At 60.2% G+C, this 461373-nt stretch carries 421 protein-coding genes, 1 tRNA gene, 13 pseudogenes and 1 riboswitch (1 of these 436 only partly in view); of the genes and pseudogenes, 240 read left to right on the top strand and 195 right to left on the bottom strand.

The window, feature by feature from the left end:
• Window positions 1-27 precede the first annotated feature (27 nt).
• From repA to QEO92_RS26895, 10 genes are all read left to right on the top strand, one after another.
• Complete coding sequence (gene repA / locus QEO92_RS26850) at window positions 28-1293, top strand: plasmid partitioning protein RepA (RefSeq protein WP_037146098.1); 1266 nt, start codon at window positions 28-30, stop codon at window positions 1291-1293.
• A 28-nt stretch (window positions 1294-1321) separates the two neighbouring features.
• The gene (gene repB / locus QEO92_RS26855; RefSeq protein WP_227705278.1) at window positions 1322-2392 is read left to right on the top strand and encodes a plasmid partitioning protein RepB; all 1071 of its coding nucleotides are present in this window, start codon (window positions 1322-1324) and stop codon (window positions 2390-2392) included.
• A gap of 296 nt (window positions 2393-2688) precedes the next feature.
• Entirely contained in the window at window positions 2689-3894 is a 1206-nt protein-coding gene (repC, locus tag QEO92_RS26860) for a plasmid replication protein RepC (protein ID WP_227705279.1), read from the top strand.
• Between the two features lie 510 nt (window positions 3895-4404).
• A complete protein-coding gene (locus QEO92_RS26865) occupies window positions 4405-5574 on the top strand; it encodes an ABC transporter substrate-binding protein (protein ID WP_227705280.1) in 1170 nt (389 codons plus the stop codon).
• 143 nt (window positions 5575-5717) lie between these two features.
• Window positions 5718-6929, top strand: coding sequence for a LysR family transcriptional regulator (locus QEO92_RS26870; protein WP_227705281.1), 1212 nt, complete (start codon window positions 5718-5720; stop codon window positions 6927-6929).
• A 285-nt stretch (window positions 6930-7214) separates the two neighbouring features.
• Window positions 7215-8393: an ABC transporter substrate-binding protein gene (locus QEO92_RS26875; RefSeq protein ID WP_037145591.1), complete on the top strand. Its 1179-nt coding sequence runs from the start codon at window positions 7215-7217 to the stop codon at window positions 8391-8393.
• Between the two features lie 214 nt (window positions 8394-8607).
• Complete coding sequence (locus QEO92_RS26880) at window positions 8608-9465, top strand: branched-chain amino acid ABC transporter permease (RefSeq protein WP_037145592.1); 858 nt, start codon at window positions 8608-8610, stop codon at window positions 9463-9465.
• The gene (locus tag QEO92_RS26885) at window positions 9462-10502 is read left to right on the top strand and encodes a branched-chain amino acid ABC transporter permease (RefSeq protein ID WP_227705282.1); all 1041 of its coding nucleotides are present in this window, start codon (window positions 9462-9464) and stop codon (window positions 10500-10502) included. Before QEO92_RS26880 ends, QEO92_RS26885 begins: the two co-directional genes overlap by 4 nt.
• A complete protein-coding gene (locus QEO92_RS26890; protein WP_227705283.1) occupies window positions 10499-11248 on the top strand; it encodes an ABC transporter ATP-binding protein in 750 nt (249 codons plus the stop codon). The genes QEO92_RS26885 and QEO92_RS26890 overlap by 4 nt, the downstream gene beginning before the upstream one ends.
• Window positions 11245-11964: an ABC transporter ATP-binding protein gene (locus QEO92_RS26895; protein ID WP_227705284.1), complete on the top strand. Its 720-nt coding sequence runs from the start codon at window positions 11245-11247 to the stop codon at window positions 11962-11964. The genes QEO92_RS26890 and QEO92_RS26895 overlap by 4 nt, the downstream gene beginning before the upstream one ends.
• 131 nt (window positions 11965-12095) lie before the next feature.
• Here QEO92_RS26895 and QEO92_RS26900 read toward each other — a convergent pair whose 3' ends face one another.
• From QEO92_RS26900 to QEO92_RS26910, 3 genes are all read right to left on the bottom strand, one after another.
• Window positions 12096-13058: a Bug family tripartite tricarboxylate transporter substrate binding protein gene (locus tag QEO92_RS26900; protein WP_407722194.1), complete on the bottom strand. Its 963-nt coding sequence runs from the start codon at window positions 13056-13058 to the stop codon at window positions 12096-12098.
• 82 nt (window positions 13059-13140) lie between these two features.
• Window positions 13141-14001 (bottom strand): amidohydrolase family protein, encoded by an 861-nt coding sequence (locus QEO92_RS26905; RefSeq protein WP_227705286.1) that lies wholly within the window; start codon window positions 13999-14001, stop codon window positions 13141-13143.
• Complete coding sequence (locus tag QEO92_RS26910; protein WP_227705287.1) at window positions 14001-14672, bottom strand: TetR/AcrR family transcriptional regulator; 672 nt, start codon at window positions 14670-14672, stop codon at window positions 14001-14003. The genes QEO92_RS26905 and QEO92_RS26910 overlap by 1 nt, the downstream gene beginning before the upstream one ends.
• A 154-nt stretch (window positions 14673-14826) precedes the next feature.
• Between QEO92_RS26910 and QEO92_RS26915 the strand changes: the two genes are divergently transcribed.
• Together QEO92_RS26915 and QEO92_RS26920 are read left to right on the top strand one after the other, a co-directional pair.
• A complete protein-coding gene (locus tag QEO92_RS26915; protein ID WP_227705288.1) occupies window positions 14827-15987 on the top strand; it encodes an iron-containing alcohol dehydrogenase in 1161 nt (386 codons plus the stop codon).
• Between the two features lie 184 nt (window positions 15988-16171).
• Window positions 16172-17665: an acetyl-CoA hydrolase/transferase family protein gene (locus tag QEO92_RS26920; protein WP_227705289.1), complete on the top strand. Its 1494-nt coding sequence runs from the start codon at window positions 16172-16174 to the stop codon at window positions 17663-17665.
• A 14-nt stretch (window positions 17666-17679) separates the two neighbouring features.
• Here QEO92_RS26920 and thiD read toward each other — a convergent pair whose 3' ends face one another.
• Genes thiD through thiM form a run of 3 tightly spaced genes read right to left on the bottom strand, consistent with a single transcriptional unit; the run spans window position 17680 to window position 19912 of the window.
• Entirely contained in the window at window positions 17680-18480 is an 801-nt protein-coding gene (gene thiD / locus QEO92_RS26925) for a bifunctional hydroxymethylpyrimidine kinase/phosphomethylpyrimidine kinase (protein WP_227705290.1), read from the bottom strand.
• The gene (thiE, locus tag QEO92_RS26930) at window positions 18477-19112 is read right to left on the bottom strand and encodes a thiamine phosphate synthase (protein WP_227705291.1); all 636 of its coding nucleotides are present in this window, start codon (window positions 19110-19112) and stop codon (window positions 18477-18479) included. Before thiE ends, thiD begins: the two co-directional genes overlap by 4 nt.
• On the bottom strand, window positions 19109-19912 hold the full coding sequence (gene thiM, locus QEO92_RS26935; protein WP_227705292.1) for a hydroxyethylthiazole kinase: 804 nt from the start codon (window positions 19910-19912) through the stop codon (window positions 19109-19111). The genes thiE and thiM overlap by 4 nt, the downstream gene beginning before the upstream one ends.
• A 41-nt stretch (window positions 19913-19953) precedes the next feature.
• Window positions 19954-20051, bottom strand: a riboswitch (TPP riboswitch).
• Window positions 20052-20164: 113 nt separating this feature from the next.
• Between thiM and QEO92_RS26940 the strand changes: the two genes are divergently transcribed.
• The 3 genes from QEO92_RS26940 to QEO92_RS26950 all read left to right on the top strand — a co-directional run bounded on the left by QEO92_RS26940 (window position 20165) and on the right by QEO92_RS26950 (window position 22880).
• Entirely contained in the window at window positions 20165-22405 is a 2241-nt protein-coding gene (locus QEO92_RS26940; RefSeq protein WP_227705293.1) for a heavy metal translocating P-type ATPase, read from the top strand.
• Between the two features lie 72 nt (window positions 22406-22477).
• Window positions 22478-22657: a hypothetical protein gene (locus QEO92_RS26945; RefSeq protein WP_227705294.1), complete on the top strand. Its 180-nt coding sequence runs from the start codon at window positions 22478-22480 to the stop codon at window positions 22655-22657.
• 10 nt (window positions 22658-22667) lie between these two features.
• Window positions 22668-22880 carry a hypothetical protein gene (locus tag QEO92_RS26950; RefSeq protein WP_227705295.1) on the top strand — a complete coding sequence of 71 codons (213 nt, stop codon included), beginning with the start codon at window positions 22668-22670 and terminating at the stop codon, window positions 22878-22880.
• 70 nt (window positions 22881-22950) lie between these two features.
• Here QEO92_RS26950 and QEO92_RS26955 read toward each other — a convergent pair whose 3' ends face one another.
• From QEO92_RS26955 to QEO92_RS26975, 5 genes are all read right to left on the bottom strand, one after another.
• A complete protein-coding gene (locus QEO92_RS26955) occupies window positions 22951-23292 on the bottom strand; it encodes a hypothetical protein (protein WP_210051807.1) in 342 nt (113 codons plus the stop codon).
• A gap of 11 nt (window positions 23293-23303) precedes the next feature.
• Window positions 23304-23966: an SH3 domain-containing protein gene (locus QEO92_RS26960; protein ID WP_227705296.1), complete on the bottom strand. Its 663-nt coding sequence runs from the start codon at window positions 23964-23966 to the stop codon at window positions 23304-23306.
• 24 nt (window positions 23967-23990) lie between these two features.
• On the bottom strand, window positions 23991-24254 hold the full coding sequence (locus tag QEO92_RS26965) for a cysteine rich repeat-containing protein (protein ID WP_227705297.1): 264 nt from the start codon (window positions 24252-24254) through the stop codon (window positions 23991-23993).
• Window positions 24251-25177 carry a sterol desaturase family protein gene (locus QEO92_RS26970; RefSeq protein WP_227705298.1) on the bottom strand — a complete coding sequence of 309 codons (927 nt, stop codon included), beginning with the start codon at window positions 25175-25177 and terminating at the stop codon, window positions 24251-24253. The genes QEO92_RS26965 and QEO92_RS26970 overlap by 4 nt, the downstream gene beginning before the upstream one ends.
• Before the next feature lie 78 nt (window positions 25178-25255).
• On the bottom strand, window positions 25256-25471 hold the full coding sequence (locus QEO92_RS26975) for a hypothetical protein (protein ID WP_227705299.1): 216 nt from the start codon (window positions 25469-25471) through the stop codon (window positions 25256-25258).
• Window positions 25472-25765: 294 nt separating this feature from the next.
• Between QEO92_RS26975 and QEO92_RS26980 the strand changes: the two genes are divergently transcribed.
• Together QEO92_RS26980 and QEO92_RS26985 are read left to right on the top strand one after the other, a co-directional pair.
• Entirely contained in the window at window positions 25766-26482 is a 717-nt protein-coding gene (locus QEO92_RS26980) for a response regulator (protein ID WP_227705300.1), read from the top strand.
• The gene (locus QEO92_RS26985; RefSeq protein WP_227705301.1) at window positions 26482-27750 is read left to right on the top strand and encodes an ATP-binding protein; all 1269 of its coding nucleotides are present in this window, start codon (window positions 26482-26484) and stop codon (window positions 27748-27750) included. The genes QEO92_RS26980 and QEO92_RS26985 overlap by 1 nt, the downstream gene beginning before the upstream one ends.
• Here QEO92_RS26985 and QEO92_RS26990 read toward each other — a convergent pair.
• Window positions 27702-28648, bottom strand: a protein-coding gene (locus QEO92_RS26990; protein ID WP_227705302.1) for an IS630 family transposase whose coding sequence is annotated in 2 segments (ribosomal slippage) — window positions 27702-28300 and window positions 28300-28648 — 948 coding nt in all. Because the reading frame shifts where the segments join, the coding sequence is not laid out codon by codon here. The two genes, QEO92_RS26985 and QEO92_RS26990, sit on opposite strands and share 49 nt — an antisense overlap.
• Here QEO92_RS26990 and QEO92_RS26995 point away from each other — a divergent pair.
• Window positions 28649-28897 carry an ATP-binding protein gene (locus QEO92_RS26995; protein ID WP_280107547.1) on the top strand — a complete coding sequence of 83 codons (249 nt, stop codon included), beginning with the start codon at window positions 28649-28651 and terminating at the stop codon, window positions 28895-28897.
• A 152-nt stretch (window positions 28898-29049) separates the two neighbouring features.
• Here the strand turns inward: QEO92_RS26995 and QEO92_RS27000 are convergent, their stop codons facing one another.
• The 4 genes from QEO92_RS27000 to QEO92_RS27015 all read right to left on the bottom strand — a co-directional run bounded on the left by QEO92_RS27000 (window position 29050) and on the right by QEO92_RS27015 (window position 33899).
• Window positions 29050-30123 carry an HlyD family secretion protein gene (locus QEO92_RS27000; RefSeq protein WP_037145623.1) on the bottom strand — a complete coding sequence of 358 codons (1074 nt, stop codon included), beginning with the start codon at window positions 30121-30123 and terminating at the stop codon, window positions 29050-29052.
• 32 nt (window positions 30124-30155) lie between these two features.
• Window positions 30156-31895, bottom strand: coding sequence for an efflux MFS transporter permease (locus QEO92_RS27005; RefSeq protein WP_037145625.1), 1740 nt, complete (start codon window positions 31893-31895; stop codon window positions 30156-30158).
• On the bottom strand, window positions 31882-32337 hold the full coding sequence (locus QEO92_RS27010; RefSeq protein ID WP_037145627.1) for a MarR family winged helix-turn-helix transcriptional regulator: 456 nt from the start codon (window positions 32335-32337) through the stop codon (window positions 31882-31884). Before QEO92_RS27010 ends, QEO92_RS27005 begins: the two co-directional genes overlap by 14 nt.
• A gap of 146 nt (window positions 32338-32483) precedes the next feature.
• Window positions 32484-33899 carry a DHA2 family efflux MFS transporter permease subunit gene (locus QEO92_RS27015; protein ID WP_227705303.1) on the bottom strand — a complete coding sequence of 472 codons (1416 nt, stop codon included), beginning with the start codon at window positions 33897-33899 and terminating at the stop codon, window positions 32484-32486.
• A gap of 217 nt (window positions 33900-34116) precedes the next feature.
• Here QEO92_RS27015 and QEO92_RS27020 point away from each other — a divergent pair, with 217 nt between their 5' ends.
• From QEO92_RS27020 to QEO92_RS27035, 4 genes are all read left to right on the top strand, one after another.
• Window positions 34117-34932 carry an IclR family transcriptional regulator gene (locus QEO92_RS27020; RefSeq protein WP_227705304.1) on the top strand — a complete coding sequence of 272 codons (816 nt, stop codon included), beginning with the start codon at window positions 34117-34119 and terminating at the stop codon, window positions 34930-34932.
• A 132-nt stretch (window positions 34933-35064) separates the two neighbouring features.
• Complete coding sequence (locus QEO92_RS27025) at window positions 35065-35817, top strand: gluconate 2-dehydrogenase subunit 3 family protein (protein ID WP_227705305.1); 753 nt, start codon at window positions 35065-35067, stop codon at window positions 35815-35817.
• Between the two features lie 13 nt (window positions 35818-35830).
• Entirely contained in the window at window positions 35831-37597 is a 1767-nt protein-coding gene (locus tag QEO92_RS27030) for a GMC family oxidoreductase (RefSeq protein ID WP_227705306.1), read from the top strand.
• Window positions 37594-38805: a c-type cytochrome gene (locus QEO92_RS27035; RefSeq protein ID WP_227705307.1), complete on the top strand. Its 1212-nt coding sequence runs from the start codon at window positions 37594-37596 to the stop codon at window positions 38803-38805. The genes QEO92_RS27030 and QEO92_RS27035 overlap by 4 nt, the downstream gene beginning before the upstream one ends.
• A gap of 707 nt (window positions 38806-39512) precedes the next feature.
• Here QEO92_RS27035 and QEO92_RS27040 read toward each other — a convergent pair.
• On the bottom strand, window positions 39513-40391 hold the full coding sequence (locus QEO92_RS27040; RefSeq protein WP_227705309.1) for an aldo/keto reductase family oxidoreductase: 879 nt from the start codon (window positions 40389-40391) through the stop codon (window positions 39513-39515).
• 109 nt (window positions 40392-40500) lie between these two features.
• Between QEO92_RS27040 and QEO92_RS27045 the strand changes: the two genes are divergently transcribed.
• The 7 genes from QEO92_RS27045 (at window position 40501) to QEO92_RS27075 (ending at window position 48148) form a co-directional block, all read left to right on the top strand.
• Window positions 40501-41496: a LysR substrate-binding domain-containing protein gene (locus QEO92_RS27045; protein WP_227705310.1), complete on the top strand. Its 996-nt coding sequence runs from the start codon at window positions 40501-40503 to the stop codon at window positions 41494-41496.
• Window positions 41497-41603: 107 nt separating this feature from the next.
• Window positions 41604-43127, top strand: a complete 1524-nt coding sequence (locus QEO92_RS27050) for a sugar ABC transporter ATP-binding protein (RefSeq protein ID WP_227705311.1) — start codon at window positions 41604-41606, stop codon at window positions 43125-43127.
• Window positions 43127-44128, top strand: coding sequence for an ABC transporter permease (locus QEO92_RS27055; protein ID WP_037149864.1), 1002 nt, complete (start codon window positions 43127-43129; stop codon window positions 44126-44128). The genes QEO92_RS27050 and QEO92_RS27055 overlap by 1 nt, the downstream gene beginning before the upstream one ends.
• Window positions 44129-44217: 89 nt before the next feature.
• Window positions 44218-45183 carry a substrate-binding domain-containing protein gene (locus QEO92_RS27060; protein ID WP_037149868.1) on the top strand — a complete coding sequence of 322 codons (966 nt, stop codon included), beginning with the start codon at window positions 44218-44220 and terminating at the stop codon, window positions 45181-45183.
• Between the two features lie 76 nt (window positions 45184-45259).
• Window positions 45260-46312, top strand: coding sequence for a sugar phosphate isomerase/epimerase family protein (locus QEO92_RS27065; RefSeq protein WP_037149870.1), 1053 nt, complete (start codon window positions 45260-45262; stop codon window positions 46310-46312).
• Window positions 46313-46513: 201 nt separating this feature from the next.
• The gene (locus tag QEO92_RS27070) at window positions 46514-46927 is read left to right on the top strand and encodes a DUF2442 domain-containing protein (RefSeq protein ID WP_037149872.1); all 414 of its coding nucleotides are present in this window, start codon (window positions 46514-46516) and stop codon (window positions 46925-46927) included.
• 48 nt (window positions 46928-46975) lie between these two features.
• Window positions 46976-48148, top strand: coding sequence for a Gfo/Idh/MocA family protein (locus tag QEO92_RS27075; RefSeq protein WP_227705312.1), 1173 nt, complete (start codon window positions 46976-46978; stop codon window positions 48146-48148).
• Between the two features lie 10 nt (window positions 48149-48158).
• Here QEO92_RS27075 and QEO92_RS27080 read toward each other — a convergent pair whose 3' ends face one another.
• A complete protein-coding gene (locus QEO92_RS27080) occupies window positions 48159-48536 on the bottom strand; it encodes a helix-turn-helix domain-containing protein (protein ID WP_227705313.1) in 378 nt (125 codons plus the stop codon).
• Window positions 48537-48620: 84 nt separating this feature from the next.
• On the opposite strand from QEO92_RS27080, the gene QEO92_RS27085 reads away from it, so the two are divergent.
• The 5 genes from QEO92_RS27085 (at window position 48621) to QEO92_RS27105 (ending at window position 53709) form a co-directional block, all read left to right on the top strand.
• Window positions 48621-49364 carry a hypothetical protein gene (locus QEO92_RS27085; protein ID WP_227705314.1) on the top strand — a complete coding sequence of 248 codons (744 nt, stop codon included), beginning with the start codon at window positions 48621-48623 and terminating at the stop codon, window positions 49362-49364.
• 128 nt (window positions 49365-49492) lie between these two features.
• Window positions 49493-50920: a GH1 family beta-glucosidase gene (locus QEO92_RS27090; RefSeq protein WP_227705315.1), complete on the top strand. Its 1428-nt coding sequence runs from the start codon at window positions 49493-49495 to the stop codon at window positions 50918-50920.
• A gap of 200 nt (window positions 50921-51120) precedes the next feature.
• Window positions 51121-52218 (top strand): methionine ABC transporter ATP-binding protein, encoded by a 1098-nt coding sequence (locus QEO92_RS27095; RefSeq protein ID WP_407722176.1) that lies wholly within the window; start codon window positions 51121-51123, stop codon window positions 52216-52218.
• The gene (locus QEO92_RS27100; RefSeq protein WP_037149812.1) at window positions 52208-52876 is read left to right on the top strand and encodes a methionine ABC transporter permease; all 669 of its coding nucleotides are present in this window, start codon (window positions 52208-52210) and stop codon (window positions 52874-52876) included. Before QEO92_RS27095 ends, QEO92_RS27100 begins: the two co-directional genes overlap by 11 nt.
• Window positions 52877-52932: 56 nt before the next feature.
• Window positions 52933-53709, top strand: coding sequence for a MetQ/NlpA family ABC transporter substrate-binding protein (locus tag QEO92_RS27105; RefSeq protein ID WP_037149814.1), 777 nt, complete (start codon window positions 52933-52935; stop codon window positions 53707-53709).
• Window positions 53710-53788: 79 nt separating this feature from the next.
• Here QEO92_RS27105 and QEO92_RS27110 read toward each other — a convergent pair.
• A protein-coding gene (locus QEO92_RS27110; RefSeq protein WP_227705302.1) for an IS630 family transposase occupies window positions 53789-54735 on the bottom strand; the annotation gives its coding sequence in 2 pieces (ribosomal slippage) (window positions 53789-54387 and window positions 54387-54735; 948 coding nt in all).
• Window positions 54736-54878: 143 nt separating this feature from the next.
• On the opposite strand from QEO92_RS27110, the gene QEO92_RS27115 reads away from it, so the two are divergent.
• On the top strand, window positions 54879-57074 hold the full coding sequence (locus tag QEO92_RS27115; protein WP_227705316.1) for a bifunctional diguanylate cyclase/phosphodiesterase: 2196 nt from the start codon (window positions 54879-54881) through the stop codon (window positions 57072-57074).
• Between the two features lie 4 nt (window positions 57075-57078).
• Here QEO92_RS27115 and trhO read toward each other — a convergent pair whose 3' ends face one another.
• The 4 genes from trhO to QEO92_RS27135 form a co-directional block, all read right to left on the bottom strand.
• Entirely contained in the window at window positions 57079-58023 is a 945-nt protein-coding gene (gene trhO / locus QEO92_RS27120) for an oxygen-dependent tRNA uridine(34) hydroxylase TrhO (RefSeq protein WP_227705317.1), read from the bottom strand.
• A 78-nt stretch (window positions 58024-58101) separates the two neighbouring features.
• Window positions 58102-58599: a VOC family protein gene (locus QEO92_RS27125; protein WP_227705318.1), complete on the bottom strand. Its 498-nt coding sequence runs from the start codon at window positions 58597-58599 to the stop codon at window positions 58102-58104.
• 108 nt (window positions 58600-58707) lie between these two features.
• Window positions 58708-59700, bottom strand: a complete 993-nt coding sequence (locus tag QEO92_RS27130; RefSeq protein ID WP_227705319.1) for a CHAD domain-containing protein — start codon at window positions 59698-59700, stop codon at window positions 58708-58710.
• Window positions 59675-60172, bottom strand: coding sequence for a CYTH domain-containing protein (locus tag QEO92_RS27135; RefSeq protein WP_227705320.1), 498 nt, complete (start codon window positions 60170-60172; stop codon window positions 59675-59677). Before QEO92_RS27135 ends, QEO92_RS27130 begins: the two co-directional genes overlap by 26 nt.
• A gap of 156 nt (window positions 60173-60328) precedes the next feature.
• Between QEO92_RS27135 and QEO92_RS27140 the strand changes: the two genes are divergently transcribed.
• The 4 genes from QEO92_RS27140 to QEO92_RS27155 all read left to right on the top strand — a co-directional run bounded on the left by QEO92_RS27140 (window position 60329) and on the right by QEO92_RS27155 (window position 62736).
• Window positions 60329-60967 carry a 2-dehydro-3-deoxy-phosphogluconate aldolase gene (locus tag QEO92_RS27140; RefSeq protein ID WP_227705321.1) on the top strand — a complete coding sequence of 213 codons (639 nt, stop codon included), beginning with the start codon at window positions 60329-60331 and terminating at the stop codon, window positions 60965-60967.
• Window positions 60968-61057: 90 nt separating this feature from the next.
• Window positions 61058-61771, top strand: a complete 714-nt coding sequence (locus QEO92_RS27145; protein ID WP_227705322.1) for a tellurite resistance TerB family protein — start codon at window positions 61058-61060, stop codon at window positions 61769-61771.
• Window positions 61772-61843: 72 nt separating this feature from the next.
• A complete protein-coding gene (locus tag QEO92_RS27150; protein WP_227705323.1) occupies window positions 61844-62539 on the top strand; it encodes a GNAT family N-acetyltransferase in 696 nt (231 codons plus the stop codon).
• On the top strand, window positions 62536-62736 hold the full coding sequence (locus QEO92_RS27155; protein WP_227705324.1) for a dolichyl-diphosphooligosaccharide--protein glycosyltransferase subunit 2: 201 nt from the start codon (window positions 62536-62538) through the stop codon (window positions 62734-62736). The genes QEO92_RS27150 and QEO92_RS27155 overlap by 4 nt, the downstream gene beginning before the upstream one ends.
• Before the next feature lie 6 nt (window positions 62737-62742).
• Here QEO92_RS27155 and QEO92_RS27160 read toward each other — a convergent pair whose 3' ends face one another.
• On the bottom strand, window positions 62743-63642 hold the full coding sequence (locus tag QEO92_RS27160) for a LysR family transcriptional regulator (RefSeq protein ID WP_227705325.1): 900 nt from the start codon (window positions 63640-63642) through the stop codon (window positions 62743-62745).
• A gap of 100 nt (window positions 63643-63742) precedes the next feature.
• On the opposite strand from QEO92_RS27160, the gene QEO92_RS27165 reads away from it, so the two are divergent.
• Window positions 63743-64732 carry a zinc-dependent alcohol dehydrogenase family protein gene (locus QEO92_RS27165; protein WP_037149837.1) on the top strand — a complete coding sequence of 330 codons (990 nt, stop codon included), beginning with the start codon at window positions 63743-63745 and terminating at the stop codon, window positions 64730-64732.
• Window positions 64733-64745: 13 nt separating this feature from the next.
• On the opposite strand, the gene QEO92_RS27170 is transcribed toward QEO92_RS27165, so the two are convergent.
• The 3 genes from QEO92_RS27170 to QEO92_RS27180 all read right to left on the bottom strand — a co-directional run bounded on the left by QEO92_RS27170 (window position 64746) and on the right by QEO92_RS27180 (window position 67587).
• Window positions 64746-65792 (bottom strand): nickel/cobalt transporter, encoded by a 1047-nt coding sequence (locus QEO92_RS27170; protein ID WP_037149840.1) that lies wholly within the window; start codon window positions 65790-65792, stop codon window positions 64746-64748.
• Complete coding sequence (locus tag QEO92_RS27175; RefSeq protein WP_037149843.1) at window positions 65786-66436, bottom strand: DUF1007 family protein; 651 nt, start codon at window positions 66434-66436, stop codon at window positions 65786-65788. Before QEO92_RS27175 ends, QEO92_RS27170 begins: the two co-directional genes overlap by 7 nt.
• Window positions 66437-66693: 257 nt before the next feature.
• Window positions 66694-67587: a LysR family transcriptional regulator gene (locus QEO92_RS27180; RefSeq protein WP_037149846.1), complete on the bottom strand. Its 894-nt coding sequence runs from the start codon at window positions 67585-67587 to the stop codon at window positions 66694-66696.
• 543 nt (window positions 67588-68130) lie between these two features.
• On the opposite strand from QEO92_RS27180, the gene odc2 reads away from it, so the two are divergent.
• The 4 genes from odc2 to QEO92_RS27200 all read left to right on the top strand — a co-directional run bounded on the left by odc2 (window position 68131) and on the right by QEO92_RS27200 (window position 71124).
• Window positions 68131-69264 carry an ornithine/lysine decarboxylase gene (odc2, locus tag QEO92_RS27185; protein WP_037149849.1) on the top strand — a complete coding sequence of 378 codons (1134 nt, stop codon included), beginning with the start codon at window positions 68131-68133 and terminating at the stop codon, window positions 69262-69264.
• Between the two features lie 110 nt (window positions 69265-69374).
• Window positions 69375-69944 carry a GNAT family N-acetyltransferase gene (locus QEO92_RS27190; RefSeq protein WP_037149852.1) on the top strand — a complete coding sequence of 190 codons (570 nt, stop codon included), beginning with the start codon at window positions 69375-69377 and terminating at the stop codon, window positions 69942-69944.
• 396 nt (window positions 69945-70340) lie between these two features.
• The gene (locus QEO92_RS27195; protein ID WP_280107555.1) at window positions 70341-70709 is read left to right on the top strand and encodes a hypothetical protein; all 369 of its coding nucleotides are present in this window, start codon (window positions 70341-70343) and stop codon (window positions 70707-70709) included.
• Window positions 70591-71124, top strand: a complete 534-nt coding sequence (locus QEO92_RS27200) for a transposase (RefSeq protein WP_227705326.1) — start codon at window positions 70591-70593, stop codon at window positions 71122-71124. The genes QEO92_RS27195 and QEO92_RS27200 overlap by 119 nt, the downstream gene beginning before the upstream one ends.
• Window positions 71125-71341: 217 nt before the next feature.
• On the opposite strand, the gene QEO92_RS27205 is transcribed toward QEO92_RS27200, so the two are convergent.
• The 6 genes from QEO92_RS27205 to QEO92_RS27230 all read right to left on the bottom strand — a co-directional run bounded on the left by QEO92_RS27205 (window position 71342) and on the right by QEO92_RS27230 (window position 77791).
• Window positions 71342-72592: an MGH1-like glycoside hydrolase domain-containing protein gene (locus QEO92_RS27205; protein ID WP_227705327.1), complete on the bottom strand. Its 1251-nt coding sequence runs from the start codon at window positions 72590-72592 to the stop codon at window positions 71342-71344.
• Between the two features lie 18 nt (window positions 72593-72610).
• A complete protein-coding gene (locus QEO92_RS27210) occupies window positions 72611-73669 on the bottom strand; it encodes an ABC transporter ATP-binding protein (RefSeq protein ID WP_227705328.1) in 1059 nt (352 codons plus the stop codon).
• A 12-nt stretch (window positions 73670-73681) separates the two neighbouring features.
• The gene (locus QEO92_RS27215) at window positions 73682-74527 is read right to left on the bottom strand and encodes a carbohydrate ABC transporter permease (protein ID WP_052182594.1); all 846 of its coding nucleotides are present in this window, start codon (window positions 74525-74527) and stop codon (window positions 73682-73684) included.
• A complete protein-coding gene (locus QEO92_RS27220) occupies window positions 74524-75375 on the bottom strand; it encodes a carbohydrate ABC transporter permease (protein WP_037145641.1) in 852 nt (283 codons plus the stop codon). Before QEO92_RS27220 ends, QEO92_RS27215 begins: the two co-directional genes overlap by 4 nt.
• Before the next feature lie 90 nt (window positions 75376-75465).
• A complete protein-coding gene (locus QEO92_RS27225) occupies window positions 75466-76743 on the bottom strand; it encodes an ABC transporter substrate-binding protein (protein WP_227705329.1) in 1278 nt (425 codons plus the stop codon).
• A gap of 37 nt (window positions 76744-76780) precedes the next feature.
• Complete coding sequence (locus tag QEO92_RS27230; protein WP_227705330.1) at window positions 76781-77791, bottom strand: LacI family DNA-binding transcriptional regulator; 1011 nt, start codon at window positions 77789-77791, stop codon at window positions 76781-76783.
• Between the two features lie 214 nt (window positions 77792-78005).
• Between QEO92_RS27230 and pepT the strand changes: the two genes are divergently transcribed.
• Together pepT and QEO92_RS27240 are read left to right on the top strand one after the other, a co-directional pair.
• Window positions 78006-79241 (top strand): peptidase T, encoded by a 1236-nt coding sequence (pepT, locus tag QEO92_RS27235; protein WP_227705331.1) that lies wholly within the window; start codon window positions 78006-78008, stop codon window positions 79239-79241.
• 209 nt (window positions 79242-79450) lie between these two features.
• Complete coding sequence (locus QEO92_RS27240) at window positions 79451-81076, top strand: ABC-F family ATP-binding cassette domain-containing protein (RefSeq protein ID WP_227705332.1); 1626 nt, start codon at window positions 79451-79453, stop codon at window positions 81074-81076.
• On the opposite strand, the gene QEO92_RS27245 is transcribed toward QEO92_RS27240, so the two are convergent.
• The 4 genes from QEO92_RS27245 to QEO92_RS27260 all read right to left on the bottom strand — a co-directional run bounded on the left by QEO92_RS27245 (window position 81030) and on the right by QEO92_RS27260 (window position 83398).
• Window positions 81030-81590 carry an isochorismatase family protein gene (locus QEO92_RS27245; RefSeq protein WP_227705333.1) on the bottom strand — a complete coding sequence of 187 codons (561 nt, stop codon included), beginning with the start codon at window positions 81588-81590 and terminating at the stop codon, window positions 81030-81032. The genes QEO92_RS27240 and QEO92_RS27245 overlap by 47 nt on opposite strands.
• Before the next feature lie 91 nt (window positions 81591-81681).
• Window positions 81682-82461 carry an SDR family oxidoreductase gene (locus QEO92_RS27250; protein WP_227705334.1) on the bottom strand — a complete coding sequence of 260 codons (780 nt, stop codon included), beginning with the start codon at window positions 82459-82461 and terminating at the stop codon, window positions 81682-81684.
• 73 nt (window positions 82462-82534) lie between these two features.
• Entirely contained in the window at window positions 82535-82960 is a 426-nt protein-coding gene (locus QEO92_RS27255) for a metal-dependent phosphohydrolase (RefSeq protein WP_320443062.1), read from the bottom strand.
• Window positions 82961-83008: 48 nt separating this feature from the next.
• Window positions 83009-83398, bottom strand: a complete 390-nt coding sequence (locus QEO92_RS27260; protein ID WP_037145651.1) for a GFA family protein — start codon at window positions 83396-83398, stop codon at window positions 83009-83011.
• A gap of 171 nt (window positions 83399-83569) precedes the next feature.
• Between QEO92_RS27260 and QEO92_RS27265 the strand changes: the two genes are divergently transcribed.
• The 3 genes and pseudogenes from QEO92_RS27265 to QEO92_RS33280 all read left to right on the top strand — a co-directional run bounded on the left by QEO92_RS27265 (window position 83570) and on the right by QEO92_RS33280 (window position 84465).
• Window positions 83570-83818, top strand: coding sequence for a type II toxin-antitoxin system VapB family antitoxin (locus QEO92_RS27265; protein WP_037145653.1), 249 nt, complete (start codon window positions 83570-83572; stop codon window positions 83816-83818).
• A pseudogene (locus tag QEO92_RS33160) lies at window positions 83815-83943 on the top strand (type II toxin-antitoxin system VapC family toxin); the annotation flags it as partial. The gene QEO92_RS27265 and the pseudogene QEO92_RS33160, both read left to right, overlap by 4 nt.
• 18 nt (window positions 83944-83961) lie before the next feature.
• Entirely contained in the window at window positions 83962-84465 is a 504-nt protein-coding gene (locus QEO92_RS33280) for a hypothetical protein (protein WP_037145655.1), read from the top strand.
• 12 nt (window positions 84466-84477) lie between these two features.
• Here the strand turns inward: QEO92_RS33280 and QEO92_RS27275 are convergent, their stop codons facing one another.
• The 6 genes from QEO92_RS27275 to QEO92_RS27300 form a co-directional block, all read right to left on the bottom strand.
• Window positions 84478-85854: an FAD-binding oxidoreductase gene (locus QEO92_RS27275; protein WP_227705335.1), complete on the bottom strand. Its 1377-nt coding sequence runs from the start codon at window positions 85852-85854 to the stop codon at window positions 84478-84480.
• A complete protein-coding gene (locus QEO92_RS27280) occupies window positions 85851-87506 on the bottom strand; it encodes a thiamine pyrophosphate-requiring protein (protein WP_227705336.1) in 1656 nt (551 codons plus the stop codon). The genes QEO92_RS27275 and QEO92_RS27280 overlap by 4 nt, the downstream gene beginning before the upstream one ends.
• A 23-nt stretch (window positions 87507-87529) precedes the next feature.
• Window positions 87530-88753, bottom strand: coding sequence for an alpha-hydroxy acid oxidase (locus tag QEO92_RS27285; protein ID WP_227705337.1), 1224 nt, complete (start codon window positions 88751-88753; stop codon window positions 87530-87532).
• A gap of 13 nt (window positions 88754-88766) precedes the next feature.
• Window positions 88767-90467 carry a thiamine pyrophosphate-requiring protein gene (locus QEO92_RS27290; protein ID WP_227705338.1) on the bottom strand — a complete coding sequence of 567 codons (1701 nt, stop codon included), beginning with the start codon at window positions 90465-90467 and terminating at the stop codon, window positions 88767-88769.
• Between the two features lie 43 nt (window positions 90468-90510).
• Window positions 90511-91974: an NAD-dependent succinate-semialdehyde dehydrogenase gene (locus tag QEO92_RS27295; protein ID WP_227705339.1), complete on the bottom strand. Its 1464-nt coding sequence runs from the start codon at window positions 91972-91974 to the stop codon at window positions 90511-90513.
• A 155-nt stretch (window positions 91975-92129) separates the two neighbouring features.
• On the bottom strand, window positions 92130-92921 hold the full coding sequence (locus tag QEO92_RS27300; protein ID WP_227705340.1) for an SDR family NAD(P)-dependent oxidoreductase: 792 nt from the start codon (window positions 92919-92921) through the stop codon (window positions 92130-92132).
• Between the two features lie 224 nt (window positions 92922-93145).
• Between QEO92_RS27300 and QEO92_RS27305 the strand changes: the two genes are divergently transcribed.
• Window positions 93146-93928 carry an alpha/beta fold hydrolase gene (locus QEO92_RS27305; RefSeq protein ID WP_227705341.1) on the top strand — a complete coding sequence of 261 codons (783 nt, stop codon included), beginning with the start codon at window positions 93146-93148 and terminating at the stop codon, window positions 93926-93928.
• A complete protein-coding gene (locus QEO92_RS27310; protein ID WP_227705342.1) occupies window positions 93925-95085 on the top strand; it encodes an LLM class flavin-dependent oxidoreductase in 1161 nt (386 codons plus the stop codon). The genes QEO92_RS27305 and QEO92_RS27310 overlap by 4 nt, the downstream gene beginning before the upstream one ends.
• A gap of 6 nt (window positions 95086-95091) precedes the next feature.
• Here QEO92_RS27310 and QEO92_RS27315 read toward each other — a convergent pair whose 3' ends face one another.
• Entirely contained in the window at window positions 95092-95790 is a 699-nt protein-coding gene (locus QEO92_RS27315; RefSeq protein WP_227705343.1) for a GntR family transcriptional regulator, read from the bottom strand.
• A gap of 214 nt (window positions 95791-96004) precedes the next feature.
• Between QEO92_RS27315 and QEO92_RS27320 the strand changes: the two genes are divergently transcribed.
• The 5 genes from QEO92_RS27320 to QEO92_RS27340 all read left to right on the top strand — a co-directional run bounded on the left by QEO92_RS27320 (window position 96005) and on the right by QEO92_RS27340 (window position 102016).
• A complete protein-coding gene (locus QEO92_RS27320) occupies window positions 96005-96616 on the top strand; it encodes an NADPH-dependent FMN reductase (protein WP_037146118.1) in 612 nt (203 codons plus the stop codon).
• Window positions 96617-96687: 71 nt separating this feature from the next.
• Window positions 96688-97812: an LLM class flavin-dependent oxidoreductase gene (locus QEO92_RS27325; RefSeq protein ID WP_227705344.1), complete on the top strand. Its 1125-nt coding sequence runs from the start codon at window positions 96688-96690 to the stop codon at window positions 97810-97812.
• Between the two features lie 15 nt (window positions 97813-97827).
• Window positions 97828-98607 carry an alpha/beta fold hydrolase gene (locus QEO92_RS27330; RefSeq protein ID WP_227705345.1) on the top strand — a complete coding sequence of 260 codons (780 nt, stop codon included), beginning with the start codon at window positions 97828-97830 and terminating at the stop codon, window positions 98605-98607.
• Between the two features lie 329 nt (window positions 98608-98936).
• Window positions 98937-101282 carry a xanthine dehydrogenase family protein molybdopterin-binding subunit gene (locus QEO92_RS27335; protein WP_227705346.1) on the top strand — a complete coding sequence of 782 codons (2346 nt, stop codon included), beginning with the start codon at window positions 98937-98939 and terminating at the stop codon, window positions 101280-101282.
• An 11-nt stretch (window positions 101283-101293) separates the two neighbouring features.
• On the top strand, window positions 101294-102016 hold the full coding sequence (locus tag QEO92_RS27340; RefSeq protein WP_227705347.1) for an enoyl-CoA hydratase/isomerase family protein: 723 nt from the start codon (window positions 101294-101296) through the stop codon (window positions 102014-102016).
• 74 nt (window positions 102017-102090) lie between these two features.
• Here QEO92_RS27340 and QEO92_RS27345 read toward each other — a convergent pair whose 3' ends face one another.
• From QEO92_RS27345 to speB, 14 genes are all read right to left on the bottom strand, one after another.
• Window positions 102091-103017, bottom strand: coding sequence for an acyl-CoA thioesterase (locus QEO92_RS27345; RefSeq protein WP_037146120.1), 927 nt, complete (start codon window positions 103015-103017; stop codon window positions 102091-102093).
• Window positions 103018-103025: 8 nt separating this feature from the next.
• Window positions 103026-104084, bottom strand: a complete 1059-nt coding sequence (locus QEO92_RS27350; protein WP_227705348.1) for an alcohol dehydrogenase — start codon at window positions 104082-104084, stop codon at window positions 103026-103028.
• Between the two features lie 111 nt (window positions 104085-104195).
• Window positions 104196-104699, bottom strand: coding sequence for a hypothetical protein (locus QEO92_RS27355; protein ID WP_037145680.1), 504 nt, complete (start codon window positions 104697-104699; stop codon window positions 104196-104198).
• Between the two features lie 104 nt (window positions 104700-104803).
• Window positions 104804-105310 (bottom strand): MarR family winged helix-turn-helix transcriptional regulator, encoded by a 507-nt coding sequence (locus QEO92_RS27360; RefSeq protein ID WP_037145682.1) that lies wholly within the window; start codon window positions 105308-105310, stop codon window positions 104804-104806.
• Window positions 105307-106176, bottom strand: coding sequence for a fumarylacetoacetate hydrolase family protein (locus tag QEO92_RS27365; RefSeq protein WP_037145684.1), 870 nt, complete (start codon window positions 106174-106176; stop codon window positions 105307-105309). Before QEO92_RS27365 ends, QEO92_RS27360 begins: the two co-directional genes overlap by 4 nt.
• A gap of 33 nt (window positions 106177-106209) precedes the next feature.
• Entirely contained in the window at window positions 106210-107259 is a 1050-nt protein-coding gene (gene gtdA / locus QEO92_RS27370; protein ID WP_227705349.1) for a gentisate 1,2-dioxygenase, read from the bottom strand.
• A gap of 209 nt (window positions 107260-107468) precedes the next feature.
• A complete protein-coding gene (locus QEO92_RS27375) occupies window positions 107469-108368 on the bottom strand; it encodes an IclR family transcriptional regulator (RefSeq protein WP_037145686.1) in 900 nt (299 codons plus the stop codon).
• 59 nt (window positions 108369-108427) lie between these two features.
• Window positions 108428-109507, bottom strand: coding sequence for an iron-containing alcohol dehydrogenase (locus QEO92_RS27380; protein ID WP_227705350.1), 1080 nt, complete (start codon window positions 109505-109507; stop codon window positions 108428-108430).
• A gap of 111 nt (window positions 109508-109618) precedes the next feature.
• The gene (locus tag QEO92_RS27385) at window positions 109619-110389 is read right to left on the bottom strand and encodes a carbon-nitrogen hydrolase family protein (protein ID WP_227705351.1); all 771 of its coding nucleotides are present in this window, start codon (window positions 110387-110389) and stop codon (window positions 109619-109621) included.
• A 10-nt stretch (window positions 110390-110399) separates the two neighbouring features.
• A complete protein-coding gene (locus tag QEO92_RS27390) occupies window positions 110400-111194 on the bottom strand; it encodes an ABC transporter permease (protein WP_227705352.1) in 795 nt (264 codons plus the stop codon).
• Window positions 111191-112045 carry an ABC transporter permease gene (locus QEO92_RS27395; RefSeq protein ID WP_037145692.1) on the bottom strand — a complete coding sequence of 285 codons (855 nt, stop codon included), beginning with the start codon at window positions 112043-112045 and terminating at the stop codon, window positions 111191-111193. The genes QEO92_RS27390 and QEO92_RS27395 overlap by 4 nt, the downstream gene beginning before the upstream one ends.
• Complete coding sequence (locus tag QEO92_RS27400; protein ID WP_227705353.1) at window positions 112042-113079, bottom strand: ABC transporter ATP-binding protein; 1038 nt, start codon at window positions 113077-113079, stop codon at window positions 112042-112044. Before QEO92_RS27400 ends, QEO92_RS27395 begins: the two co-directional genes overlap by 4 nt.
• Window positions 113080-113191: 112 nt before the next feature.
• Window positions 113192-114280, bottom strand: coding sequence for an ABC transporter substrate-binding protein (locus QEO92_RS27405; RefSeq protein ID WP_037145695.1), 1089 nt, complete (start codon window positions 114278-114280; stop codon window positions 113192-113194).
• A 73-nt stretch (window positions 114281-114353) separates the two neighbouring features.
• A complete protein-coding gene (speB, locus tag QEO92_RS27410) occupies window positions 114354-115412 on the bottom strand; it encodes an agmatinase (protein ID WP_227705354.1) in 1059 nt (352 codons plus the stop codon).
• A 158-nt stretch (window positions 115413-115570) separates the two neighbouring features.
• Between speB and gcvA the strand changes: the two genes are divergently transcribed.
• The 3 genes from gcvA to QEO92_RS27425 are packed head-to-tail and all read left to right on the top strand — an operon-like array spanning window position 115571 to window position 117682.
• Complete coding sequence (gene gcvA / locus QEO92_RS27415; protein WP_081952661.1) at window positions 115571-116512, top strand: transcriptional regulator GcvA; 942 nt, start codon at window positions 115571-115573, stop codon at window positions 116510-116512.
• Between the two features lie 56 nt (window positions 116513-116568).
• Window positions 116569-116940 (top strand): SecDF P1 head subdomain-containing protein, encoded by a 372-nt coding sequence (locus QEO92_RS27420; RefSeq protein WP_227705355.1) that lies wholly within the window; start codon window positions 116569-116571, stop codon window positions 116938-116940.
• A 49-nt stretch (window positions 116941-116989) separates the two neighbouring features.
• The gene (locus QEO92_RS27425) at window positions 116990-117682 is read left to right on the top strand and encodes a DUF2161 domain-containing phosphodiesterase (RefSeq protein ID WP_227705356.1); all 693 of its coding nucleotides are present in this window, start codon (window positions 116990-116992) and stop codon (window positions 117680-117682) included.
• A 57-nt stretch (window positions 117683-117739) separates the two neighbouring features.
• On the opposite strand, the gene QEO92_RS27430 is transcribed toward QEO92_RS27425, so the two are convergent.
• Together QEO92_RS27430 and QEO92_RS27435 are read right to left on the bottom strand one after the other, a co-directional pair.
• Window positions 117740-117970, bottom strand: a complete 231-nt coding sequence (locus QEO92_RS27430; protein WP_227705357.1) for a hypothetical protein — start codon at window positions 117968-117970, stop codon at window positions 117740-117742.
• A gap of 158 nt (window positions 117971-118128) precedes the next feature.
• Window positions 118129-119169, bottom strand: coding sequence for a GlxA family transcriptional regulator (locus QEO92_RS27435; RefSeq protein ID WP_227705358.1), 1041 nt, complete (start codon window positions 119167-119169; stop codon window positions 118129-118131).
• Between the two features lie 148 nt (window positions 119170-119317).
• On the opposite strand from QEO92_RS27435, the gene QEO92_RS27440 reads away from it, so the two are divergent.
• The gene (locus QEO92_RS27440) at window positions 119318-120394 is read left to right on the top strand and encodes a class I SAM-dependent methyltransferase (RefSeq protein WP_227705359.1); all 1077 of its coding nucleotides are present in this window, start codon (window positions 119318-119320) and stop codon (window positions 120392-120394) included.
• A 52-nt stretch (window positions 120395-120446) separates the two neighbouring features.
• Here QEO92_RS27440 and QEO92_RS27445 read toward each other — a convergent pair whose 3' ends face one another.
• The 3 genes from QEO92_RS27445 to QEO92_RS27455 all read right to left on the bottom strand — a co-directional run bounded on the left by QEO92_RS27445 (window position 120447) and on the right by QEO92_RS27455 (window position 122694).
• Window positions 120447-121511: a glycoside hydrolase family 25 protein gene (locus tag QEO92_RS27445; RefSeq protein ID WP_227705360.1), complete on the bottom strand. Its 1065-nt coding sequence runs from the start codon at window positions 121509-121511 to the stop codon at window positions 120447-120449.
• Window positions 121512-121638: 127 nt separating this feature from the next.
• Window positions 121639-122184 (bottom strand): sugar O-acetyltransferase, encoded by a 546-nt coding sequence (locus QEO92_RS27450; protein ID WP_227705361.1) that lies wholly within the window; start codon window positions 122182-122184, stop codon window positions 121639-121641.
• Between the two features lie 24 nt (window positions 122185-122208).
• Window positions 122209-122694 (bottom strand): GFA family protein, encoded by a 486-nt coding sequence (locus QEO92_RS27455; protein WP_227705362.1) that lies wholly within the window; start codon window positions 122692-122694, stop codon window positions 122209-122211.
• A 135-nt stretch (window positions 122695-122829) separates the two neighbouring features.
• Here QEO92_RS27455 and QEO92_RS27460 point away from each other — a divergent pair, with 135 nt between their 5' ends.
• A complete protein-coding gene (locus QEO92_RS27460) occupies window positions 122830-123699 on the top strand; it encodes an NAD(P)-dependent oxidoreductase (protein ID WP_227705363.1) in 870 nt (289 codons plus the stop codon).
• Between the two features lie 29 nt (window positions 123700-123728).
• Here QEO92_RS27460 and QEO92_RS27465 read toward each other — a convergent pair whose 3' ends face one another.
• On the bottom strand, window positions 123729-124178 hold the full coding sequence (locus QEO92_RS27465) for a DoxX family protein (protein WP_227705364.1): 450 nt from the start codon (window positions 124176-124178) through the stop codon (window positions 123729-123731).
• A 152-nt stretch (window positions 124179-124330) separates the two neighbouring features.
• Here QEO92_RS27465 and QEO92_RS27470 point away from each other — a divergent pair, with 152 nt between their 5' ends.
• From QEO92_RS27470 to QEO92_RS27480, 3 genes are all read left to right on the top strand, one after another.
• Complete coding sequence (locus tag QEO92_RS27470; RefSeq protein ID WP_227705365.1) at window positions 124331-124630, top strand: Rdx family protein; 300 nt, start codon at window positions 124331-124333, stop codon at window positions 124628-124630.
• A gap of 102 nt (window positions 124631-124732) precedes the next feature.
• A tRNA-Leu gene (locus tag QEO92_RS27475) sits at window positions 124733-124817 on the top strand.
• Window positions 124818-124912: 95 nt separating this feature from the next.
• A complete protein-coding gene (locus tag QEO92_RS27480; RefSeq protein ID WP_227705366.1) occupies window positions 124913-125134 on the top strand; it encodes a hypothetical protein in 222 nt (73 codons plus the stop codon).
• Between the two features lie 115 nt (window positions 125135-125249).
• Here QEO92_RS27480 and QEO92_RS27485 read toward each other — a convergent pair whose 3' ends face one another.
• The 10 genes from QEO92_RS27485 to QEO92_RS27530 form a co-directional block, all read right to left on the bottom strand.
• Window positions 125250-126686: an aldehyde dehydrogenase family protein gene (locus tag QEO92_RS27485; RefSeq protein WP_227705367.1), complete on the bottom strand. Its 1437-nt coding sequence runs from the start codon at window positions 126684-126686 to the stop codon at window positions 125250-125252.
• 20 nt (window positions 126687-126706) lie between these two features.
• Window positions 126707-127777 carry an ABC transporter ATP-binding protein gene (locus QEO92_RS27490; RefSeq protein ID WP_227705368.1) on the bottom strand — a complete coding sequence of 357 codons (1071 nt, stop codon included), beginning with the start codon at window positions 127775-127777 and terminating at the stop codon, window positions 126707-126709.
• A gap of 79 nt (window positions 127778-127856) precedes the next feature.
• Window positions 127857-128540: a GntR family transcriptional regulator gene (locus tag QEO92_RS27495; protein ID WP_037146128.1), complete on the bottom strand. Its 684-nt coding sequence runs from the start codon at window positions 128538-128540 to the stop codon at window positions 127857-127859.
• A gap of 39 nt (window positions 128541-128579) precedes the next feature.
• Window positions 128580-129440, bottom strand: coding sequence for a carbohydrate ABC transporter permease (locus QEO92_RS27500; RefSeq protein WP_210051744.1), 861 nt, complete (start codon window positions 129438-129440; stop codon window positions 128580-128582).
• Window positions 129437-130366 (bottom strand): carbohydrate ABC transporter permease, encoded by a 930-nt coding sequence (locus QEO92_RS27505; protein WP_227705369.1) that lies wholly within the window; start codon window positions 130364-130366, stop codon window positions 129437-129439. The genes QEO92_RS27500 and QEO92_RS27505 overlap by 4 nt, the downstream gene beginning before the upstream one ends.
• On the bottom strand, window positions 130363-130848 hold the full coding sequence (locus QEO92_RS27510; RefSeq protein ID WP_037145724.1) for a hypothetical protein: 486 nt from the start codon (window positions 130846-130848) through the stop codon (window positions 130363-130365). The genes QEO92_RS27505 and QEO92_RS27510 overlap by 4 nt, the downstream gene beginning before the upstream one ends.
• 7 nt (window positions 130849-130855) lie before the next feature.
• Window positions 130856-132454, bottom strand: coding sequence for a GMC family oxidoreductase (locus QEO92_RS27515; RefSeq protein WP_227705370.1), 1599 nt, complete (start codon window positions 132452-132454; stop codon window positions 130856-130858).
• Window positions 132455-132493: 39 nt separating this feature from the next.
• Entirely contained in the window at window positions 132494-133720 is a 1227-nt protein-coding gene (locus QEO92_RS27520; protein ID WP_407722178.1) for a mandelate racemase/muconate lactonizing enzyme family protein, read from the bottom strand.
• 187 nt (window positions 133721-133907) lie between these two features.
• Window positions 133908-135254 carry an ABC transporter substrate-binding protein gene (locus QEO92_RS27525; RefSeq protein ID WP_052182622.1) on the bottom strand — a complete coding sequence of 449 codons (1347 nt, stop codon included), beginning with the start codon at window positions 135252-135254 and terminating at the stop codon, window positions 133908-133910.
• Window positions 135255-135566: 312 nt separating this feature from the next.
• Entirely contained in the window at window positions 135567-136490 is a 924-nt protein-coding gene (locus tag QEO92_RS27530) for a LysR substrate-binding domain-containing protein (RefSeq protein WP_227705372.1), read from the bottom strand.
• A 136-nt stretch (window positions 136491-136626) separates the two neighbouring features.
• Between QEO92_RS27530 and QEO92_RS27535 the strand changes: the two genes are divergently transcribed.
• From QEO92_RS27535 to QEO92_RS27610, 16 genes are all read left to right on the top strand, one after another.
• Window positions 136627-138177: an ABC transporter substrate-binding protein gene (locus QEO92_RS27535; protein WP_227705373.1), complete on the top strand. Its 1551-nt coding sequence runs from the start codon at window positions 136627-136629 to the stop codon at window positions 138175-138177.
• A 21-nt stretch (window positions 138178-138198) separates the two neighbouring features.
• Window positions 138199-139080, top strand: coding sequence for a dihydrodipicolinate synthase family protein (locus tag QEO92_RS27540; RefSeq protein WP_227705374.1), 882 nt, complete (start codon window positions 138199-138201; stop codon window positions 139078-139080).
• A 39-nt stretch (window positions 139081-139119) separates the two neighbouring features.
• Window positions 139120-140079, top strand: a complete 960-nt coding sequence (locus QEO92_RS27545; RefSeq protein ID WP_037145734.1) for a nucleoside hydrolase — start codon at window positions 139120-139122, stop codon at window positions 140077-140079.
• Window positions 140076-141050 (top strand): nucleoside hydrolase, encoded by a 975-nt coding sequence (locus tag QEO92_RS27550; protein ID WP_037145736.1) that lies wholly within the window; start codon window positions 140076-140078, stop codon window positions 141048-141050. Before QEO92_RS27545 ends, QEO92_RS27550 begins: the two co-directional genes overlap by 4 nt.
• 4 nt (window positions 141051-141054) lie before the next feature.
• Window positions 141055-142029: an ABC transporter permease gene (locus QEO92_RS27555; RefSeq protein ID WP_227705375.1), complete on the top strand. Its 975-nt coding sequence runs from the start codon at window positions 141055-141057 to the stop codon at window positions 142027-142029.
• Window positions 142029-142961: an ABC transporter permease gene (locus QEO92_RS27560; protein ID WP_227705376.1), complete on the top strand. Its 933-nt coding sequence runs from the start codon at window positions 142029-142031 to the stop codon at window positions 142959-142961. Before QEO92_RS27555 ends, QEO92_RS27560 begins: the two co-directional genes overlap by 1 nt.
• Window positions 142962-142964: 3 nt before the next feature.
• The gene (locus tag QEO92_RS27565; protein ID WP_227705377.1) at window positions 142965-144770 is read left to right on the top strand and encodes an ABC transporter ATP-binding protein; all 1806 of its coding nucleotides are present in this window, start codon (window positions 142965-142967) and stop codon (window positions 144768-144770) included.
• 423 nt (window positions 144771-145193) lie between these two features.
• The gene (locus tag QEO92_RS27570) at window positions 145194-145952 is read left to right on the top strand and encodes an IclR family transcriptional regulator (RefSeq protein ID WP_341871465.1); all 759 of its coding nucleotides are present in this window, start codon (window positions 145194-145196) and stop codon (window positions 145950-145952) included.
• A 5-nt stretch (window positions 145953-145957) separates the two neighbouring features.
• The gene (locus tag QEO92_RS27575) at window positions 145958-147667 is read left to right on the top strand and encodes a hypothetical protein (protein ID WP_227705379.1); all 1710 of its coding nucleotides are present in this window, start codon (window positions 145958-145960) and stop codon (window positions 147665-147667) included.
• Window positions 147664-148386: a hypothetical protein gene (locus tag QEO92_RS27580; protein ID WP_037145745.1), complete on the top strand. Its 723-nt coding sequence runs from the start codon at window positions 147664-147666 to the stop codon at window positions 148384-148386. The genes QEO92_RS27575 and QEO92_RS27580 overlap by 4 nt, the downstream gene beginning before the upstream one ends.
• Window positions 148383-149354, top strand: coding sequence for a membrane dipeptidase (locus QEO92_RS27585; RefSeq protein WP_227705380.1), 972 nt, complete (start codon window positions 148383-148385; stop codon window positions 149352-149354). Before QEO92_RS27580 ends, QEO92_RS27585 begins: the two co-directional genes overlap by 4 nt.
• 17 nt (window positions 149355-149371) lie before the next feature.
• The gene (locus tag QEO92_RS27590) at window positions 149372-150412 is read left to right on the top strand and encodes an ABC transporter substrate-binding protein (RefSeq protein ID WP_227705381.1); all 1041 of its coding nucleotides are present in this window, start codon (window positions 149372-149374) and stop codon (window positions 150410-150412) included.
• 95 nt (window positions 150413-150507) lie between these two features.
• On the top strand, window positions 150508-151356 hold the full coding sequence (locus QEO92_RS27595; RefSeq protein ID WP_227705382.1) for an ABC transporter permease: 849 nt from the start codon (window positions 150508-150510) through the stop codon (window positions 151354-151356).
• A 6-nt stretch (window positions 151357-151362) separates the two neighbouring features.
• Window positions 151363-152166: an ABC transporter permease gene (locus QEO92_RS27600; protein WP_227705383.1), complete on the top strand. Its 804-nt coding sequence runs from the start codon at window positions 151363-151365 to the stop codon at window positions 152164-152166.
• Between the two features lie 15 nt (window positions 152167-152181).
• Complete coding sequence (locus QEO92_RS27605) at window positions 152182-153246, top strand: ABC transporter ATP-binding protein (RefSeq protein WP_227705384.1); 1065 nt, start codon at window positions 152182-152184, stop codon at window positions 153244-153246.
• A 9-nt stretch (window positions 153247-153255) separates the two neighbouring features.
• Complete coding sequence (locus tag QEO92_RS27610; RefSeq protein WP_227705385.1) at window positions 153256-153636, top strand: RidA family protein; 381 nt, start codon at window positions 153256-153258, stop codon at window positions 153634-153636.
• On the opposite strand, the gene QEO92_RS27615 is transcribed toward QEO92_RS27610, so the two are convergent.
• The 3 genes from QEO92_RS27615 to QEO92_RS27625 form a co-directional block, all read right to left on the bottom strand.
• Window positions 153637-155190: an acetolactate synthase large subunit gene (locus QEO92_RS27615; protein WP_227705386.1), complete on the bottom strand. Its 1554-nt coding sequence runs from the start codon at window positions 155188-155190 to the stop codon at window positions 153637-153639.
• Between the two features lie 50 nt (window positions 155191-155240).
• On the bottom strand, window positions 155241-156548 hold the full coding sequence (gene gabT, locus QEO92_RS27620) for a 4-aminobutyrate--2-oxoglutarate transaminase (RefSeq protein WP_227705387.1): 1308 nt from the start codon (window positions 156546-156548) through the stop codon (window positions 155241-155243).
• Window positions 156549-156622: 74 nt separating this feature from the next.
• Entirely contained in the window at window positions 156623-157210 is a 588-nt protein-coding gene (locus QEO92_RS27625; protein WP_227705388.1) for a cupin domain-containing protein, read from the bottom strand.
• A gap of 226 nt (window positions 157211-157436) precedes the next feature.
• Between QEO92_RS27625 and panC the strand changes: the two genes are divergently transcribed.
• From panC to QEO92_RS27650, 5 genes are all read left to right on the top strand, one after another.
• Complete coding sequence (panC, locus tag QEO92_RS27630) at window positions 157437-158294, top strand: pantoate--beta-alanine ligase (RefSeq protein ID WP_227705389.1); 858 nt, start codon at window positions 157437-157439, stop codon at window positions 158292-158294.
• Window positions 158295-158307: 13 nt separating this feature from the next.
• Window positions 158308-159129 carry a 3-methyl-2-oxobutanoate hydroxymethyltransferase gene (gene panB, locus QEO92_RS27635; protein ID WP_227705390.1) on the top strand — a complete coding sequence of 274 codons (822 nt, stop codon included), beginning with the start codon at window positions 158308-158310 and terminating at the stop codon, window positions 159127-159129.
• Between the two features lie 92 nt (window positions 159130-159221).
• Window positions 159222-160202 carry a quinoprotein relay system zinc metallohydrolase 2 gene (locus QEO92_RS27640; protein WP_227705391.1) on the top strand — a complete coding sequence of 327 codons (981 nt, stop codon included), beginning with the start codon at window positions 159222-159224 and terminating at the stop codon, window positions 160200-160202.
• A 27-nt stretch (window positions 160203-160229) separates the two neighbouring features.
• Entirely contained in the window at window positions 160230-161048 is an 819-nt protein-coding gene (locus tag QEO92_RS27645; protein WP_425272382.1) for a quinoprotein dehydrogenase-associated SoxYZ-like carrier, read from the top strand.
• Window positions 161049-161057: 9 nt separating this feature from the next.
• Window positions 161058-161642, top strand: a complete 585-nt coding sequence (locus tag QEO92_RS27650; RefSeq protein ID WP_227705393.1) for a rhodanese-like domain-containing protein — start codon at window positions 161058-161060, stop codon at window positions 161640-161642.
• On the opposite strand, the gene QEO92_RS27655 is transcribed toward QEO92_RS27650, so the two are convergent.
• Window positions 161602-162462 (bottom strand): SDR family oxidoreductase, encoded by an 861-nt coding sequence (locus QEO92_RS27655; protein WP_227705394.1) that lies wholly within the window; start codon window positions 162460-162462, stop codon window positions 161602-161604. The genes QEO92_RS27650 and QEO92_RS27655 overlap by 41 nt on opposite strands.
• Before the next feature lie 91 nt (window positions 162463-162553).
• Here QEO92_RS27655 and QEO92_RS27660 point away from each other — a divergent pair, with 91 nt between their 5' ends.
• The 4 genes from QEO92_RS27660 (at window position 162554) to QEO92_RS27675 (ending at window position 167532) form a co-directional block, all read left to right on the top strand.
• Window positions 162554-163468, top strand: coding sequence for an AraC family transcriptional regulator (locus QEO92_RS27660; RefSeq protein WP_227705395.1), 915 nt, complete (start codon window positions 162554-162556; stop codon window positions 163466-163468).
• A 517-nt stretch (window positions 163469-163985) separates the two neighbouring features.
• Entirely contained in the window at window positions 163986-164885 is a 900-nt protein-coding gene (gene cysD, locus QEO92_RS27665) for a sulfate adenylyltransferase subunit CysD (protein ID WP_227705396.1), read from the top strand.
• Window positions 164885-166801, top strand: a complete 1917-nt coding sequence (cysN, locus tag QEO92_RS27670; RefSeq protein WP_037145776.1) for a sulfate adenylyltransferase subunit CysN — start codon at window positions 164885-164887, stop codon at window positions 166799-166801. The genes cysD and cysN overlap by 1 nt, the downstream gene beginning before the upstream one ends.
• Window positions 166802-166914: 113 nt before the next feature.
• Window positions 166915-167532: a sulfotransferase family protein gene (locus QEO92_RS27675; RefSeq protein WP_227705397.1), complete on the top strand. Its 618-nt coding sequence runs from the start codon at window positions 166915-166917 to the stop codon at window positions 167530-167532.
• A 519-nt stretch (window positions 167533-168051) separates the two neighbouring features.
• Here QEO92_RS27675 and QEO92_RS27680 read toward each other — a convergent pair.
• Genes QEO92_RS27680 through cyoA form a run of 5 tightly spaced genes read right to left on the bottom strand, consistent with a single transcriptional unit; the run spans window position 168052 to window position 173105 of the window.
• Window positions 168052-168780, bottom strand: coding sequence for an SURF1 family protein (locus QEO92_RS27680; RefSeq protein WP_227705398.1), 729 nt, complete (start codon window positions 168778-168780; stop codon window positions 168052-168054).
• Window positions 168781-168828: 48 nt separating this feature from the next.
• On the bottom strand, window positions 168829-169236 hold the full coding sequence (cyoD, locus tag QEO92_RS27685; protein WP_227705399.1) for a cytochrome o ubiquinol oxidase subunit IV: 408 nt from the start codon (window positions 169234-169236) through the stop codon (window positions 168829-168831).
• Window positions 169233-169844 (bottom strand): cytochrome o ubiquinol oxidase subunit III, encoded by a 612-nt coding sequence (cyoC, locus tag QEO92_RS27690; protein WP_227705400.1) that lies wholly within the window; start codon window positions 169842-169844, stop codon window positions 169233-169235. Before cyoC ends, cyoD begins: the two co-directional genes overlap by 4 nt.
• 13 nt (window positions 169845-169857) lie before the next feature.
• On the bottom strand, window positions 169858-171861 hold the full coding sequence (gene cyoB, locus QEO92_RS27695; RefSeq protein ID WP_037145784.1) for a cytochrome o ubiquinol oxidase subunit I: 2004 nt from the start codon (window positions 171859-171861) through the stop codon (window positions 169858-169860).
• A 20-nt stretch (window positions 171862-171881) separates the two neighbouring features.
• Complete coding sequence (cyoA, locus tag QEO92_RS27700) at window positions 171882-173105, bottom strand: ubiquinol oxidase subunit II (RefSeq protein ID WP_227705401.1); 1224 nt, start codon at window positions 173103-173105, stop codon at window positions 171882-171884.
• A 314-nt stretch (window positions 173106-173419) separates the two neighbouring features.
• Here cyoA and QEO92_RS27705 point away from each other — a divergent pair, with 314 nt between their 5' ends.
• Complete coding sequence (locus QEO92_RS27705; protein WP_037145788.1) at window positions 173420-174763, top strand: MFS transporter; 1344 nt, start codon at window positions 173420-173422, stop codon at window positions 174761-174763.
• A 65-nt stretch (window positions 174764-174828) separates the two neighbouring features.
• Here QEO92_RS27705 and QEO92_RS27710 read toward each other — a convergent pair whose 3' ends face one another.
• The 4 genes from QEO92_RS27710 to QEO92_RS27725 all read right to left on the bottom strand — a co-directional run bounded on the left by QEO92_RS27710 (window position 174829) and on the right by QEO92_RS27725 (window position 179047).
• A complete protein-coding gene (locus tag QEO92_RS27710) occupies window positions 174829-175740 on the bottom strand; it encodes a dihydrodipicolinate synthase family protein (protein WP_037145790.1) in 912 nt (303 codons plus the stop codon).
• 57 nt (window positions 175741-175797) lie between these two features.
• Complete coding sequence (locus QEO92_RS27715) at window positions 175798-176940, bottom strand: M24 family metallopeptidase (protein WP_037145792.1); 1143 nt, start codon at window positions 176938-176940, stop codon at window positions 175798-175800.
• A 105-nt stretch (window positions 176941-177045) separates the two neighbouring features.
• Window positions 177046-178296 (bottom strand): NAD(P)/FAD-dependent oxidoreductase, encoded by a 1251-nt coding sequence (locus tag QEO92_RS27720; RefSeq protein ID WP_227705402.1) that lies wholly within the window; start codon window positions 178294-178296, stop codon window positions 177046-177048.
• Between the two features lie 37 nt (window positions 178297-178333).
• The gene (locus QEO92_RS27725) at window positions 178334-179047 is read right to left on the bottom strand and encodes a GntR family transcriptional regulator (protein ID WP_227705403.1); all 714 of its coding nucleotides are present in this window, start codon (window positions 179045-179047) and stop codon (window positions 178334-178336) included.
• A 473-nt stretch (window positions 179048-179520) separates the two neighbouring features.
• On the opposite strand from QEO92_RS27725, the gene QEO92_RS27730 reads away from it, so the two are divergent.
• The 6 genes from QEO92_RS27730 (at window position 179521) to QEO92_RS27755 (ending at window position 184266) form a co-directional block, all read left to right on the top strand.
• The gene (locus QEO92_RS27730) at window positions 179521-179724 is read left to right on the top strand and encodes a hypothetical protein (RefSeq protein ID WP_227705404.1); all 204 of its coding nucleotides are present in this window, start codon (window positions 179521-179523) and stop codon (window positions 179722-179724) included.
• A 92-nt stretch (window positions 179725-179816) separates the two neighbouring features.
• Window positions 179817-180632: a cytochrome c oxidase subunit II gene (locus tag QEO92_RS27735; RefSeq protein ID WP_227705405.1), complete on the top strand. Its 816-nt coding sequence runs from the start codon at window positions 179817-179819 to the stop codon at window positions 180630-180632.
• 43 nt (window positions 180633-180675) lie between these two features.
• Complete coding sequence (gene ctaD / locus QEO92_RS27740) at window positions 180676-182451, top strand: cytochrome c oxidase subunit I (RefSeq protein ID WP_227705406.1); 1776 nt, start codon at window positions 180676-180678, stop codon at window positions 182449-182451.
• Entirely contained in the window at window positions 182448-183170 is a 723-nt protein-coding gene (locus QEO92_RS27745) for a cytochrome c oxidase subunit 3 (RefSeq protein WP_227705407.1), read from the top strand. The genes ctaD and QEO92_RS27745 overlap by 4 nt, the downstream gene beginning before the upstream one ends.
• Window positions 183167-183886, top strand: coding sequence for a heme-copper oxidase subunit III family protein (locus tag QEO92_RS27750; protein WP_037145819.1), 720 nt, complete (start codon window positions 183167-183169; stop codon window positions 183884-183886). The genes QEO92_RS27745 and QEO92_RS27750 overlap by 4 nt, the downstream gene beginning before the upstream one ends.
• An 11-nt stretch (window positions 183887-183897) precedes the next feature.
• A complete protein-coding gene (locus tag QEO92_RS27755) occupies window positions 183898-184266 on the top strand; it encodes a cytochrome C oxidase subunit IV family protein (RefSeq protein WP_037145821.1) in 369 nt (122 codons plus the stop codon).
• Window positions 184267-184427: 161 nt separating this feature from the next.
• Here the strand turns inward: QEO92_RS27755 and QEO92_RS27760 are convergent, their stop codons facing one another.
• The 4 genes from QEO92_RS27760 to QEO92_RS27775 are packed head-to-tail and all read right to left on the bottom strand — an operon-like array spanning window position 184428 to window position 188643.
• Window positions 184428-185696 carry an ABC transporter substrate-binding protein gene (locus QEO92_RS27760; protein ID WP_227705408.1) on the bottom strand — a complete coding sequence of 423 codons (1269 nt, stop codon included), beginning with the start codon at window positions 185694-185696 and terminating at the stop codon, window positions 184428-184430.
• 32 nt (window positions 185697-185728) lie between these two features.
• A complete protein-coding gene (locus QEO92_RS27765; RefSeq protein WP_227705409.1) occupies window positions 185729-186832 on the bottom strand; it encodes an ABC transporter ATP-binding protein in 1104 nt (367 codons plus the stop codon).
• 3 nt (window positions 186833-186835) lie between these two features.
• On the bottom strand, window positions 186836-187750 hold the full coding sequence (locus tag QEO92_RS27770) for a carbohydrate ABC transporter permease (protein ID WP_037145827.1): 915 nt from the start codon (window positions 187748-187750) through the stop codon (window positions 186836-186838).
• On the bottom strand, window positions 187750-188643 hold the full coding sequence (locus QEO92_RS27775) for a carbohydrate ABC transporter permease (protein WP_227705410.1): 894 nt from the start codon (window positions 188641-188643) through the stop codon (window positions 187750-187752). Before QEO92_RS27775 ends, QEO92_RS27770 begins: the two co-directional genes overlap by 1 nt.
• A 161-nt stretch (window positions 188644-188804) precedes the next feature.
• Here QEO92_RS27775 and QEO92_RS27780 point away from each other — a divergent pair, with 161 nt between their 5' ends.
• From QEO92_RS27780 to QEO92_RS27795, 4 genes are all read left to right on the top strand, one after another.
• Complete coding sequence (locus QEO92_RS27780) at window positions 188805-189608, top strand: aldo/keto reductase (protein WP_227705411.1); 804 nt, start codon at window positions 188805-188807, stop codon at window positions 189606-189608.
• A gap of 47 nt (window positions 189609-189655) precedes the next feature.
• The gene (locus QEO92_RS27785; protein WP_227705412.1) at window positions 189656-190120 is read left to right on the top strand and encodes a VOC family protein; all 465 of its coding nucleotides are present in this window, start codon (window positions 189656-189658) and stop codon (window positions 190118-190120) included.
• A 53-nt stretch (window positions 190121-190173) separates the two neighbouring features.
• On the top strand, window positions 190174-190593 hold the full coding sequence (locus QEO92_RS27790; RefSeq protein ID WP_037145834.1) for a VOC family protein: 420 nt from the start codon (window positions 190174-190176) through the stop codon (window positions 190591-190593).
• Window positions 190594-190673: 80 nt separating this feature from the next.
• Window positions 190674-191699, top strand: a complete 1026-nt coding sequence (locus tag QEO92_RS27795) for a LacI family DNA-binding transcriptional regulator (RefSeq protein ID WP_227705413.1) — start codon at window positions 190674-190676, stop codon at window positions 191697-191699.
• 28 nt (window positions 191700-191727) lie between these two features.
• Here the strand turns inward: QEO92_RS27795 and QEO92_RS27800 are convergent, their stop codons facing one another.
• The 3 genes from QEO92_RS27800 to QEO92_RS27810 all read right to left on the bottom strand — a co-directional run bounded on the left by QEO92_RS27800 (window position 191728) and on the right by QEO92_RS27810 (window position 195214).
• Entirely contained in the window at window positions 191728-192501 is a 774-nt protein-coding gene (locus tag QEO92_RS27800; RefSeq protein WP_227705414.1) for a slipin family protein, read from the bottom strand.
• 26 nt (window positions 192502-192527) lie between these two features.
• A complete protein-coding gene (locus QEO92_RS27805; RefSeq protein WP_227705415.1) occupies window positions 192528-193886 on the bottom strand; it encodes an NfeD family protein in 1359 nt (452 codons plus the stop codon).
• Between the two features lie 293 nt (window positions 193887-194179).
• Window positions 194180-195214, bottom strand: coding sequence for a LacI family DNA-binding transcriptional regulator (locus QEO92_RS27810; protein WP_227705416.1), 1035 nt, complete (start codon window positions 195212-195214; stop codon window positions 194180-194182).
• Window positions 195215-195384: 170 nt separating this feature from the next.
• Here QEO92_RS27810 and QEO92_RS27815 point away from each other — a divergent pair, with 170 nt between their 5' ends.
• The 8 genes from QEO92_RS27815 (at window position 195385) to QEO92_RS27850 (ending at window position 207410) form a co-directional block, all read left to right on the top strand.
• Window positions 195385-197310 carry an ABC transporter substrate-binding protein gene (locus QEO92_RS27815; protein WP_227705417.1) on the top strand — a complete coding sequence of 642 codons (1926 nt, stop codon included), beginning with the start codon at window positions 195385-195387 and terminating at the stop codon, window positions 197308-197310.
• An 85-nt stretch (window positions 197311-197395) separates the two neighbouring features.
• On the top strand, window positions 197396-199504 hold the full coding sequence (locus tag QEO92_RS27820; protein ID WP_227705418.1) for an alpha-amylase family protein: 2109 nt from the start codon (window positions 197396-197398) through the stop codon (window positions 199502-199504).
• Window positions 199505-199614: 110 nt separating this feature from the next.
• Window positions 199615-200601, top strand: a complete 987-nt coding sequence (locus QEO92_RS27825; RefSeq protein WP_227705419.1) for an ABC transporter permease — start codon at window positions 199615-199617, stop codon at window positions 200599-200601.
• Window positions 200602-200611: 10 nt separating this feature from the next.
• A complete protein-coding gene (locus QEO92_RS27830; protein ID WP_227705420.1) occupies window positions 200612-201802 on the top strand; it encodes an ABC transporter permease in 1191 nt (396 codons plus the stop codon).
• A gap of 10 nt (window positions 201803-201812) precedes the next feature.
• Window positions 201813-203519, top strand: a complete 1707-nt coding sequence (locus tag QEO92_RS27835) for an ABC transporter ATP-binding protein (protein ID WP_037145848.1) — start codon at window positions 201813-201815, stop codon at window positions 203517-203519.
• 10 nt (window positions 203520-203529) lie between these two features.
• The gene (otnI, locus tag QEO92_RS27840) at window positions 203530-204309 is read left to right on the top strand and encodes a 2-oxo-tetronate isomerase (RefSeq protein WP_037145852.1); all 780 of its coding nucleotides are present in this window, start codon (window positions 203530-203532) and stop codon (window positions 204307-204309) included.
• A gap of 7 nt (window positions 204310-204316) precedes the next feature.
• Window positions 204317-205192 carry a 2-hydroxy-3-oxopropionate reductase gene (locus tag QEO92_RS27845; protein ID WP_227705421.1) on the top strand — a complete coding sequence of 292 codons (876 nt, stop codon included), beginning with the start codon at window positions 204317-204319 and terminating at the stop codon, window positions 205190-205192.
• A gap of 103 nt (window positions 205193-205295) precedes the next feature.
• Window positions 205296-207410: a beta-galactosidase gene (locus QEO92_RS27850; RefSeq protein WP_227705422.1), complete on the top strand. Its 2115-nt coding sequence runs from the start codon at window positions 205296-205298 to the stop codon at window positions 207408-207410.
• Window positions 207411-207519: 109 nt separating this feature from the next.
• Here QEO92_RS27850 and QEO92_RS27855 read toward each other — a convergent pair whose 3' ends face one another.
• The 4 genes from QEO92_RS27855 to QEO92_RS27870 all read right to left on the bottom strand — a co-directional run bounded on the left by QEO92_RS27855 (window position 207520) and on the right by QEO92_RS27870 (window position 211934).
• Entirely contained in the window at window positions 207520-208620 is a 1101-nt protein-coding gene (locus QEO92_RS27855; RefSeq protein WP_227705423.1) for an RHE_PE00001 family protein, read from the bottom strand.
• An 820-nt stretch (window positions 208621-209440) separates the two neighbouring features.
• Entirely contained in the window at window positions 209441-209689 is a 249-nt protein-coding gene (locus QEO92_RS27860; RefSeq protein WP_052182625.1) for a WGR domain-containing protein, read from the bottom strand.
• A gap of 154 nt (window positions 209690-209843) precedes the next feature.
• Entirely contained in the window at window positions 209844-211070 is a 1227-nt protein-coding gene (aztD, locus tag QEO92_RS27865) for a zinc metallochaperone AztD (protein WP_227705881.1), read from the bottom strand.
• Between the two features lie 108 nt (window positions 211071-211178).
• On the bottom strand, window positions 211179-211934 hold the full coding sequence (locus QEO92_RS27870; protein ID WP_227705424.1) for an IclR family transcriptional regulator: 756 nt from the start codon (window positions 211932-211934) through the stop codon (window positions 211179-211181).
• A 214-nt stretch (window positions 211935-212148) separates the two neighbouring features.
• Between QEO92_RS27870 and QEO92_RS27875 the strand changes: the two genes are divergently transcribed.
• From QEO92_RS27875 to QEO92_RS27890, 4 genes are all read left to right on the top strand, one after another.
• Window positions 212149-212883: a 3-oxoacid CoA-transferase subunit A gene (locus QEO92_RS27875; protein WP_227705425.1), complete on the top strand. Its 735-nt coding sequence runs from the start codon at window positions 212149-212151 to the stop codon at window positions 212881-212883.
• Window positions 212880-213569 carry a 3-oxoacid CoA-transferase subunit B gene (locus QEO92_RS27880; RefSeq protein WP_227705426.1) on the top strand — a complete coding sequence of 230 codons (690 nt, stop codon included), beginning with the start codon at window positions 212880-212882 and terminating at the stop codon, window positions 213567-213569. Before QEO92_RS27875 ends, QEO92_RS27880 begins: the two co-directional genes overlap by 4 nt.
• Window positions 213570-213579: 10 nt before the next feature.
• Window positions 213580-214785 carry a 3-oxoadipyl-CoA thiolase gene (gene pcaF, locus QEO92_RS27885; RefSeq protein WP_227705427.1) on the top strand — a complete coding sequence of 402 codons (1206 nt, stop codon included), beginning with the start codon at window positions 213580-213582 and terminating at the stop codon, window positions 214783-214785.
• 281 nt (window positions 214786-215066) lie between these two features.
• Complete coding sequence (locus QEO92_RS27890) at window positions 215067-215534, top strand: group III truncated hemoglobin (RefSeq protein ID WP_227705428.1); 468 nt, start codon at window positions 215067-215069, stop codon at window positions 215532-215534.
• Between the two features lie 17 nt (window positions 215535-215551).
• Here QEO92_RS27890 and recX read toward each other — a convergent pair whose 3' ends face one another.
• Both recX and QEO92_RS27900 read right to left on the bottom strand, forming a co-directional pair.
• A complete protein-coding gene (gene recX, locus QEO92_RS27895; protein WP_227705882.1) occupies window positions 215552-216106 on the bottom strand; it encodes a recombination regulator RecX in 555 nt (184 codons plus the stop codon).
• Window positions 216107-216196: 90 nt separating this feature from the next.
• Window positions 216197-216928, bottom strand: coding sequence for a L,D-transpeptidase (locus tag QEO92_RS27900; protein WP_227705429.1), 732 nt, complete (start codon window positions 216926-216928; stop codon window positions 216197-216199).
• Between the two features lie 190 nt (window positions 216929-217118).
• On the opposite strand from QEO92_RS27900, the gene QEO92_RS27905 reads away from it, so the two are divergent.
• A complete protein-coding gene (locus QEO92_RS27905) occupies window positions 217119-217877 on the top strand; it encodes an IS6 family transposase (protein WP_227705430.1) in 759 nt (252 codons plus the stop codon).
• 472 nt (window positions 217878-218349) lie between these two features.
• Here QEO92_RS27905 and QEO92_RS27910 read toward each other — a convergent pair whose 3' ends face one another.
• From QEO92_RS27910 to QEO92_RS27920, 3 genes are read right to left on the bottom strand one after another with little or no spacing between them, the layout of a single operon-like run.
• Window positions 218350-219492, bottom strand: a complete 1143-nt coding sequence (locus QEO92_RS27910) for a site-specific integrase (protein WP_227705431.1) — start codon at window positions 219490-219492, stop codon at window positions 218350-218352.
• The gene (locus tag QEO92_RS27915; RefSeq protein WP_227705432.1) at window positions 219482-219898 is read right to left on the bottom strand and encodes a type II toxin-antitoxin system VapC family toxin; all 417 of its coding nucleotides are present in this window, start codon (window positions 219896-219898) and stop codon (window positions 219482-219484) included. Before QEO92_RS27915 ends, QEO92_RS27910 begins: the two co-directional genes overlap by 11 nt.
• Window positions 219898-220137 (bottom strand): type II toxin-antitoxin system Phd/YefM family antitoxin, encoded by a 240-nt coding sequence (locus QEO92_RS27920; RefSeq protein WP_037146308.1) that lies wholly within the window; start codon window positions 220135-220137, stop codon window positions 219898-219900. The genes QEO92_RS27915 and QEO92_RS27920 overlap by 1 nt, the downstream gene beginning before the upstream one ends.
• Before the next feature lie 182 nt (window positions 220138-220319).
• Between QEO92_RS27920 and QEO92_RS27925 the strand changes: the two genes are divergently transcribed.
• From QEO92_RS27925 to QEO92_RS27935, 3 genes are all read left to right on the top strand, one after another.
• Window positions 220320-221456 carry an RHE_PE00001 family protein gene (locus QEO92_RS27925; RefSeq protein ID WP_227705433.1) on the top strand — a complete coding sequence of 379 codons (1137 nt, stop codon included), beginning with the start codon at window positions 220320-220322 and terminating at the stop codon, window positions 221454-221456.
• Between the two features lie 172 nt (window positions 221457-221628).
• The gene (locus QEO92_RS27930; RefSeq protein WP_227705434.1) at window positions 221629-222027 is read left to right on the top strand and encodes a toll/interleukin-1 receptor domain-containing protein; all 399 of its coding nucleotides are present in this window, start codon (window positions 221629-221631) and stop codon (window positions 222025-222027) included.
• A 71-nt stretch (window positions 222028-222098) separates the two neighbouring features.
• Window positions 222099-223045 (top strand): IS630 family transposase gene (locus QEO92_RS27935; protein ID WP_227705302.1). Its coding sequence is split into 2 segments (ribosomal slippage): window positions 222099-222447 and window positions 222447-223045, totalling 948 coding nucleotides; the frame shifts between segments, so codons are not numbered across the junction.
• A 374-nt stretch (window positions 223046-223419) separates the two neighbouring features.
• Here QEO92_RS27935 and QEO92_RS27940 read toward each other — a convergent pair.
• The 7 genes from QEO92_RS27940 to QEO92_RS27970 form a co-directional block, all read right to left on the bottom strand.
• Window positions 223420-223929: a TIR domain-containing protein gene (locus tag QEO92_RS27940; RefSeq protein ID WP_227705435.1), complete on the bottom strand. Its 510-nt coding sequence runs from the start codon at window positions 223927-223929 to the stop codon at window positions 223420-223422.
• Window position 223930: 1 nt separating this feature from the next.
• Window positions 223931-224800: a DUF4231 domain-containing protein gene (locus tag QEO92_RS27945; protein ID WP_227705436.1), complete on the bottom strand. Its 870-nt coding sequence runs from the start codon at window positions 224798-224800 to the stop codon at window positions 223931-223933.
• Between the two features lie 42 nt (window positions 224801-224842).
• On the bottom strand, window positions 224843-225310 hold the full coding sequence (locus QEO92_RS27950; protein WP_227705437.1) for a TIR domain-containing protein: 468 nt from the start codon (window positions 225308-225310) through the stop codon (window positions 224843-224845).
• Window positions 225311-225312: 2 nt separating this feature from the next.
• A complete protein-coding gene (locus tag QEO92_RS27955) occupies window positions 225313-225903 on the bottom strand; it encodes a 7-cyano-7-deazaguanine synthase (RefSeq protein WP_109708101.1) in 591 nt (196 codons plus the stop codon).
• The gene (locus QEO92_RS27960) at window positions 225900-226595 is read right to left on the bottom strand and encodes an 8-oxoguanine DNA glycosylase (protein ID WP_227705438.1); all 696 of its coding nucleotides are present in this window, start codon (window positions 226593-226595) and stop codon (window positions 225900-225902) included. Before QEO92_RS27960 ends, QEO92_RS27955 begins: the two co-directional genes overlap by 4 nt.
• Window positions 226592-227992: a TIR domain-containing protein gene (locus QEO92_RS27965; RefSeq protein ID WP_227705439.1), complete on the bottom strand. Its 1401-nt coding sequence runs from the start codon at window positions 227990-227992 to the stop codon at window positions 226592-226594. The genes QEO92_RS27960 and QEO92_RS27965 overlap by 4 nt, the downstream gene beginning before the upstream one ends.
• A gap of 96 nt (window positions 227993-228088) precedes the next feature.
• Entirely contained in the window at window positions 228089-229237 is a 1149-nt protein-coding gene (locus QEO92_RS27970; RefSeq protein WP_227705440.1) for a carbohydrate kinase family protein, read from the bottom strand.
• A 181-nt stretch (window positions 229238-229418) separates the two neighbouring features.
• On the opposite strand from QEO92_RS27970, the gene QEO92_RS27975 reads away from it, so the two are divergent.
• Window positions 229419-230675 carry a TRAFs-binding domain-containing protein gene (locus QEO92_RS27975; protein WP_227705441.1) on the top strand — a complete coding sequence of 419 codons (1257 nt, stop codon included), beginning with the start codon at window positions 229419-229421 and terminating at the stop codon, window positions 230673-230675.
• 364 nt (window positions 230676-231039) lie between these two features.
• Entirely contained in the window at window positions 231040-231453 is a 414-nt protein-coding gene (locus tag QEO92_RS33165; RefSeq protein WP_320443063.1) for a toll/interleukin-1 receptor domain-containing protein, read from the top strand.
• A 435-nt stretch (window positions 231454-231888) separates the two neighbouring features.
• On the opposite strand, the gene QEO92_RS27985 is transcribed toward QEO92_RS33165, so the two are convergent.
• From QEO92_RS27985 to QEO92_RS28005, 4 genes are all read right to left on the bottom strand, one after another.
• The gene (locus QEO92_RS27985) at window positions 231889-233106 is read right to left on the bottom strand and encodes a TIR domain-containing protein (protein WP_227705442.1); all 1218 of its coding nucleotides are present in this window, start codon (window positions 233104-233106) and stop codon (window positions 231889-231891) included.
• Between the two features lie 1037 nt (window positions 233107-234143).
• Window positions 234144-234872: a protein phosphatase 2C domain-containing protein gene (locus QEO92_RS27995; RefSeq protein ID WP_227705443.1), complete on the bottom strand. Its 729-nt coding sequence runs from the start codon at window positions 234870-234872 to the stop codon at window positions 234144-234146.
• The gene (locus QEO92_RS28000) at window positions 234862-235575 is read right to left on the bottom strand and encodes a nucleotidyl transferase AbiEii/AbiGii toxin family protein (protein ID WP_109708108.1); all 714 of its coding nucleotides are present in this window, start codon (window positions 235573-235575) and stop codon (window positions 234862-234864) included. Before QEO92_RS28000 ends, QEO92_RS27995 begins: the two co-directional genes overlap by 11 nt.
• A complete protein-coding gene (locus QEO92_RS28005; protein ID WP_080802349.1) occupies window positions 235572-236141 on the bottom strand; it encodes a hypothetical protein in 570 nt (189 codons plus the stop codon). The genes QEO92_RS28000 and QEO92_RS28005 overlap by 4 nt, the downstream gene beginning before the upstream one ends.
• Before the next feature lie 372 nt (window positions 236142-236513).
• Between QEO92_RS28005 and QEO92_RS28010 the strand changes: the two genes are divergently transcribed.
• Entirely contained in the window at window positions 236514-237515 is a 1002-nt protein-coding gene (locus tag QEO92_RS28010; RefSeq protein ID WP_227705444.1) for a sensor histidine kinase, read from the top strand.
• An 84-nt stretch (window positions 237516-237599) separates the two neighbouring features.
• Here QEO92_RS28010 and QEO92_RS28015 read toward each other — a convergent pair.
• The 10 genes and pseudogenes from QEO92_RS28015 to QEO92_RS28060 all read right to left on the bottom strand — a co-directional run.
• A pseudogene (locus QEO92_RS28015) lies at window positions 237600-237725 on the bottom strand (nuclear transport factor 2 family protein); the annotation flags it as partial.
• 171 nt (window positions 237726-237896) lie between these two features.
• Window positions 237897-238160, bottom strand: a pseudogene (locus QEO92_RS28020) (helix-turn-helix domain-containing protein); the annotation flags it as partial.
• A complete protein-coding gene (locus QEO92_RS28025) occupies window positions 238150-238983 on the bottom strand; it encodes an IS5 family transposase (protein WP_210058921.1) in 834 nt (277 codons plus the stop codon). The gene QEO92_RS28025 and the pseudogene QEO92_RS28020, both read right to left, overlap by 11 nt.
• Window positions 238984-239192: 209 nt before the next feature.
• Window positions 239193-239963, bottom strand: coding sequence for an SDR family NAD(P)-dependent oxidoreductase (locus tag QEO92_RS28030; protein ID WP_227705445.1), 771 nt, complete (start codon window positions 239961-239963; stop codon window positions 239193-239195).
• Window positions 239964-239987: 24 nt separating this feature from the next.
• The gene (locus QEO92_RS28035) at window positions 239988-240956 is read right to left on the bottom strand and encodes an NAD-dependent epimerase/dehydratase family protein (RefSeq protein WP_227705446.1); all 969 of its coding nucleotides are present in this window, start codon (window positions 240954-240956) and stop codon (window positions 239988-239990) included.
• The gene (locus tag QEO92_RS28040) at window positions 240953-241633 is read right to left on the bottom strand and encodes an amino acid ABC transporter permease (protein ID WP_227705447.1); all 681 of its coding nucleotides are present in this window, start codon (window positions 241631-241633) and stop codon (window positions 240953-240955) included. Before QEO92_RS28040 ends, QEO92_RS28035 begins: the two co-directional genes overlap by 4 nt.
• A gap of 9 nt (window positions 241634-241642) precedes the next feature.
• Window positions 241643-242314, bottom strand: a complete 672-nt coding sequence (locus QEO92_RS28045; protein ID WP_227705448.1) for an amino acid ABC transporter permease — start codon at window positions 242312-242314, stop codon at window positions 241643-241645.
• A gap of 55 nt (window positions 242315-242369) precedes the next feature.
• The gene (locus QEO92_RS28050) at window positions 242370-243233 is read right to left on the bottom strand and encodes a substrate-binding periplasmic protein (RefSeq protein ID WP_227705449.1); all 864 of its coding nucleotides are present in this window, start codon (window positions 243231-243233) and stop codon (window positions 242370-242372) included.
• A gap of 30 nt (window positions 243234-243263) precedes the next feature.
• Entirely contained in the window at window positions 243264-244175 is a 912-nt protein-coding gene (locus QEO92_RS28055) for a polysaccharide deacetylase family protein (RefSeq protein ID WP_227705450.1), read from the bottom strand.
• A 2-nt stretch (window positions 244176-244177) separates the two neighbouring features.
• Window positions 244178-244657, bottom strand: coding sequence for an ureidoglycolate lyase (locus QEO92_RS28060; RefSeq protein WP_227705451.1), 480 nt, complete (start codon window positions 244655-244657; stop codon window positions 244178-244180).
• Window positions 244658-244838: 181 nt separating this feature from the next.
• Here QEO92_RS28060 and QEO92_RS28065 point away from each other — a divergent pair, with 181 nt between their 5' ends.
• From QEO92_RS28065 to QEO92_RS28135, 15 genes are all read left to right on the top strand, one after another.
• Window positions 244839-245504, top strand: coding sequence for a GntR family transcriptional regulator (locus tag QEO92_RS28065; RefSeq protein WP_227705452.1), 666 nt, complete (start codon window positions 244839-244841; stop codon window positions 245502-245504).
• Window positions 245505-246083: 579 nt separating this feature from the next.
• Window positions 246084-247094, top strand: coding sequence for a GlxA family transcriptional regulator (locus QEO92_RS28070; protein WP_227705453.1), 1011 nt, complete (start codon window positions 246084-246086; stop codon window positions 247092-247094).
• 182 nt (window positions 247095-247276) lie between these two features.
• On the top strand, window positions 247277-248959 hold the full coding sequence (locus QEO92_RS28075) for an ABC transporter substrate-binding protein (protein WP_227705454.1): 1683 nt from the start codon (window positions 247277-247279) through the stop codon (window positions 248957-248959).
• Window positions 248960-249027: 68 nt separating this feature from the next.
• Entirely contained in the window at window positions 249028-250041 is a 1014-nt protein-coding gene (locus tag QEO92_RS28080; RefSeq protein ID WP_227705455.1) for an ABC transporter permease, read from the top strand.
• 4 nt (window positions 250042-250045) lie between these two features.
• Window positions 250046-250921 (top strand): ABC transporter permease, encoded by an 876-nt coding sequence (locus tag QEO92_RS28085; protein WP_227705456.1) that lies wholly within the window; start codon window positions 250046-250048, stop codon window positions 250919-250921.
• 32 nt (window positions 250922-250953) lie between these two features.
• The gene (locus QEO92_RS28090; RefSeq protein WP_227705457.1) at window positions 250954-253008 is read left to right on the top strand and encodes a dipeptide ABC transporter ATP-binding protein; all 2055 of its coding nucleotides are present in this window, start codon (window positions 250954-250956) and stop codon (window positions 253006-253008) included.
• 2 nt (window positions 253009-253010) lie between these two features.
• On the top strand, window positions 253011-254267 hold the full coding sequence (locus tag QEO92_RS28095; protein WP_227705458.1) for an MFS transporter: 1257 nt from the start codon (window positions 253011-253013) through the stop codon (window positions 254265-254267).
• The gene (gene hydA, locus QEO92_RS28100) at window positions 254264-255697 is read left to right on the top strand and encodes a dihydropyrimidinase (protein ID WP_227705459.1); all 1434 of its coding nucleotides are present in this window, start codon (window positions 254264-254266) and stop codon (window positions 255695-255697) included. Before QEO92_RS28095 ends, hydA begins: the two co-directional genes overlap by 4 nt.
• The gene (locus QEO92_RS28105) at window positions 255694-256455 is read left to right on the top strand and encodes an SDR family NAD(P)-dependent oxidoreductase (protein ID WP_227705460.1); all 762 of its coding nucleotides are present in this window, start codon (window positions 255694-255696) and stop codon (window positions 256453-256455) included. The genes hydA and QEO92_RS28105 overlap by 4 nt, the downstream gene beginning before the upstream one ends.
• Before the next feature lie 34 nt (window positions 256456-256489).
• The gene (locus tag QEO92_RS28110; RefSeq protein ID WP_227705461.1) at window positions 256490-257527 is read left to right on the top strand and encodes an NAD-dependent epimerase/dehydratase family protein; all 1038 of its coding nucleotides are present in this window, start codon (window positions 256490-256492) and stop codon (window positions 257525-257527) included.
• The gene (locus QEO92_RS28115; RefSeq protein WP_227705462.1) at window positions 257527-258444 is read left to right on the top strand and encodes an allantoinase PuuE; all 918 of its coding nucleotides are present in this window, start codon (window positions 257527-257529) and stop codon (window positions 258442-258444) included. Before QEO92_RS28110 ends, QEO92_RS28115 begins: the two co-directional genes overlap by 1 nt.
• The gene (locus QEO92_RS28120) at window positions 258428-260137 is read left to right on the top strand and encodes a thiamine pyrophosphate-requiring protein (protein WP_227705463.1); all 1710 of its coding nucleotides are present in this window, start codon (window positions 258428-258430) and stop codon (window positions 260135-260137) included. The genes QEO92_RS28115 and QEO92_RS28120 overlap by 17 nt, the downstream gene beginning before the upstream one ends.
• Before the next feature lie 13 nt (window positions 260138-260150).
• On the top strand, window positions 260151-261485 hold the full coding sequence (locus QEO92_RS28125; RefSeq protein ID WP_227705464.1) for a dihydroorotase: 1335 nt from the start codon (window positions 260151-260153) through the stop codon (window positions 261483-261485).
• Window positions 261486-261495: 10 nt separating this feature from the next.
• The gene (locus QEO92_RS28130; RefSeq protein ID WP_280107542.1) at window positions 261496-262269 is read left to right on the top strand and encodes an SDR family NAD(P)-dependent oxidoreductase; all 774 of its coding nucleotides are present in this window, start codon (window positions 261496-261498) and stop codon (window positions 262267-262269) included.
• 47 nt (window positions 262270-262316) lie between these two features.
• Window positions 262317-263102, top strand: a complete 786-nt coding sequence (locus QEO92_RS28135) for an SDR family oxidoreductase (protein ID WP_227705466.1) — start codon at window positions 262317-262319, stop codon at window positions 263100-263102.
• A gap of 422 nt (window positions 263103-263524) precedes the next feature.
• Here QEO92_RS28135 and QEO92_RS28140 read toward each other — a convergent pair whose 3' ends face one another.
• From QEO92_RS28140 to QEO92_RS28160, 5 genes are read right to left on the bottom strand one after another with little or no spacing between them, the layout of a single operon-like run.
• Entirely contained in the window at window positions 263525-264301 is a 777-nt protein-coding gene (locus QEO92_RS28140; protein WP_227705467.1) for an IclR family transcriptional regulator, read from the bottom strand.
• Complete coding sequence (locus QEO92_RS28145; RefSeq protein WP_227705468.1) at window positions 264298-265524, bottom strand: FAD-dependent monooxygenase; 1227 nt, start codon at window positions 265522-265524, stop codon at window positions 264298-264300. The genes QEO92_RS28140 and QEO92_RS28145 overlap by 4 nt, the downstream gene beginning before the upstream one ends.
• Window positions 265525-265566: 42 nt before the next feature.
• On the bottom strand, window positions 265567-266325 hold the full coding sequence (locus tag QEO92_RS28150) for an enoyl-CoA hydratase/isomerase family protein (protein ID WP_227705469.1): 759 nt from the start codon (window positions 266323-266325) through the stop codon (window positions 265567-265569).
• Window positions 266322-268682 carry a xanthine dehydrogenase family protein molybdopterin-binding subunit gene (locus QEO92_RS28155; RefSeq protein ID WP_227705470.1) on the bottom strand — a complete coding sequence of 787 codons (2361 nt, stop codon included), beginning with the start codon at window positions 268680-268682 and terminating at the stop codon, window positions 266322-266324. Before QEO92_RS28155 ends, QEO92_RS28150 begins: the two co-directional genes overlap by 4 nt.
• 15 nt (window positions 268683-268697) lie before the next feature.
• Window positions 268698-270242, bottom strand: a complete 1545-nt coding sequence (locus QEO92_RS28160) for a UbiD family decarboxylase (protein ID WP_227705471.1) — start codon at window positions 270240-270242, stop codon at window positions 268698-268700.
• Window positions 270243-270337: 95 nt separating this feature from the next.
• Here QEO92_RS28160 and QEO92_RS28165 point away from each other — a divergent pair, with 95 nt between their 5' ends.
• A complete protein-coding gene (locus tag QEO92_RS28165; protein ID WP_227705472.1) occupies window positions 270338-271126 on the top strand; it encodes an IclR family transcriptional regulator in 789 nt (262 codons plus the stop codon).
• Window positions 271127-271158: 32 nt separating this feature from the next.
• Here the strand turns inward: QEO92_RS28165 and QEO92_RS28170 are convergent, their stop codons facing one another.
• Window positions 271159-271413: a UbiD family decarboxylase domain-containing protein gene (locus QEO92_RS28170; RefSeq protein WP_227705473.1), complete on the bottom strand. Its 255-nt coding sequence runs from the start codon at window positions 271411-271413 to the stop codon at window positions 271159-271161.
• A 343-nt stretch (window positions 271414-271756) separates the two neighbouring features.
• Here QEO92_RS28170 and QEO92_RS28175 point away from each other — a divergent pair, with 343 nt between their 5' ends.
• Window positions 271757-272749, top strand: a complete 993-nt coding sequence (locus tag QEO92_RS28175; RefSeq protein WP_227705474.1) for a Bug family tripartite tricarboxylate transporter substrate binding protein — start codon at window positions 271757-271759, stop codon at window positions 272747-272749.
• A gap of 79 nt (window positions 272750-272828) precedes the next feature.
• On the opposite strand, the pseudogene QEO92_RS28180 reads toward QEO92_RS28175, so the two are convergent.
• Window positions 272829-273954, bottom strand: a pseudogene (locus tag QEO92_RS28180) (IS630 family transposase).
• A 42-nt stretch (window positions 273955-273996) separates the two neighbouring features.
• On the opposite strand from QEO92_RS28180, the gene QEO92_RS28185 reads away from it, so the two are divergent.
• Window positions 273997-274305: a LexA family protein gene (locus tag QEO92_RS28185; protein WP_037155434.1), complete on the top strand. Its 309-nt coding sequence runs from the start codon at window positions 273997-273999 to the stop codon at window positions 274303-274305.
• Between the two features lie 453 nt (window positions 274306-274758).
• Here the strand turns inward: QEO92_RS28185 and QEO92_RS28190 are convergent, their stop codons facing one another.
• Both QEO92_RS28190 and QEO92_RS28195 read right to left on the bottom strand, forming a co-directional pair.
• The gene (locus QEO92_RS28190) at window positions 274759-275490 is read right to left on the bottom strand and encodes a DUF899 family protein (RefSeq protein ID WP_227705475.1); all 732 of its coding nucleotides are present in this window, start codon (window positions 275488-275490) and stop codon (window positions 274759-274761) included.
• A gap of 59 nt (window positions 275491-275549) precedes the next feature.
• Window positions 275550-276770 (bottom strand): MFS transporter, encoded by a 1221-nt coding sequence (locus QEO92_RS28195; protein ID WP_280107543.1) that lies wholly within the window; start codon window positions 276768-276770, stop codon window positions 275550-275552.
• Between the two features lie 535 nt (window positions 276771-277305).
• On the opposite strand from QEO92_RS28195, the gene QEO92_RS28200 reads away from it, so the two are divergent.
• The gene (locus QEO92_RS28200) at window positions 277306-278370 is read left to right on the top strand and encodes a dipeptidase (protein ID WP_227705477.1); all 1065 of its coding nucleotides are present in this window, start codon (window positions 277306-277308) and stop codon (window positions 278368-278370) included.
• Between the two features lie 82 nt (window positions 278371-278452).
• Here QEO92_RS28200 and QEO92_RS28205 read toward each other — a convergent pair.
• A pseudogene (locus QEO92_RS28205) lies at window positions 278453-278895 on the bottom strand (ISKra4 family transposase); the annotation flags it as partial.
• Between the two features lie 123 nt (window positions 278896-279018).
• On the opposite strand from QEO92_RS28205, the gene QEO92_RS28210 reads away from it, so the two are divergent.
• The 3 genes from QEO92_RS28210 to QEO92_RS28220 all read left to right on the top strand — a co-directional run bounded on the left by QEO92_RS28210 (window position 279019) and on the right by QEO92_RS28220 (window position 281039).
• Window positions 279019-279471 carry a transposase gene (locus QEO92_RS28210; RefSeq protein ID WP_227705478.1) on the top strand — a complete coding sequence of 151 codons (453 nt, stop codon included), beginning with the start codon at window positions 279019-279021 and terminating at the stop codon, window positions 279469-279471.
• A gap of 118 nt (window positions 279472-279589) precedes the next feature.
• Window positions 279590-280135 carry a hypothetical protein gene (locus QEO92_RS28215; RefSeq protein ID WP_227705479.1) on the top strand — a complete coding sequence of 182 codons (546 nt, stop codon included), beginning with the start codon at window positions 279590-279592 and terminating at the stop codon, window positions 280133-280135.
• 316 nt (window positions 280136-280451) lie between these two features.
• The gene (locus tag QEO92_RS28220) at window positions 280452-281039 is read left to right on the top strand and encodes an ISAs1 family transposase (protein WP_227705480.1); all 588 of its coding nucleotides are present in this window, start codon (window positions 280452-280454) and stop codon (window positions 281037-281039) included.
• A 48-nt stretch (window positions 281040-281087) separates the two neighbouring features.
• On the opposite strand, the gene QEO92_RS28225 is transcribed toward QEO92_RS28220, so the two are convergent.
• Both QEO92_RS28225 and QEO92_RS28230 read right to left on the bottom strand, forming a co-directional pair.
• A complete protein-coding gene (locus QEO92_RS28225) occupies window positions 281088-282482 on the bottom strand; it encodes a dihydrolipoyl dehydrogenase family protein (RefSeq protein ID WP_227705481.1) in 1395 nt (464 codons plus the stop codon).
• Window positions 282483-282654: 172 nt separating this feature from the next.
• A complete protein-coding gene (locus QEO92_RS28230; RefSeq protein ID WP_227705482.1) occupies window positions 282655-283209 on the bottom strand; it encodes a carboxymuconolactone decarboxylase family protein in 555 nt (184 codons plus the stop codon).
• Between the two features lie 116 nt (window positions 283210-283325).
• Here QEO92_RS28230 and QEO92_RS28235 point away from each other — a divergent pair, with 116 nt between their 5' ends.
• Window positions 283326-284297, top strand: coding sequence for a cupin domain-containing protein (locus tag QEO92_RS28235; RefSeq protein ID WP_227705483.1), 972 nt, complete (start codon window positions 283326-283328; stop codon window positions 284295-284297).
• A gap of 143 nt (window positions 284298-284440) precedes the next feature.
• On the opposite strand, the gene QEO92_RS28240 is transcribed toward QEO92_RS28235, so the two are convergent.
• On the bottom strand, window positions 284441-285211 hold the full coding sequence (locus QEO92_RS28240; protein WP_227705484.1) for an SDR family oxidoreductase: 771 nt from the start codon (window positions 285209-285211) through the stop codon (window positions 284441-284443).
• A 226-nt stretch (window positions 285212-285437) separates the two neighbouring features.
• Between QEO92_RS28240 and nthA the strand changes: the two genes are divergently transcribed.
• From nthA to QEO92_RS28255, 3 genes are read left to right on the top strand one after another with little or no spacing between them, the layout of a single operon-like run.
• On the top strand, window positions 285438-286073 hold the full coding sequence (gene nthA, locus QEO92_RS28245; protein WP_227705485.1) for a nitrile hydratase subunit alpha: 636 nt from the start codon (window positions 285438-285440) through the stop codon (window positions 286071-286073).
• Window positions 286070-286783 (top strand): nitrile hydratase subunit beta, encoded by a 714-nt coding sequence (gene nthB / locus QEO92_RS28250; RefSeq protein ID WP_227705486.1) that lies wholly within the window; start codon window positions 286070-286072, stop codon window positions 286781-286783. The genes nthA and nthB overlap by 4 nt, the downstream gene beginning before the upstream one ends.
• A 41-nt stretch (window positions 286784-286824) precedes the next feature.
• Complete coding sequence (locus QEO92_RS28255) at window positions 286825-287613, top strand: haloacid dehalogenase type II (RefSeq protein WP_227705487.1); 789 nt, start codon at window positions 286825-286827, stop codon at window positions 287611-287613.
• Window positions 287614-287646: 33 nt separating this feature from the next.
• On the opposite strand, the gene QEO92_RS28260 is transcribed toward QEO92_RS28255, so the two are convergent.
• The 5 genes from QEO92_RS28260 to QEO92_RS28280 form a co-directional block, all read right to left on the bottom strand.
• On the bottom strand, window positions 287647-288591 hold the full coding sequence (locus QEO92_RS28260) for a pyridoxamine 5'-phosphate oxidase family protein (protein ID WP_227705488.1): 945 nt from the start codon (window positions 288589-288591) through the stop codon (window positions 287647-287649).
• A 342-nt stretch (window positions 288592-288933) separates the two neighbouring features.
• Window positions 288934-289836: a LysR family transcriptional regulator gene (locus tag QEO92_RS28265; RefSeq protein ID WP_227705489.1), complete on the bottom strand. Its 903-nt coding sequence runs from the start codon at window positions 289834-289836 to the stop codon at window positions 288934-288936.
• Between the two features lie 85 nt (window positions 289837-289921).
• Entirely contained in the window at window positions 289922-291259 is a 1338-nt protein-coding gene (locus QEO92_RS28270; RefSeq protein ID WP_227705490.1) for an LLM class flavin-dependent oxidoreductase, read from the bottom strand.
• Window positions 291260-291271: 12 nt separating this feature from the next.
• Window positions 291272-292174, bottom strand: coding sequence for an alpha/beta fold hydrolase (locus QEO92_RS28275; protein ID WP_227705491.1), 903 nt, complete (start codon window positions 292172-292174; stop codon window positions 291272-291274).
• Window positions 292175-292304: 130 nt separating this feature from the next.
• On the bottom strand, window positions 292305-293009 hold the full coding sequence (locus tag QEO92_RS28280) for an alpha/beta fold hydrolase (RefSeq protein ID WP_227705492.1): 705 nt from the start codon (window positions 293007-293009) through the stop codon (window positions 292305-292307).
• A 601-nt stretch (window positions 293010-293610) separates the two neighbouring features.
• Between QEO92_RS28280 and QEO92_RS28285 the strand changes: the two genes are divergently transcribed.
• Window positions 293611-294231 carry a CGNR zinc finger domain-containing protein gene (locus QEO92_RS28285; RefSeq protein WP_227705493.1) on the top strand — a complete coding sequence of 207 codons (621 nt, stop codon included), beginning with the start codon at window positions 293611-293613 and terminating at the stop codon, window positions 294229-294231.
• Between the two features lie 169 nt (window positions 294232-294400).
• Here QEO92_RS28285 and QEO92_RS28290 read toward each other — a convergent pair whose 3' ends face one another.
• Entirely contained in the window at window positions 294401-295054 is a 654-nt protein-coding gene (locus QEO92_RS28290) for a flavin reductase family protein (protein WP_227705494.1), read from the bottom strand.
• Window positions 295055-295161: 107 nt separating this feature from the next.
• Complete coding sequence (locus tag QEO92_RS28295; RefSeq protein WP_341871466.1) at window positions 295162-296841, bottom strand: MOSC domain-containing protein; 1680 nt, start codon at window positions 296839-296841, stop codon at window positions 295162-295164.
• A gap of 315 nt (window positions 296842-297156) precedes the next feature.
• Here QEO92_RS28295 and QEO92_RS28300 point away from each other — a divergent pair, with 315 nt between their 5' ends.
• The 7 genes from QEO92_RS28300 (at window position 297157) to QEO92_RS28330 (ending at window position 302607) form a co-directional block, all read left to right on the top strand.
• Window positions 297157-298017, top strand: a complete 861-nt coding sequence (locus tag QEO92_RS28300; protein ID WP_227705496.1) for an alpha/beta fold hydrolase — start codon at window positions 297157-297159, stop codon at window positions 298015-298017.
• A gap of 198 nt (window positions 298018-298215) precedes the next feature.
• The gene (locus tag QEO92_RS28305) at window positions 298216-298425 is read left to right on the top strand and encodes a hypothetical protein (RefSeq protein WP_227705497.1); all 210 of its coding nucleotides are present in this window, start codon (window positions 298216-298218) and stop codon (window positions 298423-298425) included.
• A gap of 31 nt (window positions 298426-298456) precedes the next feature.
• A complete protein-coding gene (locus QEO92_RS28310) occupies window positions 298457-299404 on the top strand; it encodes a LysR family transcriptional regulator (protein ID WP_227705498.1) in 948 nt (315 codons plus the stop codon).
• A 106-nt stretch (window positions 299405-299510) separates the two neighbouring features.
• On the top strand, window positions 299511-300383 hold the full coding sequence (locus tag QEO92_RS28315) for a glycine betaine ABC transporter substrate-binding protein (protein ID WP_227705499.1): 873 nt from the start codon (window positions 299511-299513) through the stop codon (window positions 300381-300383).
• 67 nt (window positions 300384-300450) lie between these two features.
• On the top strand, window positions 300451-301032 hold the full coding sequence (locus tag QEO92_RS28320) for an ABC transporter permease (RefSeq protein ID WP_227705500.1): 582 nt from the start codon (window positions 300451-300453) through the stop codon (window positions 301030-301032).
• 7 nt (window positions 301033-301039) lie between these two features.
• A complete protein-coding gene (locus QEO92_RS28325; protein ID WP_227705501.1) occupies window positions 301040-301678 on the top strand; it encodes an ABC transporter permease in 639 nt (212 codons plus the stop codon).
• Window positions 301675-302607: an ABC transporter ATP-binding protein gene (locus QEO92_RS28330; protein ID WP_227705502.1), complete on the top strand. Its 933-nt coding sequence runs from the start codon at window positions 301675-301677 to the stop codon at window positions 302605-302607. Before QEO92_RS28325 ends, QEO92_RS28330 begins: the two co-directional genes overlap by 4 nt.
• 290 nt (window positions 302608-302897) lie before the next feature.
• Here QEO92_RS28330 and QEO92_RS28335 read toward each other — a convergent pair whose 3' ends face one another.
• Window positions 302898-303623, bottom strand: coding sequence for an SDR family NAD(P)-dependent oxidoreductase (locus QEO92_RS28335; protein WP_227705503.1), 726 nt, complete (start codon window positions 303621-303623; stop codon window positions 302898-302900).
• Between the two features lie 254 nt (window positions 303624-303877).
• Between QEO92_RS28335 and QEO92_RS28340 the strand changes: the two genes are divergently transcribed.
• Complete coding sequence (locus QEO92_RS28340) at window positions 303878-304780, top strand: LysR family transcriptional regulator (protein WP_227705504.1); 903 nt, start codon at window positions 303878-303880, stop codon at window positions 304778-304780.
• A 404-nt stretch (window positions 304781-305184) separates the two neighbouring features.
• On the opposite strand, the gene QEO92_RS28345 is transcribed toward QEO92_RS28340, so the two are convergent.
• Together QEO92_RS28345 and QEO92_RS28350 are read right to left on the bottom strand one after the other, a co-directional pair.
• Complete coding sequence (locus tag QEO92_RS28345; protein WP_227705505.1) at window positions 305185-305628, bottom strand: hypothetical protein; 444 nt, start codon at window positions 305626-305628, stop codon at window positions 305185-305187.
• A gap of 103 nt (window positions 305629-305731) precedes the next feature.
• Window positions 305732-306487, bottom strand: a complete 756-nt coding sequence (locus tag QEO92_RS28350; RefSeq protein WP_227705506.1) for a hypothetical protein — start codon at window positions 306485-306487, stop codon at window positions 305732-305734.
• On the opposite strand from QEO92_RS28350, the gene QEO92_RS28355 reads away from it, so the two are divergent.
• From QEO92_RS28355 to QEO92_RS28365, 3 genes are all read left to right on the top strand, one after another.
• Window positions 306462-306683 carry a hypothetical protein gene (locus QEO92_RS28355; RefSeq protein ID WP_227705507.1) on the top strand — a complete coding sequence of 74 codons (222 nt, stop codon included), beginning with the start codon at window positions 306462-306464 and terminating at the stop codon, window positions 306681-306683. The two genes, QEO92_RS28350 and QEO92_RS28355, sit on opposite strands and share 26 nt — an antisense overlap.
• Before the next feature lie 279 nt (window positions 306684-306962).
• The gene (locus QEO92_RS28360; protein ID WP_227705508.1) at window positions 306963-307259 is read left to right on the top strand and encodes a type II toxin-antitoxin system TacA family antitoxin; all 297 of its coding nucleotides are present in this window, start codon (window positions 306963-306965) and stop codon (window positions 307257-307259) included.
• Complete coding sequence (locus QEO92_RS28365; protein WP_227705509.1) at window positions 307256-307753, top strand: GNAT family N-acetyltransferase; 498 nt, start codon at window positions 307256-307258, stop codon at window positions 307751-307753. Before QEO92_RS28360 ends, QEO92_RS28365 begins: the two co-directional genes overlap by 4 nt.
• Before the next feature lie 150 nt (window positions 307754-307903).
• Here the strand turns inward: QEO92_RS28365 and QEO92_RS28370 are convergent, their stop codons facing one another.
• A complete protein-coding gene (locus QEO92_RS28370; RefSeq protein ID WP_227705510.1) occupies window positions 307904-308950 on the bottom strand; it encodes a LacI family DNA-binding transcriptional regulator in 1047 nt (348 codons plus the stop codon).
• Window positions 308951-309099: 149 nt separating this feature from the next.
• Here QEO92_RS28370 and QEO92_RS28375 point away from each other — a divergent pair, with 149 nt between their 5' ends.
• A complete protein-coding gene (locus QEO92_RS28375) occupies window positions 309100-310047 on the top strand; it encodes a dihydrodipicolinate synthase family protein (protein WP_227705511.1) in 948 nt (315 codons plus the stop codon).
• Window positions 310048-310302: 255 nt separating this feature from the next.
• The gene (locus tag QEO92_RS28380) at window positions 310303-311487 is read left to right on the top strand and encodes an Nramp family divalent metal transporter (protein ID WP_280107549.1); all 1185 of its coding nucleotides are present in this window, start codon (window positions 310303-310305) and stop codon (window positions 311485-311487) included.
• Between the two features lie 288 nt (window positions 311488-311775).
• On the opposite strand, the gene QEO92_RS28385 is transcribed toward QEO92_RS28380, so the two are convergent.
• Entirely contained in the window at window positions 311776-312672 is an 897-nt protein-coding gene (locus QEO92_RS28385; RefSeq protein WP_227705513.1) for a LysR family transcriptional regulator, read from the bottom strand.
• A 139-nt stretch (window positions 312673-312811) separates the two neighbouring features.
• Here QEO92_RS28385 and QEO92_RS28390 point away from each other — a divergent pair, with 139 nt between their 5' ends.
• The gene (locus tag QEO92_RS28390) at window positions 312812-313141 is read left to right on the top strand and encodes a nuclear transport factor 2 family protein (protein WP_227705514.1); all 330 of its coding nucleotides are present in this window, start codon (window positions 312812-312814) and stop codon (window positions 313139-313141) included.
• The gene (locus QEO92_RS28395) at window positions 313138-313917 is read left to right on the top strand and encodes an SDR family oxidoreductase (RefSeq protein WP_227705515.1); all 780 of its coding nucleotides are present in this window, start codon (window positions 313138-313140) and stop codon (window positions 313915-313917) included. Before QEO92_RS28390 ends, QEO92_RS28395 begins: the two co-directional genes overlap by 4 nt.
• Before the next feature lie 29 nt (window positions 313918-313946).
• On the opposite strand, the gene QEO92_RS28400 is transcribed toward QEO92_RS28395, so the two are convergent.
• Complete coding sequence (locus QEO92_RS28400; RefSeq protein WP_227705516.1) at window positions 313947-314414, bottom strand: MarR family winged helix-turn-helix transcriptional regulator; 468 nt, start codon at window positions 314412-314414, stop codon at window positions 313947-313949.
• A gap of 144 nt (window positions 314415-314558) precedes the next feature.
• Here QEO92_RS28400 and QEO92_RS28405 point away from each other — a divergent pair, with 144 nt between their 5' ends.
• The 3 genes from QEO92_RS28405 (at window position 314559) to QEO92_RS28415 (ending at window position 318260) form a co-directional block, all read left to right on the top strand.
• Window positions 314559-315350, top strand: a complete 792-nt coding sequence (locus QEO92_RS28405) for an alpha/beta fold hydrolase (protein WP_227705517.1) — start codon at window positions 314559-314561, stop codon at window positions 315348-315350.
• Between the two features lie 185 nt (window positions 315351-315535).
• On the top strand, window positions 315536-317167 hold the full coding sequence (locus QEO92_RS28410; RefSeq protein WP_227705518.1) for a GMC family oxidoreductase: 1632 nt from the start codon (window positions 315536-315538) through the stop codon (window positions 317165-317167).
• Between the two features lie 244 nt (window positions 317168-317411).
• A complete protein-coding gene (locus tag QEO92_RS28415; protein ID WP_227705519.1) occupies window positions 317412-318260 on the top strand; it encodes an HNH endonuclease in 849 nt (282 codons plus the stop codon).
• Window positions 318261-318289: 29 nt separating this feature from the next.
• On the opposite strand, the gene QEO92_RS28420 is transcribed toward QEO92_RS28415, so the two are convergent.
• Genes QEO92_RS28420 through QEO92_RS28445 form a run of 6 tightly spaced genes read right to left on the bottom strand, consistent with a single transcriptional unit; the run spans window position 318290 to window position 328014 of the window.
• Complete coding sequence (locus tag QEO92_RS28420) at window positions 318290-319012, bottom strand: hypothetical protein (protein WP_227705520.1); 723 nt, start codon at window positions 319010-319012, stop codon at window positions 318290-318292.
• Window positions 319009-320796 carry an AIPR family protein gene (locus QEO92_RS28425; RefSeq protein WP_227705521.1) on the bottom strand — a complete coding sequence of 596 codons (1788 nt, stop codon included), beginning with the start codon at window positions 320794-320796 and terminating at the stop codon, window positions 319009-319011. The genes QEO92_RS28420 and QEO92_RS28425 overlap by 4 nt, the downstream gene beginning before the upstream one ends.
• Window positions 320793-321806, bottom strand: a complete 1014-nt coding sequence (locus QEO92_RS28430; RefSeq protein ID WP_227705522.1) for a PD-(D/E)XK motif protein — start codon at window positions 321804-321806, stop codon at window positions 320793-320795. Before QEO92_RS28430 ends, QEO92_RS28425 begins: the two co-directional genes overlap by 4 nt.
• Entirely contained in the window at window positions 321796-324588 is a 2793-nt protein-coding gene (locus QEO92_RS28435; protein WP_280107550.1) for a Z1 domain-containing protein, read from the bottom strand. Before QEO92_RS28435 ends, QEO92_RS28430 begins: the two co-directional genes overlap by 11 nt.
• Window positions 324589-324634: 46 nt before the next feature.
• Window positions 324635-326083, bottom strand: a complete 1449-nt coding sequence (locus QEO92_RS28440) for an ATP-binding protein (protein WP_280107551.1) — start codon at window positions 326081-326083, stop codon at window positions 324635-324637.
• A gap of 47 nt (window positions 326084-326130) precedes the next feature.
• The gene (locus QEO92_RS28445) at window positions 326131-328014 is read right to left on the bottom strand and encodes a sigma-70 family RNA polymerase sigma factor (RefSeq protein WP_227705525.1); all 1884 of its coding nucleotides are present in this window, start codon (window positions 328012-328014) and stop codon (window positions 326131-326133) included.
• A gap of 319 nt (window positions 328015-328333) precedes the next feature.
• Here QEO92_RS28445 and QEO92_RS28450 point away from each other — a divergent pair, with 319 nt between their 5' ends.
• The 14 genes from QEO92_RS28450 to QEO92_RS28515 all read left to right on the top strand — a co-directional run bounded on the left by QEO92_RS28450 (window position 328334) and on the right by QEO92_RS28515 (window position 345934).
• On the top strand, window positions 328334-328531 hold the full coding sequence (locus QEO92_RS28450) for a hypothetical protein (protein WP_227705526.1): 198 nt from the start codon (window positions 328334-328336) through the stop codon (window positions 328529-328531).
• A gap of 227 nt (window positions 328532-328758) precedes the next feature.
• Window positions 328759-330015, top strand: coding sequence for a DNA (cytosine-5-)-methyltransferase (gene dcm / locus QEO92_RS28455; protein ID WP_280107544.1), 1257 nt, complete (start codon window positions 328759-328761; stop codon window positions 330013-330015).
• Window positions 330008-330460 carry a very short patch repair endonuclease gene (locus QEO92_RS28460; protein ID WP_227705527.1) on the top strand — a complete coding sequence of 151 codons (453 nt, stop codon included), beginning with the start codon at window positions 330008-330010 and terminating at the stop codon, window positions 330458-330460. The genes dcm and QEO92_RS28460 overlap by 8 nt, the downstream gene beginning before the upstream one ends.
• A 1-nt stretch (window position 330461) precedes the next feature.
• Window positions 330462-331679 (top strand): type II restriction endonuclease, encoded by a 1218-nt coding sequence (locus tag QEO92_RS28465; protein ID WP_227705528.1) that lies wholly within the window; start codon window positions 330462-330464, stop codon window positions 331677-331679.
• Window positions 331680-331991: 312 nt separating this feature from the next.
• Complete coding sequence (locus QEO92_RS28470; RefSeq protein WP_227705529.1) at window positions 331992-338273, top strand: RHS repeat-associated core domain-containing protein; 6282 nt, start codon at window positions 331992-331994, stop codon at window positions 338271-338273.
• Between the two features lie 372 nt (window positions 338274-338645).
• Complete coding sequence (locus QEO92_RS28475) at window positions 338646-339653, top strand: PilN domain-containing protein (RefSeq protein WP_227705530.1); 1008 nt, start codon at window positions 338646-338648, stop codon at window positions 339651-339653.
• Window positions 339650-340258: a type II secretion system protein GspM gene (gene gspM / locus QEO92_RS28480; RefSeq protein ID WP_227705531.1), complete on the top strand. Its 609-nt coding sequence runs from the start codon at window positions 339650-339652 to the stop codon at window positions 340256-340258. Before QEO92_RS28475 ends, gspM begins: the two co-directional genes overlap by 4 nt.
• A gap of 1 nt (window position 340259) precedes the next feature.
• Entirely contained in the window at window positions 340260-340805 is a 546-nt protein-coding gene (locus QEO92_RS28485) for a hypothetical protein (RefSeq protein ID WP_227705532.1), read from the top strand.
• Window positions 340789-341622, top strand: coding sequence for a hypothetical protein (locus QEO92_RS28490; RefSeq protein ID WP_227705533.1), 834 nt, complete (start codon window positions 340789-340791; stop codon window positions 341620-341622). The genes QEO92_RS28485 and QEO92_RS28490 overlap by 17 nt, the downstream gene beginning before the upstream one ends.
• 170 nt (window positions 341623-341792) lie before the next feature.
• On the top strand, window positions 341793-343238 hold the full coding sequence (locus tag QEO92_RS28495; RefSeq protein ID WP_407722182.1) for a GspE/PulE family protein: 1446 nt from the start codon (window positions 341793-341795) through the stop codon (window positions 343236-343238).
• On the top strand, window positions 343238-344449 hold the full coding sequence (locus QEO92_RS28500) for a type II secretion system F family protein (RefSeq protein ID WP_227705535.1): 1212 nt from the start codon (window positions 343238-343240) through the stop codon (window positions 344447-344449). The genes QEO92_RS28495 and QEO92_RS28500 overlap by 1 nt, the downstream gene beginning before the upstream one ends.
• Entirely contained in the window at window positions 344449-344922 is a 474-nt protein-coding gene (locus tag QEO92_RS28505) for a GspH/FimT family pseudopilin (protein WP_227705536.1), read from the top strand. The genes QEO92_RS28500 and QEO92_RS28505 overlap by 1 nt, the downstream gene beginning before the upstream one ends.
• Window positions 344919-345290, top strand: a complete 372-nt coding sequence (locus QEO92_RS28510; protein WP_227705537.1) for a type IV pilus modification PilV family protein — start codon at window positions 344919-344921, stop codon at window positions 345288-345290. Before QEO92_RS28505 ends, QEO92_RS28510 begins: the two co-directional genes overlap by 4 nt.
• Window positions 345287-345934, top strand: a complete 648-nt coding sequence (locus QEO92_RS28515; RefSeq protein ID WP_227705538.1) for a hypothetical protein — start codon at window positions 345287-345289, stop codon at window positions 345932-345934. Before QEO92_RS28510 ends, QEO92_RS28515 begins: the two co-directional genes overlap by 4 nt.
• Here the strand turns inward: QEO92_RS28515 and gspG are convergent, their stop codons facing one another.
• The 3 genes from gspG to gspD are packed head-to-tail and all read right to left on the bottom strand — an operon-like array spanning window position 345935 to window position 349016.
• The gene (gene gspG / locus QEO92_RS28520; RefSeq protein ID WP_227705539.1) at window positions 345935-346387 is read right to left on the bottom strand and encodes a type II secretion system major pseudopilin GspG; all 453 of its coding nucleotides are present in this window, start codon (window positions 346385-346387) and stop codon (window positions 345935-345937) included. It lies immediately after the preceding gene.
• Complete coding sequence (locus tag QEO92_RS28525; RefSeq protein ID WP_227705540.1) at window positions 346384-346860, bottom strand: prepilin peptidase; 477 nt, start codon at window positions 346858-346860, stop codon at window positions 346384-346386. The genes gspG and QEO92_RS28525 overlap by 4 nt, the downstream gene beginning before the upstream one ends.
• A gap of 8 nt (window positions 346861-346868) precedes the next feature.
• Entirely contained in the window at window positions 346869-349016 is a 2148-nt protein-coding gene (gspD, locus tag QEO92_RS28530; protein WP_227705541.1) for a type II secretion system secretin GspD, read from the bottom strand.
• A 291-nt stretch (window positions 349017-349307) separates the two neighbouring features.
• Here gspD and QEO92_RS28535 point away from each other — a divergent pair, with 291 nt between their 5' ends.
• The 8 genes from QEO92_RS28535 to QEO92_RS28570 all read left to right on the top strand — a co-directional run bounded on the left by QEO92_RS28535 (window position 349308) and on the right by QEO92_RS28570 (window position 361157).
• The gene (locus tag QEO92_RS28535) at window positions 349308-354875 is read left to right on the top strand and encodes a toxin TcdB middle/N-terminal domain-containing protein (RefSeq protein WP_265105908.1); all 5568 of its coding nucleotides are present in this window, start codon (window positions 349308-349310) and stop codon (window positions 354873-354875) included.
• On the top strand, window positions 354872-355822 hold the full coding sequence (locus tag QEO92_RS28540) for a transglutaminase family protein (RefSeq protein WP_280107545.1): 951 nt from the start codon (window positions 354872-354874) through the stop codon (window positions 355820-355822). The genes QEO92_RS28535 and QEO92_RS28540 overlap by 4 nt, the downstream gene beginning before the upstream one ends.
• 27 nt (window positions 355823-355849) lie before the next feature.
• On the top strand, window positions 355850-356647 hold the full coding sequence (locus QEO92_RS28545) for an RHS repeat protein (RefSeq protein WP_227705543.1): 798 nt from the start codon (window positions 355850-355852) through the stop codon (window positions 356645-356647).
• Entirely contained in the window at window positions 356644-357150 is a 507-nt protein-coding gene (locus QEO92_RS28550) for a hypothetical protein (RefSeq protein ID WP_227705544.1), read from the top strand. Before QEO92_RS28545 ends, QEO92_RS28550 begins: the two co-directional genes overlap by 4 nt.
• A gap of 262 nt (window positions 357151-357412) precedes the next feature.
• Complete coding sequence (locus QEO92_RS33285; protein ID WP_407721842.1) at window positions 357413-357799, top strand: transposase; 387 nt, start codon at window positions 357413-357415, stop codon at window positions 357797-357799.
• The gene (gene tnpB / locus QEO92_RS28560; RefSeq protein ID WP_227704663.1) at window positions 357796-358140 is read left to right on the top strand and encodes an IS66 family insertion sequence element accessory protein TnpB; all 345 of its coding nucleotides are present in this window, start codon (window positions 357796-357798) and stop codon (window positions 358138-358140) included. Before QEO92_RS33285 ends, tnpB begins: the two co-directional genes overlap by 4 nt.
• 75 nt (window positions 358141-358215) lie before the next feature.
• Window positions 358216-359835 (top strand): IS66 family transposase, encoded by a 1620-nt coding sequence (tnpC, locus tag QEO92_RS28565; RefSeq protein WP_227703531.1) that lies wholly within the window; start codon window positions 358216-358218, stop codon window positions 359833-359835.
• A gap of 375 nt (window positions 359836-360210) precedes the next feature.
• Window positions 360211-361157, top strand: a protein-coding gene (locus tag QEO92_RS28570; protein ID WP_407721030.1) for an IS630 family transposase whose coding sequence is annotated in 2 segments (ribosomal slippage) — window positions 360211-360549 and window positions 360552-361157 — 945 coding nt in all. Because the reading frame shifts where the segments join, the coding sequence is not laid out codon by codon here.
• Here QEO92_RS28570 and QEO92_RS28575 read toward each other — a convergent pair.
• Together QEO92_RS28575 and QEO92_RS28580 are read right to left on the bottom strand one after the other, a co-directional pair.
• Complete coding sequence (locus QEO92_RS28575) at window positions 361129-361494, bottom strand: DUF4440 domain-containing protein (RefSeq protein ID WP_227705545.1); 366 nt, start codon at window positions 361492-361494, stop codon at window positions 361129-361131. The genes QEO92_RS28570 and QEO92_RS28575 overlap by 29 nt on opposite strands.
• Before the next feature lie 13 nt (window positions 361495-361507).
• The gene (locus QEO92_RS28580; protein ID WP_227705546.1) at window positions 361508-362200 is read right to left on the bottom strand and encodes a GntR family transcriptional regulator; all 693 of its coding nucleotides are present in this window, start codon (window positions 362198-362200) and stop codon (window positions 361508-361510) included.
• 252 nt (window positions 362201-362452) lie between these two features.
• Here QEO92_RS28580 and QEO92_RS28585 point away from each other — a divergent pair, with 252 nt between their 5' ends.
• The 6 genes from QEO92_RS28585 (at window position 362453) to QEO92_RS28610 (ending at window position 369850) form a co-directional block, all read left to right on the top strand.
• Window positions 362453-364285 (top strand): gamma-glutamyltransferase family protein, encoded by a 1833-nt coding sequence (locus QEO92_RS28585; protein WP_227705547.1) that lies wholly within the window; start codon window positions 362453-362455, stop codon window positions 364283-364285.
• A gap of 37 nt (window positions 364286-364322) precedes the next feature.
• The gene (locus QEO92_RS28590) at window positions 364323-365840 is read left to right on the top strand and encodes an ABC transporter substrate-binding protein (RefSeq protein WP_227705548.1); all 1518 of its coding nucleotides are present in this window, start codon (window positions 364323-364325) and stop codon (window positions 365838-365840) included.
• Window positions 365841-365979: 139 nt separating this feature from the next.
• Window positions 365980-366906 (top strand): ABC transporter ATP-binding protein, encoded by a 927-nt coding sequence (locus QEO92_RS28595; RefSeq protein WP_052182637.1) that lies wholly within the window; start codon window positions 365980-365982, stop codon window positions 366904-366906.
• Window positions 366903-368009, top strand: coding sequence for an ABC transporter ATP-binding protein (locus tag QEO92_RS28600; protein WP_227705549.1), 1107 nt, complete (start codon window positions 366903-366905; stop codon window positions 368007-368009). Before QEO92_RS28595 ends, QEO92_RS28600 begins: the two co-directional genes overlap by 4 nt.
• Window positions 368010-368012: 3 nt before the next feature.
• Entirely contained in the window at window positions 368013-368954 is a 942-nt protein-coding gene (locus QEO92_RS28605) for an ABC transporter permease (protein WP_037146321.1), read from the top strand.
• 77 nt (window positions 368955-369031) lie between these two features.
• Complete coding sequence (locus tag QEO92_RS28610; protein WP_037146433.1) at window positions 369032-369850, top strand: ABC transporter permease; 819 nt, start codon at window positions 369032-369034, stop codon at window positions 369848-369850.
• Between the two features lie 103 nt (window positions 369851-369953).
• Here QEO92_RS28610 and QEO92_RS28615 read toward each other — a convergent pair whose 3' ends face one another.
• Genes QEO92_RS28615 through QEO92_RS28640 form a run of 6 tightly spaced genes read right to left on the bottom strand, consistent with a single transcriptional unit; the run spans window position 369954 to window position 377000 of the window.
• Window positions 369954-371741, bottom strand: a complete 1788-nt coding sequence (locus tag QEO92_RS28615; RefSeq protein ID WP_227705550.1) for a gamma-glutamyltransferase family protein — start codon at window positions 371739-371741, stop codon at window positions 369954-369956.
• A 10-nt stretch (window positions 371742-371751) separates the two neighbouring features.
• A complete protein-coding gene (locus tag QEO92_RS28620) occupies window positions 371752-372534 on the bottom strand; it encodes an ABC transporter permease (RefSeq protein WP_210054771.1) in 783 nt (260 codons plus the stop codon).
• Window positions 372535-372537: 3 nt separating this feature from the next.
• Complete coding sequence (locus tag QEO92_RS28625; RefSeq protein WP_227705551.1) at window positions 372538-373401, bottom strand: ABC transporter permease; 864 nt, start codon at window positions 373399-373401, stop codon at window positions 372538-372540.
• Window positions 373398-374483 carry an ABC transporter ATP-binding protein gene (locus QEO92_RS28630; protein ID WP_227705552.1) on the bottom strand — a complete coding sequence of 362 codons (1086 nt, stop codon included), beginning with the start codon at window positions 374481-374483 and terminating at the stop codon, window positions 373398-373400. Before QEO92_RS28630 ends, QEO92_RS28625 begins: the two co-directional genes overlap by 4 nt.
• Window positions 374470-375879 carry a BPL-N domain-containing protein gene (locus QEO92_RS28635; RefSeq protein WP_227705553.1) on the bottom strand — a complete coding sequence of 470 codons (1410 nt, stop codon included), beginning with the start codon at window positions 375877-375879 and terminating at the stop codon, window positions 374470-374472. Before QEO92_RS28635 ends, QEO92_RS28630 begins: the two co-directional genes overlap by 14 nt.
• 56 nt (window positions 375880-375935) lie before the next feature.
• The gene (locus tag QEO92_RS28640) at window positions 375936-377000 is read right to left on the bottom strand and encodes an ABC transporter substrate-binding protein (RefSeq protein ID WP_227705554.1); all 1065 of its coding nucleotides are present in this window, start codon (window positions 376998-377000) and stop codon (window positions 375936-375938) included.
• A 241-nt stretch (window positions 377001-377241) separates the two neighbouring features.
• Here QEO92_RS28640 and QEO92_RS28645 point away from each other — a divergent pair, with 241 nt between their 5' ends.
• From QEO92_RS28645 to QEO92_RS28695, 11 genes are all read left to right on the top strand, one after another.
• The gene (locus QEO92_RS28645) at window positions 377242-377931 is read left to right on the top strand and encodes a FadR/GntR family transcriptional regulator (RefSeq protein ID WP_227705555.1); all 690 of its coding nucleotides are present in this window, start codon (window positions 377242-377244) and stop codon (window positions 377929-377931) included.
• A 793-nt stretch (window positions 377932-378724) separates the two neighbouring features.
• A complete protein-coding gene (locus QEO92_RS28650) occupies window positions 378725-379978 on the top strand; it encodes a flavin-dependent oxidoreductase (RefSeq protein ID WP_227705556.1) in 1254 nt (417 codons plus the stop codon).
• A 39-nt stretch (window positions 379979-380017) separates the two neighbouring features.
• A complete protein-coding gene (locus QEO92_RS28655; RefSeq protein WP_227705557.1) occupies window positions 380018-381763 on the top strand; it encodes an ABC transporter permease in 1746 nt (581 codons plus the stop codon).
• A gap of 41 nt (window positions 381764-381804) precedes the next feature.
• Window positions 381805-382857: an ABC transporter substrate-binding protein gene (locus QEO92_RS28660; protein ID WP_227705558.1), complete on the top strand. Its 1053-nt coding sequence runs from the start codon at window positions 381805-381807 to the stop codon at window positions 382855-382857.
• Window positions 382858-382887: 30 nt separating this feature from the next.
• Window positions 382888-383931 carry an ABC transporter substrate-binding protein gene (locus QEO92_RS28665; RefSeq protein WP_227705559.1) on the top strand — a complete coding sequence of 348 codons (1044 nt, stop codon included), beginning with the start codon at window positions 382888-382890 and terminating at the stop codon, window positions 383929-383931.
• Between the two features lie 91 nt (window positions 383932-384022).
• Window positions 384023-385129, top strand: a complete 1107-nt coding sequence (locus QEO92_RS28670) for an ABC transporter ATP-binding protein (protein WP_227705560.1) — start codon at window positions 384023-384025, stop codon at window positions 385127-385129.
• 15 nt (window positions 385130-385144) lie between these two features.
• Window positions 385145-386134, top strand: a complete 990-nt coding sequence (locus tag QEO92_RS28675; RefSeq protein WP_227705561.1) for an ABC transporter substrate-binding protein — start codon at window positions 385145-385147, stop codon at window positions 386132-386134.
• Between the two features lie 21 nt (window positions 386135-386155).
• The gene (locus QEO92_RS28680; RefSeq protein WP_227705562.1) at window positions 386156-386860 is read left to right on the top strand and encodes a class II aldolase/adducin family protein; all 705 of its coding nucleotides are present in this window, start codon (window positions 386156-386158) and stop codon (window positions 386858-386860) included.
• Window positions 386861-386965: 105 nt separating this feature from the next.
• Window positions 386966-387886, top strand: a complete 921-nt coding sequence (locus QEO92_RS28685) for a LysR family transcriptional regulator (RefSeq protein WP_227705563.1) — start codon at window positions 386966-386968, stop codon at window positions 387884-387886.
• A gap of 131 nt (window positions 387887-388017) precedes the next feature.
• Window positions 388018-388209: a hypothetical protein gene (locus tag QEO92_RS28690; protein ID WP_227705564.1), complete on the top strand. Its 192-nt coding sequence runs from the start codon at window positions 388018-388020 to the stop codon at window positions 388207-388209.
• Between the two features lie 288 nt (window positions 388210-388497).
• Window positions 388498-389742 (top strand): metal-dependent hydrolase family protein, encoded by a 1245-nt coding sequence (locus tag QEO92_RS28695; protein WP_227705565.1) that lies wholly within the window; start codon window positions 388498-388500, stop codon window positions 389740-389742.
• Window positions 389743-389870: 128 nt separating this feature from the next.
• On the opposite strand, the gene QEO92_RS28700 is transcribed toward QEO92_RS28695, so the two are convergent.
• Window positions 389871-390635: an aldose epimerase family protein gene (locus tag QEO92_RS28700; protein ID WP_227705566.1), complete on the bottom strand. Its 765-nt coding sequence runs from the start codon at window positions 390633-390635 to the stop codon at window positions 389871-389873.
• 139 nt (window positions 390636-390774) lie between these two features.
• Between QEO92_RS28700 and QEO92_RS28705 the strand changes: the two genes are divergently transcribed.
• Together QEO92_RS28705 and QEO92_RS28710 are read left to right on the top strand one after the other, a co-directional pair.
• Window positions 390775-391809 carry an SIS domain-containing protein gene (locus QEO92_RS28705; RefSeq protein ID WP_227705567.1) on the top strand — a complete coding sequence of 345 codons (1035 nt, stop codon included), beginning with the start codon at window positions 390775-390777 and terminating at the stop codon, window positions 391807-391809.
• A gap of 5 nt (window positions 391810-391814) precedes the next feature.
• Complete coding sequence (locus tag QEO92_RS28710; RefSeq protein WP_227705568.1) at window positions 391815-392723, top strand: ROK family protein; 909 nt, start codon at window positions 391815-391817, stop codon at window positions 392721-392723.
• 6 nt (window positions 392724-392729) lie between these two features.
• On the opposite strand, the gene QEO92_RS28715 is transcribed toward QEO92_RS28710, so the two are convergent.
• Window positions 392730-393935: an ROK family transcriptional regulator gene (locus QEO92_RS28715; RefSeq protein WP_227705569.1), complete on the bottom strand. Its 1206-nt coding sequence runs from the start codon at window positions 393933-393935 to the stop codon at window positions 392730-392732.
• 142 nt (window positions 393936-394077) lie between these two features.
• Between QEO92_RS28715 and QEO92_RS28720 the strand changes: the two genes are divergently transcribed.
• The 6 genes from QEO92_RS28720 (at window position 394078) to QEO92_RS28745 (ending at window position 400616) form a co-directional block, all read left to right on the top strand.
• Window positions 394078-395745 (top strand): gamma-glutamyltransferase family protein, encoded by a 1668-nt coding sequence (locus tag QEO92_RS28720; RefSeq protein ID WP_227705570.1) that lies wholly within the window; start codon window positions 394078-394080, stop codon window positions 395743-395745.
• Between the two features lie 48 nt (window positions 395746-395793).
• Window positions 395794-397116 carry an extracellular solute-binding protein gene (locus QEO92_RS28725; RefSeq protein ID WP_280107546.1) on the top strand — a complete coding sequence of 441 codons (1323 nt, stop codon included), beginning with the start codon at window positions 395794-395796 and terminating at the stop codon, window positions 397114-397116.
• Between the two features lie 50 nt (window positions 397117-397166).
• The gene (locus QEO92_RS28730; protein ID WP_227705572.1) at window positions 397167-398099 is read left to right on the top strand and encodes a carbohydrate ABC transporter permease; all 933 of its coding nucleotides are present in this window, start codon (window positions 397167-397169) and stop codon (window positions 398097-398099) included.
• Entirely contained in the window at window positions 398096-398992 is an 897-nt protein-coding gene (locus tag QEO92_RS28735) for a carbohydrate ABC transporter permease (RefSeq protein WP_227705573.1), read from the top strand. The genes QEO92_RS28730 and QEO92_RS28735 overlap by 4 nt, the downstream gene beginning before the upstream one ends.
• Window positions 398993-399006: 14 nt before the next feature.
• Complete coding sequence (locus QEO92_RS28740; RefSeq protein WP_227705574.1) at window positions 399007-400074, top strand: ABC transporter ATP-binding protein; 1068 nt, start codon at window positions 399007-399009, stop codon at window positions 400072-400074.
• 290 nt (window positions 400075-400364) lie between these two features.
• Window positions 400365-400616 carry an antitoxin gene (locus QEO92_RS28745; RefSeq protein WP_227705575.1) on the top strand — a complete coding sequence of 84 codons (252 nt, stop codon included), beginning with the start codon at window positions 400365-400367 and terminating at the stop codon, window positions 400614-400616.
• 147 nt (window positions 400617-400763) lie between these two features.
• On the opposite strand, the gene istB is transcribed toward QEO92_RS28745, so the two are convergent.
• Both istB and istA read right to left on the bottom strand, forming a co-directional pair.
• The gene (gene istB, locus QEO92_RS28750) at window positions 400764-401540 is read right to left on the bottom strand and encodes an IS21-like element helper ATPase IstB (RefSeq protein WP_227704226.1); all 777 of its coding nucleotides are present in this window, start codon (window positions 401538-401540) and stop codon (window positions 400764-400766) included.
• 18 nt (window positions 401541-401558) lie between these two features.
• Window positions 401559-403112 carry an IS21 family transposase gene (gene istA, locus QEO92_RS28755; RefSeq protein ID WP_227704227.1) on the bottom strand — a complete coding sequence of 518 codons (1554 nt, stop codon included), beginning with the start codon at window positions 403110-403112 and terminating at the stop codon, window positions 401559-401561.
• Window positions 403113-403273: 161 nt separating this feature from the next.
• Here istA and QEO92_RS28760 point away from each other — a divergent pair, with 161 nt between their 5' ends.
• Window positions 403274-403582 carry a type II toxin-antitoxin system RelE/ParE family toxin gene (locus QEO92_RS28760; protein ID WP_227705576.1) on the top strand — a complete coding sequence of 103 codons (309 nt, stop codon included), beginning with the start codon at window positions 403274-403276 and terminating at the stop codon, window positions 403580-403582.
• A gap of 136 nt (window positions 403583-403718) precedes the next feature.
• On the opposite strand, the gene QEO92_RS28765 is transcribed toward QEO92_RS28760, so the two are convergent.
• The 6 genes from QEO92_RS28765 to QEO92_RS28790 form a co-directional block, all read right to left on the bottom strand.
• Complete coding sequence (locus QEO92_RS28765; protein ID WP_200883931.1) at window positions 403719-404423, bottom strand: aspartate/glutamate racemase family protein; 705 nt, start codon at window positions 404421-404423, stop codon at window positions 403719-403721.
• Window positions 404420-405724, bottom strand: a complete 1305-nt coding sequence (locus QEO92_RS28770) for a TRAP transporter large permease (protein ID WP_037148928.1) — start codon at window positions 405722-405724, stop codon at window positions 404420-404422. The genes QEO92_RS28765 and QEO92_RS28770 overlap by 4 nt, the downstream gene beginning before the upstream one ends.
• The gene (locus QEO92_RS28775; RefSeq protein WP_227705577.1) at window positions 405721-406290 is read right to left on the bottom strand and encodes a TRAP transporter small permease subunit; all 570 of its coding nucleotides are present in this window, start codon (window positions 406288-406290) and stop codon (window positions 405721-405723) included. The genes QEO92_RS28770 and QEO92_RS28775 overlap by 4 nt, the downstream gene beginning before the upstream one ends.
• Window positions 406291-406319: 29 nt before the next feature.
• Window positions 406320-407366 carry a TRAP transporter substrate-binding protein gene (locus QEO92_RS28780; RefSeq protein WP_227705578.1) on the bottom strand — a complete coding sequence of 349 codons (1047 nt, stop codon included), beginning with the start codon at window positions 407364-407366 and terminating at the stop codon, window positions 406320-406322.
• Between the two features lie 314 nt (window positions 407367-407680).
• Window positions 407681-408523 carry a MurR/RpiR family transcriptional regulator gene (locus tag QEO92_RS28785; protein ID WP_227705885.1) on the bottom strand — a complete coding sequence of 281 codons (843 nt, stop codon included), beginning with the start codon at window positions 408521-408523 and terminating at the stop codon, window positions 407681-407683.
• Window positions 408524-408815: 292 nt separating this feature from the next.
• On the bottom strand, window positions 408816-409769 hold the full coding sequence (locus tag QEO92_RS28790; RefSeq protein WP_037148917.1) for a LysR family transcriptional regulator: 954 nt from the start codon (window positions 409767-409769) through the stop codon (window positions 408816-408818).
• A 93-nt stretch (window positions 409770-409862) separates the two neighbouring features.
• Here QEO92_RS28790 and QEO92_RS28795 point away from each other — a divergent pair, with 93 nt between their 5' ends.
• Window positions 409863-410822 (top strand): MBL fold metallo-hydrolase, encoded by a 960-nt coding sequence (locus tag QEO92_RS28795; RefSeq protein ID WP_037148915.1) that lies wholly within the window; start codon window positions 409863-409865, stop codon window positions 410820-410822.
• A 252-nt stretch (window positions 410823-411074) separates the two neighbouring features.
• Here the strand turns inward: QEO92_RS28795 and QEO92_RS28800 are convergent.
• The 3 genes and pseudogenes from QEO92_RS28800 to QEO92_RS28810 all read right to left on the bottom strand — a co-directional run.
• A pseudogene (locus tag QEO92_RS28800) lies at window positions 411075-411467 on the bottom strand (LysR substrate-binding domain-containing protein); the annotation flags it as partial.
• 14 nt (window positions 411468-411481) lie between these two features.
• Window positions 411482-412186: an IS6 family transposase gene (locus tag QEO92_RS28805; protein WP_227705579.1), complete on the bottom strand. Its 705-nt coding sequence runs from the start codon at window positions 412184-412186 to the stop codon at window positions 411482-411484.
• 120 nt (window positions 412187-412306) lie between these two features.
• Entirely contained in the window at window positions 412307-415450 is a 3144-nt protein-coding gene (locus QEO92_RS28810) for an autotransporter family protein (RefSeq protein ID WP_227705580.1), read from the bottom strand.
• A 111-nt stretch (window positions 415451-415561) separates the two neighbouring features.
• On the opposite strand from QEO92_RS28810, the pseudogene QEO92_RS28815 reads away from it, so the two are divergent.
• From QEO92_RS28815 to QEO92_RS28825, 3 genes and pseudogenes are all read left to right on the top strand, one after another.
• A pseudogene (locus tag QEO92_RS28815) lies at window positions 415562-416137 on the top strand (IS5 family transposase); the annotation flags it as partial.
• 202 nt (window positions 416138-416339) lie between these two features.
• Window positions 416340-416588 carry a type II toxin-antitoxin system ParD family antitoxin gene (locus QEO92_RS28820; RefSeq protein ID WP_037148912.1) on the top strand — a complete coding sequence of 83 codons (249 nt, stop codon included), beginning with the start codon at window positions 416340-416342 and terminating at the stop codon, window positions 416586-416588.
• Window positions 416585-416875 (top strand): type II toxin-antitoxin system RelE/ParE family toxin, encoded by a 291-nt coding sequence (locus QEO92_RS28825; protein ID WP_037148910.1) that lies wholly within the window; start codon window positions 416585-416587, stop codon window positions 416873-416875. Before QEO92_RS28820 ends, QEO92_RS28825 begins: the two co-directional genes overlap by 4 nt.
• A gap of 563 nt (window positions 416876-417438) precedes the next feature.
• On the opposite strand, the gene QEO92_RS28830 is transcribed toward QEO92_RS28825, so the two are convergent.
• Window positions 417439-419802: a hypothetical protein gene (locus QEO92_RS28830; RefSeq protein ID WP_407722183.1), complete on the bottom strand. Its 2364-nt coding sequence runs from the start codon at window positions 419800-419802 to the stop codon at window positions 417439-417441.
• A gap of 238 nt (window positions 419803-420040) precedes the next feature.
• Here QEO92_RS28830 and QEO92_RS28835 point away from each other — a divergent pair, with 238 nt between their 5' ends.
• Window positions 420041-421222: a Fic family protein gene (locus QEO92_RS28835; RefSeq protein WP_227705581.1), complete on the top strand. Its 1182-nt coding sequence runs from the start codon at window positions 420041-420043 to the stop codon at window positions 421220-421222.
• A gap of 64 nt (window positions 421223-421286) precedes the next feature.
• Here the strand turns inward: QEO92_RS28835 and QEO92_RS28840 are convergent, their stop codons facing one another.
• A complete protein-coding gene (locus tag QEO92_RS28840; RefSeq protein ID WP_227705582.1) occupies window positions 421287-422273 on the bottom strand; it encodes an NAD(P)H-quinone oxidoreductase in 987 nt (328 codons plus the stop codon).
• 12 nt (window positions 422274-422285) lie between these two features.
• Window positions 422286-422822, bottom strand: a complete 537-nt coding sequence (locus tag QEO92_RS28845; protein ID WP_037148905.1) for a hypothetical protein — start codon at window positions 422820-422822, stop codon at window positions 422286-422288.
• A gap of 116 nt (window positions 422823-422938) precedes the next feature.
• Here QEO92_RS28845 and QEO92_RS28850 point away from each other — a divergent pair, with 116 nt between their 5' ends.
• Entirely contained in the window at window positions 422939-423853 is a 915-nt protein-coding gene (locus QEO92_RS28850) for a LysR family transcriptional regulator (RefSeq protein ID WP_227705583.1), read from the top strand.
• Between the two features lie 373 nt (window positions 423854-424226).
• Here the strand turns inward: QEO92_RS28850 and QEO92_RS28855 are convergent.
• The 3 genes and pseudogenes from QEO92_RS28855 to QEO92_RS28865 all read right to left on the bottom strand — a co-directional run.
• Window positions 424227-424574 (bottom strand): annotated as a pseudogene (locus QEO92_RS28855) (thiolase C-terminal domain-containing protein); the annotation flags it as partial.
• 39 nt (window positions 424575-424613) lie between these two features.
• Window positions 424614-426053: an ATP-binding protein gene (locus QEO92_RS28860; RefSeq protein ID WP_227705584.1), complete on the bottom strand. Its 1440-nt coding sequence runs from the start codon at window positions 426051-426053 to the stop codon at window positions 424614-424616.
• Window positions 426050-426712 carry a response regulator gene (locus QEO92_RS28865; protein ID WP_227705585.1) on the bottom strand — a complete coding sequence of 221 codons (663 nt, stop codon included), beginning with the start codon at window positions 426710-426712 and terminating at the stop codon, window positions 426050-426052. The genes QEO92_RS28860 and QEO92_RS28865 overlap by 4 nt, the downstream gene beginning before the upstream one ends.
• 104 nt (window positions 426713-426816) lie before the next feature.
• Here QEO92_RS28865 and dsbD point away from each other — a divergent pair, with 104 nt between their 5' ends.
• The 5 genes from dsbD (at window position 426817) to QEO92_RS28890 (ending at window position 431463) form a co-directional block, all read left to right on the top strand.
• Window positions 426817-428661, top strand: coding sequence for a protein-disulfide reductase DsbD (gene dsbD, locus QEO92_RS28870; RefSeq protein WP_227705586.1), 1845 nt, complete (start codon window positions 426817-426819; stop codon window positions 428659-428661).
• On the top strand, window positions 428661-429476 hold the full coding sequence (locus tag QEO92_RS28875) for a TlpA disulfide reductase family protein (protein ID WP_227705587.1): 816 nt from the start codon (window positions 428661-428663) through the stop codon (window positions 429474-429476). The genes dsbD and QEO92_RS28875 overlap by 1 nt, the downstream gene beginning before the upstream one ends.
• A complete protein-coding gene (locus QEO92_RS28880; RefSeq protein WP_227705588.1) occupies window positions 429473-430168 on the top strand; it encodes a L,D-transpeptidase in 696 nt (231 codons plus the stop codon). Before QEO92_RS28875 ends, QEO92_RS28880 begins: the two co-directional genes overlap by 4 nt.
• 1 nt (window position 430169) lies before the next feature.
• Window positions 430170-430781 (top strand): DsbA family protein, encoded by a 612-nt coding sequence (locus QEO92_RS28885; RefSeq protein ID WP_037148890.1) that lies wholly within the window; start codon window positions 430170-430172, stop codon window positions 430779-430781.
• Window positions 430782-431154: 373 nt separating this feature from the next.
• Window positions 431155-431463, top strand: coding sequence for a type II toxin-antitoxin system RelB/DinJ family antitoxin (locus tag QEO92_RS28890; RefSeq protein WP_037148883.1), 309 nt, complete (start codon window positions 431155-431157; stop codon window positions 431461-431463).
• 27 nt (window positions 431464-431490) lie between these two features.
• Here the strand turns inward: QEO92_RS28890 and QEO92_RS28895 are convergent.
• Window positions 431491-432631: pseudogene (locus tag QEO92_RS28895) on the bottom strand (IS630 family transposase).
• 42 nt (window positions 432632-432673) lie between these two features.
• Between QEO92_RS28895 and QEO92_RS28900 the strand changes: the two are divergent.
• Window positions 432674-432982 (top strand): LexA family protein, encoded by a 309-nt coding sequence (locus QEO92_RS28900; protein ID WP_227705887.1) that lies wholly within the window; start codon window positions 432674-432676, stop codon window positions 432980-432982.
• A 286-nt stretch (window positions 432983-433268) separates the two neighbouring features.
• On the opposite strand, the gene QEO92_RS28905 is transcribed toward QEO92_RS28900, so the two are convergent.
• Window positions 433269-434162 (bottom strand): AraC family transcriptional regulator, encoded by an 894-nt coding sequence (locus QEO92_RS28905; protein WP_037156277.1) that lies wholly within the window; start codon window positions 434160-434162, stop codon window positions 433269-433271.
• Window positions 434163-434346: 184 nt separating this feature from the next.
• Between QEO92_RS28905 and QEO92_RS28910 the strand changes: the two genes are divergently transcribed.
• The 7 genes and pseudogenes from QEO92_RS28910 to QEO92_RS28940 all read left to right on the top strand — a co-directional run bounded on the left by QEO92_RS28910 (window position 434347) and on the right by QEO92_RS28940 (window position 441163).
• Window positions 434347-434904, top strand: a complete 558-nt coding sequence (locus QEO92_RS28910; protein ID WP_227705589.1) for a type 1 glutamine amidotransferase domain-containing protein — start codon at window positions 434347-434349, stop codon at window positions 434902-434904.
• A gap of 42 nt (window positions 434905-434946) precedes the next feature.
• Window positions 434947-436374, top strand: coding sequence for an NAD-dependent succinate-semialdehyde dehydrogenase (locus QEO92_RS28915; RefSeq protein WP_227705590.1), 1428 nt, complete (start codon window positions 434947-434949; stop codon window positions 436372-436374).
• 63 nt (window positions 436375-436437) lie between these two features.
• A complete protein-coding gene (locus QEO92_RS28920; protein ID WP_227705591.1) occupies window positions 436438-436941 on the top strand; it encodes a hypothetical protein in 504 nt (167 codons plus the stop codon).
• Window positions 436938-438302, top strand: coding sequence for a 3-carboxy-cis,cis-muconate cycloisomerase (gene pcaB / locus QEO92_RS28925; protein WP_227705592.1), 1365 nt, complete (start codon window positions 436938-436940; stop codon window positions 438300-438302). The genes QEO92_RS28920 and pcaB overlap by 4 nt, the downstream gene beginning before the upstream one ends.
• Before the next feature lie 90 nt (window positions 438303-438392).
• On the top strand, window positions 438393-439148 hold the full coding sequence (locus tag QEO92_RS28930; protein ID WP_037156287.1) for an SDR family NAD(P)-dependent oxidoreductase: 756 nt from the start codon (window positions 438393-438395) through the stop codon (window positions 439146-439148).
• 206 nt (window positions 439149-439354) lie between these two features.
• Window positions 439355-439504 (top strand): annotated as a pseudogene (locus QEO92_RS28935) (DUF4387 family protein); the annotation flags it as partial.
• A 195-nt stretch (window positions 439505-439699) separates the two neighbouring features.
• On the top strand, window positions 439700-441163 hold the full coding sequence (locus QEO92_RS28940; protein ID WP_407722184.1) for a methyl-accepting chemotaxis protein: 1464 nt from the start codon (window positions 439700-439702) through the stop codon (window positions 441161-441163).
• Between the two features lie 172 nt (window positions 441164-441335).
• Here the strand turns inward: QEO92_RS28940 and QEO92_RS28945 are convergent.
• A pseudogene (locus QEO92_RS28945) lies at window positions 441336-442692 on the bottom strand (ISKra4 family transposase).
• A 403-nt stretch (window positions 442693-443095) separates the two neighbouring features.
• Between QEO92_RS28945 and QEO92_RS28950 the strand changes: the two are divergent.
• The 5 genes from QEO92_RS28950 (at window position 443096) to QEO92_RS28970 (ending at window position 450852) form a co-directional block, all read left to right on the top strand.
• Window positions 443096-445030: a hydantoinase/oxoprolinase family protein gene (locus tag QEO92_RS28950; RefSeq protein ID WP_227705593.1), complete on the top strand. Its 1935-nt coding sequence runs from the start codon at window positions 443096-443098 to the stop codon at window positions 445028-445030.
• A 4-nt stretch (window positions 445031-445034) separates the two neighbouring features.
• Entirely contained in the window at window positions 445035-445433 is a 399-nt protein-coding gene (locus QEO92_RS28955; RefSeq protein WP_227705594.1) for an acetone carboxylase subunit gamma, read from the top strand.
• 102 nt (window positions 445434-445535) lie between these two features.
• The gene (locus QEO92_RS28960) at window positions 445536-447692 is read left to right on the top strand and encodes a hydantoinase/oxoprolinase family protein (RefSeq protein WP_227705595.1); all 2157 of its coding nucleotides are present in this window, start codon (window positions 445536-445538) and stop codon (window positions 447690-447692) included.
• A 65-nt stretch (window positions 447693-447757) separates the two neighbouring features.
• Window positions 447758-450028 carry a hydantoinase B/oxoprolinase family protein gene (locus tag QEO92_RS28965; RefSeq protein WP_227705596.1) on the top strand — a complete coding sequence of 757 codons (2271 nt, stop codon included), beginning with the start codon at window positions 447758-447760 and terminating at the stop codon, window positions 450026-450028.
• Window positions 450025-450852 carry a hypothetical protein gene (locus QEO92_RS28970; RefSeq protein ID WP_037156296.1) on the top strand — a complete coding sequence of 276 codons (828 nt, stop codon included), beginning with the start codon at window positions 450025-450027 and terminating at the stop codon, window positions 450850-450852. The genes QEO92_RS28965 and QEO92_RS28970 overlap by 4 nt, the downstream gene beginning before the upstream one ends.
• Before the next feature lie 79 nt (window positions 450853-450931).
• Here the strand turns inward: QEO92_RS28970 and QEO92_RS28975 are convergent, their stop codons facing one another.
• From QEO92_RS28975 to QEO92_RS28990, 4 genes are read right to left on the bottom strand one after another with little or no spacing between them, the layout of a single operon-like run.
• Window positions 450932-451561, bottom strand: coding sequence for a CoA transferase subunit B (locus tag QEO92_RS28975; protein WP_037156298.1), 630 nt, complete (start codon window positions 451559-451561; stop codon window positions 450932-450934).
• Window positions 451561-452283, bottom strand: coding sequence for a CoA transferase subunit A (locus QEO92_RS28980; RefSeq protein ID WP_037156300.1), 723 nt, complete (start codon window positions 452281-452283; stop codon window positions 451561-451563). Before QEO92_RS28980 ends, QEO92_RS28975 begins: the two co-directional genes overlap by 1 nt.
• Window positions 452280-453578 carry an RNA polymerase factor sigma-54 gene (locus QEO92_RS28985; protein WP_037156302.1) on the bottom strand — a complete coding sequence of 433 codons (1299 nt, stop codon included), beginning with the start codon at window positions 453576-453578 and terminating at the stop codon, window positions 452280-452282. The genes QEO92_RS28980 and QEO92_RS28985 overlap by 4 nt, the downstream gene beginning before the upstream one ends.
• A gap of 3 nt (window positions 453579-453581) precedes the next feature.
• Window positions 453582-454790: a CobW family GTP-binding protein gene (locus tag QEO92_RS28990; protein WP_227705597.1), complete on the bottom strand. Its 1209-nt coding sequence runs from the start codon at window positions 454788-454790 to the stop codon at window positions 453582-453584.
• A gap of 349 nt (window positions 454791-455139) precedes the next feature.
• Here QEO92_RS28990 and QEO92_RS28995 point away from each other — a divergent pair, with 349 nt between their 5' ends.
• From QEO92_RS28995 to QEO92_RS29005, 3 genes and pseudogenes are all read left to right on the top strand, one after another.
• Window positions 455140-457137 (top strand): sigma-54-dependent Fis family transcriptional regulator, encoded by a 1998-nt coding sequence (locus QEO92_RS28995; protein WP_227705598.1) that lies wholly within the window; start codon window positions 455140-455142, stop codon window positions 457135-457137.
• Between the two features lie 1399 nt (window positions 457138-458536).
• On the top strand, window positions 458537-459040 hold the full coding sequence (locus QEO92_RS33335) for a reverse transcriptase domain-containing protein (RefSeq protein WP_482809870.1): 504 nt from the start codon (window positions 458537-458539) through the stop codon (window positions 459038-459040).
• A gap of 339 nt (window positions 459041-459379) precedes the next feature.
• Window positions 459380-459688 (top strand): annotated as a pseudogene (locus QEO92_RS29005) (IS110 family transposase); the annotation flags it as partial.
• A 259-nt stretch (window positions 459689-459947) separates the two neighbouring features.
• Here QEO92_RS29005 and QEO92_RS29010 read toward each other — a convergent pair.
• Window positions 459948-460757, bottom strand: coding sequence for a hypothetical protein (locus QEO92_RS29010; protein WP_227705599.1), 810 nt, complete (start codon window positions 460755-460757; stop codon window positions 459948-459950).
• Between the two features lie 79 nt (window positions 460758-460836).
• Between QEO92_RS29010 and QEO92_RS29015 the strand changes: the two are divergent.
• Window positions 460837-460992, top strand: a pseudogene (locus QEO92_RS29015) (transposase); the annotation flags it as partial.
• Window positions 460993-461106: 114 nt separating this feature from the next.
• Here QEO92_RS29015 and QEO92_RS29020 read toward each other — a convergent pair.
• Window positions 461107-461373, bottom strand: partial view of a hypothetical protein gene (locus tag QEO92_RS29020; protein ID WP_280107532.1) — the 3' portion only. It continues 204 nt past the right edge of the window; 267 of the gene's 471 nt are visible here — the last part of the coding sequence; its start codon lies off the right edge, out of view — the gene reads right to left on this strand; it ends in the stop codon at window positions 461107-461109.

Genomic DNA, 461373 nt, shown 5'->3' on the forward strand with positions numbered 1-461373 from the left:
ATGGCGGACACGAAGGGGAACAAACGCATGGCTGTATCGGCGAAGAAATCGGGAGCGGAGAGCACAGGAGCTGTGGTCGAGCCGCGCGTGCTCGCCGACGAGGCGATCGCCAGGGATGCGCGGGCGCTTTCCGAACAGCTGAAGGCGATGCGCGAGCGGCTCTTTCCCCCGGCCTCGATGAAATCGCTGCGTGCCTTTTCGTCTGGAGAGGCGGCAAAGCTAATCGGCGTATCCGATGGCTATCTCCGCCAGCTTTCGCTGGCAGGAGAAGGGCCACAGCCGGAGACGGGCGCCGGCGGCCGGCGCTTCTATTCGCTTGCCGACATCAATGCGCTCCGCCGCCATCTTGCCGAACAGGCGCTTGCCAAGGGGAACATCGCCAAGGCGCGGTCCTACCTGCCGCGTCGCGACGCGGTGCGCGGGGAACACCTGCAGGTGATTTCGGTCACCAACTTCAAGGGCGGCTCGGGCAAGACAACGTCTGCCGTGCATCTCGCCCAGTATCTGGCGTTGACCGGTCACCGGGTTCTGGCCATCGACCTCGATCCGCAGGCCTCGCTTTCGGCGCTCTTCGGCTATCAACCGGAGCTCGATCTCACCGGCAACGACACGCTCTACGGCGCGATCCGCTATGACGACGAGCAGCGTCCCTTGGCGGACATCATCCGGAGCACCTATTTTCCCGGCCTCGATCTCGTGCCGGGCAATATCGAGCTGCAGGAATTCGAGCACGTGACGCCACAAGCGTTGTCTCGCCGCCAGAACGGCGAAGACGCCGGGCCGCTCTTCTTCGCACGTATCCAGGCAGCGCTGCAGACGGTGGAAGCCGACTACGACGTTGTCGTGATCGACTGCCCGCCGCAGCTCGGCTACCTGACCCTCTCGGCGCTGTGTGCCTCCACCTCGGTCATCGTTACCGTGCACCCGCAGATGCTCGACGTCGCCTCGATGAACCAGTTTCTCTTCATGACGTCCGATCTGCTTGCAGTCGTACGCGAAGCGGGTGGTACGTTGAATTTTGATTTCCTGCGTTATCTCGTCACCCGATATGAACCGAATGACGGGCCGCAGGCACAGATCGTCGGTTTTATGCGCTCGCTCTTCGGGGATCGCGTGTTGACGGCTCCGATGCTGAAATCAACGGCGGTCTCGGACGCTGGGCTCACCAAGCAGACACTTTATGAGGTGGGCCGCGAGAATTTCACGCGCACCACCTATGACCGCGCTCTCGAGGCGATGAATGCCGTCAACGATGAGGTCAAAGCGCTGATACACACGGCCTGGGGTCGATAGGGGACGGAACTCAAGGAAGGTTTTGGGAATGGCGGGAAGCCGCAAGAATGAGTTGAGGGCATTGTTCGGGGGAGGGCTGGCACCGACCGAACCTGCCCGTGCGCCTGAGACGAAATCCATGCCCGAGGCTGAGGCCAAACCTGCGCCGGCGGGAGAGGGTGCCCTGCCGCCCCGCAGCGCATCGGGCGCCGTCAAGGCGATGGGGCTTTCCCTCGGAGCCATGACTCGCGAGGTCGAAGAGGCGCGCGCGCTTCGACAGGCATTGAGCGAAGGAGAGCGCGTCGTCACCATCCATCCAGACAGGATCGATTCCTCCTTCATCGAGGATCGGCTGATGCTCGATGGGCATGAGGATGGGGATTTCGCGGCGCTGGTGGACAGCATCCGCGAGAGCGGCCAGCAGGTGCCGGTGCTGCTGCGCCCGCATCCGGAAAAGCAGGGCCGCTACCAGACCGCCTACGGCCATCGCCGCGTCAAGGCCGCTGCTCGTCTCGGCATCGAGGTAAAGGCGATCGTCAGGCCGCTCTCCGACGACGAGTTGGTGTTGGCGCAGGGTAAGGAGAATGCCGAACGCCGTAACCTCTCCTTCATCGAGCGTGGGTTGTTTGCCAGGAATCTCGTGAGCCTCGGTTTCGACCGCAAGGTGGTCGGCGATGCACTGGCCGTGCAGAAAAGCGAGTTGTCACGCCTGCTGCAGGTGGTGGAAAGTGTGCCCGAACGGTTCATCCGGGCTGTCGGGCCAGCACCGAAGGTCGGGCGCGAGCGCTGGATGAAGCTCGGCGAAATCCTCACGCGGGAGGCCAAGCAGCATATCGCGACCGACGTGATCCATACCGAACGATTCAAGGTGGCCGACAGCGACAGCCGTTTCCAGATATTGTTCGCACGGCTCGATGCGAGCATGAAGCCTGAGCCTGCCAAGCCGCAGGAGCTGAAGGATAGGAAGGGTCAGGTCTTCGCCCGCGTGAGGCGCGAAGGGAAGACGAAGCGTATCGAATTTGCGGCGGATGTCGACGCCGCCTTTGTCGACGAGGCGGCGGCATTGCTCGCCGCCCGTTACGAGGAGTTTCTGACAGGTCGATCGGCCGGAAAGAGCTGAGAGTTGTCTTGCATGTTGCCGAAAGCGGAAATCGATTCTGGGCAATGGCATGCACAAACGGAAGTAGAAATGCCCTGACGGGCGTGCCGGAACACACGGAAAGGAAGCTACGAGAGCAAGAAAAAGGCCCCCAAAACGTCACCGTCCTGGAAGCCCTCTTCAATCTAAGCAGTTCAAGAGAATCACTTCCATAGTCCAAAGTCAAGAGTCGGCGGCAGAAATGCCGTGCCCGAGCGTGGAAGATTTTGGCTGATTGCGACGTTTCCGCGGGCGCTTGCCTCCGAACGGAGACGGATATGGTGGAAAGACTGGCAACGACGCCTTTTGGCGGCGCGCAATTTTCTGCGCGCAATTTTGCCCTCCGAGCCGAAATGGAGCGCCGGCAGGAACGTCTGCGCGCGGGCGAGGGTGGCAATCACACCGGCAAGGCCGAGAAATGGCAGCTTATCAGAGCGCTCACCGAGGCGAGGGAGGCCTATGGCCTCTCGGACCGCTCGATCACGGTGCTTGAAGCGCTGACGAGCTTTCATCAGGAACGCGAACTCGATGGTAGTGCGCCACTCATCGTCTTTCCATCGAACGTGGAGCTGTCAATCCGCTCCCGCGGCATGTCGCCTGCGACACTGAGGCGGCATCTGGCAGCTCTGGTCGAGGCAGGGCTGATCTTCCGCCGCGACAGCGCCAACGGCAAGCGTTTCTGCCGCCGTGATGGGAGCGGTCAGGTTGAGAGCGCCTTCGGGTTTGACCTGGCGCCCCTGGCGCTACGGGCCGACGAGATCTTTTCACGTGCAGAAGCCGCACGGGCGAAGGCGAAGCGGATCGCCCGGGTCCGTTCGGAGATCACGCTGCATCTGCGCGACATTACCAAGACCGTGGAAGCGGCGCTCAACGAAAGCAGGGCAGGAGACTGGATGGCCTATCTGGGGCGACTGCAGGCACTTTCCGGCCGCGTGCCGAGGCAGGCTGAGGTCGTGGAACTGGAAATCCGCTGCGACGCGCTGATCCGGTTGAGGGCTGAGGTGGAGACCGCTTACCTTAATAGCCTCACAGAACAGGAAATGAGCGCCAATGAGTCTGTTTTTGAGCATCATATTCAGAATTCAAACACAGACCCAAATCTTGAACTAAACGGCAACGAACATAACACCCCGGCGTCGCGAATGCCGGAGATCGCCCCGGAACGCAAATCTGTCGGGATTGGGCTGAAGGAATTCCTGAAAACTTGCCCGCAGATTGCCGATTATGCTCGCAGCGGGGTGAAGAACTGGCGGGATGTGGTGGCGGCGGCCGATCTTGTCCGCTCGATGCTGGGCATCAGCCCGAGTGCGTGGGCGGCGGCAAGGGCTGCAATGGGAGACATTTCCGCCGCAATCGTCGTCGCAGCAATCCTGGAAAGGGCGGAAGATATCCGCTCGCCGGGCGGTTACCTGCGCGATTTGACACGGAAGGCGGAAAAGGGCCGCTTCTCTGTTCATCCAATGCTGAACGCGCTGAAGGGATAGCGGCGGGTTGCTCGGGATGGAATTGAGGAGCGTCAGGATTCGCATGCCTTCCTTTGATGACTTTGATCCGAAAGGCTAATATTGACAGTGAATGTATACAGACTTATTGCTTCTGTAGCGTCGCGATGGAGGACGGGAAAACTGACGTTTCCAGAGTGGGGTCTGTAATTCCTTTTTTACGAATACCTTTTCTGCGCTTGTGATATCGCGCCATAGATTGGCCAGGCGCCGGATGAAATGTTCGGGAAATAGGGAGGCAGGGGCGATAGTGTATACACGGTTTCGTGAGGCCGTCTCAGAAAGAGTCCCCGGATGATCAGAAAGCGGCGACCCAGGATATCGCGTCAATGAAAAAGGGAAATTGTGGGCCGGCAGATCATTTCAACTGTTTGACTGCTTGTTCTGCTGAACCTGATATGCTCTGCAAGCCGTGACGGGCCATGGCCGCAAGGAGGATGCGGCCTGTCACGCAAGCTTTGGAAATGATCATCTTTTTGAGGAGGAAAAGAAATGATTACCAGAAGGACACTGATGGCTGCGACCGGGATCGCTTTGAGCGGTCTTGTGGCTCTGCCGGCGGCCGCACAGGAGACAGTCAAGATCGGCCTCGTTCTGCCGATGACCGGTCCGTTTGCGTCCACCGGTCGCCAGGTCGAGGCCGGCGTGAAGGCTTACATGGCGCTGAACGGCGATACCGTCGCCGGCAAGAAGATCGAAGTTGTTCTTCGCGACGACGCCGGTGTTGCTGACCAGACTCGCCGTATAGCCCAGGAACTCGTCGTCAACGATGGGGTCAAGATGCTGATGGGCTTCGGCCTGACGCCGCTTGCCATGTCGGTCGCTCCGGTCCTTAACCAGGCGAAGATCCCGGCGATCATCACGTCGGCCACGACATCGGCAATCATGCCGCAATCGCAATATTTTGCTCGTACTTCGATGGCCGGCCCGCAGTCGGCTGTTCCGGTCGCCACCTGGGCGGTGCAGAACAACCTGAAACGCGTCGTCACCCTCGTTTCCGACTACGGTCCAGGTATCGACATCGAGCAGGGGTTCACCAACCAGTTCAAGAAGGAAGGCGGCACGATCGTCGAAGCTGTCCGTGTTCCGCTCGCCAACCCGGATTTTGCACCCTTCCTGCAGCGTGTGCGCGACGCCAAACCCGATGCGGTCTTCGCCTTCGTGCCGTCGGGTGTCGGCTCGCTGTTCATGAAGCAGTTCATCGAACGCGGATTGGCGGATGCGGGCATCAAGCTGATCGGTACCGGCGATATCACCGACGATGATCTTCTGAACGGCATTGGTCCGGCAGCCAAGGGGGTCATAACCGGCCATTTCTATTCGGCCCTGCACGACAGCCCGGAAAACAAGGCCTTCGTTGAGCAGGTGAAGAAAGACAACAAGGGCATGCGTCCGAACTTTATGTCGGTCGGTGGTTATGATGCCATGACGCTGGCCTATGCGGCCCTCAAGAAGACTGACGGCGACACGGATGGCAGCAAACTCATTGAAGCCATGAAGGGGGCATCGTGGGTAAGCCCGCGGGGGCCGATCACCATTGACCCAGCGACCCGGGACATCGTGCAGGACATCTACATGCGCGAGGTCAAGGAAGTGGATGGCGAACTCTACAATGTCGAGTTCGCAACCTATCCAAAGATCAAGGATCCGAATGTCAAATAAGGTGTAGCGAAACCCTCGGCAGTGGGTGGCGGGCGCGTGCCCGCCATTCTTGTTTGTTGGGAGGCTTCTCCGATTTCTTCCGGTGGGAACATCCGGCAGCTTTCGCTTGAGCCTGCATTTCAGTTTCCGTACAAGGCAGCGCAATGAGCCTCTTGCCGACCGCACCCACGCCCAGGATACTGCAGCACAGCCTGCGGCACCTGAGGGCGTTTCTTGCGGTCGTTGATACCGGCTCGGTCACCAAGGCAGCGGAATTGTGCTTCGTATCGCAGCCCGCCGTGACGCAGGCGCTGTCGAAAATCGAGAAAACGGCTGGCATGCCGCTCTTTTCCCGCACGCCGCAACGCGTCTTTGCCAATACCGCCGGAGAAATGCTGGCGCGGCGCATCAGGCGCGCCTTCGGTTATCTCGACCCGTCCCTTTTCGAGCTCTCGCCAAGGCTCAAGGTGACGGCTACGACGGCACAGCTGAAATCTCTGATCGCCGTCCGGGAAACCGAGAACTTCACGCTCGCCGCGCGGCGGCTTGGCTTGAGCCAGCCCGCCGTATACCGCGCGGTCAGTCAGCTCGAACAAGAAGCAGCGCGGCCGCTCTTCGAACGCACGTCCTATGGGATTGTCGCGACCCGCCCGGCGCAGGTGCTTGCCCAGGCAGCAAAGCTCGCCTTCCTTGAACTCGAACAGGCGGATGCCGACATGGCCGAGCTCACGGCGGCTGAAGCCGGCCAGATCGTCATCGGTGCCACGCCTCTTGCAAAATCCTATGTGCTGCCGAAGGCGATCGCGAGCTTCCGAAAATTCCGTCCAAACCTTCCCATCCACATCCAGGAAGGTCCTTATCCTGACCTGCTCGGAGCTTTGCGCCGGGGCGAGATCGATTTCCTGCTCGGCGCATTGCGGGAGCCTGCGCCGATCGGGGACGTCGAGCAGAGGGTCCTGTTCTACGACACCGTCGTTCTGGTTGCGGGCAACGATCACCCCTTGGCCGGAAAGTCAGAAATCATGGTCGAGGAACTTGCCGCCTACCCTTGGGTCGTCGGCCAGAGCGGCACGCCAATCCGCCGCTACTTCGACGGCATTTTCGCCAATGCAGCCAGCGGGTCGCCCAAAAGCATCGTCGAATCCGGTTCGCTCATCCTGATGCGCGAGCTTTTGGACACGAGCGAGCATCTTGGGTGCACGTCCAGGCTTCAGGCGGAAGCGGAAATAGCGCGGGGGTTGATGCGCGCCTTGCCTTTCGATCTGAGCTACACGTCGAGACCGATCGGGGTGACGCTTCGCAAGGACTGGCTGCCGACCGCCGCCCAGCAGACGTTTCTGGAACTTCTGCCGACACGGCCCGATCGGCCGCTATAACGAGAACTTATGAGCACGGCAGACGATCTGATAAACATCTGGTTCGCGTCCGGTCTAATAGTGGGAGCTGGAGCATGCCCCGGGAGAGATTGTAGCTTGAAGCTTACGCCACAGGCGGAAACGAAAGCGAAAATAATGGGGCATCAAAGTACCGTAGCCGGTTGACGACTATGTATACATTCATCGATATAGGCGACAGATCGTGAGGATTTGCCGCTTCGGTTGAAAAATCGGCTGGCTGGCAAGAGGCCGATAGACATAATCCGCACCCTGAGGAGGAGACTCATGCTGAAGAGAAGAACATTGGTGGCTGCCGCAGGCGCGGCGCTTGGCTGCCTTGCCGCATTTCCGGTGGCCGCGCAGGAAGTTGTGAAAGTTGGCCTTATCCTGCCGATGACGGGACCGTTTGCTTCCACCGGACGCCAGGTCTCGGCCGGTGCAAAGACCTTCATCGAAACCCATGGCGATACCGTCGCCGGCAAGAAGATCGAGCTCATCATCCGTGACGACGCAGGTGTTGCCGATCAGACCCGCCGCATTGCGCAGGAACTGGTGGTCAACGACGGCGCCAAGGTTCTCGCGGGCTTCGGTCTCACTCCTCTTGCCATGTCGGTCGCGCCGGTCGCGACCCAGGCGAAGGTTCCGGCGATCGTGATGGCTGCCGGCACGGCATCGATCACCAAAGCCTCGCCGTTCATTACCCGTACCTCTGGTACGCTGCCGCAATATTCGCTTCCGGTTGGTACCTGGGCTGCCCAGAATGGTATCAAGAACGTCGTAACGCTCGTATCCGACTACGGACCAGGCATCGATGCCGAAAAATGGTTCACCAAGGAGTTCAAGGCCAAGGGCGGCGAGGTCACCGAGGCCGTGCGCGTTCCATTGCAGAACCCCGACTTTGCACCTTTCCTGCAGCGCGTGCGCGACGCCAAGCCGGATGCGGTCTTCGTTTTCCTTCCGTCGGGCGTCGGTTCGCTGTTCATGAAGCAGTTCTCCGAACGCGGGCTTGCCGATGCCGGTATCAAGCTGATCGCCACCGGTGACGTCACCGACGACGACATCCTCAACAGCATGGGCAAGCCGTCGATCGGTACCATCACCGGTCATTTCTACGCAACCGCGCACGACAGCCCGGAAAACAAGGCCTATGTCGAGGCTTTCAAGAAAGCCAACGATAACATGCGCCCGAACTTTATGTCGGTTGGCGGCTATGACGGCATGGCGCTGATCTATGCCGCGCTTGAAAAGACCAAGGGCGATGCGAGCGGTCCCGCCTTCATGGAAGCCGTCAAAGGGCTCTCCTGGACGAGCCCGCGCGGTCCAGTCTCCATCGATCCCGAGACCCGCGACATCATCCAGAACATCTATATGCGCGAGGTCAAGGAGGTGGACGGTGAGTTGCAGAACGTCGAATTCCAGACGTTCGAGGCACTCAAGGATCCGGAAAAGGCAGAAGCCAAGTAAAGACTGGATACCCCTTACCCCGCCTCGCAAGCCGGCACCATCTCCCCGCCAACGGAAAGTTGGTGCCGGCAGCCGGGTGAGGAGTTATCTGGCAGCGCCCCTCTTAGTCACAAGAAACTCGGGGCTTGAGCCGCCTCGGTTTCGAGGCAACAATGCCGGGAGGCATCATGGGTGCAGTAACCAGGAATTCAGGGCCCTCTAGAGAAGATTTCGCATGCTGACCATTCTGTTTGACGGCGTAGCTTACGGCATGTTGCTGTTCATCCTCGCCTGCGGGCTGACGGTGACGCTTGGCCTCATGAACTTCATCAACCTGGCGCATGGCGCTTTCGCCATGGCCGGCGGCTATGTGACCGTCATCATGATGAACCGCTACGGCATTTCCTTTTACTGGTGTCTGCCAGCGGCCTTCCTCGCGTCGGCGCTGATCGGCCTCGTCTTGGAGCGCACGCTCTATCGGTGGCTATACCAGGCGCCGCACCTCGACCAGGTTCTCTTCTCGATCGGTATCGTCTTTATGGCAATCGCCGCGACGGACTATTTCATGGGCGGTCAGCAGCAACTCATTAATCTGCCCCCGGAACTTTCGGGTCGGATGGATGTCTTCGGTGTGGGTGTCGGCCGTTACCGGCTCTTCACCATCGTCGTCTGCGCCCTGCTTGCGGTCGCGCTGCAACTCATCCTGTCGAAAACCCGCTTCGGCAGCCGGCTGCGCGCCGCAGTCGATGACCGGCGTGTGGCAATGGGGCTCGGCATCAATGTGCCTGTCGTCTTCGCACTGACCTTCGCCTTCGGTTCGGGTCTTGCCGGCCTCGGCGGGGCGATGGGCGCGGAAATCCTCGGGCTTGATCCGAACTTCCCGCTGAAGTTCATGATCTACTTCCTGATCGTGGTATCCGTGGGTGGCACTTCGACTGTTTCCGGCCCGTTCCTCGCCGCCCTGCTGCTCGGTATCGCCGATGTCGCGGGTAAGTATTATGTTCCCGCCATCGGCCCCTTCGTCATCTATGCGCTGATGATCGTCATGCTGATCGTGCGCCCGAACGGACTGTTCGCAAGGGGTGGCCGATGAGCGCTGTTCAACAGGAAACCACAGTGACGGCAAACCCGACCGCCGACGCCGAAAGCCGCGCGACCAGGCTGATGAAGCGCAGAAGCCGCGTTCGTTTCTACGAGATCGTCATCTGGCTTGCCGCGATCGCAGCTTATTTCGTGTTGCCATCGAAGATGCTGATCCTCACCGAGATTGCCATCCTGGCATTGTTTGCCGTCTCGCTCGACCTGGTACTCGGGTTTGCAGGGATCGTCTCGCTCGGTCACACCGCCTTCTTCGGATTCGGCGCCTATGTCGCCGGCCTGCTGGCCCTGCATTATATCGCCGAGCCGGTGATCGGGCTGATCGTGGCCGGCATTCTGTCCGGTGTGCTGGGCCTGCTGACCAGCTTCCTCATCCTGCGCGGTTCGGACCTGACCCGCCTGATGACCACGCTCGGCATCGGCCTGATGATGGCGGAACTGGCCAACCAGATGGCCTGGCTCACTGGCGGTGCCGACGGGCTGAGCGGTTTCTCGCTCAATCCGGTCCTCGGACTCTTCGAGTTCGATCTTTTCGGCAAGACCGGCTACCTTTATTGCCTTGCCGTGCTCTTCATCGGAACGATGATCATGCGCCGCATCGCCTTTTCGCCTTTCGGCCTGTCGCTGAAGGCGATCAAGGGCAATCCGATGCGAGCCGCCATGATCGCGGTACCAGCGCGCAAACGCATCGTCACAGCCTATACGATTGCCGCTGTCTTCGCCGGTATGGCGGGCGCCCTGCTCGCCCAGACGACGAGTTTCGTCTCGCCGGACGTGCTCGCCTTCCACCGCTCGGCCGACGTGCTTCTCGTGCTCGTCATCGGCGGTACGGGCTATCTCTACGGCGGCATTTTAGGGGCCGTGCTGTTCACCCTGGTGAAGGACTGGCTCTCGGTCGTCACGCCGCAATACTGGATGTTCTATATCGGTCTGATCCTGGTCGTGCTCGTGTTGATCGGCCGTGACCGGCTGGCGCGCTGGATCGAATATCTGCCGGAACGCTTCTCGAAGTCGAAGGAGGAGGGCCGATGAGTGACATCGTTCTTGAAACCAGGAACCTGAAGCGCCATTTCGGCGCCTTCCTTGCCACCAATGACGTAAGCCTGAAAGTGGAGCGCGGCGCCCGCCATGCGCTGATCGGCCCGAATGGCGCTGGCAAAACGACGCTGATCAACCTTCTCACCGGCGTTTTGCCTCCTTCGGAAGGTCAGGTCTTCCTGGAAGGGGAGGACATCACCTCGATGGCGTCCTTCCGGCGCGTCAAGCGCGGGCTTACCCGCACCTTTCAGATCAATCAGCTCTTCAGCGAATTCACGCCGCTTGAAACCGTGGCGCTGGCGATTGCCGAACGAGAAGGCGTTGGCCACAATCTGTGGCGGTCGATTGCCGGCTACGGGAGGGTCGTCGACGAAGCGGCAGCCCTTCTTGCCCGCTTTGGGCTTGCTTCGGTGATGGCCGAGCGCACCGTCATCCTGCCTTATGGCAAACAGCGTTTGTTGGAGATCGCACTCGCCTTCGCGTCCAGGCCTCGCGTGCTTTTGCTCGATGAGCCGGCCGCCGGCGTCCCGGAAGACGAGCGGCACGAAGTGCTGTCGATCGTCTCGGACCTGCCTGCGGATGTAACTGTGCTGTTGATTGAGCACGACATGGATCTGGTCTTTTCGTTTGCAAATCGGATCTCGGTTCTTGTGGCCGGCGCGCTCTTTACCGAAGGCACGGTTGCCGAGATTTCCGCCGATCCGCGCGTCAAGGCCGTCTATCTCGGAGAAAATGCATGAATACCCCGGTTCTGGTCACCGAAAAGCTGGTGGCGGGCTACGGCGAGGCGAGCGTATTGTCCGGTATCAGCCTGACGATCGAGGAAGGCCGGACGCTGGCTCTGCTTGGCCGCAACGGCACGGGCAAGACGACCTTCGTGAATACCCTGGCCGGTGTGACAACCTACCACGCCGGTTCGATACATCTGATGGGCCGCGATATCACCAGGCTGAGGGCCGACCGCCGTGCGGCGGCGGGTATCGGCTGGGTGCCGCAGGAGCGCAACATCTTCAAATCGCTGACCGTCGAGGAGAACCTCATCGCTATCGCGCGGCCGGGCGTCTGGAACCTGGAACGCGTCTATGGCATGTTTCCGCGCCTTCAGGAGCGCCGGAAGAACCTCGGCAATCAACTCTCGGGCGGCGAACAACAGATGCTGGCGGTCGGACGCGCGCTGATGGTGAACCCCAAGTTGCTGTTGCTTGATGAGCCGACCGAAGGTCTCGCGCCGATCATCGTCGACGAACTGCTTGCGGCAATCCGCCGGATCGTCGAGGGTGAGGGCATGTCGGCGATCATCATCGAGCAGAAGGCGCGGAAAGTCCTGCCGTTGACCGATGATGCCGTGATCCTTGACCGCGGCGCGGTGGTTTATCAGGGGAGCAGCGCGGAGCTTCTTGCCGACGAGGCGATCCTTGGCCAGCATCTTGGAGTGGAGAAAGGCGCGCGGCACTGACGCGACTTGCTACAGATTTGGCCCCACCGCCTTCGCACCGATAGGGTGGGGTGAGGGGCGTCGGGACGCAATGTCCTTCCCGCACGGATGATACGAAGGGAGGGATGGGGCACCATCCCTCCCTCTTTCGTTCATTGCTTCGGAATTCCAGCCTTCTCGATCACGTCCGACCATTTCCTGATGTCGTCCGAGAGCCGCTTGCCGATCTCCTCCGGCGTGCTTGAACGAGCTTCGACACCGAGGTCCGCAAATCGCTTCTGGATCGCCGGATCGGCGAGCACTTCGACGAGTGCGGCATTGAGTTTCTTCACCACCTCCGGCGGCGTGCCGGTTGGTGCGAAGATGCCGTTCCATGACGTCACGTCGAAACCGGTGACGCCCTGCTCCTGTGCGGTGGGTACGTCGGGCAGCAACATTGAGCGCGTCGGGCCGGAGGAGGCGACTGCAGTCGCCTGTCCCTGGGTGAGGGCCGCCTTCAGCGCAGTCTGGCTGTCTACGATCACGTCGAGTTCGTCGCCAAGCAGGGCAACGAGAAGATCGGGCGTCGCCTTGTAGGGCACGATGGTGAAATCGATCCCCGAGGTCGACCTGAAGAGTTCGGCGGCGAGATTCTGGCTGCTGCCGACATTGATCGTGCCGACATTCAGTGCCCCCGGATCGGCCTTCGCCGCATCCAGCACATCCTTGAGTGTCTTATATTTGCCGCCAGCCTTGGTGACGAACACGAAGTCGAAATAGGCAAGGCTTGATATCGGCACGAAATCCTTGACCGGATCGAACTGCAGGTTCTTGAAGAGCGGCACGCTGATAGCCGTCCCGTTCGAAAGCAGAGCAAGCGTGTATCCGTCGGCTTCGGCGTTAAGTGCGGCCCGCGCAGCGGTGGCGCCGCCGGCGCCCGGCTGGTTCATGATGACGATCTGCCTGCCAAGCTTCTTGCCGAGCGCATCTGCCACCACGCGCGACGTGATGTCGGCAATTCCGCCAGGACCGAACGGCAGCACAAGGGTGATATCCCGCGAGGGGTAATCCTCCTGCGCAGCGGCGGCAGCGGGCGCGACGATCGCCAGGGCGAGCGCGGGCGCCAACCATTTCATGAATTTGCCGGCCCGCCGAAACAGCCCCGGCGGTTTCTGTGCAACATCGAATGACATTCTCTCCTCCTCTTTTTGAGACCGTTCAGGCCACGAAACCGTAAAGACGCGCGGGATTGTCGACGAGCAGTCGCTGCCGATCCTCCGCACGGATCGCAAGGCGCGGGACCAGATCCACGAGATCGGCCTCGTCCACCGGCTCCTTGAGATTGGGATGCGGGAAATCCGTGCCCCACAAGGTCCGTTCGGGGCTCGCTTCCACAAGCGCCCGAGCGAACGGCACCGCTGCATCGAACGGGAACCGCGAGATGCGCTCCGAGCCACAGACCTTGATCCAGCAATTTTCCCGCCGGACGAGTTCGAGAAGTGCCTGGAAGGCCGGCTGCTCAGTGCCGAGTGCGGTATCGACACGGCCCATGTGGTCGATAACGAAGGGAAGCGGCAGGCTACGGATCATGTCGGAAAGCGGGACGATATCAGCGCCGTCGAGATGCAGAACGACATGCCAGCCGCGGCCCTTGATCCGGTCGATCACGCGGTTGAAGGCGTCCATGTCCGGCGCCCCGCCGAGATGGCGAACGAAGTTGAAGCGCACGCCACGCACGCCGCCGTCATCGAGCGCCTGGTAGGCCCTGTCATCGAATGTGTCGTCGACGATCGCGACGCCGCGATAGCGGTCCGGACGCCAGGCGATCGCGTCCAGCATGGCGCGGTTGTCGGTCCCATGGCAGCTCGCCTGCACGATCACGGCGCGATCGATGCCGAGCCGGTCATGAAGGGCGGCCAGCGCCTCCCTGGGCGCATCGTCAGGTGTATAGCGGCGGTCCGGTGCATAAGGGAAAACGGCGCCCGGACCGAAGACATGGCAATGGGCATCGCAACTGCCGGCAGGCAGAATGAAATCGGGCTTGCGCCGCTTTTCGCCCGCGTGGAGGGCAGTGGTCATCAGTTCTTACCTTTCATGGTCGATGATTCAGGTGCGGCAGCTTCCGTGGGGAGACTGCGGAAGCTGGCATAGCTCGCCTCGACGATCTGGTTGACGGCGGCCTCCCGGTCTTCTCCGTCGACCGCTCCTCCCGAAAGACGCGTCACGCGCTCCGGGTTGATCAAGGCATAATAGAGTGCCCCGAGCAGGAATTGGCTGCGCCAGACAACGCCTTCCAGTGGCGCGCCGGGCACGCAGTCCGCCAGGGCTTCGATGAAGACGCGGCTCGTTTCGTCGAAGGCGTCGGCGATGATCTTACGAGCATCAGGATTGCCCTCTGCCGAAAGCACGGCGCGCATGCGCGTGAACTCGGCCCCTCCGCCGTCACTTTCGGTGGAGGACGTGAAGGCCGGAACGACATAGGCTCTCAGAACCGCCATCAGCCGCTCGTCCGGATTGCTGATCCGCCGCGCTTCGCCGAGCAGTTCGAGGCGGCGCGCATTCATCGGCTTCGTGTGGCGCTCATAGATTTCTCTGAGGAGATTGGCCTTTGAGCCGAAGTGATAAGTGAGGCTGCCGACATTCGCACCGGAAGCCTTGGCAATGTCCCGGAGCGACACGGCGTTGTAGCCGCTGCGGGAAAACAGCGTCACGGCATTGAGGAGAAGCGTTTCCCGCAGGCTTGGGCGCATACCGGTCCGAAAGTCGATTGTCCTTATAATTTGTACAAGTGTACAAATTGGCATCCGAAGTCAACTGAAAAAGCAAGGAGGGGCAAGCTGGCTCGTAGCTGGCTGGAGAGTAAAGTGGTAAGCCGGCTTCTGCGGGAGGGAGGCCGGAAACGATATGAATAGTTTCATTTTTAACACCACGCCGTCGCTGATTTTCAAGGCAGGTGCTGCGCGCGAGTTGGCAGATCATGTGAGGTCGCGGCTCGGCAACGCCGTTCTGTTCGTCACGGATCCGGGACTGAGAAAGCTCGGGCTCTGCGATCCGGCACTTGTGTCGCTTTCCGACTCCGGTGTGAAAGTCGAAGTGTTCGGGGAGGTGGAGGCCGATCCGTCGCTCTCTACTGTCATGAGGGCAGTGGAGGCTGGAAGGACCGCCGGCGTGACCGGGGTAATCGGCTTCGGCGGCGGCTCTTCGCTGGATGTGGCGAAACTCGCGGCACTTCTGCTCGGTTCTGGCGAGGATATCGATAGCGTCTGGGGTGTCGGAAATGCAAAAGGGCCACGTCTGCCCCTGGCGCTGGTGCCGACCACCGCCGGCACAGGTTCGGAAGTGACGCCTGTCTCCATTATCACCGTGGGTGAAGAGGAAAAGCGTGGCGTCTCCTCGTCCATCAACCTTCCTGATGTCGCGGTGCTTGACCCGGAGCTCACGCTTGGCCTCCCGCCGGCGATCACCGCTGCGACGGGGATCGACGCCATGGTACATGCGATCGAGGCCTATGCCTCGAAGAGTGCCAACAACAACCCGCTCTCGAAAATGCTGGCGAGACAGGCGCTGCAATTGCTGGGCGCAAACATCGAGGCGGCAGTGTCCGATGGGCGCAACATGGAGGCGCGGGGCGCGATGCTGCTCGGGTCTATGCTGGCCGGGCAGGCTTTTGCGAACTCGCCCGTCGCGGCAGTACATGCGCTCGCCTATCCGATCGGGGGCACATTCCATGTTCCGCACGGACTATCCAATGCTCTGGTGCTGCCGCATGTTCTGCGTTTCAACATGTCCGACGCGGCGGATCTCTATGCCGAAATAGCCGCTGACGCCTTCCCACATCTTGTCCGGGAGGAGCAGGTACCGGTGCGATGCGCGGCCTTTATCGAAGAACTGGCCGTACTTTCGGAGCGGCTCGGCCTGCCTTTACGGCTGCGTGATGTCGGGATCGGTGAAGCCGACCTGCCGAAGCTTGCCGCCGACGCGATGAAGCAGCAGCGATTGCTGGTCAACAATCCGAGGAGCATGGCCGAAGAGGATGCGCTGATGATCTACAGCTCCGCCTGGTGACGCCTTGAGATTACTTCATTGCAGAGAGGAATGAGTTGTTTTCACTATCCGATGGACAGCGACCAAATGTCTGCGGGAGATTTCCGGATTTGACGTCGGTCAATGAGGGGCATAGACCCTCCGCTTAAGCGGGTTCGTCTGAAAACGCTGCAGCATCACCTCTTCAATGGTTAGAATGTTCCCCATGCTCGAAACCCGTATTCGCCGCCCATCGCTCCTTGATCGCATCACCACCCCCCAGCAGGCTGCCGCTCTAATCAAGGATGGCATGATCATCGGCATGAGCGGCTTTACCCGTGCCGGTGATGCCAAGGCGGTGCCGATCGCCATGGCGGAGCGGGCGAAGACCGATCCGTTCAAGATCACGCTGATCACCGGCGCCTCGCTCGGCCACGACATCGACCGCATGCTGACCGAAGCCCATGTGCTCTCGCGGCGCATTCCCTTTCAGTCGGATGCGACGCTGCGCGCCGCGATCAACCGCGGCGAGGTGATGTTCGTCGACCAGCATCTTTCGGAGACCGTGGAGCATCTGCGCTCCAACCAGCTCGGCCCGATCGACTACGCCGTCATCGAGGCGGCGGCGATCACCGAGGATGGCGGCATCGTACCCTCCACCTCGATCGGCAATTCCGCGAGCTTCGCCATTCTTGCGAAGAAGATCATCGTCGAGATCAATCTCAGCCAGCCGGCCGAGCTCGAGGGCCTGCACGACATCTACATACCCACGAAGCGCCCGTCGCGTGTGCCGATTCCGGTTGTCGCCTGCGACAGCCGCGTCGGCTTTCCCTATGTGCCGATCGACCCCGAAAAGATCGCTGCCATCGTCGTGACCGATGTGAAGGACAGTTTCTCAACCGTCGAGCCGGCGGATGTCGACACGAAGGCCATTGCCAGCCATCTCATCCACTTCCTGGAGCAGGAGGTCGAAAAAGGTCGGCTCGATCTGACGCTGCAGCCCCTGCAAGCGGGGATCGGCACGATCGCCAATTCCGTGCTGACCGGGCTCTCGGATGGGCCTTTCCATCATCTGCGCATGTACAGCGAGGTGCTGCAGGACAGCACGTTTGATCTCTTCGATGCCGGGAAGCTGACCTTTGCCTCCGGTTCCTCGATCACGCTTTCGGCCGCCTGCGCTGAGCGGGTTTTTGGCCAGTTCGACAAGTACAAGGAAAAGCTGGTCCTCCGTCCGCAGGAGATCAGCAATCATCCGGAGGTCATCCGCAGGCTGGGCGTGATCGGCATCAACACTGCTCTGGAAGTCGACATTTACGGCAACGTCAATTCCACCCATGTGAACGGCACGCATATGATGAACGGTATCGGCGGCTCGGGCGATTTCGCCCGCAACGCCTATCTGTCTATCTTCGTCACCAAGTCGGTCGCCAAGGGCGGCAAACTTTCCTCGGTGGTTCCCATGGTTCCGCATGTGGATCACACCGAACATGATGTGGACATCATCGTCACCGAAAACGGGCTTGCGGACCTGAGGGAGCTTGCACCCCGCGAGCGCGCCGGGCAGATCATTGCCAACTGCGCCCATCCCGACTTCCGCGATCGTCTGGCCGACTATTTCCAACGTGCCTCAGTCCGCGGCGGGCAGACGCCTCATCTGCTCGAAGAGGCATTTTCCTGGCATGAGCGGAGCCGGCAGACCAGCACCATGCGGCTTGGCTGAGCGAACGACTGTTCCTACCACCATTCGTGAAAATGCTGCACGGGACCGTGGCCGGTTCCCACGGTGAGCATGCCGGCAGCCGCGATGGCGCCGGAGAGATAGGCTTTGGCGATCGCGACGGCCTCGGCCGGTGAAGCACCCTTGGCGAGTTCCGCGGCGATCGCGCTGGAAAGCGTACACCCGGTGCCGTGTGTGTTCTTCGTCGCCACGCGATTTCCTTCGAACCAATGGATGCCGGAGGCATCGGCCAGGACATCCGGGCTGTCACTACTTTCAAGGTGACCGCCCTTCACCAGTACCGCCTTCGGACCGATTTTACGCAGGCGTTCGGCCTGATCGGCCATTATCTGGCGGGTGGTGGCGAGGGGTTCGCCGAGCAGGGCGGCTGTTTCCGGCAGATTGGGTGTGACGACGGTGGCAACCGGCATCAGCCGATAGGTGACGGCATCCATCGCCTCCGAAGCAAGCAGCGGGGAGCCTCCCTTGGCGATCATTACCGGGTCGAGCACGATCGGCAGGCTATCGCGATAGGGCTTGAGCACATCCGCAACCGTTTCGGCAATCTCGGTATTGGCAATCATGCCGATCTTTACCGCATCCACCCGCACATCCGCGAAAATGGTGCGGATCTGCTCCGCGACGAACTCGGCAGGCACCGGATGCACACCCGTGACCCCTTGCGTGTTCTGCGCGGTCAGCGCCGTCAGCACGGCCATGCCATAGGTGCCGCGTGCCGAAAACGTCTTGAGGTCGGCCTGAATGCCGGCGCCGCCGGAGGGATCGGAACCGGCGATGGAAAGAATATTGCGGATCATGCGCGTGCCCTTTCGATTTCCTCGGCAATCCTGCGGGCGGCGGCTTTGGGGTCCGGCTGGCCGCAGATCGCGGAGACGACGGCGATGCCTCTCGCGCCGGCGGCAAGTGCTGGGCCAGCATGTTCCGCCTTGACGCCGCCTATCGCGACAGCCGGCACGGGTGCTGCTGCGACGATGCGGGCAAGTCCGTCGAAGCCGATCGGTTGCTTGTGGTCCGGCTTGGTGAGGGTTGCAAAGACCGGGCCGATGCCGACATAGTCCACGACGGAGGTATCGATGCGTTGCGCCAGTTCCTCGGTTTCGACCGAGAGACCGAGGATCATGTCCCGGCCAATGCGCTCGCGGGCGATAGCCGCGACCATGTCGCTTTGGCCGACATGCAGGCCTGCGGCACCGATTGCGATCGCCGCCTCGACATCGTCATTGACGATCAGTGGCACTCTGGCGCCGGCAAGCGCTGCCTTCAGGGCACGGCCGGTCTCGATGATCTGCGCCGTATCCGCGTGCTTGTCGCGGAGCTGCACGATCGTAGCGCCGCCCTCGACGGCAAGCCGGGCAGTCTCCACCATGCCGATTTCGCGGCAGAGATCGGGATCGAGGACGAGATAGACGGAAAGGTCGAAATTCTTCATGCGCTGACGATCCTGGCTTTGGTATCGAGCGTCTCGGGCGAAAGTGTTGCAAGGCGATCGAGAAAGAGGGGCAAGAAGGAGCCTGGTCCGGCGGCACTGATAGCCGCTTCCTCGCCAGCGACCGCGAACATGGCGAGTGCCGCCGCCGTCGCCTCGAACGGTCTTTCCGGGTTTGCCGCCGCAAAGGCGCCAACGAGGCAGGTGAGCGAGCAGCCAAGAGCGGTGATGCGGGGCATCAGCGCTGAACCGCCCATGATGCGAACCGAGTGCTGGCCGTCGGTGACGAAATCCACTTCGCCGGTAACCGCGACGATGGAGCCGCTCTGCCGGGCAAGCGTGATCGCCGAACCTTCCGCCGCCTCGGTTGGATCGCCGCTGTCAACGCCGTGGCCGCTCGACTGGCTGCCTGCCAGCGCAATGATCTCGGAGGCATTGCCTCGCACGATCGTGGGTTTCAGCTTCATGAGATCGGCGACGGCGGCGCGGCGGTAGGCGGTGGCGAAATGGGCGACCGGATCGAGCACCCAGGGTTTACCGGCTTCACCGGCGGCTTTCGCGGCCTCCTTCATGCCGGCCAGGAAATCCGGCGAAAGCGTGCCAATATTGATCGTCAGCGCAGACGCGATCCGAGCGAATTCGCCAGCCTCCTCTTTCGTATGCACCATGGCGGGCGAGGCGCCGGCAGCGAGCATCACATTCGCCGCGATATTCATCGCCACGAAATTGGTGATGTTCTGGACAAGCGGATTTTTCGCGCGCATCGCAGTCAGCAATCGGCCGGGGGTCTGTGTGGTCTGCATTCTCGCCTCGTTCGGCGGGGCAGACGCATGGGTTCTTCTGTCCGAAGAACCGAACGACTCCCTCCGCCAGCATGATCTGGTTCAGGTTCAAAGGGTACTTCTCAGCCCGGCTTTACGCCGGACGCCCCTGTCAGGAACAAGGCTTACCGCAGATCGGCCTGCGACTGCCAGCGAATTTTTATAAAAAAATGCCCTTGAAGCTCTAGTGGCTGGAGGTTGTAAGGAAGTGCTCGATCCCGAAAGGAAAGAGAAATGGCAGCGACAAATCAGGCTCGATACAAGGTTGGCGGCATGGATTGCGCAAGTTGTGCGACCAAGATCGACACGGCAGTGCGCCGCATGCCAGGCGTCGAGGATGTTTCCGTCTCCGTTGCCGCGGGTACGATGACGGTGAGCCATGACGAAACAAGCGATCTGGGCGCGATCGAGAAAAAGGTGACCGGGCTCGGTTATTCGCTGCGGGCACTCGGCAGGAAGACGCCGGCCGAAGCGGAGCATCATGACCACGATCACACCGGCGATCACGAGAATTGCGGGCACCACCATGATCATGATGGCGGGCATGATCATTCCGGCCACCGCGCAAAAGAGATCGAAGGCCTCCATGGCCATGACCACGGGCCGCTGGAAGGGCCGTGGTGGAAAAGCGCGAAGGGCCGGCTGACCATCCTTGCTGGTGTGGCGCTCGCTTTCGCCTATGGGCTCGGCCATTTGATGCCGGCCTATGGCCCCTATATCTTTACGGCTGCGATGCTGATCGGCCTCGTGCCGATCGCCCGCCGCGCCGTTATGGCAGCCCTTGCCGGCACGCCGTTTTCCATTGAGACCCTGATGACCATCGCTGCCGTCGGCGCCGTTGTCATCGATGCCTCGGAAGAGGCTGCCGCCGTCGTTTTCCTCTTCCTCGTGGGCGAACTTCTGGAAGGTGTGGCGGCAGGTCGGGCGCGTCAGAGCATCCGCGGCCTGACGGCTCTGGTCCCGAAGAATGCGCTGCTGGAAGTGAATGGGCAGACCCGTGAGGTGCCGGCCGAGAACCTGGCGGTTGGTTCCATCATACTCGTGCGGCCGGGTGACCGGATTTCGGCGGACGGCGTCATCGTGGCCGGGACAAGCGCGATCAACGAGGCTCCGGTGACCGGTGAAAGCACCCCGGTTGTGAAAGGCATCGACGAGAGGGTCTTTGCCGGCACCATCAATGGCGATGCGGCGTTGCGCGTGCGGGTGACGGCTGCCGCGGAGGACAACACGATCGCCCGCATTGTCCGGATGGTCGAGGAGGCGCAGGAGAAGAAGGCGCCGACCGAGCGTTTCATCGACCGTTTTTCACGCTACTACACGCCCGGCGTCGTGGTGGTTGCCGCTCTGGTTGCCATCCTGCCGCCGCTTGTGGCCGGTGCCGCCTGGGGGGTGTGGATCTACAAGGGCCTGGCGATCCTGCTGATCGGCTGCCCCTGTGCGCTGGTCATCTCGACGCCGGCTGCGATCGCTGCTTCGCTTTCCTCCGGTGCCCGTCGCGGCTTGCTTATGAAGGGCGGCGCCGTTCTGGAAACGCTCGGCAAGCTGACGGCCGTGGCGCTCGACAAGACCGGAACGCTGACCGCCGGCAAGCCGCAGGTGACGGACGTGATCGCCTTCGGCCGCAACGCCGGAGACGTGCTGCGTTACGCCGCGGCGCTTGAAACCGGCTCGAGCCACCCGCTGGCCGTCGCGATCCTCGCCAAGGCGGCGGAGGATGAAGTGGATATTCCGGCTGCGACGGATGCCAGATCCCTGAATGGCAAGGGCGTCGCCGCCACGGTCGAAGGCCAGGAAGTCTTTCTGTGTTCGCCAAAGGCGGCGGCCGAACGGGTATCGCTGCCGATGGCCCATTCCCGGCGGATCGCCAGCCTCAACGACGAAGGCAAGACTGTGTCCGTGCTGATCGTCGGTGGCGTCCTGGCCGGCGCGATCGCCATGCGCGACCAGCCACGCCCCGACGCCATGGCGGGACTGAAAGCACTCTCTGACGCCGGCGTGAAAACCGTAATGCTGACGGGCGACAATGCCCGCACGGCGTCTGCAATCGGCAAGGAACTCAACGTCGAGGTGCGAGCCGAGCTGATGCCGGAAGACAAGAGCCGCATTGTCGGCGAACTGAAGCGTGAGGGTTTCGTGGTCGGCAAGGTCGGTGACGGCATCAACGATGCACCGGCGCTTGCTGCTGCGGATGTGGGGATTGCGATCGGCGGCGGCACGGATGTCGCGCTTGAGACTGCCGATGCGGCCGCGCTGCATGGGCGGGTCCTGGACATCGCCGACATGATCGAGCTCTCGAAGCGGACGATGCGCAACATCTACCAGAACATCACCATTGCGCTCGGCCTGAAGGCGGTGTTCCTGGTGACCACGATCCTCGGCGTCACCGGGCTCTGGCCCGCAATCCTTGCCGATACCGGCGCGACCGTGCTGGTCACCCTTAATGCGCTTCGTCTGCTGCGGATCAAAGCTGTCTGACATTGACTGAGGAACATCGGTACATGCCGAGGGTTATGGTCTGGGAAACCGAAGACCATGAGGAGGCCCGAGATGAGCAGCAGACTTCCCCCTACACCCTCCGATAACCTGAGCCACAAGGGGCCTGGCGAACAGGCCCATGCAGAGACCAGGCGCGGCACGATCAAAGCCGCCAATGACCCCGGCAAGCAGGGTCAGCAGGGCAATACGAAGATCAACACGACCCATCACGGCTATCAGCAAGACCGATAGGAGTTGTTCCATGTCCACATCGCAGAAGACCCCGGCGAGCATCCGCCAAGGCGGGCCTGATGCTTCGCATAAAAATGCCAAAGCGCCGGTGAGGGCTGAGAAACCATCGGCGGATGACGACCGGCAATTCCGGAGCCGGGTTTCCGGCGGTGGCGGGGAACGCGACAGCCACCATACCCACGACGCGGAAAAGAAGGGCGGCGGCACCCGTCCGGCCCATTGATATGCAACATTGGATGGACACCCTCTTCGCGGCTGCGCGGAGAGGGTGATGCTCTGGTGCCGGACGCTCCTTATGCCTCGATGGCTTCGCCCGGGCCGGGACCTTCGAAACCGAGAGGAAGCGAACCTCTGTCGCGCTTTTCGTCAGGTTCGATATGCCAGGAGCGTGTGCAGCGGGCGATGCCTTCCCTTTCGTCCATCAGGCAAAGCTCATAACCGTCCTCGTCCAGAAAGAAGGCGACGCAGGCCTGCCGCGCGCTGCCGCCCGGAGCGAGGCAGAATTCTTCGAAGGGTTCATCGTCCGGTTCCTGCGCTGCAGCGGGAGTTGTGAAAGGCTCGGCCGTGGCCAGCACGAGGAGGAGGGCGATGAGACCCGGAATACGCCTGTGCCTCATGTCAGATCGGGATTGCATCGCTCCCTCCCTCAACGTTCGAACAAGCGGGTGCGCGTGTTGCCACGCGGGCCTGTGCGTGTAACGGAGCAGGACTGATCAGGCCGGCTGCAATTGCGGACCCGCGATGTCGTATTGCCACGCGGACCGACGACCTCCCGTGTCGCTGCGCATTCACCACCGCTGCAGGTACGGGTATGGGCGGCTGAGCCGCCATAGATGCCGGTAGTCGATCGGGTCGCGGTGCAGGCTCCATTTGCGCAGTTCACCGACCGGTCGAAAGAATTCACCCGTGGTGCCGCGACCGGCGGGTGATAGCGCCAGGTATGATACCAGGGATAGCGAACGTAATAGCGGTCCCAATAGGCGCGGTTGTAGCCGACCACGACGATGCCGATACGGGGTGCAACGACCGGAGTCAGCACGACGGGCGCGCCGCGATAAACGACCTGGATGTAATTCGCCGATACCCAACCTCGATAAACACCAAGCGAGATATCGCACCAGCTATAACCTGCGACGCATCCATAGGTCGTGATACGGGCGCCGACCGGCACGACGGTCACGACGGGATAGGCGGTCGACGGCCCGGCTCTCAGGTTGACGTTGCCGGTCGCGACCGCGGCGGTGGCAGCTGCGGCGACGGACGACATGCCCGCCAGCATTGCCAGCGCGAGAAGCAGTTTCCTGAACATGGTTCTTCCTTTCAGAGCGTTTGGTCAGCGCTGCGCTACGTCTGCGAGCGCCGTGCGGCAGGGCGAGGAAAGCTTCTCGGCATTCTGTCTAAGGCAGGCGGCGATACGACCTTCACCCCTCTCGACACCGTTGCAATAGGTCTTGAGATCAGTGCGGCAGGCGCGTGCGACCGCAATCGCCATCTGGCGCATCTCGGGCGAGACCTGCGTCTGGGCGGATGCCGTACCGGCAAGTGTCGCGAGGAACAGGGCGAGAAGCGTCGGGGTGAACAGGATTTTTCGAATCATCGGGATAGTCCTTCGGTTCTGGTGATGGAGCTGGTTTCGGGCGGCAGACTGTCATTGACAGCCGGCGGCGGCTTGGGCGAAGTGCTTGGTAGAGGGCCGACCGGTCCGAACAGCACGCGGAGCTTCTTGCCTATATTCGGCGCCTGGCAGACATCCCGCCAGAGCATCGCCCATTCGCCGAGAGCGATCCGGCCGGAATGGAGTGATGGCGGGCGGCCACGCAGGCCATAACGCAGCGGCTCGGTCGCCGGCGCTTCCGCGAATGTGCCGAACAGGCGATCGAAGACGATCAGGATGCCGCCGAAATTCTTATCGAGGCAGCCGGGATTGGAAGCGTGATGAACGCGGTGATGCGCCGGTGTGTTCAGCACCCATTCGAGCGGCCCGAGGCGGGGCGAAAGCTCGGTATGAATGAAGAACTGATAGGCGAGATTGAGCCCCATCATGGCGACGATACCGAACGGATGAAAGCCGACAAAGGCAAGCGGCAGGAAGAAGAGGAAATTGCCGGAAATGCTGCCCGTCCAGCCGAGCCGGATCGCGGCCGTCAGGTTGAGCTTCGTCGGTGAATGATGGACGGCATGGGTCGCCCAGAGCCAGCGGATATGGTGCGAGGCCCGATGGTGCCAATAATAGACGAGATCGACCGCAAGGAAGAGCGCCAGGGCGCCGGCGGCGCTGGTGACGTCGATATCGAACAGGCGATGCCGGTAAGCGAGCATGAAGGGCGTGGCGACAATCGCTGCTTCCACGGGGCGGAGAATGCCGTGAATGAACGCGACGCCGAAGGAGGCGGCGGATTCCTTCAGGTCATGGATATCATGCTGCGCCAGCCTGCCGATGAGGTATTCGAGCAGCATGAAGGATGCCGCGACGACAAGGATACCGCCGCGCACGGACGGATCGACGATGCTCTGGAACATGGAAGAACCTCGCTTGGTCAACAGGAACGCCCGGCGGCCTGAGCCAGGGGGTAGGAAGCCGCCGGGCGCCTGCTCAAGTCAGTAACGATGGAAACTGCCTGAGCGGGTAACGGTATTGCCGCGCGGGCCGGTTGTGGTGCGCGAACCGGTGCAAGTGCCGCCGTTGCAGGAGGCCGAGCCGCTGCGCGACATGCTGTAGCCATAGGGACCGGTGCGGGTGGTGCTGCGCGAGCAGGAGCCGGACGTGCAACTTCCGCTCGCATGCACAGAGCCGGTTCCGCGCGGGCCGCTCACCGAACCGTCGCGGGTCCAGGCATTCGCCTAACCGTCCGAAAGAAGCGCGAAAGTGCCGGCAAGCAGGCCGGCGGCGAGTGTCTTGGTCATCGTTCCATCCTCGTATGGTTTGGATCGTCACATCAATGGTCGCAGGGAATCGGCCGGTGATGCGAGGATAGGATGGTTTGCTGATGTATGCCGGTTTTGTCGTGCAGTTCTCAAAACGTAAGCTTTTGTTCTTCGCTTGTAGCATTTTGTATCGGCGGTCCGCCGCCGCTTGATTTCGTGAAACCGCTTCGCCATGGTCTCGATATGGACCGACCCGTGCCCACCATCCTGATTGTCGATGACGATGCCGAGATAAGGCAGCTCGTCGGTGATTTCCTGTCGCGAGAGGGTTACGCCGTGGAGACGGCGGAGGATGCCCGCGCCATGGACGAAATCCTCCGCCGCCGCGAGCCCGACCTGATGATCCTCGACCTTATGATGCCCGGCGAAGACGGCCTTTCAGTTTGCCGCCGCGTTCGCGCCACGCGGCCGCTGCCGATTTTGATGTTGACGGCGAAAAGTGACGAGACCGATCGTGTCGTGGGTCTGGAACTCGGTGCCGACGACTATCTCGTCAAGCCCTTCGGCCCGCGCGAGCTCCTGGCGCGCGTCCGGGCGCTTCTGCGACGGGCTTCGCCGCAACCCTTCCAGCCGCCGAGCCGTCGCTTCGCCTTCGACCGTTTCGTCGCCGATCTCGATGCCCGGCAGCTTGAAGCGGAGCCAGACGGTCTGGTGCCGCTGACGAGCGGCGAATTCGAGCTTCTCTCCTGTTTCGTGCTGAGGCCGCGCCGGGTGCTCTCGCGCGACCAGATCCTCGACTGGACCCATGGCCGTACGGCCGATCCTTTTGATCGGACGGTCGACCTGCTCGTCTCGCGTCTGCGCAGGAAACTGGATGCGGCAAGTCCCGGCAGCAATCTCATCAATACGGTTCGCAACGGAGGTTACCTGCTGACGGTGCCGGTGCGTCAGGTGACGTGATGTTGGGCTTAAGCCTTTCCCGGAGGTTGATCGCGATTGGCGGCGCAGGCTTGCTGGCCCTGTGGATCGCGCTGATCTCCTTTTATTATCTGGCGAATGGCCTCAGTCGAACGACTTCCAATCCTCCTCCCGGGCAAATCGCAGCGATTGCCACGCTTCTGAAGAGTGAGCCGGAGGATCGGTGGCCCTTGCTGATCGATGCCGCGAGTTCACCGGTCCTCGATGTGCGGATCACCGGGACCGACTTGCCGCCCGGAGAGACTACAGATCTATGGGACAATACCGAATATCGGATTTATCGCGAAGTGCTGGGCCAAGATCTTCTTTCGATCCGCCTCCTCACGCAGGGGCGCCGGATCAGGCGGCCGCTTCTCTTCAAGGGCGTGGTGAATCCCATCCAGTTCCGTGTCCGGCTTTCGCCGGAGCGGGTCTTGGTCATGGAGACTCGCACGCCCTTCATCGTCACGTGGTTCGGCCTGCCGGTGGGGCTCGGCGCCGGCCTGATCGGTACGCTTTTCGGACTCGTGGCCATGATCGCCCTCCACCGTGAGATCCGCCCGCTGACGCGGTTGGCCGCAGCCGTCGACAGGATCGATCCGACCGGTACTCCGGTTCCCTTGCCGAAGCTGAAAGGCGCCGCACCCGAAACGCGAGCACTGGTCAATGCCTTTGAGCGGCTGCAGACGCGGCTTCATGCGATCGTCAGGGCAAGGCTCGCTCTGATTGGCGGCATACAGCACGACGTGCGGACCTTTGCGACGCGGCTCAGGCTGCGGTTGGAACATATCCCGGACGAAGTGGTGCGGGAGAAAGCCGTGGCCGACATAAACGACATGATCGAACTGCTCGACAATGCAATGCTTGCCGGTCGTGCCGGAGTCGGTGCATTGGACGAGGAGCTTTTCGACATCGTGCCGTTACTGGAGGCAGAGGTCGCCGACCGCCCGGCGACCGGAGGGCGCGTCACCTTGGCTGTCTTGCTAGCCGAGGCTGCACCGGAGACTGCAGCTGAAACCGCACTTCTGATAGGCGACCGGCTGGCACTCAGGCGCATTTTCGCGAACCTGATTGACAACGCACTGAAATATGGCGGCGTGGCACATCTGAGGCTGATGGTTGAAGGAGAATGGCTGCGGCTGACGATCGATGATGAGGGGCCAGGTATTCCGAGCGACCAGCGGGAAATCCTGATGGAGCCTTTCGTTAGAGCGTTTCCCTTTCATGCTGGATCGTATCCGCATGATGTGAAGAAATTGCGCGCCTCCTGAGGCTCGATGAGGTCGAGCAGTTTTCCGATCCTGTCCCAAAGGCCCGATACGGTGCGCTCTGCCGCCTTGCGTAGGAGCGCTTTGAGCTTTGAGAATGCCTTCTCTATGGGATTGAAGTCTGGGCTGTAGGGCGGGAGGAAGAGCATGCGCGCACCGGCAGCCTCGATCATCTCACGCGCCGCCGGTCGCTTGTGGCTGGAGAGATTGTCAAGGATGACGACATCGCCAGGCTTCAGGGTCGGCACAAGAACCTGGGCGACATAGGCCTCGAACCATTCTCCGTTGATCGGCCCGTCGATGACGAGCGGCGCAACCATTCCTGTGCTGCGCAAGCCAGCCACCAGCGTCGTGGTCTTGCGGTGGCCGTGCGGGAAGCCCATTCGCAGGCGCTCTCCCTTCCTGCATCGTCCGTGGGTGCGCGCCATGTTCGTCGCGGTCCAGGTTTCGTCGATGAAAACGAGCTTGGCAGGATCAAGGTCCAGTTGATCATCGAACCACTGCTGACGTTGTTCCAGGACGTCGGGACGGCTTTGCTCTACCGCGTGGCCAGTCTTTTTTTGCGAGTCTGGCCGTGCCGGACAAGAAACCGGTGCAAAGCCGATTTGCTGATCGTGATGCCCTGGGCAGAAAGCGTGTCACGCAGCTCGAACAAGGTTCCATCGCGGTGCTCAGCGAGCCATGCCATGATCGCCTCGCGATGGGCCTCTGTCTTTCGGGAATTTCGATCTCCGCCAAGAGGACCAGGTCGCACGTCGCCCTGGTGAAGTTGCAGATTTCGCCAGCGGCTGACGCTTGCGGCACTCACGCCGAACCGTTCAGCAGCTTCTCGGTGGGTCGCACCAGCGGAAACAGCAGCAAGCACGCGAACACGCAGATCGACTGAAAGGGCTTTCGACATATCCGCCGACCTCCATCGGCAGATAGTTTGAATCAGACAGCGCCTGATTTGCAAAGCCCACAAAGATTCAATCAGTCAGGGAAACGCTCTAGGCTCGAAACATCACGCGCTCGCAAGACCGGTGGGGCCGGCCTCGGCCTTGCGGTGGCCCGCAATTTGGTGGAGGCGCATGGCGGAACACTGGCGATCGACGATGCTCCGGTCCGCGGAGCGAGGATCATCGTGCGGTTGCCGCTGTTTCGGAGCTGAAGCCTGCCTTGATTATCAAGACTGTGCAACTCAGAGTGGGCAGAGGGGTTTTGAGACGAGCATAAACGCCCTGCGCTGCCATAAGCTGAACTGCGGCGCGGGGCGTTCTCCGTCGGATCGCCGACATGGCAGAGTTCGATTGCGGGCAGCGATCAGTCGAATTCTGCAGCCTGGGCAAGAGCCGTGCTGGTTTGCGCGAGGTTCACGCTTGCGATCACCGACATGCCGGGGACGAGCCTGTCGGTCAGCGGCTGTTGCGGCTCGATGGCGATCCGGACCGGAATGCGCTGGGCCACCTTGGTGAAATTGCCGGTGGCGTTGTCGGCCTTGATGACCGAGAATTCTGACCCGGTGGCCGGCGCGAAACGTTCGATCCGGCCTGCGAATTTCTGATGCCCGAGAGCATCGACGGTGAAGACGACTTCCTGCCCCGGCCGCATGCCGGCAAGCTGGGTCTCCTTGAAATTGGCGACCACCCAGACATGATCGGGCACAACCGAGCCGATCTGCGTGCCGACCGAGACGTACTGGCCGATCCGGCCCGTCATCTCGCCGAGCGTGCCGTCCTGCGGCGCTGTGATGCGTGTATTGGCCAGATCGATCTCCGCGAGCTCCACAGCGGCCTTGGCGCTTTCGACGCTGGCTTCCAGGGAACGGCGGCTGACGACGATCGTGTTCAGATCCTGTTCTGCGACGAGCTCGGCGGCTTCCGCCTGATGCACCGCGGCCTGCGCCTGGTTGAAGGCCGCGCGGTTCTTCTCGGCTTCGCTCCGGCTGGCGATGTTCTTTTCCAGAAGGCCTTCGGTGCGCTCGTAGGTCGTCCGGGCAACCTCGAGAGCGGCATTGGCGCTTTCCACTGCCGCCTTGGCAGAGGCGATCTTGGCTTCCGCCGACTTGTGGCTCTGTTCGGAATTGGCGAGCGCGGCTTCGGCGGCTGCAAGCGTTGCCTTCGCCTGCTCCAGCTTCTGGGTATAGATGCGGTCGTCGATCCGGGCGATGAGGTCCCCTTTCTTGACCCTCTGATAGTCCTGCACGGGTACGTCCACGAGATAGCCGGCAAGCTGCGGGCTGAGCAATGTCACCTGGCCGCGCACATAGGCGTCGTTGGTCATCTCGACCGAGCCGTGAAAGGGCGGCAGGTTCCAGGCGTAAAGCACGAGGAATACGCCGGCGATACCGGCGATCATGGCCACGTAGGTGGCGATGGAACGAAAAAGTTTGGTCATGGCAATAGCGTTCTGTTCTTCTTGAATGTCCTTCAGGCGGCTGCGGGCATCGGGTTTGAATTCGGGAGGAAATGTTCGCGGTTGCGCCAGGCGACGTGAACGCAGAGGCAGCCGAATGCCGCGAGCGACAGGTATGCGGTGAGCAGAAAGGAGTCGTTATAGGCGAGCGCATAAGCCTGTTGCTGCACCTGTCTTGCAAGGAGCGCAGTGCCCTGAACCGTCTGCTGGTTCGGGTCGGTCAGCACCTTGCCGTAGGCGCCGCCGAGCTGTTTCAACCGGGCTGCGACCAGCGGATCCGTGGACGTGAGCTGCGAGACGAGCCGGAAGGAATGGAACTGCTCGCGCCATTGCACGAACGTGCCGTAGAGCGCGCTGCCAAGGTAACCGCCGATCTTCTGCGTGGCGAGGAAGACGACGATGAAAGAGAGGATATAGCTCGGGCCGCGCTTCAGCGCCGCGCCCATGCCTACGGCAAGCGCCGGCGGCAGGAAAAGGCCGCTTGCGAAGCTCACCAGGAACTGGCTCACATACATTTGCTCCGGCCGGGTGAGGGTCGTCGACCGGCTGTCCATATAGCTGCCGATGGCGACGAAGAGCAGCGAGACTGCATGGATCGCCGATGCCCGGCCCGGCTTCATGATGGCGGCACAGACGATCCCGGAGACGATCGAACCGGCGAGGATGACCCAATAGAGGCCGGCCATCTGCTCGTTCAGCATGCCGGCATTGCGCAGGAAGTTGATGGCGCCGCTCGACTGCTCCGAAAGCGCGATACGGAAGACCAGCAACGCGCCGGTGAAATGCAGGATTTCGCGGGAGGTAAGCCAGCGGATGTCGACCAGATGGTTTCTCCGGTTGAGTTCGATCATTGCGAAGATGGCCGACGCGATGATTCCGGCGATGATCGGGAGGGCGAGCCAGTCTGTGGCCGTCCACCAGTAGAGCCGGCCGACCGTGAGGACGACCGCGAAGCAGCCAAGCGCAATCGCCAGGAAGATGTAGCTCACCACGTCGAGGCTGCTGATCACCTTCGCGCGGGGCGGGGAATTGAGCGGCAGGAGGTAGACGAGGCCGAGCGAGACCATGGCAAGCCCCATCTCGACCACATAGAGCGCGTGATAATCGCCAAGATCCAGCAGCGTCGGCGAGATGAGTCCGGTGATGGGAGCCGGGATGGCAAGCGCCGTCAGTGCAATACACAGCCCGATGTTCATCTTCCTCGCTGGCGGAATGGCCTCGAGAATGTAGAGGAAGCCGAGCGAGGTCATGGGAGCCGCGGCGACACCCGCGAAGAAGCGTAGGACCAAGGCGCTATGATAGCTGTCCACCCAGAAGTGGGCGAGGCAGACGAGCACATAGGCGACGACTGCCACCTCGGCGAAATTCCTCAGGCCGTATTGGGCGCGCACCTTGAAGAGCAGCAGCGTCAGGCTGGCGTTGGGAAAGAGATAGGCTGCCATCAGCCAGGTGGTTTCGACCTGGGTGAGGCTCATCGGGCCGGCGATCTGCTGCAGGTTGGTGGAGATGAAGCTCAACCCAAGTCCCTGGGTCAGCGCGATCAATGTGCCGGCGACGATGTAGGCGACCGTCATCGCGGGCGATTTCGGTACGAAGGCAGCCGGCGCCGGAGCCACGGGGGACGCGGGAGCAGCAACCGGCTCCGACTGCGTTTCGGAGAGACGAGCGGGTTCGGCCGGCTTCGCGTGCCCGCTGAAGTCCGGCCGTATGATCACTGCATCCTCTTGTCTCGCTGCAACTTCACGCGGGGACATGGATATCGTCCATTTCCGCGACATTGGCCGAGATGCGTTCGAAAAGGGCAATGCTGGCACGCAGCTCTTCCGGGTCGATATCGGCAAAGACCTGCATGCGCAGGCCCTCGCCGATCGACTGCACGAGCGCGGCCTGTTCCTCGCCGTAGGGGGTCAGCACGATCAGCTTGACGCGGCGGTCGCTGGCGTCCGCCCGGCGTTCGATGAGACCGTTTTCCTCCATTCGGTCGAGAAGCCGCACCATGGTCGCCTGTTCCAGTTCCAGCTCGCAGGCAAGCTCGCTCTGGGTCATGTTCTGCTTCTTGGAAAGCCGCAGCAGTGTGCGGGCGCGGGGATAGGTGAGCCCATGCGCCGTGACCTGCTGATTGAAGGCCGTGCGAATCTTGCGGCTCACCTTGGTGAGCGATTCCAGGAATTCGGAGCTGATCGGATCAGGTTTCATTGGGTGCTTAATGTTAGTGCGCTAAGTTTCTTATTGATACTTAGCATGCCAACTATTCCGTTTCAAGGGGAATTGGAAAAGGGACCCCATCGAAGATGGGAAGAGACGGTGAAACCGCGCCGTGAGGGAGCCAGGTCCTCGTCATGTTACTCTGCCGCTTCGGCTTCCTTGATCCGTTCTTCCGTGGCCTGCATTTTTCGCCCGGCAAGTACGTCGCCGGCGTTCTGCGGGAGCCGGAAGAAGGAAAAGCAGGACGAGGCCGAGATCGCCGCAACGATGATGAAGGCCATCGCGAAAGCGTGGTTCGTCAGTGTTTCCGAGCCGCCGGAATAGAATTGCAGCAGGATCGCCGAGATCGCGACGCCGACGCTCTGGGCGATGCGCTGCGCCATCTGCGAGAGCGAGGTCGCGTGGCTCATCTCCGCTTCGTCCGTTTCGGCAAACGCAATCGTGTTGAGCGCGGTGAATTGCAGTGCGCGGAAGAAACCCGCAATCAGGATGACGACGATCATGATCATCGGCGCGGTGCCGGGCGTGAAAAGCGCACAGAGAGCCATGGAGAAGCTGGCGATCAGCGCGTTCCAGAAGAGCACGCTGCGGAAGCCGAAACGGTGCAGGATGCGCTTGGTGATCGTTCGCATGCCGAAGGCGCCGATGGTCGAAACGAAGGTGATGGCGCCGGATTGCAACGGCGTGTAGCCGAACACTTCCTGCATCAGGAGCGGCAGCATGAAGGGTAGCGCGCCCATGCTGATCCGGAAGAGCGACCCGCCGGCAAGGCTGGCGCGGAATGTGGGATGGCGGAAGAGCTTCAGATCGAGGATCGGATCTTTGGTCCGGCGCGCATGCAGGATGTAGAGCGCGAGCGCGGCCAGGCCCGTCGCAGTCAGGATCAGCGGCCCGGCATTCATCCCGCGAGCGAAGGAATCGAGACCGAAGATGACCGCGCCGATGCCGATGCCCGTGAGGACAAAGCCGGTAAAATCGAAAGCGGTACGTTCGACCGGAGGGATTTCATCGATCAGCATCAATGTCAGCGCGATCGCGATGATTCCGACCGGCAGGTTGATCCAGAAGATCCAGTGCCAGGAACTAATGCCGATGATGAAGCCGCCCAAAAGCGGGCCGATCGCGGGACCGATCACGGCGGGCATGCTCATCAGTACCATGGCCGAGACGAGTTCCTCGCGCGGCACGGAGCGCACGAGGATGAGGCGCGCCGTTGGCAGCATCAGCGCGCCCCCGAAGCCCTGCAGCATGCGGGCAGCAATCAGCATTGCCAGGCTTGTCGAGGCGGCGCAGAGGAGCGAGGCAAGGGTGAAAAGGCCGATCGCCCAGCAGAAGACGATGCGGGCGCCGAAGCGGTCCGCAAACCAGCCGCTGACCGGCAGGAAGACACCCAGCGAAAGCATGTAGACGGTGATCGTCGAGTGGAGTGCGACCGGCGGTTCGCCGAGCGCATCTGCGATCGAAGGCAGGGCGGTTGTGATCGCGGTCGAATCGATCTGCTGCATGATGAGGGCCGACGCGACGATCAGCGGCACGGTCTTGCGCGTTTCCAATTGATTGTTCTCTTCTGCTTTATCGTCATCATACGCGCCGAAATGCCGCTTTGCCGGACCCTCAGGCTGCTCCCCCCGCGGGGAATGCCCGCTTGCCTAAGCGTTCTTGCGTGTTCTTCTATATGGAACGACGGTCCGTTATATGGTATTCCTTCATGGATCGGGCTGTCAACGGCATGTTCCGGACGCCTGCGGTGGAGTAGTGATGGGAGTGGCGATGGGAACGGAAATACCGGACGTGGACGAAGAAGGACAGAAGGCCCGGCTTTCCTCGGTATCGATGGCGATCCGGATTCTAAAAGCCTTTTCGGGCGACGATGCCGAGATTGGCATCAGCGAGCTTGCCAAGCGTCTCGGGATTGCCAAGAGCACCGTCCACCGCCTTGTCGTGACCCTGATGGCGGAGGATTTTCTCGACAAGAATCCGGAAACCGGTCGCTACCGGCTTGGCCTCGGGCTTTTCGGCCTCGGCTCGCTGGTCCGCCACCGCATGGATCTGTCGACGGAAGCGCGCACCCTGCTGGCGGATCTGCGCCAGGAGACGGGCGAAACGGTGCTGCTTGCGGTGCCGGCCGGGCGGGAGATCATGTATATCCGCACCCTGGCGTCCCGCCAGGCCGTGCGCATCAGTACCGAGATGGGCATGCGGGTGCCCTATCATTGCACGGCGGCCGGCCGGGCGATCCTCGCCTTCCAGCCGGAGAACCGCGTCGCCACCGTCACGACGGCGCTGATGCCGGTCCGCACGCCGAAGACGGTCACCGATCCGGACAGGTTCCGGAAGCTGCTTGCCAACATCCGCCGCCAGGGATACGCGATCGAAGACGAGGAAAGCGAACTCGGCATGCGCGCCATCGCAGCGCCGATCTACGACGCCCAATCGGAAGTGGTCGGCTCGGTCGCCATCGCAGGACCGGTCCAGCGTCTGTCGCTCAGGAACCTCAACGGTCTTGCCGAGCCGCTGCTTTCCACGGCGCGGGCAATTTCCGTCCGCCTCGGATACCGCGGTTCGTTGGGCTCCGGAGAACTCTGACGATTTACTGTCGAAAAGGGGGTTGTCGGCGGCTTCGAATGCCCTAGGTGAAACGTTGAACCGTTCGGTTCGATCATCTCGGCGCACGTCTGTCCTGACGCGTCACCGACCTTTTCTTCCTGGGGAGGTCTCATGGAAACCCGCTGTCCCAAGCGCCCGACGCGGCGCCAATTCCTGTCTTCTGTCGCATTTACCGTTCTTGCCGGCTCCGCAGCGCCGGTGCTTGCCCGCAGCATTTCCGGCAGTCTGCCCTGGGAGGCGCGTTCCGCCGATCCGCCGGTACAGGTGAGGCCGGGAGGCTGGCTGTTCTTCACCCAGGAGGAGGTCGCAACCATGGAGGCGGTCGTCGATCGGCTGGTCCCGGCGGACGACCTGTCGATCGGCGGCAAGGAAGCCGGATGCGTCGTATACCTGGACCGGCAGCTCGCAGGTTCCTATGGTGCGTCGAGCCGTCTCTACACCGGCGGCCCCTTTCTTCCCGGATTGCCGACCCAGGGATACCAGAAGCCGGAAACGCCGGCGGAACGTTACCGGGCCGGTCTTGCAGGCCTCAATGCCTGGACGCGGGACAACAAGGGTGGCAAGCGCTTCTCCGAGCTGTCGCCGGACGAGCAGGACGTCGTGCTCAAGGATCTCGAGGCCGGCAAGATCAGCATTTCCGAGCATCTGGACGCGAAGTCCTTCTTCAACCTGATGCTGAGCAATACGATGGAAGGCTTCTTCGCCGATCCGATCTATGGCGGCAACAAGGACATGGCTTCGTGGAAGATGCTGGGGTTCCCCGGTGCGCGATACGACTATCGCGACCACGTGACGAAACATAACCAACCCTATCCCTTGCCTCCGGTTTCAATCGCAGGCTCGACGGAATGGATCACCAGGTAGGGACGCAAAGATCATGACCACAATTCTGCCCCGCAAGGACGTCGTCATCGTCGGCCTTGGCTGGACGGGCGCCATCCTTGCCCATGAACTGACCGAAGAAGGACTTGACGTAGTCGCCATCGAACGCGGCCCCTGGCGCGATACGGCCACGGATTTCAACATCGGCTATGCCCAGGACGAACTGCGATACGCCATTCGCAAGGACCTCTTCCTGCAGCCGGTCGTCGAAGCGATGACCATGCGTAACAACACGTCGCAGACGGCGTTGCCGATGCGCGACTACGGCTCCTTCCTGCCTGGCAATGGCGTCGGCGGTGCCGGCGTGCACTGGAACGGCCATACCTGGCGGTTCTGGGATACCGATTTCCGCATCGCCGATCATCTCAGCGAGCGATATGGAGCCGGCAAGATCGCCGAACTGCAATTGCAGAACTGGGGCGTCACGGCGCATGAGATGGAGAGCGCCTTCGACCGCTTCGAATATCTCGCCGGCATTTCCGGCAGGGCGGGCAACATCAAGGGGCAGATCCAGGAGGGCGGCAACCCATTCGAGGACCCGCGCGCCCGCGACTATCCGCTGCCGCCGATGCAGATGACCTATGCGCCCACGCTGTTTGCCGAGGTCACCAGATCGGTGGGCCTGCATCCGTTTCCGACGCCTTCGGCGAACCTGTCGCAGGATTATATCAACCCGCTCGGCATCGCCATGGGCCAGTGCACCATGTGCGGCTTCTGCGAACGTTTCGGTTGCGCCAACTATTCGAAATCTTCCGCCCAGACGACCGTCCTGCCGGTCCTGATGAAAAAGAAGAATTTCGAGGTCCGCACCGACTCGGAAGTGCTGCATGTCGATCTCGACGCTTCGAAGGCGCAAGCCCGTGGCGTCACCTATGTCGACACGTCCGGTGAGGAATTCTTCCAGCCGGCCGACCTCGTGCTGCTCTGTGCCTACGGTCTGCACAATGTCCGGCTAATGATGCTCTCGGGCATCGGCCGGATCTATGATCCGAACACGGGCGAGGGCACGGTCGGACGGAACTACTGCTACCAGACCAATTCCGGTGCGCAGGTCTTCTTCGACGACAAGAACTTCAATCCGTTCATCGCCGCCGGCGCACTCGGCCAGACGCTGGACGACTACAACGGTGACGTCGTCGATCACGGTCCGCTCGATTTCGTCGGCGGTGCGGGCGTCAACTGCATCCCGACCAACGGGCGTCCGATCTCGACCCGCCCGACGCCGCCCGGCACGCCGCGCTGGGGGTCGGCCTGGAAACAGGCAACGGTAAAGGCCTACAAGGCAACGCTCGGCTTCTCGTCCCAGGGGTCGAGCTATCCGACCCGCGGCAACTATCTCGACCTCGACCCGACCTATACGGACCGGTTCGGACGACCGCTGCTCAGGATCACCTTCGATTTCCCGGATAACGACATCCGCATGTCGAACTGGGTTTCGGATCGGCTGGAGGAGATCGCCAAGACCTTCGGCGGGCGGCAATACGTCGTCAACAGGCGCAAGAAGGGCTGGGATTCGGTTCCCTACCAGAGCACCCACAATACCGGCGGGGCGATCATGGGGGATAATCCCGCAACCAGCGCCGTCAACAAATACCTGCAGAGCTGGGACGTGCCCAATGTGTTCGTCGTCGGCGCATCCGCCTTTGCGCACAATGCCGGCAAGAACCCGACCGGAACGGTGGGTGCGCTCGCCTATTTCACGGCAGACGCCATCCGTCAGCAATATCTCCGCAACCCGGGTCAGCATCTGGTGTCGGCATGAAGAAGATCGTCTTTACCTTAAGCCTTGCCGCCGGTGCGCTTTCCGCCGGTCTTGCCTTTTCCCAGGCACCCGACGATGCTTCCAAGATCATCCGCGGCCGTTATCAGGCGATCCTGGCGGACTGTGCTGCCTGTCACACCGCGCCGGGGGCCAAACCGCTTTCCGGCGGTCTTCCGCTCGAAACGCCTTTCGGGCAATTGATCCCGCCGAACATTACGCCGGACAAGGCGACCGGTATCGGCAACTGGACGGAGGAGGATTTCCATCGGGCGCTGAAGGCGGGCATCGGGCACGACGGCAAGAGGCTCTATCCCGCCATGCCTTATCCCGCTTATACGAAGATGAAGGATGAGGATATTTCCAGCCTCTGGTCCTATCTGCGCACCGTGGAGCCGGTCTTCAACCCGGTCGATGCCAACCAGTTGCCGTTCCCGTTCAACATCAGGCTTTCGATGCTGGGCTGGAACATGATCAATTTCGAAGGCGGCGCGTTCAAGCCCGACCCGTCGAAATCGCCGGAATGGAACCGCGGCGCCTATATCGTCCAGGGACCCGGCCATTGCGTCACCTGCCATTCGCCGAAGACATTTCTCGGCGCGGACAAGACCACGGAAGCTTTGCAGGGCGCTTCGCTGCAGGGATGGTATGCGCCGAACATCACCGGCAATCCCTATATCGGGATCGGCAGCTGGAGCGAGGATGAGATCGTCCAATACCTGAAGAGCGGGGCGAACGGCCATACGATCGCATCCGGTCCGATGGCCGAGGCGATCCAGGCCTCGACCTCGCTGATGACCGACGCTGATGTGAAAGCGATCGCGACCTACCTCAAGAGCACCGAGGGCGGCTCGGCCGACAAGCCGCAACCGGTCGCTGCCAGCGATCCGCATATGACGGCGGGTGCTGCGATCTACCACGACACCTGTTCGGCCTGTCACGGCGGCGGCGGGAAAGGCGCGCGCCAGCTTTTCCCGGCGCTGGCGGGAAGTGCGATCGTGCAGCAGCCGAGTGCGGAAACGCTCGTCCGCCTCGTACTGAACGGCAGCCAGGGGGTGCATACGCCGGAAGCAAAGACGCAACCGTCGATGCCGTCGCTCGGTTGGCGGCTGTCGGACCAGCAGGTGGCCGACGTGCTGACTTACATCCGCAACAGTTGGGGCAATGCCGCGCCCGCGGTGCAGGCCTCCGATATCGCCAGCCGTCGCTGAAACGCAACCAGGCGCCGGCGAGGCGTCAGAGACCGCTAACAACCCGCCACCAGTTTTCCACGTCATTCTTATCTATGCTGGCCGTGTCGATTTGTTAGATTGAGGGGGTCGGGAGCGTACCTTGGTCATCTTTGGTAGTGAGAAACGGTGGCCGAGCCCGGTAGGCTGCCGTTCCGACTTTTGTCACCCGAACAGTTGATCGGGAGGCCGTTGGCGCGGCGATCCCGCAGGATAAGGACGGGCCTCATGACGATAGCATCTTGCATCGTCGGAATCGACGTTTCCAAACAATGGCTGGATTGCTTTCTTCATCCGACTGGCCGACGAAGCCGGTTTTCCAACGACGCGAAAGGGCACGATGCCTTCCTGGCACAGCTGGGCGGACGGCAGGGCTTCTGTGTCCTTGAAGCGACCGGTCGTTACGATCGGGCTCTGTGCCTTCGGCTGCATGAAGCCGGACAGCCCTTCCACCAGGCCAACCCACGCAAGGCGCGTCAGTTTGCCCAGGCCGCCGGTTTCCTGGCCAGGAGCCAGGATCGACCGGGTCGATGCCCACATTCTGGCGCGCTATGGCGTGACGATGGACTTGCCGGCACAGGTGCGACCGGAGCCGGAGCGGCTGGAACTGCGCGACCTGATGGAACGCCGTGACCAATTGGTGGAGATGCGCCAGTCTTGGGGCCGCTGTATGCGGCCCCATTTCTGCATCAGATTGCAGCTGTCTCTGCGATGCCGTTCAATTCCACCACTGCATCCTGCGGCAGTTCCAGTTCGGCAGCGGCCAGATTTTCCCGCAGATGTGCGACTGAGGATGTGCCGGGGATCAGCAGGATGTTCGGCGCCCGCTGAAGCAACCAGGCGAGAGCAACCTGCATGGGCGTTGCATCCAGCCTTGCCGCGACATTCGAAAGGGTGGCGGACTGCAAGGGCGTGAAGCCGCCGAGAGGGAAAAAGGGAACATAGGCGATCCCCTCGGCTGAAAGCTCATCGATCAGCCGGTCATCGTCCCGATGAACCAGATTGTAGTGATTCTGCACGCAGACGATGTCGACGATCCGCCGTGCCTCGGCGATCTGGGTCCGTGTAGCGTTGCTGAGGCCGATGTGCCGCACCAGTCCTTGTTCCTGCAGCTTCGCAAGAGCCGTGACCTGCTCCTCGATGGAGCCCTCGACTGGCCCGTGAATGCCGAAGATGATCCTGAGGTTGACGACCTCCAATGCGTCGAGGCCGAGATTGCGCAGGTTGTCGTGGACCTGGGCGGTGAGTTCTTCGGGTGTGAAGGCGGGGATCCAGGCTGCATCATCGCCGCGACGGGCGCCGATCTTGGTGACGATCGTCAGGTCGTCGGGATAGGGGCGAAGCGCTTCGCGGATCAGCTGGTTGGTGACGTGCGGACCGTAGAAGTCGCTGGTATCGATATGGTCGACACCGGCGAATACCGCCTCGCGCAGCACCGTCAGGGCCATTTCGCGATCCTTCGGCGGCCCGAACACGCCGGGTCCGGCAAGCTGCATTGCGCCATAGCCGAGGCGTTTTACGGTGCGGTCGCCGAGCCCAAAGCTGCCGGCCTTCTGGATATGCGTCATGATCTCTCTCCTTTGCGGCGAGTTTGATTGCCGATGGGGACGAGATAGGCGCTGTTCTCTGGCCAGATAATCCGATACAATCGGCACAGCTTGTGCGGAAAGGCGAACAATGGGGTTGGACCTTGGAGATCTGGGCGCCTTCGTCACGGTTGCCCGCGCCAGGGGCTTTCGCGAGGGAGCGAGAGCCAGCGGCGCCAGCGCGTCGGCATTGAGCGAAGCAGTGCGTCGGCTGGAAGCCCAGCTCGGCGTGCGCCTCCTCAACCGAACCACCCGAAGCGTTGTTCCGACGGAGGCGGGCGCGGGCCTGCTCGAACGTCTCGGTCCGGCGCTGGCCGAAATGGAGACGGCGCTCGATGTGGTGAACGGCTACAGGGAAAAGCCGGCCGGGCTGCTGCGCCTCAACGTTCCCGTGGGCGTCGCCCGGCTGGTGCTGCCCAGGATTGTCCCACCCTTCCTGCAGGCCTATCCCGATATTCGGCTGGAGGTGATCGCCGAAGACAGTTTCGTCGACGTTCTCGCGGCCGGCTGCGACGCCGGCATCCGCTACGATGAACGGCTGGAACAGGACATGATCGCCGTGCCGATCGGTCCGAGGACACAACGCTTTGCCACGGCCGCATCTCCTGCATATCTCAAGCGCCACGGGCGGCCTGAACATCCCCGCGACCTGCTCAATCACGCCTGCCTGCGCGGACGGTTTTCAAGCGGTGTCATCCCCGCGTGGGAATTCGAGCGTGAGGGCGAGGTCGTGCGCATCGATGCGGGAGGGCCACTCGTCGTGCGGCCGGCCGGCGGCGTCGAACTGGCAATCGAGACCGCTATCCAGGGTTTGGGCATTATCCATCTGTTTGAAGACTGGCTGCGGCCGTATCTGGAGAGCGGTGCGCTGGAACCGGTGCTGGAACCGTGGTGGCAGCCCTTCTCCGGTCCGTTTCTCTATTATCCCGGCCGACGGCTGGTGCCGGCCCCGCTGCGGGCCTTCATCGATTTCATGAAGGATTACTCCGGATCCGGGTGGCATGCCGATGAGGCCGTGCCAGCGGTTGTGCAAGGTGCAAACGGCTCGAAATCTGCTTTACGTACCTCAGAATCTTCGTTAGCCTGATCTCGGGAGGAAATTCAGGTGCATGTAATCATCGATCATGACGTCCGCGCCATGAGGGCTGTCACGGCTGGATGCGCCTTTGTGCGCGTGATTCCGAGTGTCCCGCGATGACTGCGGCCGAGGTCAGTTCTTCCGTTCCGCTCATGGAGGCAATGGGCCTTTCCAAGACGTTCGGCATCGTCGAGGTCCTGAAGGATATCAACCTCACCGTCCGGGCAGGCGAGGTGCACGCGATCATCGGCGAAAACGGCGCCGGCAAATCGACGCTCATGAAGATTCTCGCCGGCAACCTGGCTCCCAGTCGGGGCGAGATCAGGATGGATGGCGAGGCGGTCAGCTTCTCCGGTCCGGTGGATGCGGAGCGCCGTGGAATCGTGCTGGTGCACCAGGAAATCCTGCTTGCGCCCGACCTCACGGTCGCCCAGAACATCTATCTGGGCCGCGAGCTCAGGAAGGGGATCGGCGTCGACGATCGCACCATGGACGAAGGGGCCGCGAACGCCATCCGCGATCTCGGCGGCGATATCGATCCGAATGCCATCGTCTCGCGCCTGTCGATCGCCCAGCGCCAGATCGTCCAGATCGCCCGTGTGCTGCTCGTGCCGCATCGCATTGTCATCTTCGACGAGCCGACCGCCTCGCTCACGCCGCACGAAACCGAGGCGCTCCTGAAGGTCATCAGGGATATCCGCGCCAAGGGCGTCGGCGTGCTCTACATCTCCCACCGCCTGCCGGAGGTGAAGGAGATTGCCGACCGCGTAACGGTGCTGCGCGACGGACGCCTCGTCGCCTCCCATGCGGCGAGCGAACTGCAACCCGCCGACATGGCACGCCTCATGGTCGGCCGCGATGTGGCCAAGCTCTATCCGGATCGCCACGCCGCGGAAGTCCGGGAAACAGTGCTGGAGGTCGAGCACCTCAACGTTCCGGGCTATGCGCAGGATGCGTCCTTCAAGCTGCGAAAGGGCGAGATCCTCGGCTTTGCGGGCCTTGTCGGCGCCGGCCGAACGGAATTGATGGAAGGGCTTGTCGGCCTTCGCCCGAGCCGCGGCACCGTGCGCCTCAATGGCCAGCCGGTCGATTTCCGCCAGGTCCATACGAGCCTCAAGGCCGGCGTTGCCTATCTCTCCGAAGACCGCAAGGGCAAGGGCCTGCTGCTCACCAAGGATCTGCGTGTCAACCTGACGCTCGCCTCGCTCGGTAAATTCGTCGGCGCGTTGCAGATCGACCGGAAACGCGAGAGCGAAGCGCTCGACCAGGCGATCCGCGACTTCGACATCCGCACCGGCGCCAGGGACATCCTGGCCGGCCAGCTTTCCGGCGGCAACCAGCAGAAGCTTTTGATCGCCAAGATGATGATGCTCGATCCGCAGGTCGTCATCATCGATGAGCCGACGCGTGGTATCGATATCGGCAACAAGGAACAGATCTACAAATTCATCGCCAGGCTGGCGGACGAGGGGCGTTCGATCATCGTCGTCTCCTCCGAAATGCCGGAACTGATCGGCATCTGCGACCGCATTCTCGTCATGCGGTCCGGCCGGATCGTCGGCGAGGTGACGGGAGAACACATGAACGAGAACGAGATCGTCCAGCTTGCGACGGGCGTCAAATCCGGGGAGGCTGCTTGATGAGTTCCGTCGCCACCGAAACCACCAAGGCGCCGAAGACCTCGAAGGACTGGGACATGGCGGCGGTCGCGCCGTTCATCGCGCTGGCGCTCCTCCTGGTGCTCGGTTATTTCGCGAACCCGAACTTCATATCGGTCGCGAACCTGATGAACGTCATCACCCGCAGCGCCTTCATCGCGATCATCGCGCTCGGCGCGACCTATGTGATCTCGTCGGGCGGGCTCGACCTTTCCGTCGGCTCGATGGTCGCTTTCGTCGCCAGCCTGATGATCCTGTTCATGAATTCCGGCACCATCGCTGACCCGCTGTTCATGCTGATCACCGCCATGCTGGTGGCGCTCGCGCTTGGCGCGGCCTGCGGGCTCTTCAACGGGCTGATCACCACGATCGGCCGCATCGAGCCTTTCATCGCCACGCTCGGTACGATGGGCATCTACCGGGGGCTGACGACCTGGCTTTCCCAGGGCGGTGCAATCACGTTGCGCGACCGCGAGTTGCAGGCGCTCTACCGGCCGGTCTATTTCGGCTCCATCGCCGGCATTCCGGTGCCGATCATCATCATCTTCGTCACCGCTGCGATCGCCGCCTTCGTGCTCTACCGCACCCGTTACGGCCGGCATGTGATCGCAGTCGGGTCCAACGAGGACGTGGCACGCTATTCCGGCATCTCGGTCAACCGCGTGCGCACCATCGCCTATGTCGTGCAGGGGCTGTGCGTGGCGGTGGCCGTGCTCCTCTACGTGCCGCGCCTCGGCTCGACATCGGCCACCACGGGCATCCTTTGGGAACTGCAGGCGATCACCGCTGTGGTGGTCGGCGGCACGGCACTCAGGGGCGGCGTCGGCCGCATCTGGGGGACGGTCTGCGGCGCCTTCATCCTGGAGATCGTCGGCAACATCATGCTGCTTTCGAACTTCGTCAGCGAATATCTCATCGGCGCGATCCAGGGGGCGATCATCATCATCGCCATGCTGGTACAGCGCTCGCTGATGCGGAAGTAACAAGGAATCGAGAGAATCGGCCGGGCATATTGGGGCAGGCCCGGAACGGAGGAATTAAGAGACCCCGCACAACATTTGGGAGAGAGACCATGCGTAGAAGAACTTTCGGGCTGGCCGCGGCAGCGTTTGCAGCTTCGGTTGCCGTCGGTCCGGGCCTTGCCTGGGCCCAGGAGGAAAAGAAGGTGACGATCGGCGTTTCCATTCCGGCGGCCGACCACGGCTGGACGGCCGGCGTCGTCTTCCATGCCGAACGCGTCGCCAAGCTGCTGATGCAGCAGAATCCCGGCCTCAACGTCATCGTCAAGACGTCGCCGGATCCGGCAAGCCAGGCCAATGCCGTGCAGGACCTTGCGGTCCAGGGTATCGACGGCCTCGTCATCCTGCCGACCGATCCGGACCCGCTCGTCAACGCCATCCAGCAGGTGAAGGACAGCGGAGCCTTCGTGGCGCTTGTAGACCGTGCGCCGTCGAACAACGACAGCTCGGTCCGCGACCTCTATGTCGCCGGCAACAATCCGGCACTTGGCCAGGTCGCCGGCGAATATATCGCCAAGACCACGCCGAATGCCGAAGTCGTCGTCATCCGCGGTCTGCCGATCCCGATCGACCAGCAGCGCCAGGACGGTTTCGACAAGGGGATTGCCGGCTCCAGCGTCAAGGTTCTGGAACGCCAGTACGGCAACTGGAACCGCGACGACGCATTCCGCGTCATGCAGGACTACCTGACGAAATATCCGAAGATCGACGTGGTCTGGTGTCAGGATGACGACATGGCCGTCGGCGTCCTCGAGGCCATAGAGCAGGCCAAGCGCACCGATATCCAGTATATCGTCGCCGGCGCCGGCTCCAAGGACATGATCAAGCGCGTCATGGACGGCGACAAGATGGTGCCGGTCGACGTGCTCTATCCGCCGGCCATGGTTGCGACCGCCATGCAGCTCACCGCGGCTCATTTCTACGACCAGATTCCGGTCAGCGGCGAATACATCCTGGATGCGACGCTCGTCACCAAGGACAATGCCGAGCAGTTCTACTTCCCGGATTCTCCGTTCTGATCACCCACAGGAGGCGCGCCTTTTGCGGGCGCGCCTCTTTTCACGTCCAGCTTTTGATTTCCCCAGGAGGAAAACCATGAAGACGATCAAGGGACCAGCCATCTTTCTCGGTCAGTTCGCAGGTGATGCCGCGCCGTTCAATTCCTGGGATTCGATTACCAAATGGGCGGCCGAAAAAGGCTATGTCGGCGTCCAGGTGCCGACCTGGGCCGGTCAGCTCATCGATCTGAAGAAGGCCGCCGCGTCCAAGGATTATTGCGACGAATTCGCCGGCATCGCGCGTGCGAACGGCATCGAGGTGACCGAGCTTTCCACTCATCTCCAGGGTCAGCTCGTCGCCGTGCATCCGGCCTATGACGAGGCCTTCGACGGTTTTGCCGCACCCGAGGTCCGCGGCAATCCGAAGGCACGGCAGGCATGGGCCGTGGAACAGGTCAAGATGGCGCTGACAGCCTCCAAGCATCTCGGCATCAAGGCGCATGCGACCTTCTCCGGCGCGCTCGCCTGGCCCTTCATCTATCCCTGGCCGCAGCGCCCGGCGGGCCTTGTGGAGACAGCTTTCGACGAACTCGCGAAACGCTGGACGCCGATCCTCGACCATGCGGAAGACTGCGGCGTCGACGTCTGCTACGAAATTCATCCGGGCGAGGACCTGCATGACGGCGTGACTTTCGAGATGTTCCTGGAGCGCGTGAAGAACCACAAACGCGCCAACATGCTCTACGATCCGTCGCATTACGTTCTGCAATGCCTCGACTATCTCGACCACATCGACATCTACAAGGACCGGATCCGGATGTTCCACGTCAAGGACGCGGAATTCAATCCGACCGGCCGGCAGGGCGTCTATGGCGGTTATCAGGGCTGGGTGAACCGGGCAGGGCGTTTCCGTTCGCCGGGCGACGGGCAGGTGGATTTCGGGGCGATCTTCTCGAAGATGGCCGCCAATGATTTCGACGGCTGGGCCGTGGTCGAATGGGAATGCGCGCTGAAGAATTCCGAGGACGGTGCGCGCGAAGGGGCAGAATTCGTCAAGGCGCATATCATCCGCGTTACCGAAAAGGCTTTCGACGATTTTGCCAGCGGCGGCACGGACGAAGCGGCCAACCGGCGGATGCTCGGGCTTTGAGACTGAAGCCGGAATAGAGGCGGTGGTCATGCTTGAGAAACCTAACAAGGTAGGTTGTTGATGGCTTGGTCACCGTTCTTCGCCAGCATGGGTTACGCGACGCTCAAGGTTCTGACACAGGGCGGCATGTCTGACCGCGGCGGGCGGTCGCGGTCATCGAGGCGAGCCGGCAGTTATTCCAGGAGACTTGGAGAAAGTATCATGGTTGAAGTCACGGATGCGGAACTCGGCGAGGCCAAGCGGCGCTGGGAAAAGGAGCGGGCGCAGAGGTCGATCCCGGTCTCCGCCCGCTTTGATGTCCCTTCCGGTCGTATCGTGGTCGAGTTCGCAAATGGCGCTGCTTTCATGGTCCCGGGACGTTCGCTCGAAGGCCTGACTGATGCGACGGACGGCCAATTGGCCGAAGTTGAACTCTTGGGCGAAACCGGCCTCCACTGGGAGAGACTGGATGTCGATTACTCGATCTCCGGCCTGATGCGTGGCGTTTTCGGCAGCAGGACCTTCATGGACGCACAGCGCAAGGGCGGGCAATCCAGATCATCGGCCAAAGTAGCCGCAAGCCGTGCCAATGGAGCCAAGGGCGGGCGGCCCCGAAAGGCTGTGAACGGCTCTTGACCACGCCTGCCGCTGAACAACGACAATTTTTCCAGGAGAGGATATTTCATGGCAATCGAAGGCAAGGACGATGAGACGCGCGAGCCCCGCATCCGGCTCGGCATGGTGGGTGGCGGCGCCGGCGCCTTCATCGGGGCGGTGCATCGCATGGCGGCAAGGCTGGACGACCAGTTCGAGCTTGTCGCGGGCGCGCTGTCGTCAACCCCGGAAAAGGCGATCGCCTCGGGGCGGGATCTCGGGCTCGACCCGGCGCGCACCTATGGTTCCTACAAGGAAATGGCGATCCGCGAGGCACGGCTGAAGAACGGCATCGAGGCGGTCTCGATCGTGACGCCCAACCACGTGCATTACGACGCTGCCAAGGAATTCCTCAGGCGTGGCATCCATGTGATCTGCGACAAACCGCTCACCTCCAATCTCGCCGATGCCAAGAAGCTCAGGAAGGCGGCAGAGGAGAGCGACGCGCTTTTCATTCTCACGCATAACTACACGGGCTATCCGATGGTGCGACAGGCGCGCGAGATGGTCCAGAACGGCGATCTCGGCAAGATCCGTATCGTGCAGGTGGAATATCCGCAGGACTGGCTGACTGAGGCGGTCGAGCAGACCGGCGCCAAGCAGGCGGTCTGGCGCACCGATCCGGCGCAGTCGGGTGCCGGCGGCTCGACCGGCGATATCGGCACGCATGCCTATAACCTCGCTTCCTTCATTACCGGGCTGACGCTCGAAAGCCTCGCCGCCGATCTCGATACGTTCGTGGAGGGTCGCAGGCTCGACGACAACGCCCATGTGCTCCTGCGCTTCGAAGGCGGGGCCAAGGGCATGCTCTGGTGCAGCCAGGTGGCGCCGGGCCATGAGAACGGATTGAAGATCCGCGTCTACGGCACCAAGGGTGGCATCGAATGGGTGCAGGCGGACCCGAACTATCTGTGGTTCACGCCCTTCGGCGAATCGAAGCGGCTTCTGACCCGTGCCGGCGCCGGCGCCGGTCCTGCCGCCGCCCGGGTTTCCCGCATCCCCTCCGGTCATCCGGAAGGCTATCTCGAAGCCTTCGCGACGATCTATACGGAGGCGGCGCGCGCCATCAACGCGAAGAAGAAGGGGGTGGCGCTCGACAAGGCCGTCATCTATCCGACGGTCGACGACGGCGTGAAGGGAGTGGCCTTCGTGGAGGCCTGCGTTGCATCCTCGAAGAAGAATGGGGCGTGGGTGAGAGTGTAAAACGCGGCTCTTAACCTGAAATCTGGCCCACCAGTGCTCCAGCCGGGATATGCCACGCCCGGCTGATCTTTCTGATCTGGTCGAGGTTGATCTCGCGCCGTCCGTTCAACAGGTCCGCGGCACGGGATTTCGACCCGAGGATCTCTATCAGGTCCGCGCGGGTGTAGTTGTTGGCTTCCATGACCGATTTCAGGACTTCGGCCGGCGAAGCTTGCGGGATCGGGTAATGCCTGGCTTCATATTCTTCGATCAGCAGCATGAGCGCATCGAAATGGGCGGCCTCAATCGTGCCGTCCTCGGGCTCGTTCTCGAAATAGGGGCGAACCGCTTTCAGCGCTTCCTCGTATTCGGTTTCATTGAGCAGCGTGCGGATAGAACTGATATCCATTTTTGCTCCCCCCAAAACAACTGATGAGCAGGACCATAATTGTAGTTATACTGACAGCTTATAGTTCGAGATAGGGCCTGGAATATGGATGATTTAACAACTTTTTCGAAGAAGCTCTACCATTTCTTGGATAATGCTTTCCGTTCAATTTTTTTGTGGTTTTGTGTAAATGTTGCGTTTTGTATATTATTAATTTATCTCCGCCTTTTTCTTCCTAATGAAATTTCGAATTTATCAGATGATTTATTCAATATTTTTTTCAGTTTCGCATCAGGAGGACTGATTTCATTTCTTTTCTATTTCTTGGTAGTGTTTGTTCCCGAGCGCCGCCGCTCCAAAATCCTCAAAGAAAACATGATCTCCCTGTATAAAAGCATCAGGCAAGACGTCGTCACATCAGTAGTGATGGCAAGCATCAAAGGAGGCAGAGAAGATCTCACTGGTCAGTATGATGAAATTGAGAGCTTGACCGATGTCAGAGAGTTTAAGATCCGTTTTTCGAAAGGTAAAAAGTCTAATGAAGGATTCTATGCATTTGAAAATCAAATGATGGAGCGGACGTTTGAATTTGAGAGTATAATCCAAGACATTAAATTGCTTGCATCCCAGATAGAATTCTTTTTACACAACTATCCTATTCAAAATGGAGAGTTATTTTGTCTATTAAAGCGCTTTGAGGTGCGACTTCTATCCCTTTTTGATTCTCAAGCCGGCTACGATGAATCGGAACCTCTTACCGCATTTATCTATCAATGGCTGGCGGGCTGGGACCTTGTGAGTGGGTATCGTGATCGCGACATATTTTTTGATGCACTAGAAAAGGCCTAATCATCGCCAGGTGCGGCCTCTGCAACGTTTCAGAAATCCGTACCTTTGCCCTGTACAACCGGTCTGCGCTTGGTTAAACCGCCGCTCGATTGGCTTCCAGGCCGCGCAACCAGATAGGGTGGCACATCATGAGCAATCCCAAGACGCCTGATCCGAAGAGCTTTGCAGCCCGTTTCCCCGGCGATTTCCTGTTCGGGGTTGCGACCGCCTCCTACCAGATCGAAGGCGCGACGAAGGCCGATGGCCGCAAGCCTTCCATCTGGGATGCCTTTTCGAACATGCCGGGCCGCGTCTACGGTCGTCACAATGGCGATGTTGCCTGCGATCATTACAACCGCTGGGAAGAAGACCTCGATCTCATCAAGGAGATGGGCGTCGAAGCCTACCGTTTCTCGATCGCCTGGCCGCGCATCATTCCGGACGGCACCGGGCGCATCAACGAGAAAGGGCTCGATTTCTACGACCGGCTCATCGACGGCTGCAAGGCGCGCGGCATCAAGACCTATGCGACGCTCTACCATTGGGACCTGCCTTTGATGCTGATGGGCGACGGCGGCTGGGCGGCGCGCTCCACGGCCTATGCCTTCCAGCGTTATGCGAAAGTGGTGATGGCCCGCCTCGGCGACCGGCTCGATGCGGTCGCGACCTTCAACGAGCCCTGGTGCATCGTCTGGCTTTCCCATCTCTACGGCATCCATGCGCCGGGCGAGCAGAACGTGGAGGCGGCGCTTGCCGCCATGCATCACGTCAATCTTGCCCACGGCCTCGGCGTCGAGGCGATCCGGCATGTGACGCCGAACGTTCCTGTCGGCATCGTCATCAATGCGAACTCGGTCATTCCCGGCTCCGACAGCCCGGCAGACCTTGCCGCGGGCGAACGGGCTCACCAGTTCCACAACGGCGCCTTCTTCGATCCGGTCTTCAAGGGCGAATATCCGAAGGAATTTCTCGACGCGCTCGGGGACCGCATGCCGGCGGTCGAGGAAGGTGACTTGAAGATCATCAGCCAGAAGCTCGACTGGTGGGGCCTCAACTACTACACCCCGACGCGCGTCCATGACGATCCTGAACGCAAGGGCGATTTCCCATGGACGGTGGAGGCCAAGCGCGCCAGCGACGTCGAGACGGATATCGGCTGGGAGGTTTATGCGCCGGGCCTCAAGCTGCTGGTCGAGGACCTTTACCGCCGCTACGACCTGCCGGACTGCTACATCACCGAGAACGGCGCCTGCTACAACATGGAGCCGGTCAACGGCGAGGTGGATGACCAGCCGCGCCTCGACTATTATGTCGAGCATCTTTCAGTGGTGGCCGATCTCATCCGGGACGGCTATCCGATGAAAGGCTATTTCGCCTGGAGCCTTATGGACAATTTCGAATGGGCGGAAGGCTATCGCATGCGGTTCGGCCTCGTGCATGTGAACTACGAGACACAGGAGCGGACGATCAAGAAGAGCGGCAAGTGGTATCGCGAGCTTGCCTCGCAATTCCCCAAAGGCAATCACGCGCCCGCTGATTTCACAGATGTGAGAAGATTTTTCCTGATTTCGCATTGAAAGGGAAAATCATCCCTGTCAAAATGCGGGCGCTCCGGGCATCAATGCGGCAGAAACGAGGCCGCGCCCGGCCAGGATGTGAAAGCCAAACACGATGCTCCGGAACACCGTCTGTCTTCGAATGTGCAGCCTGCTTGGCTAATGCATGCACAAGCGGTTAAACAACCGCCAAACGATCAGACACAATCCGTGAGTCCAAGATGACAATCCAATTTCCAGCGGCTCGATCCGCGCCGGCCAAAGATGCGGCGGGCGATCCCATGGTGGCGTTCGAGGCGGTAACGAAGCGCTTCGGCCGCGACGACGAGAACCAGTTCACCGCCCTCGATGGTATCGATCTTTCCGTGGCGCGCGGCGCCATTACCGGCATCATCGGCCGCTCCGGCGCCGGCAAGTCGACGCTGATCCGCCTCGTCAACGGGCTCGAAAGAGCCACGTCCGGCCGCGTCGTGGTCGATGGCGTAGAGGTGGGCGGCCTTTCCGAAAGCGGGCTGCGCGACCTGCGCCGCGAGATCGGCATGATCTTCCAGCACTTCAACCTGCTCTCCTCGCGCACCGCCTTCGAGAACGTCGCGCTGCCGCTCGAGATCGCCGGCCTGCCCGCGAAGGCGATCAGGGACAAGGTCGGTCCGCTTCTCGATCTCGTCGGCCTCGGCGACAAGGCGAACCGTTATCCCTCCGAGCTTTCCGGCGGCCAGAAGCAGCGCATCGGCATCGCGCGGGCGCTCGCGACCTCTCCGAAACTCTTGCTTTCCGACGAGGCGACATCGGCGCTCGATCCGGAGACCACCCAGTCGATCCTCGATCTCCTGAAGCGCATCAACGCGGAACTGGGGCTTACGGTGCTGCTCATCACTCATGAGATGGAGGTGGTGAAGACCATCGCCTCCGACGTCGCGGTGATCGACCGAGGGCGGATCGTCGAAAAGGGCCGCACCTTCGACGTTTTCACCGATCCGAAGCACGAGACGACACGGGCGCTTCTTTCAGGCCTTGCCGGCGCGAAGCTGCCGGAGGCGATCGCCCGCAAGCTTGCCGCGACGCCGCAGGCGGTCTCGCGTGCCGTGGTGCGTGTCACCTTCTTCGGCGAGACGGCGCAGCAGCCGTTGGTCTCCAGGCTCATCCAGGAACTCGGTTCCGAGGTGAACATCATCGCCGGCACGATCGACGAGATCGCCGGCGAGCCCTATGGGTCGCTGGTCATCGCCTATTCGGCGACGCCCGAGGTGCTTGCCCGCGCCGAGCGCTTCTATTGTCAGACCGGCCTGCAGACGGAGGTGCTAGGTTATGTCGCCTGACATGCTCTTCAACCTGCTCACCAAGGCGCTTCTCCAGACCCTGCAGATGGTCGCCGCCGCCGGCCTCATCGGCTCGCTGATCGGCCTGCCGATCGGCGTGTTCCTGGCGACCAGCGGCCGCGGCGAACTCTATGCCGCGCCGACAGCAAACCGCATCGTCGGGCTGGTCGTGAATGCGGCGCGCTCGACGCCCTTCATCATCCTCGTCGTGGCGATCATCCCCTTCACCCGGCTGGTGGCCGGCACGTCGATCGGCACGTCGGCTGCGATCGTGCCGCTCACCATCGCCACCATTCCCTTCGTCGCGCGGCTGGCCGAAGCGGCGATCCGCGAAGTGGACAAGGGCCTGATCGAGGCTGCGCGCGCCATGGGCGCCACGCCGATGCAGATCGTTTTCAAGGTGCTGCTCGCCGAAGCCAGGCCCGGCCTGACGCTGGCGCTCACGCTCACGCTCGTCAGCCTGGTCGGCTATTCGGCCATGGTTGGCGCGGTCGGCGGCGGCGGGCTCGGCGACCTCGGCATCCGCTACGGCTACCAGCGCTTCATGCCGGACGTCATGCTGGCGGTGGTCGTGGTGCTGATCGTGCTCGTGCAGGCGATCCAGAGCCTGGGCGACGCGCTCGCCCGACGCTTCGACAAGCGCAGCCGCAAGACCTGATTTTTGAAATCCAGCCTCCCAAGACTGGCCTCGACAACAACCTGAAGGAGACACCCATGAGGAAGTTCATCATCGCGGCGGCGTTTGCCGCTTTGGCAGCCGCCCCGGCACTTGCGGAAACGATCAAGATCGGCGTGACCCCCGGCCCGCATGCCCAGATCATGGAAAAGGTCAAGGAAGTGGCGGCCGGCAAGGGCCTCGATATCGATATCCTCGAATTCTCCGATTACGTGGTTCCGAACCAGGCACTGGCGGACGGCGAGCTCAATGCAAACTCCTTCCAGCACCAGCCCTATCTCGACAACCAGGTGGCCGATCGCAAGTTCGATCTCGTCAGCGTCGCCCAGACCGTCAACTTCCCGATGGGCGTCTATTCGAAGAAGGTTAAGAGCCTTGACGAGCTGAAGGACGGAGCAACCGTCGCCATCCCGAACGATCCGACGAACGGCGGTCGCGCGCTGCTCATCCTCGCCGACCAGGGGCTGATCAAGGTTGACGCCGCCAAGGGCCTCAAGATCGGCCCGGCCGACGTGACCGAAAACCCGAAGAACATCGAGTTCGCCGAACTCGATGCCGCCCAGCTCCCTCGCTCGCTCGATGATGTCGACGCGTCGGTGATCAATACCAATTACGCGCTGGAAGCCGGCCTCAATCCGAAGACGGATCCGATCGCCCGCGAAGGTGAGAAGGCGCCCTACATCAACGTCATCGCCGTCAGCGCTAAGGACAAGGATGCTGCCTGGGTCAAGACGCTGATCGAGGCCTATCACAGCGATTCCGTGAAGGATTTCGTCAATACCCAGTTCAAGGGTGCGGTCGTCGCAGCCTGGTAATTTCAGGATTTTCTGTATTTCTTTGCAGGGCCGGTCCTCGAAGGCGAGGGCCGGCCTTCTTCTTTAGAGCGTTTCCCTTTCATGCTGGATCGTATCCGCATGATGTGAAGAAATTGCGCGCCTCCTGAGGCTCGATGAGGTCGAGCAGTTTTCCGATCCTGTCCCAAAGGCCCGATACGGTGCGCTCTGCCGCCTTGCGTAGGAGCGCTTTGAGCTTTGAGAATGCCTTCTCTATGGGATTGAAGTCTGGGCTGTAGGGCGGGAGGAAGAGCATGCGCGCACCGGCAGCCTCGATCATCTCACGCGCCGCCGGTCGCTTGTGGCTGGAGAGATTGTCAAGGATGACGACATCGCCAGGCTTCAGGGTCGGCACAAGAACCTGGGCGACATAGGCCTCGAACCATTCTCCGTTGATCGGCCCGTCGATGACGAGCGGCGCAACCATTCCTGTGCTGCGCAAGCCAGCCACCAGCGTCGTGGTCTTGCGGTGGCCGTGCGGGAAGCCCATTCGCAGGCGCTCTCCCTTCCTGCATCGTCCGTGGGTGCGCGCCATGTTCGTCGCGGTCCAGGTTTCGTCGATGAAAACGAGCTTGGCAGGATCAAGGTCCAGTTGATCATCGAACCACTGCTGACGTTGTTCCAGGACGTCGGGACGGCTTTGCTCTACCGCGTGGCCAGTCTTTTTTTGCGAGTCTGGCCGTGCCGGACAAGAAACCGGTGCAAAGCCGATTTGCTGATCGTGATGCCCTGGGCAGAAAGCGTGTCACGCAGCTCGAACAAGGTTCCATCGCGGTGCTCAGCGAGCCATGCCATGATCGCCTCGCGATGGGCCTCTGTCTTTCGGGAATTTCGATCTCCGCCAAGAGGACCAGGTCGCACGTCGCCCTGGTGAAGTTGCAGATTTCGCCAGCGGCTGACGCTTGCGGCACTCACGCCGAACCGTTCAGCAGCTTCTCGGTGGGTCGCACCAGCGGAAACAGCAGCAAGCACGCGAACACGCAGATCGACTGAAAGGGCTTTCGACATATCCGCCGACCTCCATCGGCAGATAGTTTGAATCAGACAGCGCCTGATTTGCAAAGCCCACAAAGATTCAATCAGTCAGGGAAACGCTCTAACGCTATCTGAAGGAATACCCGCGAAAGATGTAAAATCCAACGAGGTATTCCATGCGGTTTCTTCCGTCACGTTTTCGGCGCCCCGTTTCCGTCGGCCGTCGTTCCGCCGTGACGTCGATGCTGTTTGTTTTTGCGGTCGTCGTCGTCCTGGTGACGACCTTCATTCTGACCGCGCTCGATCGTCTTGCGGACCATGCCAATCGTCTTGATGACGCCCGGTCGCGGGAAACCACCACAGGCGCGATCCATACGTTCGAAGATCAGCTCCACGCGACGCTGAACGACTATGCCGCCTGGGACGATGCCGCCAGGTTCGTCTACGCCGGCGATCAGGAGTGGATCGTCAGCAACTACGGTGACATGACCGTCAATAGCGATCTCTTCGACCTTGCCGTGGTCATGGATGCGGACCGGAACGTGCTCATGGCCTATCAGGACGGTCAGCCGGTTACCTGGTCGCCGCGGGATTATCTCGACGCATCGCTCTGGACGTTGTTCGACATGGCGAGTTCTGCCAGTCCTGCCGCTGTGCCGGAAGCGGCAGGCTTCATCCGGACCAAAAAGGGCGTGGCTGCCGTCGGGGTCGCGTTGATCCGTCAGAAATCCGGCGCCCTCGACCAATCGCCGCAGAGCCACCGCTTCCTGATCTTTGCACGCCATCTGGACGAGGCAAAGGTCAAGAAGCTCGCGGAGACCTATGTCATCGACGGCCTTCGCTTTGCCGATGCGGGCGAGGTGACGCCCAATACCGTGGAGATCCGCAATATCCATGGCAAGGTGCTGCAGCAGCTTGTCTGGCGTTCGCGACTGCCGGGCAATATGGCGTATGCGCAGGTGCGACCGCTCGTCTATTCTGCACTTGCCATGGTCGGCCTGTTCTTCCTGCTTCTCTTCGTCTCCGGCAGCAAGACGCTGAACCGGCTGAAAGCGGATGAGGCGGCTGCGCGGCACCTTGCGATGAGAGACCGGCTGAGCGGGCTTCTGAACCGGGCAGGCTTCTTTGCCGCACTGGACGGCCTTGTCCTGGAAAGCCGCCGTGGCGGCATCGACGTAGCTCTGCTCTATCTCGATCTCGACGGGTTCAAGGAGGTCAACGACGCCTATGGCCACGGCACCGGCGACAGGTTGATCCGCGGTGTGGCGGCCGGCCTCAAGGCGCTTGTCGGCAAGGAGGCGATCCTTGCCCGGGTTGGCGGTGACGAGTTCGCCGTTGCTGTTTCCTCCGCGCATGTCTGCCGGATCGCGGATATCCTGAGCGACCGAATCCACGGCTTCCTTGACGAGCCCTTCGTGATCGGCGAACGGGTCGCGACCGTCGGAACCAGCATCGGCGTTGCCATCTCCCGACGGGGCGGGATTTCAGGCGAGGAACTGGTGCGGCATGCCGACATGGCCATGTATCGCGCCAAGGAGACCGGCGGCGGCCGGACCGTGCATTTCCAGCCGGAGATGGATGCGGAGCGCCAGGAGCGCAATATGCTGGAGATTGATCTCAGGCGGGCAATCGAGCGACGCGAAATCAATGTGGTTTATCAGCCCGTGGTGGATGCGCAGACATGGCGTCTGGTCGGTGTCGAGGCCCTCGCCCGTTGGGATCGCGAGGGGCATGGTCCGGTGTCGCCCGACGTCTTCATTCCGATCGCAGAATCGACCGGCCTTATCGATCAGCTTGGGCTGTTTGTGCTGCGCCGCGCCTGCGAGATGATCGCTCACTGGCCGGATCTGAGGCTCTCCGTCAACATTTCACCGGGACAGTTCCGCGATCCCGCCTTTGCCGTGCATGTCGGGGCGGTCTTCCGGGAGGCGGAAACGGACCCGGCGCGCATTACGCTGGAAATGACCGAGGGCTATTTCATCCGGAATCCGGACCGTGCGCGTATAGCGCTCGCCACGCTGCAACAGCTTGGCGTGAAAATCGCCCTCGACGACTTCGGGGCCGGCTTTTCCAGTGTCGGATATCTCCGCCAATTCGGCTTCGACAGGATGAAGCTCGACAAGTCGATGGTGCATGCCCTGGACAGAGGGGGGCGCGCCGTCGAGATGCTGCAGGCGACGGTGGCGCTTGCCCGTGCGCTCGATATTCCGGTGACGGCCGAGGGCGTGGAGACTGAAAACCAGGCGTTGGCGCTGAAGGTCAGCGGTTGCGACGAGCTGCAAGGCTATATGTTCGGCAAACCGATGTCGGCCGGCGAAATCGACGCCCTCTATCGCGGCGACCGGAGGCCGGGCGGCCTCAGCGCGGCTTGAGAAATCAGCCGCCGATATGCTTCTCGCCGCGCTTCTTTGCCAGCATGATCTGGTGCTGCCGCTGGCGATAGCGCAGCCGGTCTTCTTCCGTCCGCGTGTGATAGCAATGGCTGCAGGAAACGCCTTCCTCGAAATAGGGCGAATTGACCTCTTCGGCCGAAATCGGATTGCGGCAGGCATGGCAGAGCCGGTGCGGGCCTTCCGTCAACCCGTGCTCGACCGAGACCCGCTCGTCGAAGACGAAGCAGGCGCCTTCCCAGAGGCTTTCTTCCTGCGGCACGTCCTCGAGGTATTTCAGGATGCCGCCCTTCAGGTGGTAGACGTCCTCGAAACCCTGCTCCTTCATGAAGGCGGTCGCCTTCTCGCAGCGGATACCGCCGGTGCAGTACATGGCGATCTTCGGCTTGTTGTGCAGGCCGGGATTGTTCTTCACCCAGTCCGGAAACTCGCGGAACGTCTTGGTCTTCGGATCGACGGCGCCCTTGAAGATGCCGATTGCCGTCTCGTAGTCGTTGCGGGTGTCGATGACGATCGTGTCCGGGTCGGAGATCAGCGCGTTCCAGTCCTTCGGATCGACATAGGTGCCGACGATGCGGTTGGGATCGATATCCTCGACGCCCATCGTGACGATTTCCCTTTTCAGCCGCACCTTCATGCGCAGGAAAGGCATCTTCGAGGCCCGGCTCTCCTTGTGTTCCAGCTTTGCGAATTCCGGCTGGGAACGCAGGTAGGCCAGAAGGCGGGCGATCGCGTCGTCGGTCCCGGCGACGGTGCCGTTGATGCCCTCGCGGGCGATGAGCAGCGTCCCCTTGATGCCATTCTCATCACAGAAGGCCTGCAGCGGCGCGCGAAAACTCTCGTAGCGGTCGAAACGCGCGAAATGGTAGAGCGCGGCCACGAGAAAGGCGCCCGTCGTTTCGGGGCGGGATAAAGCGAGATTGTCTGTCATGGCGCTGAAATACAGGGTCAGACCGGTTCGCGCAACGTGGTTTCTTTCTTGGATCGTGATGCGTCTTGATGCGAATTGCTATCGTCGTGCCGTCCACTCCGCGTAGGGCCGCATACCGAAATCGGCATCCGGCTCGTCATTGAGTACGCTGATGAACTCAATCGAATGACCGTCGGGATCATGGAAATAGAGCGAAAGCGCCGGCATCCAGCCAATGACGATCGGTTCAGTGATGGGTTCGCCGTGAAAGCCATGCACCTCGATACCCTTTGCCTGCAACAGGGAAGGGGCCTGCATCATCTCGTCTCGCGCCAGACGGAATGCGAGGTGCAGGCGCATCCGCAGAGGACCGGTGCCCGTCTCCCAGAGACCGAGCATGCCGTTCTTCTTACCGTCTACCCAAAAGAACGCAATGCGACGTTCGATGAACTCGGCCGCAAGTTCCAGCCCAAGGACGTCACGGTAGAATGGGATGGAGGTCTTGAGGCTGGCAACGGTAAGATGAGTTTCGTAAATGCCCTGGATCTGGGGCGTTGTCGTACTTGCAGGCATGTTTTCCTCAAAGGTCTGTTTCATCGACCTCCGAAGCTTGCAACCTCAACTGGACTTGAGGTCAATAGGTGTTTCCGTCAATTCCAATCCGGGTGTGCAATCGGGATGTCATTTCTTCCTGAGAAGACTGCCTCAGACCGGTTCGCGCAACGTGGTTTCTTGCGGATGCGTTTCGTGCCCTTTGTGGACCTTTACCGCCCTGCGCTCCCTGCGAGGGGTGTCGGCCGCCTTTTCCCAGAGAATGGCGATGAGGGAGCTTTCTGTCTCCGCACTGTCGGCGAAGACATCCTCCGCCTTTCCCAGGGCCTCGTGTCTCAGCGCCTGCTGACGTGCGATGATGGCGCCGAGCATGAGGGCGAGCGTGTCGCCGTTGCCGAAAAGTTCCGGGCTTTCATTGACGAGCCCCGTCAAGACGGAAAGGTCGTGCTCGTGGCCAAGCAGGTCGACGAGGTCCTTGGCTTGCCTTTGTTTCGCCAGCATGGCGGATGGCCAGATCTCGCCGAGCAGCGAAATGTGCATCCAGTAGATCTGACCGCATTTGCGCAGTTCGTGATAGGCTTCGGCATCGCCGTGTTTCGCACAGGCGGCAAGCGCGCCATGCGCCCTCAGCCGCTGCTTCCTCCAGGCCTTGGCAAGCCGCTTGGCGGTCTTATGGGGATCGTCGCTCAATTCGAGCTCCTCGATGGCGCCGATCGCTTCGTGGCAGGTTGCGACCGCCGCCTCCATCTTGGCCGGGAGGTCGTGCTCCTCGGCGGCGATCCGGTCGCGCCGCTCCGTCAATGTCTTGGACGCGAAAGCAAGGGCGGCCAGTTCTTCAGCCGAATCCGCCAGGCTTGCGAGATAATCCACGGTTTCCACCAGGGCCGTCGCGTCGCGCACGCCTGCAAGCGTCCGCGCCATGTCGCGGATGCGGGCGTTTTCGCGTCGGCGGAATTCCTTCGCGTCCGGCTGGATCAGCCGGTAGAGGGAGCGTACCCGCTTGAACCGCTTGCGGGCATCGTGCACCGCCTCGTGCGGCCCGTCCGGCTGGTCCTCCATCAGACGGATCGCTTTCAAAAGCTGGCTTTCGGCGACCGAGCGGAATTCAGTAGTGAAGGGCTTATCGGGCCGCAGACGATAGGCCATTGATCAGCTCCCTGCTCAAATCCTCAGTCGCCATCACCGCATTCGAATAACGCCGGTCGCCGGTGATCTCTCGTCCCACCCAGCCGGGGAGTTCAGGGCTCGCGTTCTCGTCTTCTATCTCGACTTCCGCCACGATAAGCCCCTTGTAGGTCCCGCCATAGACATCGACCTCCCAGACATAGCCCTCGTGCTTCACCTCGTAGCGGGTCTTTTCGAGCACGATGCCGACGGCGCTCTGCACCATTTCCTCGGCATCGGAGAGGGGGATGTCGTATTCGAATTCGTCGCGGGCGATGAGCTTGCGACCGATCTTGATGGTGAGCGTGGCGCGAGCGTGGTCCATGATCCGGACACGGACCGAGCGGTCGTCGCCGGAAGCGATGTAGGCCTGGAGGAAATCCGAGGACGACGACACTTCGGAACGCCAGCCATCGTCCTTCACCAGATACTTGCGCTCGATTTCCTTGGCCATGCGCCGCCTATATCACTCAGGAACTCCTGTAACCCTAGTGCAAAGGTTTGATTTGGCAAACCCGCCTTGCTGCCGCATGGTGTTTTTTCTCGACAATGAAGGTCTCGGGCGTTATCTCCGGGCTCAGTTTCAATCGTTTTAGCGGAGATTATCGCCATGGCCGGCAAGAGCGAAAAGCTGCTTTCTATCCTGAAGCTGCAGCCCGTGGTCCCGGTGCTGATCGTCGACGATGCGAAATCGGCGGTCGGACTTGCCAAGGCACTCGTCGCCGGCGGTCTGAAGGCGATCGAGATCACCATGCGCACGCCGGCAGCCCTTGACGCGGTGAAGGCCGTCGCCACGGAAGTGGAAGGCGCCAATGTCGGCGCCGGAACGATCCTCAATGCGAGGGATTTCGAGGCAGCGGTCAAGGCGGGCTCGACCTTCATCGTCAGCCCAGGCTCGACGCCGGGCGTTCTTTCCGCCGCCAAGGATTCGCCCGTGCCGCTGCTGCCGGGCGCTGCAACGGCCAGCGAAGTCATGGCGCTGCGCGAGGCAGGCTACGAAGTCCTGAAATTCTTCCCGGCCGAACAGGCCGGTGGTGCCGCCTATCTGAAGGCGCTTTCATCGCCGCTCGCCGGGACGCTGTTCTGCCCGACCGGCGGCATTTCGCTGAAGAATGCCAACGACTATCTCTCACTGCCGAATGTCGTCTGTGTCGGTGGCTCCTGGGTGGCGCCGAAGGAACTCGTTTCGGCCGGCGACTGGACCGGCATCACGAAGCTCGCTTCGGAAGCGGCGGCGCTGAAGGCCTGATCGCCCGCGGCGAGACGCTCACAACCCCGTCTTTGTAATTTCACAATCGCATTCCTATCTTGCTCCCGAAACCAACAGGGAGATCACGCGATGTTTGACGCCAAGAAGCTTCTCGACCAGTTCCTGGGCTCGCAGGTGCCGGGCCTTTCGGGAACGGTGAAGGACAGGGCAGGGCAGGCGGGCCAGCTCGCCAGGGACAATCCGCTTGCCACCGGCGCGATCGTCGCGGCTCTTCTAGGCACGAAGACCGGCCGTAAACTCGCCGGCAATGTCGCGACGGTCGGCGGCCTCGCCGCAATCGCCGGCCTCGGTTATCTCGCCTACAAGAACTACAAGTCCGGCCAGTCGCCGGAGACCGTGCCGCAGCCATCGCCACAGGCCGGGACGCCCGTCCTGCCGCCGCCTGCCGATTCCGCTTTCAGCACGCAATCGCCGCTGCTCACCAACGATTTCGCGCTCACGCTCATTCGCGCCATGATCGCCGCTGCCAAGGCGGACGGCCATATCGACGAGAGCGAGCGCGCCAACATCATGGAAAAGGTGCACGCGGTCGATCTCGGTTCGGAGGCGGAGGCTTTCATCGAGCACGAACTCGCCAATCCGGTCGATATGGACGAGCTAGTTGCGGCAGCCAGGACCGAAGAGCAGAAGGTCGAAATCTATGCCGCCACGCGGCTGACGATCGATCCAGATACGCGTGCCGAACGTGGCTATCTCGACCTGCTTGCCGGTCGCCTCGGCCTGCCGGATGCTTTGATCGACCATATCGACGCCACCGTCTCGGCGGCGAAGGTGAAGGTTTGATCGCTGCCTTCAGGCCAGTTGCGTTTGCCCCGCCGCTGGCCTAAGCCTCTTTGCTCAATGGCAGAGGCAGACATGCGCGATCTCAAGAACTACAAGGTGGCCGCTCCCGCTCCGGTCACACTCAAGGGCCGGTTCGTGACCCTCGAACCCTATGAGAGGGAAAAGCACCTTCAGGCGCTGTGGGATGCATTGGGCGGCAAGGCGGGCATCAACGATCTGCTCAAATATTTTCCCAATGACGAATATGCCGAAGCCGGAGAACTTGGCGCCTGGATCGAGAACGCCCGTGCCGTTTCGAACTGGGTGACGCTGGTCTTCCGCGAGAACGCCACCGGCAAGGTGGTCGGCATGGCGAGCTACATGCGTCCCGACCCGAAGAACGGTGTGGTCGAGGTCGGTTCCGTCGCGCACGGGCTTTCGATGAAGCGCTCGCCGATTGCGACCGAAGCGCATTACCTGATGGCCAAGCACGCCTTCGAGGATCTCGATTACCGCCGCTACGAGTGGAAATGCCATAACGAAAACGAGGCGAGCAAGACGACGGCGCGGCGTTACGGCTTCACCTTCGAAGGCGTCTTCCGCCAGCACGTCATCTCCAAGGGCGCCAATCGCGATACCGCCTGGTTCTCGATGATCGACACGGATTGGCCGCTCATCAAGGCCGCCTTCGAGGCCTGGCTCCTGCCGGAGAATTTCGACGCGGAAGGTAGGCAGAGGCGGCGGCTCGAAGATATTCGCGCCGGGATTGCCAAGGACATGGCCGCATGAGCCCCGAAACCAGATCACAGGCAATCGCCGCTGCCGTTATCCTTATCGGCGCCGGCCTCGTCATTTATTTCCTGCCGGCCATTGTGCTCGGCATCGGAGAGTTTTCGCCGGCGCTCGGCTTCATTGTCGGCGCGGCATTGCTGCTCGGCTTCTTCGCGATCTTCTGGCTGAGAGCGCGCTATCAGCGGCGCAAATAGCCGTCTTCATGCCATGAACCGCGGCAGGGCCGCGGCCAGTGCATCGACCGCGAGGCGCACCTTCAGCGGCAGGTGCGGCGTCTGCAGCCAGAGCGCATGGCAATCGTAGAGAAAAGGTGGCTCATCCGGCAGAAGCTGCACGAGCAAGCCTTTGCGAATGCGTTCATGAACGAGCCAACCCGGCAACCAGGCTAACCCCATTCCCGCCGCCGCGGCATCGGCGACCGCGTCCAGGTCATCGAGCCGGAACCGATTGGGCGGCGATATTTCCAGCGGCGATTGCCCATCGCGGGGAAAAAGCCACGGAGGGACGGGGCCTGACCGGCGGTAGACGACCGCTTGGTGTGCCGCCAGTTCTTCAATCTTCACCGGCCGGCCACGAGTTGCAAGATAACCCGGTGATGCGCAGACCAGCATCGGCTGGCGCGCGACGCGGCGGGCGATCACGCCGGCCCTGTCATCGAGATCGCCGGTGCGGATCGCCAGATCGTAGCCGTCCTCTGCAAGATCGATAAGTCGGTCATTGAAGGACAGATCGAGTTCGACTGCCGGATGGCGCTGCGCGAATTCCATAAGGATCGGCAGGACACAATGACGGCCGAAATGCACGGGCATGGCGATCCGCAGCTTTCCGCGCGGTTCGGATTGATGGTCGGCGGCAAGCGCATCGGCCGCCTCGGCTTCCGCCAAAATCATGCGGCAGCGGTCGTAATAGGCTCGACCGAAATCCGTAAGGCTCTGGCGGCGCGTGGTGCGGTGGAGGAGGCGGACGCCGAGCCGTTCTTCGAGAAACTGCACGTGCTTGCCGACCATGGGAGCGGAAAGATCAAGCGCGTCAGCTGCGGCCGCAAAGGAGCCCAGATCGGTCGCCTTGACGAACACGGCCATGCTGGTCAGACGATCCATATTGAAAACTCCTGGTTTCGACTGTCGTGCCGGGAAAGCTCTTTATCGCTTCTGTGGGCGTTGGCATAGCTTATTCCGTTCAATCGTTTTGGAGTTGAGAATGGCGCGCGTTGTCCGCTTCCATCAACATGGTGGCCCGGAAGTCCTGCGGATCGAGAATGTCGATGTCCCGCGGCCGGGTTCAGGCGAGGTACGTATCCGCGTAAAAGCGCTCGGTCTTAACCGAGCCGAGGCTTTGCTGCGGGCGGGAACCTATATCGAGACGCCGACCCTGCCTTCGGGACTCGGGCTCGAAGCGGCGGGCATCGTCGATGCGGTCGGGGAAGGTGTGTCAGGCGTCGCGCCGGACGATATGGTGAGCATCGTGCCGCCGATCTCCATGATCCGCTGGCCCGCCTATGGCGAGTTCGTCGTATTTCCCGAACATCTCGTCGTCAGGCATCCGCCATCGCTCGGCTTCGAGGCCGCGGCTGCTCTCTGGATGTCCCATCTTACCGCCTATGGCGCGCTGATCGATATTGCCAGGCTGCAACGAGGCGATTTCGTCGTCATCACCGCAGCATCGAGCAGCGTCGGACTGGCCGCGGTCCAAATCGCCAAGCTGGTCGGTGCGATACCCGTTGCTGTCACGCGGACGTCAGCCAAGAAAGGGGCTTTGCTGAAAAATGGCGCAACGCATGTGATCGCCTCGGCAGAGGAGGATCTGGAGGGCCGGTTGAAAGAAATTGCCGGTCCGGACGGCGTGAGAGTGGTGTTCGATGCGGTCGGCGGATCGATCTTCATGCCCCTGACGGCCGCGATGGCGCGGGGCGGCATCCTTATCGAATATGGCGGGCTGAGCCCGGAACCAACGCCCTTCCCGCTATTCACCGTGCTCGGCAAATGCCTGACGCTGCGTGGCTACCTGGTTCACGAGATCATCGGCGATCCGGCGCGGCTGGAAACGGCCAAGGCATTCATCCGCGACGGGCTGGAGCGGGGGGTGTTCCGACCGGTGATCGCCAGAACCTTTCCTTTCGAGGAAATCGTCCAGGCGCACCGCTTTCTCGAATCGAACGAGCAGTTCGGCAAAATCGTCGTGACCATCTGACCGCTTTTCGCGATCAGCCGCCAACAAGGCTCGAAGCCTGCAACGAAGCGCCGAGCAGGGAAAGACCCACCAGCAGCACGAAGAGCGCACCGCCGATCTCGATCGCGTGGGTGACACGTCGACCTGCCCGCGAGCCCGGGCCGGCGATCCTCACCGCCACATCTTTGGCGGATACCGCCAGGATGGCGAGGATGGTCACGGTGATCGCCGTGCCGATCGACATGGCGAGTACGGAAAGCACGCCACCGAGATAGAGGCTGTTCAGAAGCGCAAAGCTCATCACCAGGATCGCGCCGGAGCAGGGTCGCAAACCGACCGCAATGATCGCCGACCAGGCTTCCTGCAGGCTGAAATCCTTCGATTTCAGCATCGCAGGGTCGGGCATATGGCTCACGCCGCAGGTTTCGCAATATTCGCCTTCGCCCTGATACTCGTGGTCGTCGATCTCGACGGCCTGGAAGTTGAGCCCGGTCGTGCTGCGCCCGGCGCCTGCGGGGGCGGCCATGGGCAAGGTGACGACGCGCATCCTGAGCGCCCGGATCTTCTTCACCAGCAGCCAGGCGCCGAAGAGAGCGACCAGCGCGAAGCTTGCGATCTCCATCGCCTGGGTCGCGGCTGTCATGGTGATGCCGGAGCCGCGCAGCACGAAATAGGCGGCGCCGACCAGCAGGATCGCGACTGCACCCTGCAGCAGGGCGGAGACGAGGGAGATGACGATGCCGCGTCTGAGTTGAACCTCGTTGGCGATCATGTAGGAGGAGATCACCGCCTTGCCGTGGCCGGGGCCGGCGGCGTGGAAGACGCCATAGGCGAAGGAAAGGCCGATCAGGCCGGAGAGCGCCCACGGGTCCTCGCGCATCGCCTTCAGCGCGCCGGTCAGCGCCCGGTAGAAAGCCTGCTGGTGGGCGTTGATCCAGGCGAAGAAGGGGCCGAGCGGCCCGCCGATCGAAAATGCCGGTTCGGCCGATCCCACCCCGAGCGGCGACTGCGCATGTGCCGCGCCAGCGACCGCCAGCACCGTCATGACGATGAGGGGCAGGGCCCGGCGAGACTTCAGCATGTCACCTCCAGCCTCGTGGCGAAGAGCTTCGACATGTCGGTGCCGGCCGGATCGCTGAAGAAGGCGTCCGTCAATGAGGCGCTGTTCTGGGAGATCACGTCGTCGGGATCGGGCCGGACGACCTTGTGCTGACATTTGGCAAAGCCTGCTCCCTGCACGACCAGGTCGCCATCGGTCGGGAAGTCGATCGAGGTGTAGAGCGAGGGATCGTAAATGCCGAAGGCGAGTCTGCCCTTGAGCGGGACCGGCTTTTCCGGCTTGACCGCGAAGATGACGAGAAGCTGGTTGTTCTCGTCGAGCGAGGCGTGGATCACGTCCGGCTTCTGCACCTCGAACGAAGCCCCATTCACGGTGATCGTCGTGAAATAGTGGTAGTCGGCAAGCGAATTGCGCATCGTTTCGCCGAGTTCGGCGAGCTCGGCCGCATCGAGCTTCAAGTCTGTATTCTTGTCGAAGTCGAGCAGGACGCTGGACGAGAACACTTCGTCGAAGCGCCAGACATTGTGCAGTTCGGCGAGATTGCCGTCATTGCCGGCCAGGACTTCCAGCCGCGCCTCGGCGAAGATATGCGGATGGGCGAGCGCCGGCAGCGGCAGACATGTGAACGCCAGTGCGACGAGAGGTAGGGCGAAGCGTCTCGGCAAGCTCCCGATGATCTCCCCCCTTGAGGGGGAGATGTCACCGGAGGTGACAGAGGGGGGTAGCGACGCTGCGGCAAGATCAGTCGGAGATGAACACGCCGGAACACCCCCCTCTGCCCTGCCGGGCATCTCCCCCTCAAGGGGGGAGATCGCATGCCGCATTGTCTTCTTTCCCATCTGAGATCGCTCCACTTCGTCCCTCGCGCTGTGCCGCACAATTGGGACGGAATTTCGACTCAACCTATGCAGAAGGTAGTCCCTCAATGCTGCCGGCGGAACCAGGCGGAGAGGAAATCGACGAAGCTTCTCACCTTGGCGGGCAGGTAGCGGCGATGCGGATAGACCGCATAGATGCCCCGATCCTTGGCGATGTAGTCGTCGAAGAGCGTCACGAGTTCGCCCGACTGGATCGACGCATTGGCAATGAAATCGGGTATGATCGCCACCCCGATGCCGGCGCGGGCGGCACGCAGAGTCGCCTGCGGGCTGTTTACCTCGATCGGGCCGGTGACGGCGACCGAGATCATTGAGCCGTCCTTGTCGGTGAACCGGACATTGTTGTGCCAGCGGGAATTGGTGTCGATGATGAAGGGGACGCGGTTCAGGTCCTGGGGATGCTCGAGCGGACCGTATTTTGCCACCACGTCGGCGGTCGCCACCGCATAGACCCGAAAGTCGGAGAGCTTTCTGGCGATGAGACCCGAATCCTCCAGCTTGGTGATTCGGATCGCCAGGTCGAAATTCTCCTCGATCAGGTCGACGAACCGGTCTTCTGCGACGATTTCGAGCGAGACATCCGGATGCGATTTGGCGAAGTCGATCATCGACTGGCCGACTTCCGCATCGATGAAGGTGCGCGGCACGGAAACGCGCAGGCGGCCCTTCAAGTCGGCATTGTTTTCGCGCACCAGGTCAGCGAGGTTGTCGATCTCCTTCAGGATGTCCGCGGCCGTGCGGTAATAGGTGTGGCCGGCCTCGGTCAGCGAGAACTGACGCGTGGTGCGGTTGAGTAGCAGCGCGCCGAGATCGTCTTCCAGTTCGCGCACGTATTTCGACAGCAGGGCCTTGGACCGGCCGGTTCGCCTGGCGGCGGCCGAAAAGCCTTCCGCTTCAACCACATCAATGAAGGCCCGCATGCGCGTCAAAGTATCCAAATGTCGCCCCCTTGGCTGCGTGATGTCCTAGGTGGGATTTCATGTTCCATTGTGCAATGCGAATTTTTGACGACGGTAAAAAAATCTCTTGATTATGACCGCGAATATTCTTATCTCCCGGCTTGCCCAAAGTCGCACGTGCCTGTGGGTGTCCGCCGACCCTCGAACTGGGAACCATCCCTAAGGTGAGGTCATCGGTAAGGTACCTGGAATTAACCCCTCCAGTCGCTATTCCGGCCAACCGGGAAATGCGAGGACATCTTGAAGCAACGACGGTGCGGGCCTTTCTGGTCTCTGCAGGCTTTCCATCAGCCTGCAATACTGAAGAGGCACACCATCATTGCCGGAAGTGCGGTTGGGATTTTCCCTCCAATCCATGGCAGACAAAGCCGGATCTTCGCTCGTGGCAGGGCGTTGATCCAAAGATCGCGCGTTTGAGCGTGTCAAGGAACCAGTGTCTCCACCGGCTGGGTCCAGGTGCATTCTCATCCGTCCTTTGTCCTCCGGTTCGCCGGAGCTTTGAGATTTCGAAGGGACTGACCGATGACCACTGCTCGTATTCTCGACTTCATCAAGACCCGACGTCCGGAAGGACCGTGCCTTGTTGTCGATCTCGACGTCGTGCGCGACAATTTCACCGCCTTCCGTCACGCCCTGCCGGACAGCGCGATCTACTATGCGGTCAAGGCCAACCCGGCTCCGGAAATCCTGAAGCTGCTCGCTGCCATGGGCTCGAGCTTCGACTGCGCCTCGGTTGCAGAAATTCAGATGGCACTCGACGCCGGCGCCACCGCCGACCGCATCTCCTTCGGCAATACGATCAAGAAGGAACGCGACGTCGCACGCGCCCATGCGCTTGGCGTCGGCCTGTTCGCCGTCGACAGCCATGAGGAAGTCGAGAAGATTTCCCGCGCCGCTCCGGGCGCCAAGGTGTTCTGCCGCGTGCTGACCGATGGCGAAGGCGCCGAATGGCCGCTTTCCCGCAAGTTCGGCTGCGTGCCGCAGATGGCCGTCGACGTGCTCGTCTACGCTCACCAGCTTGGCCTGGAATCCTACGGCGTCTCCTTCCATGTCGGTTCGCAGATGACCAAGGTCGATGCGTGGGATTCGGCGCTTGCCGATGCACGCCGCGTTTTTGCGCAGCTTGCCAAGCAGGGGATCCACCTGCAGATGGTCAACATGGGCGGCGGTTTCCCGACAAAGTACCTGCGCGACGTGCCGTCCGCCGAAGCCTATGGCCAGGCGATCTTCGCTTCGCTGCGCAAGCATTTCGGCAACAACCTGCCGAAGACGATCATCGAGCCGGGTCGCGGCATGGTCGGCAATGCAGGCGTCATCAAGGCGGAAGTCGTTCTCGTGTCGAAGAAGTCGGACAACGACAACCATCGCTGGATCTTCCTCGACATCGGCAAGTTCGGCGGTCTCGCCGAAACCATGGACGAGGCGATCCGCTATCCGATCCGCACCGAGCGGGATCAGGATGCGATGGAACCCTGCGTTCTGGCCGGCCCGACCTGCGACAGCGCGGACGTGCTCTACGAGAAGAACATGTATCCGCTGCCGGTGACGCTGACCATCGGCGACGAGGTTCTGATCGAAGGCACCGGCGCCTATACGACGACCTATTCGGCGGTCGCCTTCAACGGCTTCGAGCCTCTGAAGGCCTACGTCATCTAAGGGGCGGATTTCCGCTCCCTAATACCGCCAGCCCCGTACCCAGCCGGGGCGGCAAATCCACAATTCCTCTTCATCGCCGCTGATAACGGTATTGGGTACGGGAGGCCAAGATGGCCGCTGTTCTTGATTCTGTGCGCGCATTCTTTGCGCCGAACCCCACTTTCACCATAGGCGCCGAAACTCCGGCCGACGTGGTTGCTCGCGAAAACCTGCTCGACCGTGCCATGGGGCCGGATCGGAGGCTGAAGTCGTCGGAGAAGATCCGCCGCGGCCGCGTGCCGGCGGAAGGGCTGGCGCTCGTCGCCCGGGATACGGCGGGACACGTGATCGCCACGGTTCGGTTGTGGAACATCGAAGCCGGTATTTCCCCCGACGGCCAGCCGATCGAGGCGCTGCTGCTCGGGCCGCTGGCGGTCGATTCCGCCCACGAGGGCAAGGGCATCGGCGGCGCCCTGATGCGGGCGGCGGTCACCGAAGCCCGCGGGCGCGGCCACGGCGCCATCCTGCTCGTCGGCGACTCAGCCTATTACGAGCGGTTCGGCTTCTTTGCCGACAAGACCCGGCATCTCGTCATGCCCGGCCCGTTCGAGCGCTCCCGTTTCCTGGCGCTGGAGCTGAAGGCCGGCTGGCTGGAAGGTGCTGCGGGCATGATCGTGCCAAGCGGACGCAAGCTCGCCTGATCCAAAGCATTCTGCAGGCCTTGCGTTTCCCTTGTTGACGCACCTTCCGGCATGCATGACGTCATCCTTATCTATGCTGGCCGTGTCGATTTGTTAGATTGAGGGGGTCGGGAGCGTACCTTGGTCATCTTTGGTAGTGAGAAACGGTGGCCGAGCCCCGTAGACTGCCGTTTCGACTTTTGTCACCCGAACAGTTGATCGGGAGGCCGTTGGCGCGGCGATCCCGCAGGATAAGGACGGGCCTCATGACGATAGCATCTTGCATCGTCGGAATCGACGTTTCCAAACAATGGCTGGATTGCTTTCTTCATCCGACTGGCCGACGAAGCCGGTTTTCCAACGACGCGAAAGGGCACGATGCCTTCCTGGCACAGCTGGGCGGACGGCAGGGCTTCTGTGTCCTTGAAGCGACCGGTCGTTACGATCGGGCTCTGTGCCTTCGGCTGCATGAAGCCGGACAGCCCTTCCACCAGGCCAACCCACGCAAGGCGCGTCAGTTTGCCCAGGCCGTCGGTTTCCTGGCCAGGAGCCAGGATCGACCGGGTCGATGCCCACATTCTGGCGCGCTATGGCGTGACGATGGACTTGCCGGCACAGGTGCGACCGGAGCCGGAGCGGCTGGAACTGCGCGACCTGATGGAACGCCGTGACCAATTGGTGGAGATGCGCAAGAGCGCGCGTATCCGCCTGGCCCAGCCGCAGCCGGCTGGCTCGAGGAGAGCCTGCACCAGGTCATCGAAGCCCTCGACCGGCAGATCGAGATGATCGAGGCACGAATGGATGCGCTCATGGCCTCGTCGCCTGCCTTGCGCAGACAAAAGGCCATCCTCTGTTCGGCGCCCGGCGTCGGACCGGTAACGGCAAAGGTCCTCCTGGCCCACATGCCGAGCTCGGGCATCGGGATCGGCGTGCCATCAGCGCGCTTGCCGGATTGGCGCCATTGGCCTGCGGCACCGGCGCCATGCACGACAGACGTTGCATCTGGGGCGGGCGCAAACGAGTGCGCGATGCACTCTACATGGCTGCTCTCGCCGCCTGCCGCTGCGGTCCGTTCAAGGCCGTTTCAACGGCCATGCGCGAAAAGGGAAAGCCTGCCAAGCTTGTCGTCATCGCCGTCGCAAGACGCCTGCTCGCCACCCTCAAGGCCGCCATCCGGGACAACAAAGCATTCCAGCCTTGACAACCAACAACACAGTTGCGCGGGCTTGTCCCGAGGATCTGCCGTAACTTGCTAAATTATTGATTGTATAGTGATAATTTTGGAAAACTCTGACGTAGTCAGATCCTCAGGACATCCTCGGGTTAAACCCGAGGACGAGCATGACGAAGGAAAGGCGGCGGGCCGTTATCGACAAACTGAGGCGCCTGGTCGGCGACCGTCTCATTTGAAGATATGATCAAGCCTTCATCAGCCACATATAGGCGGCGGCCGTCCAGGAGAAGCCGAGGCCGCCGCAGCCTTCGCCGGTGATCGGATCGAAATATTCGGCGAAACCTTCCGCCTCGATCGCCGAGACCGTCGATCTGCGCAGCTCTTCCGCCGCTTCGGTATGGCCGTTGCGCTTCAGTCCATCGATCAGCAGCCAGTTGATGATCGCCCAGGCCGGGCCGCGCCAATAGCGCTTCGGCTCCCAGCCTGCGATGCCCGGCTTTGTGGTCGGGAAAGCAACTTTCAGCCCTTCCGACCAGGCTTTCATCTCATCGACCAGCGCATCCGCAATTTGCCTGTCGAGATCGAGCGAGAGGAGCGGAATGAAGCCGGCCTGGGTTGCGGCCTCGACATCCTCACCAGAGATCAGGTCGCGGGAAACGAAGCGGGAGAGGGCAGGGCGCCATTGGACGAGTATTGCCTGACGGGTCCGCTCGTTCAAGGTGGCGATCTCGGCTGCGTCTTCCGTTCTGCCGAACAGGCGGGCAAGATATTCCAGGTCTTCACCGGCCTTGAGCAGGATTGCGGTGGTCTGGATCTCGGCGATCTTGAAGGGCGCCTTTTCCCATTGTCTCGCCGGGTCCCAGCCGCAGGCGGCATAGGTGTCGACTAGATGGATGAACCGCCTGTAGTCCTCGTCGCGCGGGCGCATCTCGGCATTCACATGGCCGGTATCCTTGCGCACGACGGGCGTGTCGGTCGTGGTCGGCACACGGGCGAGCGCGACATCCCAGGCCGGCGAGTTGTCGCTGCCGCTTTCCCAGGGGTGAAGGAGCGCTACGAGGCCGGTGCCTTCCGGATCGCGCGCCGAATACCACCAGCGATGCCATTTCAACGCCGCTTCATAGAGCGGCAGGGTGCGGTCCTTGTTGCCTGCGGCTTCGTGCAGCTTGCGCAGTGCGATCACAAAGACCGGTGGCTGGGTGATGCCGGAGGTCGGGATCGTGTGCTTGGTGCGCCAGACGCTCGGTCCGGGAAAATAAGTATCGCTCGGCTGGTGGAAGACGATATGCGGGATCATGCCGTCCGCCCACTGGCCCTCGACGAGGCGCTCGAGCTCCCGGTAGGCGCGATCGGTGTCGTAGAGCGCGAAGCCCATGGCGACGAAGGCGGAATCCCAGTTCCACTGGAAGGGATAGAGCCGGTCGGTCGGCACCGTATAGCCACCGCGGTCGTTGGTGACGAGAATCCGTTTGGCCTCATCGATATGCGTATTCATGCCGGTACTCCAGGATTCTCAGGCCGCGACGGCCGGATAGGACTTGCCGCTTTCGGGCGAAAGCCATGTGATGCGATTGCGGTCGAGCTTGAGGCCGATCGTGTCGCCGCTCCTGACAGTCTCGGACGCGGGCAGGATGACACGCGCAGGCTGATCGTGAATCGAGCCGGTCAGAAGCAGATGCGAGCCCATCGGCTCGGCGACGCGAACCTTCATTTCGAGCCCCTGGGGGAGGGGGACCAGTTCGACGGCTTCGCCGCGCAGACCGAGGACGACCTCGCCGACTGCTTCCTTCGGTGCCACAAATTGTTCGGCACCCGCCGCCACCTGACCGTTCGAGACCGGCACCTTGATGAAATTCATCGGCGGATTGCCAATGAAGCCGCCGACGAAGCGCGTCGCCGGATGATTGTAGACGTCCACCGGCGTGCCGACCTGTTCGACCACGCCGTTGTGCATGACGGCAATGCGGTCGGACAGGCCCATGGCCTCCGTCTGGTCATGCGTGACATAGATCGTCGTCGTGCCAGCCGATTGCAGGACGGTCTTCAGTTCCGTGCGCATTTCAAGCCGCAACAGCGCGTCGAGATTGGAGAGCGGCTCGTCCATCAGCAGGACCTTTGGCTCGACGGCAAGCGCGCGAGCGACCGCAACGCGCTGGCGCTGGCCGCCGGAAAGCTTGTTCGGGTAGCGATCGAGATATTGCTCGATATGGAGCAGGCCGGCGGCCTTCTCGACCTGCGCTTTCACCCGCGCGTCGTCGGCCTTCTGCATGCGAAGCCCGAAGGCGACGTTCTCGTAGACGGTCATATGTGGGAAGACCGCGTAGTTCTGGAAGACCATGGCCAGTCCGCGGTCCTTCGGCGGCAGGCCGATCACCGACCTGTCGCCGATGCGGACGTCTCCCGAGGTTGCGGTTTCGAGGCCGGCGATGATGCGCAGGAGCGTGGTCTTGCCGCAGCCGGAGGGGCCGAGCAGCGAGACGAATTCGCCGTCGTTGATCGTCAGCGAAACCTCCTTCAGCGCCTCGAAGGAGCCGAAGCTCTTGCGGATGCGGTCGATGACAATGTTGGCCATGACTAGGTCCTGTTATTTGGAGGAAATGCCCCAGATCGCGAAGAGGTAGCGCCTGACCGCGAAGATGAAGACAACCGAGGGAAGAATGAGCAACAGCCCGCCGGCGAAGCGATAGTGCATTGGGCTTTCGGAAAGCACCGTCAAGAGATAGGCCGTCAGCGTGCGGTTCCTCACGGTCAGCACGGAAGCGGCAAAAACCTCGTTCCACGAGATGACGAAGGCGAAGACGGCGGTTGCGACAATCCCGGGAAGCGCCAGTGGTGCGACGATCTTGAAAAATGCCTGGATTCGCGTGCAGCCGAACACCCAGGCCGCCTCTTCCAGTTCTTTTGGAACGCCGAGGAAAATGCCCTGCGTCACCAGCGCCGCAAACGGCAGCGCCAGCACCGTGTGGATGAGCCCGACGCCGATGATCGTGTCATAGAGGCCAAGCCGGATGAAGGAGACCGTGAGCGGCAGCGCCAGGATCGCCAGCGGGAAGGCGCGCGTCAGCAGGACCAGCAGCCGGTAGCTGTCCTTGCCGTGGAAATTGTAGCGGGCAAGCGCATAACCGGCCGGTGCGCCGAGGATGATCGAAAGCGCCACCGTGATGCCCGCAGCACCCAACGAATTCAGGAAGGACTGCACGACGCCTTCCGTCCTGAGGAACAGGAGGAACGGCTCGATCGAGATGCCGGTCGGCAGGCCGGTTTTCGGCCATTGATAGACGCCCTGGCGGCCGCCGAGCGCCCCGAGCGCGACGAGATAGATCGGCACGAGCACCCAGGCGCAAAGTGCGATGATGCCGCTCCAGACGAGCCAGCGGCGAGACGAGACGAAACCTGCGGGACTTGTAGTGCTCATGGTTTTGGAACTCATGGCAGGCGCTCCGGATCGACCTTTATGGCTTTCAGATAAACGACGGTCGCGGCAAGCGAGATCACCATGATCAGCACGGCATAGGCGCCGGCCACGCCGTAATTCTGGTTCTGGTTCTGCCAAGTATACGCCTCGCCGACCAGGACCGGAAAATTGCGGCCGCCGAGTGCGTAGACAACCGCGAAGACCTCGAAGGCGAGTACGGTGCGCAGAATGAGTGCCGATTGCAGCGCCGGGCGGATGAGCGGCAACGTGATGCGAAAGAAACGCGTCCAGGGCCCGGCACCAAAGATCTCGGCGGCTTCCTTGAATTCTTTCGGAACCTGATTGAGACCTGCGACGATGATGACCATGACGATCGCCGTGCCGCGCCAGATTTCCGCGACAGCGATGCCGATGAAAAGCGCGATGGGTGTCTGGTAGGTGAGCCAGCTTGTCTGGCGCTCGATCAGGCCGAGGCTGAAGAGCAGCGAATTGAGATAGCCGGTATTCTGGAGGATCGACAGCCACACCATGCCGGCAGCAAGATCGGAGATGCCGAGCGGGATCGTCCAGATCCAGAGGATAGTCTCGCGGCCGGCGCCGACCTTCGCCACCAGCGTGCCCATGACAAGCGCGATCACCACCTGAACCGGCACAACGGCGATGGTCAGGAGGAACGTGTTGCGGACCGAGGGGAGAAAATTGAGGTCACCCGCCATCGTGCGCATATTGGCAAGCGATGGCAGGCCGTTGTCCGAGAACGCCAGCCAGATCGTCTGTACGAGCGGCACGACGAAGAGCAGGGCCAGGAAGGCGACGGACGGCAGGATCAGAAGATAGGGGATCCAGGTTCGGTTATTGGTCATCGGCTCCCGCCTTGCAGGCGTCGTGTGTAATTTAGGATCGCGTGCGGCCCGGGCATCAACGCCCGGACCGCTCAGGTTGCCTTGGGAGGCTTATTCGACCGGGCAGGGGCCGTCGCTCTTGGCGTCGGGAGCCCAGCAGGGAGCCTTGGTGTCGGCCATCAGCTTGGCCATGGTCTCACCTTGCGATTTCAGGACGTCGGCGACCGGCTCGTTGCGCAGAACGATCCGCTGGAAGCTGTCCATATAGACCTTGTTGAACTCCCCGCCCTTGTCGCCGAGGCCGACCGGCAGAAGCGAGATCACCGCGTCCTTGGCCGACTGTGTGGCGGTCACGGCGCCGGCGAGCAGGGCAACCCCCTTGTCGAGGTCTTCCGGCAGCTGGACGTTGAGCGTCGGGAAGAAACCGACGAGCTGGGCGGTCAGCAACTGCGTGTCCTGGGCGGCCAGGTGTTCGATGACCTTTGTGGCGCCTGCCGCGTCCGGCGCGCCCTTCGGAATGGCGAGACCGGCGACGACCGGCATGTAGCCGCGGCCCTTCGGGCCGGCCGGTGCGGGGAAGACGACATAGTCGTCGGGGCTCGCGGAGATCGCATTCTTCAGTCGCGCGACGTGATCCCAGGCGACCATGACTTCACCGGCAGCAAGCGGTTCCTGCATGAAGTCGTAATTGGTCGAGGTGGGCGTGACGACCGTCCAGAGTTCCTTGAATTTCTCCCAGCCCGCGGCGGCATCGGCGTTCCTGAAGGTGCGCACCACGCCGCCGGTGAAGGAGGGATAGAAATATCCTTCGAAGAAGCGTGCCATCAGCCCCTTCGGGCCGGCCGGGAAGCCGATTTGCGGCTGGCCGGTCGCTTCCTCCATCTTCTTGCCCCAGGCGATCAACTGATCGTAGGTGAGCGCGTTGATATCGGCGCCTTCCGGCAGATATTGCAATGCGTCCTTATGGGCAGCCATGACATAGGTTGCCTGCATCCACGGAATGTACTGCTGCGTCGACTTGCCGAGTTTGCCGAGGTCGAGCAGCGATTGCGGCATGCCGTTGGCGGCGAGCGTCTTGGCAAGGTCATCGAGCGGCTCAAGCGAATCCTTGTCTGCAAGCGGCGAGAGCTCGCCATGCAGGGCGCCGACGAGACTGATCGTATGCTTGCCGGCCTGGCGCTCGGCCTCCATGCGTACCGCGAACTGCGGCGGCTCCTCGACGACGTAATCGACTTTCGCGTCCACGCCGTTCAGGATTTCCTGTCGCACGGCGGTGGCTTCCTCGATCGGGCGAAGCTGGGTGGACAGGAAGACCGTCTGGGCAAGCGCCGGAGTGGCGAGTGCCAGGGCGGTCGAAGCGAAAACTGCAAGCGATAAAAGGCGTTTCATATTCTCCTCCTTCATTGTTCTTGTCTGGGTACTGCTGTCATGCCGCCACGGGCGGGCGGCGATGGCTGTCGCGATCGACGAATTCGATCGCGTGAAGCTCCTGGAGCTCTTCGGCCGGTTCTCCGGCGATGGCGCGCAAGAGCAGCGAGGCGAAATTCGTGCCGAGGTTCTCGCCGGTCATGCGCATGGTCGAAAGCGAAGGGCTCGTATAGGCGCCCATCGGCAGATCGTCATGGCCGACGATGCTGATCTGGTTTCCGCCGTCGATTTCCCTCAGAGCCCGAAGTGCGCCCATCGCCATCTCGTCCGTGGCGCAGACGAGCGCAGTCGGGCGTGACGGCCGGCGTAGCAGTTCGAGCGCTGCGAGATACCCCCCCTGTTCCGTCGGTGCCCCCTCGGCGCAGAGGTCGGCTTCAAGGCCGGCTTCGTCCATGGCGGATTGCCAGCCCATGCGGCGCACATGGGCGAAATAATATTCCTGCGGCCCGGCGATATGGCCGATGCGGCGATGGCCGGCGGCCCGGAAGCGCTGGGTCGCGGCGTGGAAACCGGCAAGGCCGTCGCCGTCGATATAGGGGTGGGGGACCGGGCTTTCGGTGCGACCGTTGGTGACGAAGGGAATGCCGCGCGACTGCAGAAATTCGACGCGCTCGTCATGTCGCTTGGTGCGGACCAGAAGCATGGCATCGACGCGGCGGCCATCGACAAAACGGCGGCAGATTTCGAGCTCGCTCTCGCCGCGCGGCACGGGTGCTATAACGAGATTAAGCCCGGCACTGGCCAGATGTTCGGCGCAACCGGAGAGCATGTCGAGGAAGTGCGGCGGTCCGATATGGCCGGGATCGCTCGGAAGCGTGACGGCAACCAGTTCGGCGCGCTGCTTGCGAAGGCGCCGGGCCGAAGCATTTGGTCGATAGCCCGCCTCGTCGGCAGCCTCGCGGACCCGCTCGCGGGTTGCCGCCGAGACATCCGAATAGCCGTCGAGCGCACGCGATACCGTCGTTATCGACAGTCCAAGCGATTGCGCAAGCTGTTTCAGATTGGCCAAGATCTTCCTCCCGAATTGAGGAAAGGATCATCCAAAACGTTTTGGAAGTCAAGCCAAAACGTTTTGGATCGCTATAGGCCGCCTTGGTCAGTAAGATTTGCGGGGGAAAGCGGGCGGGTCGGCGGTGAGGATTATTCCGGTGACCCCATTCACGCCGGCGTCCTGCCTCGCTACAAATCGACTGTTCCTGTTTGCAATCGTTGGATCTCCAGTCATGGCCGATAGCGTTACCGATCGTTTTCTCCGTTATGTCGTCATCGATACCCAGTCGGACGCTAGGTCGCCGACCCAGCCCTCTACCGAGAAACAGAAGAACCTCGGACGGCTGCTCGCCGAGGAACTGCTGGCGATCGGCGTGACCGACGCGCATCTCGATGAGCATGGCTATGTCTACGGGACGATCCCGGCCACGACCTCGAAGAACAACGTTCCCGTCATCTGTTTCACCGCCCATATGGATACGGCGCCGGACTTTTCCGGCACGGGCGTCAAGCCGCAGGTGATGAAGAACTACCAGGGCGGCGACATTCAGCTTGTCGGCGACAGGAGCCAGGTGATCAGGGTTTCCGAGCATCCGGTGCTGAAGGACCTCGTCGGCCACGACATCGTCACCTCCGACGGCACGACACTGCTCGGCGCCGACGACAAGGCCGGCATCGCCGAGATCATGTCGGCTGCCGAATTCCTGATCAACAATCCGGACATCAAGCACGGCGCGATCCACATCCTCTTCACCACCGACGAGGAGATCGGCCGCGGCGTCGACAAGGTCGACCTGAAAAAGCTCGGCGCCGATTTCGGCTACACGATGGACGGCGAAACGGCCGGCACGATCGAGGACGAGACCTTTTCTGCCGATGCCGTGGAGATCGCGATCAAGGGCGTTGCCATGCATCCGGGCTTCGCCTACGGCAAGATGGAGAATGCCATCAGGATCGCCGGTGCGATCATCGACCGCCTGCCGAAGGATCAGGCGCCGGAGACGACCAGGGGCCGCGACGGTTTCATCCATCCGACCGGCATTTCCGGCGTGATGGAAAAGGCGAACCTTTCCTTCATCGTCCGCGATTTCAACGAGGAAGGCCTCAAAACCAAGGAGGCGCTGCTTGAAAAGATCACGAATGACGTGATGGCCGGCTATCCGGGCTCCACCTACACTTTCACCGTGAAGGAACAGTACCGCAACATGAAGGTGGTGCTCGACAGACATCCGGAGATCGTCGAATACGCGGTCGAAGCGATCCGCCGGGCCGGCATGGAGCCCGTGCGCGGCTCGATCCGCGGTGGCACGGACGGCTCGCGGCTTTCCTTCATGGGCCTGCCTTGCCCCAATATCTTTGCCGGCGGCCACGCTTTCCACTCGCCGCTCGAATTCGTCAGCAGCCAGGACATGGAAAAGGCGGTGAAGACGATCGTCGAACTCGCCAGGCTATGGGAGGAGCGGGCGTAAAAGCGCCAGGCTGTGACAGGAGCAAGGCCTGTCGGCATGCACCCATCCTCCCCTTGAGGAGGATGGTGGGCGTTTCGCTACATCAGACGTCTTGAAACGCGCATATTTTCCGCCTAAATTCCCGCCATCCGCAACACCGACAGGATGGTCGTCCATGGATTCCAACCCGATCGCAACGCCGCTTCGCCTTGCCATTCGGGAATCCGTCCATGCCTGCTTCCATCACTCTTTCCGATCTTTCCTGGTCCACGCCTGACGGCAGACCGCTTTTCTCACATCTGAACCTCAGCTTCGGGCCTGAACGCGTAGGCCTTGTCGGCCGCAACGGCGTCGGCAAGACGACGCTTCTGAAGTTGATCAGCGCGGAACTCTCACCCTTATCCGGCACGGTTTCCGTGTCCGGCACGCTCGATGTACTGCGCCAGAGCGTGCAGGTCGGGCCGGATGAAACGATCGCAGATCTCTTCGGCGCACGTGATGCGCTTGACCTGCTTGCCCGCGCCGAAAGAGGGGAGGCGACGGCCGACGAACTCTCCTCCGCCGACTGGATGCTCGAAGCTCGCATGGCGGAAGCTCTGGCGCGCGCCAACCTCGATGCCGATGCGGAAACGCCGCTCGCAACGCTGTCGGGTGGTCAGCGCACGCGTGCCGGGCTGGCAGCGCTGATCTTCGCCGAGCCGGATTTCCTGATCCTCGATGAACCGACCAACAATCTCGACCGTGACGGACGGCGGGCGGTGATCGACCTTCTCGCTGGTTGGCGCAGTGGCGCGATCATTGTCAGTCATGATCGAGAATTGCTCGATACCGTCGATGCGATCGTCGAGATGACGACACTTGGGGCGACGCGTTATGGCGGCAACTGGAGCCGTTATCGGGAGCGCAAGGCGTTGGAATTGGCCGCTGTGGAGCACGATCTCGCCGATGCCGAGAAGCGGGTGGCGGAGGTCAACCGGACGGCACAGGAGACAGTCGAGCGCAAGGCTCGCCGCGACAGCGTTGGAAAGAAGAAGGCAGCGCGGGGCGACATGCCGCGCATTGTAGCCGGCGGGCTGAAACGGCAGGCGGAGAACACCAGTGGCGAGAATGCTCGGCTTGCCGAACGGCGCAGAACACAGGCGATGGAAGAAGCCGCTGCCGCGCGTGAAAAGATCGAGATCCTGCAGCCGCTTTCCGTGAGGCTGCCGCCGACAGGCCTGCCGGCGAGCAGGGTCGTGCTGAGGATCGACAACGTCACGGCCGGTTATGCGCCGGAAAACCCGGTGTTGCGCGATCTTTCTTTCGAGATCACCGGACCGGAGCGGATCGCGGTCACCGGGCCGAATGGGTCGGGCAAGACGACGCTGCTCTCGCTCGTGACTGGCGCGTTGCAGCCCTTCGAAGGATCGGTGCGGGTGATGGTGAAGACCGCCATGCTGGACCAGAGCGTGAGCTTGCTCGACTCGGCTCAGTCGATTCGCGACAATTTCAAACGCCTTAATCCACAGGCAGACGAGAATGCCTGCCGCGCAGCGCTGGCGCGCTTCATGTTCCGCGCCGATGCTGCCTTGCAGATCGTTGGTACGCTGTCGGGCGGGCAGATGTTGCGCGCAGGCCTTGCCTGCGTGCTCGGCGGGCCGGAACCGCCGTCGCTCCTGATCCTCGACGAACCGACCAACCATCTCGACATCGATTCGATTGCTGCGGTTGAAGCCGGATTGCGCGCCTATGACGGCGCGCTTCTGGTCGTCAGCCACGACGAGGTGTTTCTCAGCGAAATCGGCATCACCCGCCGGCTGGAGCTCGGGCTCAGGAGCCCTGAGAGCCCGTCAGCGCCTCGGTCGTCACCAGGTTGACGCCAGCCTCGGCGAACTGCGCATTGTAACGGTTGATGATTGCCGGTGCGGTCTCGTCCGGCTGGTCCAGCGTGCTGTGAGCATCCGAAACGACGGTGACTTTCAGCCCGTTGGACATCGCGCCCTTGACCGTCGCTGCAACACAGAAATCCGTTTGCGCACCGAGAAGCACGACCTCCGGTGCATCTTGCGCTTCGATCCACTTGCCGAGTTCCGGGTTGCTGAAAGCATCGCCGACCTTCTTGGAGAAGGTCGGTTCGTCCTCGGCCTGGCCGAGCGCCGGAGAGACCGGCCAACCCGGCTCTCCCGGCGCAAGCGGATCGCCTTCCGGCCCGTCGTGGCGGATGAAGGCTATCTTGCGGCCTTCCCGCCGCGCCCAGTCGATCACTTTTCGCGCATGCTCGGTCAGGCGATCGGCATCGTGTACCGGTGGCTCGACGAGGCCGTCGAACATGCCGGCCTGCAGGTCGATAACGAGGACGGGGGCACCGTTGGCGGGCTTTTCGTGAACCATGACGGACTCCTGTACGTAGGCGATTGACGATACCCATTAATGCGCGTGGACGCGAGCCTGTTCAATACGTCCCGGCTGCTCGGCGGACGTTCTATCTGAGCAAGCTCTGGCCACCGTCGACAAAGATCGGCGTGCCTGTCACGTGTCGGGACCGGTCCGAGGCCAAAAAGAGAATGACATCAGCAACATCCTCGCTCTGACCCGCCTTTCCGCCGGTAATCGGGATATCGCCTTTGGGGAACTTCACCGGCACGGCCGTGTCCTTCTCCTTTCGCACCGTCGTGTTGTCGTTGATGTTCGTCTCGATTGCGCCGGGACAAACGGCATTGACGCGGATTCCGTGCTTGCCGAGTTCCAATGCGAGCTGCTGGACGATTGCGACTTGCGCCGCCTTGGTCGCCACATAGGCCGTCGCGCCCGGGGTATTGAAAGTGCGGTTGCCATTGATGGAGGAGACAACCACGATCGAGCCGCCTCGTTTCTTCAGGTGCGGAACGGCGGCGTGGAAGGTGAGATAGGTGCCGCGCAGGTTGACGGCGATGGTTTTATCCCATTCTTCCGGCTTGAGGTCGTCGATCGGCGCCCAGACGCCGTTGATGCCGGCGTTTGCCACCACGATGTCCAGACGGCCGAACGTTTCCGCAAGCCGGTCAATCGCTTCACGCATCCGTTTCTCGTCCGAGACGTCCGCCTCCAGTGGCAATGCCTCACCGCCGGCTTTCCTGATCTTGTCGGCCGTTTTCTCGATCTCGTCTTTCGTGCGGCCGAGCACGCCGACCTTTGCGCCCTCGCCCGCAAGCTTCAGGGCAGCCGCCCTGCCGATGCCCGAACCAGCGCCCGTTACCAGAGCTACCCGAGATTTGAGTTCCATAGGTCCATCCTGCATTCGAACGGCATTCCGCACTGCGAAGACGAACGATGGGAAACGCTCAAGGTTCCGGGGCTCAGGCAGGATATTCCGCGTTCAGGATACGCAGGCCCTCGGCAAATTTCGAACCATCGCCATCCATCTGGCGCATCTGGGCAAGATTGTCCGTAAGATCGGCGCGCTTCACCGACCGTGCGAGCGGATTCCTGATAGAACGGCGAACGAAGTCGAAATAGTCCTCGCCATCACGCTTGCTCATCGCATCGACGGCCTCGATGACCAATTCCGGAAAACCCTCTTCACGCAGTCGGGCGAAGGTCCAGCCAGGGCCTTTTTCAACCACATCGTGCAGCCAGGCGACCAGTTTCTCATCTTCGCCCGCCACGCTTTCGGCCACGCGCCGCACATGCTCGATGAACGGTCCGCCGGTCTTCGACGATTGACCTCGATGTGCCTCCGTAGCGATCGCGATCGCCTTTTCGAGCAAATCCATCTTCGCCATGACAAGATTCTCCTTGGCGTTTCGGCGGCACTTTATACCCGCCGCATGTCAGGGCAATGCGTCAATTCGGTCTTCCTCGAACTGCTTGACGGGGAGCGGCGGAAGCCAGTTCTCGCGCCGCTTGACCCAGAGCTCGTAAGTGGGTTCGAGATCGGTCGGCGCCATGTCCAGCGAGCCGACACGAATCTCCATTTCCTCTCCATCACTGCTTTCGTTGAAGACGCGCGAGCCGCATTCGGGGCAGAACCCGCGCCCCTGGAAATATCTGACTTCGCCTGTGCTCTCGAACGCATGCGGCGGCCAGATTCCGAATGTAGCGAAGCTAGAGCCGCTCTCCTTGCGACAATCCATACAGTGGCAGAGCCCGATCCTGAGCGGCGCACCCTTCACGCTGTATTTGACTCTGCCGCACAGGCAACCCCCGGACCGGATGATCATGAGCTTTCCTCCATATTTTCCGAAAAGGACAGGTAGGGCGAGAGGAGGCGGCTGCCAAGTCACCGCAGGTAACCGAGATAATGGATGGTGCAATAGGTGCCATCCAGCCACCAGCTGCCATCTTGATGGCTAGATCTGCCTAGCCTAAATTGTCAAAAGAAGGAGTTTGACATGGCCGAACCCCAGCTTTCCGTCCGCAGCGCCAAAGCGCGTGAGCTTGCTCACCGGCTTGCCCGTCGGGAGAGACGCTCTATCGCGGATATCGTCGAAAGAGCATTGGAGGCCTACGAAATGCGAGAGGCTGGCCGTGAACCCGTATCCGCGTTCTATTCCAGAGTTACTTCCATTTACGGCACGGACATTGATCTTGAAGAGGCAATTCGGGAAAATCGACAGCCTCACAAGGGCCTGGATCTGTGATCTTCCTCGGTACCAATGTCATTTCCGAAACCCTGAAGAAAGAGCCGGATCGCAACGTGATAGCATGGCTGGTGCATCATGATGCGGAGATCGCGCTGCCCACCGTCACGATCGCCGAGATCGCGTCAAGACAGATTATCGCCATGCGTACTTTTCTCGCTTCCGCCTTAATCGCCGCCACAATTTTCTGGCCGTCACTCGCGCCGGCAGCCGAAGGTGATTTTCTGAGGATGCTCGCGGGAAGCTGGAGCGGCCGAGGCACGGTGCTGACGCGCATCGGAGCCCGTCCGATCAACATTACGTGCAATCTGGCGATTGAGGCCGTGACCACCGCTCTGTCCATGCAGGGAAACTGCCGCGGCCTGTTGGTCGTCCGGCGTAACATCTCGGCCAATCTCCAGGCATCCGATCGTGGCTATCGCGGCACCTATGTCGGGCCTTCAGGCCAACCTTCGACGCTTGCAGGCAACCGGCGGGGCAATGCGATCAATCTTGGTGTCCGCTGGGCACGGGTGACGAACGGCGACCGCGCCGCCAACATGACCATCGAGAGGATAGGCAATGACCGTCTTCGTCTTCAGACGGTCGACAACGATCCGGCGAGCGGCAAGTCTGTGGTGACGAGCCGCATCGATCTCAGCCGGTGAGGTAGGAGAGGATTATCCAACCTGGCCGAGCTTGCCGGGGTTCATGATGCCCTTCGGGTCGATTGCCGCCTTGATGGCGTTCATCATGTCGACCGCATCGCCGTGCTCGCGGCGGAGATATTTCAGCTTGGAGATACCGATGCCGTGCTCGCCGCTGAACGTGCCCCCCATGTCGATGGCGCGTTGGTACAGCCGTTGCGCGAGCCTTTCGGCTTCGGCGAGCTCCTCCGGGATTTCCGGCTTGATGAGGTAACCGACATGGAAATTGCCGTCGCCCACATGGCCGATGATCTTGCCCATCACGAAGGAATTGTCGATGTCTTCGCGCGCGGCGAGCACGGCGTCCGCCAGCCTGGAGATCGGTACGCAGACGTCGGTCGTGTAGGCCTTGCAGCCGGGTCTCAGCGTCTGGTTGGAATAGATCGTCTCGTGGCGCGCCTTCCACAGCCGCTCGCGGTCCTCGGTGCGGGTCGACCACTGGAAATCGGACCCGCCGAGATCGCCAGCGATCTCGGCCACGGTATTGGACTGCTCATCCACCCAGCGCGGGCTGCCGTGGAATTCGAGGAAGAGGGTCGGCGCCACCTTGAGCGTCAGCCCGGCATGGCGGTTCGCCGCCTCGACGGCGACTTCGTCAAGGAATTCGATGCGGGCGACCGGAATGCCGCTCTGGATCGTTGCGACGACGGTTTCCACGGCGCCGCGCATCGTCTCGAAAGTGCAGACGGCGGACGCGATGGTCTCCGGGATGGGGTGTAGTTTCACCGTCACCTCGGTGATGACGCCGAGCGTGCCCTCCGCGCCGACGAAGAGTTTCGTCAGGTCATAGCCCGTCGAGGACTTTTTCGTCCGCCGGCCGGTGGTGATGATCTTGCCCTGCGGGGTGACGACGCGGAGCGCCAGCACGTTCTCCCGCATCGTGCCGTAACGCACTGCGGTGGTGCCGGAAGCACGCGTTGAGGCCATGCCGCCGAGCGAGGCGTCGGCGCCGGGATCGATCGGGAAGAACAGGCCGGTATCGCGGAGATGAGCGTTCAACTGCTTGCGGGTGACACCCGCCTGCACCTGCGCGTCGAAATCCTCATGGTTGACCGCTACGATCTGGTTCATGCGGGTGAGGTCCAGCGAAATCCCGCCATTGAGCGGGATCGTATGGCCTTCCATCGAGGAACCGGCCGCAAACGGCGTGACTGGAATGCCCGCTTCGAAACAGGCCGAGACGACACGCGCCACCTCGTCCTCGTTCTCGGCATAGACCACGGCATCCGGCAGCCGTGTCGGCTGGCGGGACATGTCATGGCCGTGGTGCTCGCGCACCGCCTCGGCGGTAGAAAGCCGCTCGCCGAAATGCAGCTTCAGCGCGTCGAGCGTGGATTGCAGGTCGCTCATTTCTTCTCACCCGTCAGCATACGGTGGTAACGCGAGCGGGCGATTTCCTGCGTGGTGATGAATTCGAGCAGGACCGGCACGCCCTTCTGCGTCTGTTCGATGCCGCGCCGGATCGCCGGGATGATCTCGGCCGGATCGGTGACGCGCTCGCCATAGCCGCCAAGGGCGCGGGCGAAGGCGGCGTAATCGCCGGAAATGTCGGTCGAGCGGTATTTCTCCGTCGAGACCTTCATGATCGGCAGTTCCATGGCCATGGAGAAGTTGTTGAGCAGGATCGACAGGATCGGGATGCGTTCGCGCACCGCCGTCTCGAAATCCATGCCCGTGAAGCCGATCGCCGCGTCGCCCCAGACGTTGATGCAGAGCTTGTCGGGATGCATGAGCTTGGCGCCCATGGCCAGCCCCAGCCCGTAACCGAGCTGGGTGGACTTGCCCCAGCCGATATAGGTGAGCGGCTTCACCGACTTCCAGAAGGGTGAAAGCTGGTCGCGCGGGCTGCCGGCGTCATGCGTGATGATCGTGTTCTCGATATCGACCGTGTGCTGCAGGTCCCAGAGGACGCGGTAGGGGGAGAGGGGCTTGCTCTGCGAGGTGAGCTTCGGCATCCACTCCGAAAGCCACTCTTCCTGCACCTTGGCGATTTCGGCGGCGACATCCTTGCTGTCGCGCTGGGCCGTGTCGCGGGCCTTGATCTCGGCCAGAACCGCATCGAGCGTCAGCGCCGCATCGCCGATCAGCGCAACCTTAGCCTCGATGTCCTTGTTGACATGGTCCGGATCGAGGGTGGCGTGGATCACCGTCTTGTCGAGCGGCATCTGCACGCCGAAGGCGGTTTCGGTGAACGAGCAGCCGATGCCGAAGATGAGGTCGGACGTGTCGAGGAAATGCCGGAGCGTCTTGGAGATCGCAGCACCGCCGGCACCGACCGAAAGGGGATGGGTTTCTGGAAACGCGCTCTTGCCTTCGAGGCTGGTCGAGACCGGGATCGCCAGCAGTTCGGCAAGCTCCTTCAGCTGCGGCCAGGCCTCGGCATAATGGACGCCCTGGCCGGCATAAAGAACCGGTCGCCCGGCGGCGAGCAGCAGGTCGACGGCTTCCTTCACCGCCGCCGGATCAGGCCCGTAGCGGGTGGCGAGGACCGGCCGATAATTCAGCGGTTCCGGCACTTCGTGCTGCCACATATCGTTGGGGATCTCGATCAAAACGGGTCCGCCGCGGCCGTTGCGAAGTTTTGAGAAAGCGCGACGAAAAATGTTGGGAATTTCTTCCGCGAGCGTGATCGGCTCGGCCGACTTGGTGATATCGCGCATCGAGCGGGTGGCGTTATAGTTCGGGTCCACATGCGCGATGCGGCGCTCGTAGCCCATCGGCAGAACGAGGATCGGAACCGATTCCGAATAGGCCTGGGCGATGCCGCCATAGGCGTTTTCCGTGCCCGGGCCGAGTTGCATGGCGAAGACGCCGATCGTCTTGCCGGAACTCAGGCGTGACATGGCGTCGGCCATGTGCAGGCCGTGACGCTCCTGGCGCACGATGATCGGGCGGATATCCGCCATCGCGACGTGTTCGAGAACGTGGTTCACCGGATAACCGCAGACGATCTCGATCCCCTCGCGCTTCAAGATTTCGGCAATGGCGTCTGCGACTTTCATGGGTTTCCCCTCCCGGGAACGGATTAGCTACGAAGTTTGAAATTGTCTGCGGTCCAGGCGCCGGGATGGCGCACCGGAGCGCGGCGGGCCTCGTCGGAACTCAAGAGCCCGTTCTGGCCGAGCGCGATGCGGTATTCCTCGATGAAGGCCTGCGCCATATGGGTGGCGCCGCGGTCGCCGAGGGCGGAGAGCCCCAGCATGAAGGCGCGGCCTGCAAAGCAGGATTGCGCCCCGCAGGCCAGCGCCCGCAGCATGTCGACGCCGGAAACGACGCCGCTGTCGAACAACACTGTGCCGCGGGTGCCGACGGTACGGGCGATCTCCGGCAGCACGTCGATCGTCGCGGGCGCGGCGTCGAACTGCCGACCGCCATGGTTGGAGACGACGACGCCGTTCAGGCCCAGTTTCAGCGCCTTTTCCGCATCGGCCGGATGCATGACGCCCTTGACCATCATCGGCCCGGGCCAGCGGTCGCGGAGGCGGGCGATCTCACTCCAGGGGAAACCGCCGCCGATATGTTTCTGCACGAAGCCTGCCGTCGAGCCGTGATCCGTGCCGCCGGCGAACTTACTCATGTTGGCGAAGGTGGGCATGCCGTTGCGGCGGACCGCATCAAGCCAGAGCGGCGCCATCGCCGCCCGCATCATCGTCTTCGGCGTCAGCCGGAAGGGCATGACGAGGCCGTTCCTCAGATCGCGCGGGCGCTTGGCGCGCACCGGCACATCCAGAGTGGCGACAAGAACCTTCGCGCCAGCCACACGGGCGCGTTCGGCCATTTCGAAACTGTATCGATGATTGTCCGGAGCCATCGGGTAGAGCTGGAACCAGGTGACGTCGGACGCCCATTCCACCACCTGCTCGATCGTCGAGCAGGCGAGCGTGCCGACCATATAGGGGATGTTATGGGCCTGGGCGGCCTTTGCGAAACGCTCGGTTGCTCCCGGCCACATCATGCCATCGAGGCCGATCGGCGAAATGCCGATCGGTGCGGCGTAGTGATATCCGAAGAGTTCGACTGACGTATCGACCTTGGTGACGTCGATGCCGTAGCGCGGCACGACCTCGACCGCCTTCAGCGCCGAACGGTTGCGGTTCAGCCCCGTCTCGTCTCCGGCGCCGCCCTGCAGGAACTCGTAGGCGAAACGCGGAATACGCCATTTCGCCCGCTTCTCGAGATCGCTGACCATCGGATAACGCCGGCGGAGCTCCGCCAGCGTCTTTGCGTCGTCTCCGGTTCCTCCCCCCATCGCCGACGCCTTCTCAGTAGGAGACCATGACTTCGAGCATGGCCTGCCGGCCGCTCTTGGTCGCCGCAAGTGCCCGCTGCAGCGCTGCCGGCAGGTCCGTGCCAGTCTCGACGCGTTCCGCATGGGCGCCATGGGCGCGGGCGACGGCGGCGTAGTCCGGTGCCGGGTCGAGCGCGGTGATCGGCATGGTGTTGGCGGTCGCAGCGCTGCCGTCCGGATACATGTAGAGCGTCGAGCGGCGCACGGCGTTCCAGATACCGTTGTTGAAGACGATCGTCAGCAGCGGCAGCTTCAGCGCGGTTGCCGTCTGGTGGCAAGCGACCGGGTTGGCGAACATGTAGGAACCGTCACCCACTGTCGCGATCACCTGCCGGCTGCGGTCACCGAGCTGGGCGCCGAGCGCTGCGGTCAGACCAAAGCCGAGACCGCCGGAAAGCGGCGTCGAGAAGAACGAATTCGGATGCTTGAACTCCACGACCGACGGGTCGATGCCAAGCTCGTTCACGATGGTCGTCTTCTCGTCCATAATGGCGGAGACGCAAGCGCTCACATAGGCTGGCGTCATCGGCGAACCATTGCCGATCGCGGCGCGCTTGGCGGCCGCTTCGACCTGGGTTGCCTTTACCTTGGCCCATTTCTCGCGACGCTCGGAGAAGGTTTCAGATGTCGGCACGCGCTGTTCAAGAGCGGCGGCAAGGGCCGCGATCGTCTTGTTGATGCCGCCGGCGAGTGCGATGTCGATCGGGAAGCTGCGGATCGGCACGCGGCCATGCTGCGGATCCGGGCCGATAGCGATGATCTTGGCGCCTTCGGCCGGAGCGGTATGGTCGGAGATCCACGGAACGGCGGCGTTGATGACGACGACCACGTCGGCTTCCTTCAGCACCTGCGTCGAGTCGCGGCCCACCATCATCGGATGATCGGAGGGCAACGCCAGGCGGGTCGCCCACATTTCGACGGTCGGCAGGGCGTACTTGGCGATGAAGCTTGCGAGCGGCTCGAAATCGGAAGCAAGCTCCGGGCTCTGGGTAATGACGAGCGGGTTCTTCGCCTTGGCGAGCAGGTCCGCCGCCTGGGCGATCAGATCGGGGTCGGCCGGACCGAAGGTCGTCGGGGTGACCGTTGAACGGTGACTGGTCTCGATCTCGGTGCCTTCAGCCAGTGCCTCGCGCGGAAGGCTGAGATAAACGGGCCCGCGCGGCTCGCTCATGGCGACGCTCATGGCGCGGTCGATGACGATTCCCGCCTGTTCCGGATAACGCAGCTCGTAATCCCACTTGACCGCTTCGCGCACCATGCCGGCCTGGTCGAACATCTCCTGACCCCAGTGGATTGGCGAGGAGCGCGAGCCGAAGCGGCCATGTTCGGTGATCGGCGTGCGGCCGGAGAACATCATGATCGGCACGTTCTCCGACCGGGCGTTGATCAGGCCCATGACGGAGTTGGCAAGCCCGACATTGACGTGGACGATGACGCCTGCCGGCTTGCCGGTCATCAGGTAGTAGCCGTGCGCCATGCCCACGGCGACACCCTCATGCGGGATGACCAGTGGCTCGGGCATCTCCAGCCCCGTCTCCGACTGGCGGGCAAAGGCCTCGATGATCGATGGGAAATCGGTCCCGCCGTTGGCGAAAAGCACGTCGATGCCGGCAGCCTTCATATGGGTCAGCACGGCTTCGGCGGCAAAAGGGCCGGTGGGTTTTACATGTTTCATGGCAGTCTCCTCCTGAAAACTCTTGATCTGAAAATCCGCCGGCTCAAGTGATGCTGATCGTCTTCGTGACCATGTAAGCCTCTACCCCTTCGATGCCGACCTCGGAGCCGTGACCGCTGTATTTGACGCCGCCGAAGGGCGTCTCCGGCATGGAGATGTTGAAGGAGTTGATGCCTACCATGCCGGCTTCCAGACTGTCGGAGAGCCGGGCAATGGTCTTGTGCGAATTGGTGAACCCGTAGGCCGCAAGGCCGTAGGGAAGCTTGTTGGCCTTGGCGATGGCGTCGTCGAAGTCGGAGAAACGGTTGAGAACCGCGACCGGGCCGAACGGCTCCTCGCTCATGATGCGGGCCTCATCCGGCACGTCGGCGAGCACGGTCGGGGCGTAGAAGAAACCTTCGTTGTTGACACGGTGGCCGCCGGCCAAGAGTTTTGCGCCCTTCGAGGTCGCATCCTGCACCAGCGCCTCGATCGAATCGCGGCGGCGGGCATGCACCAGAGGCCCCATATTGCTCGAAGGGTCGAGACCGTCGCCGATCTTCAGCTTCGAGGCCTTGTCCGCGAAACCGGCACAGAAGGCCTCATAGGACTTGTCCTGGATGTAGAAGCGAGTCGGCGAGACGCAGACCTGGCCGCTGTTGCGGTATTTCCGCTGCACGGACATTTCGAGAGCGGCCGCCTGATCGGCATCGTCGAAGACGAGCACCGGCGCATGGCCGCCGAGTTCCATCGTGGTCCGCTTGAGGCTTTCCGAAGCAAGCCGGATGAGGTGCTGGCCGACCGGCACGGAACCGGTGAAGGAGATCTTGCGGATGACCGGCGAGGCAAGCAGGTGACGCGAGATGAAATCCGGCACACCGTAGACAACGGCGATGACGCCCGCCGGCACGCCCGCATCGATCAGGCACTGGGCGACGGCCGCTGCCGCTGCCGGAGCTTCTTCGCCCGGCTTGTAGATCATCGTGCAGCCGGCGGCCAGCGCCGAGCCCATCTTGCGGGCGGCGTTGCCGACCGGGAAATTCCAGGCGGAAAAGCCGGCGGTCGGGCCGACCGGCTCCTTGACCACCTGGAAGCGGGTCTCGCCGAGACGGCCCGGAATGACGCGGCCGTAGGTGCGACGGCCCTCCTCGGCGAACCACTCCATCTCCTCGCATGCGAAATGGGTTTCCAGCCGCGCCTCGGCGATCGGTTTGCCCATTTCAAGGGTCGCGAGGCGGGCGATGTCTTCCTGCCGGTCGTGCATCAGGTGGGCGGCGCGCTTCAGGATGCGGCCGCGCTCGCGCGGGCTCGTGGCGCGCCACAGCGGAAAGGCCCGGTTCGCCGCTTCCAGCGCCCGGTCGAGGTCTTCGGCCGTGGCATGCGGCACGGTGCCGATCGCCTTCTCGGTGGCCGGATTGACGACGGGCTGCGTCTTGCGATCGCCGTTCTCCAGCCAGACGCCGTCGATCAGCAGGCGCGGGGATTTATACACCTCGAAAGAGGGGGGAGAACTGGTCGCGATGTTCATGGTCGTTCCTCCGGCTTCAATAGAAGGGTGCGTTCGCCATTCGTCAATTGCAGGCGTGACGCCGCAGTTCGCCGCCTCCTGCTTTCAGGGGATAAAGCAGGGAGCCTGATATTGTCAATTCCGGCATTTCGCCACGCCCTGGATCGCTGCATGTTTCAGACCGCAACGGTGCCGCCGTCGATCGGGATGACCGCGCCGGTCATGAAGCTGGACGCTTTCGAGCAGAGCAGCAGGGCGAGCCCCATGATCTCGTCGGTCTCTGCGATGCGGCCGAGCGGCACGGTGTCGGCGAAGGCCTTTTCGATCTCCGGCTCGCGGATGCGGCCGCCGGCGATATTGGTGCGGAACGGGCCTGGGGCGATGCCGTTCACCAGCACGTTATAGGGTGCCAGCTCCCAGGAAGCCTGCTTGACGAGGTTGACGACGGCGCCTTTGCTGGAGGCATAGGCATAACCGGTCATCGGGTCGCCCCGCAATCCGGCTATGGAGGCGATCGCGACGATGCGCCCGCTCTTCTGCTTCTTCATATGTTTGGCAGCGGATTGGATGGCGACGAAGGTGGCGGTGAGGTTCACATCCACCACCCTGTTCCACAACTCGTCACTGACATTCTCGATGGCGCCCGCGTCGGTGCGGGAATTCGGGCCGCCGCTGATGCCGGCATTGGCGACGAGAATATCCAGATGACCGTGCTTTTCGGCGATGCCGTCGATCGTCGCACGCAGGGCAGCGCTGTCCGATACGTCGATCTGATGGCTTTCGGCGGAATAGCCCTGGCCGTTCAGCCACTGATAGGCGGCGGCGAGTGTTTCCGGGTTGAGATCGATGAGCGCGACATGCGCGCCGTTGGCCGCGAGCGTCTTGGTGATCGCCAGGCCCAGACCGCTGCCAGCTCCTGTCACCACCGCCACCTGGCCTTTCAGATCGAACAGTTTTTCCGCCTGCATTTTCTCCTCCCAGCGGCTTTGGTGAACCGGCTAGCCCTTTCCGAGAGGTGCCACCTTTGTATGCAATTGCCAAAGAAGCAAGTTAGAAATTTGCTATTATCAATCAAAATTCGACAGAGTCATATTGACCCACCCGAAAAGGTTATACAGATTGCCGCCAGTTGTGGGTGCGGAGGAGCATCTGCCATTTACGGTATCGAGCAAGCCGGGGAGGTAGGACGCCGATGAGCTTTACCGAAAGCACGGAAACCATAACCGGCTGCAATGTCCGGTTCATGCGCGGCGGCAAGGGTGCGCCGCTTCTCTTCCTGCATGGGTCGAGCGGTGCCGCGCGCTGGGCGCCGTTTATGGAAAAGCTTGCCGAAAGCCACGAGGTGATTGTGCCCGAGCATCCGGGCTTCGGTGCTTCCGGTTCACCGGAATGGCTGGACGGCATGTCCGATCTCGCCTTCTTCTATCTCGACGTCATCGACCATCTCGGTCTCGACAGGGTGAACCTCGTCGGCGGTTCGATCGGCGGCTGGCTATCGGCCGAGATCGCCGTCCGCAACCAGACGAAGCTCAATTCGCTGACCGTCGTGGCGCCGGCCGGTATTCGCGTGAAAGGATTGCGCAAAGGCGATGTCTTCATGTGGAATGCGGAGGAGACCGCCCGCAACCTCTTCCACGACCAGGCCTATGCCGAGCAGATGCTCGCCACCCCGCCCTCCAGGGAGGGGCTGGAAACCATCCTCAAGAACAAGCTGACCACGGCCAAGCTCGCCTGGGAACCGCGCTTCTATAATCCCGACCTGCACAAGTGGCTGCATCGCATCAAGGTGCCGACGCTGATTATTTGGGGTGATAGCGACAAGGTCGTGCCGGCTGGCTACGGTCCCGCCTTGCGTGACCTCATTCCCAATTCGCGTCTCGAGATCATCGAGAGTTGCGGGCACCTGCCGCAGGTCGAAAAAAGCGACCGCTTCGTCCAGCTGGTCGACGGCTTCATCCGGGAGGCAACGCGATGAAATTCTACTTCATGCACCTGATGCCCTATGCCGATCTCGATCTGTCCTATGACGAGAAGCACAATTCCGCCTGGGTGACGCTGCCGAACACCTATTTCGACCCGAAGAAGGGCCACCAGCTCTACAACCGTTATCTGGACGAACTTGAATATGCCGACCAGCTCGGCTTCGACGGCATCTGTGTCAACGAGCACCATTCGAACGCCTACGGCCTGATGCCGATCCCCGGCGTCATGGCCGGTGCACTTGCCCGCCGCACTAGGAACGTCAAGATCGCCATTCTCGGCCGCGCGCTGCCGCTCCTCAACAACCCGCTCACCGTGGCGGAAGAATTCGCCATGGTCGACAACATCACCGGCGGGCGCCTGATCGCCGGCATGGTGCGAGGCATCGGCGCGGAATACCATTCCTGGGGCGTCAACCCGGCGTTCAGCCATGAGCGCTTCCAGGAAGCACACGACCTCATCCTGCAAGCCTGGACGCAGCCCGGTCCCAGCGTCTTCGAAGGCAAGCACTACAATTTCGAATACGTGAACGTCTGGCCGCGGGTCTATCAGGACAATCCGCATCCGCCGATCTGGATTCCGAGTCAGGGGTCGAGCGAAACGATCGAGTGGGCCGCCCATCCGGACCGCAAGTACACCTATCTCCAGACCTTCGCCTCGGTTTCGACCGTCGCCCGTTATATGAAGATGTATAAGGACGTCGCCGCCGGTTACGGCTACGAGGCAACCGAGGACCAACTCGGCTGGTCGCTGCCGCTTTACGTCGCCGAAACCGACGAGATTGCCCGTAGGGAAGCCAAGCAGCATATCGAGGCCTTCCTCCAGAAGTTCCTGCGCATGCCGATGGAGATGCTGCTTCCGCCGGGTTACACCTCGGTCAAATCCATGGTCGGAGCTCTCTCCGCCAAGGCCGGCCATTCGATGAAGCAGACGATCGACAGCGTCATCGAAGAGGGCAAGTTCATCTGCGGCAGCGCGGCGACGGTGCGCGAGAGGCTGGAGGAATACCAGGCTGAGATCGGCTTCGGCCACCTCCTGACGCTCCTGCAGTTCGGCACGCTGCCGGCGGAGCTGACACGCAAGAACATGGAGATCTATTCCAAGGAAGTCATGCCGTATCTCAGGAACGTGACGGCGAAGAAGGCGGCTTAGCCCGGATCAACCCATGTTATCTGCTTCATGCTCCAGCGATCCCGAGGCTGTCGGCAGCAGCGAGAAGAGGTGGGCGTTCATGGCCGCTTGCGCCCATTCGGGGTTGCGGGCCTTCAGCGCCGAAAGGATTTCCCGGTGCTGGGCGTGGGTGCGGCGGGTGCGCATTTCTACGGGCTCGGAATAGCGGTTGAAGATCGAGGCCGGCAGCTCCAGCGACGAGGCGAGGATCTTTTCCAGCCGTGGGCTTTCGGCGGCGGACGCGATCACCGCATGAAATTCGGCATTCAGCTTGTCGAAACCTTCGAGATGTTCGTTCCAGCCGAGTTCCTCGAACTGCTTCTCCATCACCCGCTCCAGGTCCTGAAGGCGGTCGAGGTGGGTATCGGAAATCCGCGTTGCGGCGCGGCCGGCCGCATGGCCCTCCAGGATTGCGCGCAGGCGAAAAATTTCGATGGCATCGTCGAGCGAGAAATCCGCCACGATTCCGCGGCGGTAGCGTTCCAGCACCACGAGGCCTTCGGCATTCAGCCGGTTCAGCGCTTCGCGGATCGGTGTGCGGGAGACGCCGATCGTGGTGGCGAGCTGGTTTTCGAGCAGTTTGTCGCCGGAGCGCATCTCGCCGGTGAGGATCATATGCCGGATGCGGCGGTAGGCTGTTTCGACCGCACTCTGCGTCGCCCCGTCCTTGCTGCTCTCTCTGGTCATCTCGTTCTTCAAGCTGCCACCTATGGTTCGCATTCATCACGGGAAGATAAGGCAGCAGTCGATAAAGGCCAATCGCCAAAAAGTGTATACTAGCTTAGAGAAAATTATTTGATATTGGCATATAAAGCTTGACTTATCCGTAAACGGTATACAAAAATTTGATCAGGATGCCTGATAAGGCAATCGGCTTCGGCCGAGGGAGGAGGAAATGACCATGGTCCAGACCAGGAAGCCGTTCATCGTTGGCATCGGCGGCACGCAGCGCCCCGGTTCGAGCTCTGAGCTTGCCCTTCGCTATTGCCTCTCCGTCGCCGAAAGCGCCGGCGCCGAGATCGACATCATCTGCGGCGCAGCACTGGAACTGCCGCTCTTCGATCCCGGCGTTTCTCATCGCACGCCGGCCGCGCGCCGCCTCGTCCAGGCGCTCCGCCGCGCCGACGGCATCGTGATCGCGACGCCGAGTTATCACGGCGGCATGTCGGGCATGATCAAGAACGCCATCGACTATACGGAAGACATGCGCGAGGACGAGCGCTCCTATTTCGACGGTCGCGCTGTCGGCTGCATCGTCTGTGCCAGCGGCGACCAGGCGCTTGGTACGGCGCTGGCCGGGCTGCGTTCCATCGTCCATGCATTGCGCGGCTGGCCGACGCCCTACGCCGCGACGATCAAGTCCAACGACAAGCCCTTCGTCGATAGCCAGCCGGCGAAGCGCGAAGTCGCCCAGGCACTTGAAATCGTCGCCTCGCAGGTCGTCAGCTTCGCCGAAATGGCAATGGCGGCCCGCGTCGAAGAGGTCGCACCGCGCCTCGTCGCGGCCCACTGATTCCTCTTCTCTTTCATCATCACCGGAACCGCCTGGCATCTTAGGGGATGGCGGTCTTTGCGGAGTTTTCCATGAAGTTCAACTTCTTCCACCTGATGCCCTATCCGGATTATGACAAGCTGCCGCACGAGTGGCCTGTCAGCACCCACGATATCGACAGCCGGCGCATCCAGGCGCTCTACAAGGAATATGTCGACGAGATGGTCGATGCCGAGAATTACGGCTTCGATTGGGTCGGCTGCAACGAGCACCATTACAGCCCCTATGGCCTTATGGCGAACCCCAACCTGATCGCTGGCGCGCTCGCTCGCCAGACGGAGAAGGCGAAGATTGCGATCGTCGGCAACCTGCTGCCGCTGCTCAATCCAATCCGCGTTGCGGAAGAATATGCTATGATCGACGTCATGTCCGGTGGCCGCCTGATCGCCGGCTTCCTGCGCGGCATCCCGCATGAATATATCGCCTACAACATCCCGCCGAGCGAATCCCGCAGCCGGCTCCGCGAAGCGACCGAACTCATCATCAAGTGCTGGACCGAGGACGAACCCTTCGGCTGGGAGGGCGAGCACTATCAGTTCCCGGCCGTCTCCATCTGGCCGAAACCGATCCAGAAGCCCTATCCGCGCATCCTGATGTCGGCGAGCAATGAGGAATCGGCGGAATTTGTCGCCAAGACGCGGGCGATCATGGGCATTACCCTCATCCAGGATCTGGGGGCAGCCAGGAAGGCGATCGAGCACTTCAGGAATGTCTCACGCGGCTATGGCTGGGAACCGACGCCGGACGATATCCTCGTCGGCCAGCAGATCTGCATCGCCGATACAGATGAGGAGGCCAAGGAGCACATGGCCTCCGCCCAGACCTATTTCCACCAGACGCTGATGCGCCCGCAGCGCTCCGCCCAGCAACTCGTGTTGCAGCAGAGCCGCTACTATACCGGCACCGATGTCGGCGAGAATTTCCAGAAGCGGCTTGCGACGCTACGCAACCGCACCGTCGACGAGCAGATCGAGGCCGGCTCGATCATCTGCGGCAGCCCGGAATCGGTCGTCAAGCAGATCACCCGCCTCAATCAGGAACTGGGCTCCGGTCTGCTCAACCTGACCATCAAGGTCGGCAACATGCCGGGCAGCGTCGTCCGCCGTGGCATGGAACTGTTCCGCGATCGCGTCGCGCCGCACGTTGCTGGTCTTTGAGAGGAGGTTTGATCCATGACTTTTGAAATCAAGACGATCGAGCTTTCCTGCGGCAAGCTCAATTATCATGTCGGCGGCTCGGGCACGCCGGTCCTTTATCTGCACGCTGCCGGCGGCGTCATGCTCACCGAACCGCTGAAGGCGCTGACGAAGAGCCACATGGTCTACGCGCCAATCTGCCCCGGCTTCGATGGCACCGAGGGCAACGAGCGCCTGAAAACCGTGCAGGACTGGGCGGCTATGGTCGCCGAATTCGCCGAGAGGGTCGTCGCACCTCGCTTCGACGTGATCGGCTCCTCTTTCGGAAGCTGGACGGCGCTGTGGCTCGCCGCCAATAACCCGAAGATAGTCGATCACCTGATCCTGCAGGTGCCGGCCGGTTTCCGCTTCGGCGGCAAGGGCGGCCTTCCAGCCGATCCCGAAGCGCGCTTCAAGGCGCTCTATGCCCATCCGCAGAAGATCACGTCTGCACCGAAGTCGCCGGAAGTCATGGCGAATAACGGCAATACCTACGAGCGCCTCGCCAACAATGCTCAGGTTGATGAAGCGCTCAGCGCGCGCCTGCCTTCGATCGAGGCGGTGACGCTGATCCTGCTCGGCACGGAGGACAAGGTTGTGCCGGCAGAGGCAGGCGCGCACCTGAAACGCATGATCCCGACCTCGCAGCGCGCTTTCATCTTCGATGCGGCTCATTCGATCGAGGTCGACCAGCCGGAACGGACGCTCCGCCTCTGGACCGCATTCCTGAAGCGCGGCCCGGGTTATGTGCTGAATCAGGGGCCGGAAGCGGCTTGAGAGATATCCCTGGGATTTAAATTCCCCCCTCCCAGGGAAGCTTGGCCCGGACTTCGGTCGGGGCCTTTTTTCTTTTGGGGGAACGGATGGCGGCAACTTCTCCTCCGTCATCCCTGTGACAAGTACAATAACGCAGCCGGGAGGTCACGGCCACAATCGCTCAAAAGCGAGTCGCGATGGTCAATTCCGGTCGATCCCACAGTTTCAACATTGACGGATTGAGTATGTCTATTATGAATTAAGTTGCGTTTTGCATCAGGATGGCCCAAAGCCACGGGCAGACCGCCATCGTCCCGAATACGTGGCACGGTGTGCAAGGGAGGAAGAGCATGATCGGTGAAGAAGTCAGGCGCAAGGAAGATCTCCGGTTGATCACCGGCAAGGGTCAATATGCCGATGACTTGAAATACGAGAACGCGGCCTATGCCGCCTTCGTCCGTTCGCCGCACGCCCATGCGATCATCAAAAGCATCGACACCTCTGCCGCCTGCGAAATGCCGGGCGTTCTGGCCGTCCTGACCGGGGAGGATATCGTCGCGGCCGGCATCAAGCCGATTCCCCATGCGATCGGCAGCTCGCAATTCGGCTCCGACATCCGCATCAGGAACCGTGACGGTTCGGAACGCGCCCGCACTCATCATCAGGCGCTGCCCACCGACAAGGCCCGTTTTGTCGGCGAGGCGGTTGTCATGGTGGTGGCCGAATCCACCAATCTCGCCAAGGATGCGGCGGAAGCCGTGGTGATCGACTGGGAGGAATTGCCTTCCGTCGTGCGCGGCATCGATGCGATCGAGGAGGGCGCACCGCAGCTCTGGTACCACGTGCCGGGCAACAAGGCGATGGATGGTGAAGTCGGCGACAAGGCGGGCACGGATGCTGCCTTCGCCAAAGCCGCGCATGTGCTGGAATTCGAAAGCTGGGCGCAGCGCGTCACCGGCGTGCATATGGAACCGCGCTCGTCGTCCGCCGAATACGATCCCGAGACCGGCAAGTTCACCATCCACGCTTCCGGCGGCCATGGCGTCGTGATGATGCGCGAGCAGATCGCCGCTTCGATCGGTGTCGATATGGCCTTCGTGCGGGTCGTGGCGCCGCGCGATGTCGGCGGCAATTTCGGCACCCGCAACGCCACCTATCCGGAATTCGTGCTGCTGCCCTACGCCGCAAAGCTGATTGGCCGGCCGGTCAAACATCAGGCGGAGCGCATCGAGGCTTTCCTTTCGGATTTCCAGGGCCGCGACCTGCATGTTCGGGCCAGGCTGGCGCTGGACAAGGACGGCAGGTTCCTCGCCTTTCACTCGACCAACGTCAGCAATATCGGCGCGCACACGGTCTCCTACACCGCCCTCAACAAGGGCCTGCAGCTGATGACCAGCCTTTATCGCGTGCCGGTCGCGCATGTGGAATTCTTCGCGGCGATGACCAATACCGTGCCGACCATTCCCTACCGCAGCGCCGGCCGGCCGGAAGCCATGTATATCATAGAGCGGATGATCGACCTCGCCGCCCGCAAGTTCGGTTTCGATCGGGTCGAACTGCGCCGCATCAACATGATCCCGGAAGAGGAATGTCCCTATGCCAATCCGTTCGGCGTGAGCTACGACAACGGCGACTATATCGGCTGCATGGACAAGGTGCTCGCCATGGCCGACTGGAACGGTTTCGAGGCGCGCCGGGCGGAAGCGCGAAAGCGTGGAAAATATCGCGGCATCGGCCTTTCCAACTATATCGAGGGCACCAGCGGCGTGCCGCGCGAGCGCGCCGAGATCACCGTCGACCCGACATCTGGCATCGTCGATGTGGTGATCGGCACCCAGAACACGGGTCAGGGACACGAGACGGCCTTCGCCCAGCTCGTCGGCTCCTTCCTCGGCATTTCCCACGAGGTGGTGCAGATCCGCGCCAGCGACACGGATTTCGTCTCGGCCGGCGGCGGCTCGCATTCCGGCCGCTCGCTGCGCTTCTCCTCGATCGTCATGCACAAGGCGACCGCTGAGATCATCGAGCGCGGCAGGAAGGTCGCCGCTTTCATGCTGAACGTCGCGCCGGACGCGATCGACTACGCCGAAGGCCATTTTCGCGCCCGCGGTTCCAACGGCGTAGTCAGCCTGTTCGAAGCGGCGGAAGCCGCCGAAAAGGATCTCGGCCTGCCGGACGAGCTGAAGGGCGCGTTCGCGGCGATCGCCGACGAGACCACCCACGGGCTTGCCTATCCCTATGGCGCGGCCATCTGCGAGGTGGAGGTCGACCCCGACACTGGTTACTACGAGATTCCGCGCTATTCGACGGTGGACGATGTCGGCAAGGCGCTGAACCCGATGATCGTCGACGGCCAGACCCATGGCGGTATCGTGCAGGGCGCCGGCCAGGCCATGTATGAATGGTCGCATTACGACCGCGAAACCGGCCAGAACCTTTCCGCCACCTTCATGGATTATCAGATCGGGCGCGCTTCGGATTTTCCGAGCTTCTATACGGTGATCAGCGAAGTGCCGGCGAAGAGCCATCCGCTCGGCTTCCGGCCGGGCGGGGAGGGTGGTACGACCCCCTCGCTGGGCGTGGTCGTCAATGCGATCACCGATGCACTCGCCGATCTCGGCGTCACTCATATCGAAATGCCGGTGACGCCATCCCGCATCTGGCAGGCGATCCAGCAGGCCAAAGCCAATCAATAGAGGAAGAAAAGTTGTCCGAAGTCCTGATTTCCACGAAGGGGAACGTCCTCGAAATCATTCTCGACCGTCCCGACAAGGGCAATGCGCTGACGCCGGTGATGGCGGAAGCCATCACCGCCGCGCTGAAGTCGCTGTCGCCGGAAACCCGGGTCGTGCTGATGAAGGCGAACGGGCCGGACTTCTGCACCGGCCGGAGTGCGGCCATGCCGGCGCCGGGCACGCGCGCCACGGCGCTTGATCTCCGCAACGCGATCTCCGACCCGGTGCTCGATTTCTATGAAGTGTTGCGCGAGATTCCCGTGCCCTTCATTACCGCTGTTCAAGGGAAGGCTGCCGGCGTCGGCTGCGCCATCGCGGCGCTTGCTGACGTGGCAATTGCTGCCGACGGCGCCACCTTCCAGGTGCCGGAGATGAACCACGACATCGCGCCGACGCTCGTGCTTAACGCGCTCGCCGACCGCATCTCGCGCGCAGCGCTTGCCCGCCTGGTCTTTACCCGTGACGTCATTCCGGCGGCGGAAGCCAAGGTTCTTGGCCTGATCGGCATCACGGCTCCAGCCGACGGACTGGAAGCGGAAGTCGCACGCGTGGTGGGTCAGCTCGAAAAGAATTCGGTGCCGACCGTGCGCGGCATCAAGGCCTTCATCTCGATGAGTCCGGAAACCTCGTTTGCTTCGCGTAAGGAACTCGCCGCGCTGATCAACTGCGTCGCGACGGCGGAGAAGTTCAGATAAGTGCTTATTTGCCCCCATCCTAACCTTCTCTCGGCGAGCGGGGAGGGGAAGATGGCGGCAGCCGGAAGCTGAAGTTACAGCGCCAGCCCTTGTGTGACGAACGGCGTCAACGCTTCGGTCGCTGCTGGCGAAATCTGCACGATCGCCCGTGCATCCAGATCGAAGACGATGGCGATGGACTGCATCGAGCCGAATACTCGGCCGGTGAAGGGATCGACCATCCAGAAGATCAGCGACATGGTGCGCTTGTCGGTCTTCTGCAGTCCCGCCCAGATCTCGAAACAATTGCCGAGGCGGGGCGTCTCACCGTAGATGATGCGGAATTCCAGCACGGCTCCGCCGATCTTGCCGGGCCGTGCCTCCGCGTGCTCGGCAACCAGCGCCCGGATCGGTCCGGTGAGTTGTTTTACGCCGCCGCCAACCGCGCCGATGAACTTTTGCGATCCCATCCGTCCGAAGGCATCGCAAGCGTCCATCTCGATCAGGCTCATTGCCGTGCGCTTCAGGCCCAGTTCCAAGGCCCGCTCGCGCGAGGCGGTCAGCGCCACCGGTTCGTCGTCCGTGCCACGCGGCGCGGCCTCCTTCGGCGTCTCGACCAGCGAGGTCGAGGCCCTTTTCCGGAAAGCCGCCGGCCAGGGCTGCGGAGTGGTGCCGTCCGCCGCATCGACATGCGTGAGCCGCACCCGGAAGGTTGCGGCCACCTGCCCGCTTTCGCTATGATGAAGCACGAGCACGGCGAAAGCTGTCGTCTCACCAATCTCCAGGAAACCGCCGGTCATGTGCAGCGGCGCGCCGGCATGCGCTTCGCGATGGAAGCGGATATGGTGCTCGTTGAAGGCGACCGTCGTGGGCGACGAAGGGGAGAAGAGACCCGGCAGGCCGTTGAACCCGAAGAGCATGGCGAGCCCTTCATTGGCACGCGCCACGTAGTATTGCGTGTTCCAGTGGCCCATCTCGTCCACTTCCCATTGGCGCACGCTGCCGCGCCATACTTCGGTCATCTCGTCGCTCAAGCCGTTTCCCCCTGAAGCACGATGCGACCCTTGACGGCGCCTTTGAGAAGGCGGTTCATAGCGCCGTTGATGTCGGACTTCGGCACGGCTTCATAGGGAATGGCGTCGAGCTTGCCGCTTTTTGCCAGGTCCACCAGCTCACGCAATTCCTGCAGCGTGCCGGTGATGCTGCCGATGAGGCTCAAGCCCCCCTGCGCCATGCGCATGGTCGGAACGGTAAGCTGGCCGCCATACATGCCGACCATGATGATACGGCCGCCGCGCGCCAGCGCCGGGAAGGAGAAGGCGGTCGTTTCACTGTTGTTGACGAAATCGATGATGGTGCGCACCGGCCCGCCGACCGTTTCGACGATCTTCTGTGTCACGTCGCCACTGCTCGAAAGCACCGTTTTATGCGCGCCGGCTTCCAGCGCAGTCTTCAGCTTTTCTTCCGACATATCGACCACAACAATGTTCTCGTGGCCGAGCGCCTTCAGAATGACGATGCCGCTCAGGCCTAATCCGCCGGCGCCGACCACGACCACTGCCTCGTCGGGACGCATCGGCATGGCCTTGCGGATGGCGGAATAGGCGGTGAGCCCCGAGCAGGCATAGGTCGCGGCAAGCGCCGGATCGAGGTCGTCCGTGTCGATCAGGTAGCGGCTGTGCGGCACGACCACATGGCTGCCGAAACCGCCGGGCCGTTTCATGCCGAGCTGGCGGGCCTGCATGCAGAGGTTTTCCCGGCCGGTACGGCAGGTATCGCAGGTGCCGCATCCGAGCCAGGGATAAACAAGGCGACGATCGCCGATTTTCACGCCGGTCGCCTCCGATCCCACGGCGGTGACGGTGCCGAGGATCTCATGGCCGAGAGTGAGGGGCCGCGTAAGCCCGATGCTGTCGATCGACACCTTGCGGTCGCCCATGTCAAAGATGCCCTTCCAGAGGGTCAGGTCGGAATGGCAGAGCCCGCAATGGGATACCAAGATGACCACCTCGCTGCCGGTGGGTTCGGGCGTCACTTCCTCGACCTCTTTCAGCACTTCCGATGCCTCGAAGACTTTCCATGACCGCATGATGCAACTCCTCCCAGATGCGTGACACACGAGTATCAGGTCGCCTGCTATACAGCAATCGGGAAATGGCAGGAGGATTGAATCTGGGGGATACCAGCACCGCTGGGATATTCAACGTCGTTGTAAATCCAACTGAGTAGTGACGATCGTCTCTCCCGATTCCGGATCTTGGTCCAGTGTACGAATACGAAGTCCGCCGCCTCCGATTTTTTCGATCGTCATCCTGGCTTGCCGATCGCCATAGATTTCGTTGGCCCAGGTTACGTCGAGGTTAAGGGTGTTTCCCTCCCGGCTTCCGTTGAGCTTCGACGGTTTGCCTGAGACACCGACGTAATTGCCTGAATAGGATGCGCCGGATGCCTTGACAGTCGCGGTGAAGGTCCGTTTGACGACGACAAGGGCACTGCATGTGCCATTCATGGAAAAGCTGGAGCGGTCGGCATCCGATTTCATGCTGCATGAGACATCGACTTTGCCGCCGCCAAGTTTTGTAAGAACCTTTCCGCCGCCCGTCCACTGTCCTTCTATCGACTGCAGGAAGTCTTCTTCGGAGGCAAATGCGCCTGACGAAAGGCATAAGGCAACGATTAGAGCAATGGCTGAAAGAGCACGCATCGGGGGAGCGCCTTGTTGACCCATGCTAGTGAACCTCGAAATATTGAGCTTTGTTCCGCGACCGCTTCAGCTTTTCCGCCAAAAACCTGTTATGCTGGCTTTCGTCAGCATTCTGCTTCTTTCTCCCGCTCCTCCAACGCCATCTCCGCTCCGGCAATCGCCTTATCCAGCAAGGAAAGGAAAGTCTGGCGTTCTTCCGGTGAGAGGCTTCGCAAAAGGTCCGCCTCGTGTTCCGGCATCGAAGCTTCCACCAGTGCGGCCGCCTCGAGCCCGGCCCTGGTCAGCCGCAGTTCGTAGACCCGGCCGTCGTCCAGCGAACGGGTGCGTTCGACGAGCTTCTGTTTGATGAGGGGGCCAAGCGACTGGATGAGCGTCGGCGGCTCGATCCTCAGCCGCCTTGCGAGCGCGATCTGACTGATGCCGGGATGGCGGCGGATCGAGAGCAGCACGCCGCCTTGCACCGGCGTGACGGCAAGCCCGCGAGCGCGGAACCAGCCCTGCCAATGGCTGCCGAACAGCGACTGCAGCCGCCTGATGCGGATGCCGGCGACACCGGGCAGCAGGACAGCTTTGCCGGCCTCCTGGTCAGGGGCCTTCGGATCGAAACTCATTTCCTGTCCCAGTTGTCGTAGACCTTCACATCCATCGTGCCGATGCCCTCGAAAGTGCCATGCAGCATATCGCCGGCGGCGATCGGTGCAACGCCTTCCGGGGTGCCGGTCATGATGATGTCGCCGGGATAGAGCGTATAGGCCTTGGTGGTGAATTCGATCAGCTTCTGGACGTTGAAGATCAGCATCTTCGTGTTGGACTTCTGGCGTGTTTCGCCGCCGATCGTCAGCTCGAAATCAAGATTGTTCGGGTTCGGGATTTCGTCCGCGGTAACGACATAGGGGCCGAGTACGCTGAACGTGTCGAGCGACTTCCGGTAGCTGCGTTCCTCCGGGCCGCGGATGGTGATGTCGTAGCCGATCGCGTAGCCGGCGACGTAATCCAGCGCATCCGCCTCCGACACGCGAAAGGCCTTCTTGCCGATGATGACAGCGAGCTCGATCTCGTGATCGGTGCGGCGGTCGTTCCAATCGACGACGATGCCTTCCGAAGGACCGATCAGCGAGCTTACCGCTTTAAGGAAGACGCCGGCCTCGGCGATCGGCTTGATCTTCATGCCGTGATGCAGCTGGTCGCTGTCCAGCACCTCGTCCAAATGGAGCCGGTAGTTGACTGGCGCACCGACGATCTTACCGGGATTGGCAATCGGGCTCAAGAGCGCCACATCGGCGAGCTTCTTTGACGGCGCGGTCTTCGCCATGTCCTCCATGACGGGACGCAACTCGGCGAAATGCGCCATGAACTGGTCGCCATGCGGGAAGGGGTAGCGGTAGGCCGGCAGGCGGTCGAGCACGGCGGTGACGTCCTTCACCTCATCGCCGACGACCACGCCCAGACGATTATCGTCGAAGCGACAGAAACGCATTTTTCTCTCCTCAGGTTCTTTAGAAAGCGGTGCTCAGACCTTGGCGCGGTCTTCGCGGAAATAGCCGAGCTTCTCCTGCGCGACGCGATCGGAGAAGCAGAAGACGACGACGTCTTCGTTCGCCCTGAACGAGCGCCACGACCATCCGGGCACGACGATGACGTCCTTCGGGCCGAAATCGAAGGTCTTTGCCCCGATCGTGATCGAGCCGGTGCCTTCGGCGATGCACATGACGATATGGTCGGTGGAGCGTATCTTTGCCGTCTCCATGCCCTTCGGGAAGTGGCTCAGCCAGGCCGACATGGTCGGCATGGTCCAGCCGCCGTCGAGCGGGTTGGCATAGCGCAGCGTCGTGCCGATATGGGCGTCGATCTCCTCGCCGCGCGAAGACCTGTAAAGAGCCTCGCGGCTGCGCTCATAAGGGTAGTTGAAGATAGGTGTCGTCTGGCCGTAGGGGCTCGTGCCGCCGATCGGCAGCATGCCGGAACCGAAACGGAAGAACGAGTCGCCCTCCGGTCGGAGGATCTCCTGTTCGGCGTCGTTGTAGTCCTCGCGGAAGACCGCTTCGAAGAAGGCGATCATCGGGACGTCGAGACCGTCCAGCCAGGCGGCCGGGTCGGAGCCGTCATTGCCGTGGTCGTGCCAGGCCCAGACGGGCGTGATGACGAAATCGCCGAAGGCCATGCGGGTGCGCTCGCCGCCAACCGACGTATAGGCGCCGGAGCCTTCCAGCATGAAACGCAGCGCCGACGGCGTGTGACGGTGGGCAGGGGCCACTTCGCCCGGCATGATGATCTGGATGCCGGCATAAAGCGTCGAGGTGGCGCGCGACTGGCCGGGGAAGGCGGGGTTTTCGAGGATCAGCACGCGGCGTTCAGCCTCTTCCGCCGTCAGCAGGTTGCCGGATTCCAGGATCAGCGGACGGATATCATCATAGCGCCAGCGATGCGCCTCAGCCTTGGATTTCGGCTCCGGCGGCAGCATGCCCTTCATCACTTCCCAGAGCGGTGCCATGTTGTGCGGCTTCAGGCGTCCGTAGAATTCCTCGCGTTTTGCGACGGTGACTGCATCGATCTCGTGCATAGAATCCTCCCTATGGTTTCCTCAAGCCATAGATCGTAAGGTATACTAATTATTTTGAAGGCGTCAATTGATGACGATGATTGGAGGAAGAAGCGGTACGGCAGACCCAATGCGGTTTCTCCCCTGAGGGAGATGTCACTGAAAATGACAGAAGGCGGGCTTCCTCTCAGCAGTTCCGGAAACAAGGGTATGGCTATTAGGACAACGAACTATCGTCCCGCCGTGCTCCTCGCCTTTGCCGGCTTCGCCGCCACCGGCGTTTCGTTTTCCTTGCCTTTCACGCCGCGGCTGGAGGCACCGAGCCGTTCGGAAAGCCGGTGTGTTGCCGTCAGCAGCGCATCAAGCGTCTGCTTTTTCCGAGGGCCGGAGAGTTGCTTGTCGGACCCAAGAACGGTCATGGTCGCGACGATGCGGCTGCTATAGTCGAAGACCGGCGCAGCGATCGCGGCGAAACTCGAATTGATGCTGTTGACCGTCATCGCATAGCCTTGGCGGCGTACGGTCTCGACGATCTTCTGGATATCCTTCACTGTCGTGATGCGGGGGGCGAGCGAAGCAGTCTCTTCGGAATGATCCCGCTTGGCGGCGGCGATCTCGTCCTGCCGTACCGCGGCCGTCTCGCTCTCATCGAGATAAGTGAGGAAGACCTGGCCGGTCGCGGAGGTCAGGAGCGGCAGGACATAGCCAAGACGCACGGCGAGCGACCCCTGCCGTTGGCCGTCGACCTTGGAGACGATGCCCGGGCCGCGATCGCCCCAGAGCGAGAGGTACGTCGCAAAGCCGGTCGCCCGCTGAAGCGTGGCAAGTTCTTCGCGGGCGAGTTCCACGACATCGAGCTGCCGGATGGCCGACAGACCGAGCTGGATCGCAAAACGCCCGAGCCCGTAATGGCCGGTGACGGGATCCTGGAAGGCAACGCCTTCCTTGACGAAGCTGACGAGGTAGAGATGCGCCTTGGAGGGCGGCATGCCGGCAGCAGCAGCGATGTCCCGCAACGGCAGCGGACCGTTGGCCGCCTCCATGGCGCGGATCACCTGGAAGCCGACCTCGATCGACTGAATGCGGCGCTGGGTCCACTCCTCGGCTGGCTTTCCTTTATCTGATGCCATTCTAAATCCCTCATGTTCCCAGATGATTATCCTTATATTCGAATGAGGTCGAGCCTGCTTCAACTGTGGTTTTCCACAGCCCGGAACGCGGCTGCGAGATCATCCGCATCGAGTCCATGTTCCTGGTTGATCAGGAACGGGCTTTTCGCGCAGGCGAGAGCGAGGCTTTCGATCGCAGCGTCATCCACTGCCGGCAACCCGAGATCGGCGACCCTGCGCGGCATGCCGATCTCGTCGTAGAAGGAAAACAGCGTTTCGAGCTCACATTCCGAACGATCCTCGGCGATCGCCTGAACCAGCGTGCCATAGGCCGCATGTTCGCCATGCAGCGACTGCTTGCGCACCGGCTCGATGGCGCCGAGTTCGGTCGCGACCGCATGGGCGACAGAGAGCCCCGTATTCTCGAAGGCGACGGCACTCAGCCAGAGGATGGCTTCGATCACCGCTTCCAGGTCCGGCGTCACTTCGCCGGTGCCGGCGACGTGCATGGCCCCCGGCCCATGTTCGAGCAGCATGCGATAACAGAGATCGCCGAGCATCACGCCGGTTTTGAGGGGTCTTGTGCCGTGCTTGGAAAGCCCGGTCCCCTTCCAGGCGCCTTCCGCCTCGAATTTGGCGGTGAGCGCATCGCCGATGCCGCCGCGCAAGAGCCGGGCAGGGGCCTTGGCAATGATTGCCGTATCGACGATCACGAAAGCCGGATTGTCGTCCATCTGCTCGACGGCGATCATCTCATGGTTGTCGTCATAGATGACGATGCCGCGCGTTGCGGGCGCATCGGTAGAGGCGACCGTCGGCACACTGACGAAAGGCAGACCAGTGCGGCGGGCGACGCCCTTGGAGACGTCGAGTGTGCGGCCTCCGCCAATGCCGACCACCACTTCGCCGCCTTTGCGGCGTACCTCTTCGGCCAACCGGTCCATCTCTCCATGGGTGACGTCCGCATCGAAGAGGATGATCGTCGGCGCGATATCCTGCCGGGTGAGCGTCTTGGCGAGTTCGGCTTCAATGTGGGGAAAAACGGCGGCATCGCAGATGGCGACGACCGAACGGCCGAGCGTCGCTGCCTTTTCGCCGAGCAAACCGAGACTGCCGGGGCCCTGGATGTAGAAAGCAGGTGCTCGGAAAATACGTGGCATGGACTCCCCCGAAATGCTGTCACGTAGAACGCTATACAACATTATCAAAGAAATGGGAGTTTGGCGAAGGCCGAATTGACGCGCGACGTGTCTGTACCGATCGGTCGAGGATCAAGTGAGATCGGTGAGGTAGGTGTTTTCCGCCCTTGACTGGGTGTAAGCCGCTGGATTGATGTTTGCGATGATCAGTGCCTCGCCTTCGGCGGGTGCTTCGGCCAGCAGCTTGCCGTCCGGCGCGACAATGCGCGAGAGGCCCGCATAGGCGAACAATTCGTCAGAGCCTGAGTGGTTGATATAGGCGACAAAAACCTGGTTCTCGAAAGCACGGACCGGGATCATGTGGTTGGCAATGAAATCACCGGACCAGCCCTTCGGCAGCGCCGTCGGCACCACGACGAGATCGGCCCCGCCCTTTGCCAACTGGCGGACATTCTCCGGGAACTCGACGTCATAGCAGATCAGGAAGCCGAGTCTGACGCCGCCGAGGGTGACGAATACCTGACGCCGATCCTCTTGAGCGAACCATTGCCGCTCATAGGGACCATAGAGATTGCACTTGCGGTAGACCGCCGTCTGGCCATTGCCGTCCGTGAAGAAGGCACTGTTGAAGGTGGCTTCATGGGTCTCTTCGGCAAAGCCGGCAACGATGGCGATGCGGTGCCTTGCAGCGATTTCCGATAGCTGGTCCGTGACGAGGCCATGGGCCGGTGTGGCGAGATCGGGAAACCGGTCCGCGGCGCCGTAACCGGTCAGCGCCAGTTCTGGCGCGATCAGCAATGCGGCGCCCTGAGCCGCAGCCCTTTCCGCCGCGGCCCTGATCTTCGCCAGATTGGCGTCGACATCGCCGACGACCGGCTGCATCTGATAACCGGCAATTTTCATCGGTCCGCCCCTATTTGTCTTCCGACATCGCGCCAAGCAGCTTCGGCAGGTCGCCGAACCGCGCCACCAGGCCGAAGACGACCGCAGCGACAACCAGGAACAGCACCGTCACCGAGGCCATGGTCGGGGTATAGCCGTAGCGCAGCGCGTTGAAGATCTTGATCGGCAAGGTTTCCATCGTGAAGCCTACCGTCATGTAGGCAACGATGTATTCGTTGAGCGACAGGACGAAGGCGAAGGCATAACCCGAGACGAGATAAGGCAGGATCAGCGGCAGCACGACGGTGCGGAACACCATTTTGTCATCGGCACCCATCGTGGCGGCCGCTTCCACCAGCGAGCGGTCGATCGCCGAAAAACCGAGCGACAATGTCACCAGCGGCAGGGTGACGAAGAAGATGCCGTGGCTGATGACCGCCGTCCAGGGCTGGCCGTAGAAGCCGGTCGTCGCCCAGAAGGTGAGCATTCCGAGTGCGGTGATCACCGGCGGCAGGGTAAAGGGCGCGATGCCGAGAAGCTGGAAAATATTCGCCCAGGGGGCAATGCGCCGCCACAGGAACCAGGCGAGCGGCAGCGCGATCAAAAGCGCCAGCAGGGCCGAAAGGGCGGCCAGCGTCAGCGAGGCGATCAGCGCGTTCCGCCATTCCGGATTGGTGAAGATCTGACCGTACCAGGCGAGCGAAAAGCCCTGCGGCGGAAAGGTCAGCGACTGGCGCTGGTTGACCGAGACACCGGCGACGACGATCAGCGGCAGGGCGAGGAACAGGCCGACGATGCAGAAGAACAGGCGGCGAAGCGCGGTCATTTGGCCTCCTTCTGTCGGCCCGCATAAAAAGCGAGGCCTACCAGCGCCAGCGACACCAGCACTAGAAATACGGCCATGGCGGCGGCGAAGGGCATGTTCGACTGGTAGATCGCCTGGTCGGTGATCAGCACCGAGAGTGTCCAGTGCTGGGGCCTTCCGAGAAGCTGCGGCAGCAGATAGGAGCCGAGCGCGAAGATGAAGACCATGATCAGCGTCGCGAGGATGGTATTCCGCAGCGCCGGCACGACGACTGTGAAAAATGCCTTGACAGGCGAGGCGCCGAGCGTGCGCGCTGCTTCCGTCAGCGTCGGGTCGAGCCGCACCAGTGCCGGATAAAGCACAAGGATCGTATAGGGAAAGGCCTGGTATGCCATGGCGGTCATGACGGCGGTAAAGCTTGGCGTCAGCGCCTGCGCCTGTTCCATCAGTCCCAGCCAGACAAGCAAATTGGTGATGCCGGCGGTGCGGGAAAACAGTGTCGACCAGGCGAAGCCGATCATCACTTCCGAGAGCGACAGGATGGAGAGGAGCACTACCAGCCAGACGATCTGGACGTTCCGCTTGGAGCGGGAAAGGAGATAGGTGAAGGGAATGCCGACCACCACGCAGGCAACCGCCACTGCGATCGCTAAAAACAGCGAGAAGCCGAGCACCTTGCCGAAGAACAGGCTCAGGAACCGGGCGTAATTGTCGAAGACGAAGGCCGGCGTATAAAAGCCGCCCTGTTGCCGCTGGAAGAAGGAGACGGCAATCATCGTGGCGAAGGGTACCACGAAGAACACGGTCAGCATGCCCGCCGGGAAGAGAAGCGGTCCGTAATCGGCAGGGCGCTGCGGTGGTTCGCGTCTCATTTCGCAAGCACCACGCTGGTCGTCGGATCGAGCCGGATGCCGACCTGCTGTCCGACCGAAACCTCCGGCCGGCTGCGCGGCGAGGAAACGGCGATGATCTGCTGGCCGCCTGCTTCCACGAAGGTCTCGATGGCACCGCCGAGATCGCGGACAAAGGTCACGGCGCCGGAAATCGTGCCATTCCCAGGGGTGGTGAGCTGCACGTCTTCCGGCCGCACCGAGAGCACGCCCTTTGCAGTTCCGGCGGGTAGCGTCAATCCTTCGACGGCCTGCCCCAGCACCCTAGCGCGACCGGCACTGTCGGCCTCGACGGGGATAAGGTTGGTCTGGCCGATGAAGTCGGCGACAAAACTGTCGGCTGGACGGCGGTAGATATCGACGGGAGCGGCGGCCTGGCGAATCTCGCCCTTGTTCATCACCACGACCGTATCGGCCATGGTCATCGCCTCGCGCTGATCATGGGTGACGACGATGGTGGTGATGCCGAGCCGCTGCTGCAGCTGGCGCAGCTCCACCTGCATCGCCTCGCGAAGCTTCGCGTCGAGCGCCGACAGCGGCTCGTCGAGCAGAAAAAGTTTCGGTGAAATGGCCAAGGCGCGTGCGATCGCCACGCGCTGTCGTTGGCCACCGGAGAGCTTGTTGACGGAACGGTCGGCGAAACCCGGCAGATGGATCATCGCCAGGAGTTCCTCGACCCGCTTCTTTTGCATGTCCTTCGCGATGCCGCGGATGCGGAGCGAATAGGCGATGTTCTCGCCGACGGTGAGGTGCGGAAAAAGCGCCAGCGACTGAAATACCATGCCGAGTTCGCGCTTGTGGGTCGGCATGGTGGTGATATCGGCACCGCCGAGCTGGATCGTGCCTTCGGTTGGCAGATCGAGACCGGCAATCATGCGCATCAGCGTGGTCTTGCCGCAGCCAGAGGGGCCGAGCAGGCAAACGAAGGTGCCGTCCGGCACGGAGAGGCTGACGTCGTTGACGGCGGTAAACGTGCCGAACTGCTTCGTCACATGCTGAAGGTTCAATCCGGACATTTGGTCTCCGCTGCTTCTACCGCGAGCACTCAGGGCTAATTATGCCCCTCATCCCGGCTGCCGCCACCTTCTCCCGCAAGCGGGAAGAAGGTTAGGTGAGGGGCAAACAGCCTTACCCCGCAATCATCTCCGTCCACTTCTGGTTCAGGAAATCGGACTTGGTCTGATAGAGATCATAGCGCGGGACGATCGGTTCGATATCGGAAGACACGGCGGCGAATTCCTGGTCGGTGAGATCGGTGAGGCCGCGCTGGACAGTCGGTGAGGTGCCGACTTTGCGGGAAAGCGTCGCCTGGATTGCCGGCTGGCACATGTAATCGATGAAGACATGCGCCTCTTCCGTCTTCTGCGAAGCGCGCGACAGCGCCCAGCACCCACTGTCCTGGATGCCACCTTCCTTCGGGAAGGTGGAGCGGACATGGAAACCGTCGGCGACCGCAAGGCCGGTGACGTCGTGATAATACTGGCCCATCGGGATTTCGCCGGATTTCAGCGCCTGTTCGAACTGCGCCTCGTCGCGATACCACAGCCGGACGTTCGGCTTCAGCTCGGCAAGCTTTTCGAGCGCCTTGATGATGCCTTCGTCCGTGTCGAGCGCGCTCGTGCCGCCCATGAAGGTTTTCGCCGTCACTTCAAGCAGGAAGGAATTGGAGACGAGCGCGAGCAGGCCAAGCTTGTCTTCCTTGTCCTTCTCCCAAAGCGCGCTCCAGGAGGTAGGCGCGTCCTTGAACACGTCCGTGTTGGAGACGAGCGTGATGTACCAGGAGACGGCGCCGATGCCGGCAACGCGGCCGTCCGGATATTTGTTGACGAAGCGTTCGATCAGGTTTGCAGCGTTCGGAAGCTTGGAAAGATCGAGCGGCGCCCAGAGTTCCGTCGACTGACCCTTCAGCATCGCGACCTGCGACATCATCGAAACGTCGGCTGGCGCTGCACCCGCCTTGGCGGCCTGCTCGAGCTGTACGAGCCACGCCTCACCTGTCGGTTCGGCGATCGATTCGACCGCAATGCCGGTCGCCTTTGTGAAATCCGGGAAAATATTCTTGTCGAATGAATCCTTGAAGTAGCCGCCGTAGACGCCGACCTTCAGGCTCTTGTCCTGGGCGCGCAGTACGGCCGGCATGGCAAGCATCGAAGCGCCGGCGACACCGGCGCCGAGCACGGTGCGACGGCCGATCCTGGCATTGAAGATATCAGACATGATGTCTCTCCTTTGTGTGCCCACCGGTCCGGTGCCGCATGGGCGGGTTCCCACTCTTGTTATCTAATTTACGTCAAGCCCGGCCCTTCACGGAAGGGCTGAAGACCATCAGGCTCAGGATTTCGAATAGCATCTGGGCACCTGCATGCGCGGTGTTATTGGTCGCGTCATATTGCGGCGCCACCTCGACCACGTCGCCGCCGACGATATTAACGCCCTTCAATCCACGGATCAGTTCCAGCACTTCACGGGTCGTAAGCCCGCCGATCTCCGGCGTGCCGGTGCCGGGCGCAAAGCTCGGGTCGAGGCTGTCGATGTCGAAAGAGAGATAGGTCGGGCCGTCGCCGACGATCTTTCTCGCCTTCTCGATGATCGCCGGAATGCCGAGGTTGTTCACTTCCTCTGCATGGATCATGGTCATGCCGGACTCGTAGGAGAACTCCCAGAGATATTCGGCGGCACCGCGGATACCGATCTGGATCGTGCGGGTCGGGTCGAGCACGCCGTCCAGCACCGCGTTGCGGAACGGGCCGCCATGGTGGAACTTCGTCTCGTCGAAGAAGCCGCTCGTGTCGCAATGGGCATCGATATGGATCAGGCCGACCGGCGCCTTTTTGCCGACGGCCTTCAGGATGGGGTGGGTGATCGAATGGTCTCCGCCCACGGATAGGGGGAGCACGCCGGCATCGACGATCTGATTGATCCGCTTCTCGATGTCGTCATGGCTCATCTCCAGCCGATAGCGGCTGCGGAAAGGTACGTCGCCGATATCCGCAACCCGAAGCTCATGGGTCGGTGCGCATTCCAGGACGTGGTTGTAGGGGCCGACGCGCTCGATGGCACGCAGCGCCCGCGGCCCGAAGCGCGAACCCGGCCGGTTGGTAACGCCCAAGTCCATCGGCATGCCGATCATTGCCACCTGAAGATCGCCGAAATCCGGGTTTTCCGCATCAACGGGTAGGTAAGGCGCGTCAAGAAGGGTCGGAATGCCGGCATAGGGGGCTACGCGGGTGCCCGCCTTGTTGAAGATCTTTTCGCCCACCTTGCGAAATTTCGGATCGAATATCTCGCCGCCCTGGCTGTCGAGATATTTCGCCCGCAACTCCTCGAGCTTCTTGCCGTCGAATGCCATGATTGCCTCGTCTATTCTATATTGTTTGAGCGCAGCCTAAATTTTGTTCCCTTTGGGCTGCCGCCCTTGTTTTCATCATTATCCGCCGAGACGGGGTGGAAAAGCAATTGAGATTGTTCTAGCGGTTGATGTGAGAAAAACTAACAATAAGGTTCAGCATGACGAGCCGCCTGCCGCCCCTCAATCCGCTCCGCGCCTTCGAGGCGACGGCCCGTCGAGGCTCGGTTTCGGCCGCCGCGCGTGAGCTCAACGTCACCCATGGTGCGGTCAGCCACCAGATCAAGGCGTTGGAGGTGTCGCTCAATGTGCCGCTCTTCGAACGCGGCGCAAAGCGCCTGAAACTCACCTCGGAGGGGGCGCTGCTGCTGCCAGCCGTTACCCAGGCCTTCGGTGAGATTGCGGCTGCGACCGCTCAAATGAAGCGGCCGGCCACCACCGGCGAACTCTCAATCACCTGCGTGCCGGCACTTCTTTCCTTCTGGATCGTGCCGCGCCTCAATTCCTTCACCGAGCAGTTTCCGGGCGTCAGACTGAAGCTCACCGCATCCAATGATCCCGTCAGACTGCATTCGCCCGATGTCGACGTCTGCATTCTCTACGGCGATGGCAACTGGCCTGATGTCTGGACACGGCTGTGGAGCAATCTGCGGCTTTTCCCCGTTGCAAGCCCGACTTTGTTGAACAATCGCCCGCTACGCTCAATGCGTGACCTGGAGGATCACATCCTGCTGCATGGCGACGCGGACGGACGGGAATGGAATACCTGGTTGGCGGCAGCGGATGCCGTCGACCTGCCTCGCCGTCAGCAATATTACATGGGCGATGCGCGTTTTTCGACGGAAGCCGCCCTGCACGGGCAGGGGATTGCGCTCGGGGATACGATCACAGCCAGCAACCTGATCGCGAGGGGAGAGCTTGTCGTTCCCTTCGACCTGAGCGTGGCGGCAAACGATTCCTTCTATGTTGCCTGCCGTCCTGCGATGCGCTCCACACCGATCGTGCGCGTTTTCATCGAGTGGATGTTCTCGTCGCTGGAGGCCGACCATCTGGCGGAGCCGCAGACTTCGGCCCGCACGCTGCTTCGCGGCCGGAGAGGGTGACGTTCGCCTCGTTTGCCCTAGATCTCTCAAATGTCATGGCATGTAGGAGACGTTCCATGTTGGCAAAGCTCGTGACCGGCCTTGCAATTTCTCTCATGGGCCAGGCGACCGCCTCGGCCGAGATGCTCGAACTCAAGGTCGCGAAGGCGGAAGTGAGCCGGGACGATGTGCCGCCAGGCGGTGCGGTCGATGTTCTCCTGACGGACGAAAGCGTCGAAGCTGCTGCGGCTTTCACGGAAAGTAGGGTGGGTAGGCAGATCCACATTCGTGCCGACGGAACGCTGCTGATGTCTCCTTTTATCGGAGGCCCGATGAACGGTCCGGCGATCCGGCTGAGTGGCGGGATGACGCCGGAAGCGGCGAAAAATCTCGCTTTTCTGCTCAACCATAGCGCCAGGCTGACGATCGATGATGAACCGGTCAAATAGATCGCATTCGTGCTAGCTTCCTGCGACTGATTCCCTTTGGCCGCGCAGCATGGAAACCTCGCTCTACTCGCCCGTCAAAACCTTTCTGGAAAGCTTCGGCTACGAAGTGAAGGGCGAGGTGGGCGGCTGCGATCTGGTGGGCTTGAGCGAAACCGATCCGCCGGTCGTGGTGGTTTGTGAGCTGAAGCTCCGCTTCAATCTGGAGCTCATTCTTCAGGCGGTCGACCGAGCGGCAACATCCGATGAGGTGTGGATTGCTGCGCGGGTTTCGGCAAGCGGGCGTGGTCGCGAGGCCGACAAGCGGTATCGCGATCTCTGCCGCCGCCTCGGCATTGGTATGCTCGGCGTATCGGATGCAGGCGAGGTGAGCGTCATCGTCAGTTCGGTCTCACCCATGCCACGCACCAATCCGAAGCGGCGGACGCGTCTCGTCAAGGAACATCGCAGGCGGCGGGGTGATCCGGCGATCGGCGGCAGCACGAAGGTACCGGTCATGACCGCCTATCGCCAGCAGGCGCTCGTCTGCGCGGCGGCACTTGTCCAGGGGCCACTTCGTCCCCGGGACATGAAGGTGGCGGCGCCGAACGCGGGTGCGATCCTGCTTGCCAATTACTACGGCTGGTTCCAACGGGTGGAGAAAGGCGTCTATGCGCTGACCGAACTCGGGCGACAGGCTCTGGAGCGCTGGCCCCAGGCAAGCCTCATGCCCACGACGTCCGATGACGCTATTCCGAACGTCTGACCTCAAGAGGCCGCCCGCCGTGAGAGGCGGACGGCCGTTGGTTGATGCATAAACGGCTTACGGCTGAGAGCCGGTGCCACCCGCACCACCACCTGCTGGCGGGGTCGCCGGAGTTGCATTGTCTGCCGGCGGAGCACCCGGCGTAACAGGTGCCGGTGCCGGCGAGGGCTCCGTTGCTGCCGGCGGTGTTGTCGAAGACGTAGTCTGCGTGTCGGTGGGCGAGCCGCCCATCTGGGACCATACAAAGGCGCCGACAAGGATGACGGCGATCACGGCGACCCAAGCCATCCACGAGGAGCTCCGGCCTCGGGCCGGCTCGGAACGGTAATCGGGCTGTCTGTCATTAGGATCAAAAGTCATGATTGCTTCCTCCTACGCGGGAGACAATGCCGGCGAGCAGGATTTGTTCCAAGAAATTCACTTTTCCGGGAGCGGCGAGTGAACGATCAGTCCTTCGACGCAGACCGTGCATAGTCCGGAATACGGAACCGACGGCGATAGACACCGGGTGCCAGGCCCGTGATGCGCTTGAACAATCGGCGAAAGAAAGCGGGCTCCTCATAGCCGACTTGCCAGCTTATCTCATCGACCGATATGTCGGTGGTCTCCAGGCGGCGCTTGGCATCCTCAATCCTGAGGCGCTGCACATAGGCCATCGGGCTGACACCGGTGGCGCGGGTGAAGCGCCGTTTGAAGGTGCGTTCGGTGAGACCGGCCCGCCGGGTCATCTCTTCGAGCGGATTGGCTACGGAGAAGTGGGTCGCGACCCAATCCTGTGCCACCTGGATCGCAGTGTCCCCGTGGTCATTGCGCCCTTCGAAAACGATGTAGGGCGCGAGCCCGTCCTGATGCCATTGAAGCGCAAAAAAACGCGCTATGGTCTGCGCTGCCGCAGCTCCCATATGGCGGCTGATGAGGTAGAGCACGAGGTCGTGCCAGGTCATGGAGGCGCCCGAGCTGATCAGTTCCTCTCTCCGTCCGGAAACGACGAGCACACGCTCCGGATGGATCGACACATGCGGAAAGGCGGCTGAAAAGGCGCTGGCATAACCGAAATGAACGGTCGCTTCTGCGCCATCGAAGAGCCCGGTCTCGGCAAGCAGAAATATGCCGGAACAGGCCGAACAGAGAAGAGCGCCGCGGTCATGCATTCTGCGAACCCATTCGACCAGCTGCGGATATCGACCTTTCCGCCAACCATCGGGACCAAGCAGGATCGACGGAACGATGATGATATCGGTGGCATCGAGACCGTCGATGCTCCGCTGCACGGTGATCGGCACCTGACTTGCCAATATCAATGGGCCCGCTTCCAACCCGACGATCTGCACTTCAAACGGTTGTGCTTCTGTAAGCCCTGGCGGCAGGACCGAGAATGCGTTCATGACATCAAAGACGCCGCTCAGTGTCGAGACTACGGCATCGGGAATGGCCACGAGGCTTACATGTCGCGGCTTCAAGCGTGTCCGATCTGCCTCATTCGGCATACCCCTCCCTCCGACATTTATTGCCTATACCGAGCCGCGATGTGGCGCAAACGACCCGATCTTGGACTTTCCCGCTCTGCCGACCACGGATTTCATCTGCGATCTTCCGATCATCATCACAACCGATGAACGAACAGGAGATAGCAACATGGATTATCTTACAACCAATTCGGTCGATCCGGCCAAGCTGGACGCGATCGTCTCGCGCGCCATCGGCGATCTGTCAGCCGGCTATGGCGGCGTCATGGTCAGCATCGGCCACCGCCTAGGCCTCTACAAGGCCATGGCAGGCGCCGGACCGCTGAATTCGCGCGAACTGGCGGCCCGTACCGGTTGCGCCGAGCGTTACGTGCGCGAGTGGCTGAATTCCCAGGTCGCCGGCGGCTATATTGCCTATCACGCGATCAGCGACAGCTTCGAACTGACGCCGGAACAGGCGCTGGTGCTCGCAAACGACGAGAGCCCGGTCTTCATCGCCGGCGCCTGGGCGGTGCCGGCCTCGATGTGGGCGGACGAGGACAAGGCGCTCGAAGCATTCCGCACAGGCTCGGGCATCCCCTGGGGCGACCACGACGGTCGTCTCTATTGCGGCGTGGCGTCATTTTACCGCAACGCCTACAAGGCGAGCCTTGTCCCCGAATGGCTGCCGTCGCTCGATGGTGTAATCGACAAGTTGAAGAGCGGGGCCCTGGTGGCGGATATAGGCTGTGGCTACGGCCATTCCACGGTGCTGATGGCGGAAGCCTTCCCGGCATCGCACTTCCACGGCTTCGATACGCATCCGGAGTCAGTCGCCGAGGCCCGAAAGATCGCTTTGGAGGCCGGCGTCGCAGACCGGGTCACATTCGAAAAGGCGCGTGCGGAGAACTATTCCGGCAAGGGGTACGACCTGATCTGCTTTTTCGATTGCCTGCACGACATGGGCGATCCGCTCGCCGCGGCAAAGCACGCCGCGCGCACGCTTGCTCCGGGCGGTACCGTCATGTTGGTGGAACCTTTCGCCAATGACCGCGTGGAGGACAATATCTCGCCGGTCGCCCGCCTGTATTACGCGGCGTCGACGACGATCTGCTGCGCGCATGCTATCTCGGATGGCGGCCACATTGTGCTGGGCGCGCAGGCCGGTGAGGCGCGGCTGAGGGAGGTATTCTACAAGGCCGGCTTTACGCACTTCCGGCGGGCCATGGCGACACCGTTCAACCTCATCCTCGAAGCGCGGCTTTGATGTAGCCCGAGGGACCAGGCGGGGCCGGTTTCGGCAGGTCCCGCTTGCCTGGCTAGTTTCGCGCCAGGGTCGTCCGCGGCGAGATCCAGTTGTGCCATTGTTCCACGCTGCCGTGGAAGACGTTGAGGTCGATCTTGCCATCGACGCCATGCGACAGGCCGGAGCCGGAATATTGCCAGAAGAGCCATTTGCGGCCCGGATAGACCTTCGAGGGGTGCTGCGCGACAGCGCGTAGCCAGAAAGGATAATCGAGGAATTCGCCCCTCAGGTTGTCCTTGTAGAAGTCCGGCGCGGTGTAGATGATCGGGCGCTGGCCGTAATGCCGTTCGAGCTTGTCCATGAAGACCTGCATCTTTTCCAGCACCCGCTTGGGCGACAGGCGCTGCCTGCAGCTGGATTCGTGGTTCCATTCCACGTCGATGACCGGCGGCAGCGCATCGGGATCCCGAGGGACGTTGCGGATGAACCAGTCAGCCTGTTCGCCGGCGGTACGGCACCAGTAGAAGAAGTGGTAGGCGCCGCGCTTCAGACCTGCCTCTTTGGCTCGCCGCCAATTGGTCTTGAACATCGGATCGAGATGGTCGCCTCCGTCGGTCGCTTTGATATAGGCGAAGTTGGCGCCCTGAGTCCTGAGTTTTCCCCAGTCGATCTCACCCTGCCAGCGAGAGACATCGACGCCGTGGACTGCATAGTCCTTAGGCGAGACGCGGCCAAAATTGATCGGCTTGGCGTCGCGAAAGCGACGGCTATAGATCTGCATGCGCCGCTGTAGCGGAGCTTCGACCACCGACCTGTCGGGCACCAGCATGGCGACCGGCCTTTCGGAAGGGACAGGCATGCCGACCGTCGTCTCCTGCACGAAGGCCTGCGGCGCCGGCATCGAGCCGGACCAGGCGAGCGTTTCCGTCTGCGGCTCGTGCTGAACCTGTGGGGCACTGATCCGCGAAGTCTTGCCGACGCTGACGGATGGAACGGGCGCTACCGGCTGGGTGATCGAGCCAGTCGTTTCCCTTGGTGCAACACCGGCCACGATGTCCTCCGGACCGGAATTGGAGGCGCAACCTGCCAGAGCGAAACAGGCAAAGAAGAGAACTGGTACAGCCGACAGACGACGCATTTGGAAACCCGTACGCAAAACAACCAAGACGGCGTCCCCAATGCCGTCGATAATCCCTGAGAGGAATTGCTAATGGAAAATTACCAAGAAATGCTGAATCCAATCTTTATGTGCACCAGAAAGGGAATCAGCCGCGCGGCTTGATGGCGCGAGCCGGATTGCCGGCAACGGTGATGCCAGCCGCAACGTCGCGCGTGACGACCGCGCCCGCGCCATCACCGATCGTCACGCCACCGAGAATTATCGCGCCGCCGCCGATCCACACATCGGAGCCCAAGGTGATCGGACGGGCGATCTCGAGCCCCTGGACGCGAAGGGTTGGATCACGATGGTGGTCAGCACAATAGAGCTGTACGGAAGGGCCGAGCATCGTGCGAGCGCCGATCCTGACCGGTGCGGTATCGAGGATCGTACAACCAGCATTCAGATAAACGCCCTTATCGAGAAAGACATTGAACCCGTAGGCGCAATGGAACGGCGCTTCCAGAAAGACGGTTTCGTGAACCGCGCCGAAAAGAGCCCGCAGGGCCGGCGCTATCGTGCCGCGCTGGTCAGGCGGCATTGTATTGTGGGCGTGGCAGGCGATCCGCGCGTTGTTGCGCAGGGCGTCGAGTACCGGATCCAGACAGGAATACCAGTCTCCCGCCGCCATTTTTTCCCGCTCGTTCGCCATACCTTGCCGTCCCCGCTTTTTGCTTCACCGTTCCGCACCGGCCTTGATCCGGGCCGCCTCGCGTCGAGCCAGGCTTTCCGGCGGCCACAGCGCCCTGGTGCTGTAATATTCGTCGAAGACCTTGGCATCGTCCGGCAGTCCGACCCAGGGCACTTTCGAGCGGGTGAAGATATGGACATCGGGTGTGAATTCCGTCCGTCTGTCGAGGGTCGATACGCGGATGAAAAGCATCCACCTGCGCCGGCCATAGTCACTCCAGAGCGCTATCTGGCAATCGGGACAGCGGTAAATGTCGTGCGGATGGCCGCTGTCGGTCTTCATGGCGACCGGCACAGGCTCGCCATCGACGATTTCGATGTGCTCTGCCTCGATCAGCGCGTTCATGGCGAAAGCTCCACCGGTCTGGCGCTGGCAATCCGTACAGTGGCAGCAATGGATGAACATCGGACGCCCGTGCATGCGGTATCGGATCCTGCCGCAGAAACAGCCCCCTTCGAATATCTCGCTCATGTCGCTTCCTGGCTCCCTGCAGTGCGGTAAGCCTATCATGAAATGTCGAGCCGCCGCTTCGCAATGCAAAATTGGGGAGACGGGAGGGGCCCGTTCTGTTTAACTTAAATGATGTGGAAGAGTGGGAATGTGCATATGACAACAGAGCGTATCGGCGTGGTTGGACTCGGCCGCATGGGTGGTGCCATGGCGGAACGCCTTGCAAAGCAGGGTTTTTCCGTGACGGGCTGGACCCGCAGCGGTCTTTCGCCGGAAAAGGCCTCGGCACTCGGGATCGCCGCGGCAAGCGACCTACCGTCGCTCTCGGCTGCTTCCGACATCATTGTTCTTGCCCTGCTCGACGATCCCGCCGTGCATGCCGTGCTCGACGAACTCGCTGCCATCGAGCTTGCAGGAAAACTGATCGTCGACACGAGCACGGTCAGTCCCGAGACGCTGCGCGTCCATGAAGTCAGGATAAAGGAGAAAGGGGCATCGCTTCTCGATGCGCCGATTTCCGGCGGGCCGGAAATGCTGCTTGCGGGCACGGTCGGTTTTTACGTCGGCGGTGCCGAGCAGGATTTCCAGCGCTTCCTGCCGGTCGCCGGAGTTCTCTCAAATCGTATCCATCACGTCGGAAAGCTGGGAGACGGCGCATCGGCGAAGCTCGTCAACAACATGATGCTGATGGGGCTCTGGCAGATCATGAAGGAAGCTGTCCAGCTTGGCGGCAAGGCGGGGCTTTCGCGCGACAAGATGATCGAAATCCTCTCCGGCAGCCCGGCTGCGAGCCCGGCGATGCGCTCGCGGCTTCCCGTCATCCTCGGCGAGACCGATAATGTGGGCTTTCCCGTCTCCGGCGTCCTCAAGGACATGGGCGTTGTCTTTGGGCTCGCGGGCCGGCTCGGTGTCGCCACGCCGGCTATCGAGGCCGCGCATGCGAGCTTCAAGGAGGCCGCCGCACTCGGCCATGGCGAAGCCGACCTCGGCACCGTCGTCCGGCTGGCGCTCGAAGGGAAGACCTGAGCAGCGGACTGCCCAGCTTTCCCGAAAGATCAGAATGTGCGGCTAAGACGGGCGTCGACCGAGTGGCTGTTGCCGCCGCGAAATGCGAAGAACAGGAAGATGGCCGCCCAGAGAATGGATTTTTCCGCCCCCATCAAACCCTGATTCTGCACGATGCCATGGAAATAAACGGTGACCAGCAGCACGATCATGGCCGCGAATGATGCAGGACGGGTGAAAAGGCCGATGGTGACGAGAATGCCGCCGAAGAATTCGGTGGCTGCCAGCAGCGGTGACCAGAAGATGCCCGGATAGAAGCCCAGGCCTTCGACCATGCCGATAGTACCGAAGGGATTGGTGATCTTGCCGAAACCATGCGTGACGAGCAGCAGGCCTGCAACCACGCGCAGGATCGTCTCGACGGTCTCGTGGGCGGAGGTATAGACAGGGGCAAGTGCCGGAATGATGAGGCGCGAGCGAGTGGTGGATTGAAGAGCCATATGAGGACCTCTCTGGTTGGCAGAAGGAACAATGCGTCGCTGTCACAAATTGATGTGGAAGCTGCCCCTGTCGAGGTACGCACGTTCAAAAACATGACTATTTAAGGTGACATTATCGTGAGGCCGATTTGAAACGGCGGAAGGGCAAACCGATGGAAAAACCGCGCATTACCATTCTCTATTGCACGCAGTGCAATTGGCTGCTTCGAGCCGGCTGGATGGCCCAGGAACTCCTGCAGACCTTTACCGACCAGCTTGGCGAAGTCGCGCTCATCCCCGGCACTGGTGGCAATTTCGAGATTCGCCTGAATGGTGAACTCATATGGGAACGCAAGCGCGACGGCGGTTTTCCTGGACCGAAGGAATTGAAGCAGCGGGTGCGCGATGTGATCGACCCCGAGCGGGATCTCGGCCATGTGGACCGTGCGGCGAAAGAGAGCGGCGAGGTTTGAGACCGTCAGCGATCAACCGTCAAAGGTTTTTCCACGGCTGACATGGAAACTTCAAAAAGCCAGTTGACAGGCAGGTGCCACCCCCTTACATGGCTCTCCGTCGCCCAGATGGCGGAATTGGTAGACGCGCAGGTTTCAGGTACCTGTGCCGCGAGGCGTGGAGGTTCGAGTCCTCTTCTGGGCACCAAGATTCCGTATGTTGCTGTCCATAGGCAGCAAAAAAAGCTCGGATCTCCGGGCTTTTTCTTTGTCTGGTCGTCGAAGGGCGACCAAAGCCGTCTCTTGGCAATTTTTGAGCGGCTGCCGACGGTCGGCAGGATGGCGGGAAACGGGTTGCCGATTGACCAGGCGGAAAAGTTCATCGTGCTTTTCCCGCTACCCGGACAAGCGTCTTCTCCGAAAAAGAGCGCCGCCGGTCGTCACAATGTCGGCCGCATGATCGAGGCCCGGGAGAATTTCCACTTCGCCGTCATTGCGGCGGCCGGTTTCCAGACCAACGCGTGATGCGCGCTGGTCGTCGATCTCTATTCCCGAAATAGCGGTGATCTGGAACATGGGTACCATCGCTGACAGCACTGATCCATTCTATCCGAGCGGAAGAGCTTGCGATCCGACGCGGTCAGGATGCCCAGCCGGACACCGATTTGACGACCATGTATTCCTCGAGCCCCCAGACGCCGCCTTCGCGCGCGCCGCCCGAGTGGCGGACGCCACCGAAAGGTGAACCGGCGCCGCGCGGCTGGCCGTTCATCTCCACCATGCCGGATTGGAGGCGCCGCGCCAGCCGGTTGCGCCGGGCGCCGTCGCTGCTCTGCACGTAATTCGTGAGACCGTAGGGCGTGTCGTTGGCGATGGCCACGGCATCTTCCTCGTCCGAGAAGGGAAGGATCGAGAGCACCGGGCCGAAAATCTCTTCACGCGCGATCATCATATCGTTGGAAACGTCGGCGAACACGGTCGGCTGTACAAAGAAGCCCCGATTGAAGCCGGCGGGCCGTCCGATACCGCCGGCGACGAGGCGCGCGCCTTCGCGGATGCCGGTCTCGATCAGCGACTGCACCCGGTCGAACTGGCGTTCCGAGATTACGGGACCCATATGGGCCCCTTCCGCCGACGAAGGTCCGACCGCGATCGACTGTGCCGCTGTTCGGGCTTTTTCCACGGCTTCGTCGTAGATCGAACGCTCGACCAGCATGCGCGTCGGAGCATTACAGTTTTGCCCGCTGTTGATGAAGCATTGCCGAACACCGCGCTCGACCGCATCCTCCTCCGCATCGGCGAAAATGAGGTTTGCACCCTTGCCACCGAGCTCCAGCGCCACGCGCTTGAAAGTGTCGGCCGCGCCTTTCATGATGCTGGCACCGGCACGCGTCGAGCCGGTGAAGCTGATCATGGCGACATCGGGATGTTCGACCAACCGCGCTCCCGCCGTCAGGCCATCACCCTGGATCAGATTGAAGACGCCGGCCGGGGCGCCCGCCTCATGAATGATCTCGGCGAGCAGGACGGAGGAAAGCGGGGCAAGTTCCGATGGCTTCAGCACCATGGTGCAACCGGCGAGCAGTGCCGGCACGACCTTCAACGCCACCTGACTCATCGGCCAGTTCCAGGGTGTGATCATGCCGACGACGCCGATCGGTTCCATCAGGATACGGTCGTCGGGCGCATGGGGTCCGAGTTGCCGAACGAATTCGAAATGCTCCATGACTGCCAGGAAATTGGTCATATGGCGAAGTGCAGCCGGTGCCTGTCGCGTGCGTGCGAGCTCGATCGGCGCGGCCATCTCCTGCGAAATCGCGCGCGCCATATCCTCGACGCGCTCCGAATATATCTCCCGGATCCGTCGGATCAGCGCCATGCGCTCGCCCGGCTCGCTTGCCGCCCAGGCCGGAAAGGCGAGCTTCGCGGCCATGACCGCGGCGTCAACGTCGTTGCGCCCGCCAAGCGCCACAGTGTCAAAGGGCTGCTCGGTGGTGGAGTCGATCAGCGTATGCCCGGCCGTCGACAGGGCCGGCACCCAGCGGCCGCCGATGTAGAATTCCCGCAATTTCCGCATGTCCTTCTCCTTTTCGGCCGTCAGGCGTCTTCGGCCGATGTCAGCTCTGGTATCGGAGCAGCGTCGAAGAAATGGATGTCGCCCGGTGTCACGGCGAGACGGATCTCATCGCCGGGCATGGCCGACGTTCGCCCGCGAACGAGTATGCGAATGAACTGGCCGGCAAGGCGGGCGGTGATCTGAGTTTCCGACCCGGTCGGCTCGACGATGGAAACCGTGGCGGGCCAGCCGGTTTCGGCGATGACGAAATGCTCCGGCCTGACGCCGATGGTGATCTGCCTGCGTTGCTTCGGATCGGCCGCCGGAAGACCGAGCACGGTGTTGTCTTCAAGCCGCAATCCGTTTCCTTCGATGATCTGGCCTTGCAGGAAATTCATCGGCGGCGAGCCGATGAAGGCAGCAACGAACAGGCTCGCCGGCCTGTCGTAGAGTTCGAGCGGTGGACCTTCCTGTTCCACGACGCCGCCGTTCATCACGACGACCCGGTCGGCGAGCGTCATCGCTTCGATCTGGTCGTGGGTGACGTAGATCGTCGTCGTCTTCAGCCGCTGGTGCAGTTCCTTGATCTCCGAGCGCATCTGCACGCGCAGCTTGGCATCCAGGTTCGACAGCGGCTCGTCGAACAGGAAAACGTTGGGATCGCGCACGATCGCGCGGCCCATGGCGACGCGCTGGCGTTGCCCGCCCGAAAGCTGGCGCGGCTTGCGGTCCAGCAGATGCTCGAGTCCGAGGATCCGAGCTGCCTCGTTGACGCGCTTTGCGATCTCAGGCTTTGGTACGCGGCGCTGCTGTAGAGCGAAGCCCATGTTGTCCCGTACGTTCTTGTGCGGATAAAGGGCATAGTTCTGGAATACCATGGCGATATCCCGGTCTTTCGGCGCTACGTTGTTGACCACACGGTTACCGATAGCGATGTCGCCACCGCTGATGCTTTCGAGACCGGCGATCATCCGGAGCAGGGTAGATTTGCCGCAACCAGACGGGCCCACGAGCGCAACGAATTCGCCGTCCTCGATGTCGATCGAGATCCCGTGCAGAACCTGGACCGCGCCATAGGACTTGCGGACCTCGCGTATTTGCACCGTACCCATTCGGAACTCCTCCCATTTCCTGCCCTTTCCCCGGGCATAGTTTGCTTTGTTCACCGCAAAGGGGCGGTGCCTGCCCCCGTCAGGTCTGGCGGCTGCGGCCCCCGTTCGGCATTTCCTCGATCATCCGGATCAGGAAGTCACCGGTGTTCTTCTCGTGTTGATTGACCATCGCCGCCGCGGCTGCATAGTCGCCGCCGCGCAAGTGATCGCGGATTTTCGTATGCTCCTTCAGTGCTTCCCTCAGGCGTGCCGGCTGCGGGGGAATGCCATGGCGCTGGGCCGACATCAGCCCATGCATGTTTTCGAGCAGCCGCTTGCACCATGGCGATTCCGGGTTGTCGCAGAGCAATTGGTGGAATTCGTAGTTCTTCTCGGCGAACAGTGCGAAATCGTCCGCATCGAGCGCCCCGGCCGACGCCTCGAGATTCTCATCGATCCTGCGCAACCGTTCCTCGTCGAAACTCGCCGCGCCGAGTTCCACGGCCAGACCGCAAACCAGGCCGCGCAGCGCGCTGATCTCGCGGATCTGCTCGACCTTGAGCCCCTGGACCACGGCGCCGATGTGATTCTGCACCGCAAGCCAGCCTTCAGAGGCAAGGCTGCGGATGGCCTCCCGGATGGGGGTCTCGCTGATGCCGAGCGCGTCGGAGACTTCGCGCGTGGTGATGCGGTCGCCAGGGCCTACTTTGCCGGAGAGGACCATGGACTGGATATGCTGCCGGGCCAGCTCGGTCTTGGTGGTGAAAGTCTTCGGTTGTTGCATGAAATCCATCCAGTTGCGGTTGCACAGGCTTACCGCGATCTATCCCTTCGTCGCGCCGTCTGCCAAGCCTTTGATAAGCCATTTCTGAACAAGCAGCGCAAAGATCACGACCGGAACGACAGTGATCGTGCCGACGGCAGTGAGCGCCCCCCAGTTCGCGCCGTTCACGGTGTCGCCCGCGATGCCGGCGATGGCGACTGGAATGGTCGAGGCATAGCGGTTGGTCAGCACCAGCGCGAACAGCAGTTCTTCCCAGGCGAGGATCATGCTGAAGATGAGGGTCGACAGGAGGCCTGGCAGCGAGATCGGCAGGATGATCTTGAAGAAGGCGCCATAGCGCGAGCATCCGTCGATCATGGCCGATTCCTCGAGTTCTTTTGGCAGGGCGAGGAAGAAGCCGCGCATCAGCCACATGACATAGGGGATGAGGAAGGTGCTGTAGGCGAGGATCAACGTGATGTGCTTGTCGGTAAGCCCAAGTTTACGCGCGACCAGAAACATCGGTACCGCGAGCGCAATGGGCGGCACGCCGCGCGACAGGAGGATGATGAGCCCTATCGTCCCGGCGCCCCTGAGCCGGATACGTGCCAGCGCATAGCCGGCCATGGTGCCGACGACGATGGACAATAGGCCCGAGCCGGCGGCGACGATGATCGTGTTGACGATGCGCCTGACGATGTCGGCGCGCCGCATGTACTCTTTGTAAGTGGCGAGCGTCGGCTCGAAGAAGAAGGTCGGCGGATTGGTGAAGATGTCGACCTGCTGCTTGAACGAGGTCAGCACCATCCAGTAGATCGGAAACAGGAAGACGATACTGACGAAGATACCGGCGAGGATGCGGAGCCTGTGGCCCAACGTGTTGCGGGCATCGTAGGAGACGGCCGGGGCCCTGGCGCTCAAAACAATTCCTCCAATTTGCGGCTGCCGCGCAGGAAGATGCCGGTCAGCACCATGGTCAGGACCAGCACGATCACGGCCATGGCGGCGGATTCGGCAAAGCGCAGCGACCGGAACGCTTCCTCGTAGATGAAGAGATTGATGATGTTGGTAGCCTTGCCGGGGCCGCCATAGGTGGCGGCGAGCACGATGTCGAACATCTTCACCGCGCCCAGCCAGCGGATGACAAAGGTCGCCGCGATGATCGGCACCAGCAGGGGCACAGCAACCGACCACAATGTCGACCACCAGTTGGCACCGTCGATCTTCGCTGCCTCGAACACGTCCTTGGGCAGTGCCAGCAGGGCGGCAGTGGCAATCAGCACGATGAACGGGGTCCAGCGCCACGTGTCGATGATGATGATCGCGGCCATGGCGAGCTTCGGATCGCCGAACCAATCAAGCGAGCCGATACCGGCAAGTCCCATCCAGTAGTTCATGATGCCCCAGAGCGGATCAAGGATCATGCGCCACATGCCACCGGCAACCACCGGCGCCACGACCATCGGAATGATGAACAGGGCGCGCAGCGCACTGCGGCCCCACCATTCCGCATTGATAAGGAAGGCGATTCCGAAGCCGAGCGTGACCTGCAGCGGCAATGCGATGACCAGATAGATCAGCGTGACCTGCAGCGAATCCCAGAAGCGGTAATCGCCGATCACCTCCTCGTAGTTTGCCCAGCCGATCCATTCGCCGGCACCGAACGTTGCTATGTCGAAGGAGGCGAAGCTGATCTCGATCGTATAGAAGATCGGATAGGCGAGCATCACGGTCAGCACCAGGACGCTCGGCATCAGAAAGGACCAGCGTTCGAACAGGTCGCCGACCTGGTCCCGCCAGCGGGATCGACTGACGTCAGTTTTCGCCGGAGGTACGGATTTCATCATGATCGCGGCCCTCCTTCGCCGACTGCGCGATAGATCGGTCCGCGCGCCCGTACAGGATCGAGCAGCGACCAGTCGCCTTCCTCCACTTCATAGCCGAGCGGAAAGGGCGGACGCCCCTCTACGCCGATCGCCGCCATTACCCGGTCGTCGCGATAGTAGCAGCGCGCCGTCACGGCCTCCAGAACGCCTGCAAGCTCAGGCTCGGCGGAACGAAATTCGGCGAGCAGGGCGGCCTGCTGGTCGCGCGGCAATGTCGCGAGGCGACCGCCGGCCCAGGCGTCGACAGCATCGAGCGCCTTGGAGAGCAGGGGCTTGTCTCGGCCGACCGAACGGAGAATGTCCGCATAGATCGCCGGATCGTCGGCGCCGGGCAGACCGAATTCCGTACTCGCCGGAATCATATGCCCGACGATTGCAAGCAGCGTTTGCCTTGCATCTTCGAATGGCTCTTCCGCTGGCTGGTTTTTTTCGAGTGCTGTCATGGTCGGTTCAATCGAAAAGCTCGTAGAGACGGGACTTGATCTGGTCGGCGATGTAGAGCGCCACCGCCTGGATTGTCGATGTCGGGTTGACGCCGCCAGAGGTGACGAACACGCTGCCGTCAACGATGAAAAGGTTCTTCACGTCGTGGCTGCGGCCCCATTCGTTGACCACCGAGCGCTCGGGATCCGCGCCCATGCGGGCCGTGCCCATCAGGTGCCAGCCGGCATAGGGCAGGGGCGCCTTTGTAGTGATGTCATGCGCGCCGGCAGCCTTCAGGATCTCGATGCCGCGGGCGACCGAATGATCCAGCATCTTTCGCGAGTTGTCGCTCAGCCGATAGGTAATCTTCGGCGCAGGAATGCCATCGGCATCCTTGAGATCCGGATCGAGCGTCACGCGGTTTGTTTCCTCCGGCAGGTCCTCGCAGACCGAGACCATGCCGGCGCTGTGGCCGAACAGCCGGCGGAAGGCGGCGTGATGGCCCTCGCCCCAGGGAATGAGGCCATCTGCCATGCCGTTGATCGCCGCACGCACCGGGCCGGTGCCGCGCGAGAACTGGTAACAATAGCCGCGCACGAAGCCGCGCGAGCGGTCGGTCTCGTAGAATTCGTGGCTCCAGGTGCAGATCGGCGAACCGCGATGCCCGTCCATCGGCTGGTCGAAATGGCCGCGGATCTGTGCATAGGGATGCAGCATCAGGTTCTTGCCGACGAGCCCGCTGGAATTGGCGAGACCGTTTGGAAAGCGGTCCGATGCCGAGTTCAAGAGTATGCGCGGCGTGCCTATGCCGTTGCAGGCCATGATGACGATCTCGGCCGGTTGGAAAATCTCCTTGCCGTCCGCATCGAAATAATACGCGCCGGTTGCCATGCCCGCCTCGTTTGTCTCGATGCGGCTGACTCGACAGCGGCTTCTGAGTTCGATGCGTGCGCGGATCGCCTCCGGCCAATAGGTGACGTCGGTGCTGCCCTTGGCGCCCTGTGCGCAACCGGACCCGCATTGGCCGAGATTGATGCAGGGCGCGCGTCCCTCGTATTCCCGTGTGACGATCGCGGCATCGGACGGCCACCAGTGCCATCCGAGTCTGTTCATCGCCTTGCCGAGCGTCTGGCCGGTACGGCCCATCGGGATCGGCGGCATCACCGCCTCTTTGGGCGGGTAGGCCGGGTCGCCCAAAAGGCTGGATATGCCCATCATGCGGTCGTTCAAGGCATAGAAGGGTTCCAGCGTGTCATAGTCGATCGGCCAGTCCTCGGCGATGCCGTCGAGGCTGCGAACCTTGAAATCGGAGGGGTGGAGCCGCGGATAATGCCCGGCGTAGAGAATGGTGCCCCCGCCGACGCCGTTGAAATTGGCGATCTTGATCGGCGAATCATCGTCGTTGATGGGATAATCCGCGGCAAGTCTCCGGCGGTTCGGGCTGATTGCGAAATCTTCCGAAAGCCGCGCCTCCCAATCCCGTCCGGCGCTTGGATAGCCGGACGGTTTCTGCCAGTTCCCCTGTTCCAGGCAGAGGATGCGCATCTTCGTCTCGGCGAGGCTCCAGGCCACCGCCGCACCGGACGCGCCCGCGCCGATGATGAGGACATCCACAGTTTCATTCATGATTGAAGCATGCGCCTCCCGCCACTCGCTCGCTAACCATCATATCGAAAGCTTCGACGGCTCGGTACGCTTCCACATGCCCGCGGCCGGGATAGGGGGATATTTCGCAAGCATCGCCTCGATGGGCTCCGTGCCCCAGCCAGGACGGTCGGGGAGGATCAGATGGCCGTCCTTGTATTCCGGAACATGGGTGAAGAGTTCATGGTCCCATGCGACGCGGTCGATATCGGTCTCCATGATCGTGAGATTGGGTACAGCCGCGCAGAAATGCGCATTCATCATCGTGCAGAGGTGGCCGTAGAAATTGTGACAAGCAACATTGGTCTCGTAGGCTTCCGCCGCGGCCGCGATTTTCATCGACTGCCACACCCCGTTCCACGGGGTATCGATGATGGCGACGTCGATTGCGCCTTCGCGGAAGAACGGCAGGAACTGTTGGAGACCGATCAACGTCTCGCAGGAAGCGATAGGGTGCCGGCTCTGGGAACGGATATAGGCGAGCGCCTTCGGGTCCAGCGTGTCGATCTCTACCCAGAACAGGTCGAGATCGGCGATTTCACGCAGGATCTTCACGTATCCATCGGTCTTGGCGTTAAAATTGAGGTCGAGCAACATGTCGACGTCGGGACCGGCTTCCGCGCGCATGACCTCGAGATGCCGACGCAAATCCTTGAGCGTCTTACGCTCGACGTTGCGGCTCGTCTCATAGGGACGGCCGAAGCCTGGCGACCAGCCTTCGATGCGATCCCGCGCATCATAATGGAAGATGTTGGTCTTAAGGGCGGTGAAACCTTTTTCGCCGACCTCGCGGGCAATCTGCTTCACGCCGGATATGTCCGTGATGCCGGGCGAATAATGCTGTGTGCGGGTGCGGTAGGATACGCAATGGGACCAATAGACCCGGATCTTGTCGCGCACCTTGCCGCCGAGCAGGACATGGCAGGGCACCTCTAGCGCCTTGGCCTTGATATCGAGAAGCGCGTTCTCGATCGCACCGAGCGCCTGACCGACTACGCCGCCGGAACCCGGCCGAGTGACATTGCGCAGATCCTCGCGGATATGCTCGTGATGCATCGCGCTCTTGCCGATCATGCGACCGGAGATTTCGTTGATCACCGCCGATACCGCGGGCGAGCCGAAATATTCATCGAATTCGCTCCAGCCGACGATCCCGTCTTCAGTCGTGATCTTCAGGAAATGGTAGTTGCGCCAGGAGTTGCTGCAGGACAGGGTCCTGACTTCGCTTACAATCGCTTTCGTTGGCATCATGTTCCTCGGTCAGTTCGGGTGCGGCAGGTGCCGCCCGGATAGGCGATGCCGGAAGCATCGACACAGGATTGGCTGTCCGGTCCGCAAGGCGGGCCAGTCTTGCCTGGAAATACGGCCGTCAGGCGTTTCACCGGCGGCGAATGCATGGGTGCTGGGGCAGCACCCATGCGGTAGGGCCCGGTTCCTATTTGAGGACCTTGGCAATCTTGCCGGCAGCCGTTTTCAAGGCTTCCTCGGGAGAGGCCTGTCCGGCAAGGCCGCGGGCGATCTCGTCCGCCAGGATCTGCTGCGCCGCATCCGATTTCGGGTTGCGGATGCGCCACATCTTGCCTGTGGCGGCGACGTCATAGGCGTTCTGGAGGGTCTTGTAGATCGGCTTCAGCCACGCCTCGGACGGCTCGCTCGCCAGTGTGGACTTGCGCGCGGGGAAGGAGCCGACCATCGAGGCATTGATGCTTTCGCCCTGCTTTGAGGTCAGCCACTGGACGAAGGCCCAGGATGCATCGAGCTTCTCCGTCTTGCTGCTGACGCCGGCGATCCAGATGCCACGGTGCGTGCCGGCACTGGTACTGCCGACCGGCAGGACCTGCACGCCGACATCCTCCACCGTAAGCGTGGTCGACTGCTTGTCGACGGCGGTCGCCTTGTAGACGCTACCCCAGGTGATCATGTTGGCGACGATACCCTGGCGGAAGGCCTGAAGTGACTCCGAGAAGCCGTGGCCCAGCGCGCCGGGTGGTGCGAACTCCAGCAGGCGCTTGTGCATTTCCAGCGACTTGGATCCAACCTGGTTGGCGAAAGCCGGGGCACCGGATGCATCCAGCAGCGCGCCGCCGTTCGAGTTGAGGATCGACTGCCAGATTGTAGGGGTCAGCGGTTCGCGTACGAAATAGGTGTCAATCGCCCAGGAGTCCGGCTTACCGTCGCCATTGGTATCCTGAACCAGCTTCGGCGCGTTGGCGAAGAACTGGTCCCAGGTGATCTGTGGCGTCGGTTCCGGCACGCCGGCCTTTTCGTAGAGCGCGCGGTTATAGAACATCAGCAGCATGTTGGAACGGACCGGCACTGCATATTGCTTTCCGTTCCACTCGCCGGCCGCCAGCGGTGCGGCATTGAAGTCGTCCCAGTCGTAGCCCTTGTCGGTCATGGCCGAGATCTCGTCGCTCTTGAGATCTTTCAGCGCCCCGATCTGCGCGAGTTGCGGCACCCAAGGATCATCCGCCAGAAGAATGTCGTATTCCGGCTGCGGGCTGGTGGCGTCGAGCATCATCTTGGCCAGCAGCTCGGTATAGGGCACGCCGTCGATGCGTACCTTCACGTTCGGAAACGCCTTGTTGAATTCCGGAACGAGGATCGTCTGCCAGCTGTTGGCGAAGGCCTCGTTGGCCATGATCTTCACTTCGACCGGATTACCTGTTGCGCCCAGCCCGCCTTCCGCATTTGCGGCAGCAAGGGGCATAGCCGCCAGGATCAGCGATCCGGCCACGCCCTTAAGGACAAATCTCCTCCCCGCGCTTGTCTTCTTTTCCATGCCTTCCACGATTTCCTCCCTTGTCGTGCTCTGCATTCCATATTCTATAGAATATTGAAAAAGACATCGTCAAGTGGGAGGATTGCCTTGGCCATGAACAATACCGATCAGTCTCGCGCTGTGATCTCCGGCTCAGCGGAATTGGATCGGTTGGTCCTGTTGATCGCGGGGCTGGTTGGAAGGCCGATGAGGCGTGGAGTTTCGAACACAATGCCCGGCCCGTAGGCAGGAGAGGATGTGCATCCGATGAGGTGGTGGCATGATCGCTGCGACCAGAGAGGCAGATAACCGTGCCTCAGGCCCCAGTTACTTTCATGTGGGAGGGTTAAACATAGGGTCAACCGGGTTGTTGAAGGGCCGCTCCATCAGTTCGCGCACCCGTTTCACTATATCATCCAGCACGGGAATGCGCTGACCACCTGAAGGACGGATCGCGAAATAGGAGACGTCGATTCTCGGCTCGAACGGGATGGCGACGACTTTGGCCCCCGCGGAGTGAAGGCTCGTACGGTCGACGATGCCTATCCCTATTCCGGATGCTGCGAAATGGCAGCAGTTCAGCATGGAGGTTTCCATCGTGCTTGCCGGCTGGTGGTCTTCCCTGGAAAACGCGCGGTCCAGCGCGAGCCTCAATGGAGAATTGCGGCCCGGGATCAGGACGCGTTCGTCCATAAGGTCGGCGGGCGTGATGATTTTCCGCGAGGCCAGCCGGTGGTCTGGCGCCATTGCGGCGATAGCAGAGGAGCCGTGCAGCAGGACCGCATTCTTGTCCGCCATGCGAGGGGAGCTGAAGACGAAGCCGAGATCATAGCGGTTCTTGTCGACCATGTCCCAGATATGCCGGCTGTTCTCGACATCGATCACCAGCGGGATGTCCAGGCGGTTTCCCACGACGTTGATGATTGCCTGATGCAGGTAGGGCCGGACCAGCGAGGTGACGCTTGCGATCCTGAGCACGATGTTCTTGTGTCGGCGGATATCGTCAGCCGCCTGGGCGATCTGGTCTAGGCCGAGATAAAGCCGCTCGACCTCGCGGAAGAGCTGGGTTGCCTCGGCAGTTGGTACGAGCCGTGCCCCGACCCGTTCGAATAACGTGATCTGGACGATTTCCTCCAGATCGCGGATGAGGCGGCTGACGGCAGGCTGCGTCACGTTCATGGCGTCGGCGGCCACGGTGATGCCGCCGGTCATCATTACGCTCCTGAAAGCTTCGACCTGTCGTGGTTTCAATCGCATGTGCATACCTTTCCCATAACATTAGGGCATGAACTGAACACGAAATGCAATTTTTCTTTTGCTTGCGGACGCTTTAACTGCGTTTCCAATCCGCAGGGAGAGTGCGGATTTCGGAAACACCCGGAGGAGCTCCAACATGAAATTCCTTACGATCGCAGCCGCATTGGCAGCGTCTGTTTTTGCCGTCCCGTTTGCAGGCCGTGCCGCAGACCTGACGGTCGGATTGGCAGCATCGACCACGTCCATGGATCCGCAGTTCTACGTCGTCGGCCCGAACAGCGCGATGGCGCGCAATATCTTCGACGGCCTCGTCAATCAGGATGCGAAACAGCAGATCCAGCCGGCGCTTGCCACGTCATGGAAAACGATCGACGACACGACCTGGGAGTTCAAGCTGCGCCCGGACGTCAAGTTTCACGACGGCAGCGACTTCACTGCCGAGGACGTCGTTGCCAGCATCAAGCGCGTCCCTCTGGCTTCCAAGAACAGCCCGAGTTCGTTTGCCGCCTATGTGAAGGCGATCACCGAGATCACCGCCGTCGATCCGCTGACGGTCCGCATCAAGACCGATGGCCCGACGCCGCTTCTACTCAACAACCTGAGCCGCATCGCCATCCTGCCGGCCGAGATGGAAAAGACGACAACGGAGGAGATGAATTCCGGCAAGGGCGTCATCGGCACCGGCCCGTTCAAATTCGTCTCCTGGACGCCGGACGACAATATCGTCGTCGCGCGCAACGACGATTACTGGGGCGAGAAGGCGGCCTGGGACAAGGTGACGTTCCGGGTGTTCAAGAATGCCAGCGCCCGTGTTGCCGCCATGCTTTCCGGCGATGTCGATATGATCGAAAGCATTCCGACCGCCGACACGCGCAAGCTCCAGGCATCCGACAAGCTGAAAGTCGTCAATGTCGCCGGCAACCGGATCATGTACCTACACATGGACCAGGGCCGCGAGGAATCGCCTTTCACAAAAGGGCCTGACGGTAAGAACCCGCTTTTGAAGCCGGAAGTGCGCCGCGCGCTCTCGTTGTCGATCAACCGCGAAGCGCTGGTCGACCGCATCATGGACGGGCAGGGGGTGCCGGCCGGTCAGGTCGTTCCGGAAGGCTATTTCGGCTATGACCCCGCCATCAAGGTCGACCCCTACGACCCAAACAAGGCCAAGCAGCTTTTGGCCGATGCCGGTTATCCGGACGGCTTTTCGCTGACCTTCCACGCCTCCAACGACCGCTATCCGAACGATTCCAAGGTCGCGCAAGCGATTGGCCAGTTCTTCAGCCGCATCGGCATCAAGACGGAAGTGGCGACGCTGCCGGGCAGTGTCTACTTCACCCGTGCCTCGGCTCTGGAATTCAGCTTCATCATGGGCGGTGCCGCGGTCGAAACGGGGGAAGCGTCCGGCGTGCTCGGCCCCATCCTCGAAACCTACGGCGAGAAGGCCGGTCAGGGAAATCGTGGCCGCTACTCCAATCCTGAGTTCGACAAGGCGCTGAACGAGGCTCGCGGCACGCTGGACGATACCAAGCGGGAAGAGCTTCTGAAGAAGGCGACCGAGATCGCCATGACCGACCTTGGCGTCATCCCGGTCTTTTATCTCGCCAATACGTGGGCGGTTAATAAGGACCTTTCCTATGAGGGCCGTTCGGATGGCTACACGCTTCCTTATTACGTGAAGCAGAACTGACCGCGGCAGAGGCGATCCATCATGTCTTTCGGCGGCGTTTTTCCCTACCTTGTTTCGCCCATCGACCAGTCGGGTGCGGTCATGGAGGGCGTGCTGACCGACCTGGTGGATCACCTGATCGGACAGGGCGTCCATGGCATGACGCCACTCGGCAGCACCGGTGAATTTGCCTATCTCTCCCAAGAGCAGCGGCGCCACGTCGTCGGCACGGTGATCTCGGCCAATCGCGGTCGGGTTCCCGTCGTCGCCGGCGTGGCGTCTACGTCGACCAGCGATGCCGTCGCGCAGACGGAATACATGGTCGAGGCGGGCGCTGACGGCATACTGGCTATTCTCGAAGCCTATTTCCCGATCAGCGACGAGGGCGTCGAAGCCTATTTTACGGCGATCGCCAAGGCGGCCAAGGGGCGGCCGGTCGTGCTCTATACCAATCCGCAATTCCAGCGCTCGGACCTAACCCTACCGGTCATCGAGCGGCTGAGCCATGTCGAGAACATCCGCTATATCAAGGATGCCTCGACGAATACGGGGCGTCTTCTCTCCATCATCGAGCGGACCCGCGGCCGGATGGAGGTGTTTGCCGCCTCCGCACATATTCCGGCCTGCGTGATGATGATCGGTGGAGTCGGCTGGATGGCCGGTCCCGCCTGTGTCGTGCCACAGCAGAGCATTGCACTTTATGAAACTGCGAAGGCGGGAAACTGGGCCAAAGCCATGGAACTGCAGCGCCCGCTTTGGCGCGTCAACGAGCTATTCGCGAAATATTCGATCGCCGCCTGCATCAAGACGGCGCTCGAACTCCAGGGTTTTCCGGTTGGCGCGCCGATGGCGCCACAGATGCCGCTCGGCGAGGCGGCCCGTGCCGAGATCGGTGCGGTTCTGCGTGATGTCGGCGCGCTCTGAGCGCCGGCATGCGACTGACAATTCAAAGGCAATTTCGAAATGACTCCCATTCCGATCATCGTTGACTGCGATCCGGGGATCGACGATACGATCGCGCTCCTGACCGCTTTCGTTTCACCGGAACTCGATATCCTGGGCATCACGCCCGTTTGCGGCAACCAGCCGCTGGAACGCACCGTGCGGAATGCCCTTCAGGTCTGCGAACTCGGACGAAGAACGGAGATCCCGGTCTATGCCGGCTGTTTCCGCCCCATGTTTCGCGAGCCGATCTACGGCCAGTTCCATGGCCAGACCGGGCTTGGGAATACGGTGCTGCCGGATCCGGTGAAGGCGGTCGAAAAGAAGTCCGCCGTCGATTTTCTGATCGACACGCTGGTTGCCGCAGCAGCCCTGCGGAAGCGCATCACCATCTGTTGCCTCGGACCGATGACCAATGTCGCGGTGGCGTTGCGGATGAGCCCGCAGATCGCCGAGGGCATCGAGCGCATCGTCATGATGGGTGGCGCCTATCGCGAGCCCGGCAACCGGACGATGACGGCGGAATTCAACGTGCTGGCCGATCCGCATGCCGCGCATGTCGTCTTTTCGAGCGGCATCCCGATCGTCGCGCTGGCGCTCGATGCGACCCATCAGGTGATGCTCAAGCCGGAGCACGTCGCGCAGTTCTCGAGTGTCAGCGGCCGTATCTCCGAAACGCTTGCGGAGCTGATGGCGTTCTGGGACCGCAACGACGTGCGCCGTTACGGCTCGCGCGGCGGTCCGCTCCATGACCCGCTGGTGATCGCCTATCTGCTGGCGCCGCACCTCTTTAAGACCGAGCGCGCCCGTGTGTTCGTCGAGCACGAAAGCGAGCTGTGCATGGGCCAGACCGTTGCCGACTGGTACGGCAAGAGTGGCCAGGAGCCCAATGCGGACATCGTCACCAGGGTCGATGCGGAAGGCGTGATCGCCTTCTTCCTGGAGCGTCTATCACGTTATGCCGAAAAGGCCGTCGCATGAGCCGCACCCGGATCATCATCGATGCGGACCCCGGCGTTGACGATGCGGCGGCCATCCTCATGGCACTGGCATCGCCGGAGATCGACGTGCTCGGCCTGTCGATCGTTGCCGGAAACGTCCCGTTGAAGGATACGGTGACCAATGCCTGCAAGATTGTCGGCGTATCGGGACGCATCGATGTGCCGGTTTATGCGGGCGCTGCAGGTCCGCTGGTTCGCGATCAGGTCTTCGGCAAATATGCCAGGATCGGTGCGTTTAGCGATGAACTCGTCGCCCGCAGCAGTATCGTCCCTTCGGACGCACATGCGGTGCAGTTCATCGCGAGGTCGGCACGCGAAGCGGCGGAGGCCGGTGATCCGATCACAATCTGCGCGATGGGACCGATGACGAATATCGCGCTCGCCCTGATCCAGCATCCGGACGTGGCGCGCGGAATCCGCCAGATCGTCTCCATGGGAGGCGCATTCACGGCGCTCGGTCACCGCACGCCATGGGCCGAATTCAACATCTACGCAGACCCCCACGCGGCCGAAATCGTCTATCGTTCCGGCGTCCCGATCGTGGTGATGCCGCTCGACATGACCTTCCAGGCCCTGTTCACGGCACAGCATTTCGAGAGCTTTCGAGACAGGGGCGGCCGCGCGGGCGGCGCGCTCTACAATCTCTTCTCGGCCTTCGATCGCAGCGATATCGAGCGCTTCGGCCGCTTGGGCGGGCCTATTCATGACGCGACGACGATCGCGTGGCTGATCAAGCCTGAACTTTTCACGAGCCTCAGGGCTACCGTCGGCACCCAGGTAACCGGCCTCACGTTGGGTTATACCTATGCCGATTTTAACCAAAAGATGGGCTATGCCCCGAACGCCACCGTGGTGACTGACGTCGACGAGGCCGGGTTCATCAATCTGCTGATCGAGCGCATCTCGCTTTACGGAAGTGTCGCGCCCGGTCCCAAATTACCGGGAGGTTGAATCTATGAGCGGTTATCTTTTAAGCCGATCGATCCAAACGGTTCTGACGCTATTCGTCATGTCGGTTCTGGTCTTCGTGGGCCTCTATCTCGTCGGCAATCCGGTCGACGTCCTGCTGAGTTCGACTGCCACGCCGACCGAGCGCCTGCAGGTCATCCAGTCGTTCGGCCTCGACAAGCCGGTCTGGGAACAATACTGGCTATTCCTGACCCGCGCGCTCTCCGGCGATCTCGGCAATTCATTCGTCTTCAACCAGCCGGCGCTGACGCTGATCCTTAACCGTATGCCGGCGACGTTGGAACTTGCCTTTGTCGCTCTGGTGATCGGGCTTGTTTTCGGCATTCCACTCGGCGTCTATGCCGGCCTGAAGCCAAAAAGTCTCGTTTCCAAATCGGTCATGACCTTCTCGATCCTCGGTTTCAGCCTGCCGACCTTCTGGATCGGCCTCGTGATGGTCATGCTGTTCAGCGTCAAGCTCGGCTGGCTGCCGTCATCCGGGCGAGGTGATACGGTGTCGGTTTTCGGCGTCCCCATCAGCCTCTTCACGCTGGATGGCCTGTCCCATCTTCTTCTGCCGGCGCTGAACCTTGCACTGTTCAAGATATCGCTGATCATCCGCCTGACCCGCGCCGGTGTGCTGGAGACGATGCAGCTCGACTTCGTGCGTTTCGCCCGCGCCAAGGGCCTGCCGGAACGTCACATCGTTCTCGTCCACGTGCTGAAGAACACGCTCATTCCGCTGATCACCGTGATCGGCCTGGAACTCGGTTCGCTGATCGCCTTCGCCGTCGTTACCGAAACCATCTTCGCCTGGCCGGGCATGGGCAAGCTGATCATCGACGCCATCGCCGTCCTCGATCGGCCCGTCATCCTCGCCTACCTGATGATCACGGTCGTGATGTTCAGCGTCATCAACCTTTTCGTCGACATCCTCTATTCGGTCGTCGACCCGCGCGTTCGTCTTGAAGGGAATTCGTGATGAGCCAGGACACAAACGCCGCAAGCTCGGTACATGCCGCCAACGGTCAGGCGCACCGCTCGCGGTCGCCGTTCCGCCAGACGATTTCCGCCCTTCTGAACGACAGACTGGCGCTCGTCGGCATCCTTCTGGTGCTGGTCTTCATTCTCGCCGCAGTCTTCGCGCCGGTAATCGCACCGCAGAACCCCTACGATCTGTCACAGCTCGATATTCTCGACGGCCGGCTGCCGCCGGGCTCCGCGAGCATGAACGGCATGGTCTATCTGATCGGCACCGACGACCAAGGCCGTGACCTCCTGAGCGCCATCCTCTATGGCTTGCGCACCAGTATCCTTGTGGGCATCTCCAGCGCAGCGATCGCACTGGTGATTGGCGCCTCGATCGGCCTTGTCAGCGCCTACGCCGGCGGCAGGCTCGATTCCTTCCTGATGCGCGTCGTCGATATCCAGCTCAGCTTCCCCGCGATCCTGATCGCCCTGATCTTCCTTGCCATCCTGGGGCAGGGCGTCGATAAGATCATCCTGGCGCTGATCGTCACCCAGTGGGCCTATTATGCCCGCACGATCCGCGGCTCGGCACTGGTGGAACGCAAGCGCGCCTATGTGGATGCCGCCCGCTCGATGGCGCTTCCCGACCGGCGCATTCTCTTCCGGCATATCCTGCCGAACTGCCTGCCGCCGCTGATCGTCGTTGCGACCATGCGTGTCGCCTATGCGATCATGCTCGAGGCTACGCTTTCCTTCCTCGGCATCGGCCTGCCGGTTACCGAGCCGTCTCTCGGCCTTCTGATCTCGAACGGGTTCGAATATCTGCTGTCCGGCGACTACTGGATCAGCTTCTTTCCCGGCCTCGTCCTTCTGTTGCTCATCGTCGCGATCAACCTGATCGGCGACAGCCTGCGCGACATCCTCAATCCTCGGCGGGAGGGCTGAGCCATGTCCAATCCGATACTTTCGATTTCCAACCTCAATACCTCGTTCCGCGTCGGCGGCGAATGGCGAAACGTCGTGCGTGACGTCAGCTTCGATATCGGTCCGAGGGAGACCGTTGCCGTTGTCGGCGAGTCGGGCTCGGGTAAGAGCGTTACGGCCATGTCGATCATGCGACTTCTGCCGCCTGGCAATTCGCGCGTGACCGGCAGGATCGACTTCGAGGGGAGAAACTTGCTCGACCTGCCGCTCGATGAGATGCAGTCGATTCGCGGCAACCGCATCGGCATGATTTTCCAAGAACCGATGACGAGCCTCAATCCGGTGTTGAAGATCGGTCAGCAGATCACCGAGGTTCTCGTTCAGCATCGCGGCATGTCCCGCGGCCAAGCTGAAGCCGAAGCGGTTCGGCTTCTCGAGAAGGTCCGTATTCCATCGGCGAAATCTCGCCTCAACGAATATCCGATGAACTTTTCCGGCGGCATGCGGCAGCGCGTGGTCATCGCGATCGCGCTCGCCTGCGATCCGAAGCTGCTGATCGCCGACGAGCCGACGACGGCGCTCGACGTCACCATCCAGGCGCAGATTCTCGAGCTCATCAAGACGTTGCAGGAAGAGGAGGGCATGTCGGTCCTCTTCATCACCCACGACATGGGCGTGGTTGCGGAAATCTCCGACCGCACCGTGGTCATGTATCGCGGCGATGCGGTGGAGACGGGGACGACGCAGGAGATTTTTGCGGGCGCCAAGCATCCTTATACGCGGGCGCTCCTTTCTGCCGTGCCGCAGCTTGGTTCGATGACAGGTCTCGATCGGCCACTGCGCTTCCCGCAGGTCGACATGGCGAGCGGCGAGATCCAGCCTGTCAAGCCGACGGCAGATACGGTGAAGCGCGATGCGGCTCCGATCCTGAAAGTCGACAACCTGGTGACGCGCTTCGACATCAAGAAGGGTTTCCTGCGCAAGACAGTCGGCCGAACTCATGCCGTCGAGGGCGTTTCCCTGCAAGTGCGGCAGGGTGAGACGTTGTCGCTGGTGGGTGAGTCCGGCTGCGGCAAGTCCACGACGGGCCGCTCGATCATCCGGCTGACGGATGCAAAGTCCGGCACGATCGAGATCGACGGCAAGAACGTGCTGGGCGCAGGCAAGTCGCAACTGGCGGACATCCGCCGGGAGGCACAGATGATCTTTCAGGATCCGTTCGAAAGCCTCAATCCGCGTATCCGTGTTGGTGATGCGATTGCAGAGCCTATCGTCACGCATGGGCTTGCCAATGCCACCGAGGCGAAGGAGCGGGTGGGCGAGTTGCTCGAACGCGTCGGGCTTTCAGCCTCGATGGCGGACCGTTTCCCGCATGAATTCTCCGGTGGCCAGCGCCAGCGCGTCTGCATCGCCCGCGCACTTGCCCTCGAACCCAAGCTGATCATCGCCGACGAATCCGTTTCGGCTCTCGATGTGTCGGTCAAGGCGCAGGTCATCAACCTGATGCTCGACCTGCAGGAGAAATACGGCCTCGGCTATCTCTTCATCAGCCACGACATGGCAGTGGTGGAACGGATCAGCCATCGCGTCGCGGTTATGTATCTCGGCGAGATCGTCGAAATCGGCCCACGGCAAGCCGTCTTCGAAAATCCGCAGCACGATTACACGAAGCGCCTGATGGCAGCCGTACCGATCGCCGACCCCGCTCGCCGGCAGACGCGACGGATCTCGAACGACGAAATCAGGAGCCCGTTCCGCGCGGCCGACTACGTGCCGCCGCAGCGCCGCTACCTGGAAGCGGGCGACGGCCATCTCTTCCTGGTTGCATAATAGAAGCGCATTCGGTGACGCGCCTGAAAGATCAGGCGGGAATCTCGACCTCGACATCGGTTGGAGCGGCGGCTTCACCTTTGCCGCCTTTTCCCGGAAATTTCTACCGGCCGTTCTGTGCTGGTGGGTTTTCGCGCAGGGTTTTCGCGTGTTGCCTCAGCCTCGCCAGGCTGGTTGTCGAGGGTGGCAAGACGGAGTCGGGCCTTCATCACCAGGGATGCTTACCCGCCCATAATGCTCTTATTGGTTGTTCACTGCGTCGCGTTGCGCCTCAGCACAGTTTGCCTGCGGGTGAAGCTGACGAAAATCAAGAAAAACTTTCCAGATATTTGAATGGCTTAAGGGCTGGAGAGGCCAAAATGCCCCCTCGTCGCTGTCAAGTGCAGTTGACAGCGATCAAATCCGACGTTCAATATATTTGTTATGGATACAGTATATTCAAATAGAATACAAGAGGAAGAGGGCGGCGTCAGACCTCTGTCCACGGTTCTCAAGACGATGGCCGTGCTGGACGCGCTTGCCGCAAGCCCGCGAGGAATGAAGCTGCCGGAGGTTGCTGCGGCCATGGAACTGTCGCGGCCGACGGCCTACCAGCGCCTCCTGACGCTCATCGAGGCCGGCTGGGTCGAGCAGGATCGGGAGATGCGCTACCGGCTCTCCATGCATGCCTGCCGGATTGCTGCTTCGGCCCTGGAGCAGGCCAATCTCGGCACCCGCGTCCAGCCGGTGCTGGAGATGCTGGTTCACCGCGTGAAGGAAACTGCCTCGCTGGCGGTACTCGACCGGGGCCTGCCCTGCATCGTCTCGCGTGTCGAATCCGAAAGCGTGCTGCGGGCGGAGCAGAAGATCGGCACCACGATGTCGCTCGAAGGCTCGGCATCCGGACGCATCCTCACAGCCTTTGCGGATGAGCCGACTCTCGGCCGGTTGCGCGAAAGCGGCGAGCCGCTTGCATCGGGGGAGATTCTCAGCGAGGCGCGCGAGAACGGTTATGCCCTGTCGAGCGGCTACACCCAGAGCGGCGTGACGGCGATCGCGGCGCCGATCTTCGATTTCCAGGGCAGGTGTACGTCGACCATCTCGCTGGTCATGCCCGAAACCCGTTTCGATCTCGAAACCTTCCGGGAGCCGCTCCTCGAAGCGGCGCGCACCATCACGAAAATGCAGCAGGGAGAGCGTTGACGGCGATGACCGTAACTTCTGGACGGGTGGCAGTGCGGCTGCCAAGAGCCAGTCACGAGGTGATGAAAACCTCGCGGCTGGCAGCAATGCAGCCAAGCAGGTTGAGCGGCACGCGGGCCTTCATGAACAAGATGATCCGCGAACGCTGGGATATTTCCAAAATCCGTTTCGATATCGACGGCAATGCCGAAGGCACCGTCATCTATTCCATCAAGGCGCCGTCCCAGGAATTTTCCTTTATCGGCTTTTCCCGTCCGCCGAGCCGCGTTGCCCGCACCGGCCGGATCATCGGCCAGGCCTGGGACATGACGGGAACACTGATCGAAGGGCCGGCCAGCGAAGCAGAAATTGAGACAGCACGGCGCGAGATACCGAAGCTCTATACTGGCCGCGCCACCGCGAAAACCCTGATCTGGTGCCGGTCGAACCGTTCGATGCGCGTCTTCGATCAGACGCTCGAAGCACTTGCCGAAGGTCGCCAGCCTTCCGTCGCCGACCTTTCCAGGGTCTGCTATCTGATGCGCAATACGGGCCTCGACGGCAATGGCACGTTCGGTACGCGCTCCTTCCCCTCTCTCGGATCCCGGCATGCGCTCGGGGGCGTTCTGGAGGCCCAGCTTCTCACGGCCTACCTGATGCGGGAGTTCTCCTGCGATCTCGTCGAGCATCTGGCGGGGAAGAAATCGGAAAAGGCGGTTCTGCTTGATCCGCGGCTCCGCCGTTATATCGGTGTGGGCAATGGCTCGGCGCTGGGATTGATCTTTTTTGTGCACAAGCATCCGCGGTTGATCGATGCCTTCATCCGCGCACGCGAGGAGGCGATCGCCATGGCGCGCGGACTGAAGCTCGAGCCGCCCGATCCGCGCGTGGCGAAGCTCATCGAACTGCTCGGCCAGGCGATTGTCTTCCGTAAGCAGGACCAGATGGTCTACGAGACCTTCGCCTCGAGCGACGAGATCGCCGCCGATCTAGACAACATGGTGGAAGCACTCGAAGAGTTCCGCAGCAGCGGTACGGTACTTGGCCGAAAGGCCGATGTTCCGCTCGATATTCTGGCTTGCGAATTTGAAGCCGAGTCTGTTCCGGAAGCTTACGAGACCTTCCTGTCCTTGCTGATCGAGCTTGTGCCGGAGGAGGCGGATCGTCTGTTGAAAGCGATCCATGCGCCTGATGAACTGAATGTCTCTCCGGCAGAAACCGCAGAAAGCCTCGCTGGTCTCATCCGTAAGGAATATCAGTGGGCTCTGGACATCGATATGTCCGGTCCGGAAGCCTACGGATATGTCTGGTACAAGTCGGAGACCGCCGAGGAGCCGCGTCGCGGGGCACGCGAGGAAGTCCCCGATGCGCTCGATCTCGGCCTCGATGTCTGCGGGGAAATCCAGTCGCTTTGTGCTGATCTCGGCAAGGTCGACGGTCAGCTCAGCATCGCCCGTTTCCTGATGCAGCATCCTGAACACCGTCACATGGTTGCCCGCATACAGAGCCTCAGCGGCCTCGGCTATCACACGCCGCATGCAAACATCAATGCTGAGGAATTCGTGCCGATCGATCTCGTTCGGCTGATGAATGTCGGCTTCCACGGCATCGACAAGACCCGAGACTTCCTGAGTCGCAATCTGCGCGGCGTGCTTTATCACGGGGCGCCCACTCCCGACGATCTGCGCTCCGGCTACACCGGCACCTGGTATTATCCGGCGGAACCTGTTCTATGACCTCCTCGCATTCCAATATTTCGATGCGCGTGATGCCCCGTGAAATGCGGCTGATGTCCGAGCGCATATTCTCGCTCAGCAGCCTGCCCAAGGGCTTCTTCCTCACGGTCGGCGACTTCCCGATGTATTCCCAAAAGCTGGGGCTCGGTGGCTTCGCACTGCTTGAAGAACGTTTCGAGAGCTTCAAGTCCGCCGATCCTGCCCGCATCTCGATCACCTCCGAGGACGGCAATCGCCTCAAGCTCGATGCGGCTGGTGAACACGCGTGGTTCGTCCTTCCGGCGGCAATCGACCTTCTCGGCGAGTTGACGGCTCGCTTCGGTTCGGCGGAGTTGACGGCTGTCAACGTGGCAGACGCCGAGGAACTGGCAACCGCAGCAAGTTTCGGGGGGCGTACCGGTCTTACGATCACCGTTTCCGGCAACGTGCTCAACGCGGCTCCCGCGACTGTCACCGGTGATGTCCGGAAGGATGATCCCCTGCTCTGGGCCCTGCTTGAGGATGGGGTGCTGGTCGAGGCGGATCTCTGGTGGCGCATCTACCACCTGGCCAAACAGGCGCTGGCAACCGACAGCGTCGTTTCCCGACGTCACGCCGGACCGATGATCATCAATGAGGACGGGACGATCATCGGACGCAAGGACAATGACGACGAAACGGATGTCAGCTTCCTGGCATCCAGACTCTCCGAACGTGAAAAGGAAGGCGCTGGATCATGATCATCGACGGTTTGCAATGCGGGCATTTCGATCGCGCCGCCTTTGAAACCCTGCTCGCGGGAACTGTCGGGGGCGTCGTCAACACCTGCGGCTTCTGGGAAGGCGCGATCGAATCCATGGATTCGATCGGCCGCTGGCGCGATCTGGTCCGCGAAAACTCGGATATTGCCGAAATCGCGCTGACGGCGGACGACATCAGCCGGATTTCCGGGGAAGGCAAGCTCGCCATCATCATGGGCTTCCAGAACGCCAACCTCTTCCAGGGCCGCATCCGTTTCGTGGAGATGTTTGCAGAACTCGGCGTGCGCGTCGTTCAGCTCACCTACAACAACCAGAACGAGCTCGGTGGCTCCTGCTACGAGGTGGAAGATTCCGGCCTCGCCCGCTTCGGCAGGGAGGTCATCCGCGAAATGAATGCGGCCGGCATTCTCGTCGACTGCAGCCATGTCGGCGACCGCACGACGCTGGATGCGATCAAGGTTTCCGAAAAGCCGATCGCCGTCACCCATGCCAATGCGCAGTCGTTGTTCTTTCACAAGCGCAACAAATCTGATGACGTCATCAGGGCGCTCAGGGACACCGGCGGAGTGATCGGCTGTGCCGCCTATCGCAACATCACCGGGGATGAATACTGCGCCTCGATCGAGGCCTGGTGCACGATGGTGGCCCGCAAGGTCGACATTGCCGGCATCGATTCCGTCGCGATCGGTACCGACAAGAGCCACAATTTTGCCGCCCCCGATTATGCCTGGATGCGCAAGGGCCGCTGGACCCGCGGCGAGGACTATGGCGCCAGCGCGGCGGGCAAGCCGCTCAAGGCTGCGCCGCCGGAATGGTTCCAGAAGGTCGAGGACATCAAGGTGATCCCGGATGGTCTGCGTGCCGTCGGCTTCTCGGAAGAGGAGGTCGCCAAGATCACCCACAAGAATTGGCTTCGGCTCTACGAAGCCACCTTCAGAAAACCATAAAAAGAGGAGAACTGATCATGCCCGGAATGAAGACTTTTCTCATGCCAGATCGTCGCAGTTTCCTGAAAACTGCCGCCGCCGCCGCCACCGCCTCGCTTGCCGCGCCCTATATCGTTCGCGCCCAGGAGAAGATCCTCTACGTGAATACCTGGGGCGGCCCCTGGGAAGCGGCGGCCAAGGCAAATCTCATCGATCCGTTCACCGCCGAGACCGGTATTCAGGTAAAGACCGTTTCTCCGGTTTCCTTCGCCAAGCTCGCCCAGCAGGTGAAGACGGGCACCTATGAATTCGACGTCACCACGCTCGGTGGCGGCGAACTCGTTCGCGCCAATCAGGCCGGCATTATCGAGGAGCTTGAGGCGCCTTATAAAGGCGGTCTCTTCGAAAACGGCGTCGCTTCGCATGCCTTCGCGACCGTCATCGCCTGGCGTACCGACAAGTATAAGGAAGCGCCGAAGACCTGGGCCGATTTCTGGAATGTCGAGAAATTCCCTGGCGGCCGTTCGCTGCAACGCTATGCAGCTCGCGTCATTCCGATCGCGCTGCTGGCCGATGGTGTCGCAGTGGAGGATCTTTATCCGCTCGATATCGATCGGGCCTTTAAGTCGCTCGACAAGATCAAGGATCATGTCCGCGTCTGGTGGACGGCCGGCGCCCAGTCGACTCAGATTCTCCGTGACGGCGAGATCGATATGATCGGCATCTGGCATGGCCGTTATTTCGAAGCGGAAAAGGCCGGCGCTCCGGTCGCCATGACGTGGAACCAGGGCGAGATCGAACGCGCCTATTGGGTTGTCGCCAAGGATACGCCAAACCTCGATAACGCCAAGAAGTTCGTGGAATTCGCAACGAGCGCCAAGCCGCTCGCCGGTTTTGCGAAGGCCGCCGACTACGGCGCGCTGAACCCGGCGTCCAACGAGTTCGTCAGCGCCGAAGACGCAAAGCGTATGCCGACCTCGCCAGAGAACTACAAGCTCACCTTCGAGCAGGATATGGCGAATTTCGGTGCCGACCCGGCAGAACTCGCCGAACGTTTTGAAGAGTGGGTTGCGAGCTGATCCGCTCTCCCGGATCAATCTGACCTGCTTGAGCGGCATCGCACGATGACTGTGCGCTGCCGTATCGACCCCGCTTGCCATGAGAAGGAACGGCAATGGGCATGAGCCTTTCAAGACTGACGGAAAAGACGAATATCTGGCCCTGGTTGCTGCTTGCACCGCTCGGTATCTACATGCTCGTCTTCTTCGTCGTGCCGCTCGCCGACGTGGCGATCATGAGCTTTACCGAACCGCGTGTTTCGTTCGCCAATTACCAGAAGGTTCTGACGGGCACGCTTTATCAGCGCGTCTTCGTCAACACCTTCGCGACTGCCGCTTTCGTGACGCTTTGCTGCCTTGCGGTCGGTTATCCGTTGGCCTATCTGATGGCGCATTCCAAGCCGCGCACGGCGATGCTCATCCTGCTTCTTGTGACCATGAGCTTCTGGACGAGCTTCCTGGTGCGCACCTATTCGTGGATGGTGCTGCTTGGCAACAACGGCCCGCTAATCGCCTTCCTGCAGATAATCGGCATCGAGCAACCCCCACAGCTTCTCTTCACCCGTTTTTCCTCGACGCTCGCCATGGTGCACATCCTGGCACCCTACATGATCATGAACATCTATTCGGTCATGAAGAAGATCGATCCGGCGCTGATCCGCTCGGCAGAAAGCCTCGGTGCCAAAGGCTGGTCGCTCTTCCGGCATGTCTACCTGCCGCTGACGGCACCTGGGATTGCCAATGGATCGGTGCTGGTCTTCGTTATCTGCCTCGGCTTCTACGTCACGCCGGTGCTGCTCGGCAGCCCGCGCGAACAGATGATCGCCGGCCTGATCGGCCATCAGATCGAGGAATTCCTGGCTTTTGGCCTCGGTTCCGCCATGGCGATGGTGCTGCTCGTCATGACGCTGATCATCCTGACTATCTATCACCGCCGTTTCGGCCTCGACAAACTCTGGGGGTGATCGGTCATGAATACGTTCATGCGTTGGGCAGGCTTCATCGTCGTACTCTTCATTGCAGCACCGTTGGTCATTGTGGTGCCGATGTCCTTATCCAATGCGAGTTCGCTGCAGTTCCCGCCGCCCGGCTACTGGCTCGGCTACTACCGCGCCTATTTCACCGACCCCAATTGGCTCGTGCCCACCTGGAACAGCATTCTCATCGCCACCGCGACGACGATCCTGACCATGGCGCTGGTCGTGCCGGCAACCTTCGCGCTCGTGCGTCATCGCTTTCGCGGCAAAGGTTTCGCCGACCTGATGATGCTGATGCCGATGGCGGTTCCCCATATCGTCATGGCGATCGGGTACTATTCCTATTTCGGGCAGTTGAAGCTGGTCCATACCCATCTCGGCGTCATCCTCGCGCATACCTGCTTGTCTGTGCCGATCGCCTTCCTGGTGCTCTCCGCCAATCTCAAGGGTTTCGACCGCAATCTGGAGCGGGCGGCCCAGAGCCTCGGCGCAAGCCCCACAAGAACCTTTATCCACATCACGCTGCCGATCCTGCGGCCGGGCCTGATCATCAGTTCGCTCTTCGCCTTCATCCAGTCGTTCGACGAGACCGTGGTGGCGATCTTCATTTCCGGCCGCGACGCGGAGACGCTGCCGCGCAAGATGTTCGACAGCATCCGCCAGGAGGCGGACCCGGTGATTGCCGTCATCTCGACGTTGCTCTTCTTCGCCGTGCTGATCGGTATCGCCGCTCCCTATTTCGTCGGCGCGCTCCGCAGCCGCGTGCCCAAGCCGCGCCGATCCGCCGGCGCACACTGATCCCAAGGATTTCTCATGACGAGCTACCTGCAACTCTCCAACATCACCAAGAGCTACGGGCATTTCACGGCGCTCGACAATGTAAGCCTCTCGGTCGACAAGGGAGAATTCGTGACCTTCCTAGGCCCGAGCGGCTCCGGCAAGACGACGACCTTGATGATCATCGCCGGCTTCGAGAAGGCGAGCGGCGGCGCGGTCGAGATCGGCGGGCAGTCGATCTCGCAACTCGCGCCGCATCAACGCAATATCGGCATAGTCTTCCAGAACTACGCGCTTTTCCCACACAAGACGGCCGTTGAGAACGTGTATTTTCCCCTTCAGATGCGTGGTGTCAGCCGTTCTCAGGGCTTGAAGCGGGCGGAAGACATGCTCTCGCTTGTCGGTCTCAAGGGTTTTGGCCATCGCCACCCGAAGGAACTTTCCGGCGGCCAGCAGCAACGCGTAGCGCTTGCCCGCGCGCTGGTCTTCGAGCCCTCGCTGCTCCTGCTCGACGAACCGCTCGGCGCACTCGACAAGAACCTGCGCGAGCAGATGCAGATCGAGATCAAGCGCATCCAACGCAGCCTGGGCGTGACCACCATTTTCGTTACTCACGATCAGTCGGAAGCCATGTCCATGTCCGACCGCATCGTGGTTTTCGAGAAGGGGCGGATCGAGCAGGCGGCGGCACCCCTCGATATCTATCATCGCCCGCGCACCGCATTCGTCGCCACCTTCATCGGCGAGAGCAACCTCATTCCGGCAACCATCACCAATGCGATGACGAAGACGGCGGACAATCCGACGCTCGGGCCCTTTGACTATGCGGGCGGCGAAGCTCTCTCCGACGGTCAGAACGTGACGCTGCTCATTCGGCCGGAGCATATCAAGCTTTCACGCAATCCGATCGAGGGGCGCAAGAATGTGCGCATGAAGGTCGAAACCATCGTCAACTACGGTGACAACGCGCTCGTCATCGGCCGAGCAGGAGAACTCTCCATGCGGGTGCGCGTGCTTGGCGCGGACGTGGTGATCATCAAGGAAGGCGAGGAATGCTGCATCAGCTGGACGCCTGAAGCTGTCTTCGTCATCACCAAATAGGTAGCCACCATGAGCTCGGACTTTTCGTCGATCATCCGGCGTTTCGGCGTCGGCCAGCGCGGCAGCCTCGCCGTCGTCCATCAAGGTACGGGTTATTTTGCCTGCACGCCTCAGGCACCCTATGACGGTTCGCTGAGCATTGCAGAGCAGACGCGGCAGCTTCTCGCCAAGGCAGAAGGCCGGCTGGCGGAAATCGGCAGCGCCAAGGAGGGCCTCATCTTCTGCGCGATCATGCTGGCGGACATGGATGATTATGCCGCTATGAACGAGGTCTGGGACGATTGGGTCTCCGGCATCGCGCCGCCGGCGCGCGCCTGTTTCGAGGCGCGATTGGCGAGCCCGGACCTGAAGGTCGAGATGATCATGGTTTCCGCGGCGAACGCGGCCTGATCAGATGATTGCGGCTTCGATGAGAAACGGTCCTCTACGGCCGAGCGCGGCGGTATAGAGCTTTACGAATTCCTCGACAGTTGTGGCACGGTCGGCTTCAACGCCGAGGCCCTTGGCAAGCGAGCACCAGTCGAGTTTCGGCTGGTCGAGGTCGAGCATCTTGCGGGCATTCACGCCATAGGAATTCACGCCGACATTGATCATCTCGCCCTGCAGGATGCGATAGGCGTTGTTCGCAAAGACGATCGTCACGATGTCGAGTTGCTCGCGTGCCTGGGTCCACAGGCCCTGAACCGTGTACATGCCGCTGCCGTCAGCCTGCATCGCCACAACCTTGCGGTCCGGCGCGCCGATCGCAGCACCTGCCGCAAGCGGGATGCCGATGCCGATCGAACCGCCGGTGATGGGCAGGTGGTCGTGCGGGTGAAGGCCGGGTGCGAGTGCTGTATGCTGGCCGATCGAGGTCAGTGCCTCGTCAATGACGATGGCATTTTCCGGCAGGTGGCGAGCAATCGCCAGGCTGACGGCATCCGGCGTTAGAGCACCGTTTGGCACCTGTATCTCGTTCTGACGGAAAGCGTTGCGGGCGAAGTCCGCATTCGGCCTGATGCCGAGCCCATCCGCCAGTTGCTCCAGCGCATCGGCGAGATCGTGCTCATGCTCGGCGAGCTGGATCACCCGGCAGTCCGGTGGCAACGTCGTGCTCGGCTTGCCGGGATAGGCGAAGAAGGTAACGGGGCGAGGCCCGCCGATGCAGATCGCCACCTCGAATTCCTTCAACGCCTCGATCGCTAGCTCGATATTGTAAGGAGCGGGCCGCACCAAAACGCGCCCCGCACCGCGTGCGCTTCTGGCCGACGTTGTCGAGAAAAGAGCCGCGCCTGTTGCCGCTGCAATCCGACCGGCGGTTTCGACCGGCTTTTCGCGCAGGGCGCGGCCCGAAAGGATGATGACGGCGCGTTTGCCGCTGCGAAGCGCCGTGACGGAAGCCTTCAACGCTTCCGGTTCGATTGCCGGAGGCTCGGGGATGGCAACGGGAGAAAGCGTTTCCGGCGAAACCTCGCCCCAGGCGGCATCGGCCGGCAGGATCATCGTCGAGACGCCGCGGCGGGTGATCGACGCGGCAAAGCCCTCTTCGGTGCAACGGCGTATATCGTGAGCTCCGCCGGCACGTCCGACCCAATGGGACATCGGACGTGCCAGACTTTCGATATCACTCGTCAGCGGCGCATCATATTGCAGGTGATAGGATGCATGATCGCCGACGACGTTGAGAATGGGCGTGCGAGCGCGACGTGCGTTGTGGAGGTTGGCAAGACCGTTGGCGAGGCCGGGTCCCAGATGCAGGAGTGTCGCAGCAGGCTTGTCCGCCATGCGAGCGTAGCCATCGGCAGCTCCCGTCACAACGCCTTCCGAAAGACCGAGGACGCAGCGCATGGCGGGCTTGCGGTCGAGCGCCGCGACGAAATGCATCTCCGATGTACCAGGATTGGCGAAACAGACGTCGATGCCGTTTACCAGCAGGACATCACAAAGCATATCGGCGCCGTTCATGCAGTTCCCTCTTTTTCGTCTATACCGGCATCCGCTCGCACGGACGCAGCTCAGGCTGCCACTGGAGTGGTCGCATCCGAAAATGCGGCTTCGATCGAAGCTTCGAGAATGTTGAGCCCGTCTTCAAGAACATCCCATTCGATCGTCAGCGGCGGCAGCAAACGGATCACGTTAAGACGCGTTCCGCAAGACAGCAGAATGAGGCCGCGGGCTTCCGCTTCCGCAACAATACGGTTGGTGATCGCCGGGCTGGCCGCCTTGGACTCGCGGTCCTCAACCAGTTCGAATGCCACCATGGCGCCGAGTCCGCGGACTTCGCCGATGCGTTCCATGCCCTGGCGCGATGCGATCGACGTCAACCGCTCCGTGATCCTGCGCCCGACTTCCGCCGCACGCTCGCACAGTTTCTCGCTCTCGATGACGTCAAGCACGGCATTGGCGGCTGCGACGCTCAGCGGATTGCCGGCATAGGTGCCGCCAAGACCGCCGGGATGCGCCGCATTCATGATCTCGGCCTTTCCGGTGACGGCGGAAAGCGGGAAACCGCCGGCTAACCCCTTCGCCATGGTGACGAGGTCCGGCTTGACGCCGGCATGCTCGAATCCGAACATTTTTCCCGTGCGGGCCATTCCCGCCTGCACCTCGTCGGCGATCAGCACGATCGCGTATCTATCGGCGATCTCGCGGAGCCGGATGAGGAATTCCTTCGGCGCGATGTTGAAGCCGCCTTCGCCCTGCACCGGCTCGACGATGAACGCCGCGATTCGTTCCGGATCGACGTCTGCGGCGAACAGGCGTTCCAGACCGGCGATCGCATCTTCGGTCGAGAAGCCGAGATAGGGGTTGGGGAAGGGGGCGTGATAGATATCGGCCGGGAAGGGACCGAAATTCTTCTTGTAGGGCATGACCTTGCCGGTCAGCGCCATGCCGAGCATGGTGCGGCCATGGAAGGCGCCCGAGAACGCGATGATGCCGGCACGGCCGGTATAGGCGCGGGCGACCTTCACGGCATTCTCCACCGCTTCGGCGCCGGTCGTGACCAGCATGGTGCGGTTTTCGGCACCCGTCGGCGCGATCGCGTTCAGCCGCTCTGCGAGCCGGACATAACCTTCGTAGGGCGCGACGTGGAAGCAGGTGTGGGTGAAGCGTTCGGCCTGTTCGGCGACGGCGCGCATAATGGTCGGGTGACGGTGACCCGTATTGTTGACGGCGATGCCGGCCGCGAAATCGATGAAGCGCCTGCCGTCCACATCCCAAAGTTCGGCGTTCAGTGCCTTCTTCGCGAAGATGGCGCGGGTGCCAACGCCACCTGCCACGGCAGCTTTCTGGCGCGAATGCAGATCTGATGAAACGGTCATCGCAGTGTCCCCTGATGTCGATGATCAAGGTATATCTTTGCTCAATATTTTGAGCAATAGGGCAGCCCTAGGAATTACAGATAAGGTGGAGAGCAGGCGGAGATGACGATCGTGCGGCGATCGGAAAGGTTCCGGAAGCGATGCGGCACGCGGCTGTCGAAGAGATAGGCCTCGCCAGTCTTGAGCACGCGCACCTCATCGCCGACGGTGACCTCCAATTCGCCCTCGACCACATACCCTCCTTCGGACGAAGCATGCTGCAGCAGCGTGTCGCCGGTATCCGCGTTCGGTTCATAGACTTCGTGGAGAATCTGGAGGTTATGTGTCCGTGCATCGCCGATCTGGCGAAAAACGAGTGTTCCGTCATCGCTGCCGGAAATCGGCGAGGCGGCGATTTTCGAGGTCAGATCAACGAGTTCATGCGCCGAGAAGAACGGGCCTTTCGGAGGGCTGCGCTCCGGTTCGAAAAAATCACCCATGCCGACGCCGAGGCCGTTCAGGATCTTGCGCAATGTCGCAACAGAGGGGCTGACCTTGTTGGTCTCCACGTTCGATATCTGAGCATGAGGCACACCGGCTCGCTCTGCGAGCTGACGCTGGGATAGGCCGGCTGCCAGCCGCATGGCGTTGAGCCGCGCCCCGATATCGAATATTTGGTCCATCGGCATGATCCAGATTTTATAGCGGCGGTTATGCCAAGGATGGCCCGAAGGATCAACTGGATCATATTTTGAGCGATCACGCGCCGCAAAAGATCGCGTCCGGCTTCGGACCGCCTCGTGAGCGGCCTTAACATCTAATCGTTATTAATGGTTGGGGCACGTTGACTCCCCGCAGGGCCGGTCTCTATTCAGATCGCCACAAGCTTGGCGCACCGAGGGAGAGATGATGCGGGTTATCCAGGCGATCGATGAGCTGCGCGATAGTTTGCGTCTGCAGGCAAAGCCGGGAAAGCGGGTCGGATTTGTTCCCACCATGGGCTATCTGCACGCCGGCCATATGGAACTCGTCTCGCGAGCCCGCGCGGAAAACGACATTGTCGTAACCTCGATCTTCGTAAATCCATTGCAGTTCGGCGCCAATGAGGATCTGAGCCGGTATCCACGCGATCTGCCGCGCGACAGCAGCATGCTGGAGGCTGCCGGTGTCGATATCTTGTTCGCCCCGGGCGGTGAGGACATGTACCCCCGTCCCATGCTCACCGTCGTCGACGTGCCTGATCTCGGGCGCGAACTGGAAGGCGCGGTGCGGCCGGGTCATTTTGCCGGTGTCGCCACGGTGGTCTGCAAACTCTTCAATATCGTCCAGCCGCAGACGGTCTATTTCGGTGAAAAGGACTATCAGCAGGTCGTCATCATCAAGCGAATGGTCGAAGACCTGGCGCTTCCGGTTCGGGTCATTGCCGTTCCAACTGTACGGGATACGGACGGGCTGGCTCTTTCCTCGCGCAATGTCTATCTTTCCGAGGTGGAGCGGCGCGCCGCAACGATCGTGCCGCGTACCCTCGACGAAGCGGAACGACTTGTGCGGTCGGGCCAGACCGATCCGGTCAGGCTTGAGGAAATGCTGCGCGAATTCATTGGCCGGGAACCCTTGGCAAATGCGGAGGTCGTTGCAGTGAGAGATGCTTCGACCTTGCAGCCTGTCGCATTGATTGACGAGCCGGTCGTTGTCGCGCTGTTCGTCCGCATCGGCTCCACACGGCTTCTTGACAACAGGGTCATTGGCCGCCGAGGCGTGCAATGAAAGAGAGATTTCGATGAGTGTCCCGGCAAAACAAGGGCGCATTACGCCGAAGCGTATCCGTTCAATGAAAGACGGGCAGCCGATCGTCTGCCTGACCGCGTATACGACACCGATGGCACGTCTGCTGGATGCGCATTGCGATCTGCTGCTCGTCGGGGATTCGCTCGGCATGGTCCTCTACGGCATGGAGACGACCGTTTCGGTGACGCTCGATATGATGATTGCCCACGGACGGGCAGTCATGCGGGGCGTTAAAAATGCGTGCGTCGTCGTCGACATGCCTTTCGGCTCCTATCAGGAGTCCAGGGAGGTCGCTTTCCGGAATGCCGTCCGCCTTCTTCAGGAAACAGGATGCGATGCGGTGAAGCTCGAAGGCGGGGAGGAGATGGCTGAGACGATTGCCTTTCTGACGACGCGGGGCGTTCCCGTGCTCGGTCATATCGGCCTGATGCCCCAGCAGGTTCACACGGCCGGTGGTTATCGTTCGGTCGGCCATTCGGATGAGGAGTCCGCAAAGCTTCGGCGTGACGCAAGCGCCATCGGCAGCTCCGGGGCATTCGCAGTTGTCATCGAAGGAACGGTCGAAACTCTTGCCCGGGAGCTGACGGCACAGGTCGAGGTTCCCACCATCGGCATCGGCGCATCCTCGGCATGCGATGGGCAGATTCTGGTCTCCGATGACATGCTGGGCCTCTTCAACGACTTCACGCCCCGCTTCGTGAAGCGGTATGACGAACTGGGTCAGCGGGTTCGCAAGGCAGCCGAGGATTATGCGCGCGAAGTTCGCGCACGCCAGTTCCCGGGGCCCGAACATACGTTCAAGCGCCGATCGTGAGTTCGGGATTTTGTCCGGGATGGCAAACACCCATTGCACGATGACACTCTGCTTCGGCTACCAGGTCGAGGTGAAACGTGCTATTTTAGGGAATGTCGATAGATAGGCTCAACTGGGTCGATGATGCCGGACAGTCCGCCGTTAGCGCCCGCTTCACGCGGCGTGCAGCGTTGGCAATGGGTCTCTGTCTGTGCTGCGTGCCGATGCGTGGCTTTGCGGCCGCGTCTCTTTCGCTGAAAGATGTCGGGAACGGCCTCTTCATTCGTGAGGCGCCGCACGAGGAAGCGACACGGGCCAATAGCGGAGGCATTGCCAATATAGGTTTCATCATCGGACGCGATAGCGTGCTCGTGATCGATCCCGGAGGCAGTCTGGCAGATGGGCAATGGCTCCTTTCAGAAATCAGGAACCGGACCAGCAAACCGATCCGGCATGTCGTAATGACCCACGTCCATCCCGATCATTGCCTTGGTGCTGCGGCCTTTGCTGAAGAGCGGCCGGATTTCGTCGGTCATCACGCTTTGAGGTCCGCGCTCGATGCGCGGGGAAGCTATTATCGCCAGCGTCTTGTCGAGATCGTCGGGCCGGAGAACGTAGGCGGCATCGTATATCCCACACGGGAGATAGAAGATGTCGCCGAGGTCGATCTCGGTGACCGCATTATCCGGTTTACCGCGCACGGCACCGCGCACACCGATTGCGACCTGTCGATGTTCGACACCTCGACGGGGACGCTGTTTCCCGCGGATCTGCTTTTTGTCGATCGCGTTCCCTCGCTGGATGGAAGCCTGCCCGGATGGCTGATCGAAGCCGAGCGGCTCAAGGGCGTTGGTGCTGCCCGCGCAGTGCCGGGGCATGGGCCGGCGATGGTGGACTTCGGACCGGCCGTGGCAAAACAGGTGCGCTATCTCACGGCTCTCCGCGATGAAACACGCAAGGCGATAGCGCAGGGCATTGCGATAGACGAGGCCAGCCGAACGGTGGCTGCGGGAGTGGGCGAAGGCTGGGTGTTGTTCGACGACTATAATGGCCGCAACGTCATTCAAGCTTACAAGGAGCTTGAATGGGAGTAGGCTTCGGATCGAAGCAGGGAGGAGAATATGATGCACATATTGCGACCGGCCTTTGCGGCCGCTTTGATTACGGCGATCTGCGCCGGGCCGGCTCCCGCCGCAGATTCCTCTCAGGCTGATGCCAAGCGAGAGGAGCGCTGGCAACTGATTGCCGACTATCTCTTCGATGATCGGGAAGTTCTTCCAACCGATTCCTTGATCAAGATCGATGCGCCAAAGCGTGCGCAGGATGCTGCGCTCGTTCCGATCACTCTGACGATGCCCGAAAAGGACAGGATCAAATCGGTCTATCTTGTGATCGATGACAACCCTGCGCCGCTTGCCGCTCACGTCACCTTCGGGCCGGCCGCAGATCCTGGCTCGCTGCAGCTGCGTGTCCGGGTCGACACCTACACCAACGTTCACGCTGTTGCCGAGACGAAAGAGGGAAAGCTGTTTTCAGCTGTCGCCTTCGTGAAGGCCTCCGGCGGCTGTTCGGCGCCCTCCGGACCGAGTGACGCGGAAGCGATGAAGGGAATGGGTGAAATGAGAATGAAGTTCGCGGAGAGCATGCAGGACGGACAACCTGCCGAGGCAACGCTGATGATCCGCCATCCGAATTTCACCGGAATGCAGATGAACCAACTCACCCGGCTTTACACGCCGTCGCGTTACATCGACAAGGTGACCGTCTCCTATGGCGACCAGACTGTCCTGGAAGTATCTGGCGACATCTCCCTGTCCACAAATCCCGTAATCGGCTTCAATTTCGTGCCGGGTGGCAACGAGCTGATGAAGGTGGTCGCATCCGACACCAAAGGAGAGCGCTGGGAGCAGAGTTTCAAAGTGCCTCCGGTCACGAATTGAGGTGTGGGCATGTCCGACCTGATTGGAGCCTTGGTGAGGGTTGCCGCTTCACTTGCGATTGCGTTGTTGATGACCGCGGCGGGCACGCAACTGTCCCGGGCCGAAGTGCCGGAGCCGGAAGGCTTGTGGACCGGGCCGATGCGAGGGGAGACACCGAAGACGCTCACGGGTGCCGTCGTCATCGATCTGGCAGACCTTGAGGCGCTCATGCCGAAGAACCCGGTGCTTCTCGATGTCGGCCCCGCCGAAAAGAAGCCGGAGGATTTTCCCCGGGACCGGCTTTGGCTGCCGACCCATCGCTCCATCCCGGGCGCCGCGTGGTTTCCGGGCGCCGGAGCAGCATCTTTTGAGGCGGCGCAGGAAGAAACTTTCTTTCGTCGCGTGGAAGAACTGACTGAAGGCGACAGTTCAAAGCCCATCGTCACCTTTTGCCTTCCCGGCTGCTGGGGGAGCTGGAACGCCGGCAAGCGGCTGGTGATGAAGGGCTATACCGGCGTTCATTGGTTCCCAGGCGGCATCAACAGTTGGCAGGAGGCCCACGAGGCGGTTGAAATCAAGCCAGATAGGGCTTGGGAGTCGGAGCCGGCAAAATAGTCGTGGGGATGAACAGCTCTCTGATCTTCGCCAGGTAGTGGTCTTCGCAGGTCGACCACCGCAGCTTCGCGAGAAGCTTGGTATCGGCGCCGGCGGGATAACGAATACGCTTCCCGTCCTCCGTTGCAGCCGTCCAGGTGGCCTCCGCGACTTCAGCCTCGGTGCAGTACGGTGTCGGATAGTTCGCCATCTTCTCGAAGAAGGCCTGGACGAACCCTTCATAGTCCTTAGGAAAAACCCCTTGCATCCTCGTTCCAGTATTCGCGCCAAAGCTGGTGGTCGGCGCCAGGCCGGGCTCGACGAGCCGGGCCTTGATGTCGAACAGGCTCAGCTCGTAGGAGAGCGACTCGGTAAAGCCTTCGATAGCGCATTTGCTGGCGGCATAGACCGCCGACAGCGGCATGACGCCGATGGTAACGCTGGAGGTGACGTTGACGATGATACCGCGGCCTTGCTTGCGCATCTGCGGAATGATCGCGCGGCAACAGGCCATCACGCCGAACGTGTTGGTCTCGAACAGCTCTCGGATCGTTGCCTCGGGCGTCGCCTCTACCGCGGAGGCCAAGCCGATCCCGGCGTTGTTCACCCAGACGTCGATGCCGCCGAAGGCAGCCACACCGTCGGCGATTGCACCGGCGATGCTGTCGGCGTCGGTCACGTCGAGCGGAAGCACTTTCAGCCGATCCGACTGCACCTTAAAGACGCTCGGATCCGGGCGCCGCATGGTCGCGAGGACGTTCCAACCGCGATCGAGGAAAAGCTCGGCGATGGCTTTGCCGTAGCCAGATGATGTTCCGGTGATGAGGATTGTTTTGGTCATTGGTTTCTCCGCTTCTGTCAGAGCGGAGAATAGACATTTGCTTAGGACGATCTATAATTATCTGTCTTTATTTTATTATGGATCGTCCAGAATGGACCCTTTCAGCGACATCATCGCCTTGCTGCGCCCTCATGCAGTGTTCTCGAAGCCGATAACCGGCCGCGGAAAGTGGGGCGTGAGCTATTCGGCCTATGCGGCGCCGGGGTTCGCCATCGTGCTCAAGGGGCGATGCTGGCTGTCCATCGAGGGCGCAGACCCGGTGCCGCAGGAGCGGGGCGACTTCGTGCTCTTGCCTGCCTCGCCAGCATTTTCGCTTCTCAGCGAGCCGGGTGCGGCATGCGTGCCGGGCATTCCATCGTTCAGCAGCATCCGGCATGGAGATCCGGAGGGGGAGCCGGACTTCGAGATGCTCGGCGGCTCATTCCAGCTCGAGCCCGTCAATGCCCCGCTGCTGCTGGCCCTGTTGCCCGGTATGATTCACATAAGGGCGGAAGACGGAGATACCTCCCGTCTGGCTCGCATCATTGATCTCATCATGGACGAGTGCGCCAACGACAGGCCGGGGCGCGAAATGATGCTTCAACGCCTCCTGGAGGTCATGCTGGTCGAATGCCTGCGCTGGCCCAGCATCGCTCCGGGAGCACTGCCTGCCGGCTTGCTGGCGGGGATGCAGGATCCGGCCCTTGCGTCGGTCCTGCGTGCAATGCATACCAATGTGCGCGCCGGATGGACGGTGGCGGAGCTTGCAAAACTCGCGGGCATGTCGCGATCGGCATTCTCGGCCCGTTTCTCCGAAACCCTCGGCTGTGCCCCTATGGAATACCTTTCCCGTTGGCGCATGACGCTGGCTCAGGATGCCCTAAGCCGCGGCGGCAAGCCTCTCGAGCGCCTTGCGGAAGAGATCGGCTACGAGTCCGCCAGCGCGTTCAGCACAGCGTTTCGTCGGCGTCTGGGGTGCTCGCCCGGCATGTTCGCCCGCTCGCGGCGGGCCGGGAACGGGCACTAACGACGCGGCAGAGGGTCGAAGCCATTGCCGCTTGGAGCCGCCGTTGCCATCCAGTGCATCTGCGGAGGGTCACGAGGCGAAGCTCAGCCTGTGCCGAGCACTTTTGCCAAATACTTGTCGAGCGTGATCGGATAGCCGCGCACCCTCACGCCGGTAGCGTTGTATATCGCGTTCGCGATCGCAGCCGCGGCACCGGGATTTCGAGTTCGCCGATGCCCCTGGCCTTCAGCACAGCCGCTGCCCGGCTGCCGTTTATTGCAGGGCTGGTCAGCAGTCAGGTCCGTGTTTCGCGCAAGCGCACCGATCCTCGACTCATCTCCCGGCGTCCTCTCGATCGTATTGAGCCGATGCGGTTTTAGTTGACGAGATGGGCGGACGCCTCAATCTGGCCTAACGGGCGGATTAGCCGGCTATACGACAGCAAACGGTTTCCCTGGGATGGAGCCACAATTAAATGTCCGACTTGTTGACAAAGGTAAATTGCCTTCAGCACGGACGTATGGTTTAGGAAAACGTGATGATCGTTAACAATCTTCAAAGGCTAGAGGCGGAAGCCATCCACATCTTGCGGGAGGTGGTTGCGACGTCCGCCAAGCCGGTCATGTTGTATTCGATCGGCAAGGATTCTTCGGTTATGCTTCACCTTGCGCGGAAGGCATTCCATCCAGCCAGACCTCCTTTTCCTCTGTTGCACATCGATACCATGTGGAAATTCAGAGCGATGATCGAATTTCGTGATCAGGTTGCTCGAGAATACGGGATTGAACTTCTTATCCACACCAGCCAGGAGGGGCTGCAGCAAAACATAACTCCGTTTACCCATGGCTCAAGCGCTTATACGTACAGTATGAAAACTCTTCCTTTGCGGCAGGCGTTGGACAAATACGGATTCGATGCCGCTTTCGGCGGAGGGCGGCGTGACGAAGAGAAGTCTCGCGCCAAGGAAAGGATCTTTTCGGTCCGTAATTTCCAGCACGCCTGGGATCCGAAAAACCAGCGCCCGGAAATGTGGAAAACCTACAATACTCGGATTGCCCAGAATGAATCATTCCGGGTCTTTCCATTGTCGAATTGGACCGAGCTGGATATTTGGCAGTACATTCTCAAGGAGCGCATTCCAGTTGTCCCACTGTACTTCGCTGCAAAAAGGCCAGTGGTGAATCGTGATGGCACGTTGATCATGGTCGATGACGACAGGATGCCGATACTGGCTGGTGAACGGATCGAGGAAAGGGTGGTCCGTTTCCGCACTCTTGGTTGCTATCCACTGACCGCTGCAATTGAAGCAGAGGCTTCGACTGTGGAGGAAATTATCCTTGAAATGTTGACAACCCGAACGTCGGAGCGGGAGGGCCGCCTTATTGATAAGGATGAAACCGGATCCATGGAGCGAAAAAAACGTCAAGGATATTTCTGATGGTCGATAATATGCCGAGTGAGCAATTACCGAACCTCTCCCGAATTCTTCATGAGCAAGAGAACAAGTCGCTGCTGCGTTTCCTCACTTGCGGCTCTGTAGACGATGGAAAGTCAACCCTTATTGGAAGATTGCTTTACGATACGAAACTGATTTTCGACGATCACTTGGCAGCGCTGCGACGCGACTCTGCCAGACATGGGACGACATCCAGCGATGACATCGACTTTGCGCTTCTATTGGACGGATTGGAAGCCGAACGGGAGCAGGGCATTACCATTGATGTGGCATATCGTTTCTTTGCTACCGAAAGGCGGAAATTCATCGTCGCTGATACGCCGGGTCATGAAGAATACACGCGCAATATGGCGACGGGAGCCTCGACTGCAGATTTAGCGGTCATGCTTGTCGACATCCGCAAGGGTATTCTACCCCAGACAAGGCGGCATTCCTGTATCGCGTCACTTCTGCGGGTTCCGCATATCGTTTTAGCTGTCAATAAGATCGACCTTGTTTCTTTCGATCAAGAAAAATTCGAGGACATCGTCGCTGAATACAGGCGATTTGCGTCGGACCTTGGCTTTACCTCAATCTGCCCTATTCCAGTTTCGGCCCGTTTTGGCGACAACGTGATCGAAAAGTCGACCAATACTCCTTGGTACGAGGGCCCGACTTTACTTCAGCATCTGGAGACCGTCCCGGCGACATCGGTTGATGCATCCAAACCATTCCGTTTCCCAATCCAATTGGTCTCCCGCCCAAACTCAGATTTCCGAGGATTTTCTGGGCAGGTCGCGGCAGGACGTATCGGAGTAGGTGACCCAGTCGTAGTTGCCAAGTCGGGGCGGATGTCAAAAGTTATGAAGATCAGCACTTACGATGGCTTCCTGCCCCAAGCCGTGGAAGGGCAGGCGATTACTTTGCTTCTCGAAGATGAACTGGATTTATCCAGAGGGGACATGCTGGTCGCGCCGAAGGGACGCCCCCATGTGTCGGATCAGTTTCAAGCCAATATAATTTGGTTCGACAAAGAGCCGATGTTTCCGGGTCGAAGCTACATCTTGAAAACAGAAACAGACAGCGTCGACGCGACGATCACCAGCCTAAGATATCAGATCGATGTTGCAGACTTGGGTCATGTTGCGAGCAAAACTTTGCGCATGAATGAGATCGGCACCTGCAATGTCGCAACGCAGGCGCCGATTGTTTTTGACAGTTACGGCGATAATCGTCTTGTTGGAAATTTTATTTTGATTGATCGTCTGACCAACCGAACTGTTGGTGCGGGAATGATCAATTTTCCTCTCCGCCGCGCGGATAATCTTCATTGGCAGACTCTGGAAGTTACCGCGCAAGCCCGCGCGAATTTGTTGCGCCAGCGCCCCGCCATCGTTTGGTTCACGGGATTTTCAGGCTCAGGCAAATCAACTATCGCCAATAATCTGGAGAAATTGCTCCATGCCAAGGGCAGGCACACATGTCTGCTAGACGGGGACAATGTGAGGCATGGCCTCTGCCGTGATCTGGGTTTCACGGACGAGGATCGTGTTGAGAACATTCGGCGTGTTGCGGAAGTCGCGAAACTTATGGCGGATGCTGGCCTGATCGTGTTGGTAGCGTTCATATCCCCGTTTCGTTCCGAGAGGCAGATGGCGCGCGACTTAATGGGCAGTCACGATTTCATTGAGGTCTTCATCGACACACCGATTGAGGAGTGTGCTCGGCGTGATCCTAAGGGTCTTTATGCCAAGGCAAGAGCCGGGATGCTCCTGAACTTCACGGGCATAGATTCCAGCTACGAAGCCCCTGAAAAGCCAGATATGCACTTGCAGACGGTGGGAAGCAGTCCGCAGGAGCTTGCCATCGCGATTGAGGAGTTTCTTGAGCGTCAAGGTCGTGACCTGGATGAGACCTGAACATCGTGAATCAGAGTAGCCGCAGAATGCGTTCCATTTAACGGCAGAGGACCGAATTTATGAGAGTGCCACGGAATTTCATCGAGAGCCTTCTGTCGAATCGAGGTCTTCCCATGATTCACATCCACACACCGAAGTGCGGCGGAAGCTTCGTGAACAGCGCGTTTGGTGAACGCTTCAAGCAATGCCCTACGCTACGATGGAGTGAAGCAAAGGGACACAAGACCTTTCTTGAATACCGGGACATTTTTGAGAAGCGTGGTGATAGCCTTACCAAGTACGTCCTATTCACAGTCATCCGAAATCCATGGGATTGGCACCTTTCCTGGTTTAACTACGTATCGAAGGATGCTGGTGGAAGAAATTCCGGCATGCTGTTGGAACATGAGCAGATAAAAGCCCTGAGTTTCTCCGGTTATATCAAATGGCTTGAAGATATGGACCAACCGAGGTCGCTTCACGATTATGCACGAAGGCAAGTGAGTGACTGGATTATTGATGAGAATGGAAAAATTGCTGTCCATGAAGTATTGAGGCAGGAGAGGCTCGAGGAAGATCTTCGGTCACTTAAGGAAAAGTACGGGCTTCGGATAACCGTACCCTATGGCCAACGAATAAATTCCTCACGGAGCGAGCGCGGCTACAGATGGTCCTATTCTGACGAAGATGCGGAAATAATTGCGCGGCGGCATCAGCGTGACATTGCCCTATTTGGCTATCGCTTCGAATAGGTTCGTTGGATTGATGTTGATCGCGGGCAGGTGTCATACGGCAGTGTGCTGAAGATCACCGAGCCTGGGCACATCTCACAGCGGCTGCAGCGAATGACCAATCCCATCGAAATGGGGCAGGAGGTCCGACGCGCCTCATGTGATCCGAGCCGGACTTCCCGGCCGCAGGGAGGGGTATTTGGGGGGCTTTCCCGCGGCAACGGCACTATCTTTTGCCACCCTGAATGGTTCCAGTTCCGTTAGTAGACGTGGCTAACATTTTGTAAATATCCACACATCCCGTGCCGAAGCGAGGCAGAACCTCTCAAAATCAGGGCCGCGGCGGCTTTGACAGGCACTTTCCGTCATCCTCACTCCTGTTCTCGATGGCGGCAGTGATTCGAATGCCCTGAATACTGGGATTGAAGGGCGGAGAATTCGGGCCTGTAGCATATCGGCCGAAAACGGGACGCCCTTTCGGGATGACGAAAGATCAGTGAGTTAGATCACCTCGAGCGAATCCGCGGGATGCGGAGAATCTTAGGCAATCCGCCTGCGAAAAATCGCGAAAGCCGCGCCGGCGCTCATGGCGGCCAGCAGATACCAGGTGATTGCATAAACGAGGTGGGTGTTGCGGAACTTGACGACCGTCAGTCCGCCGACCGGCAGGCCACCGGGATTGGGTGTCGCATCTACATCGATGAAATAGGGTGCAACGTTCGTCAGGCCTTTTGCCGCGGCGATCGCCGCGACGTCACGCGAGTACCAGCGGTCGCTTGCCGGGTCGTTGTTCCGCAAGAAGGCGCCGCCGGGTTCCGTCATTCGGAGAAGGCCGGTGATTTTGACGGAGCCTTCGATCTCGTCCTCGGCACGTGATGCAGGCTCGCGTCTGTCGACCGGGACGAAGCCGCGGTTGATCAGGATTGTTGTTCCCTCCGCCAGCCTGAGCGGCGTTATCACCCAGAAGCCGGCGCCGAGTTCGGTGACTGCCTGGACGAGGGTTTCCTTACCATGATCGAAGGTGCCCGACGCAGTCACACGCCGGTATTCGTCCTTTTCAGCATCAACTCCCGGCCACGCGGATGGTGACGGTGCCGCGACCGGCGCAGCGTGAATGCGAGCGTCTACGCGGGCGATCAGATCGAGTTTCCAGAAAAGCCGCTGCACCTGCCAGGTGCCGAGCCCGAGGAAAGCTGCGGCCAGCAACAGCATGGCCGCCGCGAAAAACCGGCGGGGCCGCGCCGAACGGGCCGGTTTGTCCGGCGTCATGTTTCCAATCTTTGGGCGATCCGGGGCCGCGCTCATCGGTTTTGCCCGTCAGGGCATGTTCTTCATCATTTCCGGTGACATTGGCATCATATTGACGTTGAGGTGATGCATGACCCAAAGGGAGCCGGCGAGCGTGATGCCGACCAGCACCAAGGTGAAGATCAACGCCATCATCGTCCAGCCGCCTTCCGAACGTGGGTTCATGTGCAGGAAGTAGATCATGTGCACGACGATCTGGATGACGCCGAACCCCATGACGAGGAAGGCCGTGAACAGCTTGCTGTCGAAGACGCCGCCCATGACGAGCCAGAAGGGAATGGCCGTCAGGATGACGGAAAGCGAGAAGCCGATAAGGTAGCTCCTGAGGGTGCCGTGACCAGCCTCGTGGCCGTTGCTGTGCCCGTGATGCGCATTGTGGGCATCTTCATGGGCAGGTGCGTGCGGGTGCGAGTTCATCCGAGGACTCCCATCAGGTAAACGAAGGAGAAGACGCCGATCCAGACGACGTCGAGGAAGTGCCAGAACATCGACAGGCACATCAGCCGGCGCTTGTTTTCCGGGATCAGGCCGTGTTTGGCGACCTGCACCATCAGCGTGATCAACCAGATGATGCCGAAGGTCACGTGCAGACCGTGGGTGCCGACCAGCGTGAAGAAGGAGGAGAGAAAGGCACTGCGGGTCGGACCGGCGCCCTCGTGGATCAGGTGATTGAACTCGTAGAGCTCGAGAGCGAGGAAAATCGCTCCGAAGACACCGGTCACAGCAAGCCAGAAGAGCGTTTCGGTCTTGGCATTCCGCTCCATCTGCAGCATCGCGAAGCCGTAAGTGATCGATGAGAGGAGCAGCATCGACGTGTTGATCGCGACGATCGGCAGATCGAAGAGATCGGCGGGCGAGGGGCCTGCCGCGTAAGAGCGGCCGAGCACGCCGTGGGTAGCGAAGAGCACTGCGAAGATCAGGCAATCGCTCATCAGATAGAGCCAGAAGCCCAGCATGGTGCTGCCTTCCGGATGGTGCTCTTCCTTCAGGTAGAATTCCGGCTTCTCTGTTTTTTGAAGTTGCATTTGACTTGGCATGTCAGGTCCGTTCCGCGAGCAGTTTCGAGCGCGCGTTCTCCGTCGCCGCCACTGTTTCCGACGGGATGTAGAAATCCCGGTTGTAGTTGAAGGTATGGCCGATCGCGACGGCGAGCAGGGCGACGAAGGAGGCGATCGCCAGCCACCACATGTACCAGATCATGCCGAAGGCGAGTGCGACGCTGATCGCGGCCAGGATGACGCCGGTGCCGGTGTTCTTCGGCATATGGATCGGCTTGAAGCCGGCAAGCGGACGCTCGTAGCCGCGGCTCTTCATGTCGTACCAGCTGTCGTGGTCGTGCACGACGGGGGTGAAGGCGAAATTGTAGTCCGGCGGCGGCGAGGAGGTCGACCATTCCAGCGTTCGACCATCCCAGGGATCGCCGGTCGTATCGCGGAGCTGGTCGCGCTTGATAAACGAAACGACGAGCTGGATGAGGAAGGATGCGATGCCGAGCGCGATCAGGAAGGCGCCGAAGGCAGCGATGACGAACCAGATCTGCAGCGACGGGTCCTCGAACTGGGACACACGGCGGGTGACGCCCATCAGGCCGAGTACATAGAGTGGCATGAAGGCGAAGAAGAAACCGATCTGCCAGAACCAGAAGCTCATCCTGCCCCAGAACGGATCAAGCTTGTACCCGAAGGCCTTGGGGAACCAGTAAGTCACGCCCGCCAGCACGCCGAACACCACACCGCCGATGATGACATTGTGGAAGTGAGCGATCAGGAAAAGCGAGTTGTGCAGCACGAAATCCGCGGGCGGGATGGCAAGCATGACGCCCGTCATGCCGCCGATGACGAAGGTCACCATGAAGCCGACCGTCCACAGCATCGGAACCTCATAGCGGATGCGGCCGCGATACATGGTGAAGAGCCAGTTGAACATCTTCGCACCGGTCGGGATCGAGATGATCATCGTGGTGATGCCGAAGAACGCGTTCACAGACGCGCCCGAACCCATGGTGAAGAAGTGGTGCAGCCAGACGATGTAGGAGAGGATCATGATCACGCAGGTTGCGTAGACCATCGAAGCATAACCGAAGAGGCGCTTGCCGCAGAAAGTGGCCACCACTTCGGAGAAGATGCCGAAGGCCGGCAGCACGAGGATGTAGACCTCCGGGTGGCCCCAGATCCAGATGAGGTTCACATACATCATCGGATTGCCGCCGAGGTCGTTGGTGAAGAAGTTTGTACCCGCATAGCGATCGAGCGTCAAAAGGGCGAGGGTGGCGGTCAGGATCGGGAAGGTCGCGACGATCAGCACGTTGGTGCAGAGCGAGGTCCAGGTGAAGACGGGCATCTTCATGAAGGTCATGCCGGGTGCCCGCATCTTGACGATCGTGGCGATCAGGTTGATGCCCGACAGCGTCGTGCCGACGCCCGCCACCTGCAGACCCCAGATATAATAGTCGACCCCGACGCCCGGACTGTAGTCGGCGCCGGAAAGCGGCGGGTAGGCGAGCCAGCCGGTTCTGGCAAATTCGCCGACGAAAAGCGACATCATGATGATGATCGCGCCGGCCGTGGTCATCCAGAACGAGAAGTTGTTGAGGAACGGGAAGGAGACGTCGCGCGCGCCGATCTGCAGCGGCACGACGAAGTTCATGAGCCCCGTCACGAAGGGCATGGCCATGAAGAAGATCATGATCACGCCATGCGCGGTGAAGATCTGGTCATAATGGTGCGGGTTGAGGTAGCCTTCATTGCCGCCGAAGGCGATCGCCTGCTGCAGGCGCATCATGATCGCGTCGGCGAAGCCGCGTAGCAGCATGATCAGCGCCAGCACCACGTACATGATGCCGATCTTCTTGTGGTCTACGCTGGTGAACCACTCTTTCCAGAGATAGCCCCAAAGCTTGTATCTGGTGATCAGCGCCAGGATGGCGATGCCGACGATCGCGACGACGAGGAAGGTCACGACGAGAATGGGTTCGTGATAGGGGATGGCTTCCAATGTAAGCCGCCCGAAGAGGAATTGCGTTAGCGTGGTGTTGCCGAACATGGGTTTCTACCAGATCTCTTTCAGGGCTTTGCCGGAGCGACGTTGTTGATCTGCGCCGGCGCGGCACTGCCCTGCGAGGTTCCGGGGGTGCTTCCGGGCGTATCGCCCTGCATGTTGTGCATGTCGTGGTTCATCGGCTGCCCCTGAGACCCGTTGTGCGACTGGGGTCGCTGAGGATTGTTCACGCCTTCCGCCGGTTCGGGGCTGCGGGCCGGGTTGCCGGTGGCAGGGAAGGTAGCTGCGGGAGCCGGCGTGCCGTGGGCGGCTTCACCTGCATGGCGGCTGTCGTATTCCAGCCGGTTGCGGTTCTCATGGCTTTCCGCGCCGCCGCCGCCCATCATGTCGATATGCATCATCTCGCTCATGCACATCTTGCCCGGCGTGGCGCACATGTTGAGTACGGCGTTGTAAAGTCCGTCCTCGACGCTGGTATAATAACGGACCGGCTCTTTTGCGCTCGGCTTTTCAAGCTTCAGATAGGTGTCGCGATTGAGTGCTGTGCCCTGGCCCTTCACCCGCGCGACCCATGCGTCGAAGCCGGCCTGCTGCAGGCCATGGAACTTGAAGCGCATGTGGGAGAAGCCGTCGCCGCTATAGTTCGCCGAAAGACCATCATATTCGCCCTCCTTGTTGATGACGGCGTGCAGCTTGGTCTCCATGCCCGGCATGGCGTAGATCATGCCGGCCAGCGCGGGCACGTAGAAGGAGTTCATGACCGACGATGCGGTGATCTTGAAGTTGATCGGCACGTCAACGGGAGCGGCCATCTCGTTGACGGTCGCGATGCCGTAGTCGGGATAGAAGAACAGCCACTTCCAGTCGAGCGCCACGACTTCCACCCTCAGCGGCCTGACTTCAGCGGGGATGGCCCTTTCGGCATCGATGCGATCCAGCGGCCGATAGGGATCGAGCTTGTGGGTGCTGATCCAGGTCACGGCGCCGAGTGCGATGATGATGGCAAGCGGTGCCGACCAGATGATGACCTCCAGCCGTGTCGAATGATGCCAATCGGGGTCGTATTTCGCGGCAGTGTTTGAACTGCGATAACGCCACGCGAAAAACAGCGTCAAGCAGAGGACGGGCACGATGATCAGAAGCATCAGCACCGTCGAGACGACGATCAGATCCGCTTGCTGCGCGGCGATATCGCCCGATGGAGACATGACGACCAGGTTGCATCCGGTCAGCGCCAAGGCAGGCAGGAGAGCGAACAACCGTCCGGTGAACTTCAACAGAGTGGGCATCTCGGGCTCGAAATTTGCGTTTTGTCTAGTGTGGACTAATCGCGGCGATGCCCCTGCTGGAATGAGGTCGTTCGTCGCAGTGCAGCAATCTGTCGCGGTGCAGCAAGATTTTTTGTCGATCGTTTTGGTCAAAGCTTGTCGCCGTTGGAGTAGCATATGCCAATCGCTGTTCGCGGAAATCTAGGACAGAACCCCTGGCCCGCCAGAGTCTCGTGCCACTACAATCGGCGTTTTTTGAAGAGGTTCCTTGAACTCGGCCGGCATTTGATCAACATTTCAAAGCTGAGGCGGATTATCGCCAGGAGGAAGGCTTTATGAGCACGGTCGTCAATCCCACATCGTCAGGTATGGAGCGGGATGCTCGCCGCATTCATGACGACAAGCCGATTTCGCCCGGCAGCATCGCCATCGGTGTGATCATCGGTCGCATGTCCGAGTTCTTCGATTTCTTCGTCTACGGCCTCGGCTCCGTGCTGGTTTTCCCCAAGCTGATCTTCCCGTTCGCCCCTAATCCGGTGGCGGCCACCCTCATGTCCTTCGCGATCTTCCCGCTCGCCTTCATGGCGAGGCCAGTGGGCTCGTTCGTCTTCATGTGGATCGACCGCAATTACGGGCGTGGCACCAAATTGACGGTCGCCCTGGTTATCCTGGGCGGATCGACGGCCTCGATCGCTTTCCTGCCAGGTTACGACACGATCGGCCTGTGGTCGGTGGCGCTGCTGGCGCTTTTCCGCCTGGGGCAAGGGTTTGCGCTCGGCGGAGCCTGGGACGGGCTGGCTTCGCTGCTCAATCTCAACGCGCCGCCCAACCGCCGGGGCTGGTATGCGATGATCCCGCAGCTCGGTGCGCCTTTCGGTTTTGCGCTGGCGAGCATCCTGTTCGGCTATTTCGTCGCCAATCTTTCCGAAGAGGATTTTCTCTCCTGGGGCTGGCGCTATCCGTTCTTCGTCGCGTTCGCGATCAATGTCGTGGCGCTCTTCGCCCGCCTGCGTATCGTCGCCAGCAAGGAGTTCGGAGCGGCTATGGAGGCGCGTGAACTGGAGCCCCGGCCAGTCTTCGAAATGCTGAGCAAGCACGCCCATGACGTTGTGCTCGGCGCCTTCGCGCCGCTTGCGAGCTTTGCCATGTTCCATCTGGTAACGATCTTCCCGTTGAGCTGGGTAACGCTCACAGGCGGGCAGTCGGCCGCGGAATTCCTTTGGGTGCAGGTTGCGGGCGCGGCTGTCGGCGTTATCGGGATCGTATTGTCCGGCGTCATCGCCGACCGTATCGGCCGTCGCAACCAGTTGATGATCGGCGCAGTTATCATCGCCATCTTCAGCTTTTCCGCGCCGTTCCTGCTGGATGCCGGCGGGACGGGGCAGGATGCGTTCATCATCATCGGTTTTGGTATTCTGGGCCTCTCGTTCGGCCAGGCCTCGGGGGCCGTCTCCTCCCGTTTCGGGCAATATTACCGCTATACCGGCGCTGCTTTGACATCCGATCTCGCCTGGCTTGTCGGCGCAGGCTTCGCGCCATTGGTGGCGCTGGGGCTCGCCAGCAGTTTCGGTATCATCTTCATCGGCGGATATCTGATGTCCGGGGCGATCTGCACGATCATCGCGCTCAGCCTTAGCCGGGTGCTGGACCAGAGTAATGAGCCGGGCGGGCAGCGGTAACCTGACATGAAAATGCCGGACACAAGGCCCGGCATTGAAAGTTGACCGTGAAAAGGAGGGCTGCCCTACGCAGCCTTTCTGCTCAACGTCGGACGTGTCGCAGCCGCCTTCTCGACCATGGCGGTGACTTCTGCCCGGCGCGCGCCGGAAAGCGGCATGCGTGGCATGCGCACGCGCTCGGAGCCGCGGCCCATGATCTGCTCGGCGAGCTTGATCGACTGGACGAGGTCGTGTTCCGCGTCGAGATGCAGAAGCGGCATAAACCAGCGATAGATGCTACGGGCCTCTTCCCAGTCGCCCCGCTCAGCAGCGGCAACCAACGCGACGGATTCCCGCGGGAAGGCGCTGGTGAGGCCGGAGACCCAGCCCTTGGCACCGAGCAGCAGCCCTTCGAGCGCCACGTCGTCAAGGCCGGCGAAAATATCGAACCGGTCGCCGAAGACGTTGATCAGGTCTGTGAAGCGGCGCGGATCCGGTGCGCTTTCCTTGACCGCCTTGATGTTCGGCACGTCTTCGAGCTGGCGCAGCACGTCGACGCCGATATTGACGCGATAGGCCGGCGGATTGTTGTAGAGCATGATCGGCAGCGAGGTCGCTTCGGCAACCGCCTTGAAATGGGCGACGAGCTCTTCGGGCTTCGGCACGTAGACCATCGCCGGAAGCACCATCAGGCCGTCGGCACCAAGCTTTTCGGCATCTTTCGCATAAGCCACCGCGCGGCGGGTGTCGAACTCGGAAACGCCGGTGACGACCGGCACCCGACCGTTCACCACTTCGACAGCGGCTTTCAGGATCGTGCGCTTTTCTTCCGGGTCGAGCGAATTGTTCTCGCCGCAGGTCCCCATGACGATGAGGCCGTTGACGCCATCATTGACGAGCGCATCCTGCACGCCCTGCGTAGCCTTGAGGTCAACGGAGAAATCTTCATTGAATTGTGTCGTCACTGCGGGAAAGACGCCGGTCCAGCCTGTGGTCATTGGAAGAACTCCTGTGGTTGATGGATCGTACCATGCGCGTGTCCCTGTCGGGGCTTGTCACGCGAACGGCTCCGTCGGGCTTTTTGCGGGTTGGGTGAACCATTCAGGCCCGGTTTCGGTCATATGGATATGGTCTTCGAGACGGATGCCGAACCGGCCGGGGAAAACGATCATCGGCTCGTTCGAGAAGCACATGCCGGGTTCCAGAGCAGTTGCATTGCCCCGGACGAGATAGGGTTCCTCGTGGATTTCGAGGCCCAATCCGTGCCCTGCGCGATGCGGGAGGCCCGGCAGCATATAATCCGGACCTAGCCCGTGTCTCGCGAGCACCCGCCGGGCTGCGTCGTCGAGGCTGCCGCAGGTTGCGCCGAGGCGGGCGGCGTCGAATACGGCCTGTTCCGCCTCGCGTTCGACCGCCCAGGCGTCCGCGAATTCCTTGGTAGGCTCTTCCAGCATATAGGTGCGGGTGAGGTCGGAGTGGTAGCCGTCCAGCCGGCAGCCGGTATCGACCAGCACGACATCACCCGGTGCATAGACCTGGTCGCCATCGGCGCCGTGCGGCAACGAGGTCGCCAGCCCGAACGAGACGATGCAGAAGGACGAGCCGCCTTCGGCGCCAAGCGCGCGGTGCTGCTCGTCGATATAGCGAACAACTTCGGAAGCCTTGACGCCCGGCTTGATGAGGGCATGTGCGCGGCGGTGGACCTCCAGTGTCAGGCCCATCGCATGTTCGATCAGAGCAATCTCGGCCTTCGACTTGCGAAGCCTCAAATCGCGGATGAGCCGGCCGCCATCGACAAGACGGTCAGGGCCGAAGATCGCGGCGAGCTGATGGTAGACGAAGAGCGGCAGGGCATCATCGAGCGCGAGCTTTCCTCCCGCCGGCATCAGCGAGGCAACCAGCGCCGCGCTCGACTCATCCTCCTGCCAAGTGACGATTTCGCCCGGAAGCCGGGGCAGGGTTTCGACGCGGCTCCGCTCGAAGCCGGGCGCGATGTAATAAACGTCTTTCGGCGTCACCAGCGCGCCGAGCAGGCGCTCGCTTGGATGCCATTCGAGGCCTGTGAAATAGCGCAGGCTTTCCGTCGAACCAAGCAGCAGTCCTTCGAGACCTTTTTCCGCAAGCGTGGTCTGCAGCCGCTGAAGGCGCTGTCGTCGCTCGTCATCGGTGATCTTCGGGACGGGATGAGACCAGGACATAGCCGGTTCCTTTTCAATATTGGAAGGTTCTATACAGGTTTGTATTTAGTTTGTCGACAAGGCATTTAGGCACATTTTTCCGGCGCCTGCGAATGCTCTTAAGGATTAACGAAAACGGCCGATCCGGAACGGCTCGATGGGAAGGGCGGGCTGGCGGCGAGCGGCAAGATCGGCGACCAGACGTCCGGTTGCTGCCGATTGGGTCAGGCCGAGATGCCCGTGGCCGAAGGCGTAGATGACCGCTGATGTGGCACTCGAAGGGCTAATGACAGGCAGGCAGTCCGGCATGGAGGGACGAAAACCCATCCATTGGCGGCCACCCTCGGTCTTTAATGCGGGCAGGAAAGCTTTCGCTTTCTTCAGCATGGCTTCCGACCTCTTGTAGTTGGGCGGCAGATTGAGCCCTCCGAGCTCGACCGCGCCGCCGACGCGGATGCCGGAAGAAAGCGGCGTCACCACGAACCCGTGGTCGTTGAAATAGAGCTGGCGCTGCAGCGGGAAGGCACCGGGGGGTAATGTCGTGTTGTAGCCGCGCTCGGTTTCGAGCGGCGCATAATCGCCGAGACTTGCGGCGACGGACTTCGACCACGCACCACCGGCAAGCACGACGGTCTTTGCTTCGAAGGCCGCGCCATCCGAAAGCGCTACGCGGGCACCCGATGCCGTCGGTTCGATGCGCGTGACCTCGCCGATCCTGAGCGAGGCGCCGCAAGAGATGGCGTGGTCGACAAGTGCTTTCGTGAAATCGTAAGGATCGCAAACCTGCAGGCCATCCGGGGTGAAGATGCCATGCCGGAACTGCGGCGCCAGTCCTGGCTGCAGGGTTTCAATTTCGCTGCGGCCCACCCGGTTGAACTCGAAGCCGGCATTGCGTTTCGCCTCCCAATCGGTCGATGCTGCAAAGAGGCTTTCTTCGCTGTCGTAGAGGTCGAGTGTCCCGGTCCGGCTCACCATCTTCTCGAGGCCGGTGCGCCCGATGACCCGAAGCATCTCACTGCGTGCCAGCGGCATCATTTTCGCGTTCACCTCGACCGTTCGATTGAAAGCAGCGCGAGCGCCGGCGCGCCAGAAGCGCCACAGCCACGGCACCATGGCGAGCGCATAGGAGGGCGGAAGGCTGAGGGGACCGAGCGGATCGAGCAACCATTTCGGCGCCTTCCATATCGTGCCGGGCGCGGCGATCGGGATGATTTCCGGAAAGGCAAGAATGCCGGCATTGCCGCTGCTTGCGCCTCTCGATACCTCTCCGCGTTCGATCATCATCACCGAATGGCCATCCTGCTGCAGGTAATGCGCCGCCATCGCGCCAATGATACCCGAGCCGATCACGACGACGTCGACCGAAGGGTTGTTCATGGTATCTATCCTGTGTGACGAATTCGGAAGGTATGGGTCAGCTGGCCGAGAGATCGATCGGATGGCCGAGATCGCGGGCGACATAGTCCTGGATCTGTTTGACGATCTGGGCGGCATGCCTGATGGCGAGCTGGTCGGCACGCTCTGGATCGCGGGCCTCGATCGCAGCGATCATCTCTTCGTGCTCATCGACATATTGGCGGGGCAGGCGGTCATCGAAGGTGCGGTAGTAGAGCCTCAGGATGCGTCGTCCTTCATCGAGAAGCCGCGTAAACAAGGCGGTGTAATAGGGATTGCCGGCAAGTTCGGCGATTGCCACATGGAATTCGCGGTTAGCTTCGATCATCGCGAAGGCATCGCGGGCGACCACGGCCGCGGCAAATTCCTCCTGACGCCTGCGGATATCGCCCATCGCCTCCGATGTCGCGTGCAATGCTGCGCCGCGAGTGGTTACGCGGTACATCAGCGTCAGCGCGTCGAAATAGGTGGGTAGTGCCGCGAAATCGATAGGCGCGACAATCGTATTGCGATTGGGCAGCGTCGTGACGAGGCCCTCGCCGGAAAGTCTCAGCAGCGCCTCACGGATCGGTGTGCGCGACATGCCAAAACGGTCCGACAGCCGGACCTCGTCAAGCGGGCTGCCCGGCGTCAGCGTCATGGCGAGAATCTCACGGCGGAGTACGGTATAGACGCTCTGGGTGCCGGAGCCGCGGACGCGGGTAACACCGTTTTTTGCCGTTTCTTTCGTCACTATCAATCACCGTCCTATGTAACGTCAGCGATGCTGCGGCGACAATTGCACACATTGTGTCGACAGAAAATCCCTATATGCCAAGAAGACTCGATTTCTGGACCTTAGGTACGGTCTTTGGTTCCATAATATGTATTATGAAATTATTGTGTGTGTAGCCACAAAGTTAGAGTGCCGTGTTCCTGCAAAGTAAGAATGGCACGGTCCCCGCGTTTTGATGGCACAGGATCTAGGCCCCTGCCCTCCGTTATCAGCGAGGAGTTCTATCGAGCAGCATGCGATCTCATGCCTTGCGAACCTCAAATCAGGTGACTGCCCGTGGAGCCAAATATGTTGCTTGAGACCTTCGAATGGTGGAACCGATTGACTTGCTACTGCGAAGGACTACTTTTTAGAGATCGCAAATTCATCCGCACAAGGATAGCAGTGGATGCTGAAGCGATTGGGCAACCTTGAGGAGGATGAGGTTTGCCATGGAATATCGTTTTCTTCTGCTAATCGGCGTGGGAGACGCAACGACGTTACGTGGCCATCTTGGCAACCCAAAATTGAATGTGAAGGCTGCGAAGACGGCATTCGGCGACCTGAAGGACGAGCAGAAATCAGCTGTCCGAAACGGGCGCTGCAAGTTGACCGACTGCGGAACAGATCGGTTGAAAATGCCTAATTTTCTGTAATTACACGCATTTTCTGTTTATGAGATACTAAGGCCAATATTTGCGGAATGCGGTTCATATCCACGGTCGGATCGGCTCAGGGAGGGGCGATAATGGCTGTCGTGCTGGTTCTCGTTTTGCTGGTGGTGGGCTCCGTGTTGTTCCACATGCTGAGCCCCTGGTGGTGGACGCCGATCGCGTCCAACTGGTCCTATATCGACAGCACGCTGGTCATTACCTTCTGGATCACCGGCATCGTCTTCGTGGCTGTGGTATCCTTCATGGCCTATTGCGTCTTCCGCTTCCGACACAGACCAGGCAACCGAGCGGCCTATGAGCCTGAGAACCGCAAGCTGGAATGGATGCTGGCATCGGTAACGGCGGTCGGTGTCGCAGCCATGCTCGCGCCCGGCCTTGTGGTGTGGAACCAGTTCGTCACGGTGCCGGACGAAGCCGTCCCTGTGGAGGTCGTGGCACAGCAATGGTTGTGGAGCTTTCGGCTGCCGGGAGCCGACGGTAAACTCGGCCGGTCGGATACGCGCGACGTTACCCCTGAAAACCCGCTCGGTCTCAACAGGAACGATTCCGCAGGGTTGGACGACGTGATCATCGAGGGTGGAGAGTTGCACTTGCCGGTCGGTAAGCCGGTCCGGGTATTGCTGCGCTCCGTCGATGTCCTTCATGATTTCTACGTGCCGGAATTTCGCGCCAAGATGGACATGATCCCTGGCATGGTGACCTATTTCTGGCTTACGCCGACGCGAACGGGAACCTTCGAGATCCTCTGCGCCGAACTCTGCGGCGTCGGCCACTCGCAGATGCGCGGAACCGTCGTCGTTGATGACGAAGCGAACTACCAGACATGGCTGGAGCAGCAACAGACGTTCACCCAGCTCCTGGCATTGGGAGAGCCGCAACCGGCAAATTGAATCGGGCAGGAAGGCAGCATCGGAAGGAAAGGGAGGAGATATCATGGTCGAGATTCCATCCGGCGACGCAGGCACCGTCCCGTCCGCCGAAGTCGAGGATGTTGAACTCTATCATCCGAAAAGCTGGTGGACGAAATATGTCTTCAGCCAGGATGCCAAGATCATTGCCGTACAATACTCGGTCACGGCCATTTCGATCGGTCTTCTGGCGCTCGTACTCTCCTGGCTGATGCGCCTGCAGCTTGCCTTTCCCGGCTATTTCGCCTTCATCGATGCCGACCGCTATTACCAGTTCATCACCATGCACGGCATGATCATGGTGATCTATCTCCTGACGGCACTGTTCCTCGGCGGTTTCGGCAACTACCTCATTCCGCTGATGGTCGGCGCACGCGATATGGTGTTCCCCTATGCGAACATGCTGAGCTACTGGATCTACCTGCTCGCCGTATTGATCCTGGTCGCCAGCTTTTTTGCACCGGGCGGGCCAACGGGGGCCGGCTGGACCCTCTATCCGCCACAGGCCGTTCTGTCCGGCACGCCCGGCGGCAGGGACTGGGGCATCCTCCTGATGCTCTCCTCGCTGATCGTCTTCATCATCGGCTTTACCATGGGCGGCCTGAATTATGTGGTGACGGTGCTGCAGGGACGCACGCGCGGCATGACGCTGATGCGCATGCCCCTGACCGTCTGGGGCATCTTTACCGCGACAGTGATGGCGCTGCTGGCCTTCCCTGCCCTCTTCGTCGCCTGCGTCATGATGCTGTTCGACCGTCTGCTCGGCACGAGCTTCTTCATGCCCGCCATCGTCGAAATGGGCGAGCAGTTGCAGCATGGCGGGGGCAGCCCGATCCTGTTCCAGCACCTGTTCTGGTTTTTCGGGCATCCTGAGGTCTATATCGTCGCCCTCCCCGCCTTCGGCATCGTCTCGGACTTGATCAGCACCCATGCGCGCAAGAACATCTTCGGCTACCGCATGATGGTATGGGCGATCATCATCATCGGCGGCTTGAGCTTCATCGTCTGGGCGCATCATATGTATGTCAGCGGCATGAACCCGGCTTTCGGCTTCTTCTTCGCCACGACCACGCTCATCATCGCCATCCCCACGGCAATCAAGGTCTACAACTGGGTGCTGACCTTGTGGCGCGGCGACATTCATCTGACGCTGCCCATGCTTTTCGCGCTGGCTTTCATCGTCACTTTCGTCAATGGCGGCCTGACCGGCCTCTTCCTCGGCAATGTCGTCGTCGACGTCCCGCTGTCCGATACCATGTTCGTCGTCGCGCATTTCCACATGGTCATGGGCGTCGCGCCGATCCTTGTCATCTTCGGGGCGATCTATCACTGGTATCCGAAGGTGACCGGGCGCATGCTGAACGAAGCACTCGGCCAGATCCATTTCTGGATCACCTTCCTCGGCACCTACGCGATCTTCTTTCCCATGCATTATCTCGGCCTGCTCGGTGTGCCGCGCCGTTACTACGAGCTTGGAGAGACAGCCTTTGTTCCGCCTTCGGCCCATGCGCTGAATGTCTTCATCACTGTCACGGCGCTCGTCGTGGGCGCGGCTCAGATCGTCTTCCTGTTCAATCTGGTCTGGAGCCTCTTCAGGGGCCGGGAGGCAGGCGGCAATCCGTGGCGGGCGACGACGCTCGAATGGCAGACGCCGCAGACCCCGCCTGCACATGGCAATTGGGGCAAGGATCTGCCGGTGGTTTACCGCTGGGCCTATGACTACAGCGTGCCGGGAGCGACCGAGGATTTCATCCCACAGACGGAACCGGCAAGCGGCGTCACAAGGGAGGTCGTCGCATGAACGTCGCACTGGTCTTTCTTGCCGCGATCGGTGCCATCATTATCTGGTGGCTGGCCGGGCAGCGGTTGACCTCGAAGCCCTGGCTTGAAGCAAGTCCGGTGCAGGCGGTGGCAGGCGGGCAAGAGCCGCCTGTTGTGGCGGTAAAAATCGGCCTCTATGTCTTCCTCGGCGTCGTCGGCGCCCTCTTCAGCCTCTCTGTCAGCGCCTATTTCATGCGGATGGAGGCCTCGGACTGGGGAGGAATGCCGGTCCCCCGGTTGCTCTGGGTGAATACCGCCGTGCTTGTCCTGAGCAGCGCTGTGCTGCAATGGGCAAGAAGAGAAGCGCGGCTTGGCCATATGGAGACCCTGCAGCCAATGCTTGCCGCCGCTTTCCTTCTCGCTGCCCTCTTTCTCGTCGGACAGATCCAGGCGTGGCGCGAACTGATGTCGACCGGCTACGTGCTTGCCGACAATCCCGCCAACAGTTTCTTCTACATGCTGACGGGCTTGCACGGCCTGCACGTCCTCGGTGGCCTTGTCGTGCTCGGCCGAACGACCGCCAGATCATTCGTGGCGGATGCTCGGAAGGACAGGCTGCGCCTCAGCGTCGATCTTTCCGCCATCTACTCCCATTTCATGCTCGCCGTTTGGCTCATGCTCTTTGCGCTCTTTGCCGGCTGGGCAAACGACTTTGTCGATCTCTGCCGCCAATTGCTGAACCAGGGGATTCCTGGATGACACAGTCTCTCCAGACACACAGCAATCCTGATCTCCACCCCGCCGGACTGCGCGGCGTCGCTTCCGATTTCGCCTCGGATCAGCGCGCCTTCAAAACCGCCTCATGGGGCAAGGCGATGATGTGGATCTTTCTCTTGAGCGACACCTTCGTCTTCGGATGTTTTCTGCTGGCCTATATGACCGCGCGCATGTCGACGCCCGTCGCCTGGCCCAATCCGAGCGAGGTCTTCGCGCTCCATATCGGCGGGCAGGATGTTCCGCTGATCCTGATCGCGATCATGACCTTCGTGCTGATCTCAAGCAGCGGCACCATGGCGATGGCGGTCAACTTCGGCTATCGCCGGGAACGCGGCCGGACGGCTGCCCTGATGCTGGCGACAGCGCTTCTCGGTGCGACCTTTGTCGGCATGCAGGCCTTCGAATGGACGAAGCTGATATCGGAAGGGGTGCGCCCCTGGGAAAATCCCTGGGGGGCGGCGCAATTCGGCTCATCCTTTTTCATGATCACCGGCTTTCACGGCACTCACGTCACGATTGGCGTCATCTTTCTCTTCATCGTCGCCCGCAAGGTCTGGCGGGGTGATTTCGACGAGGCGCGGCGCGGCTTCTTCACCAGCAGGAAAGGTCACTACGAAGCCGTCGAGATCATGGGCCTCTACTGGCATTTCGTCGATCTGGTCTGGGTGTTCATCTTCGCATTTTTCTATCTGTGGTGAGGAGGATCGTCATGAGCGAGACAACCGCGCATGCTCAAACGCACACGCAGGCACGCACACAGACGCATACCGGGCAGCAACATCCGATCCGGCTTTACCTTCTCGTCTGGGGCCTGCTCTTCGTGCTCAGCGCCTTTTCCTACATGGTCGATTATCTCGGAATCCAGGGCTTTGCCCGCTGGTCGCTGATTCTCGTGTTCATGATGCTCAAGGCGGGACTGATAGTCGCCATCTTCATGCACATGGCCTGGGAACGGCTGGCGCTCGTCTATGCCATCCTGCTGCCACCGGCGCTGGTGCTGGTCTTCACGGCCCTCATGGTCTCGGAGGCAAACTATACCATCCTCACCCGGCTCGCCTTCTTTGGAACGGCTCCCTGACGGGCGCGACGCCGAAGCCTCCTTTCAAGCTCGCCGATCGCCTGCGCATCTTTGCCCGAGGTTTGCAATCACTCCGGCTTCGGCCCGTGAGGACAACTCGGGGAACAAAAATGCCGGACGCATTCGCGCGCCCGGCTTGCAGTCAGTCCACTGGGAGGGCTTCAGTTGAAAATCGACTCGTATTCGCCTTTCAGCATGGCGATCACATCGTCTGTCGTCATGTTCCGATCCCCCTGAAAGGTGAACATCGTGTTCCAGATCGAGTTGATCCAGTCCGAATCCGAAATATAGAACGGATTGAGCACGCTGGAATTGTCCTTGGCGAGATTGCTCAGAACCAGCTTGTTGCAGGCGTCGAGCTTGTCCTCCGGCGCATCGACCCGAACCGGGGTCGATCCTTTATAGGCTGCGAATTGTCCATTATTGGCCGGATCGACGGCAATTGATGCCATGTCGAATTCCGCGGCGAGTTGATCCTTGCTGACAGGAGCACCACCGAGGATGCCCATGGCGTCGACCGTGACAGCCACAGCCTTGGTGCCCGGCCAGTTGATGCAGTTGAAATCCTCGCCCAGCACCTTGTTGTTGGCTTTCCACTGCCCCTTCATCCAGTCCCCGTGGAACTGCATCAGCGTCTTGCCCGAAATCACCGTATTCGTGGTTTCGTTCCACTGGCGGTTCGTCCAGCCTTCGTCAGCCTGGGCAGTGATCTTCCGGAACATCTCGATCGCGTCGCGAAGACCCTTTTCCTCGAACACCGACGGATCCGGCTTGCCGCCGTCAGATACGTTGTAGAACTTCTTGTAGACTTCAGGGCCGGCTACCGCCGCCATGAGAGCGTGGAACAGGTAGCCTGCCTGAAACGTATTGCCGCCGACGCCGATGAAATTGTAGCCGGCCGCCTTCACCTTATCCATGTCGGCAAACATATCGTCCGCCGACTTCCATTGCGTCGGATCGACGCCCGCAGCCTTTGCGATTTTCATATTGTAGTAAACCATGCCGTCGATATGAATTCCGAGCGGGATCTTGCGCACCTCGCCGTCGACCTTGATCGCTTCCTGTACGGCGGCTGGGAAATTCGGCGTTGCGCCGATCTTGTCGAAATATTCGCCCACGGTCTGGCCAAGCCCGCGATCACGAATATCCCGATAGACGTCAGCATTGCCGGTCAGAAAGATGTTCGGCGGCGTTCCGGCAATCACCAGGCTCACGATCGGCCCCCCTGCTCCGGACTGCTCATGCGGAACCGCCAGTTCCTTGATGGTGTTGCCTTTGGCTTTCAGCGCTTTGACGAATACGTTGAGAGCTTTGATCTCGCTTTCATTCGACCAAGAATGAAAGATTGTCAGATCGGCTGCGCTGGTCTTGGCGATGGGGGCGATAGCGAGCGCGAGCGCCAGCCCGATGCCTGCGAGTTTGGATCTCATGCCATTTCCTCCCTGTCATCAGGCCGTCCGGCCTAGATTCGCACTTCCGTCTTCGGGTCGAACAGATCGAACTTGTCAGCCGGATAGCTGACCCGAAGACGTTCGCCCGCTGCCGGTACGTGGTAATGCTTGGAATCGAAACGGACGGCGATCAGTCCGCCGCCGCTTTCAAGAAAGGCAGTTACGTCGCTTCCGGTTTTTTCCGTGTAGCGGACGGGCAATTCGAAATATGCGCCACATGCCTCTTCAGGCATCTCCCCAACGGAAAAATGCTCCGGCCGCATGCCGGCGATGACGTTCTGCCCCGTTTTGGGCTGGTGCTCGAATTGATAGCGCGAGAGATGAAGGGGGACGCCTGACGGCTCGTGCCGGGCAACACACGCGCCTCCATTGGCGACGACCGTCGCGGGGACCATGTTCATCGCCGGTGAACCTATGAACGAGGCGACGAAGAGGTTTTTCGGCCGTTCATAGATTTCGTCGGGCGTTCCGATCTGCTGGATGACACCGCCATTCATGACGGCGATCCGCGTCGCCATTGTCATTGCCTCGATCTGGTCATGCGTGACGAACACGATCGTCTTCTTCAGTTCATTGTGCAGGCGTTTTATCTCGAGACGCATTTCAGTCCTGAGCTTCGCGTCGAGGTTCGAGAGCGGCTCGTCGAACAGGAAGACATCGACATTCTTCACCAGCGCCCGGCCGATGGCGACGCGTTGGCGCTGCCCCCCGGAGAGCTGCGCCGGCTTGCGGTCCAGCAGAGCATCTATCTGCAGAAGCTTTGACGCCCATTCGACACGTCGCTGCATTTCGGCCTTGTCGAGCTTTTGAGCAGAAAGACCGAACAGCAGGTTTCCCTTCACGGTCTTGGTCGGATAGAGGGCGTAGGACTGGAACACCATTGCCAGACCACGATCCTTCGGATCGAGATCGGTCACATCCCGGTCACCGATCGCAATCGTGCCGTCCGAAGTTTCCTGCAGGCCGGCGAGCATGTTCAACAGCGTGGTCTTGCCGCATCCCGAAGGTCCGAGAAGCACCAGAAACTCGCCATCGGCAATCTTGAGATTCAGGTTCTCAAGCACGGTCAGGCTGCCGAAACGCTTGACAATATTGCGAAACTCGACGTCAGGCATGGACTATCCCTTGATTGCTCCGGCGGTGATGCCCTCAACGAAGAACTTGCCAAGCCCGAAATAGACGACGAGCGGAGGGATGGCGGTCAGAAGTGCTGCGGCCATGTTCACGTTGTAACGAACCTCGCCGAACGAGGTGATCACGGTATTGGCGAGGATGACGGTCATCGGTTGTGTGCCGACGCCACCGAAGGTAAGCCCGATCAGATAATCGTTCCACACGCTGGTAATCATCAGGATGAGCACGACGATCATGATGTTTGCCGACATCGGCAGTATGATTTCCAGGAATATCTTCCAGAAGGAGCCGCAATCCATGATCGCCGCCTTGATGATCTCGTCTGGAATGTCCTTGTAGAAATTCCGGAAAATCAGCGTCAGCAACGGCATCGACAGGATGGCGTGGACAACCGCAACCGCCCAGATCGTGCCGAAGATCCCGAGCGAGGAGACGAGTACCACAAGCGGGATCATGATGATCTGAAAGGGGACGAAGGCGCAGAGGAACAGAATGAAAAGGAAGGTTCCCGCCCAGTTGATCTTCCAGAGCGCCAGCGCATAACCCGTCACCGACGAAACGCCGATCGACAGCAACAGGCTCGGAAACAATATCTTGAGCGACGTCCAGAAGCCGGCGCTCACCCCATTGCAGGTCATGCCCGCACACGTCTGCGACCACGCGTAACGCCAGGGTTCCAGCGTCCATTCCGTCGGAAGCGAGAAGATCTGCCCCTGCGCGATCTGGTCCATCGTCTTGAACGAGGTCATGATCACGACATAGAGCGGAACCGACACAAAGGCCGCGCACATGGTCAGGAAGACGAGGATGGCGATGCTCGATCCCCGGATCCGTCTCCGGCGCCGTTTGACCTTGACCCGGTCAGCGGCAAATGCCGTGGCTTCGATGGTAGCTGTCATTATGCACGCTCCTCCCGCCGGCGGGCCTGCCAGGCTGTCACGAGCATGAGAGGCAGGAAAAGTGCCGCCGTCATGAGAAGCATGATGACGGCCGCAGCGGAGGCGTAGCCGATATTGCCGCGTGCGCCGAACGAATTGACCACGAAATAGGCCGGTGTCCAGGTTGATGTGCCGGGCCCGCCATTGGTCATCGCAAGGACGATGTCATAGGTCTTGACGACACCAAGAGACAACAGGATCGCGCAGGTCAGAAAGGTGAACTTCATCATGGGAATGATGATCTCTGTGTAGAATTTCCAGAGACTCACGCCATCGAGCCTTGCTGCGCTCCATATCTCGGAATTGATCGATTTCAATCCCGCCAGCATCAGTGCCATGTAGAAGCCGAGACCGTGCCAGATGGAGGCAAGAATGATTCCGTACATGGCTGTCCGCGTGTCCGCGAGCCAGTTGAAATTTGCGCTTTCCCAGCCGAGCCCCCGCAGGAAATTCTGGACGCCGAGATCCGGATTGAAAATCCATCGCCAGGCAATGCCTGTCACGATGAGAGAAAGCGCCAGCGGATAGAGAAATATCGTCCGGAAGAACCCCTCCCCTCGCTTTTCCCGCTCGATCATCGCGGCAAGTATGAAGCCGAAGAGAATCGCCAGCGCATTTCCAATTGCGAGAATAAGGATATTTCCGAGCGCCGTGGTCCAGGAACTGTCATTGAACAGCCGTTCATACTGTCTGCTCCAGGAACTGAGATCGATCGTATATTCGGGGAACCGCCGCGAGCGCGTGAACGAAATCCAGATCGTCCAGAGAATCGCGCCGAGAAACGCAACGGCGGTCGTCGTCAGTGCGGGAATAAGCGCAATCCTGGGCGATGCCCAGCTCCACCGAATTGCCATCTGTTCCTCCCCGACCCGCCGTGGTCGCTTGCGAAGGGTATTCGCAAATGATCGCAAACAGATCTTGTATTAGCGCTAATATAAAGGTAAGCATTGCCAAACGTCAATGGCCTTGTTGATGCCGGGAAGCCATCACGGAAAAGAGGCCGGGGAGGAAGGCGATGCTTGGGGACCAGATACCGGCGGTGGGGCTTGGTACATACGGGCTGACCGGAAACGACGGCCTTTCCTCAGTGAAATCGGCAATTTTGCTCGGATACCGGCATCTTGATACCGCGCAAACCTACGGCACGGAGGAAAATGCCGGACAGGCTGTCCGTGAATCGGAACTGCCGAGGGGTTCATTTTTCATTACGACGAAAATCACCGCCAAGAACCTCGGACGCATTCGGCAGAGCATTCGGGAAAGCCTCATCCTTATGGGGCTTGATCACGCCGATCTTGTGCTCATCCACTGGCCCGCACCTTACGACGAGGTGAGCGTGCGCTCTTATATCGGAGACCTGGCGAGAGCGCAGGACGAAGGTCTGTGCAAGTTGATTGGCGTTTCGAATTTCACGCGCAGACATCTCGATGAGGCACTCGCCGAAATAGGTGAGAATCGCCTGGCGACCAACCAGTTCGAACAGCACGTCTATCTGCAGAACCGCGTTCTGGAAGATCACTGCATGTCGGCGAACATACGGGTCACCGCTTACATGCCGTTGGCAGGCGGCAACGTTTCAGACGACGCCGTTCTGAATGCCGTTGCGCAAAAACATGGCGTTGCCGCAAGCCAGGTCGCGCTCGCCTTTCTGCTCAACAGGGGCTCGATCATCATACCGAAATCGGGCTCACGCGCCCGCCAGCAATCGAACCTCGCTGCCAAATCCGTGAAGCTCGACGCACAAGACCTTGAGGCGATCGCAGGTCTCGATTGCGGCAGGCGTTACATCAACCCGGAATGGGGTCCGGCGTGGGACTGATTTAAAGAGGAGGCCGGGCAAGACACCGGCCATATCTGGAGGAGAAGATGGGTATCTTCACGACGCTTGGCCACATTGCCTTCAAGGTCAACGATCTCGATAGGTCGGTGGCATTCTACAACAGGATTGGATTTCCCGAAATGCTCCGCCTGCTCGATGCGGAGGGCAGACCCTGGATCGTCTATCACCGCATCAACGACAATCTTTATCTTGAACTATTCCCTGGAGGAGATGGCACCCCTGCTCCGGCCAATGAGAAAACCGGCTTGAACCACTTCTGCCTCACGGTCGCCAATGCCGATCAGGCCGAAAGGGACCTTGCGGAAGCCGGCATCAAGCTTCGTCGTCCCCGCAAGGAAACACGCGGTGTCGACGGCAATTGGGGCATGTGGATCGAAGACCCGGACGGGAATCGCATCGAAATCCAGGAAATGGCGCCGAACTGCATCCAGTACGAAGCTGAAAGAGCACTTGTCGCCGGCGGTGAGCCCCACGTCCTGACTGTCTATTAGCAACCGTCGAAAACCGCAAAACGAGGCCGACAATATCGGCCGGGAGGATTTTCATGATCAAGGTAAAACAGATCGCTCATGTCTGCATCTTTGCACACGACCTGGATAAGACCCGCGCGTTCTACGAGGATGTTCTGGGGCTCGACACGCAGTTCAACTTCCTGCGTGACGGCAGGATTTTCGGCTTCTATCTCAATTGCGGCGGCAGAAGCCATGTCGAGGTTTTCCAGAAGGATGGAACCTCATATAGCGACACGAACCAGATCACCCATTTCTGTCTCGAGGTCGAAAATCTCGACGAGGCAATCGCGCATATCAAATCCAAGGGTATCGATATCACCAACAAGAAGTACGCGTGCGACGACACCTATCAGGCGTGGATAAGGGATCCCAACGGAGTGAGGATCGAACTGTTTGAATATACAGATAAGAGCGCTCAGTTTACCGGCCGTGACCGCGTTGCCGACTGGTGATTGGCGCTTGAATTCGGCAATCTGTCTGTTGCATCTGGAAGACGGAATGCCGGCACAGGCAGGCTAGAAAAGTCACTTCCATGGAAAAGGGCCTCGTGAAACCAAAACCCAAAACCAAGCTGAAGGATGTGGCCAAAGCTACGGGTTTTTCAGAAAATACGGTATCGCTGGCCCTGCGGGGCAGTCCCCGCCTGCCGGAGTCGACCCGTGACCTGATTCTTAGGGCGGCGGAGGAACTCAACTATTTTCCCAACCATATCGCCCGCTCGCTGGCCAACAATGCGACGCGGACTATCGGGCTGGTATTGACGGACATCATGAACCCTACGCTGACCTTGGCTGCCCGCACGATCGAGCGGGAACTGACCAAAGCCGGCTACGGGATGATGTTCGCGGCAAGCGACACCAGCGTCGAAAGTGAGAAACGGGCGCTCCTGCGTTTCCAGTCCTATCAGGTGGACGGAATTCTGGTATATCCCGCTCATCATCGAAAATTCGATCATATCGTCGCCGTCGCTGAGGCCGGGACACCTGTTTTGCTGCTGGCCGAACTGCGCGGATCGGGCCTCGATACGGTGGCAATCGACGATATGGCAGGTGCCTACAAGGTCGCTTGCCATCTTCTCGGGCTCGGTCACCGCCGGATCGCCATGCTGGACGGCGGCTTCATGTCCGGGAATGACGACAAACGCCGCGGTATCCGCCGGGCAATCCGTCAGGCCGGCCTTCCGGCCAATACGCTTATTGTTCACAATGCCAAGGGAACTTCAGCTACCCAAGGCTACCGGATGATGCCTGCCGTGATGGCCGATCCCAACAAGCCCACTGCGCTTGTCGCCTCAACCGACGCATTGGCCACCGGAGCGTTGCGTTGGTGCGGCGAAAACGGGATTTCGGTTCCTGGCCAAATGGCGATCGCCGGATACGACAATACGGAAGTCTCCGAATTCAGCGTTTTGCCGCTGACGACCGTGAACTATGCAGCCGATGAAATCAGTCGAATCGGCGTTGCACGCATCCTTCATCGTCTGGAAAACAAGGAGGCGCGGCTTCCCGCGGAAACTCAGTTGATCGAGCCTGAATTGATTGTCCGCGCGACGACCTGATCGGAGAGGCTGTCACGTTATTCTTGAATTATTCCGGCGATTTCCCCGTCTTGAGCGGGAGGAGATTGCCGAGATCGATCGGGAACGGAAAGACGATCGTCGAATTCTGTTCGCCTGCAATGACGTTCAACGTGTTGAGATAGCGAAGTTGCATCGCCTCGGGCTGTCTTGCCAGGATTTCGGCCGCTTCAAGCAGCTTCGCCGCGGCCTGTTGTTCGCCCTCGGCATTGATCACCTTGGCTCGCCGTTCACGTTCGGCTTCCGCCTGGCGGGCGATTGCACGGATCATGGATTCATTGATGTCGACATGTTTGATCTCGACATTCGCGACCTTGATGCCCCAGGCATCGGTTTGAATGTCGAGGATCTCCTGAATGTCGTTGTTGAGCTTGTCGCGTTCGGCCAGCATTTCATCGAGATCGTGCTTGCCAAGCACCGAGCGTAAGGTCGTCTGGGCCAGTTGGCTCGTCGCCATCATGAAGTCCTCGACCTGGATGGTCGCCTTCTCGGGGTCGATGACCCTGAAATAGATCACGGCATTGACCCGGACGGAAACGTTGTCGCGAGAGATGACGTCCTGACTGGGAACATCGAGCACCAGCGTACGCAGGTCGACCCGCACCATCTGCTGCACGTAGGGAATGAGAAGGATCAACCCCGGTCCCTTGACGCCGGTGAAACGGCCGAGCGTGAAGACGACGCCGCGCTGATATTCCCGAAGGATCTTGATCGCGGAACCGATGAGGAGCAGCAGAAGAAGGACGATGACGAGATAGAAGGCGATATCCGTAAACATACCCATGATTTCCTCCTGTTTTACAGAAGCCCCTAGCGTTCCTGCGCAATTCTGGTGACTTCGAGCGTCAGCCCGGTTCGACCGGTTATCTTGACGCCATCGCCGGCGACGAGCGGTTCGGTGGATACTGCCTTCCAGCGCTCGCCATGCGCGATCACATAACCCGAGGTATCACTCCAGCTATCAACCTTGCCGGCGATACCGACCATCTGCTCCGTGCCGGTGACGACGTCACGCCGGCGCGAGGTGAATGCAAGGCGAGCAACGATAACGCTGAAGACGATGCTGGCAATGGCTATGCCCCCCAGCACCGACCAGGAAATCTCCAGGCCGGGCACATCCGTATCGAACAGGATGGTCGCGCCCAGTACCAGCGCTACAGCGCCGCCGATGCCGAGGGCACCGAAGGATGGCGAATGTGCCTCGGCTACCGTCAACCCGGCACCAAGGACAATCAGCGCGACACCGGCATAACTCACCGGCAGCAATGCAAGCGCATAAAGGCCGAGAAGCAGGCTGATACCTCCGATCGTGCCGGGAACAAATGTTCCTGGAGTGAGAAATTCGAAGATAAGACCATAGATGCCAACCATCATCAGGATGAGTGCAATGTTTGGATCGGTTATCACTGAAAGCAGCCTGGTTCGCCAATCCGGCTCGAAATCACGGATGGCGAGGCCTGCGGTCTCAAGTCGAATATCTGTCTGGCCAACACGCACGACGCGACCCTGAGCCTGCGCCAGGAGATCCTCCACGGTCGCCGCCGTGAAATCGATGACATGTTCGCGCTGGGCGACGACCGATGAAAGGCTGGCAGCTTCGCGTACGGCACGTTCTGCCCAATCGGCATTGCGGCCGCGCAGTTCCGCAAGACCGCGAATATAGGCAACCGCATCATTGACGGCCTTTGCTTCGCTTGCGTTATCCGGGGATTGTCGCTGCTTGCCGTTGGGGTCGTCCGGACGATCGTTGCCTGGTTCCGGACCACGACCGAACCCTCCGCCGAGGGAAATCGGTGTTGCTGCCCCCAGGTTGGTACCCGGCGCCATCGCCGCGATGTGGCTTGCATAAAGAATATACGTGCCGGCGCTGGCAGCCCGCGCGCCGCTTGGGGCCACGAAACCTGCTACCGGCACGGGCGAGGCAAGGATCGCACGAATGATGTCGCGCATCGATGCGTCAAGACCGCCGGGCGTGTCCATCTGCAGGACGACCAAACCCGCTCCACCTTCATCGGCACGCTGAAGTCCGCGCCTGACATAGTCTGCCGTCGCCGGACCGATGGCGCCGTTCAGCTTCAGCACTATCGCTATATGTGCGGGTTCCGTTGACGGCGCCGCGCTCAGACCAAAAACCGGCAGGGCAAGCAGCAGGAGGATGGTTCGGGCCATCAACCGCCAGAACCTCAAACACCGCATGGTCTTCCGTCGAATGTTCATGATCTGGAATATATGGCGGAAGTGCAAAACGGTAAGATAAGGACCTTTCGATCACAGCTGTCGGCTATGCAGCGTGTATCGTCAGAATATGACTGATCATGCGAATTCGTACCTTAGAACACGCCGTTTCTGGAAAGATCACTCGACGTACTTTTGGGGCGGAGCGAAGCGTGCGCGTCTCGTCAGAGACGGAAGTCTGGCCAAGGCCATATGAGAGACCATGCGCGCCGATGAGCCGAGTGCAATTACGCGCGTTCCTCCGCCGCAAAGTCGTCGTGATGCTTCGTCAATTGCTTGCACGGGCCGGTGGACCGACGCTCGACAATCCTCGATGCGATATTGACGCGGCGTGCGGGCATGTCCGGCTGGCGCGGGTGTTCGATGCGCTCGATCAGAAGCCTCAGGCCGACGGCACCGCATTCCTGGCCTTCCATTCGCACTGTCGTCAATTGCGGTGATATCTGTGTTGCAGCCGAAAAATCGCCGAAGCCGACGACGGAAACATCATCGGGAATACGGTAGCCCTGCCCCAAAAGTTCGGACACGACAGTCAGCGCGAGACCGTCATGGGCGCAGAAGAACGCCGTTGGCTGAATACCCTTCTCCTTGAGCGCGCGATAGGCGCCGGCAAAGCCGCCTTGCTCGTCGAACTCCATGGCATGCAATGCGACATCGGGGTAACGTTCGGCAATCTCGCGCGCTCCATAGAAACGCTCGCGGCGACCGCGATAGCCGGGCGTACCGTAGACATAGGCGATCGATCGGTGCCCGAGGCCAAACAGGTATTGCATTACAGCCTGGCCCGCCTCATGGTCGGTGCCGGAAACGTGGTCGGCGTCTTCCAGGGGATCGATCCAGCCGAAACGGACGATCGGAATACCGGTCGCCGTCGCGGCTGCAATCGCTTCAGGGGCATGCGGTCCAACGAGCAGCAGGCCGGCACAGGTGTGTGCCAGATCCTCAAGCTGGCTCGCGTGGTGCGTCCAGCGCATTCGCAAACCCATGCCCAACCGATGGGCCTCGGATTGAACCCCGTTCTGGATCTGCATGTAGAGTTCGCTGTTGACGGGATCGTGATCATGAAAAACGATGGCGACCTCGCTCGCCGCAACCTTGTTCAGCGGCTTGATATATCCCAGCCGCTGCGCCGTTTCGCGGATGCGCTCGCGGGTCTCATCGCTGACACCGCTCTTGCCGGACAATGATCGCGATACCGCGTATTTCGACAGGCCGACTTCCCGTGCAATCGTCTGTAAGGTGACGCGTCCGCGCTTTTCCATTCCCGCATCCTTCTGCAGCCGCAGCCTCGCTACACGGCTGCGCTGTAAAACACAAATTTTCCAAACACGGAACATAACACTTTACCTAACGATATTGTAATGCAAACCTCACGTTATCCAAGCCCGGGAGAAGGAAAAACAGGGGCAAGGATTTTGTGGAGGAGATACCGATGATCAAGCTGAAACGTCGTACGTTTCTGGCCGGAAGTTCGGCCGCTCTGATTTTGCCGGCTTTGCCGGTCGCCGCCGCTACCTACAAGGAAGCGGACATTCTGAAGGACAAGGTTTCAAACGGCGCCCTGCCGTCTGTTGCGGATAGGCTTCCTGAGACCCCCCTTGTCGTCAAACCGTTCGAAAGCATCGGGAAATATGGCGGTGACTGGAGAATGGCCCTGGTGGGAGGCGGTTCGCTCTCCATGCTGTTCCGCTATCAGGCTTATGAGCCTCTGCTGCGCTATACACCCGACTGGTCGGGGGTGACCTTGAACGTCGCGGAAGCCTTCGAGGCAAATGCGGACGCCACGGTCTACACGATCCGGCTGCGCAAGGGCATGAAATGGTCCGATGGACACCCTTACACGACGGCGGACGTCAAGTTCTGGTACGATACCGTGCTCACCGACAAGCGGGTCGCGGTCACCAGCCAGGGCCACTGGAAGACCGCCGGCAAGCCGGCGAAGCTGGAAGTGGTCGATGAACAGACCTTCAAGGTGATCTTCGAGGCACCTAACGGTATGTTCCCGCTGCAGGTCGCCTGGGCCAACAACGATCACACGACACGCTGCCCCAAGCATTATCTCGAACAGTTCCATATCGACTACAATCCGAAGGCCGACGAACTTGCCAAACAGCACGGCTTCGAAAGCTGGATTGCCGCCTTTCAATCGGTTTCCGGGTTCCAGAACGACAATGCCTTTTTCCTGAACTCCTCGAAGAAGCCGTGCCTCAACGCCTGGATGTTCACGATCGCACCCGGCGAGAACACCGAAAGGGCGGTTGCCGAGCGCAATCCCTATTACTGGAAAGTGGATACCGAGGGTAACCAGCTGCCCTATATGGATCGCATCGTCTACCAGATGGTCGCCGATCCGCAGGTGCTGCTCTTGAAGGCCATGCAGGGCGAAATTGACTACATGGACCAGTATATCGCAACACCGAACAACAAGTCGGTGCTCTACGATGCGCGCCAGCAGGGCGACTATGATTTCTGCACGCTGACCTCGACGGAGGCCAACGTCATGAACTTCATCTTCAACCTCAATCATAACGACGAGACAAAGCGGGCGCTTTTCCGGAACAGGAATTTCCGGGCGGCTCTCTCGATGGCTCTCGATCGTCAAGCCTTGATCGATGCCGTGCTGGTTGGACAGGGGGCCGCTGCTCAACCCTCCATCAAGGAGAGCGATCCGCTCTACAACGAACAGCTTGCCAAGCAGTTTACGGAGTATGATGTCAAGAAGGCGAACGCCATGCTCGATGAGATCGTTCCGAAGCGTGATGACCAGAACTTCCGTCTCGACGAAAAAGGCCGACGCCTGACGATCATCTTCGAGATCGACCAGGCGCGTGCGATCTTCCTTGATCTCTTCCAACTGGTGATCCCGATGTTCCAGGCGGTCGGCATCGATGCACAGATGCGGACCATGGACCGTTCGCTTTGGGAGACGCGCGTCCGTCAGGGCCGCGATTTCGACGCGACTGCGCATCAGTTCGGCGCCAATGGCGGTGTCGCGGCCATGCTCGACCCGCGCTACTATGTGCCGACGGACTCCAACGCGATGTATGCCCCGGCCTGGCAGCTCTGGTATCTCGACCGCAACAATGCCAGTGCGGAGGAACCGCCGCCGGAGACGAAGAGGCAGCTTGAGCTTTACGACAAGCTCAAAGCGACGTCTGATCCCGCAGGTCAGCAGGAGATTATGAAACAGATCCTCCAGGGCGCGGCTGAAAACTTCTATGTCTTCGGCATTTCTCAGCCGCCGGATGGATACGGCATCGTCAAGAACAACATGAGAAACATCACGAAAACCATGCCGAGTTCTTTCGGCTGGCCGACACCCGCTCCCACCATGCCGGAGCAATTCTACCAGGTCTGACCGCATTCGACGGAATGACACGTTTCGGGCGCCGGCCTGCCGGTCGGCGCCGCGATCCCTCTTTGCCTATGATTGGATGAAGACGATGCTCGACGCTAGGAAACAGAATACGGACACGCTGAGGACTCCGGACTGGTACAAGACCGCGACACGCTGGACCCAGCTCACCTTCGTCGAGGACGATCCGGAAAAATACGACCCCGCCTTCTGGATCGATGTCTTCAAGCGCACGAAATCCAATGCCGTCTGCCTCAGCGCCGGAGGCTATGTCGCCTACTACCCGAGCAAGGTCCCCTATCACTATGTCAGCAGATACCTGGGCGACAAGGATATCTTCGGCGCTCTCGTCGATGCGGCACGCAAGCTCGACATGCATGTGATGGCCCGTGTCGATCCGCACGCCATCCACGACGATGCCGCCAAAGCCCATCCGGAATGGGTCATGGTCAATGCCGACGGCACGCCCCGCCGACACTGGGCCTATCCGGATGTCTGGGTCACCAACGCCTACGGCGACTATAACACGGTGTTCATGCCGGACGTGGTCAAGGAGATCATTCGCGAATACGATATCGACGCGATCTTCGCCAATCGCTGGCAGGGGCATGGCGTCGATTACAGCGAAGACAGCGCACGTCGTTTCAAGGACATGTTCGGCTACGGCCTGCCTCGGAAGGCGGATGCGGACGATCCGGCCTGGCAGGCCTGGCTGCAATGGCGCCGCCACGTCCTGACGGGCGTGATCGCGCAATGGGATGACGCGATCAAGGCGATCCGGCCGCATGCGAGCTTCATTCCCAACATGAGCGGGGCGTCGCTGATGGAGTTCGACCTTTCCGTCATCACGAGGCATTGCCCCTTCCTCGTCGTCGACCACCAGGGTCGCAAGGGGCTGGAAGTCGGCTGGTCGGCAGGCCGCAATGGCAAGCGCATCCGGGCGACCTTTCCCGACCGTCCCGTCATGCTCATTACCTCGATCGGTCCCGAGGAGGAATATCGCTGGAAGGATGCCGTGACTTCGCCGGAGGAAATCCAGCTCTGGATCAACAACGGCACGACTCACGGCCTTTATGCCTGGTTCACGAAATTCAATGGCGTAGTGCCGGATAAACGCTGGGTGGAGCCGGTCGCCGATTCATTCAACTTGCAGGCCGCAGTCGAGCCGGTACTGGAAAGCATGAAGCCTACGGCCGAAATCGCCGTGATCGATCCTTCGACCACGCTGCGTCATTGGGCACCGGAGGATCGGCATAGTGCCGAAAAACACGATCTCGGCTTCTATCACGCCCTGGTAGAGGCCCGTCTGCCCTTCGAGCTTCTCTCCGATCAGGTTCTGACTAAGGACAACCTCGATCGCTTCAGAGTGATCATCCTCGCCAATGCCTCCTGCCTGTCGGACGCGCAGAACGCGGCGATCCGCGCCTATGTGGAGCGTGGCGGCAGCATCATCGCCGCCTATGAAACCTCGCTGCGCGACGAGAACGGCAAGATGCGGCCGGAATTCGGCCTTGCGGATGTCTTCGGCGTCAAATTCGTCTCCGGCCCCCGCGGCATTGTCAAGAATACCTATCTGGCGCTTTCGGGAGACCATCCGATCGGCGAAGGGTATGAAGGAGCGAGCCGCATCATGGGCGGCACGCGGCTCATCCATGTCGAGCCGGTCACCAGCACCGCGACGCCCTTTCTCTACATCCCCGACTTCCCGGACCTGCCTATGGAGGAAGTCTATCCACGCAAGGCACCGGAAGGAGCCGCCGTCATCGCCCGCGAAACCGGCAGGGGTGGGCGGGCGGTCTATATTCCGTGGAATATCGGCGAGATTTTCTGGGAGGTCTTTGCCGTGGACCATGCACGACTGATCGCGAACGCCGTTCGGTGGGCGCTCGGCAAGATGCCGCGTGTCGTGATCGAAGGGCCTGGGGTCATCGACATGGCGCTACGCGAAAACGACGAAGGCATCGCGCTCAGCCTCTTCAACCTGACCAATCCAATGATGATGAAGGGACCGATCCGCGAAAATTACCCTCTGGCGGGCCAGACGGTTTCCGTGGAAATTCCGAAAGGCAAATCGGTAGACAAGGCTTGGCTCGTTGTCGCCGACCGCGCCGCAGATTTCAGCCTCCGGAATGGACGCGCCGAGGTGGAAGTACCCGGTATCGAGCGGCTGGAGGTGCTGCATCTCACCTGGACGTGAGATGATCGACTGAAACGGAAGAGCGCTGCCGGCCTGGAGGGGCCGGTAGCGGGGTAGAGATCCGGAGGAAGCGCCGGTCCGACGCTCTCAACGGGAGGAGAAACATTCCGATGCTTGGCTATATCTTCAAGCGCGTGCTCTACATGATCCCGACCCTGTTCGGCATGTCGCTGATTTCGTTCCTGATCATCCAGTTGCCGCCGGGCGACTATCTGACCTCGATGATTGCCACGATGAGTGACAGCGGCCAGGCGGTTGATCCGGCTGAGATCGAACGGCTGAAGGAAATCTACGGTTTCGATGATCCGTTCTATATCCAGTATCTGAAATGGATATGGGGCATTCTCAGCCGCGGCGATTTCGGCCGCTCCTTCGAATGGAATCAGCCGGTTGCCGACCTCATCTGGGCCCGCATGGGATCGACCCTGGTGATCTCGCTGCTGAGCCTTCTTTTCGTGTGGGTCGTCGCACTTCCGATCGGCATCTATTCGGCCGTGCGGCGTCATACCGTTGGCGATCACATCTTTACCTTCTTCGGCTTCATCGGCCTTGCGGTTCCGAATTTCATCCTGGCGCTGATCCTGATGTATGTCGCCTATAAATATCTCGGCCAGAGCGTCGGCGGCCTCAACTCCCCAGAATTTGCCGAAGCGCCCTGGAGCTTCGCAAAGGCCGGCGACTTCCTGGCGCACCTATGGATTCCGATCATCATCATCGGCGCTTCGGGAACGGCTGCGCTGATCCGCATCCTGCGCGCCAACTTGACTGACGAGCTGCACAAGCCCTATGTCATCACCGCCCGCGCCAAAGGGTTGCCGGAATACAAAGTCATCCTCAAATATCCGGTGCGTATCGCGCTCAATCCTTTCGTTTCGGCGATCGGCTGGGTCCTGCCGCATCTCGTTTCCGGTGTGACGATCACGGCGATCGTGCTCAATCTTCCAACGGCCGGGCCGCTTCTTTTCCGCGCGCTGGTTTCACAGGATATGTATCTCGCGGGCAGTTTCATCCTGCTTTTAAGCGCCCTCACCCTTGTCGGCATGCTGTTTTCGGATCTGCTGCTTGCGCTGCTCGATCCGCGCATCCGGTTCAGCTGAGGAGGCCGGCATGGGCGTACACGATACTATCGGGAAACATGTTGAACCCGCGCTGATGGTCGTCGATGGGCCTTCGATCAGCCCGCTCAAGCAGGGCAAGTCGGTCTCGACAGCCACAGTTGGACCCTGGAAGCTGATCGCCGGCAAGCTGATCCGCCAGAAAGTGGCAATGACGGCTGGCGCCGTCATCCTTTTCCTCTATCTGGTCGGCCTGTTCGCCGAGTTCTTGGCCCCTGCCCTGCCTGCGACGTCGAAGCCGCAATATACCTACGCGCCGCCGCAAGGGATCAGTCTCTTCGTGACGCGGCCGGACGGCAGTACGGAGTTCAATCCGCATGTAAAGGGTTACAAGGTCGAAATCGAAAAGGTAGCCCTGAGGCGCACATTCGTCGTCGATGACAGCAAGGTCGTGCCGATCGGGTTTTTAGTCAAAGGCCCGGCCTATGAACTATGGGGGCTAATCTCCACGGATCGTCATCTGATCGGCCCGCTTAACCCCAATGATCCCATGTACCTGCTCGGTACGGATCGTCTCGGGCGCGACGTCTTCTCGCGACTGATCTACGGAACGCGTGTCTCCATGTCGATCGGCCTCGTGGGCGTCGCGGTGTCCCTGGTTCTGGGCGTGGTCTTCGGCTCCATCTCCGGTTTCTATGGCGGCTGGGTCGATACGGTCATCCAGCGGATCATCGAAGTGATCAGCGCCATGCCGACCATCCCGCTCTGGCTGGGGCTGGCGGCGGCCATCCCGCTTACCTGGTCGCCGGTCAGCGTCTATTTCGTCATCACCATCATCGTCTCGCTGCTCGGATGGACCAGTCTCGCGCGCGAGGTGCGCGGACGGTTTCTGGCGCTCAGGAGCGAGGATTTCGTCACTGCCGCGAGGCTCGACGGATCGAGCGAGGCGCGGCTAATCTTCCGCCATATCCTGCCGTCGCTGACGAGCCATATCCTCGCCGTGGTGACGCTCGCCGTGCCCACCATGATCGTCGCGGAGACATCGCTCTCCTTCCTCGGCATCGGGCTGAAGCCGCCGGTCGTGAGCTGGGGCGTGCTGCTGCAGGATGCCCAAAACATCCGTACGGTCGCGACCGCACCCTGGCTGCTGATCTGGCCGTCGCTCGCGGTTATTGTGGCCGTCCTTTCCTTCAACTTCTTCGGCGACGGCCTGCGCGATGCGGCCGATCCCTATGACAATTGAGGAGGGAGCGATGAATACTCTTCCTGACGATGTCGTGCTTTCCGTCGAGGACCTCTCGGTCGATTTCTGCTTGCGCACCCATATTCTGCATGCGGTGGAAAAGGTGAGCTTCCAGCTGAAACGCGGCCAGACGCTCTGCCTTGTCGGAGAAAGCGGTTCCGGCAAAAGCGTCACGGCGCGTTCGCTGCTGCAGATCATCGACCGTCCTGGCCGGATCGTCGGCGGACGTATCCTGCTCAAGAGCGGCGACGCAATCACCGACATTGCCACGCTTTCTCCCGACAGCAACGCCATGCGCGCGATCCGCGGGCGGCGCATCGGCCTTGTCTTTCAAGAGCCGATGAGCTCGCTTTCGCCGGTCCACACGATCGGCTCGCAGATCGTCGAAGCGATCCGCCTGCATACCAACCTCGGCAAGAAGGCTGCGCGCGAGCGGATGATCGATCTGTTGCGCCAGGTCGAAATCCCCAATCCGGACAAGATGGCCGACCGTTATACGTTCGAGTTTTCCGGCGGCATGCGCCAGCGCGCGATGATCGCCATGGCGCTTGCCGGCGATCCGGACATCCTGATTGCCGATGAGCCGACCACCGCGCTCGACGTCACCACGCAGGCCGAAATTCTCGATCTCATCAAGCGCCTGCAGGTCGGGCGCGGCATGGCCATGCTGCTCATCACTCACGATATGGGCGTGGTGGCCGAGGTGGCGGATGAAGTCGCCGTCATGCGTTTCGGCCGCATCGTCGAACATGGAACCGTCGATGCGATCTATCATGCGGCCGGCCATCCCTATACCCGCCAACTGCTCGCTTCGACCGTCAAGCTCACTCGCCAGGCGAATGTCGGGAAACCGGCGGTGATGCTGTCGGCCGAAGCGCCGCTGCCGGTTCTGTCTGTCCGCAATCTCGGCAAGACTTTTGGCTTTGCGGGCAACAATACGCTCAGGGCCGTCGACGACGCCAATTTCGACCTCTATCCGGGTGAGGCCCTCGGCATCGTCGGGGAGAGCGGTTCCGGCAAGACCACACTCGGCAGGCTGATCCTGCGCATTGTCGAGCCAACAGCTGGCGCCGTTTTCTACCGCAACAAGAACGGCAGCGAAATCGAGGTCACCAGACTTGGCAAGAAGGGACTTCGGGACTTTCATCGCGAGGTCCGCCTTGTCTTCCAGGACCCCTTCGCCTCCCTCAATCCGCGCATGACGGTCAAGGAGGTGATCGGCGACCCGCTGATCGTCAACGGCCCTGCCAAGGGCAAGGAACTGGAGGATCGCGTTGCCGAGCTGATGCGCCTCGTTGGACTCGACCCGATGGGCATGGAGCGTTATCCGCACGCTTTTTCCGGCGGCCAGCGGCAGCGCATCGGCATCGCTCGGGCGCTCGCGCTCGAACCGCGCATCATCATCGCCGATGAGGCGACCTCGGCGCTCGACGTCTCCATCCGCAGCCAGATCCTTGACCTTCTGCTCGATATCCGCAGGCGGCTGAACCTCAGCTTCATCTTCATCTCGCACGACATTTCCGTGGTGCGCTATTTCTGCGACCGCGTGGCCGTCATGCACCGCGGCAGGATTGTCGAGCTTGGCGAGGCCGAGCAGGTCTGCACCGCGCCGCGGGAGGCTTACACAAAAAGCCTCATCTCTGCCGTTCCTAACCCCGATCCCCGCGACAAGCGCATGATGCACCGGCAGCGTTTCGTCGCACCCGTCAATTCATAAGGATGTTCCAGTGCCGAAATTCTCAGCCAATCTCTCCTTCCTCTATCAGGACCTGCCCTTTCTCGACCGTTTTGCAGCCGCAGCGAAAGACGGTTTCGGAGCGCTCGAATATCTCGGCCCCTATGTCGAGCCGAAGGAAAAAGTCGCGAATGCCTTGAAGGCAAGCGGTCTCGAACAGGCGCTTTTCAACGTGCCCTCCGGCGATTGGGCCGGCGGCGAACGCGGCATCGCCTGCCTGCCTGACCGCGTGCAGGAATTTCGCGATGGAGTGTCGCTGGCGCTCGATTATGCCAAGGCACTCAGTTGCCGGCAGCTTAACGTCATTTCAGGTCTGGTGTCGAAAGATGCCGACCCCGACGTGCTGGAAAACACGCTGGTCGAGAACCTGAAATATGCCGTACCGCGCTGCGCCGATGCCGGCGTCAAGCTCTTGATCGAGCCGATCAACCTGCGCGACATTCCCGGTTTCTTCCTGTCGACGACGAAGCATGCCGAGCGCATCCTCGATAAGGTCGGCTCCGACAATCTCTTTATCCAATACGACTTCTACCACATGCAGATCATGCAGGGCGACCTGATCCCCACCTTTACACGGCTGAAGGAGAAGATCGCCCATGTGCAGATTGCCGACAATCCCGGTCGCAACGAACCCGGCACGGGCGAGATCAACTACGGCTTCATCCTCTCCGAACTCGACCGCCTCGGTTACGACGGCTGGGTCGGCTGCGAATATAAACCGAAGGCTGGCACCAGCGAGGGCCTCGGCTGGATGAGGCCCTATCTGAAGTGAGGTTGTCATGAATATCGGATTCATCGGACTGGGCGTCATGGGCCGCCCAATGGCGGAACACCTGATCGACGCGGGTCACACGCTGCATCTCAGCCGCGTGAAGGAAGGTTCCCAGCATCTCATCACCAAGGGCGGCAAGGCGGCCGCCAGTGCAAAGGCCGTAGCTCAAGCCTCGGATATCATCATCCTGATGCTGCCCGATACGCCGGATGTCGAGGCGGTGCTCTTCGGCGAAAACGGCGTGGCGTCGGGCCTCTCCGCAGGCAAACTCGTCATCGACATGAGCTCGATCTCGCCGGTCGCGACCAAGGGCTTTGCGAGAGGCGTTGAAGCGCTCGACTGCGATTATCTCGACGCGCCGGTTTCCGGTGGCGAGGTGGGAGCCAAGGCGGCGTCGCTGACCATCATGGTCGGCGGCAAGGATGCGGCCTTCGAGCGGGCCCGGTCGCTGTTCGAGAAGATGGGCAAGAACATCACCCTGGTCGGAGGCGTCGGCGACGGGCAGACCGCCAAGGTCGCCAACCAGATCATCGTCGGCCTGACCATCGAGGCTGTTTCCGAAGCGCTGCTCTTTGCCAAACGCGCCGGCGCCGATCCGGCTAGGGTCCGCGCCGCACTGATGGGCGGCTTTGCAGCCTCCCGCATCCTCGAGGTGCATGGTGAGCGGATGGTCAAGGAGACCTTCGAGCCCGGCTTCCGCATCCGTCTGCACCGCAAGGACATGACGCTCGCCGTCGATGCCGCCCGGTCGCTCGACCTCGCGCTGCCCAATACCGCCGCGACCCAGCAGCTCATGAATGCCGCGATCGCCAACGGCGATGGCGACCGTGATCATTCCGCCCTCATCCGCACGCTCGAACTCCTCGCCGGAGGGCCGCGCTAAGACCAACGCTTTTTAGGACTGCCGGACGATATCTTCGCCTGCGTCAGCCGGAGCCTCCTCTCCGGGCGGCGAAGCTGTGTCCGAACTGAAGAAGGACAGGACAATGCTCAGAAACGATATTCAATTTCCCTATGGCGCCGTCTATTTCCGCAAGTCGAACCCGCCGCAGGAACATTGGGAACGCGACTACCGTGTCGCCGCCGAGGATGGGCTCAACATCTTTCGCCACTGGTTCATGTGGGGAGCGATCGAGGTGGCGCCCGGTGTCTATGACTGGGAGGAATACGATCGGCAGCTCGATCTCGCGGCGAGGAACGGCCTCAAGACGGTGATCGCCGAACTCATCCACGCGGTGCCGGATTGGGCGGTTCGCAAATTCTCTCATGCCCTGCAGGTCAACGCCGACGGGACGAAGCTCGGCTCCTGGATGGGTGTCTCGGCCGCGACCGGGGGCTTCTCCAACAATGGCGGGGGGGCCGGTGCGCTGACGCTGAACTGCCCCGAGGTGAAGGAGGCCGCTGGCAATTTCCTGACGGCACTCGCCACCCGATACAAGGACCATCCGGCAATCTACGGCTACGACGTCTGGAACGAATGCAATTATTCCGCGGACGTGGATTACAGCAGCTATGCCAAGGCCACTTTCCGCAAATGGCTGGAGAAGAAATATGGCTCGTTGAAGGCGCTCGCAAAGGTCTGGCACCGCTACAGCTATGCCGAATGGGACGACATTGAGCCTCCGGTACACATGGCACCCTATCCGGAATGCATCGACTGGCTGCAGTTCAAGCGCGATAACTTCTATGACCAGATGCAGTGGCGCATCGATACGATCCGCGCGGTCGACAGCAAGAATGTTATCGCCGCCCACGGCATTTCGGGTGCGATCCCGAACATGGCGGCGAATGGCTGTGACGACTGGCTTGCCGCCTCCAAGGTGGAGATCTACGGCTTCACGTGGGTTCAAGCCCGCAAGGGCACCGAGCCCTGGAAGACCTGGTATGGCGTCGATATCAACCGTGCCGCTGCCCGCGGAAAAACCTTCTGGCATGCGGAGCGCCAGGGCGGGCCGCTGTGGCTACAGCCGCAGGTGATCGGTCGCAACAAGGAGGACGGCCGGGTGGCGGAACCGGAGGATATCCGCATCTGGAGCATGACCTCGCTTGCCGGTGGCGCTCGCGGCGTGCTCAACCTGCGGTGGCGGCCGCTGCTCGATGGGCCGCTCTTCGGCGCCTTCGGCGCCTACGGTATGGACGGCTCGCGCACACCGCGTTCCGACATGCAGAGCGCGATGGCGAAATGGGCGAACGATCAGGCACAGGCTGTTCTCTGGGACGCAAAGCCGGTGCGCGGCGAAATCGGCATCCTGGTCGTGCGCGAGACCCAGGAATGGGACTATCTGCTCAATTACGACCGCAAGGAAAAACCCTATCCGGAAGCCATGTGGGGCGCGTATCGTGCATTTCTGGACAATGGTGTGCAGCCGGATTGGGTGCATATCGACGATATCGGTGCCTACGACTTTCTCTATTTCCCCTACCCGATCATGTTTACCGCGGAACAGGCCAACCGGCTGAAAACCTGGGTTGAGAATGGCGGCACGTTGATCACCGAAGCCTGCCCCGGTTATTTCGGTGACCGCGGCCATGTCGGTCAGGTGCAGCCGAACATGGGCCTCGATGCCGTCTTCGGCGCGCAGGAGGAAACCGTCGAATTCATGCCCGATATCGGCGATCGCATCCATTTCGAGTTCGGCGAGCTTGCCGTCGATGGCGGCGGCCTCCTGCAGTCCTATCGTCTCAACGGCGGTACGGCCCGGGGCAACTTCACCGACGGCCGCCTTGCCGTTGTCGAGAACAATTTCGGCAAGGGGCGTACGCTCCTGATCGGCACCAACCCGTCCGTCGCCTATTACCGCAGCAACGGCAAGGCGAATGCGGCCTTCTTCGCCGAGCTCCTGGGATGGAGCGGCCGCGAGCGTCATGTGATACTCTCCAACAAGACGCTCTTCGCCCGCATTCACAAAGGCGAGAAAGGCAGCTTTTTATGGCTGGTCAATCCGACCCGTACGATACAGGCCACCGACGTGGCGCTGGCGGATCGCCATGGCAGCATCAGCTCCGGCAAGGCCGTTTGGCCGATCGGCCACGAACATAACGGCGGCCAGGTCGAAGTTCCCCCGCGCGATGTGGTCATCCTGCCGCTTGTGGAGGCATGATGCGCGCGCCATGGCTTGCGATCGAATTGCCTGGAGCTGATTGCCTTGAAGGGCTGCGAAGCGTGAACTCCGCAATGTCGACGTTACTCTCGTATAAGGCGCGGGTACTCTAGACTATCCCCCACGCCCGAAACCTTCCCCTGCCCGTCAGCTCGCGCAAGTTCAGTTCACCGGCAATCTTGAGTGCCCCCTGGGGGGTCACGTCAAGCACCTCGGCAATCATGCCGGCGGAGACCATCGGGCGGGAGAGGACGAGCTCGATCAGCTTCGGCAATTTAGACGATCTGCGACGGCCATCGAGTTTTCGCTGCATCTGCTGTTTTGCAAGCAGCAATCGGTCATGCTCCTTCAGGCCTAGTTCGGACGCGATGCCGATCCCATCGAGGATGGCGAGCAGTCGCGTGTTGCGGTCGCGACTGGTGCGGCGCTCGCGTGAAACGTTTCTAAGGCCCCGATTGACGGCGACAAGATGCGCGATGGTGATGTCAGCCTTGCGGAGCAAGGAGGCTGCCAGCAGCCGGCCGAGCCAGGGCGCGTGCTGGAGGACCTGCAACTGGTTCCAGGCATCGAGCAACACCGCGGCTCGCAGTGCCGCTGGCAACCCGTCCGTTTCGATCAGGATAGCGCGCCACTCCTCGAGGCGCTCGTCCTCATCCCAGCCTGGCTCATAGACGAGCGGGGCACGCTCCTGCCGCGACGATCGTGATGGCTGGATGGTCCCGGAGAGAACAGCTTCGGAGCGAGCAAGAACGGCATCGATCTCCGCCAGTTCCCTTGCCAAGGGGTCCTCATCCTCGGCGATCGGTTCGCTGAGTGCCTCCTCTTCCGGCAATGGAGCAGGCAGGGTCGCAGCGTCGTTCCCCCCTCCCCTGCCCCGGAGATTTCTGAGGCCTTCGGGGCTCAGCGCCCAGCCGGCCGGATGGCCGGAAATGCGACGACGGGTGCGCAGCACGTCCTGCGCAATCGCGAGCTCATGCGTGGGTGCGCGAATGCCCATGCCGGCGTCGTGCAGGACCAGATCCTCGAGGTGAACAAGTTCGCCGTCGATCCACAACGAGGCGCAGGCGTCTGCAAAATCGGCGCGGCTGATGCAGCCCTGGCGCAAGTCGGACCGGTTAAGACGCTCGTCGAGGCGCACCAGAGCGGCGGTCGCCGTCGCTACGGGCGTGACAAGGGTCTGCAGCGGCAATTTCGAAAGTTCGTAACGCATTGTTGTTGTTATAGAGGATCTTCGTTACGAAAGCGATAGAGAGGTTGAGTTTCGTTACCGTTGCGTTAACCATAATTCACGCTAGCGGTCGGGAGATGTCGGACTGAGGCCTGTTTCTCGGAGATGCAATGCCCCGGGGTTGAGATTGGTGAGGGAAACACCGAATCGATCAACAGGTTGCCCGTTGCGATTCTACTCCGCTGATTGCCGAAGGCAAACGCCGATCTATGGCGGATGGCGACGCCGCGACCCCGCCCCTTTTTCGCGGGCCAAGGCGGGAACATGTTTGCGCTGTGAAGTCCGGCGTGGCTGGAACCCCTCCCCTTGCCCGAGTTAGAAATCGTGGGGCGAAGCATGACGAAGCGATCGAGATGATGCGTTTGGCGGCTAGGCAATCGAGAGAAGCTTGTGATCTGCCGTTGACGGCGGCGCAGCCGCATCCGAGCCCTGTGGGCGTCTCTCCTGCTCCGTCCGCGTGCCTTGGGGGCGTTCCCGAGGTGGTGACATTTCATTCCGGCCCCCTGTTGGTCAGATGGCCTATCGCGGCAACTTTGCGATAGCGGCAGGATATGGTCGGCAGGCTGTACGCCGCCGGAATGGGCCGGAACAGAAACTGATCGGAAGGGCGGAGTTGGTCTTCTGGCAGGAAAGTTACAGCAGCGCAGCCTTTCCTGCGTCGACAATGGCTTCGTCTCCAGGACGAGTTGACAGCTGTCAACTCGTCCTTCCTCGCCTTCCTTCGCTGATGCGGCAGGAGAGGTTCGACCGGATGGGTATCTATCGTTCAGATCAAAGTCATGGGTTGCTGAGTTGACAGCTGTCAACTCGCCTTCTCGGTCGCTCTATACCCTCGCCTCACCTTGCTGCGCGCGATTGCCGCCAGCCGGTGCTCGGCCTCCTGTCTGGTACGGAAGAGCTCAATGCAGGTCCGGCCCTTGGTGCCAATACGGCCCCAGTTGCGGGTCAGTGCCGTGCCTTCGAACAGATCAGGCTCGACGGTGAGCACATAGAAGCGAGCCATGTTGCGAACCGGGTCGCGGCGGGTCAGAAGAAGAGGTTCGGTATCCATGGCAGCAGAATCGCAAAGCCAGGTTCCATCGTCCAACGAGATGATTGAATCGATCCGGCCCGATCGATTCATCCTGATGATGGATCGCCCCCGACAACCGAAAGGCGCCGCGCTCCCGGGAGCGCGGCGCTGGAGTGTTCAGCGAAGCCACCGTTCAGTGATCGAGGCCAGATCCGCCCACGGCGACGATCGCGAACGGCATTCCTTCCACGGGAATGGTGCGGCTCTCGGAAAGTGTTTCGATATCGATGATCCGCACCAGGCTATGACGCGGATCGGTGATCGCAATTACGTCGCCGGCGACTGCAAGCCGCGGCCGCGGGTCGCGCCAGTGACCATCCTTGCTATAAGGTTCGGTCACCCTGACCGTCTTGACGATCGAACCATTCAGCACGTTGAGCAGATGCAGATCGCCGTCCTCCGTCAGGATATAGGCGTTCTTTGCGCGGGCAGGGTCGAGCGCGAAATCCACCCGCCGGGCCGGCAGCTCGACCAACCGATAGGGCTCCTCCGCGTCCGGATCGATGACGACCAGCTTGTCTTCACCAAAATTCCCCAGAAAGAACTGCATTGATTTGCCGCCGAGCAGAGTCGTCACTTTGCCCTTCGGGAGACTGCTTCCATAGGGGAGCATCTCAGGCTTCGGTCCGGCGTTGCCGCCAGGGCGAGCCAACAGGACGCCCTCCTCGCAACCGAAAGCCACCAGCCTCGCCGATAGAGCTTCGCCATGCAGGGCGGTGCAGGGCGTAACGTCGCCGACCTGCTTGCCACTCTCATCGAGAACACGCAGGCCCAACCGCGGAGGCAACTCGTCCGGCTTCACCTCTGCCTCGGTATCCGGGACGGAAACCAGCGTGTGCCTGCCCATGGTCACCGCGACGCCATGATGCGGCGCAGTCGCATCGACGGCGCGGATATCCGTCTTTCCCTCCAGCAAAGCACCCTCATCGACGACATCCGCCCGTCCTTCGCGATCGAAGAACAGGATCATCCTGTCGTCATGGGGCACCGCCTGCACGGGCCGCCGACCTGCGAAGCTCACTGGCAGCATTTCCGGCGCTTTGATGTCCACGTCCCGGTGCTCGCCATGGTCGGAAACTGCAATGCCGGTGCTGATCGCCTGCACCATGTCGGCTTCCGTTTGAATCGCAAACACCGTTCGGCCCGATGCACTTGCGGTCAGGGCTGCGAAACCCTTGAGGTCGAAATTCCCGAGCCCGGCGCCGGTCTCAAGATCGATGGCACGGACAACCGGTGCCGTGTGATCGGCAACGAACAGCCGCCAGACCTCGCGTTCTGCGTCATCCGCGCCCGCAGGGGAGGCGGCAAGCCAGAACACTGCTGCCGAGGCCAAGGCGCTTTTCTTCCATCCCTCTCTCATACGTCTCATCGAAAACTCCTTATGATATGTAATAACATTACGCTAATAGCGAGAGGAACGAGAGTTGTCCACTCGGGGAGACGCGAAATCGAGAGAAGGGAAGGGGGCTTAGCGAAGCATGGGTTTGAGCGCTCTGGCCACGGCCTTGAGTGGCTCCAGATAACGCTCGGCCATCTGTTCAGCCGGAACGCTGGCTGCCGGGGCGCCGATGTTGAGCGCGGCGACCACCCGGCCACGGTCGTTTTCCAGCGGCACGGCGATGGAGCAGAGGCCGAGTTCGAGCTCCTGGTCGATGACGGCGAAACCCTGAGCGCGAACGCGGATAAGCTCCTCCATCAACCGGGCTGGGTCCGTCTTCGTGCGCGGGGTGAAGGCCTTCAGCGCGGTCTGCCTGAGAAGCGCCCGCGCCTCCTCTTCCGGCAGGGCCGCGAGCAGCACGCGCCCCATGGAGGCGCAATAGGCGGGGAGGCGGCTGCCGGGCATCAGGTTGATCGACATCACCCGCTTCTGCGAAGCACGGGCGATGTAGACCACCTCCGTGCCATCCAGCACGCTCGCCGATGCGCTCTGCTGCACTTCCTCCGAAAGCTTGTCCAGAAAGGGCTGGACGATATGGGGCAGGGGAGTGGCGGAAAGATAGGCATGACCGAGCCGTAGAATCCTCGGCGTCAGCGCGAAGAATTTCCCGTCGTAATCGGCATAGCCGAGCTCGGCGAGCGTAAGCAGGCAGCGTCGTGCCGTGGCCCGGTCAAGGCCGGTCGCTTTGGCGACATCGCTGATCGACAGTTTCGGCGTCGTCTCGCCGAAAGCCTCGATCACCTTCAGTCCCCGCGCAAAACCGCTGACAAAATCCGTTTCCCGCATTCGTGATTCCTCGATCCCTCTCCATTTGATAGGTCGACGCCCGCCTCCGCCCCTCGTCAGCCTCAACAGCGCTGGTTCAATTTGTGCGATATATGAACAAATGTCAAATATCGCACAAATCCCTTGCTGCTGATCCCGCTGCGATCTATGTCTGATCGAGGAGGCGCGGAGGACCGATTTTCCGGGCCTGAAGCGAGGCAAGGAGAAATCCCCTATGGACAAGACAATCGGGAGTCTGGCGGAAGCCGTCTCCGAAATCGGCGATGGCGCGACCGTCATGATCGGCGGTTTCGGCGGTTCCGGTGCGCCGATCGAGCTTATTCATGCTCTGATCGACAAGGGTTCGAAGAACCTCACGGTCATCAATAACAATGCCGGTAATGGCCGCATCGGCATTGCAGCGATGATCGACGCGGGCATGGTCAGGAAGATGATCTGCTCGTTCCCGAAATCCTCCGATCCACGGGCGTTCACGGATAAGTATCTTGCGGGTGAGATCGAGCTCGAACTCGTACCCCAGGGCACGCTCGCCGAGCGCATCCGCGCCGGCGGCGCCGGCATTCCGGCCTTCTACACCCCGACGGCCTATGGCACCGAGCTTGCGGAGGGCAAGGAGATTGCTGAATTCGACGGCCGGCATTATGTGCAGGAACGCTGGCTGAAGGCAGATTTCGCGATCGTCAAGGCGCATCGCGGCGACACCTATGGCAATCTGACCTACAACAAGGCCGGCCGCAACTTCAATCCTCTGATGTGCATGGCCGCCGCCAGGACGATCGTGCAGGTCTCGAAGATCGTGAAGGCCGGAGAGATCGATCCCGAGCACGTGGTCACGCCCGGCATCTTCGTCGACCGCGTCGTCGAAGTCGCGAACCCGAGCCAGGAAGAAGAGCTCATCCGAGCCGGAGTGGCCTACGCCGCCCCAGAATCCCAGGGAGCCCAAGCATGATCGTCAACACCCGTGAAGACATCAAGCTCTCCAACGCCCAGATCGCCTGGCGCGCCGCCCAGGATATTCTGGATGGAGCCTATGTGAATCTCGGCATCGGTTTTCCTGAAATGGTCGCCCGCTACCAGCCGCCGGGCCGGCAAGCAATCTTCCACACCGAAAACGGCATCCTGAACTTCGGCGAAGCGCCGCCGGCCGGTGAGGAGGACTGGGACCTCATCAACGCCGGCAAGAAAGCCGTAACACTGAAGCCTGGCGCTGCCTTCTTCCACCATGCAGACAGCTTCGCCATGGTGCGCGGCGGCCATCTGGACGTCGCGATCCTCGGTGCACTGCAAGTGGCGCAGAATGGAGACCTTGCCAATTGGCGCGTCGGTTCCAAGGGCGTGCCTGCCGTTGGTGGGGCCATGGACCTCGTGCACGGCGCCAAGCAGGTGTCCGTCATCACCGAACACGTCACCAAGAACGGCGATCCGAAACTGGTCGAAAAGTGCACCTTTCCGCTGACCGGCGTCGCCTGCATCACCCGTGTCTATACGAGCCATGCGGTGGTCGATATCAAGGACGGCCATTTCGTTTTGCGCGAAAAGCTCGGCGACATGACGATCGAAGAACTGCAGGCCATGACGGGAGCGAAACTTCACATCGACGGGCCGGTCGCCGACCTCGTCGTGCCGGTACTATGAGGAGACAGCCATGACCGAAGCCTATATCTGCGACTATATCCGCACCCCGATCGGCCGTTTCGGCGGTTCGCTTTCCTCCGTCCGCGCCGACGACCTTGCCGCGATCCCGATCAAGGCGCTGATGGAACGCAACACATCGGTCGATTGGGAAGCCGTCAACGATGTGATCTACGGCTGTGCCAATCAGGCCGGCGAGGACAACCGGAATGTCGCCCGCATGGCCGTGCTGCTTGCCGGCCTGCCGGTTTCCATCACCGGCACGACCATGAACCGGCTGTGCGGCTCCGGCATGGATGCCGTCATCACCGCCGCGCGCGCCATCAAGGCGGGCGAGGCGGAACTGATGATCGCCGGCGGCGTCGAAAGCATGAGCCGGGCGCCATTCGTGATGCCCAAGGCGGAGACTGCGTTTTCACGCAATGCCGAGATCTATGATACGACAATCGGCTGGCGTTTCATCAATCCGCTGATGAAGAAGCAGTATGGCGTCGATTCCATGCCGGAGACCGGCGACAACGTGGCGATCGATTACAAGGTCTCCCGCGAGGACCAGGACGCCTTCTCCGTGCGCTCTCAGGCGAAGGCCGCCGCCGCGCAGGAAAACGGCCGGCTTGAGAAGGAGATCACGCCCGTCACCGTGCCGCAGCGCAAGGGTGATCCGATCGTCGTTTCCAGGGATGAGCATCCCCGCGCGACGAGCCTGGAAGCGCTCGGCAAGCTGAAACCGGTCAACAAGATCGAAGGCGGCACTGTCACGGCGGGCAACGCATCGGGCGTCAACGACGGTGCGGCGGCCTTGATCATCGCGTCGGAAGCGGCGGCGAAGAAATACGGGCTCACGCCGATCGCCCGCGTCATGGGCGGCGCCACCGCCGGCGTTCCGCCGCGCGTCATGGGCATCGGCCCGGCTCCGGCGACCCAGAAGCTCTGCGCGCTGCTCAAGCTGACGCCCAAGGATTTCGACGTCGTCGAACTGAATGAGGCCTTCGCGTCGCAGGGCATCGCCGTACTACGCGAACTCGGCCTTGCGGAAGACGCCGAATACATCAACCCGAATGGCGGCGCGATCGCGCTCGGCCATCCGCTCGGCATGTCCGGCGCACGCATCTCCGGCACGGCGGCACTCGAACTCTCGCTCCGCAAGGGCCGCTATGCGCTCTCCACCATGTGCATCGGAGTAGGGCAGGGCATCGCCGTCGCGCTCGAACGGGTCTGATCCGATCGCATTTTCCGATTTCCTGGAGGCCCGGCGCAACGTCGGGCCACTGTTTTGTGGTACTATCCAACATGAAGAAGCGCCATCGTATTGCGCTTGAGCTCATCTATTCGCTGCGGTAATCGCCGCAGCGATCAACGACCAAAGCCTCAATGAATGGCTGGCCGGACGATTGCCGCTGTCTGACAGATCGTCGCAACCGAGAGTTCGGCCTTTGGCCAGGCATCGGCAGATCCTATATCAGGTGAGCCGTAGATGGTGTCGGAGCCGCGGGGTTTTACATGAACAACGAACTACAGGGCCGTGCTGCGCATGCCGCAGAGATCCGCGAACGCGCCGCAGCGGAAATGCACGCGATCGGTATTGATGAGGTCTTGATCGGCAATCTGGTCGACACGTTTTATGGCCGGGTGCTGGCTCATCCGGAATTGGGACCTGTCTTCGACGCGAGGCTTTCGGGGCGCTGGCCGGAGCATATGCAGAAAATGAAGAGCTTCTGGTCTTCCGTCGCCTTGCGCACGGGCGCTTATGGCGGAAAACCGGTCCAGGCACATCTCGGCGTCGCCAATCTGACGCCGGAGCTTTTCCCGAAATGGCTGGAGCTCTTTGCCGCGACGCTTGACGACATCGCCCCGAACGAGGAAGCAAAGGCCTGGTTCATGGCCTCGGCGGAGCGCATCGCCAAAAGCCTGACGCTCTCGCTCTTCTACAATCCGGCACTCGACGACCCCGCACTCAGGCGTGCCTGATTGCCGATGCCCGTCGTTTAAAGACTGCGGCCGACATCCAGCGCTTCTTGAGCCTCGTCCAGCGACATCTCGAATACCCTTTTGCCGATATCGAAGCTGAAGCCCGCCCGGGCAAAGGCGGAAAGCTCCTTTGCCTTGCGCTTTTCATCGAGCGCGACCTTGCGGAACGGCCCGAAAGCGCGTTTGCGGGCAAGGGCGAGAGCTGCATGGAAGTCGTCCGCCTCGGCGACGGCAGCCGCGACGGTGCTTCGGGCGACACCCTTCTGCGACAATTTCTGGGCGATCGCTCGTTTGGACCTGCCGTGGCGCATGCCCGAACGAGTGCTGATCTCGGCATAGGCCGCATCATCCAGCGCCTTGTTGTCATAGGCAAACTTCACAGCGGAGTCGGCCAATGCCCCGGCCTGTGCTTCGCTGATGTTTTCGAATTTCTGCCGAGCCTTTCGCCATATGGCGTCAAAGAGCTGCTTTTCCGTATGCATCCGCCGCTCGAGGCGATAGATCGTTGAGTTGCGGGCCCATGACAACATCCGCGGCGTCGGTGTGTCGGGTTGCGGCGTTTCCTCGTCCAGTTCCAGCTTGCCCTCCAGCCCGTTCGCCCGCTCTCTGCGCCTTTGAGCGGGCTCTACATGACCCGCCTGCGATAAAACAGCAGCGGTCTATCAAACGGCGGAAACCGGCACCAGGGGCTCCTGGTGAACGACGATCGGCGCGTGGTATGGCACCCGCGTATAGAGATCGAGGACATCCTGGTTGACCAATCGGACGCAGCCGGAGGAGGTAGCCTTGCCGATCGAATCCCATTCCGGGGTGCCGTGCAGCCTGTAGAGCGTATCCTGTCCGTTCTGGAAGATGTAGAGGGCCCGCGCGCCAAGCGGGTTCTTGATCCCGGGCTCCATGCCGCCGTTCTCGATCGAGTATCTTTCGAGATGCGGCTGGCGCACGATCATCTCGGCCGGCGGCTTCCAGCGCGGCCAGTGCTGCCGCCAATGAATGATGCCTTCGCCCTGCCAGGCAAAGCCGTCGCGACCGATGCCGACGCCATAGCGCATCGCCGTCCCTCCGGGCTCGACCACATAGAGGAAACGACCGGGCGTATCGACGACGACGGTGCCGGGCGTCTCGCCGGTCGGATCGGCCACCCGCTGGCGGAAATATTTCGGATCCATCTTTTGATAGGGAATGGCGGGGATGAGATGACTGCCATCCTCAAGGGCCGCATATCTCGCCTGCAACTCGGCATCCGTCGGAGGACCGATCGGAAGGCTGACCTTTTCGGGAAGAGGAGCCCGTCGGGCAGATGATGTCGTGGCGGCGCAGCCTGCGAGCGTCGCGGTCATTGAAACCGAGGCGAAAACGAAGGCTCGCCGCGACAGCCGATATTCGCTGGACATGGATCGAAAGAACTTTCTGAAATCGGAACTTGAAAGCTAGTAGCCAGGTACGACACGGACCGGCAAGGCATGGCCCGATCACATCGCCGTCACCTCGCCGTCATTCATCAGGAAGTGACGGAAGCGGGCTCTGTTGCAAAAACTCGGTTGATGGCCGAAAGAGCGCTGACAATTTTCAGCGAGACTTTTGATGAGCGATTTCAAGTGGCGTCATTTTCAGGGTGACGTAATCTTATGGGCGGTGAGGTGGTATTGCCGCTATGGCATCAGCTACCGCGATCTTGAACAGATGATGGGCGAACGGGGCGTGCCTGTCGATCATTCCACGATTTATCGCTGGGTTCAAAAGTATGCGCCGGAGATGGAAAGACGGCTGCGCTGGCATTGGCGCCGGCCACAGTCAACGAGCTGGCGTGTCGACGAAACCTATGTGAAGGTCCGCGGGCAATGGACTTACCTTTACCGGGCCGTCGACAAATTCGGCAACACCATCGATTTCTATCTGTCTCCGACCCGTAATGCCAAAGCAGCCAAGCGCTTTTTGGGTAAGGCTTTGAATGGCCTGAAAGACTGGGAAAAGCCGACTGTCATCAACACTGACAAAGCGTCAACCTACGGGATTGCCATCGCTCAATTGAAGGCCAAAGGCAAATGCCCCGACGAGCTGGTACATCGGCAGATCAAATATTTGAACAATGTCGTCGAGGCCGATCACGGCAAGCTGAAACAACTCATCAAGCCGGTCAGAGGGTTCAAGACGTTGAAGACGGCCTATGCGACGATCAAGGGTTTCGAAGTCATGCGGGCATTACGCAAGGGCCAGGCTGCTATTTTCAACCTGACAAAAGACATCTGTGGAGAGGCTCGTATCGTTGAACGGGCCTTCGGTATCGGGCCGAGTGCTCTGACCGAAGCCGTGGCTTTGCTCGCCCAGAATCTCGAAGATTAGGCCGCTTGATAGCAGAGAACGGTGGAATTCCCCGGCGCTTAAAATCTTTGCAACAGAGCCAGATCAAGGGCCTCCAACTCGCCATTGACGACGCAGCCGAGAATGCGGAACACAAGGTGGATCCGGTCATGGCCATTCAGCTCGCTATGGCACGGCAATAGGCCTGAAAGAAATTGCTTTCCGGCGGCGTTCACGAGCCCACCTGTATGGTGATTGCCGCGAAGGGCCTATCAAGAATTCAAGATTGAGAAAGGTAGCCAGGATCATTCCTGGCTACTTTTATGCTTTGTGGACCACCTGAAGGCCGTAGAGATATGCAAGCAGGTGGTTCCGATCAGACTTGACTTCTGCTCGACGAGAGAGGCCGTTTTGCCGCTGTTTCGCGTTTCTTTCCATATAAGGAAACAAAGGAAGGATAAGGCAATCTTATCAATCGTTTAGCTGTATGTCCCTTGAACCACGCCTACTCGGATCAGAGCAATCTCGCAGCCCGACCACTGCGACGCGTTGCGCTGTTATAGTAGCTTGAGGCCTGTTGCACTGAGCGATGGCGCGACTGCTCCATGGCCTCTGGCAGCGGAACCCCCCTGTTCGCAGCCTCGGTTAGGTATCCCGATCGCAGTCCATGCGCCGAAAACTCCCGCGGATCTAACCCAGCCATCACCGCCCGCTGCTTCACGATCTGGTTGACCGCACTCGGCTCCAGGGCCCGCTTCGAAACATTGCCCCAGCGATCGATCTTCCGAAAAATACTCCCCGTTTCGATTCTTCCAACCGCAAGCCATGCGTTGAGCGCATCCACGGGCCGGCCCGTCAGATAAACGACCTCGTCGTGCTCGGAACCAGACGTTTTTGTGCGACCCAGATGGATGGCGAGAGAGGGGAGGGGAGGGCCGTTTTCGACTGTGATCGGCGGCTCGACTGAGAGCTGCTCCCTGCGCAAACCGGCGATCTCGCTACGCCGGCGACCGCCAGAGGCAAAGGCGACCATCAGGATTGCTCGATCTCGACTATCGCGCAGGCTGTCGGCGCTGCAGGTAGCAAGCATTTTTGCCAAGACGTCGCCGGTCACCGCCTTGACGCTCTTGCGTTTCCTTGGCCGCGGCGTCGCGCGGACGGCAAGGCGTATCGCCGATTTCAGGGAAGGCGAGGAGAAGACGCCGGTCAGGCCGCGCCATTTCGTCAGCGTCGACCAGCTGGCAAGCCGCCGGCGCACCGTGTCGGGCGCATGCGGTCCGGAAGATCGAAGGAAGCGTTGCTCGCGCAGGCTTTGCTCAACAGCTGCAGGCATGCCGTGGTGAGGATCGATGTCGCGCTGGTCGGGCTGCCACAGATGGTGGGCGACGAATTTCAGTAGCAGTGCCTCGGGCGCCGGCCAGGGGAGGGAGGCGCCGGTTGCGGCCAGCGACCAGGCCTGCAGATAGGCGAGGTCGGAGGTGAGGGCGCGCAGGGTGTTTTCGCCCATGCCCTCGTTGACCAGATGGCGCAGTGTTTCGATGTCCTGGTCGGTCAACAATTCGGCCAGTTCGTCGCGCCGGTCGATCGGCAGGACGGCGGCGATCGTGTCGAGTTGTTTGGCGCGGGCAGAGACGAGAACTTCGCTGTCAGTCGCCATGAGCGTAAGGGCCGAGCACGGTTACCCCCTCTTTCCGGGCTGCGGCGGCCAGCTTGCGGTCGAGGGTGGCCAGGGGCACGTTTCTATTGATGGCCAGGGCAAGATAGGCCGCGTCATAGGCGCTGAGGATGTGATTGGAAGCCAGGAGCAGGATTGATCCGTCGCCGCCAATCCCTGCATCGTCGAGCGGCAATCGTCGCACCCGCTCCATGCCAAGGAGCGCGCCTCCCGAAGCAATCCGGCCACGCCTTTCCGACATGACCAGAATGTTGCGAATTTCGAACCAGAACAGTGACGGCGCAGGGCAGGGCTCCGCAATCGAGGCGATAACGGTCTCGGCCGCATCGCTATACTCTTCCGGTAGCAGCCAGGCCGCTACCAGGGATGCATTAATGACGAAGGACATTATCGGCGCCCTTCGTCCCGCCAGGACATGATCTCATCGTGAGAAGAGGGCTTTGCCCGGCCACGGGCGGCCCGCACTTCGTTGACCAGAAGCTGAAGATCGGTTTCCCCGCGGATCCGGGACAGCTTGGCAATCGGGTCGTTTCCGCGTGAGATGATCACGTCTTCGCCGGCTTCGACCCGGACGAGCAATTCGGACAGATGGGCCTTGGCCTCGGAAACCTTGACGGTGGTGCTCATGACGCGCTTCCATAAAACGGGTGATTTTCGCCGAGGATAAGGCGGCTGCGGCAGTTGGTCAATCGGTAGATCTTCTAACATACGATAAGGGTTACTTATCGATGGTTAGAACGCCAACTCCTAGTCATACCATGTGAAGAATACTAACTTCAGTATAGAGTTCCTTTAGCAAATCATTTACCATGATTTCAATGGCTTACGATCTCGCGAAAATCAGCATGAGTGATCTGATGCGACCGGCTTTTGACGCCGCCGTCGCCCTGACCCGTCTCGACGAGCGTATCGCTCGCTCGTCCGTCGGGGCCGGGTTTCTCGAACGCCAAAACTTCGCCGACGCCTGTGCATCCCTTTGGATCGACGGCGAACTCGTCCATCTCGAAGACCTCGTCCTCCACGACGCCACCCGCGATATTCGCACACCCACCCATGAGCTGACAATCGCCCGCGACGTCCTGCGCACGCGCCGTCGGATCGCCGGCCAATCCCCGGATTGGACGCTCTCTGCCGACGGCATCCGCTCGCTGCGGAAAACCTCGGAGATCGGGTCGGGCGGCGGGGACGAGGCGACGACGGCCAAGGCTATTTGGCCAGCGGCCGCGATCCACGCGGAAGGGGAGGGGGAGGAAGGTGACGTCGAAGATCTCCTCGGCGTCGACTATGCCGCCATCGATGCGGTACTTGCCCGATCGGAGGCCGCGATCGAAAACGCAACGCGGCCCGGCCGCGCCGGCGCGGCAGACAGAGACGCACTGGTCTATGATCTCGACTGGGACGAGGATGCCCGGCTCGAGGAATGGCGCGGCGTGATCCGCCAGGCCGAAAACCTGCCGGCGGTGCTGCAGGCCATTGTCGTCCTCGATGCCTGGAACGAGCTTGCCGTCCTGCAGCACGCCCCATGGCTCGGCCGATTGTTTTCCGCCTCGGTCCTGCGCCAGGCCGGCATCACGTCAGGTGCTCATCTCGCTGCCATCAACCTTGGCCTCAAAACCATTCCCGTCGATCGGCGCCGGCATCGCGATCGGGAAACCCGGCTGCTGGCCATCGCCCACGGATTTTTGGCGGCCGCCGAGATCGGCATGAAAGAGCATGACCGGCTGAAGCTGGCGAAGACGATGATGGACCGAAAGCTAGACGGCCGCCGGACGTCATCAAAACTGCCGGAACTGGTCGAGCTGGTGATGGCGAAACCGCTGGTGTCGGCCGGTATGGTGGCGAAGACGCTCGAGGTCACGCCGCAGGCGGCGCGGCGGATCGTCTTGGAACTCGGCCTGAGGGAGATGACGGGGAGGGGGAGGTTTCGGGCGTGGGGAATTCTGTAGTTCTGCGCTGTTGTGGTAGCCACCTTGGGTCCCACTCGGCGAAATCCTACTTTGATATCGGGTCTAGCTACTGTCTTTGTTTTGCTTGAAGGTGGTGTGGCCCCAGTATTCTTTGCCATAGCCGAGCTTATCGCGGCAGGAATAGCTTCCGTGTGATCGAAAAGGAGACGTCATGAAATTTAACTGGAGCGAGGCAAACCCCGAGATCTTTGAGCGCTTCAAGCCTGAAACAAATGGGTATGAACAATGGCAGAGTTTTCTGGAGCTCTTATCAGCTCCACTGAGTACACTTGTGAGTGATGAAACTGTACTACCTACCGAGCTGCTTATTCTAGCTGGCGAGGCCCTCTCGAAGTTCGACCTAACCGCGAATTCGACGGTACAGACGCCCACGGTCTTCGTATCGCATAGGCAATTCGACCTCAAATTTGCGGAGCGCGTCGCTTGGCTGGCATGCGATGCTGGGATGGATTACTGGCTCGATGTTCATGACCCATTCCTGAAATATGCCAACCACAATATTCCAAGAGCAAATCCTTTGTATCCCATTCTAGAGCGTTTCCCTGACTGATTGAATCTTTGTGGGCTTTGCAAATCAGGCGCTGTCTGATTCAAACTATCTGCCGATGGAGGTCGGCGGATATGTCGAAAGCCCTTTCAGTCGATCTGCGTGTTCGCGTGCTTGCTGCTGTTTCCGCTGGTGCGACCCACCGAGAAGCTGCTGAACGGTTCGGCGTGAGTGCCGCAAGCGTCAGCCGCTGGCGAAATCTGCAACTTCACCAGGGCGACGTGCGACCTGGTCCTCTTGGCGGAGATCGAAATTCCCGAAAGACAGAGGCCCATCGCGAGGCGATCATGGCATGGCTCGCTGAGCACCGCGATGGAACCTTGTTCGAGCTGCGTGACACGCTTTCTGCCCAGGGCATCACGATCAGCAAATCGGCTTTGCACCGGTTTCTTGTCCGGCACGGCCAGACTCGCAAAAAAAGACTGGCCACGCGGTAGAGCAAAGCCGTCCCGACGTCCTGGAACAACGTCAGCAGTGGTTCGATGATCAACTGGACCTTGATCCTGCCAAGCTCGTTTTCATCGACGAAACCTGGACCGCGACGAACATGGCGCGCACCCACGGACGATGCAGGAAGGGAGAGCGCCTGCGAATGGGCTTCCCGCACGGCCACCGCAAGACCACGACGCTGGTGGCTGGCTTGCGCAGCACAGGAATGGTTGCGCCGCTCGTCATCGACGGGCCGATCAACGGAGAATGGTTCGAGGCCTATGTCGCCCAGGTTCTTGTGCCGACCCTGAAGCCTGGCGATGTCGTCATCCTTGACAATCTCTCCAGCCACAAGCGACCGGCGGCGCGTGAGATGATCGAGGCTGCCGGTGCGCGCATGCTCTTCCTCCCGCCCTACAGCCCAGACTTCAATCCCATAGAGAAGGCATTCTCAAAGCTCAAAGCGCTCCTACGCAAGGCGGCAGAGCGCACCGTATCGGGCCTTTGGGACAGGATCGGAAAACTGCTCGACCTCATCGAGCCTCAGGAGGCGCGCAATTTCTTCACATCATGCGGATACGATCCAGCATGAAAGGGAAACGCTCTAGTTGCCGGAATAATTGAAATGGCTTTGCTAAACAGTTCGCACCTCATCGCGATCCATACGCGAGCAAGCCGTCGTTCACAGTGGATTCCTTGTGAATTCGGCAGGCTACGCGATCGGAAACGCCTATCATCAAACTGCGGGAGCTGGTTTGATCCAAGAACAAACCTAAGGTTACATGGGGATTATTTGCGCCTCGCTCGGAAAACGCAAGGTGGTGAGACGGATGTGCGACACTGGCTTCAGCACTGGTCCGGAAGCGCCGCTCCGCTTTATTGGGGCGGGCCTGCAACCCACCCGCTTCCGAATTGAAGGGATTGCATGCCTCATTCACAGGCGGTCTGTGAGACGCTAGGATTTGTTTAAAGTCCCAGGTCAGCGTAGATTCTAGCATTATAATGGCGTGAGCCACCGTTCCTTTCTGCTGTATTCATGCGGCGGTACTCGTCTGGCCAGTGGTCAAGAGCAAAACGGATAGCTCTCATTTTGAATGGTACGTGTACAACACACTCATCGCGGATGATGGGCGGGCAATTTGCATCCTGCTGTCTGCTCTCATTTAGGTTTGCAGCTATGATTGGCAGTCCCATCTCCATTGCTAGTTCCAGTTCCCAACGAACGAACCGGTACAGATTCTTGGTCTTCTCTCCAATCAGCACAATCACAGCTGATGACTGACGCATGCGCTCTTTGAGGTTGCTTTTCACATAGGCTTCGCTCTGAGCCTTGCTTGTCATCGTATCTAGGTCGTGGGCGTCGAGAAAATTAAAATCGACTTTTTCATTTGCCTTCCATCCACGCATGAATCGATAAGCCCAGCCATCGTTGTCGCCGTCGAAAATGACGTAAGAAGGATCGGTGTGCGAGCTCATTTTAATTTCCCTGTTGTTGGCGGGCAGCCCATTGTGTGTGCTCACGGGAGAAGGCGAGTTCGGCTTCGTTCACAGCGGCAGAGAACTCCCCCGCGGTTTCTGCGTCTTCGATACGGCTTTTCACTAAACCGATCTCCTGCGCTGTAAGCGTGTAAGCAGCTGCCAGTTCGTTGAACTTCTTTATTTGCGTCCATCCAATCGCGGCCGAAGCGAAGACGACCAATGGCTCGGTTGGCCAGCCGACGAATGTGGGATTTACGATTCGCGTGAGAATAAAGACAAGACCGAGACCGTACGCGACACATGAGATCGCTACCCACCATTGGGCGGCAGAACTGTTTGCCTTGGCCTTCTTTTGATACCAGACCTGTTGATCGGTGATGCGATGTAGCAAATAGAATGCGCGACGCTCCTCTAATTTTTTCTCCCGCATTTCCTGCATAGCGCTTGGCAACTGTTCACCACCCAGCTCCAAACCGCTCAGCGCGTCACCGATCGAATGATTAGCTTTAAGAACATCACTCAACAGATCTCGGAAGTCGCGTCGCGCGTCGCTCGACTTGGCATCATCGAAAGGCTCAGCACGCATGGCAAATCGCCAGCTCAGTGTTTTGACAGATTCCGAAAGTGCACGGGCCTGATACCACGTTCGCTCAGGCTTCTTTACTGAGCGGTAGAGCATGACAATCATCGACGATGCGAAAACGATCGCATAAGCGGCAAAATATGCGCGTGTGTCGCTCCACCCAAGCGAGAAAAAGGCCGTAACGATCAACAGGCCGTATTCGAGCCGGACCAGCGCCAAAAACCTCCACTGACTCCTGTTGGACGCCGCATCGGCGCTTTCGAACAATGTCGGATAGTTCATCATGGCTTTGTTCCCGGGTCTGTCTAGCTTTGCTTCTGCCGATGTTTACTTCAGCTCACCAGAGAGCTTGCTCCACGGTACCACCTTGATCTCCGGCCGAGACAGCCATTTCGGTATTGGGCTTGCGGGGCTCACACCCGCGTGCGTCGCGACGACCTTTTTGCCAAGTGACAGGCTTTTTTCGACCTCCCATTGGACCCAGCGGCTTTGCGCCGTACTTTCTGAAACATAAACCACGGTCACAGAGCAGCGATTAATTCGCTCGGTAATCTTGCTCTTAATATAGTCGGCGCGCTCGCTATCGTAGGGTTCGCGAACCGAATGGTCGTTGAACTCGATTTCGCTGTTCTCATTCTTGGCCTGGCCCCGCAGTAAGTTGACTTCGGCCATGTCTTCGGTCGCAAAGCTGATGAAGACGTTGCGCTTTCCGCCTGCCAGCGCCGCCTTCGCCTTCTCTTCGAGCGAGCGCACGTCCCCCAGCCTGTTCCAGTTTCCACCTCCGCCGCCGCCCATCTCTATGCCCTTTCAAACTTGAATTCGTTGCAAGCAATGCATACCCCGCACGCCTCTTCGCTACCCTCGTGGCAGGAATAGGTACCGACGATGCCTTTCTGGCGTGCAAGCTCGACGACGTCGATCTTGTGAAATTGCGAAAGGGGAGCAAGCACCCGGATCGAACGGCCTAGGCAGCGGGCGATCATCTGCTCGGCATCCCGCAGAAAAGCAGAGGTTTGGTCGGGGAAGAGGCTGGTTTCCTCGTGAAGCAGCCCAATCGATACCGCATCCGCATTCCTCTGAAAGGCGTAGGCTGCAGCAGTTAGCAGAAACAGCATGTTCCGGCCTGGCGTAAACGCGTCATCAACGATGTGCAGCGATCGGTCGGTCAAGCCCGAGCGGATCAATGCCCCATACCCTGACAGATCGGCGATTTTCGGCTCGGGAAGTCCGAGCCTCTTCATGATGCCTCGGCAGGCGGCGAGCTCGCGGTCTCGTGACCGTTGGCCATAGTCGATGAAGAGCGGGTGGATCGAAAGACCTTCCTCTTGGGCGAGTTTCGCGACGAGGGTCGAATCGAGCCCTCCCGAGACGAGTGTAACGATGCTCATGCTCTTGCCCCTTCTTCCGTTCTCGCGACCCGCATTACGATCCAGATCGCCCAATCCAGAATGCCGACAGGAAAGCCGAGTTGGTGCGCATGGCCGCGCATACTCTCCTCGCCGAGCCGGTACTCTCGCATCGTTGCGATTGGCTTGGAGTTTTCTGCCCGCAGGCCAGTGAGTTCCATGTAGTTCAGGACATGCCTGTCCAGGATTGCGAGATCGTAGCTGAAGCCGCTGTTGCGTAGGAACATGCTCGCCTGCTTCGGGCCGAGCCCCGGCGCGCAGTCGACGAGCCAGTTGCGAGCGGCAATCGGAGTATCGAGCTTGGTCAGCAGGCCGCTAAGCGTGCCGAACCGGTCAGTGATACGTTCCTTTGTCGCCGCCAGCTGCCGCGCTCGCGCGCCAGGAAAGCGATAGCTTCGCCCGGTCGCAGTCAGCGGCCGCCGTAATATCTCGCTCAGCCGGTCGGAAAGGTCGGGCAAGCAGTATGGCTCGAAAAGGTGGCCAGCTGTATCGATCGCCGAGGCAGCCTCGCATGCCAGCGGATAGGGAACCTGGCTGCTGAGAACACAGGTGGAAAGCTCCCACCACAGGCGTCTCTCATTCCGCTCGGCCGCACCATTTGCGATCCGCTCTTCGATCTCCGGACAAATGGCGCAGACGGCGTCGGTGATTCTCCCAGCCGAGAAAGCTTTCATCTGAACAATCCTTCCACCTCTCGCTTCAACTGTTGTATCGGCGCCTTGCCGATCCGCTCAGCGACGAAGGCCTCGAGGCGGTCGTCTGTTACAGCCTCTCGAAGGTCTTTCATGAAGTTCGTATAATAATCAATATTGTGAAACGCAGCTTTCCCCGCGAAATCGATCTTGTCGTCAACAAACGCCGAACGGGCAACGTCGGAATCGGCGACGCCTGTCTGATAGGTGAAGAAATCATAGTGCTGAAAATGATAGAGCCGGTCGTTTTCGATGTCGGCGACGACGCGGCACCATTCGAGCCCGTCAAAGGTGTCCGCGCCAGCTGCGGCCAGGACCGCGATGCTCCATGGATTGCCGGTGCCGAGGAGATGGATGGGCTGATAAAAGGGAAGCTCACTCAGCTTTGCCCGGATCGCCATCATCGTCCGGCAACGTTGAAAAAGCCCTGCGCCAAGCTCGCGTTCGGCAACGCCGATCAGCTCTGGTTGCAGCTCGTGGGCAACGGCAAATACAGTCTCGATCAGCGTGTCGACATCGTGACCGCCGTTTTTCAGCTTTGCAGCATGGACGATCGGCAGAACCCCGGCTTTGGTTGCTTTTTGGTCCCGTTCGACGGCGGCGAGAATCGAGGCGGCCGCCTTCGCAGGGTTTCTGCCGGGTTTCATGTCATCGAAGCAGAAGATCCGGTCGTAGGAAGCACCCGACAGGGCATCGACCAAATCGATGGGCTTCCATCGTTTGTTAGTCAGACGTGAAGATTCGTAGTTCCCGGAATCGACAAGGACGAATCCGCCATTTTCGCGGTACTCTGTCAGCGCTGATTTAAGTGCGGTGGGTTTTCGCCTGTCGACAAGATCCCACGCGGAAACGAGCAACGAGGGATAGCGGGCAAGATTCAGCGCTTTCACCGCCTCGCTGGGTTTCAGCCGGGTCTCGAAGGAGGAGGTCGAGAGAAAGAGGGTGGGGAGGGGCAGGCGCCCTTGCAGGGCGACTGGTCGCTGCGGTTTCATGCGAACGGGAACGATCGTGCTAATCCGGCTGGCAAGTGTCCTGAGATCGCCGTGATCGGGGCGTTCATTCCACGCCGACAGATCGCTGCTCGAATAGCCGCCGAACCCATAGGCAGCCTCGCTTCCGTCCAGCGTGACGCAAACGATTGGCCTATTCGCCTTCTGAGCCAAGCGAACCTCGTCGGTGACCGTATCCTTCAGCCGAGAGGACTTCGACCAGAAGACCAGCACACATCCCGCCCTGGTAATCTCGTCTTCGATCTCGGCAGCAAAGCGTTGCCGGATCATCTGATCCCACCACACGCTCCAGGTCTTAGAAAGAAATTCGAATAGCTTTTTTACTTTCGCCCGATCTTCTCCGGCATAGATCAAATAGATATCAGCCACGCCCCCTCCGAATCGCAAATGGCCTATCTATGGTGTAGTAACAACGTGAGGGCTGCGCAATGGGGGTTGTATGGAGCTGATGTTAAACCTGATCAATTACTTCCAGCCTGCTAGGTATAAAGCGGTCGTAAAGTCATCAGTCGTTTCACAGTTGACCAGGCGGGTAAGCTGGTCGCTGGACTGCGGCAGTTCTGCAAGAGCCACGCATTTGACACCCTCATTGACCAGTGTGTGTGCCAATGAGAGCATGTCAGGCTCAATTCCGTCAGCCAACACGAGAACTGTAGAAACCTGAATGTGCGATAGTTCAACATTTTCCAGGGCCGGGCAGATCACGGTGAGACCGAGGTCAGCCAGACTATATCTTGCTTCCTCAATCGAATAGCGTTGTCCCAGCGTCTTGATCGCGCCGAGCAGAAGGACTGTTCGAGGCTCGCAGACCGGATGCCTTTCCTCTCGGACATCGTGCGCACCTGACGCAAGCGGCTCAAGGGGGGCAAGCGGATTGTCACAGTAGCGGGCTACCTGCTTCGATGCTGAAAGCGCTGCGGTGAAGAGATCCTGTCCGAGCTCCGCCCAGTAATATGCGAAGGCCGCGCTGAACACATCCCCTGTACCTATTTTGAAAACACGCGTGCTGCGAAATGCGGGAATGAAACGCGATGCGGTACCAGGCTCGAAGACTGCAACACCCTTGATGCCCCGTTTGACGACGATGCAACTTGCCCTATGGATTTCAAGAATCGAAGCTGCGGCTACCTCGACGTCGTCAATCCTCGCAACACTCAGGAGCTCCTGTTCATTTAAGACGAGAGCCAGTTGTTTCGCAGTCGAACCGTTGCTGAAAAAGGGAGGAAATTCGCCGGTGGTTTGGGGATCGTAGACAGCCTTTTCTGCATTCACGATAGCATCGCCCTCGAGAAAGCCGAACCGGAGAACCGCCCTTCCCTCGATTTTCAGGGGAGGCATTTTTCGCAACTCCGATCGCGCCGGCTGCAAGTGCGGACGCGACAGCGGATGAAAATAAGCGAATGCAATCGGATCGGCACGAAAGGCGCACGAACCATTCACCCCTAATGCAGAAAGGACGGTGTCTACCTCGTGCGGGCGCTCGAAGTAGCAGCTGAAGATGTTGCCAGGTGATAAGCGGGAAAGGGCGCGGGCAGCTCGCCCGCCGGAACCGAGAAGAGCATCCCAGTGCGGGTGAAAGCAAAGTTCGCGATAAAGTCCACCCGCAATATGCATTCGTATTTCCTCATCTGCACCCAACCCGCAGCGAAGCTCCGACTTCCGATAAAATATGAGCCGGGGTCGATCCGCGATAGGCGCAGTATAACAAATAAGCCAGTGGAAAGCGGAGCGTGCCAGACTGGATTTATACCTTGTTTCACGTAAAACGAGTGTATGAATAAGGTACGGAGCAGTTATGACTGCAGTTCAAAACGACATTGACCATCGTCCCGTCTGCTTCGTTGTCATGGGGTTCGGCAAAAAAACCGACTATGAAAGCGGACGGACGCTTGATCTTGACGCAACGTTCGATGCAATTATCAAGCCAGCTGCAGAAAAGGCAGGTCTGCGTCCGATCCGTGCCGTTGACATCAACGGAAGCGGAGTGATCGACGTCTCCATGTACGATTTGCTGCTGAGAGCGGATGTCGTGGTCGCCGATATATCGACCGGGAATGTCAATGCGGTCTACGAACTGGGCGTCCGTCACGCGCTACGCCCGAATACGACGGTGATCATCAAAGAGGATCAAGGAAAACTTCATTTCGATCTCAATCATATTAACACGTTCCAATACAAACATCTTGGTGAAGATATCGGTAGTCGTGAGGCGATCCGCGCGACGGATGCGCTTTCCGAACTGATCGTTAGGGCGATGTCGTCAACAACGCCAGACAGCCCCGTCTATACGTTTCTTCCGACTCTACAGCGGCCCCGCCTATCAGACGAACAATATGCCGAACTACTCGATGAGGCCGAGGAAAATCATGAAATGCTGAGCGCTGTGCTTCGAGCCGGACGCGATGCGTTCGACCGTAGCGACATGAAGGCGGCCGCCGCAGCTTTTGCCCGCGCCTGCGAGCTTAAGCCTGAGGAAGCATCCTTTCGCCAGCAATATGCCCTTGCGACCTACAAGACTAAGCTGCCGACCGAAGCCGAGGCGCTGCAGCGGGCCCTTGAGATCATTGAGCATCTGCAGCCGGAAGATTCCAACGACCCTGAAACTCTCGGCATAACCGGGGCAATTCACAAGCGGCTCTGGCTCCTTCAGGAGAACCCCGTTCATCTGGACAAGGCTTTGCGCTTTTATGGACGAGGTTTTGAAGTCAGGCGCGACTATTACAATGGTGAGAATCTCGCCACCTGTTTCGATTTGAGAGCCTCCAGACAAACCGATCCGGAGGAGCAGCTATTTGATCGCATGAGTGCCAAGAAGACTCGTTTGGCACTTGTGGAAATTCTTTCGGCGTTACTCTCGGATCCGTCCTTTCACGAGCGTTCCGACAGAAAGTGGGTTTTTGCGACGCTCGCCAATACCATGCTTGCCCTTGGGAGGCGGGCTGAGGCTGCTGTCTATGAAGCTCAGTTTCGTTCGCTTGAGCCCGCTGATTGGGAAATATCGACCTTCGAAGTTGTAAAGGCCATGTACGTCAGCGAAGATCTTGTCAGCTAGTACTTCCGAATTACGATAATGTTCTTAGTCCTAAACGAGCGTTGCGATCCTAACATCCACCGAGGAGTAGCCTTCAATGGCTAAATGCACTGCACCAGTAAGAGGCCACACAGGGAACGGCGCAGCGAATTGTCCGGCATGTAGCAGTCGATGGGGCCGCAGTCGCTTTGGCGGTTACGGCTCCTGGCCGTCGTCGCCGACTTCTTACTCCTCGCCTGGTAGTGGCGGCGGGAGCCGAGGCGGGGGCGTGTCGGGCAAAACCTCGAAACCTAGGTGGGCGCGAGCCAGTTCAACCGTGTGGTACACACCAGCAGAGGTGCGGGAACTTGAGCCCGTACGCGAGCAAATCGAGAGACGGGCGACAGTGCCTGATCTTCGGGACGTATTCCTATGTCATGCTTGGGACGACCGGCAGGGAGCTGCAAAGGAATTGCATGATTTGCTTGAGGCGCGTGGAGTGAAAGTCTGGTTCAGCGAGAAAGATATCGCACTCGGTGAACCATTTCTTCGAGAGATCGACAGGGGGCTCACAAAATCACGAGTCGGGATTGTTTTGGTGACCCCAAACTTTCTTAAACGAATTCACGGCCGTAGCATCGCCGACAAGGAACTTTCGGTGCTGCTTCATGGAGGTAAGTTAGTTCCTGTCATCCACGGCACCACCTTCGCTGAACTAAACGAGGAAAGTCCCATGCTCGCTTCGCGCAACGGGCTCAACACGGCGGAAGACAGCATGGCCGAAGTCGCTACAAAGCTCGCGGATCTAGTTGCCATGTAACGTTGGATGCGAGAAGTGAGCAACGGCAGCACAGTGCCGGCGAGCAAAGAGGTCAACGTTCGACGATCGCGACAACCGAGCAATCCAATGTCCGAACCGGATCGGCAGCTGCCTCTGCGCGATGAGTGCGAATGGCCGCGTTGCTGAGCACCGCCCCTCAGCGCTCCCGGTCCGCTACCGGCGCCAGCCGCCCATTCTTGAGAGCAAGCAGTTGTGCTGATTAGGAAAAGCAATCCAAATAAGCCGCCTAACGAGGCCCGAGGGTTCAGGTCCCATCAATAACTTATGGCTTAGATGTATCAGTGGGAGGTTTGCGGATGCGTTAGATCCGCCTCAGGCGGCACGGCGTGCGCGCTTGAGTCTTGTGCAAAACGGCGTCCAGCTGCACTTTAGTGAACGTGGTTCATGCGACTCAACAGCACCTCTGGCCGGGATTCATGGATTCATGACCAGATTCCAATCGATGTCGAAGCCAGCAGCCTTCAACTCCCGACTCAAGGCCTGTCGCCATGCGCCACCCGACGAATAGGGTTCGTGCACAACGCCCTGGAAATCGGAAGGGATCTCCAGTTCCCCCTGGATAAGGGCCATAATCCGGCTGCGCCCCAACCGTCCGACAAAGTAGCCGAGTTCAAAAATCACGTTCTGTCGGGCGCGAGGCTGCGGCGGCTTGCCTTTGGCATAACCCTCGTCATCCGGTGTAAGCAGAACTACGGCGAAACCCACATCGCCATGCGCCTCAAACTTCTCGATGATGGTGCGGCCCTGGTTGGCTTGTTCCATCAGAATGATCGCCTCGAAACCCAGTTTCTCAAGAAACCTTGCGACTGCTTCTCTGGCCCCATCCTCGTGGCCATGAACCACGAAAACCTTGCGGGGGGCCGGTCCGGTTTTGACCGGAAGCTTGACAGCTTCCTCCACATTCAGAGACCGCTTGACGAAGTCGATATAGTCTCGGGCGAATGGTACCAGGACTTGACCGGTCATGTTCTGCAGGTTGGCTGTATATTTATTGCCGTTATAATAGAAGGTATGCGCGAAATGTAGCGCAGCGTTTTCATCAGACGCGAACTTATCGACCAGCAAGATGGTCATGCCCAATTCCTGCTCATGTTCAGTTGGCCAATCGAGCGTTGCGGATCCGACCATCGATCCCTGTGTCTCTTCGCCGGCCGCAAGCCAGGCGTCTAATTGAAGACCTTCGGTAAGCTCTGCCGAAACAGGTTCAAGCTCGGGGTCATGCAGAATGCGAGACAGCTTTTTGATATGCCGGTCAAACGAACCGGCTTCTGCCCATTTCAGGTCGTTGATGATGTTTTCAATCTGTCGAAGGAGGAGTGGCACCTTCTCGGTCGGCATTATGGATTCCTCTGAATTCGCTTCTGTGCGTGCCTGAGCCGCTCGTTCATGGATCTGCTCTGAATAAGCTTCCTTGAGTTGTACAGACATGTTCTGGACAAAAGGATTGTTGCGATATCCGTCAGCAATGTTGTCGATGGCGTTCTCCATCTGCCCAATGGCAGCAAGAATACTTGCCGGCTGATGGGGATCGAAGTGCACTGTGGTGATCTTACCGTCGAGCGCCTGGAATGCCCGCTGGGCATCCTTCAATTGCTTTTCGAGCTTATCCAGCCCAGTAATCTTAAACGACATGCGGCATTTGCTCTCGATACACCTACGTCAAGTAACGTACAAATCTCTTCCTCGAATACAAGTGCTCTTCTGTACAATGGCAGGGGTCATATCTCACGCCGCCTTCCTTGAACGGCGAGGTCTGGGGGATCGCAAGCAAGGGTCTCAGGCGCCGGGCGCCCAACTGCATCGAAGTGCCTCGAGAGACCGCCCCGTTGCCGGTGCGGGGGCGCAGCCGAAAGGTATTTGCCTTTCGATAAAGTCTGGTTTCCGGAAAGCAAACTGCCTTTATCAATCTATTGAACAAAGAGGGAACATCATGTAAGGTGTGTATGTTCACTGAGGGTTTGGGACATGGCAGGTAACGGCAAAAAGACGTCATCACCAATCGCGAGCAAGGCTGGCGGCACTCTACGGGATCCAAGTGCGTCTGCGACCGCCAAGAGTCTAGCGGGATCTGCGCTTGCTCAGGCTGGCACCTCAAAGCAGACAGGAGCTGCGATGGAGGATAAGGCTTCGCAGGTTCTATCGAGCACAAAATACAGCACTGCTACCAAGCAGTTGGCAGGATCCGTGCTCTCACAATCCAACAAAAAGCGCTGATGAACGAACAAGAACTTTCGAACCAGTTTTCTGTTCTTTTTCCGTGGCTTCTCGTCAGCGAGTCTTATTCCGTTTTCTGCTAGTTTAGCTTACCTGGAAGCGGAGGAAGTTGGTTGCGAACATCCAGTGCCTTAGGTCGTGGTGTCCGCTGAAGCGCCTATTTCACGTCACTCTGCCCCAGAAGCGCTTTAAGCCAGCCAGGAATGGGAAGTGATGAGCGAAGCGCGTAAGAGATGGAAGTTTCCCATTCCTTATGGCCTGCCGAGGTCGGCGATCGATTACAGGCGCAATCCGGAGACACTGGCCCCCGAGATCACCAGTGCCGCTTGGGGAAACGTATCTGACAACTTTTGTTGGTGAATACGCTTTTGTTGGCATTCATATTCCGTCCCATGGTTGGATCCGTATGGTGCAGATACACGCAGATAAACATCGCGACCGACGACCTATAGACGTCAGTCGAGCCTTCGAATGTAGAGCCCATCCGAGCCACCTTCTTTGAGATGAATCTCATCGACGTTTTCCGTCTGGGCGAGGCTGATCAAAAGGGCGCTGCAGTCGTCCTGCTCGGCTGACGCCGTCCTGCTGCCTGTATGAAGGAACGTCGTCTGTTGATCGGGACTTAACTCGGCCCAGAAGCCATCGGTCGCCATGATCAGATGCGCTGCCGTTCCCTCGATTTTCTCAATCGTCGGGGCAATAAATTCCCTGGATCGGAAGCTTGACGTTAAGAGATGTCGCGCTTTTGATTTCGCAATTTCAGCATGCGGTAAGTCTTTTACTGCATTCGCCAAGGTGTGTGGGGCGGTTATCCAGGATACTGATCCATCCGCACCCCTGATGCCCAATAAGCAATCTCCTGCATAGGCGGCAAAGCAGCCCTCCACGCCGCAAATCACTACGAGATAGCTAGCAGACCCTCGCGGAAAGCGTGGTGCCAGATCACTGTGCAGATCGCGGAGGAAGTCGCATAGGACCTCAGCTGAGACAGGAGAAGCCGCGGCAAACCAATCGACCATCTCTTTTACCAGCACGCGGGCAAGGTCTCCATTGCTCTCGCCGGCTGTCGATCCGTCTGTGATGATCATCAGCAGGCCGTGAGCATTAATGCCGATGCCAGCAAAGTCCCGGTTGTCGCTTGTGCGGGTTCCCTTCAGCGTGCGCCATTCGAGGTTAGCCCGCATTTTTGCCATCACACTGGCTGATCGCCACATAGCGCGCTTTTACGATGGCTGAGCGGCCAGGCTGTTTACGGAGATTTCCTTCAAGGAAGTCGTCAAAATCACTATTGGCGAGAAGTGCGCGGAACCCCTCGGCGGTGAATTGACGCACGTCAACTGAGGCAGCAGAAATCTCGGCTAGTAACTCCTCGCGTCCGTCAACCATCAACAACAGATCCTCTGCATCGCGACTGGAGTAAAGATCATTGTTGCCGCGCCCTAGGAAGGCCTCAAGTTTGGTCGCTACGAAAATGGGCGGTGTCAGCACCTTTATGTCTATGCCGGCGTCGAGGATGTGCGGCTGAGCCGTTTCGATCCCGGTCGCATACCAACGATTGCTAAAACCGAGGATTGCTTCATCATCGGGCATGAAATCGACCTTGAGCCTGCCGAGGCGCATCCGGCAGATTACATCATCGTCAGCAGCCTCTACGAAACCTTTTGTGCGCAGGTCTTCCAGCAGCATTGCCCATTCATGCAATCCGGCAAGATCGACGATCAGATCGATATCGTCCGTCGACCTGACGTCTTCCAGCGTCACCGGGTCTGTGATGAACAGCGCCGTTGTGCACCCTCCGACAAAGACGAGACGGTTGCGGAGGTCATCGCCAAGAGCGGTAGCGACGGCCTTCAGCATCTCCAACAGCTGCTCGCGGATCTCAGTCATTTCGCGAGCATCCTTGATTTGAGGTGATCGCTTGCCAGTCCAACTTCGCGCTGGTTTCCAAGTCTGATGGCATCGACCAGAGCCAGATATTCGTAGAGGTGCTGGTCTTTCAAGGCTGCTTCCGGCACGCTCTTGAACAACGGTTCCACCGATTGCCCCATCTCTCGCCCTTCGGCGTATGGCCACACGTAGTTGTAGCTTCCACCGCTGACGAGCAATCCTTCGAGCATAGGGGCCGCGAACGCCGTCGGGATGCCGCGTTGCATTGGGCCTGGGTTTGCGGGGAACACGAACCTCAAACCGTGAATGATGAAGTTGAACAGGTTTCGTCGGTGTGGGCGTGGTTCATTTTTCGCGTTGTCCTTCCGCGCGATACCGGATGCTACGCTTCGCTTGATGGATTGCGCAATTTCTGTTTTGCTGATGCCGGTGAGATTTTCCAGATTTCGGACAGCATAGGGATCCCCCCCAATCGATTCCGATCGCAGTCGCTCTGAGCCCTTCTCGAGCTCTTGATCCTGCAAGCTGATCAATTTCAGCAGGACGACAATATCCTGACTTTTCATTGCATCTGTCCTCTGTCCTGGGACTGAGGACATTAGTCTGCATCTAACTGTTTTGTCAAATTTAACCGATGTAATTGCCGCGCGCTTGAATTTCCCGATCAGACTGGTGCGGCACGTATGTCAACCGGATTGTAATGCTAATCTTTTATCCGAGCGAACCTGCCCCGGACCGCAGACGGCGTGATGACCTGACATTCCGACAAGCAAGTAGCTGCAACAATTGGGAAAAATTAACAAAATGCGGCCGACAAACAAAGGGTCGATGGTTCGTATCCCTTCAAGGCGACGACCACTTGCCGCACGTGAAGAAAAAGATAGTTTTCGGGTTCTACGGTATTAAATGAAGCGACGATTTTTCATGGAGATGCCTCTATGCCGTTTAGCGACCCTCACCATCCGCTCTGGAAGCCCGAAAACCTGCGTCGCGCCATCCATGCGGCGGGGGTGGCGCTTTGGTCATGGGAAGTAACGAACGATCGTTTTGCCATGGACGAGCAGGCATTCAAACTATGGGGGCTTGTCAAAAGTGGCGAGGTAAAATTCGAAGACCTTTCAGCCCGCATCCACCCGGCCGACAGGGATCGGGTGCGTGCCGCATTCATGGCAACACGCGGAATTGTCGGAGCCTACGAGATCGATTTCCGAATTATAGTTGGAGACGAGATCCGGTGGATCTCTGCGCGGGGCATAGGCGATGACGCCGCCCTCCACGAGGGACAGATGTTTGGAGTTTTTCTGGACGTCACCGGACGCAAGCAGGCTGAAGAAGGCAACGAGCTGCTGGCTGGCGAAATGAGTCATCGCGTCAAGAATCTCTTGGCCATTGCCATGGGTCTTACCAATATCACCTCGCAATCGACAACAACCGCGAAGGAGATGGCGCAAGAACTGACAGGGCGATTGGCGGCTCTCGGTCGGGCCCATGATCTTGTGCGCCCGATTCCCGGCGATCAGGGGCATGCTGCCCTTTTGGCCGACCTCCTATCGGTCCTGCTTTCGCCTTATGAAGATATTGGAGCATTTAAAGGGCGTATTCGGGTTGCGGTGCCGCGCATGGGCGTAGGGGAAGCCGCTGCAACCGCGCTGTCTCTCATCTTCCACGAACTGGCGACAAACTCCTTGAAATATGGCGCCCTCTCTGTGGATACCGGAACGCTCGACCTTTCAGGGTCTGCCGACAATGACGAGGTTACGCTGACATGGACCGAGCGGGGCGGGCCGGCGGTAGCACCCCCAAATGAGGCTGAGGGCTATGGAAGCAAGTTGCTCAACCGAAGTGTATCCGGTCAACTTGGGGGGACGATTACATACGACTGGTCGCCCGATGGGGTCGTCGTTGTTCTCAAACTGAGAAGCGAGAGACTGGCAAAGTGATGGTTCAGATCCCATATGTGGACGGCCCCCAGAAGCTGGTTGCGGACCGGGGCAGCGCCCGCCGTTGCCACGCTCGACGCGCAGCAGCATGCGCTCGCTGTTGACGTATCCGCGGTACGTTCCGGCCCGCGGCCAGTCCTCGCCAGGGATGATCCACCCGATGTCTTCGGCGACCACCGCCAGCAGAGCCTCCCTGTCGCCGCAGCCGATCGCGGCGAAGAAGTCCTCACGGTGTGGATGTTCTACTCGTTACTCATTGGAATTTCTCCATTTTGCACGGATCGGATCGCGCTCGATCCGATCCGTGCATCCCGGTGCACCCGGTGGGCACGTCGTGTTCGTCAATCGAACTTGACCAGGTCCTCGAAGATCAGTTGACCCCAGCCCGCGCAAGGTGAATGCCTGCGCGCGGCAGCGCTCGATTAGCCAGGCCCGATGCTCACCGGCGATCGCTCGCGGCTTGTGCCCGCCCATCTGGCCGGCGGCGGCGCTGCCCGTCTCACGGAAGCGCCGTACCCAATCGATCGCCGTGCTGATGCCGATGCCGAAGCGCTTCGCCGCCGCCCGACAGGACAGCCCATCGCGCGTCACTGCACCAACAACACGGTCCCTAAGAGCCTGACTCGAAAAGAGCTCAATAGACATAATACCTTGCGAGCCTCCGGGTGAGAATGCGGATGTGGGCGATGAGCATCCAGGTTTCAGCGGAGGCGATTGATTTCTCCCAGTCTTTGGTCAGTCGCCTGCATCTACCAAGCCAGGCGAATGTGCGCTCCACGACCCAGCGACGCGGCAGCACTTCGAAGCCCTTTGCCTTGTCTGTTCGCTTGACGATCTGGAGCGTGAACTTCGCGACCTTCTGCAATGCTGCCCGCAGTTTCGGACCGGCATAACCGCCGTCAGCAAAGATGTGCCTGAGCCACGGCCAGCGTCTGAGGATGGTTTTAAGGACTGCAGCCGCACCGTCGCGGTCTTGAATGTCTGCGCCGTGAACGACGAGCCCCACCATCAAGCCGAGCGTGTCGACGACAATATGACGCTTGCGACCTTTGGTCTTCTTGCCCGCGTCATAGCCCGCAATCCCGCCACTTTCGGTCGTTTTGACGCTCTGACTGTCGATCACGCCCGCCGTTGGCGAGGCTTCCTTTCCCTCCAGCTCGCGCGTCTCCATAACGAGATGATGGTTGATCCGCAGCCACAAGCCAGTCGCCCGCCACTCGTAGAAGTAACCCTGCACGGTTGAATAGGGTGGAAAATCCTTCGGCAGCATCCGCCATTGGCATCCGGTCGATGCGATGTAAAGCAGTGCGTTCAAAACTTCACGCAATTCCGTCTTGCGCGGTCGACCGAGCCTGCGTGGCGTCGGCATAAAGGGAGCGATCAGCAGCCATTCCCTGTCCGTCAGATCACTTGCATAACGCACCGTCCGTCGGCCATATTGGCGGCGGGTGAAATCAGTCCAGCCCATTGCGGTCTCCATCGAATCCTAAGCAAATCCGAAGGAATCACAACTGGCTGATTTCACTCAACTCTTCTCTTCGGTCAGGCTCTAAGGTCATCCGAAAAGGGTCTCGCCATCCTGGCCGGCCTCCTGCACCGGCCTGAATGGTGAATCTGATTTGCTCACAAAAGGGAATCCCCATGCCGATTCCGCCTAAATTCATCCCGCTCTAAAAATCAGGCCGCCATCCATCCGCCATCGACGAGCAGATTGTGACCAGTGATGTAGGTGCACTCGTTGCTCGCCAGAAACAAAGCTGCATTGGCCACGTCGGTTGGCGTTCCCAAACGCGGCATCGGAGTGCGCTGGCGCGAATATTCGAGCATTTCAGGCAGGACGGCGCGGCCGCCTTTGCCGGTCAGTACCTTGCCCGGGGCAACCGCGTTGCAGATGATGTTCTGCGCAGCATAATCCGCGGCGATCTGCTTCGTCATATAGGCGATGCCGGCCTTGCTGACACCGTAGGCAAAATCGCTTGGAGCCGACACCATGCCATGCTGGGAGGCGATATTTACGATCCTGCCGCGCGCTTCGTCGACAATCTCCTGCTCGAGCATGATGCGAACAGCAGCGCGGCTGCACAGGAATGCGCCCTTCAAATTGACGTCCATGACCCGATCCCATTCGGCCTCTTCGGTCTCGGCAAGCGGTGTCGGGGCGTGAATGGCGGCATTGTTGACGAGCACGTCGATTCTGCCGAAGCAGGTTTGCGCCTCGGCGAAAACCCGCCCAACATCGGCGGAACTTGCGACATCGCCCCGCAGGAAAATGGCGTTCCCTCCGATCGCGTGCAGCGCCTCGATAACGGGTCTGCCGCCTTCGACGACATCCTTCGAAATATCGACCGCGACGATGTTGGCGCCTTCTTCCATGAAACGGATGGCGATGGCGCGACCAATTCCGGAAGACGCGCCCGTTATAATGACCGTTTTGTTTTGAAGACGCACGAGCTTTCCCCGTTCTTAAATTGCCTAGCCGTTCACCGAAGATAACCAGCGGACATAATCTTCGGCTGCTTCACGGCCGGAAAGCGTCGGGCGGAAGCCCGTATCCGCCACGAACCGTTCGATATCGAGAGGGGAGCGGTCCGCCGCCAGTCCAAACTTGAGGTTGGGCGTGTCGCCTTCACCGGCAATCTTCCAGCCGCGGTGACCAGGAAACGCCTGCAGCTCTTCGCACCAGTCTGCAACGCTGCTGATGACGCCGCCGCCGAGATTGTAGACGGTGTGGTTGAGTGCCTTCGCGCCGAGAATGGCGGCGATGCCGGCGCCGGCGTCGCGGCTGTAGAGCCAGTCCCCCTTCAGGGAACGCGGCAAGACGACATTTTCGCCCTGCTGCCAAAGGTCGACGACCTGGGCATGCGGGCTCAGGATCGGGCGCAGGCCGGTTTTATATTCCCAGGGGCCGTAGACCGGGCCAAGCCGGATAATCGCCAGATCGATTTCATAGAGCTTGGCCAGCCGTATGGCGGTCGCCTCGGCGGCAAGTTTGGAGATGCCGTAAAGGCTCGTCGGCGACGGGATGAATTCGCCTTCCCGATAGGCTCCCTTTTCGGGTGCAGTTTCGCCATAGACTGCAACGCTACTTGCGAGGATCAGGCGCGGGCGGGGCGACAGGCGTACGATCGATCGCATGAGGTTGGCCGTGCCCGCGACGTTGACGGCGATCACGGCGGCTGGATCGCCCATCTCCGCGTCGCGATCCGGGGTGACGGCAGCCAGATGAATGACGGCTTGCGTCTCGACGGAGGAAAACAACCGCTCGAGATCGGCTGGGACAGTAACGTCTCCCACCACGAAGGGAATGCTGCCGAATTGCGCCGAGAAGCGTGCGGGAACGGCACCGCGTCCGAACAGAACCACCTCAAGATTTGCCTGTTTCAAGGCCTCGGTGACCGCCAGGCCGACAAACCCCGTGCCGCCGGTGATGACAATCCTCATCTCTGGTTACTCCCGATAATGGCGCGCCTCTCCATCCTGGATACCCAATGGGAGAAGGGCCAGAGCATAACGAAGAAGATGACGGCTGCGGCGGTCAGCGGCGTCGGGTTGTAGGTCTGCTCCTGTGCGACGCGGGCCGACCGCAACAGTTCGGGAAGTGCCACCATCGAGGCGATCGAGGTCGTCTTGACGAGTTCAAGTGAATTGCTGGCCAGAGGCGCGAGCACCTTTTTCAGAACCTGAGGCAATATGATCAGCAACATTGTGTGACCCCGATGAAGACCGAGGGCGGCTGCGGCTTCATGCTGTCCCTTTGGAATCGAAAGCAGCCCGGCGCGAAATATCTCACCGAAATATCCCGTATTGTTGATGACGAGCGCCACGACGACAGCTGTGAAATTTCCAAGCTTGATCCCAAAAAAGGGGAGGCTGTAAAAAATGAGGATCAGCAAAACGATGACCGGGAAGGACCGCAGAAGATCGATCAGTATGATCGTGATACGCCGTACGAGCGAGCCGCCGAAGCTGTAGACGATAGCGACTGCGAGACCGGTCGCGATGGATAATGGCAGGGTGACGAGCGCCAGAAGGACGGTCAATTCAAGGCCCTGCAACAACAGAGGATAGATCTGCTGCAAGGATGCGAGGCTGGCGAAATTCTCGAGAAAAAGGTCCATAGCGGCGTCTCACTGTGACCTGGAAAAACGTTTTTCCAGGACCCGGCTTAACCAGACCAAGGGAATGAAGAACGCCAGATAAAAGCCGGCCGCGAGCGTCAGGGGCGAAGGATTGGCATGGATCGACATGGCGCTCTGCGCGCTACCCAACGCTTCGGGCAGCGAGATGGCAGCGCCGAGCGCTGTGCCTTTGGTTATGGCGATCGCCCTGTTGGTGATAAGCGGAATGGCAAGTCGGATGGCTTGTGGAAGGATCACCATTCGCATCGTTACGAGACGCGAGACGCCCAATGCGTGGGCCGCCTCCCACTGTCCCTTCGGTACCGCCATGATCGTTGCCCAGAAGATCTCGGCCGAAAAGGCCGCGAGCACGGCTGCGAGCGCGAGCGAGGTTGCAAAAAAGGGTGAGAACACGATGCCCATGTAAGGCAAGCCGAAGTAGATGAAGATGATGATGACCAACTGCGGCAGGGTCCGGAAAACCTCGACGTAGATTGTTACGAGCACACTGAGAACCCGATTACGGGTAGCGCGCAGCAAGGCAAAGAACAAACCCGTCGCCACGCCAATGACGATGACGCAGGCCGCGACTTGAACTGTTATGAGAAAGCCACGCAAGACGTCCGGAAAGGCTTGTGCCATGACCGTGAGGTTGAAGTAGTTCTCAAGGATCTGATCCATCTAATCCTCGCAATGAAGCCCAGCGCGGTATCTGCCGCGCCGGGCTTCCGGCAGGTCAATTGCAGGATAGATCGTGTGGCTTTTCATCGTGGCCTTTGAACCCGGGCGCGCCGTATCCCACGTAGACCGTGGTGAGAGACGTTCCTTCCGCCGGCTTTTCGCCGTACCACTTTTCGTAGAGCCGAGCCATCGTGCCGTCCGTCTTCAGGCATTCGATGGCCGCCTCGACCTTGTCGCGATAGGCCTCGTCGCCAATCCGAAAGGCATAGCCGAAGTTACGCCCGTTAAAGTCCTTGAAGCCAACTTCGATCGCCGGGTTCTTGCTGGCTGCGTAGACGGTCGTCGGAATTTCGTTCAGGGCGGTAAAGGCGCGGCGGGTGATGACGGCCTGGACGGAGTCGGGGAAGGTTTCGTAGCGCTGGACTTCGAAACCATATTTTTCGGCATTCTGGGTGGCCCAGGTATCAGAGATGGTACCGCGATTGACGGCGACCGTCTTACCCTTCAACCCTTCGAAGCCATCAAGCTTGGTGCCCTTGGCGACGATGAAGCCGTTGCCGGTCGCAAAGAAGGGCTCGGTGTAGAGCATTTTCTCCGACCGCTCCTGGGTGATGTTCAGCGGGTTGACGGTAAATTCGATGCGGTTGGCAAACAGCGCTGCAAACAGGCCCGAGAAGTTGATGTCCTGAATGTCGACGGAGGGCCGGCCTACCTTCTTCGAAATCGCCGTGATGAGATCGACGCCGAAACCTTCCGGGCCGTTGGTACCGCGCACCATCCATGGCGCGACGCCGAAATCCGAGCCTACGACAAGAGGCTTGTCCTGCGGATGGTCCTGGGCAAGGGCGGATGGGCCTGAAGACCCGAGGACCGTCAGGGCGGTTGCGAGCGCGATCGGTCTGATTGTTCTGCCTTTCATTGGATTCCCCTTTTTTCTATCTGGTGTTGATCATGATGACGGTTGATGATGCTGATGCCAGTGTCTGGCGATGTCGCCGCGGCGGCAGACCCAGACACCGTCGTGGCGAGAGACGTGATCGAGAAAGCGCTGGACTCCTGCCGCTCTCCCTGGATGGCCCGCGACGCGCAAATGCAGCCCGACCGACATCATTTTCGGCCTGTGCTTGCCCTCGGCGTAGAGAACATCGAATGCGTCGCGCAGGAACTGGAAGAATTGGTCCCCGGTCGCGACCGCACCGCGCATGAATTTCGCGTCGTTGTTGGTCAGGCTGTAAGGCACGACAAGATGATTGCGCTCGCCGACTTTCACCCAGTAGGGCAATTCCTCGTTGTAGGCGTCGCTGTCGTAGGAAAAGCCCCCGTGTTCGATCAGCAGACTGCGCGTGTTGAGGCTGGGGCCATATCGGCAATACCAGCCGTCGGGGGCCGTGTCGGTCAGGGCTTTTATGATATTCACGGTCTTGGCGATGCGGTTGCGTTCTTCCTCCAGCGACAGGCCGCGATGGTGCTCCCAGCGCCAACCGTGCGCGCAGACGTCGAACTGGCTGGTGCGCAAATAGTCGGCGATCTCGGGATTGCGCTGCAACGCTACAGCACATGCCATGGCCGTTGCCGGTAGGCCGCGCTCTTCCAGCATTCCCGCAAGACGCCAGAAACCAACGCGGCTTCCGTATTCGAACATCGATTCCGCGGCGAGGTCGCGACCTTCAAACGAACCCGAGCCACCTTCCGTGAGCGCCGCCTCGCTGCTTGGATCGCCATCCGGAACGGAAGGCTCCGATCCTTCTTCGACGTTGAGCACGATGTTCAAAGCCAAGCGGGCACCATTTGGCCATCTCGGATCGTAGCCCTTGGCTCCGTAGCCGACGAAATCCCGTGTCAAGTGACTTGCGGAAGCCATATTCAAGCCTCCCGGTCCAGCGCAATCGGAATCGGCAGTTCATAGAATTCATCATTGGCTGCCCTGTCGGTAACCCCCATGGTGACGAAAAACTCCGCGGGGGCCGTGAATGCGGAAAGTGGCGCATGCCAGACATTGCGCTTATACGTGACGCCCTGTCCTGGACCGGCTTCATACGCGCGCAAGCCTTCCAAATCCGGGCTGCCGTCCGCACTGCTGGGGCAGGTCACGACGAGGAAACGGGTATCGCGGAGCGGCACAAACGCCTGATCGGAATAGGGATGCCGCTCCATGAACTTTATCTGCGCGGGAAGATGCGTCGCCTCGACGACCTTGGAAACCCAAAAAGCACGACGGATGTCGGCACGGTCGTTGGTGAAGTCGATTGAGAGCGGGCTCCGGCGCTGATCGCCGCGATGCTCGATGACATCGCCGAATTTTGAAAAATCGGTCTGGTTGAGCTTTTTCACGATCCGGATCACGCGACACTCCATCTAGATCCCATTGGGATACCAACGGGACACGGGGCAAATGTAAGGACAAAAAATTCTTTTTGTAAAGGGGAAAACGCTCGGGAATATACCAGTGGGATCCCAGCGGATTGCTTGATGCGTTCCTATCGTCTAAGAGGGTCTTGGTGAGGAAGAATCTCAAGGATTGAATGTGAAGGACGATGCAATTCCCACATCCGGGCGGGATCAGACGAAACTATCCGAACAGGCCTATCAGTATCTGAGGAGCCTCATCCTGGCTCGTGAACTTGGCCCGGGGGATGTGTTCACCGAACGTAAGCTCGCCGAACAGATCAATGTTTCGCGCACCCCGTTAAGAGCCGCCATCAACCGCCTTGTCGGCGAAGGACTGGTATCACGCCTGTCGAGTGGCAGCATCGTCATCAGGCAGGTCGCGGTCGAAGAGCTGATGGAAATCCTCGTCATCCGCAGGCTGCTAGAAGGTGAGGCGGCCGCGCAGGCCGCTCATCGCAGCACGCCCGGAAGCGTTGACGTCATGTTGGAAAAGAGCCGTGCGGTCGCCGCAGACCCGGGCTTGGACTTCGATCCATTCTGGGAATATGACGACGAGTTCCACCTCTTCGTGGCCGACGCCAGCGGCAAACCGATGCTCGCTCAGTACATCCGCAATCTGCGCGACAAAGCAAGGATGGCGCATGTCGTGCGAATGGAGAAAAACTTCGAGCAACAGGCGCTCGAACATATAGCCGTATTGCAGGCGATCGCCGACAAGAAGCCCGACGAGGCGCGCGAGGCAATGTCCGGCCATATTGATCGCGTCCGCGAACGTTTCATGCGCTGGCTCTTCGCCGATTGATACACGGTAATCCCAGAAGCAAAAGCCCTGCCCCCAACTGATCCACGCGTTGGAATGGAGCCTTTCCACGGTTCAAACCCGAGCTGGCCCCCGGCTTCCTGCACCGGTTTACGGTATCTGCACCGCTCACCTGACTCGAGACGATTGACTTAATCAAAGCGTCGCTGTTACGATTGAACTGGGATACCAATGGGATTGCATCGGGATTTCCATACGAATGGAGCAGTGAGCGCCGAACGTCTGGCCGCCTGCGGCTTAACCGGCGTCGGGCTACAGTTCGAGACGATGCTGACAGATAAACGCAGTCACGTGCCCACCAACACAGCAACGCCGCGTGATCGGCTGGCAGTATAGAACGTCTCGCCGAAGAAGCTTCGGCCCTGTCTCTACCAGCGACAGGCCGATGCCGCGCGCGAAGGAAGAACGACAGCAGGCTTCGATGTGACCGAGAAATGAATGCTCGAGCGGGAAGGAGATACGATTGCTATATTTTTGCGGATTCATCTTTCGCCATCAGCAAACTGTTCTCTGGCCCGAACGAGCGAGTTGCGCGCGGCTATCTGCAGAAGGCCTCTGCAAATGACGGAGCAGAGCTATTCCCTAAAGCAGTTGGCGCTCGGCCAACGCCCAATCAGTATCGGCTTTTATCTCGTTCCTGAATTCCCACTGATGACCTTTGCCGCCGCGCTCGATTCCCTCAGACAGGGCAACCGCCTTGCGAAACGAAAAGTGTTTGAGTGGCTTATTTTGTCGGCCGATGGAAGACGCGTGAATTCAAGCAGCGGCCTTGGCTTCGATGCCGACGCAGCAATCAGTCTGTCTCCGCGCTGCGACGTCGTCATATTGTGCGCCGGCATCAACTATGCGGGTGCCTATGATGCCAACGTATTTGCATGGCTGCGGCGCATCTATTCTGAAGGGTGCGTCTTGGGAGCAGTCAGCACTGCGGTGTTTTTCCTGGCCAAGGCGGGATTGATGGAAGGGCGACGATGCGCGGTCCATTGGGAGTCGCTGGCGAGTTTTCGCAGCGAGTTCCCGAATTGCCTTGCGACTGACGACATCTTTGCGATCGACGGGCGCTTTCTAACGTCGTCGGGAGGTACCGTCACGCTCGACATGATGCTCTACCTGATCGCTGCGGTCGAAGGACGGGAACTCGCCGCGCTCATTTCGGACCAGTTCAACCATGCGCGCATAAGGCGTCAGGACGACGTTCAACGCATGTCGCCCGAAGATCGGTTTGGTATCCGAAATGCCAAGCTCGCCTTTGTTGTTCGTCGGATGGAAGCAACCCTCGGCGACCCCCTCGATATTTCCGATCTCTCCGATAGCGTTGCATTGTCTCTCCGGCAGCTTGAGCGCCTTTTTCACGCCAATCTCGGAAAAAGCCCGATGAGGTTTTACATCGAGCTGCGCATGGCGCGTGCACGGGAACTGCTGGTCCATACCCGACTGACGGTCGGCGAGATCGCACAGCTCTGCGGCTATGAGTCAGCCTCCCATTTCGGTCGGTTCTATCGGACGCGGTTTCATGAAAGTCCCGCCGCGACACGGAAAGCGGAAAGGCACGATGAGGCGAACCATCTTTGAACAATGTCGAACCACGCAGAAAAGATGTCGATTCAGAGCATGTTGCCAGCAATCGGCACGTCCTAACTTTTGGGATGACGGACGGCTGACGGACAAAAGTCCGCAGCGACTGCGCCGGTGGGAAACATCCACTGACCGGTCTTTAAAAAAACGACACGGAACAGCTAAGCGCGAACTCGGAGATGACCATCTTGGACAAGAATCAGCATTCCTATATCCCGACCCTCGTCGAACAAATGTCGGATGGCTCGATCGGCCGTCGCGAATTTCTGCGAAAGGCCACGCTGCTTGGCCTGTCTGCGGCAGCCGCCTATTCGCTTGCCGGCATTCCGACACCGTCGACCATAGCCAACGCGGCGGACAAGAAGAAAGGCGGCAATCTGCGGATCGGCATGCGTTGCATGGAGATCAGGGATCCGCATCTGGCCGACTTCGCGGAGAAGTCGAATGTCGTGCGCCAGGTCTGCGAATATCTGACCTTGACCGACCGCAACAACATCACCCATCCCTACCTGCTCGAAAAGTGGGATGTCAGCGATGACCTGAAAACCTGGACGCTGCATATCCGCAAGGATGTCAAATGGCGCAAGGGCGGTCGCCCGCTGACGGCTGACGATGTCGTCTGGAACCTGAAGCGAGTCAGCGACCCGAAAGTCGGTTCCTCCGTGCTCGGTCTCTTCACAGGCTATCTCGTTCAGGAATATGATGCGGGCGAGAAGGATGCGAAAGGCAATCCGAAAAAGTCGAGCAAACTGTGGGCCGACAACGCGATCGAAAAAGTCGATGATTATACGGTGCGCCTCAACTGCTATGCACCGCAGATCGCAGTGCCGGAACATCTTTATCACTATCCGATGTTCATTCTCGACCCCGCCGAGAAAGGCGCGTTCGGTCCCGACAGCAACGGCACCGGTCCTTTTGTGATGACAGAATACACAGTCGGCAAAGGCGCCAAATACAAGGCCCGCAGTGACTATTGGGGTGAGGGTCCCTATCTCGATACCTTCGAATATGTCGATCTCGGCGACAATCCCGGTGCCGGCATTGCGGCCATGGCGTCCAAGCAGGTCGATGGTTTGTCGGAAGCCGATGCCGTCCAGATCAACGCGATGAAGAACTTCCCGCATGTCTCGGTCTATAAGGTCGAAACGACCCAGACCGTCGTTGCTCGCATGCATCCGGAAGTGGAGCAGTTCAAGGACAAGCGTGTCCGCCAGGCGATGCGGCTTGCGGTCGACCGCGACAAGGTCATCCAGACTGCGCTTCTCGGCGCGGGCTCGCCGGCCGAAGACCATCACGTCGCGCCGTCGCATCCCGAATATGCCGCCCTGCCGAAATATCCCCGCGATATCGAAAAGGCAAAGAAACTGCTGGCGGACGCCGGCTATCCGAACGGCTTCACATTCGACATGGTCACGCGCCCGGATCCCATCTGGGAGCTCAACACCGCGCAGGTGCTAGCCCAGCAGTTCGCCGATATCGGCGTCAAGATCAACATCAAGTCGCTGCCGAGCGCCCAGTATTGGGAGGTCTGGACCACGGCGCCCTTCAGCCTGACCGCCTGGGGCCACCGGCCGCTGGCGATCATGACGTTGTCGCTTGCCTACAGGTCGAACGCCGCTTGGAACGAATCCAACTACAAGAACCCGGAATTCGACAAGCTGCTGACGCAGGCGGAGGGGATCCTCGATCCGAAGGAGCGCAGCAAGGTGATGGCGAAGATCGAGGCGATCATGCAGGATGACGGACCGATCGTTCAGCCCTTCTGGCGTGTTTTCTCGACGGTCATGGACAAAAAGGTCCAGGGTTTCGAGCTGCATCCCTCGCAATATATCTTCGCGCACCAATACGCGATCGCGGCGTAATCTCCCAGCCGGTGCCTGGCCGCCTTCGGGTGGTCGGGTGCCGGGCTTTGGATATGCGGGTTTCCTGTATGGCGAACTTCTTCCTCAAGCGCTTGGTGATGATGCTGGTGACGATGCTCTGTGCATCCTTCCTCGTCTTCGCCGTCTGCGAATTCACCCCCGGCAGCGTTGCGCGCAAGTCACTCGGTCCATTTGCAACACAACAGCAGGTGGACCTGCTGTCGGAAAAGCTGAAGGCCAACGATCCCTTGCCGGTACGCTACGGCCGTTGGCTCGGGGTGCTGGTCGGTGCAATTCCCGATCAGCTGCAGGATCCGGCCACAGGGCTGAACTTCACCGATCCCCGCGGCGCTCAATATTTCGGCAATTTCGGCTATTCGACATTAAACAAGCTGCCGGTCAACGACGTCATCTGGGACAGGCTCGGCAATACAGCGATCCTGGCGGGCCTCGCCTTTCTGCTGATCGTTCCGCTGTCGATCGTCTTCGGCATCCTGTCCGGCCTCAAGGAAGGCGGCGTCCTCGACCGCACGCTTTCGGTGATCTGCATCACCTTCACCTCTATACCCGAATTCGCCTCGGGCGTCTTCCTGGTCACACTGTTCGTGATCCTTTGGCCGATCCTTCCCGGGACCAGCCCGCTCAACTCCGATGGCGGTTGGGCGGTGGCCTATCAGTTCGTCCTGCCGGTTGCCGTGCTGGTCATCTACGATTTCGGCTATGTCGCTCGCATGATCCGCGTGTCGATGATCGGCGTGATGGAAAGGCCCTATATCAGAACGGCAATCCTGAAGGGCATGAGCACGCGCCGCATGGTGCTGTCCCATGCTCTGCGCAATGCGATGATCGCGCCGTTCACCGTGCTTCTTCTGCAGATTAACTTCCTGATCAGCGGGGTCGTCGTCACAGAACTGGTGTTCGCCTATCCGGGCTTTGGCCGCCTCATCCTGGAAGCGAGCCTGTTCGGAGACATAGCGACCCTTGAGGCCGCGACCTTGATCACGGTCGCCATCGCCGTCGTTACGCAATTGCTCGGCGACCTCGGCTACATGCTGCTCGATCCACGCATCCGGGTGAGGTAGGATCATGGCCGTCCAGGACAATCCCGCATTCGCCGTCAAGGCAGCCCCCAAGCGCTCAGCCCGTCCGAACTGGATGCGGATCTTTCATTCGCGCACCGCAGTCGTTGGCCTCTGCCTCGTGCTGTTCTGGGTGATCGCCGCATTGACCGCGCCGATCCTTCCGCTTCCGTCGCCAACCGATTCCGACGTGATGGCCATGGGTAATCCCTATCCTTCGGCCGCACACTGGATGGGGACCGACATCCTCGGACGCGACATGCTGTCCCGGTTGATCTTCGGCGCGCGCACGGTCCTGTCGGTCGCGCCGCTGTCGGTTGCGGTCGCGATGATGGTCGGGATCGCCATGGGCATGGTGGCCGGCTACTACGGCGGCTGGATCGATATCCTCATCAGCCGCTTCTCCGATATCATTCTGGCCTTCCCGGTCCTGGTGATCTACGTCATCCTCATCGCCAATATCGGCCCCTCGGTGATGAACATCGTCATCGCGACGACGATTGCCTCGGCCCCCGGCATCGGCCGCATCACCCGCGGCCTTGTGTTGGGTCTGAAAGAGCAGGAATATGTCGCGGCGGCGAAGCTGCGCGGCGAAAGCACGCTCTACATCATGCTTGTGGAGATCCTGCCCAATTGCCGCAGCCTGCTGATCGTCGATGCCTGCCTTCGCATCGGCTATACCATCATCACCATCGGCATTCTCGGCTTTCTCGGTCTCGGCCTGCCGCCGCCGAACCCGGACTGGGGCGGCATGGTCAAGGAGAGCGTTACCGTTCTCAACGTTTGGCCTCACATGTCCCTCATACCGTCCTTTGCCCTTGTCAGCCTGGTGCTTGGCTTCAACCTGCTCGCCGACGGCATGAGAGAGGCTTGGAAGCCATGAACGTCGCTGTGCCCCATTTGCAAGGAGCGCCCATGCCCGTCACGCCCCTGGTCATTGAAGAACCCGTGCTCGATGTCCGCAACGCCAGGATCGAGTTTCGCGGCAAGAGCGAAACGGTGGTGGCCATCCCCGACCTCTCCTTCCGGGTCATGCCGGGAGAAAGCTATGGACTGGTCGGCGAATCCGGCTGCGGCAAGAGCACCACCGCCATGGCCATTATGGGATATCTCGGCAATACCGGGGTGATTGCCGGCGGCAGCATCCGCTTCAACGGCAAGGAGTTGGTCGGCGCATCTTCTCGCGAACTGCGCTCCATCCGCGGCCGGCAGATCGCCATGGTCTATCAGGATCCGATGAGCGCGCTCAATCCGGTCAAGACGATTGGCGCACAGCTGGCCGAGGTGGCGATCCTGCATCTCGGCGCGTCGAAGGCGGAAGCCCTTGCGATGGCCGAAGCGATGCTGAACGATGTGCGCCTGCCGGACCCCGGCGACATGCTGAAACGGTACCCGCACCAGCTATCGGGCGGACAACAGCAGCGGGTGGTGATTGCCATGGCGCTTCTCGCCAAGCCGTCGCTGCTGCTTCTCGACGAACCCACCACCGGACTGGACGTCACGGTCGAAGCTGCCGTCATCGATCTAATTGGCGAGCTTCGTCGGCGTTATTCGACAAGTCTCCTGTTCATTTCGCACAATCTCGGCCTGATTGCCGAAAGCTGCGACCGGCTAGGCATCATGTATTCCGGAGAAATGGTCGAAGAGGGCACGACGAGCGAGGTTTTTCGCCGGCCGAAACATCCCTATACGCGCGGCCTGATCGATTGTATTCCAGATGTTGCGAGCGACAAGCGCAGCCGGGCGCTGGCGGCCATCCCCGGGCATATCCCGCTGCCGTCCGAGCGGCCGCAAGGCTGTCTGTTCTCGCCGCGCTGCGCGGGTTTCGTCGCCGGTCGCTGTGACGACCCTTCGCTTGAATTGCAGCCGGCAGCCGAGGACCATCTGGTCCGTTGCGCGCGCTGGCAGGAGATCGACGTGACGCGGGAGGCCGCCCCGCCGGTATCTTCGGCGCGAGCGGAGCAATCGGTCGCGATTTCGCTCGACGATGTCAGCCGCTTCTATTCGATCGGCCAGAACCGCACAGTCAAGGCCAATGAAGGCGTGTCATTTCAGGCAGCCAAGGCGGAAATAGTCGCTCTGGTCGGCGAATCCGGCTGCGGCAAGTCGACGCTTGCGCGCATCGTGACCGGTCTCGACAAGGCGACTTCGGGTCAGATCCGCATGGCCGGCGAGAACGTCGCCGCGCTGCAGGCCAGCGAGCGTCCGCGCTCCATGCTGCAGCAGATCCAGATGATCTTTCAAAATCCCGATAGCACCCTCAATCCGTCGCATTCTGCAGCCTTCTCCATCCGCCGGTCGATCAAGAAGTTCGGCATCCGCAAGACCAAGGCCGAGATCGACGCGCGGGTGCGCGAGCTTCTCGAAATGGTTCGCCTTTCTCCCGCAGTCGCCGATCGCAAGCCGAACCAGTTGTCCGGCGGACAGAAGCAGCGCATTGCGATTGCCCGAGCCTTCGCCGCCGACCCATCGCTGATCGTCGCCGACGAACCCGTTTCGGCCCTCGATGTTTCTGTCCAGGCCGCAGTGGTGACGCTTCTTCTCGACATCCAGCGGGAGAAGCACGCCACGATGCTATTTATCAGCCATGACCTCGCACTTGTGCGCCACGTCGCCGACAAGGTCGTGGTGATGTATCTCGGCAAGATCATGGAGCAGGGTACCGTCGAGGAAGTGTTCGGCGAAGGCGCCCATCCCTATTCGGAAGCGCTTTTGTCGGCCATCCGCAGCCCACGCCTCGACGAGGTTCCGCGCGAGCGCATCCGTCTTTCCGGAGAGACGCCGAGCGCCGTCAACGTGCCGGCCGGCTGTCGTTTCGCAACGCGGTGCCACCGCAAGATCGGTTCGATCTGCGACACAGTCGCCCCGCCGCTGCGGAAAATGTCAATGACGCACGACATTCTTTGCCATATCGACGCGAGCGAGCTTGCAGCCCGTCCGCCGGTGCTTCTGCCGGCAGGGAAAGCCTGACCATGCGCAATCTCGAAAAGGTGATGGGTGGTATCTGGCATGGAGCGGCACGGTTTCGGGCGATCGGACATGTGCTGGCAAGCATCTGCGTCGTCGCCACAGCCAATTCGCTGCTGACGACCGCCGTCTCGCTTGATCTTAGCAATCCCGCAATCGATGGCGGCATCGTGCAGCTCTTGCTGACTGCATTTCCGATCGGCTTTCTTGGCGGCTGCCTGTCGGCCCGTTTTTTCGTGTCCCGTCTCGGCCATGAACGCGCTTTTTTGACCGTGACGTTGCTCGCCGCCTTCGCCGCCTGCGGCTACATGCTGACGGAAACGCCGTGGGCCTGGTTTTGGCTGCGCCTTATCAACGGCTTTGCGATTGCGACATTGTTCGTCATTTCGGAAAGTTGGATCAATCTCTATGCCGATCCCAAAAGCCGGGGAGCGTATTTTTCTCTCTATATGCTGATGACCTCGCTTGCCACGCTGTTCGGGCAATTGCTCATCCAGGCGGCAGGCCCGCATTCACCCTATCTTTTCCTGATCGTGCTTGGGGTCATCCTGTCGGGCCTGTTTTACGCCCACTTCGTCGGCGGACGTTGGCCTGTCCTGCCGTTGCCGCCGCCCATCGAGGGGACCAGCAATGCAGCTTCGGCCCATCGCTACGGCATCTTGCAACTGGCGAGCCTTGCGCCCGTCACCGTCGCCGCCGTCTTCCAGGCCGGCATGACCAACATGAACGTCTACACGATGACGCCGATCTTCGGCGAGCGGGTCGGTCTCGACGCGGCATCCTCCGTCACGCTGGTCACAGTCTTCAGCATTGGCGGAATGCTGGCGCAGGCTCCGGCGGGCTGGCTCTCGGACAGGATGGACAGGCGCCTGCTGCTTTTCCTGCAGGGCATTGTCACCGTCTGCCTCTGTGCGGCGGTCGCCTGGCCCGGGACACATTCGCTTGCTCTGCTTTACGGGCTGTTCTTCGTTTATGGGGCGGTCGCGCTGACGATTTATCCGGTCGGCATCGCCTATGCCAATTCTCAGCTCGATGGCCGGCATATGGTGTCGGCCTCCGGTTGCCTGCTGCTGATCTACTCCGTCGGCAATATCATGACGCCGGGAATTGCCGCAGGCCTGATGGAGCGCTTCGCGCCGCAGGCGCTCTTCCTTCTGCTTGGCGGCGGAGCGCTGGTCGTCACCATCGCCGCTGTCTTCAACCTTCTGCGCCAGCCTTCCGTCGGCGTGAAACCATGCCTCGCATCTGGAGGAAGCGAATGAGTGTAAGACAGCCTTTTGACCTCGTCATCCGCGGCGGCAATGTGGTGCTGCCGAATGCGACCAGGCCGCTCGATGTCGGTATCCGCGACGGCATCATCGTTGCTCTCGACGCCGATCTTCCCGAGGGGCGCAATGAGGTGGACGCCGGTGACCGCCTGGTTCTTCCCGGCGGGGTCGACAGTCATTGCCACATGGACCAGCAGCCTTGGGAAGGCAAGGCGACGGCTGATGACTTCAACACCGGTACGTTGTCTGCCTTGTGCGGCGGCACGACGACCGTCGTGTCTTTTGCGATGCAGATGCGCGGCCAGTCGCTGCGTGACATCGTTGAGGATTATCACGATCGGGCAAGACCGAAGGCCCGCATCGACTACGGTTTCCATCTGATTGTCGGCGATCCGTCTGCTGAGGTGCTGCGCGAGGAAATTCCTGCGCTGATTGCCGAGGGCTGCACCTCGATGAAGATCTATCTGACCTACGAGGGGCTGAAACTCGACGACTACGAGGTGCTCAACGTCCTCGATCTGGCGCGGTCGCAGGGCGCTATGGTAATGGTCCACGCCGAAAACGATGCCTGCATCCGGTGGCTGACGGAGAAGTTCATTGCCGCGCGCAAGACCCAGCTGCGTTATCATGAAAAGGCACATTCAGAGATCGGCGACCGTGAGGCGACATTCCGGGCGATCAGCCTTTCGGAATTGATCGAGACGCCAATCCTTGTCAGCCACGTAGCAGCCGGCGGCGCCGTCGAGGAGATCCGCCGGGCCAAGGCGAGGGGGCTGCCGATCTATGCGGAAACATGCCCGCAATATCTTTTCCTGTCAGCGGAAGACATCGACACCCATGATCTGTCCGGTTCCAAATGCGTCTGCACACCGCCACCGCGTGATAAGTCGAACCAGCCAGCAATCTGGGCCGGTATTCTCGACGGGACGCTGGAAGTCTTTTCGTCGGACCACTCTCCGTGGCACTACGCCGACAAGATCGCCGGCGGGCCGGATACGCCGTTTCATCGCATCCCGAACGGCATTCCGGGGATTGAAACTCGTCTGGCGCTCCTGTTTTCGGCCGGAGTCAATGGCGGGCGGATATCGCTGCAGAAATTCGCCGATCTGACCTCCGGCGCCCCGGCGCGGCTCTTCGGCCTCTATCCGCGCAAGGGGCACATTGCCGTCGGTGCGGATGCCGACATCGCGATCTGGGATCCACACCGCCGCGTCACGATCACCAACAGCCTTCTGCACCACGCGACCGACTACACGCCTTATGAAGGCCAGACGGTCACCGGTTGGCCGGTCATGACCATCTCACGGGGCGACATCGTTTTCGACGACGGCAAGGTGCTGGCTGAGCCCGGCCGTGGCCGGTTCATCGCGCGCCAACGGCCGTTCCCACCGCAGCAGGGTCTGTCCAAGGTGCTGGCATCATGACGATGACCGCACGACGCCTCAAAGGCAAGGTCGTTCTGCTTACGGGCGCGGCCAGCGGAATCGGTGCCGCGATCGCGAGGCGCTGCATCGCCGAAGGCGCCTCGGTGATCTGCGCCGATCATGCATTTGAGAGCGCAAGCATCCTGGCAGCCGAACTCGGGGACAGGGCGTTGGCAGTGTCCTGCGACGTGACGGAGGATGCTTCGGTCAAAGCCAGTATCGAGGCCGGCCTTTCGCGTTTTGGTCGACTCGACGGTCTCGTGCATAACGCGGCTGCGCCTTCCCTCGATGGCACCGTCATCGATCTTTCGGAACGGCAATGGCGCCTCGAAATCGACGTCAGCCTGACGGGCGCCTTCCTTGCGAGTAAACATGCAATACCGGCGATGATCGCCGGGGGAGCAGGCTCGGTGGTCTTCGTCGCCTCGCAATTCGCGCATGTGGCTGTCGGCAAGGCTGTCGCCTATTGCGCTGCCAAAGCCGGCCTCGTGCATCTTTCCAAGGCTATGGCCGTCGATCACGCCGCCGATGGCATTCGCGTCAATTCGCTGTCTCCCGGTGCGGTCGCAACGCCGCGGCTTCTGCAACGCTGGCCGAGCCTTGAGGCCGCGGATGCCGGGCTCGGTCCGGCGCATCTGCTCGGACGCATCGCGCGCCCTCAGGAGATCGCTGCGGCGGCAGCCTTCCTGCTTTCGCCGGATGCCTCCTTCGTCACCGGCACGGACCTGCTGGCCGATGGCGGTTACGCAACACGCTGACAGGACTGATGAAGACTTTGGATTGGATGTGCAAATGACCCTTCTCATTACCGGCGGTACCGGTTTTGTCATGAGCGTGCTCGCCCGCACTTGGCTCGAGCGCGATCCCAATGAACGCGTCGTCATTCTCGATCGTGCCGACCTTGATTCCACGGCGGAGCGGTATTTCGCTCCGGTTTGCGACAGGCTTTCGGTCGTCACCGCCGATATCTGCCATCCGGACCACTGGGAAGCGGCTCTTGCCGATCACGATATCCGCTACGTCGTGCACGGCGCGACGGTCACGCCGATTTCGCGCGGCAGTGCCTTGGAGGCGAAGCGGCAGCCGGAGGCAGAACAGCCTGCCAGGATCGTCGACGTCAACCTGATGGGTGCGGTGCATATTCTCGAATGGGCGCGCAGGAATCCAAACCTGAAGCGGTTGATTTATGTCAGTTCGGGTTCCGTCTATCGCCATCACGGACCGGATTGGAGCGGCGAACCATTGCCGGAGGACGGCTATGTCGCGCCGCTGACGCTTTACGGCATCTCCAAGTTCGCTGCGGAAATGGTCGTCAATCGTTATGCCGATCTCTTCGGTTTCTCGGCGGCCTCCGTCCGGCTGGCTTCTGTTTACGGGCCGATGGACCGGGCGACCGAGAGCCGCAATTTCCGACACGTCCCGAACCGGGTCGCACATATGGCGCTTGCCGGCGAAACGATCCGCCCCAACAGCCTCGAACCGGTCGGCGACTACCTGAGCTCGGCCGATGTCGCCGAAGCGATCGCCGCGCTGCTCGATGCCGAGCGGCTGCGCTATCGCCATTACAATATCGGCAGCGGCCAGACGACGACCATCGGCGACGTGATTGCCTGGGCCAAGGAGCGGGAGCCAGGACTGACCGTCGAGATCGACACGGCCGATACGGCGAATATCGTCCAGGACCTCTCGTTGAAGGACGGCATGTGGGGTGCATACGACATAGCTCGCATCGAGCGGGATACGCCCTGGCGGCCGCGTGATCTCAAGCAGAGCTTCCACGATTACATGAACTGGATCAGCGAAAACGAAATGCAGGGCGAGGAACAGTGATGAGCGTTATCGCACAGGACCAACAACGCGACTTCGTCGGCTACGGACCAAATCCGCCGACAATAACCTGGCCGGGTGGCGCCAAGCTCGCGATCAATCTCGTTCTCAACTATGAGGAGGGTTCGGAATACTCCTGGCTTGAGGATGGCCGCAACGATAACTGGGGCGAATACAACATCCCGAACAGCCCGCCGGTGCGTGACCTCGGCACCGAGACGCATTTCGAATATGGAAGCCGGGCTGGGATATGGCGCCTTGCCCGCCTGTTCGACCGCTACGCCATCCCGGTTACGGTATCGGCTTGCGCCGTCGCCTTGCAGAAGAACCCGGCAGTCGTCGACTGGATGAATGCACGCGGCCATGATCTGCTCGGTCACGGCCTGCGCTGGAGCGAATATTCAACGATGTCGCGCGAGGATGAGGAACGGCAGCTCCATGAGGCAATTGCCCTTTATGCGCAACTGACAGGCAGGCGGCCGATGGGCTGGAACTGCCGGTCCTTTCCGAGCGTCAACACGCGCGACCTGATCGTCCGCGAGGGTGGATTCCTCTACTATTCCGACCCCTGCAACGACGATCTTCCCTATTTCGTGGATCATCAGGGCACACGGCTTCTCGTCGTGCCGTATTCGAAGACGCTGAACGACAGCCGTTACCTGATCGCGCCTGGCTACAGCAATCCGCGCGACTTTGCCGAGGATTGTCGGTCGGCGATCGACTATATGGTCGGTGAAGCCGACGAGACCGGAGGACGCATGCTGACGATCGGCGTCCATGCGCGCTGGATGGGCCAGCCCAACCGGGCCTCCGGTCTTCGCGAAGTCATCGAGCATGTCTTGCGGACGCCGGGCGCGGCTTTCATGCGCCGCGAGGATATTGCCCGCCACTGGGCGGATAACCATGAAAGGCTCACCTGAGATGGCCGACACATTGCAGACGCAAACGGGAAACGTGTCGGCCTGCGAGCCGCAAAGCCTCAGCGGCGCGGAATATATTGCGGGCGTCCTCAAGCAGGAAGGCGTCAAGCAGATCATCGGGTTTCCGGCGAGCGAACTGTTCGACGCCTCGGCAGCACTCGACATTCCGCCGCTCATCGCGCGCACGCAAAGGGTCGCCGTCAATATCGCCGAAGGTTACGCCCGCGCCACATCGGGCAAGGAATTGGCTGTTGTCACCGTGCAATACGGGCCAGGTGCGGAAAGTGCCTTTGCCGGCATTGCGCAGGCTTTCAACGACCGCGTGCCCATGCTCTTCCTGCCGACCGGTTACCCACGCGGCTCCGAAGCCGTCTCGCCGAATTTCGAGTCACGCCGCAACTTTTCCCATATAACCAAGTGGTGCGAGACGGCGACCCAGGTTGAGGATCTGCCCAAGCTGATGCATGCGGCGATTTCACGTGTGAGGAATGGCCGGCCGGCGCCGGTCCTCCTCGAATTGCCGGTCGATCTGCTTGCCGACAAGCTCGATAGTTCGCCCGTCCGTCACCTGCGCCCGCGTCGCAGCATCCCGCAGGCAGATGACGGGGAGGTCGCTGAACTGGTGGGCCGGCTTCTCGCGGCCAAGAACCCGATCGTCTTCGCAGGCCAGGGCGTGCTCGCCGCCGGCGCAAGTGCCGAACTCGTACAGTTTGCCGAACTTCTCGACATTCCCGTGATGACGACACCGAATGGAAAGAGCGGCTTTCCGGAAGATCATCCGCTTGCGCTCGGCACGGCGGGTCGCGCTCGCCCTACCACTGTCGATCATTTTCTGGAGAAGGCCGATGTCGTCCTGGCGCTCGGCACCAGCCTGACGCGATCCTACTACATACTGCCGCTTGGCGAGGACAAGGTCATCGTGCAGGTGACGCTCGACGACGCCGATCTCGGCAAGGACTATCCGATTGCTCAGGGCGTTGTCGGCGATGCGCGTTCGGTGCTGAAACAGATGATCGCCCATATCGCGGACAATCAGCTGTCGCTTGCCGAAAGGCCTCAAGTCGCCCGGACGATCGCAGAGCTGCGAGCTGGATTCATTGCTAAATGGATGCCATTGCTTACGTCGGATTCCGAACCGATTTCGCCCTATCGTGTCGTATGGGAGATCATTCAGGCGGTCGATCCGAAAACCTCCATCGTCACCCATGACGCCGGCAATCCCCGCGACCAGTTTTGCCCTTTCTATACGGCGAGCGTCCCCGGCAGCTATCTCGGTTGGGGCAAGACAACGCAACTGGGGAGCGGTCTCGGTTTTGCGATCGGTGCGAAGCTCGCGAGGCCTGAAGCGACGGTCGTCAATCTGATGGGCGAAGCCGCCTTCGGTATGGTGGCGATCGACTTCGAAACGGCAGTCCGCTGCAAGTTGCCGGTGTTGACGGTCCTGCTGCGCAACGACGTGCTCGGCGGATACGCCAGGAGCATGCCGATCGCCACCCGCAAATACGGCGCCAACCGGATGAGCGGCAGCTATGCTCCGATCGCCGAGGCGCTTGGTGGATGTGGCGAGTGTGTCACGCAATCCGGCGAAGTCCGTCCGGCATTACTGCGAGGCCTCGAACGCGTCGCAGAGGGGCAGGCAGCCCTCATCGAGGTCGTGACCCATGAGGAACCGCGTCTTGCGGGGCTTTGGTAGATTGGGGCCTTGTATGTTCGACACGCTGATCACCGGTGGAACCGTCATCAATGCAAATGGCGAAAGGCAGGCCGACGTGGGCATCAGCGATGGGCGCATCGCTGCATTGCTGCCGCCCGGAATGCAGTCCGATGCCCGGACAATGATCGATGCCGGTGGACGGCTTTTGCTTCCCGGCCTGATTGATGCGCATGTCCATCTGCGCGAACCTGGATTGACGCATAAGGAGGATTTCGAGAGCGGTACGAAAGCTGCGGCTCTCGGCGGGGTGACCACCATCCTCGACATGCCGACGGACGATCCCTGGACGGCGACCGCCGCCCAGCTATCAGACAAGATGGAGATGGCGCGCGAGCGGCTGCATATCGATGTTGGTTTCCAGGCGGTGATCAAGCGGAACGGTCAAGATCTCGACGCGCTTCTTGACCTCAAGCCCGTTTCGCTGGAGCTCTTCACGGCAGACGTGCCCGAAGCCTATCTGTTTTCTGATATCGACGCGGTCACGCGGATCTTGCGGCGGCTCGCCGGCCTCGACATTCTGATCGGCATTTCGCCCGGAGACCAGTCGATCCTCGCCGGCTGTGCCTCAGCTGGTGGTAAGGGAGACATCCAGGATTTCCTTGCCAGCCGCCCGCCGCTTGCGGAAGCTGGCGGCATTGCCCGCGCGATCCTGGCAGCTGCCGAAACCGGCACGCGCATCCATGTCCGACAGATCAATTCCGCATTGGGAGTCGAGATCTGGCGGCGTTTGCGCGATCTGGCCGACGCGACGGTCGAGACGACGCCGCAAAACCTCTTCTTCACGGCGGACGATTACGCGAGCATGGGTGCCAACCTCAAGGGATCTCCACCACTGCGCGAGTCGCGGGATGTCGATGCTTTGCACCGCGCCATCTCTGATGGCCTGATCGACATCATGGCGACCGACCACGCGCCGCATATGCCGGCCGAAAAGGCAGCGCGCTACACAACCTTCGCAGATATTCCCGGCGGCATGCCCGGATTACAGACGCTGCTTGCCGTGATGCTCGAGCTTGTCGGGCGCCGCGTCATTGATCTGTCCGGGCTCGTCCGCATGTGCTCGCTCAATCCCGCGAGGCGCTTCGGACTTGGCCGCTCGAAAGGGGCGATCGCCGTGGGCCTTGATGCGGATATCATCGCCGTCGATCTCAACCAATCCACCGTCATCTCCAATGCACTGCAGGCCACGCGTGCCGGTTACACGCCCTTCGATGGTCGTGTCGTTGCGGGCCGGCTGACCGATGTCTTCCTGCACGGCGAACATATCGTCCGCGACGGCGTCCTGACATTGCCCAACCGGGGCCGGGTTGTCCGGCACGGCGACTAAGGAGCATTTTATGCCCATGCTGGATAAGAAAATCGCTATCGTGACGGGCGCGAGCTCCGGTCTCGGTCGCGCCATTGCCCTGCGCTACGCTGAAGAGGGTGCAACCGTCGTCGTGGCGGATATCATCGAAGACCCGATCGAGGGCGGAGAAACGACGCTTAGCCGTATTCTCGCACGGGGCAGCAGCGGTGCGTTCATCAAGACGGACATTTCAAGGTGGAGCGAGGTCGATGCTTTGATCACTGCGGCCGTTGATGAATTCGGCCGCCTTGACGTCATGGTCAACAATGCCGCGATCTACACCTCCACCAATCTGATCGAGACCACCGCTGAACAATGGCACCGGGTGTTATCCGTCAATGTCACTGGCTATTTCCACGGCTGCAAACGGGCGGTGCAACAATTCCTGACGCAGGATCCTGTCGGCGACACGCGCGGGCGCATCATCAACATTTCCTCTCAACACGGCATGGTCGCCTGCCCCGGCGATTTCCCTTATGGCGTCAGCAAAGGTGCCATCGTGCAGATGACCCGGCAGATCGCCGTTGATCATGCAAAGGACGGCATCATCTGCAACGCGGTCGCGCCGGGCAAGATCATTACCGGCAAGCCGGGTGTCGCCAACGATCCCGATGCTCTCGACTATTCGCGACGGCGCACCCCGTGGCCACGGCTTGGTGAGCCCCGCGACGTGGCGAGTGCTGCCGCCTTTCTCGCCAGTGACATGGCGACTTACATGACCGGCGTCAATCTGATGGTTGATGGCGGCTGGATGGCCGGCTGATCGCGCGCCGGAAAACCGACAACAACCGAACCGAAAGGAAACAGCCCATGGATCTGGGATTGAAGGGCAGGACAGCACTTGTACTGGGAGCTGGCGGCGGACTTGGCGGAGCGATCGCCAAAACGCTTGCCGGAGAAGGCGCACAGGTTGCAGTTGCCGACATCAATAAGGACGCTTCGGAAAAGACGGTCGTCGATATCCGCACCGCCGGCGGCTCGGCAATGCCGCTTGGATGGGATCTTGCCGATCTCGACGTCATCGCACCCAACCTCGCCGTCATCGAAAACCAGCTTGGTCCGGTCGACGTTCTCGTCAATATCACCGGCGGCCCGCCGCCGACGCTGGTTTTCGGTCAGAGCGCTGACAGTTGGCGGAAATATTTCGACAGCATGGTGTTGTCGGTCATCGCCATCAGCGATGCCGTTCTTCCGAAGATGCGCGAAAACAAGTGGGGCCGCATCATCACCTCGACATCGTCCGGTGTCGTCGCGCCGATCCCCAACCTCGGACTTTCCAATTCGCTGCGCATGTCGCTTCTCGGCTGGTCGAAGACGCTGGCCGGCGAAGTCGGCCGCGATGGCGTAACGGTCAACGTCGTCCTGCCCGGTCGCGTAGCCACCCAACGTATTACCTTCCTCGACGAGCAGAAGGCGAAACGGGAAGGCAAGGCTTTGGAAGAGATCTCATCCGCCAGCACCGCCTCGATCCCTGTGGGCCGCTACGGCGATCCGCACGAGTATGCCGATGTCGTTGCATTCATGGCCAGCAGCCGGGCATCCTACCTCACCGGCTCTGTCATCCGTGTCGATGGCGGTTTGATCGCAAGTGTTTGAGACAACAATGTTGATCGATTGGGAGAAATTGCTGGCATGTCGTCGACATGACCAGGTCCGTCCCGAAAAGTATTTTGCGCCGCAAGATCTCGGCCGTTCGCATGGAGACGGTCGCCAACGCTATCCTTGAGGAGAAAACAACAGATCCTTGCCATGGTTTCGAGCCTCTTCAAGCTCGTCATTGACGGCAACGAGTTTGAAGCCGGGCAGGGGATCTTGTCTTCTTCCTGCTGGGTCGCGCCTCGCCGCGATTGGCACCGGATCCGAATGACGCGTCTACCATCAGACTTTCGGTCCGGCGCGCCGATCAGTTGCCGGATGAATCGGTTCAGCTGTTTCGAAAGTCGGCGATTTGATAAGTTCGGGCGAAGGTCTCGGGCCTGCTAGTATCATTGCTTGAAACTCCGCCCAGGATCAAACATCTAGGTAGACGATCCAAGTGTTCGGGAGAGGTCCCTGGTCGTATCGAGCACCAGCTCTGCCGCTCTGCTCTCCAGCGAAAGATCGGTGCGGCCCTTAATGCCGAGAATGGTGATTGCCGCAACCAGATGTTCCTCGTGATCGAAGATGCCGGCTGAAACGGAGCAGAAAGCGAGGTCGAACGCCCGTTCGGACACCGCCACCCCGTCGCGTCGCGTCCGGGTGACAATCTCCTCAATCGCCGCAAGATCCGGATCTCTTCCCGTTTCCTGCCGGATGATACCGGTCAATTGATGCAGCGGGAGATAGCTTAAAAAGATTGCGCCCGTGCCCGACGACATGAGTGGTAACACATGCCCCAGCTTCATCGTCACCAGAAGCTGCGAATCCCAGTCGAACTTGCGCACGATGGTCGGGCCAAGATTGCCGAGCACCGAGAGATAGACCGGCAACTGCACCTGATCCTGCAGTATCTGCATCTTTTCTGGTGCAAGCGAGAGGACATCTGCCTGGGAAATGGCAGAAAGTCCTAGCATGGCCGCGCCGGGGCCGAGCCCGTAGCATAGCGTATCGGGATTCTGGACGACGATCCCCATGCGCGCCAAGCTGACGAGGTAGGGATAGGCTTTCCAGGATGGCATGTCCGCCGCCGCCGCGACAGCCTTCAGCGTCTGCCCCCGGCCACCCTGTTCCAGCGCCTGAACCAACCGGTACCCGACCGTGATGGTCTGCACGAACCCCTGTTCGCGGTCGGTCTCAGCGCTGTCTTCTACATTCATGAAATCTCCGCGACGGATTTTTCGTTCAAGGGAACGGAACTCGCATCATATTCGAATAGCCAGTTATAACGCGCATTAACACGATCGCCCCGCCATTCGCGCGTTACATAAGCTTCCGCTGTTTCCTTATTCGCCATTTCGGGATTATGGAAGCGCCGTCCGTTTTCGAGCGAGCCGGTGACCACCCGCGAGGTGCGCTCCAGGCGGAGCGCCTCGTAACGCAAGAGCGCCGTTTCGTAATCCGGCCAGAAGGCATCTAGGCAACGGGCAAGTACCACGCCGTCCTCGATCGCCATCCCGGCACCCTGCGCCAGGAAAGGCAACGTCGGATGGCAGGCATCGCCAAGCAGCGTCGTCCGGCCCTCGGACCAGGCCTGCATCGGCGCGCGGCCGATCAGCGCCCACTTGTAGGGCACTTCGATATTCTCAATCATCGTATGCACGTCTTCGTGCCAGCCCTCGAAGTCCGCGTGGCATTCCGCATGACTGCCTGCCGCCGTCCAGGATTCCACCGTCCAGTCGCCGCGCTCTACAACGCCGACGAAATTCATCAGCTCGCCGCGGCGAACCATATACTGGATCACATGCCGGTTCGGCCCGACCCAATTGGTGCCGACCTGTCGCAGCAGATGTTCCGGCAGCTTCTTCGCGGGGATGATGCCGCGCCAGACCATTAGGCCGGTATATTCAGGCTTGGCCGCACCGAAGATTTTTCCGCGCACGGCGGAATGGACGCCGTCCGCGCCGATGAGGAGATCACCGGAAAAGCGCCGGCCGTCAGCATTGACCACATGCACGCCCCTGTCGTCCTCAATGAAGTCGATGATCCGCGACGATAGGCGGATGGCACCCGGCGCCCGCTTGTCCACCGCATCCACCAGCATCTGGTGCAGATCGGCGCGATGAACCATGTAATAGGGGGCGCCGAATCGGTCGACGGATTCCTGCGCGAGATCGAAGAGAGTCCAGACGCGGCCGGTGCTCCACAGGCGGATTTCCTTGCCCTGCGGCTCCCAGGAGATGTCGGCAAGTTCGCGCCCAAGACCTATATCGATGATCAGCCGGGTGGAATTGGCCGCAAGCTGCAGGCCCGCACCGATTTCCTTCAGTTCCGGCGCCTGTTCATGGATTTCGACCTCGAAACCGCGTTCGATCAGCGCAAGCGCCGCAATGAGGCCCCCGATGCCGGCACCGCCGATGATCACCTTTGCCCGATCCGCCATGAAATCCTACTCCCCTGTAAATTCGATGTTCTTGGATGCCGATCAGGCCGATTGGCCAAAGCGGGCCGAGACCGCCGTCGCAATACTGTCCGCCGCATAGGCCCGCCTTGCGGCAAAGCTCATTTCCGGCGAAAGATTGAGGAACGCCTTCACGGCAGAAAGCGTGACCGCCGAATTGGCGGAAAGCTTCTGCCGGTAGAAGGCGATCCGCGCATCAAGTTCGTCGGCGGCACAGGTTTCCGAAACGAGGCCGAGCTTTTCCGCCGCCGTAGCGGAAAACGCCTCGCGCGATAGGACGAGGCGAGCGAGCGCCGCGCGGCCGATCCGATCGGCAAGCCCGGTCATGACGAGAAGCGGCGGAATATCCCGCTCCAGCTCAGGCACGACGAATTTCGCCGTCTCGTCGGCAATCACGATATCCGCCAACCCCGCCAGCGCGCAGCCGACGCCGAAGGCGCGGCCGGAAACCGCCGCGATGACCGGCACAGGCACGGACCGCAACGCCTCGTAAAAATCCAGCACCGGATCGGCGACGCGCTCGCGGATCGTGCGTGCCGTCGGCTTGGTCGACGGGTCGGGCATGGGCGAGGTGCGGCCGGCGCAGAAATCCGCTCCGTTGCCGCGTATCAGCACGAATTTCGTGCCCTCCGGCAGGTCGGAGATGGCCGCCAGAAAGGTCGAGGTCATCGCAAAGGTCAGCAGATTGGCCTCGGCCGGATTGCCAATGACGATTTCGAGGCAGCCGTCAGGGGCCAGGGTGCTCGACACATTTCCGGCGGCTGTGCTGGATACGGAGCTCATCGCGAACTCTCCCGTTTGGATTGGACGGCGGACCAGATGCGTGCCGGCGTCGCCGGCATGTCGATATGTTCGATGCCGAAATCCGAAAGCGCATCGACGACGGCGTTGATCGTCGTGGCAAGCGACGGCGTGATGCCACTTTCGCCGCCGCCCTTCACGCGCAGCGGATTGCCGCTTGTCGGGTCCTCGACCAGCGCGACAGAGAAGCTCGGATACTGATCCGAGTGCGGCATGGCGTAATCCAGGAAGGTCGCGGAAATCAGCTGCCCGCTTGCCTTGTCGTGGATCACCTGCTCGACCAGCGCCTGGCCGGTGCCCTGCACGATGCCGCCATGCACCTGCCCGTCGAGGATCAGCGGATTGATCGGCTGGCCGGCGTCATCGATCGAGGTGTAGCGCAAGATCCGAGCGGCAAAGGTCTCCATGTCGATTTCGAGTTCGCAGACCGCGGCGCCCGTCGGATAGGCCGGCATGCGGCCCGTGAAACTTGCCGTCGAGGCAAGCACGGTGCCCACCTCTTCGGCAATTTCCGCCACCTCGAAGATCGTCAGCGCCTCGTTGCTGTCGCTGACCCGCCAGAGCCCATCCTTCTCGAAAACGTTGTCCACCGTCGTCTGGTGATAGTCGGCGACGATCTCCTTGATCTGCGCCACGAGCTTCTTCGAATTCTCGACAAGCAGCATACCGCCGAGCCGCATGGAACGGTCGGAATGAGACCCGCCGCCGGATTGCACGATCCGCGTATCACCGGAAATCAGCCGTACCTGTTGCGGCTCCACATGCAGGAGGTCCGCCACCACTTGGGCGAAGGTCGTCTCGTGCCCCTGGCCGGTCGATTGCGTACCAGTAACCACGTCGATGCGCCGCTCCCGTGGCCTCACCGACATGTCAATCCGCTCATGTGGGATGCCGACCGGCGATTCCACATAGTTGGAAAAACCGATGCCACGCCACTTGCCACGCGAGCGGGATTCCGCGCGGCGCGCCTCGAAACCTTGCCAGTCGGCGGCTTCCAACGCCCTGTCCATGTTGGCGGCAAAATCGCCGCTGTCATAGGTCAGGCCCATGGCGGAGGTATAGGGCAGTTGATCCTTACGGACGAGGTTGCGGCGGCGGATTTCCAGCCGGTGGATACCGAGCCTGAAGGCGGCGATATCTATCAGCCGTTCGATCGCAAAATGTGCTTCCGGCCGGCCGGCGCCGCGGAAAGGCGCGGTCGGCACGGTATTGGTCATCGCGCCACGGATCTCAACCGAGGCAAAGGGCACGTCATAGACCGTTGTCAGCACGCGATAGCTGTTCGCCATCGGCACGTAGGCGACTGTGTAGGCGCCGACATTGCCGGTCATTTCCACTGCGTAACCGGTGATTCGCCCGTCTTTCGTAAACCCCATCCGCACGTGATGCACCATGTCGCGCGCCTGATAGTCGGACATGAAAGATTCGGTGCGGGTGCTCGTCCAGCGCACCGGCCGGCCGAGCTGCTTTGCCGCGATCGCCAGCATTGGTTGTTCCGGCGAAAGATTGGTGCGAGGGCCGAAACCGCCGCCTGTATCCGGGCAGATAACCTCAATCTCATCCTTGGTAATACCGAGACATGCGGCCATCGTGTCACGATGACGGATGGCACCCTGGCTGCCGGCGATCATGTGATATCGGCCGGCCTTCGCATCGTAGCGCACCATGGCCGAACGCGGCTCCATCTGCGCATTGGCAATGCGCTGATTGACAAAGATCTTTTCGATGACCAGCGCCGAGCCCTCAAGCGCCGCCTTCGTCCTCTCCTTATCGCCGAATGTCGCCCGAACGGCCAAATTCCCTGGGATCTCCGGTTCCAGCAGGTGGGCGCCCGGCTCAAGGGCTTCCCGTGCATCGATGACGAAGGGAAGCTCCTCGTATTCGATCATCACGAGTTCAGACGCATCCTGGGCGATGGCCGCACTTTCGGCGACCACCATGACCACCGGCTCACCGACATAGCGCACGCGGTCGAGCGGCAGCGGAAGCTGGTGGATATCGAAGGAAATGTTGTCCGGGTTGTGCCGGAAGGCACGCTTCGTGTGGTCGCGCGCATCGGCCGGGTCGGCGAGATGGTTGATCGGCTTGCCGCCCGCCGCGACATAGTCCTCGCCGGTGAAGACGCCCAGAACACCTGGATATTCCAACGCCGCCGACGGATCGATCGAGACGATCTTCGCCGACGGATAGGGACTGCGCAGGAACACCGCATGGCACTCGTTTTCGAGCCGGAAATCATCCGTGTAGCGCCCGTTGCCGGTGACCAGCCGCCGGTCCTCGAACCGCGGCATCGGTCGGCCGATGAAAGGGCGTCTGCTGGCGGGCGGTTCCATCGACATGCCTTTACACCCCGTTCAACCGGCAGCCTTGGCGTCAAGTGTCCAGGCGCCATCCCTGGTCCGGCTCAGCCGCCCCGCGGCCCGGAAATCGTCGAAGGCTTCGAGAATTTCGCGACCGTCACGCGAACCGGTGGCGGTCATCAGCGCGTTGAAGGTTTTCGGGCCATCGAGGAGCGCCGCTTCCAGCGAAGCGAAACGCGGGCCTTCGAGAGCCGGCGGGCTCGGGATGCGGCCTTCGATGGAACGGGCCACCTCGATCGGCATGGTGCAATCGAAACCCGCTTTCGAACCCAGATGGGCCCCGGCCAGCGAGGGATCGAGCGGCAGGGCGCGATAACCGGAACCGACGATCAGATCGCGATCCGCCTGGAAGCGCGTCGCAAAGGCCCAATCGGTCTGCTGGTCGGAGAAGATGTCGATATCCGGATCGAAGACGAAGATGTGCTTGACGTTGGCGAGCGAACCGAAAGCGGCGGCGATCGCATTGCGTGCCTCGCCCGGCACGCGCTGGCGCATGGAGATGCGCACGTTGAACATGCCGCCGGAGGATGTGGTCGCATAGACGCCGAGCGGCTCGCGGATGGCATTCTGCAGAGCCCGCCAGACGGTCACTTCGGTGCGCAACGCAATGAGCTGCGCCGCATCGGTGATCGCAAGCTGGCGGCCGGCAATGGTCGAGGTCTGGAAGACCGGCTTGGCGCGGTGGGTGATGGCGGTCAGGTGGAAGACCGGGTTCATCTTCACGCCGCCGTAGTAACCGAGGAATTCGCCATATGGCCCTTCCGGTTCCACATGACCCTCGGCACTCAGATAACCTTCCAGGATGAATTCCGCGTCCGCCGGCACCATGAGGTCGTTGGTGACGCATTTCACGAGCGGCAGCGCCTCGTCGCGCAGCGTGGCAATGAGGCCGACTTCATCGACCGGAATGCGCATGGTCGCGGCCACCTGATCGATCGGATGCGATCCGACCACGAAGGCAATCGGCAGCGGCTTGCCCTGCTGCGCCTCATACTCGTAGATCGCCTTGAGGTCACTCGGCGCCACGAGATCGACGCCGGCATCATGGCGCCCGCGCAGCATCAGCCGGCGCATGCCGACATTGGTCAACCCCGTGCGCGCATCCTTCACGACATCGACAGCGGCGGAGATATAAAGCGAGCCATCCATCTCATGCTGCAGATGCACCGGAAGCTTGGTGAAATCGGCGTCCTTGCCGAGCTTCACAACTTCCTGCACCGGCGCTTCATCGCGGGAAACTTGCCTGAAGGTGGGCGTTTTGCTAAGCCGGCGAAGGACTTCCGCGAGAAGGTTCGGCACGGTCGTATCGAAAGCGATCGCCAGCCGTTCGCGGGTCGCGGCGACATTTCCGACCAGAGGAATGCCCTCATTGCAGACGTCGTTGAACAGCACCGCCCTGGAATTGCCGTCGAGCCGGTGCGCGACGTCGAGAAGCTCGGTGCGGCCGTCCTCCACCTCAAGCTCGCCGGCCGCCTTCAGGCGATCCAGAAAAGCCTGCAGCGCGAAATTGCTATCACCCTTTTTGAGACCGCTCGACATTCAATCCTCCACTCGACCTTCGGCGATATTTGAAATTAATGAACTTTGTTGTACTATTCTGAAGAATTGGACGTCGTCAATGTCGAAGGCTGGTCATGAGTGAATTGAAGAAAAAGGAAACGGACGACCGCCGCGGCATCCAATCCGTGGAAGTGGGCTTTTCCCTGATCCAGGTCCTGGCCCAGGCGCCCGCCAAGATGCCGCTGAAGGCGCTGGCGGCGGCGGCGGACATGATTCCCAGCAAGGCGCACCTTTATCTCGTGAGCTTCACGCGGCTCGGTCTGGTGGTCCAGGACCCGGTGACGGCCCGTTACGGGCTTGGCCCCGCGGCGATCCGGCTTGGCATCGCGGCGATCAACCAGCTCGATGTAGTTGAAGTCTCCCGGCGCCATCTGGAACGTTTCCTCGAAATCTACGGCATTTCGGTTAGTCTGGCGGTCTGGTCCAATCGCGGCCCAACAATCATATACCGGGTCGACGGCCGCCTGCCTGTACCTGCCTCGGTGCGTGTCGGCCACGTGCTTCCGGTGCTGCAGACGGCGACTGGCCGCATCTTCATGGCCTATCTGCCGGAAAAGGAATGGAAGAGCATCGCCTCTTCCGAAGCCAGCCTTTCGCCGGACTTTCTCGAATGGACGAGCAAGACGCTGAACGCGGTCCGCAGTCAGCAGATCGCGGTGACGAATGGCCAGCTTCATACGGGCTTCTTCGGCGTTTCCGCGCCGATCTTCGATAACGAGAACCGCATCTGCGCCGCGGTTTCCGCCCATGGTCTCAGCGAAGCGATCGATCTTAGCCCCGAGGGTCCGATCGCCTCCGGCATCCGCGCAGCCGCCCGGGAGATCAGCACCGAACTCGGAGCTGCGGTCTTGGAAACTGTCTGAGCGGCGAGTGCGCATCTGGATCGGCCCGCTGCTCACCTCGCGGGGGGCATGAACTTGAACTCGGAGTTCGTCCGCGCGCGGTAGGACTTCACCAGTTCCATCTGGCTGTCGGTCGAGGGAAGGCCAAGCGTGTAGGCAAGCCGCCGCGTGGAATTGTGAATGCCCGAGACGATCCGCATGCCGGGCGCGTAACCGGGAAAATTGTCGAAGAGGGTCGCAGGCGCCTTTCTGGCCGCCGAATGGGCGAAGATCTTCATGCCGCCGCGCTTCATGCGTGCGGACGTCATACGGCTGGTTCATAAAACTCCCTCCCCGAGCTCAATGATGACTGTATGAAATTCAGCAAATATCCAATTCGTGCTCGCCTGACGATATACATAAGAATCGAATTCAGCAATTTCCTATCGCCTGGCATTTGAGACAAGTCTGCATGCACCCTTCGCAGATGACGAAAGTGCCCTAGAGAACTCAACTGCATCGCAGAATGCCCGATAGAAACGCATAAAAACGAAAGCTCACTTGGCCAAGGAAGATTGCCATAATTAAATTTAATTATACAATCGCCAATCACTGTCCTAATGGCGATACCGATGCGCCGCTTGGGCAGCGGGAAATATTGGGAGGATTTTGATGAAAACTATCACTCGCAGATCCATGCTTGCAGCAGGCATCGCGCTTGGCATTGCAGGCGCCGCCTGGTCTCCGGCTTCAGCACAGGACGCTGCTGCCGATTATCCGAAAAAGCAGACAGTCAGCTTCATCTGCGCATTCCAGGCCGGCAGCGGCGCCGATATCGTCGTGCGCTATTTCGCCGACCAGTTTGGCAAGCTGACGGGCTCCACCGTCATCGTGGAGAACAAGCCGGGCGCCGGGGGCAATATTGCCGGCCAGTATGTCGTTCGCGCCAAGCCGGACGGCTATACGATCTTCTTCCACACCGGCAGCTCGCTCGCCGGCAACATGCACATGTTCAAGAACCCGCCCTTCGATGCGGACAAGGATCTTGCAGTCGTTTCGACGATCAACAAACAGCCCTTCATGATCAACGTACCGACTTCGAGCCCGATCCAGAACATGAAGGAACTGACCGAGCTGCTGAAAAAGGAAGGTTCAAACGCAAGCTACGCCGTCAACAACACGTCCGGCAAGGTGCTCGCTGCCACCTACGTCAAGATGGCCGGCCTTGAAACGGTGGAAGTGGCCTACAAGAGCAGCGCCGACTCGATGAACGACATCATGAGCGGCGCCGTGGCCTTCGCCTCGCAGGACCCGATCTTTTCGCTCGGCCAGTATCGCGAAAAGCGCTACCGCATCCTGGCGGTCAGCTCCGCCGAGCGCCTGCCGGCAATACCGGATGTGCCCACGATGACTGAGTCCGGCTTCCCAATGGATCAGGTCGGCTGGTTCGTCACCATGGTGCCGGCCGCCACGCCGAAACCCATCGTCAACAAGCTGAACGGCTATTTCAACGAACTCCTGAAGCGCGATGACGTGAAGAAGTTCATCGAGGAACAGGGCGGCGCTGTCTATATCAGTACGCCGGAACAGGGTCAGGCCTTCCTCAAGAAGGAAATCGCCGCCTGGGCTGACCTGGTGAAGGTCGCCAATATCCCGCAGCAATGATAGGAAAGGCGAAGCCTGAGAACCATCCTCGGGCTTCGTCTCAAGCTTGCGCTGCAATACTAGTGTGACGTCCCAGAGATTATGACTCGTTGAGCAAAGGTATTGGATAAGACTTTGCCATCTTTTTCGCGGGCTTGGTCTGTCGAGAACATCCATCGGATTTGAGCGCCACTTTCGGTTCGACGCCGCTCCCAGGCGTCAACCTCGGATTTGAGCAAGTCGCGGTTGTCGATACGGCGGTCAAGACACTGTCGGCGCATGACGCCGATCTCGATCTCGGCCATATTGAGCCAGCTCGCGTGGCGGGGCGTGTAGTGGAATTCCAGACGTCGCAAGATCCGACGCGCCTCGGCGGCCGGGAAGGTCTGATAGACAGCGGAGGCCGTGTGGGTTGATAGGTTATCCATCACGACACGGACCCGGTTGGCGCCGGGATAATCGAGGTCGACCAGGTCGCGCATGCAGACGACGAAGTCCTCGTTGGCGCGCCGATCAGTGACCTTGACCTTGCGCCATGACCTATTGGCGTCGACCATAACGAAGAGGTTGGCCGTGCCATTGCGCTTGTATTCGGAGTCGTAGCGGTATCGCTTCCCCGGTTTCTGCACGATAGGCACGCGCACCTCGCCGATGAGCTGGATCGGACTTTCATCGAAGCAGACGACTGGCCGCTTAGGATCACTCGGCTCGGCGTAAAGATCGAGGAGATCCTCCATCCGGGCGATATATTCGCCATCGATTTTGGCGATGCACCACATCTTCTTCTGCCAGGGCTTCAGGTCGTTGTCGTCCAGTCTGCGGCGGATAGTTTCGCGTGAGACACTCTGATGTTCGACCACTTCCAGCAGCGCGTTGGCCAAAAGCTTCAAGGTCCACCGGGCGCAGCCCTTGGGTGGATCCGAGCAAGCCAGGGCGACCAGTCGCACCTCGTCCTTGCCGCTCAGCTTTCGAGCCGCCCCGGGCCGCGGCTCTTCACTGAGGGCGGCCTCCAGGCTGATCTCCACAAAGCGCTTCCTGGTGCGATAGATGGTGGAGCCGCTGGTCTGCACCGAGGCTTCGATGGCCTCATCGCTGACGCCGGCGTCAGCCGCCAGCAGTATCTGCATTCGCTTGAGCCGTCGGACTGGTTGCTTGCCACCACTCACCAAAGCGCCAAGCTCGTCGCGTTCGATCTGGCTAAGATCGACTCGATATCGTACGTTCATCACAATATCCCTCATCGTCGAGGGACCTTGGATGAATCCGAAATGAATCAATTGCTTGACCAAAAGAAGCCGGGCGGACCAACCCCCTTCACCGCAAAGCAGGGCCAGTATCTTGCCTTCATATGGGCCTATTCACAGATCAATGGCCGTGCCCCAGCCGAGGCAGACTTCCAGCGATACTTCAAAGTCACCCCACCCTCGGTCCACCAGATGCTAAAGACACTTGAGAAAATCGGATTGATCCAAAAGCAACCAGGTGTCGCGCGCAGCATCCAACTGCTCGTCCCCCCGCAAGACCTGCCAATTCTGGGCATAGAACAACCCGTCATAATCTCTGAGACGTCACACTAGTTTATTCGGACGACGACCGCATCGAGAAGATGTTCGACGCACTGCACAGGCAATCTCGGGACCAGCAGATTATCGTCTTCTCTTGTCGCCAGCGAGAGTTTCAGAAGCTCGGAGGAAATGTGTTGCACATGACAGATTGGCAGCCGTAGAACCGCCTCAATAGCATCCGTTTGTCGATCAGAATCAGCTCATAATTGCCGTTGAATTGGTCAAGCATCTGAAAAGACATATACTACTGCCTCTCGCGAGGAGAGGGATCTAGGTTCGAATCCCATCAAGAACAAAAATCGTTCAGACAGTTTTGTGCCTTCACGGCGGCCTGGTATCGCCTATCAACGGACATCACCAGAGGATACCATGAACGGGTAGCCCCTACAGAACAACCGCTACAGAGCGAGATATCGCGTGAACGCTGCTGTTTGTGTTGCACGAACAATGTCGGCGGTTGCCCGCTCATAAAGCGTCGGAATGCCCCGCCTTCAGACGACGCCATTGAGAGATGGGCCGGCCGTCGCGACGAAACGGATGGTTGGTTTCGCCCCAGTGCTGTGGCCAGCCGGCGGGCGAGTCTTCCCAATCCTCCTGCCGCCCGTAGACTGTCAGGTCGAGCAGGCGGTAACTGTTGTCCATAGCCTCGACGCCGCGACGGGTCGTCCAATAGGTCTCGAACACGTCGGATCCGCGCCTCAAGTAGCAAACGAGATGCATCATTCCGATGCGGCGGCCGACCAGCAACGTGTCAAGTGACGCCTGGGCCGAGTACCAGGGCATCTTCCAGCTCATTAACTCGCGGTATCGCAGGCTCTCCTCAAACGCTCCCTGGGAGAAGGTGGCGTAGGTGACGTCGCGGGAGTGAATATGGGAGAGCTCGCGCACCTGCGTCGTGAAGAAGGTGCAACCCTCGCATTGCTCGGCCGCCGGCTGGCCGTCAAACCACATATAATAGTAGACGATGAGCATCCGACGCCCCTCGAAGACGTCCAGCAATGTCACCGGCCCGTTTTCGCCAATGAGCGCAACGGTGCCATCGACCTTCACCATCGGAAGCCGCCGTCGGGCGGCCGCGATTGCATCGCCTTCTCTCGTATGAGCCTTCTCGCGCACTCGCAATGCGTCCACTTCAGCCTGGAACGTAGCTCGATCGACGATTGCAGGGGCTGCGAAATCGGGTTTGCCATTGGACATGATCATCTCCTGTTGTTGATGGGCCGTGCTCGACTTCGCGAGTCTGCCGGTCCCTTCGCTTATTCGGCAGCGGCTGACGCCACTGCAGGCGTCTGCGAAACCGCATCGGGAGCTTGCTGCGTTGTAATCAGTATGGCCGCGAGAGTGGCACAGGTTGCGGTCACGTAGAGCGGAGCGCTCGTGCCAACGACATCTACAGCGACACCGCCGGCGATCGCGCCCATAGTGACGCCGAACTGAATGACGGCCAGAAAGAGCCCGCCCACACCCTCAAGCTGATCGGGCGCGGCGCGGCCCATCCACGTCTGGGTCATCACCGGCCCCGCGCCTATGGCGATGCCCCAGGCAGCGGCGAAGACAAGGATCGCAATGTAGGCGTTGCTGAGCGTCAACAGGCCGATCGTAGCGATCGCCAGCACCAGGAACGTAGCGCCAAAACCGTCGCGCAACATGCGATCGGCGAATACGCCCGCAATTGCGCTCCCCGCCAGACTGGCAAGACCGAGGGTCAACAGAACGGCGGCGATGGCAGTTGGATCGAGCCCGCCACTGGTTTCCAGATAGGGCCGCATGAAGGTGAAGCCGCTGACTTCGCCTCCAAAGAACAGCAGTCCAACGACCAATCCCACCCGCACAGGCCGCCGTTTCAGCAGGCCGAACAGGCTCGAAAGGCTTGTTGCACTTGTCGCCGGCACGCTCGGCAAGCAGACCGTTTGCAACAGCAGCGCGAGCAAACCGCACCCGGCGGCGGCCATGAATGCCGCTCGCCAGCCAAACGCTTCTCCGATCAGGGTGGCAATTGCCGGGGCGACAACGAGCCCCGCTGAGAGACCCATGAAGACGGTCGACATGCCCTTGCCCATGTCCTCCATGGTGACGAGCCGGACGACGGTTGCGCCAGCCAGGGCGAAAAACCCGCCAATGGCCACGCCCAGGAGCATGCGGGCGGCCAGCAGCACGAAATAGTCGGATGTGAAGGCTACCGCGATATTGGACGCAATAACCAGAGCGCAGAGGGCTAGATTGATCAGCTTACGGTCCAGGCGGCCGATGATGAGTGCCACCGTGGGCGCTGCGACGCCGGCAAGCAGGGCCGTAAGAGTCACCGCCTGACCCGCGGCGCCTTCAGTAACGCCGAGATCAGCGGCCATCGGGGTGAGTACCGCCATAGGCAGTAGTTCGCTGCTGATCAGTGCAAAGCTGCCGAAGGTAAGCGAGACGACGGACAGCCAGGTCGAGATGGACCAAGAGCTTCTATTTGAAACGGTTGCGGACATCATATCCTCCTCATCCTAATGTCGCCGCGGCTGGTGGCGCGTGACGATTCTAGTTGCAGGTGCTCGTCCATGCAGACCTACCCAGCTTGGTGCCGCTGGTATCGTTGCTGTCTGTTAGGGGCGAGGCCGAGCCGTTTAAGCTTCGCCAAGACTTTTCGGCGCAAACCTGAGAAAGATGTACGGCCGCACGGCAGGCGGCGTGAGTAACAAGTGTGACGGGGTTTGAATGGACCCTCTGGATGACCGCCGCAGGCGCGTTCGCGGTGGCGATCCGCTTACAGCGCTCAAGCACATCGCATTGCGCGACGATGCTCCGGCGTTTGCCTTGTAAGCATCGTAAACTTAACGTTCATGAGACAAGCGGAGATGCCGGGTTTCCGCGGTCCGTCATGCCGGGGCGATTTTGGCCCATTGGGCCATTGCGGCGGCGCGCAATTCGCGATGATGGCTGGAGGGGAAGAACCCGCAGGATGGGGGGCGCGGTTGAAATAATGCCCGATTTCCCTAATCATCCGGGTAGAGATAGGCGGAGATTACAATGTTCGAAACCGAAGTCTTCGACGGCCATAACGATGCAGTCCAATTCATGGCGGAGTACCGATCGCCCGGCCGAGATTTTCTAATCAGGTCCGAGGTCGGTCACCTCGATCTGCCTAGAGCCATGGAAGGCGGCATGGTCGGCGGACTGTTTGCGCTGATGGCAAAGCCGGAACGTGAACCAGAGAATAATCTGATAAGGACCGACACCGGATATGAAGTGGTTTACGCAGAAACCTTGCCGCTTCCAGTTGCAAGGCCTCAGATTGATGCGCAGCTCTCGGCATTGAGAGGCGTAGTCGAGCGCTCCGCCGGTAAAATGTGCTTTGCAAGGAGCGTCAATGAAATTCTGACTGCGAAAGCTCAAGGGCAGTTTGTGGTCGTGCTACATATGGAGGGGGCCGAGGCAGTCGATCCAGACCTCGAATATCTAAATACTATGTATGCGGCTGGTCTGCGGTCCTTGGGGCCAGTGTGGAGCCGTCCGAATATTTTCGGGTATGGTGTTCCGTTCGCATTTCCAAGGTCGCCGGATATCGGTCCGGGGCTCACCGACGCGGGGAAGGAGCTCGTTAAGGCCTGCAACAACCTTGGCATAATGATTGATCTGGCTCACCTCAATGAGAAGGGTTTTTGGGATGTTGCAGCTCTGAGCGACGCCCCTCTTGTCGCCACCCATGCCTGCGCCCACACCATGAGCCAGTCCACCAGAAACCTAACCGACCGGCAGCTCGATGCCATTCGCGATACGGATGGCATCATCGGCTTCAATCTTGCAGTCTACGACATTCGCGTCGACGGGCACCTTGATGCCAATACGCCTCTCGACACAGTCGTTCGCCATATAGAATATCTCATCAACCGTATGGGGGAAGACCGGGTGGCGCTTGGATCGGATTTCGACGGTACTACGGTGCCGAGCCAAATTAAGGATGTGAGCGGCTTACCGCACCTGTTCGAGGCCATGGGTAGAGCTGGATTTGATCAGCAAGCGATATCAAAGTTCGCTTTTGAGAACTGGCTCAGGGTGTTTGGCCTAACTTGGAAGAGTAGCCCGTTATCTTGACTGCAATCCCGACACTACGCCCTGCTTCATGTTCGCTAAGGGCCGGCCTTCGCCTTGGAGAGCAGGAAAAAGCGTGGGGCATTCAGGCGGCCGCAGCTTGAGTTGATGTCTGGTCAGCATTTGCCGAAAGGCCCGGATACCATGTTTCGAATTGGCCGCGGAGCGCGCCATCAAGGGTTCGGGCGCGGATCTGTAGGAGCATGCGGGCGCCGCGTCGCGACCATTGCATCTGCTGCTTCTGGCGATCACGACATTGACGGCGGACTCCACGAACGACGTGGCGATGCGCTCGTCGTAGCGATAGCGTTCGCCATAATTCGCAATAGCATGGGCGTTGCGCTCGATATAGGTGGCGAATTCCGCGACTGCCTGGGAGAACGCCTTCAGGTTGGGATAGCTGCAGTCTTCTTCGAGTCCATAGAGGTCATCCGCCAGGTCCTGGCTCCACAACGGGCCGGCGCGGGAATTGCCATGCCAGAGGTACCGCTTGATCCGCAGCAGATTGCGGGCAATCCGCTCGCCGGCGTTCGGCGACCTGAGTCATTGTGTGACATGATCGTTTTCAAGGGTAGCGAGGCTTGGAGGCCCGCCCAAGATTGACTCTTCAACAGTGTTGGACAACAAAGCGAAAAAGATAAGGATATTCAGATGGCCGAAGACGAGATCCAGACACCGCCGGACGTGACCGCATCGGTTGAAGCCGAGCCGAGGGAACCCGCAGCTCCGGCAAAGAGGCGGCGCGCGAAAAGGGCGGCCGGCGAAAAACCTTCTGCCAAGTCCGCGCCTGTCAAGCCGCAGACCCGCGGACTGAGCGATCAGGAGAAGCTGGCGAAGGTCGAGCAGATCGAAGCCCTGGTTTCGGGTGGCGCGACGCTCAAGGATGCAGTCAACGATGTCGGGATCTCCGACCAGACCTACTATCAATGGAAGAAAGCGACGGCAAAGTCCGTGGCGGAAGTGCCCGCCACTTCCGAGGCTGTGGATGACGAACTGGCCGAGTTTATCCGGCTCGAGGAAGAAAACCGTCGGCTGCGAAGACTGTTGTCCGAAAAGCTGCGCAACGAAAACGCCGAGCTGCGCAAGAGGCTTGGGCTGAAGTAGCGATCTTAGGTGCCGACTGCCTGCCCGCTTATGCGCGTTCGACTGAGTCGTCAAATTCGGAACCTATGATCGAGTTCGGCGGTTCCATCCGTGTCTTCCAATCGCAAGCTTCCGAAACATGAAAACGCCCAGGCGCAATTTCGTCGTCGAATATAAGACGACCAGACGGCTATCGAAGGCGCAGCCGAAATCAATCTGGGGAAACCTGGATTTGCAGGCGGTTGCCCGCGCCGTCGAGACTGATGACGCCTTACCTCAGGCAAAGCCCAAGACGACCATGGTGCCGGCGGCTGAGACCACGATTATCACATCGGACGCTCCACATGGAACCGAGGTTCGTGATCCGGTTCCAGCGGCCTTCGAGCCGCAGGTCAAGGATCCGGATGAGCCGACGATCGATGCCGATCAGGCTCTTTCAGCCAAACAGAAGACCGTCGTGCCATCGTATGTCTCCGAACCTCGACCGCGGAAAAGGAGGACGCGCCCCTCTGGCGCAAGACCGTCCACCGTGCCCGGCAATCGAGACTTGACCGTTGAAGCGTCTGGAGCTGAAGACGAACTCGCCGCTCTCGAAGTCGAAAATCTTCATCTCAAGCGGCTGATGATCATAAAGCTTCGGGCGGAAAACAAAGAGCTCCTCATTATGCTGCAACGCTGTCGCTGACGCCGATTAAGACACTCGTCGTAAATTCCGTGAGATGAGGTGCGTCACGCGATATCCGAACTGCGGAAGAAGCGATGCAAGTTAACCAACGCTGCGACCTGTTCGTCATGGCGATCGTCGCCTATCATCTGGCGACGACGTCCGGATCTCGAGGTCACCGGCACGAAGATTATTCGCGTTCTCTCCGCATCTGAGCTGGCTTGGTTTCCTTCTCTCGATCCTCCAGCTGCAATCATAGAGCGCCACCCCACACTACGGAAGGCAGGGGAATCGCATATGTGTTTTGGGGCTTGAAGTTAGCCTGAGAAGGGATTCTTTGGGCAGGCAGTCGAACGAAGGAGAGACTGCCATTTCCAGCCTTGATAGCTATTTCGGCACGGTGCCTGATCCGCGTGCTGCCAACGCTACGCACCGGCTTGGCGACCTGATCGTGATGATGATCGCGGCGAGCCTGTGCGGCGCGAGCAATGCGACGGAGTTCTCGTTGTTCGCGCACGAGCGCAAGCAGGCGCTGTCGCGGCTGATCGAATATGAGGTGGCGCCCAGCCACGACACCTTTTCGCGGCTGTTGCGGCTGCTCGACCCCGTGGCGTTCGGACGTGCTTTCGCCGCCTTTGCCGCGGGCTTCGCGCGCGCCTGCCAGGAGGTTGTCTCGCTCGACGGCAAGGCGCTGCGACGAGCCTATGAGAAAGGCCTTGCGGCCAGTCCGCCCCTGACGGTGTCAGCCTTTGCCGCCGAAACCCGGCGGTGCCTGGCGGTCGCAAGGACAATGCTCCGGCCAACACCGCACTCCTCAACCGCATCACCAGAAACATCCTACAGGCCGCTGATGCCGACAAAGTCCCCATCAGCCATCGCATCAAGAAATGTGCCTGGAATGATGACTATCTCATCCAGGCGCTGACCCATATGCGATAGCCCTGCTACGGAAGGTGACGCTATTTTGAAGGCGTCAGTTTCTCTCCGGCACCATGCCAAGCAGCGGGCCAAGGCCCTCCGCAATGGTTAAGTGAGCAATGACCGCATCTCGCAGCTTCTGATAGGGTAGACCGGCCAGGATCGCCGTTTGGACCACCGCCATCACCTCCCCGGCTTCGGAACCAATCATCGTGAAGCCGAGAACACGGTCGTCTGAGGCACTCACCACAACCTTCATGAAGCCCTTGTTTTCGTCAGTCGCCATTGTCCGCAAGACGCGGGACATCGGCAGATTTGCCACTCGTACAGGGATTCCTTTCCGCTCGGCTTCCGCCTCTGACAACCCAATACGGGCAAGAGGTGGATCCGTGAACATCACGTAGGGGACAAGCCGCTCGTCAGTGCGGCGGTTGCCGCCGGCCATATTGTCGCGAACGATGCGAAAATCGTCGACGGAGACATGAGTGAACTGCGGACTGCCTGCCGCTTCGCCTATCGCCCACACGCCATCGGCTGTGGTCTCGAGCCGCTCATTGACTTGAATAAACCCGCGTTTGTCGAGTTTTACACCAGCCTTATCCAAACCGATGTCGGCGGTGTTTGCGATCCGACCCACCGCAACGAGCAAATCGCTGCCATCGATGGTGTGCATGCCATCGGCTGTGCGTACCGTGACGCTCACGGCGTCGCCCGAAAGACCGCGCACGGCTGTCGGCTGGGCACCGATGACGATATCGATTCCTTCGTCTGCCAGAATTGCGCTCATCTCGTTGGCGACATCCAAATCTTCCCGTCCAACGATGTGAGGTCCCGGTTCGATAATGGTGACGCGGCTGCCGAACCGCCGGTAAGCCTGGGCCAACTCGACGCCGATGTATCCACCTCCAAGAATAATGAGGTGCGATGGCAGGTAATCGAGTTCCAACGCCTCGATGTGGGTGAGTGCGCGCGCTGCTTCTAAGCCGGGAATGTCAGGGATCGCTGCATGGGAGCCGACATTGATGACAACATCATTTCCCGAAAGCAAGCGCGTACCCCCGTCGTTCAACACGACCTCCAGAAGCTTCGGGCCAGCAAAGCGACCGCTTCCCATGATCAATTCGGCGCCACTTGCCTTGTAGGCTGCCAAATGCAGTTCGATCTCGCGCTCAATCATGTCCTGCTTGCGCCTGCGCACCTTCACCATATCGGTCGCCGCGCCACTCGTCTTGGTTCCATACTGTGACGCATTGCGCACAACGTGCGCGATGCGAGCGCTCCACAATTCATTCTTTGAGGGCAGGCATGCTACAGCTGGGCAAGAACCACCCACCCAGCGCCGTTCGACCACGGCCACCTTTTTCCCCTGCCTGCCAAGATGCCATGCGAGTTGTTTGCCACCTTGGCCACTGCCAAGGATGACAACGTCGTATTCTTCGTGCTCGGACATATAATATCTCCTTGAGTGATCGTCGACCGAAGAGGAAACCTTCGTTTCCGTACGTCGGCGGGAGGAATCCGTGGTTGTTTTTGTGCTCAACCTTTGTCCAGAACATCGACCTCAAGCCGATGTTGCGACATCCGGCAGTCCAGTCTGAACCGGAACCGCCGGTGAAGAGCGTTCAAGCCGCGGCGAGAGTTCCGACAGCTGGGAAATCGATCGTGGTGTCGTTGATGCGATTGAAAGTGTTCGTGAAGCTCGTCAACGCGATGGCTAGGCTGATTTCCACCAACTGCACGTCTGTATAGCCAGCCGCCTTGATTGCCGCGAATTCCTCCTTGTCGACCGTACCGGTATGTGCCTGCAGGTGATGGACGAAACGCACCAGGGCGTCACGCTTGACGTTGCCGGTCGGCTCGCCCGCCCTGATATGCTCAAGGTCGGCTTGCGAAAGACCCGCCATCTTGCCAAGGAGACTATGTGCAGCCACGCAATATTCGCAGCCGACGGCTCTGCTGGTAGCGAGTTTGATCGCCTCGAGATCCTTCCTGCCCAACGAGCCAGAGGCCAATACCGTTTCCGCTGCAAGAATTGACTTCAGGCCGGCCGGAAGAAGTGCGCCGATCGCCGCATAGGTGTTCGGGACGCTGCCCGCTGCCTTCTTGATCTGGGTGAATAGTTCAGCTGTTTCGCCGGTTGCGGATTCGACCGGAAGAGTTGAGATGCGTGAAGTCATGATGAATGCTCCTGGTACGTGTTGAAGACAGGAGTGGTTTTATAGGATCGAAACGAGGCTGTTGATGCTAGAAGTCGTCATTGATATGCTCAACCGTCTCAAATTGAGGATGCAAGATGGATTGGTTGAGCCGATTGCTGGCGTTGATGCCCGTTGCTGGACGCTTGGACTTGCGGTGTCATTACGGCGCGCCATGGCGGATCGATTCGAAGATGTCGGAACCAGGCGTTGCGCCCTATCACATCGTGCTGAGCGGTAAGGCGGTGATGGACGACCCGGCGGGCGGCGCGCCGATTTGCTTGGAGGCGGGCGACATTCTGCTGCTGCCTGCGGGAGCGGCTCACGTCCTGCACGATGGATCTGCTGTCCACCCGCCGCCGGCGCGATACCGTCCGGCCTTGAATCATACCATCAGTGAGAATGACGGTGAGGGCAAGGCAACGGAACTGCTCTGTGGCCATTTCACCGTTTCGCACCCTCACTATCATGTTATCCATAGGTATCTGCCGTCAAGGCTGATCGTACGGCGCGATCGCGTCGGCCAAGCCCCAAGCGGAACCGGCGCGCAGCTCGACCAGCTTGTATCACTCATGAAAGCTGAAACGCATTTCGACGGGCTCGGGGGCTCGGCGATGCTCAATGCGCTTTCATCAGCCCTGTTCGCCTTGACGCTTCGGCGGGCAAGTGAGCAGCAGGAAGCCCCAACGGGCTTGCTTGCACTTGCGGGATATCCTCGGATTGCGCCTGCACTTTCGGCGATGCTCTCAAAGCCCGCCCACGCGTGGACGCTCTCCCAACTCGCCAACGTCTGCAACATGTCGCGTGCGAGTTTGGCTCGCCATTTTGCCGATAAGCTCGGCCACTCGGCGATAGAACTGCTGCTGGACATTCGCATCGGTTACGCAGCAAATGCGCTCAGAGTACCCGGGACATCGACGGCTGCTGTTGCCGAGGACGTTGGATATCGCTCCGAAGCAGCATTTCAAAGGGTCTTCAAGCAGAAGATGGGCGTTACGCCAGCGCAGTGGCGGCGGGCAGCCACTGCAATTGTACCATCTCCCGAGATACACGAAGCGCAATCTCTCTGAGATCACGCTGCCGCGATCCTGCTCAAAAGCCCGCTCATCGGCGAGAAGCTTGCGGGGAAGAGCTCCCCATCCGCAAACCTATATGGTATCTCAATCCGACCGCAGCCGCCGCGGATCTTGTTGTTGATATCTGCACCCCGCCGCTAAATCGATTTCACCTCGCCCCCGTCCATCCGCAACACCGTGCCAGTCATCCACCGTGCTGCCGGTGAAACTGCGAAAGCCATGAGCTCCGCTATTTCCTCCGGCTCACCAAATCGGGTGATGCCGGCCTGCTCCAGAAACTTCTGCTTTGCCAGTTCAACTGTAATGCCCCGCGCGGAAGCTGCAGCCTCTATCAGACCTTGGCGCCGCTTGGTCATGATTGGCCCGGGCGAAACGCTGTTGACCTGCACGCCATCCTTTAATCCACGGTCGGCGAATGCCTTGGCCAATGCTTCGATCGCGGCGTTGATGGTGCCGATTGCCGCCGTTGCGGAGTTCGGGATCTCCGCGCCGGTTCCCGAAGTGAAAACCACCGCGCCCTTCGACATCTTCAAGGCATCCCAAACCTTGAGCGTCAAACGCCGCGCTCCATGGAATTTCAGTTTCAGTGACATGTCCCATTGGGCGTCCGTTAGATCGAAGAGGTCGATTCCCGGTACGGCGCCGGCAATGTTCACGAGCGCATCGATCCGTCCGAAGGCATTGCGCGTCTTCTCAACGACCAAGCCGGCAGCTTCGGGTTCGCTAAGATCGATATCGATCGCCAGTGCATCAGCGCCTGCGGCACGGATCTCGTCAGCCGCGCTAGCAAGCCCTTCGGCGTCGCGCGCCGTAACGACCACTGCCGAAAAGTCGCGTGCGAGGCGCAGAGCCGTTGCTCTGCCAATGCCGGAGCTGCCTCCGGTCACAATCGCAACGGTGTTCGTCATCTAAATGTCCCTTCGATTCGCATTCATTGAGATGTGTGTTGAGGAAACGCCATGCCGTGGACAGTCATGATGTGTCTGCGCTTCCGTCAATGGGCATAGCATCCGATACCGCCGAGACGTTGCATTTCTGATCAACCAAGGTGCTGGCGTATGATCTTGCACTTAAGCCGGGCGGGAGACACTGTCGTTTGCTGCAGAATGGATGGCGGCATTCTCAGGAGCTTCCATGACCCGAAATCATGACGACGATCACCATGAACATGAACACGCCAATCATTATTCCGACATGGAGGCGCGCATGCGTGCGCTCGAGACGCTGCTGATCCACAAGGGGTTGATCGATCCTGCGGCGATCGAAGCGATCGTCGATACATATGAGACCAAGGTTGGGCCGCGAAACGGCGCCGCCGTCGTGGCGAGGTCGTGGTGCGATCCGGCCTTTGCGAAATGGCTTGTCCGCGACGCAACGTCAGCGATCGCGAGCCTCGGTTTCGGCGAGCGGCACGGGACACGAATGCGCGCTGTTTTCAATACAGCGCGAGTGCACAACATGATCGTCTGTACGCTCTGCTCCTGCTATCCCTGGGCCGTTCTCGGCTTACCGCCGGTCTGGTACAAGTCACCGGCCTACCGCTCACGGGCAGTCATCGACCCACGGAGTGTACTTGCTGAGTTCGGAGTCGTCCTTCCGGAAGAGAAGTTGGTCCGGGTGTGGGATTCAACCGCTGAACTGCGCTACCTGGTCATCCCCGAGCGGCCGATCGGGAGTGAAGATATGACGGAGCGGGAGCTCGCAGCGGTTGTCAGCCGCGACGCCATGATTGGAACCGCGCTGGTGATGTTGCAGGACCGCGTCAGATGAACGGACCCCACGATCTCGGAGGACTGATGGGGTTTGGGGCAATTCCGTTTGAACCAAACGAGCCCGTCTTTCATTGGGAATGGGAAAAGCGCGCGCTTGGCGTATCGCTCTGTATAGCCGGCCTTGGCGTTTGGAACATCGATGAAAACCGCCATTCATATGAGCGCATCGCTCCGGCGACTTACCTCAGAGCGAGCTATTACGAAATCTGGATCCGCGGTCTCGACAAGCTGCTGGTCGAGCACGGCTTAGTTGTCCATGATGAGATTTTCCTTTCAAAACCGATCGGCGATGTGCAAGCAGCGGCAGACGATATTCTCAGAGAGTCCGACGTCGCAGAGATGCTACTGCACGGCCCAGCCGAGCAGCCGAGCCTGACTCCGCCGGCGTATCGCATAGGCGACCTCGTGCGCACTCGAAACATCAATCCGACCGGCCATACCCGGCTGCCACGATATGCCCGATCGAGGCGCGGTATCATAGACCAGGTCCAAGGGAGCTACGTCTTTCCGGATGACAATGCACACGGACGCGGCGCCAATCCGCAATGGGTCTATACGGTGGTCTTTTCGGGGCGAGAGCTCTGGGGAGAGGACGCGGACGCTCGCCTAAGCGTGTCGATCGACGCATGCGAGAGCTATCTTGAGCGGGACATCGTCACTGAGGCGGGCGATCCGCACTATGCCACGGATAGAGACTCCTTGCCTTGAAGAGGAACCAGCTTTCTGAACCGCAGTTGCTAGAGGAAATCATGACGAAGACTTTTGTGTTTGACGCCTACGGCACGCTCTTTGACGTGCAGTCGATCGGCTCCGCGACGGAGGAAGCGTTTCCCGGCTATGGCCACTACATAACGCAGATCTGGCGGATGAAGCAGCTTGAGTACAGCTGGCTGACGACGCTGATGGGAAGGAATGAGGACTTCTGGACGATCACGCTCGATGCGTTGGAATACACGCTGAAGACTCTCGGTCTCAAATTGCCACCGCAGCGCCTCGAAACCCTTGCCGCTACTTTCAACGAGCTCTCAGATTACGAGGATGCGGAGACATGTCTCACTCAGCTTGCGACACATCGTCTTGCCATTCTGTCGAATGGAACCAAGAACATGCTAACGAAGCTGGTCGGAAACTCCGCGTTAAACAATCACCTCCACCACATCCTAAGCGTGGAGGAAAGCAAGGTGTTCAAGCCCGACCCCAGAGCCTATCAACTCATCATCGATCGCCTCGCCGCAACGCGCGAGGAAGTAATCTTCGTGTCTTCGAATGGGTTCGATATCGCCGGCGCCAAGAGCTTCGGTTTCACCGTCGTGCGGGTGGAGAGGGTGTCGAGTGAGCATCTGACCCGTGATCTTGTCAATGCGGCTGCGGTCAACTTCGGACCAACCGAAATTTTCAAGGCAATGCGAACGCAGGAAGAGCAGTTGCAGCTCAAGCCAGATTTCACTATTCCGAACCTCGCGAGCCTGCCCAAACTCTTCTCCGAGCCATCTGTCCCAATTGAGGGGCCTGAGGCTCTTGACCAGAGCGGCAACTAGATGTCGCACTCCGCTGCAGGACATGCCCGAGTGCTATCTTTCAGTTCTGTTGCGGAACCGCGTCCGAAGCGCTGCCCGTCGGTAAATCGTCTTCGCGGGGCTGAAGCGCCACAATCTCTCGGCCCCCGGGAATTGCGTCATTTCCTCGCTATCAAGGAGTACCGCCGCCCGGCCCGTCATCTGGAGGAGCGCGCCGCTCGAGAAGTCAGGGAAAACCAGCCCAGCCGACGGATTTGTCAGTATGTTGCCGAGCGTGTTGAAATAATGGTTCCCATTGTAGTCGGGAATTGTGAGCTCGCCCTCGACCCCGAAACGCACAAAACCTGACTGTCCCCCGCGATGGGACACGTCGACGTGACGGTTTTTAATATCGTCATCCACATACGAAGCAACGAAAAACGTATCAGCAATCTCTACGATCCGGCGAATCTCAGCAATTGAGATAGCCAATGGCTCGCCTGGCTCCTCATGTTCATCGGAGATCACTTCCTCGCGTTGCTGAATATAGCGTGGGCAATTCCCGAACGTATGTTCCACCGACAATTCAAAATCCCGGTCGGTGCGCGATCGCAACACGCCATTGACGCGATTTCTGCGGCGGGTCTCCAGCTGTATTCCGAGCCAGCCGATGGCTGCTTCCGCGTGAAGGCCAGCTTCCGCCGGATCGCTCGTGTCGATCCCTATATTCGCAACCAGCGACCACTCGTCCGGAGAGCACAGGAACCCTTTGCTGCCGTCGCGTATCGTTGCCCAGGGGTAGCCATCGTCATCGACCGTCCCAATCACCAGGAAAGGCAGCTCGGGGAAAAAACTGCGATGCTGCTCAGTCAGATGGGGCCTTATGTACCTGTCTCCGATGGCGGCCATCTTCTCCACTGCGCCAGCTTTTGCCTGCAGCGCAAGCTCCCCCTCGTGCCAGGGCCCGTCTTGCATCTCGCGCAATCGACCCCGATCGCTGCGATCCCGCTGATTTTCCATTGCGCTACTCCAGCTCTCATCATTTACAAAATCCGCCATTGGCAGGATTGCAGCGCCTTGTTCGACGGCACATTTCAGCCGTTTGGGAACTCCGCCTTCCGCACTCCCTCACGATGGACATCGGAGCATCCGCACTGCTGATCCCACAACAGCAAGAGGTAGAGCTTTGCTAGCAAGCAATAGTCGAGAAGAGTAAGCCAGATCAGTTTCATCGCTGCCTCCTATGTTGGCTGGAGGCTATTATCTTTCGTCGCTGCGATAGCTTAAGATCGATTCGTCGGAATGGATTATTACATTATGCGGAACGCCGTCGTAAGCGAGACCGGCGCCTCTCCGCATCTCTCAGTGAGAGTTAAGAGCCGCGGTTGTCCGCAGACGGGCCACCACGAAATCGACAAAAGCACGGGTTTTCGCAGAGGTGAGGCGACCTTCCGGATGCACGACATGTACGGGCAATGGATCTTCCTCGAAGTCGGCAAGAACGATCTGCAGCTCGTCCCGCGCCTGTTCGCCCTCGATCTGATACGAGAGAAGCCTGGCTACTCCCCAACCATCGATGGCGGCACGCATGGCTGCCTCATTGGTGTTGCAAAAGAGCCGTGGACGAAGGCTAACGCTTGTTTCCCCGTTCCGACCGAAATGCCATTCAACGCCGTTGCCGCCCGGAACCGCAGCAATGATGTTATGTCTTGGCAGTTCGGCTGGCCTGGCCGGAATCCCCGCGGCTGCCAAATAGGAAGGGGCGGCGCATAATACCCGGCGCACAGCTCCGACCCGGATCGCGCTCAAGCCGGAATCCTCCAAGTGTCCGATGCGGATGGCGACATCGACACCTTCATCAACAATGTTGACGAGACGATCCACAAATAATGTCCTTGCGGTCACGCCCTCATATTCTCGAAGGAATGCGGTCAAAATCGGCGTGACGTGGATATTTCCGAAAATCACAGGAGCCGTCACGAAGAGATAGCCGCTCGGACGCGCGTGAACGCCACCGGCCGCGGCTTCGGCTTCGCTGATCTCCATGAGGATCCGCTGACAATCGCGCAGATAGCGTTCGCCAGCTTCCGTCAAATTCACCGCTCGTGTCGTCCGAATGAAAAGGCGTGCCCCCGTCACCTCTTCCAGGAACGCAACGGCTCGCGTCACCGCCGGAGGGCTCATGTTCAGCTTACGCGCCGCCTCGGCGAAACTGCTCTCTTCGGCAACTTTCACGAATATTCGCATTGACGACCAGCGATCCATGTGAACCTCTTGCCCTGAATCATGAATGCCGGGACCCAAGAACAGGGTCTCGGCATTTCTTTGTTATCGAAAGAAATCCAGGCTGTCAGCGCGCAGAGACGAACATGTTCGCCGGCCGCTGCAGACCGAGTTTGTCACGCAACGTGCCCGGCGCGTATTCCCGCTGAACTAAACCCCGACGCTGAAGCTCCGGCGCCACATCCCGCGTAAAATCCTGCCAGTCCCCCGGAAGAACCGGGAACATCAGGTTGAAACCGTCCGCCGCACCCTCGATGAACCAGGCTTCCATTTCATCGGCGATCTGCTTCGGCGTTCCCGCCATCACCGGGGCGGTTCCAGCCTTGGCGACCTGGCTTGCGATCTGGCGGATCGTCATGCCCTGCGCAGCCATTGCCTTGACGCGAATAAGATTGGTCCGCTGGCCGTTAAAGGTGCCTTCGTCAGGCAGTTCGGGTACGGGCCCGTCTGCCGGAAACGAGGAAAGGTCCTTGCCGACCCAGCTTGAAACCAGATCGACTGCGAGACGAGGAGGAGTGAGGCTTTCCAGAAAGTCCCTTTTTTCCTCGGCCTCGGACGCCGAAGCTGCGACAATCGGCAGGATGCCCGGAAGGATTTTCAAGCTGTCCGGTGTCCGGCCGTTGGTGATCAGCCGCGCATCGAAGTCCGCCCGATATTTTTTTCCCTCTTCGATCGAACGGGAAAGGGAAAAGTTGATCTCGGCATGCTTTGCCGCCAGCACTTTGCCGTCTTCTGACGAGCCGGCCTGGACGATGATCGGATAGCCTTGCGGCGGTCGCGGTACGTTCAGAGGCCCGCGCACCTTGAAATGCTTGCCCACGTGATTGATGCGGTGAACACGAGCTGGATCGGCAAAGAAGCCCGACCGCTTGTCGAACAGCAGTGCTTCCTCCTCGATGCTGTCCCAGAGAGCCTTGGCGGTCTCCAGAAACTCGGCCGCACGCTCATAGCGATAAGCATGTTCGATATTGCCATCGCGGCCGAAGTTCATCGCCTCCTCGTTCATGCCCGAGGTAACGACATTCCACGCTGACCGGCCACCACTGATGTGATCAAGCGAGGCAAATGTTCGCGCAAGATTATAGGGCTCGGTGTATGAGGCCGAGGCTGTCGATATCAGGCCGATGTTGCTCGTGACGGCAGCCAGTGCGGAGAGCAGCGTCAAGGGTTCAAGACGCGTGTTGGCATAATGCGCGATATTGCTTTCGTAACTATCCCAGATCGCCACGTGGTCGGCCAGGAAGATCGCGTCCATCTTTGCTTCCTCGGCCGCCCCTGCAAGGCGGCGGAAGTAGTCCAGGCCGAATATCTCTTTGCCGGGGGCACCCGGATGACGCCATGACATCCGGTGGTCGCCCTGGGGATTAAAGAAGAATGCACTCATGATCATTCGGCGGTTTGCCATTCCTATATCCTTTCACGTGTTCGCTGCCTGGATCGGCCCGAAAGACCGGTCGGTGGTGGCTACTTTCCTGTTCATGAAATCGATGATGTCTGCGGCGATTTCGTCGCCGTGGCTCTCCAGTGCGAAATGTCCCGTCGGCAGAAACTTGATTTCGGCGTCCGGCACATCGCCTCCAAAGGCCATCGCGCCAGCCGGCACGAAATAAGGATCGCGCTCACCCCAGATCGCCAGGATCGGTGGTTGATGTTCCCGGAAATATCGCTGGAATACCGGATAAAGCGCGACATTGTCGCCATAGTCCGTGAAGTAATCGAGCTGTGGTTCGTGCGCACCCGGCCGCGCGAGATAATAGTTATCGAGGGTCTGCGCGTCCGGGCTGATCAGCGTCAAATCGCAGACGCCTTCTTCATATTGATAGCGTGTTGCTGACGGGCTGAAGGCGGCGCGCAGCGAATTGCGAAACTCTTCGGTGGGCGCCTGCCAATAGGCCTTCATCGGCTCCCAGCCGCTGCCCAATCCCTCTTCATAGGCATTTCCATTCTGGGAAATGATCGCCGAAATCCTTTCCGGATGCTCGACCGCCATGCGAAGACCAACCGGCGCACCATAGTCAAAAACATAAATCGCAAAATGCGAAAGACCTATTACCTCGGCAAATGAAGTCATTGTCGTTGCCAGATTGGCGAAGGAATAGGTAAAGCCTCTCGGCGGCATTTCCGAACGTCCGAACCCCGGAAGATCGGGAGCTACGACGTGGAAATGCGAACCAAGCACCCCTATCAGGTCGCGGAACATGTGACTGGCTGTGGGAAATCCGTGCAAAAGTAGGATCTCCGGCGCTCCGGCCAACCCGGCCTCTCTGTAAAAGATGTCGATGCCGCCGACCCCGACCAATTTATATCTTGTCGCCGTCATATCTGCCTCCCTTGTCAGCCTCGGTTGTAACCGAAATAAAATTAATAAAGAGGTTACATGACGACAATCCGGATTTAGCGGAATGGATCATTCCATTAATTGGAATGACAACCGGCGGCCGGACATCACTTTACTTTGGGATTTCGTGATCTGTGACGGCTTCCGCAATAATCTCAACCACTGCGCGTGGCTCGGTGATCGAAGGCGTGTGGTCGCAGGAAATCCGCCGGATCTTCGCCTTCATCCGTTCTGCGATGAAGCGTTGCACGGATGGCTTGATCATTCGGTCCTGCTCCGCAAGAAGATACCAGCTGGGCTTTTGGCTCCAGTTCGTGTGAGTGATCGCCTCCTTGATACAAGCAAGCGCGATCGGACGCTGAATCGCTGAAAGAACTGTCTTCTCTTCGTCCGTTGCGTTTTGCGCGAAGGCCTTCTGAAAACCCTCTTCCGGCATCCAAATATATTCGTAGAGATCGGGAGCCAGCGATGGGGCGTGCTCATCAAGCTCTTCGCGATAGAAAACGTCAGCCACCGTTTCCCCGACAGCCGGAGCCAGCGCGGCGATAAGAACGACCGATCTAACCCGATCATCGTCGATGGAAGATACGACCGCGCCTGCATAAGCATGTCCCACCAGAACGGCAGGTGCCGAGGCGCGGTCCAGGAACCGCTTGACGGCCGCAACATCGTCGCTGAGCGAGGTCATGGGGATCGGTGCCGCCAGGACCTCGAAGCTGAGGTCTTGCAAAGGCCCTATCACCTTTTCCCAACTCGATCCGTCCGCCCACGCACCATGAACCAGAATGACCGTGGCTCGCTTGCTTGTCGTTGACATAATCTGCTCCTAAGAATGGGCTAAGTAGTGCTCAAGATCGAGCTGCGCCTGCCCGAGCGCCTGCATGAGGTTATCTCGGCGAAAAGCCGCTCACATCCACTGGCCGGAAACATCAGGTCGCAGATCAGGCAACAGACCGAAATCGGTGATCTCTCGAAGGACGAGCGGACTCCGTAGGGCGGTCCATGCTGCACACAGAAGTAGCGTGAGAATCACCAGCGAATAAATTCACTGTTTCGCTGGCCGCGGCTTGGCAAGACCGGTGCATGCCACTTCACAGTCATGTACCTGCGAGCGCCCACGAGGTTTTGCAGCTCCACCCGGGTGAAACAATCCACTGGTGGGGGCCATAGCGGCCGGCCACGGCTTTTGGATTGCCAGCCCCCCATCCGGAAAAGGGGCAGCGATCCCGTGTCTCGGTTTGTCCTATCGACCTCTCCGCAATTCGACATGCCGCACGATATGAAGACGCATCATCGTCGTTACGTAAGTAACCATGCTACTAGATTTTCGGAGGTTAGTGAGTTATCTCAAGTGTGTGATGCGCTTTTGATGGATGGGCGGAGCGGTTACGCGATGAATCGAAAAATAAGAGGCGAATATGGTCCTACCCAACCCACCGGCAATCTTCGTCGCGGATGCTGTCGGCCTTGATTTTCTGAACTCCGTTGCGACGCCGGTCGACAGGCCCGTTGAATGGCTGGGCGACGGCGCTGGTCTGATCCAATGGTTGCGGGAGGCAGATCTGGTGCCGGAACGGACGCTCGAAGCTATTGCGAACAACGCGATGCCCGGTGAACTCGATTCCGTGGCATCACACGCCCGCTCGCTGCGCGAATGGTTTCGCAGCTTTGTGCTTGAGCATAAGGGCAAACCGTTGAGCGCGAAGGCGATCACTGAGCTGGAGCCCTTGAACCGGCTATTGGCAAGGGATGAGCAGTTCATCCAGATCACTATCGCGGAAGACGAACGCTCCAAGCCTCGTCTTCAATGGGACAGGCAGCGTCGATGGAAGTCACCGGAAACACTGCTGGCACCAATCGCCGAGGCAATGGGCCAACTCGTCTGTACGGAAGAATTTACCGATATCAAAGCCTGCGAAGGGCACGATTGCACGCTGCTGTTCATAGACCGCACCCGCGGAAGGCGCCGGCGGTGGTGCAGCATGGCCGTGTGCGGTAACCGTGCCAAGCAGGCCGCACATCGCGCGCGGGCCAATTGATTGTCGTTAGAAGAGGGGCGGCGGCCGCTCTGCCATCGCCCTTTTCAACAGTATGATCTTCAAGTTCATCCTGTTCAATGTCGGATACCAAACGGGAGGGCGGATGGAACGCTCTCCCGCGGTGGTCACGGCAAAAGTGCCGCTAAAAAACGACGCCGCGGCGATATCGTCATTCTAGTGATCTGTAGTCTCCCTGCCAGTAAACGAGAGGCTGCGCCGCGGAGCCAGTCCAGGCTTCCCTGACCCTTCCGATGACAATGACATGGTCGTAGCGGAACAAAAATTCCTCGACCTCGCAATCAAATCCTGCAATGGCACCCGTCAAAGTCGGAACGCCGGTCTTTCGTACCCGCCATTCCTGGCCCGCATAGCGATCTTTTCCCTTTACGCCGCCACGCCCTGCAAAGCGGTCGGCCACCGGTTTGTCTTCATCTCGCAGCAAGTTCACGGCGAACGTGCCGGACCCACACAGCACCTCCCATGACGAAGAAGTCTTGCTGATCCCAAACATCAGCCTCGGTGGCTCAGCTGACAAAGAAACCACTGACGTGGCGGTAAATCCAGTTCGTTCATCTCCAGCGCCGACCGTCACCACAACGGTACCGCCAGCCAGAAGACGCATTGCAGCCTTGAAGTCGGAGGGGTCGGCGTCTGCTGCGCCGGCCGTCGAGCCCGAAATCAAGGGGGCGGCCCCCTTGTCGAGCTGTCTATCATCGATCTTTTGGGGCGTCGCGCCCGCTCTCATCGTCAGGACACCCGACATCACTCCTGAATCGGCCGCCAGCTCTTTTCCGTTCACCGCGTTCGAGACGTCGCAGGTCATTGCGGTTGCTCCTCCTAAAGTAACCTGGCTAAATAACGAATGCAGGTTATATGAACGAGAGTAACCTGTCAACAAGGCCCAGAGAGGTTTCGTGATTTGTACGGCAGTTACAGGTCGAGTTGCAGATCTGCAGTCGGTTTGGCGCAGCAAATCAAAATCACCCCCGGTTGGGGCGGGTCGATCGGCGCAGGTGAATAGTCGATCATTCCGTCAACAACAGCCGTCTCACAGCGATGACAGACGCCCGCGCGACAGGACCAGGTAACCGGCACCGAGCACGCTTCCGCGAGGTCCAGAATGGATGGGTACCGACTATCCCAGCGGACCGTGAGATTGCTCTTCAGGAATGTCACCGCCGGACCGGCGCCTTCTGCCAGAACCGGAGGATGGGGAGGAACATCGGGGCCAAATCGAAGCGCCGAACCGAACGTCTCAACATGGATGTCGTCCGTCACGACGCCCCATTCCTGCAATCCCTCGCAAATATCTCGAAGGAATGCTTGTGGCCCGCAGAGGTAGAACTGCGAGTACTTTGGTATGCCCATCGCCCGAATCAGTTGCAGGTCGATGTGGCCGGCAACGTCGTAATCGGTCCCGCGGCGATCGTCGGATGTGGGTTGGCTGAAGACCGTGCGGGCGAGCGCTTTCGATGCATTCCCCAGCAGCCGATGGGTTTCCTCCGCAAAGGCGTGATGCAATCTGTCGCGAGCGCCGTGGATCCACCAGATACCCTCTCCGGTCGGTCGTTCCGCGAGGACCGCGTGGAGCATCGAGAGAACCGGCGTAATCCCTATCCCGGCGCTGATGAAAGTAACGGGGCCCGAACTCATGGGTTCGAGGATGAAGGCGCCACGCGGAGCACTGACCTCGAGGATGTCACCCAAACCGATCCGCTCGTGCAAATAAGTGCCCGCCAGCCCGCCCGACTCGCGCTTTACGCTGATTCTATAGTGCGAGCTCTGCGGGTCGCCGGATAACGAATAGGAACGGATGAGACTATTTTGGTCTCCTGCTGGCAACCGCAGTACCACGTGCTGTCCCGCTTTTGGCTTCGGCAGCGGCCTGCGGTCCGCCGCTGCAAGTTCAAACGTTTTGACATCAGCCGTCTCGTCATAAAGACCAATGACCTTGAAATCGCGGAAGCCAGACCACGCCGGCGCCGCTCGTGGCTCCGGCCTTAATCCGGGATTTCCCTGTGATTTACCGGAAGCTGCAAGAAGCACTTCGAAGGATTGCCGCCAGCCAGGGCTTAACGCTTCGAGCTTTGCAGCCTTCTGCAATTGATCTTCCGGATGCTCGGGGCTGTAAAGCAGGCTGTTGACTGAGGCGACTGTCATGGCGTGAGGACCGGAGGCGATTTTTTCGATCCGATCGCCTACGCCAAGCTCGCCCTCTTCGATGACCCGCATATAGAAGCCGGGCCTTCGGTGGCTGACGAGGAGCGACGGCATGTCGTTGCGGCCAAGCCGCACTCCGAGTTTATGGCAGGTGACCCGTGGCTGCGAGACCTCGAAGAGCGCCTGTCCGATGCGATATTGGTCCCCGATACAAACCTCGTCGTCCGGCATGCCGTCGACGGTCAGGTTCTCGCCGAATTGACCCGGCTCCATCGGCGCGCGCGCAAGCAACTCCTCCCAGAACCGGTAGGACTGAAGCTGATAGACGAGAACGGCCCGCTGTTCGCCGCCGTGGCCTGCAAGATCCGCTTGCTCATCACCATCGATGTTCAACTGCCTTGCCATCACTCGGCCGTCGACTGGGGTTTTCCAGATCGCGGTGCGGATCATTCGTCCGTGTCCGATAACGTCTCTCGGTCGGCCAACGTTCACGGAAAGGAGACGGGGCATCGATCTATTTCCCTGCTTGATTCATCATGGGCTGAGCCGATCAAATCTTATCACGCCTTGATGCGGCAACATCGATTTCCAAGACTTCAACATTGATTTCCTACTTCGAAACAGACTTCGCGGCGGCTCTCTGTAAGTTCGCCACGCGTCTTGCAGTAATTAATGCGTAACCGCTTAAAAACATGTTGACCAGTTAGCTTATCCGTTGTAACCCTTAAAATGTTATTGGACAGGTTACAACGGAAGGATGAACCGATGACGAGGGTGCGTTTCCATAAAGTCGACGTCGACGGCTTGGGTGTCTTTTACCGCGAGGCGGGGGATCGGTCGAAACCGACGATCCTGCTGCTTCACGGCTTTCCAAGTGCCGGTCACATGTTTCGTGATCTCATTCCGGCGCTGGCTGACACGTTTCATCTCGTCGCCCCGGATCTGCCGGGCTTCGGCCAGACCGATTTGCGCCCGCACGGAGACTTTACCTACTCGTTCGATAACCTCGCCAAGGTCATCGACCGCTTCACCGAGGTGATCGGTCTGACGCGCTTTGCCATCTACGTGTTCGATTATGGCGCGCCGACTGGCTTTCGCATCGCATCGTGGCATCCGGATCGCATCACCGGCATTATCTCTCAGAACGGAAACGCCTATGAAGAAGGCCTAAGCGAGGGCTGGAACCCGATCAGGGACTACTGGAACGAGCCGTCGCAGGCCAACCGGGATGTGCTGAAGGCGTTTCTCGCGCCGGAGACTACGATTTGGCAGTATACCCACGGCGTTCCTGACGTGACGCTGGTTTCGCCGGACGGCCATAGCCTGGATAACTATTACCTGACGCGAGACGGCGCCGCGGATGCGCAACTTGACCTCTTTGGCGATTATAAGAGCAACTTAGCGCTCTATCCGGAATTTCAAAAATACTTCCGCACGAACAAGCCGCGTTTCCTGGCAGTGTGGGGCAGAAACGATCCGTTCTTCCTCCCGCCCGGCGCCGAGGCGTTCAAGCGCGACATCCCGAATGCAGACATTCGGTTCTTCGATACCGGACATTTTGCCCTCGAGACGCACTGCGATGAAATCGCGACCGCGATCAAGGGCGTTTTCGCTGCCGGTGAATGAGGCCCATGGCGTCAGGCAACTTGAGCCATGCCCACGGCATGCCCCGTAACGACCCTAGTGGTGGCTGCGCGGGGCGTAACGCGGTCCTGAAAGCCAAGAGAAACCGAAACCTGCTCGACCTTCTAACCTCTTTGCCGGCCTTGGCCGACAGACCGTGCGGCGACAGGAAAAAGCGAGCCTGATGAGGAGTTCAAGCTCATGCGTAAATCCGGAGGCGCGCAGGCGCCCATGACGAGAATGACCGTCGGCATGATCGTAGTTCCGAGTATGGCTGTCGAGGATACGACCGCGCACAGCCCCGGTGCGGCGCCTACTGACGGTGGTCGCGAGGCGATGGCGGCAATTGGGCAGGTTATTCGCATCGTTTTCGGTGCGTTGGCCGCCTGGTCAGATAGTAACGGCAAATGATGCGGTGTGCCCCTGGGACGGGTGAAATGCCATGAACGTTCAAAATCACGCGATTCCGCCGCTGCACGACGTCGACATCCGGCTGTTGCGGATATTCAAATGCGTAGTCGAATGCGGCGGGTTGTCGGCGGCCGAATACACGCTGGGCATTGGACGGTCAGCAATCAGCAAGCACCTTTCGGATTTGGAGGCCCGCCTGACGGTGAGATTGTGCGAACGCGGCCGCTCCGGGTTTAGTATAACGTCCTATGGCGAGACCGTGTATCGCGCGACGATCGAACTTCTCGATGCGCTGGATTTGTTTCGCGCGCAGATTTCGACGGCGAAGGGCACGCTGACAGGCTCGATCGACATTTGCATCATGCACGGCGTTTATCTCGAAGACGGCAACCCATTGGCGCAGGCGCTCGGGAAGTTTGCGGATCGCCCCGGTTGCGTGACGCTGAATGTCAGGAGCGCAAGCTCGGAGGAGGCGGAGGAGGCGGTCGCAACGCGCCGTGCCAATGTCGCGGTGACCTGTTCCAATAGTGGGTTGGCAGGGCTCTCATATCGGCCGGTTGGAATGCATCGTTTTGCTCTTTATGCCGCCGCTCGACACACGCTCGCGCAGACGCCGGAGGAAGCGAAGGCGACGGACCTTGCGGACCTCGATGTCGTGGCACGTGCGTATCTTCGGCGGGAGCAACGGCTGCTGCGCGGTGGGCGGTCTACTGCGATTGCGAACGATCTGGAAGCAGGCCTCGAACTCATCTTGAGCGGTCGCTTCGTCGGTATTCTTCCCGAACATCTCGCAAAGCCGTGGGTAGCGACCGGCCAGTTGGTCAGGTTGTCAACGCCGGTTGTGCCTGACGAGGAAGCCACCTTTATCGTGTACCGCTCGAAATCGAGGAACCTGCCGGTGATACAGACGATCGCCGAGGACATCGTGAAGGCGTATACGAGAGCGAAGACCCACATTGGCGCCGCCGGTGGCAAATAGCGCGTCATTTGTTGCATATGACGGAAACAGATGTTTGCCTGCTCTACATCTCTCCGTCGCGGCTGATCTCTAGATGTAAAATCGAACGACAGCCGGAGGAAAACAGATGGAACTTCGAATTGCAGGCGTAGCATTGGCGCTCACACTATCGCTGTTCGGTGAGGCAAACGCTGCGACCATTAAAATCGGCAGCAAAAACTTTACTGAGCAATTTGTCGTAGCCGAAATCTACGCGCAGGCTCTCGAGAAGGCCGGCTTCACTGTGGAACGCCATCTCAACCTCGGAGCCACCGCGATCGCTCAAGCTGCCCTGGTGCATGGCGATATCGACCTGTACCCCGAATATACCGGCACTGCGATGGCCTCCGTTGTCAAAGGCGATTTGACGGGGTCGGCGGAGAAGATCTTTGGAGACGTGAAGGCCTTCTATGAAGCGAAATTTCAGCTGACTTGGCTGACACCCACGAATGTCAACAATGGTTACGCGATGATCGTGAAGCCGGATTTAGCGGAAAAGTTCAAGTTGAAGACTCTGTCTGATTTGAGCGCCGTGTCGAAGGAACTGGTTTTTGGTGCAGAGGCTGGCTATTCGAACCGCGCCGACGGACTGCCCGGTCTGAAAAAAGCCTACAACATCGAATTCAGGGAATTCAAAAATTTTGCGAGCCCGAATTTCCGATATACAGCGCTGCTGGCAGGCAATATCGACGTGTCGATCGGCTTCGGTACCGACTGGCAAATCGCCGATAAGCAACTGGTCGTTCTCGATGACGACAAGCATCTTTGGCCACCCTACTATCTCGCTCCCGTCGTTCGTCAGGATGTAATCGCGAAGAACCCGCAGCTTGCTGAGGTCCTGAACAAGGTCAGCCCGCTGCTGACGAGCGAAAATATGCGGGCGCTGAACGCGGAGGTCGATCGCGACAAAGAAGAACCGGCCGATGTCGCCAAGGAATTTCTTGTTAGGCTCGGTTTGTAGGTTCCGTCCGATCTGAAAGGGGAAGGCCGGCTTGAACTGGGCACCGAAGCACGTCGACGAGATTTTAATGGCCATCGGCCAACACCTTCTCCTCTCCGTGAGCTCGACGCTTGCGGCCCTTATCCTGGCGGTTCTGGTTGGCGCAATGACGGTCAGCCGCCCGCGACTGCACGCAGCCGTCATGGCGATTGCCAATCTGATCTATGTGATCCCGAGCCTGGCGATGTTCGCCATTCTTATTCCGCTCGTCGGCCTCGGTTTCAGGCCCGCGTTCATAAGCCTTTCCGCCTACGCCTTCCTGATCATCCTGCGCAATGTCGAGACGGGGTTCAGGAGCGCTCCAAGAGAGATTCTGGATGCGGCGGATGGCATGGGCTACAGTCGGCGCCAGCGCTTGTTGCGGGTCGAATTTCCGCTTGCCCTGCCCTTGATCATGTCAGGCTTTCGTCTGGCCCTGGTCACCTCGATCGGTGTGGCGACGATTGCCGCGTTCATCGGCGGCGGAGGGCTCGGAACGATCATCCTCATCGGAGTCAATCAAGAGCATATGGAGAAGATCCTCGTTGGCTCGCTGTTGACTGCGCTGATAGCTCTCGCCTGCGACATCGGTCTTTCGTTTGCTGAGCGCATGCTCTTGCCTTGGAGATAGGAAGTTGATGCAGCAATTGACCGATTGGATCGTTCAGCATGATCGCGAGTTTCTGACGGCGCTCGGCCGGCATGTGTCCATGTCGGTTCTCTCGCTGGCAATTGCTTTCCTGATCGGGTTAGCCCTCGCAGCGGCCGTTGTGGGCCGGCCGAAGATTGCGTTTGTTGTCATCAACGTCGCTTCGGGCCTGAGAACATTTCCGAGCCTGGCGGTGCTGGCCCTCACGGTACCGGTGATGGGAATTGGGGTGGTGCCCGCAATCATCGCGCTGACGGTCCTCGCCCTGCCGGCCATTCTCCTCAATGGCTATGTTGGCCTGCGGGACGCCGATCCGGACGCGGTCGATGCGGCAGTCGCGCTGGGTATGCGATGGCACCAAGTTATGAGGAAGGTCAGGTTGCCGCTGGCGGCCCCGGCGATCTTCGCTGGCGGCCAGACGGCTACCATTCAAGTGATCTCTGGCGCTACGCTTGCGCCCTTCATCGGTGCGGGCGGGCTCGGCGACTATATTGTCACGGGCATCGGCACGCTTGATGTGCCGACACTTCTCATTGGTGCGATTCCAATCGCGATACTGGCGCTCGGCGCCGAGCTGCTTCTCAGCAGTTTGGAGCGGAAGTATTTCGCCAGGGAGCATCTGCCGTGATCAGGCTGGAGCACGTCACAAAAAAATATGACCAGCGGGGGCGTCCTTCGGTCGACGATCTGACGCTCCACGTTGCGGAGGGAACGACCATGGCACTGATCGGGCCATCGGGGTCCGGAAAGACCACGGTTCTGCGCATGATCAACCGGCTGATTGAGCCGAGCAGCGGCGTTATCATCGTTGACGGCAAGGAGATCGCCAACGTGGATCCAGTGATCCTCCGGCGACATATCGGATACGTGATCCAGAACGTCGGATTGTTCCCCCACCTGACGGTCGACGAGAACATCGCGGCCGTGCCGCGCTTGCTTGGTTGGGACGAGGGGAAAATCCGGCAGCGCACGGAAGAACTTCTCCATCTCGTGGGGCTTGACGCAGCCCAGATCGCTAGACGTTACCCCAAACATTTGTCGGGGGGGCAACGACAGCGGATTGGCGTGGCGCGCGCGCTGGCGGCAGATCCGCCGATCCTTTTGATGGACGAACCTTTTGGGGCGATCGATCCGATCGCACGAGGCCGCATCCAGAATGAATTTAAAGAGATTCTCGCGCATGTTCGTAAGACCGTGGTGATCGTGACGCACGATATCGATGAGGCGTTGAAGCTCGGAGATACGATTGCCCTGATGCGTGATGGCCAGGTCATCCAGCACGATACTCCCAACGTGATACTTCAGCAGCCCGCCGACACGTTCGTGACGGATTTTATCGGAGCGGATCACGCGTTGCGTAGGCTGGAGCTCTTTACCGTCAGCGAGGTAATGATGCTGGGTGAAATCGGGAACGCGATCGCCACGATCAGTCGCGACGCAACCCTGCACCAGGCGCTTTCGAAGATGATTGCTTTGAAGATCGATCGGGTCATGGTGACAGATGCCTCTCACGTCGCTATCGGCACGATCACGCGCGACGCGATCCTCGCCATCTGAGCGTCGAGTTCAACCGCCATGGGCTGAGATGTGAAGCCATCCTCGCACGAGCCTTCTTGGCCTCCCTCAGTTTCAATCAAGCGTTTCGGACCCGGGTCAGCGCCAATTCCCCGGTGTCCACGACCGGCTAGGCTCGTAGCCCACCCGGAGGTGTTTTGATCTCCGTCGTACTCCCTGCTGAGACAATAAGGCTCCGCATGCAGCCTTATCGTTGCCAGGCATTTCATTGGGATCTGAATGGAGCGAACCGCGCAGCAACCGCGCGGATTCCATGTTTAGTACAGTTCGGACTACCAGCGGCCGAGATGCGCGCCGCCGTCTATGTTGAGTGTTTCGCCGGTGACCCGCGGGGCTTCAGTTAGAAACACCACTGCATCCACGATTTCTTCGGCCGTCGATATGCCATCAATCGGCGAAAGCGTCCTCAAGAACTGGACCGGATTGTCTTTCTGCAGTGGCGTGTCGACGATGCCCGGAGCCACTGTATTCACACGGATTTTTTCATTGGCATATTCCATCGCGAGGTTCTTAGACATCGCCTCGATGCCTCCCTTCGTTGCCATCGCCAAGGAGATGTTCAACCCGGCTATCGGGTGATGCACATAGGGGGTGGTGATGCTGACGATGCTGCCACCGGCGCCCTGACGGAGCATCTGGCGCACCACCTGCTGAGTCATATGGATGAAACCTTCGACGTTTGTCGCGGAAAGTCTCCTGTAGTCGTCGAGCGTGTAGTCCAGGAAGGGCTTGGTGAAGAAAATGCCAGCATTGTTGACAAGAGCATCGATGGAGTGGAAACGCTTGACAGCGGTGTCGACGACCTTGACCGACGTCGTCGGATCTACGATGTCGCCATCGACGAGAGCCAGACGCTCCGACTGCGCGATCTCTTTCGATTGACTGACCTGCCTAGATGTCGCGACGACATTATAGCCACGTGAATGAAAACCGTTGGCAAGAGCGGCGCCAATACCTTGTGAGGCGCCCGTGATAATAACCGTCTTATTCTTTTCCATCGTTTTGAATCCTGTCCGTTGAGCCGTTGGCCTTGGTTGAAGCACGGTGATGCGGCGCCAGAACTCGGACATGCGTAAGCAGTCCGCGCCTGATGTCTCTCACATCAATCTTGGGTTGAGCCTGGCGAAACTTGACACCTTGCGTCTTCTGTCAACGCCGGTTGCTGTTCGACAAGATGAATATGACAGATCCGGACAACGGCGATTAGATGGAAAAATATGGAAACTCTTTTGCATTCATGCAAAAATGAAGCGTGACCGATTTGAATGATATCGCGATCTTCGTTATGGTCGCGCAGATGGAGAGCTTCAGCCACGCGGCAGCTGCCTTGGGCATGCCGGTTTCGACCGTTAGCCGCCGCGTCAGCCGATTGGAAGAACGGCTGCAGACGGCACTAATACATCGGACGACCCGGAAACTCAGCCTGACGACGCAGGGGCGAGCTTACTTCACAGAGTGTAGCGGCCCCTTGGGTCACCTCCACGAGGCCGAGAGAGTTCTGGTTGAGACACAGCGGAAACCGGAAGGTTTGCTGAAGATCACGGTCCCCGTCGTGCTCGGGCATGAGGCTTTTTATGAATTCGTGTCATCATTTCTGTTTAGATACGAGGATATTCAAATTGATCTTGCGGTGACGAACGCGTTTCTCGATCTGGTCGCTGAAAATGTCGACGTCGCGATCCGCTTCGGTGAAATGATCGATTCAACGATCGTTTCGCAGCGCATCGGCACAAATGTTCGCTATTTGGTTGCTTCTCCCGACTATCTGCGGGGGAGGACTATCCCAATGAGACCGGAAGACTTGAGCCAGCATCGCTGCATTGTGCTGAACGGCCGCAATAACGAAGCCGAGTGGCATCTTGTCAGGGGCAAGAAAGAGGTGAAAGTGCAAGTCAGAGGCCCGGTCTCCGGACGCGATCTGCAGACACTGAGCGCCTTCACCTACAAAGGCCATGGCATTGGTTTTCTTCCGACCAATTATTGCGAAGAGCACATCAGGCGCGGCTCACTTGTTCGTTTGTTATCCGACTGGGCGTCGCCTGAGATCGCTGTTCAAGCTGTTTATCCAAGCCGTCGTTTCCTTCCGGCGAAAACGCAGATGTTCTTGGCTGCATTGAAGGCGTGGAAGAACCCGTTATGGTTGCCATTGCGATGAAAATCTAACGTTCCTATCTTCGGGGCAGCGTGCTGGTTCTTTGGTTTTTGACAATTAGACGGACTTTGCCTGGCGCATCGACGCAGCGATGGTCGGTGACGTCACCGGAAGGCTTCCTGCACAGCCGGGCTATGTATTCATCTGCGGCTTGAACAGTTTCGTCGAAGCTGCTGTGGACGGCGCGCTCGCCGCCGGCTTGGATACGACTTCAATCAAGACGGAACGGTACGGGGCTTAGGTTGGCGGTCATTTGGTCCACTCGGGGGACAGCCGACGAGACCCGTAGACGATGGCGCTCACCACGAGCCGGTCGTCAACCTTCGGAAGGCTATGCGGCAGCGGAGATGCCGCGATATTCATGCCATCTGGCGCCCACTCAGCGGAACGGGAGACGAGTTGCTATACTAATCAACCTCTTCGACAACGAGTTTCCTCCCATTGAACTGGAGGCTCTCGCCTGCTCTTAGGCCCTCAATCTCCGCGTAGATCGGCGCCTTAGTTGAAATTCCCATCACGTCGCGCCCATCGCAGGAGAATTTCCCCGTGGAGACGGCGATAACAAAATGATGACCGGAGAGCTTGATGAGCGCTCCCTCTTCGACCCTCGACTTGGGCCCGAAATCGATCATACCCAACTTGGCGATCTTGTCTGTGTGGTCGTGAACGGTGTCGTCTAGGGCCTCGGACAGATCGCTTGCCATCTTGGCTTGAGCCTGTTCGTCATTTTCGATGGGCTCGCTCCGGTCGAGCAGCGCGCTGGCGACATAGTCCAGGTATTTCTCCCTTGCGCTTTGGAGCGCGCTCGTTTCCAGCGATAGCATTGCTTCCCGAATAATGTGTTTGTCCATTTTCACCTCCTCGCGGCTGCCTTTCTGGCCCGCCAATATCCGTGACCTGGCGTCTTGTTACTATTCTTCGATTGATTCACGACCATGGGATTCTTTCGTTCGCTCAATCATTATCCGGCGTGTCGGCGTTTTGATAAGGTATGCGGGCAAGCCGAGAATCGCGGAGGATAGCGGTGACGAGCCAGACATATTGCTGCTCGGCGGTGTCGAAACCCAGGACGGAGAAGGACTGCGCAAAGGGGCAGGGAGGGAAGTCAGGAAAGCCGATCCGCAAAACGAAGCGGTCTGGATCTTTTTCGAACTCGCTCTTATAGACTTTCCGAAGTCCGTAGCGACTTGGCACATCCTCTTCACCTTTGAGAGTCTCTCGCGGCGCTGTCTTGAGGCGCGCGAAAAGCTCTTTTGAGCACTCCTGATCCAACAAGTCGAAAGGATCGATCAGAAGTCCCTTGTTGCGGGTGCTACGGTCGGAGATCGCATAGATATTTGTCCCGTCACCAGCGTCAGGATTGCTTCCGAATCGCACGGAAGCATCAACACATATGTCGCTAACTAGGACAGGCTCGTCCACGGAGAGGTCGTAGAGTTGCCGGTCCTTGATCCGGTACTCGCGGCTGTAGCCGCGTTTAACCAGTTCGGATACAGTGCCGACAACATCATCAGCCTCTAAGATCATCTCGACCTCCAAAATGCATTTTAGTTCGTTTGTTTTAAAATGCACGACAACGCGATTCATAGCAAGGTGCTGTTGGATCGGATCGCCGAAGATAGGGGGCCGCCATGGCACGTCACAGCGAAAATTTCCCTGGCTCGGCTTCACTTTCACGAAAACCATGTTCAACGACACGATGCGGGTCATCAAGGAGACACGCAAAGAGCTGTTTCACAGCAACCCGATCAAGGACCGCAAAAAGATCGTCGACGCCTGCGAGCGGATCCTGAATGGACTGCAGTTCCACCTCGGCGACTACGACCATGATGTTGGGATCGCGCAATACGTGCGCGTGCCGGCGACCGTCGCCGGGGCGCAGCGCCACGTCATTCCGGCGCGCTGACGGACGGGATGCGTTTCCGTCTTGGGCCTGAGGCCTAGCTCAAGGCGGGTGGATCCCTGTGGTTCAAGATGAAGTCAAACGACGCAGAGGAAATCTTAAGGCTGTGATTACAATGGCCTTTTTCGCGCAGTGCGGCACATAGGTTCATATCCGTTCAAGAGCTTAGATAAGCTAAATGCCGCGAATTAGCAACGCGCGCATTGTGTAACGACAATGCCTTTACGGGAATCTTGTAAAGATATTGTCGTTACGCTATATAGGTGCAAATAGGAGTTTGCCATGCCAACCTCACACACGAGCAAAAGCTCGGACGCAAGCGTGCCGCTGAATATGCGCATCAAGCCCGCGACCCGCAACTTGATTGATCGAGCCGCTGAGTTGCTTGGTAAGACGCGCACGGATTTCATGTTGGAGGCTTCCGAGCGCCGAGCCGAGGAAGTACTCCTCGACCGCACTATCTTTACGGTAGGCCCGGAAATCTATGCTGAATACCTTGCCCGGCTCGATGCACCTACGCAGCCCAATGAGCGTTTGACGCGCACGATGTCGACCAAAGCGCCGTGGGATGAGGCGTGACCCTCAGCGCACCGGCACCCCTGGCCGAACATCACGAGCTGGCTGAATTCAATTCCGGCGTCGCCGAACTGGACGACTGGCTGCGACGCCGCGCTCGTTCTAATCAAGCAAGCGGGGCATCGCGGACCTTCGTCGTGTGCGACGAGAGCCGCGTCATCGCCTATTACGCGCTCGCCTCCGGCGCCGTGAAACAGCCGGAAGCGCCTGGCCGTTTTCGGCGCAATATGCCTGATCCAATTCCGGTCGCTGTGCTTGGTCGCCTCGCTATTGATCAATCCTACCAGGGGCGAGGTATCGGCAGGGCATTGGTGCGCGACGCGGGCCTACGCCTGCTCAATGCCGCGGAAGTACTTGGCATTCGAGGTATGCTCGTTCATGCGATTTCAGATGACGCACGAGCCTTCTACGAGGCCGTCGGCTTCCTGTCTTCTCCTTCCGATCCAATGATGCTGATGGTCGGATTGCATGACCTCAATAACGCGCTGAACCCTTAGGCGGAACTCCTCAAAATTTCGGTTGATGCAATCCATCTCGCTTCTAACTCGCTGAATTTTCGCCAGAAGGTCCCGATATTAAACGAGGGTCGCGAGTTCTAATCCCTTCAAGACCCAGTACCCGCTCAGCGCGGATACACCGGTTGTTTATCAGGAGTCAGGTCCGGCGCGGGAGGTGGACTTACGTGGAATGAGTGTCGGAGCTGACAAGCGAATGCGGTCCTCCGGTGACGCCTCTCCATTGGTCAGCAAGTCGAGTGCATTGGAGGCGATCTGCTCAAATGGAACGCGTACGGTCGTCAGCGAGGTCGGCAAGTGGCTGACAATCGGTATATCGTTATACCCGACCACCGACACTTCATCCGGCACTGAAAGACCCAGGCGCGTCAGGCTTGAGAGGGCTCCAATGGCTGTATTATCGTTGACGGCGAAGATGGCCGACGGCCGACTCTCGAGTTTCATCAACGTCTCGGCTGCATCGGCTCCTGCTTCTATGCCAAAGGTTGACGGCACGATCCAATCCGGGTGGACTTCGAGGCAGGCCTCGTCAAAGGCCTGGCGGTAACCTTCGAGGCGCCCGCGGGCGCTGGAGGCATAGGAAGGACCCGCAATCACGCCGATCCTGCGGTGCCCGAGATCGAGAAGATGGCGTGTTGCCAGATAGCCACCCAAGCGGTCGTCGCCGATGGCCGAGAGGTTTCGGCCATCGGTCCGCAGGGCCAGGACGAAGGGGATGTCCCGTTCCACCAGAGTATCTGCAAAATCGTCGCCTTCTCGCGCCGTAGAGAGAATCAGTCCGTCCACGCCCCGCTTCAAGAGCGATTCAGCGGCGAGACGGTCAGCCTTTGGCTGATCGTCTGTCGTCGCTACGATGGCAAAGAGGCCGTTGCGGCTGCATGCCTTGGCGAGCGCTTCGTAGAGCATGGCCATGACGGTATCGGTCAGTCGCGGCACGATGACACCGATCGTCTGTGTGCTCCCCCGCCGCAGACTTGCCGCAGACACGTCGCGTACATAGCCCATGTCTTCAGCAATTTTTCTCACCCGGCGCGCTGTGGCGCTGTCCGAGCGCGGCAGGCGCTCGTCGAGAATGCGCGATACCGTGGATTTCGATACCCCCGCCGCCAATGCCACGTCGATTATCGTCACTCGCGTCTGGCGAGCCGCCTCGTCCGGTTTCGCTTCAGTATTGCTCATTCTCGCGCCGATTCTTCGTTGAGCCCCCACCATGCACGAAAAGAGGGATTGACACCACCAGAATTGAAAACGATAGTGGGAACGTTCCCGCTAACGATCCCTAAGCTGTTTTGAACAAAGGCAGCCAGCACGACAGGAGGAGATATTCGATGCAAGTGATGGATTTGAGAGGTCTGAGCCCCGCTCCGGTAACCGTTTTCACCTGTGACGGTGAGGTCGACTACGCAGCCAATGCACGTCTGGCCAAATGGCTGGTCAGCATGGACGGTGTGAAAAGCCTCGTTATTCTGGGGCATGCCGGCGAGGGCACGTTCCTGACGGAAGAAGAACGTCTGAACCTTATCAGGACCTATGTCGAAGCCGTGGATGGCGCGGTCCCGATCATTGCCGGCATTACCGGCGAAGGTACGAAGGTGGCAGCAGAAGAGGCCAAGAAGTGCAAGGCTGCCGGCGCAACTGGAGCCTTGGTCTATCCCAATCACGGCTGGTTGCGCTTCGGCTTTCAAAAAGGCGCACCGCAGGATCGGTACAAGGCGATCTGGCAGGAATCCGGGCTTCAGTGCATCCTTTTCCAATATCCAGACGCGACCAAGGCAAGCTACGATCTGGATACGCAGCTGGAAATTGCCACCCAGGACGGCGTCGTCGCCACCAAGAACGGCGTGCGCAACATGAAGCGCTGGTATGTGGAAATTCCTGAGATCAAACGGGCCAACCCCAAGCTCCAGATTCTCAGCTGCCACGACGAATGGCTGCTTCCCACAATGTTCGATGTCGATGGTCTGCTCGTGGGATACGGCAATATTGCACCCGAGCTTCTGATCGAGCTCATCGCGGCCGGCAAGGCACAGGATTATCCGCGTGCTCGGGAGATCTTCGAGCGTCTGCTGCCGATCACGCGTGCTGTCTATCACCGCGGTTCTCACATGGAAGGCACAGTTGCGCTCAAGCTTGGTCTCGTCCATCGCGGCCTCCTCGACCATGCAACGATCCGCGAGCCGCTGAAGAACCTTGGCGAAAAGGCCGAGGCGGAAATCTTCGCCGCCTTCGAAGCCGCTGGGATCAGCCGCGCCAAGGAACTGATCGCAGCCGAATGAGAACTCGGCCCCGCCTTCCTTTTGAGGCGGGGCCTGTTCCCCCGCAATTGATACAGGATCGACGCCGAGTGTGACGGCCCTGTATCAAGATGGAAGTCATGCCGCCGCACTGTTCGGGAGGACGAAGCGTGCACGCGGCTCGAGGAGGAGGACACGCCTGTGCGTGAGCAAAATGATTCCATACTGCCGGCCATGCGCGCCGCAACTACCGAGAATTCGAAACTGCCGGCCTTGAGCTGGAGCAAGCGGCTGGCCCTGATAGGCCCGGCTTTCGTCGCTGGCGCCTGGCAATTTGGTCCCGGCAATCTGACCTCTGCCGTGGAAGCGGGCAGCGCCTATGGCTATGCCCTGATCTGGGTCATCGTCCTGTCGACAGTCCTGATGATTGCCTTCACTGACATGAGCGTACGTATTGGCATCATCGCCCGCGGTTCGATGATCCAGACCATCAAGGAGACGCTCGGTAAGCCGGTCGGCGTGCTTGCCGGCATCAGCGTCTTTTTCATCACTCTGTGTTTTTCCGTGGGAAATGCAGCGGGTTCGGGTCTCGCGCTCTCCATGCTCTTCGGCGGATCGCCGATCCTGTGGACACTCGTTTGCAGCGTCGCCGTCGGGTTCATCTTGATGATGCGCAATGTCTACAGCGTAGTGGAGCGCATCTTACTTGCGCTCGTTGCCATGATGGCGCTGGGCTTTGTCTTTAGCGCCGTTCTCGCACGACCAGACTGGGTCGCCAGCGCCGCTGGTTTCGTTCCAACCTTTCCCCCCAGCGCCCAGCTTCTGATCATTGCGCTGGTTGGAACAAACTTTTCCATCAATGCGGCTTTCTTCACCAGCTACGCGACGCGTGCCAAGGGAACGCGCTTCGATCAATACCGGGACTCGACAATCACCGACACACTCCCGGGCATTATCGCGCCAGGCATCATGACCTGCCTCGTCATCATGGTGGCTGCCGCTGTGCTCGGCCATACGGGGGAGCGCGTGCAGACCCTTGTGCAGCTTGCCAATGTGTTTCAGCCGCTGGCGGGGTCCCTAGGTAGCACGCTCTTCGTCCTCGGCTTCTTCGCAGCTGCCTTTTCGTCCATGCTCGCCAATGCAACCGCGGGCGGGACGTTGCTCTCGGACGGCGTTAGTTGGGGTGGTTCGTTCGATGCCCTGCGAACGAAGATCCTGGTCGGTTGCGTACTTGCCTTCGGCGCCTTCGTGGTAGCGCTTGCGCCTGGGTCGCGGGTTCAGCTGATTATCTTCGCCCAGGCCATGACGGTTCTGGTGGCACCGTTCCTTGCCGGCCTGATGCTGATCATTTCCAATCGTCGGGAGATGGGTGCACTGCGCAACAAGCTGTTTCAGAACGTGCTCGGCGTCTGCGGCTTTCTGTCGATCCTGGCTGCAAGCGGCCTCCTAGTCTACAAGCTGTCGGGCATGCTCGGCAGCTGAAGACGCCAAGGGGCACTGAATTCATCAAACGCACGGAGTTCGTTGAGCTCCGTGCCTGTTAAACATCTATCGTTACGCAGTCTCTTGCGTACGCGCCGCATTATAGGTGTTGGATGTCGCCCGCTTTATCTTGTACCGCTGATTTTCTGATCGATCAGTGACCTCGCCGATTGCGACGAAGTTTCACATTACTCCAAGGCTCTCGAAGAGCAGAGTAGCAGGGTCGGCGGTTCATTCAAGAGCTTAAGAACGGCCAGCGTTCACCGGCGTCAAACATCTGCACGTCGGTCATTCTCTTGCAAATTCGCGAGCAGCCTGAATGAATGCGGTGAACGCTGCGGGCGGATTCTTCCTACCAGGGTAATACAACGCCAGCGAGGCCAACGAGGGCGTCCAGTCCTCAAGAACGCGCACCAGTCGCCCGGCCGCAATATCCTCACGAACATCCGCTTCCATGATGTAACCAAGCCCAACCCCATTCTGGGCCGCTATCCTAACAAGGCTTGGCTCGTCTAGAGTGATCGCGCCTTGCACGTCGATCTGGAGCGCATTTCCATCCTTCTCGAAGCGCCAACGGAAAAGTGCGTTACTGGGGAGCCGGGCACGAATGCAGCGAAACCGATACAAGTCGGCCGGAACGATTGGCTTGCCGTGAGTTCGCAGGAAATCCGGCGATGCAACGACGGCATTACTTCTGTGGAGGCCAAGCGACAGGGCGATCATGTCGCTTGGCACTAGATCGGCGGGCCTCAGGCCCATGTCAAAGCCGGCCGAAACAATGTCTACGAGCCGGCCCTCGGTGACCAGATCGATATGCACGTGGGGATAGCGCTGCAGAAATGAGAGGATGAGCGGCGCCATCACCTCTCGGGCTGCCGACGCAAATGCGTTGATGCGCAATGTGCCGGTCGGGATCTCCTGAAGCGATTGAACCGCGAGCATGGCATCGTGGATGTCGGTCATAGCCGGCCCGATCCGCTCGACAAATGTTGTGCCAGCATCGGTAAGCGAGACGCTTCGAGTCGTCCGATTGAACAGCCGAATGCCCAAATTTTTTTCAAGTTTTGCGATGGCATTGCTGAGGGCTGTCGTGGACATGCCGAGCTCGAGCGCTGCAGCCCGAAACGAACTGTGCCGGGCGATGCTGAGAACAGCATCCAGATCGGTAAGAACAGACCTCGTCATTGTCCCTCTTTTCGCAACGTCTCATCCTATTTAGTCCCGCTTATCGTGTCAATCGCACTGAACTAAGTTAGGGCCTATCGACCCCGTTGGGCCGAGGCCTGCAGTCGGCAAAGGCTGGAAACGTGATTGGAGTACAAAGATGCCCGTCAAATTGCCCAAGGCCATTGAAGCCTATTTCGACGCGGACAGAAGTGGAGACCCGGAACTCGTCGCAAATGCCTTTACCGAAAATGGCATCGTGAAAGATAAGGGTGAGATCCATAGAGGGCGCGACGCCATTTGCACGTGGATGGCGGGCGAAAGCCAGCAATACGACTACACGGTGGAACCCTTCCTCATCGCCTTTGAAGACGGAAAGACCGTGGTGACGGCCCACACCGTCGGTTCCTTTCCTGGCAGTCCGATTGATCTGCGGTTCCTATTCGTCCTGGCAGACGACAAGGTCGCCGAACTGGAGATAACCGTATGACCCCGTTCCTCACACTGCAGGGGCGTCGAGCCCTGATCACCGGTGGCACTTCGGGCGCCGGCGCTGCAACTGTGGCGCTCTTCCATCAGCTCGGCGCTCATGTGTTGACCGCTGCCCGCAAACGGCCGGCGGATTTATCCGGTGCGGCATTCGTCGAAGCCGACTTGACCACCAGGGCAGGGGTGCAGGCTGTCGTCGATGCGGTGCATCGGGAACTTGGTGGGCTCGATATCCTTGTAAATGTGCTGGGCGGATCTTCCGCTCCTTCAGGCGGTTTTGCCGCGCTCACCGACGAGGAGTGGGACAAGGAGTTCGACCTCAATTTCTTTCCGGCGGTCAGGCTCGATCGTGCTCTTATTCCTGGGATGATCGCTCAGGGAAGTGGTGTCGTCATCCACGTCACCTCGATCCAGAGGATCCTTCCGCTGCACCAAGCGACAACCGGCTACGCAGCGGCGAAGGGTGCGCTCAACACCTACAGCAAAAGCATCTCCAAGGAGGTCTCTCCGAAGGGTGTACGGGTGGTGCGGGTCTCCCCCGGTTGGATCGCCGATCCGGGCTCCAACGGTCTTGCTCTCCGTATCGCGGAGGAAGCCGGTATCAGTTACGACCAGGCGGTGCAGACGATCATGGACTCGCTTGGCGGCATACCGCTGGGGCGGCCGGCCAAGCCGGGAGAAGTCGCCGACCTGATCGCGTTCCTCGCGTCGAATCGAGCGTCGTCGATCACGGGTACAGAGCATGTGATCGACGGTGGGACTGTACCGACCGCCTGAGCATCGAGGCGATTTACCCCCATTGAAGGTCAGGCGGGTGCGTCCCATCCGCCGATCTGGGAGTAGATCGCGTTACGGAGATGGCGCACATCGCGGTTGAGAGCAGCGAGTTCCTTTGGCGTCTGGGTCGAGGCTGCGAGCAAAGTGTCGCTCAGGCAGCCTGCCTTGTGCTGCAAGGCACGGCCTTCGTCGGTCAAGGCGATGATGACCTGCCGCTCGTTGCTCAGGTTTCGTGTCCTGCGCAGCAAGCCGGCGGTCTCTAGTCGCTTCAGCAGCGGTGTCAGGGTGCTGGATTCCAGAGCAAGGGCCTGGGCGATGGCGCCGACCGTCTGTCCGTCCTCGCTCCATAACACGTTGAGGACGAGATATTGCGGGTATGTCAGGCCCAGCTCATCGAGAAGGGGCTTGTAGGCCCGCTGGATTGCAATGCCCGCGGTGTAGATCGCGTAGCAAAGCTGGTCGTGCAAGGGCGGTGGATCATTGTGGCGTTCGGTCATTCTGAGCTCCTGTTCTTGTGAAAGGTAACGGCCCAAACGACGAAAAACAATATCGCGATAATAATTATGTTGACGCGCATATCAACATCTGGCAGCCTAATCATATCGCGATAATAGTTATTGCAACTTAAAAAGGAGAAAGCCATGACACGCAAGACCACGACTACCGTCGCTGCAATCGCAGCCGCAGCCACACTGACTGCCGCTCTGCCGGCAAAATCCGCCGACACCATTCCTCAGGATCAGTCCATCAGAAACGTTGTCCTCGTTCATGGAGCTTTCGCGGACGGCTCCGGCTGGAAGGGTGTGTACGACAATCTGACCAAGCGCGGTTATCGCGTTACCATCGTCCAGAACCCGCTGACGTCTCTCGCCGATGACGTTGCCGCGACCACACGTGCACTTGAGCGGCAGGACGGTCCGGTCATTCTCGTCGGGCATTCCTGGGGCGGCACTGTCATCACCGAATCCGGTATCAATCAGAAGGTCGCTGGCCTCGTCTATGTCTCCGCGCTTTCTCCGGATGCCGGCGAAACGACGGCCCAGCAATATGAGGGGTTTGCTCCCGCGTCTGAATTCGTCATTGAAACCACCAAGGACGGCTTTGGTTATGTCAGCCCTGAAAAATTCAAGGCCGGGTTCGCGCATGACGTCAGCGATGCGGATGTCGCATTCATGAGGGATGCACAGGTCCCGATCAATATGTCAGCCTTCGGCACGAAGCTCGAGCATGCCGCTTGGCGGACCAAGCCTAGCTGGGCCGTCATTGCCACCGAAGACAAGGCATTCGATCAGGCGATGCTGATCCATATGGCCGAGCGCATCAAGGCAACGATTACCAAAGTATCGGCAAGTCACGCCCTGTTCATGACCCAGCCGGAGGTCGTGGCGGACACCATCGATCAGGCCGCCAAGGCCGTCTCGGCGAAGAAGTAATGACAGGCACAGCGTCATCGGGACGGCAAGTCTGTCCCGGTGACGACACGCAGTACCTGCCGGGGCAGAACAGGCGGATCGGGGCGACCTTTCGAGGGGCGGTGATTTCGGGCTGAGCCTCTACGGCTGCCCTCGTAGTCCCACAATTCAAAAATTTGAGCGCAATCCTTCACGGAGGTAATCACGTGACGCTGAATACTCATGACCAAAACCCAAGTGAACGTAAGGCAAATCCTCAGCGCGAGGTTGATGATGTCTTCGACTTCATCGTCTGCGGCGCAGGATCCAGCGGGTCCGTTGTTGCGGCACGTCTGGCGGAGGATGGAAACGCACGCGTTCTTCTTCTCGAGGCTGGCGAGGATGATGCGGATGAAGCCGTCAGCAACCCTGCGCTATGGCCGCTCAATCTCGGCTCAAGTCGGGATTGGGGTTTTGTTGGTCAGCCGGCACCTGGCCTGGATGGGCGACGTCTGCCACTCAGCATGGGCAAGGGCGTTGGCGGCGGTTCGAGTATCAACGTCATGGTATGGGCGAGGGGGCATAAAGAGGACTGGAACCACTTTGCATCCGAGGCCGGCGACGACGCCTGGGGCTATGAGTCGATCCTGGGCTACTATCGCCGCATCGAAAACTGGCAGGGCATCCCGGATCCATTTCGTCGCGGTGTAGGAGGACCGGCCTATGTCGCGCAGCCACGGTCACCTCAGCCTGTTGCTGAAGCTTTGTTGAGTGCCGCGTCTGCTATCGGCATTCCTGTCTACGATACCCCGAACGGTGAGATGATGGAGTCCGCGGGCGGCGCCTCGATCGCTGAACTTCGGATCCGCGATGGCAAACGGGAGACCGTGTTCGCGTCTTACGTGCGTCCGCTCATGTTACAACCAAACCTCACCGTGTTGACTGGGGCGTTGGTTACGCGCCTCATATTCGAAGGCCAGCGCGTGATCGGGGTTGAAGTTATCCTTGATGGCAAGGTGCACCAGTTCATGGCCGAGTACGAGACCATTCTTTCGCTCGGGGCGATCCACACGCCGAAGGTCCTGATGCAATCGGGTATTGGCCCGGAAGAGGATTTGCAATCACACGGTATCGCTGTCGTGCAGCACCTGCCTGGTGTCGGTCGCAATCATCAGGATCATCTCGCATTCGGCTGCACCTGGGCCTACCGAAAACCGGAAGCCATTGGTGGTAGTGGCTGCGAAGCGAAACTCTACTGGAAGAGCGACTCGCGTCTCGCCCAGCCGGATATTCTTCAGTGTCAGCTGGAGTTTGCAGTACCTTCGCCGATCGAAACAGGTCTGGAAACACCGGAACATGGTTGGACGATGTTCAACGGACTTGCCCAGCCGAAGAGCCGGGGCCGGTTGCGGCTCTCTGGACCCGAAGTAGGCGACCAGATTCTCATAGAACCAAATTCACTTAGTGAGCCGGAAGATATGGCTGCTGCCCTGGCCGCCGTGGAATTGTGTCGCGAACTTGGGAACAGCGACGGTTTCACGCCTTTGGTGACAGGCGAAACCGCTCCTGGGGCACGCGACAGATCAGGAATGATCGACTTTATCCGGCGCTCGGCCGTCACATACTGGCATCAGTCCTGCACAGCCAAGATGGGGCGCGACAGCATGTCTGTCGTCGATAACGAGCTGAAAGTCTACGGGATCGACGGCCTCCGTATTGCGGACTCCTCGATCATGCCGCGGATCACAACCGGCAACACGATGGCCCCTTGTGTCGTCATCGGAGAGCGGGCGGCCGATATGATCAGGAAAAAGCACGGTTCCGCTGCGGTCCGAGCAAACCAGACCCAGGCTGGCTGAAGCAATCTATTACGACTCGGCGCTCGGATCGAACCGGTCGCCGAGTCGTAAACTGCTGGGTCAACGGTTCGTAATGGTTCAAGAGCACATTGGTCTTGCCCCTAGTTGGCATTTCTCACCGAGGAGCAGCGACGCTGTCTGCGCTTTCGATTTTATAAAATGGGAAGTAAACATACGCACACTGCCTCCGGAAAGAGGATCTTCATAGACGTCTGCGTGACGGCAAAAAGGCCGAGAAGTTCCAATGATTTTGAGTAGTGCGAAGGAAATATTCGACATCAAGCAAGGCGTGATGATCAGCAAGCGAAACCTCTTTGATGTAATCCAGTTCTCGAAAGTCGCTGAATCCCCCTACTACGATGGAACGGACTTCGTTATCGGCAACACGCCACAACAGGGGATAAACTGGATCAGGTCGGGAGAGAAAACCCGTGCGGTTATCATCAAAACCCGTCCTGGCTCATATGAGCACGATGGCTGGCTCGACGAGACAATGACTACTTACAACTACTCGTTCAAGGCGAGGAAGGATGTCATCTCCTACGATGAGATAGCAAACAGGGTCCTGCTGGAGCAGCCCCAGGCAGGATATCCGATCCTGCTTTTCACGGATCGTGGAAGAAACTGGTACTTCGAAGGACTGTTTGCCGTAGCCTCCATTGAAAAGAAATTCGTCACGCTGGAGCGGTGGGCCAATATCGGAGATGTGCAGGATGTCGATGATTGGTCACTGCCGGAGGGGCGTCAAACGTATGTCACACACATCCGTACCGAAAGAAGCACACTGGCTGTGAGCCTGGTTAAGAGCAAAAACGCATGCCGATGCGAAATATGCGATGACGATTTCAACTTGCGCTACGGAGCTCCCTATATTGAAGCCCACCACATTATCCCGATCGCCAGCAAAACGGCAGAATACAGGGTTACAGCCGCAGATTTCGCCCTCCTGTGCCCGAACTGCCATAAGGCGGTTCACATCTACATGGCGAAGGGTAGCGAGAACTATATGCATATTAGAGATATGCTAAAGGAAAGACTGTCTTCGCTACGCCAGGTTGACGTTGAGAAACCCCACGCGAGTAGGGCACGCTAGAGGACCGATAATCTTCGAGCTCATCGCTATTAACTCGGCAACTTCCCCAAGCCGGAACCGGCGAGCAGATGAGCAATGTCATTCAGCGACGATGGAGAACCATCCTCTTCGCCGGAAGCGGTCAGCCAGTCACCACCACTCTTCCAGTCTCTTTCCAAGCCGACAAGCTGCTGTACCGCCTGGACAGCCGGCAACCCGCCTTTTCCATCATCTGACAAGACCGGATCCAGCTCGCCTTCCCATGATGATCCTGTGTCTTTCGGGATCCCAAACTCATCACCAAGGGCCGAGCGCTCATCTTCGCTGAGGTCCAGAGCGGCAAACGCGGCACCTGGCTCAACTTCGATCCCGAACAACCATGCAATTCGGGCTGCCGCCAAGCCGGAACCGGGAGCCATCAAAACGAGGGTCGAACCGTCGTGCCTCTTACCGATAAGGAGGAAGTCGCCTTCGCGCGCCTTAGCGGTCACCAAATTGTCGTAGTAGTACAGCCTGTACTCGGATCGCGTGGGATGCCGAGCACGGGCGTCATACCACGTGAGCATCCCGGTTTCAGCCAGGACACCGCCGTCGTCAGACATCCTGATGAAGTCTGTTGGCAACTTTTGCGGATGCTCCTTCCCGAACAGTCCGATAAGGGGCTTTGATCCGTTAAACTCGTGCTGGTTAGAGCGAGTGATGTCCGTCTCGACCGCACTCAATCGCTTGAACACAGCACCACTGAAGGCTGCTGAGAGAACACCGCCCGTCATGGGTGACTACGCGATATTTCAGGGATATCTGCAGGAGGAGGCGGCAACGACGATGATTTCAGGCTCTCCCAGCATTCGTCCTTTTTAGCCCATTCCGATACCTGCCGGGCACCCGCATCGTCCCTCAGGATATCGTTTACCCGTGCGGCCAGCTTGCCGATGTACCCGGAAAGCTGCGATGACAGGCCCTGCTTTTGCCAGATGGCATCCAGCGACAACTTGCTGCCGGCAATCTCAGACAATGACGCGACAGTGTAGGCGGTGATATTTGCCTGGTACGCCTGGAATCCCCCGGCCCGCACGATCTTTTGAGCCGTTCGAAAAAGGATAGCCTGCGCAATCGCGTGCTTGTATCTCAAGACGTCTGGAACAACCGAGGTGACCGTGTCGTCATCCGACATGAAGCGGTCGAAGTTCTTCTGGTTGCCGAGGGACACGATTTGAGGTTTTCGGCCCCATGCCTGAACGTACTTCGCCAGATCGGTCTTTGTGATCTTTCGACCGGGCGGGATAGCTTCCTTGATCTGTCGCAGTCTGGCTGGCGTTGTCCCCTCACGGGCAAGCATTACGTTGTAGCTTCCCGCCGCACGCTCGTAGAACCACCTGCTGGTACCATCCGGGCAATAGGTTGAGAGCGCGAGCTTCTCCAGCTCGACGTGAAACGGCTTGTTTGCCGATAGGTCCGATACTTTCACCGCATTCTGGCTATTTGCGTATCGCGAAATATCGCTGATCAGCAGTTCCTCGGCGTCGGGGTTATGGGAATGCAGGACAATAACCTTTGCGGGCACACGTACGCGCGTGAGATCGATGTCGGGATGCTTGCGCTTTGTGAAATAAATCGACGCAGTCGTCTGGCCGCCGTTCACAATCTGCATGCCCTTGAGCCATGCAAGCCCCATAGACCCATCGGCTGCGCGTGCAAGGCTCGCTTCATCGGCAATTAGCACAATACCGTTATTGTAGGCCATGAAACGCTCGGGTGCATCACGTAGCGTATCGCGGATGCCTTTGTTGACCTTGCCGGTCTGACTGAGGAACGATCGTACGTTGGCTTCGAGCAGCCTTGCTCCGTATCGCTCATACAGCAGCCGCAACGTCGCCCCTGGAATTGCAGTGAGCGCGTAGTCGTATTCCTCGTTTTCGCCCGGGACATAGACACAGGGCAGAGGCGAGCCACAGACTTCCTCGAAACTGACCACAAGCTCATCGCGAGGTTTGCCTTCGGACCAGTGACGGTGGAGACGTTCGATGTCCATGACCTCGAGCCGGACTGATTTCCCTGCGACATCCCGCGGCTTGAAGACGCGCGTTTTTGCCTGTCGGTCCGTCAGAATGTAGACCCTGATCTGCTCGAGATCCTCATAGCAATCCTTGATCGTAAGGCTGAACTCATAGGCGTCATCGGAGGGATCGATTGCTGCCACGAGTTTTCCGTCGGCAGATTTTCCAAGAAACTTGAGGCATTGTTCCGCGGCTCGTACGACGTCCGCATCGGCAATCGGCTGTACGGTATCGACGCCATCATAAAGCGTGACGAACAGGTCTACCTGGTCAGCATCGTCGGATACCGCATACCCATTGAGCTTCAGCTTCGAACCCGAAACGGTACGCTCTATATGCAGGACTCGAGGATCAAACGTCATCCCGCATTCTGCCATGTGCTGCATAACGACGTCCGTAAATGCCGCTTCGTCCTTGAGATAGGTTCCGGCGACCATCCGGTCCGATACCATGGACCGCACCTCTGACTGGGTCTGGACGAGAAATTCCTCAAGTGTCATTCGCTGAAAACTCCGTATTGCTGCATTGCGTCTCCAAGCGTCAGAGGGACGCAAGCCACCAGATCAAGATCAATTTCATACTCGGCGGCGCGGATCTCCGGGCTTGTCCTGCTGCGAACAAGTGCGGGGAATGTTTCGTTCACCTCAAAGACCCTGATGTCTAGAGGGACAAACCGCCGTTTGTAGAGTTCCGACGCCTCGTCGACGAAACCGGACAGCATAAGCGTCCGGTTAAGTGTGGAGAGTAGCCCTCGGTCGGCGGCGAGTTGCCTCACCACGACAACAAGTTCGGGAAGGGTTTGGCCTTCATCTTGCAAACTGAAACGGATGGCGGCCAGCAGAACAGCCCGTTCTCTCATTCCGTCCAGCTGTTCCAGTGAGCTGATATGTGCAGAAAAGCTGTTTGCTGACAGTGTTGCCTTAACCTCAACGCCGATCACAGCAGTCTGGAAATCCTGGAGGCTTCGTGAGGGACCGTTCCATGCATGCACCACATCTGCAACAGCCGCTCCACCGGCGATCGCTTCCCGCATGAAGGTGAGCTCGCCAAACAAACCGAGCTCCTCTTCAGGGCGCAAGAGGTCGGTGCGTGGTTTTCGCATGAATTCCTGCCATGCCCGGATTCTGGCCAGCATAAGAGTCAAAAGCCAGGAATCGGACTGTGTTGTCGCCCGGGAAAGTGCAGAAACGATATCAGCTGCCATCTGAACAAACAGATCACGGCCGGCGCCGGACCGACGCGTCAGGCATAACCAGGTGCTGAAACCTGCCGAAAAGCTCTCTTTTGAGATCTCGACCCGGAAGCCGGTCCCTTCAGGAAGATCAGCCTTCCGGAGTTCTGAACCAACGTTAAAGCCGACCAGCAGGGTTTCCCCTCCCTCTGGAAAAACAATGCCACCCCTGAAGCGTGGACTGGAGTGACCGAGCGCCACGGTCAGCCAGCCCTTGTCGGCGGTCTGGCCAGCCAGTGCACGCCATGCAGTTTCCAGTTCGTCGGTATCAGTCAGCACCGCCGTACTCCTGTGTCCATGCAACGTTGTTGACCTTGTACTCGACCTTCGTACCGGAATGACTTGATGGAAAGCTGATACCGAACGCGACGACCGGCGGAAGGAGCGGGTCAATGTGGCCCCCGGCTTCTGCCGGATCGAGGACATAGAGGAGCAACAATCCGCGCTCGGGATGACCAGCCTGGCCAGGCATACCTTCGCCCCGAAGTTTCCGGATAGATGGTCCTGATGGTTCGTCGGGCCCTTCGGTTGATTTTGATCGAGCCGGATCGGGCTTCCAGCCCTTCCTTGTCATATCCAGCGCCGCGAGCCATTCTTCGTCCGTCAGATCGATCGCCTCGTCCCGTGGTGAGAGCAGTCGACCGATCGAATATTTCCCGGTAGCGCCTTCGGCTGCACGTGTCAGCATCTGGATTTCAAGGTCATCCGTCAGCGGGAAGGATTTTCCGCGTCCACTGCCGATTACAGCGACGGTCCAGCTGGTGAGTTCTCTTTCGAGGTTCATCCGGGTGATGAACTCGGCAAGCAAAACACTGTTCACCTTGTAGGCATCAGGATGGGTCCTGTATGCGTTCAGGAAATCAATGACCTTTGCTGCGGGAACGTCATTCCAGAGGCGACCTTTCCATCGTTGTGTACTGTCACCACGCTGTCGGACGGGGTCATTCTCGCCAGTCCCGAGCTGGCGCACCAGGCTGGCTGTCGCGTCCAGATTTCGTTGCAAGACGCCATTCTCGGAAAAAAGCGATACGGTTTCAGAAACTTGCCCACTGAACGACAGCATGAGGCTTCGCGCTGCCCGCATTTTGAGCCTCGATGTTACAAGCAGCACCGGGTGGGACTGGACCTTAAGCCCGTAGTCCCGCGGTGTCGAACCTGCTGCTGCCATCAGATCGAACTCCTCCCGCAACTCTTCCGCCGCGTCCGCAATGTGTCCGAACCAGTCAGCAAGTTCATCGGTCGTATACAGTCGGCACAGGTCGATATAGCCCGGCCGATACCCGAACCATCTGCCCATCTGCATAAGAGTGTCATACATCTTGGAGGTGCGCAGAAAGTAACTTGTGCAAAGGCCTTCAAGAGTGAGACCTCGGGACAACTTGTCTCCACCGATCGCGATTACCTTCAGACCTTGACCCTGCTGATCGGCATAATCCAGCGCGTCCTTCGCTGTCCCGTTGATCATTCTGACGTCGACGTCGGCGATGATCCGGGTGACCATCTCCAGTACCTCGGACCATTCGGGGAGGCTGGCGTCGTCCGCGAAAACCGGAAATTCTGACTGTGCTGTGGCGCTTGTCGGCACGAAGTCCGAGAGCCAGAGTTTCTCAAGGCGACCAACAGCCGTTTCGTGGCCGATCCGACGGACAAGACGCTGCTTCAGCTTGGAAACGTAGTTTTCGACCTTTTCGTGGACGTGTTTCTGGACAGAAGTAAATCGCGTCACATGGACAAGCATCGAGGAATGGGCATCGCCCTGACCCCTCAGATCACGGACGGCACAGGCAATGAGGAACGAGTCAATTGCCTGTTCAAGTGTCAACGGCAGGCCACTTTCGCGGTCTGTCAGGGGCACGTAGCCATTCTTGTGTGTGTGCGGCATCCAGCCGCCCTTGCCGTCTTCGCCGGTGTGATCTGCAACGGGCCGGAACAGGGGCAGCCCTGCTGTCCGCCCCGACGTCGACTGCAAGCCGAAGATCTGTGCCGGGCCGACATAACTCGAAGGTGCCGCCAGGTTTACGATGAAGGCCGACGGGAAAAGATCTGGGCCTTCCTCTTTGGTTTGTCCTCTTTCGTGAATAAAAATGTTTGCGAACGGCGTCGCGGTGTATCCGACATACGCCGAGCGCGTGAACGTATGCAGGATCTTGCGGGTAAGACTGTTGATGGCGGTCGGCTGGTGCTCCTCGTCGGGCGCTCCGTCTTCCCCGAATACCTGCTCTCCCGTATCGACCGAAGCGTGATCGGCTTCGTCATCGATCAGGAGGAGTGGCAGCCGTTGCACAATCCTGCGTCCGTTCTCATCCTGTCCATCTGCGACGTGATGCCGAATCCAGCCGAGCAGGCGCTCCAGAACCGTCTTGTTTTTCTTGATGACGAACAACCAGGGGCGCTGTTCGGGCGTGATCCCGAGGGTATTGGCCCGCGCGGTGCTGAAGTCGCCGTTATTGGTCCGGTTGGTAACGTAGTTGGGACGGATGGATGGATCCCGGTCGATAAGGCCAACGCCGATCTCACGGATATCATCGGCGATCGGTCGGGTTTCATAACCGAGAAAACCTTCATCGAGGCGCATCTGGGTCTGGGATCTGAGATTGTTGTGGAGGCCGGCGAGTACGATAATGATCTTGTAGCCTGCGTCGGCCGCCTTGCAGACAAGCCCGGTATAGTTTCCAGTCTTGCCCGACTGGACATGGCCGACCACCAGCCCGCGCCGGTCCCACGGCCCCTCACGTGCAGGGTCCTCGAGCATGCCAAGTATAGTATCCGTCGACCGGTCGAGCCCCTCCACAGCGACAACCGACATTTTTCCCTCGAGATATTCGCGGTAACGCTGCCAGTAACGCCAGTCGCCTTTCCGACCTGCGTTAAGCCACGCTTTGTGACCTTCATCGTTCTGGATTGTCGAATCCGCGCCTACCCAGATGCTGAAACGGCGAACCAGTTCATTGATGACAGCGTCGCGATCCAGTCCATCCTTCCAGGCAGGTTTGAACATCAGAACCTGATCGATCTTTGTACTGATCAATCCAGGACTAATCGCGCTACGCTCTTCTTCCATCAGGAGTTCCTGGGCAAACTTGACAACTTTTTCGTTGCTCAAAAAACTATTCCTTTGGTTCAAATGTGAGTGTTTCGACAAATGAGGACCATGCATCGAACGGTTCTGTCACTGCCATCTGCCGGCGGGCCTGTTCTTGCGACAGGCCCTTTCGGTTGACGAGACTGTTGAATACTGTCTGCATGATGGATTTCAGCTCGTCCGGCGGGGTCCCCTCGAAGCCGGTCTTGGGCGTGTCCTTCGCCTCAGCCGTATCCAGCCAGATTTGCTGGACCGGGACTGTTTCTTCTATGATCCGGAGCATCGCCAGAACGTCGGCGCGCAGTTGACCCGCCTGCTCGAGCACTGCGGCTACCGCTGTATGGTGTTCATCTATTCTGTATCGGATACCGCCGGACAGACGATCGGCACGCCACGCCGGTGCGACCGGTCCGGTTTTTGCGCTTCGATCCGGTTTGCCGCGGAACGCAAACACTTTTCGTGCCCGCTGACGGACATCTTCGGCAAACAGGGACAGGCGGGGACGGGCCTCCAATGGAGGCCGCGCTGTCGATTTTCGTATGTCGATCTTCCAGTCCTCATCGGCGCTGTTGGGTATATCCAGCCTGATCCTTGCAAGACGGAAAGGCTCTTCCTTCGTCCATGAACGGCCGCGACCAAGTCCGAGCCAGTGCCCCGCTACGAGAAGGCGTTCGTTCCGATAGACGTAAAAGCCCTGCTGCGATGTCCAGCCATCGGGTCCGGCCGCCTCGGCCCAGGTTTTCTCCGGAAGACGATCCTTGTGCGGAAGAACAAACCCTTCGACCGCTATTTCGTAACCATTGACAGCGAACCGGTCGCGGCCGGAGCGCCACGTGTCCGATCGGCTTTCGAGAAAAGGGTCCCATGCCTGCACTGGCTTGCCGTTGATACGGATCGTCAGCTTCCGTGAGGCAATGTACCGATGAAAAACCATTGCCAGATGTTTCTCGATCACATCGATCACCTCGAGAAAATCCTGCGACCGTGCACCGCGCGGGACAATCCGGTCCATTTTCTCCCAAAGCACGAGCGTCCCATGGTCGAGAGGCTCCAGATTTTTCAAAAGCTCCTCTGACCCGGGCGCTGGTCCCTCAAGCAGTGACCAGGAGCCGCTCCTGTCGTCGCGCAGGACATCGAGGTCCCATCTAAGGACGCTGGTAACATTGCCTTTCCGTGATGCTACGGTAAGGCGTCGTGCCTGCGAAAAAGAGGCAGTTTTCAGACCGAGGCCGAACCGCCCGAGATCGCTCTTGCCGCGTTCTTCGAGGGGACCCTTTTCACCGAGCCGCATAGCCCGATCAAGAAGCACGTCATCCATTCCATCGCCGTTGTCGAGAATGGAAATGGCACTCGATGTCCCGTTCCAGACGAACGTGAGATCGACCATCGTGGCATTGGCGGCGATGCTGTTATCAATGATGTCAGCAAGCGCTGTGGCTGCGGAGTAGCCCAGCCCGCGCAGTGCCTCGATCATGGCACTGGCGCGCGGTGGCGCATTTCTCGCACCTGTGATCGGTCCACTCAAAGGAACGCCTCCAGTTTCCTTGACCTGTTCGGGTGCCGGAGAATTCGCAAGCCCTTCGTTTCGATCTGCCGGATGCGTTCTCTTGTCACGTCGAATTTCTCTCCGACCTCTTCGAGCGTGTGCTCCTCAACGCCCCCCATACCGAAACGGAGACGAAGTACGCGCTCCGTTCTCGCCGGCAGCATCAAAAGCATTTCGCTCGTAAGGGAGCGCAGGTTTGACAGGTCGTGTCGGTGGTCGGGCAGCGGAACTCTGTCATCGACCAGTAATCGCGAAACAGCAGGGAAAGGGGAGCCCGGGATAGCGAGAACGTTTTTGATCTTTCCGGGAGAAACTTCCAGTTCGCCCGCAATCTCTTCTACGCTCGCCTCGCGACCGAGCCCGGCCCTCGTTCGCTGCCGGATGCGTTCAGTCTTTCTGACAAACTCACCGATATGAACCGGGACGCGTATCAGGCGAGACTGGTCCTCGATGGCCCGCAACATTGCCTGACGTATCCACCAGACCGCATAGGAACCGAACCTGCTGCCTTTTGTGCTGTCAAACTTTTCAACCGCCCGCATCAGCCCGATGTTGCCCTCCTGAATCAGGTCTTCTATTGGTAATCCTCTTCTGCGGTATCGGTACGCCAGCCAGGGCACGAGCTTCAGGCCTCCCTCCATACCCCGGTCCCGGGCCTTCCTGTAGTTTTCGAGCGCCAGTCTGAGAGGTTCGAGGTCTTGCCTGTCCGAACTCTTTTGCTCGAGTTCATTGAAGAGCTTCACAAAATCCCGGAAGAAGAGCTCCGTTGCTGAGGGTTCGCTGACGCCCGATTCGACTGTCAGATCATCTCCGGTCTCGGAGACATCGCCGCCGTCATCAGCCTCCTCGGAATCGTCCACAACCTCTTCGGTTTGCAGAAGTTCACTCTGCAGAGCCATGGGAGTTATCTTCAGAAACCCGGTGAACGCTTCTACGAGGCGCGCTCGGGCTTCAGCAACCTTACCGAAAATTCTGAGCTCTCGATCGGGGCTGAATGGTCCGAACCCGGCAATCTCCAACCCGTATTTCTCAGCTGTGTCCAGCTGGCTGGTGCACGTATCGCGGAAACTGTCGAAAACCTCTTGGCAGAGATGGAGATCCCGACTTGCCGGTTCCGCGTTGCTGATGCACTGGAACGGATTTCCGGGACGGGCAGGGAATATCCTGACGTTGGCCGCGGCGAGCACCTGCCGCAGTTGACGGATATGCTGCGGATTGGCCCGCGCCCATGCAGTACTTACCGCGTCATCAGTAAGCCATCCCGCAGCGAGACCGCTGGCAATCACGGCGTAAACGGACTGCGGGATCGCGACGGTGGCCTTTTCCGTCGTACTTGCGGGGAGAGAAATATCAGCGGTTTCCCAGTCGTCGCGTTCCCGGGTCACACGGTGTGACGCGATAGCAACCTGTAGTGCAATCACATCTTGATCAGCGACACGATTGTCAGCAGGAGCATGAAACTCCGTTTCGGCCTCCCAGCCCGCAATACTCTCCTCGCCCGGATCTGCGGCTGCAGCGGCCTCAATGACCGGAGGCGGTGATACGACCATGCTGGGCTGGAGGATGGCGGCGATAAAATGATGACCGCACCTTATGGCCAGGTCGACGGCAGTGCGTCCATCAGGGTCCCTGAGGGACACATCTGCACCCTCGAGGACGAGCAATTCGCAGATACCCGGTCGACCATTGGTCGCGGCAATCATTAGCGGCGTTCTGCCGTTAACGTCCCTTCCGTTGACAGGTGCGTGTCGACGAAGATGAAGCAGGACCGATGCTTCCTCGCCTTTTATCAATGCCAGACGGAACAGCGGTGAAATACTGGCGGCGGGGGAGGACAGCTCGCGGACATGACCATTCACCGGAAGCGTCCATCACTTCTTGTCGCGACTGATTTATGCACCCGACTCCCCCGTATATATGCCCCGACACATCTCTACATTGCAGAAGTAAAAAAACAACGCCCGTGAAGGAACCTGGCGTGCTTCACCCCAAACCTTTCTGCACGCTGGATTTCCTACCCGGACCGACGTCCTTTCGGGATATCTGGAACCGAGTGGTAGCATGCTGCACCAGAAGGCACTTTGGTTTAGCCTGCAAACCTGTTTTCCAACTTGTGTTGCTCTCAAAGAAGGAGACTGGTAGGCGAGGGGCATGCAAACCTTTGGCAGGAGTTCTGGCATGGAAACCGAATTGCCCGATGGGCAATATCCGTTCATCGACCGTCGTTACCCGCTCGCCGAGCTCACGATGATCGAGATGCCACGGGCACTCGAAGAACTGTTGCGTGCCCAAGCGGCAGCACGAGGGCAGCACGAGGGTGCTAATCGATCGCGGACAGATCGTCGAGTTGCGATGCCAGTCCGCGGAATATCCTGACGCAACCTTTACGGTTTACTGGCCGCATGAGGAGGATCGCCTTCACATGCTGGCTCCGAGGGAGTTCTCGAAGGGCCGGGCATGATCGTAAGTTCGCATCTGATTTAACTGTGTACCTTGCGCCGCAAAGACCAAAAGCGGCGGAACATTTTGCGAACATGGCTTGCTGTCTGGGAAGAATTTTGCCAGTTTGGCAAAAAATGACCCAGATAGACGGCAGGTGATTCGTGCAGCAAGCGCTACCCGACGAGAACGAATTCAATCATTTGTGTCAGCGCGCCGGTCTCACATCAGCTGAGGCTGCATCCCTGATCTCAGTTTCCGATCGTACCGCCGCCCGCTATGTCAGCGGCGAGGGACGCCCGACTGATCTCGCGCTCAGGGTGCTGAAAGACCTTGCCGATCGTAGATGTGCCGGCAAGGGGCCAATCTCATTCCGGTTCATCGATCTGTTTGCAGGTATTGGTGGGCTCCGGATCGGCTTTCAGGGTATTGGGGGACACTGCGTCTTCACCTCGGAGTGGGACGAGAATGCCCAAAAGACCTATGGGTTGAACTTCCGCGACAATCATCGCCTTGCGGGGGACGTTCGCGAATATGCCGAAAACCCCGACCTGATCCCGGAGCATGACATCCTGCTTGCCGGCTTCCCGTGCCAGCCATTCTCGATCGCAGGTGTTTCGAAGAAGAATGCACTTGGTCGGCCCCACGGTTTTCTATGCGATACTCAGGGCACGCTGTTCTTTGATACCGCCCAGATCATCGCGCATCATCGACCTGCAGCTTTTGTGCTCGAAAACGTCAAGAACCTTGAAAGTCATGACAAGGGCCGGACGTTCGCCACGATTATCAATGTGCTCACGAACGAGCTTGGCTATAACGTTCAGACACGGGTGATCAGCTCCGAGCACTGGGTACCACAACGCCGCGAACGTATTTTCATTGTCGGTTTCCGTGAGCCGACCGACTTCGATCTGAAATCCCTCAAGCTTCCGGGAAATGGACCGAAACTTGGCAGCATTCTTGAGCCGCATGACGAGGTCGATCCGAAATACACCCTGACCCCACGCCTGTGGGAATATCTGCAGGCTTATAAGGAAAAGCATAATTCGAAAGGCAACGGGTTCGGATACAGCCTGTTTGGTCCTGATGATGTGACGCGAACGCTTTCTGCCCGCTACTACAAGGACGGGTCGGAAATTCTCGTCGCACAACCTGGCAAGCGGCCGCGGCGACTGACACCATTGGAGTGCGCTCGTCTAATGGGCTTTGACCGGGGCGATCGCCGCTGGAAAATACCGGTTTCAGATACTCAGGCCTACCGGCAATTTGGCAATGCCGTTGTCGTTCCGGTGGTAGAGTTCCTTGCGGAGGCGATGAAGCCATTTATCGAGTCCGCATTGCTGAGAGGCGCCGGTCGCTCATTAGCAGCGCCTGTGACTGTAACTCGCCCCGATCGGGAGCCAGTTAGCGCGCATGGCTGACATCGTCCCGGCTGAAGTTCGCAGCCGGATGATGTCGGGTATCCGTGGTACCAACACGAAGCCGGAACTTCTGCTGCGCAAAGGGCTCCATGCCATGGGGTTTCGATTCCGGCTGCATGATCGCTCGCTTCCCGGAAAGCCAGATATTGTCCTTCCGCGATACAACGCGGTCATCTTCGCGCATGGCTGCTTCTGGCATGGCCACGATTGCCACCTGTTCAAATGGCCTACAACCCGCCCGGAGTTCTGGCAGGCAAAAATAGCGCGAAATCGGGCCGTCGATGAGCGGACTCATGCAGCTCTGACAGAGGCCGGTTGGCGCCAGGCGGTCGTGTGGGAGTGTGCCCTGAAGGGCAAAACGCGACTGCCTCTCGAGGATGTCATTCAGTCATGTGCTGAGTGGCTGAGATCGGACCAGCCGCGACTGGAAATCAGGGGAGGGTAGAATGCGCCGCGGGCTTTTGTCAGATCTCTTCACCGGAGTCGTCGCAAAGCGTTTGACGCTGGTGGAAACAATCACGCACAAATCCAATCAGCACGAGTTTCAGGGCACGAGACCACTTCGCCGGCTTCTGGGTGACGATGATCGCAGAGGTATCGCTACACGCTTCATCTGGATATCCGGCGAACAGGAGGCCATGGCGGAAGAAGGCTTCATGAGCTGGTCTAATGTCCGCAAAGGAAAGCCGCGCGCACCGGAGTATCACCTCTACTATTCCTCAAACGCCGTCACCGAGCTGATGCAGCCTGGCGACATGCTGTTTCTGGCTTTGCAACAAGATGGCTCGATCCTCGTCGTTGTAACGCCCTCTGCTACAATCCAGAACCAGCTCATCTGGTTATTTGCGCTGGAGGAGCAGCCTGAATTCGCCTTCACATTCCAGGAGATCGATGGCGCACATAACGCCGAACTCGATTTTGCAGCGCGCTATATTCTTGATGAGCTGGGGATCGAGCCGGAGGAGCCTGAAGCCGATCGGCTCGATAGCCTCATCGAACGCTTCGGTCTCGACTTCCCGAAAACACGCGTGTTTTCGGAGCTTGCGCGGACATCGATGCCGGAGGTTTCGGCTGCAGATAATCCGGACCTCGCGCTGATCTCATGGATGGATCGCGAGGAGCAGCTTTTCAAAAGGTTGGAACGGCGTATCGTCGCCGCACGTATTGGCAGCGGCTTTGGTGCGGCTGGCGACGCTGACGTTGAAGGATTTCTGGCGTTTTCGTTGAGCGTACAGAACCGACGAAAGGCGCGGGCGGGACAGGCCCTCGAAAATCATCTTGAGGCAGTTTTTGCCGCCCAGCAGATTCGATACGTTCGGGGCGCGGAGACAGAAAACCGGAACAAGCCCGATTTTCTGTTCCCGGGGCAGAATGAGTATCGTGATCCGCTTTATCCGGACGCACGGCTGACCATGCTCGGTGCCAAGTCGACGCTGAAAGATCGCTGGCGCCAGGTTCTGTCGGAGGCTCTCCGGATCCGGGAAAAACACCTTCTTACCCTTGAGCCCGGGATATCAGAAAACCAGACTGACGAGATGCAGGCCAAGAAGCTACAGCTCGTCGTGCCGAAGCGGTTGCATAATACCTATCGACTGACGCAGCAGGCGTGGCTGATGGATGTTGCCGACTTTATCTCTGTGGTGCGATCTCGTCAGGAGACCTGATCAACTCTTCCAAGAGCTGGGCTTGGGAACGTCTAATCCACATAACAGGCCTCCGGCAGCTGTTCGCTCAAGCCTAAACCTTCTTCCGCCGGGTTGTCCCGGACTAATCGTCGCCGGAACTGCTGGCTTGGTGGCCTCCGCTTTGCGGTGGCGTGGCAGGCCACTGGGTGACTGTGGTCGTGAACGCTATAAGCTCTTGCGGTTTATAATATTTCGATGACCCCCTGATTTTGGGGGTTGCGATTTTGGGGGCGGGGCATTCTAGGATGGGTTGTGTTTTGATTACGTTCTGATTCGCATTCGAGGGGGCTCATGCGAGATAGTCGGGTAAGGTTTGCGGCTTTGGCCGCCACGGTATCGCTTTGCGTTTTGTCGGGTGGGGTGACGGGAGCAGTGCTGCTGGATGGGATGTTCGGCGGTGTTGCGTTTGCCGGCGAACAGGGGCCGGCGGGCGGCGGCTTCGGCAGTGGCGGGAGTGGCTTCGGCAACGGTGGTCTCGGCGGGAGTTCCGTGGAGGCGGGGCAGGGTGGATCTGCCGGCGCTTCGGGCGGTCAGGTCGTGCAGCCGGATGGCTCCGGCGTTTCTTCCGACGATCGGGCGGTGGACCGGGCCCAGGCGATCGGCCAGGGCTCGGGCGCCAACGGCAAGGGCGTCGGCGGTCAGGACGAGGCCGGTCAGGCGAACGGCACGGCGCTCGGCAAGCCGGCCGATGATGACGGCGAAGGCGAAGAGCCGCAGGCTGACAAGGCGGATGCCGAGGCGACGGACGAGAATGCCGCAGAACCGCAGGCGATGACGGCGATGGCGGCGGCGGCAACCAGCCAGGAAGCACCGGCGGTCAACGCGCCGGAAAGGCCATCGGTGCCGGAGATCGGCGGCAACGGCTTCTTCACCCAGAAGATTGCCATCGACGTCCCTGCCTTTCGCGGCCTGGAGCCGAAGATCGCGCTTTCCTACAGTTCTGCCCGCAAGACGAGGCTGGGCGGCCTTTACCAGGGCTGGCTGGGCTATGCCTGGGGGCTCGACGGTTTCGATGTGATCGAGCGGGCAAGTCCGGGTTATGGCTATCCCTATTTCGATGCCAATGACGTCTATCTGCTGAACGGCGAGGAACTGGTGGCCTGCGCCGAGGGCATGGTGGCGGCCTCGTGTACGGCCGGCGGCACGCATGTGACGGAGAACGAGAACTTCAAGCGGGTGAGCTTCGACGCGGCGGCCAACACCTGGACGGTGACCGACCGGGACGGGACGGTGTCGCTGTTCAAGTCGGTGATGGCGATTGCCGGCACCAGCCCGGCCTCGGGCACGACGGACTACAAGCTGCAGCACGACGGGCGCTATCTGCTGACCCAGGTGAAGGACACCAACGGGCAGGTGGTCAATTACGGCTATAGCTGCCCGGACCTGCCTGGCTGCTATGCCAAGTCGATCAGCTATTCGGGTGCGGGGATCACGTTCTATTACGAGGACCGTCCCGACTTCCTCGTTATGGCGAACGGCTTGAGCCTGTCCTACACGAAGAAGAGGGTGAAGACGATCTCGGTGAAGGTGGGGACGGCGGTCCGGAACGTCTATGCCCTGACCTACGACCAGGCGCCGTTCTCCAACACGTCCAGGCTCGTCAAGGTCGACCGTTACGGCAAGGATGCCACTGTCGCCGCGGACGGCACCATCACCGGCACCACCGTCAAAACCATCCGGCAGATGACCTACGACAACCTGGCGTACAGCTATGCCGCCAAGCCCGGTGTAACCGGAGGCCGGGTAACAGAATACGGGGGTTTCCCGTCCGCCCAGGCGGGATCAATAGATCTCAATGCCGATGGCAGGGATGAGCTTTATGGCTGGGTCGCCGATACGTCCCAATGTGGTGAGGTCAATTGCGACGCAGAATATCTTAGTCCCCGTCGGTCCTGGCGTTTTACCAAATTTGCCGATGACGGCACGGCGGCCGGCATAGGCGTTAATTTCCCAAAGCCGCCAAGCACGGGACCGAGCGATTCCACCTCTTTGGAGGTCGAGTTTTCCTCCGGGCGGTTTGCCGCCGAAAGACCAAGGGACCTCGGATTCAAGTTCAAGTGGCGTGTGACATCATTCACCCCCGAGGAAGGCACTACGCACACCGACTATAAGGAAAACCGCGCCGGTCGAGCGGACGCCAATCTCAATATAAGTCTCGGAGCGTGTTCGAGCACCTATGCCGCTGTGTGTGCTCTCCTGACCGAGGGCGGATCGGTTCTGGACCATGACGGCGATGGTTTGGATACGCGTATCAATTTCTCGAAACCGCTGGTCGGAAAGACCGATTTCGCCGGCAATGGACGCCAGGGCGTTTTAGCAGCGGCGAACGATGCGGAAAATTTTCGTTTTGTGAATGGCGCTTGGGCTGCCTCGGCCAGCGGCGTACAGTGCAAGAATGAGGGGCGTACGGGTAATCGTTGTGTCCTCGGCGACCTCAATGGAGACGGCGCTACCGACATCCTGCAGTTTCTCGGAGAGCCGGGAGGGGACTACAAGCTTGTCGTTTATCTTTCGACCGGCAAGTCATTCGTCCGCGTTGCCAATGGCGAGATCTTCGGATCTCCCTTGCTGCTGGACGTCGACAACGATGGCCGCGTGGAAGTCCTTGGGCCGAAGAACCGCAGCCAGAACCTGGCACGCCCGACCCGCATGCCCTGGCGTCTCGCGTTCACGGCGAGCGGGGCGCAATGGCTGGTTGATGTCAAGGACTTCGACCAGAACATCGCTTTCGGCGACTTCAACGGCGACGGTCTGCCGGATCTGGTGAGCGGAGACGGGAAGACCTATGTCTCCAACCCCGGCGCCGGCAATCCGAATCTTCTCCGCACGGTGAAGTTCGAGACGGGCGGTTCGGTTGCGGTTGACTACACGCCGTCGACGCGCTGGACGAACGTTTACATGCCGCAGGTTCTGCATGCGGTGACGAAGCTGACGGTGAGCGACGGGCGCACGACGGCTGCGGTGACGGACTATGCTTATGCGGGCGGGCTTTACGATCCGAAGGCGCGCAAGTTCCTGGGCTACAAGACGATCACGGTGACGAAGCCGCTGGCCTGGGGCGAGACGACGCGTCCCGTGGTAGAGATCACCTACCGTCAGGACCTGGCCAGCTACGGGCTGCCGGCGCAGACGGTGAGCCGCGACGCGGCGAACACCGCCTCGAAGAAGGTGGTGGAGACCTATGCGGTCAATGCGGCGACCAAACCGTATCGGGCATTGAACACCCGGACGGATACGACCCTGACGGAAGGCAGCACTTCGCTGGTGCTGCGCAAGGATCGGATCTTCGACGCCTATGGCAACATAACCCAGCTGCGGGATGTCGGCCGTACGGACTTGACCGGTGACGAGACCTGGACAGTGACGTCCTACGCGCCAAACACGACGGCCTATATCGTGTCGCTGCCGCGGCAACGCAACGTCCGCTCGGGCGGGTTCAGCACCTCGACGGATGTGTATGAGCGGCACCAGGCTTTTTACTACGATGGTTCCACGGATAATGCAGCACCGCCGGCCAAGGGCAACCTGACGATCCTGCGGTCTTACAAATCTGTCGAGCCGACTTCTGCCTCCTATCTCGAATATTTTACCTTCGACGCGTACGGCAACCGGCTGTCGCATGTGGACGGGGTGGGGAACCGGACGGAATGGGACTACGACGCGACCTATCACCTGCATGTGGTGAAGGAGCGGGCGCCCAAGTATTTTGTGCTCGGCGGCCTGCCGGCGGACACGCGGTTCGTGACGAGCTACACGCCGGACTATGTGTGCGGCAAGCCGGCCTCGAAGGTGGACTGGAACGGGGTGAAGGAGACCTTCACCTACGATGCCTATTGCCGGCCGTACGGCTACACGAACGCCGGCACCGGCAAATACGTCAACACCCGCTATATCGACGAGGGTATTCCCGCGACCCAGTCGGTGGTGGTCTACGAACCGCTGGCGACCGGATCGGGCAATGTCTACACGCGCACCTATTATGACGGACTGGCGCGGCAGTGGCGGGTGCAGACGCCGCCGGATGTGGCCGGTGGAGCGACGCGTGTCACCGACACGCGCTATGACGCCCGCGGCAATGTGGGGCAGACGGCCGCGACCCGCTTCTCCAACGAGGCGTCCAGGTTGACGGTCAATTATTACGACTGGAATGACCGGGTGGTGAAGGTGGTCAATCCGGACGCCTCGCAGCGGACCTACGCCTACAACGTCCAGCCGGCGACGGCGGTCGGCGGCACGACGAACCTGCCGGTGATGGAAATGCGCATGTCGGACGAGGAGGGCAAGGTCCGCCGCACCTATACCGACAAGGACAACAACGTCATTCTCACTTCCGGAAACCTTTCCGGTACCTGGGTCAACGAAAGCCGCACCTACGATGTGATGGGGCGGCTGAGAGGGGTGCGCGATCATAGCGGTGCGACCTGGACCTATACCTATGACCTTGTGGGCAACCGGCTGACGGCGAGCGATCCGGATCTCGGCAACTGGTCCTACACCTATGACAACGCCAATCGGCTGGTGAGCCAGACGGATGCGCGTGGCGCGGTGACGACGCTTGCCTACGACCAGATGGGCCGGTTGCGGACGAAGTCGGTCAAGGGTGCGGGCGAGACGGCGGCGACGGTGACGGCCACCAACACCTACGACACGGCCGAAGCCGGTGTGGGCGCCGCGCCGTTCCACGATGTCGGGCTCTTGACGGTGTCCTCCAACGGCTTTGCCAAGCACAGCTACAGCCGCAGCCTGACGGGCTCGGGCACGAAGCTGACGACGAAGACGGTGATCGACGGGATCACCCACACGACGGTGGAGACGAGGGGCAGGGCGGGCCTGACGCTTGCGATCGCCTATAGTCCGGCGGCCGTCAACGTCGGCACGGCGTCGGCCCCGTGGACCTACAACATCTCCAACCGGCTTCTGACGGTGCCCGGCCATATCACCGCGGCAACCTATGAGGCGGACGGCCAGACGACCTCGATCAGCTATGCCAACGGAGTGTCGACGACGTTCGCCTATGCGCCGGAGCGGCGCTGGCTGACGCGGGTGACGACCAAGAAGGGCACCACGGTGCTGATGGACAATCAGTACACGGTGCGCGACAAGCTCGGTCGGATCAAGGCGATCACCGGGCTGACCACTGCCGACAGCTGGACCTACACCTATGACGATCTCGGCCGCCTGACCAAGGCCGACAATCTCGGCAACAACACGCTCGACGAGACCTACAGCTATTCGGTGACCGGCAATCTGACGTCGCGCACGAAGATGGGGACCTATACCTATCCGGCCGGAACTGCGGCGAGACCGCATGCGGCGACCAAGATCGGCACGAAGACGCTTTCCTACGACGCCAACGGCAACATGCTGTCGGACGGCACCCGCACGCTGGTGTGGGATCGGTCGAACCTGCTTGGAAGCGTCACGCAGTCGGGATCGGCGGTGACCTTCGCCTATGGACCGGACGGAGCGCGGGCGATGAAGACCTGGGCCTTCGGCAAGACGCTCTATGCCAGTGCCGATGTCGAGATCGACCGCACCACGCCCGGCGCGGAGATCTATACCCGCTATCCGCATCCCGACCTCAAGGTCACCACCACGGCGGCGGGGGCTACCACCAAGAGCTACCTGCACCGCGATCATCTCGCCTCGGTCCGGCTGGTGACCAACGACACCGGCACGCCGGCCGAGCAGACCGCCTATGCCGCCTATGGCCAGCCGACCAACACGGCGATGCAGACCAGGAAGGGCTATATCGGCGAACGCTTCGATGCCGAAACCGGCCTCATGTACCTCAACGCACGATACTACGATCCAGCATTCGGCAGGTTTATCTCTCCTGACGACTGGGACCCCACAATCGACGGCGTCGGCACCAACCGGTACGCCTATGCCCAGAACGATCCCGTCAATAACTCAGATCCGAACGGGCACTCCATCAGTCCGGACATCAGCAAGTTGGATAGCGAAGGCACAGGCGGCGATAGCGGCTCCGACAACGAGCAGACTGAACCTCAAACCCAGGCCTCAAAGGACATTACCGAGGCAGCGAAAGATTTGCAGCCCAATCAGCGCGATAAGAAAGAAGAGGATGCGGATCAGGCACTCATGGGATATGCCCGAGTTGATGAACATGGCTCCGGAATGGTAGGTTTGTCTGGTGCCGATGCTATCGACGCAAGCACGCGCTCCTCGGGAGGTGTGCATCAACAGATTGGGCATTCCCCGACAGTAATTGATCCGATCTTGCTTGACGGCCGCGGAGGGAGATCAGGAATCGAGGGACACGGCCTTATCAACACAAATAGTGGAAGCGGCTCAAATTCGTCTGTAGCTGATAGAATTGCACGTGATGGAAATATCAGCATTGAATTAGCTCAACAAGTTACAGGAATAAGCCGGCATGGAATCAATCAAGTTATCAATCGAGGAGTGGGACCTTCAGCTATATTGGACGCGCTTCGAAACCCGTTAAAGATCGTTCCAAGGTCAAACGGAACGACTCAATACCGCGGAGCCGACGCTACTGTCGTGATCAATCCAGAAGGAAATATTGTGACTGTGTGGCCTCAATGAAGGGTAATAAAATGTTCCGCAAGAATATATCTGGAGACGTTAAAGCCATATTGCTGGAGAAATGGGATCCTTTGGGCGTAAACGACGTGCCGCAGGCACGTGATGAGTACGACTCATACGTCCCGGGTATCCTAAGGCTTCTACACCAGCGGGCAGTCGCATCGGAGATCGCTGATCATCTCTCGAAACTTGAAAGTGATGAGCTTGGGATTATGCCTAATCACGCGAATAATCGGGAAGTAGCCAATTTGTTGAAATCGTTAGGGGAGTAATTGTTCCTCTCAGCTAGTTGTCGTTATTCAGGGCTATCGCTGCGGAGGTGGAAATCGAAACCAGCTTAGCGTCTTTATAGAGATGTGTAGAGGCGTGGCAATGCGCTTTGTGGGTCCGATCAAAATGTCTAGGATAAGAGATTTTCTGGATTGGTGGAGCGGGGAGCTCACGGACCTCTTCGAATTGCTGTCGAATTGTGCTGCGAAAAATTTTCGCGCACTTTTTAAATTGCGTGACGCAGGTGATGTCGGAAGTCCGGCGGTGGATACTGAGCGAAGTAGCTTTCGAAGACCGGTTCAGTTTTTCCCGGACCAAAGTATCGTCTTCGGAGAGCAGTTTTTGAAACTGCCTTCAGCCGCACAGAGGTTGCCTTTTAACAGATCGATTGCTGTGGCTTCTGCGTTGCTCTCGGAAAAAACGCCTTTCACAGCCCAAGAAGTCCACATAATTCCCGGATTTGTTGCAGGTAGCGGCGCTCACTTCTACGTCATTAAGAAATCTGTGATCGATCCCTCACTCACGCAACTGCAGGTATCGGGAACCAAAATTCGGCGTTTCGGCATTCGCGATGGCCACGAAATCCACTGGATTTCCTCTCGCGTCCTCGAAACCCTCCATCCTGTCTTCCATCATATCTGCCACTGGCGGAATGGCCTGCTCACCGCGTTCGCGATCCTGCTCGTCACATGCGGCGCGACCTATGCGCATGTTTTCCTCAAATATTCGGCGGCGCAACAGGAGCTTGCCGCCGCTGTTGAAGTCAAGCGCTCTGAGGCCCTAGAGATTCGCAAGCTTCTCGACCGGCAGCAGAAGAGCGTTTCGGCCGTCGAAGCGGCACGGAAAGGGAAGGTTCAGGCCGTCCCCGTGGTGCGCGTCTGGGAGGAACTGACACGGGTTCTGCCGGATGACGCCTGGCTGACGGATGTGTCGGTCGACGGCGATACGATGACGATCATCGGCTTTGCCGCGCAATCCGCCGCCAGCCTGATCGCGACACTGGACGCGTCCGACCTGTTCTCTCAGCCGAGCTTCATTTCCCCCGTCGTGCGCATTCCTGGCCAAGCCGGTGAGCGCTTCGAAATCCGGCTTCGGATCGAGGCGGCATGACGGAACTTCTGATCACACTGATGAATGCGCCGCGCGCCGTGCAGCGCTCGGTGGCGCTTGGCCTCCTCGCCGTCGTCATCGCGATCATCGTGGTGATCATCGGTTCACTTGCGTCGATCCTCTCCAGCAAGATCGGCAATATCGAGGAGATGCGGGCAGAACTTTTCCGGCTTGATGAGATCATCGCCCGCAGGCCTTCCGCCGACGTTCAGTTTTCAAATGGGGGCGCCGGAAGCACAGGCCTCTTCATCGAAGGCGATAGCCTGCCCGTCATTCAGGCCAAGCTTCAGGAGCGGATCAACACGGTGGCAAGCGCGACGGGCGCGACGGTCGCCTCGATCAGCGGCACGCCGCAGATTGAGATCGACGGCGCAACCTATATCGGCGTGCGTGCGGACCTTGAAGGCAGCTTGCAGGCGTTTCATGACGTCGTCCGACAGCTGGAAACATCCGAACCTCCGCTGATCATCCGGCAGGCCTCGATCCACAGCACGAACATGCTGGTCCAGGGCGTGCTGTCGGAACCGCTGCAGCTTGCCGGGCAGATCATGATCTACGGCGCGATCGACCCGGCAATCATCTTGCCCGAAAACGGACGACCGTGAGATGCTGAGATCGCTGGACGGACGGTGGAAGGCACTGCTGACGATGGTCGCGGCCTTTCTTTGTCTCCTCGGGCTGAACGTCGTGATCTCAGGGACGGTGATCGATATTTCACCGCTGCCCGTTGCCATGTCGGAAAGCATTTCGTCCGCAAGATCCGCAGGCACCGATCAGTCGCCGCTTTTGGCCGATCTCACGCTTCCCGAAACGCTTGCGCGCCCTGTTTTCAGTCCGACGCGGCGCGACTTCGTTCAGCCGCCGCCTGCCGAGGAGCCCGCCGAAGTGGTCGTGGAGCAGGCTCTAGCGGAGCCGGGGTCTTCCCTGCCGCCTCTGAAGCTCCAGGGAACGAGGGCCATCAACGGCAAGTTTTCGGCTCTGGTTGCAACCGGCGAGACGAGCGCCGACTGGTTCGGCGAGGGAGCAAAGATTGCCGGATGGACGATCGTCTCGATTACGGCTGAGACGATGTCGCTGAGCTCCGGTTCGCAGAGCGCGGTGGTTTCTCTTTACGAAGCGGGAAAGGCGCAGATCGGTGGAGCCGAGGATTGAAGCGAGCCAGAGCAGAGGAGAGGGCGGTTTTGCCCTGCTGGCGGTGCTCGGTTTCATGCTGCTTTTTGCCATGGTCCTCATGCCGTTTGCGGCGGCGTCGCGCGTGAAAGCTCTGAGCACCTCCTATGAATATGATCGTACGCGGCTCGGATATGCCGCCGAAGCGCTCAACGGCTATCTTGCCTGGCGCCTTGGCGATGATGCTCGCTGGCGCCAGCAGGCGGAGCAAGGCGAATTCCTGTCGCTGGATTGCCTGATCGACCATGCTGCCGCAAGGATCTCGATTGTGCCGCATGCCCGCCTCATCAATCTGAATACGGCGGAAGAACCTCTGTTAAGGGAAGGTTTTCAAAATGCGGGCCTGTCAGGGCACGATGCGCAGACCATTGCGAGCCTGGTGATGCAGTTTCGCTCGCCGCGCGTGACGGACGGGGAGACCGCGACGGGCGTTGCGGCAGGCCTCAAGCATGCTCCCTTCGAAGACCTCTCCGAGCTTCACGATTTCGATCGGCTTCTCGATATTTCCGTGATCGAACTTGGTCGCGTCTTCTCCGTAAATTCTGGCCGGGCCATCTTGTCAAAGTCGATCGAGAGCCTGGGTCCCTCGTTGAATTACACCATCGAGACCGTGCTTTTTGATCGAGATTCCTCGGCAGGAGATGCGGCCATTTTTCTGGCAGGAAATGAGGGGCGACGGAGCAAGCGAATTGCATCAATCGATATCGATGCCAAGCCGGAGCGACCGCTGCGGGCGAGGGGGTGCGAGGCGGTTCTCGGCCATGATGTCGTCCAGTTGTTAGGAGAGGTGTTGACGTGACCCTGCATTCCGCATCGCCTCAGGAGTTTCTGGTTTTTCTGGAGAGTTCCGGACGCATAACCGCCGAAGCCGCACAGCGGGCCCGATCGGCCGAACGGCAAACGGGTCAACCCATCGATATCATCATCCGCGAACTCGGCATTCTGCCGGAAGCCGCAATTGCCACGGAGATGGCAGATTTCCTGCAGATTTCCGCGCTAACCAGATTGCCTCAGATAGAGAGCCACGAGCTTGTCGAACGGCTCGGTCTGGATTTTGCCGCGGACAAAGCGCTTGTTCCCCGCGCAGTCGAGAATGGGGATCTGTTGCTGACAGTCGCCGATCCTTTCGACCTCGAGACAATCAGAGCCGTCCGCTACTTCTTTGAGTTGCCGTTACGCCTCGAAATCGCCCCGCGAAGCGCCATTGACGACTATATACGCGGTGTCCGCCAAAGCAGCGATCGTATGGAGGTGGCGGATAATCCCGACGCTGTGGCCGATGTCGATCTCGAGCGATTGCAGGACATCGCACGCGATGCTCCGGTGGTCAAATTTGTATCAAGGATCATCCAAAAGGCGGTCGACGAAAAGGCTACCGATATTCATATCGAGCCGGAGGCCGATTTCATGCGCGTCCGCTTTCGACGGGACGGAATGTTGACCAGTGTGGAGAACACGGCGCGTACGCTTCATCCCGGCGTGATAAGCCGCCTCAAGATTCTTGCAAGGCTCAACATCGCCGAGCGGCGCTTGCCCCAGGACGGACGCCTCCGACTTGCCGTACGAGGCCTGGAAGTCGATTTCCGCCTTTCGGTTGTTCCGACAATCCACGGAGAAACGGTCGTCCTGCGCATCCTTGATCGGGAGACGGTTCGACTTGAACTTGGCGCACTGGGCTATGATGCGGCGTCAGCGGAGAAGATCCGGCAAATCATTCGCCGGCCAAACGGGATGGTTCTGGTCACCGGTCCAACCGGCTCGGGCAAGACCACGACGCTTTATTCCATTCTGGCGGAGCTCAATCGCCCCGAGGTGAAGATCTTCACCGTGGAGGATCCGGTGGAGTATCGCCTGACAGGTATTACGCAGTTGCAGATCGATCCAGCGATCGGGCTGACATTTGCATCCGCTTTGCGCTCGGTGCTCCGGCAGGATCCAGACATCATCCTGGTTGGCGAGATCCGTGATCGTGAAACTGCCGAGATTGCCGTCCAAGCGGCGTTGACAGGCCATCTGGTCCTTTCCACCCTTCATACCAACAGCGCAGTCGGTGCTTTCAGCCGGCTGCGCGACATGGGCGTCGAGCCGTTTCTCATCGATGCGACCATGAGAGGGGTGATTGGCCAACGCCTTGTGCGGCGGTGCTGCGAGGCGTGCCGGGACTGGAGTGACAAGACGGGGTGCCCGGCCTGTTCGGGAACAGGATTTAAAGGGCGGCAAACGACGTTCGAGATCCTTGAGATGTCCGATCAGATACGCCGCGCGGTCGTCAGCGGAGCAAATCTTGAGGCAATCGAAACGATCGCCAGGCAAGAAGGCATGATGCCCATGCGGGACCACGCGTATCGGCTCGCGGCAGATGGGATCACAACCCTTGCCGAGGCCGTACGGGTCGTGGAACTGGAAGACCGCTGATGGAACATTTTTACTACAGGGCTTTCAACTCCGAAGGACGGCAGCAAAAAGGTCAAATTGATGCGCTCGATCTTCTGGATGCTCGTCGTAAGCTGAAGGCGAGGGGTCTTTCCGTCGCAGATCTCGATATTCTTGAGGCACCCCCCCCAAGATCGGGAGCGCGCCTGCGAGCGTTGCTGCGCGCAAAATTCGATCAAACCCGTTTTTTTGGCGATCTTTCTGTCCTCATGAATGCCGGGCTCGGCATCGACCAGGCGCTTCGCGCCCTGTATGAAGCAAGTGGTCGCAGTGCGGATAAGGAGATCATCGGACATATCATCGAGCGTCTGGCATCCGGCGCCATGCCTTCCGCCGCCTTTTCCGGCATAAATGGCCTGCCCGAAGAAGCACTTGCTTTGGTGGCGAGCGGTGAGCGCAGCGCGCGTCTGCCCTCCGTCATGAAGGTTATCACGGCCGATCTTCAAAGGCGTGATCTGCAGCGCAAACAGATCGTCGACGCTCTGGTCTATCCGTTGTTTCTGCTGGTGATGATGTTCGTCGCGGTGGGCATTGTCACCTTCGTCCTGGTTCCAACGCTGGAGCCGATCTTTGAAAGCTCAGGCCGCGCGCTTCCCTGGATCGTTGCGCTGCTTTCGGGATTAAGAAGAGCACTTAGTGAGCCTTCGGTCATCATCACCCTGTTCGCAGGCCTTGGCCTTCTCTCGTCGATTGCCATCTTGCGGCCCTCCTTCTTTCGTGAGTGGTTCGGGGCGATCCTGCTCAAGCTTCCGCTCATCGGCGGAGCGTTTCGGCAATCAGCACTTGGACGATATCTGCAGAGCCTTTCGTTGCTGTTGGAAAATGCCGTACCCCTCCCGGAAGCCCTCGCGCTCGCGGCACGTTGTTGTCCGGCGCAATCTTACAGAGAGCCGCTTCTGTCAATGCGGGAACAGGTGATTTCGGGAAAGAGGTTGCCGGAAGCCTTTGCGACCATCGGTCTTTTTCCTCGCGGCGTGGTTTCGCTCGTCGCCATTGGAGACGAAGTGAACCGGCTTTCTGCCGTTCTTGAAAACGCAGCTGGAATTCTCAGGGCTGATGCCCAGCGATCAACCGACCGAATGCTTGTCCTGCTGACGCCTGCCATTACCATTTTCTTAGGTCTGCTGGTCGGCGGTCTGGTCATATCGGTGATGACGGCACTTCTCGGCATCAACGAATTGAGCGCTCAATAATGCGGTGCGGCAAACAGGCCTTGAATGCCGGTAGCGAGGGGTTCAGCCTGTCTGAGATGCTCGTCGTCCTGGCTGTCATCGGGCTTCTGTTCTCGATTGCAATTCCGTCCGTCCAGGGCTTGACGAAACCCACGCCGACGCGGGTGGCGCGCGAAGTTCTGTCTATGGCGCAGCTCACCCGTCTGTCCGCACTGAAGAGTGGGACCCCGAAAGCCCTCATGCTGGATGCCGCCGCCAGGTCCATACGGTCCGAAGCCAAGGCTAACGCGATAGAGATACCGTCGACAGTATCGTTTTCGGCCACGGTCGGTCGTGATGAAAAGACGACCACGGATCGAGGCAATATTACATTTTTCCCTGACGGCGGGGCGAGCGGAGGGACGCTCCGCTTCGGATCGGCGGAGAATGTCGAAGCAGTTGTCTCGATCAATTGGCTTATCGGAATTCCGTCATTGGCGGGGGCAGTCAAATGACGCTCGCCAATGATAGCAGCGGCTTTACGCTGCTCGAGACGTTGATTGCCTTTATGATCCTCTCGATTGCGCTTGCGATTTCGGCCGAGACCGTCGCAATCGCATCGAAGAGCCTTTCGAGTGCAAGAGAGCGGCAGGATGCCGCCAGACTGGCTGGAGTTTTGCGGGCAGAAAAACTGCCAGGTCTGTTGCGGGCGAAGCGAACTTTGGAGGGCATGGATGGCGTTCAGCGGTGGAAAATAGAAGCATTTCCGGCGGGAACAAAAGCCTCACGAAAAGATGTGAGCTTTGCGTTGATCACCATTTCGTCCGCTTCAGGCCGAGCGCACAAGTTTCTCCTTTTCGGCACTGACGCGGGCATCGAATGATGACGCTCAACGCCCACCGCGCCATTGCAGGCAGAAGACCAGATTTCCAGGAGGACGGGTTTACGATCGTTGAGATGCTGGTGGCGCTCTGCATCACGGCATTGCTGTCCAGCCTGCTTGCGGTTGCCATCCTTCAACTGCGGCCTATGCAACGCGCAACAGACGCGAGCGAAGCCGATACGGAGATAGGGGCGACCGCCGTTTATCTGCAACGTCTGCTCTCGAACGCGCGTTCACTGGCGCTTATTGGAGATGATCCGAACGAAAAGCTCGTTTTTGTCGCAGAACGCTCGAGCATGCGGTTCGTTTCCCTGGCTCGTGTCGAAAGTGACCGCTCCTCCTTGCGCGACATCGAGATCGTCACGCGGTCGCGAGACGACGACGGCATCGACCTCATTCAGCGGAACCGTCCACGGCGGATGCCCTCGGATACTCCGATAGAGGAATTTACGATCAGCGCCGGGCTGAGTTCGGTAGAATTTCAATTTCTGACAAGTCCCGGCAGGACAACCGAACCGGAATGGCTGGATCGCTGGACTGACAAAGAGGCGCTGCCGTCGGCGGTCAGGATCAAGCTATCAGCCGGGCGGTTCTCTGATGAAACAATCATCGAACGGATCGCGGCTATACCGGCAGGCAAATGATCAGTTGCTGACGAGGTCGGAATCCTGGCCGGTCCCGCCCATTTTCCGGTCGCGGCCGAATGACAATATCTGAAACGGCTTATCCTCGGCGGGACTGCGATACTGATAAGGCGTATTCCATGCATCGACGAACGAGCCGGCATTCTTGATGTAGGGACCGTTCCAGGTGCCACCGCTGGCAGGACGGTTGGCAAGCGCCGCCAGCCCCTCTTCGGTCGTCGGGTAATGGCCCGTGTCGATATAATAAAGCTCAAGCGCGCTTTCGAAATTTTTGATCTGCGCCTTCGTCGTATCGACCTTCGCAGAGTCCAGATATCTGAGAACCTGCGGAGTGGCGAGGGCCGCGATCAGTCCAATGATTGCCAGCACGACGAGGAGTTCGACCAGGGTGAAGCCGTCGTCCGCGCGGTTGCGGCTGGCCTTTGAAATGAGGCGCTGCTCGAAATTTGTCATAGGATTGGTCCGATAAAGGGGTCGAAAAGGCGTTCGATGTTCCATGTGATGATAAGGGACGCAGCCAAAAATGGTCCGAACGGGATCTTTGTCGTCAACGATTTCCGCTTCCTGAGGCTCGAACCTGCCAGAAAAAGCAGCGCCAATGCCGAGGCCAGAAACAGGAAAACCGGAAACATCAACGGGCTGAACCAGACTGCAGCAGCGCCCGCAAGCTTGACGTCTCCGAGACCAAGCCCCAGCCGGCCCGTGAGCTTGAAATGGACCTGGCGAATGGTCCACATCAAGGCCGCGATCGCCAGGCCAAAGGCGAATGCCGGGGCGACCGATGATGCTCCTTGTTCTGCGCGGTACATCAAACCAGCGAGAAGGATGGCTGCATTGACTGCATTCGGAATGACGAACCATCGAAAATCCGAATAGCAGATCAGGCCAAAGCAGATGAGCAATACCGCCATCAAAAGGAGTGTCATGTCGACCATCAATAGCTCAGGCGCTTCATGTCTTGCTCCAGCTTGCTTGAGCCGCCCCGTCGTTTCTTGATGTCGGAGCTGAAGTCGAGCTGCTGCCTGAACTCCTCGGTCACGCTTCTCGCCTCGTTGACGTCTCTGACGATGCGCGGCCTGATGAAGATGATCAGCTCGGTCTTCCTGATTTGATCCGTCTTGTGCTTGAAAGCGTTGCCGAGCAGCGGGATGTCACCCAGGATCGGCACCTGGCTGCGCACCAGATCGTTCCTTTGCTGGATCAACCCACCAAGCGCCAGGCTTTCGTTGTCGTTGACGACCACCCGGGTCGAAACCTTCCGCTGCTGGATTGTGGGAGAATCGATTCCGGACGAGGTCGTCTTGACGACGTCGCTGACCTCCTGCTGGATGTCGAGCATCACCTTGCCGGACGTGTTGATCCGCGGTGTGACCGTCAAAATGATACCGGTGTCCTTCATCTCGACCGAATTGATCACCGGCGCATCGCTGTTGTCGGTACTCTGGGCCTGTCTGGTGACGATCGGCACCTGATCACCGATCTGCAAAATGGCCTTCTGGTTGTTCAACGCCATCAACGTCGGTGCGGAGACGACATTGACGTCAGTGATGCTCGAAAGAGCATTCAAGGTCACCCGAATGTCGTTGGTCGCGTAGCTCCAGGCGAGTGCAGGGAAACTGGCGCCTGTTCCGCCTGACGAGAGGTCGGAAAAGCCGACCCGGAAATTGCCATTCTCGAAGAACCACCGAAGGCCGAACCGCAACTCGTCGTTCAAGGTGACTTCCGCAATGACCGCTTCCAGCATGACCTGCGTTGGGACAACGTCAAGCTGTCGAAGCAAAGGCTCGATCCGCTCGTATTCCCGCGCGGTGGTCGAAATAAGAAGTGCGTTATTTTCGATATCCGCCACGACTGATGTTCTTGGTTTCCCGGGTTGTCCCATCGGGTTCGAAAGCAATGCGGCCTCGCCATTCGCCGGTACTTCGGATTGCGAGGCGTCATAAGCGCTGGAAATAGTCGCCGGCTGAAGGTCGGGTGCGATCGGGTTTTCGATGCTCCCTTGAGCGGCCGCCTGGCCTTCGCGTCCCTTGAGGACCGATTGCAGAACCTGTGCGAGTTCCTTGGCTGGGCGGTTTTGGATATTGTAGACGAACAGCCGCTCTTCATTCGTGGCGGCCAGCCGATCGAGTTTGGAAATCCACGCCGCGGCTCGCTCGAGATATGCAGGCCGCGAGGTAATTACGAGAACGGCGTTCAGCCGCTCGTTCGGAATGAAGCGGATGATGTTGCTTCCAGGTCCGTTTTCGGTGGAGAAGATTGCCCCCAATTCCTTGGCAACGGCGCTGGATTGGGACGCTTTCAAGGGATGGAGCGCAACCGACATCCCTTTCATCCAGTCGACGTCGAAAATGCCGATTGCGTTGCGCATGGCCGAAAGATCATTGCTCGTGCCGGCGAGCACAATGATATTGCGGCGATCGTCGGTTCTCAGGATGGAGCCCTTCCGGCTGATGGGCTCCAGGATGCTCTTCATTTCGGCGGCGGCAACATATTTGAGCTCGAGCGCCTGGACCTTGATTCCCGGTCCGCCGAGCGAAGAGACAGCTGTGGTGATCTCGGGTGTGGACGAGAAGGCTTCGGACGCAGGAACGATCTGGTAGCTGCCGTTCTGTTTGGTGATCACGGCTCCGTTGACGGTCAGGGCGGATTCGAAGATGTCGAGGAGAACCTCTTTCGAGACGGGAGCGGCAGTCTGGAGAGTGATCTTGCCGCTGACGCGCGGATCAACGACATAGTTGACCCCCAACGTGTCGCCGAGGACACTTTTTGCCGCAGCATTGATCGGTGCATCAAGAAGATTGAGATTGTATCCGTCCGCACCTTTGGATGTCTTGCCTGCACTGATCGCCGGCTGCGTATTGAGGAAGCTCCCGGTTCCATATTGCGTAGCGCCTGCGAAAACCGACCCATCTGCAGAGCGTGTCGTGAAGCCGTGGGACGAACGATGTGAAGCGGGAAGCGGTTTGCCACTTGAGTCCAACTCGTTCAGCTTGACCGAGAACACGTCTTCGATGGAATCGCTCGTACTGCAGGCGCTCAATAGCATTGAGCCTAAAAGATAAAGCTGCCTTGAAAACTTCATGAAAGAACCTGCCTGCGCCCCGCCCTCGATCCTATCGAACGTGGCTGTTCGCGCCATGACCGAAATTCAGCTCTTTCGTCCTGTCCACAATTTTTGGTGGCTTGCTGTTCCGGTCGGATTAAATGACCGCGGAGTGGCAACAGCAGGTAAACGTCGGCGTCAGTTTCATAAGCTCTTGCGGTTTATAATATTTCGATGACCCCCTGATTTTGGGGGTTGCGATTTTGGGGGCGGGGCATTCTAGGATGGGTTGTGTTTTGATTACGTTCTGATTCGCATTCGAGGGGGCTCATGCGAGATAGTCGGGTAAGGTTTGCGGCTTTGGCCGCCACGGTATCGCTTTGCGTTTTGTCGGGTGGGGTGACGGGAGCGGTGCTGCTGGATGGGATGTTCGGCGGTGTTGCGTTTGCCGGCGAACAGGGGCCGGCGGGCGGCGGCTTCGGCAGTGGCGGGAGTGGCTTCGGCAACGGTGGTCTCGGCGGGAGTTCCGTGGAGGCGGGGCAGGGTGGATCTGCCGGCGCTTCGGGCGGTCAGGACGAGGCCGGTCAGGCGAACGGCACGGCGCTCGGCAAGCCGGCCGATGATGACGGCGAAGGCGAAGAGCCGCAGGCTGACAAGGCGGATGCCGAGGCGACGGACGAGAATGCCGCAGAACCGCAGGCGATGACGGCGATGGCGGCGGCGGCAACCAGCCAGGAAGCACCGGCGGTCAACGCGCCGGAAAGGCCATCGGTGCCGGAGATCGGCGGCAACGGCTTCTTCACCCAGAAGATTGCCATCGACGTCCCTGCCTTTCGCGGCCTGGAGCCGAAGATCGCGCTTTCCTACAGTTCTGCCCGCAAGACGAGGCTGGGCGGCCTTTACCAGGGCTGGCTGGGCTATGCCTGGGGGCTCGACGGTTTCGATGTGATCGAGCGGGCAAGTCCGGGTTATGGCTATCCCTATTTCGATGCCAATGACGTCTATCTGCTGAACGGCGAGGAACTGGTGGCCTGCGCCGAGGGCATGGTGGCGGCCTCGTGTACGGCCGGCGGCACGCATGTGACGGAGAACGAGAACTTCAAGCGGGTGAGCTTCGACGCGGCGGCCAACACCTGGACGGTGACCGACCGGGACGGGACGGTGTCGCTGTTCAAGTCGGTGATGGCGATTGCCGGCACCAGCCCGGCCTCGGGCACGACGGACTACAAGCTGCAGCACGACGGGCGCTATCTGCTGACCCAGGTGAAGGACACCAACGGGCAGGTGGTCAATTACGGCTATAGCTGCCCGGACCTGCCTGGCTGCTATGCCAAGTCGATCAGCTATTCGGGTGCGGGGATCACGTTCTATTACGAGGACCGTCCCGACTTCCTCGTTATGGCGAACGGCTTGAGCCTGTCCTACACGAAGAAGAGGGTGAAGACGATCTCGGTGAAGGTGGGGACGGCGGTCCGGAACGTCTATGCCCTGACCTACGACCAGGCGCCGTTCTCCAACACGTCCAGGCTCGTCAAGGTCGACCGTTACGGCAAGGATGCCACTGTCGCCGCGGACGGCACCATCACCGGCACCACCGTCAAAACCATCCGGCAGATGACCTACGACAACCTGGCGTACAGCTATGCCGCCAAGCCTGGGGCAACGGGTGGGCAGGTAAAATTCACCCCAAACTCCGCTTCGCCTGTCCAAATGAGCGCTGGTGACTTCAATTCCGACGGAAAGGACGAACTTTACGGCTGGCTTGCCAATACGTCCCGGTGCTGGGAGATGGTCTGCGACGAGCAATATCTTAGTCGCAACCGTTCCTGGCGCTATGTCAGGTTCAACAATGACGGTACGGTGGCCGGTACCTTTGTTCCAGAAGGGGAGTGGACGAACCAGGCCGATCCCGGTTCCCTGGAGATCAAGATCGTCGGAGGACGGTTTGTAGCCGGCAGGCCAAGAGACACCGCATTCAAGTTCAAATGGCGCTTTACGTGGGGCACCAGCGATTCTCAGATCACCGAGAAGCATACGGAATATCGCGTCGGCCGGCTGGACCAGAACCTCAACATGAGCCTGACAGCCTGCTCGAGCACCTATTCTGCAGTCTGCGCTGCAGTGGATCAGAATGGGGCGATTCTGGATCACGATGGTGACGGGCTGGATAAAGTCATCGATTTCGGCAAGTCGCTCGTCGGCGCACCAGACTTCGCGGGCAACGGCCTCCAAGGAGTGCTGACCCGGGAGAGCAATGCGGTCGCCTATCGTTTCGCGAACGGCGCCTGGGCGACATCCAGTACCGGCGTCAATTGCGGCAGCTATCGCTGTGTCGTTGGGGACCTGAATGGAGACGGGGCCCCTGATATCTTGCGCTTTTATGGAGAGCCCGGCACCAACTATTCACTCGTCGTCTACCTGTCGACCGGCAAGTCGTTTGTGCAGGTGGCAAGTGGCGAGATCCCCGGATCTCCGGCGCTTCTGGACGTCGACAGCGATGGTCGTGTCGAGATACTCGCACCGAAGAGCACGGGCCAGAATATCGCCCTTCCGACCCGTAAACCTTGGCGCCTCAATTTTACGGCGAGCGGGGCGCAATGGCGGCTAGACGAAAAAGACTTCGACCAGACCATTGCCTTTGGCGACTTCAACGGCGACGGCTTGCCGGACGTAGTGAGCGGAACCGGTAGCACCTATGTCTCCAACCCCGGCGCCGGCAATCCGAATCTTCTCCGCACGGTGAAGTTCGAGACGGGCGGTTCGGTTGCGGTTGACTACACGCCGTCGACGCGCTGGACGAACGTTTACATGCCGCAGGTTCTGCATGCGGTGACGAAGCTGACGGTGAGCGACGGGCGCACGACGGCTGCGGTGACGGACTATGCTTATGCGGGCGGGCTTTACGATCCGAAGGCGCGCAAGTTCCTGGGCTACAAGACGATCACGGTGACGAAGCCGCTGGCCTGGGGCGAGACGACGCGTCCCGTGGTAGAGATCACCTACCGTCAGGACCTGGCCAGCTACGGGCTGCCGGCGCAGACGGTGAGCCGCGACGCGGCGAACACCGCCTCGAAGAAGGTGGTGGAGACCTATGCGGTCAATGCGGCGACCAAACCGTATCGGGCATTGAACACCCGGACGGATACGACCCTGACGGAAGGCAGCACTTCGCTGGTGCTGCGCAAGGATCGGATCTTCGACGCCTATGGCAACATAACCCAGCTGCGGGATGTCGGCCGTACGGACTTGACCGGTGACGAGACCTGGACAGTGACGTCCTACGCGCCAAACACGACGGCCTATATCGTGTCGCTGCCGCGGCAACGCAACGTCCGCTCGGGCGGGTTCAGCACCTCGACGGATGTGTATGAGCGGCACCAGGCTTTTTACTACGATGGTTCCACGGATAATGCAGCACCGCCGGCCAAGGGCAACCTGACGATCCTGCGGTCTTACAAATCTGTCGAGCCGACTTCTGCCTCCTATCTCGAATATTTTACCTTCGACGCGTACGGCAACCGGCTGTCGCATGTGGACGGGGTGGGGAACCGGACGGAATGGGACTACGACGCGACCTATCACCTGCATGTGGTGAAGGAGCGGGCGCCCAAGTATTTTGTGCTCGGCGGCCTGCCGGCGGACACGCGGTTCGTGACGAGCTACACGCCGGACTATGTGTGCGGCAAGCCGGCCTCGAAGGTGGACTGGAACGGGGTGAAGGAGACCTTCACCTACGATGCCTATTGCCGGCCGTACGGCTACACGAACGCCGGCACCGGCAAATACGTCAACACCCGCTATATCGACGAGGGTATTCCCGCGACCCAGTCGGTGGTGGTCTACGAACCGCTGGCGACCGGATCGGGCAATGTCTACACGCGCACCTATTATGACGGACTGGCGCGGCAGTGGCGGGTGCAGACGCCGCCGGATGTGGCCGGTGGAGCGACGCGTGTCACCGACACGCGCTATGACGCCCGCGGCAATGTGGGGCAGACGGCCGCGACCCGCTTCTCCAACGAGGCGTCCAGGTTGACGGTCAATTATTACGACTGGAATGACCGGGTGGTGAAGGTGGTCAATCCGGACGCCTCGCAGCGGACCTACGCCTACAACGTCCAGCCGGCGACGGCGGTCGGCGGCACGACGAACCTGCCGGTGATGGAAATGCGCATGTCGGACGAGGAGGGCAAGGTCCGCCGCACCTATACCGACAAGGACAACAACGTCATTCTCACTTCCGGAAACCTTTCCGGTACCTGGGTCAACGAAAGCCGCACCTACGATGTGATGGGGCGGCTGAGAGGGGTGCGCGATCATAGCGGTGCGACCTGGACCTATACCTATGACCTTGTGGGCAACCGGCTGACGGCGAGCGATCCGGATCTCGGCAACTGGTCCTACACCTATGACAACGCCAATCGGCTGGTGAGCCAGACGGATGCGCGTGGCGCGGTGACGACGCTTGCCTACGACCAGATGGGCCGGTTGCGGACGAAGTCGGTCAAGGGTGCGGGCGAGACGGCGGCGACGGTGACGGCCACCAACACCTACGACACGGCCGAAGCCGGTGTGGGCGCCGCGCCGTTCCACGATGTCGGGCTCTTGACGGTGTCCTCCAACGGCTTTGCCAAGCACAGCTACAGCCGCAGCCTGACGGGCTCGGGCACGAAGCTGACGACGAAGACGGTGATCGACGGGATCACCCACACGACGGTGGAGACGAGGGGCAGGGCGGGCCTGACGCTTGCGATCGCCTATAGTCCGGCGGCCGTCAACGTCGGCACGGCGTCGGCCCCGTGGACCTACAACATCTCCAACCGGCTTCTGACGGTGCCCGGCCAGACGACCTCGATCAGCTATGCCAACGGAGTGTCGACGACGTTCGCCTATGCGCCGGAGCGGCGCTGGCTGACGCGGGTGACGACCAAGAAGGGCACCACGGTGCTGATGGACAATCAGTACACGGTGCGCGACAAGCTCGGTCGGATCAAGGCGATCACCGGGCTGACCACTGCCGACAGCTGGACCTACACCTATGACGATCTCGGCCGCCTGACCAAGGCCGACAATCTCGGCAACAACACGCTCGACGAGACCTACAGCTATTCGGTGACCGGCAATCTGACGTCGCGCACGAAGATGGGGACCTATACCTATCCGGCCGGAACTGCGGCGAGACCGCATGCGGCGACCAAGATCGGCACGAAGACGCTTTCCTACGACGCCAACGGCAACATGCTGTCGGACGGCACCCGCACGCTGGTGTGGGATCGGTCGAACCTGCTTGGAAGCGTCACGCAGTCGGGATCGGCGGTGACCTTCGCCTATGGACCGGACGGAGCGCGGGCGATGAAGACCTGGGCCTTCGGCAAGACGCTCTATGCCAGTGCCGATGTCGAGATCGACCGCACCACGCCCGGCGCGGAGATCTATACCCGCTATCCGCATCCCGACCTCAAGGTCACCACCACGGCGGCGGGGGCTACCACCAAGAGCTACCTGCACCGCGATCATCTCGCCTCGGTCCGGCTGGTGACCAACGACACCGGCACGCCGGCCGAGCAGACCGCCTATGCCGCCTATGGCCAGCCGACCAACACGGCGATGCAGACCAGGAAGGGCTATATCGGCGAACGCTTCGATGCCGAAACCGGCCTCATGTACCTCAACGCACGATACTACGATCCAGCATTCGGCAGGTTTATCCCGAAGGATGACGGCGCGCGCCCTGATGCAAAACAGACGGGCGGTCAACCAGTCATCGAGCCGCGGAACACGTCGATCCTCATGAGGGCGGCAGCAAGCGCAATGGCCGCAATGACCAATGCTGACTCCAAGTCGATCGACGCCGGCTCTTCCGCAACGGCAGCAAGCCGTCGAGCCGGTGGCAAATGATGAGGAGCTTTTCCATTGCCATTGCGGTGGTGCTGGCACCTTTGGCGGCCGCGCTTGCCCAGTCGCCAAGACCCGATCCCGTCCCGGTGCAGCGACAGGTCGAAGCCTTGTTTGAACCCTCTCGGGACCTTCTCGATGTCAAGCTGACCGTCGATGCCATGGTCGACCCGTCTGTGAACACGGCCGCCGTCAAATCTATGGTCGACCGGATGGCGGCCGAGATCGCCGAGATGGCGGGCAAGGATGTGGATAGCACCGCCAAGCTCACCGCCCTGAAACGATATCTGTATGAGAGCGGTTCCTGGAACGGCAAAAAACCGTTCCGGTACGATCTCGACGATCCGCTCGGCGAGAAGCCTGCAAACCGGCTGCTGCAACGCTATCTGACCACCCGGCGCGGCAATTGCATCACCATGCCGCTCCTGTTCCTGGCGCTCGGCCAGCGCCTCGGCCTGACGATGGCGCTGGCTGAGGCACCGCTGCATGTCTTCGTCAAATATACCGACGATGACGGCAAGGTCTGGAACCTGGAAACCACCAGTGGTGGCGGTTTTACCCGAGATGGCTGGTATCGGCAGAAACTGCCGATGTCCGACCGAGCCGTTGCAAATGGCGTCTATCTCCGTGCTCTCACCCACGACGAAGCAACGGCGCTGATCGCCGCCTTTCTCATCGAAGATCACATCGCCAAAGGTGAGTTCGAAAGTGCGATCGCCGTCTCAGACGTGCTGCTGCTGCATTATCCGAACTTCGCCTATGGGCTGGTCAAGAAGGGCAGCGCCTACAACGGCCTTTTGCGGCGGGAATTGGCGGGGAAGTACACAAGGTTGGAAGACATTCCGGCCGATCTGAAGACCAGGGCCGATCAGTGGTATGGGCGGAATATGGAAGCATTTGCGAAAGCGGAAGCCTTGGGGTGGCGGCAGCAAGACGGCCAGGTTCAATGACGAACGAACGTAATCGGGGGCTTGTTCATGAAATTCTTTTCCGGTGGGCTCTTGGCCCGGTTTTTAAGTCTGTTGCTTGTATGCAGCATGGTGTCCGTCTCGTTCGGATCGGCCGCGAACGCGCGGTTTATCTCGCCCGATACCATGGACCCGGCGGCGCCGGGCGTCGGCACCAATCGATATTCGTATTCGCTGAATGACCCAATCAACAAAAGCGATCCGAACGGTCACATCGTTTTGCTAGACGATATCGCAATCGGTCTAGGTATCGCCTGTGCATCGGGAGGTTGCCAAGCCCTGGTGGGTGTCGCGGTCGGACTAGGTATATGGGGAGGTATCGACCTCGCCGATGACGGCAAGGTCAATTTTTCGCCGTTGGCTGGCACCGCATCCAATATGGCTGGCAAAGACGGCATTTATACCGGCCCCGGATCGCTGAATGACTGGGGTGATAAAGGAGCGCATTGGAAAGGGGTTGATTCCAAGGGTCGCCAGCATGAGGTTGGGATACGCCCAGGCGCAAAGGGAGATTTCGAGTTTGAACCAGTAGGAGGCGCTGTTCCAGGTAAGGCGTTTGATGAAGCCATAGGCTCACTCCAGCCTACCTTAGGTTCAACAAAAGGCTTGGAAAAGCTTCATGATCAAGTGAACGCGGCACAAGATCACCTGAAGGGCAGCAAAGGATATGCAGATAGAAAAAGGGAACTGCAGGAATTGTCCGATGTGATTGAGAGCAAGCTCTCCCAAAACAGCACTGATAAAAAAAGTGACAGTGATTCCTCTGACGACAAAAACAGTCAGGATGATAAGGGTCCTCGTAAATGAGAACTATCGATATTGGAAAACTACTGAAAAATAGAAACGATTGCCCCATTAGGCCTGACATGTCCCTGTCAATATTGGGTAAGGAGCTCGGCCCGCCGGAATGGTGGGACTTTGGTGGTTCCGACCCTTTTAGTGCCTTGTTGGGATATGGTGACTTTCAAATAGCTATTTGGGCAGTGGAAAATCGAGTCGAAGTGCGCCGAATTGGTTTGCAATTGTGGGAAGCCTCTGGAGGAGAACCCGCTCCAAAACATCATAAAATTGAAATCGCAAAGAGAACAGAAGTTGATCTATCCGGTTATCTCCCTGGAGCCGATCTTGATTTGGTGAAGGAAAAGTTGGAGCGAGAGGGCATCGCCTTTTCAGAAGCGCGCTGTGATGACGTAACCGAAGTCAAATCAGTGCTTACGCTGAATGACCGCACTCAACTCCTTTTTTTCTCAATGGCGGACCGGATTGCGCTAGCTGAGATTCAATTTTTTTCGAAACTTCAGGGAGCATAAGTTCCGGCATTGGGTAGCAAAATCTGGCCTGCTGTCGTTTCGAGCGGCAGGCGGAAAGTTTTGCATAATGGTGGGAGGCTGGTTGACCATGAACCGTTCGATCGCGTCACGGAACTGGCGAGCGAGAGTTTCAATCTGCTCCAATAGTCAGATCCTATCTCACATGCGGAGATTATCCATATATTGTAAGCGCGTAGACCACCCCACGTATCTTTCGTACTGCTGATCGGCGATTTTCTGCATGAGTCATGCGGAGAATTCTATGAGCGACAGTGTGAATCACCCTCGAACCTTTGAGATTTTGACCGCGGAGCCCGTGCGAAGACGACGCAAGCCGCGTGCCTGGTCGGATGACGAAAAGGCGCGGATCGTCGCCGCGACGCTGCAGCCTGGGGCGAATGTCTCGGCGGTTGCCCGGTCTGAAGGCTTGGATCCCTCGCAGCTTTATGAGTGGCGTCGCAAGGCACTGGCATCGGGAGTTGTTGCGCCCCTGACGGAGGGAACGGGCAAGCAGATCAAGTTCGCGCGCGTTGAAACGGTAAGCAGCGGCTCGGTGGATATTGTTGTTGCAGATATGGTGGTGCGCGTCGGCGGCGATTTTGACCCTGATCATCTGGTGAGGGTTCTACGGGCGGCTCGCAAGGCATGATCGCCTCCGGTGTGGTGGTTTATGTGTCGTGCCAGCCGGTCGACTTCCGCAAGGGGGCCGCGTCGTTGATGGCGCTGGTGCGGGATGGCGGTCTCGATCCCTTCAATGGCGCGCTTTACGTCTTCCGGTCGAAACGAGCCGATCGTATTCGTATTGTCTGGTGGGATGGCAGCGGTGTCTGCCTCTATTCGAAAACCTTGGAAGATCAAGGCTTCTGCTGGCCGGGCATATCGGCGGCACGGATACGTCTGGACCATTCTCAGCTGATGGCGTTGCTGGCCGGAATGGATTGGAAAAAGATCCGCCCGAACAAGGTCAGGCGACCCTTGTTGACGGGCTGACCGCGCCTGCGGCAAGATGAATCATGCCGCTGTAATGGTTGGGAAAACGGCTGTTTTTGTGCTCTAATCCTTCCCATGGATTTGCCCCCTCACGACCTGCCGGACGACGTTGACGCGCTGAAAGCGATGGTTCTCGCGCTGGCGCGCGAGCAGGCTGCGAAAGAAGTCCGGCTGAAGGCCGCTGAAGCTGAGATCGCGCGGCTGGAGGCGGTGGAGAAGAGTGCCAACGAGCGGATTGCCAACCTCACATCGATCCTGAAGGTTCTGCAGCGCACCCAACATGGCACCCGTTCCGAGCGATTGCGGCTTGGCGTCAACGACGAACAGGTGTCCTTTGCCTTCGAGGAAGTCGAGACCGGCCTTTCGGCAATCCAGAGCGAGCTTGATCATGCGGCCAAAGACAAGCCGAAACGAGCACCACGTCCGCGCAAGGGTTTTGCCGCTCATCTCGAACGCATCGAGGAAGTGATCGAGCCGGAGATCCCGGCCGGCTGCGAGGGGCTGGAAAAGGTCCTGATCGGTGAGGATCGCTCGGAACGACTGGATGTCGTGCCGCCGAAGTTCCGGGTCATCGTGACGCGTCGCCCCAAATATGCCTTCCGGGGCAACGATGGCGTGCTCCAGGCTTTGGCACCGGCACACATCATCGAAAGTGGCCTGCCGACGGAGCGGCTGCTCGCCTATATCGCCGTCTCCAAATACGCCGACGGCCTTCCGCTCTACCGGCAGGAGGCAATCTATCTACGCGACGGTGTCGAGATCAGCCGATCACTGATGGCCCAATGGATGGGGCATCTGGGCTTCGAACTGCAGATATGCGCCGACTACATCCTTGAGCGCGTCAAGGAGGGCGAAAGGGTCTTCGCCGACGAAACGACCTTGCCCACTCTTGCGCCCGGTTCGGGGAAAACGACGAAGGCCTGGCTTTGGGCTTATGCTCGCGATGATAGACCCTATGGCGGAACCAGCCCGCCGATGGTGGCCTATCGGTTTGAGGACAGCAGGGGCGCTGATTGCGTGGCGCGTCATCTCGCCGGATTTGGCGGCATCCTGCAGGTAGACGGCTACTCGGCCTATACCAATCTCGCCAAGACGCGTGCCAAGGCCGGCAGCAATGAAACGATCCGGCTCGCAGGGTGCTGGGCGCATCTACGCCGCAAGTTTTACGACCTCCACATCAGTGGTGTCTCAAAGGCTGCAACGGACACGATCATCGCGATGATCGAGCTGTGGCGCATTGAGGATGAGGTCCGCGGTCGGGATGCCGACAGCCGTTCCATGCTGCGTCAGGAAAAATCTGTAACCATCGTCTCCGGCCTCTTTGATCTTTGGGAAAAGGAACTGGGCAAGGTCTCTGGCAAGTCCAAGACCGCCGAAGCGATCCGCTACGCGCTCACCCGGCGCGAAGCACTGGAGCGCTTCCTGACGGACGGCCGGATCGAAATTGACTCCAATATCGTCGAGCGCGCGATCAGGCCCCAAACAATTACGAGAAAGAACAGTCTATTCGCCGGCAGCGAGGGTGGTGGACGCACTTGGGCGACGGTCGCCACCCTCTTGCAGACAGCCAAGATGAACAACGTCGATCCGCTTGACTGGCTCTCCCAGACCTTGAACCGCATCGCTCAAGGCTGGCCCGTATCTGAAATCGAGGCGCTCATGCCCTGGAACTTCAAGTCCCACGCCATCGGCTGACCGCTTACCATATATTCAGCGGTTTGATGTCAATCACATTGTGGGTCACAGGTTCGAATCCTTTCAAGACCTTACTATGTTCTGGCAACAGCGATGTTGTGCAAAGCCATTGAGCGAACTCGTCTCTACGTTTCTGGCAGACAATCCAGGACCAGAAGCGGCAATAAAAGTAGAACATCTTGGTTTGGCGCATTGCTATTCATCTGGAAGGCGCACCCTACCGTTCAGTGTTTGAGACGTGGTTAAGTGCGATAATCCATTTGCCGTCGCGCTTGCGCATTAGAGCGGGATGAATTTAGGCGGAATCGGCATGGGGATTCCCTTTTGTGAGCAAATCAGATTCACTATTCAGGCCGGTGCAGGAGGCCGGCCAGGATGGCGAGACCCTTTTCGGATGACCTTAGGGACCGTGTTGTTGGTGCAGTGACGCGCGATGGGGTGTCCTGTCGGGCGGCGGCGAAGCGCTTCGGCATCGGCATCAGCACGGCGATCGATTGGGTACGGCGCTTCCGTGAGACGGGCAGCGCCGCCGCCGGCCAGATGGGCGGGCACAAGCCGCGAGCGATCGCCGGTGAGCATCGGGCCTGGCTAATCGAGCGCTGCCGCGCGCAGGCATTCACCTTGCGCGGGCTGGTCGCGGAATTGGCGGAGCGGGGCCTGAAGGTCGACTACCGCTCCGTCTGGATCTGCGTGCATGAGGAAGGGCTGAGTTATAAAAAAAGACGTTGGTCGCCAGCGAGCGCGACCGGCCCGATGTCGCCGCCCGACGCAGCCGCTGGCTGAAGCATCGCCATCGCATCGATCCGGCCCGCCTCGTCTTCATCGACGAGACCTGGACGAAGACGAACATGGCGCCGCTGCGAGGCTGGGCGCCGCGCGGCGAACGGCTGTTCGGCCAGGCTCCCTTCGGCCACTGGAACACCATGACGTTCATTGCCGCCCTGCGCGTTGATCGCGTCAGCGCGCCCTGGGTCATCGACCGGCCGATCAACGCGACGAGCTTCCTCGTCTATGTCGAAAAGGTGCTGGTGCCGGAGCTCACGCCCGGCGACATCGTCGTGATGGACAATCTCGGCTCGCACAAGGCCGCGGCGATCCGCACCGCCATCCGCAAGGCCGGCGCGCGGCTGTTCTTCCTGCCGCAATACTCCCCCGATCTCAATCCGATCGAAAAGCTCTTCGCCAAGATCAAACACCGGCTACGCGAGGCGCAGGCCAGAAGCCGCAACGCCATCCATGACGCGCTCGCAACCATCCTCCAAACCGTTTCTCCAAAAGAATGCCAGAACTATTTCAACGAGGCCGGATATGAACGGATCTAAAATCATCCCGCTCTAGGCGGGTGTTCACGCCGGACTGGTTTCCGACGGCGCGTACCAGCTTGTAATCGCTGATCAGTTGCGCTGCATCCGGTGCCAGCATTTCGATCCGGATATTGGAGAAGGCAAGCTCGCCCTGTGAGCCGGGGGACCCGCCATAATCGTCGATATAGTGGTCCAGCGTTGCCTGCCAGTCCTTCTGGATCTTGCCTCGCGAGACGAAGATCACGTCAGGATTTGCGAACCCAGCCATGTATCCGTGGAAATCCCCGCGGTTCCAGGCGGCCTGCATCTCTGCGATGACATTGCGAATGGCGTCTTTTTCGATCGTATCGGACATCGATATGCTTTCTTCAAAGGTGACTTTTGGCGGCGGCTTCGTCTTCCTGTCGCTGGCGCTTGAGAAGGACTTCCTGGGCCGCGGAAACGAGGTGGCGGCGCAACGCGTTTTCTGCGGCTTTCGGGTCCTGATCGAGAATGGCGTCAACGATCTGCTGATGCTCGCGGCAGGAACGCTTCAGGCGACCTTTGTCCTTCAGCTGATATTTGCGGAAAGGTGCAAGCTTCAGCCTCAGGGTCTGCGCGGCCGAGATGAGATCGCTGTTGTGGCTGCCCTGGAAGAGCAGGCTGTGAAACCGTGTGTTGATCTCGTTATAGGCTTCGTGATCGCCCTCGTCGGCCAACGCATTCATGTCCCGATGCATGCTTTCGAGCTCCGCTCGCTCGCTCATCGTCATCCGGTGTGAGGAAAGCCGGCCACAAGTTGCCTCAAGTTCCGCCATCGCTTCGAACATCTCGTCGATACGCTGCGCCGAAATCTGGATGACGACGACGCCCTTGTAAGGCTCACGTTCGGCAAGACCGCGGCCGCAAAGAATGTGCAATGCCTCGCGAACCGGCGTCCGCGAAACGCCGAACTGCGCCGCGATCGATGTTTCATCGAGACGTGAACCCGCCGGGATGTCGCCATTGATCACAGCTTCCTCCAACTGTTCTGCAACGAAATCACTTCGACTTTTCTTGGCGTTAGCCGGAGTTTCCAGCATCAGGCATCCCCCTTTGCCCATTTCGGGCTGTCTGCTTGTATCGTTTTGATCGCCCAATCGGCAAGATATTACACAATCCCCTTGCAATGTCGGGAACAAATATACAGTATGTCCACAGAGAGGGGCTGTCGCATGCGATGCGGCACTTAACATTTAGATTTGTATATAATCTAGCACCAACATGCGGTCCCGCCGGTAACCTCTGCGAAGAGGCTGAAAGATGGGACGCACGCGGCTGGCCGGGGAATTGCCATGACCTTCACAACACGACCGGAACTCAGGGGCACGTTCGGAGCAGTGTCATCGACCCACTGGCTCGCCTCAACAGTCGGCATGTCCATGCTGGAAAAAGGCCATACGGCCTTTGACGCCGCGGTTGCGACCGGCTTTGTCCTTCAGGTTGTCGAACCCCATCTCAACGGCCCTGCGGGCGAAGTGCCGATCATTGTCACACCTGCCGGCGCAACGGCCCCGACTGTGATTTCCGGTCAGGGGCCTTCCCCGTCCAAGGCCACGATGAAGTACTTCAAGGAACTTGGCCTCGATATTATTCCGGGAACCGGGCTGCTTGCGGCCTGCGTACCGGGCGCATTCGGCGCATGGCTGACCCTGTTGCGCGACTACGGCACGGCTGAACTGGAAGACGTCCTGGCCCCGGCGATCTATTATGCACGGACCGGCCATCCGCTGGTGCCGCGTATTGCCAACACGATCGCCTCCATGCGCCAGCTGTTCGAAACGCATTGGCCGAGCTCGGCGGAAGTTTACCTGCCTGGCGGTGTGGCGCCGCAATCCGGCAAGCTTTTCCGCAATCCACTGATTGCAGACCTCTACCAGAAGATCATCGACCAGACGAAATCGGCCAAGACTCGCGAAGCGCGGATCGATGCTGCGCTTGATTTCTGGTATCGCGGCCCGGTCGCCGAACGGATTGAGGAATTCTGCGCAACGGAAGAAGTCTGGGATGTGTCCGGCCGTCGCCACAAGGGTCTGATCACAGCCCAGGACATGGCCGATTACAAGCCGCTGATCGAAAAGCCGGTTTCCACCACCTATGGCGATTGCGAGGTCTTCAAGTGCGGGCCGTGGTCGCAGGGCCCGGTTCTTCTGCAGATGCTGAACATCCTCAAGGGCACGGATATCGCCGATCTCGACCCGATGAGTGCCGATTTCGTGCATCTCGTCGTCGAGACCACCAAGCTTGCGATGGCTGACCGCGATTCCTGGTATGGCGACAGTACCGACGTGCCGATGGGGGCGCTCTTGTCTTCCGACTATGCCGATACCCGCCGGGCTCTGATCACCAACACGGCCTCGATGGAAGTGCGCCCCGGTACGCCGGACGGCCGCAATCCCAATATGCCGCCGCTGCGCACAGTCGGCACGATTCATCAACCCGGCCTTGGCGGCGGAGAGCCGACAGTCGCCCGTGAACCCAAGCTGCCGAACGACAGGTATGGCGAACCGGCGCTCACATTAGAGGGCGCACAGCGCGGCGATACGGTGCAGGTCAGCGCCGTCGACCGCTGGGGGAATATGGTTTCAGCAACGCCTTCCGGTGGATGGTTCCAGTCGAGCCCGGTCATCCCGGGCCTCGGCTTCAGCCTCACCACCCGCGGCCAGATGTTCTGGCTCGAAGAAGGTCTAAATTCGTCACTCATGCCGTCGAAGCGTCCGCGCACAACGCTAACCCCGTCCACCGTCTTCCGCGATGGCCAGCCCTACATGGCCTTCGGTACGCCGGGCGGCGACCAGCAGGACCAGTGGCAGCTCATTATGCTGATGTACCATATCCATCACGGCATGAACCTGCAGGAGGCGATCGACGCGCCGTCCTTCCACACCGACCACCTGCCATCTTCGTTCTGGCCGCGTGAGATCAGCCATGGCGCGGTCACGCTGGAATCCCGCTTCCTGGAGGCAGTGCGCGAAGATCTCGCGGCCCGTGGTCACAGGATTACCGTTGCCGATGCCTGGTCCGAGGGCCGTCTTGCAGCCGTCGCACGGGAAATGGATGGCGACGTTCAGCTGATCAAGGCTGGTTCCAACCCGCGCGGCGTCCAGGGTTACGCGGTCGCACGCTAGGCCGAAACAAAGAGTTCTAAACAAGAGAGGGAATTCGATGAAACCACTTTACCTCGCACTGGTAGCCGGCCTGGCGCTTGGCGGCCTGGCCTCCGCCACGGCACCTGCCGCTGCCCAATCCGTTCTGAAGATCGGCCTGCAGGACGATCCGGATACGCTGGATCCATCGACCAACTGGAGCTTCGTCGGTCGCCACGTTCTTCAGTCGCTTTGCGATAAGATCGTCGATATCGACGAAAACGGCAAGATCATCCCGATGCTTGCCGTAAGCTGGGAATGGAGCGCCGACAGCAAGACGCTGACCCTGAAGCTTCGTGACGACGCCGTTTTCCATGACGGCACCAAGGTCGATGCCGCTGCGATCAAGTACAATCTCGAGCGGGCCCTCAACGCAAAATTCTCTCGCCGCAAGCCGGAAATCAGCGCGATCAACACGGTTGACGTCGTAGACCCGACCACGGTTCAGATCAATCTGAAGTCGCCGTCCGTTCCGCTGCTCGCGGCCCTCAGCGACCGCGCCGGCATGATCATCAGCCCGACGGCAGGTGAAAAGCTCGGCGAGAAGTTCACCGATGCTCCGGTCTGCTCCGGCCCGTACAAGTTCGTCGAGCGCGTCGTTCAGGACCGCATCGTCCTTGAAAAGTTCCCGCAATATTATGACGCCAAGAAGTACAGCTTCGACCGCCTGATCTATCGCGGCATGCCGGATTCCAACGTCCGTCTGCTGAACCTGCGTTCCGGCCAGCTTGACCTGATCGAGCGTCTCGCGGCAACGGACGTCGAAGCCGTCAAGAAGGACAAGGCGCTGGCCGTCGATCCGGTCGTCGGCCTCGGCTACTATGGCATCACCTTCAGCATCGGCGGCGAAGGCGCAAACCTCGACGCCGGCAAGAAGGCCGCAATCCGCGAAGCCTTCAGCCTCGCAATCGACCGCGAAGCGATCAGCAATGTCGTCTTCGACGCCCAGGCATCGATCGGCAACCAGCCGTTCCCCCCGTCGAGTCCCTTCTACGACAAGAAGTTCCCGGTTCCGGCCCGTGACATCGAAGCCGCCAAGAGGAAGATGGCGGAAGCCGGCGTGAAGTCCGTCGATCTCGAACTCCTCGTGCCGACCGACGCCGAGCGCCAGCAGGTCGCGACTCTGATCCAGGCCATGGTCCAGGAAATCGGCATCAATGTTTCGATCAAGCCGACCGAGCTGATGACGCTGCTCGACATCGCCCGCCAGGGCAAGTTTCAGTCCCACCTCGTCGGCTGGAGCGGTCGTGTCGACCCTGACCTGAACATCACTCCGATGCTCTCCTGCGGTGCGCCGACCAACGATGCGCATTACTGCAACAAGGAACTCGACGCGACGCTCGAAAAGGCTCGTTCGATCGGCGACGTGGAAGCTCGCAAGGCCGAATACAGCAAGGCCGTCGCAATCCTCCAAAAGGACCTGCCGATCGTCTACCTGTACCACTCGCAGTGGATCTTCGCCCACAACTCCAACATCGTTGGCATGAAGCCCGCTCCGGATGGCATCATCCGTCTGGCTGGCGTCAGCCGTAAATAATACCCAAGCTGACACAAAAGCTTCGATGAGCACGTCTCAACATACACTTGAAAACCAGTCAGCCCGATCTGTTCGGGCTGACGACGCACGTGCGTCGGTGCTGGACGTCAATAACCTGCGCGTCGTCTTTGAGGGCGATATGCGTACGGTCACCGCCGTGGACGGAGTCAGCTTTTCGGTCGGGAAGGGCCGCACCCTCGCGATCGTCGGTGAGTCGGGTAGCGGTAAGAGCGTTACCTCGCTTGCCATCATGCGGCTTCTGCCCGAACACAGTGCCCGCATTTCCGGCAGCGTCAATTTCGACGGACGGCAATTGCTCGAGGAAACGAAGAGCGGCATGCGCAGCCTTCGCGGCAACCGGCTGGCGATGATCTTCCAGGAGCCGATGACCTCGCTCAATCCGTCCTATACGGTTGGTGAACAGATCAACGAAGTCATTCTGCGGCACCGGCAGATGTCGAAGAAGGAAGCGACCGAACGCGCCATCGCCATGCTGAAGTTGGTGCGCATCCCCTCGCCCGAGACCCGTTACCACCAATATCCGCACAATCTTTCCGGCGGCATGCGCCAGCGCGTGATGATCGCCATGGCGCTTGCCTGCGATCCGGAACTGCTGATCGCCGACGAACCGACCACCGCGCTGGATGTGACGATCCAGGCGCAGGTGCTGGAACTGATGCGCGAACTGCAGCAGGAGACCGGCACGGCCATCATCCTCATCACCCACGATCTCGGCGTGGTCGCAGAATCCTGCGACGACGTGATCGTCATGTATGCGGGCCAAGTGGTTGAACAGTGTTCCGTCGAGGAACTGTTTACCTTCCCGCAGCACCCTTACACAGTCGGTCTGCTCGGCTCGCTGCCGCGTCTCGATGAGAAGCGCGAACAACTCGTCGCCATAACCGGCACGGTGCCGGACATGGCCAATCCGCCGTCAGGCTGTCGCTTCCAGTCGCGCTGTCCGTTCCGCATCGAAAAATGCGCTGAAATGCCCGAACTGATCGAAGTCTCCGCCGGTCATTTCAGCCGCTGCTGGCGTGCGCCCATGCAGGACCTCGTCCCATGACCCAGACTACCACAACTCCCATTATCGAAGCCCGCGGGCTCGGCCGGAAATTCGTGGTCAAGCGCACCGTGTTCGGCCGCCCGCTGGCATCAGTCGGCGCCGTCGAAGATGTCACCCTGAGGCTGATGCCGGGCGAAACGCTCGCGATCGTCGGCGAATCCGGCTGCGGCAAGTCCACGCTCGGCCGCCTGCTGATGCGGCTGATTAGACCGAGCGCCGGTGAAGTTTTCATCGATGGCCAGAATGTCACCAATCTCAGCCATGCGGCGATGCGTAAACAGCGGCGGCATGTCCAGCTGATCTTCCAGGACCCCTATGCGTCGCTCAATCCGCGCATGACGATCGCTCAAACGATCGCCGAACCGCTGATGCTGCACAATATCGTTCCAGCGGGCCAACGCGCCTGGCGCGTCGCCGAACTCCTCGAAATGGTCGGCCTTCGCCCGGAACAGGCAAGCCGTTATCCGCACGAATTCTCCGGTGGCCAGCGCCAGCGTGTGGTCATTGCACGAGCGCTTGCTTCCGAGCCGAAGGCGATCATCTGCGACGAAGCGGTTTCCGCTCTCGACGTCTCGATCCAGGCGCAGGTGCTCAACCTCCTGAAGGACCTGCAGAAGCGCCTCGGCCTCGCCTTCGTCTTCATCTCGCACGATCTGGGCGTCGTGAAGCACATCGCCGACCGTGTCGCCGTCATGTATCTCGGCAATGTCGTCGAGATGGGCACCGCCGACGAAATCTTCGCGGTGCCCCGCCATCCCTATACGCGGGCTCTGCTGTCGGCCATTCCAGTCGCCGCTCCGCCGAGTCACCAGCGCGCAAAGGCCGCCCGCCTGTGTGGCGACTTACCGAGCCCGCTTTCGCCGCCGGAAGGTTGCCGCCTGCATACTCGCTGTCCGTACGTGCGGCCGGAATGCAAGACCGTCAGCATGAAGCTCGACGTGGAGCCGAACGGCCATGCGAATGCCTGCGCCTTCTGGCGCGAACTACCGGCGCAGGATGCCGCTGAAGTCGCCCGCGAGCCGCGCAATCCTAAGCTCGAAGAACTGTTCGCGGCGTTTGAAGCCATGGCCAAGCGGCCGGCCCAGACCGTGACAGGAGGCTAAACCATGTCATCGCTTCTCGCACGCCGCCTTCTGCAGCTTATCCCGACCGTCGTTTTGCTGTCGCTGATCATCTTTTCGCTGCAGCATCTTCTGCCGGGCGACCCGGCGCTGGTGCTGGCCGGCGAGAATCCGGATGAGGCAACGCTTGCCGCCATCCGCGCCCAGTACCATCTCGATCAGCCGTTGATCGTTCAATATCTCTACTGGGTAAAGGGCGTATTCGTCGGCGATCTTGGCGAATCCATGCGCCACAACCGTCCGGTCCTCGAACTGATCCTGCTGAAGCTGCCGGTTACCCTGCAGCTTGCCGTCATGGGCATCATCGTGGCGCTCGTACTCGGCATTGCCGGCGGCGTCATTTCGGCGCTTCGCCAGAACACGCCGGTCGACTATGCGACCAACGTCGTGTCGCTCGCCGGTATTTCGCTGCCAAACTTCTGGCTCGGCATCATGCTCATCATGTTCTTCTCGGTAAACCTCGGCTGGCTGCCGGCGTCGGGCTTCGTCAGCCCCTGGGAAGATCTGAAAATGAACCTGTCGACAACGATCATGCCGGCCTTCGTGCTGGGCACCGGTATCGCTGGCGTCATCATGCGCCACACCCGTGGTGCCATGCTGCAGGCGCTGGAAAGCGATTACGTCCGCACCGCCCGCGCTAAGGGCCTCAGCGAATGGGTCGTCGTGTTCAAACATGCGATGCGCAATGCGCTGACGCCGATCATCACGCTCGGCGCGCTGGAATTCGGCGCGCTGCTCTCCGGTGCGGTGCTGACCGAACAGATTTTTACGATCCCCGGCTTCGGCAAGCTGATCGTCGATGCGGTCTTCACCCGCGACTATCCCGTGGTGCAGGGCGTCGTGCTCGTGACTTCGCTGTTCTACATCATCCTCAACCTTCTGGCTGATATCGGATACATCCTCGTCAACCCAAGACTGAGAAGCTGACCGTGCTGACGATCTCGGAAACCAAATCTGTTGCCACTCCCAGGGGAAACCCCGTCACGCACTTCTTCCGCGGCCGCCTGTGGCGGCGGCTGTCGAAACGAAAGAGCGCGCTTCTTGGCCTCGCGGTCGTGCTGCTCATGGTGTTCGTCGCCGTCTTCGCGCCGTTGCTGGCCCCATACGATCCGGCTGCCCAGAGCTGGACACTGGTCCGCAAAGCCCCGTCCATGGCGCATTGGTTCGGCACGGACGAAGCCGGCCGCGACATGCTTTCGCGCATCATCTGGGGCGCGCGCGCCTCGCTGATGGCCGGCCTTACCTCGGTTGCGATCGCGATGGCAATCGGCGTTCCGCTCGGCCTTGCCGCCGGTTTCCTCGGCGGCATCATTGACGGTTTCATCAGCCGTTTTACCGACGCCATGCTCGCCTGCCCGTTCCTGATCCTGGCGATCGCCTTCGCGGCCTTCCTCGGCCCGAGCCTGACGAATGCCATGCTTGCAATCGGCATCACCGCCACGCCGCTCTTCATCCGCCTGACCCGCGGTCAGGTTCTGTCGATCAAGGCGGAGGAATATATCGAGGCTGCGAGCGCCGTGGGCAATCCGCAATGGCGCATTGCAGTGCGCCACATCCTGCCGAACATCCTGCCGCAGTTGATGGTGCAGGCGACACTGACGATCGCATCCGCGATCATCGCAGAAGCCAGTATGTCCTTCCTAGGCCTCGGCCTCCAGCCGCCGGCCCCGTCCTGGGGTTCGATGCTGAACTCGGCGCAACGCTTCCTCAGCAATGCGCCCTGGATGGCGCTCTGGCCCGGCATGGCGATTTTCATGACCGTGCTGTCGTTCAACCTTCTGGGCGACGGTCTGCGCGACGCGTTGGACCCGCGGTCTCGATAGAGGACTCAACATTTTCATTCCAGAAACATCGATGTCTATCCGCTGAAGGGTCGCATGGACAAGCAGGATATGGAATGGGGACGGTGCCCGATAGGACGATCGGTCAGCGTACGATCGCGTAGCTCTGGGCGTGGCGAGGCGTCGCCGCGCCGTAGAGCAGACCGTTTCGTCTTTCGACGGCACAGACGCGGCCGAGAGCCCAGCTCTCTTGGACGGAGAGCTTGTGGCCTCGCTCGCGCAGCGTATCAAGAACAGACGCGTCATACCGGTCTTCGATGAGAAGACGGCCGAGTTCGTATTCGCGTGGATAGAAGGATCCCGGCCAGTGCTTGCTGTGGAACATGGGAGCGTCGATCGCGCGTTGCAGGCCGTGTCCGTGCAGGACATGCCGCAGGAATACCGTCAACGACCATTGATCCTGCTGGTCGCCGCCCGGTGTCCCGATCGCAAGGAAACCTTCTCCGTCTCTGGTCACCAATGTGGGGGTGAGGGTGGTGCGGGGGCGGGTTCCGGGCCGCAGCGTCGAAGGTAGGCCGTCATCCAGCCAGAACATCTGGGCTCGGGTGGAGATCGGAAAGCCAAGCCCTGGCACGACGGGCGAGCTCTGCAGCCAGCCGCCGCTCGGTGTCGCCGAGACCATGTTGCCGAAACGGTCGACGATATCGAGATGGACGGTGTCGCCCTCGATCTCGGGCACAGCGGCGAACGTGACCTCGCCGCCGCCCGGCCCCTGCGGAACCTCGCTGCCGGCGCGGGCTGCGATCCGCTCCAGCCTTTCCGCCGCCCCGGAAAGATGGCTGGCGGCCAGCCGCTGCGAAGCCTCGGAACCAACCAGTTTGGCCCGCTCCCGGGCGTAGTCGTCGGAAAGCAGGGTTTGAACCGGAATGTCTGAACTGTTCGGATCGCCGTAAAACGCCTCGCGATCGGCAAAGCAGAGTTTGGCGCTTTCGACGACCGTGTGGATGAAGTCGGCGCCGTATGGGTCGAGACTGCCGATGTCGAGCTGCGACAGCAGTGCTAGCTGCTGCAAGAAGACCGGTCCTTGTCCCCACGGGCCGGTCTTATGGACCGTCAACCCATGAAAATCGCGGGACACGGTCCTTTCCTTCGTCGCCGACCAGCGGGCAAGGTCATCGCCGCGAAGCAGACCACCATTGCGGCGGCCCGTCGTGTCGAACAGTTCCGCCGACCGGTAGAAGCGGTCGATAGCTTCCGCGACGAAGCCGCGATAAAAAGCCGTTCTCGCGGCTTCGATTTGGTCAATACGATCACCGCCCGTTGCCCTTGCCTCGTCGAGAATGCGCCGGTATGTCGCGGCGATGGCCGGTGTGCGCATCAGGGCGGCGGGTTTCGGTACTCGGTCATGCGGCAGCCAGACCTCGGCCGAGGTCGGCCATTCGTTGCGGAACAGATCCTCGACCGGAATGATCGACGCGATCGCCCGCGGCAGCAGCGGGAAGCCGTTTTCCGCGTAATCGATGGCATAGGAGAAGATATCTTCGAGCGGCAGAGTGCCGTAATCGCGCAGCAATAGCATCCAGGCATCGAAGGCGCCGGGAACGACGGCCGGCAGAAGTCCCGTGCCGGGCACCATGTCGAGGCCGAGCGAGCGGAAAGCCTCCAGGCTGGCCAGAGCTGGAGACACGCCCTGACCGCAGATGACGACCGGTTCGTCCTCGCCCGCGCTCTTGAGGATGATCGGGACTTCACCGCCGGGCCCGTTCAGATGCGGTTCGACGATCTGAAGGGTAAAGCCGCAGGCGGCAGCCGCGTCGAACGCATTGCCGCCGCGCTCCAGCACCGACATGCCGACGGACGTACCCAGCCAATGGGTGGAACTGACCGCGCCAAAAGTGCCGCTGAGTTCGGGGCGTGTGATAAAGGGTGCCATATCCGACTGCCTATCTCTGGACGAGTTGCTTGGCGCCGACCAACCGTTCGGCCAGCACAAGCACGAAGAGGATGATGAGGACTTGCAATGCCGAGGCCGCGGCGACGACGAGTTGGTTGCCCTGGAATTGCAGGTAGCTGAATATTTCGATCGGCAGTGTCACGATGCCCGGCCCCGTCAGGAACAGCGCGGTGTTCAGTTCCCCGAAGGAGACGACGAAGGCGAACAGCCAGCCAGAGAGAACTCCTGGCCAGATGATCGGTAGGGTGATCAGCATGAATGAACGCACCGGCCCGGCGCCCAGACTCTGGCCTGCTTCTTCCAGTGTTGTGTCGAAGCTTTGCAGCGAGGTCAGCACGGCTCGGAAGGCGTAAGGCAGGCAGACGACCACATGCGCGATGAAAAGGCCCGGCAACACGCTCATGTTGACCGTTTTGTAGAGCAGCAACAGCGCAAGCCCGAGGATAAGCGCCGGAAACACCAGCGGCGCCATGATGAGCATCTGCAGGAAGGTCGAAAGGCCGTTCCGGTTGCGAGAGACATAGATGGCGCCCAGAAGTCCGAGCAGGGCGGAAGCACAGGCCGAGGTGAGCGCCAGAACGATGCTGAGCATGAAGGCGTTGCGCATTTCGGCTATTCCGAAGAATTCGACGAACCAGCGCAGCGAGAAGCCGGGTGGCGGAAAGACAAGCGCATCGCCCGAGCTGAACGACACGATCAGCACGACAAGGATCGGCCCCATGATCAGGGTAAGCGCGATGCCGACGATAAGGCGGAGGAAGACGGCTCCCATGGTTCAGCCCTTCCCCTGTACGCGATTAGGTCGAACGACGAGCTGAATGATGACCGCAATAATCAGGGCGATGATCAGCAGCGCAAAAGAGAGAGCCGCAGCACGGGGCCACCGGAAGGTGGTGACGCTGTCGAATACCAAGCTTACCAGCAGCTTGTAGCGTGGCCCGCCGAGGAGCGCGATGGTCACGTAGGCGCTCAGCGTCAGGAAGGTGACAAGCATAAGGCCGGATGCGATGCCTGGGCTGGAAAGCGGCAGGGTAACGCGCAGGAAAGCACGCCACGGGCTGGCGCCGAGCGAATAGGCGGCTTCGGTATATCGCGTGTCTATGGTGGTCAGCGAGTTGGTGAGCGAGACGATCATGAAGGGCAGAAGGATCGTCAGCAGTCCGAGCGTTACCGCCTCGAAGGAATAGAGATATTGCACCGGCCGTTCGATGAGGCCAACGCCTGTCAGCGAGCTGCTGACCAAACCGCGCCGTCCCAGGATAGCGACCCAGCCATAGGCCCGGACCACGTTGCTGACCATCAGCGGTACCATCATCACCATCAGCATGATCATGCGCCCTCGGGCGGACAACCGGGCTGCATAGAAAGCGACGGGATAGCCGATCAGCAGGCAGAGGATGAGGACGATGGCCGTAGACAGCAATGTCCGCCGGATGATCAGCAGGTAGAAGGAGTCGGTGAAGATTTCGGCATAGTTGATCAGCGTCGGCTCGAGATCAAAGAGCGACGTTCCCGAATTCGTCATGAAGCTGACGAACAGCAGGTAGCAAAGCGGCACAACGAAAAACAGGCCGAGGATCACCAACGGTGGCAAGGCGACAGCGTAGAGCAGAGATGATGCGGGAAGGACCCTGTTCATGTCGGATCCTCCAGTGCGACGGCGCTTGCCGTTTCCCATGACAGCCCCACGGAGGTGCCGGTCTCTATATCGGCTGGCGTCGCGGCGGTGTTCTGCAGTACCGCGTTGAGGGCTATTCCTCCCATATCGAGGTAAAGGAAGGTCTGGGCGCCTCGATAGATGACGTCCTTCACCACCGCCCGAATGCCGCTTTGCGGATCGAGCACGATCTTCTCCGGCCGCAAGGCGAAGCGCAGCTTCCCCTTGCTGACGGGCGTGCCGGAAACCTGAACGAGATTACCGGCGACGTCCACGACAGCACGAACTCCTTCGCGGCCCCGCACATGTCCTTCGAGAATGTTGCTCGCGCCGAGAAAAGTCGCGACGAATTCGGTGCGCGGCCGATCGTAAATGTCTTTCGGTGTGCCGGCCTGCTGGATGCGGCCGTGGTTCATCACCGCCACCCGGTCGGACATGGTCAGCGCCTCTTCCTGATCGTGGGTGACGAAGACCGTGGTCATGCCGAGGCGGTGTTGCAACTGGCGGATTTCCACCTGCATCTGCTCGCGAAGCATCTTGTCCAGCGCGCTCAGGGGTTCATCGAGCAGCAGTACGTCCGGCTCGAACACGACGGCACGAGCAAGCGCGACGCGTTGTTGCTGGCCGCCGGAAAGCTGGCGCGGGTAGCGGTCCGCAAACTTTCCAAGTGCCACGAGGTCGAGAACGGCGGCAACCTTCTGGCGGATGACATCCTTTCCGATGCCGCGCATCTGCAGACCGAATGCCACGTTTTCGGTGACGCTCAGATGCGGAAAAAGCGCGAAATTCTGAAAGACCATGCCGAAGCTTCGCTTGTAGGCCGGTATGCCCGTCACATCCTTTCCGCGAATATATACCTGTCCCCTGGTCGGCTGCTCGAAACCGGCGATGAGGCGAAGGGTTGTTGTCTTGCCGCATCCGCTCGGCCCGAGCAGCGCAAACAGCGTCCCACGCTCGATCTCGAGGTCCAGGGAGTGCAGAGCGGTCGCGGTTTCAAACGACTTTTCGACCGAGACGAAGCGTACATCGGATGCGCCGGCCGAGGTGGTGCTATCGGTTTTCATGGGATGTCTCCAGGGCATTGTCGCACCGCATGATACGCAGTCCTGCGGCGCAGAGCCTGATCGGCATTTCGGTCAACACCAGGGTTTCGGTAGGCTTCGACGGGGCTTCGAGCGAGGGGAGGGATGCCTGCAGGACGCCGACAAGGCCATCGACCAGCCGGATGTCGACGAGGCCTGCGGCACATTCAGTCCGGATGCCCGCCAGCACGTCTTGCCATTCCTGCTTCAGCCTTCCGAATTCGGCGGAGAGGAGGTGGTGCATTGCCTCGGTCTCGGAGCACGCCAGGGCCTCCAGCCTGACAAACGAGGCGATCATGGCCGCGTCCAATTCGTTGAGCAGCTGCAGGAGTTCGTGCGGCGAGACCTTCTCCATTTCAGAGATGGCGCCATCGCCTCGCCTTTCGAACAAACCGAGATAGACAAGCGCATTGTAGATCAGTCTGAAACCCGCGCAGTCTTCCTTCATGAAGAAGCGTAGCGTCTCGTCCATGACTTTGAAGCCGCGAATGGGAAGAAACCGCCGAACGTAGGCTTCAAGCACGATGCCCTTACGCAGGAACTCGCCCATTTCCGGGTGCGGCGAAAAGATGATCACCTTGCCGCGTCCGAGATTGGCGGAAAGAACGGCGGGCGTGTTTTTCATCTCGCGATCGAAGAGTGACGGTGCAAGCGGGTTGTCGATGAACAGCCGGCTTTCAGAAATGAAATTGCGGAAGTGCCCGAGCGAGACTGCAGCCCGAACCGAATTCGAATATACCGGTCCGTGATAGTATGGCAGTTCGATCGCCTCCGGCAGGCCGCGTCCAAGAACCGGGTCGCTGACCGAAATGCCCAGCACCGCTGCTCCGGTTGAAAGATATTCCTGCGTATAATTCGGGGTCGCGTCGATCGCGCGCAGCCAGCCCGGCCGCCCGTCCGAGGCATAGAAGCCGCCGCCACAGGAACCCATGAACGCGCCGCCCGCGGAGATGAAAGCGTGGATTGCCGCGTCGATGCCGGCGAGGTTTTCGGCGCGATCCAGGCCCCAGGTAGCGAAGCCGCCGGGCATGACGAGCAGATCGTAATCCGAAAGCGCCCCGGCCAAGATCTGCCGGCCGTCGATTGGCGAGAAGGTCAGCCCCAGGCTGAGCAGGGAATGGGCATAATAGGCCCAGTAGGGATAGCCGACGGCCTCGCCCGCGTAGATTGCGATGCGCGGAGGCGTACTTGTCTCAGGCAGACCTTCGGCAGCTTCGCCGGTCAGGCCAAGTCTCGCAGCGGCTTCAGCGAGTTGCCCGTCGACCACGAATCCTTCGGCACCGTCGGCCGCGGGGAATTGATATGCGCGGCATCGATTGAGGAACGTCAGAGGAATGCCGGTGAACGCTCCGCGGTCAGCCAGCTTGAAAATCGTCATGAGATTGGGATTCCTGCCATTTGGTGCGGCGGCCATAAGGCCGCCGTCCATTGTCTTCAACCGCCCGAAACGATGCGGTTCCAGCGGTCAGTCCATTGGCCGCGGTTGGCGGACATGAATTCCTGATCTAGGTCGACGATACGCGCCGTCTCTTCCGGCGAGAACTGAACTCTCTCCTGCAGTTCCACGGGCAGCTTGGCCAGCGTGTCGGGATGCGTGCCGCCGTAGTTGAACACCTCGGCGACCCACCCTTGCGTCGATGGGTCGATCGTCATGTTCACGTACTGCTCGGCCAGCGCCTTGTTTTTGGTATTCTTGGCAATGCCGGTTCCGGAGAGGTAGGAGATCGCTCCTTCCTTCGGAAAGACCCATTCGACCTTTCCACCCTGCTGCCGCACCGTATAGGTCTGCGACTTGTAAAGCAGGCCGACGGCCGCTTCCTCGTTGACCAGCGCGCTCATGATGGTGTCCGTATCTTTGGCCCAGATCGGATCGAGAGCGGCCATCTTGCCCAGCATGTCGAAGCCGGCTTCGCCGTCCCTGGCGTCCTTGCCGGCTGCCATTGCGCCGATCGGGATGATGTAGGGGCCGATCGAATGGGTGATTTCCGGCAGGACGATCTGTCCCCGATAGTCCTCGTTCCACAGATCCGCAAAGCTGGTGGGAGGCTTTTTGACCAGGTTCGGGTTGTAGGCAATCCCGAGGGCGGAATAGATCATCGCCACCCAACCCTTGCGCTTGAAGCGGTCAGGCACGGCGGCAAGAAAAGGCAAATTCTGAGAGTTCGGATCCAGTTCTTCCAGAACGCCCTGAGCCTCCGCCAGCGGGACGACACCATCATGGAGCTGAACGAGATCGTAGACCTGGTTGCCGAGGCTGATCTTCAGCTTGGTGATGCGCTCGACGGGGCTGGATCCACGATCCTGCACGATCTTGACGCCGGTCTTTTCCGCAAAGGGCGTATCGACATTCTTGGCCATGCCATCGCCCCACAGACCGCCCCAGGTCATCATTGCAAGTGACTCGGGTTTCGATTGTGCGAAGGCGAGGCGCGCCGAGCCGATGGCTGGAGAGGCAAGCGCGGCTGAGGCCGCGAGTTTCATAAAATTACGTCTGTCCATTTTGTTCCCCTTAAATGAACCATTTCAAATTGGTTCTATAAATACACAGAGCCTTTTACGTCTGCTGCTGCGATCGGGTCTTATTTTTTTGTCATTCGACGGGCATAGTCAAGCTAATTTCCCGCAATTATGCCATATAATGAATCAAATTGATTAGTCTGCCTAAAAAAATGGCGCAGTGCACATCTTGATAAATGGTTCGCAATGGTTCATGTTGTGGCCGCGAATATGAGGAATAATCGTGTCGACGAGAAACAAGCAAAGTCTGCTCGATACGCTACGTGCAGCAATCGAGGCTACGGACGAACGGTTCATTAGGGAGGAGCGGCTTCTGCCGGAGCGCGAACTGAGCGATCGGTTCGGTGTAGGGCGGCGTGCCGTCCGAGAGGCATTGAATGAACTCGAAGGGGAGGGGCTGCTTTTCAGAAAGCAGGGGCTTGGAACGTTTGTTCGAGAGGTAGGGCCAAAGTCCACGAGCCTCAAATCGCTCACCAACCGGACCAGCCCCCATGACATCATTGAGGTCAGACTGGAGATCGAGCCGGTGCTGGCCCGTTTTGCCGCGACGCGCGCGACGCCGAAAGACATCGACCAGATGAAGCTTTTCGTCCGCAGGGCGGCGCAAGCTGCAACACCACGGGAATACGAACGATGGGACAGCGCCTTCCATACCAAGATTGCGGAAAGTGTTCGCAATACAATGTTTTGGGGCGTATTCCGCCTCATCAATTCCGTGCGTAAGGAACAGCATTGGGTGAATTCGCGGACACGTGTTTTCACCCGCGGAGTGAGCGAGGAGATGGTCCGTCAACATAACGCCATCGTCGCCTCGATTGCGGCGAGGGATCCGCAGGCAGCTGAGGACGCCATGCGTGATCATATCGCGACTGCGGGCGTGCGGATCAGCCAGTCGATCGTGGAAAGTCTCTGAAGACGAGAAGCTCCTAGCCGCAGGCGCTGCCGTTTCCAGCGCGCCCGGCCCGGACTTGATAGCCCGTCCTGGCACGCAATGTTCAATTTCACATTTCTTGATGGCCGCGAGGACACACTTTTCACAGCGATTTCCACCCACGGTGGGATCATCATCGATTCCGTCAACCATTCGACAGGGAGATGATGTTCGTGCCCTCTTCGTGCTGATGAACCTAGCAACGCTTCTCAACGGTCCTGCCAACGTCATCGAAAGGCGCGTCGGACCTTCACAATTCGAGTTGTCGGATTGTGAGTAAGCGTCCCGAAAATCAAACCTGCGCCCAGGCGCAGGGCATATAATTGTTCCTCGTCACGCGCACCGACCTCAACCCAGTTTCGCGGCGATCTTAAGATCGTCAAAGGCGTCGCATCGGCGCCGCTCCCTGGGGTCGATATGGGTTAAGGGAACGGCTCAAGACAGCCGGGAACCATGAAATCGCGACAACGTCGGTCACTGGCGCATCACCTTTTCAGTGATCTGTTTTCGCGATGACTTCAAAGAATCAAACTATTTGTCATTCGTCAAGAATAGCTCTAGCGATGGTCATACATCGGACATCAAATGAACCGGCGCTTCTTCGAGCTCTGTTGATGGCGATGATCGGGAGGATTGCAATAGCTTTAGGACTAACCGCGGCAGGTACTTCCTGTGGTGGCGAAGCTTTGCCCAAAACCCCGACCAGTTTCGAGTGTCTTCCGGCGGTATCCGGCGGGAGGTGCCAGCTATTCTCGACGGGAGATGGGAGCAGACAATGGAAGTGACGATTGTAGGTGGAGGCATTGGCGGGTTGACGCTTGCGCTCATGCTTCATGAAGAGGGAATCGCCTCGCGCGTTTACGAAGCAGCCCCGGAATTGAAGGCGCTGGGCGTAGGGATCAACCTCCTGCCGCATGCCTCACGCGAGATATGCCGGCTCGGCCTTGAGGATGCCCTGGTCAAGGTGGCGATCACCACGAAGGAATCCGGTTTCTACAATCGTTACGGCCAACATATCTTCACCGAGCCGACCGGCCGCTATGCAGGATATCATTGGCCGCAATTCTCGATCCACCGCGGCGATCTCCACATGGTTCTGGTCGAGGCATTCAAGGCGCGTTGCGGTGCCGATCGCCTGATGACCGGCTGGCAGTGCACCGGCTTCGAGCAGGACGACGACCTCGTCACGCTGCATTTCGTCGATCCGCGCGACGGCTCGGCGCGTCCCTCGGTCAAGGCCGAAATGGTCGTCAGCGCCGAAGGCATTCATTCGAAGATCCGCAAGCAGCTTTATCCGAACGAAGGCCCGCCGCGTTATTCGGGCATCAACATGTGGCGCGGCGTCACCAAGTGGAAGCCGTTCCTGACCGGCGCCAGCATGGTGCGCATCGGCTGGCTGAATACGGCGAAGGTACTAATCTACCCGATCCGCGACAATATCGACGGCGAAGGCAACCAACTCATCAACTGGGTCGTCGATATCGCCACCGAGAACTACAAGTCGCAGCGTGACTGGAACAAGCCGGGCCGCATCGAAGACTTCTTCGATGTCGTCAAGAACTGGAAGTTCGACTGGCTGGATTGCCCGGCGCTCTTCAACGCGGCCGACGCCATCCTCGAATATCCGATGGTGGACCAGGACCCGCTCGACCAGTGGACGTTCGGCCGCGTGACGCTGCTCGGCGATGCCGCGCACCCGATGTATCCGCGTGGCGCCAACGGCTCCGCCCAGGCGATCCTTGATTGCCGTGCGCTGACCGACGCCATCGTCAAGGAAGGTGATCCGATCAAGGCGATGCATGCCTATGAAGCGGTGCGCCGTCCGGCAACCGCACAGGTCGTGCTCACCAACCGTAAGAACCCGCCGGATGCCATCCTGCGCGAAGTCTTCGAGCGGACGGGTGACAAGCCGTTCGACGACATCAACAAGGTGATTAGCCACGAGGACCTCGAGAAGCTATCCACCAGCTACCAGAAGATCGCAGGTTACCATAAGGAAAACCTCGCGATGTCGCCTGCCGGGGTTTAACTCCCGGCTCGTCGACAGCAGTTCGTTCGGGAGGTCGGGATGTCGTTACAGGAAAGCAGTTACGCAAAATCGGTCGAAAAGTCGAGCTTCTTCGGCCGTATTCGGGCCGAATGGCTGATCATTGGCGGTGCGGTACTGATTGTCGGCTGGCTTGCGCTCGTGCCGTTGGGCTTCCTTCTGTGGCAGAGTTTCATGACACCTGCCGCAAGCGACGTTCCGGCCGTCTTCACGCTCGGAAACTATGTCTGGGCGCTGACGGAAAGCAGCATTCTGCCGCTGTTTAAAAACTCGGTGGTCTTCGCCACGGGCACGTCCTGTCTCGCACTGGTCATCGGCACGCTGTTCGCCTGGCTCAACGAGCGGACGAATACGCCGTTCAAGATGATGTTCTATGCGGCCTCCATCGTGCCGCTGGTCATCCCGTCGATCCTGTTCACCGTGTCCTGGATCATGATGGCGAGCCCGCAGATCGGGCTCTTCAATCTCGTCCTCAAGAACACGTTCAGCCTGTCTGGCCCGGTCTTCGATATCTATTCGATGGGCGGCATGATCTGGGTCGAAGGCCTGCACTATTCGCCGATCGCCTTCCTGCTGATGTCAGCGGCGTTCCGGTCCATGGATCCGTCGCTGGAGGAATCCGCCCTGATGTCGGGCGCGTCGATCGGCCAGATCATGTTCCGCATCACGCTGAAGCTCGTCTGGCCGGCGCTGATCGCCTCCTTCTTCATCCTGTTCATCCGCTCGATTGAATCCTTCGAGGTTCCGGCGCTGCTCGGCATGCCGGTCGGCATCGAGGTCTTCACGTCAGCGATCTACGAGGCGATCCGCGAGTATCCGAGCAATGTCGGGCTCGCGTCGGCCTATGCGGCGGCGTTGCTGCTGATCGCCTCCTTTGGCATTTATTTCCAGTCGAGGCTTTCGAGCCAGGGCAGCAAATATTCGACCGTCACCGGCAAGGGTTTCCGCCCGCGGCCGTTCGATCTTGGTCCCTGGCGTATTCCGGCCGCGATCCTGATCGTCTGCTATATGATCCTGGTGATCGTGCTGCCGTTCCTCGTGCTCTTCTGGTCGTCGCTGAACAAGTATTACAGCGTGCCGTCCTGGGCGGGGTTGAGCCGGCTGTCCTTCGATGCCTATGCCAAGGTGATCAACTATCCGATGGTCGGTCAAGCGGTCTGGAACAGCGCGCTGCTCTCGCTCGGCGCCGCCACCACCATCATGCTGCTCACCGCCGTCATCTGTTGGATTGTCATCCGCACCAAGCTGCCAGCCCGCTGGTTGCTCGATAACGTCGCCTCGCTGCCGATGGTCTTCCCAGGCCTCGTTCTCGGCCTGTCGGTGATGATCTGCTACCTTTATCTCGATATCGGCATCTACGGCACGACCTGGATCATCTTCATTGCCTATGTCACGCGCTTCATGCCTTACGGCGTCCGCTACAACACGACCTCGATGCTGCAGATCCACAAGGATCTCGAAGAATCGGCCGCGATGAGCGGCGCGTCCTGGAGTCAGAGTTTCGTCCGCATCGTGCTGCCTCTGCTGAAACCGGGTCTGCTGGCGGGCTGGATTTACATCGTTGTCGTCTCGATCCGGGAACTCTCCAGCTCCGTGCTGCTCTACAGTCCCGGTTCGGAAGTGGTGTCGATCGTCATCTGGGAGCTGTGGCAGAACGGCCAGTATGTCGAACTCTCCGCCTTCGGCGTGATGATGATCATCGCGCTCTTCATCGTGGTGATGCTCGCCCAGTTGGTCGGCAAGAGGTTCGGAGTCAAGGAAGCTTAAGCCGGATTGGGAGGTCCGGCTTTCAAAAAGGGGAGGAACGCATGATTAAATCGCATATTTTGAAAGCTATTACCCGCAGGGCATTGGCGCTCGGCTTCGTCGCAACGCTTGTCGGCGGCCCGGCGCTCGCACAGACTGTTGCGGACGTCGCCGCCTATAGCGGCCCGGACCGGATGGAAAAGCTGGTCGCTGCCGCCAAGAAGGAAGGCAAGCTGACGCTCTACACGGCGACGCCGGTAGATGACGTCAATCAAGTGATATCGGCCTTTACCGCCAAATACGGCATTGCGGTCACGCTCTGGCGCAGCAGTTCGGAAGACGTGCTGCGCCGCTCGGTCGCCGAGATCAAGGCCGGCCGTCATGATGTCGACGTGATCGAGACTAACGGGCCGGAGCTCGAAGCGCTGCACCGGGAAAACATTCTTCAGGCTGTGAACTCTCCGGTAATTCCGGAAATCTTTCCGGGCGCGGTGCCCGCCCACAAGGAGTGGATCGGCAGCCGTTTGAACATCATCACGGCCTCTTACAATACCGACGCGGTGAAGCCGGCGGATGTGCCGAAAATATGGAACGATCTGCTCGATCCGAAATGGAACGGCAAGATCGGCATCGAATCCGAAGCGTATGACTGGCTGGCGACGGTGATCCAGAGCTTTCCGTCAAAGGAGGAAGGCCTCGCGTTCTTCAAGAAGCTGGCGACGACCAATCATCCCTCGCTGCACAAGGGCCATCCGCAGCTCGCCAACATGACCGCGTCAGGCGAAAAGCCGCTGACGATGCAGGTCTATCTTTACCGCGTGCTGCAGTTGGAGAAGGAAGGCGCGCCGGTGAAGGCGCTGACCATCGGCCCGTCGATCGCCCGCATCAACGGTCTCGGGATCGCCAGGACGACTTCGCATCCGAATGCCGCGATCCTCTACCAGCAGTTCACACTTACCGAAGCGCAGAAGATTTTGGCGTCCCGCTGTTTCACGCCGACCAACACCAAGGAAGTCCCGTTCCCGGCCGGCATGGAGGTCAAGGTCATCGAACCGACCGGCATGCTGGATGAGCTGACGGCCTGGCGGCAGACATTCGAGAAGACATTCCAATAACAACGCTCATAATTCTTGGAGGAGGATACTATGCGCAATACCTTGAAGAGCCTGAAGACGCTTGCTCTCGCCAGCGCCGTCGGCGCGCTGCTGGCCGGTTCGGCCACGGCTCAATCGATCGACGAGATTTCCAAATATAGCGGCGCTGACCGGCTGGAAAAGCTGGCAGCTGCTGCTAAAACCGAAGGCGGACTGACGCTCTATACCGCAACGCCGGTGGAAGACGTGACCGCGATGACCGATGCCTTCACCAAGAAATACGGCATCAAGGTCACCGTCTGGCGCGGCTCTTCCGAAGATGTGCTGCGTCGTGCCGTCACCGAGATCAAGGCCGACCGTTATGATGCGGATGTGATCGAGACCAATGGCCCCGAACTCGAAGCCCTGCATCGCGAAAAGATCCTGCAGCCGATCACATCGCCGGCCACGCCGGATATCTTCCCGGGTGCCGTTCCCGAGCACAAGGAATGGGTCGGCAGCCGCCTGAACATCATCACCGCGGCCTATAATACCAATCTCGTCGCCGACAAGGACGTGCCGAAGGACTGGAATGATCTGCTCGACCCGAAGTGGAAGGGCAAGATCGGTCTCGAAGCGGAGGCTTATGACTGGCTTGCGACCGTCAATGCCAGCTTCCCGAGCGAAAAGGAGGGCATCGACTTCTTCGCCAAGCTCGCCAAGACCAATGGCATTTCTCTGCGCAAGGGCCACACGCTCCTGACCAACCTGACCGCATCCGGCGAAGTGCCGCTGGCGCTGACGACCTATCTCTACAAGGTCGACCAGATGAACAAGGATGGCGCGCCGATCAATGTCTTGCAGCTCGGCCCTTCGGTCGCCCGTATCAACGGCCTCGGCGTTGCCAAGACCGCAAAACATCCAAATGCGGCGATCCTGTTCCAGGATTTCACGCTGACAGAAGGCCAGAAGATTCTTGCCGAACGTGGCTTCACGCCGACCAATGTGAAGATCGCGCCGCTGCCGAAGGATCTCAATGTCAAGGTCGTCGACGGCTCCGCCATGCTCGACAAGCTCGCCCAGTGGCGCGAGACTTTCGAAAAGACCGTCAAATAACGAATGACGAAACGGGGACATCGTAGCTGTTGCGATGTCCCGGGAATGAAGCCGGCCGGGCGGGGAGCACGGCGGAGGTGAGGAGATAGAAATGCTGAATGTTCAGGGACTGACGACCGAATATGCCGACGGCAAGGGCAAGGCCGTCCGCGCCGCCAAAGATATCTCCTTCGACGTGCCGCAGGGCAAGCTCTTCACCCTTTTGGGGCCGAGTGGCTGCGGCAAGACGACGACGTTGCGCTCGATCGCCGGTCTTGAGCGGCCGATCAAGGGCAATATCTCCGTCGAGGACGTGACCGTCTACTCTGCCGGCAAGGGGGTCTTTGTGGCGCCCAACCGCCGCAATTTCGGCATGGTCTTCCAGAGCTACGCCATCTGGCCGCATATGAGCGTCTTCGAGAATGCCGCTTTCCCGCTGCGGGTCGGTAAATCCAGCTTCTCCAAGAAGCAGATCGGCGAAAAGGTCGAGCGGGTTCTCAAGGCCGTTGCGCTGGAAAACTATGCCGGCCGTGAGGCAACACGCCTCTCCGGCGGACAGCAGCAGCGCCTGGCGCTTGCCCGCGCGCTGGTCATGGAACCGCGCCTTCTGCTTCTCGACGAGCCGCTCTCCAACCTCGACGCCAAGCTGCGCGAGCAGATGCGTTTCGAGTTGAAGCGTCTGCAGCGCGAACTGAACCTGACGACGCTTTATGTCACCCACGATCAGCAGGAGGCACTGGCGCTTTCGCACCAGATCGCGGTCATGAACGACGGCCAAATCGTCCAGCTCGGCTCGCCACGCGAGATTTACGAAGCGCCGCAGACCCGGTTTGTCGCGGACTTCATCGGTTCGTCGAACTTCGTGGAATGCAAGGTGACGGCCCGCGGTAGCGAGAGCGGCCGCTGGGCGGTTGAGAGCCCGATGGGAACGATCGAGGTGGCTTCGGAAGAGGCTCTCGATGTAAAGGACAAGCTCACCGTGGCGATCCGTCCGGAAAACGTTCACCTGATCGAGCCCGGCAAGCAGAATAGCGCTTCGGGCAATCTGCTCGAAGGCCGCGTCGATACCAAGGTCTTCCTTGGCGAATGCGTCGACTACATGGTGTCCGTCGGCCAGACGCGGCTCCTTGCTCGCGTTCACCCGAGCCTGCGCACGCCGATCGGCAATCCCATTCTCGTCAACATCGACCCCACCAAGGTCAACGTCATCACTCGCTGAGTTCCGGATATTGTCATGAACCGCTTGAAGCTTTCGATTGCCACCACCGACTACGATCATTTCCGCGATTTCCGCCTCGGCACGGTCCACGCCGAAGGCATCGAGCATAACTGGTCGATGCTCTCGCACCACGAGGTCTTTGCTCGCTTCACCTTCAACCGCGAATGGGATGTCGCGGAGCTTTCCTTTGCCAAGTTCATGGCGCAGGTCAGCCGTCCGGACAGCGATATCATCGGCCTGCCGGTGATCTGCTCGCGCCTGTTCCGCTTCTCGTCCTTCTACGTCAACAAGGCGGCCGGCATCAAAACCGTGGCGGACCTTAAGGGCAAGCGGATCGGCGTGCCGGAATGGGCGCATTCGGCGGCAGTCTACATGCGCGGCTGGATGCACAACGAGGCAGGCGTCAAGCTGCAGGATGTGCATTGGGTACAGGCCGGGGCCAATGCGCCGGGCCGCATCGAAAAGGTGGACCTGAAATTGCCGGAAGGTGTCACGATCGAGCGCATCGCAGACAAGTCGCTGTCCGAAATGCTGGCCTTCGGCGAGATCGATTGCGCCATCATTGCACGCCCGCCGACCTGTTTCCTGGAGGAGGACCCGCGCGTCGAGCGCCTGATCCCGGACTTCCTCGAGCGCGAGGAAGAGTATTACAAGGCAACCGGCGTCTGGCCGATCATGCATATCATCGCCATAAAGAAGAGAATTGTCGATCAGAATCAGTGGGTTACGCGCAATCTTTACAACGCTTTCGAGGAATCGAAGCGCCGCAGTCTGGAGCGTCTCTTCGATCCGGCGGTCTCTCGTTATCCACTAGCGTGGCTGCCGACCTACGCCCGCAAGATGCGGGACCTTTTCGGCGCCGATCCGTTCCCCTTCGGCATCGACAAGAACCGTCCGACCTTCGAGCAGATGCTCCTCTATACTTATCAGCAGGGCATTGCCGAACGGCACATGACGCCGGAGGAAATCTTCACGCCGGGCATCATGACCAAGGTCGTGGTGTGAGGCGGCCCCATGAGCAATCGAATGAGCGATCAGGGTGCATTGTTGGAACTGGTGCAGGCGAATCGCATCCTGGCGCATGAAAGGGTGCTGGACGCGTTCGGCCACGTGAGCATTAGGGATACCGAGGCGGGTTATCACATTTCCCGGTCTCGCAGCCCGGAACTGGTTTCGCTGGAGGATATCCAGCATTATGACGCGGATTCGAAAATTGTCGGCTCCGACACGCGAGGCGGGTATCTGGAGCGGGTCATCCACGGCGCGATCTATCGGGTCAGGCCTGACGTGCGAGCGGTCTGCCATTTCCATTCGCCCTCGATCATGCCCTTCTGCGTTACTGGCAGGCCCTGGATGCCGGTAACGCATCTGGGGGCGACGGTTGGAATGACCGTGCCCTTCTGGGACGAACAGGCGAAATTCGGCGATACGGACATGCTTGTCTCGACGGCGGAGCAGGGGGCCTCGCTGGCGGCAGCACTTAGAGCACACTCTGCCGTCCTGTTGCGTAATCACGGCGCTGTCGTGGTTGGTGGCGGCATTCCTGAACTCGTCATGCGCAGCATACAGCTTTGCCGCAATGCCGACGTGTTGATGCAATCTTTGGCTGTCGGTGAGCCGAGGTCGCTGACCCCTGGTGAGGTTACTCTCTCTGGTGCCAAGAACCTTGAGCCGCGCGTGCTTGAACGGGTTTGGGACTATCATCTCTCACGTGCAGGCCTGGACGGCTGAACGCCTTTATACCACCTTACTGAGGACGCAGCCCCCGACCCTGACCGGTAAGGCGTTCCGTGATATTCATGCTGGCTCGCCGTTCGGAAAGGGAGGCACGATTCCGTGCGCATTCGCCAGCTTGAGTCATTCGTCTGCGTCTGTGAACTTGGTAGCATCACGCAGGCGGCCGCTGCACTGAACATCGTGCAGCCTGCGCTCGGTGCCCAGATCACTGCTCTTGAGGAAGAGCTCGGGGTACAGTTGCTGGAGCGCGGGCGCCGCGGCACGACCGTGACGCCCGCAGGGCAATATTTCCTCGCCGAGGCCAAAAAGATGCTCGAGCATGTCTCGACGATGAAGAAGACGATCAGGAGTTTCGCACCGAACCAGAAGGAACCTCTGTCCGTCGGGCTGACGGCCAGTCTTTCGGCGATGCTGGCCGGGGCCCTGGCGCAGGATCTCAGCCATCTTTCGCGATCGGTTTCGGTCCAGGTCGTGGAGGATATGAGCCATTTGCTGGGCGATCGCGTCGCCCGCGGCGATCTCCATTTCGCGCTTGCTTTTAATGTGCCGGATCACAAGGCGATACGGAAACAGCCGATGCTGAAGGAGTCGATCTTTTTCATCACCAGTCCGAATTCGCCTTACGGACAGGACAAGCCGATCGAGATGGCCGAACTTGCCAAGGCCACCTTCGTCATTCCGACCGAGAAAGGTCAGATCATACATCTCCTCAAGGAGGCAATGGCGCAATTCGACCTTCCGCTGAATGTCGCCTTTCAGATCGAATCTATGGATGCGATCAAAGGTCTCATCACTGACGGAACTGCCTGCGCCGCGCTGCCTTTCGGGACGGTGACCCGCGAAGTGAAGGCTGGAACGCTCATAGCCCGGCGGATCGTAAACCCACCGCTCACCCGGACGCTTTTCCTGTTACGACCGTCTGCTCGGTTGCAGACGGAGGCCATACGTGAAGCACAGCTTACAATTGAAACCTCGGTTTCACGTCTCGCCGAAAGCTTCGCCTTTGAGCGTCTCGAATAAACTCCGCAAGGCCGCTGTTCAGCGCGCACTCCAATCAGGACGCGACCTTTTGATCGCCCCATGCCGTATCCTATCGCACGCCACTGCCCCGACGCCAATGGTGCGAGCCGGTCACCAAGGAGGAGTTCACCGTGACGTCGATTTCATATCGCAGCGTGCTCATGTTCATGGTTGACGGCGTCAAACGGCATCGCGCCGCTCAGGTGACGTTTCTGATCGGAAGTTCAACTTTTGCCGTGTTCACGATGTTCTGGACCGGGCTGACTTTCACTCTGAGCTCACGATACGGCGAGCGCGCAATCTATCGGACCGTCGTGGCATAGAAGCCTCGTCGTCAGAGGTTGCTGTTAACTCGCAGCCGTTCTCCGATGCCGCTCGTCTTGCCCGCTTGACCCGCCTGCATTTGCGTGAGTTCTTCTTGTCGGCGGTGTTGTATCTCTTTCCCTTCATACAAGGAGAGGCCGAAATCCCCGAGCCCCGCTCCGTCGACAATGCGCTCGACGACTGCGATCCCCGACGTTGCGTACACCGTTCGCCCCGACCAACTCGACGATTGACAATGTGCTCCGTCCGCGATTAATTCAAATGCATGGATTTAATTGGGGGTAATTATGGCGAGCCGGATTTTGCTCAAGGGCGGGACCGTTTATAAAGGTTTCGGAAACAAGGTGATCAAGAACGGCTTCGTAGAAATCGTCGACGGCAAGGTTGGCGCGGTCGGCGCGGTCGCGGACCTGACCTCGGGTTTCGATGGCGAGGTGATCGACACCACCGGCAAGACGGTGACGCCGGGCGTCATCGACACCCATATGCACGTCTTCCACGAGCCGCAGATGCTGCGGCTTTCGGAAGGCGCCGCCGCCATCTGGGGCGCCAATTATGCGCAGTCGGCGCTGCGCGCCGGCGTAACTACGATGCGTGATCTCGGCGCCCAGAGCGGCGCGGTGTTCGGCCTCAAGAAGGCGCTGAACGAAGGCTATACCGTCGGACCGCGTTATCTCGTGTCCGGCCGGGCGATCTGCATGACCGGCGGCCACGGCTGGGCCAACCTTTCCGCCGAAGCGGACGGCGAAGACGGCGTGCGCCTGCTCGCCCGCCAGCAGATCAAGCTCGGCGCCGACGTTATCAAGGTCATGGCGAGCGGTGGGGCCGGCACGCCCGGCGAACTGCCGACCCAGGCGCAGTTCAGCATGCAGGAAATCCGTGCGGCCGTCGACGTGGCGCATGATGCCGGCAAGCCGGTGGCGGCCCACGCGCTGGCGACCGAAGGCATCATCCGCGCCGTCGAGGCCGGCGTCGACACGATCGAGCACGGCGTCTTCCTCGACGACTGGGCGATCGAGTTGATGCTGAAGAAGAACGTCGCGCTCTGCCCGACCATTTCCGTCTACCCGCGCATCATCAACCGGGGCCCGGCCGGCGGCGAAGCGCCGTTCGTCATGGAAAAGTCCGTGTCGCTTCTGGCGCCGCATTTCGAAAGCCTGCGCAAGGCCGTCGCGGCCGGAGTGCGCATCGTCTTCGGCACGGACGCGACAACGCTCTACAACCCGGTCGGCGACTTCTCCGATGAGATGGACCTGATGGTGAAGGCGGGCATGAGCCCAGTCGAAGTGATCCGTTCGGCGACCAGCACGGCTTCGGACATCTGCGGTGTCTCGAATATCGTCGGCACGCTGGAAACTGGCAAGCTGGCTGATGTTCTGGTCATCGACGGCGATGCAACGAAGGATATCGCAGCGCTCAGCGCCACTGCGATGGTCTTCAAGGAAGGCACACTCGTTTATCGCAAGGGTGAAGGCTACCGTAACGCCATGCTGACTGCGAAGCCGATCCTGAAGGCCGACCACGCTCTCTGAGGCGACGTATATCCGATCACGCCGGCGAAAATTCCGGCGTGATCGTCACCGTAAGCTTCAACGTCTCGCCGGGCGCGATATGCGCCATTCCCGGTTTCTGCATGATGTCCCCGGTAAAGCCGACCGGATCAGCATGGCCGAGCAGCGGCTCGATGCAGAGAAAATCGCCGCCCGGCCGCGACCACAGGATGGCGCCGTCCATGTCCGGGAAAGCGACGCGGATTGCCGCCCTGTCGTCCTCGGTTTGGAAGCGAAGGCTGCGGCTTTTCAGTGAAAGCAGCGCCAGCCCGCCTTTCTCGAACAGCGCCTCGTCGAGCCTCAGCGACCCGCCTTCCAGCGGGAGTTCGAACCGGTCGGCCGATCAGCCGCTTGACCGGTCGAGTGTAGAGGATTGGCGCTGTTTCGTCGAAGGTGAGCAGATGCCGGCCTTTGGGAACACCCGGCACCAGTGGCCAGCGGAAGCCGGGATGCAGGCCGAGGCTGGTGGGGAGGGCGAAGCGGCCGTCGTTGCGGATTTCCGCGATGATCTGCAGTGCCGATCCCGACAGCCGATAGGTCATCCGGAGCGCGAAGTCGTATGGGTAGCTCCGCCGCGTTTCCGGACCGGCGCGCAGTTCAAGGGTGCAGCGGTTGTCGCACTGCGCCACGACGGAAAACCGGCTGGTCAGCGCAAATCCATGCATCGGCATCGGGTAGGCGGTGCCCCCAACGCTGACGGCATCGTCGTTCACCCGGCCGATCACCGGAAAGAGGACGAGGCAGGTGCCGTCCCAGAGAGCGGGATCGGGCGTCCAGAGAAGCTCAGCGCCGTTAAGGCTCAGCGCCCGCAATTCGGCGCCGAGGAGGCCTATGCGCGCCGCCATGCTGCTGTTGTAGAGTTCGACCGTCTCCATCCTGCCTCTCGCAACCGGATTCCTGTGCGCCGGCCATCTTGATGCTTGTTTTAATTGACAACCTCGATTAAATCCAGATGATAGATTAAATGCTGTGTGACGCCGGAACTGCTGATCCGGCGAACTGGCCGGAGCGCCGATGTCGATAGAAAATTTCATGGAAGAGCAGGGCGAGGTGGCCGCAAGGACGCTCGAAAGGGCGGATGCGCAGGACTTTGCCCGCGGTGTTCTGGACGGTGGTTCGGCCTATGACCGCGTGCTCTTCGTCGGTTCCGGCTCTTCGCTCAATGCGCTGACCATCGTGCGGCCTTGGCTGCAGTCGGCCATCGGCCGGCCGGTCGAGGTCGTCAATCCGGCCGTGTTCTTGAGGGATATCGGGGCGGTTTTCGGCAATCCGCTGGTGGTGATCCTCTCCCAGAGCGGCACCAGCAGTACGTCCATCGAAGCGGCGCGGGTCGTGAGCGGCAAGGGCTGGCAGGTAGTGGTGATCACCGCCGATCCGGAAAGCCCGATCGGCGCGCTCGGCCTGCCAATGATCCTCCTGCCGATCGGCGAGGAGCCGATCGGACCGAAGACCAAGGGTTTTACCGCCAGCATCGCCGCCTGTTTCCGGCTGGCTGCGGGGCTTGCGAGGCGTGACCTGCCGCAGCTTGCGGCGCAGTCGGTCGATGCGACGACCGAAGCGTCGCGCATGGCCGTTGCATCGCTGATCGGCGGGCAGGCCCTGCCGTCCTATATCGTCGTCACCGGCAGCGGCCGGCATTTCGGCGTGGCGCTCGAAGCCTCGCTGAAAATCGCTGAGATCGCCGGTGTGGCGACGGCCGGTTTCGAGCCGGAGGAACTGCTGCATGGCCGGCTGCACGGCACGGATGCGAACAGCCTGGTGATCATGATCGCCGCCGACGAACAAGAGCGCGATCTGGCCTCCCACACCTCCGTCGTGATGGCCGAGCGGGGCGTGAAGGTCGTGCTCCTGAACCTCACCGAAGCGGCGACGCCGTTCGACTGGTTCCACCTCGACGCCGGAGCGGTCCAGCCGCTCGACACCATTCTCGCCAGCATTCCCTTCCAGCGGCTCGCGGTGGATCTGGCCTTGCGCCGGGTTATGATCCCGGACGCGATGACCTATCCGGGCCTTTCAAAGGCGCTGGCGATCAAGACTTTCACGCGGTGATGCCGATGCTGATCGGGATAGATATTGGAGGAACCGCAATCAAGGCCGGCGCCGTCGGCGGTGGTGGACGTGTATGGGCGCGCAGGCAGGTCGTTTTCGACCGGAGCCTTGCCTTCGATGCATTGATTGCAAGGCTTTCCGAACTGACCGAAGCCCTACAGAAGGAGGCCGGTGAAACGGCGTCCTCGATCGGCGTCTGCCTGCCGGGTTTCGTCGACCGCCTGACCGGCATGCTGGTGGATGGCGGCGCCAACGTATCGGCGCTGCGGGAGAAGCCGCTGGCAAAATCGCTCTCCGCCGCGACCGGGCTGCCGGTTCATGTCGAGAACGACGGTGTGGCCGCAACCGTCGGCGAAGCGTATTTCGGCGCGGGCCGCGGGCTCCGCCGCTTCATGCTGCTGACGATTGGCACCGGCATCGGCGGCGCCGTCTATATCGACGGGTCGGTGGTGACCGGCTCGCGCGGAGAACCGCCGGAAATCGGCGCGGTCATGCTGCGCGAGGACGACGGCACGCCGGCGAATTTCGAGAAGCTGGCCTGCGCGGGTGCCTTCCTCGAACGTTACAAGCGCCATTCCGGCAAGGAGATCGGCAGCCTGCCGGAGCTGTTCCAGGCCCTTGGACATGACGAGGCTGCAGCACGAACCGTCGATGAAATCGGCCGGATCATCGCCCGCGTCTTTGCGCCGCTAATCAATGCGCTCAATCTCGAAGCCTGCATCGTCGGCGGCGGCGTGGCGGCGGCGGGCGAAGCCCTCCTGAAGCCGATCCGGATCTATCTGCCGGAACTCACCTGGCCCATGCTGGCCCGCAACAACCAGGTCCTGCAGGCTGCCTGCGGCAACGACGCGGGTCTGCTGGGCGTCGCCTGGCTTGCCCAGAATGCCGCAAAGATGCACGCGGCGGCGCAATAGCCGGGGTCATTCGGCCTCGACCGCTTCCTTTTTCAACACGGAGAAATCCGGAGTCATGCTGTCGAAGATGGCAAGCGACGCCGCGCCGAGCACGCGGCTGTCGAGCCCCGTCTCGGCCTTCAGCAGGCGGCTCGACGCATTGCCCTGCCGGTGGCTGACGCTGATCAGCGAGGGCTCGATGCGCGCGATCAGCGCGTCGAGAATGGTGTCGGGCACTGGTCCGCCAAGGATGACGGCCTGCGGATCGAAGAGGTTTTCGACCGAGACGATCGCGTTGCGCAGATGTTCGGCGGCCTCGTCCAGCCACTCAACGAGGCGTGGATCCTGCGCTTCGAACCCCTCGTAAAGCTCGTCCAGATTGATCGCACCGAAGGTTTCGGGCTCTTCCCGGAAGGCGGCGTCTGCGGCCGAAAGCGAGACGTAGCGCTCCAGGCATCCCCTGTTGCCGCAGGGGCAGGGGCGACCGCCGGGCATGCTGATCATATGGCCGATTTCGCCGGACATGCCGAAGGCGCCGCGATAGGGCCGGCTGGAAATGATGATGCCGCCGCCGACGCCGACGCCGAGATAGATGTAGAAGAAATCCGAGAACTGCCGGCCGGCGCCGAACAGAAGCTCGCCGATCGCCGCCGCGGTGGCGTCGTTGTCGAGGAAGACCGGCAGGTCCAGCCTTTCGCGCAGTTTTTCGGCGACCGGGAAATTCTGCCAGTCCGGCACCGAGCTAGGGCCGAGCGCCGTCGGATTGCCCTGCGAGACGAGCACCGGCATGACGACGCCCGCGCCCCAGATGAGTTCGCGGGAAATCCGCGTCTTGCTGATCAGCTGGTTCACGGCCGCTTCCATGAGCGGCAGGATGATGCCGGGCGTCGGATGCGACACCGGCAGTTCCACCTCGGCCCTGATTTCGCCGCCGAGATCGAGCAGGACGACGACGAGACTGCGGTCGTCGAAGGAAATCCCGAAGGAGAAGGCGGCCGAAGGATTGATGACCAGGTCGATCGGAGGCTGGCCGCGGCCGCCGGTGCGGCGCGGCTTCTCGATCAGGAGGCCCGCCGGCTTGAACTGGTCGATGATGTTGGTGACCGTCTGGGCGGACAAGCCTGTGAGCCTTGCCACCTCGGCGCGGGAGAGCGGTCCGTTCACCCGGATCGTTTCCAGCACGACCCTTCGGTTGAAACGCTGGGCGCGGTCGAGATTGGTACCAAACAGCATGGCTGCTCCTGAACGGACTTTGTCAGAATCTTGTTGCAATTCTTCGGCGAGACTGATTAAATCCAATTGATTGATTAAAAGCAGCCGACCAAAGTTTTCGTGGTTGTCGCATCATCCCGCTTCTGAACGCAAGGGAATTTGGATGAGTTTCGCCAATGCCCGCACCACAAGGCCGCTGCTTTTGGGAAGCCGCCATATGGTGTCTGCGGGGCATCCCTTGGCCGCCCATGCAGCGCTCATCGTCCTGGAGGCAGGTGGAAACGCCGTGGACGCCGGTGTTGCAGCGGGTTTCGCGCTGAATGTGACCCAGCCGGACATGGCAAACCTGGGCGGCGTGGCGCCGGTTCTGATCCATATGTCGGGGCGCGATCTGGTGACCAGCATTGCCGGCATCGGCCACTGGCCGGCGCTGGCCACGCTGGAGGCCGTGAAGGCGGCGGGGAACGGGCGAATTCCGGCCGCTCCGCAGCGCTGGGTGGTGCCGGGCGCGCTCGATGCTTGGCTCAAATCATTGGAATTATACGGCACGATTTCGGCCGCCGAGGCCCTGGCGCCGGCAATCGACCTCGCCCGCCACGGGTTTCCCGTCTATTATTTCCTCAGGCACAACCTGATCGAGGCAGCTCCTCTCTGGACCGGCTGGTCTAATGCCGCAGTCTACATGGCCGACGGCAGGGTGCCCGAGGAAGGCGAGCCGCTGCGCCAAGTGGCGCTCGCCGAAACTCTGGAGCGGCTCGCCGCCGCCGAAAAGGCCGCCGGCGGCAGCCGTGAGAACGGCATCCGCGCCGCCCGCGACTGTTTCTACCGCGGCGAGATCGCCGAGATCGCCGGACGGTTTTCGCAAGAAGTGGGCGGTTTCCTGCGCGCCTCCGACATGGCGGCCTACGAGGCGGCGGAGGAACCGGTCCTGTCGGTCACCTATCACGGCCGGTGCTTTTACGGCTGCGGGCCGTGGTCGCAGGGGCCTGCCGTGCTGCAGATGCTGAAGATGGCGGAGCGTTACGACATCGCCGTGCTGCCGGAAGCCGAACTGCATCACTTGCTGATCGAGATCGCCGAGCGGGCGCTTCACGAGCGCAACCGCTATTACGGCGATCCGCGCATCAACGAGATCGATACCGAATGGCTGCTGTCGGATGCGCATGCGGCCGAACTGACCGGTGGGCTCGACGCCTACCACCGGGCTGCGGACAATGATGCCCTCCCAAGACCTGGCCGCCGCAGCCCGGACACCACCTATGTCTGCGTCGTCGACCGTCACGGCAACGCGTTTTCCGCAACGCCGAGCGACAGCACGATCCTTGTGACCCCGATGATCCCCGGCCTCGGTTTCGGCCTGTCCGACCGCGGCCTGCAGGCCTCGCTCGATCCGGCCAACCCGAATGCGGTAGCGCCGGGCAAGCGACCGCGGCTGACCCCCAATCCGGGCCTGATGATGGGGCCGGAAGGGTTGATGGTCTACGGCACGCCGGGCGGCGAGGTGCAGACCCAGGCCATGCTGCAGTTTCTCATGCACCACCTGCATCGCGGCGCCGATCTCCAGGCCGCCGTCGAGACGCCGCGCTGGGCGAGCTACGGCGTGCCGGCGACCGAGGATCCGCATTCGGCCAGGCCCGGCCTCGTTTATGTCGAGGAGCCGCTGATCAACAAGGTCGGCCCGCGGCTGAAGGACCTGGGACACGACCCGAAGCCCTGGCCGCGTCTGGCCGCGCTTTCGGGAGGAATATGCGCCATCCGCAGGGACGCCGGAACCGGCGTTCTTTCGGGCGCCGGAGATCCAAGGCGTATGAGCTACGCCATGGGCAGGTAGACGACCGCCGGAACGGCAAACGACCCAAACGAAGAAACAGAGGAGAGCATGATGATAATTTCACGTCGTTCGTTGATGAAGACACTGGGCGCCTCCACCGCCGCCCTGACGCTTGCCGGGCCGAGCGTCCGCGCCGCCTTTGCACAGGCCGCCGGCAAGCTGGTATATTGGGGCCATAACTACGACACCCGCGTGAAGATCGTGAACCAGACCATGGTTCCGGGCTTCGCAAAGGATGCCGGCATCCAGGTCCAGCACGAGAATTTCGAAACCAACCAGAACGAGCTCAAGATCCTCACCGCCTGGACCGGCGGCGGCGGTGGTCCGGACCTCGTTTCGGTCGGCGCCAACAACTTTGCGAACTATGTGTACCGCAAGCTGGTCTCGCCGGTCGATTACACCGCATTCGGCTTCAAGTCGCAGCAGGAGCTGATCGATGCGTTCGAGCCGGGCGCGCTGGACGGCTTCATCGTCGACGGCAAGCTCTATGCCATGCCGATGGATCTGGCCTCGATCTCGATGTACTACCGCAAGGACTTCTTCAAGGAAGTCGGCCTCGACCCGGAAAAGCCGCCGACGACCTGGGACGAAGTCACCGAGATGGGCAAGAAGCTCATCAAGCGTGATGGCAACGGCACCGTCACCCGCGCCGGCTGGGGCTGGATGGCCCGCAGCGCCTCCTCGCATTTCTACTACTGGGGCTCGCTGCTGCCGCAGAAGGGCGTCGATTTCCTCAATGCCGACGGTTCGGCCAACGGCTTCAAGAACGACGCCGGCCTGGCGGCCTTCCAGTATGTCTACGATACGTTCCATGGAGCGAACCAGGTGTCGGCGCTCGGCCTCGCGCCGACCATCAATCCGGTCGACGATTTCGCCTCCGGCCGCGTCGCGATGCTGAATGCCGGCCTCTGGCTTGCGCCGGGCATCGAGCAGAAATACCCGAACGTCACCTTCAAGGACGGCGTCTATGGCGTCGCCCGCCTGCCGCAGTTCAAGGACGGCACGCCGGCGACCCGCCTCAACCCGTGGATCTACATGGTCAGCTCGACCTCGAAGATGCAGAAGGAAGCATGGCAGTTCGTGTCCTACATGACCCAGCGTCCGGAAAGCCGCGACATCTGGTTCAAGGAAGCCAACTACGTCCTGCCCTGGAAGGGTTTCCGCGAAACTCCGGTCGTCAAGGCGCTGCCCTATGCGATGCCGTTCTTCCAGGATCTGGCGATCGGCAAGCCGCTGCCGAACACGCACCGCTTCGCCGAACTGGCGAGCGCCGTGTCGCAAGCCTATGATCGCATCTCGGCCAATGGCGACAAGCCGGAAGCCGTCGTGTCCGATCTCGCCGACCAGATCGACAATCTCGTGGCGGAATGATCCGCTGATCCGACTGCGCATGACATAAAAAAAGGGGAGCTATCGACCCAATGACTGAGCCGATGTCCGGCGCTGCAACCCTGCAGCGCCCCTCCCTCCCTAAAAGGGGACGGCGGAAAACGAAGACCTACCATTATCCGGGCACGGCCTGGCTGATGGTGGCGCCCGCCGTCCTGTTCTTCTGCGTTTTCGTCTTCTATCCGGTCGCCAACGCGATATACGTGTCCTTCACCTCATGGGATCTCGTCAGTGCCCCGAAGTTCATCGGCTTCCGGAACTATATCCGGCTGTTTTCCGACAAGACCTTCCTGAACTCGGCGCTGGTGACGATCTATTACACGCTGATCCTGATCGCCTTCGAACTGCCGCTGGCATTGGGCCTTGCCATCCTGCTCGACCGCAAGATCAAGGGGAGGGGACTCTACCAGGCGATCATCTTCGCGCCGGCCGTGCTGACCATGGTGGCGGTGGCGATGATCTGGCGCGTCGTCTACACGCCGGTCGGCGGCCTCTACCTGATGTTTACCGAGCCTTTCGGCATAGCCGGCCTGCAATGGCTGAACGACAAGGATCTCGCCATGCCGGCGGTGCTGATCGTCAGCGTCTGGAAGAATGTCGGTTATTACATGGTGATCTTCCTGGCCGGCCTGCAGGCGATCCCGACCTCCTACTACGAGGCGGCGCGCATGGACGGCGCCGGCAGCTGGAAGCTCTTCCGGCATATCACGCTGCCGCTCCTGAAGCCCTTCATCCTGTTCGTCATGGTCGTCTCGATCATCCGCGCCTCGCAGGCCTTCAGCCTGTTCTATTCGCTGACCAACGGCGGGCCGGCGAGCGCCACCAAGGTGCTGCCCTATCTCATCTACGAGGTCGCCTTCGGCTTCAACCGTATGGGGTATGCCTCGGCCATGGCCGTCGTCATGTTCGGCTTCCTGCTGGTGCTCACCGCGATCCAGTTCCGTGTCCTGAGGCCGCAAGCATGACGATCACAGCCAGCGAAAACCAGGCGACCGCCGTGCGCCGCAAGGCGAAGTCCCGTCGCGGGAAGTTCAAGCTCGATCCGCAGGGCCTGCTGATCCATGTCCTGCTGATCACCGCCTCCGCCGTCATCATCTCGCCGCTCCTGTGGATGGTGGTGACGACGATGAAGGAGCAGCAGGACATCTTCACCAAGCCGCTCTGGTACATCCCGCCGCAGCCGCGCCTGTTCGAGAATATCGGGCACGTATTCGGCAAGATCGACTTCATCCGCTATTTCCTCAACAGCCTGATCGTCTCGACGTCGATTACGGTCCTCGACCTGTTCTTCTCGTCGATGTGCGGTTTTGCACTGGCGAAATACCGTTTCCCCGGCCGCGTCATCGTCTTCGGCTCGATCATCGCCACGATGATGATCCCGTTCATCGTCATCCTCGTGCCGCAATACATCCTGGTGCGCGATTTCGGCTGGCTGGATTCCTATGCGGGCCTGATCATTCCCGCCGCGATCAGCAGCTTCGGCATCTTCATGATGCGCCAGGCTTTCCTCGGCACGCCGGACGAGTTGCTGGAGGCCGCTCGCATCGACGGCGCCAGCGAATGGCGCATCCTGTTCCAGATCGTCTTGCCCATGCACGTGCCGTCGCTGATCTCGCTCGCCATCCTGCGTTTCCTCGGCGAATGGGACAGCCTGCTCTGGCCGCTCGTCGTCACCAATGGCGAAAACATGCGCACCATGTCGCTCGGTCTGGCGCTTCTGCAGGACGACCGCTACGGCACCGACATTCCCATGCTGATGACCGCAGCGACGATGGCGCTCGCCCCGATCGTGCTCGTCTACGCCTTCCTTCAGCGCTACTTCATCAAGAGCGTCGCAGGCTCCGGTCTCAAACAATAAGAAGAGGTTTTCCCATGGCTCGGGTCGAGATTTCCCAACTTGAGAAAAGCTACGACGATTCCGAAGTCGTGCGCGGCATCGATATCGATATTCCGGACGGCGAGTTCGTCGTGCTGGTCGGTCCCTCCGGCTGCGGCAAGTCCACTTTGCTTCGCATGATCGCCGGGCTGGAAAGCGTCACCGACGGCGAGATCCGCATCGGCGACACTGTCGTCAACGACATCGCCGCCAAGGATCGCGACATCGCGATGGTCTTCCAGAACTATGCGCTCTATCCGCATATGACGGTGGCCGAGAACATGAGCTTCGCGCTGAAGCTGAAGGGCGAGGCAAAACCGGCGATCGAGCAGGCGGTGAAGCGCGCCTCGTCCATCCTCGGGCTCGATGCCCTGCTGGCGCGTTATCCGAAGCAGCTTTCCGGCGGCCAGCGCCAGCGCGTCGCCATGGGTCGCGCGATCGTCCGCGATCCGAAGGTCTTCCTGTTCGACGAGCCGCTCTCCAACCTCGATGCGAAGCTGCGCGTCCAGATGCGCTCCGAGATCAAGGAACTGCACCAGCGGCTGAAGACGACCACCATCTACGTGACCCACGACCAGATCGAGGCCATGACCATGGCCGACCGGATCGTCGTCATGCAGGGCGGGATCGTCGAGCAGGTCGGCGCGCCGCTCGAACTCTACGACAAGCCCGCCAACGTCTTCGTCGCGACCTTCATCGGCTCGCCGTCGATGAACCTCTATTCCGGCACGGCGGAAGCCGGTGACGGCGGCCTGGTCATGCGCACGCAGGAAGATGTGGTCATGCCGCTGCCCAGCGGCCGCTCGGATCTCGCAGGCCGCAGGATTGTCTATGGCATCCGCCCGGAGGATATCGTCGTCGGGGCAGGCCCGGGTGTCGTCGCCAGCATCAGCACGATCGAGCCGACCGGCGCTGAGACGCTGCTCCTCTGCAAGGTCGGCAGCGTCAACACGGTGGTGGTCTCCCGTGAGCGGGTAAGGCTTGGGCCGGGTGATGACATCTCGCTAATCTTTCCGATCGAGCGCCTGCATCTGTTCGATGAGGCTACTGGGCGCAGGATCTAGTCGCAGTATCGGTGGTTCCAGGTGAACCAGATATTGAAGGTCGCACGTCCATGAATTGGCGTTATGCCGCTATCGTTATGGAGCGGGGCCGCCGGTTCAGCTCTCATCAACTGCACGCACACGTCTAGTGACCGGTGTCTGGGGGTCTGCTCGAGCAGAGGTAGCTAGGGCGGATCGGTCTTCTTCGAAATAGCAGATCCCTCCAGGCGACATCGGATCAGAGGTATCGGCGGTGGCCACATACCCACATATGTGTTAATGTGGGAGTTCTCAGTTCAGGAGCACGTTAGATGAGCCGATTGACGATCGATATAACGGACCAACAACATCAAAGCCTAAAGGCGCTGGCCGCTTTGCAGGGCAAGACAATCAAGCAGTATGCACTTGAGCGCCTCTTTCCCGGTGACCCAGATGGAGAACGAGCCTGGGAGGAGTTGAGGACGTTGATGAACACGCGCGTCAATGAGGGGCTCGCCGGAAGACTGTCGACCAAAACCGTAGGTGAGATCCTCGACGAGGAGATTGCCGAGGGTCGTGCTTGACGGCCTACATTCTTACCGCGGAGGCGGAATCGGATCTACGTTGCGGATTTCGGATTAACGGGACATCGATTCCGGTAAATCCCGGACAGTCGTTTCACTAAATCGCGGACAGTCTGGCGGGATCGACTTTCGTTCGCCTGGTTGATGTCATTGGTTATTGATTTCGGCGTTTTGCGCTTCGGTCAAGAGCGGTCTTGGTTTTTGCTTCCTCATGCTGTCTCCCTCGAGCGCAATTCGATGGGCGTTATGGACGATACGATCGAGGATGGCGTCAGCGATCGTTGGTTCGCCGATCATCTCGTGCCACTGCGCGACGGGAAGCTGGGCAGTGATCAGAGTGGATTTCCGGCGGTAGCGCTCTTCGAAGATTTCCAGGAGATCGAGCCGCTGCTGATCGCTGAGCGCGTGGGTTCCCCAGTCATCAAGGATGAGCAATTGAACACGCGCGAGCTTGTCGACCAATCGGGGAAACCGCCCGTCGAGGCGCGCCAGCGCCAAATCCTCGAAGAGACGGGGCATGCGGACATAGAGAACGGAATAATCGAGGCGGGCCGCCTGCCGTCCGATGGCGCAGGCGAGCCAGGTTTTGCCCGTTCCCGTTTGTCCGGTCAGGATCAAGTGCTCATGGGCTTTGAGCCATTCGCCTTGGGCAAGCGAGAGGAGCTGTCGGCGGTCGAGGCCGCGATGGGCGGCGAAGTCGATATTCTCGATGCAAGCGTCGGGGAAACGCAGTTTGGCGATTGCAAGCCGGTTGGTCAGGCGCTTGTCGCCGCGCACGGCCATCTCCCGATCGAGCATCAGGCCGAGCCATTCATCGCGGTTGAGATCGATGCCCTCAGTTTGATTGGCAAGGTCGCGATATGCTGCCGCCATGCCGGATAGGCCGAGCGCATGCATCTGGTCGAGGGTTGGATGTGTGAGCATGTGAGTATCTTCCTTTCTTCACTGGTAATAGGAGCTGCCGCGGATGTTGCCATGCACCGGGGTGGGCTTGACCGGCTCAACACCAGGCGGGGTCTGATCGAGACCGGATTTGAGGATGGTGCTGACGGAGGAATAGCTGAGCGCATTGATCGTCAGTGCCCGATCGCACGCCGCTTCCAGACGCTCGGGGCCGTACCGGCGCGCAAGCGATAGAACGCCTTGAGCGGCGCGGTATCCTTGCTGAGGATGAGGTCTATCGCGCATCAGCCGCTCGATCAGGATTGCAGCGTTGCGGCCAATCTTTGCAGCTTGCTTGATGAGGCTCGCAGGTGTCGTGTTGGCATAATGCTGATGTGTCTTCGGCATGTGCTCGTTGACGGTGACATGACCGCCCCGCTGCGACGTCCGGCGGTGGCTGGCGACGCGTTGGTGATCATGGAAGATCTCGACGATCCGGCTTGTAAGCCGGACATTGACCTTGCGGCCGATCAGGCGGTGCGGCACGGAATAGAAGGCCTTGTCGACCTCGACATGGTAGTCGGGATGAACCTTTGCCGACTTCCATTCGGAGTATTCGAATGGCGTTGCCGGCAAGGGCGCAAGCGCGTCTTGCTCGATCTCCTCGAAGAGCTGCCGCCGGGATTTGCCAACCCGGCGCATCGGCCGGCTATTGAGATCGTCGAGAAGCTGGCTGATCCGCACGTTGAGATCGACAAGGCTGAAGAAACGGTCGTTTCTCAGCCGCGCCAGGATCCAGCGCTCGACGATGAGAACGCTGCCTTCGACCTTAGCCTTGTCCTTCGGCCGTTTCGGACGGGTCGGCAGGATCGTCGTGTCGTAATGCTCGGCGAATGCCGCAAAAGTGGCGTTGATGGTCGGCTCGAACCACAAGGGCTTGGCAACGCCGGCCTTGAGGTTGTCGCAGACGATGGCTTTCGTCACACCACCGAAGAAACCCAGCGCCCGCTGCTGACCCTCGATCCAGTCCGGCAACCGTTGAGTGAAGCTTGCATAGGCGAAGGTGTACAAGGAGGCTGGCAGAACCGCGACGAAGATCTGCGCCAGCCGGATTTCGCCCGTCACCGGATCGATCACCGGGACGGTTTGGCCGGCGTAGTCGGTCTGCATCGCCGCGCCGGCTGTGTGGCGATTGCGGAAGGTGGCGTTGGCGCGCTGTTCGAAAGCGGCGAACCGCTCGCAGAACCACGTGTATCCGTAACCGTTGGGGTGCCGTTCGCGATATTCCTGCCACAACAGCGTCAGTGTCACGCCCTTCCGCTTCAATTCACTGGCGATCTTGCCCCAGTCGGGTTCGTGCATGTCCTGGGGCGGACGGCCGCGACGATGGAACAGGCGGCGCTGCAGAATGCCATCATCGTCCAGCCCAGGCGGCAACGGCCAGCCTGTCAGCCCGGCCTCACGCGCCCGCAGCAGGTAGGTCGAAATGGTCGTTTTGCTGATCTTCAGCCGTTCCGATATCGCACGAACCGAAAGCCCCTGTTCGTACGTCAGTCGCAATATCGATCGAATGTCCTTCACGTCAGTAAGTCTCGCCTGCTTCCGTCTCGCCATTCATCAGCCCCTCGTTCAAATCGAGGTCCAGAATGGCAAAACGGCGCGTGCGAAAGTCGATCTCTTTATCCCGAAAGACTGTCCGGGATTTACCGGAATCGCTGTCCGCGAATTAGCGGAAATGCTGTCCCGGATTTAGTGAAATTGCTGTCCGGGATTTAATGGAATCCCTGTCCGCGAATTACCGAAACCCGCATCTACGTTCGGTAATCCGCTACACACGTGCGCAATGGGGTGCTGCCCAGGTACGCCGCTACGTCTCGGGTTTGGAGCGAGGTATCGCAAACCTTGCCGAGGGCAAAGGTCCTTTCAAGGATATGAGCGCGCTTTATCCGGCGTTACGAATGGCGCGATGCCAACACCACTACGTCTTTTGTCTGCCTCGAGAGGATGCGCCCGCCCTCATCGTGGCGATTCTTCATGAACGAATGGATCTCATGAAGCGTTTGATTGATCGTCTGAACGAATAATGTTGGACGGAGGCGAGATTACCTGAGCGCAAGGTCGACAAATCGTTGTCATCGCGTGGTCAAAAGGGGGGTCGCCAGTTCTAATCGCATCAAGAGCAATAAGCTCAGATCCTGCATGGACCTGGCTTGAACACGGCTAAAGAATCTGGCTCCTCAGGTAAACTAGCCCTTCCGCCATCTTAATAGCAGCAGCGACGCCGTCGATCACCGGAATACCAAACTGCTGCTCAAGGTCATTTGCGCGTCCGGTCAGGCCACCTGAACCAAGCAGAATTGCCTTCGCACCGTCTTGGTCGACTGCTTCGCGCACCGCTGACAGGATACGTCTCTCCGTATCGCTGTCTCCTCCCGCGGCCGCAGCGACACCAATACCAGCCGCTCGAACCGTGCAAATATCGGCAGCCCCGTAGCGAGCCAGCAGGCGGTGGATGCCGGGCACGGCGGAATGGACCGTGGTGATGATGGAAAACCGTGCGGCCATGGTGCGCGCCGCAGCAATCCCTGCCTCACAGGTTCCAACCACCGGAACCCCGGTCATCTCCCGCGTTTCGAACAGCGCGATATCGTCGAAGCAAGCAAAGACATAGGCGTTAAAACGGTTATTGAGCGTGCGGCGCACGAGGTCGAGCACTTGCGGCACGGCGGCGTCGCGATGCTCCATCGTCTCGATGGAAAACGGTCCCTCCGCCGGGTTAACGACGGTCACCGAGGTTTCCGGCGTTACGATTGCTTCTGCAACTTGGCGGACACGCTGTGTGACAGTCGGATTGATGTTGGGGTTGATGACCAGGAGGCGCCGTTGCGGCGCCTCCTTTTCTGAGGACGCGAGGCTGCTCATCATCGGCCCGCCAGCATGTTTGGAAGCCACAAAACGATGCCGGGGAAGAACATCAAGACGATGGCAAAGACCATCATGATGACAACGTAAGGGACGGCACCCTTGATCACGTCGCTGTAGGGGCCACCGTCGATGCGCACCCCTTGCACAACGAACAGGTTCATGCCGACAGGCGGGGTGATCAGCGCCACCTCGCACATAATGACGATGAAGATGCCGAACCAGACCGGATCTATGCCCGCGGCAATCACGATCGGGATCACGATCGGCACCGTCAGCACCAGCATCGACATGGCGTCCATGAAGGTGCCGAGCACCATGTAGAAGGCCAGCAGAACGAAGAGCAAAGCGATCTGGCTGAGATCGAAGGATGCGATCCACTGTGTCATGGCCTGCGCGGCGCCGGTCATGGAAATCGTGACATTGAGCAACAGGGCGCAGACCAGCACGATCATCACCATTCCACTGGTTTTGGCGGCCTGGATCGAGCAATTGACCAGCAGGTCGAAATTGAGGCGGCCGTTGATCCCGACGAAGAACAATGCGATGACTACGCCAATGGCCGCCGATTCCGTGGGCGTTGCCAGACCGCCGTAGATCGAGCCCATGACGACGCCGAAGATGATGAAGGGTGGGATCAGGTATTTGCCAAGTGCGAGCTTCTGGCGTAGCGGCATGTCAATCAAATCCTTCGCCTCTGCCCCGGCCTTGCCATGGACCAGGAAGATGTAGATCGAGAAGCTGAGCGCCATCAGGATGCCGGGCACCACGCCGCCGGCAAAGAGCTGGCCGACAGAGGTGTTGGCGAGCGAACCGTAGACCAGCAAGTTGACGCTTGGCGGAATGAGGATGCCCAGTGTGCCGCCTGCAGCCAGTGAGCCAAGCGACGGCTTCATCGGATATTTGTATTGCTGGAGCGCCGGCAGCGCGATGGTGCCGACTGTTGCCGCCGTTGCGACCGACGAGCCTGACGTAGCGGAAAACAGCGTGCAGGTCGCGATATTGGTGTGCAGCAGGCCACCCGGCAGTCGGGCAAGCCAGACCGCCAAGGCGTCGAACATGCGGTCGGCAATGCCGCCCCGCAGAAGCAGTTCCCCCAGCATCATGAACAACGGGATAGCCAGCATGGACGGGCTGTTGAGGCTCGACCAGATCACCCCGCCCATCATGTCGACGAGCGGCATGCCGTACATCAGGTAGCCGCCCAGCGCGCCAACGGCGATGATCGCCACCGCGACCGGGAAACTCAGGAACATCAGGACCAACATGGCTGCAAAGCCGATACCCACGATGGCAATGCTCATTGGGCAGCTCCTTCGCGCTTCTTGAGGTCGTCGAGCTCGGCCTGCAGTTCTTCCTGGGCGGAGACCGGGCCGAAGTGCCGGTTGAGCACCTGCCATTCGCCGTGTGACATCAACATCACGGCTCTGCCGGCAAAAACGAGTGCGGCAATGGGGAAGGTTGCCATGGCGACTAGCCATACGGTCTGCGGATAAATCAGTGGCGTCGCCCAGGGTGTCTGGGCAATCGACTGATAGGTCTGGGTATCGATAACCGTATCGACGGTGAAGTAGAAAAAATATCCCGCCAGCAGCGCGATGGTGATCGCCGAGATGCCGTTAAGCACGGCCTGGGCCGTTTTCGGCATCAGCGCCGTCAACTGGTTGATGCGGATATGGGAATTCTCGACGAGAGCCACGGTGAAGGCGAGCGGGGCGGCGATGGCAATCGCGTAGCCGCCCAGTTCATCAATCCCTCCCAGCGAATAGGAGAAGAACTTTCGCAGCAGTGTCTCGGCCGTAATGGCCAGAGACAAAAGGATCATCATGATCCCGAATGTCATGCCAAGTATGCGTGCATAGGTCTGCATGGTCTCCTCTCCTTCGCCGGTCAATGGTGTCAGAGGCCGAGTTCTACGCCGACCGACTTCTTCCATTCAGCTTCGCAATCGGGAGCGACGGCGTTGCACTGCTTGGCCCAGGTCGGCAGGGAGACTTCGCCAACTGCAGCGGCGACGGTCTTGAGATCGGCTTCGGAGACCGCAGCCTCAATCAGTTTGTAGGGCTTGCCGCGTTCGCAGGGGGGCTGCCCGGTATTGCAGCGCATGGCGTCTTCATAGAGCTCCTTAGAAAACGCCCAGATATCTGCATTAAGTTCGTTGATGGCGCCTGCGAGCTTTGTCTGCTGTTCCGGCGTGAATTTGGCCCAGCTGTTCAGATTGATGGCGTACCCGTTGACCGCCAGCTGCAGCGCAACGGGCAGAACGGTGGTTGCGGCCTCAGGCCAGCCGCCTGAGTTTGCCGAGGCCGGGCCGGTGATAGCGCAATCGACCACGCCGCGTGACAGGGACTGTTGCACTTCGCCGAACGGCATGGAAATGCCTGTGGCGCCGAGTTTGGCGACAAAGTTCGCCGCGCTTTGGTCGCCGACGCGAACCTTCATGCCCTTAAGGTCGGAAAGTCCCTTGACCTCCGGCTTGCAGAAGATCACCTGCGGACCAGCCGGCCAGACGCCGAGCAGTTTGGCATTGAACTGGCTTTCCAGCCTTGCGCCGACATAGCCGCTGAAAGCGTCTATATGCTTCCTGCCGGCTTCGAAGCTGGTGTTGAGACCAACGAGGTCGAGGCCGAGCACGGAGGGCTCATCACGGCTGACCTGCGGGCCGCGGATCGAGACGATGTCGAACAGGCCCGACTTCAGGATGCGCAGCCCATCGGTATCGGGAATGCCGGCGACGTCAACGGGCAGGTATTCGACCTTGATGTCGAGCCCGGTCTTCTCGGCCAGCGCCTCGAAAAACGGCTTTTCCTTCTGCTGGGCAATGAGGCCTGATCCCGAGGGCTGGCCAAGCACGCGCAGTGTGATGGTTTCGGCCCGCGCCGCAGAAAACGGCGTGGTGGAAAACAACAAAACGCTCGTCAGGGTGATCATGAGGCGGTTGAACATGCGATTATCCTTTCTTGGCCAACAGGCGCGGTGTTCAGAAAATCAAATTCACACTTTCGGACGCGATCGACATCGGGGTAGGCATCAGCATCAGCATTACTATTGCCTGAAATTCCAGCAGTTCGTCCCCCGGCGTCTTATGCGCCTTTCAGTACCGATATGGAATGCAGATTTCATGCCAGATTACATGAAATCATAGTTTCATATTTTGAATCAGATAGTTGAATGCACGATACCCGAAAACCAGTGATGAAACGAAGTTTTCTTTAGATTAAATAATGACCGATCATTTCATGCAGGTGCACAAAAGCGGCTCACAGCTCTTCGAGGCTATCGTTCAACACTTCGATACCGCGTAGCCGGTTGCGCCCCGAAACGCCTGAGATTTCGATGCAGCGCGTGGTGATGAGATGGCACAGGGCCATGACCGAGACATGGTTGAACAGTGGCCCCGGAGCCAGGGTGTGGCAGCGGAAATGCCAGGTGGCGCTGGAGAGAAAGGAGACCCCTTCATCCGTCACGTAAAGCAATCTGGCTTTCGATTTTTCGATCTGCTCGAGGACAAGGTCCATGCGGGCAATGCGCCGGCGCAGGCCGAAGACGATCACCACGTCGTCATGGGCAAGGCTTACCAGGTGTTCGCCCAGGGTTTGGCCACCGCCGGGAATGGCGACGATGTTCTCCACAACCTGTGTCAGTTGCCACTGCAGATAGCTTGCGAAGGGATGACTGGCGCGAAAGCCCACCACCCAGACCTTGCGCGCCTGGACAATGGCCGATGCGGCGGATGAAATCTGGCTATCCGATATGGCCAGGAACGTCGATTCCAGATTTGCGACGCCCTGGGCCACATGCGCTGCGACGGACTGTTCAGCGCCGGCATCCGCCGCTGTTGTCAGGAACAGCCGCGAACCGGTCTGCTTTTCTGCTCGCGCATGGCGCCGCGCTTCATCATAGTTTTCATAACCTAGACGCTGGACGAAACGCGAGACGGTTGCCTTGGACACATGGGCAAGGGCCGCAAGTTCCTGCGCCGAATAGCTCGCGAGTTCGCCGGGAAAATCGCAGACAAACTCCCCCAGGCGCCGTTCAGCCGGATGGAGACGCGGCAAGATTTGCCGAACACGGGTTAGAAACGATAGCTCTTTGGTGCGCACAACTGATCCCATGAAATTCCAGTTTCATGACTCTAGTTGTGATGCGCTTGGTTTGGGATGGCAAGTACGTCGGTGTTGTCAGCTGCCGATATGGTGGAAACCCGCTCGGAGCTAAGGAGTGTGCGAGGCGCTCCATGTCGAGATGCTCTTGAAAGAGAGCAGCCGGTATTCGTTGCAAGAGGTTGTCGCTTTTTCGTGACTGCGTGTTGTGCAGTTGACTCAAATCACGGGGTCGATGGTTCGAGTCAGTTCAAGGCGAGGCCCCGAAACACACGCTGATCATTACGAAACGTCAGGCCGCAATATCCGCGACATTACCCCCGTTCGTCCTCAGCATGGCCTCACGGATTTGCTGCCGCAACCATGCGCAGCCAAGATCGCTGTCTGTCTGAAGCGGCCAGACCATAGCCACCGGTGGAAAAGAAAGTGCCAACGGCACCGCGCTGACCTCGAGCCCCAACAGCGGCCCGTAACGAAGCGCGATGCGCGAAGACACGGTGGCAATTACCGCAGATGAACGCGCCGTGGCCAATATCGACATGAAATCGGGTGCTGCCGCCACCACTTCCAGCTCTGCGCCCGCATGATCCAGCGCATCCTTAACGCAGCCATGCAGGCTGTCAGTTTGGGAGATCACCGCGTGTTGTGCCGCCATATACGCATCCAGACCCACAGGGTTAGAAAGCTTCAGCAATTGCGGATTGAAACAGCACAATACGCTGGACTGATACAGCGGCTCGCTATGGTGCCGTGAGTCCGGCAGATAGCTGCACCCCACAGACAGATCGATGACGCCCGCATCCAGCATCGCGTCGACCTCCGCCGCATCACCACCGCGGGCGAGAATGCGGATACCCGGCGCGATATCCCGCAGCCGTGCCGTCAGATCGGGCAGCAATAGCAGTTCCACCTCGCTGGAAAGTCCCAGCCGGAATGTACGTTGCTCGGTGGCCGGATCGAATGCATCCGCCATCAACACCGCCGCCTGCGCCTGCCGCAGAGCCTGCCGCACCGGGCCGGACAAATTCAGCGCTCGTGCGGTGGGCTTCATCACCTGTCCTACACGGATGAAAAGCTCATCCTGAAAAAGCGTGCGCAGGGTCGATATGTTGTGGCTCATCGCAGGCTGCTGAATTTTGAGCCGTTGCGCCGCGCGGGTCACGCTCATCTCTTCCATCATCGCGTCGAAGGCGACGAGAAGATTGAGGTCGAAGGAACGTAGATTGAAATGATCAATGACTTGCATGCGTGGTATCGATTTGATTGCTGACCGAGACATCCTTAGCTCAAGGGCAGGAACTTGCAAGCCGTTCCACACCCTCACCCAAGGAGCAAAGCCATGCCATCCCGCCGTTCCATTCTCAAAAGCGCTCTGACCGGTCTGGTCACAGCACCCTTCGTCGCACCATCAATCGCCTTCGCCAAGGCACCCTATGCCGCTGTTCAGGCACCGGGTTTCTACCGGCTGAAAATCGGCTCCGTGGAGGTCACGGCGCTGTCGGACGGAACTGTAGCCCTGCCGCTTGCCAAGCTCTACACCAACACCAGCGAGCACGATGCACAAAACGTGTTAAAAGACGCGTTTCTGCCGGAAATGGTCCCAACCTCCGTCAACGCTTTCCTTGTCAACACTCGAGAAAGACTGGTGCTGATCGACGCAGGCACTGGTGCCTATCTAGGGCCATCGCTCGGCAAACTCGAGTCCAACATTGAGGCTTCCGGTTACAAGATGGATGACATTGATGATGTCGTCCTCACCCATATTCATACTGATCATTCCGGCGGGTTGATAAGAAATGGCAAACGCACCTTTCCCAACGCCACATTACGGGTCAATGAACGCGAGGCGAAATTCTGGCTGAGTGCGGCAAACGCCAAGGCGGCGACCGGCATCGTCAAGCAGCATTTTGGCGAGGCGGATCAGTGCGTGACGCCATACGTTGAAGCCGGAAAATTCGAAACCTTCGCGGACAACGCAGCGCCCGTTCCCGGTCTTGGTTCCATTCTGTATGCGGGACATACGCCGGGTCACAGCGCCATCACGCTGGAAGGCGGAGGCCAGAAGATCGTATTCTGGGGCGACATCACTCATGGCGATATTCTGCAGTTCGATGAACCCGGCGTCGCTATCGAATTCGATATCGACCAGAAAGCCGCTGTGGCTGCACGCGAGGTTGCGTTCAGGCAGGCGGTGGACGGCAAATATCTGGTGGCAGGCGCGCATATCGCCTTTCCGGGCATCGGCCATGTCCGCAAAGACAGCACGAATTACGACTGGCTGCCCATCAACTACGCTTAAGATCTGACAGCCGGCTGTCATCCGGCGAAACAGGCGGATCCGTGAAGAGGCTCCACAACAGCCTCTTCTTCCATAGTGACGAACGTCGTTTTCGCCGCGGGTCTTGCCAGTCTGACCTTCTGGAGCCGCGTGCCCATTCTCAGCAATCTGCGCCACCTGGGCCTGGTTTGGGCCCGCCGAACCAGGGAATTGCTGGGCGTTATAGGTGCCCAACCCGACGCACAAAACCCAGTGAGCTCTAGCTACTGACAGCTAGGACGACGTCAGTCTATACGCGCGAACGTGGTCAATGAGCGCGCGCAGCTTGGGCGCCATATTCCGGCGATTGGGGAAGTAGATGAAGAACCCCGGAAAGGGCGGCAGATAGTCGTCTAACGCCGTGATCAACTCGCTGCGGACGATATATGGACGAAACGTCTCTTCGAGTGCAAATGTAATGCCGCTGCCGGCGAGCGCGGTCCGGACCATAAGATGCAGATCGTTTGTGGTGATTTGCGGTTTGACGGCGACGTCGAAAGGTATGCCATCCTCCTCGAACTCCCATCGATACGGCGCAGCACTTGGAGACGGACGCCATCCGATACAGCGATGATGCACGAGTTCCCGAGGTGATGTCAGGTTAAGTCCCGCGGCTAGGAATCGGGGGTGCTGCGGAGTGTTCAGGCGGCAATTCCAGCGACGCCCTTCCAATGGGCCATCGCTGCAAGGCGATGTAGATGGATGTTGAAGGCTGAGTGCCGAGATCGTGCTGGGACGAAGAGATTTCGGACAGCAGAGAAGATGCTGACGAAACGTTGCAGTCCGCCTGGCGAGCGAAATCGCTGCATCACCCGCTCTCGTTTCCGTAGAGGAAGATGCGAGTTTTCGGCGCGGTTGTTCAGCCCCTTGTGTGATCGATGCTCGACTGTGGGCATCAACTGCCGCCGGGCCGCACCGTAAGAGCGAAGCGTGTCGGTGACGATACGTTTCGGCTGACATCCCTGCTTCTTCATCAACCGGATCAGCAGGCGCCTGGCAGCCTTGGCGTTGCGGCGGGTCTGGACGATCTCGTGGAGTCCATAGCCGTCTTGATCGACCGCGCGCCAGAGCCAGTGCTTCCGGCCACCGATCATCACGACCACCTCGTCCAGATGCCAAATATCATCCGGATTTGGCGGCTTCCGACGCAAGCGAGCGGCATAGTCCGGGCCAAACTTCTTTGCCCAGCATCGGATCGTCTCATAGGAAACCATGATGCCGCGTTCCAACAACATTTCCTCGACCAGACGCAGGCTCAATGGAAAACGAAAATACAACCAGACCGCATGGGCGGTCACAGCGCGAGGAAAACGATGGCGCTTGTAGCTAACTGGGCTCTTGCTCATCACCGCGAAATAGCCGCAAATCTTTCAGCCCAAGTTAACCTGACATCACCCCAGAAGCTATTGCAATCTTCGTTTGATATTTTCGTATTGTCGATCTTGTCTCCGATCAATCTTTGCAGCCTAGAATTTGACATTCAGACCTATTCTCCCAGTCAGGGTATAGCTGTCCCCGAAATTGTTCAGACTGGTGTCGACCGTGGCCTCGCCATAAAGGGCATATTTATTATTGCTCCAATTGTAAGTGCCGCCAAGGCCGAGGCCGCCCCAGAGCGGGTCCTGTTCGCTTGCGAGCTTGACACCGGAAAGCCTGACATCCGAATTCGACTGAAAGTCGTAGTAGAGGTTCGCGATGCCATAGCCATGGAGGCGGCTTGTCTGACCCGTGCCGTCAATCCAGTTATCCTCGTAGTCGACGGAGATACCGAGGCGTCCCCTGAGGTTGTGGGCCTCCGTCAGCGAAACTGTGCTGCCGAAAGCGTCGGTGAAGTCGTCGTAGTCGATTGCCGAATAGGTCAACTGCGCCTGCGGAGTAACTGACCAATTGGTATCGAGCGCCATCTGTTGGCCGGCTTCCAGCCCGAATGCATAGCCGAAGCCATCATTGCCCGAAATCAGGCTGGTGCCGGCAGTGGAGGAGGACAGATCGCTGTCGTACCAGGTGGCGTTCGCCTGGGCGTCGAGATAGAAGCCGGTTTTCCCGTACCAGGTCATCGATCCGCCGACACCATAGCCCGTGCTGTTGATCGACCCGCCGCCAGAACTTGAGGACACATCGGCGGAGATGGTGCCGTAGCGCACAGAAAAACCACCGATGAGATCGCCTAAGTCTCCGGAATAGAGCTGACCATCCGCCCCGACCTGCAATTGCCAGATATCTGCGTCGTAGTTGGCCCTGGTCGTCGAGTCCCTTGGATCGATGCTGGTATGGCGGCCCAAGATTCTCCCCCAGATACCGCGTCCGGCAGTATCGGCATTGGGCTGCGCGTCCGCTGTAACCGAGCCGTCAGACCACGAGCGGTTGCCCAGGCGCTGTTGCAGCGTGTCGAGTTCGTTGAAGCTCTGCAATACCCCGACATAGGCCTCGTAGATCGGAGCACCCGGCTGGTAGAGTGGAGTATCAGGCGCATCGGAATTCAACAGGACCGAGCGCAGATACCAGTCACCATCGGCGGGCGTACTGACGCCGCCCTGATAAAGGCGATAGGCATAAGCACCCGCGACTACGGCCGGGTCACCTTCGAACGTGTAACTGCCCAAAAGTGTGAAGCTTCCGGCTGACGTGCCGACGACATCGACAATCTTGATGCCCTCGCTGGTTTGCGCCCCGGCGCCGCCGACGTTGATGACGTGAACATCGGTGCTGCCGGACGTGTTCCCGGTAACGACCAGCTTATCGGTAGTGGAGCTGTCGTCTCCGAGCACTGTCTCGATTTCCAGGGTACCGCCATTGCCGATATAATTGCCGGAAACAGTCAGCGTGCCGATCGAATTGCCGGGCGCGATGACGCCGCCGACAAAGTTGGTGGTGTCTCCTACCTCGCCGATGCCCTGAAGCCGCCCGCCTCTGACTTCCATCGCGCCGCCAAGAATACCGTTGACCGAAAGGATGCCGTTCTGGACCTGTGAAACACCGGTGAGGCTTGAACTGTCGGCCGTGAGGATAGTCTGCCCCGTGCCGATCTGATAGACGCCCCCCGTTCCCGAAATCGTCCCGCCGAACGTCACGACATCCGAACGGTTGAAGGCCAGGATGCCGTCATCGGTCACGTCGCCAAGGATAGAGCCCGTCGTTCCGCCGTCACCGAGCTGCAACGTGCCGTCGGTGATTGTAGTGCCGCCACCATAGATGTTTTCGCCGGTCAGGGTGAGGGTGCCCAGGCCGTCCTTGGTCAAGCGGCCGACGCCGGTAATTACAGGAGCGATGCCGATGTCATGGCCATCGGTATCGATGATGCCGCCACCAGCTCCCAACTGCACCTGCTGAGTGCCATAGTTGGAAAAGAACACGGCATTGTCATCGATGGCTCGCACGATGCCCCCATCGAGCGTGAGATCCGCGGTTCCCATGCCGCCCCGAAATCCACTGGTTTCCAATACCCCGCGAGCACCCGGCGTGCCGTTAATGTTCAGCGTTCCGATTGCATCAGTTGCCGAAACACCAAGCCAAACCCCGGTCTTTGCGAACACCCGCCCCCCGTCGTCAATGGTCATCGAGCCGACGCCGAAATTCCCCAGGGTGAGGTTAAAATCCGTCACCTGCCAGCTGGAGCCATTCCCCGTCACGGTGACACTTCCATCGCTGCCGACACTGGCGCCGACATAGCCTTGGTTGCTGATGACGGCAGCGCCGTTCTCGACGCGCATAGTACCCGTAGCGAAGCTCCCGATCGTCAGCTGTCCCGTGTTGAGCCAGTTCGAGCCTGGGCCAGTCACAACTGCATCACCAGTGTCTGAATCACCGACGATACCCAATGTGTTCGAGACACTGCTGCCGTCTTCGATACGCAAACTTCCGTTGTCGATGGTCAGCCGTCCGGTATTTTCCCAGGACGACCCGGGCCCTGAGACCAATGCATTGCCGTGGAATGATTGGCCAAGGATAGCATCGGTGTTGACGATAACCTTGCCGCCGTCGAGGATATTCAGTGTGCCGGCCCCGCCATCGCCGACCGCGAAATAGTCGTTATTGATCCAGGTTGATGCATTGCCGCCAGCGTCGGTGCCTGAGATAGTAGCAATGCCACCTACGACGCCGCTGCTGTTGGTGACAAGGCCGCCATCCTCGATAGTGAACGTTCCCCCATCCGTACGGGTTTCCGTGGTCGTCAACGTGGATCCTGTTCCTGTTACGGTCACCGTCCCTCCAGACCCTATGGAGACATTGTCGCCTTCAGCGGCGTTGCCGGAAATCACTGCGTTGCCGGGGTCGACTTCGATAGAGTTGGAGGCATCCGGCACGGTGGACGTGTCCCAGTTTCCGGCGTCGAACCAATCGTCGTTCCCTGCTGCGCCGGTCCAGGCAGTCTGCGCCAAGGCAGGGTATGCGGCGCCAGTGATCAAGCAGCCAATCAACGCAACGCGCGGCAGGCGCAGATTGTACCATCTGGTGGCTGGTTCACATCCGGTTCGCACCCGCATGGGTGAGCTTGACGAAAAGAACCACGTGCAAGCCGCCCCGATCGGCGATGGATGAAAAAAGACCCCGCGCATCGAGGCAACTGGAATGAATTCGGGGCTTCTGGCTGACCCCTGGAATTTGCGCATCGTCCTTCTCCGTGACAACAAGTCTAAAAGGACGCAAAACCAAACCTCCCCGAATGACAGCATCTTCTGGTTAATCGATAATAAATCGCGGGTTGTATTTCTAGCACGGCCATCTATGGTGCTGGCCAATGGCTGGAAGAAAAACACGGCGTAAAATCCCGACGCAGCTGGCGAAAGCTGCATCTAGCTGTTGACGCCGACAGTGGGGAGATCATTGCACATAGTCTGACAGATCAGGAAACCGGCGATGCCTCGCAGCTGGAGCCGTTGCTGAATCAGATCGACGATGAGATCGACCAGTTCACTGCCGATGGAGCTTATGATGGCTATCCAACCTACGACGCAGTTCTCCGTCACAGCGCAAACGCAAGGGTCGTCATTCCACCGCGCTCGAACGCTGTTGAACGGCCCAACATCCAAGCATCCTGCCAGAGAGAGGATCACACAGCATCCATGCAGGCAGATGGTCGACTGAAATGGCAGGCATTGACCGGCTATGGTAAACGAGCTTTGGTTGAAACCGCGATGGGTCGATACAAGGGCGTCATTGGACTGCGTTTGCACGCTCGGTCATTCCTCGCTCAACAGACAGAGGCTGCGATCGGCGTCGCCATCCTGAACCGAATGCTTGCCTGCGGACGCCCGAAATCCGTTCGTTGCCAAGCCTCGACGGGGGCAACCAAGTAATCGGCCCATCAAAGACCGACTTCCGCACATTTGCTGATACCCGCACCAACGCCACGCGGCAACCAATTTTTTGCAACGGAGCCGCCTCCTGCGTGCGGCAGCCCCGGCCGCCACGCGCAGGAGGCTGACCTTGCTGGCCGCACGATAAATTTTGCCATTGTACCAATTTTTGGTATATAATTAAAAGATAGGAGATTCCGACATGGCTCGAAACACATCCATTTCGCTTGGCGATCATTTCGCCACTTTCATTGACACGCAAGTCCAGGCGGGGCGCTACGGTTCGGCCAGCGACGTGGTGCGTGCAGGCCTGCGCCTGCTCGAAGAGCACGAGGCCAAAGTGAAGGCATTGCATGCCGCGTTGATCGAAGGTGAAGAATCCGGCCCTGCAACCGCCTTCGATTTCGACGCCTTCAATGCGCGCAAGCGCGCCGCATTTGAGGCGAAATGACCGGCTTCATACTGTCCCCCGCCGCGCAGGCCGATGTCGAGCGGATTTGGGACTACACGGCGACACGGTGGAATGTCGATCAGGCAGAGCGATATATCCAGAATATTAGGGACGCATGCCGCGCACTGGCCGCCGGCACCCGCGTCAGCCGCCCCGTCGATATTCGCGAAGGATACCGGAAAGTCTCGGTCGGCTCCCACTTCATCTATTTCAAAAGCAACGATACGGGGCAGATCGTCGTTATCCGCATCCTTCATCAAAGAATGGACGTCGATAACCGTCTTTGATGGCTATGCAGGCCACGCCACAGGCTCACGCGACAAATCCTTTACCGTTCCCCGCCCCGCCGCGTCTTAGCGGTGCATCAGACTCTTGACGCGCCAGATGATCGTAGGTGACGCAGGTCGCCGCGAATGTCGCGCCTGTGGGCGACGGAACGAATGCGTCATCGTGTCCGTGGCCTCCTTGGAAACCGAAGCTTCGGTGACCAGTTCGACCGGTTGTTCAATATAAGGAGCGCATTTCTGCTTGGTCGGCCAATGGGTGACATAGCAGCCGGGACCCCGTCGACGCGCGGTCGCTGGCAAGGCGCGTGGTGTGTGCGAGAATTGAACCAGCCAGAAGCGGCGCGTTCCAGTCGCGAGAGCATTATCTTGACGATCTGCTGGACGCGGGCCTGCAGCTACCGTAGATGCGTTTCCTCGCGTGGGCCACCAACGCGCGGAATCGTCATTGAAATTCTCCCTTTAAATCGCGGGGCGCCGGTTCGAATCCGCTCAAGGCGGAGACGAGGACGCTCGGCCCAGATGCAACATGGTCTGAGTATCCGAGCCGAGCATCTCATTCGATCTTACGCAGCTTCCCAAACCTGATTGAGGATCTTTGCGGCCAGTGCGGCCTTGTCTTGCGGAAGGAAGCGACCGTAGTGCTGCTGAACGACATCGGGTGTATCCTGAATTGCGTAGCTCGCCTGCTCGTAGGATCCGGTCTGCTTCAGAATATGCGTCGCAAGAATGTCCCGTAGGTTATGGGGTCCATGCGGCAACAAGCCTTTGATGGCACCTCGCCCAGTGTAAGGATTATAAATTCCATAGCGTTGGATGACGGTCCTCCAGGCTTCGTAGAACGTGGTCGAGTTGTAAGCTGCGTCGGTGCTGGTGGTCTTCACCGTTTTGACGAACAGGGTTCCGGGGTCTTTGGCGCCGCCAAGGAGGACACCACGATGACGGTCGATATAGGCATCGAGATATTCGTAGAGGTCGAGCAGGTCCGGCAATATCAGCCGAAACGGTTTCTGTCCGAAGAAGGATGAACCGGAGTTTTTGAATGCGACCGACGGGATAAGGACCTCCCACCCATGGTCGCGATCACTCCAGCGCAGCTCACCGCATTTCAAATCCTCCAGCCGGCGTTCTGACGTCGGATAGTGTCCACGGGGGCAGACACGAAGTTGGCGAAGGTTCTTTTGCCTGAGACCAAGGTGCAGGCCCAGTCGAAGCAATAGGAATGATCTAACGGCTTCGGCAGCCGGTCGTGGATATCTGTTCTCATCCGGCATACGTCTCACGATCTCGTCCGTGATCTTGCGATATTCCGCCAGCGGGCTGTCCGCTTCAAGTACACACATGATCGGTTCAAATGGATCGCGATGCACGCGCATCACTCGCTGGATCTCCTTGGAACGGTTAGCGGCGTGTCGGTGAAACGCATCACAGGCGCCATGCCAGTCGCGAGCCGCGAAATCGATTTCTTCCTGCTCAATCAAGCCCGCAATGGGCCTGACATTCCGAAGCAGTTCCGGATGCTGCCGGATCCAACCGACGTCCGCGCGAGATAGGGCTTGGGCGACCATCAGCATGTCTTCTTCCCACTTGGTGTAGAAGCCACGTCGCTGTTCCCGCCACTGCAGATACCAGTCCCAAACGCCGGGGAAGACGAGAAGGCCGAAGCTTAACTGGCTGACTGGCACACCGAAACCCTTCACGACACCGTTTGGCGAGGCCGCAAGCGCACCAAACATCAAGCCGAGGTGCTCAATCTTCTGGGAGGCCGTTTCTTCACCCCAGACGCCGTTCCGTTGGAACCCCGTCGCCGTCAGCGTCGAAGTCTTGAAGCGGATGAGATCAGCCATTTCCATGGCAAGTCTCGGCGGTGCGTCGACAATGCCGGAGAGCAGATCAGGATCATCAAGTTCTGCGGCAACGTTCTGATTGGTGCCGGCCGCCGAGGCCAACGACCGAGAGGAAAGAAAGCTGCTGCCATAGGTGACGCCGGGAAATCGGATGGCATATCGCTGCTTGCTGGCCGCCGCCTGATAGCGGCGATATTCCGTAGAGCCGGAAATGATCACCCGGCGCACCCAATCGAGAATCTCCTCGCGCTTGGTAAAGGGCAGGCTGTTGAAGTCTTCGGGCAGGTGCAATGAAATCCGTCGACGCTCAGCTGGGCTGATGTCACCGAGATCGTGACCATACAGCGAGCGCGCCTGATGCGGCAGTTTCTCTTTGAAATATCCCTCTGAAAGTCGATAGCGTCGCTCGATGCGGCGGAGGATATTGAAACTGGCAACAGATCGGGGCACGCGCTCTCCCTGGATCCAGGATAGCAGTGTCTTATTGTCGAAGGTCTCATTCAGATGAACAACGGCGCGGTAAAGCTGCCAATAGGTGTCGCCGAACCGACGCATATGATAGACCAGTGCATTCTGAAAGCTCGCCGGGTCCTCGGTCGCGTCGAACAGTGGTTCTGGGAAAGGGCTGATCGGTTTTGGAGTCGGCCCACGTGGCACCGATTCATATGGGGCAACAATGCCATCGGCCGTCGCACGTTGAGGCTTTCTGGTTGAAGTCGCGGAGGCTGCCTTTTTGGCGGGCGCCATCTTGTCCGGGCGAGCGGTCGGCTTTGGTGGCCGTTGTTCTTCGACTGCTGGCGGTCCGTCTAGCCATCGGATGATTGCATCCAGGCCTGGCTGAAGCTGCTTTTTCAGTTCTACTGTCAGCTCGGCTTCGACACCACAGGCTTGGCCTATCGCCGTCCAGTCGAGTTGGCCACTCCGGAGCGGGGGCGATTTCCGATAGATGATTAAGCTCATCAGGAAGGGCCGGATGTTTTCCAGCACCCGTTTGGATGTGATCGGCGCGATACGCAGTTCGCAGAATTGGGATATTTTTCGCTGAAAATGACGTGATGAAAGATCGTGTTTGGGCATGCTCATTCCGTTTCTCTCGGCAACAGTGCCGAGGGCGAGCGGAAATATGACGCGAGCTTTAACAAAGCATGTATCGGGCGTGTCACTTCTAATGGCGCCCGTTCATCGTGTTAGGCGCCGATGTCGCCCGGATCAAAGCTCAGGAGTTCAATGTCGACGTTAATTAAGCGCGCTTATCTAAGTCTGTCGATTAATTAAATGAAATGCGTCTTGCTTAAATAACGGGCGCGGCTGATATTTGGTTATGTCTGATTCCCAATCCAAAAACCGCCTGGGTCGTTTCGTCGAGACGGTCGCGGCCAGTGAAACAGTGCGGGCGTTTGTACCCCCGCCGTTGCCGCCCGAGCCGGCGATTGATGTGCTTTCATTGCTAGAGCGACTCAGCTTGGCGGAACGCGCGCTAGGACGCCTGGATGGTATCACAATGCTGCTGCCGAGACAGGAGCTGTTTCTTTATATGTATGTGAGAAAGGAAGCCGTTCTTTCCTCGCAGATTGAAGGCACGCAGTCCACGCTTTCTGATCTCTTGCGGTTTGAGACCGAAGCCCAAGCCGGACAGCCGGTTGATGATATCCGTGAAGTATCCAACTACGTTGACGCCATGATGTATGGTTTAGAGCGGCTGGAAACGCTGCCCATGTCATTGCGTCTGATCCGTGAGACGCACGCCAGGCTCCTACACAGTGGGCGGGGAGGCACCAAGGATCCTGGAGAGTTCCGCCGCTCGCAGAATTGGATTGGTGGGACGCGCCCCGGTAACGCACTCTTTGTACCGCCACCCGTCACTGAAATGGCCGGTTGCCTGGATGCGTTCGAGCGCTTCATGCATGACGACCAATCGCGTTTACCGGCGCTAATCAAAGCTGGCCTGCTGCATGTGCAGTTTGAAACGATCCATCCGTTTCTCGATGGCAATGGTCGCATCGGCCGTCTGCTTGTAACCCTGTATCTTTGCATGAACGGGGTTTTGCGAAAGCCGCTGCTCTACCTCAGCCTCTATCTGAAGTCCCATCGGAGAGAATATTACCGGTTATTGCAAGAGGTGCGTGAGCATGGAAACTGGGAAGCTTGGCTAGACTTTTTCCTGGCGGGCGTTGCCGACACTGCCAATCAAGCATTTGAGGCTGCGACCCAGATCGTCGATCTTTTCAAGGAAGATCGGGAGCGAATCACGATGGAGAGCGATAGAGCAGGGTCGGCCCTTCGTATTCACGAGCTGTTCCAGCAGAATCCTTTCCACACTGCGAACCAGATTGTTCAGATCACGGGTCTTTCCGCGCCAACGGTCAATGCCGCACTTGCTGATCTGGAGCGTTTGGGCATCGTTGATGAGGTGACCGGCCGCAAACGCGGCCGCGTGTTCAGCTATCAGCGATATCTTGCAATCCTGAACGAAGGCACCGATCCCTTGCCCCTCAGTTCATGAAAATAGATGGGTCAAAGGTTCGATTTTCATCAAGGCGATTGGTCGGACGCGCCGTGTGCCTGCGTCATTCAGGAAAATCAGTCAGAACGATCTTCCCAAACAACCCGCCAGCCTCCATCCGGCGATGGGCTTCCGATGTAGCCGCGAGCGGATATACCGCTCCGATGACCGGCTTAAGCACTTGTCCCACCAGCGGCAGTACTTGTTCTTTGAACCGGCGAATCATTGCCCTTTTTTCCGATCGTGACCTCGATTTCATGACCGTGCCAATCAGTTGCAGGTGGTTGTGAAGAACGATGCCGAGTGGAATGATGGCGTTATCATCGCGCCCCAACAGGCCCACTTGGACAAGCCGACCACCGGGAGCAAGACTACGAATGTTGCGGGCGAGGTAGGACCCGCCGACAAAGTCGATGATCAGATCGACCCCGCGAGACGCCGTCGCATCAACAACTTCCGCCTCGAAATCCACCCGCTTGTAATCAAAAACAGCATCGGCGCCAAGTGACAGCACGTTGTCGATATTGCTTGCCGAAGCAGTGGCCAGGACAGTGGCTCCGGCAGTCTTTGCAAGCTGGACGGCAGCCGATCCGATACCGCCTGCAGCAGCATGAACGAGAACGGTCTCGCCTTTTGCGACTTGTCCGAGATGTGCAAGCGCTTCCCAGCCCGTGATGAAGCTTTCCATAACTGCGGCAGCCTCCATGAAGGACAAGCCGGCCGGAATGGCAACTGCCATTCCACTATCGACGCGCGCATACTGGGCATATGCGCCCCCACCAACGATGCCCATGACACGTTCCCCGACAGCAAAACCGCTAACGGTGTCTCCAATGGCCACGACTTCGCCAGCGACCTCAAGCCCGAGAATAGGGCTGTCTCCGTAGCTCTGCAAGCCATAGACGCCTTCGCGTTGAAGAAGGTCGGCGCGGTTGACACCAGCCGCCACGACCTTGATCAGAAGATCGTCTGGGCGCAATTCGGGGATGGGTGCATCGGCGAGGCGCAGAACATCCGCGCCTCCGAAGTCATCGAAGATGATCGCCTTCATTTGGATATCTCCTTACTTGGAAAGGGCCCGGCGGGCGATGCTTGCAGCAAAGAGAGGTGTCTCACGACTGTTGTGGTCGCCGCCTGCGGCCTGACGTGCTGCTGCAGCATCTTCGAATTTGATGCTGTGCTCGCTGAGGAAAGCCATGAACACATCCGTCGGATGGGCGGTAACCCTGTTGGTATAGCGGGTCCTGCCATCGTCGATCTTCTCGGCAATCAGTTCCCAAACGACATTGACCTGGGTCCGGCCGTTGGCTGTGAAGACATCGGAGATCGAGTTCATGCGGCAGTAGGCAGGCTCGGCGACCTCAGCCACATAATGCTGCACGACGAGGCCCGAGCCGATCTGCTCAACATTGATCGACATGCGACGACCGTCGTCGGTCCATGTGACGCCGGCTGCAATGTGATCAGGCGGGCAGCAGCGCAGGTATTCGGCTTCGGGCAGGGTGAAGAGCCAGTCGGCAATGTCGATCTTTTCGAGCGGAACGTCGATCTCTGCGGAATAGGCGGACTGGGAGAGAATTGTATCTAAGACCTTGACCATTGGAGTGTTCCTTCTGTTTGTTGGGCTGCCGCCCGTTGACGAGAAGGAAAGTGCTCCGGATGCCCGCAGATGATAACGAACTGAATGGTCGAAACGGTTTTGCGCTGTAGGCAAAGATGAGAGACCCACGGTTCGCAGAACATCTCGCTGTTTACGTCGATGTTGTCCGCAGTGGGAGCTTCTCTGCTGCCTCTCGGCGTAGGGCTGTCACGCCTTCGGCTGTCGTTCGACAGATCGATTCGCTCGAGCAGGACCTGGGCGTTACTCTCCTTGTTCGCTCGACACGGGCGTTGTCATTGACGGATGCGGGCCGTCACCTCTTTGAACGCGCCCAGCGCCTGCTCGATGATCTGGCCGATACCCATGCCGAGGTTGCCGCCTTCGATAGTGCGGTCAGCGGCACGCTACGGATCGCTTGTTTCCCGACTTTCGGGAAACGCTATGTTATTCCTGTTCTCGCCTCGCTAGCGCAGGAACACCCGGGCCTGCATGTCGAGCTGGATCTTACCGAGCGGCTGGCTGATCCCGTGGCCGAACGGCTCGACCTAGTGGTGAGGATGGGGGAGCTTGCGGACAGCTCCCTGATTGCCACGAAGCTTGCTCCGCTTGACCGCATCCTCGTTGCAAGCCGTGGCTATGTCGAACAGCATGGCGAGCCGGAAGACGAGAATGCGCTCCGCCATCATCGCCTTCTCGACAAGCTCCATGGCAATGATCTGCTCGGATGGTCTGACATTCTCGGAAGCCCCGCCGGCGAAGCCTGCAAACAGGTGGCTTTCCGGTCCGATGATTTTGAAGCGCTAAATAGCGCCGCGATCTCCGGAATGGGGGTGGCCTTTTTGCCAAGCTGGGTTTCGGGGCCATCCGTCCAGGCAGGTGATCTCATCCGGCTGAAGCTCCGCGGCGAGCGATGGAACGAGCGATCGTCAAGCATCTATCTCCTGCGTGCCCTCCAGGTGCCGTCCGCCAAGGTCAGGGCGTTTACGGAAGCACTCAAGGCCCATATCGGCGTACCGCCGCGGTGGGGTTGAAGTGGGGAATAATAACGGCCGGCAAATCAAAAGCTTATGAAGTCAGTGCTCCCACAACTTGTAGAGTGACGGTTCGATTCTCATCAAGAACCCGCAAATAAAACGGTGTTTTTCGCTCCGAAGTTGCAGTGAGCGCGAAATTGTCGGCTACGAAGCGTTATCGGGTTGTGGAGGAGCTTCAACTTCGCCCACCATTGGATAATGTTTGGTAAAGCTCCAGCAATGTTATTCGGCGCTAAGCGAATGCACCGCAATGCTTCCGGCAAGGTCAGTAGGGAGACAACGAGCCTGAAAACGTCTCTGCCGCCTTTACAGCCTCCAAACAGTGTGGGTGCTGCCGATCTGCCGATTTCTATGCAGATTTAAGTCGTTATCAAGTTCCACCAAGAATTGTTATGGAGCAGACATTCTGGGCCGGTCCGCCGCCGAGATTATGCGTCAGCGCTTGTTTCGGATCTCTGAGCTGGCGTTTGCCGGCCTGGCCGGTCAATTGCAGCCAGGCTTCATAGAGCATGCGAAGGCCCGATGCGCCGACCGGATGGCCGAAACATTTCAGGCCGCCGTCGATCTGGCAGGGCAGGCTGCCATCTGCATCATAGAGACCGTCGAGCATGTCCTTCCAGGCGCGCCCTTCGGTGCTGAGGCCGAGATCCTCCAGTGTCACCAGTTCGGTGATCGAGAAACAGTCATGCAATTCGGCCATGCCGATGCTCTCGCGTGGATCGGTGTCCGGCGGAGGGGATGCGAAGCAGTTTTACGATCATGGCGCGCTCCTGATCGGCAACTCGATCCTGCCAGCGGGATGCTTCAACTGGACGCGGGTCTGAGACCGTCGGAGCGGAAAGCAGGCTCTTGCTGTAAACCAGCGGCCGCCTCTCTCGAACGTCAGGCTGCCCCCGAGACGATCGAGCGCCATCTGGACGATCGACAGTCCGAGCCCGCTCCCGCGGCCATGGGCCTTCGATCCTCTGAAGAAGCGTTCCGTGACACGCTGCTCTTCCGCTTGCGGGATTCCCGGTCCCTGATCCAGGATCTCGACGAAAGCCTCACTTAGACCCGCGACGATGCGGCACCTGACTTCCTCGCCTTTCGGCGAATGCTGGATGGCGTTCTCTAGCAGATTGCGGATCGCCAGACGGACCAGGACCCTGTCACCTCGCAGAATGGTCGGGCGCTGCGTCTGATCGGCGAGTTCCACCGCCACGTGGACGTCGTTGGCCGCAAGCTGCGTCTCCAGTTCCGAGGCGATCTCGCCGAGAAGGACGGCGATGTCGACTGGCTCGTCTGTAGAGACACCCTGCGACGCATCTATGGCGGCAAGATCGATAAGCTGCCGGACCATCCGGCTGGTTCGGTCGACGCTGGTGGAGATGCGCGATAGCGCCTCGCGCTGGACGTTCTGGTCGTCGGTCCGGAGAGCGATCTGCGCTTGGGTCTTTAGCCCTGCGAGCGGCGTCTTCAGTTCATGGGCGGCATAAGCCGTGAAGCTCCGCTCGCGGTCGCGCGCTTCGGCCACGCGACCGAACAGGCTGTTCAGCGCCCGGATGACCGGGCGCACTTCCTGCGGGACCGTGCCGTCGTCGACCGGATGCAGTTCGGAGGCGGAACGGCCTGCAAGTCCTTCGGCAATGCGGGTCAACGGAGCGAGGCCGCGACCTACACTCAGCCAGATCAGAGCCGCCAGGACCGGGAGAATGACGATTCCGGGAAGAAGAAGCCCCTTGATGACGTCGCCGATCAGTCGGTCACGGATTTCGAGACTGTCTCCGACCAGCACGCGAACGCCCAGCGATGGATTGACGACGGCATAGACGCGCCACCGCTCTCCGTCGATCTCGGTCTCCTCGAAGCCATTCGTGTGGCTGGCCAGCGAGGTCTCGGGCGCGCTCTCGGACCGGCTGACAAGGTTGCCTTGCAGCGACCAGATCTGACAGGAGAGCTGCCGGCTGTAGCTGCCGCTGGCTTCCTCGAACGGTGGAGGCGGAGCATTCGCGGTTGCCGCGTCTGCCGCCGCGGCAGGATCTATCCGATGATCCGTGATCAACGAACTCACCATCCGCGCCGCTTCCATCAGGCGGGCGTCGAGGACGCGCTCGACCTCGGCCTGGGTGCTGGCGTAGATCCAGGCCGCGGCGAAGAGCCAGACGGAGCCGGTCGTGGCCAGCAGGATCGCAAAAAGTCTTACCCGTATGGAATTCATTGCGCCGCCCTCAGCCGATAGCCCGCGCCACGCACGGTCTCGATAATCGACGCACCGAGCTTGGACCGGAGCTTGTGAACATGAACTTCGACGGTGTTGCTTTCCACTTCCTCCTGCCATCCATACAGTTTCTCCTCGAGGTTCGACCTGGACAGGATGACTCCCGGCGTCTCCATCAACGCCCGCAGGATTACGAACTCCCGTCGGGAGAGGGGGACGGCGATGCCGGCACGCGATGCAGACATACGTGCCGGGTCGAGGATCACGTCCTTCCATTCGAGATGTCCGGCAGCCCTGCCGTGCCCGCGGCGCACGATGGCGCGAAGTCGGGCAGCGACCTCGTCGAGATCGAAGGGCTTGCCCAGATAGTCATCAGCTCCGGCATCCAGTCCCGCGATCCGATCGGCGACCTCGTCCTTTGCGGTCAGGAGGAGGACGGGTGTGCGGTCGCCGGATCGGCGCATCCTTGCCAGCACGTCGAGCCCTGATCCGTCGGGAAGCATGAGGTCGAGAATGACAGCGTCGAAGCTGTCGGCATCAATGGCCGCGTCGGCGTCGGCAACCGAGGTCACGACATCGACCGTGAAGCCGCACATCTGCAGCCCGACCTTCAGACCGTCCAACAGGATCTCGTCATCTTCAACCACCAGCAGGCGCATCACATCCTCATCGCAGTTCGTTCTCCCCCTGCTCCCGTCACCTTAAGGCTGCCTTAAGGTTGGGAAGCGAGACCGCCGCTCCAACCAAGCTACGGAGCGGAGCCTTGCGTTTCTTCCTGTCGGTATCATGTTTCATTCTGACCTTTGCCGCCGCCGCGGCCGCGCCTGTCATTGAACCGCCGCTGCCCATGGAGAAGGCTTTTCGTATGGAAGCCCGCCGCGACGGTCCTGACATCGCATTAAGATGGCAGCTTGAGGACGGCTACTACCTTTATCGGGAATATCTGAGTGCGACGGGCGACGACGGAAAGCCTGTCGAAATGTCAACTCCGCCCGGCGTCATCAAGGACGATCCCGGATTTGGAAGCACCGAGGTCTACTACGGCACGGCCACCGCGACTCTCGTCGCCCCGACGGCGGGTATGTTAAAGGTGACCTACCAGGGCTGCCAGGACGGCGGTCTCTGCTACCCTCCGACCACGGTCGATATCGATCCCGCTACGCTCGCACAAGCTATGGATCCGGCTGCTGACGGGCCAGTTTCGCCAGCAAGGCCTCAGTCACAGGCAGCCTTTCCACTCGTGTCCAAGGCGGCGGCGGAGCCGGTCGACGGTCCGGGCATCCGCATATCAGACCAGTCGGCCAACGGGGTGGTCGGTTCTCTCCTCGACCGCGGCGGCGTGCTGTTTCTGATTGCTGGGTTTCTGGGTCTTGGCGTGCTGCTGGCATTCACGCCATGCGTGTTTCCGATGTACCCGATCCTCGCAGCGACGCTTTCGAGGGAAGGCGAGAGCCTTTCTGCCGGACGCGGATTTGCCTTGTCGCTGACTTACGTCCTCTCGCTCGCTGCGGCCTTCAGCCTCTTCGGCGTCGTCGCCGCGTGGTGGGGCCAGAGCTTCCAGGTGGCACTGCAATCGACCACCGCGACGCTCGTCGTCGCCGCCATCTTCATGGCGCTCGCCCTGTCCAGCTTCGGGCTGTTCGAGCTGCAGCTTCCCTCCTTCCTCAGGAACCGGGTCGCGCCAGCCCGCGGTTCCGGGGGGTCGCTGGCGTCTTCGGCGGCACTCGGGTTTTCCTCGGCGCTGGTGATCGGCCCATGCGTCACGGCGCCGCTAGCAGGTGCGCTCCTCTACATCGCGCAGACAGGAGACGTTGTTCTCGGCGCGACGGCACTTTTCGCACTCGGCGTTGGCAAGGGAATTCCGTTGATCCTGATGGGGACGTTCGGCTCGGGTCCTCTTCCCCGCGCGGGGCAGTGGATGGAACGCGTCCGGCAGGTCTTCGGGTTCCTCTTCCTCGCCACCGCTGTGTGGCTTGCGGATGGTCTCCTGCCGGCCGGCACCGGTCTGCTATTGTGGTCTGTTCTGGCGATCACCTTCGCGGTCTTCATCGGCGCGTTCGACCAGATGAGACCCGAGGCGGGTGGTGCCGCGCGGCTTGCCAAGTCCGCAGGCCTCCTCGCAGGTCTCTATGGGGTCCTGCTGGCGATCGGCGCATTTTCGGGCGCAACCGATCCCTTGAAACCTCTCGCGCCCATCGCCGCTGCGCGGTCCGATACGACAACGGCGAAGAAAATCATCAAGGACTCGTTCCAGTCCGCCGCCTCGGCCGCCGAGCTGTCCTCGCTGCTGAAAGCCGATGCAAACGGCGCTCCGTCGCTTGTCTATTTCACGGCCGACTGGTGCGTCACGTGCCGGGTGATCGAGCGGTCCGTCCTTTCGGACGCCACGGTGGCAAACGCGCTTGAGGGCGTTCGCCTGATTTCCGTCGATCTCAGCAAGATCACCGAGGCCAACCGGTCGCTGATGAAGGAACTGCAGGTCATCGGTCCCCCGACGATGCTGTTTCTGGACGCCGGCAACAACGAAGTCCAAGCCAGCCGGCTGGTCGGTGACATCACCACGCAGGCCGTCGCCGCCTCTGCCGCGTCGCTCAAGGAAAGCCTCTGATGAACGCCGTATCTTTCGGCCCTTTCGCGTTCGATGCGGAACGATTCGCTGCCATCGTGGGCATGATCGTGTTTCTTGCCGTGGCCGCCGTCCTTGCGCACCGGGTCGACGACAGGCTCGGTCGATGGTCGTCGTGGACGACGCTCGCGGGTCTCGCCGCGGCGCGTCTGGGGCATGTCCTGCAGCATCTCGACAGCTTCGCTTCAGAGTCTTGGCGCGTCCTGGCTGTGTGGCAGGGCGGCTTCTCCTGGAGCGGAGGCGTAGCAGGCATGGCCCTGATGATGGTCGTGCTGTTCCTGAACAGCCGGAAGCTTGTCGCATGGGGTGCTGCAAGCGTTGCGGCGGGCGTCCTGGCAGCAACGGCGACCGCGGCATTCACCTATTCCAGCACGCAGATCCCACCTATGGCCTCCACTTTCCGAGCCCTGACCGGCACCCAAAGCACGGTCGGCGGCAAGGGACATCCCACGGTGCTGAACCTGTGGGCGACCTGGTGCCCGCCTTGCCGCCGCGAGATGCCGATGATGGCCGAACTCGCCGCCAGAACGTCGGATGTCGGCTTCGTCTTTGCAAACCAGGGAGAGCAGTCGGCAACAGTGGCTGACTACCTTCGGAACGAGAACCTTGAACCGTCGGAAGTCGTGCTCGATCCGCAGCTTCTCCTGAGCCGCCATTATTCGGCAGTCGGGCTTCCCGCCACGCTCTTCCTGGCAGCCGACGGCACACTGATCGGATCCCATCTCGGCGAGATCTCCCGCGAGGCTCTCGCGCAGAAGATCCAGGAACTTAAAACTCAGGAAGGAATATCGGAATGACACCTGCCCGAGTGATCGCTCCGCGGCTCCCGCTGATCGCGCTGCTCCTGGTCATGGGGCTGTCGGCCTGTGCCCAAACGGCTTCGGAACCTCCGAAAATCGAAACCCCGAAGGGGGATCCGTCCCTGGCCGGCATGTATGCGCCGATACAAGATGGGAAAGAGACCATTCCCGGCGTCGATGTCTCCAAAATGGATCCGGGGAACGTCCGTCAGGTGGTGGATTACAAGACCGGATATCCGCCGGGCACCATCGTCGTGGACCCCTATGCCAGGTTTCTCTATCTCGTCATGGAGAACGGTAAGGCGATGCGCTACGGCGTCGGCGTCGCCAGGGCCGGCATGGAATTCAAGGGCGAAGCCGATATCGCCCGCAAGGCCCAGTGGCCGGGCTGGGTGCCGACCCAGAACATGATCAAGCGCGATCCGGAGCGCTACGGCCCTTTGGCGGCGGGCCTGGAGGGTGGCATCAGAAACCCTCTGGGGGCACGTGCCCTCTATCTCTACCAGGGAGGGAAGGACACGCTCTACCGTATCCACGGGACCAATGAGCCGTGGACGATCGGAAAGTCCGTGTCCTCAGGCTGCATCAGACTGTTGAACCACGACATCATCGATCTTAACCGCCGCGTGCCGAAGGGCTCGAAGGTTGTCGTGCTCGGACCGGAAGAATCTGGAAAAGGAGAAGTATGAAATGATCACCCGCAGAAACCTGCTCGCCGTCACCGCCGGCGGCGCCGCTCTTGGCGCCGTCCTCCCGCGCTTCGCCTTCAGCCAGGAGATCACCGAGAAGACCGTCTTCCATGATCCGGACGCACCGGTTCTCGGTAATCCCGGAGGCGACGTCACCGTCGTCGAGTTTTTCGACTACCAGTGTCCCTACTGCAAGAAGATTCATCCGACGGTCGAGAAAGTCGTCCGGGAGGACGGCAATGTCCGGCTCGTGCTGAAGGATTGGCCGGTCTTCGGTGGCGCCTCGATCTTCGCTGCCCAGGCTGTTCTTGGTGCGGCACAGATCGGCAAATACGAGACAGCCATGGAAGCCCTGATGAAGACGACAGGAAAGCTGACGGAAGAAGACGTCGAGAAGGCCCTCACGGGCGCGGGCCTCACCATGAAGGAGATCGCGGCGGCCGTGAACACGCACACCGCCAAGATCTCCGGTCTTCTTGACCGGAACTACAACCAGGCGCTCGCCTTCAACTTTGCAGGCACGCCTTCGTTCGTGATCGGGCGTACCACGTTCGCCGGAGTGCTCGACGAAAAGGGGCTGAAAGAGGCGATCGCCGAGGCGCGGGCGGCTTGAGCGGATGGATTTGACGACGTACCGGTTCTCGAAGCAGACCCCGGCAGGGCTTTCGTCGGTCAATGCCCAGGCGGCATAGGGAGCAGCGCAAGTCAGCACCCGTCGTCGCATAAGGCTGCCGTAAAGCGGGCAGGCTTGGAAGCGGCCTAGGAGATCAACAGAGAGTACCAACATGGCATACGACATCAGAACCGAGGCGAGAACGAGCTATTCAACCAGAAGCCGGGTAGTCAGCGTGCTCAGGTCGCTTCATCTCCCGACTGCGAGCACGCAGATCTGCGGTCCTATGTATGCAGAAACATCTCCCGCATGTAGAGAATGCTAGTATTTGTCATTCGATTGCATTACATTTTGCCTGAAAGAGGAATCGCTCATGGCCGCAAATGCTCTTGTTCAAACTCGCATCGATGCCGAGGTCCGGGATCGTGCGTCCGCCGTGCTTGAAAGCATGGGGCTGACAGTTTCAGATGCCGTGCGGATCCTGCTGACCCGAACTGCCAACGAAGGCTCTCTCCCGCTTGAGCTCGTGACTAGCAGCGAGGGACATGATGCCTGGTTCCGGTCGAAGGTGCTCGAGGCGCTGAATGACACCCGGTCCGACATTCCGGACAATGAGGTCGAGGCCCATTTCGCGGAGCGTCGAGCAGCGGCCCGGCGCAGAGCACGCGACCTGAAAACGTGAAGCTCGTCTAGTGTGACGTCCCAGAGATTATGACTCGTTGAGCAAAGGTATTGGATAAGACTTTGCCATCTTTTCGCGGGCTTGGTCTGTCGAGAACATCCATCGGATTTGAGCGCCACTTTCGGTTCGACGCCGCTCCCAGGCGTCAACCTCGGATTTGAGCAAGTCGCGGTTGTCGATACGGCGGTCAAGACACTGTCGGCGCATGACGCCGATCTCGATCTCGGCCATATTGAGCCAGCTCGCGTGGCGGGGCGTGTAGTGGAATTCCAGACGTCGCAAGATCCGACGCGCCTCGGCGGCCGGGAAGGTCTGATAGACAGCGGAGGCCGTGTGGGTTGATAGGTTATCCATCACGACACGGACCCGGTTGGCGCCGGGATAATCGAGGTCGACCAGGTCGCGCATGCAGACGACGAAGTCCTCGTTGGCGCGCCGATCAGTGACCTTGACCTTGCGCCATGACCTATTGGCGTCGACCATAACGAAGAGGTTGGCCGTGCCATTGCGCTTGTATTCGGAGTCGTAGCGGTATCGCTTCCCCGGTTTCTGCACGATAGGCACGCGCACCTCGCCGATGAGCTGGATCGGACTTTCATCGAAGCAGACGACTGGCCGCTTAGGATCACTCGGCTCGGCGTAAAGATCGAGGAGATCCTCCATCCGGGCGATATATTCGCCATCGATTTTGGCGATGCACCACATCTTCTTCTGCCAGGGCTTCAGGTCGTTGTCGTCCAGTCTGCGGCGGATAGTTTCGCGTGAGACACTCTGATGTTCGACCACTTCCAGCAGCGCGTTGGCCAAAAGCTTCAAGGTCCAAAAGCTTCAAGGTCCACCGGGCGCAGCCCTTGGGTGGATCCGAGCAAGCCAGGGCGACCAGTCGCACCTCGTCCTTGCCGCTCAGCTTTCGAGCCGCCCCGGGCCGCGGCTCTTCACTGAGGGCGGCCTCCAGGCTGATCTCCACAAAGCGCTTCCTGGTGCGATAGATGGTGGAGCCGCTGGTCTGCACCGAGGCTTCGATGGCCTCATCGCTGACGCCGGCGTCAACCGCCAGCAGTATCTGCATTCGCTTGAGCCGTCGGACTGGTTGCTTGCCACCACTCACCAAAGCGCCAAGCTCGTCGCGTTCGATCTGGCTAAGATCGACTCGATATCGTACGTTCATCACAATATCCCTCATCGTCGAGGGACCTTGGATGAATCCGAAATGAATCAATTGCTTGACCAAAAGAAGCCGGGCGGACCAACCCCCTTCACCGCAAAGCAGGGCCAGTATCTTGCCTTCATATGGGCCTATTCACAGATCAATGGCCGTGCCCCAGCCGAGGCAGACTTCCAGCGATACTTCAAAGTCACCCCACCCTCGGTCCACCAGATGCTAAAGACACTTGAGAAAATCGGATTGATCCAAAAGCAACCAGGTGTCGCGCGCAGCATCCAACTGCTCGTCCCCCCGCAAGACCTGCCAATTCTGGGCATAGAACAACCCGTCATAATCTCTGAGACGTCACCCTAGTGACAACTTTAAGATCCGCATCGTTCGATGCAAGAAGGTTGATTTCTCAGTGCGTTAGATAATCAGACGCACTACCCGCGGTTCGATTCTGTTCAACTGCAAATGATCGCGGATGAAGGGGGCAGGTTCCAGACCCTTTACCCAGGAAGCCATATGCAAACATGTCCAGGCGCCACCGCCGAGGTGACCTCGACGGAGCACCGCTATGTCCAGATTACAAATTTCAGCGTCTGCGTGAGGCACCACGGGGCAGATCAGCGACCTCAATGATGCAATGGTGGCGGTCTCACGCCGCGACTTGGCTCTTGCCAAAGCTGTCGCGAACATCCCTTGCGGGTGAGGCTCCAAACATCCGGCCATATTCGCGCGTGAACTGGGGCACGCTTTCGTAGCCAACGGAATAGGCCGCATTGCTGATCGGCGCACCTTCGGAAATCATCATCCGCCGCGCCTCGATGAGGCGCAGTTGCTTCTGGAATTGGAGCGGCGACAGAGATGTGACGACGCGGAAGTGGTGGTGGAATGAGGAAAGGCTCATCCCGGCGACTTCGGCCAATTGTTCCACCGTCAGCGTCTCCGCATAAGCGCTTCTGATGAGAGCGACGGACCGCCCGATCCGGCTTGCATGGCTGTCGGTGACGCCGAGCGCACGGATGCCTGCGCCGTGCCGACCTGTCAGCAGCCAGAAATGCATTTCGCGGATCAGCTGATTTTGCAGGACAGGGATCGAAGCCGGACGATCAAGAAGTCGCATCAGGCGCAGAGCCGTGTCGGCGACTTCCGCTTCTGTCGGGTCGACGCGGATGGGAACGCCCGTATCCGCTTGGGCAATGCCGATGTCCATGACGAGCGACTGCGTCACCGCCAGATCGATATCGAGAACAAGCGAGTAGTAAGGGACGCCGGCATTGGCCCGCGTGATCTGGCTGACATTCGGGACGTCGGCGGCAATCAGCAAGGAATCTCCAGCCCCGAAATCGAAGGTCGTGCTGCCCATGGTCACGCGCTTGGCTCCCTGAAGAACGAGGGCGACCAGCGGTTTGGAAATCGCATATTGCATTTCGCTCGGCGCCGTCGCTCGCATGGCAAAGAGCCCGGGTATAGGCGTGCGCGCAACACCGTACTTGTCGGCATTGGCGTCGGCGAAACGGCACACGCATTCCAGGAGAGTGCTGTTCATTGTGGTCCATTCCGATCCATCAGAATGCAGACATCCTAAAGGGCGAGCGGACCTCCCCGCAAGCGGCCTTGGCGGATTAGGCAAGGATTCTGGATTCGGCGGCAACCCCGACCGGGGTGGCTTGCGATAGCTTGCTCTCATTCGGAAGCGACCGGCTTCCGGATCAATGAGCAAGGAGAAAGTCATGACCAACCTGAAGGACCGCAACATCCTGGTACTGGCAACCGACGGCTTCGAGGATGCCGAACTTTACAGCCCGCGCCAGTCGCTCCTCGACGCTGGAGCGCGAGTTGTCTTGGCTTCGCCCAAGGGCGGCCCAATCCGCGGCTGTGTCTACAATGCCGAGACCGGCAACTCGGACGAGTCGAGCGAGACGATCACGCCGGACCGACTGATCGCGGATATCGACGCTGCTGACTTCGATGCCCTCGTCCTGCCCGGCGGCGTGGTCAATCCCGACAAGCTGCGAATGGACGAGAAGGCGATTGCTCTGGTGAAGGAGTTCGCCGCCGCCGGTAAGCCGATCGCCTCGATCTGCCATGGCCCCTGGCTTCTGGTCGAGGCCGATGTGCTGCGCGGTCGCCGCGCCACGGCTTGGTACTCCATCCGGACCGATCTGAAGAACGCCGGTTCGACCGTCGTCGATGCCGAAGTGGTGGTGGATGGCAACCTCATCACCAGCCGGATGCCGTCCGACATCCCTACCTTCACGAAGGCGATCGTCGGCTCGCTTCAGGGCTGACCTCCGGGGCATGGCACTGGCGAACATCAAGAGGACGCGAGAATGACGAGCAAGTTTCAGCTTCTGATAAACGGTGATCACCGCGAGGGTTCGGAAGGCGCCGCCGTCGATGTAATTAATCCTGCCACGGGCGACAGTCTCGGACAGGTGGCCTACAGCTCGACGGCGGATATTGAAAACGCGCTCGCCGCCGCCCGGCGCGGCCTGCAATCCTGGCAGGCGGTGCCGGCCTGGGAGCGTGGCCGCATCCTGAAGGATGCCGCCAGCATCATCCGCCGCGACGCAGGCCGGATCGCGCACATCTTGACTCTGGAGCAGGGCAAGATCCTCTCCCAGGCGCGCGACGAGGTTCATCGCGCCGCCGACTTTATCGAATGGGGAGGGGAGCAGGCCCGACGGATCGCGGGCCGCATCGTGCCGGGACGGCAAGCTGGCCAGCGCATTGAGGTCCAGCCGCATCCGATCGGCGTCGTCGCGGCATTGACGCCCTGGAACTTCCCGATGGCGCTCGCCGCCAAGAAGTTCGCCGGCGCATTGGCGGCCGGCTGCGCCATCATCTGCAAGCCGTCACAGGAAACGCCCGGTTGCGTCCTGGCAATGGGAGAGGCCCTGCTGGAGGCAGGCGTTCACCCGGCGGCGCTGGCCGTCGTCTTCGGGGACGCCGATCAAATCTCAACCCAGCTCATCGAGTCCCCGATCATCGCGAAGATCACCTTTACGGGCTCGATCCCGATCGGCAAGAAGCTCGCTGCGGCGGCGGGACTTCGCATGAAGCCGGTGACCATGGAACTCGGTGGCCATGCGCCGGTCGTCGTCTGCGGCGATGTGGACCCGGCGGCGACCGCGGAACTGCTGGCGCGGGCCAAGTTCACCAATGCGGGACAGATCTGCCTCTGCCCCTCCCGCTTCTTCGTCGAGGAAAGCATTGCCCAGCCCTTTGCAAGACGCTTTGCCGAGGTCGCCAAGGGGCTGAAAGTCGGAGACGGTCTGGATCCAGCCACCGATGTAGGCCCCCTGGCCAGCGAGCGGCGTGTCGAGGCCATAGCCCTCCTCGTCGACGATGCGCGAGAACGGGGTGCGACCATCCTCGCCGGTGGAGAACGCCTCGGTGAGCGCGGCTTCTTTTATGCTCCGACAGTCCTGACGGAGGTGCCGGAGGACGCTGCCGTCCTCCACGAGGAGCCGTTCGGTCCCGTCGCGCCGATCCTGCCTTTTTCCGATGAAGAGGCTATGCTTGAGGCTGCGAACGGGCTCGAATTCGGGCTGTCGGCCTATGTTTTCACCCATGACGGCAGAAGGCAGCACCGACTTGTCGACGCGCTGCAATACGGCGCCGTTTCGGTGAACGGCAGCCTGGCGCATCTGCCCGAAGCCCCACTGGGCGGCTGGAAGGACAGCGGAATCGGGACCGAGGGCGGCATCGAGATCCTCGAGCCCTACACCATCACCAAGCACGTCAACCTCGCCTGACCGAAGCAGCAACGAACCAGGTGCCGAACGAACGGCACCTGGGGCGCGAGCGGAGCCCGACCCATGTTGCCCATCGATTACCCCGCAATTCCCCTCTCATTTGTGGCCGGACCGGCCGTTCTGGCGAATGTTTGCGCCATTCTCCAGGACAGGGTGAACATTCGCCATGCCCATTCGGTCGATCAGTGGAGAAGTCTTCAGTCCCTCCGCGCCGGGCAAGGCGGAAAGGCAGCCAGGCTTTACTCGGATACTGACGCGGCAGTTGCGCTTTCCGGCCGACGGGTTCGCCTTCAGCTGCGTGCGACGGAACTGTTGACGCTGGGGACATGCAGCTTCGGCGTGACCAGCCTGCTTTCACTCGGATGGTCGATACTCGCCAATGCGGAAATCAATCGGAGCGCGGCACTTTTTTCCGTATCAACGATCTTCTGCGCGTCGGTCGGGCTTCTCATTCTCATGACGGTGGCCCTGACCGTCATCCAGGAAAGCGCCAGTGCGCGTGCATTGATGCGCGTGCATTTCCTCAGCTCGCCTTCTCAGGCGGAAGCCGCCGGAGATCAGCCGTGAGCTCGCTGTCTCTCCTCGACTCCCCTTTGTTCGGCGGCGGCTTCGTCAATGGCGAAATGCGCAGCCTGTTCGACAGTAGTGCCTTTGTTGACCGGTGCGTCGAAACCGAAGTCGCACTCGCTACAGCCGAAGCGCGTCTTGGTCTCATCCCCGAGGCCGCAGCCGCTTCGATCGCCACCGCAGCCCGGACGATCCGTTTCGACATGACCCGACTTGCGCGCGAGACGGAGCTCGTCGGCTATCCGATCCTGCCGATGGTCGAGCAAATGGCCGATGCCTGTGGCGAGGCCGGAGGTTATCTGCACTGGGGCGCGACGACACAGGACATCATGGACACGGCCACTGTCCTGCAAATCAGGCATGCGCTCGATCTCATCGAACGGCAGCTGGACGATACTGTTGCCGCGTTGCGCAACCTGGCCGCCGAACATCGTGATACGCCGATGGCCGGGAGAACCCACCTGCAGCAGGCGTTGCCGATCACATTCGGCTATAAGGCCGGCGTCTGGCTGTCAGGTCTTGAGCGACATCGCGAACGCCTGGCGCAGATGCGCCCGCGCGTTCTCGTGGTGCAGTTTTCCGGGGCGTCGGGAACGCTGGCGTCCCTGGGGGAGCATGGGCTGGCCGTCCAGGCGGAACTCGCTAAAATCCTGGGCCTCGCGATCCCGAGGATCACTTGGCACGCCGCCCGCGACGGCATGGCGGAGGTCGTGCAGGTCCTTGCGCTGGTCTGCGGCAGCCTTGCCAAAATCGCCTTCGACGTTTCCGTCATGATGGCGACGGAACTTGGGGAGGTCTCGGAGCCCTTTGCCCGTCATCGCGGCGCGTCCAGTACCATGCCGCAAAAGCGCAATCCGATCTCCTGCGAACTCATCATCGCGGCCGCCAAAGTGGTGAGGCAGCATTCGGGCTTGATGCTCGACGCAATGGTCCACGATTTCGAGCGCGCAACGGGACCGTGGCACCTCGAATGGTCCGCCATCCCGGAAAGTTTTGCCCTGACCTTCGGGGCTCTTTTACAAGCAAGCTTCATGCTGTCCGGGCTCGTCGTCCATCCGGACCGGATGCTGGCGAACCTGGGGATCTCGAAGGGCCTGATCGTCGCAGAGGCGGTGATGATGGCACTCGCCCCCCTGACCGGTCGCCAGACCGCACATGATCTCGTCTATGCCGCCTGCCGTCGCGCGGTGGAAGCCGGCAGGCCGCTCTTCGAGGTACTCGCGGGGACGCAGGAGGTGGCGATACCGCTCGGCCGTGAGCGCCTGCGTCACCTCACCGATCCCGCAAATTATCTCGGCTCTGGATCGCAGATGGTCGATCGCATTCTGCAGCCCGCACCACGTGCCGAGCTGGAGAAATAGGCAAGGCTCGCCGAGGATCCGGCAACCGCCGGACCGCGACCCCTGTCATAAAATTCCTGTCACCAACAAACGGATTGAAGGAGAACGGATATGAATACAGTTTCCATCATCACCGGCGGCAGCCGTGGCCTCGGCCGCAACACCGCAGTCAGCATCGCGCGTCATGGCGGCGACGTCATCCTGACCTACCGCAGTGGTGCTGTCGATGCGCAAGCCGTCGTGGCCGAAATCGAAGCACTCGGCCGAAAGGCGGTCGCCCTGCAGCTCGATGTGACGAACGTCGCCTCATTCAAGGCCTTCGCGGACAATGTTCGCAATGCCCTGTCGGCGACTTGGGGCCGCGACACATTCGACCATCTCGTCAACAATGCCGGCCAGGGCGAAATGGCAAGCTTCGCTGAGACGACCGAGGCCCAGTTCGACGCCCTCTTCAACACCCATGTCAAAGGCGTCTTCTTTCTCACCCAGACCCTGCTGCCGCTGCTGGCAGATGGCGGTCGGATCGTCAACTTCTCCTCGGGCCTGACGCGTGTCTCGGCTGCCGGTTTCTCGGCCTATTCCGCGGCCAAGGGCGCCGTCGAGATCCTGACCCTCTACATGGCCAAGGAACTGGCCGAACGCGGCATCACCGCCAACACGGTGGCCCCGGGGGCCATCGAGACCGACTTCCTCGGCGGTGCCGTTCGCGACATGCCCGATCTCAACAAACAGTTCGCCGGCATGATTGCGCTCGGTCGTGTGGGCGTCCCCGACGATATCGGGCCCATGGTGGCGAGCCTTCTCGGCCCGGACAACCGCTGGATTACCGCACAGCGGATTGAAGTATCAGGCGGCCAGGTGATCTGACGAAAACAGCCAGGGGCTGCCGCAAAACCCGGTGGCAGCTCCCGACCGAAGCAGGGGAGCATGAGGAATTGTGGGGCGGGGTTAGACAGAGTATGTAGCCGGCATTGAATTTCGATGAGGTCGGCCGGGCGTAAGGAGGGCAAAATGGAAAGCAAAGACCGGCGGGAGACGCCCTCCCCACAATTCCTCATGCTCTCCCGGCAGGGCTAACCGATTTCGTCGAATACGATCCGGCCTCGGCCATCAAGTTCACCATTTTGCGGCTGCGGCCGAGCGGCAGCCCCGGGGATGCCGACATCTTCGGCGCCCAGCAATATGCGCCATTCCTGGATGTCGAGGTCGACATTCCGGACTGATGCGGGCGCTGGGGAGCGGCGAGATGGGCACTTTCCCTGCTGCAGGAATGTCATCCCGGTCCGAACCTCTCAACATCGAGCAGCGGTGGACGCCGCCTGTGAAAATAGTCTTCGCGAGGGCTTCATTGGAAATTAACCGGACTCTATTTTCATATCCGCGATACTGATTTGGCATTTGCCGATCCGGGAGGGGACATGTCTATATTCACCACACGCAAGACCAAAGATATTTCAGAATTGAAGGCCCAGCTACAGGCTGTCAGCGAGCGTTCCAGCCTGCTTGACGAGGCATGCGGTATCGGTTTGTGGGAGGCTGTCCTGCACAATGGCGACGCCATGCATCCGCAAAGCCGCTGGACATGGTCCGCCGAGTTCCGGCGCATGATCGGTTACGACAGCGCCAAGGATTTCCCCAACGTCGTTCAGTCATGGTCCGAGCGCCTTCATCCCGATGATGTCGCCCCGACATTCGCAGCATTCGGCGGGCACCTGACGGACAAAACGGGACGTGCTCGATACAATGTGACGTATCGCCTGAAGATGCGGGACGGTTCCTACCGCTGGTTTCGCGCGACCGGCGGGTGCATTCATCAAGCCGATGGCATCACCATCCGGGCCTGCGGCTCCCTGACGGATGTCCACGAGGAAATCCTGCTGAAGGAGAAGACGGCGAGGGAAGCGGAAGAAGACCGGATTACGGTCGAGGCGCTCGGCCAGGGCCTGTCGGCGCTTGCCGGCGGGGATCTTACCTACCGGATTACCGCCGGTTTTGCGCAGAAGGCAGCCGCCTTGAAATCAGATTTCAACACGATGGCAGACAATCTGCAGGAAATCCTGAAGGCCGTTACCACGGCGATCACCAGCATGCACAGCGGCTCCACGGAGATCAGCCACGCGTCCGACGATCTCTCGAAGAGAACCGAACAGCAGGCGGCCTCGCTGGAGGAAACCGCCGCAGCTCTCGAAGAGATCACCGCAACGGTGAAGAAGACGGCCGAAGGTGCGCGTCAGGTTGCCGATGTCACGACATCGGCACGGGCAGCCGCGGAGCAATCCGGCGTCATTGTCGACAATGCCGTGAATGCCATGTCGCAGATCGAGCAATCCTCCAGCCAGATCGGGCAGATTATCGGCGTCATCGACGAAATCGCCTTCCAGACCAATCTTCTCGCCCTGAATGCAGGTGTCGAAGCCGCAAGGGCCGGCGACGCGGGCAAGGGATTTGCGGTCGTCGCCCAGGAAGTCAGGGAACTGGCCCAAAGGTCGGCCAACGCGGCCAAGGACATCAAAACGCTGATCTCCACCTCGTCACAGCAGGTTGGTCAGGGCGTCGCTTTGGTGGGACAGACCGGTGAAGCGCTGCGCGGAATCGTCAAGCAGATCGGCGATATCACCGGTCTGGTCAGTGCGATCGCATCGTCGACGCAGGAGCAGTCGACAGGCCTGCATCAGATCAATACGGCCGTGAACCAGATGGATCAGATGACGCAACAGAACGCTGCGATGGTGGAAGAAACGGCAGCCTCCAGCCATTCTCTCGCCCAGGAGGCAACCGATCTGGCGCAACTGGTCAGCCGGTTCCGATTGGAGAACGACCGGGAAAGACCAGGCTCCATACGCTCTACTACCGCATCAGTGACCGGCAGACGCGCCGCCTGATATGGCACCGCAATCGAAGCTGCGGGGGTGCGGCCGATGAAAAGGCCTGCCCGCGAGCGAGGGGTATAGGCGGTCGATATGACACCATGCGCACCTGAAATGCTCAATCCCGCCGTTCGCCGGTGAACTGCAGCATCATGACGAACAGATTGGGAGCGGGAAAAAGCTGGGGTTAGGCTGTGAGGTCGAGCTTTGCCTGTTTTAGACGGCCGTCCGCGATGGCGGCTCGCACTTGAAGAACCCGATGAGCGCCGATCGGTGTCCAACGCATTTGCCGCTTCTTATTCATACGAGCATTGACGAGGCTGTTGGCGGCACTTTCGGCCGGCGAACTGGATATCGGCTGACCGGACCAGTATCGCCGACAGTAGTTGACGATCGAAGCTGCGTTCTGCCCCAGGTAGGTGCCAAGATTGTTGATCAGCTCGTATAGGCGCCTGATTTTGCCGGGGGCGTCGCGAAATCCGGGATGCTGATCCAATTGGGCGAGCATCTGCTTTACGGCTTCGCTTGCCTCTCGGACATATCCGCTCCAGAGGAGATGCCGAAGCCTGGGCACATGGACCGCGACGTTTTGCAGATAGACATCCAGATTTTGCAGATGCCTGATGCCCTCCCAGGCCCGCTCAATGTGCCGCAGCCGCATCGATAGATGAAACCAGTCGAGAATATGCGTGACGGGCTCGCGTGTTGCGCTGAGGACGATACTCTGCAGCCCGACCTCTCCGTCGCTAAAGACAGTGACGTCTCGGCCAGGCAGCCATCCTTGCGCGCGCATCGCTGCGCGAACGATATGGTGTTTGCCGGTAGCGATATTCGGCGCACCGGCAAACTGACGCGGTGCTCGGCCTTGCGCAACAACGCGTCCCATCGCGATCTCGAAATGTCGGCTTTGATAGCCGGGAACCGCGCGAATATAGGCGCCATCAATAAAAACGGAAACGGGAGACTTGCCGGCGCGACTGATACGATAGGGGCCTGCGACGTCCCACTTTTCGATCTGATCGGCAACCTTGCCCAGCCGGTTGCTTACGGTTCGATGATTATGAGGCCGCGTGACCGGCACAAAGATATCAAGTACACGGGCTGCTTCTCGAAATGACATCCGGGAGCCCAGTCGGCTTGGATGCGCTCCAACTCCGGGGTAGCTCGGCCATTCAACAGGGTCTCGACGCTTCCCGTGCCCAACTTCGCGGTCGATCCGCAGGCACAGTTGCACCACCGCGGCACACGCACTTTGCAAGATCCAAACAGCGAATGGATCGTACGATACCTACTATCATGCACCGAGCGACGGCGGCTACAGTCGTGGCACTTCCGATCTCGCTGGGCGGCTTGATCCGTCTGAAACTGCGTCAGTTCCTGTTGTAGCGCCGCTGTATCTTCTTGGCTTCTTCAGGGGAGAGGCCAAAATCGTTGAGACGGGCGCCATCGAGAGACCGGTCGACCTTGGCAATTTCGCAACGCTGCGACACGCCGTCAACGCCAACAAGCTCGACCGAGATGATCATCTTTAACTGCGACGCCAACGAATGCCCCTTCAGAAAAGGCACCTGTTTACCCGAAATCTCTTACCCCCACCTTTTTCCCGCTCCCCGCAGAACTGGTCGCGCGGATGATCGTCGAACGTTGACCTTCCTTCTTTCGGACGGAGACGCCGCGCGACCGTCCGGAAACCGGACGCCCTAACCTGGGGGCACCGTGCCGCGTTCAGCGGATACCGAAAATAATAAAATCGTTTCAATTGCTTGATGGATTGCCTCCGGCAGCGCCGCTGCGTGGAAGCAAACCTGCTTCACTTGTTTCTCGGGATAGACGGTCCGGTGCCGCGGGGAGGAGCCTGCCGCGCGCCGCAACCGCAAAGCCCGGCGCGAAGAACGCGCCGAACGGGCCGAAAGGTCCGCCTGACAGGAACGGGAGGAGAAATGCGCGATGGCATTGCAAATCAACATCGATAATGGCGGCACGCTGACCGACGTGTGCATCATGTCGGATGACGGCGTGAAGAAAACCAAGGTTCTGACCACCCCTTACGATCTTTCGAAGTGCTTTTTCGAGGGACTGCAGAAGGCCTCCGAAGTGGTCTACGGCACGGCGGACGTGAAGCGGCTTCTCGAAGAGGTCGACCTCATCCGCTATTCCACGACGCAGGGCACCAATGCCATCTGCGAGCGCAAGGGGCCGAAGCTCGGTCTTGTTCTCGACACCGGTTCTGCGGCACTGCCGACCGCCTTGAGGGCGCACGATCCGGAAGTGTTCGAGGCGCTGGTGGGCGACCGTGTCGGCTTCATCGACCTTGCCATGCTCGACGCTCCCGAAGCGGAGGTGGAGGTCGTCAAGGTCATCAACCAGCTCGCCGCCCGGGGTGCGAACCGTCTGGTCATCGCGCTTGGCGGCGCCGGCTTCCTGGAGGCCGAAGAGCGGGTCAAGAAGATCGTGCTGCGCAAGTATCCACGCCATCTTCTGGGGGCCGTGCCGGTTCTCTATACGTCGGATCTCACCTCCGACCGCAATCCGGATCGCCGCGCCTGGTCGGCGCTCATCAACTCCTTCCTGCATCCTTCGATGGAGGCCTTCCTCTACAATGCCGAAAACCGGCTGAGGGCGTTCCGCACCAAGAACCCGCTGCTGATCTTCCGCAACGACGGCGATGCCTCGCGCGTGGCGAAGACGGTGGCGATCAAGACTTATTCCTCCGGCCCGCGCGGTGGCATGGAAGGCGTGAAGGCGTTCTCGGCGCTTTACGGTTTCCGCGATGCCGTTTCCATCGATGTCGGCGGCACGACAACCGATATCGGCCAGTGCACGGATGGCAAGGTCGCTGAAATCCGGCGCGGTCATGTCGAAGGCATCAGCGTGTCCTTCCCGCTGTGCGAAATCATGAGTGCCGGTGCCGGCGGCAGTTCGATCTTCAAGGTGAAGGACGGCCATATCGCCATCGGTCCGGAAAGTGTCGGCGCCCTGCCGGGGCCTGCCTGCTTCGGGCGCGGCGGCAAGGAAGCGACGATCACCGATGCCAGCCTACTGGCCGGTCTGTTCGATCCCGCTTCCTATTTCGGTGGCGGCATGGGGCTCGATGCGAGCCGCGCAGAAGCGGCCGTTCGCGGCAATATCGCCGAACCGTTGGGCATCGATCTCGATACGGCGGTCCTCGCCATGTCGGATGCCTATGAGGCGAAGATTGCCGATGAACTGCACCGTTTCACGAAGATCGGATCGGACACGGTGATGCTGGCCTTTGGCGGCGCCGGGCCGCTGAACGCCTGCGGTGTGGCCGACAAGGCGGGTATCCGCCGGGTTGCCGTGCCGGCCATGGCGGCGGTGTTTTCCGCCTATGGCATCGGCTCCTGCGATGTCTCGCAGGGCTATGCCGTGACGCTCGAGGATCGCTCGACGGCGGGGCTTGCAACCGCCCTCGATGCACTGAAGCGCAAGGCCGCCCGCGACATGTTCGCCGAGGGGTTTGAGGAAGGCAGCTACGCGGTTTCCGCCCGCCTCGTTGCCGACACGGCGGATGGCGAGAAGATCGTGTCGCTGGGTGATGCGCCTGACTTCCCGCCGGAAGTGGCGCAGGCTTCTACGGTCGAACTGGAACTCAACGCGGTGAAGAGCCTGCGTCACGACGAGACCCGCCATATCGGTTTCCCGCTTAGGGCTGAGGCGAAGGCCGATGGAAAGCGCAACGTTCTGGTGGCCGGCAAGGGGCGCGTCGATCTGCCCGTCTATCGCCTCGCATCGATGGCGGATGGCGATCATGCCAGCGGACCGGCGATCCTTGAGGAGGACTACTTCACGGCCCGCGTGCCGGCGGGCTGGGGCTTCGTCGTCTCGGAGGCGGGCGACATCATTCTGGAACGGGAGGACTGACCATATGAAAATTCCGATGACCGAATATCTCCGCATCGATCTCGACAAGGAGACATGGGAATGCCGGGTATGCGACCACGAGATCGCGCCCGCCGAGGGCAACTACAAGGAAGGGCTGCTGGTTCACAACCGTGATCCGCGCGAGATCCATCCGCCGATCCTCGATCCGGAGCGCTACCGCTTCACCTTCAGCCCGGACCCGGAATGGGTGCGCATTCTCGAATTCTGCTGCCCGAACTGCGGCACGCAGGTGGAGACGGAATATACCGTTCCCGGCCATCCGCCGTTGCAGGACATGCAGGTCGATGTGCCCGCGCTGAAGGCCCAGTGGGCCAAGCGCGGTCCGGACATGCTGCCGGACGCCGGCCCCGCCGTGGTACCCGGTCGCGGCCACGGCCACTGATGCCGGCGCCCCGCGCAATGGGGCGCGGGGATCTGACCATTCACAGGGACGCGCCTGCCGGGGAGGGCGGCGCGATCCCCTTGCGAAAGATAGGGAGCGAGAATGAAACGCGTATCCGTTGATATCGGCGGCACCTTTACCGACTGCTTTGTCGTCTGGGGCCAGCAATATATCGAAACCAAGGCGCTGACGACGCATCACAATCTGGCCATGGGCTTCAATGAGGCCCTCGGCAAGGCCTGCGCCGTGCTTGGGCTGGAGCTGGAGCAGATCCTGCAATCCGTCGACAGCGTCCGCTATGCCACCACGCTCGGCACCAATGCGCTGATCGAGCATAAGGGGCCGAAGATCGGCATGCTGGTCACGGCCGGTTATGAGGCGACGGTGCCGCTCAGCCGTGCCCGTGGCTATGGCGAGGGCCTCGACAATCTCGGCCAGCAGGACATGCCGAACGCCCAGCGTCCCGAACCGCTGGTCCAGCCGCACATGATCCGTGGCATCCGCGAGCGGCTCGATTTCCAGGGCAAGCTCGTCATGCCCCTGGACGAGGAGGACGTGCGCCGCCAGCTTCGCGAACTGGTGGATCGCGGCGCCCAGATCATCGTCGTCGCGCTGGTCAATGCCGTGGTGAACCCCGAGCACGAGCAGCGCATCGAGGAAATCGTCCTGGAGGAATACCCCTCGCATCTGCTCGGTGCGATCCCGGTGATCCTGTCGCATCAGGTGGCGGGCCGGAAGGGCGAATATGTGCGCGCCACCTCGGCCATCGTCGATGGCTATCTGCACTCGACGATGTATCACGCGCTTTCGGCGCTGGAGCAGAACCTGCGCGCCCACAAGTATGACAAGCCGATGCTGGTCATCCACAATTCCGGCGGCATGGCGCAGCTCAACTCCACCGATGCGCTGCAGACCATCCATTCCGGTCCGGTTTCGGGCATCGGCGCGTCCGAGCATCTCGCCATGCAGGCGAGCCTCGGCAATGTCGTCGCCACCGATATGGGTGGCACCTCTTACGATATCGGCATCGTCGTGGAAGGCGGGGTGAAGCACTACGACTTCAATCCGGTCATCGACCGCTGGCTTGTATCGGTGCCGATGGTCCACCTCGTCACGCTCGGCGCCGGCGGTGGGTCCATCGCGTCCTATGACCGCATGTACAAGACGGTGAAATGCGGTCCGGAAAGTGCGGGTTCCGATCCCGGCCCGGCCTGCTATGACCGTGGTGGCCTGCGCCCGACCGTGACGGATGCCGACCTGCTGCTCGGCTATCTCGACGCGGCAAATTATGCCGGCGGCTCGATCCCGCTCAATCCGCGCCGCGCCAAGGCGGCCATCGAGGATGCGCTGTGCGACGAACTCGATTGCTCGGTCATCGAGGCGGCGAAGCTGATCCGCGAGAAGGTGGATGACAACATGGCCAACGGCCTCTTCACCGAGCTGCGCGCCAGGGGGTACGATCCCAAGGACTTCACCATGCTGGCCTATGGCGGCAACGGGCCGCTGCATTGCTGCGGCATTGCCCAGAACCTCAATATCGACCGCATTCTGGCGCCGCCGCTTTCGTCGGTTTTCTCGGCGGTCGGTGCCGGCAACATGCACCAGCTCCACATCCATGAGCAGTCGCTCTACATGGTGCTTTACGACAGCAATACGCGCCACATCTTCGACGACTACGACCGCTTCAACGCCATCGTCGCCGAACTGAAGGAAAAGGGCCGGCAGGACCTCCTGCGCCAGGGCGTGCCGCTGGAGGATATCCGTCACGATCTGGAACTGGACATGCGCTACGGCAACCAGCTCGTGCAGACGACGGCGGTCATTCCCAATCACGAGGTCCATGGGCCGGGCGAGGTGCTGTCGATCATCTCGCAGTTCTCGGCCGACTACGGCAAGCGTTTCGGCGAGGGCTCGCAGGCGCCGGAAGCGGGCATCCGCATCAACACGATCCGCGTCGCTTCTTACGCGCGGCACGAGACCGTGAAATTCGAGGATATCAAGCCCGTGCCGAAACCGGAGCGCAAGGCGCCGCCTGCGCCTTCCAGCCACCGCACCTGCCATTTCGTCGGTCACGACGGGCCGTTCGAAACGCCGGTCTGGGCGCGCAAGGATCTGGAACCCGGCATCGAGATCGCGGGACCGGCCATTGTCGCCTCGGAGGTCACGACCTTCCTCGTCAATCCCGGCTGGACCTATGTAACGGCGAAGCAGGGAGCCTCCTGGTTCCTGCGCAACGAAAATCCCGTCACCCGCCACTGAAAACGGCCAGCCCGGCGCTGGAGGAGCGCCGGGCCTTACGCCCAACCCGACTGGAGGAGAATTCCATGAACAAGATCGATATCCGGGCGAAAATGCCCTCGCTCGAAGAGATGAATCTCATCAAGAAGTTCCTCGACGATACCACGCTGTTCCTCGGACCCGATCCGGAGATCATGCAGAACCATGACCTGATGCCGCGCACGGCAGAGGAAAACGAGGCCGTCACAAGGGTTTCCGACAGCCACATCGTCGCCAAGATCCGCGACCGCATCCAGGCCGGCTGCGACGAAGGCTATGAAATGGTCGAGCAGATGGGGGCGGCCCCCGGCGCCAAGTGGGGCGACGTCATCACCGGCGTCTATTCGGCGTCGGGCGACCTTGCCATCGCCTCGGCGGGTGGCGTGCTGATTTTCTCCGCGCTCGTGCACCACCCCATCAAGTTCATCATCAAGAACTGGATGAACGACCCGACGGTGGGCGTAAAGGAAGGTGACGGCTTCATCCATAACGACAGCCGTTACGGCAATGTCCACAACACCGACCAGTCGATGATCCTGCCGATCTTCCACAAGGGCAAGCTGGTCTGCTGGGTGGCCTCCACCGTGCATGAGGGCGAGAACGGTGCCATCGAGCCGGGCGGCATGCCCTCCATGGCCGAAAGCCCGAGCGACGAGGGGCTGAAGATGTCGCCCTTCAAGGTGGTCGAGAACTACCAGATCAAGCGGGACATTCTCACCTTCCTGCAGAACTCTGTGCGCGAACCGAAGCTGCAATATGAAGACATGAAGGTGAAGCTGTTCGCCTGCCTGCGCATCAAGCAGCGCATCGAGGAAACACTGAATTCCGACGGTCCGGAAGCACTCGTTGCGACCCTGCGCCTGACCATGGAAAACGTCCGCGCCGAAGTGAAGCGCCGCGTGTCCGAATGGCCGGACATGACGGTCAGGACCTACATCATCCAAGATTCGACGCTGCGCGAAAACTGCGTGGTGAAGATCAATTGCAAGCTCACCAAGACCGGCGACCGGCTGATCTTCGACTTCCGGGGTTCCTCGCCGGAATTCACCAACCGCGCCACGAACACCATCGTCGCCGGCCTGAAGGGCATGCTGGCGCAGGTCTTCCTGTGCTATGTCTGGCCGGACTTGCCGCGCGGGCAGGCGGCGTTCGCACCGATCGAAGTGATCACCGACCCGCATTCGATCGTCAATTGCTCCTATGACGCGCCGAACTCGCAATCGCTGATGTCGATCTTCACCGGCTTCACCGCCGGCCAGCATGCGGTGGCGAAGTTCCTCTATTCCTGCCCGGAGAAGTTCACCAAGGTCCATGCCCCGACCTTCAACATGATCAACACCTTCATCTGGGGCGGGGTCAGCCAGCATGGCGAAACGCTCGGCAACCTCTGCGCCGACCTCAACGGCATGGGCGCGGGCGCGACGGTGGACCGGGATGGCGAGCACGCGCTGGCGCCGATCTTTGCCACCATGGCCGACATCGGCGAGCAGGAACTGAACGAGGAGGAAGTGCCTTTCCTCCAGCTCGTTTCCAAGAAGATGACGCGAGACGCGATTGCGCCCGGCAAGTATCGCGGCGGCCAGGGCTACACGATGATGGTCGCCACCAAGGATAGCGAGCAGTGGGGCTTCATGACCACTGCGCAAGGTGCCAAGATCCCTCCGATCCAGGGCCTGTTCGGCGGTTATGCCTGCGGTTGCTACCCGCTGTCCAAGGTGCAGGGCGTCGATGTCTATGACATTCTGCTCAACCAGCCGGAAAAGTTCCGCCACTCCATCGAGGAGATCATGAACGAGCAGCCTTTCGAGGGCGCGCGCTACACCACCCACCACATGGGCATGGGCTTCGAGATTTCGAAGCGCGGCGAGTTGTTCATGATTTCGCAAGGGGCGGGTGCCGGCTATGGCGACGTTCTGGAGCGCGATCCGGTGGGTGTCGTCCGCGATATCGAGGAAGGCCTCATGTCGCCGGAAGTGGCGGCCCGGCTCTACAAGGTAGTCTTCGATCCGGTGACGCTTGCCATCGACTTCGACGCCACGGAAAAAGCCCGTGCCGACGAGCGCAAGGCGCGCATCGCCCGCTCGGTGCCCTATTCGGAGTTCGTCAAGGGCTGGAACAAGCCCAAGCCGCCGGCGCATCTGCAATATTTCGGCTGCTGGGGCGATGATGTGGACACGCTCTACATGGGGTCGCCCGACAAGAGCCGGCGCTGCAACGAGCCGAAGCCGAACTACATGGCGCATCCGAAGGATGTGCGGATTGCCGAACTCGAGCAACGCCTGATGGCCCTGGGCGCGATGGGAGGCGAGAAGCAATGAGCGCTAGTCTCGCGGAGATGCTGCCCGGCGGGTCGGGCGCAAACCGTCTGAGGGTCTGGCTCGAGTCGTCGGGCTATGCCCGACGGCTCCTTCTCGGTCCCGAGGGCGATCCCTGGGCCGATGGGGCGGCAAAATACCTTTCCTTCTTCTCGCAGGCGCGCGGCCTGTTGCGGGCCGATGTTGCCGTCGTGCCCGTCGGCGATCTCTACCGGTCCTGGATAGCGCGCCATCCGGGACTGGCGGTGGAGATGGCAGCCAAGAAGCGCGCGACCTTTCCCCTGCGTCGGATGCTGGAGGAGGAGGGGCCACGCAAGCTTCTGGACGAGGTAGCCGAGGCGGTTGCGGCCAATCTTCAGGGCCAGATTCCCATGGTTCTGGCAATGCCGTCGCCAGCCGTCTGGCTCGATGAAGCGCAACGCATGGTCGGACGCGAAGCCGAAGGGCGCGACGACGACGCGGTGGAGGATGCGGCGATGTATATCGCCGATTTCGTCCGATGCGTTGGCGCGCGTCCCGTTGGCGGCCTTCTAATCGAAGAGGCCGAAGGCGCAGCGGGGCCGGCGGACCGCTATGCGCCCGTCTTCAACGCCGCCCGCCACTATCGTTGGGCCGTGGTCGGGCGCGGCGTTCGACCGGGTCAGGAGCCCCTGTTCGATGCGGTGATCGGCGGCGGCGATCGGGTGCAGGGCCAGGATGTTAGCCTGCCGCTGTTTGCCGGCGGCGATTTACCCGAAATCGGCACCACGCAATTCCGCTATGCACGCATTCCGCCCGATCATCCGCCGGAAGCCGTGCTCGATGCGCTGGCACGGATGCGCGCCTGACAGTTGTTCCTCCTCCGTCACGCTCAAAGCAAAGCCGGGGCCTTTCGGTCCCGGCTTTGCTGTGTCGGCGATCAGGCTGTCAGTCGACGATGGTCGCTTGCGTGGCGGCGCGAAGCTCGGCGTCGCTGGTGCCGTCCGCCAGTTCCACGATCTTCAGGCCGCCCTCGACCACGTCGAGCACACCGAGATTGGTGATGATCCGGTCCACGACCCGCGTGCCGGTGAGCGGCAGTGTGCATGCCTTCAGCACCTTGGATTCGCCTTCCCTGTTGGCGTGCTCCATCAGGACAACGACGCGGCCGACACCGGCGACGAGATCCATCGCGCCGCCCATGCCCTTGGCGAGCTTGCCGGGGATCATCCAGTTGGCGAGATCGCCGGTTTCGCTCACCTCCATCGCGCCGAGGATCGCCATGGCGATCTTTCCGCCGCGGATCATGGCGAAGGACGTGGCTGAATCGAAATAGGCCGTATCGGGCATTTCCGAAACCGTCTGCTTGCCGGCGTTGATGAGATCAGCATCCTCCTCGCCTTCATAGGGAAACGGCCCGATGCCCAGCATTCCGTTTTCCGATTGCAGCGTGACGGACACGCCATCGGGAATGAAATTCGGCACGAGGGTCGGAATACCGATGCCGAGATTGACATAGGTTCCGTCCACGAGTTCGCGTGCGGCGCGTGCCGCCATCTGATTGCGGTCCCAGGCCATCAAGCGTCCTCCCTTTGACGAACCGTGCGTTTTTCGATGCGCTTTTCGTGCGGCCCCTGAATGAGCCGGTGGACATAGATGCCGGGCAAATGGATGCGATCCGGATCGAGGCTGCCGGTCGGCACGATTTCCTCGACCTCCATCACGCAGATCTTGCCGCACATCGCCGCCGGCGAGTTGAAGTTGCGCGCAGTCTTGCGGAAGACGGCATTACCGCTCTCGTCGGCTTTCCACGCCTTGACGATGGCGAGGTCTGCGACAAGGCCTCGTTCGAGAATATAGGTCTCGTCGTCGAACTGCTTGTGCTCCTTGCCCTCGGCGATCACCGTGCCGACGCCCGTCTTCGTGTAGAAGCCGGGAATGCCGGAACCGCCGGCGCGCATGCGTTCGGCCAGCGTTCCCTGCGGGTTGAACTCGATTTCCAGTTCGCCGGCCAGGTATTGCCGCATGAATTCGGCATTCTCGCCCACATAAGAGGCAATCATCTTCCGGATCTGCCGGGTGTCGAGCAGCTTGCCGAGGCCAAAATGATCAACCCCGCAATTATTGGCGGCGATGGTCAGATCCTTCACACCGCTTTCAACCAGTGCGTCGATCAGGCATTCCGGAATGCCGCAGAGGCCGAAGCCGCCTGCCGCAATGGTCATGCCGTCGAACAGGAGCCCGTCGAGCGCCTGTCTCGCCGAGCCATGGATTTTCTTCCCGCTTGCGGGTCGTGTCATGTTCTTCTCCTCTCCTTCATACGATCCGCCGCGCCCGGAAACCCCGCCTCGCGGCGGCGATTGGCAACGGTTCGGCGCGAAACGCGAATGCCTCGGGCGTCCAGGGCCTCGGCGATGTCTGCGTCGGTCAGTGGTCTGTCCTTTGGCTCCGCCGCGATGAACTCCGCGATCAATGTCGTGATCGCCGGGCCGGGCACCCCTGCGCCATCGGGACGGGCCGTGCCGCCACGGGCGAAAAAGGCCGAAAGCGGCAGAATCCGCGCCGGTGTCTCGACCGTCAAACCGGTGCGGATGCGACTGATGGTCGTTTCGTGGCAGCCGATGGCTGCAGCCACCTCGCTGTTGGTCAGTGGCTGAAGCCGGGCCGGGCCGTATTCGAGAAAATCCCGCTGGACGCCGATGGCGAAAGCCGCGACCTCCAGGATCATGCGGTTGCGGCGCTCCACCGTGCGCTCCAGCCAGCGCGCTTCCGCAAGTGCGCGTGGACCCCGCGGCTCGGCCGTGGGGTCGATCGTGATCTTTGGCACGCTCTCGCGGTTGAGCATGACCTGCCACCTGTCACTTTTGTCGCGCTCGGCCAGGAGATCCGGCGGGCGACGAAAATCGGGTGACGCCTCGAAGCGCACACCGGGCTTGGGGTCGAGGCGGCGCAGTCGGGCGACCATCACGCCGAGTTGTTCGGCACTCACCCCACATTGGCCGGCAAGTGCCGCCATTTCGCCGCGCGCCAGCAGCGGAAGCCGGTCGAGAAGCAATCGCATCGGTTCCGTCAGCGCGCCCTGATCGGCGATTTGCAGGCTGAGGCATTCGCTGAGAGAGCGGGCGAAGAGCCCGACCGGTTCCATCTCCTGAAGGCGAGCCAGCACCCTCGCCGCCTCGGCGGGGGAGCAGCCGGCGCGCGCGGCAATCGCGTTCACCTCCATGCCGAGCCAGCCGCTCGGCTCCAGCGCTTCGGCGAAGACCAGTGCGATGGCGGTTTCCCGCGGGGTGCGGAACAGCAGCCCGATCTGGGTTGTGACGTGGCCATAGAGGCTGGCGGCCAGCGCGGCAACTCGTTCGCTTTCCCCGTCCTCCGCGCTGAACGGGGAGGGGCGCCAGCGCGGCGGGCCACCGCCGGTCGTCGGTGCGGGAAAGGGCAGTTCGACCTGCAGGCAGGGATTGGCCGCCGCCTCCTGGGCCAGAGCGCCGGCCAGTTCAGCATTGTCCATCTGCAGCAGCGCCATGGCGCGCTGCATGACCTGCGTCATGCGCAGCGAAGGGGTCTGTCCCAGCCGAAGTTCCGTCGCGCCGCGCATCCTTCAGATCCGCGCAGGCATTTCGCCGAGAACGCGCGGCTGGATTATGAACGCATCCGAGACGAGGCCGGGCCGGGGCGTGAGCGGCATGCGTTCGCCGAGCCAGGTGCGCGTCGGCAGTCCCGCGACGGCAGCCCGGCGAAGCGCTTCGCGGTCGCCGGGCAGGGCCACCAGCCGGGCGCGGATATCCGCCTCGACGTGCGCATCGAGATCCTCGCCGATGAAGACCAGCCGGCCCTGCCGATCCATGAGAGGGCCGGAGGTGGGCCAGGCTGCGAGCCGCAGGGGCGCATAGACGGCGCTATCCACGCATTGCACCGCCACCGGCTGGTCGAGGCCGGCGACGGAGACAAGGCCCTTTACCCGGAGCAGCCGCCCAGCCCAGCGTGATAGAATTTCACCCATCGTGACCGCAAAGCCGCGCCAGCCGGTCGCCTCCTCCAGCGTCACGACGAAGCTCGAGACCCTTCCTGAATGCGGCTCGCAATGGAAGACGCTTTTCGCCGCATTGCGCTGGCCGGAAAGCCAGCCGGTTACGGCGGCGGGCGCCTGACCCGAAACATAGAGCCCGCCGCCGAAGAGAACCTGCGGATCGGCCTCGCCGTGGCGGAGCGCAAGACGTACCGCCGCCGGGTTCAGTGCTTCAAGCTCTCGCTCCACCGCGGTTCGCTCGGCACGGCTGGCGAGGTCGCATTTGGAAAGCAGCAACCGGTCAGCGAGGCTCACTTGCACCCGTGCCTCACGGTGGCGGGCGATCTGCGCGCGGGCGCGCTCCGTATCGACCACGGTCAGCACACCGTCGCAACGAAAACGGGCGGAGACCAGCCGGTCCTCCATTAAGGCCCGCACCACGGGTGCGGGATCGGCAAGGCCCGTGGTTTCGATCAGCACTCGGCTCACCGGCGAGATCTCCCGTCGCGACATGCGTTTATGCAGCCGCATCAAGGCCCCGATCAAATCGCCCTGAACCGTGCAGCAGAGACAGCCGGATTCGAGAATGACCAATGTGTCGTCCACGCGCTCGACGAGATGGTGGTCGATGCCGACATCGCCGAACTCGTTGATGAACACGGCAACGCCCGCCATGTCCGGACGGGCGGTGAGGGCATTGAGCAAGGTTGTCTTGCCGGACCCGAGAAAGCCCGTCAGAATCGTCACCGGCACCCGGCCGCAGGCATTCGCGCCGGAGAGATTGCTTTTTTTGTCCGTCATTGTCAGTCCTCCCGAAGGAGAAGAGAAGCAGGATTCCTGCCACGTTCCGCGCAACCGAAAGGTTGAGGCCGGAACAACGGCTTAGCGAAATCATGGCGGATGTGACTTGTTTCGGGACCGTCCGGAAACCGGACGGTTGGCGTTCGGAGAGCGGCCGCCGACGGACGTAGCTGCGCCCTTCGGGTGGCGAGGGCCCACGAAAAATGAATGCAATAGATGCTTTTTTGGTGTTAAACGTCTCTCATCGTTGGATCCATAGATTGGGAGAGGCGGCTGCTGGAAACCGTTCCGGGGAGGGGATGCCGGTCGTTGAGTGGTTTTGGGGGCGCCGCAAAAGGGAGGAGGAGCGATGGTGACTGGCAACGGTTCGTACCGGACATTTTCACGTCCGGAAAACGACGACAAGATCATGTCATCCTGGGAGCTCTTCATGGGCGGGCAGGATCCGGCTTCGGATGCGCTCCGAAGGCTGATCGACGATTCCTGGCGGCGCTGCCATGGCATCGTCGATCCCGGGCGCTCGCATGCGCCTGATCCCGTAGTCGAAGAGACGTTGCACGGCATACTCGGCGATAATCGGGACCTTGTCAGAGCCAGCACCCCGGTCATGGCGTCCGCACGCGATTTTCTGTTCGAAACCGGCACCGTCATGGTGCTGACGGATGCGGAAGGGGTGGTTCTGAGTGTCGAGGGCGATCGCACGCTGCGTGATCCGACGGAGCGCATCCGCCTCATGCCGGGCGCTAATTGGAGCGAAGCTGTCTGCGGCACCAACGCCATTGGTACGGCGCTTCAGATCGGCCAACCGATACAGATTCACTCGGCGGAGCATTATTGTTCCGGGATCAAGCGTTGGTCCTGCTCGGCAAGCGTCATCCGGGATCCGCTGAGCGGCGTAACACTCGGGGCGATTGATATTTCTGGCCTGAGCGAGAGCTACAGCCGACACAGCCTTGCGCTGGCTGTGGCCGCCGCGGGGCGGATCGAGAACCGTTTGGGACAGCGGGAAATGAAGCTGCGCTATCGGCTTCTCGACCATTGTCTCGAGCGGCTGCGCGCGCCAGGTGGCGACGGCCTGATCGTTTTCGATCGCTCCGGCCGGGCGATCAAGACCAATGACAAGGCGGCCACGCTGATGGCGGAATTGGCCAAGGGGCGGGGCAGTCCGGCAAGCGCGATCCGCGATCTGACGCTGCCCTGGCGTGAGGGGCGCGTCGCGCCGGAAAACATGCCCGACTGGATCGACCACAACTGGATCGAACCGATTCTGCTGGAAGGGGAGCGGTTGGGGGCGGTGCTGGTTCTGCCGGACCGCAGCGCGGTGGTGCGTCGCGCCGGCCTGCGGGCCTTGCCGCGCAACCCTCCGGCTGCCGCCGACCCTTTCGACCGCCTGACCGGCCGCTCGCCGGCCTATCTGGAGGCGGTGCGGCGGGCCCGCCTGCTAGCCAAAAGCCCCGTGCCGGTTCTCCTGCTTGGCGAAACCGGTGTCGGTAAGGATGCCTTCGCGCAGGCACTGCATGCCGGCGGCGTGCAGTGCTCCGGGCCCTTTGTCGCCATCAATTGCGGTGGCTTCTCCCGGGAGCTTCTGACCAGTGAACTGTTCGGCTATGCCGAGGGTGCCTTCACCGGCGCACGGCGCGGCGGCATGACGGGCAAGATCGAGGCCGCGGATGGCGGTACGCTATTCCTCGACGAGGTCGGTGAAATGCCACTTGATCTCCAGCCGCATCTCCTACGTGTGCTCGAGGCCGGAGAGGTTTACCGCATTGGTGAAAATCAACCGCGTAAGGTCAAGTTGCGCCTGATTGCGGCAACCAATCGCGATTTGAAGGCCGAGGTCGAGGCGGGTCGCTTTCGCCCCGACCTTTTCTACCGGATTGCCGTGACGACGTTGAAGCTGCCTTCTCTCCGCGACCGGGCAGGCGACCTCCCTGCGCTGGCGGAGCATCTTCTTGCCGAGATTGCCCGCCGATACGAAATCCCGGTGCCGGACATGAAGCCGGAGGTTCTCGAAGTCTTTCATCGTCATGACTGGCCAGGCAACATCCGCGAACTGCGCAACGTGCTGGAAGGCATGCTACTCGAAAGCGGCGGCGCGAGCCTTTCGGGCGGCCACCTGCCACCGGAGCTTGCCGGCACGAACCGGGTGGACGTGGCCTTCGGGTCACCCGCTGCGGCCACGGGCACGCTGGTGCGCGCTGAAAGCGAGGCTATCCTTGCCGCCATCCGCCAGCATCAGGGCAACCTGACCTCCGCTGCTCGTGACCTCGGCATCGCCAAGAGCACGCTTTATGTCCGGATCGAGCGGCTCGGCTTAAAGGAGAGCGTGGGCCTGATGCGCGGTTGATCGCAAGGGGAGCCAACGCGCTGTGGGTATTGGACGAGCGATTTGACGGTGCCGGTCCCTACGTGGCTGCGCGTTGATGAAACGCGTTTCCTTCTCCCGCTGCGTTATTCGTTGTTGACGCACCTCCCCGGCCGCTCGCTCCGTCACGGGATGACCGAGGGTGATATCACGCAGGCTACCGCCAGATGGGAGAGCTTCTGACGCAGATTCATGCGATCCGGATGCCTGCAGATGGCTATTTGCACGGCCACGTGCGTGCCGACAAGCAGGATTGGAGCAGCGTCGGCGAATCCCACGGCGTAGTCCGTCGACAAGGCCCGAGAAGCCAAACAGCTCAGACGATGGGAGTTGGGGTCGGAACAAGGTGCGCCGGTAGAAACCGGCAAGGAGTAGATGGTGAAAGTCCATTGCAATGAAGGAGTAGCGATCCACATTGACCCCGAGTCATGCGCGGGCAGCCGTGAGGCTGTGCGTGAAGCGTTGACAGGGGAGCATGTAGGCCAGCCATTGAACCGCGAGATTGACGCTTCTCGGGTGCCGACGTTCGTCTTGTGTGCGGAAGGCAATATGAATCGGTGCGACAGCGCGAGTGTCGATTGAACCCGGCGTGGTCTGAGACCCTGGCATGCATGGACGCTCCTTGCGCGGGAACCGGGAGACCTCGGGATTGGCCAGAGTGGGATGCCACTGCTGGTCCGCATCGGGAAGGCGAGGAGGCGAATCCGGTGAAGAACGATCTCGAGGAGTCAGATCCTGCCATAGTAGCAACGAACCTTGAGAACAACGCCGGAGTATCGGTGGCGGAGCAAGGGGAGCCAAGGGCAGGAACCAAGGGGAATGCGGACCAGCAAAGCACGCGCCGGGCACAGGACCGGGAAAGTGTGTCCCATGCGCTGGACCGCATACGGAATGCTGCAAGGCAAAGGAAGAAGGAGAAGTTCACCGCTCTCTCTTCCATCACATCAATCCAGAGATGCTGAGGACGGCGTTCTACGCACTCAAGCGTAACGCAGCCCCCGGCCTGGACGGACAAACGTGGCGAACCTACGAAGCAGACCTCGATCAAAGGATCTTGGACCTGCATAGTCGGGTTCAACGGGGAATGTATCGTGCCCTTCCGTCTCGGCGGACGTATATACCGAAGCCAGACGGATGGCAGCGACCGATCGCAATTGCCGCCCTTGAAGACAAGATTGTCCAGAGGGCGACAGCGACGGTGCTGAACCAAACCTACGAGGAGGACTTCCTCGGGTTCAGCTATGGGTTCCGACCAGGGCGCGGCCAGCATGATGCGCTGGACGCTCTGTTTGTCGGAATCGAAACGCGGAAGGTGAGCTACATTCTGGACGCCGACGTTGCGGGCTTATAGCGCGTCAGCCAGGATTGGCTGGTCCGTTTCGTGGAGCATCGCGTCGGTGACAGGCGCATCATCCACCTGATCCGCAAATGGCTCAGGGCGGGTGTTCTGGAAGACGGGATCGTTACTGTAAGTGAAAGGGGAACGGGACAAGGATCGGTGATTTCGCCGCTACTTTCCAATATCTACCTGCGCTACGTCTTTGATCTTTGGGCCGATCGTTGGCGACGACGCGAGGCCACCGGCGACATGATCATCGTGCGATATGCGGATGATATCGTGGTTGGCTTCGAACGCGAAGCCGATGCCCGGCGCTTCTGGGACATGATGCGGCAACGGCTACAGGAGTTTGCGTTGCAACTCCATCCGGAAAAGACCCGACTGATCGAGTTTGGCCGCTATGCGGCTCAGGCTCGCCGCAGGAAAGGGCTTGGCAAACCGGAGACGTCAACTTCCTCGGTTTTACGCACATCTGCGGCAAGACCCGGCAGGGCCGGTTCCAGATCCTCCGGAAAAGCCGGAGGGACCGCAGAGTGGCGAAGCTGACGGAGGTCAAGAACGAGTTGCGACGGCGCATGCATTGGCCCATCCCAGAGCAGGGACGATGGCTGAAGCAGGTGCTTGCTGTCTACTATGCCTATCACGCTGTACCGACCAATTTTCGGTCGCTCGGCGCCTTTCGCGACCGCATCATCAGGCTCTGGGTTCAGACGCTTCGGCGGCGGAGCCGGATGCGGGAATTCCGCTCGTCCGGATCTGTGCGGGGGGTGCCCAGTAATGGGCATCCCTACCGCGATATTTGCAGAAAATCGATGGGATGGAAGGCTCCCGCTCCGCCGGTGCTAGGATGGCATCGGTTAGGATGGACAAACCGGGAGCGTTCGAATGAAAGAGATTTCTACCGTAGGCATCGATATAGCGAAATCGGTGTTCCAGGTTCATGCGATTGATGTCGATGGCAATGTAGTTGTGCGGCGACAGTTACGTCGCCAACAGATGCTGAAATTCTTCGTGCAGGTTCCGCCTTGCCTCATCGGTATCGAGGCTTGTGGGACCGCCCATGACTGGGCACGACAACTTTCGGTCTTCGGGCATGACGTGCGGCTGATGCCGCCGGCCTATGTGAAGCCCTACGTGAAAAGGCAGAAAAATGACGCCGCGGACGCCGAGGCGATCTGCGAAGCCGTGATGCGTGCCGTGCCATAGACGCCACTTCGCGGCTCTGATGTCCTTGGCAATTGTGAGCAGTTCCTCGGCACGGTCAGAGTTGGAGCGGATCAGGTGATCGACGATCTGCTGCATGGGCTGGATCTTCATGGCGATGTGGAACCAGTCGATGATGTGGGCTGTCGGCTTCGGCATCGCCCGTGGCAGCCGCTTGAGGATTTCGGCAGCATCCGAGATGCCGCGCTATACCGAGATCACGGTGACGTCACCGAAGCCGCAGTATCCTTCACGCCGAAGGGCATGCAGAGCTCGGTCTCGGATTGCCTGTTCGTCGGTGCTGCCGGTGACGAAATAGCGCCCGTCGGTTTCCGCGACCGCCGCGGCCGCATCGGGCCACAACCAGCTCGAAGTTTCGCGCTGAATTGGGATCGGCACTGCGGACATGAGCCGTGTCGATGCTGATGACGAACTCCTTGCGTCGGTCACCGGGTAGATGCATTTCGAGCTGGCGCCGTTCATCCGTTTGATGAGACCCGGCGCGCCGTTCTTCCTGTGCAACCTGATCGTCCAGCCGCTCGCCGATCCTGATGGTGCGCTTGCGCACGGTGGCGTGCGTTTCGGTCGGCTCGACGGGTAGGAATTCGGCCAGCACCTTCGCTGCCTGCCGGTACGGCATCATACTTCCCAGCCGTGCTGTCAGTTCCATCAACTCGGGCGTAGCCCGATCGGGGTAGATTTCTTTCAGCGGTGCGAAGGCGCCGGCTATGCCCGGGTGACAATCCCGGCACAGCACCCAGCGGGGATTGCGCACCTCGACTGTCCCGAACACTGTTCGGATCCGGCGCGCCGTGTAGTCCTTGACCGGTCGGAACGTGTAGCAATCCGGGCAGACCCGACGAAAGAGCGAATAGGTCTCTGCCTCGTGATTCACGACCGCGCTCTGCAGCGCCGCCATGATCTTCTTGCTCTCTTCGATCGACAAGCCGACCTCTCCGTCGAACAGGTGCTCCCAACTCTTATCAATTCGCACCTCCCCGCGGCAAACGTCGCCGAACTCGTTCTTCCCCTCAATCGTCATCGTCCATTCCACCGCCACCGTTGCCTCCTTGAGCAAAAGCAATGGTCATGGACGAAGCCGGCCTAACAATCCGTGCTAAACCCCGGAGAAGTTACCGGTTTTTTTTGCTCACCTCAAACGCATCCTCAAGCTGGATCGCCTGCGATTACGAGGGCCAAACGGAGCGCGTGATGAGTTCCACCTCGCCGCAGCAGCCCAAAACCTCCGGAAACTCGCGAAGCTGACCCCGCCACCAATGCCAAAACCAGCGTGAAGGGAAATACATCTCGGCACGTCCCTACAACGGGAACCTCGGAGCGAGATTAACACGCGCCTTTTTCAACGGTATCCGCCAAAATGCCAAAAGCGGTGCTCAATCTATGGCCCGTCAACCGGCGCGGAATGTTGACCCCTTATCGGCGTCCAATCTTCCGGGCGGCGACGGCTCCTCTGGCCGGGATGTCCTGAACGGCGGGTATCGGTCGGTGAAATCCGGCGGCCGGAGCCGGTCGACCTGTCCGACATAGCCGACCACGAACAAAAGCGCGCCGATGCCTCCGAGCGGAAAGGCCCAGAAGGGTATTCCGTTCGCAGCATCCGGATGCTGCCAGACGACGATCGCCATCGGCACCGACATGATCGCGGCGATGCCGAG

The sequence above is a fragment of the Neorhizobium petrolearium genome (assembly GCF_029854435.1).
GTDB classification, from domain to species: Bacteria; Pseudomonadota; Alphaproteobacteria; order Rhizobiales; family Rhizobiaceae; genus Neorhizobium; species Neorhizobium petrolearium.

Bases quoted from the DNA above. Each gene is read 5' to 3' on its own strand.
- QEO92_RS27255 (WP_320443062.1), bottom strand. From the start codon at position 82,960: ATGGCGAAGATGGATTTGCTCGAAAAGGCGATCGCGATCGCTACGGAG.
- QEO92_RS27070 (WP_037149872.1), top strand. From the start codon at position 46,514: ATGGTTGAAGTCACGGATGCGGAACTCGGCGAGGCCAAGCGGCGCTGG.
- QEO92_RS28010 (WP_227705444.1), top strand. From the start codon at position 236,514: ATGCCGTTTAGCGACCCTCACCATCCGCTCTGGAAGCCCGAAAACCTG.
- QEO92_RS27780 (WP_227705411.1), top strand. From the start codon at position 188,805: ATGCTTGGGGACCAGATACCGGCGGTGGGGCTTGGTACATACGGGCTG.
- QEO92_RS28820 (WP_037148912.1), top strand. From the start codon at position 416,340: ATGGCTCGAAACACATCCATTTCGCTTGGCGATCATTTCGCCACTTTC.
- QEO92_RS28285 (WP_227705493.1), top strand. From the start codon at position 293,611: ATGGTCCTACCCAACCCACCGGCAATCTTCGTCGCGGATGCTGTCGGC.
- QEO92_RS28265 (WP_227705489.1), bottom strand. From the start codon at position 289,836: ATGGATCGCTGGTCGTCAATGCGAATATTCGTGAAAGTTGCCGAAGAG.
- QEO92_RS28460 (WP_227705527.1), top strand. From the start codon at position 330,008: ATGGCTGACATCGTCCCGGCTGAAGTTCGCAGCCGGATGATGTCGGGT.
- QEO92_RS27445 (WP_227705360.1), bottom strand. From the start codon at position 121,511: ATGCGTCGTCTGTCGGCTGTACCAGTTCTCTTCTTTGCCTGTTTCGCT.
- QEO92_RS28370 (WP_227705510.1), bottom strand. From the start codon at position 308,950: ATGAGCAATACTGAAGCGAAACCGGACGAGGCGGCTCGCCAGACGCGA.
- QEO92_RS28320 (WP_227705500.1), top strand. From the start codon at position 300,451: ATGGCCATCGGCCAACACCTTCTCCTCTCCGTGAGCTCGACGCTTGCG.
- QEO92_RS27545 (WP_037145734.1), top strand. From the start codon at position 139,120: ATGACTCCCATTCCGATCATCGTTGACTGCGATCCGGGGATCGACGAT.
- QEO92_RS28235 (WP_227705483.1), top strand. From the start codon at position 283,326: ATGGATTGGTTGAGCCGATTGCTGGCGTTGATGCCCGTTGCTGGACGC.
- QEO92_RS28495 (WP_407722182.1), top strand. From the start codon at position 341,793: ATGGCAGATTTCCTGCAGATTTCCGCGCTAACCAGATTGCCTCAGATA.
- QEO92_RS27505 (WP_227705369.1), bottom strand. From the start codon at position 130,366: ATGATGAAATCCGTACCTCCGGCGAAAACTGACGTCAGTCGATCCCGC.
- QEO92_RS27405 (WP_037145695.1), bottom strand. From the start codon at position 114,280: ATGTCTGATATCTTCAATGCCAGGATCGGCCGTCGCACCGTGCTCGGC.
- QEO92_RS28955 (WP_227705594.1), top strand. From the start codon at position 445,035: ATGAAAATTCCGATGACCGAATATCTCCGCATCGATCTCGACAAGGAG.
- QEO92_RS27615 (WP_227705386.1), bottom strand. From the start codon at position 155,190: ATGAACGGCGCCGATATGCTTTGTGATGTCCTGCTGGTAAACGGCATC.
- QEO92_RS27350 (WP_227705348.1), bottom strand. From the start codon at position 104,084: ATGCGGTCATGGAAAGTCTTCGAGGCATCGGAAGTGCTGAAAGAGGTC.
- QEO92_RS26950 (WP_227705295.1), top strand. From the start codon at position 22,668: ATGTCCACATCGCAGAAGACCCCGGCGAGCATCCGCCAAGGCGGGCCT.
- QEO92_RS28105 (WP_227705460.1), top strand. From the start codon at position 255,694: ATGACGATGACCGCACGACGCCTCAAAGGCAAGGTCGTTCTGCTTACG.
- QEO92_RS28525 (WP_227705540.1), bottom strand. From the start codon at position 346,860: ATGACACTCCTTTTGATGGCGGTATTGCTCATCTGCTTTGGCCTGATC.
- QEO92_RS27290 (WP_227705338.1), bottom strand. From the start codon at position 90,467: ATGAAACATGTAAAACCCACCGGCCCTTTTGCCGCCGAAGCCGTGCTG.
- QEO92_RS28725 (WP_280107546.1), top strand. From the start codon at position 395,794: ATGATGATAATTTCACGTCGTTCGTTGATGAAGACACTGGGCGCCTCC.
- QEO92_RS27300 (WP_227705340.1), bottom strand. From the start codon at position 92,921: ATGCAGGCGGAAAAACTGTTCGATCTGAAAGGCCAGGTGGCGGTGGTG.
- QEO92_RS27605 (WP_227705384.1), top strand. From the start codon at position 152,182: ATGACGAGCTACCTGCAACTCTCCAACATCACCAAGAGCTACGGGCAT.
- QEO92_RS27815 (WP_227705417.1), top strand. From the start codon at position 195,385: ATGATCAAGCTGAAACGTCGTACGTTTCTGGCCGGAAGTTCGGCCGCT.
- QEO92_RS28200 (WP_227705477.1), top strand. From the start codon at position 277,306: ATGTTCGAAACCGAAGTCTTCGACGGCCATAACGATGCAGTCCAATTC.
- QEO92_RS28170 (WP_227705473.1), bottom strand. From the start codon at position 271,413: ATGACGTCCGCACGCATGAAGCGCGGCGGCATGAAGATCTTCGCCCAT.
- QEO92_RS28415 (WP_227705519.1), top strand. From the start codon at position 317,412: ATGATTTTGAGTAGTGCGAAGGAAATATTCGACATCAAGCAAGGCGTG.
- QEO92_RS28240 (WP_227705484.1), bottom strand. From the start codon at position 285,211: ATGACGAACACCGTTGCGATTGTGACCGGAGGCAGCTCCGGCATTGGC.
- QEO92_RS27030 (WP_227705306.1), top strand. From the start codon at position 35,831: ATGACCACAATTCTGCCCCGCAAGGACGTCGTCATCGTCGGCCTTGGC.
- QEO92_RS26905 (WP_227705286.1), bottom strand. From the start codon at position 14,001: ATGACCACTGCCCTCCACGCGGGCGAAAAGCGGCGCAAGCCCGATTTC.
- QEO92_RS27095 (WP_407722176.1), top strand. From the start codon at position 51,121: ATGACAATCCAATTTCCAGCGGCTCGATCCGCGCCGGCCAAAGATGCG.
- QEO92_RS27065 (WP_037149870.1), top strand. From the start codon at position 45,260: ATGAAGACGATCAAGGGACCAGCCATCTTTCTCGGTCAGTTCGCAGGT.
- QEO92_RS28825 (WP_037148910.1), top strand. From the start codon at position 416,585: ATGACCGGCTTCATACTGTCCCCCGCCGCGCAGGCCGATGTCGAGCGG.
- QEO92_RS26875 (WP_037145591.1), top strand. From the start codon at position 7,215: ATGCTGAAGAGAAGAACATTGGTGGCTGCCGCAGGCGCGGCGCTTGGC.
- QEO92_RS28325 (WP_227705501.1), top strand. From the start codon at position 301,040: ATGCAGCAATTGACCGATTGGATCGTTCAGCATGATCGCGAGTTTCTG.
- QEO92_RS28050 (WP_227705449.1), bottom strand. From the start codon at position 243,233: ATGAAAGGCAGAACAATCAGACCGATCGCGCTCGCAACCGCCCTGACG.
- QEO92_RS27535 (WP_227705373.1), top strand. From the start codon at position 136,627: ATGAAATTCCTTACGATCGCAGCCGCATTGGCAGCGTCTGTTTTTGCC.
- QEO92_RS27250 (WP_227705334.1), bottom strand. From the start codon at position 82,461: ATGGAACTCAAATCTCGGGTAGCTCTGGTAACGGGCGCTGGTTCGGGC.
- QEO92_RS27145 (WP_227705322.1), top strand. From the start codon at position 61,058: ATGTTTGACGCCAAGAAGCTTCTCGACCAGTTCCTGGGCTCGCAGGTG.
- QEO92_RS27450 (WP_227705361.1), bottom strand. From the start codon at position 122,184: ATGGCGAACGAGCGGGAAAAAATGGCGGCGGGAGACTGGTATTCCTGT.
- QEO92_RS28355 (WP_227705507.1), top strand. From the start codon at position 306,462: ATGTTCAACGACACGATGCGGGTCATCAAGGAGACACGCAAAGAGCTG.
- QEO92_RS27265 (WP_037145653.1), top strand. From the start codon at position 83,570: ATGGCCGAACCCCAGCTTTCCGTCCGCAGCGCCAAAGCGCGTGAGCTT.
- QEO92_RS28085 (WP_227705456.1), top strand. From the start codon at position 250,046: ATGGCCGTCCAGGACAATCCCGCATTCGCCGTCAAGGCAGCCCCCAAG.
- QEO92_RS27115 (WP_227705316.1), top strand. From the start codon at position 54,879: ATGCGGTTTCTTCCGTCACGTTTTCGGCGCCCCGTTTCCGTCGGCCGT.
- QEO92_RS28475 (WP_227705530.1), top strand. From the start codon at position 338,646: ATGCGCTTTGTGGGTCCGATCAAAATGTCTAGGATAAGAGATTTTCTG.
- QEO92_RS27970 (WP_227705440.1), bottom strand. From the start codon at position 229,237: ATGCATATTGCGGGTGGACTTTATCGCGAACTTTGCTTTCACCCGCAC.
- QEO92_RS28695 (WP_227705565.1), top strand. From the start codon at position 388,498: ATGGCGAGCCGGATTTTGCTCAAGGGCGGGACCGTTTATAAAGGTTTC.
- QEO92_RS28465 (WP_227705528.1), top strand. From the start codon at position 330,462: ATGCGCCGCGGGCTTTTGTCAGATCTCTTCACCGGAGTCGTCGCAAAG.
- QEO92_RS27955 (WP_109708101.1), bottom strand. From the start codon at position 225,903: ATGAGCATCGTTACACTCGTCTCGGGAGGGCTCGATTCGACCCTCGTC.
- cyoD (WP_227705399.1), bottom strand. From the start codon at position 169,236: ATGAACTCGCACCCGCACGCACCTGCCCATGAAGATGCCCACAATGCG.
- QEO92_RS26970 (WP_227705298.1), bottom strand. From the start codon at position 25,177: ATGTTCCAGAGCATCGTCGATCCGTCCGTGCGCGGCGGTATCCTTGTC.
- nthA (WP_227705485.1), top strand. From the start codon at position 285,438: ATGACCCGAAATCATGACGACGATCACCATGAACATGAACACGCCAAT.
- QEO92_RS28975 (WP_037156298.1), bottom strand. From the start codon at position 451,561: ATGGCCTGGGACCGCAATCAGATGGCGGCACGCGCCGCACGCGAACTC.
- QEO92_RS26980 (WP_227705300.1), top strand. From the start codon at position 25,766: ATGGACCGACCCGTGCCCACCATCCTGATTGTCGATGACGATGCCGAG.
- QEO92_RS28310 (WP_227705498.1), top strand. From the start codon at position 298,457: ATGAACGTTCAAAATCACGCGATTCCGCCGCTGCACGACGTCGACATC.
- QEO92_RS27240 (WP_227705332.1), top strand. From the start codon at position 79,451: ATGCCTGCTTCCATCACTCTTTCCGATCTTTCCTGGTCCACGCCTGAC.
- QEO92_RS26870 (WP_227705281.1), top strand. From the start codon at position 5,718: ATGAGCCTCTTGCCGACCGCACCCACGCCCAGGATACTGCAGCACAGC.
- QEO92_RS27870 (WP_227705424.1), bottom strand. From the start codon at position 211,934: ATGCGGGAAACGGATTTTGTCAGCGGTTTTGCGCGGGGACTGAAGGTG.
- QEO92_RS28710 (WP_227705568.1), top strand. From the start codon at position 391,815: ATGCTGATCGGGATAGATATTGGAGGAACCGCAATCAAGGCCGGCGCC.
- gtdA (WP_227705349.1), bottom strand. From the start codon at position 107,259: ATGCACGAGATCGATGCAGTCACCGTCGCAAAACGCGAGGAATTCTAC.
- QEO92_RS28670 (WP_227705560.1), top strand. From the start codon at position 384,023: ATGCTGAATGTTCAGGGACTGACGACCGAATATGCCGACGGCAAGGGC.
- QEO92_RS27060 (WP_037149868.1), top strand. From the start codon at position 44,218: ATGCGTAGAAGAACTTTCGGGCTGGCCGCGGCAGCGTTTGCAGCTTCG.
- QEO92_RS28970 (WP_037156296.1), top strand. From the start codon at position 450,025: ATGAGCGCTAGTCTCGCGGAGATGCTGCCCGGCGGGTCGGGCGCAAAC.
- QEO92_RS27345 (WP_037146120.1), bottom strand. From the start codon at position 103,017: ATGACCGAAGTATGGCGCGGCAGCGTGCGCCAATGGGAAGTGGACGAG.
- hydA (WP_227705459.1), top strand. From the start codon at position 254,264: ATGAGTGTAAGACAGCCTTTTGACCTCGTCATCCGCGGCGGCAATGTG.
- QEO92_RS26920 (WP_227705289.1), top strand. From the start codon at position 16,172: ATGCTCGAAACCCGTATTCGCCGCCCATCGCTCCTTGATCGCATCACC.
- QEO92_RS28090 (WP_227705457.1), top strand. From the start codon at position 250,954: ATGCCCGTCACGCCCCTGGTCATTGAAGAACCCGTGCTCGATGTCCGC.
- QEO92_RS28625 (WP_227705551.1), bottom strand. From the start codon at position 373,401: ATGAACAGGGTCCTTCCCGCATCATCTCTGCTCTACGCTGTCGCCTTG.
- QEO92_RS27190 (WP_037149852.1), top strand. From the start codon at position 69,375: ATGGCCGCTGTTCTTGATTCTGTGCGCGCATTCTTTGCGCCGAACCCC.
- QEO92_RS28680 (WP_227705562.1), top strand. From the start codon at position 386,156: ATGAGCGATCAGGGTGCATTGTTGGAACTGGTGCAGGCGAATCGCATC.
- gspM (WP_227705531.1), top strand. From the start codon at position 339,650: ATGACGGAACTTCTGATCACACTGATGAATGCGCCGCGCGCCGTGCAG.
- QEO92_RS27750 (WP_037145819.1), top strand. From the start codon at position 183,167: ATGACACAGTCTCTCCAGACACACAGCAATCCTGATCTCCACCCCGCC.
- QEO92_RS28900 (WP_227705887.1), top strand. From the start codon at position 432,674: ATGAATCAATTGCTTGACCAAAAGAAGCCGGGCGGACCAACCCCCTTC.
- QEO92_RS27090 (WP_227705315.1), top strand. From the start codon at position 49,493: ATGAGCAATCCCAAGACGCCTGATCCGAAGAGCTTTGCAGCCCGTTTC.
- QEO92_RS27465 (WP_227705364.1), bottom strand. From the start codon at position 124,178: ATGGCTCTTCAATCCACCACTCGCTCGCGCCTCATCATTCCGGCACTT.
- QEO92_RS28770 (WP_037148928.1), bottom strand. From the start codon at position 405,724: ATGAGCATTGCCATCGTGGGTATCGGCTTTGCAGCCATGTTGGTCCTG.
- QEO92_RS27795 (WP_227705413.1), top strand. From the start codon at position 190,674: ATGGAAAAGGGCCTCGTGAAACCAAAACCCAAAACCAAGCTGAAGGAT.
- trhO (WP_227705317.1), bottom strand. From the start codon at position 58,023: ATGACAGACAATCTCGCTTTATCCCGCCCCGAAACGACGGGCGCCTTT.
- QEO92_RS27360 (WP_037145682.1), bottom strand. From the start codon at position 105,310: ATGAGTTTCGATCCGAAGGCCCCTGACCAGGAGGCCGGCAAAGCTGTC.
- QEO92_RS27170 (WP_037149840.1), bottom strand. From the start codon at position 65,792: ATGCTGAAGTCTCGCCGGGCCCTGCCCCTCATCGTCATGACGGTGCTG.
- QEO92_RS27800 (WP_227705414.1), bottom strand. From the start codon at position 192,501: ATGGGTATGTTTACGGATATCGCCTTCTATCTCGTCATCGTCCTTCTT.
- QEO92_RS27875 (WP_227705425.1), top strand. From the start codon at position 212,149: ATGGACAAGACAATCGGGAGTCTGGCGGAAGCCGTCTCCGAAATCGGC.
- QEO92_RS27975 (WP_227705441.1), top strand. From the start codon at position 229,419: ATGACTGCAGTTCAAAACGACATTGACCATCGTCCCGTCTGCTTCGTT.
- QEO92_RS27760 (WP_227705408.1), bottom strand. From the start codon at position 185,696: ATGAGATCCAAACTCGCAGGCATCGGGCTGGCGCTCGCGCTCGCTATC.
- QEO92_RS28230 (WP_227705482.1), bottom strand. From the start codon at position 283,209: ATGACTTCACGCATCTCAACTCTTCCGGTCGAATCCGCAACCGGCGAA.
- QEO92_RS28545 (WP_227705543.1), top strand. From the start codon at position 355,850: ATGAAATTCTTTTCCGGTGGGCTCTTGGCCCGGTTTTTAAGTCTGTTG.
- QEO92_RS28805 (WP_227705579.1), bottom strand. From the start codon at position 412,186: ATGAGCAAGAGCCCAGTTAGCTACAAGCGCCATCGTTTTCCTCGCGCT.
- QEO92_RS28345 (WP_227705505.1), bottom strand. From the start codon at position 305,628: ATGGACAAACACATTATTCGGGAAGCAATGCTATCGCTGGAAACGAGC.
- speB (WP_227705354.1), bottom strand. From the start codon at position 115,412: ATGGCATTCGACGGCAAGAAGCTCGAGGAGTTGCGGGCGAAATATCTC.
- QEO92_RS28270 (WP_227705490.1), bottom strand. From the start codon at position 291,259: ATGGCAAACCGCCGAATGATCATGAGTGCATTCTTCTTTAATCCCCAG.
- QEO92_RS28130 (WP_280107542.1), top strand. From the start codon at position 261,496: ATGCCCATGCTGGATAAGAAAATCGCTATCGTGACGGGCGCGAGCTCC.
- QEO92_RS27660 (WP_227705395.1), top strand. From the start codon at position 162,554: ATGGACCCTTTCAGCGACATCATCGCCTTGCTGCGCCCTCATGCAGTG.
- QEO92_RS28615 (WP_227705550.1), bottom strand. From the start codon at position 371,741: ATGGCACCCTTTATCACACGCCCCGAACTCAGCGGCACTTTTGGCGCG.
- QEO92_RS28305 (WP_227705497.1), top strand. From the start codon at position 298,216: ATGCGTAAATCCGGAGGCGCGCAGGCGCCCATGACGAGAATGACCGTC.
- QEO92_RS28125 (WP_227705464.1), top strand. From the start codon at position 260,151: ATGTTCGACACGCTGATCACCGGTGGAACCGTCATCAATGCAAATGGC.
- QEO92_RS27010 (WP_037145627.1), bottom strand. From the start codon at position 32,337: ATGAAACCTGATCCGATCAGCTCCGAATTCCTGGAATCGCTCACCAAG.
- QEO92_RS26965 (WP_227705297.1), bottom strand. From the start codon at position 24,254: ATGATTCGAAAAATCCTGTTCACCCCGACGCTTCTCGCCCTGTTCCTC.
- QEO92_RS27390 (WP_227705352.1), bottom strand. From the start codon at position 111,194: ATGACCGCGCTTCGCCGCCTGTTCTTCTGCATCGTCGGCCTGTTCCTC.
- panB (WP_227705390.1), top strand. From the start codon at position 158,308: ATGAGTGTCCCGGCAAAACAAGGGCGCATTACGCCGAAGCGTATCCGT.
- QEO92_RS27395 (WP_037145692.1), bottom strand. From the start codon at position 112,045: ATGAGACGCGAACCACCGCAGCGCCCTGCCGATTACGGACCGCTTCTC.
- QEO92_RS27640 (WP_227705391.1), top strand. From the start codon at position 159,222: ATGTCGATAGATAGGCTCAACTGGGTCGATGATGCCGGACAGTCCGCC.
- QEO92_RS27820 (WP_227705418.1), top strand. From the start codon at position 197,396: ATGCTCGACGCTAGGAAACAGAATACGGACACGCTGAGGACTCCGGAC.
- QEO92_RS27730 (WP_227705404.1), top strand. From the start codon at position 179,521: ATGGAATATCGTTTTCTTCTGCTAATCGGCGTGGGAGACGCAACGACG.
- QEO92_RS27925 (WP_227705433.1), top strand. From the start codon at position 220,320: ATGATTTCAATGGCTTACGATCTCGCGAAAATCAGCATGAGTGATCTG.
- QEO92_RS28700 (WP_227705566.1), bottom strand. From the start codon at position 390,635: ATGGAGACGGTCGAACTCTACAACAGCAGCATGGCGGCGCGCATAGGC.
- QEO92_RS27225 (WP_227705329.1), bottom strand. From the start codon at position 76,743: ATGAAACGCCTTTTATCGCTTGCAGTTTTCGCTTCGACCGCCCTGGCA.
- QEO92_RS27910 (WP_227705431.1), bottom strand. From the start codon at position 219,492: ATGGCGACTGACAGCGAAGTTCTCGTCTCTGCCCGCGCCAAACAACTC.
- QEO92_RS27945 (WP_227705436.1), bottom strand. From the start codon at position 224,800: ATGATGAACTATCCGACATTGTTCGAAAGCGCCGATGCGGCGTCCAAC.
- QEO92_RS26945 (WP_227705294.1), top strand. From the start codon at position 22,478: ATGAGCAGCAGACTTCCCCCTACACCCTCCGATAACCTGAGCCACAAG.
- QEO92_RS27530 (WP_227705372.1), bottom strand. From the start codon at position 136,490: ATGCGATTGAAACCACGACAGGTCGAAGCTTTCAGGAGCGTAATGATG.
- QEO92_RS27810 (WP_227705416.1), bottom strand. From the start codon at position 195,214: ATGGAAAAGCGCGGACGCGTCACCTTACAGACGATTGCACGGGAAGTC.
- QEO92_RS27765 (WP_227705409.1), bottom strand. From the start codon at position 186,832: ATGCCTGACGTCGAGTTTCGCAATATTGTCAAGCGTTTCGGCAGCCTG.
- QEO92_RS28425 (WP_227705521.1), bottom strand. From the start codon at position 320,796: ATGACACTTGAGGAATTTCTCGTCCAGACCCAGTCAGAGGTGCGGTCC.
- istB (WP_227704226.1), bottom strand. From the start codon at position 401,540: ATGCTCACACATCCAACCCTCGACCAGATGCATGCGCTCGGCCTATCC.
- QEO92_RS28985 (WP_037156302.1), bottom strand. From the start codon at position 453,578: ATGCGCGGCGCGACGGAACTTCGGCTGGGACAGACCCCTTCGCTGCGC.
- QEO92_RS27335 (WP_227705346.1), top strand. From the start codon at position 98,937: ATGATCGGTGAAGAAGTCAGGCGCAAGGAAGATCTCCGGTTGATCACC.
- QEO92_RS27000 (WP_037145623.1), bottom strand. From the start codon at position 30,123: ATGACCAAACTTTTTCGTTCCATCGCCACCTACGTGGCCATGATCGCC.
- QEO92_RS28630 (WP_227705552.1), bottom strand. From the start codon at position 374,483: ATGAAAACCGATAGCACCACCTCGGCCGGCGCATCCGATGTACGCTTC.
- QEO92_RS28845 (WP_037148905.1), bottom strand. From the start codon at position 422,822: ATGGTCAAGGTCTTAGATACAATTCTCTCCCAGTCCGCCTATTCCGCA.
- QEO92_RS27495 (WP_037146128.1), bottom strand. From the start codon at position 128,540: ATGCAACAACCGAAGACTTTCACCACCAAGACCGAGCTGGCCCGGCAG.
- QEO92_RS28300 (WP_227705496.1), top strand. From the start codon at position 297,157: ATGACGAGGGTGCGTTTCCATAAAGTCGACGTCGACGGCTTGGGTGTC.
- QEO92_RS27855 (WP_227705423.1), bottom strand. From the start codon at position 208,620: ATGCGTTACGAACTTTCGAAATTGCCGCTGCAGACCCTTGTCACGCCC.
- QEO92_RS28980 (WP_037156300.1), bottom strand. From the start codon at position 452,283: ATGACACGACCCGCAAGCGGGAAGAAAATCCATGGCTCGGCGAGACAG.
- QEO92_RS27400 (WP_227705353.1), bottom strand. From the start codon at position 113,079: ATGTCCGGATTGAACCTTCAGCATGTGACGAAGCAGTTCGGCACGTTT.
- QEO92_RS27585 (WP_227705380.1), top strand. From the start codon at position 148,383: ATGATCATCGACGGTTTGCAATGCGGGCATTTCGATCGCGCCGCCTTT.
- cyoA (WP_227705401.1), bottom strand. From the start codon at position 173,105: ATGCCCACTCTGTTGAAGTTCACCGGACGGTTGTTCGCTCTCCTGCCT.
- QEO92_RS27325 (WP_227705344.1), top strand. From the start codon at position 96,688: ATGAAGTTCAACTTCTTCCACCTGATGCCCTATCCGGATTATGACAAG.
- QEO92_RS28215 (WP_227705479.1), top strand. From the start codon at position 279,590: ATGAAAACGCCCAGGCGCAATTTCGTCGTCGAATATAAGACGACCAGA.
- QEO92_RS27490 (WP_227705368.1), bottom strand. From the start codon at position 127,777: ATGGGTACGGTGCAAATACGCGAGGTCCGCAAGTCCTATGGCGCGGTC.
- aztD (WP_227705881.1), bottom strand. From the start codon at position 211,070: ATGAGAGAGGGATGGAAGAAAAGCGCCTTGGCCTCGGCAGCAGTGTTC.
- QEO92_RS28510 (WP_227705537.1), top strand. From the start codon at position 344,919: ATGACGCTCGCCAATGATAGCAGCGGCTTTACGCTGCTCGAGACGTTG.
- QEO92_RS27755 (WP_037145821.1), top strand. From the start codon at position 183,898: ATGAGCGAGACAACCGCGCATGCTCAAACGCACACGCAGGCACGCACA.
- QEO92_RS27035 (WP_227705307.1), top strand. From the start codon at position 37,594: ATGAAGAAGATCGTCTTTACCTTAAGCCTTGCCGCCGGTGCGCTTTCC.
- QEO92_RS27105 (WP_037149814.1), top strand. From the start codon at position 52,933: ATGAGGAAGTTCATCATCGCGGCGGCGTTTGCCGCTTTGGCAGCCGCC.
- QEO92_RS27705 (WP_037145788.1), top strand. From the start codon at position 173,420: ATGAGCACGGTCGTCAATCCCACATCGTCAGGTATGGAGCGGGATGCT.
- QEO92_RS28635 (WP_227705553.1), bottom strand. From the start codon at position 375,879: ATGACGATTTTCAAGCTGGCTGACCGCGGAGCGTTCACCGGCATTCCT.
- QEO92_RS26865 (WP_227705280.1), top strand. From the start codon at position 4,405: ATGATTACCAGAAGGACACTGATGGCTGCGACCGGGATCGCTTTGAGC.
- QEO92_RS28110 (WP_227705461.1), top strand. From the start codon at position 256,490: ATGACCCTTCTCATTACCGGCGGTACCGGTTTTGTCATGAGCGTGCTC.
- QEO92_RS28500 (WP_227705535.1), top strand. From the start codon at position 343,238: ATGGAACATTTTTACTACAGGGCTTTCAACTCCGAAGGACGGCAGCAA.
- QEO92_RS27375 (WP_037145686.1), bottom strand. From the start codon at position 108,368: ATGGCATCAGATAAAGGAAAGCCAGCCGAGGAGTGGACCCAGCGCCGC.
- QEO92_RS28195 (WP_280107543.1), bottom strand. From the start codon at position 276,770: ATGATGTCCGCAACCGTTTCAAATAGAAGCTCTTGGTCCATCTCGACC.
- cysN (WP_037145776.1), top strand. From the start codon at position 164,885: ATGGTCGATAATATGCCGAGTGAGCAATTACCGAACCTCTCCCGAATT.
- QEO92_RS27675 (WP_227705397.1), top strand. From the start codon at position 166,915: ATGATTCACATCCACACACCGAAGTGCGGCGGAAGCTTCGTGAACAGC.
- QEO92_RS27020 (WP_227705304.1), top strand. From the start codon at position 34,117: ATGGGAACGGAAATACCGGACGTGGACGAAGAAGGACAGAAGGCCCGG.
- QEO92_RS27085 (WP_227705314.1), top strand. From the start codon at position 48,621: ATGGATGATTTAACAACTTTTTCGAAGAAGCTCTACCATTTCTTGGAT.
- QEO92_RS27380 (WP_227705350.1), bottom strand. From the start codon at position 109,507: ATGCCACGTATTTTCCGAGCACCTGCTTTCTACATCCAGGGCCCCGGC.
- QEO92_RS33280 (WP_037145655.1), top strand. From the start codon at position 83,962: ATGCGTACTTTTCTCGCTTCCGCCTTAATCGCCGCCACAATTTTCTGG.
- QEO92_RS28000 (WP_109708108.1), bottom strand. From the start codon at position 235,575: ATGACTGAGATCCGCGAGCAGCTGTTGGAGATGCTGAAGGCCGTCGCT.
- QEO92_RS27890 (WP_227705428.1), top strand. From the start codon at position 215,067: ATGAACAACGAACTACAGGGCCGTGCTGCGCATGCCGCAGAGATCCGC.
- QEO92_RS27655 (WP_227705394.1), bottom strand. From the start codon at position 162,462: ATGACCAAAACAATCCTCATCACCGGAACATCATCTGGCTACGGCAAA.
- QEO92_RS28515 (WP_227705538.1), top strand. From the start codon at position 345,287: ATGATGACGCTCAACGCCCACCGCGCCATTGCAGGCAGAAGACCAGAT.
- QEO92_RS27830 (WP_227705420.1), top strand. From the start codon at position 200,612: ATGGGCGTACACGATACTATCGGGAAACATGTTGAACCCGCGCTGATG.
- tnpB (WP_227704663.1), top strand. From the start codon at position 357,796: ATGATCGCCTCCGGTGTGGTGGTTTATGTGTCGTGCCAGCCGGTCGAC.
- QEO92_RS27560 (WP_227705376.1), top strand. From the start codon at position 142,029: ATGAGCCAGGACACAAACGCCGCAAGCTCGGTACATGCCGCCAACGGT.
- QEO92_RS27440 (WP_227705359.1), top strand. From the start codon at position 119,318: ATGGATTATCTTACAACCAATTCGGTCGATCCGGCCAAGCTGGACGCG.
- QEO92_RS28055 (WP_227705450.1), bottom strand. From the start codon at position 244,175: ATGGCTTCCGCAAGTCACTTGACACGGGATTTCGTCGGCTACGGAGCC.
- QEO92_RS28470 (WP_227705529.1), top strand. From the start codon at position 331,992: ATGCGAGATAGTCGGGTAAGGTTTGCGGCTTTGGCCGCCACGGTATCG.
- pcaF (WP_227705427.1), top strand. From the start codon at position 213,580: ATGACCGAAGCCTATATCTGCGACTATATCCGCACCCCGATCGGCCGT.
- QEO92_RS27005 (WP_037145625.1), bottom strand. From the start codon at position 31,895: ATGTCCCCGCGTGAAGTTGCAGCGAGACAAGAGGATGCAGTGATCATA.
- QEO92_RS27040 (WP_227705309.1), bottom strand. From the start codon at position 40,391: ATGACGCATATCCAGAAGGCCGGCAGCTTTGGGCTCGGCGACCGCACC.
- QEO92_RS28190 (WP_227705475.1), bottom strand. From the start codon at position 275,490: ATGTCCAATGGCAAACCCGATTTCGCAGCCCCTGCAATCGTCGATCGA.
- QEO92_RS28550 (WP_227705544.1), top strand. From the start codon at position 356,644: ATGAGAACTATCGATATTGGAAAACTACTGAAAAATAGAAACGATTGC.
- QEO92_RS26910 (WP_227705287.1), bottom strand. From the start codon at position 14,672: ATGCGCCCAAGCCTGCGGGAAACGCTTCTCCTCAATGCCGTGACGCTG.
- QEO92_RS26880 (WP_037145592.1), top strand. From the start codon at position 8,608: ATGCTGACCATTCTGTTTGACGGCGTAGCTTACGGCATGTTGCTGTTC.
- QEO92_RS28295 (WP_341871466.1), bottom strand. From the start codon at position 296,841: ATGATCCGCACCGCGATCTGGAAAACCCCAGTCGACGGCCGAGTGATG.
- QEO92_RS28780 (WP_227705578.1), bottom strand. From the start codon at position 407,366: ATGTTCAACCGCCTCATGATCACCCTGACGAGCGTTTTGTTGTTTTCC.
- gcvA (WP_081952661.1), top strand. From the start codon at position 115,571: ATGACGAGCCGCCTGCCGCCCCTCAATCCGCTCCGCGCCTTCGAGGCG.
- QEO92_RS27805 (WP_227705415.1), bottom strand. From the start codon at position 193,886: ATGGCCCGAACCATCCTCCTGCTGCTTGCCCTGCCGGTTTTTGGTCTG.
- QEO92_RS27100 (WP_037149812.1), top strand. From the start codon at position 52,208: ATGTCGCCTGACATGCTCTTCAACCTGCTCACCAAGGCGCTTCTCCAG.
- QEO92_RS27210 (WP_227705328.1), bottom strand. From the start codon at position 73,669: ATGGCCAACATTGTCATCGACCGCATCCGCAAGAGCTTCGGCTCCTTC.
- repA (WP_037146098.1), top strand. From the start codon at position 28: ATGGCTGTATCGGCGAAGAAATCGGGAGCGGAGAGCACAGGAGCTGTG.
- QEO92_RS27570 (WP_341871465.1), top strand. From the start codon at position 145,194: ATGGATACAGTATATTCAAATAGAATACAAGAGGAAGAGGGCGGCGTC.
- QEO92_RS27785 (WP_227705412.1), top strand. From the start codon at position 189,656: ATGGGTATCTTCACGACGCTTGGCCACATTGCCTTCAAGGTCAACGAT.
- cyoC (WP_227705400.1), bottom strand. From the start codon at position 169,844: ATGCAACTTCAAAAAACAGAGAAGCCGGAATTCTACCTGAAGGAAGAG.
- QEO92_RS27305 (WP_227705341.1), top strand. From the start codon at position 93,146: ATGAGCTTTACCGAAAGCACGGAAACCATAACCGGCTGCAATGTCCGG.
- QEO92_RS28070 (WP_227705453.1), top strand. From the start codon at position 246,084: ATGACGGAGCAGAGCTATTCCCTAAAGCAGTTGGCGCTCGGCCAACGC.
- QEO92_RS27515 (WP_227705370.1), bottom strand. From the start codon at position 132,454: ATGAATGAAACTGTGGATGTCCTCATCATCGGCGCGGGCGCGTCCGGT.
- QEO92_RS28155 (WP_227705470.1), bottom strand. From the start codon at position 268,682: ATGTCGATGGAACCGCCCGCCAGCAGACGCCCTTTCATCGGCCGACCG.
- QEO92_RS28590 (WP_227705548.1), top strand. From the start codon at position 364,323: ATGAAACCACTTTACCTCGCACTGGTAGCCGGCCTGGCGCTTGGCGGC.
- QEO92_RS27985 (WP_227705442.1), bottom strand. From the start codon at position 233,106: ATGTCGTTTAAGATTACTGGGCTGGATAAGCTCGAAAAGCAATTGAAG.
- QEO92_RS28580 (WP_227705546.1), bottom strand. From the start codon at position 362,200: ATGCTGGAAACTCCGGCTAACGCCAAGAAAAGTCGAAGTGATTTCGTT.
- repC (WP_227705279.1), top strand. From the start codon at position 2,689: ATGGTGGAAAGACTGGCAACGACGCCTTTTGGCGGCGCGCAATTTTCT.
- QEO92_RS28930 (WP_037156287.1), top strand. From the start codon at position 438,393: ATGAATACAGTTTCCATCATCACCGGCGGCAGCCGTGGCCTCGGCCGC.
- QEO92_RS28585 (WP_227705547.1), top strand. From the start codon at position 362,453: ATGACCTTCACAACACGACCGGAACTCAGGGGCACGTTCGGAGCAGTG.
- QEO92_RS28920 (WP_227705591.1), top strand. From the start codon at position 436,438: ATGTTGCCCATCGATTACCCCGCAATTCCCCTCTCATTTGTGGCCGGA.
- QEO92_RS28080 (WP_227705455.1), top strand. From the start codon at position 249,028: ATGGCGAACTTCTTCCTCAAGCGCTTGGTGATGATGCTGGTGACGATG.
- QEO92_RS28890 (WP_037148883.1), top strand. From the start codon at position 431,155: ATGGCCGCAAATGCTCTTGTTCAAACTCGCATCGATGCCGAGGTCCGG.
- QEO92_RS28640 (WP_227705554.1), bottom strand. From the start codon at position 377,000: ATGGACAGACGTAATTTTATGAAACTCGCGGCCTCAGCCGCGCTTGCC.
- QEO92_RS27215 (WP_052182594.1), bottom strand. From the start codon at position 74,527: ATGAGTTCCAAAACCATGAGCACTACAAGTCCCGCAGGTTTCGTCTCG.
- QEO92_RS27280 (WP_227705336.1), bottom strand. From the start codon at position 87,506: ATGAAAGTCGCAGACGCCATTGCCGAAATCTTGAAGCGCGAGGGGATC.
- QEO92_RS27295 (WP_227705339.1), bottom strand. From the start codon at position 91,974: ATGAACATCGCGACCAGTTCTCCCCCCTCTTTCGAGGTGTATAAATCC.
- QEO92_RS27205 (WP_227705327.1), bottom strand. From the start codon at position 72,592: ATGAATACGCATATCGATGAGGCCAAACGGATTCTCGTCACCAACGAC.
- QEO92_RS28775 (WP_227705577.1), bottom strand. From the start codon at position 406,290: ATGCAGACCTATGCACGCATACTTGGCATGACATTCGGGATCATGATG.
- QEO92_RS28025 (WP_210058921.1), bottom strand. From the start codon at position 238,983: ATGGGCTGGACTGATTTCACCCGCCGCCAATATGGCCGACGGACGGTG.
- QEO92_RS27775 (WP_227705410.1), bottom strand. From the start codon at position 188,643: ATGGCAATTCGGTGGAGCTGGGCATCGCCCAGGATTGCGCTTATTCCC.
- gabT (WP_227705387.1), bottom strand. From the start codon at position 156,548: ATGACCGTTTCATCAGATCTGCATTCGCGCCAGAAAGCTGCCGTGGCA.
- gspG (WP_227705539.1), bottom strand. From the start codon at position 346,387: ATGACAAATTTCGAGCAGCGCCTCATTTCAAAGGCCAGCCGCAACCGC.
- QEO92_RS28210 (WP_227705478.1), top strand. From the start codon at position 279,019: ATGGCCGAAGACGAGATCCAGACACCGCCGGACGTGACCGCATCGGTT.
- QEO92_RS27155 (WP_227705324.1), top strand. From the start codon at position 62,536: ATGAGCCCCGAAACCAGATCACAGGCAATCGCCGCTGCCGTTATCCTT.
- QEO92_RS28005 (WP_080802349.1), bottom strand. From the start codon at position 236,141: ATGAAAAGTCAGGATATTGTCGTCCTGCTGAAATTGATCAGCTTGCAG.
- QEO92_RS28360 (WP_227705508.1), top strand. From the start codon at position 306,963: ATGCCAACCTCACACACGAGCAAAAGCTCGGACGCAAGCGTGCCGCTG.
- QEO92_RS27420 (WP_227705355.1), top strand. From the start codon at position 116,569: ATGTTGGCAAAGCTCGTGACCGGCCTTGCAATTTCTCTCATGGGCCAG.
- QEO92_RS27610 (WP_227705385.1), top strand. From the start codon at position 153,256: ATGAGCTCGGACTTTTCGTCGATCATCCGGCGTTTCGGCGTCGGCCAG.
- QEO92_RS28145 (WP_227705468.1), bottom strand. From the start codon at position 265,524: ATGGCGGATCGGGCAAAGGTGATCATCGGCGGTGCCGGCATCGGGGGC.
- QEO92_RS27715 (WP_037145792.1), bottom strand. From the start codon at position 176,940: ATGTCCTGGTCTCATCCCGTCCCGAAGATCACCGATGACGAGCGACGA.
- QEO92_RS26960 (WP_227705296.1), bottom strand. From the start codon at position 23,966: ATGTTCAGGAAACTGCTTCTCGCGCTGGCAATGCTGGCGGGCATGTCG.
- QEO92_RS28450 (WP_227705526.1), top strand. From the start codon at position 328,334: ATGGAAACCGAATTGCCCGATGGGCAATATCCGTTCATCGACCGTCGT.
- QEO92_RS28885 (WP_037148890.1), top strand. From the start codon at position 430,170: ATGATCACCCGCAGAAACCTGCTCGCCGTCACCGCCGGCGGCGCCGCT.
- QEO92_RS28675 (WP_227705561.1), top strand. From the start codon at position 385,145: ATGAACCGCTTGAAGCTTTCGATTGCCACCACCGACTACGATCATTTC.
- QEO92_RS27710 (WP_037145790.1), bottom strand. From the start codon at position 175,740: ATGACCACAGGCTGGACCGGCGTCTTTCCCGCAGTGACGACACAATTC.
- QEO92_RS27025 (WP_227705305.1), top strand. From the start codon at position 35,065: ATGGAAACCCGCTGTCCCAAGCGCCCGACGCGGCGCCAATTCCTGTCT.
- QEO92_RS27460 (WP_227705363.1), top strand. From the start codon at position 122,830: ATGACAACAGAGCGTATCGGCGTGGTTGGACTCGGCCGCATGGGTGGT.
- QEO92_RS27510 (WP_037145724.1), bottom strand. From the start codon at position 130,848: ATGACAGCACTCGAAAAAAACCAGCCAGCGGAAGAGCCATTCGAAGAT.
- QEO92_RS28965 (WP_227705596.1), top strand. From the start codon at position 447,758: ATGAACAAGATCGATATCCGGGCGAAAATGCCCTCGCTCGAAGAGATG.
- QEO92_RS28595 (WP_052182637.1), top strand. From the start codon at position 365,980: ATGCGTACGGTCACCGCCGTGGACGGAGTCAGCTTTTCGGTCGGGAAG.
- QEO92_RS27435 (WP_227705358.1), bottom strand. From the start codon at position 119,169: ATGCCGAATGAGGCAGATCGGACACGCTTGAAGCCGCGACATGTAAGC.
- panC (WP_227705389.1), top strand. From the start codon at position 157,437: ATGCGGGTTATCCAGGCGATCGATGAGCTGCGCGATAGTTTGCGTCTG.
- QEO92_RS27825 (WP_227705419.1), top strand. From the start codon at position 199,615: ATGCTTGGCTATATCTTCAAGCGCGTGCTCTACATGATCCCGACCCTG.
- QEO92_RS27165 (WP_037149837.1), top strand. From the start codon at position 63,743: ATGGCGCGCGTTGTCCGCTTCCATCAACATGGTGGCCCGGAAGTCCTG.
- QEO92_RS28850 (WP_227705583.1), top strand. From the start codon at position 422,939: ATGAGAGACCCACGGTTCGCAGAACATCTCGCTGTTTACGTCGATGTT.
- gspD (WP_227705541.1), bottom strand. From the start codon at position 349,016: ATGAAGTTTTCAAGGCAGCTTTATCTTTTAGGCTCAATGCTATTGAGC.
- QEO92_RS28275 (WP_227705491.1), bottom strand. From the start codon at position 292,174: ATGACGGCGACAAGATATAAATTGGTCGGGGTCGGCGGCATCGACATC.
- QEO92_RS27850 (WP_227705422.1), top strand. From the start codon at position 205,296: ATGCTCAGAAACGATATTCAATTTCCCTATGGCGCCGTCTATTTCCGC.
- QEO92_RS27650 (WP_227705393.1), top strand. From the start codon at position 161,058: ATGTCCGACCTGATTGGAGCCTTGGTGAGGGTTGCCGCTTCACTTGCG.
- QEO92_RS28745 (WP_227705575.1), top strand. From the start codon at position 400,365: ATGAGCCGATTGACGATCGATATAACGGACCAACAACATCAAAGCCTA.
- QEO92_RS27950 (WP_227705437.1), bottom strand. From the start codon at position 225,310: ATGGGCGGCGGCGGAGGTGGAAACTGGAACAGGCTGGGGGACGTGCGC.
- QEO92_RS28440 (WP_280107551.1), bottom strand. From the start codon at position 326,083: ATGATCGAGGCACTGCGCGGGCTGGGCTACTCCGCAGCCACAGCGCTT.
- QEO92_RS27285 (WP_227705337.1), bottom strand. From the start codon at position 88,753: ATGGGGGGAGGAACCGGAGACGACGCAAAGACGCTGGCGGAGCTCCGC.
- QEO92_RS27050 (WP_227705311.1), top strand. From the start codon at position 41,604: ATGACTGCGGCCGAGGTCAGTTCTTCCGTTCCGCTCATGGAGGCAATG.
- QEO92_RS27320 (WP_037146118.1), top strand. From the start codon at position 96,005: ATGGTCCAGACCAGGAAGCCGTTCATCGTTGGCATCGGCGGCACGCAG.
- QEO92_RS27555 (WP_227705375.1), top strand. From the start codon at position 141,055: ATGAGCGGTTATCTTTTAAGCCGATCGATCCAAACGGTTCTGACGCTA.
- QEO92_RS28715 (WP_227705569.1), bottom strand. From the start codon at position 393,935: ATGCTGTTTGGTACCAATCTCGACCGCGCCCAGCGTTTCAACCGAAGG.
- istA (WP_227704227.1), bottom strand. From the start codon at position 403,112: ATGGCGAGACGGAAGCAGGCGAGACTTACTGACGTGAAGGACATTCGA.
- QEO92_RS28385 (WP_227705513.1), bottom strand. From the start codon at position 312,672: ATGACGAGGTCTGTTCTTACCGATCTGGATGCTGTTCTCAGCATCGCC.
- QEO92_RS28910 (WP_227705589.1), top strand. From the start codon at position 434,347: ATGACCAACCTGAAGGACCGCAACATCCTGGTACTGGCAACCGACGGC.
- ctaD (WP_227705406.1), top strand. From the start codon at position 180,676: ATGGTCGAGATTCCATCCGGCGACGCAGGCACCGTCCCGTCCGCCGAA.
- QEO92_RS27550 (WP_037145736.1), top strand. From the start codon at position 140,076: ATGAGCCGCACCCGGATCATCATCGATGCGGACCCCGGCGTTGACGAT.
- QEO92_RS26885 (WP_227705282.1), top strand. From the start codon at position 9,462: ATGAGCGCTGTTCAACAGGAAACCACAGTGACGGCAAACCCGACCGCC.
- QEO92_RS28600 (WP_227705549.1), top strand. From the start codon at position 366,903: ATGACCCAGACTACCACAACTCCCATTATCGAAGCCCGCGGGCTCGGC.
- QEO92_RS28810 (WP_227705580.1), bottom strand. From the start codon at position 415,450: ATGCGCAAATTCCAGGGGTCAGCCAGAAGCCCCGAATTCATTCCAGTT.
- QEO92_RS28830 (WP_407722183.1), bottom strand. From the start codon at position 419,802: ATGAGCATGCCCAAACACGATCTTTCATCACGTCATTTTCAGCGAAAA.
- QEO92_RS28375 (WP_227705511.1), top strand. From the start codon at position 309,100: ATGCAAGTGATGGATTTGAGAGGTCTGAGCCCCGCTCCGGTAACCGTT.
- QEO92_RS27915 (WP_227705432.1), bottom strand. From the start codon at position 219,898: ATGTCCTTCGTCATTAATGCATCCCTGGTAGCGGCCTGGCTGCTACCG.
- QEO92_RS27130 (WP_227705319.1), bottom strand. From the start codon at position 59,700: ATGGCCTATCGTCTGCGGCCCGATAAGCCCTTCACTACTGAATTCCGC.
- QEO92_RS28095 (WP_227705458.1), top strand. From the start codon at position 253,011: ATGCGCAATCTCGAAAAGGTGATGGGTGGTATCTGGCATGGAGCGGCA.
- QEO92_RS28790 (WP_037148917.1), bottom strand. From the start codon at position 409,769: ATGCAAGTCATTGATCATTTCAATCTACGTTCCTTCGACCTCAATCTT.
- QEO92_RS27770 (WP_037145827.1), bottom strand. From the start codon at position 187,750: ATGACAGCTACCATCGAAGCCACGGCATTTGCCGCTGACCGGGTCAAG.
- QEO92_RS28505 (WP_227705536.1), top strand. From the start codon at position 344,449: ATGCGGTGCGGCAAACAGGCCTTGAATGCCGGTAGCGAGGGGTTCAGC.
- QEO92_RS27600 (WP_227705383.1), top strand. From the start codon at position 151,363: ATGAATACGTTCATGCGTTGGGCAGGCTTCATCGTCGTACTCTTCATT.
- QEO92_RS28315 (WP_227705499.1), top strand. From the start codon at position 299,511: ATGGAACTTCGAATTGCAGGCGTAGCATTGGCGCTCACACTATCGCTG.
- QEO92_RS27525 (WP_052182622.1), bottom strand. From the start codon at position 135,254: ATGGAAAAGAAGACAAGCGCGGGGAGGAGATTTGTCCTTAAGGGCGTG.
- QEO92_RS27365 (WP_037145684.1), bottom strand. From the start codon at position 106,176: ATGCGTTTCTGTCGCTTCGACGATAATCGTCTGGGCGTGGTCGTCGGC.
- QEO92_RS27580 (WP_037145745.1), top strand. From the start codon at position 147,664: ATGACCTCCTCGCATTCCAATATTTCGATGCGCGTGATGCCCCGTGAA.
- QEO92_RS28115 (WP_227705462.1), top strand. From the start codon at position 257,527: ATGAGCGTTATCGCACAGGACCAACAACGCGACTTCGTCGGCTACGGA.
- QEO92_RS27680 (WP_227705398.1), bottom strand. From the start codon at position 168,780: ATGACGCCGGACAAACCGGCCCGTTCGGCGCGGCCCCGCCGGTTTTTC.
- odc2 (WP_037149849.1), top strand. From the start codon at position 68,131: ATGACCACTGCTCGTATTCTCGACTTCATCAAGACCCGACGTCCGGAA.
- QEO92_RS27080 (WP_227705313.1), bottom strand. From the start codon at position 48,536: ATGGATATCAGTTCTATCCGCACGCTGCTCAATGAAACCGAATACGAG.
- QEO92_RS28185 (WP_037155434.1), top strand. From the start codon at position 273,997: ATGAATCAATTGCTTGACCAAAAGAAGCCGGGCGGACCAACCCCCTTC.
- QEO92_RS27260 (WP_037145651.1), bottom strand. From the start codon at position 83,398: ATGATCATCCGGTCCGGGGGTTGCCTGTGCGGCAGAGTCAAATACAGC.
- QEO92_RS27150 (WP_227705323.1), top strand. From the start codon at position 61,844: ATGCGCGATCTCAAGAACTACAAGGTGGCCGCTCCCGCTCCGGTCACA.
- QEO92_RS26955 (WP_210051807.1), bottom strand. From the start codon at position 23,292: ATGCAATCCCGATCTGACATGAGGCACAGGCGTATTCCGGGTCTCATC.
- QEO92_RS27745 (WP_227705407.1), top strand. From the start codon at position 182,448: ATGAACGTCGCACTGGTCTTTCTTGCCGCGATCGGTGCCATCATTATC.
- QEO92_RS27075 (WP_227705312.1), top strand. From the start codon at position 46,976: ATGGCAATCGAAGGCAAGGACGATGAGACGCGCGAGCCCCGCATCCGG.
- QEO92_RS28765 (WP_200883931.1), bottom strand. From the start codon at position 404,423: ATGATGAGCAGCCTCGCGTCCTCAGAAAAGGAGGCGCCGCAACGGCGC.
- QEO92_RS28915 (WP_227705590.1), top strand. From the start codon at position 434,947: ATGACGAGCAAGTTTCAGCTTCTGATAAACGGTGATCACCGCGAGGGT.
- QEO92_RS28875 (WP_227705587.1), top strand. From the start codon at position 428,661: ATGAACGCCGTATCTTTCGGCCCTTTCGCGTTCGATGCGGAACGATTC.
- QEO92_RS28540 (WP_280107545.1), top strand. From the start codon at position 354,872: ATGATGAGGAGCTTTTCCATTGCCATTGCGGTGGTGCTGGCACCTTTG.
- QEO92_RS28620 (WP_210054771.1), bottom strand. From the start codon at position 372,534: ATGGGAGCCGTCTTCCTCCGCCTTATCGTCGGCATCGCGCTTACCCTG.
- QEO92_RS27220 (WP_037145641.1), bottom strand. From the start codon at position 75,375: ATGACCAATAACCGAACCTGGATCCCCTATCTTCTGATCCTGCCGTCC.
- thiE (WP_227705291.1), bottom strand. From the start codon at position 19,112: ATGAAGAATTTCGACCTTTCCGTCTATCTCGTCCTCGATCCCGATCTC.
- QEO92_RS28175 (WP_227705474.1), top strand. From the start codon at position 271,757: ATGAAAACTATCACTCGCAGATCCATGCTTGCAGCAGGCATCGCGCTT.
- QEO92_RS28255 (WP_227705487.1), top strand. From the start codon at position 286,825: ATGACGAAGACTTTTGTGTTTGACGCCTACGGCACGCTCTTTGACGTG.
- QEO92_RS28140 (WP_227705467.1), bottom strand. From the start codon at position 264,301: ATGAATGTAGAAGACAGCGCTGAGACCGACCGCGAACAGGGGTTCGTG.
- QEO92_RS26895 (WP_227705284.1), top strand. From the start codon at position 11,245: ATGAATACCCCGGTTCTGGTCACCGAAAAGCTGGTGGCGGGCTACGGC.
- QEO92_RS28135 (WP_227705466.1), top strand. From the start codon at position 262,317: ATGGATCTGGGATTGAAGGGCAGGACAGCACTTGTACTGGGAGCTGGC.
- QEO92_RS28075 (WP_227705454.1), top strand. From the start codon at position 247,277: ATGACCATCTTGGACAAGAATCAGCATTCCTATATCCCGACCCTCGTC.
- QEO92_RS28660 (WP_227705558.1), top strand. From the start codon at position 381,805: ATGATTAAATCGCATATTTTGAAAGCTATTACCCGCAGGGCATTGGCG.
- QEO92_RS27135 (WP_227705320.1), bottom strand. From the start codon at position 60,172: ATGGCCAAGGAAATCGAGCGCAAGTATCTGGTGAAGGACGATGGCTGG.
- thiD (WP_227705290.1), bottom strand. From the start codon at position 18,480: ATGATCCGCAATATTCTTTCCATCGCCGGTTCCGATCCCTCCGGCGGC.
- cyoB (WP_037145784.1), bottom strand. From the start codon at position 171,861: ATGTTCGGCAACACCACGCTAACGCAATTCCTCTTCGGGCGGCTTACA.
- QEO92_RS27720 (WP_227705402.1), bottom strand. From the start codon at position 178,296: ATGAACAACCCTTCGGTCGACGTCGTCGTGATCGGCTCGGGTATCATT.
- QEO92_RS27920 (WP_037146308.1), bottom strand. From the start codon at position 220,137: ATGAGCACCACCGTCAAGGTTTCCGAGGCCAAGGCCCATCTGTCCGAA.
- QEO92_RS27425 (WP_227705356.1), top strand. From the start codon at position 116,990: ATGGAAACCTCGCTCTACTCGCCCGTCAAAACCTTTCTGGAAAGCTTC.
- QEO92_RS28960 (WP_227705595.1), top strand. From the start codon at position 445,536: ATGAAACGCGTATCCGTTGATATCGGCGGCACCTTTACCGACTGCTTT.
- QEO92_RS28735 (WP_227705573.1), top strand. From the start codon at position 398,096: ATGACGATCACAGCCAGCGAAAACCAGGCGACCGCCGTGCGCCGCAAG.
- QEO92_RS26915 (WP_227705288.1), top strand. From the start codon at position 14,827: ATGAATAGTTTCATTTTTAACACCACGCCGTCGCTGATTTTCAAGGCA.
- QEO92_RS28795 (WP_037148915.1), top strand. From the start codon at position 409,863: ATGCCATCCCGCCGTTCCATTCTCAAAAGCGCTCTGACCGGTCTGGTC.
- QEO92_RS27995 (WP_227705443.1), bottom strand. From the start codon at position 234,872: ATGCGGGCTAACCTCGAATGGCGCACGCTGAAGGGAACCCGCACAAGC.
- QEO92_RS28350 (WP_227705506.1), bottom strand. From the start codon at position 306,487: ATGACCCGCATCGTGTCGTTGAACATGGTTTTCGTGAAAGTGAAGCCG.
- QEO92_RS28400 (WP_227705516.1), bottom strand. From the start codon at position 314,414: ATGACCGAACGCCACAATGATCCACCGCCCTTGCACGACCAGCTTTGC.
- QEO92_RS27595 (WP_227705382.1), top strand. From the start codon at position 150,508: ATGGGCATGAGCCTTTCAAGACTGACGGAAAAGACGAATATCTGGCCC.
- QEO92_RS27845 (WP_227705421.1), top strand. From the start codon at position 204,317: ATGAATATCGGATTCATCGGACTGGGCGTCATGGGCCGCCCAATGGCG.
- QEO92_RS27790 (WP_037145834.1), top strand. From the start codon at position 190,174: ATGATCAAGGTAAAACAGATCGCTCATGTCTGCATCTTTGCACACGAC.
- QEO92_RS27385 (WP_227705351.1), bottom strand. From the start codon at position 110,389: ATGAAAATTGCCGGTTATCAGATGCAGCCGGTCGTCGGCGATGTCGAC.
- QEO92_RS28535 (WP_265105908.1), top strand. From the start codon at position 349,308: ATGCGAGATAGTCGGGTAAGGTTTGCGGCTTTGGCCGCCACGGTATCG.
- QEO92_RS28420 (WP_227705520.1), bottom strand. From the start codon at position 319,012: ATGACGGGCGGTGTTCTCTCAGCAGCCTTCAGTGGTGCTGTGTTCAAG.
- QEO92_RS27520 (WP_407722178.1), bottom strand. From the start codon at position 133,720: ATGCCAACGAAAGCGATTGTAAGCGAAGTCAGGACCCTGTCCTGCAGC.
- QEO92_RS28740 (WP_227705574.1), top strand. From the start codon at position 399,007: ATGGCTCGGGTCGAGATTTCCCAACTTGAGAAAAGCTACGACGATTCC.
- QEO92_RS28035 (WP_227705446.1), bottom strand. From the start codon at position 240,956: ATGAGGATTGTCATCACCGGCGGCACGGGGTTTGTCGGCCTGGCGGTC.
- QEO92_RS27275 (WP_227705335.1), bottom strand. From the start codon at position 85,854: ATGAGCGACCTGCAATCCACGCTCGACGCGCTGAAGCTGCATTTCGGC.
- QEO92_RS28435 (WP_280107550.1), bottom strand. From the start codon at position 324,588: ATGGAAGAAGAGCGTAGCGCGATTAGTCCTGGATTGATCAGTACAAAG.
- QEO92_RS27455 (WP_227705362.1), bottom strand. From the start codon at position 122,694: ATGAGCGAGATATTCGAAGGGGGCTGTTTCTGCGGCAGGATCCGATAC.
- QEO92_RS28705 (WP_227705567.1), top strand. From the start codon at position 390,775: ATGTCGATAGAAAATTTCATGGAAGAGCAGGGCGAGGTGGCCGCAAGG.
- QEO92_RS27055 (WP_037149864.1), top strand. From the start codon at position 43,127: ATGAGTTCCGTCGCCACCGAAACCACCAAGGCGCCGAAGACCTCGAAG.
- QEO92_RS26985 (WP_227705301.1), top strand. From the start codon at position 26,482: ATGTTGGGCTTAAGCCTTTCCCGGAGGTTGATCGCGATTGGCGGCGCA.
- QEO92_RS33285 (WP_407721842.1), top strand. From the start codon at position 357,413: ATGAGCGACAGTGTGAATCACCCTCGAACCTTTGAGATTTTGACCGCG.
- QEO92_RS28940 (WP_407722184.1), top strand. From the start codon at position 439,700: ATGTCTATATTCACCACACGCAAGACCAAAGATATTTCAGAATTGAAG.
- QEO92_RS28160 (WP_227705471.1), bottom strand. From the start codon at position 270,242: ATGTCGAGCGGTCTCAAAAAGGGTGATAGCAATTTCGCGCTGCAGGCT.
- QEO92_RS27330 (WP_227705345.1), top strand. From the start codon at position 97,828: ATGACTTTTGAAATCAAGACGATCGAGCTTTCCTGCGGCAAGCTCAAT.
- QEO92_RS27835 (WP_037145848.1), top strand. From the start codon at position 201,813: ATGAATACTCTTCCTGACGATGTCGTGCTTTCCGTCGAGGACCTCTCG.
- QEO92_RS28860 (WP_227705584.1), bottom strand. From the start codon at position 426,053: ATGAATTCCATACGGGTAAGACTTTTTGCGATCCTGCTGGCCACGACC.
- QEO92_RS27575 (WP_227705379.1), top strand. From the start codon at position 145,958: ATGACCGTAACTTCTGGACGGGTGGCAGTGCGGCTGCCAAGAGCCAGT.
- QEO92_RS27045 (WP_227705310.1), top strand. From the start codon at position 40,501: ATGGGGTTGGACCTTGGAGATCTGGGCGCCTTCGTCACGGTTGCCCGC.
- tnpC (WP_227703531.1), top strand. From the start codon at position 358,216: ATGGATTTGCCCCCTCACGACCTGCCGGACGACGTTGACGCGCTGAAA.
- QEO92_RS27315 (WP_227705343.1), bottom strand. From the start codon at position 95,790: ATGACCAGAGAGAGCAGCAAGGACGGGGCGACGCAGAGTGCGGTCGAA.
- QEO92_RS28485 (WP_227705532.1), top strand. From the start codon at position 340,260: ATGCTGAGATCGCTGGACGGACGGTGGAAGGCACTGCTGACGATGGTC.
- QEO92_RS28225 (WP_227705481.1), bottom strand. From the start codon at position 282,482: ATGTCCGAGCACGAAGAATACGACGTTGTCATCCTTGGCAGTGGCCAA.
- pepT (WP_227705331.1), top strand. From the start codon at position 78,006: ATGGCCGATAGCGTTACCGATCGTTTTCTCCGTTATGTCGTCATCGAT.
- QEO92_RS27140 (WP_227705321.1), top strand. From the start codon at position 60,329: ATGGCCGGCAAGAGCGAAAAGCTGCTTTCTATCCTGAAGCTGCAGCCC.
- QEO92_RS27485 (WP_227705367.1), bottom strand. From the start codon at position 126,686: ATGCGGAAATTGCGGGAATTCTACATCGGCGGCCGCTGGGTGCCGGCC.
- QEO92_RS28260 (WP_227705488.1), bottom strand. From the start codon at position 288,591: ATGGAAAATCAGCGGGATCGCAGCGATCGGGGTCGATTGCGCGAGATG.
- QEO92_RS28575 (WP_227705545.1), bottom strand. From the start codon at position 361,494: ATGTCCGATACGATCGAAAAAGACGCCATTCGCAATGTCATCGCAGAG.
- QEO92_RS28390 (WP_227705514.1), top strand. From the start codon at position 312,812: ATGCCCGTCAAATTGCCCAAGGCCATTGAAGCCTATTTCGACGCGGAC.
- QEO92_RS28040 (WP_227705447.1), bottom strand. From the start codon at position 241,633: ATGGACCTTTTTCTCGAGAATTTCGCCAGCCTCGCATCCTTGCAGCAG.
- QEO92_RS28655 (WP_227705557.1), top strand. From the start codon at position 380,018: ATGTCGTTACAGGAAAGCAGTTACGCAAAATCGGTCGAAAAGTCGAGC.
- QEO92_RS27625 (WP_227705388.1), bottom strand. From the start codon at position 157,210: ATGGACCAAATATTCGATATCGGGGCGCGGCTCAACGCCATGCGGCTG.
- QEO92_RS28405 (WP_227705517.1), top strand. From the start codon at position 314,559: ATGACACGCAAGACCACGACTACCGTCGCTGCAATCGCAGCCGCAGCC.
- QEO92_RS28150 (WP_227705469.1), bottom strand. From the start codon at position 266,325: ATGAGCTCCGTATCCAGCACAGCCGCCGGAAATGTGTCGAGCACCCTG.
- QEO92_RS28720 (WP_227705570.1), top strand. From the start codon at position 394,078: ATGAGTTTCGCCAATGCCCGCACCACAAGGCCGCTGCTTTTGGGAAGC.
- QEO92_RS28840 (WP_227705582.1), bottom strand. From the start codon at position 422,273: ATGAAGGCGATCATCTTCGATGACTTCGGAGGCGCGGATGTTCTGCGC.
- QEO92_RS27905 (WP_227705430.1), top strand. From the start codon at position 217,119: ATGAGCGATTTCAAGTGGCGTCATTTTCAGGGTGACGTAATCTTATGG.
- QEO92_RS28120 (WP_227705463.1), top strand. From the start codon at position 258,428: ATGAAAGGCTCACCTGAGATGGCCGACACATTGCAGACGCAAACGGGA.
- QEO92_RS27310 (WP_227705342.1), top strand. From the start codon at position 93,925: ATGAAATTCTACTTCATGCACCTGATGCCCTATGCCGATCTCGATCTG.
- QEO92_RS27355 (WP_037145680.1), bottom strand. From the start codon at position 104,699: ATGCGTGCTCTTTCAGCCATTGCTCTAATCGTTGCCTTATGCCTTTCG.
- QEO92_RS28995 (WP_227705598.1), top strand. From the start codon at position 455,140: ATGGTGACTGGCAACGGTTCGTACCGGACATTTTCACGTCCGGAAAAC.
- QEO92_RS28880 (WP_227705588.1), top strand. From the start codon at position 429,473: ATGACACCTGCCCGAGTGATCGCTCCGCGGCTCCCGCTGATCGCGCTG.
- QEO92_RS26940 (WP_227705293.1), top strand. From the start codon at position 20,165: ATGGCAGCGACAAATCAGGCTCGATACAAGGTTGGCGGCATGGATTGC.
- QEO92_RS28865 (WP_227705585.1), bottom strand. From the start codon at position 426,712: ATGCGCCTGCTGGTGGTTGAAGATGACGAGATCCTGTTGGACGGTCTG.
- QEO92_RS27245 (WP_227705333.1), bottom strand. From the start codon at position 81,590: ATGGTTCACGAAAAGCCCGCCAACGGTGCCCCCGTCCTCGTTATCGAC.
- QEO92_RS26890 (WP_227705283.1), top strand. From the start codon at position 10,499: ATGAGTGACATCGTTCTTGAAACCAGGAACCTGAAGCGCCATTTCGGC.
- QEO92_RS28835 (WP_227705581.1), top strand. From the start codon at position 420,041: ATGTCTGATTCCCAATCCAAAAACCGCCTGGGTCGTTTCGTCGAGACG.
- QEO92_RS28290 (WP_227705494.1), bottom strand. From the start codon at position 295,054: ATGACCTGCGACGTCTCGAACGCGGTGAACGGAAAAGAGCTGGCGGCC.
- QEO92_RS27540 (WP_227705374.1), top strand. From the start codon at position 138,199: ATGTCTTTCGGCGGCGTTTTTCCCTACCTTGTTTCGCCCATCGACCAG.
- QEO92_RS28280 (WP_227705492.1), bottom strand. From the start codon at position 293,009: ATGTCAACGACAAGCAAGCGAGCCACGGTCATTCTGGTTCATGGTGCG.
- cysD (WP_227705396.1), top strand. From the start codon at position 163,986: ATGATCGTTAACAATCTTCAAAGGCTAGAGGCGGAAGCCATCCACATC.
- QEO92_RS28045 (WP_227705448.1), bottom strand. From the start codon at position 242,314: ATGGATCAGATCCTTGAGAACTACTTCAACCTCACGGTCATGGCACAA.
- QEO92_RS27125 (WP_227705318.1), bottom strand. From the start codon at position 58,599: ATGAAACAGACCTTTGAGGAAAACATGCCTGCAAGTACGACAACGCCC.
- nthB (WP_227705486.1), top strand. From the start codon at position 286,070: ATGAACGGACCCCACGATCTCGGAGGACTGATGGGGTTTGGGGCAATT.
- QEO92_RS28665 (WP_227705559.1), top strand. From the start codon at position 382,888: ATGCGCAATACCTTGAAGAGCCTGAAGACGCTTGCTCTCGCCAGCGCC.
- QEO92_RS28730 (WP_227705572.1), top strand. From the start codon at position 397,167: ATGACTGAGCCGATGTCCGGCGCTGCAACCCTGCAGCGCCCCTCCCTC.
- QEO92_RS27940 (WP_227705435.1), bottom strand. From the start codon at position 223,929: ATGAGCTCGCACACCGATCCTTCTTACGTCATTTTCGACGGCGACAAC.
- QEO92_RS27590 (WP_227705381.1), top strand. From the start codon at position 149,372: ATGCCCGGAATGAAGACTTTTCTCATGCCAGATCGTCGCAGTTTCCTG.
- QEO92_RS27565 (WP_227705377.1), top strand. From the start codon at position 142,965: ATGTCCAATCCGATACTTTCGATTTCCAACCTCAATACCTCGTTCCGC.
- QEO92_RS28165 (WP_227705472.1), top strand. From the start codon at position 270,338: ATGAGTGAATTGAAGAAAAAGGAAACGGACGACCGCCGCGGCATCCAA.
- QEO92_RS28395 (WP_227705515.1), top strand. From the start codon at position 313,138: ATGACCCCGTTCCTCACACTGCAGGGGCGTCGAGCCCTGATCACCGGT.
- thiM (WP_227705292.1), bottom strand. From the start codon at position 19,912: ATGCAGACCACACAGACCCCCGGCCGATTGCTGACTGCGATGCGCGCG.
- QEO92_RS27860 (WP_052182625.1), bottom strand. From the start codon at position 209,689: ATGGATACCGAACCTCTTCTTCTGACCCGCCGCGACCCGGTTCGCAAC.
- QEO92_RS27430 (WP_227705357.1), bottom strand. From the start codon at position 117,970: ATGGCTTGGGTCGCCGTGATCGCCGTCATCCTTGTCGGCGCCTTTGTA.
- QEO92_RS28335 (WP_227705503.1), bottom strand. From the start codon at position 303,623: ATGGAAAAGAATAAGACGGTTATTATCACGGGCGCCTCACAAGGTATT.
- QEO92_RS27160 (WP_227705325.1), bottom strand. From the start codon at position 63,642: ATGGATCGTCTGACCAGCATGGCCGTGTTCGTCAAGGCGACCGATCTG.
- QEO92_RS27880 (WP_227705426.1), top strand. From the start codon at position 212,880: ATGATCGTCAACACCCGTGAAGACATCAAGCTCTCCAACGCCCAGATC.
- QEO92_RS28650 (WP_227705556.1), top strand. From the start codon at position 378,725: ATGGAAGTGACGATTGTAGGTGGAGGCATTGGCGGGTTGACGCTTGCG.
- QEO92_RS27900 (WP_227705429.1), bottom strand. From the start codon at position 216,928: ATGTCCAGCGAATATCGGCTGTCGCGGCGAGCCTTCGTTTTCGCCTCG.
- QEO92_RS27930 (WP_227705434.1), top strand. From the start codon at position 221,629: ATGAAATTTAACTGGAGCGAGGCAAACCCCGAGATCTTTGAGCGCTTC.
- QEO92_RS27645 (WP_425272382.1), top strand. From the start codon at position 160,230: ATGATGCACATATTGCGACCGGCCTTTGCGGCCGCTTTGATTACGGCG.
- QEO92_RS28950 (WP_227705593.1), top strand. From the start codon at position 443,096: ATGGCATTGCAAATCAACATCGATAATGGCGGCACGCTGACCGACGTG.
- QEO92_RS27735 (WP_227705405.1), top strand. From the start codon at position 179,817: ATGGCTGTCGTGCTGGTTCTCGTTTTGCTGGTGGTGGGCTCCGTGTTG.
- QEO92_RS28905 (WP_037156277.1), bottom strand. From the start codon at position 434,162: ATGAACAGCACTCTCCTGGAATGCGTGTGCCGTTTCGCCGACGCCAAT.
- QEO92_RS28990 (WP_227705597.1), bottom strand. From the start codon at position 454,790: ATGACGGACAAAAAAAGCAATCTCTCCGGCGCGAATGCCTGCGGCCGG.
- QEO92_RS28760 (WP_227705576.1), top strand. From the start codon at position 403,274: ATGGAATCCCTGTCCGCGAATTACCGAAACCCGCATCTACGTTCGGTA.
- repB (WP_227705278.1), top strand. From the start codon at position 1,322: ATGGCGGGAAGCCGCAAGAATGAGTTGAGGGCATTGTTCGGGGGAGGG.
- QEO92_RS28605 (WP_037146321.1), top strand. From the start codon at position 368,013: ATGTCATCGCTTCTCGCACGCCGCCTTCTGCAGCTTATCCCGACCGTC.
- QEO92_RS27960 (WP_227705438.1), bottom strand. From the start codon at position 226,595: ATGAAAGCTTTCTCGGCTGGGAGAATCACCGACGCCGTCTGCGCCATT.
- QEO92_RS27470 (WP_227705365.1), top strand. From the start codon at position 124,331: ATGGAAAAACCGCGCATTACCATTCTCTATTGCACGCAGTGCAATTGG.
- QEO92_RS26900 (WP_407722194.1), bottom strand. From the start codon at position 13,058: ATGAAATGGTTGGCGCCCGCGCTCGCCCTGGCGATCGTCGCGCCCGCT.